396 protein-coding genes, 5 tRNA genes, 1 other RNA gene, 38 pseudogenes and 2 riboswitches (2 of these 442 only partly in view) are annotated in these 453,932 nt (G+C 70.8%); of the genes and pseudogenes, 136 read left to right on the forward strand and 304 right to left on the reverse strand.

The features are described 5' to 3' along the window. Nucleotides 1-403 carry the 5' portion of a DUF2127 domain-containing protein gene (locus ACQ86L_RS02925; RefSeq protein WP_434317620.1) on the reverse strand. 149 nt of this gene lie to the left of the window's left edge, so only the first 403 of its 552 coding nucleotides appear in the window; its start codon is at nt 401-403; its stop codon lies beyond the left edge, outside the window. A 98-nt stretch (nt 404-501) separates the two neighbouring features. Between ACQ86L_RS02925 and gdhA the strand changes: the two genes are divergently transcribed. Continuing rightward, a complete protein-coding gene (gene gdhA / locus ACQ86L_RS02930) occupies nt 502-1,854 on the forward strand; it encodes an NADP-specific glutamate dehydrogenase (protein ID WP_434317621.1) in 1,353 nt (450 codons plus the stop codon). Between the two features lie 14 nt (nt 1,855-1,868). Here the strand turns inward: gdhA and ACQ86L_RS02935 are convergent, their stop codons facing one another. Beyond that, a complete protein-coding gene (locus ACQ86L_RS02935; protein WP_434317622.1) occupies nt 1,869-3,692 on the reverse strand; it encodes a DEAD/DEAH box helicase in 1,824 nt (607 codons plus the stop codon). Between the two features lie 106 nt (nt 3,693-3,798). On the opposite strand from ACQ86L_RS02935, the gene ACQ86L_RS02940 reads away from it, so the two are divergent. Next, a complete protein-coding gene (locus tag ACQ86L_RS02940; protein WP_434317623.1) occupies nt 3,799-4,596 on the forward strand; it encodes an SGNH/GDSL hydrolase family protein in 798 nt (265 codons plus the stop codon). A 37-nt stretch (nt 4,597-4,633) separates the two neighbouring features. Here ACQ86L_RS02940 and ACQ86L_RS02945 read toward each other — a convergent pair whose 3' ends face one another. The 5 genes and pseudogenes from ACQ86L_RS02945 to ACQ86L_RS02965 all read right to left on the reverse strand — a co-directional run. Beyond that, nucleotides 4,634-6,802 carry an acyltransferase family protein gene (locus ACQ86L_RS02945; protein WP_434317624.1) on the reverse strand — a complete coding sequence of 723 codons (2,169 nt, stop codon included), beginning with the start codon at nt 6,800-6,802 and terminating at the stop codon, nt 4,634-4,636. After that, nucleotides 6,802-8,070 carry an acyltransferase family protein gene (locus ACQ86L_RS02950; protein ID WP_434317625.1) on the reverse strand — a complete coding sequence of 423 codons (1,269 nt, stop codon included), beginning with the start codon at nt 8,068-8,070 and terminating at the stop codon, nt 6,802-6,804. Before ACQ86L_RS02950 ends, ACQ86L_RS02945 begins: the two co-directional genes overlap by 1 nt. Next, nucleotides 8,067-8,921: an acyltransferase family protein gene (locus ACQ86L_RS02955; protein WP_434317626.1), complete on the reverse strand. Its 855-nt coding sequence runs from the start codon at nt 8,919-8,921 to the stop codon at nt 8,067-8,069. Before ACQ86L_RS02955 ends, ACQ86L_RS02950 begins: the two co-directional genes overlap by 4 nt. 294 nt (nt 8,922-9,215) lie before the next feature. Beyond that, nucleotides 9,216-10,475, reverse strand: a complete 1,260-nt coding sequence (locus tag ACQ86L_RS02960) for a D-alanyl-D-alanine carboxypeptidase family protein (protein ID WP_434317627.1) — start codon at nt 10,473-10,475, stop codon at nt 9,216-9,218. A gap of 86 nt (nt 10,476-10,561) precedes the next feature. Then, nucleotides 10,562-10,974: pseudogene (locus ACQ86L_RS02965) on the reverse strand (TrmH family RNA methyltransferase); the annotation flags it as partial. An 88-nt stretch (nt 10,975-11,062) separates the two neighbouring features. On the opposite strand from ACQ86L_RS02965, the gene ACQ86L_RS02970 reads away from it, so the two are divergent. Next, nucleotides 11,063-11,461, forward strand: a complete 399-nt coding sequence (locus ACQ86L_RS02970) for a hypothetical protein (RefSeq protein ID WP_434317628.1) — start codon at nt 11,063-11,065, stop codon at nt 11,459-11,461. A gap of 304 nt (nt 11,462-11,765) precedes the next feature. After that, nucleotides 11,766-12,218, forward strand: coding sequence for a TIGR02391 family protein (locus tag ACQ86L_RS02975; RefSeq protein WP_434317629.1), 453 nt, complete (start codon nt 11,766-11,768; stop codon nt 12,216-12,218). A gap of 857 nt (nt 12,219-13,075) precedes the next feature. On the opposite strand, the gene ACQ86L_RS02980 is transcribed toward ACQ86L_RS02975, so the two are convergent. Further along, nucleotides 13,076-13,879 carry a TrmH family RNA methyltransferase gene (locus tag ACQ86L_RS02980; protein WP_434317630.1) on the reverse strand — a complete coding sequence of 268 codons (804 nt, stop codon included), beginning with the start codon at nt 13,877-13,879 and terminating at the stop codon, nt 13,076-13,078. Nucleotides 13,880-13,960: 81 nt separating this feature from the next. Here ACQ86L_RS02980 and ACQ86L_RS02985 point away from each other — a divergent pair, with 81 nt between their 5' ends. Together ACQ86L_RS02985 and ACQ86L_RS02990 are read left to right on the forward strand one after the other, a co-directional pair. Beyond that, nucleotides 13,961-14,806: a Sir2 family NAD-dependent protein deacetylase gene (locus tag ACQ86L_RS02985; RefSeq protein WP_434317631.1), complete on the forward strand. Its 846-nt coding sequence runs from the start codon at nt 13,961-13,963 to the stop codon at nt 14,804-14,806. 31 nt (nt 14,807-14,837) lie between these two features. Next, nucleotides 14,838-15,437, forward strand: a complete 600-nt coding sequence (locus tag ACQ86L_RS02990) for a histidine phosphatase family protein (protein WP_345834955.1) — start codon at nt 14,838-14,840, stop codon at nt 15,435-15,437. Here the strand turns inward: ACQ86L_RS02990 and ACQ86L_RS02995 are convergent. Next, nucleotides 15,416-16,531, reverse strand: coding sequence for a glycosyltransferase family 4 protein (locus ACQ86L_RS02995; RefSeq protein WP_434317632.1), 1,116 nt, complete (start codon nt 16,529-16,531; stop codon nt 15,416-15,418). The two genes, ACQ86L_RS02990 and ACQ86L_RS02995, sit on opposite strands and share 22 nt — an antisense overlap. Next, entirely contained in the window at nt 16,528-17,493 is a 966-nt protein-coding gene (locus ACQ86L_RS03000; protein WP_434317633.1) for an alpha/beta fold hydrolase, read from the reverse strand. The genes ACQ86L_RS02995 and ACQ86L_RS03000 overlap by 4 nt, the downstream gene beginning before the upstream one ends. Nucleotides 17,494-17,668: 175 nt before the next feature. Here ACQ86L_RS03000 and treS point away from each other — a divergent pair. From treS to ACQ86L_RS03015, 3 genes and pseudogenes are all read left to right on the forward strand, one after another. Continuing rightward, nucleotides 17,669-19,377 (forward strand): annotated as a pseudogene (gene treS, locus ACQ86L_RS03005) (maltose alpha-D-glucosyltransferase). 64 nt (nt 19,378-19,441) lie between these two features. Continuing rightward, complete coding sequence (locus ACQ86L_RS03010; protein WP_434317634.1) at nt 19,442-20,140, forward strand: 3'-5' exonuclease; 699 nt, start codon at nt 19,442-19,444, stop codon at nt 20,138-20,140. A 63-nt stretch (nt 20,141-20,203) separates the two neighbouring features. After that, complete coding sequence (locus ACQ86L_RS03015) at nt 20,204-20,530, forward strand: DUF4190 domain-containing protein (RefSeq protein ID WP_434317635.1); 327 nt, start codon at nt 20,204-20,206, stop codon at nt 20,528-20,530. Between the two features lie 56 nt (nt 20,531-20,586). Here the strand turns inward: ACQ86L_RS03015 and ACQ86L_RS03020 are convergent, their stop codons facing one another. The 3 genes from ACQ86L_RS03020 to glgA form a co-directional block, all read right to left on the reverse strand. Continuing rightward, the gene (locus ACQ86L_RS03020) at nt 20,587-20,838 is read right to left on the reverse strand and encodes a type B 50S ribosomal protein L31 (RefSeq protein WP_434317636.1); all 252 of its coding nucleotides are present in this window, start codon (nt 20,836-20,838) and stop codon (nt 20,587-20,589) included. A 114-nt stretch (nt 20,839-20,952) separates the two neighbouring features. After that, complete coding sequence (locus tag ACQ86L_RS03025) at nt 20,953-21,753, reverse strand: ABC transporter ATP-binding protein (RefSeq protein ID WP_434317637.1); 801 nt, start codon at nt 21,751-21,753, stop codon at nt 20,953-20,955. Nucleotides 21,754-21,772: 19 nt separating this feature from the next. Continuing rightward, nucleotides 21,773-22,960: a glycogen synthase gene (gene glgA, locus ACQ86L_RS03030; RefSeq protein WP_434317638.1), complete on the reverse strand. Its 1,188-nt coding sequence runs from the start codon at nt 22,958-22,960 to the stop codon at nt 21,773-21,775. A 47-nt stretch (nt 22,961-23,007) separates the two neighbouring features. Here glgA and ACQ86L_RS03035 point away from each other — a divergent pair, with 47 nt between their 5' ends. Then, nucleotides 23,008-24,252, forward strand: coding sequence for a glucose-1-phosphate adenylyltransferase (locus ACQ86L_RS03035; protein WP_434317639.1), 1,245 nt, complete (start codon nt 23,008-23,010; stop codon nt 24,250-24,252). Further along, nucleotides 24,249-24,932: a phosphoserine phosphatase SerB gene (serB, locus tag ACQ86L_RS03040; RefSeq protein WP_345834946.1), complete on the forward strand. Its 684-nt coding sequence runs from the start codon at nt 24,249-24,251 to the stop codon at nt 24,930-24,932. Before ACQ86L_RS03035 ends, serB begins: the two co-directional genes overlap by 4 nt. A gap of 81 nt (nt 24,933-25,013) precedes the next feature. Here the strand turns inward: serB and fabG are convergent, their stop codons facing one another. Beyond that, a complete protein-coding gene (fabG, locus tag ACQ86L_RS03045) occupies nt 25,014-25,724 on the reverse strand; it encodes a 3-oxoacyl-ACP reductase FabG (protein WP_382460522.1) in 711 nt (236 codons plus the stop codon). Between fabG and ACQ86L_RS03050 the strand changes: the two genes are divergently transcribed. The 3 genes from ACQ86L_RS03050 to ACQ86L_RS03060 are packed head-to-tail and all read left to right on the forward strand — an operon-like array spanning nt 25,723 to nt 27,243. Then, a complete protein-coding gene (locus ACQ86L_RS03050) occupies nt 25,723-26,154 on the forward strand; it encodes a DUF3099 domain-containing protein (RefSeq protein WP_434318974.1) in 432 nt (143 codons plus the stop codon). The genes fabG and ACQ86L_RS03050 overlap by 2 nt on opposite strands. Then, complete coding sequence (locus ACQ86L_RS03055; protein ID WP_434317640.1) at nt 26,151-26,369, forward strand: hypothetical protein; 219 nt, start codon at nt 26,151-26,153, stop codon at nt 26,367-26,369. Before ACQ86L_RS03050 ends, ACQ86L_RS03055 begins: the two co-directional genes overlap by 4 nt. Beyond that, nucleotides 26,314-27,243: an SURF1 family protein gene (locus ACQ86L_RS03060; RefSeq protein ID WP_434317641.1), complete on the forward strand. Its 930-nt coding sequence runs from the start codon at nt 26,314-26,316 to the stop codon at nt 27,241-27,243. The genes ACQ86L_RS03055 and ACQ86L_RS03060 overlap by 56 nt, the downstream gene beginning before the upstream one ends. Before the next feature lie 9 nt (nt 27,244-27,252). Here ACQ86L_RS03060 and ACQ86L_RS03065 read toward each other — a convergent pair whose 3' ends face one another. The 6 genes from ACQ86L_RS03065 to sufB form a co-directional block, all read right to left on the reverse strand. Then, entirely contained in the window at nt 27,253-28,851 is a 1,599-nt protein-coding gene (locus ACQ86L_RS03065) for an ABC-F family ATP-binding cassette domain-containing protein (protein ID WP_434317642.1), read from the reverse strand. Nucleotides 28,852-28,955: 104 nt separating this feature from the next. Further along, nucleotides 28,956-29,285, reverse strand: a complete 330-nt coding sequence (locus tag ACQ86L_RS03070) for a metal-sulfur cluster assembly factor (protein ID WP_179605846.1) — start codon at nt 29,283-29,285, stop codon at nt 28,956-28,958. A 9-nt stretch (nt 29,286-29,294) separates the two neighbouring features. Continuing rightward, a complete protein-coding gene (sufC, locus tag ACQ86L_RS03075; protein WP_434317643.1) occupies nt 29,295-30,089 on the reverse strand; it encodes a Fe-S cluster assembly ATPase SufC in 795 nt (264 codons plus the stop codon). A 4-nt stretch (nt 30,090-30,093) separates the two neighbouring features. Next, nucleotides 30,094-30,423, reverse strand: coding sequence for a non-heme iron oxygenase ferredoxin subunit (locus tag ACQ86L_RS03080; protein WP_434317644.1), 330 nt, complete (start codon nt 30,421-30,423; stop codon nt 30,094-30,096). Continuing rightward, nucleotides 30,423-31,613, reverse strand: a complete 1,191-nt coding sequence (gene sufD, locus ACQ86L_RS03085) for a Fe-S cluster assembly protein SufD (RefSeq protein WP_434317645.1) — start codon at nt 31,611-31,613, stop codon at nt 30,423-30,425. Before sufD ends, ACQ86L_RS03080 begins: the two co-directional genes overlap by 1 nt. A 1-nt stretch (nt 31,614) precedes the next feature. Next, entirely contained in the window at nt 31,615-33,033 is a 1,419-nt protein-coding gene (gene sufB, locus ACQ86L_RS03090) for a Fe-S cluster assembly protein SufB (RefSeq protein ID WP_434317646.1), read from the reverse strand. Nucleotides 33,034-33,344: 311 nt separating this feature from the next. Here sufB and ACQ86L_RS03095 point away from each other — a divergent pair, with 311 nt between their 5' ends. Beyond that, entirely contained in the window at nt 33,345-34,286 is a 942-nt protein-coding gene (locus ACQ86L_RS03095) for a COX15/CtaA family protein (RefSeq protein WP_434317647.1), read from the forward strand. Here the strand turns inward: ACQ86L_RS03095 and ACQ86L_RS03100 are convergent. Continuing rightward, nucleotides 34,260-34,802, reverse strand: coding sequence for a GNAT family N-acetyltransferase (locus tag ACQ86L_RS03100; RefSeq protein WP_434317648.1), 543 nt, complete (start codon nt 34,800-34,802; stop codon nt 34,260-34,262). The genes ACQ86L_RS03095 and ACQ86L_RS03100 overlap by 27 nt on opposite strands. A 90-nt stretch (nt 34,803-34,892) precedes the next feature. After that, the gene (locus tag ACQ86L_RS03105; protein WP_434317649.1) at nt 34,893-35,816 is read right to left on the reverse strand and encodes a heme o synthase; all 924 of its coding nucleotides are present in this window, start codon (nt 35,814-35,816) and stop codon (nt 34,893-34,895) included. Nucleotides 35,817-36,171: 355 nt separating this feature from the next. Here ACQ86L_RS03105 and tkt point away from each other — a divergent pair, with 355 nt between their 5' ends. From tkt to pgl, 6 genes are read left to right on the forward strand one after another with little or no spacing between them, the layout of a single operon-like run. After that, nucleotides 36,172-38,265, forward strand: coding sequence for a transketolase (gene tkt / locus ACQ86L_RS03110; protein ID WP_434317650.1), 2,094 nt, complete (start codon nt 36,172-36,174; stop codon nt 38,263-38,265). A 34-nt stretch (nt 38,266-38,299) separates the two neighbouring features. Further along, nucleotides 38,300-39,427, forward strand: coding sequence for a transaldolase (tal, locus tag ACQ86L_RS03115; RefSeq protein WP_434317651.1), 1,128 nt, complete (start codon nt 38,300-38,302; stop codon nt 39,425-39,427). Beyond that, nucleotides 39,424-41,034, forward strand: a complete 1,611-nt coding sequence (locus tag ACQ86L_RS03120) for a glucose-6-phosphate isomerase (RefSeq protein WP_434317652.1) — start codon at nt 39,424-39,426, stop codon at nt 41,032-41,034. Before tal ends, ACQ86L_RS03120 begins: the two co-directional genes overlap by 4 nt. Nucleotides 41,035-41,043: 9 nt before the next feature. Then, a complete protein-coding gene (gene zwf, locus ACQ86L_RS03125; RefSeq protein ID WP_434317653.1) occupies nt 41,044-42,585 on the forward strand; it encodes a glucose-6-phosphate dehydrogenase in 1,542 nt (513 codons plus the stop codon). Next, entirely contained in the window at nt 42,582-43,544 is a 963-nt protein-coding gene (locus tag ACQ86L_RS03130; RefSeq protein ID WP_434317654.1) for a glucose-6-phosphate dehydrogenase assembly protein OpcA, read from the forward strand. Before zwf ends, ACQ86L_RS03130 begins: the two co-directional genes overlap by 4 nt. After that, on the forward strand, nt 43,541-44,311 hold the full coding sequence (gene pgl / locus ACQ86L_RS03135; RefSeq protein ID WP_434317655.1) for a 6-phosphogluconolactonase: 771 nt from the start codon (nt 43,541-43,543) through the stop codon (nt 44,309-44,311). The genes ACQ86L_RS03130 and pgl overlap by 4 nt, the downstream gene beginning before the upstream one ends. A gap of 75 nt (nt 44,312-44,386) precedes the next feature. Here pgl and ACQ86L_RS03140 read toward each other — a convergent pair whose 3' ends face one another. From ACQ86L_RS03140 to polA, 23 genes and pseudogenes are all read right to left on the reverse strand, one after another. Continuing rightward, on the reverse strand, nt 44,387-44,752 hold the full coding sequence (locus ACQ86L_RS03140; protein WP_179605832.1) for an RNA polymerase-binding protein RbpA: 366 nt from the start codon (nt 44,750-44,752) through the stop codon (nt 44,387-44,389). 26 nt (nt 44,753-44,778) lie between these two features. Next, nucleotides 44,779-45,024, reverse strand: coding sequence for a preprotein translocase subunit SecG (secG, locus tag ACQ86L_RS03145; protein WP_179605831.1), 246 nt, complete (start codon nt 45,022-45,024; stop codon nt 44,779-44,781). Nucleotides 45,025-45,132: 108 nt separating this feature from the next. Further along, entirely contained in the window at nt 45,133-45,936 is an 804-nt protein-coding gene (gene tpiA / locus ACQ86L_RS03150) for a triose-phosphate isomerase (protein WP_434317656.1), read from the reverse strand. Next, nucleotides 45,924-47,140 (reverse strand): annotated as a pseudogene (locus ACQ86L_RS03155) (phosphoglycerate kinase). Before ACQ86L_RS03155 ends, tpiA begins: the two are co-directional and overlap by 13 nt. A gap of 14 nt (nt 47,141-47,154) precedes the next feature. Next, nucleotides 47,155-48,159 (reverse strand): type I glyceraldehyde-3-phosphate dehydrogenase, encoded by a 1,005-nt coding sequence (gene gap / locus ACQ86L_RS03160; RefSeq protein WP_434317657.1) that lies wholly within the window; start codon nt 48,157-48,159, stop codon nt 47,155-47,157. 105 nt (nt 48,160-48,264) lie between these two features. After that, the gene (locus tag ACQ86L_RS03165) at nt 48,265-48,891 is read right to left on the reverse strand and encodes a superoxide dismutase (protein ID WP_345834922.1); all 627 of its coding nucleotides are present in this window, start codon (nt 48,889-48,891) and stop codon (nt 48,265-48,267) included. A gap of 114 nt (nt 48,892-49,005) precedes the next feature. Further along, nucleotides 49,006-49,986, reverse strand: a complete 981-nt coding sequence (gene whiA / locus ACQ86L_RS03170) for a DNA-binding protein WhiA (RefSeq protein WP_434317658.1) — start codon at nt 49,984-49,986, stop codon at nt 49,006-49,008. 57 nt (nt 49,987-50,043) lie between these two features. Then, nucleotides 50,044-50,931 carry an RNase adapter RapZ gene (gene rapZ / locus ACQ86L_RS03175; RefSeq protein WP_434317659.1) on the reverse strand — a complete coding sequence of 296 codons (888 nt, stop codon included), beginning with the start codon at nt 50,929-50,931 and terminating at the stop codon, nt 50,044-50,046. A 115-nt stretch (nt 50,932-51,046) separates the two neighbouring features. Next, on the reverse strand, nt 51,047-53,035 hold the full coding sequence (gene uvrC / locus ACQ86L_RS03180; protein WP_434317660.1) for an excinuclease ABC subunit UvrC: 1,989 nt from the start codon (nt 53,033-53,035) through the stop codon (nt 51,047-51,049). 9 nt (nt 53,036-53,044) lie between these two features. Beyond that, nucleotides 53,045-55,983: pseudogene (uvrA, locus tag ACQ86L_RS03185) on the reverse strand (excinuclease ABC subunit UvrA). Between the two features lie 180 nt (nt 55,984-56,163). Continuing rightward, nucleotides 56,164-56,703 (reverse strand): hypothetical protein, encoded by a 540-nt coding sequence (locus ACQ86L_RS03190; RefSeq protein ID WP_434317661.1) that lies wholly within the window; start codon nt 56,701-56,703, stop codon nt 56,164-56,166. Continuing rightward, nucleotides 56,700-58,028, reverse strand: coding sequence for a DUF58 domain-containing protein (locus ACQ86L_RS03195; protein ID WP_434317662.1), 1,329 nt, complete (start codon nt 58,026-58,028; stop codon nt 56,700-56,702). Before ACQ86L_RS03195 ends, ACQ86L_RS03190 begins: the two co-directional genes overlap by 4 nt. Next, on the reverse strand, nt 58,028-59,074 hold the full coding sequence (locus ACQ86L_RS03200; protein WP_434317663.1) for an AAA family ATPase: 1,047 nt from the start codon (nt 59,072-59,074) through the stop codon (nt 58,028-58,030). Before ACQ86L_RS03200 ends, ACQ86L_RS03195 begins: the two co-directional genes overlap by 1 nt. Continuing rightward, entirely contained in the window at nt 59,071-59,637 is a 567-nt protein-coding gene (locus ACQ86L_RS03205; protein ID WP_434317664.1) for a hypothetical protein, read from the reverse strand. Before ACQ86L_RS03205 ends, ACQ86L_RS03200 begins: the two co-directional genes overlap by 4 nt. Then, a complete protein-coding gene (locus tag ACQ86L_RS03210) occupies nt 59,634-60,368 on the reverse strand; it encodes a DUF4129 domain-containing protein (protein WP_434317665.1) in 735 nt (244 codons plus the stop codon). Before ACQ86L_RS03210 ends, ACQ86L_RS03205 begins: the two co-directional genes overlap by 4 nt. 61 nt (nt 60,369-60,429) lie before the next feature. After that, on the reverse strand, nt 60,430-62,496 hold the full coding sequence (gene uvrB, locus ACQ86L_RS03215; RefSeq protein ID WP_434317666.1) for an excinuclease ABC subunit UvrB: 2,067 nt from the start codon (nt 62,494-62,496) through the stop codon (nt 60,430-60,432). Nucleotides 62,497-62,559: 63 nt separating this feature from the next. Further along, complete coding sequence (gene coaE / locus ACQ86L_RS03220; RefSeq protein WP_434317667.1) at nt 62,560-63,156, reverse strand: dephospho-CoA kinase; 597 nt, start codon at nt 63,154-63,156, stop codon at nt 62,560-62,562. A 155-nt stretch (nt 63,157-63,311) separates the two neighbouring features. Then, nucleotides 63,312-64,754, reverse strand: a complete 1,443-nt coding sequence (gene rpsA, locus ACQ86L_RS03225) for a 30S ribosomal protein S1 (RefSeq protein WP_434317668.1) — start codon at nt 64,752-64,754, stop codon at nt 63,312-63,314. A gap of 107 nt (nt 64,755-64,861) precedes the next feature. After that, nucleotides 64,862-65,845, reverse strand: coding sequence for an epimerase (locus ACQ86L_RS03230; protein WP_434317669.1), 984 nt, complete (start codon nt 65,843-65,845; stop codon nt 64,862-64,864). Continuing rightward, nucleotides 65,846-66,478 carry a DUF4166 domain-containing protein gene (locus ACQ86L_RS03235; RefSeq protein ID WP_434317670.1) on the reverse strand — a complete coding sequence of 211 codons (633 nt, stop codon included), beginning with the start codon at nt 66,476-66,478 and terminating at the stop codon, nt 65,846-65,848. Between the two features lie 31 nt (nt 66,479-66,509). Next, nucleotides 66,510-68,183 (reverse strand): DUF885 domain-containing protein, encoded by a 1,674-nt coding sequence (locus tag ACQ86L_RS03240; RefSeq protein ID WP_434317671.1) that lies wholly within the window; start codon nt 68,181-68,183, stop codon nt 66,510-66,512. Then, entirely contained in the window at nt 68,134-68,583 is a 450-nt protein-coding gene (locus ACQ86L_RS03245; RefSeq protein ID WP_434317672.1) for a hypothetical protein, read from the reverse strand. The genes ACQ86L_RS03240 and ACQ86L_RS03245 overlap by 50 nt, the downstream gene beginning before the upstream one ends. A gap of 32 nt (nt 68,584-68,615) precedes the next feature. After that, nucleotides 68,616-71,287 (reverse strand): annotated as a pseudogene (gene polA, locus ACQ86L_RS03250) (DNA polymerase I). 68 nt (nt 71,288-71,355) lie between these two features. Here polA and ACQ86L_RS03255 point away from each other — a divergent pair. Continuing rightward, nucleotides 71,356-71,760, forward strand: a complete 405-nt coding sequence (locus ACQ86L_RS03255) for a hotdog fold thioesterase (RefSeq protein WP_345834904.1) — start codon at nt 71,356-71,358, stop codon at nt 71,758-71,760. 87 nt (nt 71,761-71,847) lie between these two features. Here ACQ86L_RS03255 and ACQ86L_RS03260 read toward each other — a convergent pair whose 3' ends face one another. Beyond that, the gene (locus tag ACQ86L_RS03260; RefSeq protein ID WP_345834903.1) at nt 71,848-72,453 is read right to left on the reverse strand and encodes an ANTAR domain-containing response regulator; all 606 of its coding nucleotides are present in this window, start codon (nt 72,451-72,453) and stop codon (nt 71,848-71,850) included. Between the two features lie 38 nt (nt 72,454-72,491). On the opposite strand from ACQ86L_RS03260, the gene ACQ86L_RS03265 reads away from it, so the two are divergent. Then, nucleotides 72,492-72,574, forward strand: a tRNA-Leu gene (locus ACQ86L_RS03265). 30 nt (nt 72,575-72,604) lie between these two features. Here the strand turns inward: ACQ86L_RS03265 and ACQ86L_RS03270 are convergent. From ACQ86L_RS03270 to ACQ86L_RS03300, 7 genes and pseudogenes are all read right to left on the reverse strand, one after another. Continuing rightward, nucleotides 72,605-72,838: a ferredoxin gene (locus ACQ86L_RS03270; protein ID WP_434317673.1), complete on the reverse strand. Its 234-nt coding sequence runs from the start codon at nt 72,836-72,838 to the stop codon at nt 72,605-72,607. Further along, on the reverse strand, nt 72,835-73,155 hold the full coding sequence (locus ACQ86L_RS03275; protein WP_434318975.1) for an NADH-ubiquinone oxidoreductase-F iron-sulfur binding region domain-containing protein: 321 nt from the start codon (nt 73,153-73,155) through the stop codon (nt 72,835-72,837). The genes ACQ86L_RS03270 and ACQ86L_RS03275 overlap by 4 nt, the downstream gene beginning before the upstream one ends. Before the next feature lie 326 nt (nt 73,156-73,481). Further along, nucleotides 73,482-74,033: pseudogene (locus tag ACQ86L_RS03280) on the reverse strand (NADH-ubiquinone oxidoreductase-F iron-sulfur binding region domain-containing protein); the annotation flags it as partial. After that, the gene (locus tag ACQ86L_RS03285; RefSeq protein ID WP_434317674.1) at nt 74,030-74,608 is read right to left on the reverse strand and encodes a ferric reductase-like transmembrane domain-containing protein; all 579 of its coding nucleotides are present in this window, start codon (nt 74,606-74,608) and stop codon (nt 74,030-74,032) included. The gene ACQ86L_RS03285 and the pseudogene ACQ86L_RS03280, both read right to left, overlap by 4 nt. Then, entirely contained in the window at nt 74,601-75,554 is a 954-nt protein-coding gene (locus tag ACQ86L_RS03290; protein ID WP_434317675.1) for an FAD:protein FMN transferase, read from the reverse strand. The genes ACQ86L_RS03285 and ACQ86L_RS03290 overlap by 8 nt, the downstream gene beginning before the upstream one ends. Continuing rightward, nucleotides 75,532-75,834, reverse strand: coding sequence for a hypothetical protein (locus ACQ86L_RS03295; protein ID WP_434317676.1), 303 nt, complete (start codon nt 75,832-75,834; stop codon nt 75,532-75,534). Before ACQ86L_RS03295 ends, ACQ86L_RS03290 begins: the two co-directional genes overlap by 23 nt. Before the next feature lie 160 nt (nt 75,835-75,994). After that, nucleotides 75,995-76,495, reverse strand: coding sequence for an FBP domain-containing protein (locus ACQ86L_RS03300; protein WP_434317677.1), 501 nt, complete (start codon nt 76,493-76,495; stop codon nt 75,995-75,997). A 71-nt stretch (nt 76,496-76,566) separates the two neighbouring features. Between ACQ86L_RS03300 and ACQ86L_RS03305 the strand changes: the two genes are divergently transcribed. Next, nucleotides 76,567-76,893, forward strand: a complete 327-nt coding sequence (locus tag ACQ86L_RS03305) for a thioredoxin family protein (RefSeq protein WP_434317678.1) — start codon at nt 76,567-76,569, stop codon at nt 76,891-76,893. A gap of 21 nt (nt 76,894-76,914) precedes the next feature. Here ACQ86L_RS03305 and ACQ86L_RS03310 read toward each other — a convergent pair whose 3' ends face one another. Beyond that, nucleotides 76,915-77,739 (reverse strand): hydrolase, encoded by an 825-nt coding sequence (locus ACQ86L_RS03310; RefSeq protein WP_434317679.1) that lies wholly within the window; start codon nt 77,737-77,739, stop codon nt 76,915-76,917. Nucleotides 77,740-77,815: 76 nt separating this feature from the next. Between ACQ86L_RS03310 and ACQ86L_RS03315 the strand changes: the two genes are divergently transcribed. From ACQ86L_RS03315 to ACQ86L_RS03325, 3 genes are all read left to right on the forward strand, one after another. Next, nucleotides 77,816-78,616, forward strand: a complete 801-nt coding sequence (locus tag ACQ86L_RS03315) for an alpha/beta hydrolase (protein ID WP_434317680.1) — start codon at nt 77,816-77,818, stop codon at nt 78,614-78,616. A 42-nt stretch (nt 78,617-78,658) separates the two neighbouring features. Continuing rightward, nucleotides 78,659-79,678, forward strand: coding sequence for an LLM class flavin-dependent oxidoreductase (locus tag ACQ86L_RS03320; RefSeq protein WP_434317681.1), 1,020 nt, complete (start codon nt 78,659-78,661; stop codon nt 79,676-79,678). A gap of 126 nt (nt 79,679-79,804) precedes the next feature. Then, the gene (locus ACQ86L_RS03325) at nt 79,805-80,758 is read left to right on the forward strand and encodes a hypothetical protein (RefSeq protein ID WP_434317682.1); all 954 of its coding nucleotides are present in this window, start codon (nt 79,805-79,807) and stop codon (nt 80,756-80,758) included. Nucleotides 80,759-80,765: 7 nt separating this feature from the next. Here the strand turns inward: ACQ86L_RS03325 and ACQ86L_RS03330 are convergent, their stop codons facing one another. After that, on the reverse strand, nt 80,766-81,227 hold the full coding sequence (locus ACQ86L_RS03330; RefSeq protein ID WP_434317683.1) for a VOC family protein: 462 nt from the start codon (nt 81,225-81,227) through the stop codon (nt 80,766-80,768). A gap of 36 nt (nt 81,228-81,263) precedes the next feature. Between ACQ86L_RS03330 and ACQ86L_RS03335 the strand changes: the two genes are divergently transcribed. Further along, nucleotides 81,264-82,043: an SGNH/GDSL hydrolase family protein gene (locus ACQ86L_RS03335; RefSeq protein ID WP_434317684.1), complete on the forward strand. Its 780-nt coding sequence runs from the start codon at nt 81,264-81,266 to the stop codon at nt 82,041-82,043. Nucleotides 82,044-82,115: 72 nt separating this feature from the next. On the opposite strand, the pseudogene ACQ86L_RS03340 reads toward ACQ86L_RS03335, so the two are convergent. Beyond that, a pseudogene (locus ACQ86L_RS03340) lies at nt 82,116-84,556 on the reverse strand (phosphoketolase family protein). A 38-nt stretch (nt 84,557-84,594) separates the two neighbouring features. Between ACQ86L_RS03340 and ACQ86L_RS03345 the strand changes: the two are divergent. The 3 genes from ACQ86L_RS03345 to ACQ86L_RS03355 all read left to right on the forward strand — a co-directional run bounded on the left by ACQ86L_RS03345 (nt 84,595) and on the right by ACQ86L_RS03355 (nt 87,001). Beyond that, entirely contained in the window at nt 84,595-85,440 is an 846-nt protein-coding gene (locus ACQ86L_RS03345; protein WP_434317685.1) for an alpha/beta fold hydrolase, read from the forward strand. A 225-nt stretch (nt 85,441-85,665) separates the two neighbouring features. Then, nucleotides 85,666-86,034: a GNAT family N-acetyltransferase gene (locus tag ACQ86L_RS03350; RefSeq protein ID WP_434317686.1), complete on the forward strand. Its 369-nt coding sequence runs from the start codon at nt 85,666-85,668 to the stop codon at nt 86,032-86,034. A 79-nt stretch (nt 86,035-86,113) separates the two neighbouring features. Further along, nucleotides 86,114-87,001 carry an EamA family transporter gene (locus ACQ86L_RS03355; protein WP_434317687.1) on the forward strand — a complete coding sequence of 296 codons (888 nt, stop codon included), beginning with the start codon at nt 86,114-86,116 and terminating at the stop codon, nt 86,999-87,001. A 68-nt stretch (nt 87,002-87,069) separates the two neighbouring features. On the opposite strand, the pseudogene ACQ86L_RS03360 reads toward ACQ86L_RS03355, so the two are convergent. The 18 genes and pseudogenes from ACQ86L_RS03360 to ACQ86L_RS03445 form a co-directional block, all read right to left on the reverse strand. Beyond that, nucleotides 87,070-87,968 (reverse strand): annotated as a pseudogene (locus ACQ86L_RS03360) (ABC transporter permease). Beyond that, nucleotides 87,955-88,892, reverse strand: a pseudogene (locus ACQ86L_RS03365) (ABC transporter ATP-binding protein). Before ACQ86L_RS03365 ends, ACQ86L_RS03360 begins: the two co-directional pseudogenes overlap by 14 nt. 10 nt (nt 88,893-88,902) lie before the next feature. Next, nucleotides 88,903-89,961, reverse strand: coding sequence for a LolA family protein (locus ACQ86L_RS03370; protein WP_434317688.1), 1,059 nt, complete (start codon nt 89,959-89,961; stop codon nt 88,903-88,905). 133 nt (nt 89,962-90,094) lie between these two features. Further along, entirely contained in the window at nt 90,095-91,510 is a 1,416-nt protein-coding gene (gene pyk / locus ACQ86L_RS03375; protein WP_345834881.1) for a pyruvate kinase, read from the reverse strand. A gap of 60 nt (nt 91,511-91,570) precedes the next feature. Continuing rightward, on the reverse strand, nt 91,571-93,028 hold the full coding sequence (locus ACQ86L_RS03380; protein ID WP_434317689.1) for a glutamate synthase subunit beta: 1,458 nt from the start codon (nt 93,026-93,028) through the stop codon (nt 91,571-91,573). Next, nucleotides 93,021-97,616 (reverse strand): glutamate synthase large subunit, encoded by a 4,596-nt coding sequence (gltB, locus tag ACQ86L_RS03385; protein ID WP_434317690.1) that lies wholly within the window; start codon nt 97,614-97,616, stop codon nt 93,021-93,023. Before gltB ends, ACQ86L_RS03380 begins: the two co-directional genes overlap by 8 nt. Before the next feature lie 184 nt (nt 97,617-97,800). Beyond that, the gene (gene lgt / locus ACQ86L_RS03390) at nt 97,801-98,808 is read right to left on the reverse strand and encodes a prolipoprotein diacylglyceryl transferase (RefSeq protein WP_434317691.1); all 1,008 of its coding nucleotides are present in this window, start codon (nt 98,806-98,808) and stop codon (nt 97,801-97,803) included. A 108-nt stretch (nt 98,809-98,916) separates the two neighbouring features. After that, nucleotides 98,917-99,713 (reverse strand): annotated as a pseudogene (gene trpA, locus ACQ86L_RS03395) (tryptophan synthase subunit alpha). After that, on the reverse strand, nt 99,710-100,921 hold the full coding sequence (trpB, locus tag ACQ86L_RS03400; protein ID WP_434317692.1) for a tryptophan synthase subunit beta: 1,212 nt from the start codon (nt 100,919-100,921) through the stop codon (nt 99,710-99,712). Before trpB ends, trpA begins: the two are co-directional and overlap by 4 nt. Continuing rightward, nucleotides 100,921-101,691, reverse strand: coding sequence for an indole-3-glycerol phosphate synthase TrpC (trpC, locus tag ACQ86L_RS03405; protein WP_434317693.1), 771 nt, complete (start codon nt 101,689-101,691; stop codon nt 100,921-100,923). The genes trpB and trpC overlap by 1 nt, the downstream gene beginning before the upstream one ends. A 3-nt stretch (nt 101,692-101,694) precedes the next feature. Further along, entirely contained in the window at nt 101,695-101,925 is a 231-nt protein-coding gene (locus ACQ86L_RS03410) for a DUF6704 family protein (protein ID WP_434317694.1), read from the reverse strand. Nucleotides 101,926-102,032: 107 nt separating this feature from the next. Beyond that, complete coding sequence (locus tag ACQ86L_RS03415; RefSeq protein WP_434317695.1) at nt 102,033-102,383, reverse strand: Trp biosynthesis-associated membrane protein; 351 nt, start codon at nt 102,381-102,383, stop codon at nt 102,033-102,035. Nucleotides 102,384-102,457: 74 nt separating this feature from the next. Continuing rightward, nucleotides 102,458-102,763, reverse strand: a pseudogene (locus tag ACQ86L_RS03420) (Trp biosynthesis-associated membrane protein); the annotation flags it as partial. Continuing rightward, nucleotides 102,753-104,294: an anthranilate synthase component I gene (locus ACQ86L_RS03425; protein ID WP_434317696.1), complete on the reverse strand. Its 1,542-nt coding sequence runs from the start codon at nt 104,292-104,294 to the stop codon at nt 102,753-102,755. The pseudogene ACQ86L_RS03420 and the gene ACQ86L_RS03425, both read right to left, overlap by 11 nt. Next, nucleotides 104,291-104,683 carry a phosphoribosyl-AMP cyclohydrolase gene (gene hisI, locus ACQ86L_RS03430; RefSeq protein ID WP_434317697.1) on the reverse strand — a complete coding sequence of 131 codons (393 nt, stop codon included), beginning with the start codon at nt 104,681-104,683 and terminating at the stop codon, nt 104,291-104,293. Before hisI ends, ACQ86L_RS03425 begins: the two co-directional genes overlap by 4 nt. Continuing rightward, nucleotides 104,680-105,444, reverse strand: a complete 765-nt coding sequence (hisF, locus tag ACQ86L_RS03435) for an imidazole glycerol phosphate synthase subunit HisF (RefSeq protein ID WP_434317698.1) — start codon at nt 105,442-105,444, stop codon at nt 104,680-104,682. The genes hisI and hisF overlap by 4 nt, the downstream gene beginning before the upstream one ends. Then, entirely contained in the window at nt 105,444-106,283 is an 840-nt protein-coding gene (gene hisG, locus ACQ86L_RS03440) for an ATP phosphoribosyltransferase (RefSeq protein ID WP_434317699.1), read from the reverse strand. Before hisG ends, hisF begins: the two co-directional genes overlap by 1 nt. A 46-nt stretch (nt 106,284-106,329) precedes the next feature. After that, entirely contained in the window at nt 106,330-106,593 is a 264-nt protein-coding gene (locus ACQ86L_RS03445; RefSeq protein WP_179605777.1) for a phosphoribosyl-ATP diphosphatase, read from the reverse strand. A gap of 130 nt (nt 106,594-106,723) precedes the next feature. On the opposite strand from ACQ86L_RS03445, the gene ACQ86L_RS03450 reads away from it, so the two are divergent. Next, on the forward strand, nt 106,724-107,947 hold the full coding sequence (locus ACQ86L_RS03450) for an MFS transporter (RefSeq protein WP_434317700.1): 1,224 nt from the start codon (nt 106,724-106,726) through the stop codon (nt 107,945-107,947). 34 nt (nt 107,948-107,981) lie between these two features. Here ACQ86L_RS03450 and rpe read toward each other — a convergent pair whose 3' ends face one another. From rpe to aroC, 23 genes and pseudogenes are all read right to left on the reverse strand, one after another. Next, nucleotides 107,982-108,641, reverse strand: a complete 660-nt coding sequence (rpe, locus tag ACQ86L_RS03455; RefSeq protein ID WP_434317701.1) for a ribulose-phosphate 3-epimerase — start codon at nt 108,639-108,641, stop codon at nt 107,982-107,984. Nucleotides 108,642-108,650: 9 nt separating this feature from the next. Next, nucleotides 108,651-110,093, reverse strand: a complete 1,443-nt coding sequence (locus ACQ86L_RS03460) for an RsmB/NOP family class I SAM-dependent RNA methyltransferase (protein ID WP_434317702.1) — start codon at nt 110,091-110,093, stop codon at nt 108,651-108,653. Continuing rightward, nucleotides 110,090-110,997, reverse strand: a pseudogene (fmt, locus tag ACQ86L_RS03465) (methionyl-tRNA formyltransferase). Before fmt ends, ACQ86L_RS03460 begins: the two are co-directional and overlap by 4 nt. Before the next feature lie 156 nt (nt 110,998-111,153). After that, nucleotides 111,154-113,157, reverse strand: a complete 2,004-nt coding sequence (locus ACQ86L_RS03470; protein ID WP_434317703.1) for a primosomal protein N' — start codon at nt 113,155-113,157, stop codon at nt 111,154-111,156. Nucleotides 113,158-113,159: 2 nt separating this feature from the next. Continuing rightward, a complete protein-coding gene (metK, locus tag ACQ86L_RS03475) occupies nt 113,160-114,353 on the reverse strand; it encodes a methionine adenosyltransferase (RefSeq protein ID WP_434317704.1) in 1,194 nt (397 codons plus the stop codon). 59 nt (nt 114,354-114,412) lie between these two features. Beyond that, nucleotides 114,413-115,696, reverse strand: a complete 1,284-nt coding sequence (locus tag ACQ86L_RS03480) for a bifunctional phosphopantothenoylcysteine decarboxylase/phosphopantothenate synthase (RefSeq protein ID WP_434318976.1) — start codon at nt 115,694-115,696, stop codon at nt 114,413-114,415. Between the two features lie 108 nt (nt 115,697-115,804). Next, nucleotides 115,805-116,065, reverse strand: a complete 261-nt coding sequence (gene rpoZ, locus ACQ86L_RS03485; RefSeq protein WP_185277257.1) for a DNA-directed RNA polymerase subunit omega — start codon at nt 116,063-116,065, stop codon at nt 115,805-115,807. 95 nt (nt 116,066-116,160) lie between these two features. Further along, nucleotides 116,161-117,093, reverse strand: coding sequence for a guanylate kinase (gene gmk / locus ACQ86L_RS03490; protein WP_434317705.1), 933 nt, complete (start codon nt 117,091-117,093; stop codon nt 116,161-116,163). Then, nucleotides 117,086-117,958 carry an orotidine-5'-phosphate decarboxylase gene (gene pyrF / locus ACQ86L_RS03495; RefSeq protein WP_434317706.1) on the reverse strand — a complete coding sequence of 291 codons (873 nt, stop codon included), beginning with the start codon at nt 117,956-117,958 and terminating at the stop codon, nt 117,086-117,088. The genes gmk and pyrF overlap by 8 nt, the downstream gene beginning before the upstream one ends. Further along, nucleotides 117,955-121,236, reverse strand: a complete 3,282-nt coding sequence (gene carB, locus ACQ86L_RS03500) for a carbamoyl-phosphate synthase large subunit (RefSeq protein ID WP_434317707.1) — start codon at nt 121,234-121,236, stop codon at nt 117,955-117,957. The genes pyrF and carB overlap by 4 nt, the downstream gene beginning before the upstream one ends. Then, the gene (gene carA, locus ACQ86L_RS03505; RefSeq protein WP_434317708.1) at nt 121,236-122,438 is read right to left on the reverse strand and encodes a glutamine-hydrolyzing carbamoyl-phosphate synthase small subunit; all 1,203 of its coding nucleotides are present in this window, start codon (nt 122,436-122,438) and stop codon (nt 121,236-121,238) included. The genes carB and carA overlap by 1 nt, the downstream gene beginning before the upstream one ends. Then, the gene (locus tag ACQ86L_RS03510; RefSeq protein ID WP_434317709.1) at nt 122,422-122,946 is read right to left on the reverse strand and encodes a hypothetical protein; all 525 of its coding nucleotides are present in this window, start codon (nt 122,944-122,946) and stop codon (nt 122,422-122,424) included. Before ACQ86L_RS03510 ends, carA begins: the two co-directional genes overlap by 17 nt. Further along, on the reverse strand, nt 122,939-124,267 hold the full coding sequence (locus ACQ86L_RS03515; protein ID WP_434317710.1) for a dihydroorotase: 1,329 nt from the start codon (nt 124,265-124,267) through the stop codon (nt 122,939-122,941). The genes ACQ86L_RS03510 and ACQ86L_RS03515 overlap by 8 nt, the downstream gene beginning before the upstream one ends. Then, nucleotides 124,264-125,238 (reverse strand): aspartate carbamoyltransferase catalytic subunit, encoded by a 975-nt coding sequence (locus ACQ86L_RS03520; RefSeq protein WP_434317711.1) that lies wholly within the window; start codon nt 125,236-125,238, stop codon nt 124,264-124,266. The genes ACQ86L_RS03515 and ACQ86L_RS03520 overlap by 4 nt, the downstream gene beginning before the upstream one ends. Continuing rightward, a complete protein-coding gene (gene pyrR / locus ACQ86L_RS03525; protein ID WP_434317712.1) occupies nt 125,235-125,786 on the reverse strand; it encodes a bifunctional pyr operon transcriptional regulator/uracil phosphoribosyltransferase PyrR in 552 nt (183 codons plus the stop codon). The genes ACQ86L_RS03520 and pyrR overlap by 4 nt, the downstream gene beginning before the upstream one ends. Nucleotides 125,787-125,863: 77 nt before the next feature. Further along, complete coding sequence (locus tag ACQ86L_RS03530; RefSeq protein ID WP_434317713.1) at nt 125,864-126,580, reverse strand: DsbA family protein; 717 nt, start codon at nt 126,578-126,580, stop codon at nt 125,864-125,866. Further along, nucleotides 126,577-126,999, reverse strand: a complete 423-nt coding sequence (gene nusB, locus ACQ86L_RS03535) for a transcription antitermination factor NusB (protein WP_208039424.1) — start codon at nt 126,997-126,999, stop codon at nt 126,577-126,579. The genes ACQ86L_RS03530 and nusB overlap by 4 nt, the downstream gene beginning before the upstream one ends. Further along, nucleotides 126,999-127,562, reverse strand: coding sequence for an elongation factor P (gene efp, locus ACQ86L_RS03540; RefSeq protein ID WP_345834854.1), 564 nt, complete (start codon nt 127,560-127,562; stop codon nt 126,999-127,001). Before efp ends, nusB begins: the two co-directional genes overlap by 1 nt. Before the next feature lie 100 nt (nt 127,563-127,662). Then, nucleotides 127,663-128,100, reverse strand: coding sequence for a type II 3-dehydroquinate dehydratase (locus ACQ86L_RS03545; RefSeq protein ID WP_434317714.1), 438 nt, complete (start codon nt 128,098-128,100; stop codon nt 127,663-127,665). A gap of 5 nt (nt 128,101-128,105) precedes the next feature. Then, nucleotides 128,106-128,495, reverse strand: a complete 390-nt coding sequence (locus tag ACQ86L_RS03550; protein WP_434317715.1) for a hypothetical protein — start codon at nt 128,493-128,495, stop codon at nt 128,106-128,108. Beyond that, entirely contained in the window at nt 128,495-129,574 is a 1,080-nt protein-coding gene (gene aroB / locus ACQ86L_RS03555) for a 3-dehydroquinate synthase (protein WP_434317716.1), read from the reverse strand. Before aroB ends, ACQ86L_RS03550 begins: the two co-directional genes overlap by 1 nt. Then, on the reverse strand, nt 129,571-130,092 hold the full coding sequence (locus ACQ86L_RS03560; protein WP_434317717.1) for a shikimate kinase: 522 nt from the start codon (nt 130,090-130,092) through the stop codon (nt 129,571-129,573). The genes aroB and ACQ86L_RS03560 overlap by 4 nt, the downstream gene beginning before the upstream one ends. Nucleotides 130,093-130,097: 5 nt before the next feature. After that, on the reverse strand, nt 130,098-131,306 hold the full coding sequence (aroC, locus tag ACQ86L_RS03565; protein ID WP_434317718.1) for a chorismate synthase: 1,209 nt from the start codon (nt 131,304-131,306) through the stop codon (nt 130,098-130,100). An 81-nt stretch (nt 131,307-131,387) separates the two neighbouring features. On the opposite strand from aroC, the gene ACQ86L_RS03570 reads away from it, so the two are divergent. The 6 genes from ACQ86L_RS03570 (at nt 131,388) to ACQ86L_RS03595 (ending at nt 135,215) form a co-directional block, all read left to right on the forward strand. Further along, the gene (locus ACQ86L_RS03570; RefSeq protein ID WP_434317719.1) at nt 131,388-131,657 is read left to right on the forward strand and encodes a hypothetical protein; all 270 of its coding nucleotides are present in this window, start codon (nt 131,388-131,390) and stop codon (nt 131,655-131,657) included. Beyond that, nucleotides 131,654-131,977, forward strand: coding sequence for a hypothetical protein (locus ACQ86L_RS03575; RefSeq protein WP_434317720.1), 324 nt, complete (start codon nt 131,654-131,656; stop codon nt 131,975-131,977). The genes ACQ86L_RS03570 and ACQ86L_RS03575 overlap by 4 nt, the downstream gene beginning before the upstream one ends. Continuing rightward, nucleotides 131,977-133,641, forward strand: a complete 1,665-nt coding sequence (locus ACQ86L_RS03580) for a hypothetical protein (protein WP_434318977.1) — start codon at nt 131,977-131,979, stop codon at nt 133,639-133,641. Before ACQ86L_RS03575 ends, ACQ86L_RS03580 begins: the two co-directional genes overlap by 1 nt. Further along, the gene (locus ACQ86L_RS03585) at nt 133,638-134,309 is read left to right on the forward strand and encodes a hypothetical protein (RefSeq protein ID WP_434317721.1); all 672 of its coding nucleotides are present in this window, start codon (nt 133,638-133,640) and stop codon (nt 134,307-134,309) included. The genes ACQ86L_RS03580 and ACQ86L_RS03585 overlap by 4 nt, the downstream gene beginning before the upstream one ends. Nucleotides 134,310-134,403: 94 nt before the next feature. Further along, on the forward strand, nt 134,404-134,544 hold the full coding sequence (locus ACQ86L_RS03590; RefSeq protein ID WP_434317722.1) for a hypothetical protein: 141 nt from the start codon (nt 134,404-134,406) through the stop codon (nt 134,542-134,544). Next, the gene (locus ACQ86L_RS03595) at nt 134,541-135,215 is read left to right on the forward strand and encodes a hypothetical protein (protein WP_434317723.1); all 675 of its coding nucleotides are present in this window, start codon (nt 134,541-134,543) and stop codon (nt 135,213-135,215) included. The genes ACQ86L_RS03590 and ACQ86L_RS03595 overlap by 4 nt, the downstream gene beginning before the upstream one ends. Nucleotides 135,216-135,527: 312 nt before the next feature. Here ACQ86L_RS03595 and ACQ86L_RS03600 read toward each other — a convergent pair whose 3' ends face one another. From ACQ86L_RS03600 to ACQ86L_RS03635, 8 genes and pseudogenes are all read right to left on the reverse strand, one after another. After that, on the reverse strand, nt 135,528-136,757 hold the full coding sequence (locus ACQ86L_RS03600) for a shikimate dehydrogenase (protein ID WP_434317724.1): 1,230 nt from the start codon (nt 136,755-136,757) through the stop codon (nt 135,528-135,530). Beyond that, entirely contained in the window at nt 136,750-138,345 is a 1,596-nt protein-coding gene (mltG, locus tag ACQ86L_RS03605; protein ID WP_434317725.1) for an endolytic transglycosylase MltG, read from the reverse strand. Before mltG ends, ACQ86L_RS03600 begins: the two co-directional genes overlap by 8 nt. Beyond that, nucleotides 138,335-138,802 (reverse strand): Holliday junction resolvase RuvX, encoded by a 468-nt coding sequence (gene ruvX / locus ACQ86L_RS03610; protein ID WP_345834846.1) that lies wholly within the window; start codon nt 138,800-138,802, stop codon nt 138,335-138,337. Before ruvX ends, mltG begins: the two co-directional genes overlap by 11 nt. Before the next feature lie 3 nt (nt 138,803-138,805). Continuing rightward, nucleotides 138,806-141,460 (reverse strand): annotated as a pseudogene (gene alaS / locus ACQ86L_RS03615) (alanine--tRNA ligase). 58 nt (nt 141,461-141,518) lie between these two features. Further along, on the reverse strand, nt 141,519-141,710 hold the full coding sequence (locus tag ACQ86L_RS03620) for a hypothetical protein (RefSeq protein ID WP_345834844.1): 192 nt from the start codon (nt 141,708-141,710) through the stop codon (nt 141,519-141,521). Nucleotides 141,711-141,760: 50 nt separating this feature from the next. Next, a complete protein-coding gene (locus ACQ86L_RS03625; protein ID WP_345834843.1) occupies nt 141,761-142,138 on the reverse strand; it encodes a DUF948 domain-containing protein in 378 nt (125 codons plus the stop codon). Between the two features lie 135 nt (nt 142,139-142,273). After that, entirely contained in the window at nt 142,274-142,897 is a 624-nt protein-coding gene (gene rpsD / locus ACQ86L_RS03630; protein WP_434317726.1) for a 30S ribosomal protein S4, read from the reverse strand. 196 nt (nt 142,898-143,093) lie between these two features. Then, the gene (locus ACQ86L_RS03635; RefSeq protein WP_345834842.1) at nt 143,094-144,434 is read right to left on the reverse strand and encodes a replication-associated recombination protein A; all 1,341 of its coding nucleotides are present in this window, start codon (nt 144,432-144,434) and stop codon (nt 143,094-143,096) included. Between the two features lie 183 nt (nt 144,435-144,617). On the opposite strand from ACQ86L_RS03635, the gene ACQ86L_RS03640 reads away from it, so the two are divergent. Both ACQ86L_RS03640 and ACQ86L_RS03645 read left to right on the forward strand, forming a co-directional pair. Then, nucleotides 144,618-145,394: a peptidylprolyl isomerase gene (locus ACQ86L_RS03640; protein ID WP_434317727.1), complete on the forward strand. Its 777-nt coding sequence runs from the start codon at nt 144,618-144,620 to the stop codon at nt 145,392-145,394. A gap of 57 nt (nt 145,395-145,451) precedes the next feature. After that, nucleotides 145,452-146,681: a DUF349 domain-containing protein gene (locus ACQ86L_RS03645; protein WP_434317728.1), complete on the forward strand. Its 1,230-nt coding sequence runs from the start codon at nt 145,452-145,454 to the stop codon at nt 146,679-146,681. 192 nt (nt 146,682-146,873) lie between these two features. Here ACQ86L_RS03645 and ACQ86L_RS03650 read toward each other — a convergent pair whose 3' ends face one another. The 13 genes and pseudogenes from ACQ86L_RS03650 to pdxS all read right to left on the reverse strand — a co-directional run bounded on the left by ACQ86L_RS03650 (nt 146,874) and on the right by pdxS (nt 159,671). Continuing rightward, nucleotides 146,874-147,284 carry a hypothetical protein gene (locus tag ACQ86L_RS03650; RefSeq protein ID WP_434317729.1) on the reverse strand — a complete coding sequence of 137 codons (411 nt, stop codon included), beginning with the start codon at nt 147,282-147,284 and terminating at the stop codon, nt 146,874-146,876. 61 nt (nt 147,285-147,345) lie between these two features. Beyond that, nucleotides 147,346-149,595, reverse strand: a complete 2,250-nt coding sequence (locus tag ACQ86L_RS03655) for a RelA/SpoT family protein (protein ID WP_345834838.1) — start codon at nt 149,593-149,595, stop codon at nt 147,346-147,348. Between the two features lie 69 nt (nt 149,596-149,664). Further along, the gene (locus ACQ86L_RS03660) at nt 149,665-150,018 is read right to left on the reverse strand and encodes a rhodanese-like domain-containing protein (RefSeq protein WP_434317730.1); all 354 of its coding nucleotides are present in this window, start codon (nt 150,016-150,018) and stop codon (nt 149,665-149,667) included. Nucleotides 150,019-150,027: 9 nt separating this feature from the next. Beyond that, a complete protein-coding gene (gene secF / locus ACQ86L_RS03665) occupies nt 150,028-151,044 on the reverse strand; it encodes a protein translocase subunit SecF (RefSeq protein ID WP_434317731.1) in 1,017 nt (338 codons plus the stop codon). Then, nucleotides 151,044-152,782: pseudogene (gene secD / locus ACQ86L_RS03670) on the reverse strand (protein translocase subunit SecD). The gene secF and the pseudogene secD overlap by 1 nt, the downstream one beginning before the upstream one ends. 65 nt (nt 152,783-152,847) lie before the next feature. Beyond that, complete coding sequence (gene yajC, locus ACQ86L_RS03675; RefSeq protein ID WP_345834833.1) at nt 152,848-153,249, reverse strand: preprotein translocase subunit YajC; 402 nt, start codon at nt 153,247-153,249, stop codon at nt 152,848-152,850. Nucleotides 153,250-153,309: 60 nt separating this feature from the next. Then, complete coding sequence (gene ruvB, locus ACQ86L_RS03680) at nt 153,310-154,362, reverse strand: Holliday junction branch migration DNA helicase RuvB (protein ID WP_434317732.1); 1,053 nt, start codon at nt 154,360-154,362, stop codon at nt 153,310-153,312. Continuing rightward, nucleotides 154,359-154,991 carry a Holliday junction branch migration protein RuvA gene (gene ruvA, locus ACQ86L_RS03685; protein ID WP_434317733.1) on the reverse strand — a complete coding sequence of 211 codons (633 nt, stop codon included), beginning with the start codon at nt 154,989-154,991 and terminating at the stop codon, nt 154,359-154,361. Before ruvA ends, ruvB begins: the two co-directional genes overlap by 4 nt. Next, nucleotides 154,988-155,587: a crossover junction endodeoxyribonuclease RuvC gene (ruvC, locus tag ACQ86L_RS03690; protein WP_434318978.1), complete on the reverse strand. Its 600-nt coding sequence runs from the start codon at nt 155,585-155,587 to the stop codon at nt 154,988-154,990. Before ruvC ends, ruvA begins: the two co-directional genes overlap by 4 nt. Nucleotides 155,588-155,602: 15 nt before the next feature. Beyond that, complete coding sequence (locus tag ACQ86L_RS03695) at nt 155,603-156,364, reverse strand: YebC/PmpR family DNA-binding transcriptional regulator (RefSeq protein WP_345834830.1); 762 nt, start codon at nt 156,362-156,364, stop codon at nt 155,603-155,605. An 82-nt stretch (nt 156,365-156,446) separates the two neighbouring features. Beyond that, nucleotides 156,447-158,108 (reverse strand): FAD-dependent oxidoreductase, encoded by a 1,662-nt coding sequence (locus ACQ86L_RS03700; RefSeq protein ID WP_434317734.1) that lies wholly within the window; start codon nt 158,106-158,108, stop codon nt 156,447-156,449. A 39-nt stretch (nt 158,109-158,147) separates the two neighbouring features. Then, the gene (pdxT, locus tag ACQ86L_RS03705; RefSeq protein WP_434318979.1) at nt 158,148-158,741 is read right to left on the reverse strand and encodes a pyridoxal 5'-phosphate synthase glutaminase subunit PdxT; all 594 of its coding nucleotides are present in this window, start codon (nt 158,739-158,741) and stop codon (nt 158,148-158,150) included. A 27-nt stretch (nt 158,742-158,768) separates the two neighbouring features. Then, entirely contained in the window at nt 158,769-159,671 is a 903-nt protein-coding gene (gene pdxS / locus ACQ86L_RS03710; protein WP_185277226.1) for a pyridoxal 5'-phosphate synthase lyase subunit PdxS, read from the reverse strand. Nucleotides 159,672-159,764: 93 nt separating this feature from the next. Here pdxS and ACQ86L_RS03715 point away from each other — a divergent pair. Further along, nucleotides 159,765-161,092, forward strand: a pseudogene (locus ACQ86L_RS03715) (aminotransferase class I/II-fold pyridoxal phosphate-dependent enzyme). A gap of 17 nt (nt 161,093-161,109) precedes the next feature. Continuing rightward, the gene (gene pdxY / locus ACQ86L_RS03720; protein ID WP_434317735.1) at nt 161,110-161,961 is read left to right on the forward strand and encodes a pyridoxal kinase PdxY; all 852 of its coding nucleotides are present in this window, start codon (nt 161,110-161,112) and stop codon (nt 161,959-161,961) included. Between the two features lie 72 nt (nt 161,962-162,033). On the opposite strand, the gene ACQ86L_RS03725 is transcribed toward pdxY, so the two are convergent. Together ACQ86L_RS03725 and thrS are read right to left on the reverse strand one after the other, a co-directional pair. Beyond that, on the reverse strand, nt 162,034-162,636 hold the full coding sequence (locus ACQ86L_RS03725; RefSeq protein ID WP_434317736.1) for an HIT family protein: 603 nt from the start codon (nt 162,634-162,636) through the stop codon (nt 162,034-162,036). Further along, complete coding sequence (gene thrS, locus ACQ86L_RS03730) at nt 162,624-164,594, reverse strand: threonine--tRNA ligase (RefSeq protein ID WP_434317737.1); 1,971 nt, start codon at nt 164,592-164,594, stop codon at nt 162,624-162,626. Before thrS ends, ACQ86L_RS03725 begins: the two co-directional genes overlap by 13 nt. A 245-nt stretch (nt 164,595-164,839) precedes the next feature. Here thrS and ACQ86L_RS03735 point away from each other — a divergent pair, with 245 nt between their 5' ends. Further along, nucleotides 164,840-167,098 carry a cell wall-binding repeat-containing protein gene (locus tag ACQ86L_RS03735; RefSeq protein ID WP_434318980.1) on the forward strand — a complete coding sequence of 753 codons (2,259 nt, stop codon included), beginning with the start codon at nt 164,840-164,842 and terminating at the stop codon, nt 167,096-167,098. A 65-nt stretch (nt 167,099-167,163) separates the two neighbouring features. Here ACQ86L_RS03735 and ACQ86L_RS03740 read toward each other — a convergent pair whose 3' ends face one another. Together ACQ86L_RS03740 and ACQ86L_RS03745 are read right to left on the reverse strand one after the other, a co-directional pair. After that, on the reverse strand, nt 167,164-169,221 hold the full coding sequence (locus ACQ86L_RS03740; RefSeq protein WP_434317738.1) for a S53 family peptidase: 2,058 nt from the start codon (nt 169,219-169,221) through the stop codon (nt 167,164-167,166). A 117-nt stretch (nt 169,222-169,338) separates the two neighbouring features. Next, nucleotides 169,339-170,364 (reverse strand): TolB family protein, encoded by a 1,026-nt coding sequence (locus ACQ86L_RS03745; RefSeq protein WP_434317739.1) that lies wholly within the window; start codon nt 170,362-170,364, stop codon nt 169,339-169,341. A 258-nt stretch (nt 170,365-170,622) separates the two neighbouring features. Here ACQ86L_RS03745 and ACQ86L_RS03750 point away from each other — a divergent pair, with 258 nt between their 5' ends. Continuing rightward, a complete protein-coding gene (locus ACQ86L_RS03750) occupies nt 170,623-171,063 on the forward strand; it encodes a GNAT family N-acetyltransferase (RefSeq protein ID WP_434317740.1) in 441 nt (146 codons plus the stop codon). Here ACQ86L_RS03750 and ACQ86L_RS03755 read toward each other — a convergent pair. Then, entirely contained in the window at nt 171,060-171,668 is a 609-nt protein-coding gene (locus tag ACQ86L_RS03755) for an AAA family ATPase (RefSeq protein ID WP_434317741.1), read from the reverse strand. The genes ACQ86L_RS03750 and ACQ86L_RS03755 overlap by 4 nt on opposite strands. 37 nt (nt 171,669-171,705) lie before the next feature. On the opposite strand from ACQ86L_RS03755, the gene ACQ86L_RS03760 reads away from it, so the two are divergent. Genes ACQ86L_RS03760 through ACQ86L_RS03770 form a run of 3 tightly spaced genes read left to right on the forward strand, consistent with a single transcriptional unit; the run spans nt 171,706 to nt 173,400 of the window. After that, on the forward strand, nt 171,706-172,152 hold the full coding sequence (locus tag ACQ86L_RS03760) for an NUDIX domain-containing protein (protein ID WP_434317742.1): 447 nt from the start codon (nt 171,706-171,708) through the stop codon (nt 172,150-172,152). Nucleotides 172,153-172,177: 25 nt separating this feature from the next. Next, nucleotides 172,178-172,933: a class I SAM-dependent methyltransferase gene (locus tag ACQ86L_RS03765; protein ID WP_434317743.1), complete on the forward strand. Its 756-nt coding sequence runs from the start codon at nt 172,178-172,180 to the stop codon at nt 172,931-172,933. After that, nucleotides 172,930-173,400 carry a 2'-5' RNA ligase family protein gene (locus tag ACQ86L_RS03770; protein ID WP_434317744.1) on the forward strand — a complete coding sequence of 157 codons (471 nt, stop codon included), beginning with the start codon at nt 172,930-172,932 and terminating at the stop codon, nt 173,398-173,400. Before ACQ86L_RS03765 ends, ACQ86L_RS03770 begins: the two co-directional genes overlap by 4 nt. On the opposite strand, the gene ACQ86L_RS03775 is transcribed toward ACQ86L_RS03770, so the two are convergent. The 6 genes from ACQ86L_RS03775 to ACQ86L_RS03800 form a co-directional block, all read right to left on the reverse strand. Next, entirely contained in the window at nt 173,354-173,818 is a 465-nt protein-coding gene (locus ACQ86L_RS03775) for a hypothetical protein (protein ID WP_434317745.1), read from the reverse strand. The two genes, ACQ86L_RS03770 and ACQ86L_RS03775, sit on opposite strands and share 47 nt — an antisense overlap. 2 nt (nt 173,819-173,820) lie before the next feature. Continuing rightward, entirely contained in the window at nt 173,821-174,345 is a 525-nt protein-coding gene (locus ACQ86L_RS03780) for an AAA family ATPase (protein WP_434317746.1), read from the reverse strand. Further along, a complete protein-coding gene (locus tag ACQ86L_RS03785) occupies nt 174,342-174,863 on the reverse strand; it encodes an AAA family ATPase (protein ID WP_434317747.1) in 522 nt (173 codons plus the stop codon). The genes ACQ86L_RS03780 and ACQ86L_RS03785 overlap by 4 nt, the downstream gene beginning before the upstream one ends. Before the next feature lie 110 nt (nt 174,864-174,973). Then, a tRNA-Val gene (locus ACQ86L_RS03790) sits at nt 174,974-175,048 on the reverse strand. A 22-nt stretch (nt 175,049-175,070) separates the two neighbouring features. Beyond that, a tRNA-Cys gene (locus tag ACQ86L_RS03795) sits at nt 175,071-175,141 on the reverse strand. 69 nt (nt 175,142-175,210) lie between these two features. Then, nucleotides 175,211-175,283 (reverse strand) — tRNA-Gly (locus ACQ86L_RS03800). Nucleotides 175,284-175,471: 188 nt separating this feature from the next. Here ACQ86L_RS03800 and ACQ86L_RS03805 point away from each other — a divergent pair. After that, nucleotides 175,472-175,544, forward strand: a tRNA-Val gene (locus ACQ86L_RS03805). A gap of 39 nt (nt 175,545-175,583) precedes the next feature. On the opposite strand, the gene ACQ86L_RS03810 is transcribed toward ACQ86L_RS03805, so the two are convergent. The 3 genes from ACQ86L_RS03810 to ACQ86L_RS03820 all read right to left on the reverse strand — a co-directional run bounded on the left by ACQ86L_RS03810 (nt 175,584) and on the right by ACQ86L_RS03820 (nt 177,244). Then, nucleotides 175,584-175,925, reverse strand: a complete 342-nt coding sequence (locus ACQ86L_RS03810; RefSeq protein WP_434317748.1) for a hypothetical protein — start codon at nt 175,923-175,925, stop codon at nt 175,584-175,586. 7 nt (nt 175,926-175,932) lie between these two features. Further along, nucleotides 175,933-176,850: a hypothetical protein gene (locus ACQ86L_RS03815; protein WP_434317749.1), complete on the reverse strand. Its 918-nt coding sequence runs from the start codon at nt 176,848-176,850 to the stop codon at nt 175,933-175,935. Between the two features lie 67 nt (nt 176,851-176,917). Next, entirely contained in the window at nt 176,918-177,244 is a 327-nt protein-coding gene (locus tag ACQ86L_RS03820) for a hypothetical protein (RefSeq protein ID WP_434317750.1), read from the reverse strand. 90 nt (nt 177,245-177,334) lie between these two features. On the opposite strand from ACQ86L_RS03820, the gene ACQ86L_RS03825 reads away from it, so the two are divergent. Further along, nucleotides 177,335-178,516 carry a MalY/PatB family protein gene (locus ACQ86L_RS03825; protein WP_434317751.1) on the forward strand — a complete coding sequence of 394 codons (1,182 nt, stop codon included), beginning with the start codon at nt 177,335-177,337 and terminating at the stop codon, nt 178,514-178,516. A 74-nt stretch (nt 178,517-178,590) separates the two neighbouring features. Here the strand turns inward: ACQ86L_RS03825 and ACQ86L_RS03830 are convergent, their stop codons facing one another. The 5 genes from ACQ86L_RS03830 to zapE all read right to left on the reverse strand — a co-directional run bounded on the left by ACQ86L_RS03830 (nt 178,591) and on the right by zapE (nt 184,293). Beyond that, the gene (locus tag ACQ86L_RS03830; RefSeq protein ID WP_434317752.1) at nt 178,591-179,883 is read right to left on the reverse strand and encodes an O-acetylhomoserine aminocarboxypropyltransferase/cysteine synthase family protein; all 1,293 of its coding nucleotides are present in this window, start codon (nt 179,881-179,883) and stop codon (nt 178,591-178,593) included. 54 nt (nt 179,884-179,937) lie between these two features. Next, complete coding sequence (locus ACQ86L_RS03835) at nt 179,938-180,354, reverse strand: type II toxin-antitoxin system PemK/MazF family toxin (RefSeq protein WP_434317753.1); 417 nt, start codon at nt 180,352-180,354, stop codon at nt 179,938-179,940. 70 nt (nt 180,355-180,424) lie between these two features. Beyond that, nucleotides 180,425-181,642: an ammonium transporter gene (locus ACQ86L_RS03840; RefSeq protein ID WP_434317754.1), complete on the reverse strand. Its 1,218-nt coding sequence runs from the start codon at nt 181,640-181,642 to the stop codon at nt 180,425-180,427. 112 nt (nt 181,643-181,754) lie between these two features. After that, the gene (locus ACQ86L_RS03845; protein WP_434317755.1) at nt 181,755-183,029 is read right to left on the reverse strand and encodes an ammonium transporter; all 1,275 of its coding nucleotides are present in this window, start codon (nt 183,027-183,029) and stop codon (nt 181,755-181,757) included. A gap of 208 nt (nt 183,030-183,237) precedes the next feature. Beyond that, the gene (gene zapE / locus ACQ86L_RS03850; RefSeq protein ID WP_434317756.1) at nt 183,238-184,293 is read right to left on the reverse strand and encodes a cell division protein ZapE; all 1,056 of its coding nucleotides are present in this window, start codon (nt 184,291-184,293) and stop codon (nt 183,238-183,240) included. 126 nt (nt 184,294-184,419) lie between these two features. Here zapE and ACQ86L_RS03855 point away from each other — a divergent pair, with 126 nt between their 5' ends. Together ACQ86L_RS03855 and ACQ86L_RS03860 are read left to right on the forward strand one after the other, a co-directional pair. Continuing rightward, entirely contained in the window at nt 184,420-185,337 is a 918-nt protein-coding gene (locus tag ACQ86L_RS03855; protein WP_434317757.1) for a sulfurtransferase, read from the forward strand. A 34-nt stretch (nt 185,338-185,371) separates the two neighbouring features. Continuing rightward, entirely contained in the window at nt 185,372-185,809 is a 438-nt protein-coding gene (locus ACQ86L_RS03860; protein WP_382459857.1) for a SufE family protein, read from the forward strand. Nucleotides 185,810-185,824: 15 nt separating this feature from the next. Here ACQ86L_RS03860 and ACQ86L_RS03865 read toward each other — a convergent pair whose 3' ends face one another. Together ACQ86L_RS03865 and ACQ86L_RS03870 are read right to left on the reverse strand one after the other, a co-directional pair. Next, nucleotides 185,825-186,886, reverse strand: a complete 1,062-nt coding sequence (locus ACQ86L_RS03865; RefSeq protein WP_434317758.1) for a S66 family peptidase — start codon at nt 186,884-186,886, stop codon at nt 185,825-185,827. Next, nucleotides 186,883-188,091: an alpha/beta hydrolase family protein gene (locus ACQ86L_RS03870; RefSeq protein WP_434317759.1), complete on the reverse strand. Its 1,209-nt coding sequence runs from the start codon at nt 188,089-188,091 to the stop codon at nt 186,883-186,885. Before ACQ86L_RS03870 ends, ACQ86L_RS03865 begins: the two co-directional genes overlap by 4 nt. A 101-nt stretch (nt 188,092-188,192) precedes the next feature. On the opposite strand from ACQ86L_RS03870, the gene ACQ86L_RS03875 reads away from it, so the two are divergent. The 6 genes from ACQ86L_RS03875 to ACQ86L_RS03900 all read left to right on the forward strand — a co-directional run bounded on the left by ACQ86L_RS03875 (nt 188,193) and on the right by ACQ86L_RS03900 (nt 196,389). Next, nucleotides 188,193-188,828: a DUF3000 domain-containing protein gene (locus ACQ86L_RS03875; RefSeq protein WP_434317760.1), complete on the forward strand. Its 636-nt coding sequence runs from the start codon at nt 188,193-188,195 to the stop codon at nt 188,826-188,828. Further along, the gene (locus tag ACQ86L_RS03880) at nt 188,821-190,017 is read left to right on the forward strand and encodes an HRDC domain-containing protein (protein WP_434317761.1); all 1,197 of its coding nucleotides are present in this window, start codon (nt 188,821-188,823) and stop codon (nt 190,015-190,017) included. The genes ACQ86L_RS03875 and ACQ86L_RS03880 overlap by 8 nt, the downstream gene beginning before the upstream one ends. Nucleotides 190,018-190,089: 72 nt before the next feature. Further along, the gene (locus ACQ86L_RS03885; RefSeq protein ID WP_434317762.1) at nt 190,090-191,298 is read left to right on the forward strand and encodes a thiolase family protein; all 1,209 of its coding nucleotides are present in this window, start codon (nt 190,090-190,092) and stop codon (nt 191,296-191,298) included. A gap of 6 nt (nt 191,299-191,304) precedes the next feature. Further along, a complete protein-coding gene (locus tag ACQ86L_RS03890) occupies nt 191,305-193,464 on the forward strand; it encodes a 3-hydroxyacyl-CoA dehydrogenase NAD-binding domain-containing protein (protein WP_434317763.1) in 2,160 nt (719 codons plus the stop codon). A 170-nt stretch (nt 193,465-193,634) separates the two neighbouring features. Continuing rightward, nucleotides 193,635-195,086, forward strand: coding sequence for a basic amino acid/polyamine antiporter (locus ACQ86L_RS03895; protein WP_434317764.1), 1,452 nt, complete (start codon nt 193,635-193,637; stop codon nt 195,084-195,086). A 58-nt stretch (nt 195,087-195,144) separates the two neighbouring features. After that, the gene (locus tag ACQ86L_RS03900) at nt 195,145-196,389 is read left to right on the forward strand and encodes an arginine deiminase (RefSeq protein WP_434317765.1); all 1,245 of its coding nucleotides are present in this window, start codon (nt 195,145-195,147) and stop codon (nt 196,387-196,389) included. A 70-nt stretch (nt 196,390-196,459) separates the two neighbouring features. On the opposite strand, the gene ACQ86L_RS03905 is transcribed toward ACQ86L_RS03900, so the two are convergent. Genes ACQ86L_RS03905 through ACQ86L_RS03915 form a run of 3 tightly spaced genes read right to left on the reverse strand, consistent with a single transcriptional unit; the run spans nt 196,460 to nt 198,006 of the window. Further along, complete coding sequence (locus tag ACQ86L_RS03905; protein ID WP_434318981.1) at nt 196,460-197,356, reverse strand: formylglycine-generating enzyme family protein; 897 nt, start codon at nt 197,354-197,356, stop codon at nt 196,460-196,462. Between the two features lie 33 nt (nt 197,357-197,389). Beyond that, nucleotides 197,390-197,800, reverse strand: a complete 411-nt coding sequence (locus tag ACQ86L_RS03910) for a TetR family transcriptional regulator C-terminal domain-containing protein (protein ID WP_434317766.1) — start codon at nt 197,798-197,800, stop codon at nt 197,390-197,392. A gap of 47 nt (nt 197,801-197,847) precedes the next feature. Continuing rightward, nucleotides 197,848-198,006 carry a hypothetical protein gene (locus ACQ86L_RS03915; protein WP_434317767.1) on the reverse strand — a complete coding sequence of 53 codons (159 nt, stop codon included), beginning with the start codon at nt 198,004-198,006 and terminating at the stop codon, nt 197,848-197,850. A gap of 90 nt (nt 198,007-198,096) precedes the next feature. Here ACQ86L_RS03915 and ACQ86L_RS03920 point away from each other — a divergent pair, with 90 nt between their 5' ends. Then, the gene (locus tag ACQ86L_RS03920; RefSeq protein ID WP_434317768.1) at nt 198,097-201,048 is read left to right on the forward strand and encodes a glycoside hydrolase family 2 TIM barrel-domain containing protein; all 2,952 of its coding nucleotides are present in this window, start codon (nt 198,097-198,099) and stop codon (nt 201,046-201,048) included. 65 nt (nt 201,049-201,113) lie between these two features. Here ACQ86L_RS03920 and ACQ86L_RS03925 read toward each other — a convergent pair whose 3' ends face one another. After that, on the reverse strand, nt 201,114-202,094 hold the full coding sequence (locus ACQ86L_RS03925) for an aldo/keto reductase (RefSeq protein WP_434318982.1): 981 nt from the start codon (nt 202,092-202,094) through the stop codon (nt 201,114-201,116). A gap of 52 nt (nt 202,095-202,146) precedes the next feature. On the opposite strand from ACQ86L_RS03925, the gene ACQ86L_RS03930 reads away from it, so the two are divergent. Then, complete coding sequence (locus tag ACQ86L_RS03930) at nt 202,147-202,680, forward strand: dihydrofolate reductase family protein (RefSeq protein ID WP_345834782.1); 534 nt, start codon at nt 202,147-202,149, stop codon at nt 202,678-202,680. A 77-nt stretch (nt 202,681-202,757) separates the two neighbouring features. Here ACQ86L_RS03930 and dxs read toward each other — a convergent pair whose 3' ends face one another. Beyond that, nucleotides 202,758-204,707 carry a 1-deoxy-D-xylulose-5-phosphate synthase gene (dxs, locus tag ACQ86L_RS03935; RefSeq protein WP_434317769.1) on the reverse strand — a complete coding sequence of 650 codons (1,950 nt, stop codon included), beginning with the start codon at nt 204,705-204,707 and terminating at the stop codon, nt 202,758-202,760. A gap of 277 nt (nt 204,708-204,984) precedes the next feature. Here dxs and ACQ86L_RS03940 point away from each other — a divergent pair, with 277 nt between their 5' ends. Further along, complete coding sequence (locus ACQ86L_RS03940; RefSeq protein WP_434317770.1) at nt 204,985-205,446, forward strand: Panacea domain-containing protein; 462 nt, start codon at nt 204,985-204,987, stop codon at nt 205,444-205,446. Nucleotides 205,447-205,543: 97 nt separating this feature from the next. Continuing rightward, complete coding sequence (locus tag ACQ86L_RS03945) at nt 205,544-205,876, forward strand: hypothetical protein (RefSeq protein WP_434317771.1); 333 nt, start codon at nt 205,544-205,546, stop codon at nt 205,874-205,876. A gap of 318 nt (nt 205,877-206,194) precedes the next feature. Here the strand turns inward: ACQ86L_RS03945 and acnA are convergent, their stop codons facing one another. From acnA to dut, 6 genes and pseudogenes are all read right to left on the reverse strand, one after another. Then, a complete protein-coding gene (gene acnA, locus ACQ86L_RS03950; protein WP_434317772.1) occupies nt 206,195-209,053 on the reverse strand; it encodes an aconitate hydratase AcnA in 2,859 nt (952 codons plus the stop codon). Between the two features lie 92 nt (nt 209,054-209,145). After that, nucleotides 209,146-210,732, reverse strand: a complete 1,587-nt coding sequence (locus ACQ86L_RS03955) for an HAD-IC family P-type ATPase (protein WP_434318983.1) — start codon at nt 210,730-210,732, stop codon at nt 209,146-209,148. Further along, nucleotides 210,724-211,517 (reverse strand): annotated as a pseudogene (locus tag ACQ86L_RS03960) (ATPase); the annotation flags it as partial. The pseudogene ACQ86L_RS03960 and the gene ACQ86L_RS03955, both read right to left, overlap by 9 nt. 27 nt (nt 211,518-211,544) lie before the next feature. Beyond that, nucleotides 211,545-212,339, reverse strand: a complete 795-nt coding sequence (locus ACQ86L_RS03965; RefSeq protein WP_434317773.1) for a DUF3159 domain-containing protein — start codon at nt 212,337-212,339, stop codon at nt 211,545-211,547. Further along, nucleotides 212,336-212,974 (reverse strand): DUF3710 domain-containing protein, encoded by a 639-nt coding sequence (locus tag ACQ86L_RS03970; protein WP_345834777.1) that lies wholly within the window; start codon nt 212,972-212,974, stop codon nt 212,336-212,338. Before ACQ86L_RS03970 ends, ACQ86L_RS03965 begins: the two co-directional genes overlap by 4 nt. Further along, entirely contained in the window at nt 212,971-213,429 is a 459-nt protein-coding gene (gene dut, locus ACQ86L_RS03975) for a dUTP diphosphatase (protein ID WP_434317774.1), read from the reverse strand. The genes ACQ86L_RS03970 and dut overlap by 4 nt, the downstream gene beginning before the upstream one ends. Nucleotides 213,430-213,530: 101 nt before the next feature. Here dut and ACQ86L_RS03980 point away from each other — a divergent pair, with 101 nt between their 5' ends. Then, nucleotides 213,531-213,914, forward strand: coding sequence for a DUF3093 domain-containing protein (locus tag ACQ86L_RS03980; protein WP_434317775.1), 384 nt, complete (start codon nt 213,531-213,533; stop codon nt 213,912-213,914). 44 nt (nt 213,915-213,958) lie between these two features. Here the strand turns inward: ACQ86L_RS03980 and ACQ86L_RS03985 are convergent, their stop codons facing one another. Then, nucleotides 213,959-214,252: a DUF4193 domain-containing protein gene (locus ACQ86L_RS03985; protein WP_179605681.1), complete on the reverse strand. Its 294-nt coding sequence runs from the start codon at nt 214,250-214,252 to the stop codon at nt 213,959-213,961. Between the two features lie 205 nt (nt 214,253-214,457). Between ACQ86L_RS03985 and sepH the strand changes: the two genes are divergently transcribed. Next, on the forward strand, nt 214,458-215,621 hold the full coding sequence (gene sepH / locus ACQ86L_RS03990; RefSeq protein WP_434317776.1) for a septation protein SepH: 1,164 nt from the start codon (nt 214,458-214,460) through the stop codon (nt 215,619-215,621). Nucleotides 215,622-215,635: 14 nt separating this feature from the next. Here the strand turns inward: sepH and ACQ86L_RS03995 are convergent, their stop codons facing one another. Next, nucleotides 215,636-216,715: an alkaline phosphatase family protein gene (locus tag ACQ86L_RS03995; RefSeq protein WP_434317777.1), complete on the reverse strand. Its 1,080-nt coding sequence runs from the start codon at nt 216,713-216,715 to the stop codon at nt 215,636-215,638. Between the two features lie 132 nt (nt 216,716-216,847). On the opposite strand from ACQ86L_RS03995, the gene ACQ86L_RS04000 reads away from it, so the two are divergent. Then, complete coding sequence (locus ACQ86L_RS04000) at nt 216,848-219,322, forward strand: DNA gyrase/topoisomerase IV subunit A (RefSeq protein WP_434317778.1); 2,475 nt, start codon at nt 216,848-216,850, stop codon at nt 219,320-219,322. 78 nt (nt 219,323-219,400) lie between these two features. Here the strand turns inward: ACQ86L_RS04000 and ACQ86L_RS04005 are convergent, their stop codons facing one another. After that, nucleotides 219,401-221,485: a DNA gyrase/topoisomerase IV subunit B gene (locus ACQ86L_RS04005; RefSeq protein WP_434317779.1), complete on the reverse strand. Its 2,085-nt coding sequence runs from the start codon at nt 221,483-221,485 to the stop codon at nt 219,401-219,403. Nucleotides 221,486-221,708: 223 nt separating this feature from the next. Between ACQ86L_RS04005 and ACQ86L_RS04010 the strand changes: the two genes are divergently transcribed. Genes ACQ86L_RS04010 through ACQ86L_RS04020 form a run of 3 tightly spaced genes read left to right on the forward strand, consistent with a single transcriptional unit; the run spans nt 221,709 to nt 223,803 of the window. Next, a complete protein-coding gene (locus ACQ86L_RS04010; protein ID WP_055915732.1) occupies nt 221,709-221,945 on the forward strand; it encodes a DUF7455 domain-containing protein in 237 nt (78 codons plus the stop codon). A gap of 35 nt (nt 221,946-221,980) precedes the next feature. Beyond that, a complete protein-coding gene (locus tag ACQ86L_RS04015; protein ID WP_434317780.1) occupies nt 221,981-222,730 on the forward strand; it encodes an alanine racemase C-terminal domain-containing protein in 750 nt (249 codons plus the stop codon). Next, a complete protein-coding gene (locus ACQ86L_RS04020; protein WP_434317781.1) occupies nt 222,727-223,803 on the forward strand; it encodes an alanine racemase in 1,077 nt (358 codons plus the stop codon). The genes ACQ86L_RS04015 and ACQ86L_RS04020 overlap by 4 nt, the downstream gene beginning before the upstream one ends. A 4-nt stretch (nt 223,804-223,807) precedes the next feature. Here the strand turns inward: ACQ86L_RS04020 and ACQ86L_RS04025 are convergent, their stop codons facing one another. The 5 genes and pseudogenes from ACQ86L_RS04025 to ACQ86L_RS04045 all read right to left on the reverse strand — a co-directional run bounded on the left by ACQ86L_RS04025 (nt 223,808) and on the right by ACQ86L_RS04045 (nt 229,677). Beyond that, nucleotides 223,808-224,536, reverse strand: coding sequence for a type 1 glutamine amidotransferase (locus ACQ86L_RS04025; RefSeq protein ID WP_434317782.1), 729 nt, complete (start codon nt 224,534-224,536; stop codon nt 223,808-223,810). Further along, entirely contained in the window at nt 224,533-225,807 is a 1,275-nt protein-coding gene (locus ACQ86L_RS04030) for a MurT ligase domain-containing protein (protein WP_434317783.1), read from the reverse strand. Before ACQ86L_RS04030 ends, ACQ86L_RS04025 begins: the two co-directional genes overlap by 4 nt. A gap of 3 nt (nt 225,808-225,810) precedes the next feature. Beyond that, nucleotides 225,811-227,141 (reverse strand): annotated as a pseudogene (locus ACQ86L_RS04035) (RNA polymerase sigma factor). Between the two features lie 201 nt (nt 227,142-227,342). After that, a complete protein-coding gene (locus ACQ86L_RS04040; protein WP_434317784.1) occupies nt 227,343-228,683 on the reverse strand; it encodes an MFS transporter in 1,341 nt (446 codons plus the stop codon). 49 nt (nt 228,684-228,732) lie between these two features. Then, nucleotides 228,733-229,677 (reverse strand): proteasome assembly chaperone family protein, encoded by a 945-nt coding sequence (locus ACQ86L_RS04045; protein WP_434317785.1) that lies wholly within the window; start codon nt 229,675-229,677, stop codon nt 228,733-228,735. Between the two features lie 119 nt (nt 229,678-229,796). Here ACQ86L_RS04045 and ACQ86L_RS04050 point away from each other — a divergent pair. The 3 genes and pseudogenes from ACQ86L_RS04050 (at nt 229,797) to sucB (ending at nt 234,294) form a co-directional block, all read left to right on the forward strand. Beyond that, a pseudogene (locus ACQ86L_RS04050) lies at nt 229,797-231,273 on the forward strand (leucyl aminopeptidase). A 103-nt stretch (nt 231,274-231,376) separates the two neighbouring features. After that, nucleotides 231,377-232,750 (forward strand): dihydrolipoyl dehydrogenase, encoded by a 1,374-nt coding sequence (gene lpdA / locus ACQ86L_RS04055; RefSeq protein ID WP_345834763.1) that lies wholly within the window; start codon nt 231,377-231,379, stop codon nt 232,748-232,750. Nucleotides 232,751-232,815: 65 nt separating this feature from the next. Beyond that, the gene (gene sucB, locus ACQ86L_RS04060) at nt 232,816-234,294 is read left to right on the forward strand and encodes a 2-oxoglutarate dehydrogenase, E2 component, dihydrolipoamide succinyltransferase (protein WP_434317786.1); all 1,479 of its coding nucleotides are present in this window, start codon (nt 232,816-232,818) and stop codon (nt 234,292-234,294) included. A 79-nt stretch (nt 234,295-234,373) separates the two neighbouring features. Here sucB and ACQ86L_RS04065 read toward each other — a convergent pair whose 3' ends face one another. Continuing rightward, nucleotides 234,374-235,336, reverse strand: a complete 963-nt coding sequence (locus tag ACQ86L_RS04065) for a hypothetical protein (protein WP_434317787.1) — start codon at nt 235,334-235,336, stop codon at nt 234,374-234,376. 148 nt (nt 235,337-235,484) lie between these two features. Here ACQ86L_RS04065 and lipB point away from each other — a divergent pair, with 148 nt between their 5' ends. From lipB to ACQ86L_RS04080, 3 genes are all read left to right on the forward strand, one after another. Continuing rightward, nucleotides 235,485-236,201 (forward strand): lipoyl(octanoyl) transferase LipB, encoded by a 717-nt coding sequence (gene lipB / locus ACQ86L_RS04070; protein ID WP_434317788.1) that lies wholly within the window; start codon nt 235,485-235,487, stop codon nt 236,199-236,201. Further along, nucleotides 236,198-237,187: a lipoyl synthase gene (gene lipA / locus ACQ86L_RS04075; RefSeq protein WP_434317789.1), complete on the forward strand. Its 990-nt coding sequence runs from the start codon at nt 236,198-236,200 to the stop codon at nt 237,185-237,187. Before lipB ends, lipA begins: the two co-directional genes overlap by 4 nt. A 120-nt stretch (nt 237,188-237,307) precedes the next feature. Then, complete coding sequence (locus ACQ86L_RS04080; RefSeq protein ID WP_434317790.1) at nt 237,308-238,006, forward strand: DUF4191 domain-containing protein; 699 nt, start codon at nt 237,308-237,310, stop codon at nt 238,004-238,006. Nucleotides 238,007-238,083: 77 nt separating this feature from the next. On the opposite strand, the gene ACQ86L_RS04085 is transcribed toward ACQ86L_RS04080, so the two are convergent. Continuing rightward, complete coding sequence (locus ACQ86L_RS04085) at nt 238,084-239,268, reverse strand: low temperature requirement protein A (RefSeq protein ID WP_434317791.1); 1,185 nt, start codon at nt 239,266-239,268, stop codon at nt 238,084-238,086. Between the two features lie 38 nt (nt 239,269-239,306). Then, complete coding sequence (locus ACQ86L_RS04090; protein WP_434317792.1) at nt 239,307-239,732, reverse strand: RDD family protein; 426 nt, start codon at nt 239,730-239,732, stop codon at nt 239,307-239,309. A 173-nt stretch (nt 239,733-239,905) separates the two neighbouring features. Here ACQ86L_RS04090 and glnA (ACQ86L_RS04095) point away from each other — a divergent pair, with 173 nt between their 5' ends. Then, nucleotides 239,906-241,330 carry a type I glutamate--ammonia ligase gene (glnA, locus tag ACQ86L_RS04095; RefSeq protein WP_345834753.1) on the forward strand — a complete coding sequence of 475 codons (1,425 nt, stop codon included), beginning with the start codon at nt 239,906-239,908 and terminating at the stop codon, nt 241,328-241,330. A 266-nt stretch (nt 241,331-241,596) separates the two neighbouring features. Here glnA (ACQ86L_RS04095) and ACQ86L_RS04100 read toward each other — a convergent pair whose 3' ends face one another. Then, the gene (locus ACQ86L_RS04100; protein WP_434317793.1) at nt 241,597-242,226 is read right to left on the reverse strand and encodes a hypothetical protein; all 630 of its coding nucleotides are present in this window, start codon (nt 242,224-242,226) and stop codon (nt 241,597-241,599) included. A gap of 592 nt (nt 242,227-242,818) precedes the next feature. Here ACQ86L_RS04100 and ACQ86L_RS04105 point away from each other — a divergent pair. Beyond that, a complete protein-coding gene (locus ACQ86L_RS04105) occupies nt 242,819-243,328 on the forward strand; it encodes a hypothetical protein (RefSeq protein ID WP_434317794.1) in 510 nt (169 codons plus the stop codon). Between the two features lie 4 nt (nt 243,329-243,332). On the opposite strand, the gene ACQ86L_RS04110 is transcribed toward ACQ86L_RS04105, so the two are convergent. Beyond that, complete coding sequence (locus ACQ86L_RS04110) at nt 243,333-244,673, reverse strand: LCP family protein (protein ID WP_434317795.1); 1,341 nt, start codon at nt 244,671-244,673, stop codon at nt 243,333-243,335. 283 nt (nt 244,674-244,956) lie between these two features. On the opposite strand from ACQ86L_RS04110, the gene ACQ86L_RS04115 reads away from it, so the two are divergent. Next, on the forward strand, nt 244,957-245,268 hold the full coding sequence (locus ACQ86L_RS04115; protein WP_345834749.1) for a YciI family protein: 312 nt from the start codon (nt 244,957-244,959) through the stop codon (nt 245,266-245,268). A 57-nt stretch (nt 245,269-245,325) separates the two neighbouring features. On the opposite strand, the gene ACQ86L_RS04120 is transcribed toward ACQ86L_RS04115, so the two are convergent. From ACQ86L_RS04120 to glnA (ACQ86L_RS04130), 3 genes and pseudogenes are all read right to left on the reverse strand, one after another. Continuing rightward, nucleotides 245,326-245,610 carry a HigA family addiction module antitoxin gene (locus ACQ86L_RS04120; protein ID WP_434317796.1) on the reverse strand — a complete coding sequence of 95 codons (285 nt, stop codon included), beginning with the start codon at nt 245,608-245,610 and terminating at the stop codon, nt 245,326-245,328. Nucleotides 245,611-245,673: 63 nt separating this feature from the next. Continuing rightward, nucleotides 245,674-248,695: pseudogene (locus ACQ86L_RS04125) on the reverse strand (bifunctional [glutamine synthetase] adenylyltransferase/[glutamine synthetase]-adenylyl-L-tyrosine phosphorylase). A gap of 7 nt (nt 248,696-248,702) precedes the next feature. Next, nucleotides 248,703-250,040, reverse strand: coding sequence for a type I glutamate--ammonia ligase (gene glnA, locus ACQ86L_RS04130; protein ID WP_434317797.1), 1,338 nt, complete (start codon nt 250,038-250,040; stop codon nt 248,703-248,705). A 92-nt stretch (nt 250,041-250,132) separates the two neighbouring features. Between glnA (ACQ86L_RS04130) and panB the strand changes: the two genes are divergently transcribed. After that, the gene (gene panB, locus ACQ86L_RS04135) at nt 250,133-250,984 is read left to right on the forward strand and encodes a 3-methyl-2-oxobutanoate hydroxymethyltransferase (RefSeq protein WP_434317798.1); all 852 of its coding nucleotides are present in this window, start codon (nt 250,133-250,135) and stop codon (nt 250,982-250,984) included. Here panB and ACQ86L_RS04140 read toward each other — a convergent pair. Then, a complete protein-coding gene (locus tag ACQ86L_RS04140; protein WP_434317799.1) occupies nt 250,981-251,442 on the reverse strand; it encodes a DUF6194 family protein in 462 nt (153 codons plus the stop codon). The two genes, panB and ACQ86L_RS04140, sit on opposite strands and share 4 nt — an antisense overlap. 10 nt (nt 251,443-251,452) lie before the next feature. Beyond that, a complete protein-coding gene (locus tag ACQ86L_RS04145) occupies nt 251,453-251,665 on the reverse strand; it encodes an SPOR domain-containing protein (protein ID WP_345834743.1) in 213 nt (70 codons plus the stop codon). Nucleotides 251,666-251,677: 12 nt separating this feature from the next. Here ACQ86L_RS04145 and map point away from each other — a divergent pair, with 12 nt between their 5' ends. From map to ACQ86L_RS04190, 9 genes are read left to right on the forward strand one after another with little or no spacing between them, the layout of a single operon-like run. After that, on the forward strand, nt 251,678-252,601 hold the full coding sequence (gene map / locus ACQ86L_RS04150) for a type I methionyl aminopeptidase (RefSeq protein ID WP_434317800.1): 924 nt from the start codon (nt 251,678-251,680) through the stop codon (nt 252,599-252,601). A gap of 10 nt (nt 252,602-252,611) precedes the next feature. Beyond that, on the forward strand, nt 252,612-253,427 hold the full coding sequence (gene ppgK / locus ACQ86L_RS04155) for a polyphosphate--glucose phosphotransferase (RefSeq protein WP_434317801.1): 816 nt from the start codon (nt 252,612-252,614) through the stop codon (nt 253,425-253,427). A 60-nt stretch (nt 253,428-253,487) separates the two neighbouring features. Continuing rightward, complete coding sequence (locus tag ACQ86L_RS04160) at nt 253,488-253,661, forward strand: hypothetical protein (RefSeq protein ID WP_434317802.1); 174 nt, start codon at nt 253,488-253,490, stop codon at nt 253,659-253,661. Then, complete coding sequence (locus ACQ86L_RS04165) at nt 253,658-253,747, forward strand: potassium-transporting ATPase subunit F (protein ID WP_185277139.1); 90 nt, start codon at nt 253,658-253,660, stop codon at nt 253,745-253,747. The genes ACQ86L_RS04160 and ACQ86L_RS04165 overlap by 4 nt, the downstream gene beginning before the upstream one ends. A 1-nt stretch (nt 253,748) precedes the next feature. Next, on the forward strand, nt 253,749-255,410 hold the full coding sequence (gene kdpA, locus ACQ86L_RS04170) for a potassium-transporting ATPase subunit KdpA (RefSeq protein WP_434317803.1): 1,662 nt from the start codon (nt 253,749-253,751) through the stop codon (nt 255,408-255,410). 2 nt (nt 255,411-255,412) lie between these two features. Next, on the forward strand, nt 255,413-257,542 hold the full coding sequence (gene kdpB / locus ACQ86L_RS04175) for a potassium-transporting ATPase subunit KdpB (RefSeq protein WP_434317804.1): 2,130 nt from the start codon (nt 255,413-255,415) through the stop codon (nt 257,540-257,542). A gap of 25 nt (nt 257,543-257,567) precedes the next feature. Next, a complete protein-coding gene (gene kdpC, locus ACQ86L_RS04180) occupies nt 257,568-258,188 on the forward strand; it encodes a potassium-transporting ATPase subunit KdpC (RefSeq protein WP_434317805.1) in 621 nt (206 codons plus the stop codon). Nucleotides 258,189-258,220: 32 nt separating this feature from the next. Continuing rightward, nucleotides 258,221-260,761: an ATP-binding protein gene (locus ACQ86L_RS04185; RefSeq protein WP_434317806.1), complete on the forward strand. Its 2,541-nt coding sequence runs from the start codon at nt 258,221-258,223 to the stop codon at nt 260,759-260,761. Then, nucleotides 260,758-261,450: a response regulator gene (locus ACQ86L_RS04190; RefSeq protein WP_345834735.1), complete on the forward strand. Its 693-nt coding sequence runs from the start codon at nt 260,758-260,760 to the stop codon at nt 261,448-261,450. Before ACQ86L_RS04185 ends, ACQ86L_RS04190 begins: the two co-directional genes overlap by 4 nt. Before the next feature lie 19 nt (nt 261,451-261,469). On the opposite strand, the gene rnpB is transcribed toward ACQ86L_RS04190, so the two are convergent. The 4 genes from rnpB to ACQ86L_RS04210 all read right to left on the reverse strand — a co-directional run bounded on the left by rnpB (nt 261,470) and on the right by ACQ86L_RS04210 (nt 265,777). Continuing rightward, nucleotides 261,470-261,823: RNase P RNA component class A (gene rnpB, locus ACQ86L_RS04195), an RNA gene on the reverse strand. Nucleotides 261,824-261,846: 23 nt separating this feature from the next. Next, nucleotides 261,847-262,581, reverse strand: a complete 735-nt coding sequence (locus ACQ86L_RS04200) for a zinc ribbon domain-containing protein (protein ID WP_434317807.1) — start codon at nt 262,579-262,581, stop codon at nt 261,847-261,849. 34 nt (nt 262,582-262,615) lie between these two features. Next, on the reverse strand, nt 262,616-263,434 hold the full coding sequence (locus ACQ86L_RS04205; protein ID WP_434317808.1) for a Nif3-like dinuclear metal center hexameric protein: 819 nt from the start codon (nt 263,432-263,434) through the stop codon (nt 262,616-262,618). Nucleotides 263,435-263,485: 51 nt separating this feature from the next. Then, the gene (locus ACQ86L_RS04210) at nt 263,486-265,777 is read right to left on the reverse strand and encodes a cytosine permease (protein ID WP_434317809.1); all 2,292 of its coding nucleotides are present in this window, start codon (nt 265,775-265,777) and stop codon (nt 263,486-263,488) included. Nucleotides 265,778-265,850: 73 nt separating this feature from the next. Between ACQ86L_RS04210 and ACQ86L_RS04215 the strand changes: the two genes are divergently transcribed. Next, entirely contained in the window at nt 265,851-266,660 is an 810-nt protein-coding gene (locus ACQ86L_RS04215; protein ID WP_434317810.1) for a thymidylate synthase, read from the forward strand. Between the two features lie 16 nt (nt 266,661-266,676). Next, a complete protein-coding gene (locus ACQ86L_RS04220; RefSeq protein WP_434317811.1) occupies nt 266,677-267,156 on the forward strand; it encodes a dihydrofolate reductase in 480 nt (159 codons plus the stop codon). Here ACQ86L_RS04220 and ACQ86L_RS04225 read toward each other — a convergent pair. After that, nucleotides 267,153-267,797, reverse strand: coding sequence for a DUF1345 domain-containing protein (locus ACQ86L_RS04225; RefSeq protein ID WP_434317812.1), 645 nt, complete (start codon nt 267,795-267,797; stop codon nt 267,153-267,155). The genes ACQ86L_RS04220 and ACQ86L_RS04225 overlap by 4 nt on opposite strands. A 61-nt stretch (nt 267,798-267,858) precedes the next feature. Between ACQ86L_RS04225 and ACQ86L_RS04230 the strand changes: the two genes are divergently transcribed. Next, complete coding sequence (locus ACQ86L_RS04230; protein ID WP_434317813.1) at nt 267,859-269,148, forward strand: aminotransferase class I/II-fold pyridoxal phosphate-dependent enzyme; 1,290 nt, start codon at nt 267,859-267,861, stop codon at nt 269,146-269,148. Between the two features lies 1 nt (nt 269,149). Further along, nucleotides 269,150-269,650, forward strand: a complete 501-nt coding sequence (locus tag ACQ86L_RS04235) for a GNAT family N-acetyltransferase (RefSeq protein WP_434317814.1) — start codon at nt 269,150-269,152, stop codon at nt 269,648-269,650. Nucleotides 269,651-269,664: 14 nt separating this feature from the next. On the opposite strand, the gene ACQ86L_RS04240 is transcribed toward ACQ86L_RS04235, so the two are convergent. From ACQ86L_RS04240 to trpD, 4 genes and pseudogenes are all read right to left on the reverse strand, one after another. Continuing rightward, on the reverse strand, nt 269,665-271,914 hold the full coding sequence (locus tag ACQ86L_RS04240; RefSeq protein ID WP_434317815.1) for a leucyl aminopeptidase: 2,250 nt from the start codon (nt 271,912-271,914) through the stop codon (nt 269,665-269,667). Further along, on the reverse strand, nt 271,911-272,543 hold the full coding sequence (dhaL, locus tag ACQ86L_RS04245) for a dihydroxyacetone kinase subunit DhaL (RefSeq protein WP_434317816.1): 633 nt from the start codon (nt 272,541-272,543) through the stop codon (nt 271,911-271,913). The genes ACQ86L_RS04240 and dhaL overlap by 4 nt, the downstream gene beginning before the upstream one ends. 49 nt (nt 272,544-272,592) lie before the next feature. Further along, a pseudogene (gene dhaK, locus ACQ86L_RS04250) lies at nt 272,593-273,593 on the reverse strand (dihydroxyacetone kinase subunit DhaK). Between the two features lie 25 nt (nt 273,594-273,618). After that, nucleotides 273,619-274,668 carry an anthranilate phosphoribosyltransferase gene (gene trpD, locus ACQ86L_RS04255; protein ID WP_434317817.1) on the reverse strand — a complete coding sequence of 350 codons (1,050 nt, stop codon included), beginning with the start codon at nt 274,666-274,668 and terminating at the stop codon, nt 273,619-273,621. Between the two features lie 132 nt (nt 274,669-274,800). On the opposite strand from trpD, the gene ctaE reads away from it, so the two are divergent. The 6 genes and pseudogenes from ctaE (at nt 274,801) to ACQ86L_RS04285 (ending at nt 279,945) form a co-directional block, all read left to right on the forward strand. Further along, nucleotides 274,801-275,445, forward strand: a complete 645-nt coding sequence (gene ctaE, locus ACQ86L_RS04260; protein ID WP_434317818.1) for an aa3-type cytochrome oxidase subunit III — start codon at nt 274,801-274,803, stop codon at nt 275,443-275,445. Between the two features lie 24 nt (nt 275,446-275,469). Next, nucleotides 275,470-276,323, forward strand: a pseudogene (gene qcrC, locus ACQ86L_RS04265) (cytochrome bc1 complex diheme cytochrome c subunit). A gap of 44 nt (nt 276,324-276,367) precedes the next feature. Further along, on the forward strand, nt 276,368-277,438 hold the full coding sequence (qcrA, locus tag ACQ86L_RS04270; protein ID WP_345834719.1) for a cytochrome bc1 complex Rieske iron-sulfur subunit: 1,071 nt from the start codon (nt 276,368-276,370) through the stop codon (nt 277,436-277,438). Then, nucleotides 277,435-279,054: a cytochrome bc1 complex cytochrome b subunit gene (gene qcrB, locus ACQ86L_RS04275; RefSeq protein ID WP_434317819.1), complete on the forward strand. Its 1,620-nt coding sequence runs from the start codon at nt 277,435-277,437 to the stop codon at nt 279,052-279,054. Before qcrA ends, qcrB begins: the two co-directional genes overlap by 4 nt. Before the next feature lie 86 nt (nt 279,055-279,140). Beyond that, a pseudogene (locus ACQ86L_RS04280) lies at nt 279,141-279,233 on the forward strand (methyltransferase domain-containing protein); the annotation flags it as partial. A 283-nt stretch (nt 279,234-279,516) separates the two neighbouring features. Then, nucleotides 279,517-279,945, forward strand: coding sequence for a hypothetical protein (locus tag ACQ86L_RS04285; RefSeq protein ID WP_434318995.1), 429 nt, complete (start codon nt 279,517-279,519; stop codon nt 279,943-279,945). A gap of 409 nt (nt 279,946-280,354) precedes the next feature. Here the strand turns inward: ACQ86L_RS04285 and ACQ86L_RS04290 are convergent, their stop codons facing one another. The 5 genes from ACQ86L_RS04290 to ACQ86L_RS04310 all read right to left on the reverse strand — a co-directional run bounded on the left by ACQ86L_RS04290 (nt 280,355) and on the right by ACQ86L_RS04310 (nt 285,470). Then, on the reverse strand, nt 280,355-280,777 hold the full coding sequence (locus ACQ86L_RS04290) for a cytochrome c oxidase subunit 4 (protein ID WP_434317820.1): 423 nt from the start codon (nt 280,775-280,777) through the stop codon (nt 280,355-280,357). Nucleotides 280,778-280,780: 3 nt separating this feature from the next. Next, the gene (gene ctaD / locus ACQ86L_RS04295) at nt 280,781-282,529 is read right to left on the reverse strand and encodes an aa3-type cytochrome oxidase subunit I (RefSeq protein ID WP_433862234.1); all 1,749 of its coding nucleotides are present in this window, start codon (nt 282,527-282,529) and stop codon (nt 280,781-280,783) included. Nucleotides 282,530-282,554: 25 nt separating this feature from the next. Continuing rightward, on the reverse strand, nt 282,555-283,442 hold the full coding sequence (gene ctaC, locus ACQ86L_RS04300) for an aa3-type cytochrome oxidase subunit II (protein WP_434317821.1): 888 nt from the start codon (nt 283,440-283,442) through the stop codon (nt 282,555-282,557). A gap of 144 nt (nt 283,443-283,586) precedes the next feature. Next, nucleotides 283,587-283,943, reverse strand: coding sequence for an iron-sulfur cluster insertion protein ErpA (erpA, locus tag ACQ86L_RS04305; protein WP_345834712.1), 357 nt, complete (start codon nt 283,941-283,943; stop codon nt 283,587-283,589). Nucleotides 283,944-284,018: 75 nt separating this feature from the next. Continuing rightward, a complete protein-coding gene (locus ACQ86L_RS04310) occupies nt 284,019-285,470 on the reverse strand; it encodes a dipeptidase (RefSeq protein ID WP_434317822.1) in 1,452 nt (483 codons plus the stop codon). A gap of 42 nt (nt 285,471-285,512) precedes the next feature. On the opposite strand from ACQ86L_RS04310, the gene ACQ86L_RS04315 reads away from it, so the two are divergent. Beyond that, nucleotides 285,513-286,106, forward strand: coding sequence for a DUF3043 domain-containing protein (locus tag ACQ86L_RS04315; protein ID WP_434317823.1), 594 nt, complete (start codon nt 285,513-285,515; stop codon nt 286,104-286,106). A 1-nt stretch (nt 286,107) separates the two neighbouring features. Next, nucleotides 286,108-287,004, forward strand: a complete 897-nt coding sequence (locus ACQ86L_RS04320; protein WP_434317824.1) for an RNase H family protein — start codon at nt 286,108-286,110, stop codon at nt 287,002-287,004. Here the strand turns inward: ACQ86L_RS04320 and ACQ86L_RS04325 are convergent. Genes ACQ86L_RS04325 through hisD form a run of 3 tightly spaced genes read right to left on the reverse strand, consistent with a single transcriptional unit; the run spans nt 286,972 to nt 289,879 of the window. After that, nucleotides 286,972-288,015, reverse strand: coding sequence for a quinone-dependent dihydroorotate dehydrogenase (locus ACQ86L_RS04325; RefSeq protein ID WP_434317825.1), 1,044 nt, complete (start codon nt 288,013-288,015; stop codon nt 286,972-286,974). The two genes, ACQ86L_RS04320 and ACQ86L_RS04325, sit on opposite strands and share 33 nt — an antisense overlap. Nucleotides 288,016-288,053: 38 nt before the next feature. Beyond that, nucleotides 288,054-288,527, reverse strand: a complete 474-nt coding sequence (nrdR, locus tag ACQ86L_RS04330; protein WP_369963020.1) for a transcriptional regulator NrdR — start codon at nt 288,525-288,527, stop codon at nt 288,054-288,056. A gap of 47 nt (nt 288,528-288,574) precedes the next feature. Then, on the reverse strand, nt 288,575-289,879 hold the full coding sequence (hisD, locus tag ACQ86L_RS04335) for a histidinol dehydrogenase (RefSeq protein WP_434317826.1): 1,305 nt from the start codon (nt 289,877-289,879) through the stop codon (nt 288,575-288,577). A gap of 90 nt (nt 289,880-289,969) precedes the next feature. On the opposite strand from hisD, the gene ACQ86L_RS04340 reads away from it, so the two are divergent. Beyond that, nucleotides 289,970-290,464 carry a flavin reductase family protein gene (locus ACQ86L_RS04340; protein WP_434317827.1) on the forward strand — a complete coding sequence of 165 codons (495 nt, stop codon included), beginning with the start codon at nt 289,970-289,972 and terminating at the stop codon, nt 290,462-290,464. A 72-nt stretch (nt 290,465-290,536) separates the two neighbouring features. On the opposite strand, the gene dnaE is transcribed toward ACQ86L_RS04340, so the two are convergent. The 21 genes and pseudogenes from dnaE to ACQ86L_RS04445 all read right to left on the reverse strand — a co-directional run bounded on the left by dnaE (nt 290,537) and on the right by ACQ86L_RS04445 (nt 314,588). Further along, entirely contained in the window at nt 290,537-294,007 is a 3,471-nt protein-coding gene (gene dnaE, locus ACQ86L_RS04345; RefSeq protein WP_434318838.1) for a DNA polymerase III subunit alpha, read from the reverse strand. Between the two features lie 90 nt (nt 294,008-294,097). Then, complete coding sequence (locus ACQ86L_RS04350; protein WP_434317828.1) at nt 294,098-295,018, reverse strand: RluA family pseudouridine synthase; 921 nt, start codon at nt 295,016-295,018, stop codon at nt 294,098-294,100. After that, a complete protein-coding gene (gene lspA, locus ACQ86L_RS04355) occupies nt 295,018-295,575 on the reverse strand; it encodes a signal peptidase II (protein WP_434318839.1) in 558 nt (185 codons plus the stop codon). The genes ACQ86L_RS04350 and lspA overlap by 1 nt, the downstream gene beginning before the upstream one ends. A gap of 34 nt (nt 295,576-295,609) precedes the next feature. Continuing rightward, on the reverse strand, nt 295,610-296,404 hold the full coding sequence (locus ACQ86L_RS04360) for a DivIVA domain-containing protein (protein ID WP_434317829.1): 795 nt from the start codon (nt 296,402-296,404) through the stop codon (nt 295,610-295,612). Nucleotides 296,405-296,565: 161 nt separating this feature from the next. Further along, a complete protein-coding gene (locus tag ACQ86L_RS04365) occupies nt 296,566-296,862 on the reverse strand; it encodes a YggT family protein (RefSeq protein ID WP_179605620.1) in 297 nt (98 codons plus the stop codon). 74 nt (nt 296,863-296,936) lie between these two features. Then, nucleotides 296,937-297,455, reverse strand: coding sequence for a cell division protein SepF (locus ACQ86L_RS04370; protein WP_434317830.1), 519 nt, complete (start codon nt 297,453-297,455; stop codon nt 296,937-296,939). A gap of 70 nt (nt 297,456-297,525) precedes the next feature. After that, nucleotides 297,526-298,230, reverse strand: coding sequence for a YggS family pyridoxal phosphate-dependent enzyme (locus ACQ86L_RS04375; RefSeq protein WP_434317831.1), 705 nt, complete (start codon nt 298,228-298,230; stop codon nt 297,526-297,528). Then, nucleotides 298,196-299,374, reverse strand: coding sequence for a cell division protein FtsZ (gene ftsZ, locus ACQ86L_RS04380; RefSeq protein ID WP_434317832.1), 1,179 nt, complete (start codon nt 299,372-299,374; stop codon nt 298,196-298,198). Before ftsZ ends, ACQ86L_RS04375 begins: the two co-directional genes overlap by 35 nt. Before the next feature lie 143 nt (nt 299,375-299,517). After that, entirely contained in the window at nt 299,518-300,531 is a 1,014-nt protein-coding gene (locus ACQ86L_RS04385; protein WP_434317833.1) for an FtsQ-type POTRA domain-containing protein, read from the reverse strand. Beyond that, a pseudogene (gene murC, locus ACQ86L_RS04390) lies at nt 300,437-301,949 on the reverse strand (UDP-N-acetylmuramate--L-alanine ligase). Before murC ends, ACQ86L_RS04385 begins: the two are co-directional and overlap by 95 nt. A 57-nt stretch (nt 301,950-302,006) precedes the next feature. Further along, a complete protein-coding gene (locus ACQ86L_RS04395; RefSeq protein WP_434317834.1) occupies nt 302,007-303,083 on the reverse strand; it encodes a UDP-N-acetylglucosamine--N-acetylmuramyl-(pentapeptide) pyrophosphoryl-undecaprenol N-acetylglucosamine transferase in 1,077 nt (358 codons plus the stop codon). Beyond that, entirely contained in the window at nt 303,080-304,327 is a 1,248-nt protein-coding gene (gene ftsW, locus ACQ86L_RS04400) for a putative lipid II flippase FtsW (RefSeq protein ID WP_434317835.1), read from the reverse strand. Before ftsW ends, ACQ86L_RS04395 begins: the two co-directional genes overlap by 4 nt. Next, complete coding sequence (gene murD / locus ACQ86L_RS04405) at nt 304,290-305,822, reverse strand: UDP-N-acetylmuramoyl-L-alanine--D-glutamate ligase (RefSeq protein ID WP_434317836.1); 1,533 nt, start codon at nt 305,820-305,822, stop codon at nt 304,290-304,292. The genes ftsW and murD overlap by 38 nt, the downstream gene beginning before the upstream one ends. Continuing rightward, nucleotides 305,819-306,931: a phospho-N-acetylmuramoyl-pentapeptide-transferase gene (gene mraY, locus ACQ86L_RS04410; protein ID WP_434317837.1), complete on the reverse strand. Its 1,113-nt coding sequence runs from the start codon at nt 306,929-306,931 to the stop codon at nt 305,819-305,821. Before mraY ends, murD begins: the two co-directional genes overlap by 4 nt. Further along, nucleotides 306,928-308,360, reverse strand: a pseudogene (locus ACQ86L_RS04415) (UDP-N-acetylmuramoyl-tripeptide--D-alanyl-D-alanine ligase). The gene mraY and the pseudogene ACQ86L_RS04415 overlap by 4 nt, the downstream one beginning before the upstream one ends. Further along, nucleotides 308,360-309,904, reverse strand: coding sequence for a Mur ligase family protein (locus ACQ86L_RS04420; protein WP_434317838.1), 1,545 nt, complete (start codon nt 309,902-309,904; stop codon nt 308,360-308,362). The pseudogene ACQ86L_RS04415 and the gene ACQ86L_RS04420 overlap by 1 nt, the downstream one beginning before the upstream one ends. A gap of 68 nt (nt 309,905-309,972) precedes the next feature. Further along, nucleotides 309,973-311,715, reverse strand: coding sequence for a peptidoglycan D,D-transpeptidase FtsI family protein (locus ACQ86L_RS04425; RefSeq protein WP_434317839.1), 1,743 nt, complete (start codon nt 311,713-311,715; stop codon nt 309,973-309,975). A gap of 25 nt (nt 311,716-311,740) precedes the next feature. After that, a complete protein-coding gene (locus ACQ86L_RS04430) occupies nt 311,741-312,472 on the reverse strand; it encodes a hypothetical protein (RefSeq protein ID WP_434317840.1) in 732 nt (243 codons plus the stop codon). Then, the gene (gene rsmH, locus ACQ86L_RS04435) at nt 312,469-313,419 is read right to left on the reverse strand and encodes a 16S rRNA (cytosine(1402)-N(4))-methyltransferase RsmH (RefSeq protein WP_434317841.1); all 951 of its coding nucleotides are present in this window, start codon (nt 313,417-313,419) and stop codon (nt 312,469-312,471) included. Before rsmH ends, ACQ86L_RS04430 begins: the two co-directional genes overlap by 4 nt. 106 nt (nt 313,420-313,525) lie before the next feature. After that, entirely contained in the window at nt 313,526-313,957 is a 432-nt protein-coding gene (gene mraZ, locus ACQ86L_RS04440) for a division/cell wall cluster transcriptional repressor MraZ (protein ID WP_434318840.1), read from the reverse strand. A gap of 250 nt (nt 313,958-314,207) precedes the next feature. Beyond that, on the reverse strand, nt 314,208-314,588 hold the full coding sequence (locus ACQ86L_RS04445) for a DUF3040 domain-containing protein (RefSeq protein WP_179605608.1): 381 nt from the start codon (nt 314,586-314,588) through the stop codon (nt 314,208-314,210). Between the two features lie 78 nt (nt 314,589-314,666). Between ACQ86L_RS04445 and ACQ86L_RS04450 the strand changes: the two genes are divergently transcribed. Next, nucleotides 314,667-315,788 carry a polyprenyl synthetase family protein gene (locus tag ACQ86L_RS04450; RefSeq protein ID WP_434317842.1) on the forward strand — a complete coding sequence of 374 codons (1,122 nt, stop codon included), beginning with the start codon at nt 314,667-314,669 and terminating at the stop codon, nt 315,786-315,788. Nucleotides 315,789-315,800: 12 nt separating this feature from the next. Here ACQ86L_RS04450 and ACQ86L_RS04455 read toward each other — a convergent pair whose 3' ends face one another. Further along, on the reverse strand, nt 315,801-316,142 hold the full coding sequence (locus ACQ86L_RS04455; RefSeq protein ID WP_434317843.1) for an Rv2175c family DNA-binding protein: 342 nt from the start codon (nt 316,140-316,142) through the stop codon (nt 315,801-315,803). A gap of 182 nt (nt 316,143-316,324) precedes the next feature. On the opposite strand from ACQ86L_RS04455, the pseudogene ACQ86L_RS04460 reads away from it, so the two are divergent. Both ACQ86L_RS04460 and pknB read left to right on the forward strand, forming a co-directional pair. Then, nucleotides 316,325-317,397, forward strand: a pseudogene (locus tag ACQ86L_RS04460) (LysM peptidoglycan-binding domain-containing protein). A gap of 97 nt (nt 317,398-317,494) precedes the next feature. Next, a pseudogene (gene pknB, locus ACQ86L_RS04465) lies at nt 317,495-319,404 on the forward strand (Stk1 family PASTA domain-containing Ser/Thr kinase). A gap of 90 nt (nt 319,405-319,494) precedes the next feature. Here pknB and ACQ86L_RS04470 read toward each other — a convergent pair. From ACQ86L_RS04470 to ACQ86L_RS04480, 3 genes are all read right to left on the reverse strand, one after another. Then, on the reverse strand, nt 319,495-320,823 hold the full coding sequence (locus ACQ86L_RS04470; RefSeq protein WP_434318841.1) for a class II 3-deoxy-7-phosphoheptulonate synthase: 1,329 nt from the start codon (nt 320,821-320,823) through the stop codon (nt 319,495-319,497). 84 nt (nt 320,824-320,907) lie between these two features. Next, nucleotides 320,908-321,669, reverse strand: a complete 762-nt coding sequence (locus ACQ86L_RS04475; RefSeq protein WP_434317844.1) for a lysophospholipid acyltransferase family protein — start codon at nt 321,667-321,669, stop codon at nt 320,908-320,910. A gap of 62 nt (nt 321,670-321,731) precedes the next feature. After that, nucleotides 321,732-322,679 carry an ROK family glucokinase gene (locus ACQ86L_RS04480; protein ID WP_434317845.1) on the reverse strand — a complete coding sequence of 316 codons (948 nt, stop codon included), beginning with the start codon at nt 322,677-322,679 and terminating at the stop codon, nt 321,732-321,734. 162 nt (nt 322,680-322,841) lie between these two features. Between ACQ86L_RS04480 and ACQ86L_RS04485 the strand changes: the two genes are divergently transcribed. Beyond that, nucleotides 322,842-324,662 carry an AMP-dependent synthetase/ligase gene (locus ACQ86L_RS04485; protein ID WP_434317846.1) on the forward strand — a complete coding sequence of 607 codons (1,821 nt, stop codon included), beginning with the start codon at nt 322,842-322,844 and terminating at the stop codon, nt 324,660-324,662. On the opposite strand, the gene ACQ86L_RS04490 is transcribed toward ACQ86L_RS04485, so the two are convergent. The 5 genes from ACQ86L_RS04490 to ACQ86L_RS04510 form a co-directional block, all read right to left on the reverse strand. After that, a complete protein-coding gene (locus ACQ86L_RS04490; RefSeq protein ID WP_434317847.1) occupies nt 324,659-325,609 on the reverse strand; it encodes a hypothetical protein in 951 nt (316 codons plus the stop codon). The genes ACQ86L_RS04485 and ACQ86L_RS04490 overlap by 4 nt on opposite strands. 154 nt (nt 325,610-325,763) lie before the next feature. Further along, nucleotides 325,764-326,612 (reverse strand): NAD-dependent epimerase/dehydratase family protein, encoded by an 849-nt coding sequence (locus ACQ86L_RS04495; RefSeq protein WP_434317848.1) that lies wholly within the window; start codon nt 326,610-326,612, stop codon nt 325,764-325,766. Nucleotides 326,613-326,630: 18 nt separating this feature from the next. Beyond that, nucleotides 326,631-327,122 carry a peptide deformylase gene (gene def, locus ACQ86L_RS04500; protein ID WP_434317849.1) on the reverse strand — a complete coding sequence of 164 codons (492 nt, stop codon included), beginning with the start codon at nt 327,120-327,122 and terminating at the stop codon, nt 326,631-326,633. Between the two features lie 46 nt (nt 327,123-327,168). Continuing rightward, nucleotides 327,169-328,374: an AAA family ATPase gene (locus tag ACQ86L_RS04505; RefSeq protein WP_434317850.1), complete on the reverse strand. Its 1,206-nt coding sequence runs from the start codon at nt 328,372-328,374 to the stop codon at nt 327,169-327,171. 242 nt (nt 328,375-328,616) lie between these two features. Continuing rightward, entirely contained in the window at nt 328,617-332,021 is a 3,405-nt protein-coding gene (locus ACQ86L_RS04510) for a pyruvate carboxylase (protein WP_434317851.1), read from the reverse strand. 79 nt (nt 332,022-332,100) lie between these two features. Here ACQ86L_RS04510 and ACQ86L_RS04515 point away from each other — a divergent pair, with 79 nt between their 5' ends. Then, complete coding sequence (locus ACQ86L_RS04515) at nt 332,101-332,910, forward strand: ParA family protein (RefSeq protein WP_370057281.1); 810 nt, start codon at nt 332,101-332,103, stop codon at nt 332,908-332,910. A 74-nt stretch (nt 332,911-332,984) separates the two neighbouring features. Here ACQ86L_RS04515 and ACQ86L_RS04520 read toward each other — a convergent pair whose 3' ends face one another. The 4 genes from ACQ86L_RS04520 to ACQ86L_RS04535 form a co-directional block, all read right to left on the reverse strand. Next, nucleotides 332,985-333,536 (reverse strand): MerR family transcriptional regulator, encoded by a 552-nt coding sequence (locus ACQ86L_RS04520; RefSeq protein WP_345834675.1) that lies wholly within the window; start codon nt 333,534-333,536, stop codon nt 332,985-332,987. Nucleotides 333,537-333,655: 119 nt separating this feature from the next. After that, nucleotides 333,656-334,351, reverse strand: a complete 696-nt coding sequence (gene ftsR / locus ACQ86L_RS04525; protein WP_434317852.1) for a transcriptional regulator FtsR — start codon at nt 334,349-334,351, stop codon at nt 333,656-333,658. 7 nt (nt 334,352-334,358) lie between these two features. Beyond that, nucleotides 334,359-334,808 carry an FHA domain-containing protein gene (locus ACQ86L_RS04530; protein ID WP_179609324.1) on the reverse strand — a complete coding sequence of 150 codons (450 nt, stop codon included), beginning with the start codon at nt 334,806-334,808 and terminating at the stop codon, nt 334,359-334,361. Nucleotides 334,809-334,868: 60 nt separating this feature from the next. After that, complete coding sequence (locus ACQ86L_RS04535) at nt 334,869-335,498, reverse strand: CDP-alcohol phosphatidyltransferase family protein (RefSeq protein WP_434317853.1); 630 nt, start codon at nt 335,496-335,498, stop codon at nt 334,869-334,871. A gap of 63 nt (nt 335,499-335,561) precedes the next feature. Here ACQ86L_RS04535 and ACQ86L_RS04540 point away from each other — a divergent pair, with 63 nt between their 5' ends. The 4 genes from ACQ86L_RS04540 to ACQ86L_RS04555 all read left to right on the forward strand — a co-directional run bounded on the left by ACQ86L_RS04540 (nt 335,562) and on the right by ACQ86L_RS04555 (nt 338,596). Next, nucleotides 335,562-336,863, forward strand: coding sequence for a DUF1295 domain-containing protein (locus ACQ86L_RS04540; RefSeq protein ID WP_434317854.1), 1,302 nt, complete (start codon nt 335,562-335,564; stop codon nt 336,861-336,863). A gap of 79 nt (nt 336,864-336,942) precedes the next feature. Continuing rightward, nucleotides 336,943-337,428, forward strand: a complete 486-nt coding sequence (locus ACQ86L_RS04545; RefSeq protein WP_434317855.1) for a hypothetical protein — start codon at nt 336,943-336,945, stop codon at nt 337,426-337,428. Next, a complete protein-coding gene (locus ACQ86L_RS04550; protein WP_434317856.1) occupies nt 337,425-337,787 on the forward strand; it encodes an RNA-binding S4 domain-containing protein in 363 nt (120 codons plus the stop codon). Before ACQ86L_RS04545 ends, ACQ86L_RS04550 begins: the two co-directional genes overlap by 4 nt. Then, complete coding sequence (locus ACQ86L_RS04555; RefSeq protein ID WP_434317857.1) at nt 337,787-338,596, forward strand: DUF72 domain-containing protein; 810 nt, start codon at nt 337,787-337,789, stop codon at nt 338,594-338,596. Before ACQ86L_RS04550 ends, ACQ86L_RS04555 begins: the two co-directional genes overlap by 1 nt. On the opposite strand, the gene ACQ86L_RS04560 is transcribed toward ACQ86L_RS04555, so the two are convergent. Together ACQ86L_RS04560 and ACQ86L_RS04565 are read right to left on the reverse strand one after the other, a co-directional pair. Further along, nucleotides 338,593-338,982, reverse strand: coding sequence for a VOC family protein (locus tag ACQ86L_RS04560; protein ID WP_434317858.1), 390 nt, complete (start codon nt 338,980-338,982; stop codon nt 338,593-338,595). The two genes, ACQ86L_RS04555 and ACQ86L_RS04560, sit on opposite strands and share 4 nt — an antisense overlap. Before the next feature lie 33 nt (nt 338,983-339,015). After that, on the reverse strand, nt 339,016-339,963 hold the full coding sequence (locus ACQ86L_RS04565; protein WP_434317859.1) for a J domain-containing protein: 948 nt from the start codon (nt 339,961-339,963) through the stop codon (nt 339,016-339,018). A gap of 112 nt (nt 339,964-340,075) precedes the next feature. Here ACQ86L_RS04565 and ACQ86L_RS04570 point away from each other — a divergent pair, with 112 nt between their 5' ends. Then, complete coding sequence (locus ACQ86L_RS04570) at nt 340,076-340,459, forward strand: glyoxalase superfamily protein (protein WP_434317860.1); 384 nt, start codon at nt 340,076-340,078, stop codon at nt 340,457-340,459. Here the strand turns inward: ACQ86L_RS04570 and ACQ86L_RS04575 are convergent. From ACQ86L_RS04575 to ACQ86L_RS04600, 6 genes are read right to left on the reverse strand one after another with little or no spacing between them, the layout of a single operon-like run. Beyond that, nucleotides 340,456-341,334, reverse strand: a complete 879-nt coding sequence (locus ACQ86L_RS04575; protein WP_434317861.1) for a prenyltransferase — start codon at nt 341,332-341,334, stop codon at nt 340,456-340,458. The two genes, ACQ86L_RS04570 and ACQ86L_RS04575, sit on opposite strands and share 4 nt — an antisense overlap. Next, nucleotides 341,331-341,720: a lycopene cyclase domain-containing protein gene (locus ACQ86L_RS04580; RefSeq protein WP_434317862.1), complete on the reverse strand. Its 390-nt coding sequence runs from the start codon at nt 341,718-341,720 to the stop codon at nt 341,331-341,333. Before ACQ86L_RS04580 ends, ACQ86L_RS04575 begins: the two co-directional genes overlap by 4 nt. Beyond that, entirely contained in the window at nt 341,717-342,046 is a 330-nt protein-coding gene (locus tag ACQ86L_RS04585) for a lycopene cyclase domain-containing protein (protein WP_434317863.1), read from the reverse strand. Before ACQ86L_RS04585 ends, ACQ86L_RS04580 begins: the two co-directional genes overlap by 4 nt. Further along, nucleotides 342,043-343,674 (reverse strand): phytoene desaturase family protein, encoded by a 1,632-nt coding sequence (crtI, locus tag ACQ86L_RS04590; RefSeq protein WP_434317864.1) that lies wholly within the window; start codon nt 343,672-343,674, stop codon nt 342,043-342,045. Before crtI ends, ACQ86L_RS04585 begins: the two co-directional genes overlap by 4 nt. A gap of 11 nt (nt 343,675-343,685) precedes the next feature. Beyond that, a complete protein-coding gene (locus tag ACQ86L_RS04595; RefSeq protein WP_434317865.1) occupies nt 343,686-344,585 on the reverse strand; it encodes a phytoene/squalene synthase family protein in 900 nt (299 codons plus the stop codon). Next, nucleotides 344,582-345,709 carry a polyprenyl synthetase family protein gene (locus ACQ86L_RS04600; protein WP_434317866.1) on the reverse strand — a complete coding sequence of 376 codons (1,128 nt, stop codon included), beginning with the start codon at nt 345,707-345,709 and terminating at the stop codon, nt 344,582-344,584. The genes ACQ86L_RS04595 and ACQ86L_RS04600 overlap by 4 nt, the downstream gene beginning before the upstream one ends. Before the next feature lie 73 nt (nt 345,710-345,782). Here ACQ86L_RS04600 and ACQ86L_RS04605 point away from each other — a divergent pair, with 73 nt between their 5' ends. After that, nucleotides 345,783-346,340 (forward strand): MarR family winged helix-turn-helix transcriptional regulator, encoded by a 558-nt coding sequence (locus ACQ86L_RS04605; RefSeq protein ID WP_434317867.1) that lies wholly within the window; start codon nt 345,783-345,785, stop codon nt 346,338-346,340. On the opposite strand, the gene ACQ86L_RS04610 is transcribed toward ACQ86L_RS04605, so the two are convergent. Continuing rightward, nucleotides 346,321-347,823, reverse strand: a complete 1,503-nt coding sequence (locus ACQ86L_RS04610) for an SDR family oxidoreductase (protein WP_434317868.1) — start codon at nt 347,821-347,823, stop codon at nt 346,321-346,323. The two genes, ACQ86L_RS04605 and ACQ86L_RS04610, sit on opposite strands and share 20 nt — an antisense overlap. 107 nt (nt 347,824-347,930) lie before the next feature. On the opposite strand from ACQ86L_RS04610, the gene ACQ86L_RS04615 reads away from it, so the two are divergent. Both ACQ86L_RS04615 and ACQ86L_RS04620 read left to right on the forward strand, forming a co-directional pair. After that, nucleotides 347,931-348,272 (forward strand): ATP-dependent DNA ligase, encoded by a 342-nt coding sequence (locus ACQ86L_RS04615; protein ID WP_434317869.1) that lies wholly within the window; start codon nt 347,931-347,933, stop codon nt 348,270-348,272. A 113-nt stretch (nt 348,273-348,385) separates the two neighbouring features. Then, entirely contained in the window at nt 348,386-348,568 is a 183-nt protein-coding gene (locus ACQ86L_RS04620; protein WP_434317870.1) for a hypothetical protein, read from the forward strand. A gap of 32 nt (nt 348,569-348,600) precedes the next feature. On the opposite strand, the gene ACQ86L_RS04625 is transcribed toward ACQ86L_RS04620, so the two are convergent. Continuing rightward, the gene (locus ACQ86L_RS04625) at nt 348,601-349,512 is read right to left on the reverse strand and encodes a sigma-70 family RNA polymerase sigma factor (RefSeq protein ID WP_345834652.1); all 912 of its coding nucleotides are present in this window, start codon (nt 349,510-349,512) and stop codon (nt 348,601-348,603) included. 263 nt (nt 349,513-349,775) lie between these two features. Between ACQ86L_RS04625 and ACQ86L_RS04630 the strand changes: the two genes are divergently transcribed. Next, nucleotides 349,776-351,197 (forward strand): MFS transporter, encoded by a 1,422-nt coding sequence (locus tag ACQ86L_RS04630; protein WP_434317871.1) that lies wholly within the window; start codon nt 349,776-349,778, stop codon nt 351,195-351,197. A gap of 3 nt (nt 351,198-351,200) precedes the next feature. On the opposite strand, the gene ACQ86L_RS04635 is transcribed toward ACQ86L_RS04630, so the two are convergent. Together ACQ86L_RS04635 and ACQ86L_RS04640 are read right to left on the reverse strand one after the other, a co-directional pair. Next, entirely contained in the window at nt 351,201-352,166 is a 966-nt protein-coding gene (locus ACQ86L_RS04635) for a DNA topoisomerase IB (RefSeq protein WP_434317872.1), read from the reverse strand. After that, on the reverse strand, nt 352,163-353,053 hold the full coding sequence (locus ACQ86L_RS04640; protein ID WP_434317873.1) for a Ku protein: 891 nt from the start codon (nt 353,051-353,053) through the stop codon (nt 352,163-352,165). Before ACQ86L_RS04640 ends, ACQ86L_RS04635 begins: the two co-directional genes overlap by 4 nt. Nucleotides 353,054-353,140: 87 nt before the next feature. Between ACQ86L_RS04640 and ACQ86L_RS04645 the strand changes: the two are divergent. Further along, a pseudogene (locus ACQ86L_RS04645) lies at nt 353,141-355,542 on the forward strand (ATP-dependent DNA ligase). On the opposite strand, the gene ACQ86L_RS04650 reads toward ACQ86L_RS04645, so the two are convergent. Next, complete coding sequence (locus ACQ86L_RS04650) at nt 355,529-356,992, reverse strand: bifunctional phosphatase PAP2/diacylglycerol kinase family protein (RefSeq protein ID WP_434317874.1); 1,464 nt, start codon at nt 356,990-356,992, stop codon at nt 355,529-355,531. The pseudogene ACQ86L_RS04645 and the gene ACQ86L_RS04650 sit on opposite strands and share 14 nt — an antisense overlap. A 53-nt stretch (nt 356,993-357,045) precedes the next feature. Between ACQ86L_RS04650 and ACQ86L_RS04655 the strand changes: the two genes are divergently transcribed. After that, nucleotides 357,046-357,609 (forward strand): hypothetical protein, encoded by a 564-nt coding sequence (locus ACQ86L_RS04655; RefSeq protein WP_434317875.1) that lies wholly within the window; start codon nt 357,046-357,048, stop codon nt 357,607-357,609. Further along, nucleotides 357,606-358,964 (forward strand): MFS transporter, encoded by a 1,359-nt coding sequence (locus ACQ86L_RS04660; RefSeq protein WP_434318842.1) that lies wholly within the window; start codon nt 357,606-357,608, stop codon nt 358,962-358,964. The genes ACQ86L_RS04655 and ACQ86L_RS04660 overlap by 4 nt, the downstream gene beginning before the upstream one ends. Before the next feature lie 90 nt (nt 358,965-359,054). On the opposite strand, the gene ACQ86L_RS04665 is transcribed toward ACQ86L_RS04660, so the two are convergent. After that, nucleotides 359,055-359,690, reverse strand: a complete 636-nt coding sequence (locus tag ACQ86L_RS04665; RefSeq protein ID WP_434317876.1) for a putative glycolipid-binding domain-containing protein — start codon at nt 359,688-359,690, stop codon at nt 359,055-359,057. 75 nt (nt 359,691-359,765) lie between these two features. After that, nucleotides 359,766-360,932 carry a citrate/2-methylcitrate synthase gene (locus ACQ86L_RS04670; protein WP_434317877.1) on the reverse strand — a complete coding sequence of 389 codons (1,167 nt, stop codon included), beginning with the start codon at nt 360,930-360,932 and terminating at the stop codon, nt 359,766-359,768. A 51-nt stretch (nt 360,933-360,983) separates the two neighbouring features. Between ACQ86L_RS04670 and ACQ86L_RS04675 the strand changes: the two genes are divergently transcribed. Beyond that, nucleotides 360,984-362,195, forward strand: a complete 1,212-nt coding sequence (locus tag ACQ86L_RS04675; protein ID WP_434317878.1) for a citrate/2-methylcitrate synthase — start codon at nt 360,984-360,986, stop codon at nt 362,193-362,195. A gap of 52 nt (nt 362,196-362,247) precedes the next feature. On the opposite strand, the gene ACQ86L_RS04680 is transcribed toward ACQ86L_RS04675, so the two are convergent. From ACQ86L_RS04680 to ACQ86L_RS04720, 9 genes and pseudogenes are all read right to left on the reverse strand, one after another. After that, entirely contained in the window at nt 362,248-362,907 is a 660-nt protein-coding gene (locus ACQ86L_RS04680) for a methionine ABC transporter permease (RefSeq protein ID WP_434317879.1), read from the reverse strand. Then, a pseudogene (locus ACQ86L_RS04685) lies at nt 362,904-363,928 on the reverse strand (methionine ABC transporter ATP-binding protein). Before ACQ86L_RS04685 ends, ACQ86L_RS04680 begins: the two are co-directional and overlap by 4 nt. 2 nt (nt 363,929-363,930) lie before the next feature. Next, a complete protein-coding gene (locus tag ACQ86L_RS04690; protein ID WP_434317880.1) occupies nt 363,931-364,890 on the reverse strand; it encodes a MetQ/NlpA family ABC transporter substrate-binding protein in 960 nt (319 codons plus the stop codon). Nucleotides 364,891-365,135: 245 nt separating this feature from the next. Next, a complete protein-coding gene (locus tag ACQ86L_RS04695; protein WP_345834641.1) occupies nt 365,136-365,555 on the reverse strand; it encodes a VOC family protein in 420 nt (139 codons plus the stop codon). A gap of 55 nt (nt 365,556-365,610) precedes the next feature. Next, a complete protein-coding gene (locus ACQ86L_RS04700; RefSeq protein WP_185277043.1) occupies nt 365,611-366,024 on the reverse strand; it encodes a helix-turn-helix transcriptional regulator in 414 nt (137 codons plus the stop codon). 16 nt (nt 366,025-366,040) lie between these two features. Then, nucleotides 366,041-369,549: pseudogene (locus tag ACQ86L_RS04705) on the reverse strand (TM0106 family RecB-like putative nuclease). A 48-nt stretch (nt 369,550-369,597) separates the two neighbouring features. Further along, nucleotides 369,598-370,161 carry an HhH-GPD-type base excision DNA repair protein gene (locus ACQ86L_RS04710; RefSeq protein ID WP_434317881.1) on the reverse strand — a complete coding sequence of 188 codons (564 nt, stop codon included), beginning with the start codon at nt 370,159-370,161 and terminating at the stop codon, nt 369,598-369,600. A gap of 21 nt (nt 370,162-370,182) precedes the next feature. Then, nucleotides 370,183-370,398: an SCO4848 family membrane protein gene (locus ACQ86L_RS04715; RefSeq protein ID WP_434317882.1), complete on the reverse strand. Its 216-nt coding sequence runs from the start codon at nt 370,396-370,398 to the stop codon at nt 370,183-370,185. Next, entirely contained in the window at nt 370,395-371,294 is a 900-nt protein-coding gene (locus ACQ86L_RS04720; protein ID WP_434317883.1) for a LysR family transcriptional regulator, read from the reverse strand. The genes ACQ86L_RS04715 and ACQ86L_RS04720 overlap by 4 nt, the downstream gene beginning before the upstream one ends. An 87-nt stretch (nt 371,295-371,381) precedes the next feature. Between ACQ86L_RS04720 and ACQ86L_RS04725 the strand changes: the two genes are divergently transcribed. Beyond that, nucleotides 371,382-372,629 carry an MFS transporter gene (locus ACQ86L_RS04725; RefSeq protein ID WP_434317884.1) on the forward strand — a complete coding sequence of 416 codons (1,248 nt, stop codon included), beginning with the start codon at nt 371,382-371,384 and terminating at the stop codon, nt 372,627-372,629. A gap of 91 nt (nt 372,630-372,720) precedes the next feature. Here the strand turns inward: ACQ86L_RS04725 and ACQ86L_RS04730 are convergent, their stop codons facing one another. The 6 genes from ACQ86L_RS04730 to ACQ86L_RS04755 form a co-directional block, all read right to left on the reverse strand. Next, entirely contained in the window at nt 372,721-373,632 is a 912-nt protein-coding gene (locus ACQ86L_RS04730) for an SseB family protein (protein WP_434317885.1), read from the reverse strand. Next, nucleotides 373,616-374,362, reverse strand: coding sequence for a bifunctional 1-(5-phosphoribosyl)-5-((5-phosphoribosylamino)methylideneamino)imidazole-4-carboxamide isomerase/phosphoribosylanthranilate isomerase PriA (priA, locus tag ACQ86L_RS04735; protein ID WP_345834634.1), 747 nt, complete (start codon nt 374,360-374,362; stop codon nt 373,616-373,618). The genes ACQ86L_RS04730 and priA overlap by 17 nt, the downstream gene beginning before the upstream one ends. Before the next feature lie 57 nt (nt 374,363-374,419). Then, nucleotides 374,420-375,052: an imidazole glycerol phosphate synthase subunit HisH gene (hisH, locus tag ACQ86L_RS04740; protein WP_434317886.1), complete on the reverse strand. Its 633-nt coding sequence runs from the start codon at nt 375,050-375,052 to the stop codon at nt 374,420-374,422. Beyond that, on the reverse strand, nt 375,049-375,651 hold the full coding sequence (hisB, locus tag ACQ86L_RS04745; protein ID WP_434317887.1) for an imidazoleglycerol-phosphate dehydratase HisB: 603 nt from the start codon (nt 375,649-375,651) through the stop codon (nt 375,049-375,051). Before hisB ends, hisH begins: the two co-directional genes overlap by 4 nt. Next, entirely contained in the window at nt 375,648-376,772 is a 1,125-nt protein-coding gene (locus ACQ86L_RS04750) for a histidinol-phosphate transaminase (RefSeq protein WP_434317888.1), read from the reverse strand. Before ACQ86L_RS04750 ends, hisB begins: the two co-directional genes overlap by 4 nt. Before the next feature lie 189 nt (nt 376,773-376,961). After that, the gene (locus tag ACQ86L_RS04755) at nt 376,962-377,315 is read right to left on the reverse strand and encodes a LysM peptidoglycan-binding domain-containing protein (RefSeq protein WP_434317889.1); all 354 of its coding nucleotides are present in this window, start codon (nt 377,313-377,315) and stop codon (nt 376,962-376,964) included. A gap of 265 nt (nt 377,316-377,580) precedes the next feature. On the opposite strand from ACQ86L_RS04755, the gene lexA reads away from it, so the two are divergent. Then, nucleotides 377,581-378,249, forward strand: a complete 669-nt coding sequence (gene lexA, locus ACQ86L_RS04760) for a transcriptional repressor LexA (protein WP_434317890.1) — start codon at nt 377,581-377,583, stop codon at nt 378,247-378,249. 73 nt (nt 378,250-378,322) lie between these two features. Here the strand turns inward: lexA and ACQ86L_RS04765 are convergent, their stop codons facing one another. The 4 genes from ACQ86L_RS04765 to hflX form a co-directional block, all read right to left on the reverse strand. Further along, a complete protein-coding gene (locus tag ACQ86L_RS04765; protein ID WP_434317891.1) occupies nt 378,323-378,670 on the reverse strand; it encodes a metallopeptidase family protein in 348 nt (115 codons plus the stop codon). A gap of 87 nt (nt 378,671-378,757) precedes the next feature. Further along, complete coding sequence (gene metE, locus ACQ86L_RS04770; protein WP_434317892.1) at nt 378,758-381,109, reverse strand: 5-methyltetrahydropteroyltriglutamate--homocysteine S-methyltransferase; 2,352 nt, start codon at nt 381,107-381,109, stop codon at nt 378,758-378,760. Continuing rightward, nucleotides 381,106-382,101 carry a methylenetetrahydrofolate reductase gene (locus tag ACQ86L_RS04775; RefSeq protein ID WP_434317893.1) on the reverse strand — a complete coding sequence of 332 codons (996 nt, stop codon included), beginning with the start codon at nt 382,099-382,101 and terminating at the stop codon, nt 381,106-381,108. The genes metE and ACQ86L_RS04775 overlap by 4 nt, the downstream gene beginning before the upstream one ends. Before the next feature lie 201 nt (nt 382,102-382,302). After that, nucleotides 382,303-383,838: a GTPase HflX gene (gene hflX, locus ACQ86L_RS04780; protein ID WP_434317894.1), complete on the reverse strand. Its 1,536-nt coding sequence runs from the start codon at nt 383,836-383,838 to the stop codon at nt 382,303-382,305. Between the two features lie 89 nt (nt 383,839-383,927). On the opposite strand from hflX, the gene ACQ86L_RS04785 reads away from it, so the two are divergent. Beyond that, on the forward strand, nt 383,928-384,545 hold the full coding sequence (locus tag ACQ86L_RS04785) for a class I SAM-dependent methyltransferase (protein ID WP_434317895.1): 618 nt from the start codon (nt 383,928-383,930) through the stop codon (nt 384,543-384,545). Between the two features lie 4 nt (nt 384,546-384,549). On the opposite strand, the gene dapF is transcribed toward ACQ86L_RS04785, so the two are convergent. From dapF to dapA, 16 genes and pseudogenes are all read right to left on the reverse strand, one after another. Continuing rightward, a complete protein-coding gene (gene dapF, locus ACQ86L_RS04790; RefSeq protein WP_434317896.1) occupies nt 384,550-385,428 on the reverse strand; it encodes a diaminopimelate epimerase in 879 nt (292 codons plus the stop codon). A 9-nt stretch (nt 385,429-385,437) separates the two neighbouring features. Then, nucleotides 385,438-386,346, reverse strand: a complete 909-nt coding sequence (gene miaA / locus ACQ86L_RS04795; RefSeq protein WP_434318843.1) for a tRNA (adenosine(37)-N6)-dimethylallyltransferase MiaA — start codon at nt 386,344-386,346, stop codon at nt 385,438-385,440. A 15-nt stretch (nt 386,347-386,361) separates the two neighbouring features. Further along, complete coding sequence (gene miaB / locus ACQ86L_RS04800) at nt 386,362-387,996, reverse strand: tRNA (N6-isopentenyl adenosine(37)-C2)-methylthiotransferase MiaB (protein ID WP_434317897.1); 1,635 nt, start codon at nt 387,994-387,996, stop codon at nt 386,362-386,364. A 64-nt stretch (nt 387,997-388,060) separates the two neighbouring features. Further along, complete coding sequence (locus ACQ86L_RS04805; protein ID WP_434317898.1) at nt 388,061-388,663, reverse strand: regulatory protein RecX; 603 nt, start codon at nt 388,661-388,663, stop codon at nt 388,061-388,063. Nucleotides 388,664-388,968: 305 nt separating this feature from the next. Next, on the reverse strand, nt 388,969-390,048 hold the full coding sequence (recA, locus tag ACQ86L_RS04810) for a recombinase RecA (protein ID WP_434317899.1): 1,080 nt from the start codon (nt 390,046-390,048) through the stop codon (nt 388,969-388,971). A 166-nt stretch (nt 390,049-390,214) separates the two neighbouring features. Continuing rightward, nucleotides 390,215-390,439: a DUF3046 domain-containing protein gene (locus ACQ86L_RS04815; RefSeq protein WP_434317900.1), complete on the reverse strand. Its 225-nt coding sequence runs from the start codon at nt 390,437-390,439 to the stop codon at nt 390,215-390,217. Nucleotides 390,440-390,505: 66 nt separating this feature from the next. Next, the gene (locus tag ACQ86L_RS04820) at nt 390,506-390,817 is read right to left on the reverse strand and encodes a helix-turn-helix domain-containing protein (RefSeq protein ID WP_345834619.1); all 312 of its coding nucleotides are present in this window, start codon (nt 390,815-390,817) and stop codon (nt 390,506-390,508) included. A gap of 183 nt (nt 390,818-391,000) precedes the next feature. Further along, on the reverse strand, nt 391,001-391,519 hold the full coding sequence (locus tag ACQ86L_RS04825) for a CinA family protein (protein WP_434317901.1): 519 nt from the start codon (nt 391,517-391,519) through the stop codon (nt 391,001-391,003). Continuing rightward, on the reverse strand, nt 391,506-392,129 hold the full coding sequence (gene pgsA / locus ACQ86L_RS04830; RefSeq protein WP_434317902.1) for a CDP-diacylglycerol--glycerol-3-phosphate 3-phosphatidyltransferase: 624 nt from the start codon (nt 392,127-392,129) through the stop codon (nt 391,506-391,508). The genes ACQ86L_RS04825 and pgsA overlap by 14 nt, the downstream gene beginning before the upstream one ends. Nucleotides 392,130-392,134: 5 nt before the next feature. Further along, nucleotides 392,135-394,947 (reverse strand): annotated as a pseudogene (locus ACQ86L_RS04835) (DNA translocase FtsK 4TM domain-containing protein). 111 nt (nt 394,948-395,058) lie between these two features. Beyond that, nucleotides 395,059-395,550, reverse strand: coding sequence for a GNAT family N-acetyltransferase (locus ACQ86L_RS04840; RefSeq protein WP_434317903.1), 492 nt, complete (start codon nt 395,548-395,550; stop codon nt 395,059-395,061). 50 nt (nt 395,551-395,600) lie between these two features. After that, nucleotides 395,601-396,815, reverse strand: coding sequence for an ABC transporter permease (locus tag ACQ86L_RS04845; protein ID WP_434317904.1), 1,215 nt, complete (start codon nt 396,813-396,815; stop codon nt 395,601-395,603). After that, a pseudogene (locus tag ACQ86L_RS04850) lies at nt 396,812-397,511 on the reverse strand (ABC transporter ATP-binding protein). The gene ACQ86L_RS04845 and the pseudogene ACQ86L_RS04850 overlap by 4 nt, the downstream one beginning before the upstream one ends. After that, on the reverse strand, nt 397,508-398,551 hold the full coding sequence (locus tag ACQ86L_RS04855) for an efflux RND transporter periplasmic adaptor subunit (RefSeq protein WP_434317905.1): 1,044 nt from the start codon (nt 398,549-398,551) through the stop codon (nt 397,508-397,510). The pseudogene ACQ86L_RS04850 and the gene ACQ86L_RS04855 overlap by 4 nt, the downstream one beginning before the upstream one ends. Nucleotides 398,552-398,638: 87 nt before the next feature. Continuing rightward, on the reverse strand, nt 398,639-400,315 hold the full coding sequence (locus ACQ86L_RS04860) for a ribonuclease J (RefSeq protein WP_345834611.1): 1,677 nt from the start codon (nt 400,313-400,315) through the stop codon (nt 398,639-398,641). Between the two features lie 72 nt (nt 400,316-400,387). Further along, the gene (dapA, locus tag ACQ86L_RS04865) at nt 400,388-401,365 is read right to left on the reverse strand and encodes a 4-hydroxy-tetrahydrodipicolinate synthase (RefSeq protein WP_345834610.1); all 978 of its coding nucleotides are present in this window, start codon (nt 401,363-401,365) and stop codon (nt 400,388-400,390) included. A gap of 157 nt (nt 401,366-401,522) precedes the next feature. Between dapA and ACQ86L_RS04870 the strand changes: the two genes are divergently transcribed. From ACQ86L_RS04870 to ACQ86L_RS04885, 4 genes and pseudogenes are all read left to right on the forward strand, one after another. Further along, entirely contained in the window at nt 401,523-401,945 is a 423-nt protein-coding gene (locus ACQ86L_RS04870) for a thioredoxin family protein (protein ID WP_434317906.1), read from the forward strand. 2 nt (nt 401,946-401,947) lie between these two features. After that, nucleotides 401,948-402,426 (forward strand): annotated as a pseudogene (locus tag ACQ86L_RS04875) (DUF4395 domain-containing protein). Nucleotides 402,427-402,529: 103 nt separating this feature from the next. Further along, complete coding sequence (locus ACQ86L_RS04880) at nt 402,530-402,955, forward strand: OsmC family peroxiredoxin (RefSeq protein ID WP_370054070.1); 426 nt, start codon at nt 402,530-402,532, stop codon at nt 402,953-402,955. A 20-nt stretch (nt 402,956-402,975) separates the two neighbouring features. Next, complete coding sequence (locus tag ACQ86L_RS04885; protein ID WP_434317907.1) at nt 402,976-403,866, forward strand: TIGR01777 family oxidoreductase; 891 nt, start codon at nt 402,976-402,978, stop codon at nt 403,864-403,866. On the opposite strand, the gene ACQ86L_RS04890 is transcribed toward ACQ86L_RS04885, so the two are convergent. Beyond that, nucleotides 403,863-404,318, reverse strand: a complete 456-nt coding sequence (locus ACQ86L_RS04890; RefSeq protein ID WP_434317908.1) for a hypothetical protein — start codon at nt 404,316-404,318, stop codon at nt 403,863-403,865. The genes ACQ86L_RS04885 and ACQ86L_RS04890 overlap by 4 nt on opposite strands. A gap of 8 nt (nt 404,319-404,326) precedes the next feature. After that, nucleotides 404,327-405,105 (reverse strand): annotated as a pseudogene (dapB, locus tag ACQ86L_RS04895) (4-hydroxy-tetrahydrodipicolinate reductase). A 96-nt stretch (nt 405,106-405,201) separates the two neighbouring features. Here dapB and ACQ86L_RS04900 point away from each other — a divergent pair. Beyond that, a complete protein-coding gene (locus ACQ86L_RS04900) occupies nt 405,202-405,711 on the forward strand; it encodes a GNAT family N-acetyltransferase (RefSeq protein ID WP_434317909.1) in 510 nt (169 codons plus the stop codon). 4 nt (nt 405,712-405,715) lie between these two features. On the opposite strand, the gene ACQ86L_RS04905 is transcribed toward ACQ86L_RS04900, so the two are convergent. Further along, on the reverse strand, nt 405,716-406,456 hold the full coding sequence (locus ACQ86L_RS04905; RefSeq protein WP_434317910.1) for a histidine phosphatase family protein: 741 nt from the start codon (nt 406,454-406,456) through the stop codon (nt 405,716-405,718). Then, nucleotides 406,356-407,704 (reverse strand): annotated as a pseudogene (locus ACQ86L_RS04910) (M16 family metallopeptidase). The gene ACQ86L_RS04905 and the pseudogene ACQ86L_RS04910 overlap by 101 nt, the downstream one beginning before the upstream one ends. A gap of 181 nt (nt 407,705-407,885) precedes the next feature. Between ACQ86L_RS04910 and ACQ86L_RS04915 the strand changes: the two are divergent. Then, entirely contained in the window at nt 407,886-408,470 is a 585-nt protein-coding gene (locus ACQ86L_RS04915; protein WP_434317911.1) for a TetR/AcrR family transcriptional regulator, read from the forward strand. A 20-nt stretch (nt 408,471-408,490) separates the two neighbouring features. On the opposite strand, the gene ACQ86L_RS04920 is transcribed toward ACQ86L_RS04915, so the two are convergent. The 8 genes and pseudogenes from ACQ86L_RS04920 to ACQ86L_RS04955 form a co-directional block, all read right to left on the reverse strand. After that, complete coding sequence (locus tag ACQ86L_RS04920) at nt 408,491-409,645, reverse strand: aldo/keto reductase (protein ID WP_434317912.1); 1,155 nt, start codon at nt 409,643-409,645, stop codon at nt 408,491-408,493. Nucleotides 409,646-409,815: 170 nt separating this feature from the next. Further along, nucleotides 409,816-410,632, reverse strand: a pseudogene (locus ACQ86L_RS04925) (HpcH/HpaI aldolase/citrate lyase family protein). Beyond that, entirely contained in the window at nt 410,629-411,117 is a 489-nt protein-coding gene (locus tag ACQ86L_RS04930; protein WP_434317913.1) for a MaoC family dehydratase, read from the reverse strand. Before ACQ86L_RS04930 ends, ACQ86L_RS04925 begins: the two are co-directional and overlap by 4 nt. Then, nucleotides 411,114-411,761 (reverse strand): CoA transferase subunit B, encoded by a 648-nt coding sequence (locus tag ACQ86L_RS04935; protein ID WP_434317914.1) that lies wholly within the window; start codon nt 411,759-411,761, stop codon nt 411,114-411,116. The genes ACQ86L_RS04930 and ACQ86L_RS04935 overlap by 4 nt, the downstream gene beginning before the upstream one ends. Then, a pseudogene (locus ACQ86L_RS04940) lies at nt 411,758-412,527 on the reverse strand (CoA transferase subunit A). The gene ACQ86L_RS04935 and the pseudogene ACQ86L_RS04940 overlap by 4 nt, the downstream one beginning before the upstream one ends. Before the next feature lie 89 nt (nt 412,528-412,616). Further along, nucleotides 412,617-413,822, reverse strand: a complete 1,206-nt coding sequence (locus ACQ86L_RS04945) for an acyl-CoA dehydrogenase family protein (RefSeq protein ID WP_434317915.1) — start codon at nt 413,820-413,822, stop codon at nt 412,617-412,619. After that, nucleotides 413,819-416,005 carry a biotin carboxylase N-terminal domain-containing protein gene (locus ACQ86L_RS04950; protein ID WP_434317916.1) on the reverse strand — a complete coding sequence of 729 codons (2,187 nt, stop codon included), beginning with the start codon at nt 416,003-416,005 and terminating at the stop codon, nt 413,819-413,821. The genes ACQ86L_RS04945 and ACQ86L_RS04950 overlap by 4 nt, the downstream gene beginning before the upstream one ends. Before the next feature lie 5 nt (nt 416,006-416,010). After that, complete coding sequence (locus ACQ86L_RS04955; RefSeq protein ID WP_434317917.1) at nt 416,011-417,603, reverse strand: carboxyl transferase domain-containing protein; 1,593 nt, start codon at nt 417,601-417,603, stop codon at nt 416,011-416,013. A 123-nt stretch (nt 417,604-417,726) separates the two neighbouring features. Here ACQ86L_RS04955 and ACQ86L_RS04960 point away from each other — a divergent pair, with 123 nt between their 5' ends. Further along, on the forward strand, nt 417,727-418,350 hold the full coding sequence (locus tag ACQ86L_RS04960) for an SACE_7040 family transcriptional regulator (RefSeq protein ID WP_434317918.1): 624 nt from the start codon (nt 417,727-417,729) through the stop codon (nt 418,348-418,350). 122 nt (nt 418,351-418,472) lie between these two features. Next, the gene (locus ACQ86L_RS04965) at nt 418,473-421,088 is read left to right on the forward strand and encodes a penicillin acylase family protein (protein WP_434317919.1); all 2,616 of its coding nucleotides are present in this window, start codon (nt 418,473-418,475) and stop codon (nt 421,086-421,088) included. A gap of 13 nt (nt 421,089-421,101) precedes the next feature. On the opposite strand, the gene ACQ86L_RS04970 is transcribed toward ACQ86L_RS04965, so the two are convergent. The 4 genes from ACQ86L_RS04970 to ACQ86L_RS04985 form a co-directional block, all read right to left on the reverse strand. After that, nucleotides 421,102-422,364, reverse strand: coding sequence for a citrate synthase (locus tag ACQ86L_RS04970; protein WP_434318844.1), 1,263 nt, complete (start codon nt 422,362-422,364; stop codon nt 421,102-421,104). A 227-nt stretch (nt 422,365-422,591) separates the two neighbouring features. Next, the gene (gene dapC, locus ACQ86L_RS04975) at nt 422,592-423,725 is read right to left on the reverse strand and encodes a succinyldiaminopimelate transaminase (protein ID WP_434317920.1); all 1,134 of its coding nucleotides are present in this window, start codon (nt 423,723-423,725) and stop codon (nt 422,592-422,594) included. A gap of 1 nt (nt 423,726) precedes the next feature. Next, nucleotides 423,727-424,047 (reverse strand): ferredoxin, encoded by a 321-nt coding sequence (gene fdxA / locus ACQ86L_RS04980; protein ID WP_345834588.1) that lies wholly within the window; start codon nt 424,045-424,047, stop codon nt 423,727-423,729. Nucleotides 424,048-424,092: 45 nt separating this feature from the next. Continuing rightward, on the reverse strand, nt 424,093-424,470 hold the full coding sequence (locus ACQ86L_RS04985) for a hypothetical protein (RefSeq protein WP_434317921.1): 378 nt from the start codon (nt 424,468-424,470) through the stop codon (nt 424,093-424,095). A gap of 99 nt (nt 424,471-424,569) precedes the next feature. Between ACQ86L_RS04985 and efeU the strand changes: the two genes are divergently transcribed. The 3 genes and pseudogenes from efeU to efeB all read left to right on the forward strand — a co-directional run bounded on the left by efeU (nt 424,570) and on the right by efeB (nt 427,971). Then, nucleotides 424,570-425,436 (forward strand): iron uptake transporter permease EfeU, encoded by an 867-nt coding sequence (gene efeU, locus ACQ86L_RS04990; RefSeq protein ID WP_434317922.1) that lies wholly within the window; start codon nt 424,570-424,572, stop codon nt 425,434-425,436. Between the two features lie 49 nt (nt 425,437-425,485). Beyond that, nucleotides 425,486-426,667, forward strand: coding sequence for an iron uptake system protein EfeO (gene efeO, locus ACQ86L_RS04995; RefSeq protein ID WP_434317923.1), 1,182 nt, complete (start codon nt 425,486-425,488; stop codon nt 426,665-426,667). A 4-nt stretch (nt 426,668-426,671) separates the two neighbouring features. Beyond that, a pseudogene (gene efeB / locus ACQ86L_RS05000) lies at nt 426,672-427,971 on the forward strand (iron uptake transporter deferrochelatase/peroxidase subunit). Between the two features lie 40 nt (nt 427,972-428,011). Here efeB and ACQ86L_RS05005 read toward each other — a convergent pair. The 7 genes from ACQ86L_RS05005 to ACQ86L_RS05035 all read right to left on the reverse strand — a co-directional run bounded on the left by ACQ86L_RS05005 (nt 428,012) and on the right by ACQ86L_RS05035 (nt 437,614). Continuing rightward, complete coding sequence (locus ACQ86L_RS05005) at nt 428,012-428,482, reverse strand: hypothetical protein (RefSeq protein WP_434317924.1); 471 nt, start codon at nt 428,480-428,482, stop codon at nt 428,012-428,014. A gap of 37 nt (nt 428,483-428,519) precedes the next feature. Continuing rightward, nucleotides 428,520-430,436: a translational GTPase TypA gene (gene typA, locus ACQ86L_RS05010; protein WP_434317925.1), complete on the reverse strand. Its 1,917-nt coding sequence runs from the start codon at nt 430,434-430,436 to the stop codon at nt 428,520-428,522. A gap of 74 nt (nt 430,437-430,510) precedes the next feature. After that, nucleotides 430,511-432,175, reverse strand: a complete 1,665-nt coding sequence (locus ACQ86L_RS05015; protein ID WP_434317926.1) for a dipeptide ABC transporter ATP-binding protein — start codon at nt 432,173-432,175, stop codon at nt 430,511-430,513. Next, entirely contained in the window at nt 432,172-433,068 is an 897-nt protein-coding gene (locus ACQ86L_RS05020; protein ID WP_434317927.1) for an ABC transporter permease, read from the reverse strand. The genes ACQ86L_RS05015 and ACQ86L_RS05020 overlap by 4 nt, the downstream gene beginning before the upstream one ends. After that, a complete protein-coding gene (locus tag ACQ86L_RS05025) occupies nt 433,058-433,987 on the reverse strand; it encodes an ABC transporter permease (protein WP_434317928.1) in 930 nt (309 codons plus the stop codon). Before ACQ86L_RS05025 ends, ACQ86L_RS05020 begins: the two co-directional genes overlap by 11 nt. A 5-nt stretch (nt 433,988-433,992) precedes the next feature. After that, a complete protein-coding gene (locus tag ACQ86L_RS05030; RefSeq protein ID WP_434317929.1) occupies nt 433,993-435,609 on the reverse strand; it encodes a peptide ABC transporter substrate-binding protein in 1,617 nt (538 codons plus the stop codon). A gap of 148 nt (nt 435,610-435,757) precedes the next feature. Then, a complete protein-coding gene (locus tag ACQ86L_RS05035) occupies nt 435,758-437,614 on the reverse strand; it encodes a dipeptide ABC transporter ATP-binding protein (RefSeq protein WP_434317930.1) in 1,857 nt (618 codons plus the stop codon). 52 nt (nt 437,615-437,666) lie between these two features. On the opposite strand from ACQ86L_RS05035, the gene ACQ86L_RS05040 reads away from it, so the two are divergent. Then, a complete protein-coding gene (locus ACQ86L_RS05040; RefSeq protein ID WP_434317931.1) occupies nt 437,667-438,308 on the forward strand; it encodes a PH domain-containing protein in 642 nt (213 codons plus the stop codon). 32 nt (nt 438,309-438,340) lie between these two features. Here the strand turns inward: ACQ86L_RS05040 and ACQ86L_RS05045 are convergent, their stop codons facing one another. The 3 genes from ACQ86L_RS05045 to ACQ86L_RS05055 form a co-directional block, all read right to left on the reverse strand. Further along, on the reverse strand, nt 438,341-439,354 hold the full coding sequence (locus tag ACQ86L_RS05045; RefSeq protein WP_434317932.1) for an ABC transporter permease: 1,014 nt from the start codon (nt 439,352-439,354) through the stop codon (nt 438,341-438,343). After that, nucleotides 439,354-440,886, reverse strand: coding sequence for an ABC transporter permease (locus tag ACQ86L_RS05050; protein ID WP_434317933.1), 1,533 nt, complete (start codon nt 440,884-440,886; stop codon nt 439,354-439,356). Before ACQ86L_RS05050 ends, ACQ86L_RS05045 begins: the two co-directional genes overlap by 1 nt. A gap of 187 nt (nt 440,887-441,073) precedes the next feature. Beyond that, nucleotides 441,074-442,867, reverse strand: coding sequence for an ABC transporter family substrate-binding protein (locus ACQ86L_RS05055; protein WP_434317934.1), 1,794 nt, complete (start codon nt 442,865-442,867; stop codon nt 441,074-441,076). A gap of 280 nt (nt 442,868-443,147) precedes the next feature. On the opposite strand from ACQ86L_RS05055, the gene ACQ86L_RS05060 reads away from it, so the two are divergent. Then, nucleotides 443,148-443,975: a CPBP family intramembrane glutamic endopeptidase gene (locus ACQ86L_RS05060; RefSeq protein WP_434317935.1), complete on the forward strand. Its 828-nt coding sequence runs from the start codon at nt 443,148-443,150 to the stop codon at nt 443,973-443,975. Here ACQ86L_RS05060 and ACQ86L_RS05065 read toward each other — a convergent pair. Genes ACQ86L_RS05065 through ACQ86L_RS05075 form a run of 3 tightly spaced genes read right to left on the reverse strand, consistent with a single transcriptional unit; the run spans nt 443,972 to nt 445,484 of the window. Further along, nucleotides 443,972-444,304, reverse strand: a complete 333-nt coding sequence (locus tag ACQ86L_RS05065; RefSeq protein WP_434317936.1) for a hypothetical protein — start codon at nt 444,302-444,304, stop codon at nt 443,972-443,974. The two genes, ACQ86L_RS05060 and ACQ86L_RS05065, sit on opposite strands and share 4 nt — an antisense overlap. After that, the gene (locus tag ACQ86L_RS05070; protein ID WP_434317937.1) at nt 444,301-444,636 is read right to left on the reverse strand and encodes a hypothetical protein; all 336 of its coding nucleotides are present in this window, start codon (nt 444,634-444,636) and stop codon (nt 444,301-444,303) included. Before ACQ86L_RS05070 ends, ACQ86L_RS05065 begins: the two co-directional genes overlap by 4 nt. After that, the gene (locus tag ACQ86L_RS05075) at nt 444,636-445,484 is read right to left on the reverse strand and encodes a hypothetical protein (protein WP_434317938.1); all 849 of its coding nucleotides are present in this window, start codon (nt 445,482-445,484) and stop codon (nt 444,636-444,638) included. Before ACQ86L_RS05075 ends, ACQ86L_RS05070 begins: the two co-directional genes overlap by 1 nt. A gap of 21 nt (nt 445,485-445,505) precedes the next feature. Here ACQ86L_RS05075 and ACQ86L_RS05080 point away from each other — a divergent pair, with 21 nt between their 5' ends. After that, entirely contained in the window at nt 445,506-445,748 is a 243-nt protein-coding gene (locus tag ACQ86L_RS05080; protein ID WP_434317939.1) for a hypothetical protein, read from the forward strand. Between the two features lie 124 nt (nt 445,749-445,872). Here the strand turns inward: ACQ86L_RS05080 and ACQ86L_RS05085 are convergent, their stop codons facing one another. From ACQ86L_RS05085 to ACQ86L_RS05110, 6 genes and pseudogenes are all read right to left on the reverse strand, one after another. Further along, entirely contained in the window at nt 445,873-446,163 is a 291-nt protein-coding gene (locus tag ACQ86L_RS05085; protein ID WP_434317940.1) for a hypothetical protein, read from the reverse strand. An 86-nt stretch (nt 446,164-446,249) separates the two neighbouring features. Then, nucleotides 446,250-446,630, reverse strand: coding sequence for a hypothetical protein (locus ACQ86L_RS05090; RefSeq protein ID WP_434317941.1), 381 nt, complete (start codon nt 446,628-446,630; stop codon nt 446,250-446,252). A 147-nt stretch (nt 446,631-446,777) separates the two neighbouring features. Beyond that, nucleotides 446,778-449,686: pseudogene (gene gcvP, locus ACQ86L_RS05095) on the reverse strand (aminomethyl-transferring glycine dehydrogenase). 14 nt (nt 449,687-449,700) lie between these two features. Next, entirely contained in the window at nt 449,701-450,075 is a 375-nt protein-coding gene (gene gcvH / locus ACQ86L_RS05100) for a glycine cleavage system protein GcvH (RefSeq protein WP_434317942.1), read from the reverse strand. Nucleotides 450,076-450,077: 2 nt separating this feature from the next. After that, on the reverse strand, nt 450,078-451,259 hold the full coding sequence (gene gcvT, locus ACQ86L_RS05105) for a glycine cleavage system aminomethyltransferase GcvT (RefSeq protein ID WP_434317943.1): 1,182 nt from the start codon (nt 451,257-451,259) through the stop codon (nt 450,078-450,080). Nucleotides 451,260-451,328: 69 nt separating this feature from the next. Further along, nucleotides 451,329-451,429, reverse strand: a riboswitch (glycine riboswitch). Nucleotide 451,430: 1 nt separating this feature from the next. After that, nucleotides 451,431-451,525: riboswitch (glycine riboswitch) on the reverse strand. A gap of 86 nt (nt 451,526-451,611) precedes the next feature. Then, complete coding sequence (locus tag ACQ86L_RS05110; protein WP_434317944.1) at nt 451,612-452,964, reverse strand: M23 family metallopeptidase; 1,353 nt, start codon at nt 452,962-452,964, stop codon at nt 451,612-451,614. A gap of 140 nt (nt 452,965-453,104) precedes the next feature. Between ACQ86L_RS05110 and ACQ86L_RS05115 the strand changes: the two genes are divergently transcribed. Both ACQ86L_RS05115 and nadA read left to right on the forward strand, forming a co-directional pair. Then, nucleotides 453,105-453,857 (forward strand): NUDIX hydrolase, encoded by a 753-nt coding sequence (locus ACQ86L_RS05115; RefSeq protein ID WP_434317945.1) that lies wholly within the window; start codon nt 453,105-453,107, stop codon nt 453,855-453,857. Then, on the forward strand, nt 453,854-453,932 hold the 5' end (the start) of the coding sequence (nadA, locus tag ACQ86L_RS05120; protein ID WP_434317946.1) for a quinolinate synthase NadA. The gene runs 1,217 nt beyond the window's last position; the window shows 79 of its 1,296 coding nt (coding positions 1-79); the start codon lies at nt 453,854-453,856; its stop codon lies beyond the right edge, outside the window. The genes ACQ86L_RS05115 and nadA overlap by 4 nt, the downstream gene beginning before the upstream one ends.

Consider the following 453,932-nt stretch of genomic DNA (forward strand, 5'->3'; position numbering starts at 1 on the left):
GCTCCCAGGTCTGCCAGCCGATGAACACCACGAGGAAGCCGATCATCCACGGGTAGGCCCAGAGCTGCTCCTTCAGCACCGCCCAGACGAGCACGACCTTCACGACGCCGTGCAGCAGCAGGTAGACCGCGCCGAACAGCGTCGCCGAACCGGTGAGGGTGTGGCCGAAGTGGACGATCCAGTTGGAGACCGGGTCGTTCGGGTCCTCGCCGAGCTCGTGCTGGGTGAGGAACACGACGAGGTCGTTCATCCGCTGCGGCGTCAGGAAGAGCAGCAGGACGCCGCCGATGAGCTCGAGCACGCCGTCCGCGCCCTTCAGCACCAGGGTGATGCGGAAGAGGATCTCCAGGAACCGCTCCCGGCGGTCGATGGTGCCGTGTTCGGCGTCGCGCTCCGTGCTCATTGCCCCATCGAACCACCGGACCGGCGAGCCGCCGTGGCGAAGCGTATGAGTTTCATGAGAGTAGACTCAGAAATCTTACGTTCGAGAAAGGCTTCCGTGTGACTCCCGTGCTCTCCTCCCTCCTGGACGACGTCCTCCGCCGCAACGCCGGCGAGCCGGAATTCCATCAGGCGGCACGCGAAGTGCTCGGCTCGCTCGGCCCCGTCATCGAGGCCAACCCCCACTACGGCAGGGCCGCCGTGCTGGAGCGGATGACGGAGCCGGAGCGCCAGCTCATCTTCCGCGTGCCGTGGACGGACGACGAGGGGAACATCCGGGTCAACCGCGGCTTCCGGGTGGAGTTCAACTCGGCGCTCGGCCCGTACAAGGGCGGGCTGCGCTTCCACCCGAGCGTCACGCTCGGCACGGTGAAGTTCCTCGGCTTCGAGCAGATCTTCAAGAACGCGCTCACCGGCCTCCCGATCGGCGGCGGCAAGGGCGGCAGCGACTTCGACCCGAAGGGTCGCTCCGACGCCGAGGTGATGCGGTTCTGCCAGTCGTTCATGACCGAGCTCTACCGGCACCTCGGCGAGTACACGGACGTTCCCGCAGGTGACATCGGCGTCGGCGGCCGGGAGATCGGCTACCTGTTCGGCCAGTACAAGCGCATCACGAACCGCTACGAGTCCGGCGTACTGACCGGCAAGGGCGTCGGCTGGGGCGGCTCGCTGGTCCGCACGGAGGCGACCGGCTTCGGCGCGGTCGTGTTCGCGCAGCGGATGCTCGCCACCCGCGGGCGCTCCTTCGACGGCGCGCGGGTGCTCGTCTCCGGCTCCGGCAACGTCGCGCTCTACGCCATCCAGAAGGTGCACCAGCTCGGCGGAACCGTCGTGGCGTGCTCCGACTCCTCCGGCGTCGTCTACGACCGCGACGGGATCGACTTCGAGCTGCTCCGCCGGCTCAAGGAGGTGGAGCGCGGCCGCCTGTCCGAGTACGCGGCCTGGCGCGGCCCGTCCGCCGAGTACCGCGCGAACGGCGACATCTGGGCGCTCGCGGCCGAGACCCCGATCGACGTCGCCATCCCCTGCGCCACGCAGAACGAGCTGGACGCGACCGCCGCGGCCACCCTCGCGGGCAACGGCGTCGCGGCTGTGGTCGAGGGCGCGAACATGCCGTGCACCCCGGAGGCCGTCCACGTGCTGCGCGCGGCCGGCGTGCTGTTCGCGCCGGGCAAGGCGGCGAACGCGGGCGGTGTGGCGACCTCCGCCCTGGAGATGCAGCAGAACGCGTCGCGGGACGCCTGGACGTTCGAGTACGCCGAGCAGCGCCTGGACGACATCATGACGTCCATTCACGACCGCTGCGCGGAGACCGCCGAGCAGTACGGCGCTCCGGGCGACTACGTTCTGGGAGCGAACGTCGCCGGGTTCGTCCGGGTCGCGGACGCGATGCTGGCGCTCGGGGTCATCTAGCGGGAGGCCCGCCGCTAGCGCCCGATCCGCTTCCGCAGCCACTCGATGCGCTGCTGGAGCTGCGACACGCTCGCCTGCGCCACCGCCGGGCCGCCGCACACGCGGCGCAGCTCGGCGTGGATGAGGCCGTGCGGTTCCCCCGAGTTCTTCGAGTAGAGGCCGACCAGGCTGTTGAGGAGCTGGCGCTGCTCCTTGAGCGTGCGGTGCAGCGGCGCGGGCGGGTGCCCATCCGCAGTGGCCGGCCGGGACGAGTGCCTCCGAGCCTGCCGCTGCTGGCGCTGCATCAGCAGGTCGTGCACCTGGTCGGGCTCCAGGATGCCGGGGAGCCCGATGAAGTCGAGCTCCTCGTCCGTGCCCGGCACCGCGAACCCGCCGAACTCGCGCCCGTCGTAGACCACCCGGTCGAAGTTCGCCTCCGACCCCAGCGCCTCGAACGCGAACTGCTCGGTCAGCGCTTCCGATGCCCGGGACTCCTTGTTGGCCTCCGCGACCAGGGCGTCCTCCGGGTTCCAGAGGTCGCCCTCCCCGCCCTCCTGCGACGGCCGGTCGAGCGCGTGGTCGCGCTCCAGCTCCAGGGCGTTGGCGAGCGCCATCAGCGTGGGGACGTTCGGCAGGAACACCGACGCCGTCTCGCCCCGGCGGCGCGCGCGCACGAAGCGCCCGATCGCCTGAGCGAAGAACAGCGGGGTGGAGGCGCTGGTCGCGTACACGCCGACCGCCAGCCGCGGCACGTCCACGCCCTCCGACACCATCCGCACCGCGACCATCCACCGCGAGTCGCCCGCGGAGAAGTCGGCGATCCGGTCGCTGGCCTCCTTCTCGTCGGAGAGCACGACGGTGACCGGCTCGCCGCTGATCTGCTGCAGGAGGTCGGCGTACGCGCGGGCCGCGTAGTGGTCGGTCGCGATCACCAGGCCGCCGGCGTCCGGGATGGAGTTGCGCACCTCGGTGAGCCGGCGGTCCGCCGCGCTCAGCACCGCCGGGATCCACTCCCCGCGCGGATCGAGCGCCGTCCGCCAGGCCTGCGAGGTGATGTCCTTGGTGTTGCCCTCGCCGAGCCGCGCCTCCATCTCGTCGCCGGTCTTGGTGCGCCAGCGCATGTGCCCGGCGTAGACCATGAAGATCACCGGGCGCACGACGCCGTCGCTGAGCGCGCGGCCGTAGCCGTAGTTGTAGTCGGTGACCGAGGTGCGGATGCCCTGCCGGTCGGGCAGGTAGGCGACGAACGGGATCGGCGCGGTGTCGGACCGGAACGGCGTCCCTGTCAGCGACAGCCGCCGGGTGGCGCGCTCGAACGCGTCCCGGATGCCGTCGCCCCAGCTGAGCGCGTCGCCGCCGTGGTGCACCTCGTCGAGGATGACCAGCGTGCGGTACGACTCGGTGATGTCCTTGTGCAGGCTCGGCCGCATCGCCACCTGGGCGTAGGTCACCGCCGCGCCCTTGTAGTGCCGGGCGTACCGGCCGTCCGCATTGCGGAAGTCGGGGTCGAGGTGGAGACCGACCCTGGCTGCGGCCTCCGCCCACTGCCGCTTGAGGTGCTCGGTCGGCGCGACGACCGTCACCCGCTCCACGACGCGCCGCGACAACAGCTCGGTCGCGAGCCGGAGCGCGAATGTGGTCTTGCCGGCGCCCGGCGTCGCGGCCGCGAGGAAGTCGCGCGGCTCGTTCACGAAGTAGGCGTCGAGGGCCTCCGCCTGCCAGGCGCGGAGCTTGCCCGCGGTGCCCCAGGCGGCGCGCTCGGGGAAGGACGGGGACAGGTGCTCGGCGGCGAAACTGCCCGCACGGGCGCCGGCCGAGAGGTCGGGCTCGGCGCCGTTCGCGGGTACGCCAGCGCTCATCCCGGGCTCATCGGGCAAGGGCGCTGCGTTCGTCTCCACTTGGATCGAATCTACCGGAGCCGCCTGACAATCGTCGGCGGGCGTCCCCGCGATGCAGAATGGTGGGATGGTCGAAGCTCAGCATCCGTGGTCCCGCTACGTCGCGCTCGGCGACTCGTTCACCGAGGGGATCGGCGACCCGGAGCCGCTCAGCCCGGGCGGCCACCGCGGCTGGGCCGACCGCGTGGCGGAGGTGCTGAGCAGTAAGACGGACGACTTCGCCTACGCGAACCTGGCCGTCCGCGGCAAGCTGATCAAGCAGATCCTGGACGAGCAGGTCGACGCGGCGGTCGCCCTCCGTCCCGACCTGATCACCATCTCGGCCGGCGGCAACGACGTCATCCGTCCCGGCACTGACCCCGACGCGATCGCCGCCCTCTTCGACGAGGCGGTCCGCCGCCTCAGCGCGGACGGCGCCACCGTGGTGGTCTTCACGGGAGTGGACGTGGGCTTCTCCCCGGTCTTCCGCGGCATCCGCGGCAAGGTCGCGATCTACAACGAGAACGTCCGCGCGGTCGCGGCGAAGTACGACGCGATCGTGGCCGACCAGTGGTCGCTCACCGAGATCCAGGACGTGCGGATGTGGGCCCCCGACCGTCTCCACCTCGCCCCGCTCGGCCACCACACCGTCGCCCGCATGGTCCTGGCGGCCCTCAACGTCGACAACGACCTCCAGCCGCTGGAGCCCGAGCCGCTGCCGGTTCGCACCTGGCGGCAGGCCCGCGCGGAGGATCTGTCGTGGGCGCGGGAGTACCTGGTGCCGTGGGTGCTGCGGCGGATCCGGCACCAGTCATCGGGTGATCATGTGCTGCCGAAGCGGCCGCAGGCGGGGCCGTTCGTTATCGAGCTGCTGGAGGAGGAGTAGGGCGTCGGCGCAGCCCCGCTCCTCCTGCCGGCGATTGCTAGCCGCCTGTGTCTCCCGCGAGGCTGATCTCCCTCGCCGCAAGCAGCGCGACGAAACCGGGCGCGATGTGGCGGGAATACTCCTCGGTGAGGTGCAGATCGTCGAACTTCATCGGGATTCCCGCCGCGAATGCCGGGCACTTCGAGCTCGCGCAGAATAGCGGAAGGGTGTCGATCCAGGCTCCGCCGAATGCGGAGGCCACTGAGGACTCCGCCGCGGCTATCGCTTTCCAGCGGGAATTCACCGTGCTGACGCAAGCGTCAGGGCCCGTCCGCCGGGAGTAGCACTCGCGGACGTCCTTGTCCGCCGGTGGCGGCGCGAGGAGGACGACCTTCCCTACGTTCGGTCCGGTCCGTTCGAGATATGCCCTCAGCCCCTTCGCGTATGCAGCGGGGGTGAAAACCGCCCCAGTGCTCACTTCTTTCAGTGGGAGGTAGGTATTGGAAATGATGAGGACGTCCGGTTTCAGGGTTGCTATGTTCTCGATAGCCTGCTCTTTGCGGGCGGGGCAGTACTTGTTCACCGCATCGCCGCCATTCGTCGTCTCGAAATCGACGAACGGACACCCGTACATGCCGAGCGTGCTGACTTTGAGCTGCCCGTTCGACGCGTCGGCGATGGCTCGGAGCATCGGAACATAGCTGACAGACGTCGAGTCGCCGACGATCGCCACCGAGAGCGGTGCGTCTTCAGCGCCCCACGTGCAGTCGCCAAGACCGGGAAACACCTGGTTCGAGCACGCGTTCGTCCCTTCGTCTCGCTGATAGCCGGCGACGACGCTGTCCATGCTCGGGGTGAGTTCCGGCCAGCTCGTGGCTGCGAGAGCGGTCTTGATCTCCGCTGCCAATGAGTCGAGCGCCGCGCTGGCCCTGTCACCGTCGATCGGCGTCTCGGTCTGCGGTGGCACAGTCTTTTCCTCCGCTGCCTCCGTGTTCCGCGCCTGTCGATCCATCGCGAAGGCAAATGCGAGCGTGGCGGCCACAGCCGTCGCCACAGATCCGACGACGACGCGTTTGTAGGCCGAGGCAGGCGAACGCTTCTTCTTCGGCTCCAGCCACCGCGACTTCCGCACCGTCTCCTCGACGTACCGGTATGACAGCTCCGACAGCCCCAGCGCGACCGCGATCGACACGACCGCCGGGACCGCCGACTTGTCGCCGGGAAGTCCACGGAACGCCTCCGTGATGAGGATGAGCGCCGGGAAGTGCCACAGGTACAGCGAATACGAGATGTCGCCGATGTGCGTCATGACCGGGTTGGCGAGGGGATTGAGCCACGCCCGTCGTGGCTGCCACGGGAACGCGATGAAAACGGCCGTGCTGATGACCGCGACGAGCGCCCAGGGTGCGGGGAAGCCCGCGCCCGACGGCGTGATGACCGACGACGCGAGCATACCGCCCAGCGCTAGGAGCATGATCGCCGGGCGCCACCGCGCAGGGAGACGGTCGAAGAGAGGCATGCACAGCGCGATCGTCGACCCGACAGAGAGTTCCCAGAGTCGTGCAGGGGTGATGAAGTACGCGCTCCCATTGTCGGACTGCGTGAGCTGGAGGGAGACCAGGAAGAGACCCGCCGTGATCACCAGGCACTGGACAGCCGCAGTCGCTCGCGCACGCTGCTGGCGCGCCACCAGAAGTCCAAGCACCAGAACCGCGATCGGCCAGATCAGGTAGTACTGCTCCTCAAGGCTGAGCGACCAGTAGTGCTGCAGCGGCGACGCCTGGGCGCCCTGCGCGAAATAGTCCGTCTGTGCAGCAGCGAACCGCCAGTTCGACACGAAGAACAGCGCCGCCACGCCGTCCCACACCGTCGACAGGAATCGCCCCGAACCGAACAACGCGAACGCCCCGGCGATCGTCACCACGACGACCGTGGCAGAGGCGGGGACCAGCCGTCGAATCCGCCGCCGATAGAAGGCGAGGAACGCGATCGTCCCCGTCCGCTCATACTCCCGGTACAACAACGACGTCATCAAGAAGCCGGAGATGACGAAGAAGATGTCGACCCCGACGAACCCTCCCGCAGGCCAGTCGAACGCATGGTTCAGCACCACGAGGCCGACGGCGAGAGCGCGCACGCCCTGGAGATCGAGTCGCTTCGTGGTCGGGCGAGCAGGCACCAGTCCGTCCGTGGAGTTCCATGAGCGGCGATCGCGGGTATCGGGCATCAACTCGTCGCCTCTTCACTGTTGTCTTTCGTGAGCCTGATCCCGCTCTGGTTGAGCAGCGCGACGATTCCCGCGGCTATGTGCACCGAATATTCGTCGGTGATGTGCGTCGCGTCGAACCGGATGATGATTCCGTCCGCGAAGGGAGGGCACACGTCGCCGGAGCAATACACCGGGCGCGTGTCCACCCAGACCCCTCCGATCGCCGCGGCGACCCTCTTCTCCGCTCCGGTGACCGCCTCCCAACTGGGCTGGACGCCACCCGTGCATTGTTTGGGCGAGATCCTCGGCGAGTAGCACTTCATGAGGTTCTTCTCGTTCGGAGTCGCCGTGAGGAAGACCGTCTTTCCGACATTCGGGCCCACTCGGTCGAGGAAGCGGGTGAGTCCGGCCTCGTACGCCGACATGGTGAGCTCGCTCCCGTCCTCCACCTTGAGCGCTGACGGAACGTTCGTGATGAACAGGTAGGTGGGCTTCAGCTTCGCGATCTCGCCGATCGCCAACTCATTGCGCTCCGCGCAGGCCTTCTTCGCGTTCGGGTCAGGGCTCTGCCTGACCACATCCGCGAACAGGCAGCTGTAGAAGGCGAAGGTCGTCACCCGCAGCTGACCGTTGGAGTTCTCGGCGAGCGAGCGCATCATCGGGGTGTAGGCGATCGATGTCGAGTCGCCCACCATGACGACGGAGACCGGCGCATCGGGACTCCCCCACGAGCACGTGTCCACCCCGGGATAGGGGTTCACACCGCAGGCGTGCACGGGCGCATCGTGCTCGTAGCCCGCCAGCACCGTGTCGATCGACGGGCTCAGCTCGGCGGGCCACTGCGTCGCTGCGATCGCTGTTCGGATGCTGACCTTGAACCCCTTCAGGACAGCCTCGTCGTCCGTGTCCTCCACCGAGGGGTCGGCTGTGGCCGTCGGCTTCGCCGGTGCGTCAGCCGACACGCCCGCGTATCGACCGCTCGAGTCGACGAGGACGGCGAACACCACCGCGAGGACGGCCACGACGCCGGTACCGGCGACGATCATCGGCTTGTAGGATCTCGCGGAGCGTGTGCGCTTCCTCGGCTCCAGCCATCGGGACTGCCGTATCGGTTCCTCGATGAACCGATACGAGAGCGAAGCCAGCACGAAGGATGCCACGAGAGCGATCGCGGCAGGGATCGGCGAGCCCTCGTCCGCTATTCCGCGGTACGCCTCGCCGATGAGGATGATGGCCGGGAAGTGCCACAGGTACAGGGAGTACGAGATGTCCCCGACGTAGCTCAACGCCGGATTGTCCAGGGGTGGAGCCAGCTTCGCCGTGGGTGCCACGGGAACGCGATGAACGTGGCCGTGCTCAGAACCGCAAGCGCGGCCCACGGCGCAGGGAAGCCCGCGCCCGATGGCGTGATTGCCGCCGCAAGGATCATCCCTGCCACCGACACGAGCGCAATCACAGCTCGGAGTCGTCTGCCCACGCGGTCGAACAGCGGCATGCACAGGGCCACGACCGCCCCGACGGAGAGCTCCCACAAGCGAGCCGGCGTGCTGAAGTAGGCCGCCGCGACGTTCGTGGCGGTCAGGTAGTGGGAGACGCCGTAGAGCGCGACCGTGACGACGATCGTGATCAGGGCGGCGTTGACCCGGCCGTGACGAGTGCGGGCGACGAGGAATCCCATCGCGAGGATCGTCACCGGCCAGACGAGGTAGTACTGCTCTTCGAGACTCAGCGACCAGTAATGCTGGAGCGGCGATGTTGCCGCGTCTTGAGTGAAGTAGTCGGTGGCTTGGGCGGCGAACCGCCAGTTCGAGACGAACAAGAGCGACGCGACACCGTCCCATGCCGTGCTCATTGCCCGGCTGGGCAGGAAGAGGACGTACGAAGCGGCGACCGTCACGGCGATTACAGCTGCGGACGCGGGAATCAGGCGGCGAATGCGACGGCGATAGAACGCGAGCAGCCGGATCGTCCCCGAACGTTCGTACTCCTTGAAGAGGACAGTCGTCATCAGGAAGCCGGAGAGCACGAAGAAGATATCGACCCCGATGAACCCGCCGTACGGCCATTCGAACGCGTGGTTCACCATCACGATCCCCACGGCCAGCGCGCGAAGCCCTTGTAGGTCCAACCGCTTCATGGTCGGTGGGGTCGCCGACCGGGGCATTGTGGACGCGGCCGATCGGCGGCCACGGGCGACGGCGCGCGAGTGCGGCCGGGTGTCAGAGGACATTAGTCGGGACCTCACGGTGTGGGTGGCATGAGCCTCATCACCCTAGGTCGGCTTTCGGCGCCGACCGCGCGCCTACGAGCCCTCTCCCTGCGCGTGGACTCGGAGTATCCGCCAGCGCTTCACCCGGCCAGTCGCCCGTTATGACATTCAAAGCGCCGAGTAAGCCGACTTTTATACACCAGGCGTAAAGACCACCCGGCCCTACGTCCCTAATCCCCCCGGATGCGCCAACCGCCACCCGAACCCCGGGTCCGGCACATCCTTCGCGAGCGCCAGGTCCACCGTCTTCGCCGCCCCGTTGACCGTGAACGTCACGTGCCCGACGACATCCCCCTTGAACCCGGACTGCAGCCGCTGCGTCGTCAGGTCGACGGCGATCGGGGTGTTCGACCACACCACGAAGCTCTGGCCCGACGTCGCCACCACGTTGGAGGCCGCGCCCCACTTGGTCGTGTAGGAGCCGAAGACCTGCCCGGTCGTCGCCGCCGTCACCTCGTGGAAGCCCGATTGCATGCTCGTCAGGAGTCCGCTCACCCCCGCCCACAGCGTGTCGTGGTCCGCCGCGCCCAGCACGACGCCGAGTACGCGCACCTTCTCCTTGCCGACCGGCACCTCGGCCGAGAACAGCAGGCAGAATCCCGCCTGGTCGGTGTTGCCGGTCTTGATGCCGTCCACGCCGTCCACGCCGAGCAGCGCATTGGTGTTGTCCTGGGCGCCCGCGCCGGGGAGCGTCGCCGTCTTCTGCGAGACGATCGCGGAGAGCGCGGGCGAGGCGAGCACGAGCTTGCCGATTCCGATCAGGTCCTTCGTGGTGCTCACGTTGCCGGGGTCGAGGCCGTCCGGGGTGACGACCTTGGTGCCGGTGAAGCCTTTCGACGCGAGCCAGCCGTTCGCCGCCTTGAGGTAGGCGGAGGTCGAGCCGTAGGCCCAGTTCGCCAGCGAGATCGCGTAGTTGTTGGCCGACGGGAGCAGCATCGCGGTGAGCGCCTGCTTCTCGGTCATCGACGTGCCCGCCTTCACGGGAGCCCAGGAGCCGCCGGCGGCGATCACCTGGTTCCAGATGTCGACGTCCTTCTGCGTGAACGAGATCGTCGGGCCGTCCGCGTTGCCGTCCAGCGGCTTGGCCTGGAGGACGACGAGCGCGGTGATCGTCTTGGTCATGCTCGCGATCGGCATGCTCGCGTCGCTGCCGTGGTACTCGGTCGCGCCGGGATAGTCCGGCGCGGTGATCGCGGCCGATCCGTAGCCGGGCCAGTTCAGCTGGGCCGCGGCCTGGGTGAGGGAGGTCTCGTGCTGGGTGACCGCAGCGGTGGCCGGGATCGGTGTGATGACCGAGCCGAACACGTAGAGCAGGGCGATCAGCAGCACGCCCCCGACTCCGAACACGACGATCCGGCGGCGGCGGTACACCTGCTTGCGGTTCAGACGGCGCGGCGGATCGGCGAGGACTTGCTGAGGCACCTTCGGAGTCTAGGGGGACGCACTGAGGTGTCCGCTGAGAACGCGCCAGCCGGGGCCGGAACGGACGACGCCACCGGGGACGTCCCTCAGCGCACCCGCATGGCCCACAGCACCACCGCACTCGCGGACGCGACGTTGAGCGAGTCCACCCCGTGCAGCATCGGGATGGTGACCACGGTGTCCACAGCCGCGAGCGCCCGCCGGCTGAGCCCGTCGCCCTCCGACCCGAACACGAGGGCTGCACGCTCCGGGGCGCGTGCGGCGTACTCGTCCAGCGACACCGCGTCGTCCGCCAGCGCGAGCGCCGCGATCTCGAAGCCGGCCTCGTGCAGCAGCGGTGCCGCCTCGTCCCACTCCGGGATGCGCGTCCACGGCACCTGGAGGACGGTCCCCATGCTCACGCGCACGCTCCGCCGGTAGAGCGGGTCCGCGCAGCGGGGCTGACGAGCACCGCGTCGGCGCCGAGGCCGGCGACGCTGCGGAAGATCGCCCCGACGTTGGGGACCTGGTTGCGCGGCGTGTCGCTGCTCGTGGCCGAGGCATTAATTCGACCGGTCGGTATTCTAGGCGCGAGGAAATGGAGAGCTATGGCGGAGAACGCGTCCTACCCGAAGGTGTCAGCGAATGCCTGGCGAGCACTTCGAGCACGCGCTGCGGCCGCCCCTTCCACCAAGCTCACCCCCGCCTCGGTCGCCGCGATCCTGGACATGTCTAGCCCCAAGAGCGCCGCCGACAATGTCGTGTATCCCATGCGCCGCTTGGGCCTCATAGACGAGGACGGCGCACTCACCGACCGCGGACAGAAGTGGCGAGTCGACGGTACCTACGCCGACGCATGCGACGAGATCATTTCCGAGATCTATCCCCCCGAGCTTGAATCGCTCACGGACGACGACGGCAACCCTGACAAGGGAAGGTCAAGACGTGGTTGCAGCATAAAGGCCTCGGCGATTCGAACGCATCAAACATGGCCTCGACGTACGTGATGATCGCTGAACGTCGGGTCCCTGAGCCTCCGACACCAAGCGGGGCGCCAAAGACGCGTTCGAAGGGTGCTTCGACAAATGGGGCGAAAGCGGCCTCTCCCGTATCACGAGGTCCTGCGACCGCGACGTCGCAACCTACGCAAGCGCCCGCGAGTAGTAAAGCCGCGAATGAAACCCACGGCCCTCGCAACACAAGCGGCCCGGAGGTGCGTCTGGACATTCAGATTCATATCCCAGCAACTGCAACTGCCGAGCAAATTGACCAAATCTTCGCGAGCATGGCAAAGCACCTCTACAAGAACTGATGGATGAGGCGGCTCGGGAAGCAGTGATCGCGCTTGCGCGATCGATTCAGTCTGAAGTGGTCGAGTACTCGACCTTAGATGTACAGAGCCGCGACCCAGAGGTACCCGATTCCGAACCGATTCTCGGCCCGGAATCACATCTGCTTGCGCAGTTCGACGAGCGAATCAAAGACGATGTGCTTCGAATCGCTACTCGCACGCGATTCGCTTCAGGCCACTATGCGGACGCTGTGGAGTCCGCAGTTAAAGCGTTGAATGAGCTCGTTCGGGCACGAACCGGGCGGACCGAAGACGGCGATAGTCTCATGACGATCGCGTTCTCGCCCAGCCAGCCCCTCTTGCGTATCGGCAAGGGAACTAGCAAATCCGAAGAAAGCCGCCAACGCGGTCATATGCAGCTTTGCCAAGGCGCGGTAGCGGCGGCGAAACCCTCGTGCGCACAGCTTGATTGAGGACGATCCGATGCGCGCGTTAGTCATGATTTCTACGATCGACGAGTTGATCGAGGTCACGCGAGCCGCAACGAGAACACGAAAGCGGAAGTAGTTGCATTTAGCGGTCTCAGCCTAGGTTGCTCTCATAGCCCAAATGGCAATCCCTGCGGCGACCGCAACCTTCAGCGAAATCGGCGAGCTTGTGCGTTCGCTCTCGGCCGTGTGTAGACGTTTCTTTCGACTCCTCGTCAGAACCTGATCGCGATGACCAGCACCGTCCCGCTTAATTTCATGGCCGCATCGCCAATAGGGGATTCAACCGCTGCTCGGCGGTTGGTCGGTGGACCAGGCTTGTAGCCCGGAGCTACTCCCGACCGCTCGCTGCCTAGTCGCCACGTGAGTTGCTTCTGGCTGAAGTGTCCGAATGAGACCCCCGAACAACCAAGGCGTAGAAGTCCTTGCCAGTAGGCACGCCGGACACGCTGAAGGAGTAGTCGCACTCGTCTTTGTCGGTCGAGGTCGAGTTCATGTCCTTCACCACTGCCGCTGCGAGGGCGACCCCGTGCGGATCTTGAACCTCCACCGTCTCTTTCCAGAGGTTAATATTCTGGCTTCCGGTGAATCAGCTATGCGCCGCGAGTGTGCCTCTTGCGATGAATGTGGAGGGACCGCTGCTGCACCCGGCGAGCGTCGTCCCGATGATGAGCGCGACACCCGCGATAGCAGCTCGTTTCACGCTATCCAGGTTATCGAGATGATGTGACACTCATTCACGGCTCAACGCCCTAGTGTGGGGGCTCCACGCAAACAATCGACCGTTCCCGCGGCCCGCGCGCGGAGTACGCTTCTCAGCTCGCCGACGACCACGCAGCGTCCTAGCTGCGCGTCGCCCAGAGCGCGACAGCCGCCGCGGCGGCGACGTTAAGTGAATCGACACCGCCCTCCATCGGGATATAGACAACGCGGTCGGCTGAATCGACGGTGCGTGCGGTGAGGCCGTCTCCTTCTGTTCCGAGAATGAGGACGAGGCGATCGGGCAGCGAGGCAGCGAGCTCATCGAGTGACTCGGCGTCCTCGTTCAACGCAAGTGCGACAGTCTGGAACCCAAGATCGTTGAGCATGTTCAGCGATTCTGGCCACGGGTCGATTCGCGTCCACGGGACTTGGAAGATCGTCCCCATCGAAACGCGAATACTTCGCCGATAGAGAGGGTCCGCACATCGAGGCGTCACGAGTACAGCATCCACCCCGAATGCGGCACAGCCTCTTACTATCGCGCCGACGTTGGTGTGGTCCACGATGTCCTCCAGCACCACCACCCGCCTGGCGCCGGCCAGCAGCGAGCGCGGGTCCGGCAGCTCGGGCCGGTGCATCGCCGCCAGCGCCCCGCGGTGGAGGTGATAGCCGGTCAGCTGCTCCAGCAGCGCGGACTCCCCCACGAACACCGGCACGTCCGGGTAGTCCGCGAGCAGCGGCGCCACGTCGTCCAGCCACTGCTCCTGCAGCAGCACCGACCGCGGGCGGTGCCCGGCCGCGAGCGCGCGCGTGATCACCTTGGTCGACTCCGCGATGTAGAGACCGCCCTCCGGCTCGCTCACGCGCCGCAGCGCGACGTCCGTCAGGCGGGAGTAGTCGGCGAGGCCGTCGGCGGTCAGGTCGGTCACACGGAGGATCTGCACCCGTCCAGATTGCCAGTAGCCGGAAACAAACTCGAAAAGCGGCCGGTTTAGACTGCGGGGAGGATCGACCGGGAGGTGTCTGTGACCACGCTGACGAGCGAGCTCTCACCCGAGCTCTCGCGCGGCATCGACGAGGTCGAGGGGCTGCTCGCGGGTCGGACCTTCGCGGTGCTGACCGGCGCCGGCGTGTCGACCGACTCGGGCATCCCGGACTACCGCGGCGAGGGCGCTCCCAAGCGCACGCCGATGACGTTCCAGCAGTTCCTCGCCGACGACCGCTACCGCAAGCGGTACTGGGCCGGCAGCCACGTCGGCTACCGGCGGTTCGCGGCGGCCCACCCCAACGACGGCCACCGCGCTCTCGCCGCTCTGGAGGCCGCGGGCGCGGCGAACGGCGTGATCACCCAGAACGTGGACGGCCTCCACAAGCAGGCAGGCAGCCGCCGCGTGGTCGACCTGCACGGCTCGATGGATCGCGTCGTCTGCCTGGTCTGCGGCCAGATCTTCGCGCGCGAGGCGATCACCGCGAGCATCGACGCGGCCAACCCGTGGCTGGAGACCGAGGGCGCCGTGGAGATCGCACCGGACGGCGACGCGATCGTGAGCGACGTCGACTCCTTCGTCATCCCGGACTGCACGGTCTGCGGCGGCCACCTGAAGCCCGACGTGGTCTTCTTCGGCGAGTTCATCCCGGCCGAGAAGTACCGGGAGGCCAGCTCGCTGGTGCGCGCCGCAGACGCGCTCGTCATCGCGGGCTCGTCGCTCGTGGTCAACTCCGGCATCCGGCTCCTGGAGGAGGCGCGCCGCAAGCGCCTCCCGATCGTCATCGTCAACCGCGGCGAGACCAAGGGCGACGCGCGGGCCACCGTTAAGCTGGACGGCGGGACCACGGAGACGCTGGTCGAGCTGGCGCGCCGGCTCGCCTGACCCGCCGCGCGTCCTCGACGAAAGGACGCGCGTGACCTTCATCTCCCTCGTTCGCCACGGCCAGACCGACTGGAACCTCGCCAAGCGCATCCAGGGCTCCAGCGACATCCCGCTCAACGGCACCGGCCGTGCGCAGGCGGAGGCGACGGGACGCGCGCTGTCGGGGGGCCGGTTCGACGCCGTGTACGCGAGCCCGCTCAGCCGTGCGCTCGACACGGCGCGGATCATCGCCGGGCACCTGGGGCTCGGCGAGCCGGGCAGGCTGCCGGCGGTGGCCGAGCGGCAGTACGGCGAGGCGGAGGGGCTGACCGGCGCCGAGATCCTGGAGCGCTGGCCGGAGGGCACGCCCGTCCCCGGACGCGAGACCCGCGAGGAGGTCGTCGAGCGCGCTCTCCCGGCGCTGCTGGAGCTGGGCGACGCGCATCCGGGCCAGAACCTGATCGTGGTCAGCCACGGCGGGGTGATCGGCTCGCTGGTGAGGCACGTGACCGACCACGCGCTCCCCGGTCCGGGCGAAGTCATCCCGAACGGGTCGGTGCACCGCTTCCGCTACGACGACGGGCGTCTGACGCTCGACCGGTTCAACCTCGGGCCCGAGGACCGCGACCTCTACACGGCGTCGGTGCTCTGAACCCGCCTACCGCGCCGCGCGGCCCGGGTCGCCGTCGCGGTGAGGACCGTCAGCAGATGGTCGGCCGACGCCGACCAGGTGAACCGTCCGGCCTCCCGCCGCGACGCCGCCGACCGCTGCGCCCACACGCCCGGCTGCTCCAGGTGCCGCACCCGCGCTGCGAGCGCATCGGCGTCGTCTGCCGGGAAGTACAGCGCCGCCTCTCCGCCGATCTCCCGGAAGATCGGGATGTCGCTGACGACGACCGGCGTCCCGAGCGTCATCGACTCCACCAGCGGGATGCCGAAGCCCTCGTCGCGCGACGCTGTCACCAGCGCGGTCGCCCGCGCGAGTGTCTCGGCGTAGTCCTCGTCCGTCGCGCCGTCGTGGAAGACCAGCCGCGCTCCGGGCGCCAGCGCCGCGAGCCGGTCGCGCTCGGCCGGGGTGACCCGGCTCATCAGGTGCAGCTGGTAGTCGGGGAGCTGCGCCGCCGCGCGCACGAGCGTGTCCACGTTCTTGTACGGCATGAACGAGCCCATGTAGACGAGCACCTTCGCCTCCGGGGCGGTGCGCGAGAGGCGCTGCTCCGGGAGGGCCGGCATGTCCGCGGCGTTCGGCACGAGGTAGACCGGGCGCTTGGTCAGGTGGTGCTCGGCGATGAGCTCCTTAGTCGTCTCCGACACGGTCACCACCGCGTCCGACCGGTTGAGCAGCATCCGCTGCGGCCACCACGCCAGGTGGTACAGCCGCCAGAGCACGCGCACGAAGCCCGGGAGGTCGCGCGGCGGCGTCGGGTGCCGGTAGTAGATCAGGTCGTGCACCGTGAGGATCAGGCGGTAGCGCCGCCCGAAACTCCCCATCGTCTGCATCGGGGTGAACACGACGTCGGGCTTCAGCTTGTTGACCCGGCGGGCCACCAGCGGCTCCAGCACGGAGGTCGGCGCGGGGGCGAGCTCCCACGGGAGGTCGGGCAGCAGCTCCAACTGGCGGTGGTCGCTGATCAGCATCGTGACCGCGTGGCGCTGGGCCAGCGCGCCCACCAGCCCCGCGGTGAAGCGGCTGATGCCGTCGTGCCGGCCGATGCGGGTGTAGCGGCAGTCGAAGACGATCCTCACGCGCTCTCTCCCTGCTCGGCGGCGGCGTCTCCCGCGGCCAGGAACTCCTCGATCGCCCGGGCGGCCTCCACCGGCTTCTCGTAGTGGATGAGGTGGCCGACGTCCGCGATCTCCACGAGCCCCGCGTCCGGGAACAGCCCGCGCAGCCGGCGCTCGGCAGCGATCGGCGTGATGTCGTCGTCCACCGCCGCGACGAGCAGCGTCGGCTCCGGGATGCGCGCCGCGTACTCGCTGACGTCGTGGGCCACGGAGGCCCGGAACGCCTGCAGCACGACGCGCCGGTCGCTGAAGGCGGAGAAGTAGCTGTCGTGCTGGCCGTGGATCCACGCGCGCAGCGAGCGGACGCGCGTCTTCGCCATCGCCTCGCTCATGACGCGTACGATGACCCGGTTGCGCAGCAGGGCGAAGCCGAGACGGTCGGGCAGCGCCGCCGCGAGCCAGTAGTAGAAGATCGCGAGCCGGGTCAGCACGCCGCGCGGACCCGCGAGCGCGGGCTGGCCGATCGGGTTGACGAGCACGACCGCGTCCGGACGCTCGCCCGCGTCCTCCGCCAGCGTCGCCGCGACCACGATCGAGCCGAACGAGTGCCCGAGCAGCACGACCCTCCCTCGCAGGCCGAGCGCGGCCGTGAAAGCCCGCAGCCAGGCCGAGTACCCGGCGATGTCGTGGTCCCGCTCCGTCAGCGGTGTCGACTCGCCGAAGCCCGGGAGGTCGGGCGAGATCAGCCGCAGCCCGCCGCCGAGCTGCGCGACCACCGGCTCCAGTCCGTGGTGGTCGCCGCGGAAGCCGTGCACCAGCACGAGCGTGGTGGCGGCGTCGGGGTCGCCGTAGTCCCAGTACCGCGTCAGGCCGCCCAGCAGCGGGAGCTCGGCGCGGCGCACCGGGACGCGGCCCAGTGCCTCCGCGTACGGAGAGGCGGCGGCTCGGTACGGCGAGGCGGCGTACCGTGTCGAGGAGGTCATCGTCGTCCAGTCTAGGCCGGGTCCCCTCGGGAACCCGGTGAATGCGGCCGGGGGACTGGACAGCCCACCGCCCGCAGGTCCTAGACTTCTCTGGATGTAATCGCTTGCATGACCCCACCGTGCACGACCCCCGAGCTCGCTGCCCCGACGGCGTGGCCGCTCGAGAAGGAGAACCGTGAGTTTCACTGCGCCCATCACGCTGCCCGGGCTCACCCTCGATCCGCAGTGGTACCGCCGTGCCGTGTTCTACGAGGTCATGGTCCGCTCGTTCGTGGACAGCAACGGCGACGGCTCGGGCGACATCTCGGGCCTGACCTCCAAGCTCGACTACCTGCAGTGGCTGGGCATCGACGCACTCTGGCTGCCGCCGTTCTTCCAGTCGCCGCTGCGCGACGGTGGCTACGACGTGTCCGACTTCAAGGCGATCCTGCCGGAGTTCGGCACGATAGAGGAGTTCCGCGACCTGGTCACCAAGGCGCACGAGCGCAACATGCGCATCATCATCGACCTCCCGATGAACCACACCTCCGACCAGCACGAGTGGTTCCAGCAGTCGCGCAGCGACCCGGAGGGCCCGTTCGGCGACTTCTACGTGTGGAACGACACCGACGACAAGTGGCCGGACATCCGGATCATCTTCGTCGACACCGAGGACTCCAACTGGGCGTTCGACGAGGCACGCAGGCAGTTCTACTTCCACCGGTTCTTCTCGCACCAGCCCGACCTCAACTTCGAGAACCCGGCGGTGCACGACGCGATGTTCGACGTCGTCCGGTTCTGGCTCGACCTGGGCGTGGACGGCTTCCGCCTCGACGCCATCCCCTATCTGTACGAGTCGGACGAGGGCAACGGCGAGGGCGAGCCGCCCACCCACGAGTTCATCAAGAAGCTGCGGGTGATGGTCGACCGCGAGTACCCGGGCCGGATGATGATCGCGGAGGCGAACCAGTGGCCCCGCGAGGTCGCGGCCTTCTTCGGTTCGGAGGACGAGCCGGAGTGCCACATGGCGTTCGACTTCCCGGTGATGCCGCGCATCTTCTACGCGCTGCGCAGCCAGCAGGCCTCCGAGCTGATCCGGGTGCTGTCCGAGACGACGGACGTGCCGGAAGGCTCGGCGTGGGGCGTGTTCCTGCGCAACCACGACGAGCTCACCCTGGAGATGGTCAGCGAGGAGTACCGCCAGGCCATGTACGGCTGGTATGCCTACGACCCGCGGATGCGCGCCAACATCGGCATCCGGCGCCGGCTGGCTCCCTGCTCGACAACTCGCGCGCCGAGCTGGAGCTCGCCCACGCGCTGCTGTTCTCGCTGGAGGGCAGCCCGTTCCTCTACTACGGCGACGAGATCGGGATGGGCGACAACATCTGGCTGCCCGACCGCGACAGCTCGCGCACCCCGATGCAGTGGACCCCGGACCGCAACGCCGGGTTCTCGACGGCCGACCCCGGCAAGCTCTTCCTCCCTGTCGTGCAGTCGCTCGTCTACCACTACAACCAGGTGAACGTGGAGGCGCAGCTCGCCCAGTCTCGCTCGCTGCTGCACTGGATCCGCAACGTGATCCACGTGCGCAAGGCGCACCCGGTGTTCGGCCTCGGCGACATGCGCGTCCTGCCGACCGACCACGAGTCGGTGCTCGCGTTCGTGCGCACCTACGCGGGCAGCGGCACGCACTTCGGTGACCAGCCCGAGGACGTGCTGTGCGTGTTCTCGTTCGCGCACAACCCGGTGTCGGTGACGCTGGAGGCTCCGGAGTTCGCGGGCCGCGCGCTGTACGACCTGTTCGGCGGCGCGGAGTTCCCGACCGTCGCGGAGGACGGCCGCTTCACGCTCACGCTCGGCACTCAGAACTTCTACTGGCTGCACATCGAGCCGCGTCGGCCGTAGCCGGTTCCGCGGCACGCCCGCCCCATTCCCCAGCGCTGACGGAGGTCGTTCCTACGCTGGCTCCATGAGCACCTGGCATCACGAACTCGGCGTCTTCGATCTGGAGACCACGGGCGTGGATGTCGAGTCGGCGCGCATCGTCACCGCCCACGTCGGGCTGCTCGGCGAGAACGGCGAGGTCAAGCACGGACGCTACTGGCTGCTGGACCCCGAGGTCGAGATCCCGGCCGAGGCGACCGCGGTCCACGGCATCACGACCGAGCTCGCCCGCGAGAAGGGCATGGACGCGGGCGCCGGCGTCGAAGCGATCGTGGATCAGCTCCGCCGCCTGTTCGACCGCGGCATCCCCGTCGTCGCCTACAACGCGCCCTACGACTTCACGCTGCTCGACCGGGAGGCCCGCCGGCACGGCATCGAGCCGCTGCACTCCCCCGGCCCCGTCATCGACCCGCTCGTGATCGACCGCGCCGTCGACCGCTACCGTCCGGGCAAGCGCACGCTCACCGTCACGGCGACCCACTACGGCGTGGAGCTCCTGGCCGCGCACGACGCCGCCGCCGACGCGATCGCCGCCGGCCGGCTCGCCCAGGCGCTGGCCCAGCGCCACGTCGAGGAGCTCGCGGTCGGCGCCGTGGAGCTGCACAGCAAGCAGGTGGACTGGTGCCGCGAGCAGGCCGCCGACTTCCAGGAGTACATGCGACGGGTCCGCGACCCGGAGTTCACGGCGTCGGGCGCGTGGCCGGTGCACGCCTGGGAGGCGTGACGGGTCTCACCCCGCAGGCTGGGGACTGGCCGGGCATCCCACCGGGTCGCTACTGTCTGAGACATGAGTGACTCCGACCAGAATCCGCAGCCCCTGCCGCCGCAGCAGCCGCAGCCTCCGCAGTACGGCGCCTACCAACCGCCGGCGCAGCCCGGGTACAACACCATGTCGATCGTGGCCTTCATCCTCGCGTTCTTCGTGAGCATCGTGGGCATCATCCTGGGCTTCGTCGCCCTCTCCCAGATCAAGCGCACGGGCGAGCAGGGCCGCGGCCTCGCCCTCGCGGCCGTCATCATCGGCTTCGTGGAGGTGGCGATCGGCCTCCTGGTCTTCATCCTCGTGCTCATCGGCCTCGGCATCGCGGCCTCGAACGGCTACAAGACCTACTGAGGCGTCCGCGCGCGCAGAAGGCCCCCGTCGGCGACGGGGGCCTTCTGCGCTGCGGCTTACTTGCCGAAGTTCTTGTAGCGCGTGTTGAACTTCTCGACGCGGCCGGCCGAGTCCAGGATGCGCTGCTTGCCCGTGTAGAACGGGTGCGACTCCGAGGAGATCTCGACGTCGATGACCGGGTAGATGTTGCCGTCCTCCCACTCGATGGTCTTGTCGCTGCTCACGGTGGAGCGGGTCAGGAAGGTCGCACCCGAGGCCAGGTCGCGGAAAACCACGGGGGCGTAGTCGGGGTGGATGCCAGTCTTCATGAGGACTTCCTTGTTGCGTAGTGTTCGGTCGGTCGTGTCCGCGCGCGAAAGCGGGGACGAGAAGCTTTACGGTTCACACCTGCGGGGAACCAGCTATCGAGTTTAGCAGATACCTCAGTCGCCCGTGGCCTGACGCGCCCGGGCGGTGAAGCGGCCCTCGGTCTCGGTGAGCTCCACGTCGACGCCGAAGGTCTCGCTGAGCGACTGGCTGGTCAGCACCTCGGCGATCGGGCCGGCGGCGGTGACACGGCCGTCCTTCAGGAGCAGGGCGCGGTTGAAGCCGAGCGGGATCTCCTCGACGTGGTGGGTGACCATGACGATCGCGGGCGACTTCGGGTCGCTCGCATACCCGCCGAGCAGCTGCACGAGCTCCTCTCGGCCGCCGAGGTCGAGGCTCGCCGCCGGCTCGTCCAGGAGCAGGATCTCCGGGTCGGTCATCACCGAGCGGGCGATCTGCACGCGCTTCTGCTCACCGTCGCTCAGGCTGCCGAAGGTGCGCTCGGCGAGGTGGTCGAGGTGCCACTCGGAGAGCACGCGGCGCGCGCGGCGCTCGTCGATGTCCTCGTACAGCTCGTTCCAGCGGCCGGTCACCGCATAAGCGGCGGTCATGACCACGTCGAGCACGCGCTCGGTGCGCGGAATGCGCCGGGCCAGCGCGGTGGACGCGAAGCCGAGCAGCGGGCGCAGCTCGGACAGGTCGCTGTGGCCGACGGTCTCGCCGAGCACGACGGCCTCCCCCGACGACGGGTGGATGGCCGCGGCGGCGACCTGCAGCATCGTGGTCTTGCCCGCGCCGTTGGGGCCGAGGATGACCCAGCGCTCGTCCGGCTCCACCGTCCAGTCGACGTTCTGGAGGACGGGGTTGCCGTCCCGGACTACGGACACGTCGTGAAGACGGAGAACACTGCCTGCCATGCGCTCTAGCCTACCGGCGTCAGGCGGAGGTCACGGACCGGTAGATCGCGCGGGTCTGCTCGGCGATCGCCGTCCAGCTGAACTCGGTCTCGGCGCGCGCGCGGCCCGCCTCGCCCATCCGGGCGGCCCGCTCGGGGTCGGAGACGACCTCGGTCAGCGCCGCCGCGAGGTCGCGCACGAACGCCTCCGGGTCGGTCGGAGTCCCGGTGCCGTCGTGGAGCTGGTCGATCGGCACCAGCCGGCCCGTCACGCCGTCGACGATGACCTCGGGGATGCCGCCGGTGGCGGTTCCGACGACGGGGAGCCCGCACGCCATCGCCTCCAGGTTCACGATCCCGAGCGGCTCGTAGATCGACGGGCAGACGAACACGGTGGAAGCCGTGAGCGCCGCGCGCAGCTCGTCGTTCGGGAGCAGCCGGTCGATCCACACGACGCCGTCGCGCTCGGCCTGCAGCCCCTCCACCAGCCCGGTCACCTCGGCGAGGATCTCGGGGGTGTCCGGCGCACCGGCGCACAGGATGACCTGCACCTCCGGCGGCAGCATCCTGGCCGCGCGCAGCAGGTACGGGAGGCCCTTCTGCCGGGTGATGCGCCCCACGAAGATGACGGCGGGACGGTCGGGGTCGATGCCGAGCGCCCGCGCCTTGTCCGCGTCGTGCAGCGGGGTCCAGCGCTCCAGGTCGATCCCGTTGTAGACGACGGTGACCTTCTGCGGGTCCAGTGCCGGGTAGGAGGCGAGGATGTCGCGGCGCATGCCGTCGCTCACCGCGATGACCATGTCCGCGGCCTCGAACGCGGTCTTCTCGATCCAGCTCGACACGCGGTAGCCGCCGCCGAGCTGCTCGGCCTTCCACGGCCGCAGCGGCTCCAGGCTGTGCGCGGTGACGACGTGCGGGACGCCGTGCAGCAGCTTGGCGAGGTGGCCGCCCGCGTTGGCGTACCAGGTGTGCGAGTGGACGACATCCGCACCGCCGCAGTCCTGCGCCATCTGGAGGTCGACCCCCAGCGTGGTGAGCGAGCCATTGGCCGCCGCCAGCTCCGCCGGGACGCGGTACGCGAACGTGTCCGCCTCGTCCCGCGGCTCCCCGAAGCACCGCACGCGGACCTCCGTATCGGTCCTCAGCGCGCGGACCAGCTCGGTCACGTGCACCCCGGCGCCGCCGTAGATGTCCGGCGGGTACTCCTTGGTCAGAAGATCAACGCGCATGACGAGAACGCTAGTACAGCCCCCCGGTTGCCTCTACTGTGGTGCCTATGGCAGCAGGCAAGAAGATCTTCGGCATCGTGCTCGCAGGCGGCGAAGGGAAACGGCTGATGCCGTTGACCGCCGACCGCGCCAAGCCCGCGGTGCCGTTCGGCGGACAGTACCGGCTCATCGACTTCGCCCTGTCCAACCTGATCAACTCCCAGCTGCGCCAGATCGTCGTGCTGACCCAATACAAGTCGCACAGCCTCGACCGGCACGTCTCGCAGACCTGGCGGCTCGACGGGATGCTCAACTCGTACATCGCGTCCGTGCCGGCCCAGCAGCGGCTCGGAAAGCGCTGGTTCAGCGGCTCCGCCGACGCCATCCTGCAGAGTCTCAACCTGCTGCGCGACGAGCGGCCCGACATCGTGGTCGTGGTCGGCGCCGACCACGTCTACCGCATGGACTTCAACCAGATGCTGCAGGCCCACATCGACTCGGGCGCTCCCGCGACGGTCGCGGCGATCCGCCAGCCGATCTCGCTCGCCGACCAGTTCGGCGTGATCGAGGTGGACGCGGGCAAGCCGGACCGGATCGCGGCGTTCCGCGAGAAGCCGAAGGACCCGGTGGGCCTGCCGGACTCCCCCGACGAGGTGCTGGCCTCGATGGGCAACTACGTCTTCGACGCGGACGCCCTCATCGACGCAGTGATCCGCGACGGCGACCGGCCCGACTCCAACCACGACATGGGCGGGGACATCATCCCGGACTTCGTGTCGCGCAACGAAGCGGCCGTCTACGACTTCAACAACAACGACGTGCCGGGTTCGACCGACCGCGACCGCTACTACTGGCGCGATGTGGGGACGATCGACTCGTTCTTCGAGGCCCACCAGGACCTCATCTCGGCGCTGCCGGTGTTCAACCTCTACAACGCGGAGTGGCCGATCTTCAGCCAGGTGCTCAACTCGCCGCCGGCGAAGATCGTCCGCGACGGCCGCGGGGCGCTCGGCACCACGATCGACTCGATCGTCTCGCTGGGCTCTGTCATCTCCGGGGCGCACCTGGAGCGCAGCGTGCTCGGTCCGTGGGCCACCGTCGCCTCCGGCGCCAAGGTGATCGACTCCGTCGTCTTCGACCGCGCCCTGATCGAGCCGAATGCGTTCGTCGGCCGGGCCATCCTCGACAAGGACGTGGTCGTGGCGGAGGGCGCGCGGATCGGCGTGGACCCGGAGCGCGACCGCGCCCGCGGCTTCACGGTCACCGAGTCCGGCATCACCGTCGTCGGCAAGGGAGTGCACGTCGTCCCATGACGCACGGACATCCACACGACGGAACCCGTCCCTCGGAGCGTGCCGCCCGCTTCCTCGTCGTCCTCGACGCCGACTCCACCCTGATCCATGACGAGGTGATCGAGCTGCTCGCCGAGGAGGCCGGCTCGCGCACCGAGGTCGCGGAGATCACCGAGCGCGCCATGCGCGGCGAGCTCGACTTCGAGGAGAGCCTGCGCGAGCGGGTCCGGACCCTGGAGGGCCTCCCGGTCTCGGTCTTCGAGCGCGTCGGGGAGCGCATCCGCGTCACCGACGGCGTGCCGGAGCTCATCGCCGGCGTGCAGGCCGCGGGCGGCGAGGTCGGCGTGGTCTCCGGCGGCTTCCACGAGCTGCTCGACCCGCTCGGCGAGCGGCTCGGCCTCGACCACTGGCGGGCCAACCGGCTCGCCGTCGCCGACGGCGTGCTGACTGGCGAGGTGGACGGCCCCGTGGTCGACGCCGCCGCGAAGGCGCAGGCCCTGCTGTTCTGGGCCGCGGAGTCCGGCGTGCACCTGCGTCAGACCGTCGCGATCGGCGACGGCGCCAACGACCTGCGGATGATGGCGGAGGCCGGCCTCGCCGTGGCGTTCAACGCCAAGCCGCGCGTGCGCGAGGAGGCCGACCTCGTGATCGACCGCCAGGACCTCGCCCAGGTGCTCCCGCTCCTCGGCCTCCGCGGCTGAGCCCCTGTCACCACGCGCGAAGGGCACGTCGTTGTCACTTTCGAGGCCCGGAAGTGACAACGACGTGCCCCTCGGCGGAAACTAGTGGCCCATTCCCAGGCCGCCGTCGACCGGGATGACGGCGCCGGACACATAGCCCGCGTCGTCCCCGGCGACCCAGGCCACCACGCGCGCGACCTCGTTCGGCGAGGCGAAGCGGCCGGCCGGGATGTTGCGCTTGTACTCAGCCTGCTGCGCCTCCGGGAGGGCGGCGGTCATGTCCGTCTCGATGAAGCCGGGGGCGACCACGTTGGCGGTGATCCCGCGGGCGCCGAGCTCGCGCGTGATCGAGCGCGCCATGCCGACGAGGCCGGCCTTGCTGGCGGCGTAGTTCACCTGGCCTGCGGAGCCGTACAGGCCCACGACGCTCGAGATGAGCACGATGCGGCCCCAGCGCGCCTTCAGCATCCCCTTGGAGGCGCGCTTGACGACGCGGAAGGCGCCGCCGAGGTTGGTCTCCACGACCGAGTCGAACTCCTCGTCGCTCATGCGCATGAGCAGGGTGTCCTTGGTGATACCGGCGTTCGCCACGACGACCTCGACCGGGCCGAGCTCGGCCTCCACCTGGGTGAAGGCGGCGTCCACGGAGGCCGCGTCGGTGACGTCGGCACGCACCGTGAGCGCGCCGGCCGGGCCCTCGCCCGAACGCGCCGTCACCGCCACCCGATGCCCCTGAGCGAGGAACTCCTCGGCGATCGCGTAGCCGATCCCCCGGTTCCCTCCGGTGACGAGCACAGTGCGTGGCGTGGTCATGCAGACGATCCCTTCAATCGATTCGGCCCGTGGCGGACCGGTACCAGTTTATGGACGTACTCTGGAGTCAACGCACATGAAGCAACCACGCCCGTCCATCACCAATCTCCCGCTCTCGCCGGACGAGGAGCGCAAGCGGCGGATGATCAAGTACTCCGTCGCCATGGGGGTCCGTATCGTCTGCCTCATCGTCGCGATCTTCGTCGGCTGGCCGTGGGGTGCGATCCCGCTGATCGGCGCGGTGTTCCTGCCGTACTTCGCGGTGGTGATCGCCAACGTCGGCGCAGAGCCGCATGAAGCGGAAGCACAGCGTCCGGGCAATATCCTTCCGATGGCCCCTCCGCCCGGAGGCCGGCCTGCGGACGACGCTGAGAAGCCCACGGATACGGGCACGCACCCGGATTCGGGCACACATGAGGAGGACACGTGATCGGACTGGGCGAGCCAGAGCCGCTCACCTGCTCCCGTGCCGGCTGCCGTGAGACCGCGTCCTGGCGGATCGAGTGGCGCAACCCGCGCATCCACACCGCCGACCGGGTGAAGGTGTGGCTGGCCTGCGACGAGCACGTGGACTACCTGCGCGAGTTCCTTGCAGCGCGAGAGTTCCCGGTCGCCGTCGTGCCCGTCGAGAGGACGACCGCGTGACCGCCGAACCGTCGACGCCGCAGAAGAAGTCGGTCGGCTGGAGCTTCGCGTTCTCCCGCCGCTGGTTCGGCTACCTGGCGTTCGCGATCGTCTTCGCCATCGCCTGCGGCTTCCTCTCCAACTGGCAGCTCGCGCGCAGCAAGGAGGCCGCGGCCGCCAACGCGCTCATCTCCGCCAACTTCTACTCGCACCCCGTGCCGCTCGACCAGGAGCTGCCGTCGCTCACCGCCTACTCCCCTCCCAGGAGTGGACGCGCGTCACCGTGACGGGCACCTACGAGAAGGACAAGGAGATCCTGGCGCGCAACCGCCCGTTCAACGGCAGCCCGGGCTTCGAGGTGCTCACCCCACTGCGCACGGCCGACGGCTCGCTGTTCATCGTGGACCGCGGCTGGGTGCCCACCGGCAACAACACCGACTCCCCCGACCACGTGCCCGCCGCGCCCTCCGGCACCGTGACCGTCATCGCGCGGCTGAAGGCCAGCGAGCCGGCCATCCAGGGCCGCACCGGCGTCGGGATGCAGGTCGGCACCATCCAGCTCTCGGTCGTCAAGCAGAAGCTCGACGGCGCCGACGTGTACACCGGCGCGTACGGGCTGCTCGCGTCGCAGAAGCCGAGCCCCGCGAGCGCGCCGACGCCGACCGTCACCGACCCGCCGACGCAGGACGAGGGGCTGCACTGGTCGTACATGATCCAGTGGATCATCTTCGCCCTGATCGGCTTCTTCGGCCTGGGCTACGCGCTCCGTACCGAGTACCGCAAGCGCAACGAGCACGACCCCGCCGAGCAGGCCCGCGCCGCCGAGCGCGCCCGCCGCCGCGCCCTGCGCCGCACCGACGCCGACGTCGAAGACGACCTCCTCGACGCCCGCTGACCCGCGCGGCTACGCCAGGGAGATCAGGTCCAGGTAGTCGCGGTTCCAGTGGTCCTCGACGCCGTCGGGGAGGATGAGGACGCGCTCGGGGTTCAGGGCCTCCACGGCTCCCTCGTCGTGGCTGACCAGGACGACAGCGCCCTCGTAGTGCGCGAGCGCGTCGAGGATCTCCTCGCGGCTAGCAGGGTCGAGGTTGTTCGTCGGCTCGTCCAGCAGCAGGACGTTCGCGCCGGAGACCACGATCATCGCGAGCGCGAGGCGGGTCTTCTCGCCGCCGGAGAGCACGCCGGCCGGCTTGTGCGCGTCGTCGCCGGTGAACAGGAACGAGCCGAGGACCTTCCGGGCCTCGGTCTCGGTGAGCGACGGCGACGACGAGACCATGTTCTGCAGCACCGAGCGCTCGACGTCGATCGTCTCGTGCTCCTGTGCGTAGTATCCGATCCGGAGGCCGTGGCCGGGCTCCACCTGGCCGGTGTCCGGCCGGTCGACGCCCGCGAGCATCCGCAGGAGGGTGGTCTTGCCCGCGCCGTTCAGCCCGAGCACCACCACCTTCGAACCGCGGTCGATCGCGAGGTCGACCGCCGTGAAGATCTCCAGCGAGCCGTAGCTCTTGGACAGGTCGGAGGCCTGCAACGGCGTCCGTCCGCACGCAGCGGGGGTCGGGAAGCGCAGCTTCGCCACGCGGTCGACCTGGCGCACCTCGTCCAGGCCGGCGAGCAGCTTCTCGGCGCGCGCGACCATCTGGTGGGCGGCCGCCGCCTTGGTCGCCTTGGCGCCGAACTTGGCCGCCTGGAGCTGGAGGGCGGACGCCTTCTTCTCGGCGTTGACGCGCTCCTTCTTGCGGCGCTCCTCGTCGGCCGCGCGCTGGCGCTGGTAGTTCTTCCAGCCCATGTTGTAGATGTCGATGACCTGGCGGTTCGCGTCCAGATAGAAGACGCGGTTGACGGTCTCGCCGACCAGCTCCACGTCGTGCGAGATGACGATGAAGCCGCCGGAGTAGTTCTTCAGGAAGTCCCGCAGCCAGACGATGGAGTCGGCGTCGAGGTGGTTGGTCGGCTCGTCCAGGATCATCGTGCGCGCGTCCGAGAACAGGATGCGCGCCAGCTCGATGCGGCGGCGCTGGCCACCCGAGAGGGTCTTCAGCGGCTGGTCGAGGATGCGGTCGGGCAGGTTGAGGTTGGAGGCGATGGAGGCCGCCTCGGCCTCGGCGGCGTACCCGCCGTGCATGTGGAACTGCTCCTCCAGCCGGCCGTACTTCTTCATGGCCGCCGCGGACACGTCCGCGTCGTCGCTGGCCATGTCGTGCGTGGCCTGCTGCATCCCGAGGACGATCGAGCCGAGGCCGCGGGCGTCCAGGATGCGCGTGCGCGCGAGGTCGTCCAGGTTGCCCGAGCGCGGGTCCTGCGGCAGGTAGCCGAGCTCGCCGGAGCGGTCGACCTTGCCGGCGGTCGGCAGGAGGTCGCCCGCGAGCACCTTGGTGAGCGTGGTCTTGCCGGCGCCGTTGCGACCGACGAGCCCGATCTTGTCGCCGTCGGCCACGCGGAAGCTGACGTCCTCCATCAGCAGGCGCGCTCCCACGCGGAGCTCGAGTCCATGCACCGCAAGCACAGCAGTATTCCTATCGTTCGGTAAACAGCGATCCGTTCCGGAGTTGTGCACGCGACACGCCGAGGCGTGACGTACACAACTCCGGAACGGATGGAGGGGTGGCGCTAGATGGCGAAGCCGAGGGCGCGCATCATGTCGCGGCCGTCGTCGGTGATCCGCTCGGGACCCCACGGCGGCATCCACACCCAGTTGATGCGGAACGCCTCCACGATGCCGTCGAGGCTCTCGGCGGTCTGCTCCTCGAGCACGTCGGTCAGCGGGCAGCCGGCGCTCGTGAGCGTCATCGAGATGATGAGGGCGTTGTTCTCCTCATCCCAGGCAAGGTCGTAGATGAGGCCCAGGTCGACGACATTGATCCCGAGCTCGGGGTCCATGACGTTCTTGAGCGCCTCTTCGACCTGGTCGAAGAGCGCGGGGCTCAGCGTGGCGGGCATATCGGGATTCTACGCTTCGGCCAGGTCGACGGCGTCGGCCTTGGCGGGCTCGGGGGCGTCGACGAAGCGGTCGTAGCCCTCCTCCTCCAGGCGCTCGGCGAGCTCGGGGCCGCCCTCCTCGGCCACCCGGCCGGCGACGAAGACGTGCACGAAGTCCGGCTTGATGTAGCGGAGGATGCGCGTGTAGTGCGTGATCAGCATGATGCCGAGACCGGTGTTGGCCTTGGCTCGGTTGACGCCCTCCGACACGACCTTGAGCGCGTCGACGTCGAGGCCCGAGTCGGTCTCGTCCAGCACCGCGAACTTCGGCTTGAGGAGCTCGAGCTGCAGGATCTCGTTGCGCTTCTTCTCGCCGCCCGAGAAGCCCTCGTTGACGTTGCGCTCGGCGAACGAGGAGTCCATGCGGAGCTGCCCCATCGTCTCGCGGACGTCCTTCACCCAGGTGCGGATGGCGGGCGCCTGGCCGTCGATCGCGGTCTTGGCGGTGCGGAGGAAGTTGGTGTTGGTCACACCGGGGATCTCGACCGGGTACTGCATGGCGAGGAACAGGCCGGCTCGGGCACGGGCGTCGACGGTCATCGCGAGGACGTCCTCGCCGTCGAGCGTGATGGTGCCGCGGGTGACCGTGTACTTCGGGTGGCCGGCGATCGTGTAGGCGAGGGTGGACTTGCCCGAGCCGTTCGGGCCCATGATGGCGTGGATCTCACCCTCGCGGATGGTCAGGTCGACGCCGTTGAGGATGGGCTTGGTGCCCTGGTCCGTCTCGACGGTGACGTGCAGGTCGCGGATCTCGAGGACTGACATGTGCTTACTGGATCTCTTTCGTGACGGTCGGGTCGATGTAGACGTCTCCGTCGATGACCTCGACCTGGAAGACGGGGACCGGCTCGTAGGCCGGGAGGTTGAGCGGCTTGCCGGTGATGAGCGAGAACTGGGAGCCGTGCGCCCAGCACTCCAGCGTCTCACCCTCGATGAAGCCTTCGGCGAGGGAGATCTCGCCGTGCGTGCAGGTGTCGCCGATGGCGTGGATGTCGCCGTTCGAGTCCTTGACGACCGCGATCGGGACGCCGTCGACCACCACGCGGGTGGCCTGGTTCTCGACCAGCTCGGCCGCCGAGGCGACGCGGGTGCCCGCCATCAGCTCGCCGCCGTGACGGACACCGTGAGCTCGGCCTCGATGGCCGTCTGGAGGTGCTCCTGCAGCGCGGGCGAACCGATCTGCTGGACGATCTCGAACAGGAAGCCGCGCACGACGAGGCGGCGCGCCTCCTCCTCGGTGATGCCGCGCGACTGCAGGTAGAAGAGCTGCTCGTCGTCGAAGCGTCCGGTGGCGCTGGCGTGGCCGGCGCCGACGATGTCGCCGGTCTCGATCTCCAGGTTGGGCACCGAGTCGGCGCGGGCGCCGTCGGTGAGCACGAGGTTGCGGTTCTGCTCGTAGGTGTCGGTGCCGACGGCCTTCGGGCCGATCAGCACGTCGCCGATCCACACCGTGCGCGCGCCCTCGCCCTGCAGCGCGCCCTTGTACGTCACGCGGCTGCGGGTCTCCGGGCCGTCGTGGTGCACGAAGACCTGCTGCTCGAGGTGCTGGGAGGCGTCGGCGAAGTAGGCGCCGAGGAGGGTCGCCTCCGACCGCGCGCCGACGAGGTGCGCCGACGGGTTGAGCCGGACGACGCCGCCGCCGAGCGTGACGGCGACGTGCTTGAGACGGGCGCCCTCGGCGAGCTCGGCGAAGTGCGCCGCGACGTGCAGCGCGTCATCGTCCCACTCCTGCACCGAGACGACCGTGAGGTTCGCTTCGGCGCCGAGCAGGAACTCGACGTTCTCGGCCAGGTGCGCGGCGCCGCTGTTCTGCAGGATGAGCGTGGCGTGGGCGCCGGGGGCGACCTCCACGACGGTGTGCGCGGCACGGGCGGCGCCGCCGAGCGCGGCGCGCGTGAGCGTGGCTTCCTTGACGTCGTCGCCCGTGATCGAGACGAGCAGCGCCTGCTCGAAGTTCGTCCAGGCGTTCGCCGAGGCGCGGTCCTCCGGGATGCCGGCGGCGCCCACCCGGGCGTCGTCGCGGGCGACCCACTCGGCGGTCACGCCGGGCGCCGGCGTCAGGTCGAAGACGTACGGCGCGCCGTCCAGCTCGCCCGAGATGAGCTCGGCGAGGCGGGCGACCGGGGTGTGCTTCCACATGACCTCGCGGCCGGTCACGTCCGGGAAGTCGGCGACCTGGGTGGAGGTGAACCGCTCGGAGCGGGTCTGGACCGGCACGGGGGCGCGCAGGTGCCGCGGCGCCGGCGCTGGGGTGTCCTGGGTCTGCGTCGGGGTACTGGGGGTCGTCATATCAGCCGACAGAGCCTTCCATGCCCATCTCGATGAGCTTGTTGAGTTCGAGTGCGTATTCCATCGGGAGCTCGCGAGCGATCGGCTCGATGAAGCCGCGGACGATCATCGCCATGGCCTCATCCTCCGGGAGCCCCCGGGACATCAGGTAGAACAGCTGCTCCTCGCTCACCCGCGAGACCGTGGCCTCGTGGCCGAGCTGCACGTCGTCCACCCGGATGTCGATCGCCGGGTAGGTGTCGGAGCGCGAGATGGTGTCGACCAGCAGCGCGTCGCAGCGCACGGTGTTGGCCGCGTGGTGCGCGTTCGCGTCCACCCGCACCTCGCCGCGATAGCCGGCGCGGCCTCCACCGCGGGCGATCGACTTGGAGACGATCGAGGACTGCGTGTACGGCGCCATGTGGATCATCTTCGCGCCGGCGTCCTGGTGCTGGCCCGGGCCCGCGAAGGCGACGGAGAGCGTCTCGCCCTTGGCGTGCTCGCCCATCAGGTAGATCGACGGGTACTTCATCGTCACCTTGGAGCCGATGTTGCCGTCGATCCACTCCATCGTCGCGCCCTCGGCGGCCGTGGCGCGCTTGGTGACGAGGTTGTAGACGTTGTTCGACCAGTTCTGGATCGTCGTGTAGCGCACGCGGGCGTTCTTCTTGACGATGATCTCGACGACCGCGGAGTGCAGCGAGTCGGACTTGTAGATCGGGGCCGTGCAGCCCTCGATGTAGTGGACGTAGCTGCCCTCGTCGGCGATGATCAGCGTGCGCTCGAACTGGCCCATGTTCTCGGTGTTGATCCGGAAGTAGGCCTGCAGCGGGATCTCGACGTGGACGCCCTTGGGCACGTACACGAACGAGCCGCCGGACCAGACGGCCGTGTTGAGCGCGGCGAACTTGTTGTCGCCGGCCGGGATGACGGTGCCGAAGTACTCCTGGAAGATCTCCGGGTGCTCGCGCAGCGCGGTGTCGGTGTCGAGGAAGATGACGCCCTGCTCCTCCAGGTCCTCGCGGATCTGGTGGTAGACGACCTCGGACTCGTACTGGGCGGCGACGCCGGCGACGAGCCGCTGGCGCTCGGCCTCCGGGATGCCCAGCTTCTCGTAGGTGTTGCGGATGTCCTCCGGCAGGTCCTCCCAGCTCTGGGCCTGCTTCTCGGTGGAGCGCACGAAGTACTTGATGTTGTCGAAGTCGATCTCGGAGAGATCGGCGCCCCACGTGGGCATCGGCTTGCGCTCGAAGAGCTGGAGGGCCTTGAGGCGGCGCTGCAGCATCCACTCCGGCTCGTTCTTGAGAGCGGAGATGTCCTTGACCACCTCCGGTCCGAGCCCGCGACGCGCGGAAGCTCCCGCCGCATCGGAGTCCGCCCAGCCGAACTCGTACTGCCCGAGGCTCGCGAGTTCCGGTCGGTCGATCAGGATGTCTGACATATCTACCTCTGTTTCCTTCCACTCTCAACCGGATATCAGTCCGGCTCATTCCCCTCGCGGCGCGCGTCTGCCCTGCGCCGAGAGCGTCCTGATTGTGCGGGTGGCTGTACTGCGACCAGCGCAGCACGTACCTAGACTGATCGAGGACAGGGGCGGCAGTGCCCCGGCCGCAGGCGAGGAAACGCTTGCGGGCACGCGCACTTTCACGCGCGTTTCTCGAACCCACCAATTCTACAGGTGCGGAGCGGTAATAGTAGAGACGCGCCTGCACGTTGGCCGAGTATCGAACAGATCTGAGGAACCCAGGAACTATGAAGCGCATCATCGCGTGGCTGCCTGACCGTGTCGATCGGCGCACCAGGGTCGTCGCCTGGCTGTACCTCGCGGCTCAGGTCCTGCTGGTCACCACGGGCGGCGCGGTGCGGCTCACGGGCAGCGGGCTCGGCTGCCCGACCTGGCCCAAGTGCACGGCGGACTCGATCGTGAACACGCCGGAGATGGGCATCCACGGCGTGATCGAGTTCGGCAACCGGATGCTCGGCGGCGTGCTCGCGATCCTCGCTATCCTCGCGTTCCTGATGGTGGTCAAGCTCCTCCGCACGCGGCGCGACCTGTTCTGGCTCGCCTTCGCCGCGGGCCTCGGCGTGCCGTTCCAGGCCGTCCTCGGCGGGATCACGGTCCTCATCAAGCTCACCTGGTGGGTGGTCGGCCTTCACTTCATCACCTCCATCGTGCTGGTCGCCCTCACGACGGTGTTCCTGGTCCGGGTGTACGCGGTGCCCGGCCCGCGCGTCCGCGCCGTTCCCGGCTGGTACGCGGTCACCGCGTACGTCACGAGCGTGGTCGTCGGCATCACGATCGTCCTCGGGATCGTCACGACCGGCACCGGCCCGCACGCGGGCGACCCCAAGACCCCGCGCACCGGCCTGAACCCGGAGCTCATCGAGCACGTCCACGCGTTCCCGGCGTACGCGACCTTCGCCCTGACGCTCGTCCTGGTGGTCGGCGCCTGGCGGATCACCGCGACGCCCGTGCACCGCCTGACGCTCCTGCTGCTCGGCGTGGAGCTCCTGCAGATCGCCGTGGGGCTGATCCAGTCCAACACCGGCCTGCCCGGGATCCTCGTCGGCATCCACATGACCCTGGCCGCCACGCTCGCCGCGGTGATGACCGCGGTGGTCATGTCGCTCACGGCGGCCCGGCGGCCCGAGCCGGTCGAGGCCGGCTCAGCGGCGGACGTCGTCGCGGCGTAGCACGCCGGTCAGCGCCGCGCGCTGCTCGCCACGGAAGTCCACGGTGCCCGGCCGCGCGCCGGAGAAGTCGAAGCCGACCGCGTCGGCCAGCCTCCTGCTGGCCTCGTTGCCCGGCAGGTACTCCCAGCGCAGCCGGTCCAGGCCGAACCCGTCCGGCGACAGCGCGTAGTCGCAGACAGCCGTCAGCGCCTCGGTCATCACTCCCCTGCGCCGCGCGGACGGCGTCAGCCAGCAGCCGAGGGAGGCCGATCCCGCCGCCTCGTCCCTGCGCACCTCCACGGCGCCGACGAGCGGGGCGGCCGCGCCCTCCCGGATCGCCCACACCGTGAACCGGCCGCTGGCCAGCCCGTGCGGGCAGTAGGAGCGCACGAAGAACTCGGCGTTCTCGATGGTGTACGGCTCCGGCAGCGGCACCCAGCGCAGCAGCTCCGGATCGCGGCACGCCTCCAGCACGGCGGGGATGTCGCTCTCCCGCGGCGCGTCCAGAACGAGCCGCGCCGTCCTCAGCGCCTGCACGCTCAGAACGCTAGCAGCGCCGCCCACATTCGTCACGAATGGCGTGAAAGTGGCGCCGATTCGCGCCATTCGGCACGAATCGCCAGAGGGTCAGAACCAGAGCAGCGGGTCGATCGCGACGGCGAGGAAGATGAGCGTGAGGTAGGCGATGGAGCCGTGGAACACGCGCATCGGCGAGACGTGCTCGTGGCGGATCGCCAGGTTGTAGAGCCGGTGCGACTCGTAGAGGAACCAGCCGCCCGCGCCCAGGGCGACGACGGTGTAGACCAGCCCCATCTGCGCGACCGGGATCAGCAGCAGCGAGCAGGCGACCATCGCCCACGCGTACAGGATGACCTGGAGGCCCACGACGGTGCGGCCGCGGACGACGGCGAGCATCGGCACGCCGGCCTCCTTGTAGTCCTCGCGGTACTTCATCGACAGCGGCCAGTAGTGCGGCGGCGTCCAGAGGAAGATGATGCCGAACAGGATGACCGGCGCCCACGCGAGCGAGCCGGTGACCGCGGCCCAGCCGATGAGCACGGGCATGCAGCCGGCGACGCCGCCCCAGACGATGTTCTGGGCGGTGCGGCGCTTGAGGATGAGCGTGTAGAAGACGACGTAGAGCAGGATCGCGCCGACCGACAGCGCCGCCGCCAGCCAGTTCGTGAAGAAGCCGAGCACCAGCACGGAGGCGATGCCGAGGACCCAGGCGAACACGAGGGCCTCGCGATCGCTCAGCTCGCCGGTGACCAGCGGCCGGCGCTTGGTGCGGCGCATCACGCGGTCGATGTCGCGGTCGATGTAGCAGTTGAACGCGCCGGCCGACCCCGCCGACATGTAGCCGCCGACGACGGTGGCCAGCACGAGCCAGAGGTTCGGGATGCCGTGCGCGGCGAGGATCATCGTGGGAACGGTCGTGACCAGCAGCAGCTCGACCACGCGCGGCTTGGTGAGGGCGAGGTACGCCTTGGCCTTGCGCGCGACACCGATGCGGGCCGCCGGTTCGACACGGCTCTCTACAGCGACGTCCATTGCTCCTCGGTATTACTGGGATCGTGCGGCCGCGGGACGCCGGTCTCACGAGGTGTCCCGGCGACTGTGCGGATTGTTACAGACCACGACCAGTCTACGACACCGGTGCACTTCCGCAGTCTTCCGCGGCGGGCCGCCGCGTGGTAGCGCACGGAGCTCCGGGAACACCCCAGGTTTCGTGCGTGTTACCTATACTTGGAGATGCTCGCCAGCCGGAACCCCTTTCCCTCGAAGCCTGTTTGTAGGACTGCGACGGAAGACGTGACCGGCGCCGATGACGTCCACGGCGCGCACTACCTCAACCGGTGCGGGTTACACGACGACCCCACCACCTCTAGGAAGGGTCAGTTTTCACGTGGCAGCTCTGCAGTGGGATCCCATTGACAACAAGGCAGTAGACACGGTCCGCGTCCTCGCGGCCGACGCGGTGGAGAAGGTGGGCAACGGGCATCCCGGCACCGCGATGAGCCTCGCCCCCGCCGCGTACCTGCTCTTCCAGAAGGTCATGCGCCGCGATCCTCACGACGAGCACTGGCTCGGCCGCGACCGCTTCATCCTGTCCGCAGGCCACAGCTCGCTCACCCAGTACATCCAGCTCTACCTCGGCGGCTACGGCCTCGAGCTCGACGACCTCAAGGCGCTCCGCACCTGGGGCTCGCTCACCCCCGGCCACCCCGAGTACCGCCACACCAAGGGCGTCGAGATCACCACCGGGCCGCTCGGCCAGGGCATCTCCTCCTCGGTCGGCTTCGCCTACGCGCAGCGCTTCGAGCGCGGCCTGTTCGACCCGGAGGCCGAGCAGGGCACCAGCCCGTTCGACCACTTCGTCTACGTGATCGCGAGCGACGGCGACCTGGAGGAGGGCATCAGCTCCGAGGCGTCCAGCCTCGCCGGCCACCAGCAGCTCGGCAACCTGATCGCCATCTACGACGCCAACCAGATCTCGATCGAGGACGACACCAACATCGCCTTCACCGAGGACGTCAAGGCGCGCTACGAGGCCTACCACTGGCACGTCCAGGTGGTCGACTGGAAGAAGACCGGCGTCTACGAGGAGGACGTGCAGGAGCTGCACCAGGCCATCGTGAACGCGCAGGAGGTCACCGACAAGCCGTCCCTGATCGTCCTCAAGACGATCATCGGCTGGCCGGCCCCGAAGAAGCAGAACACCGGCAAGATCCACGGCTCCGCCCTGGGCGCCGACGAGCTGCGCGCGGTCAAGGAGGTGCTCGGCTTCGACCCCGACCAGACCTTCGAGGTCGCCGAGGACGTCATCGACCACACCCGCAAGGCCGTCGAGCGCGGCGCCGAGGAGCACGCCGAGTGGCAGAAGGGCTTCGACGCCTGGGCCGCCGCCAACCCGGAGCGCAAGGAGCTCCTCGACCGCCTGCTCTCCGGCGACGTGCCCGCGGGCTTCGAGGAGGCCCTCCCGGTGTTCGAGGCCGGCAAGGACGTCTCGACCCGCGCCGCCAGCGGCAAGGTCATCAACGCCATCGCCGGGGTCATGCCCGAGCTGTGGGGCGGCTCGGCCGACCTCGCCGAGTCGAACAACACCACCATCGAGGGCGCCGCGTCGTTCGTGCCCACCGTCCACTCCACGCACGAGTGGACCGGCAACCCGTACGGCCGCGTGCTGCACTTCGGCATCCGCGAGCACGCGATGGCCGCGATCCTCAACGGCATCGTGCTGCACGGACCGACGCGGCCGTTCGGCGGCACGTTCCTGATCTTCAGCGACTACCAGCGCCCGGCGATCCGCCTGGCCGCGCTGATGCAGGTGCCGTCGATCTTCGTCTGGACGCACGACTCCGTCGCCCTCGGCGAGGACGGCCCGACGCACCAGCCGATCGAGCAGCTCTCGACCCTCCGCGCCATCCCGCACCTCGACGTCGTCCGCCCGGGCGACGCCAACGAGGTCGCATACGCGTGGAAGACCATCCTGGAGCGCCGCGGCGGCCCCGCCGGCATCGCGCTGACCCGCCAGAACATCCCGGTGTTCGAGCGCGGCGACGGTGAGGCCACGGGCGACACGCTCGCCTCGGCGTCCAACGTCGCCAAGGGCGCGTACATCCTGGCCGAGGCTCCGGGCGGCACCCCCGACGTGCTGTTCATCGCCACCGGCTCCGAGGTGCAGATCGCCCTGGAGGCCCGTGAGGTCCTGCGCGGCGAGGGCATCAACGCCCGCGTCGTCTCGGCCCCCTGCCTCGAGTGGTTCCACGAGCAGGACGCCGCCTACCAGGAGAAGGTGCTGCCGAAGGACCTCAAGGCCCGCGTCTCCATCGAGGCCGGCCTGGCGCTCGCCTGGGACAAGATCGTCGGCGACCACGGCCGTAGTGTCTCGATCGAGCACTTCGGCGCCTCGGCCGACTACAAGACGCTGTTCCGCGAGTTCGGCATGACCACCGAGCACGCCGTCGCCGCAGCCAAGGAATCGCTCGCGTCGCTCTGAGCGCGGGCACGGAAGAAGAGAAGAAGAAACCACGATGACCGACACCACTTCCACCACCTCCTCCCCCACGGCCGAGCTTTCCGCCGCGGGCGTCAGCATCTGGCTGGACGACCTGTCCCGCGAGCGGATCGCCACCGGCGGCCTCCAGAAGCTGATCGCCGAGCGCAACGTCGTCGGCGTGACGACCAACCCGACGATCTTCGCCGCGGCCCTCTCCAAGGGCGAGGCGTACGACGCCCAGGTGAAGGAGCTCGCCGCCGCCGGCACGAGCGTCGAGGACGCGATCTTCGAGATCACGACCGATGACGTCGCCGACGCCAGCGACATCTTCCACGACGTGTTCGAGGCCAGCAACGGCGTCGACGGCCGCGTCTCCATCGAGGTGGAGCCCGGCCTGGCGCACGACGCGCACGGCACCATCGAGGCGGCCAAGAAGCTCGCCGCCAAGGTGAACAAGCCCAACGTGCTCATCAAGATCCCGGCGACGGTCGAGGGCCTGGAGGCCATCACCGAGACCATCGCGGCCGGCATCAGCGTCAACGTCACGCTGATCTTCAGCCTCGAGCGCTACCGCCAGGTGATCGACGCCTACCTGACCGGCCTGGAGAAGGCCAAGGCCGCGGGCATCGACCTCTCCGGCATCCAGTCGGTCGCGTCGTTCTTCGTGTCCCGCGTGGACACCGAGGTCGACAAGCGCCTGACGGCGATCGACACGGATGAGGCCCACGCGCTCAAGAGCAAGGCCGGCGTCGCGAACGCCCGCCTCGCCTACGAGCTGTACGAGCAGGAGTTCGCCACCGACCGTGCCAAGGCCCTCGTGGCCGCGGGCGCCAACGAGCAGCGTCCGCTCTGGGCCTCCACCGGTGTGAAGGACCCGAGCCTGCCCGACACCCTCTACGTCACCGAGCTGGTCGCGCCGAACACGGTCAACACCATGCCCGAGAAGACGCTGGAGGCGACCTTCGACCACGGCCAGATCGCCGGCGACACCGTCACCGGCAACTACGCCGACGCGAAGGCCGTCCTCGACGCGCTGGCCGGCCTCGGCATCTCGTACGACGACGTGACCGCCACGCTGGAGGGCGAGGGCGTCGACAAGTTCAACGTCTCGTGGGGCGAGCTCGTCGAGACCGTCAGCAACGCTCTGGAGGCCGCCAAGTGACCTTCCGCATCCACGTGACCGGCGCGGCGGCTCAGGCCGTCGCGTCGGTCGTGCCGCAGCTCGTCGCCGACCGGGTCGCCTCCGGCATCACCGCGCAGGACCCGGCCCTCTGGGGCCCCGCCGCCGAGCCGGAGGCCGCCAAGCGCCTCGGCTGGACCGAGGCCGTCGCGATCTCCCGGCCGCTGGTCGCCGAGATCGTCGCGCTGCGCGAGCAGCTGCACGCCAAGGGCGTCAACCACATCGTCCTCGGGGGCATGGGCGGCTCCTCGCTCGCGCCCGAGGTCATCACCCGCACCGCGGAGGCCGAGCTCACGGTCCTCGACTCGACCGACCCCGGTCAGGTGCTCTCGGCCCTGCGCGACCGCCTGCAGGCGACCGCCGTCGTCATCTCCTCCAAGTCGGGCTCGACCCTGGAGACCGACAGCCAGAAGCGCGTCTACGAGAAGTGGTTCCGCGACGCCGGGATCGACCCGACGGAGCGCATCGTCGTCGTCACCGACCCGGGCTCCCCGCTCGACCAGTCGGCGCGCGAGGCGGGCTACCGCGTCTTCAACGCCGACCCCAACGTGGGCGGCCGCTACTCAGCGCTGACCGCGTTCGGGCTGGTCCCGTCCGGCCTCGCCGGCGTGGACATCTCGGAGCTGCTGGACGAGGCGGAGGCGACGCTCATCGAGCTCGCCGTCGACAACGACGCCAACCCGGGCCTCGTGCTCGGGGCGGCCATCGCCGGCACCAACCCGCTCAAGGACAAGCTGGGCATCGTCTCGGACGGCACCCACATCGTCGGGTTCGCCGACTGGGCCGAGCAGCTCATCGCGGAGTCCACCGGCAAGGAGGGCACCGGCCTGCTCCCCGTCGTGCTCGACACGCTCGCCCCCGAGCTCACGTCGAAGCCGGCGGACCTGCAGGTCGTCCGGCTCGTCGCCAACGCGGAGGCCCGTCACCTGTTCCCCGCCGACCGGCACGAGGGCGAGATCCTCGTCTCCGGCAGCCTCGGCGCGCAGCTCATCGTCTGGGAGTACGCCACCGCGGTGGCCGGTCGCCTGCTCGGGATCAACCCGTTCGACCAGCCCGACGTGGAGGCCGCCAAGGTCGCCGCCCGTGCGCTGCTGGAGAACCGTCCGGAGCCCGTCGCGCCCGCCTTCACCGCGGGCGGGGTCGAGGTGCGCACCACCGGGTCGTTCCTCGGCGACGCCTCGACGCTCGACGGAGCCGTGGACGCCCTCCTCGCGCAGCTCGGACCGGACGGCTACGTCTCGGTCCAGGCCTACGTCGACCGCCTGGCGCTGCCGCAGCTCGCGGGCATCCGCGACCTGCTCGCCGCCAAGGCCGGCCGCCCCGTCACCTTCGGCTGGGGTCCGCGCTTCCTGCACTCGACCGGTCAGTTCCACAAGGGCGGCCCCGCCGTCGGCGTGTTCCTGCAGATCACCGCGGTGGCCCCGGAGGACCTCGAGATCCCCGGCCGTCCGTTCACGTTCGGCCAGCTCATCCAGGCCCAGGCCGCCGGCGACGCGAGCGTGCTCGGCGAGCACGGCCGCCCGGTGCTGACCCTGACCCTCTCGAACCCCGAGGCCGATGTGGTCGCGCTGTTCGAGGCCGTCAACTAGAGGAGCCAGATGTCACCGGTGGAGATCACCCCGGAGTTCAACCCCCTGCGGTTGCCCTCCGATCGTCGCCTCAACCGCATCGCGGGGCCGAGCAGCCTCATCATCTTCGGCGTGACGGGTGACCTGTCGCGCAAGAAGCTGATGCCGGCGGTCTACGACCTGGCGAACCGCGGCCTCCTGCCTCCCGGCTTCTCGCTCGTCGGGTTCGCCCGGCGCGACTGGGAGGACCAGGACTTCGAGAAGGTCGTCTACGACGCGGTCAAGCAGTACGCGCGCACCCCGTTCGACGACGACGTCTGGAAGCAACTCGCCCAGGGCGTCCGCTTCGTCTCGGGCGAGTTCGACGACGCCGCGGCGTTCCAGCGGCTCAAGGAGACCGTCGAGAAGCTGGACGTCGAGCGCGGCACGATGGGCAACCACGCGTTCTACCTGTCCATCCCGCCGAAGGCGTTCCCGCTCGTCACCGAGCAGCTCAAGAAGTCGGGGCTGGCCGACCAGTCCGGCACCGGCTGGCGCCGCGTCGTCATCGAGAAGCCCTTCGGCAGCGACCTGAAGACCGCGCGCGAGCTCAACCACGTGGTCGAGTCGGTCTTCCCGCCCGACTCGGTCTTCCGCATCGACCACTACCTCGGCAAGGAGACGGTCCAGAACATCCTGGCGCTGCGCTTCGCGAACGAGCTGTACGAGCCGATCTGGAACGCCAACTACGTCGACCACGTGCAGATCACGATGGCCGAGGACATCGGCGTGGGCGGCCGGGCCGGCTACTACGACGGCATCGGCGCGGCGCGCGACGTCATCCAGAACCACCTGCTGCAGCTCCTCGCCCTCACGGCGATGGAGGAGCCCATCTCGTTCGACGCCGCGGACCTGCGCGCCGAGAAGGAGAAGGTGCTCGCGGCCGTGCGGCTGCCGGAGGACCTGGCGAAGTCGACCGCCCGCGGTCAGTACGGCAGCGGCTGGCAGGGCGGCGAGAAGGTCGTCGGGTTCCTGGAGGAGGACGGGATGAACCCCGAGTCCACCACGGAGACCTACGCGGCCATCAAGCTCGACATCGGCACCCGCCGCTGGGCCGGCGTCCCGTTCTACCTGCGCGCGGGCAAGCGCCTGGGCCGCCGGGTCACCGAGATCGCGGTGGTCTTCAAGCGCGCGCCGCAGCAGCTCTTCGCGGAGTCGCAGACCAGCGCGCTCGGCCAGAACGCGCTCGTCATCCGCGTGCAGCCCGACGAGGGCGTGACCATCCGCTTCGGCTCGAAGGTCCCCGGCGCCGGCATGCAGGTGCGCGACGTGAGCATGGACTTCGGCTACGGCCACGCCTTCACCGAGGCGAGCCCGGAGGCCTACGAGCGGCTCATCCTCGACGTCCTGCTGGGCGACCCGCCGCTGTTCCCGCGGCACGAGGAGGTCGAGCTGTCCTGGAAGATCCTCGACCCGATCGAGGAGTTCTGGGCCACGCAGGGCCAGCCCGAGCAGTACCGCCCCGGAACCTGGGGCCCGACTTCCGCCGACGAGCTCCTCGCCCGCGACGGCCGCGTCTGGAGGCGTCCATGATCGTCGATCTGCCCGACACCACGACGAGCAACATCTCGAAGGCGCTCGTCAAGATCCGCGAGGAGGGCGGCGCCGTCGCCCTCGGCCGCGTGCTGACGCTCATCATCGCGACCCACCTCGGCCAGGAGGAGGAGGCCATCGAGGCCGCCAACGACGCCTCCCGCGAGCACCCGATGCGCGTCATCGTGGTCTCGACCGAGGAGGAGCGCAGCCACACGGACTCCGGGCGCCTCGACGCCCAGATCCGCGTCGGCGGCGATGCGGGCGCCAGCGAGGTCATCGTGCTCCGCGCCTACGGCGAGACCGCGAGCGACGAGGAGGGGCTGGTCACCGGCCTCCTGCTCCCCGACGCCCCCGTCGTCGTCTGGTGGCCGGGGATCGCGCCCGCGAAGGCGTCGACCTCCCCGCTCGGCCGGATCGCCACGATCCGGATCACCGACGCGTCGGCCCAGCCGAACCCGCAGGAGGCGCTGTTCCACCTGGCAGAGACGTACGCCCCGGGCGACACGGACTTCGCCTGGACGCGGCTCACCCTGTGGCGGGCGCAGCTCGCCGCGGTGCTCGACCAGCCGCCGTACGAGCCGATCACGGCGGTGGATGTCGCTGGCGCGGCCGACTCGCCCTCCACGCTCCTGCTCGCCGCCTGGCTGCGCCTGCAGCTCCAGGTGCCCGTGAAGTACGACCTCGCATCGCGCGCGATCGGCTCCGGCGGCATCCACGGCGTGAAGATGGAGCGCGCGACCGGCACCATCGAGCTGGAGCGCGAAGTCCCGAACATCGCACGGCTGTCCCAGCCCGGCCAGCCGACGCACGACCTGTCGCTGCCGCGCCGCAGCCTCCGGGACTGTCTCGCCGAGGAACTGCGTAGGCTGGACCCCGACGACCTGTACGGTGAGGTCATCACGAAGGGTCTCGGGCTGCTCGAGGCCTCCGACGAAGGAGCGGGCGCGACAGCATGACGAACGAACGGCGGGTGCTCGTCCACCCCGACAAGGAAGCACTCGCCGCGTCGGTGGCCGCGCGCTTCCTCACCAAGACGATCGACATCCTCGACGACCTGGGCGCGGCGAACGTCGCGCTGACGGGCGGAACGATGGGCATCGCCGTACTGGAGGCCGTCAACGGCTCCCCCGCGCGCGACACCATCGACTGGTCGAAGGTGCACTTCTGGTGGGGTGACGAGCGGTTCGTCGAGAAGTCGAGCGAGGAGCGCAACGAGCGTCAGGCGCGCGAGGCGCTCCTCGACCACCTCCCGGTCCCTCCGGAGAACATCCACCCGTTCCCGGCCTCGGACGAGATCCCGGACATCGAGGAGGCTGCGCGCGTCTACGCCGCCGAGCTCGAGGCGTTCGCCCCGGAGGGCGCGACCTTCCCGAAGTTCGACATCACCTTCCTCGGCGTCGGGCCGGACGGCCACATCGCGTCGCTGTTCCCCGACCGCGCCGGCATCCGCGAGACGGAGGCCACCGTGATCGTGGAGCGCGAGTCGCCGAAGCCGCCGCCGCTGCGGCTCAGCCTCACCCGGCCGGTGCTCAACGCCTCCGACCGGATCTGGCTGGTGCTGTCGGGCAGCGACAAGGCGAGCGCCCTCGGCCTCGCCCTCGCGGGCGCGAGCTACACCGAGGTGCCGGTCGCCGGCGCCAAGGGCCGCAAGCGCACCGTGTTCTTCGTGGACAAGGACGCTTCGGTCAACGTGCCGGAGAACCTCATCGCCCCGAGCTACTGAGCCCCCAGCTGCTGAAAACGCAGACAGGAAGAAGCCCCGCCGGTCTGAGACCGGCGGGGCTTCTTTCGTTTGGCTCTAGTTGCTGGTGGGCTTGCCGCGGCGGGCGCGGAGCTGGTTGAGGGCGTCTTCGAGCAGCTGCTCCGCCTCCTCCTCCGAGCGGCGCTCCTTCACGTAGGCCAGGTGCGTCTTGTAGGGCTCGGTCTTCGCGACCGACGGCGGGTTCTCCTTGTCGCGACCGGCCGGGAGGCCGGTGGACGGCGAGTCGATCACATCGGGGATCTCCTCGTCGGGCAGGTTCGCCGCGAAATAACGGACGGTCTCGTTGCCGAGGGCGTCCCAGTACGAGATGGCCACGCGCTCGGCGTGGAAACCGCGGTCCTGCTCGCCCATCGGGCCCGCGCCGACGCGCGAGCCACGGATGGCGCTTCCTCCGGATGCCATGCTTCTCCTCTGGTGAAGGCGCGCCGTTAGGCGCTGAACTTGGTGATGAGCCCGAGGACGACGATGCAGGTGATCCAGATGAGCCCGAGAATGACGGTGATCCTGTTGAGGTTCCGCTCTGCGACGCCCGACGCGCCCAGGTTGGAGGTGACGCCGCCGCCGAACATGTCGGAGAGGCCGCCGCCGCGTCCCTTGTGCAACAGGATGAGGAGGGTCAGCAGGAGGCTGGTGATCCCCAGCAAGACCTGGAGGATGACCGTGAGAATCTGCACGCTTGACCTTTCGATGCGACCGGGCTCGCGCCCGACAAAACCAACAGCCAGTATAACCGCCGAAGGGCGCGGCGGCTCACCCGACGTTCGGGGAGCCGCCGCGCGCCGTCAGAGTCCGACGTGCTTCTGGTAGCGGATGATGGCCGAGAACTCGGCCACGTCGAGGCTCGCGCCGCCGACGAGCGCGCCGTCGACGTTCGGCTCGCGCATGAAGCCGGCGATGTTGCCCGACTTCACCGAGCCGCCGTAGAGGATGCGCGTCTTGGCCGCGACCTCCTCGCCGAGCTTCTCGACGATGACCGCGCGCAGCGCCGCGGCCACCTGCTCCGCCTGCTCCGGCGTCGCCGCCTGACCGGACCCGATGGCCCAGACCGGCTCGTAGGCGACCACGAAGTCGGCCGCCGAGTCGACGGACGCCAGGGCGGCACGCAGCTGGGCGACGGGGACGGCGCTCGCGCCGTGCGTCTCCAGGTCTTCCGCCGTCTCGCCGACGCAGATGATCGGCGCGATGTTGTTCTTGATGGCCTGCGCGACCTTCGCCGCGACCTGCTCGTCGGTCTCGTTGTGCAGCGTGCGCCGCTCCGAGTGGCCGATGATCACATAGCGCGACTCCAGGGCGGCGAGGAACGACGCCGCCACCTCGCCGGTGTAGGCGCCCGAGTCGTGCTCGGAGACGTCCTGGCCGCCGAACGCGATCGGCAGCTTGTCGGCCGAGATGAGCGTCTGCACGCTGCGCAGGTCGGTGAACGGCGGGAAGACCGCGACCTCGACCGCCGAGTAGTCGTGCCCGGCGTCCTTGAGGGTCCACGCCAGCTTCTGGACGACCGCGATCGCCTGCAGGTGGTCGAGGTTCATCTTCCAGTTGCCCGCGATCAGCGGGACCCGCCGCACGGACTCGTTCACTGCTGCCATCCCAGGACCTCCAGACCCGGCAGGTGCTTGCCCTCGAGGAACTCGAGGCTCGCACCGCCACCGGTAGAAATGTGACCGAACTGATCGTCGGCGAAACCGAGCGCGCGCACGGCGGCCGCGGAGTCTCCTCCGCCGACCACGCTGAGGCCGTCCACCTCGGTGAGCGCCTGCGCGATGGCCTTCGTGCCCGCCGCGAACGGCGCCAGCTCGAAGACGCCCATCGGGCCGTTCCAGAACACCGTGCGGGCGCCGCGGATGTACTCCGAGAACAGCTCGCCCGTCTCCGGGCCGATGTCGAGGCCGAGCCCGGAGGCGCCCCAGTCGGTGTCCTCGATGCCGTCGATCGGGCGCACCACGTGCTCCGCGTCGGCGCCGAACTTCGAGGCCACGACCACGTCGCGCGGCAGGACGATCTGCACGCCGAGCTCCTCGGCCTTCGCCAGGTAGCCCTTCACGGTGTCGAGCTGGTCGGCCTCCAGCAGGCTGGAGCCCACCTTGTGGCCGAGCGCCGCGAGGAAGGTGAAGAGCATGCCGCCGCCGATGAGCAGCGAGTCCACGCGCGGCAGCAGGTGGCCGATCACGCCGAGCTTGTCGGACACCTTGGAGCCGCCGAGCACGACCGCGTACGGCCGCTCGGGGTTCTCGGTGAGCCGGTCGAGCACGTCGAGCTCGGCCGCGATGAGCGTGCCCGCAGCGCTCGGGAGCGCCTTCGCGAGCTCGTACACGCTGGCCTGCTTGCGGTGGACCACGCCGAAACCGTCCGACACGAAGGCGTCGCCGAACGCCGCGAGCTTGGCGGCGAACGCCGTGCGCTCCGCCTCGTCCTTGGCGGTCTCCCCGGGTTGAACCGGAGGTTCTCCAGCAGGGCGACATCGCCGTCCTTCAGGCCGGCGACCGCGGACTCGGCGCCCGCGCCGACGGTGTCCTGCGCGAAGGTCACCGGCTTGCCCAGCAGCTCAGAGAGCCGCTGGGCCACCGGCGCCAGGCTGTACTTCGAGTCGGGCGCGCCCTCCGGGCGGCCCAGGTGGGAGATCACGACCACCTTGGCGCCCTGATTGATCAGGGCGTCCAGGGTGGGAATCGACGCTCGCACGCGGCCGTCGTCCGTGATCTTCCCGTCCTGGAGGGGGACGTTCAGATCACAGCGGACGACGACGCGTTTTCCCGCGAGCGAACCGAGTGAGTCGAGGGTGCGGAGCGTCACGTCGGTTCCGGCCCTTACAGACGCTCGGCGACGTACTCGGTCAGGTCGACCAGACGGTTGGAGTAGCCCCACTCGTTGTCGTACCAGCTGGAGAGCTTGACCTGGTCGCCGAGGACGCGCAGCAGACCCGAGTCGAAGATCGACGAGTGCGGGTCGGAGACGATGTCGGAGGAGACGATCTCGTCCTCGGTGTACTTGAGGATGCCCTTGAGCGGGCCCTCGGCGGCCTTCTTGTACGCGGCCTTGACCTCGTCGATGGTGACCGGGCGCGAGGCGGTGACGGTCAGGTCGGTGATCGAGCCGGTGGGGACCGGCACGCGCAGCGCGAAGCCGTCGAGCTTGCCCTTGAGCTCCGGGAGGACCAGGCCGATCGCCTTGGCGGCGCCGGTGGAGGTCGGCACGATGTTGATCGCGGCGGCGCGGGCGCGGCGGAGGTCGCTGTGCGGGCCGTCCTGCAGGTTCTGGTCGGCGGTGTAGGCGTGGACCGTGGTCATCAGACCGCGCTCGATGCCGAACTCGTCGTTGAAGACCTTGGCCAGCGGCGCAAGGCAGTTGGTGGTGCACGACGCGTTGGAGATGATGTTGTGCTTCTCCGGGTCGTACAGGTGCTCGTTCACGCCGATGACGAACGTGGCGTCCTCGTCGGTGGCCGGAGCGGAGATGATGACCTTCTTGGCGCCGGCCTCGAGGTGCTTCTTGGCGTCGGCGGCCTTGGTGAAGCGCCCGGTGGACTCGATGACGATGTCGACGCCCAGGTCGCCCCACGGGAGGTTGGCCGGGTCGCGCTCCTCCAGGACCTTGATCGGCTTGCCGTTGACGACGATGCTGTCGCCCTCCAGCTCCACCGTGGCGTCCAGGCGGCCCGTGATCGAGTCGTACTTGAGCAGGTGGGCGAGCGTCTTGTTGTCGGTGAGGTCGTTCACCGCGACGATCTCCAGGTCGCTTCCCTTGGCGAGGGCCGCGCGCAGGTAGTTGCGACCAATGCGACCGAACCCGTTGATTCCGATCTTTACGGACACAGATGTCTCCCGTTGCTTCGTGGGGGCGCCGGGCGGCGCCATGTGGGTGTTTTCAGGCGGACGGCGGCGTCCCGGGAAGGCTCTCCCTCCCGGGACGCCCACCCGCTACGACAGTAGCAGCAGACCCGAGGTCTTCTCGCGGGCCTTCACGAACCGGTCGGACACGTCCGCCCAGTTGGTGATGTTCCAGAACGCCTTGACGTAATCCGCCTTCACATTCACGTAGTCGAGGTAGAAGGCGTGCTCCCACATGTCGAGCAGCAGCAGCGGGATGGTGGCCGCCGCGAGGTTGCCCTGGTGGTCGTAGAGCTGCTCGATGATGAGCTTCTGGCCGAGCGAGTCCCACGCGAGGATCGACCAGCCGGAGCCCTGGATGCCGAGCGCCGAGGCGGTGAAGTGGGCGCGGAACTTGTCGAACGAGCCGAAGAACTCGTCGATCGCCGCCGCCAGCTCGCCGGTCGGCTTGTCGCCGCCCTCCGGGGAGAGGTTGTTCCAGAACACGGTGTGGTTGACGTGGCCGGCGAGGTTGAACGCCAGGTCCTTCTGCAGCTTGTTGACGTAGGTCAGGTCGTCGGCGTCGCGCGCCTCCTGCAGCTTGGCGATCGCGGTGTTGGCGCCGTCCACGTACGCCTTGTGGTGCTTGTCGTGGTGCAGCTCCATGATCCGGCCGCTGATGTTCGGCTCCAGGGCCGAGTAGTCGTACGGAAGTTCGGCGAGCGTGTAGTCAGCCATTACTCATCTCCACAGTTGTTCATCTTCGAGACCCGATTCGGGCGACTTCTTCAGTCTAGTGAGGGCAACCCGGCCGGCCCGGGGTTCCTTCCCGGCCGCACGCCCATCCGGAAACTACACCTCATCCAGGTCGGCGGGGAGGTTGGCGTCGGTGCCGGGGATGTCCAGCTCGGAGGCCTTCTTGTCGGCCATCGCCAGGAGCCGGCGGATGCGGCCGGCGACGGCGTCCTTCGTCATGGGCGGGTCGGCGTGATGGCCGAGTTCGTCGAGGCTCGCGTCGCGATGCGCCAGGCGCAGCTCGCCGGCGTAGCGCAGGTGCTCCGGGACGTCCGGGCCGAGGATCTCCAGGGCGCGCTCGACGCGGGAGCACGCGGCGACGGCGGCCTGGGCGGAGCGGCGCAGGTTGGCGTCGTCGAAGTTGACCAGGCGGTTCGCGGTCGCGCGCACCTCGCGGCGCTGGCGCAGCTCCTCCCAGTTGGCGACGGTGTCCACCGCGCCCATCACGACGAGCATCGCGCTGATCGCCTCGCCGTCGCGGATGACGACGCGGTGCACGCCGCGCACCTCGCGGGCTTTGGCGGACACGCCGAGGCGGCCGGCGGCGCCGACGAGGGCCATCGCGGCCTCGTTGCCCGGGCAGGTGACCTCCAGCGCGGCGGAACGGCCCGGGTCGGTCAGCGAGCCGTGCGCGAGGAACGCGCCGCGCCAGACGGCCGCGAGCTCGTCGCGGGAACCTGTGGTGAGCCGGTTCGGGAGGCCGCGGATCGGGCGGCGGCGGGCGTCGAGCAGGCCGGTCTGGCGGGCGAGCGTCTCGCCGCCCTCCAGCACGCGCACGAGGTACTGGCTGGCGCGGCGGACGCCGGAGGCGGAGATCACGGACACGTCGCTGCGGACGCCGTACAGCTCGGCGAGGTCCTTGCGCACACGGCGGGCGAGCTCGGGCGTGTCCAGCTCGCTCTCGACCGCGATCCGGCCGCCGATCAGGTGCAGTCCACCGGAGAACCGCAGGATGGTCGCGAGCTCCGCGGCGCGGACGGTCGTCTTGCTGACTTCGACCTTCGTGAGTTCGTCTTTGACGTCGGCGGTGAGAGCCAATCGGATTCCTAACTGTGAAAGACGGCGCGGGTCACGCCGTGAAGTGGGCGGCCGGCATCATTCACGGCCCAGGTCGCGGTGCTTGGTGTTGACCGCGACGCCGGGGAAGCCCCTCAACCGGGCCGCGAGCTCTTCGGCTATCGCGACGGACCGGTGCTTCCCTCCCGTGCAGCCTATCGCGATCATCGCGTGCCGCTTGTTCTCCCGCTGGTAGCCGGCGAAGATCGGGCGCATCGCGGCGACGTAGCCGGAGATGAACTCCTCGGCGCCGTCCTGCTGGAGGACGTACTCGCGGACGATCTCGTCCAGCCCGGTGTGCGGGCGCAGCTCGGGGTTCCAGAACGGGTTCGGCAGGAACCGCGCGTCGGCCACCAGGTCGGCGTCCGGCGGCAGGCCGTACTTGAAGCCGAAGCTCATCACCGTCACCTGCACGCCGGCGGTGTCCTCCGCGGCGAAGGTCTCGGTGATGTTGGTGGCGAGCTGGTGGATGTTCAGGTCCGTGGTGTCGACGATGATGTCGCTCGCCTCGCGGATCTCCCGCAGCCGCGCGCGCTCCGCGTCGATGCCGTCGAGGATGGTGCCGTTGCCCTGCAGCGGGTGCGGCCGGCGCACCTGCTCGAAGCGGCGCACGAGCACGGCGTCGGAGGCCTCCAGGAACAGCACGCGCACCTTGGTGCCCTCGCGCAGGCTCTGGATCATCGACTGAAGGTCTTCGAAGAAGTTGCGCCCGCGGACGTCGACCACCGCGGCGATGCGCGGCAGCCCCGACTCGGCGCGGTTCGCCAGCTCGATCAGCGGCCGGAGCATCTGCGGCGGGAGGTTGTCGACCACGTACCAGTCGAGGTCTTCGAGGGCGTTGGCGACCGTCGACCGGCCCGCCCCCGACATCCCGGTCACGATCAGCACTTCCTGCTGCTCGGTGTTCGTGTCGGCGTCGCTCGCCACGTTGTCTCCTTCTCTGACCGGGTGCGACCAGCCTACCGACTGACCCGCCGGGCCGAGGCGGTTTCCGGGAACGGTGCGCGTCTGCGCGCACCCCTCCTTCGGGGCGGGCGCGCGCTCAGCCGGCGGCGAGGCGCTCGTGCACGGCGGCCGCGATCGTCGGGCCGACCCCGCGCACCTCCGCGATCTGCTCGGGCGTCGCCTGCCGGAGCTGCGCCACGGAGCCGAAGTGCTTCAGCAGCTCCTTCACGCGCGCCGGTCCGAGGCCGGGGATCTCGCCGAGAACGGTGGAGATGTCGCGCTTACGCCGTGCCCGCTGGTAGGTGATCGCGAAGCGGTGCGCCTCGTCGCGGAGGCGCTGCACCAGGAAGAGGGCGTCGCTGTTGCGCGGCAGGATGACCGGGAAGTCGGAGTCCGGCAGCCAGATCTCCTCCAGCCGCTTGGCGATGCCGGCGAGCTGGATGCCGGTGACGCCGGACTCGTCCAGCGCGCGCTGCGCGGCGGCGACCTGCGGCTGGCCGCCGTCCACGATGAGGAGGTTCGGCGGGTAGGAGAACTTGCGGCGGCGGCGCTCTGCGGCCTCGGCGAGCTCGGCGTCCACGTCGATCCGCGGGTCGTCGCCGTCGCTGTCGCGCTGCTCGATGTCCGGCTGTTCGGCGTCCTCCGGCTGGTCCGCCCCGTCCTTCAGGTACGCCAGCCGGCGCGAGATGACCTGGTAGATCGACTCGGTGTCGTCGGTGGACTCGGGGATGCTGAAGCGGCGGTACTGGTCCTTGCGTGGCAGGCCGTCCTCGAACACCACCATCGAGGCGACGATGTTCGTGCCGCTCAGATGCGAGACGTCGAAGCACTCCATGCGCAGCGGGGCGTCCGCCATGCCGAGGGCGTCCTGGATGTCGTTGAGCGCCTTCGACCGGGCGACGAAGTCGGAGCTGCGCCGGGTCTTGTAGAGGATGAGTGCGTTCTTGGCGTTCATCTCCGCGGTCTGGGCGAGCGCGGCCTTGTCGCCGCGCTGGGCGACCCGCAGCTCGACCCGGCCGGTCGACTTCGGGCCGCGGCGCACCGGGCCGGCCTCGTCGGCCTCCACGCGGCGCGCCATCAGCCACTGCTCCAGCTCGGTCGCGTCCTCCGGCAGCTCGGGCACGATGATCTCGCGCGGCGGGGCGTCGGTGCCCTCGTAGGCGTTCTGCAGCACGGTCTCGACCAGCTCGCCGAGCGTGATGTCGAGCTCCTTGTCGACCACCCAGGAGCGCACACCGCGGATGCGGCCGCCGCGGACGATGAACTGCTGCACGGCGGCGGCGAGCTCGTCGTGCGCGATGCCGAAGGCGTCCAGGTCGACGTTCTCCTGGAGCACGACGGCGCTCTTGCCCATCGCCTGCTCCAGCGCCTGGATGGCGTCCCTGTGCCGCGCGGCGGCCTCGTAGTCGAGGGTGCTCGCGGCCTGCTTCATCTTGTCGGTGAGGTCGCGGATGTACTTGGTGTCGTTGCCCGCCATGAACGAGACGAAGTCCTCGGCGAGCTCGCGGTGGTCCTCCGGGCTGATCCGGCCGACGCAGGGTGCGGCGCACTTGCCGATGTCGCCGAGCAGGCAGGGCCGTCCCGTCAGCTCGGCGCGGCGGTAGACGCCGTCCGAGCAGCTGCGCACGGGGAACGCCTTCAGCATCAGGTCGACCGTGTCGCGGATCGCCCAGACCTTCGTGTAGGGGCCGAAGTAGCGCGCGTCCTTGAGGTTGCGGTTGCGGGTCACCATCACGCGCGGGATCCGCTCCCCCAGCGTCACCGCGAGGTACGGGTACGACTTGTCGTCCCGGAACTGCACATTGAACGGCGGGTTGAACTCCTTGATCCAGGTGTATTCGAGCTGGAGCGCCTCGAACTCGCTGGCGACCACCGTCCACTCGACGCTGGCCGCCGTGGTGACCATGCGCCGGGTGCGCTCGTGGAGGCTGCGCAGCGGCTGGAAGTAGTTGCTCAGCCGCGCGCGGAGGTTCTTCGCCTTGCCGACGTAGAGCACCCGCCGGTTCTTGTCGCGGAACCGGTAGACGCCCGGCTGCGTGGGGATCTCGCCGGCCTTGGGGCGGTAGCCGACCGTGTCCGTACTCACAGCGCGATCCTACGCGGCGCCGCGAACACGCTCGCTGCCGAGAGCGCCCTCCCCCTGGAGGAGCTCCTTGAGGAAGTAACCCGTGTGGCTCCCCGGCGTCTCGGCGACCTGCTCGGGCGTCCCGGTCGCGATGACCGTCCCGCCGCCGGCGCCGCCCTCCGGGCCCATGTCGATGATCCAGTCCGCCGACTTGATGACGTCGAGGTTGTGCTCGATGACGATGACCGTGTTGCCCTTGTCGAGCAGGCCGTTCAGCACCAGCAGGAGCTTCCGGACGTCCTCGAAGTGCAGGCCGGTGGTCGGCTCGTCGAGCACGTAGACGCTGCGGCCGTTCGAGCGGCGCTGCAGCTCGGTCGCGAGCTTCACGCGCTGCGCCTCGCCGCCGGACAGCGTCGTCGCGCTCTGGCCGAGCCGGACGTAGCCGAGGCCGACGTCCACGAGCGTCTGCAGGTAACGGTGGATCGCCGAGATCGGCCGGAAGAACTCCGCCGCCTCGCTGATCGGCATGTCCAGGACCTCGGCGATGTTCTTGCCCTTGTAGTGCACGGTCAGGGTGTCGCGGTTGTACCGCGCTCCCCGCAGACCTCGCACGCGACGTAGACGTCGGGCAGGAAGTTCATCTCGATCTTGATCGTGCCGTCACCGGAGCACGCCTCGCAGCGCCCGCCCTTGACGTTGAAGCTGAACCGGCCGGGCAGGTAGCCGCGGGCCTTCGCCTCCGGCGTCTCGGCGAACAGGGTGCGGATGCGGTCGAACACGCCCGTGTAGGTCGCCGGGTTGGAGCGCGGCGTGCGCCCGATCGGCGCCTGGTCGACGTGCACGACCTTGTCGAGGTTCTCCAGGCCGGTCACCGTGCGGTGCTTGCCCGGGAGCTTGCGGGCGCCGTTGAGCTTGTTCGCGAGCACGCGGTACAGGATGTCGTTGACCAGCGAGGACTTGCCCGAGCCGGAGACGCCGGTGACCGCCACGAACGCGCCGAGCGGGAAGTCGACCGACACCTTCTTCAGGTTGTTGGCCTCCGCGTCCACCACGCGGATCACGCGCTTCTTGTCGATCTTGCGGCGCTTCTCGGGGAGGACGATCTCCCGCCGGCCGGCCAGGTAGTCGCCGGTCAGCGACTCGGTGTTGGCGAGCAGCTCGTCGTAGGAGCCGGAGTGCACGACGTGGCCGCCGTTGACGCCGGCGCCGGGGCCGATGTCGACGATCCAGTCGGCGGTGCGGATGGTGTCCTCGTCGTGCTCGACCACGATCAGCGTGTTGCCGAGGTCGCGCAGCGCGACGAGCGTGTCGATCAGCCGGCGGTTGTCGCGCTGGTGGAGGCCGATGCTCGGCTCGTCCAGCACGTAGAGCACGCCGGTGAGGCCCGACCCGATCTGGGTCGCGAGCCGGATGCGCTGCGCCTCGCCGCCGGACAGCGTCGCCGCCGCCCGCGCGAGGTCGAGGTAGCTCAGGCCGACCTGGATGAGGAAGTCGAGCCGGATCTTGATCTCGCGCAGCACCTGCGCGCCGATCTTCTGCTCACGCTCGGTCAGGTGCAGCTTCTCCATGAACGCACGCGCGTCGGAGAGGCTGAGCAGGGACGCGTCCGCGATCGACGCGCCGTGGACGAGCACCGAGAGCACCTCGGGCTTCAGCCGCTTGCCCTGGCAGACCGGGCACGGCACCTCGCGCAGGTACTCGGCCCAGCGGGCGCGCTGGGTGTCGGTCTCGGCCTGCATGTACTGACGCTCGATGTAGGGCACGACGCCCTCGAAGCCGGACGTGTACGACATCTCCCGGCCGTAGCGGTTCTTCCACCGCACCTTGACCTCGAAGTTGTCGCCGCGCAGCACGGCCTCCCGCACGTTCTGCGGGAGCTTCTTCCACGGCGTGCTCAGCGAGAAGCCGAGGTCGCGCGCGAGGCCGTCGAGCAGCTTCTCGTAGTAGTTGAAGAGGCCCTTGCCCTGCGTCGTCCACGGGACGATGACGCCCTCGGCGATGCTGAGCGAGTCGTCGCCGAGCAGGAGGTCTTCATCCACCGACATGCGCGTGCCGAGGCCGGAGCACTCCGGGCAGGCGCCGAACGGGGCGTTGAACGAGAAGGTGCGGGGCTCGATCTCGGTGAGCTGGATGGGGTGGCCGTTGGGGCAGGACAGCTTCTCGCTGAACGACTGCCACGCCGCGGGACCTTCGCGGTCCACGAAGTTGACCTGCACCAGGCCGTCGGTGAGCCGCAGCGCGGTCTCCAGCGAGTCGGTGAGCCGGCTGAGGATGTCCGGCCCCGCCACGAGGCGGTCGACCACGACGGAGATGTCGTGCTTGTACTGCTTCTTGAGCGTCGGCGGCTCGCTGAGCTGGATCTGCTCGCCGTCCACGAGCGCACGCGAGTATCCGCTCGCGGCGAGCTCCTTGAAGAGGTCGACGAACTCGCCCTTCTTCTGCGAGATGACGGGGCTGACGACCATGTAGCGCGTGCCCGGCTCCAGCTCCATGAGCTGGTCGGCGATCTGCTGCACCGTCTGGCGCTGGATCTTCTCGCCGCAGACCGGGCAGTGCGGGACGCCGATACGCGCCCAGAGCAGGCGCATGTAGTCGTAGATCTCGGTGATCGTGCCGACTGTCGACCGCGGGTTGCGGTTGGTCGACTTCTGGTCGATCGACACCGCCGGGCTCAGGCCCTCGATGAAGTCGACGTCCGGCCGGTCGACCTGGCCGAGGAACTGCCGCGCGTACGCCGAGAGCGACTCGACGTAGCGGCGCTGCCCTTCGGCGAAGATCGTGTCGAACGCGAGCGACGACTTGCCCGAGCCGGACAGACCCGTGAAGACGACCAGGGAGTCGCGCGGGATCTCCAGGTCGACGTTGTGGAGGTTGTGCACCCGCGCCCCGCGGACGCTGAGGTGCGACCCCACGACCTTGCTCGGATTGCCTGCCGAACTCCTGCTACTCAGAGTGCTCACTCGTTCCATTCTCCGCTATTCGACGTCGCCCCACCCGCGTGTTCGCCCACCGCGCACCAGCACGGTTCCCCCGTCGGAGGCCCCGCCGGCGGGTTCGAAGCTTTGTTCGATTCTAGCAACCCGGACAGGGGATGTGCGACCACGCGCGAGCGTACGCCGGACCACCGACATTCCAACTCCGCGCGCTGCTCACACCCGCGGCCGGGCGAGCAGGAGCGCCGCCAGCAGGACCACCAGCCCGACGATCGCGCCGCCCGACACCACCGCCAGCCAGGGCGCCGCCGCCGGCCGGGCGACGAGCAGCAGCACGATCGCGACCGCCTGCACCGGGACCTGGATGAGGATCACGCGCCGCAGCGACGGCAGCCACACCGCCGGCTGCACCCGGGCGGTCGCGGGCAGCACGAGCATCCACGCCGCGAGGACGTGCAGCACGTGCACCGCGGCGATCACGGCGAGCAGCCGGAGGGTGAGCGTCCCCGGCTCCAGGAGCGTGGAGAACGCGAGCACGGCGATGAGGACCCAGGCGACCCGCCACCGCGGGACAGCGAGGGCGACCGCGGTGAGGAGGACGGCCACGCCGGGCCACGGGCCGCTGGGGGCGGTGGTGACGGCCAGCGGGACGGCGACGACGGCGAATGCGACGCGGAGGGACCAGGCCGGGACGGTGAGGCCGAGGTCGGGTGTGGGCGGGGGCTGGACGCCGCTCGTCCCCGTCTCCGCGCTCATCCCCGCCTCCGTGGCGTCGCCAGCCGCCGCAGCATCGCGTCGCGGTCCGGCGACGTCCACTCCAGCAACTCCGCTCCCGCGGCGCGCAGCCGGTCCAGGCGCAGCCCGCGCTCCAGGTCCACGACCAGCAGCGCCAGCCGCTCCCGGGCCGGGAGCTCATCCACGGCGCGCGGCGGCAGCACGTCGACCGCCACCACCCGGTGTCCCGCCGCGCGCCAGGTGAGCGCCAGGCGCATGGCCTGGTCGTCCAGGAACGTGGACATCACGAACACGACCGCTCCCTGCGCGAGCCGCGGCGCCCGCGCGCGCTCGGTCGCCGACCCGTGCGCGGTGGTCAGCTCGACCGCCCGCAGGACCCGGTGCAGGTGACGTGCGCCCGCGCGCGGCGGCAGGGCTCGGCGGGCGTCGGAGAGGTCGTCGAACCCGACCCGGTCGGACGCGGCGGCGTACGCGCCCGCCAGGGAGACCGCGGCCTCCCGCGCCACGTCGAGGGAGGTCGCCCCGGGCCGCTGGTACGGCGCCGCCCAGCCGGCGACGGCGCCCGGGACGTCGTCGCGCGCGTCCAGCACCAACTGCACCGCCGCGTCGGAGGTCGCCGTGGTCCGCCGCACGTAGAGCTCGCCCGGGCGCTGCGCGAGGCGGGCGGTCGCCTTCCAGTCGATTCGGCGGAGCCGGTCGCCCGGTCGGAAGCGGTCGATGTCCCGGAACTCGCCGCCGTCGCCCGGCCGCGCGGACACGTGGCCGCCGGTCAGTCCGAGCAGGCGCGCGGGCAGCGGGAGGCTGCGGATCCGCTGCGCGGCGGGCCGCACCACCCGCTCCGCGACCGCGGGGACACCCGGGTCGCCCGTCCACGCGGCGTCCGGCCCGATCCCGCGGGCGGCGAGCGACAGGATCCGCTGCGGGCCGGAGTGCGAGACCGCGACGCGGAAGCGCAGCCGGGCGGCCTCCCGCGGCGTCACCACCGCGTCCTCCGGGCGGCGGTCGGTCCGGTGGATCCGCAGGTGCACGCCGTCCACGCGCCCGTCCGCCTCGGCCACCGCGTCGACGCGCACGCGGCCGTCCGGGTCGTCGCCGGAGATGGTCACCCGGGCGCGCGCGGCCGCGGAGTCCGGCCGCGACGACCAGCCGAGGACCGCCGCCAGCAGCAGCGGGGCCGCGACCAGCACCAGCTCCAGGCGCGACAGCACGAACGCCGCGACCAGGCACACGGCCGCGACGATCGCGGCCGCGGTCACCGCCGGGCTCAGCGCCCACCCGGACCCGCCGGCCGGCGGCTCCGTCCGCTCGCGCGGGCCGGGCATGCGCGCCCGCGACCACAGCGACATCAGTCCGCGGCCTCCCGCTCGCGCGTCCCGACCGCCGGCGGCCCCGCCACGGAGGACACGACCTCCAGGACCACCTGGGCAGCGCTCACGCCGCTGGTCCACGCCTGCACGGTCAGCGTCAGGCGGTGCGCGAGGACCGGTACGGCGACGCGCTTGACGTCGTCGGGGATGACGAAGTCCCGGCCGGCGAGCACCGCCAGCGCGCGGGCGACCAGGAGGAGGCCCTGCGACCCGCGCGGCGAGGCGCCGACCTCGACGGAGCGGTGCCGGCGGGTGGCGGCGGCCAGGCGCACGCAGTACGCGGCGATGTCGGGATCGACGTCCACGCGCTCGACCCCGGCCTGCATGGCCAGGAGTGTCGCGGCGTCCGTGACGGGCTCCACCGTGGCGACCTCGTGCCGCCGCGCGACGCGGGCCAGGAGGACCTGCGTCTCGCCGTCGGCGTCCGGGTAGCCCACGCCGAGCCGCACCATGAACCGGTCGAGCTGCGCCTCCGGGAGCGCGTAGGTGCCCTCCGACTCGATCGGGTTCGCGGTCGCGACGACGTGGAACGGCCGCGGCAGGGGGAAGCTGCGCCCCTCCACGGAGACCTGCCCTTCGGCCATCGCCTCCAGCAGCGCCGACTGGGTCTTCGGCGAGGTGCGGTTGATCTCGTCCGCGAGGAACAGCCCCGTGAACACCGGACCCGGCCGGAACTCGAACTCGGCGGTCGAGGGCACGTAGACGAACGAGCCGGTGATGTCGGACGGCAGCAGGTCGGGCGTGCACTGCAGCCGCCGGAAGTCCAGGCCGACGGCGCTCGCGATGCTCCGCGCGGCGAGCGTCTTGCCGAGGCCAGGGACGTCCTCGAACAGCACGTGGCCGCCGGCGAGGACGGTGGCGAGCGCGATGTGCAGGGGCTCGCGCATGCCGACGACGACGGACTCGACCCGGTTCAGGACCTCGGCGCCGAGCCGGGCGACCTCGGTGACGGGGAGCGCGGTCTCGGCTGTCGAGGTGGACGTGGCGGTGCTGGACGTGGCGGTGCTGGACGTGTCCGGGGTCATGCGGCTCCTGTCGTGTCTGCGGTGAGCGGGACGGCGGGGCGAGCGCCGGCCGGCGGTTCGAGGTCGTTCGTGCCGTCCGCCGCCGCGCCGGGCACGGCCAGCGCCTCCAACCGCGCCTGCGACGCCGCGAACTCCTTCGGGCGCGGGGCGGCCGCGCTGCCCTTGCGCAGCATCCCGGCGGTCTGCTCCCCCAGCAGCCGGACGACCTCCGGCTGGGCGGCAGGGTCGTCGAGCTGCACCCCGTACCGGTCGAGCACCTCGGCGGCGAGCCCGCGAAGGCGGCGGACCGCCTCGGGCGACACCCGTCCGCCGCGCGCGCCGAGCGCCCAGCCGAGCTGCACGACGTCCCGCCGCGCGCCCGCCCGCGGCTGCGGCGACGGGACCGGCCAGGTCACCTCGGCCTGCTCGCCGAGGAGCGACAGCATGGCGCCGAGCGCGAAGACCACGAACCCCAGCCCGACGGAATGCGGGGCGTCCATCCCGAAGAACCAGGCCGCCACCCCGACGATCGCGGCCGCGAGTACGCACCCCACGGCGCGCCGGACCATCCGCGCCCGGGTCATCGGCGCGCCCCGTCCGCCGCGGCCGTCCCCCACGACGCGCGCAACGCCTCGATCGCGGCGCGGGCCGCGTCGACGTCGGCCGCGGTCACGGGCGCGTCGCTGAACCGGGCGCGCAGGTAGAGGTCGAGAAGGCCGCCGGCGGCATCCCGGTCGGACGCGACCCGGGCGAGAACGCGCCTGACGAACTCCCCCGGCGTCTCGGCCGGGAGCCGGTGGACGCCGCTGTCCGCTGCGCCCTCCTCCAGCCCGAGCCACGCCCGCTCGATGGCGTCCCGCGGCTCCCGGCCCTCGCCGAGCAGATCCAGGGCGCGATCGAGGCCACGGCGCACGCGCTCCGGCCGCGGCTGCGCGGGCGGCTCCGGCGCGACGGAACCCTCGGTGGACCCGTCGACATCGCCGTCGAGGCCGGGGTACTCGGGGCGCAGCCTCCGCCGCAGGTACCGGTAGAGCAGGGCGAGCAGGACGACGACGATCAACGCGATGACCGCGTAGGTCACCCAGGTCAGGTCGATGCGGGTCTCGTGCGGGACGTCCTGCGGCGCGGGCGTGCCGGTGGCCCGCTCCTGCTCCCCCGGGTGCGGCTGGAGGTCGGCGGCCGGCGGGGTGAACCGGAGGCCGGTGAAGACAGGAGCGCCCTGGAAGGCGAGCGCGAGGCCCGAGAGGGCGAGCAGGAGGCCGGCGGCGGTGACCAACCCCCACCGCTGCCGCGTCCGCGTCGCCTTCGAGCCCACCCTGCCACCGTAGCGCGGAGGCGGTATGAGTGCGCGGCGGGACTGCCACACCGCGCGGCGCTCAGCCCAAATGCCCCGCCTTCTCCATCTGCCGCAGGTCCCGCTTCAGGTCCGACAGCTCGTCGCGCAGCCGCGCCGCCAGCTCGAACTTCAGCTCTCCCGCCGCGGCGAGCATCTGCCCGTTCAGGTCGGAGATGAGCGACTCCAGCTCGGCGGCGCCCTGCGCGGCGATGCCGCCGTTGCGGAGGTTCGGCGTCGGGCTCTTGCGGCGCTGCTCGCGGCCGGCGAGCATCCGGGCGGTGTCGGCCTCCTCGCGGGCCAGGACGTCCGTGATGTCGGCGATGCGCTTGCGGAGGGGCGTGGGGTCGATGCCGTTGGCGCGGTTGTACTCGATCTGGAGCTCTCGGCGGCGGTCGGTCTCCTCGATCGCGTTCTTCATCGAGTCGGTCAGCACGTCGGCGTACATGTGCACCTCGCCCGAGACGTTGCGGGCGGCGCGGCCGATGGTCTGGATGAGCGACGTCGAGGAGCGCAGGAAGCCCTCCTTGTCGGCGTCGAGGATCGCGACCAGCGACACCTCCGGCAGGTCCAGGCCCTCGCGGAGGAGGTTGATGCCGACCAGCACGTCGTAGACGCCGGCGCGCAGCTCGGTGAGCAGCTCGACGCGGCGCAGGGTGTCGACGTCGGAGTGCAAGTAGCGGACCTTCACGCCGGCCTCGGCGAGGAAGTCGGTGAGCTCCTCGGCCATCTTCTTGGTCAGGGTGGTAACCAGGATGCGCTCGTCGCGCTCGACGCGGACGCGGATCTCCTCGAGCAGGTCGTCGATCTGGCCCTTGGTCGGCTTGACGACGATCTGCGGGTCAACCAGGCCGGTCGGGCGGATGATCTGCTCGACCACGCCGTCCGCGATGTCCATCTCGTACTTGCCGGGCGTCGCCGACAGGTACACGGTCTGGCCCACCCGGTCCTTGAACTCGTTCCACCGCAGCGGGCGGTTGTCCATGGCGCTCGGGAGTCGGAAGCCGTGCTCCACCAGAGTGCGCTTGCGGGAGGCGTCACCCTCGTACATCGCGCCGATCTGCGGCACGGTCACGTGCGACTCGTCGATGACGACCAGGAAGTCGTCCGGGAAGTAGTCGAGCAGGCAGTTCGGCGCCTCGCCGGGCTGCCGGCCGTCGATGTGCCGCGAATAGTTCTCGATGCCGGAGCAGAATCCGATCTGCTCCATCATCTCCAGGTCGAACTGGGTGCGCATCCGCAGCCGCTGGGCCTCCAGCAGCTTGCCCTCGCGCTCCAGCTCCTGCAGCCGCTCGCGCAGCTCCTCCTGGATGGTGCCGATGGCGCGCTGCATCGTCGCCGGGCTGGCGGCGTAGTGCGTCGCCGGGAAGACCGAGACGGCATCCATCTTCTGGAGCACCTCGCCGGTCAGCGGGTGCAGCGAGTAGAGCGCCTCGATCTCGTCGCCGAACAGCTCGACGCGGACCGCGTGCTCCTCGTACATCGGGATGATCTCGATGGTGTCGCCGCGCACGCGGAACTTGCCGCGCGAGAAGTCGACGTCGTTGCGCTCGTACTGCATCGCGACGAACCGGCGGATGAGCTGGTCGCGGCCGACGTTCTGGCCGACCTGGAGGGCGACCATCGCCTCCAGGTACTCCTCGGCCGCGCCGAGACCGTAGATGCAGGAGACGGTGGAGACCACGACCACATCGCGCCGGCTGAGCAGCGAGTTGGTGGTGGAGTGCCGCAGCCGCTCGACCTCCGCGTTGACCGACGAGTCCTTCTCGATGAAGGTGTCCGTCTGCGGGACGTAGGCCTCGGGCTGGTAGTAGTCGTAGTACGAGACGAAGTACTCGACCGCGTTGTTGGGCAGCAGCTCGCGGAACTCGTTGGCGAGCTGCGCGGCGAGGGTCTTGTTGTGCGCGAGGACGAGCGTCGGGCGCTGCACCTGCTCGACCAGCCAGGCGGTCGTCGCCGACTTGCCGGTTCCGGTCGCACCGAGGAGGACGACGTCGGTCTCGCCCGCGTTGATACGGCCGGCGAGTTCGGCGATCGCCTTGGGCTGGTCGCCGCTGGGCGCGTATTCGCTGACGACCTCGAACGGACGGACGAGACGCGTGGCTTGCATGAGTCCAGTCTAGGAAGGACCACCGACATCGCGGCCCGCTCTCGCTGAGAGCGGAACCGGCGGTCAGGATCGCAGGCTCTCCCAGAGCTCGTCCACCTGCTCGCGGGTGCGGTCGAGCGAGCCGTCGGTGTCGATCACCACGTCCGCGACGGCCAGCCGCTCCTCGTCGGAGGCCTGCGACCCGATCCGGCGCTCTGCCTCCGCCGCGTCCATCCCGCGCAGCCGCACGAGCCGGTCGATGCGCGTGGCGGCGTCCGCGTGCGCGACGACCACCAGGTCGAACGGGTACTCGTTGGCCGACTCGACCAGCAGCGGCACGTCGTACACGACGATCGCCGCGGGATCGGCCGCTCCCGCGGCCTCGAATCGCGCGGTGGACGCGGCGAGCACGGCCGGGTGGGTGATCCCGTTGAGCTTCCGGAGGGCGTCCGCGTCGCCGAACACGATCGCGCCGAGTGCGGGCCGGTCGAGGCTGCCGTCCGCGGCGATGACGCCCTCGCCGAACGTGCGGGCGATCTCGGCCAGCGCGGGAGTCCCGGGCTCCACGACCTCCCTAGCGATGCGGTCGGCGTCCACGACGACGGCGCCGAGCTCGGCGAGACGGGAGGCGATGGTCGATTTTCCGGAGGCGATCCCGCCGGTGAGTCCGATCAGCTGCACGGCTCCACCCTACCCATCTGCCGAGGGGCACGTTGTTGTCGCTTCCGGGCCGCGAAAGTGACAACAACGTGCCCCTCGACGGGGGATGGAGGGGCGCGTTAACGCCGGAACGGCCGGCCCCCGAAGGGACCGGCCGCTCACGGATGAGACGGGTCTCAGTTGTTGGAGCTGAGCTTCTCGCGCAGGGCGGCGAGGGACTCGTCGTCGGCGAGGGTTCCGCCGTTGCCGGTCTCGCTCGAGTAGGACGAGGAACCGCTGTCGGCGGCCGCCTCCTCGATGCCCTTCGCGACCTGGCGCTTGTGCGCCTCCCAACGAGCCTGGGCAGCGGCGTACTGCTGCTCCCACTCGTCGCGCTGGGTCTCGAAGCCTTCCTTCCACTCGTTGGTCTCCGGGTCGAAGCCCTCGGGGTACTTGTAGTTCCCCTGGTCGTCGTACTCGGTGACCATGCCGTAGAGGGCCGGGTCGAACTCGGTGCCTTCGGGGTCGACGCCCTCGTTCGCCTGCTTGAGGCTGAGCGAGATGCGGCGGCGCTCCAGGTCGATGTCGATGACCTTGACGAAGACCTCTTCGCCGACCGACACGACCTGCTCGGCGAGCTCGACGTGCTTGCCGGAGAGCTCGGAGATGTGCACCAGGCCCTCGATGCCGTCCGCGACGCGGACGAAGGCGCCGAACGGAACCAGCTTCGTGACCTTGCCCGGTGCGACCTGACCGATCGCGTGGGTGCGGGCGAAGACCTGCCACGGGTCCTCCTGGGTCGCCTTGAGCGACAGCGAGACGCGCTCGCGGTCCAGGTCGACCTCGAGGATCTCGACGGTGACCTCCTGGCCGACCTCGACGACCTCGGAGGCGTGCTCGATGTGCTTCCACGAGAGCTCGGAGACGTGCACGAGGCCGTCCACGCCGCCCAGGTCGACGAACGCGCCGAAGTTGACGATCGAGGACACGACGCCCTTGCGGACCTGGCCCTTGTGCAGGTTGTTGAGGAACGTGGTGCGGGACTCCGACTGGGTCTGCTCCAGCAGCGCGCGACGCGACAGGACCACGTTGTTGCGGTTCTTGTCGAGCTCGAGGATCTTCGCCTCGATCTCCTGGCCCAGGTACGGGGTCAGGTCGCGGACGCGGCGCAGCTCGATGAGCGACGCCGGCAGGAAGCCGCGGAGGCCGATGTCGACGATCAGGCCGCCCTTGACGACCTCGATCACCGTACCGGTGACCACGCCGTCGGCTTCCTTGATCTTCTCCACGTCGCCCCACGCGCGCTCGTACTGCGCACGCTTCTTGGACAGGATGAGGCGGCCTTCCTTGTCCTCCTTCTGGAGAACGAGCGCCTCGACGGTGTCGCCGACCTCGACGACCTCGCTGGGGTCGACGTCGTGCTTGATGGAAAGCTCGCGGGAGGGGATGACACCCTCGGTCTTGTAGCCGACGTCGAGGAGGACCTCGTCGCGGTCGATCTTGACGACGGTGCCTTCGATCAGGTCTCCGTCGTTGAAGAACTTCAGCGTCTTTTCGACCGCGGCAAGAAAGTCTTCAGCAGAACCGATGTCGTTGACTGCGACCTGCTTCGGTGCCTTGTCGGTCGTTGCGGTTGTCATGTAGTGGATGCTCCGTTATGGACATAAATCAGGCCGAGCGCGAACCTCTGTGGGTGTCTTCCGCGAACGGCAGGCGGATGTGGATGTCACACAAGTGACGGTCTAGTCTACCGACTGGCCTGCGAAAGGGGCAACTCGCGGCCGGCGACGATGTCGCGGAGGGCGGGTTCCAGGTCCGGGAAGGCGAACTCATAGCCTGCGGCGAGCAGCCGCTCCGGCACCACCCAGCGGCTCTTCAGCACCAACTCGGTCTCGGTGCGGAGGACCGCGGTGCCGAGCTCCAGCATCCAGCGGAACGCCGGGAGCCCGGCCGGGACGCGGAGGACGCGGCGCAGGGTCGCCATGAGCGTGCGGTCGTCCGACGGGTTCGGCGCGGCGATGTTGACCGCGCCGTCGAGCTCGGGATGCTCCCGCAGGAACTCGATCGAGCCGAGCACGTCGGCGATGTGCACCCAGCTGAACCGCTGCCGGCCGCCGCGGGCGCGGAACTCGTGGAACGTCCCGGCATTGCGACGCGCGGTGGTCGCGAACCAGCGGCCGTCGAGCTGCGGTCCGCCCAGGCCGAACTGCGTCAGCCGGATCAGCGGGGTCAGCGCGGAGCCGTCGCCGAGCACGATCGCCATGCGCAGCGCGACGCGGCGCGTGCCCGGCAGCTCGCCCTCGAAGAACTCGGACTCCCAGGCGCGCGCGACATTCACCGAGAAGCCGGTGCCGAGCTCGCCGGTGGACTCCGTCATCGGCCGGTCCTCCGCGTGCCGGTAGATGGTGGCCGTGGAGGCGTTGAACCAGACCGGAGGCGGGGCGTCGGAGGCGGCCACGGCCTCCCGCAGCGCCCGCGTGGTCTCCAGCCGCGAGCGGAAGATCTCGGCGCGGTTCGCGTCGCCGTAGCGGCAGTTCACGCTCTTGCCCGCGAGGTTGATCAGCACGTCCGCGCCGGTGACGACCCGTCGCAGGGCCTCGGCGTCGCCCCAGCGTGCGTCGGCGCCGTCGCGGCCGACCAGGAGGACCGTCGCGCCCGTGGCGCGGTAGTGCTCCGCCAGATAGCGTCCGATGAAGCCGGACGCGCCGGCGATGACGATGCGCTCGCTCACTCACTCCCCCGTTGCGACGGCGGCGCTCCCGACCTGGTATCGGAACGTCCCCGCGTACTGGTACACCCTACCGATCAGCGGGACGCGCACGACGATCGACACCGCCTGCGCGTCGCGCTCGTCGTCGAACCGCTCGGTGAGCGCGACGACCGGGGCGACCGCGCGCGGGAGGACGAGCCGCAGCCTCCCCAGCCGCAGTGCGACCTTGCGGGAGGTCAGCCGCAGGGCGCCGTCGATCACGCGGGCGGAGAACCACGCCTCGGCGAGCACCGGGGAGCCGAGGCGGTCCACGACCATCCAGCCGTCGACGCCGATCTCGTCGCGCATGTCGAGCACGCGCCCGCGCAGCGCGAACCGCCGCACCGCGCGCACCGCCGGGCCGCCGTCGGCCGCCGGCGCCGGCACGTTCTCGACCGTGAACGGCACGTCCTGCTCCCACACCGGGAACATCACGTGCGCCCGGCCGAACACGGCCAGCACCGGCCACAGCCAGCGCCGGGGCGTGCCGACGGTGTCGAACACACCCCGGCCCGTGCCTGTGGACCCGGCCGGGATGGCGTCGAAGTAGGCGCGCAGCCGCGGATGGAGTTCGTCGAAGGCCGGGCCGAGCACGGCCCGGTACGGGGAGGTCATCGCGGCTGCGCGCTTCTCGATGGCCGGGCGCTCAGTCGAGCAGCGCCGACTTCAGCGTGTCCAGGCCGACGCCGCCGATGTCGAGCGCCTTCTTGTGGAACGCCTTGATGTCGAACGCGGCGCCCTCGCGGCGCGCGTACTCGTCGCGCAGCTGCTCCCAGATCCGCTGGCCGATCTTGTACGACGGGGCCTGCCCGGGCCAGCCGAGGTAGCGGTTCACCTCGAACCGGACGAAACCCTCGTTCATGTTCACGTTGTCGGCCAGGAAGCCGAACGCGTACTCGCCGGTCCACGGGCCGGAGCCGTCGGGGAGCTGCTTCTCCAGGTGCACGCCGATGTCGAGGACGACGCGGGCGGCGCGCATCCGCTGGCCGTCGAGCATCCCGAGCCGGTCGGCCGGGTCGTCGAGGTAGCCGAGCTGCTCCATCAGGCGCTCCGCGTAGAGCGCCCAGCCCTCCGCGTGACCCGAGGTGCCGGCGATGCGGCGCCAGGAGTTGAGCTGCGCCTTGTTGTAGGTGGCCTGCGCGATCTGGAGGTGGTGGCCGGGGACGCCCTCGTGGTACACGGTCGTCAGCTCGCGCCAGGTGTCGAACTCGGTGACGCCCTCGGGGACGCTCCACCACATCCGGCCGGCGCGCGCGAAGTCGTCGCTCGGGCCGGTGTAGTAGATGCCGCCCTCCTGCGTGGGGGCGATCATGCACTCCAGGCGGCGGATCTCGGCGGGGATGTCGAAGTGCGTGCGGCCGAGCTCCTCGATCGCGCGGTCGCTGGTCTCCTGCATCCAGCGCTGCAGCGCGTCGGTGCCGTGCAGCTTGCGGGAGGCGTCGCCGTCCAGGAAGGCGATGGCTTCGTGGACCGTCGCGCCGGGCTTGATCTCGCGGGCGATCGACTCCTGCTCGGCGACCATGCGGGCGAGCTCCTCGATGCCCCACTCGTAGGTCTCATCCAGGTCGACGGTCGCGCCGAGGAAGTCGCGCGAAGCGAGGGCGTACAGCTCGCGGCCGACGGCGTCCTTCTCGGGCGCGTGGGCGGCCAGCTCGTCCTGCAGGAAAGCCGCGAGCGTGGCATAGGCCGCCGCCGACTCCGTGGCGCCCTGCGCCAGGTCGGACTTCAGCGACGCGGGCAGCTCGCCGTTCAGCGGACGGGCCGAGCCGGTGAAGTCGAAGAAGAAGCCGGTGTCCGCGATCTGCTTCTTCGCCTGGGCCAGCACCTCGCGCACCTGACGGATCGCGGGGACGTTGCCGGCCGCGATGCCGCTGCGCAGCGTCTCGATGTAGCCGTCCATCGCAGCAGGGAGGTTGTGCAGCCGCTTCGCGACGTTCGCCCAGTCCTCCTCGGTGTCGGTGGGCACGAGGTCGAAGATGTCGCGGAGCTCCTGCGCAGGGGAGGCGATCACGTTGAGGTCGCGCTGGTTGAAGCCCGCCTCGTGCTTCTCAATGGTGAGCTCCAGCTCGCGGGCCAGGTCCATTTTGGTGACCCGGTCGATGTCGTCCACCGGCTCGGCGGCCTGGATTTTGGCCAGCGCCTCCCGCACCTTGCCGACGGCCTGCTCGGCGCCGGCCGGCGAGTAGTCCGAGTACTCGCCCTCGCGGCCGGGGCGGCCGAGCCAGACGTGGTACTCGGGGTGGAGCTCCAACTGGGTGTCGACCCACTCGTCAGCGATCGTGTCGATCGGAGTCGGTTCGCGCTTCTCTGCGTTCGTCATGGTTCGACCCTATCGAGGGGCCGACTTCTGCTGAAAGATGCCGCGTTCGCCGCGCCGCCCGTTCCTCCCTGCGGTCGAGCTCGTCCTGGAGGGCGACGAAGAAGCGGTGGATCTCGCCGAGGCGGCGCGTGTAGAGCAGCACGTCCGCGGCCCCCACCTTCCCGGCCGCGTCGAACCCGATCCGGGTGTGCGTCGCGTCGACGGGTTCGAAGCTCAGCTTCGCGTCGAAGAGGAACCACCCGGACGCGAGCTGGGCGAACGGGTCGAGGAGGCTCGTCCCCTTCAGCGCGTCCCGGATGAAGTCGGGGACCTCCTCCACCGGGACGGGGACCACTTCGCTCGGCATCCGGCGCGCTTGGACGGCCTTCTTCGCGTGCCTCTGCGGCTCCAGCTCGCTCATGACCTGAAGCGTAGTGCGGCGCGCCGCGGCCGTCAGTGCGCGGCGGCCTCCCAGTTCGGACCGCGGCCGATCTGGACGTCCAGGGGGACGCGGAGGTCGGCGGCGCCGGCCATCCGGGTGCGCACGATGGATTCGAGCGCATCCCACTCGCCGGGCGCGACCTCGAAGATGAGCTCGTCGTGCACCTGGAGGAGCATGCGCGAGTTCAGCTTCTGGTCGATCAGGTCGCCGGCGATCCCGAGCATCGCGATCTTCATGATGTCGGCGGCCGAGCCCTGGATGGGCGCGTTCAGCGCCTGGCGCTCCGCGTTCTCGCGCAGCACGCGGTTGGTCGAGGTCAGGTCCGCGAACGGGCGGCGGCGGCCGAAGATCGTCTCGGTGTAGCCGTCGACCCGCGCGATCTCCACGACGCTGCGCAGATAGTCGCGCACCGCGCCGAAACGCTCGAAGTAGCCGGCCATCAGGTCCCGCGCCTCCTTCGTCTCGATGCGGAGCTGCTTGGAGAGGCCGAAGGGGCTGAGGCCGTAGGCGAGGCCGTACGACATCGCCTTGACCTTGGTGCGCATGAGCGGGGTGACGTCCTCCGGCGCGACGCCGAAGACGCGCGCGCCGACGAAGCGGTGCAGGTCCTCCCCCGCGTTGAACGCCTCGATCAGCCCCGGGTCCTCGGAGAGGTGCGCCATGATGCGCATCTCGATCTGCGAGTAGTCGGCGGTCAGCAGCGTCTCGTAGCCCTCGGCGCTGCGGAACGCCGACCGGATCTCGCGGCCCTCCTCGGTGCGGATCGGGATGTTCTGGAGGTTGGGGTCGTTGGACGAGATGCGGCCCGTGCTGGTGCCGGTCTGGTCGTAGGTGGTGTGGATGCGCTCGTCGCCGTTGACCGACCGCTCCAGGGTCTCCACGATCTGCTTCAGCTTGGTCGCGTCGCGGTGCTGGAGCAGCAGGTCGAGGAACGGGTGCGGGTTGCTCTCCTGCAGGTCGGCCAACGACTGTGCGTCGGTGGAGTAGCCGGTCTTGGTGGAACGGGTCTTCGGCATCCCGAGCTCCTCGAACAGCACCTGCTGGAGCTGCTTGGGCGAGCCGAGGTTGAGCTCGTGGCCGACCTCCGCGTAGGCGCGGGCGGCGTAGTCGTTGGCCTTGTCGGTGAGCTGGCCGCGCAGGCGGCGCAGCACCTCGGTGTCGATCGAGACGCCGTCGAGCTCCATCTCGGCCAGGACCGCGACAAGCGGCAGCTCGATGTCGTCGAGCACGGCGCGGGTGCCGGCGTCGAGGGCGATCATCTGGCCCTCGGCGACGCGGCGGATGTACCAGGCCTCGGTCGCCGGGCTCACGGCGTCGTTGATCGGGACGAGCTGGTTGGGGTCGGAGACCGGGAGGGTCTCGCCCAGCACCTCGTAGACCTGCTCGGCCAGCGACTGCGGCGCGGCGCCGGGCTTGACCAGCCAGGAGGCGATCCGGGTGTCGAAGGCGAGGCCGTCGACCACGAAGCCGGCCCGGGCCAGCGCCTTGAACTGCGGCTTGGCGTGGAAGAAGTACTTGGGAGCGCTGCTTGCGAGCCACTCCTCGAGCGCCGTGTAGTCGGGGCGGCCGGCGGCCCACGGTACGTAGACCGTGTCGTCGGCGGCGGCGAGGCCGAAGCCGGTGATGCCGGCCGGGCCGGTCTCCAGCTGCACGGCGACCGGCGCGTCGTCTGCGGAGGCCTTCTCCAGCCAGTTGGCGAGCTCCTCGTCCACGAGGGTGCGGACGACCGGCGCGCTCAAGGCGCCGACGTCTCCCTCCGAGGGGCGGCTCCGGCGCCGGCGAAGGTCCCGTCCTCGGCCGCTGCCTTCAGCAGCCGGTCGAGCAGGGTCTTGAACTGGAGGCGCGCGAAGATGTCGCGCACGGCGTTCTCGTTGAGCGGCTTGCGCTCCAGGTCGGCCGGGGCGACCTCCAACTCCACGTCGTCCAGGAGCTTGTTGAGCCGGCGGTTGCGGAGGGCGTTCTCCCGCTGGTCGCGGAGGTTCTGCCCGACGACGCCCTTGATCTCGTCGGCGTGGGCGACGATGTTCTCGACCGTGCCGTACTGCTGCACCCACTTGACCGCGGTCTTCTCGCCGACCTTGTCGATGCCGATCAGGTTGTCGCTGGTCTCGCCGACCAGCGCCGCGATCTCCGGGTACTGGTGCGGCTCGACGCCGTAGCGCTCGCGCACGGCGGCGGGGTCGTAGATCTTGAGCTCGGAGACGCCGCGGACGTTCGGGTAGAGCAGCGTGACGTCGTCGTTGACGAGCTGGATGGTGTCGCGGTCGCCGGAGACGAGGAGCACGCGGTAGCCCTGCTCCCTGCCCTGGCGGGCGAGCGTGGCGAGGATGTCGTCGGCCTCGAAGTCCTCCTTGGCGATGGTGGTGATGTTCATCGCGTGCAGGGCCTCCTGCAGAAGCGGGATCTGGCCCACGAACTCGGAGGGGGTCTCGTTGCGGGTGCCCTTGTACTCCGGGTACTCGCGCGTGCGGAACGAGTAGCGGGAGATGTCGAACGCGACCGCGAGGTGGGTCGGGCGCTGCTGCTGGAGCAGGTTGATCAGCATCGCGATGAAGCCGTGGATGCCGTTCGTGTGCTGCCCTTCGCGGTTGACGAAACTGTCCACGGGGAGCGCGTAGAAGGCCCGGAATGCCAGCGAATGGCCGTCGATGACGAGAAGGGTAGGCTTTTCGGAGTCTGACACCAGGCAAGCCTACAAGGGGCCGGTGACAGTCCAGGACGACGGCCGACGAGGGCGGAAAGGGCAGCAGAATGACCGAGGACGCGCTCGCGTACGTGAAGCAGCGGGGGCTCGGCGCCCTCGCCGACAAGATGGGCATCGAGATCGTGGAGTTCACGATCGAGCGGGCCGTGGCGACCATGCCCGTGCTCGGCAACACGCAGCCCGCGGACCTGCTGCACGGCGGCGCGTACGTCGTGCTCGGCGAGTCGCTCGGCTCCATGTCGGCGAACCTCTACGCCGGCGAGGGCCGCCTCGCGGTGGGAATCGAGATCAACGCCTCGCACACGCGCGCGGCGGTCGACGGCTACGTGACGGGCGTCTGCACGCCCATCCACCTCGGCCGCACGCTGACGACGCACGAGATCGCGGTGACCGACGACCGCGGCCGCCGCTGCTCGACCATCCGCATCACGAACCTGATCAAGGACCTGTAGCGGGAGGCGGACCCGATTCAGCACTAATGTCGCGAATGGCGCGCCGTTTCGCGCGATTCGTCACGAATGCGGCGGTGCGGTGGGGCACTACTTCTTGGGGGCGAGCTGCTCGATGATCGCCTGGGCGACGTCGTGCATGGTGAGGCGGCGGTCCATCGACGCCTTCTGGATCCAGCGGAACGCGTCCGGCTCGCTGAGGCCCATCTTCTCGTTGAGGAGGCCCTTGGCGCGGTCGACCAGCTTGCGGGTCTCGAAGCGCTGCACCATGTCCGAGACCTCGGCCTCCAGCGCGATGATCTGCTGGTAGCGGGCCAGTGCGATCTCGATCGCCGGCAGGAGGTCGTTCGGGGTGAACGGCTTCACCACGTAGGCGAGGGCGCCGGCCTCGGTCGCGCGCTCCACGAGCTCCTTCTGGCTGAACGCGGTCAGCAGCACGACGGGCGCGATGTGGTTCTTGGAGAGGCGCTCGGCCGCCGAGATGCCGTCGAGCTGGGGCATCTTCACGTCCATGATGACCAGGTCGGGGCGCAGCTCGGTGGCCAGCGCGACCGCGGTCTCGCCGTCTCCGGCCTCGCCGACGACCTCGAAACCGTTGTCGCGCAGGGTCTCGACGATGTCGAGCCGGATGAGCGACTCGTCCTCCGCGACGACGACTCGGCGGGGTGCGGTGGGGGTGGTCTCCTGGTCAGTCACGGACAAAAGCCTACGGTATTGTTCAGGTGTTGTTGTGCGCCGCTGTGGCGGAATGGCAGACGCGGAGCACTCAAAATGCTTTGTCCGGAAGGGCGTGTGGGTTCGAGTCCCACCAGCGGCACAACCCTATACAGCAGTCGAATCGGCGCAGTCAGCCCACCCGGCGCAGCCGCAGGGCCAGCACAGGGCACAGCGCCACCGCATCCTCCGCGGCGTCCAGCTGGTCGCTGCGCACCGGGATGTCGGAGCGTCCGGAGGCCGGCTGGCCGACCGCGAACGGGTAGCCCCACTCGTCGCGCGCGATCGTCCCCTCCAGCAGCTCGGCGCACAGCCCGCGGCCGTCGCAGCGCGTCCAGTCGACGTGGAGCGTGTGGCGCGCGGTCATCGTGCGCTCCTCAGGCAGCGGCCCTCGGCGTGGGCGTGGATGTCGCGGGCGAAGACGCGCAGCGCGCTGCGGACGAGGCGCGCGGCCCCGTCCGGATGGTGGCACGAGCCGCGACCGTCGACCGCCTCCGCGAGCCGGGCGAGCTCGGCCGCGGCCTGCGGGGCGAGCCGCCCGGCGGCCAGCTCGGCGAACCGGTCGGCCATCGCCGGGAGCCCGAACAGGCACGGCCCGCACTGCCGGGCGGAGGCCGCGGCCAGCTCCTGGACGATCGCCGCGGTCGTCGCAAGGCCGCAGCGCTGGGGGCCGAGCACGTGCACGACGCCGGCTCCCGCGGACTCCCCGGCGCCGTGCCGGTCTCGGCCGGCGCGATCCAGCGCCCGTGATAGCCGCCGAGGAGCACGCCGGCGGCGAGCCTGGCCTCCCCGCCGGCCCGGGCGACGATGTCCACGACGGTCGCGTCGGTCGGCACCTCGAGCACGCCCTCGACGGCCACGTCCCCGGTCACCGTGACCAGCCGGGTCCCCGGTTGCCCAGGGTCGCCGACGCTGCGGAACCAGTCGCCGCCGTAGCGGTCCACGAGCGCGAGCTGCGCGAGCGTCTCGACGTTGTGCAGCAGCGTCGGCCTCCCGTCGAGCCCGGACTCCGACAGCCGCCGCGTCCGGTCGAGCGGGACGGCGCGGCCGGTCTGGAGGGCGTTCACGACGGCGCTCGCCTCGCCCGCCACGAAGCCGTCCGCGGCCTCGATCAGCTCGACGCGGCCGGCGTCGGAGCGCTCGGCGACAGCGGCCGCGACCGGGGCGACGGCGGCCTCGTGGAGGTACAGCACGGTCCGCGCGGCGCCCAGCGCCTCCGACGCGGTCAGGAGGCCGTCGAGGACGAGGTGAGGCGCGTTGGCGAGCAGGACGGCGTCCTTCCAGCTCCACGGCTCGCCCTCTGAGCCGTTGCCGATCACGATCGGAGCGCGCCGCCCGGCCGTCGCCGCCAGCTTGCGGAACGCGGGGAACGCGGCACCGCCGCGGCCGGTGAGGCCCGACCGCTCCAGCTCGCGTTCGAGGTCCGGGCGGCGCAGGCCGCGGCGCGGGCCGAACGCGGAGAGGTGGGCGAGCGCGCCGGCCGAGTGGCCGGCCGCGAGCAGCCGTGGCGGCGTGGCGGCGGGGTCGGAGACCGGCAGGACGTTGTCGGCGGTCATGGTCATGACAGTCCCCTTCTGCTGAGTGCGGCATCTGCACGACGTGCGGCGGAGGTCTCCAGGAACCCGGCGGACACCCGCCAGAGCACGGCGACGAGCACGAAGAGCACCGATGCTCCGGCGAGCAGCAGCATCCAGCCGGACGTGCCGTCGGTGCCGTCGCCGATCGTGTGCGCCAGCGCCACCGGCCACAGCGCGTAGCTCAGCCAGTGCACGCCCTTGAAGACGCGCAGCCCGAGCCTCCGGCGCAGCAGTGCGGTGATCGTCACCGCGATCAGGAGGTCGACGGCCACGGTGCCGAGGCCGAGCCAGAACGGCAGGTGCGCGCCGAGGAACGGCACCAGGATGTCGGTGAGCGTGAGCTTCGCGTAGGAGTCGAGCAGCAGCGTCCCGATGTGCAGGACGAGGAACACGACGGCGAGCAGCGACACGTTGCGGTGCAGGAGCGTGACGGAGAAGCGCGGCATCCCGGGCAGCGGGCGGCCGGAGCGCGTCACGATCCCGAGCCAGAGCGAGACGGTGAGCAGGAGGAGGGCGACGACGCCGGAGGCCCGGCCGACGGCCCAGAGCACCTCATCCATCGGTTCGCCCCGTCCCGGTCGACGGCAGCGCGGCGGGCCAGCGCCCGGTCGTGACGATCGAGCCGTCCCTGGCCACCAGCCGCGCGTCGGCGCCGAGGCCGCGCAGCCAGGCCGGGGCCTTCAACCCGCGCACGATCGACGCCGTGCTCAGCGCGTTGGCGCGGACGCAGGTCGTCGCGGCAACGGTGGCCGACCGCCACACGTCGTCGGCCGGGAGCCCGAACCGCGGATCGAGGATGTGGTGCCTGACCTGCCCGTCGCTGCGCCAGCGTCGCTTCTGCGTGCTCGACGTGGCGACGCCCGCGCCGTTCGGGATCGCGATCTGCTGGGCCGGGTCGGACGGGAGATCCTGGACGAGCACCTCCCACAGCCGGTCGCTCGCGCCCGCGGTGGCGAGGTCGCCGCCGAGCGAGACCAGGGCGTCCGCTCCCGTCTCCTGCGCGATGCGGCGGACGAGCCGATCGGCCGTGTGAGCCTTCGCGGTCGCGCCGAGGTCGAGGCGGAGGCCGACGGGGAGGGTCAGCGTGCGCCCGTCGAGCGCGACGCGCTCCCAGCCTGGCCGGCGCGGGCGGGTGATCGTCAGGGTGACGCCGTCGGCGGGCAGCGCCGCGAAGTCGCGGTCGTAGCCGAGCCGGTCGAGGTCGCCGCCGAGGGTCGGGTCCACGTCGCCGTCGGTGTCGGCGGCTGCGGCGAGCGCGACCGCGACGTACTCGGCGAGCAGCGGGCTCAGCTCGATCCTGCCGGCGGGACGCTCGCCGCTGTTGAGCCGCGAGAGCTCACTGTCCGGCTCGAAGCGGCTGGCCGCCGCGGTGACGGCGGCGAGCTCCGCGTCGGCGATCCGGCGCGCCAGCGGGAGGGCCTCCGGGTCGGAGATCACGATGCGGGCCTCGACGCCCCAGACCGCGAAGTCGTGGTGGACGAGGTCAGGAGCCGCTGGACTGGCCACTGAAACCACCGCCCTGGCTCTGCTGGATGCCGCTCCCGGAGTTGCTGGAGGAGCCGGAGTCGTCGCTGTTGCTGCCGGAGGAATCGGAACTGGACGAGCCCGAATCCGACGAACCGGATTCCGAGCCGCTCGATCCCGACGTGGCGGTCCCCGTCGTGCCCGTGGTCGAGGTCCCGGCGAACAGGAAGCCGGAGAGGATGCCCGTCACCGCGAGGCTGGAGATGCCGATCGCGGTCGTGATCCCGATGGCTGTGCGCCGTCCCGCCGAGCGAATGTCCATGTCAGGCCCTCCATCCCGTCCCCACCCGCCGGCTGCGGTGCGGCATCCCGGGACTGATCACCAGCCTGCGCTCGGTTTCTTTCCGGAACCTTATTCGGGGTGTGAACGGGATGTCGGGTCCCTATGAATCAGCTTCGAGCCTGAATCATGCTTCGAGCGCTCAGGGCCGCACGCCCACCACGGCCTGCGCGAAGCGGCGCACGCGCTCGCCGAGCCCGGCGATCTGCTCCTCGATCACGCGTCCGGCGTCGAAGCCGACGAACTGCGGAGGCGGCGTGCGCCGCACGTTCTCGGTGCACTCGAACGACGCGCAGACCAGCGCGCCGACGGTGTCGCCCCTCCGCCCGGCGTCCCCGGCCCTGCGCGCCGACCAGAAGTAGACATCGCGCCGGACGTGGACGTCCTGGCACCAGCCGCACATGGTGGGCGCGTGCGAGCGCATCGAGGCTTCGGATGCACGCAGCACGATGCCGACCGGTCCGCTCCCGGTCGGGACGACGACGTAGCCGCGCTGCGGGAGCCGGGGGTCGCGCCAGCCGAGGTATTCGCGGCGGGCCCAGTCCACCTCGTGCATCCCGGGCGGCAGGGGCAGGTCGGCGGCGTCGGCGCGCGAGCAGTTCACGAACGAGTCGCGGAGTTCCTGCGGGGTCAGGGTGTCCATGTCCACCTCCTGCGTCCCATGCTCGCACAGGTGCTTGACCTTGACCCCGGGGCACGGCTTAGCCTCCCGGCATGAGCACTCTTGACAGCGTCACCGACGCCTCCTTCGCCTCCGACGTCCTGGAGGCCGAGGGCACCACACTCGTCGAGTTCTGGGCACCCTGGTGCGGCCCCTGCCGGGCGGTCACGCCCATCCTGGAGCGGATCGCCGACGAGCACCGCGACGACCTCCGGATCGTGCGGATCAACGCCGACGAGAACCCGCGGTCGTCCGCCGAGTACCATGCGCTCTCGCTGCCGATGATGAAGGTGTTCCGCGACGGGGAGGTCGTCAAGACCATCGTCGGCGCCAAGCCGAAGCCCGCGATGGAGTTCGAGCTCGCGCCGTACCTGAGCTGACGCGGCCTGGCCTGCGGCCGCTCAGGTCAGGTGGTCGAACGCGCCGCTGACCCAGCCGATGTAGCGCTCGGCCGACCGCCGCACGGCCTCCCGCGCGTCCACCGGGATGACGTTGCCCAGGTTCCCGTACATCCGGTCGAACGGCCGGTCGCAGACCAGGTCGGCGACGCGCCGCACCACCGCGGCCGAGAGCGGGATGTCGTTGGGGAAGCTCCGCTGGAAGGTCACCCACTTCTGCGACGGCCCGGGGAAGACCGTGTCGCCGCTGAGCACGACCCCGCGGTCCCAGTGCACGATCGCGCTGCCGGGGAAGTGGCCGCCGACCGTGCGCAGCAGCACCCCGGGCAGCACCTCCTCCTCGCCGCTCCACTCCCGGATGGCGGGGTCCTCCCGCTGCACCCAGTGCCGGTCCGCCGCGTTGACCAGCACCGGCACGCCGCCGAGCAGCCGCGACCACGAGGTCTGCGCGCCGAACATGTGCGGGTGGCTGGTGGCGATCACGGCGGCGCCGCCGAGGTCCTGGACGGCCGTGGCGGTGGCGTCGTCGACGTAGCCGGTGGGGTCCCAGAGCAGGTTGCCGTCCGGCGTGCACAGCAGCAGGGCGCGCTGGCCGATACCGACCCTCGGCTCGCTGCTCAGGCCGTACAGCCCGGACTCCAGCTCCGTCACCGTCACGCGCTCGCCCTCGCGCTGGAGTCGTTGCAGGGTGGTCCATTGCTGCCCTGTGGGCGGGACGTACTGCCGCTCGTCCTCGCAGATCGGGCAGGAGGCCGGTGGCTGCTCCCCCTCCGCCGTCACGATCGGTGTCGTCTCCACTGCGCACGTCGCGCACAACCAGTCCGCCATGCCGGTCAGGTTACCCGCCGGGGTGTCCGCAGGCAGGGACTGGTGGCGGGCTCCGCTGCGCAATAGCCTGTGCGCCATGGCGAATCAACCCGTGCTCTTCATCCACGGCCTCTGGCTCCACGCGAGCAGCTGGCAGCCCTGGATCGACCTCTTCACGGCGGAGGGCTACGCCCCCGTCGCTCCCCTGTGGCCCGGCGAGAAGGACACCGTGGCCGACACCCGCGCGCATCCCGACGACGTGGCCAACTTCGGCATCGACGAGGTCACCGAGCACTTCGCGAAGATCATCGAGGCGATGGACGTCCCTCCGGTGATCATCGGCCACTCGTTCGGCGGCCTCATCACCGAGAAACTGCTCGGGCAGGGCTACGGCAATGCGGGCGTCGCGATCGACCCCGCTCAGATCAAGGGCGTGCTGCCGCTGCCGTTCCGGCAGCTGAAGGCGTCCTTCCCGGTCCTCGACAATCCGGCCAACATCCACAAGCCGATCGCCCTCACCGAGGAGCAGTTCAAATTCGGCTTCGCGAACCAGCTGACGGACGAGGAGGCGAAGGAGCTGTACGACCGCTGGACCGTGCCGTCGACCGTCCGCCCGATCTTCCAGGCCGCGGCGGCCAACTTCAGCCTGCACTCGCAGGCCGCTGTCGACACGAAGAACGAGGACCGCGGACCGCTGCTCCTCATCGCGGGCGGCGAGGACAACACGGTCCCGGAGGTGACGGTGGACGCGACGCTCAAGCAGTACCGCGACTCCAACGCCGTGACCGAGCTGATCACCTTCCGCGACCGCGGCCACTCACTGGTGATCGACCACGGTTGGCGGGACGTCGCGACCGAGGTCCTGGTCTGGCTCGGGCAGCAGGGGCTGGAGGACTGAGCCGCCCGGAATACCGCGTCGGCCGGACGGCTTGCCCTCACTGTGAAACGCATCGGCTTCCTCAGCTTCGGCCACTACCAGGCCGTCCCGGGCTCCGTCGTGCGGACGGCGGCCGACGCCCTCCTGCAGACGGTGGAGCTCGCGGTCGCCGCGGAGGAGGTGGGGGCCGACGGCGCATTCGTCCGGGTGCACCACTTCGCCCCGCAGCTCGCCTCGCCGTTCCCGCTGCTCGCCGCGATCGGCGCGCGCACGTCGCGCATCGAGATCGGCACCGGCGTCATCGACATGCGGTACGAGAACCCGCTCTACATGGCGGAGTCGGCGGCGGCCGCCGACCTGATCAGCGGTGAGCGCCTCCAGCTCGGGGTCAGCCGCGGGTCACCGGAGACCGCGCTCGCCGGCTACGAGTCGTTCGGCTACGTGCCGGGCGAGGGCGAGTCCGACGCCGACATGGCCCGGCGGCACACCGCCATCTTCCTGGCCGCCATCGCAGGCGAGGCGATGGCGAACGCCGACCCGCGGATGACGGGCACGAGCGGCGGCCTGTCCATCCAGCCGCTCTCGCCGACCCTCCCAGAGCGGATCTGGTGGGGCGCCGGCACCCGGGCGACCGCCGAGTGGACGGCCGAGCAGGGGATGAACCTGATGTCGTCCACGCTGCTCACCGAGGACACCGGCGAGGCGTTCGACAAGCTCCAGGCGGAGCAGATCCAGCGCTTCCGCGACACCTGGGCCGAGATGGGCTGGGAGCGCGAGCCGCGCGTGAGCGTCAGCCGCAGCATCATCCCGATCGTCGACGACGAGTCCCGCCGCTACTTCGGCGCGCGGGCGCAGGTGGAGGGCCGCGACCAGGTCGGGCACCTCGACGGTGGGATCGCGCGCTTCGGCCGCTCCTACATCGGCGAGCCGGAGAAGCTGGTCGCCGAGCTGGCGCAGGACGAGGCGGTGCGGATGGCCGACACCGTGCTCGTGACCGTGCCGAACCAGCTCGGCGTGGACTTCAACGCGCGGCTGCTGGAGGCCGTGGTCGGGGTCGGGCGCGAGCTGGGGTGGCGCGACTGAGCTTCGTGTACCCCGAACGCGGCCCTGTGCCGCCGTCGGCCGCATGAGAGGATCGCAGTGCGGCACACCCGAAGTCCGCAGCACAGGCCGTGACGGAATCGTCCGGTCCCATGGAAGGGGTGTGCTTTGCGAACTCGACGATCGGGTGCCGGATCCATCGCGGCCGGGCTGGCGCTCGCGCTCGGCGCGGTCGGGATCGGCGCAGCCGGGCTCGCCACTGAGCCGGCGAAGGCCGTGACGTTGACCAACGCATCCACGCCGTCGGCCATCACGGGCATGTGGGCGTGGGGCAACCCGATCGACCCGTCCGTGGACCCGCGCGGCGACGGCCAGCCGGCGTTCGAGCCGAAGGCGCTGGCCGCGTTCGCCTCCGCGCACAAGCTGCGCACCGTCTACCTGTCCGTGCCGTGGGCGGCCGACCAGGGCCCGTTCGGCGCCTGGCTGCGCTCGGCGGTCACCGCGCTGCACCGCGCCGGCGTGACCACCGTCGGCGCGCTCGGCGGCGACCCGGCATGGGCGCAGCAGCCCGACCTCGCCGCCACCTGGACCACCGCTGCGCTGAAGGCGGCGCCCTTCGACGCGGTGCAGTTCGACGTCGAGCCGTGGGTGAACGCCACCGACGACCAGCTCCCCGGCATCGTGGACCAGCTCGCGACAATGTACGACACGGCTGCGAGCGCCGCCGGGTCCGTCCCGGTGGGCGCCGACCTGCCCTGGTGGCTCGAGGCCAAGTCGACCGCGGACGGCAGCAGCACGCTGTTCCGGACGCTGCTCCCCCACGTGAAGTCGGTCGCTATCGTCGCGTTCTCCGACCACGCCGCCGGCGACGACGGGATCATCGCGCTGGCCCGGCCGGCGGCGACGGCAGCGGCGAACACGAGGGTGCCGTTCAGCGTCGGCGTCGAGACGGACACCCCGGACGTGGCCGGAGGCTCGGCCGCGACGTTCGGGGACGACTCGGCGGCGGTGCTCGAGTCGCAGACGGCGCTGGTGCGCTCGGCGCTCGGCGGCCTCCAGGGCTACAAGGGCGTCACCGTCGAGCACCTGCTCGCCTGGCAGGCGCTGATCGCGCGCGGCTGACGCCCGCTCAGGCCGCGTCGGCCGCCGCGAAGAGCGCGGCGATGTCGATCTTGCCCATCGTGAGCATGGCCGCGTTCGCGCGGCCCGCGCGCTCGCGGTCGGGGTCCTGCTGCAGCTCCAGCAGCGCGCGCGGCACGATCTGCCAGCTCAGGCCCCAGCGGTCCTTCAGCCAGCCGCACGGTCCCGGCTCGCCGCCGTCCGCCGTGAGGCCGTCCCAGAGCCGGTCGACCTCCGCCTGGTCCTCGCAGACGACCATGATGGAGGCCGCCTCGGTGAAGGAGTACAGCGGGCCGCCGTCGAGCGCGAGGTACTCGATGCCGCCGAGCTCGAACGCGACGAGCACCGTGCGGCCGTCGTCGCCGAGCCGGTCGACGCGAAGGACACGGGAGTCCGGGATCAGCGAGGCGTAGAACTCCGTCGCCTCCTCGGCCGCGCTGTCGAACCAGAGGAACGTCCTGACCTTCTGCATGCGGGTCATGCTACGCGCGGGCGGTAGCGTAGCGGGATGGGCTACTCCAGTTTCATCGCCATCGGCGACAGCTTCACGGAGGGGGTCGGCGACGACCTCCCGGACGGCCGGCAGCGCGGCTGGGCGGACTTCGTCGCGCTCGGGCTGGCGCTCGCCTCGCCGGAGCCGGTGCGCTACGCGAACCTGGCGATCCGCGGCCGCAAGCTCACCCCGATCCTCACCGAGCAGCTCGATCCCGCCATCGCCCAACGCCCCGAGCTGGTGAGCCTCAACGGCGGCGGCAACGACATCATGCGCCCGCGCGTCACGATCGCGTCGGTGGCGAAGCAGCTCGTCGACGCCGCCGACCGGGTGACGGCCTCCGGCAGCACGATGCTGCTGCTGAGCGGCGCCAATCCGAGCCGGCACCTCCCGATGGGCGGGCTGCTGCGCAAGCGCGGCGACGAGCTGGCGGTCGCGGTGCGGGCGCTGCTGCCGCGCGACGGCGTGCTGTTCGTGGACAACTGGGCCGACGAGTCGCTGGAGCACATCCGCTACTGGTCGGCGGACCGGCTGCACCTCAACGCGCTCGGCCACGCGAAGGTCGCGAGCAACGTGCTGACGGCGCTCGACGTACCGGTGCCGGCCGAGTGGGGCGTCGAGGCGGTGGAGGCCGCGGCGCCGGGCGAGCCGACCCGGCGCACCGCCGACTACTACCGGCGTTACGTGCTGCCGTGGATCGGCCGCCGCCTCACCGGCCGCTCGTCGGGCGACGGCCGCGTCGCGAAGATCCCGGAGCTGACCGTGGTGGACCCCACGTCCGCCCACCCCCTCTAGCCTCCGCCGAGGGGCACGTAAACGCCCCTAAAACGCGCTCTCAGAGGCGTTTACGTGCCCTTCGACGCGATGTCAGTCGTTGTCGCCGCCGGTGGTGTCGATGCGGGAGGTGCGAGCACTGCCGCCCCAGCGCCATTCCGCGACGGCGGGGATGTCCTCCCCGTGGTCGCGCGTGTACTGCCGCGCGTGCAGGCGAGCGTCCACCATCTCCTGCCGGAAGGCCGCCTCCCGCGCCGCCAGCCCCGGCACCCGGTCGAGCACGTCGATCACCAGGTGGTACCGGTCGAGGTCGTTGAGCATCACCATGTCGAACGGCGTCGTGGTCGTGCCCTCCTCCTTGTAGCCGCGGACGTGCAGGTTGTCGTGCCCGGCCCGGCGGTAGGTGAGGCGGTGGATCAACCACGGGTAGCCGTGGTAGGCGAAGATCACCGGCTTGTCCGTCGTGAAGAGCGCGTCGTACTCGCGGTCGCTCAGCCCGTGCGGGTGCTCGCCCTCGCTCTGCAGGCGCATCAGGTCCACCACGTTCACGACCCGCACCGCCAGGTCCGGCAGCCGGCGGCGCAGGATGTCGGTCGCGGCCAGCACCTCCAGCGTCGGGATGTCCCCCGCGCAGCCGAGCACGACATCCGGCTCCTCGCCCTCCCGCTCGGTCCCCGCCCAGTCGAAGACGCCGATGCCGCGCGTGCAGTGCGCGATCGCGTCCGGCATGCTCAGCCAGTTCGGCGACGGCTGCTTGCCCGCCACCACCACGTTCACGTAGTCGACCGAGCGGAGGCAGTGGTCGTACGTCGAGAGCAGGGTGTTGGCGTCGAACGGCAGGTACACGCGGACGATGTCGGCCTTCTTGTTCATCACGTGGTCGATGAAGCCCGGGTCCTGGTGGGAGGCGCCGTTGTGGTCCTGCCGCCAGACGTGCGAGCTGAGCAGGTAGTTCAGCGAGGCGATCGGACGCCGCCACGGGATCGCCCGCGAGCCTTTCAGCCACTTGGCGTGCTGGTTGAACATCGAGTCGACGATGTGGATGAACGCCTCGTAGGAGGTCAGCACGCCGTGCCGTCCGGTCAGCAGGTAGCCTTCGAGCCAGCCCTGGCACTGGTGCTCGCTCAGCATCTCCATCACCCGGCCGCTCGGCGCGAGGTGGTTGTCGGAGTCGATCGGCCAGTACTCGGCGTTCCACTGCTTGCCGGTGACCTCGTAGACGTCCTGGAGGCGGTTGGAGGCCGTCTCGTCGGGGCCGAACAGCCGGAAGTCGTCCGGGTTCTCGGCCATCACATCCCGCAGCCAGCCGCCGAGCACCTTCGTCGCCTCCGCGACGGTCTCCCCGGCGCCGGGACGTCCACGGCGTAGTCGCGGAAATCGGGCAGCCGCAGGTCCTGGCGCAGCAGGCCGCCGTTCGCGACCGGGTTGGCGCTCATCCGGCGCTCGCCCTCCGGCGCGTGCGACGCGATCAGCGGGACGGGCGCGCCGGAGGCGTCGAACAGCTCCTCCGGGCGGTACGACAGCAGCCAGCTCTCCAGCAGCCGGGTGTGCGCCTCGGTGTCGCGGGCGTCCGCGAGCGGGACCTGATGCGAGCGCCAGTTGTTCTCCGCCGGGTGGCCGTCGATCACCGCCGGGCAGGTCCAGCCCTTGGGCGTGCGGAGGATGAGCATCGGCCAGGCGGGACGGCCGACCAGGTCGCCGGACTCCGCCGCCGCCTTGATCTCGGCGATCCGGTCGAGGATCTCGTCCAGCGTCGCCGCCATCCGCTTGTGCACCTCGCGCGGGTTCTCGCCGTCGAACCCGCCCGAGACGAGGTACGGCGTGTACCCGTAGCCGCGCATCAGCTCCAGCAGCTCCGCCTCCGGGATGCGCGCGAGCACGGTCGGGTTGGCGATCTTGTAGCCGTTGAGGTGGAGGATCGGGAGAACGACGCCGTCGGCCTTCGGGTTCAGGAACTTGTTCGAGTGCCAGGCGGTCGCGAGCGGCCCGGTCTCGGCCTCCCCGTCGCCGACCACCGCCGCGACCAGCAGCTTCGGATTGTCGAACGCCGCCCCGTACGCGTGCGAGAGCGCGTAGCCCAGCTCGCCGCCCTCGTGGATGCTGCCCGGCGTCTCCGGCGCCGCGTGCGACGGGATGCCGCCGGGGAACGAGAACTGCCGGAACAGCTTCCGCAGCCCGTCCTCGCTCCGGTCGATGCCGCTGTAGACCTCGCTGTAGGTGCCGTCCAGGTATGCAGACGCGACCACGCCCGGCCCGCCGTGGCCGGGCCCGGCGACGAAGAGCGTGTCCAGGTCGCGCTGCCGGATGGCCCGGTTCAGGTGCGCGTAGAGGAAGTTGAGGCCGGGGGTCGTGCCCCAGTGCCCGAGCAGGCGCGGCTTGATGTCGTCGCGCGAGAGCGGCCGGCGCAGGAGCGGGTTGTCGAGGAGGTAGATCTGGCCGACGGAGAGGTAGTTGGCCGCGCGCCACCAGGCGTCGAGCTGATCGAGGTCGGAGTCGGAGAGGGCGGATGCTGACGCGTTCGAGGAGTCGCTCACGCGGGAATCCTACGAGCGGTCCGCTCCGAAGAACAGGTGTGGAAACCTCCCTCATCGACACCGCCCTCGGACCCGTGACCGTGCGCCACACACGGGTCGTCTCGGGGACGGCCACCATCCTGCTGCACGGAGCGGCCGGATCGTGGACCACCTGGCTGCCCGCGATCGAGGCTGCGGGCGGCGCGGAGGCGGCAGACGACCTGGTGGTGCCCGACCTCCCGGGCTGGGGCGACTCGCCCGCCGTGACGGCCGAGCTGAACCCGGAGTCGCTTGCCCGGGCGGTCGCGGCGGTCGCCCGGGCGCTCGGCTATCGCCGCTGGCGGGTCGTGGGTCACTCGATGGGCGGCTTCATCGCGCTGGAGCTCGCGGTCCTGGAGCCGGCGGCGACCGTGTCGGTGCTGCTGGTCTCCGCGACGACGCTGGGGGGCCGGGGCGACCGGCTGGGGCGCGGCGGGCTGGTCGGCGCGGCGCCGTCGCTCGCCCTCATGCTCACCGGGATGCGGCTGCTCGCTGCTGCGGGGGCGACGGCCGCCCCGTTCGTCCGCTGGCTCGACCGGCGCCGGCTGCTCGGGCTGCTGCTCGCGCCGCTGTTCGACGGACGCCAGCCGGGCGCCGTGCACGAACTCGCCAGGGACCTCCGGCCGGCTGCCTTCGTCCGTGCGGTCGAATGCCTGCGGCGCTATCCGGCCGGGGAGCGCTGGTCGACGATCACCTGCCCCGTCCTGGCCGTGCACGGCGATCACGACCTGTTCGCGCCCTCGGACGACGACGCGCGTCTCGCCGGCATCATCCCGCGGTACGCCGCATTCACCCTCCCCGCGACCGGTCACTTCGGCCACGTGGAGCGGCCGGGGGTCCTCGCCGGTGTCCTCCGCTCGCGCTAGGTTCGTGAGCATGACGGACGAGGTGGTCACGGAATCGGTCGACGCGTCGACCTGGGACGAGCTGCAGACGGTGTTCGGCACCAAGGGCGACCCGGCGGGCTGCTGGTGCCAGTGGTTCAAGCTGAGCCGGGCCGACTGGGACGCCGCGACGCGCGAGGAGACCCGGGACCTGCTGCACGCTCAGGTGGAGGCCGGCTCCCCGGCGTCATCGCCCGCATCGACGGCGTGCCGGTCGGCTGGGCGGCGGTCGAGCCGTTCTCCGCGTACCCCGCGCTCGGCCGGTCGCCGATCACGCGACGCCAGGAGGGCGACCCGGAGGACGTCTGGGCGGTCACCTGCTTCGTCGTGCGGCTCGAATACCGCAAGCGCGGCGTCGCCCGCGCGCTGCTCGCCGGCGCGCTCGAACACGCCCGCGAACGCGGCGCCACGGTCGTGGAGGGCTACCCGGTCGACCCGGAGGTGCGGCCCTCCCTCACCGCCGCCGAGCGCTACCACGGCACCGTGTCGCTGTTCCGCGACGGCGGCTTCACCCTCATCCGCCGCCCCAGCGCCACCCGAGCCATCATGCGCCGGACCCTCGCCGTCGAGAGGTGAGTAGACGCGGGTATTCCGCGTCGATTTTCCGCAGGTGGTCACGCTTCGCCGGGCCGGGATTGGAACTAGGCTCGGTCGGGTGAGTTCGCAGCGCAACCGGGTCGTCGTCGGAGCAGGCACCCAGGTCGCCACCGAGGTCAGCATCAACTTCGGGTCCTCGGTCGCGGGGCTGCTGATCCCGATCGTCGGCTCGCTCGTCGTGGTGGCCGTGCGTCAGCTTGTCACGGCGATCTGCGTGCTCCCCTTCTACCGGCCGGAGCGTGCCGAGCTGACCTGGACCCGGCTCTGGCCGGCGCTCGCGCTCGGCGTGGTGCTGACCGCGATGAACCTCAGCTTCTACGAGGCGGTCGGTCGGCTCGGGCTCGGGATCGCGGCGACGATCGAGTTCCTCGGCCCGTTCGCGCTCGCGCTGGCAGGCTCCCGCCGGCTCCTGGACGCGGGCTGCGCGGTCGCGGCGGCGGGAGGCGTGCTGCTGCTGACCGCGACGGAGGGCGCCGTCGACCCGATCGGCGTCCTGCTCGCGCTGACGGCCGCGGCCTCCTGGGCGGCGTACATCCTGCTGACCAGGAGGGTCGCCACCCGGCTGCCCGGGCTGGAGGGCCTCAGCGTGGCCAGCGTGGTCGCGACGGTGCTCACCGTGCCGCTCGCGCTGATCGTGGTCGACTACAGCCGCATCGACTGGCGCGTCGCCGGCCTCCTGCTCACCGCCGGCATCCTGTCCTCGGCCGTTCCCTACAGCCTGGACACGTTCATCCTCCGGCGGATCACCCCGCGGCTCTATGCGATCATCACCGCGTTCGGGCCGGTGATCGCGACGATCTTCGGGGTCATCGTGCTGGGCGAGCACTTCGCGTTCGTGCAGCTCATCGGCATCGTCATCGTGTGCCTCGCCGCCGGCATCACGATCGCGACCCAGCGCGACCACCCGCGCTCCGACCTGGAGTCGACCGCCGAGACGATCCCCTGACGCGATCCACCTGACAGGACACGCCGTGTCGCGGGCGCGTCATGCGGCGTGTCCTGTCAGGTAGATCGTCAGGACAGGACGTCCTTGGTCAGGAACCGGCCGACCGCGAGGGCGCCGAAGACGGCGACGTAGCCGGCCTGCAGCCAGAGGTTGGACACGAAGGAGTCCCAGACGAGCGGCGCGCGCAGGAAGTCGGCGAAGCCGAGCCAGTAGTGGCTGAACAGCCACGGGTGGATGGCGTCGAGTTGCGGGAGCTGGTCCAGCACCTGCGACACCACCGCCAGCACCGCGGTCGCCGCCATCGCCCCGACCGGGACGTCGGTCAGCGTGGACAGGAACAGCCCGATCGCGCACATCCCGAGCAGCGACACCACGATGTAGAGCCCGATCAGCAGCATCCGCACCGCCGCGTCGCCGAGGCTCACGACCGTCCCCGACAGCAGCGTCACGGGGCCGATCGGGAACAGCAGCGCGCCGATCAGCGCTCCCGCCAGCGCGACGACCAGCGCCGCGGCGACGCAGAACACGGCGCAGCCGGCGAACTTCACCGCGAGCAGCCGCAGGCGGCCGGCCGGGGCGATCACGAGGTAGCGCAGCGTGCCGTGGCTCGCCTCCCCCGCGATCGTGTCGCCGGCGACGACGCCGATGGTGAGCGGCAGGAACAGCGGGACGCACACCACCAGCGCGGTGAACGCGACGAAGAGGCCGTTGCTGGTGATCTGCTCGAGGAAGGCCGGTCCCCTGCCCCTCCCCGCAGCCGCACGGCGACCGCGATGAGGATGGGGACGGCCGCCAGCGCGCCGAGCATCGCCCAGGTGCGCCAGCGCCGGAACATCACCGACAGCTCGGAGCCCAGCAGCGCCCAGCCCGCGGAGGGCCGGGCACGGCGCGCGCCGACGGACGCCGAGGCGGGTGCGGCCGTGGTCGTCTCGACCTCCCCGACCGGGACCGCCTCACTGCTCGACATCGAAGCCCTCCCCGTCAGCTCCACGAAGCGCTCCTCCAGGCTGGACGACCGGACTACGAGGCCGCGGAGCCGCACGCCGGCGCCGACCAGGCTCGCGGCGAGGTCCTCCACGGCGGGCGAGCCCTCGGTGAGCGCCGCTTCCACACCGTCGCCGCCGGTCTCCGGGGCGAGCCCGAAGCGGGCCAGTACCTCGGCCGCCGCGGCGCGATCCGGCGTCGTCACGCTCACCCGCGGGCCGGAGGCGCTGCGCAGCTCGTCCAGCGAGCCCTGCGCGACCAGCCGGCCGGTGTGCATGATCGCCGCGTGCGTGCAGATCTGCTCGATCTCCGCCAGCAGGTGGCTGGAGACGAACACCGTCGTGCCCTCGTCGGCGAGCGAGCGGACGAGGTTTCGCACCTCGCGCGTGCCCTGCGGGTCCAGGCCGTTGGTCGGCTCGTCCAGCACCAGGAGGTCGCGGTCGGTGAGCAGGGCGCCCGCGATGCCGAGGCGCTGCTTCATGCCGAGCGAGTAGGCCCGCACGTGCTTGCCCGCGGCGTGCGTGAGCCCGACGCGGTCGAGCGCGGCGGCGACGCGCTGCGAGCGGGTCGCGCCCGGCGCGTACCGGTCGGCGGTATCGCGCCGGACGAGGTTGGCGGTCCCGGACAGGTAGGGCGCGAACGACGGGCCCTCCACGAGCGCGCCGACGCGCGGCAGCACGGTCGCGCCGCGGTCGGGCATGGCCTCCCCGAGCAGATCGATGGATCCGGCGGACGGGGAGATCAGCCCCAGCAGCATCCGGATGGTCGTGGTCTTGCCCGAGCCGTTCGGCCCGAGGAAGCCGAAGACCGACCCGCGCGGCACCGACAGGCTGAGCCCGTCCACCACGGCGCGCCCGCGGAAGCGCTTGGTCAGCCCGGTCGTCGCGATGGCGGCGGCGTCGCTCACCGGTCGTCGCTCACTGAGCGGCGGCCTGGAGCGCGGAGACCGGGACGGCGCCCGCGAGCAGCCGCCCGTCCGCCGTCACCAGCACCGACATCAGCGAGGTCGACAGCGCGCGGCCTCCCCCGACGGACTGAGTGAGCTGGGCGACCAGCGGGTCGGCCAGCGCCTGTGCAGGAACCGTGCCGGCCGGGAGGCTGACGATCGTCGCCCAGCCGGTGCCCGCGACCGTCGGCTTCGGCCGGTTGGTCCCGGTGGCGTGCTCACCCGTCTTCGGGGTCTGCTCGGTGACCGTCGCGCCCTTCGGCGGGGTGAACGAGAAGACGCTCGCGTCGGGGGCGCCCGGTGTGAAGTCGCTGAACCCGGCCTGGAACGCCGGCGAGGACGCGCCGCGCGCGGTCACCTGGACCTGCAGCGGGAGGCCGGTCTGGCCGTCCACCGCGATGGACACCGATCCGACCAGGGTGGCATCGGTGCGCGGCGTCAGCACCAGGTCGTAGGCGTCGCGGTTCGCCACCTTCGTGTTCGCGCCGAGGGTGACCTTCGTGGACGGGTCGACCGCGGCGAGGAACTTCTCGGCCAGCGCCTGCGGCGTGGTCGCTGTGGCGTCAGGTGTCGGCGTCTCCGTCGCTCCGCTCTTCGCGTGCGCCGGGATGGTCGCGTGGGTGACCGACTTGTCGCTCGACTGGTACAGCCAGACGTCCGAGCCGTTGCGGATGGCGTCGCGCTCGGCGAGCTGGTCGAGGAGCTGCACCCGCGCCTTGGTCGGTCCGTCGACGTAGACCTTGGCGGTGTGGTCGCCCATCAGCAGCGAGAGCGTGCTCGCGATGGAGCTGTCCGTGCTGGAGGACCCGCCGCCCATCTTCGGGATGCTGGGCAGCCCCAGGTCCGAGGTCTGCTCGACCGTGCCGGAGAACGCCTTGGTGTCGCTCGACGCGACCAGCCGGAGGACGTCCTCCGGTGACTTCACGGGCAGGTCCGCGGCCCCGGCGGCGAGCGGGATGGCGATCGCGCCGGCGGCGATGGCCGCGGGGACGACGATGGCCGGGAGCCAGCGGATCAGGCGGTGCTTCATAGTGCCGAGGATACGCTCGCGACCCCTCCGCCGACCCTCCGGATTCCATGGGAGAAGCGGAAATCATCCCCTGGTATGACACGCGTGATGACACGCAGAAGGCCCCGCCGAAGCGGGGCCTCCTCATCCGCCCTTAGAGGACGTCGCCGACCTTGTGGACGCGGATGTCGTTGGTGGTTCCGGGGATCCCGGGAGGGGAGCCGGAGATGATGATCACCTTGTCGCCGTTGCCGGCGAGGCCGCCCGACTTCAGGGCCTCGTCCACCTGGGCGACCATCTGGTCGGTGTGGGTGACGCGGTCCACGACGAACGACTCGACGCCCCAGAACAGGGACATCCGGCGGCGCACCGACTCCTCCGGCGTGAACGCCAGGATCGGGATCTTGTTCCGCAGGCGGGCCATCCGGCGGGCCGACTCGCCCGACTCGGTGAACACGCAGAGGTACTTGGCCTCCACGAAGTCGGCGACCTCCACGGCGGCCAGCGTGATCGCGCCCGACTGGGTGCGAGGGCGGGTGCCGAGCGGGAGGATGCGGTCGAGGCCGTGCTCCTCGGTCGAGGTGACGATGCGCGCCATCGTGGCGACGGTGATCGCCGGGTACTCGCCGACGCTCGTCTCGCCGGAGAGCATCACCGCGTCGGCGCCGTCGAGGACGGCGTTGGCGACGTCGGAGGTCTCCGCGCGGGTCGGGACCGGGCTGGAGATCATCGACTCGAGCATCTGGGTGGCGACGATGACCGGCTTCGCCGCACGGCGGGCCAGCTCGACCGCGCGCTTCTGCACGATCGGGACGGCCTCCAGCGGCAGCTCCACACCGAGGTCGCCGCGGGCGACCATGATGGCGTCGAACGCCTCGATGATCTCCTCCAGCGCCTCGACGGCCTGCGGCTTCTCGATCTTCGCGACGACCGGGACCTTGCGACCCTCCTCCGCCATGATCTCGTGCACGCGCTCGATGTCGGCGGCGTTGCGCACGAACGACAGCGCGATGATGTCCGCGCCGAGCTTGAGGCCCCAGCGGAGGTCCGCCTCGTCCTTCTCGGACAGCGCGGGCACGTTGACCGCGACGCCGGGGAGGTTGATGCCCTTGTTGTTGGACACCGGGCCGGCGACGATGACCTCGGTGGTCACGACGTTGCCCTCGACCTCGACGACGCGCACGCGCACCTTGCCGTCGTCGATCAGCAGGAAGTCGCCCGGCTTGACGTCGTTGGGCAGGCCCTTGAACGTCGTGGAGGAGATCTCCTTGGTGCCGATGATGTCATCGGTGGTGATCTTGAAGATGTCGCCCTCGGCGAGATCGTAGGGACCCGCCTCGAACTTGCCGAGACGGATCTTGGGACCCTGGAGGTCGACCAGGACCGCGACCGGCTTCCCCGCGTCGTCGGCGGCCTTGCGCACGTTGGCGTAGACCCCTTCGTGCACGTCGTAGCTGCCGTGGCTCAGATTCATCCGAGCGACGTCAACGCCCGCGTCGATGATCGCGCGGATGTTGTCGTAGCTGGAGGTCGCCGGACCGAGGGTCGCGACGATTTTCGCCCTTCTCATGGGTTTCTCAATGCTCCGTGATTCTCGCACCCCTGACGGCGCGTCTCGTGGTGGAGGGGATCAGACGAGGATGCCGCGATCCGTGGGGCGGACCGGCGACGGCAATTCCGTCTCCCCTTCAAGATACCGGTCGACGGCGGCTGCCGCTGCCCGGCCCTCTGCGATGGCCCAGACGATGAGCGACTGCCCGCGACCCGCGTCGCCGGCGACGAACACGCCGGCCTCGCTGGTCTGGTAGTCGCCGTCGCGGGCCACGTTACCCCGGTCGTCGAACGGGAGGCCGAGCTGGGCGCCCAGGTCCTCCTGCTCCGGACCGGTGAATCCGAGCGCGAGCAGGACGAGGTCCGCGGGGATCTCGCGCTCCGTGCCCGCCTTCGGCACGCGGCGGCCGTCGAGGTACTCGGTCTCCGCGACGCGGAGGGCCCTCACCTCGCCGAACTCGTTCCCGAGGAACTCGACGGTGGACGCGAGGTACTCGCGTGCGCCGCCCTCCTCGTGCGCGCTCTGCACCTCGAACAGCGTCGGCGTCATCGGCCACGGCTGGTGCGCGGGGCGCTCCGACGGCGGCTGCTTGCCGATCGCGAGGTTGGTCACACTCGCCGCGCCCTGGCGGTGCGCGGTGCCGATGCAGTCGGCGCCCGTGTCGCCGCCGCCGAGCACGATGACGTGCTTGCCGTCCGCCGTGATCTGGCCGGAGACCTGGTCGCCCGCTCCCGCCTTGTTCTGCTGGACGAGGTACTCCATCGCGTAGTGCACGCCCGCGAGGTCGCGGCCCGGGATCGGGAGGTCGCGCGGCACCATCGCGCCGGTGGCGACCACGACCGCGTCGTAGCGCGCCCGCAGGTCGTCCCAGGCGATGTCGACGCCGATGTTCACGCCGGCGCGGAAGCGGGTGCCCTCGGCCATCATCTGGTTCAGTCGCGCCTCCAGGTGCTTCTTCTCCATCTTGAAGTCCGGGATGCCGTAGCGCAGAAGGCCGCCGATGCGGTCGTCGCGCTCGTACACGGCGACCGTGTGGCCGGCGCGGGTGAGCTGCTGGGCCGCGGCGAGTCCGGCGGGGCCGGAGCCGACGACCGCGACGGTCTTGCCGGTGAGGCGCTCCGGCGGGTGCGGCTGCACCCAGCCGTTCTGCCAGGCCTGGTCGATGATCGACACCTCGACCTGCTTGATGGTGACGGCGGGCTGGTTGATGCCGAGCACGCACGACGACTCGCACGGGGCCGGGCAGAGCCGCCCGGTGAACTCCGGGAAGTTGTTGGTCGCGTGCAGGCGCTCGATGGCCTGGCGGCCCTCCCCGCGCCACATCAGGTCGTTCCACTCCGGGATCAGGTTGCCGAGCGGGCAGCCCTGGTGGCAGAACGGGATGCCGCAGTCCATGCAGCGCCCGGCCTGGCGGCGGAGCTGCGCCGGGTCGCCGGCCTCGTAGACCTCTTTCCAGTCCATGAGCCGGACCGAGACCGGTCGCCGCTTGGGGAGCTCGCGCTCCGTCGTCTTCAAGAAACCCTTCGGGTCAGCCACCGGTCACCTCCAGAATCCGATTCCACACAATGTCGCCGTCGGGGTCGAGCCCTTCGTCGACGGCCTCCTGACGCATCTGCAGCACGGCCGCGTAGTCCCGCGGCAGCACCTTGACGAACTTCGCCACCGTGGCGTCGAAGTCGGCGAGCATCCGCTCGGCCAGGGCCGAGCCGGTCTCGGCGCGGTGCTTCTCCAGCAGGTCGCGCACGATCTCGATGTCCGCGCTGCCGAGCGGCAGCAGCTCCAGCTCGCCGGTCGCCAGGGCGTCGCGGTTGACGCGCTCGCGCTTCAGGTCGTAGACGTACGCCGTGCCGCCGGACATGCCCGCGCCCAGGTTCCGGCCGGTGCCGCCCAGGATGACCGCGAGGCCGCCCGTCATGTACTCCAGCGCGTGGTCGCCCACGCCCTCCACGACCGCCGTGGCGCCCGAGTTGCGGACCAGGAAGCGCTCGCCCACGATGCCGCGGATGAACATGCTGCCCTGCGTCGCGCCGTAGCCGATCACGTTGCCCGCGATGACGTTGCGCTCGGCCGGGAAGACGCTGCCCTGCGGCGGCCGCACGACGATCTGCCCGCCGGAGAGGCCCTTGCCGACGTAGTCGTTGGAGTCGCCCTCCAGCCGCAGCGTGATGCCTGCGGGGAGGAACGCGCCGAGCGACTGGCCGGCGGAGCCCGTCAGCGTGATGTCGATCGTGCCGGTCGGGAGGCCGTTCTCGCCGTGGCGGGCCGTCACCTCGTGGCCGAGCATGGTGCCGACGGCGCGCTCGGTATTGCGGATCGGGAGCGACAGCGTGAGCGACGCGCCCTCCGAGCCGGGGTGAGCGGAGGCCAGCACGTCGTGCGCGGCCTGGATGAGCTGGTTGTCGAAGTGCTCGTCCAGCTCGTGGTCCTGGGCGCGGCCGTTCTTGCGCGGCGCGGACTCCGGGAACTCCGGCCCGCGCAGGATCGGCGTGAGGTCGAGGCCGGCCGCCTTCCAGTGCTCGATCGCACGGTCGGCGTCGAGCAGCTCGGCGTGGCCGATCGCCTCGTCCAGGCTGCGGAAGCCGAGCTCGGCGAGGTACTCGCGCACCTCCTGGGCGATGAACTCGAAGAAGTTGACGACGAACTCCGGCTTGCCCGAGAACCTCGAGCGGAGCTCCGGGTTCTGGGTGGCGACGCCGACCGGGCAGGTGTCCAGGTGGCAGACGCGCATCATGACGCAGCCGGAGACCACCAGCGGCGCGGTCGCGAAGCCGAACTCCTCGGCCCCGAGCAGCGCGCCGACGATGACGTCGCGGCCGGTCTTCAGCTGGCCGTCCACCTGCACCACGACGCGCTCGCGCATGCCGTTGAGCATCAGCGTCTGCTGCGTCTCGGCGAGGCCCAGCTCCCACGGCGTGCCCGCGTGCTTGAGCGAGTTGACCGGGGAGGCGCCCGTGCCGCCGTCGTGGCCGGAGACCAGGATGACGTCGGCCAGCGCCTTCGCCGTTCCGGCCGCGACCGCGCCGATGCCGGACTCGCTCACCAGCTTCACGTGCACGCGGGCCTGCGGGTTCGCGCGCTTCAGGTCGAAGATGAGCTGCTTGAGGTCCTCGATCGAGTAGATGTCGTGGTGCGGCGGCGGCGAGATGAGTCCGACGCCCGCGGTGGCGTGCCGGGTGCGCGCGACCCACGGATAGACCTTGGTCGGAGGCAGCTGGCCGCCCTCGCCGGGCTTGGCGCCCTGCGCGAGCTTGATCTGGATGTCGTCCGCGTGCGTCAGGTACATCGACGTGACGCCGAACCGCCCGGAGGCGACCTGCTTGATCGCGCTGCGGCGCTCGGGGTCGAGCAGGCGGTCGAGGTCCTCGCCGCCCTCGCCGGTGTTCGACTTCGCGCCGAGGCGGTTCATCGCGATGGCGAGGGTCTCGTGCGCCTCCTTGGAGATGGAGCCGTAGCTCATCGCCCCGGTGGAGAAGCGCTTGACGATGGACTCGACAGGCTCGACCTCGTCGATCGGGACAGCCGGGCGCTCGCCGGTGCGCAGCGCGAACATCCCGCGCAGCGTCATCAGCGACTCGGCCTGGTCGTCCACGAGCTTGGTGTACTCGCGGAAGACGTCGTACCGCCGCGTGCGCGTGGAGTGCTGCAGGCGGAACACCGTCTCCGGGTTGAAGAGGTGCGGCGAGCCGTCGCGGCGCCACTGGTACTCGCCGCCGGTCTCCAGCCGCTCGTGCGCAAGGATCGCGCCCTCCGGCGGGTAGGCCGCGGTGTGCCGCGCCAGGTTCTCCGCCGCGATGACGTCGATGCCGACGCCGCCGAGCTTGCTCGTGGTGCCGGTGAAGTACTGGTCCACGAACTCCTGGCTGAGGCCGACGGCCTCGAACGCCTGGGCGCCCGCGTACGACGACACGGTGGAGATGCCCATCTTCGACATGATCTTCAGCACGCCCTTGCCGAGCGCCTTGATCACGTTCTTGACGGCCTTCTCGGGCGTGACGTTGGTGATCATCCCGCTGCGGACGAGCTCCTCGCAGGTCTCCATCGCCAGGTACGGGTTGATCGCCGAGGCGCCGTAGCCGATCAGGAGCGCGACGTGGTGCACCTCGCGGACGTCGCCCGCCTCCACGATCAGACCGCACTTCATGCGGTTCTCGGCGCGGATCAGGTGGTGGTGCACGGCCGCGAGCATGAGCAGCGACGGGATCGGCGCGAGGTCCTTGGTGGAGTCGCGGTCGCTCAGCACGATGAACTGGGCGCCGGCCTCGATGGCCTCGTCCACCTCGTCGCACATCTCGGCGAGGCGCGCCTGCATGGCGTCCGGCCCGGCATCCGAGCGGTACAGGCCGCGCAGGGTCGTCGTCAGCCGGCTGCCCGGCCGCGGGTCGATGTGCTGGATCTTGGCCAGCTCGTCGTTGTCGATCACCGGGAAGTCGAGGACGACCTGGCGCGCGTGCTCCGGGCCGGCGCTGAGCAGGTTGCGCTCCGGGCCGAGACCGAGCGCGAGGGAGGTGACGACCTCCTCGCGGATGGAGTCGAGCGGCGGGTTGGTGACCTGCGCGAACTGCTGCGTGAAGTAGTCGAACAGCAGCCGCGGGCGCTCCGAGAGCACGGCGACCGGGGTGTCCGAGCCCATCGCGCCGAGCGGCTCCGCGCCCGTCGTCGCCATCGGCCGGAGCAGGACGCGCACCTCCTCCTCGGTGTAGCCGAAGGTGCGCTGGCGGCGGGTGACGGAGGCCGGGGTGTGCACGATGTGCTCGCGCTCCGGCAGGTCCTTCAGGTTGATCCGGCCCTCGGACAGCCACTCGCCGTACGGGGCTCCGGAGGCGAGCTCCGACTTGATCTCGTCGTCCTCGATCAGACGGCCGGCGACGGTGTCCACCAGGAACATCCGGCCGGGGCGCAGGCGGCCCTTGCGCACGACGCGGCTCGGCTCAATGTCGAGCACACCGATCTCGGAGGCCAGCACCACCAGGCCGTCGTTGGTGACGACGTACCGGCCGGGGCGGAGCCCGTTGCGGTCGAGCGTCGCGCCGACGAGCGAGCCGTCCGTGAAGACGATCGCGGCCGGGCCGTCCCACGGCTCCATGAGCATCGAGTGGTACTCGTAGAAGTCGCGGCGAACCGGGTCGATCTCGGTCTGGTTCTCCCAGGCCTCGGGCACCATCATCATGACGGCGTGCGGCAGCGACCGGCCGGTGAGCGAGATGAGCTCCACGACCTCGTCGAACGACGCCGAGTCCGACGCGCCGGGCGTCACGATCGGCAGCACGGGCGACAGGTCGCCGAGCAGCTCGCTCTCCAGCTGCGACTGGCGGGCGCGCATCCAGTTGCGGTTGCCGGAGACGGTGTTGATCTCGCCGTTGTGCGCGATCATCCGGAACGGCTGCGCGAGCGGCCAGGACGGGAATGTGTTCGTGGAGTACCGCGAGTGCACCAGCGCGAGCTTGGACGCGAAGCGCTGGTCGGAGAGGTCGGGGTAGAACGGCTCCAGCTGGAGCGTCGTGACCATGCCCTTGTAGACCATGGTGCGGCTGGACAGCGACGAGAAGTACAGGTCGAGCTCGCGCTCGGCGCGCTTGCGCAGGAAGAACGTCAGCCGGTCCAGCGCGATGCCGGCGACCGGCTCGCCGCGCTCGTCCGTGCGGGTGCTCGCGACGAAGAGCTGCTCGATGACGGGCATCGCGTCGCGCGCCAGCGTGCCGAGCTCCTCCGGGCGCACCGGCACCGGCCTCCAGCCCAGCACGGTGAGGTCGTGCTCCACGGCGATCGCCTCGACGGCCGCCTTCACGCTTTCGCGGGCGCCGGCCTCGGTCGGCAGGAATGCGTTGCCCACCGCGAAGCGACCGGCCCCTGGCAGCTCCAGCCCGGAGACCGCGCGCAGGAACGCGTCGGGGATCTGCGTGATGATGCCCGCGCCGTCGCCGGTGCCGGCGTCGGAGCCGACAGCGCCGCGGTGCTCCAGGTGGCGCAGCGCTTCGAGCGCCGCGTCGATGATGTCGTGACCGGCGGTGCCGCGCAGCGTGGCGACCATGGCGAGGCCGCACGCGTCCTTCTCGGCCGCGGGGTCGTAGAGACCCTGCTTGCCGGGAACCGTGCTGAACCGGGAGTGGGGAGGCGTGACCGCCATATTTCGACCGTCCTCACAGTGTCGTGGATGTGGGGAGTGGAGTGCGGGGACGCCTTCGGCCCGATGCTGGGAGGTTCCGCCGCAACTGCGCCGGGCTTGTGTGCGGCCCGGGGGTCGGTGCGGTCAGGTAGTGCTTATGGGATCAGCCTCTACAGGGTGGGTTGGTTCTCTGAGCCGGCGGAGATCATCCGCGCGACGGGCTTGTGGCCTTGGCTCCGGCGGACGCGGTGGGCTCTCCGTCACCATCGACGAAGTCCTCGTCGTCCGAGTCCGTGTTGTCAGAGTCTACCTCAGCATCGGGGCGAACCCATTCACGGCCCGTGTGGTACACGCTCGGCTCGAGTCCGGGGTGGCGCCGCGACTGGACGACGAAGAGGATGACGCCGAGGACGACCGCGGCGAAGGCGGCCCACACGTTGCTCGGGATGCCGAGGAAGGTGAACTCGCTCGGGTCGATGCGGATCGACTCCAGGTACGAGCGGCCCACGCCGTACCAGATGAGGTAGACGGCGAGCGTCTTGCCCCACTGCAGCCGGAACTTGCGCTCCAGGAAGAGGATGACGATGACGCCGATGACGTTCCAGATGATCTCGTAGAGGAACAGCGGCTGGAACAGCGTGTTGTCCGGCAGACCGACCGGGATGGCCTTATTGCCCGAGTCGATCTGCAGACCCCAGGGCAGGTTGGTCGGGAGGCCGAACAGCTCCTGGTTGAAGTAGTTGCCGAGGCGGCCGATCGCCTGGGCCAGCAGCAGCGCGGGGGCGAGGGCGTCGGCGACGCTCCAGAACCGCAGGCCGCTGATCCGGCACGCGATCCAGATGCCGATCGCGCCGCCGATGAGCGCACCGAAGATGGCGTTGCCGCCCTCCCAGATCGCCCAGACGCTGCCCGGCTGGAACGGGTTCCAGGTGTTGTGCCCCGCGGCGAAGTAGTCGCTGGGGTGCGTGACGACGTGGTAGATGCGGGCGCCGATGATGCCGAGCACGACCGCCCAGAGCAGGATGTCGAGGATGACGCCCGGCTCCGCGCCGCGCTTGGTGAGGCGGCGGGAGGTCCACATGGCCGCGATCACGATGCCGATCAGGATCATGATGGCGTAGGTCTGGATGCGCCAGTGCAGGCCGAAGATGTCGATCGGGATCTGCTGCCACTCGGGTCCAGGGCTCGGGATGCTGGCGACCCAGCTGCTCATCGTCGCGACCACGCGATGACTACCTTTCGTTTCCGATGGAGTCCGGCGCCGAGTGGCGCACGGCCTCCAGTCTACGTGTTGGCCGGGGATGCCCCCGACGCGGTCGGGTCAGGCCGTCGCGCCCTGGCGCACCGTGCCGCGCGCGAGCTCCGCGGCGACCCGTCCGGCCTCCGCGACTCCCCCGTCGGCCAGCGCCTTCACGAGGGCGGACCCCACGATCGCGCCGTCCGCGTACTCCAGGACCTCGGCGACCTGCGCCGCGCTGGAGATGCCGAGGCCGACGCACGTGCTGGTGGCGCCCGCGTCGCGCAGGCGGCCGACCAGCGTGCGGGCCGCGGCGTCGACGTCGGTGCGCGCGCCGGTGATGCCCATCGTGGAGACGGCGTAGACGAAGCCGCGGCTGTGCTCGACGGTCGAGCGCAGGCGCGCATCCGTCGAGGAGGGCGCCGCGAGGAACACGCGGTCGAGCCCCGCGCGCTCGGAGGCGGCCAGCCAGGCCGCTCCTCGTCGGGGATCAGGTCGGGCGTGATCAGCCCGGCGCCGCCCGCGGCGACCAGGTCGTCCGCGAACCGGTCGACGCCGTACTGCAGCACCGGGTTCCAGTAGGTCATCACCAGCACCGGCACGTCCACGCGCTGCGTGATCTCGCGCACGGCTGTGAAGCCGTCGCGCAGCCGGAAGCCGTTCGACAGCGCTCGCTGCGTCGCCGCCTGGATGACCGCGCCGTCCATGACGGGGTCGGAGTACGGCAGGCCGAGCTCGATGACGTCGACGCCGTTCTCGGCGAGGGCCACGGCGGCGTCGACGCTGGTCTGCAGGTCGGGGAAGCCGGCCGGGAGGTAGCCGATCAGGGCGCCCGCGGCCTCGGCGTTGCGGCGGGCGATGGTGTCTGCCACGCGGCTCACGACTGCACGGCTCCTTCGTCGATCAGGCCGAAGTAGCGTCCGGCGGTCTCCATGTCCTTGTCGCCGCGCCCGCTCAGGTTCACGAGCACGATGCCGTCCGGGCCGAGCTGCTTGCCGAGCTCCAGCGCGCCCGCCAGGGCGTGCGCCGACTCGATGGCCGGGATGATGCCTTCGGTGCGGCTGAGCAGGCGCAGTGCCTCCATCGCGTCCGCGTCCGTCACCGGGCGGTACTCGGCACGGCCGATCGACGCGAGCCACGAGTGCTCCGGGCCGACACCGGGGTAGTCGAGTCCGGCGGAGATCGAGTGCGACTCGATGGTCTGGCCGTCCTCGTCCTGCAGCAGCATGCTGCGCGCGCCGTGAAGGACGCCGGGGCGGCCCTTGGTGATGGTCGCGGCGTGGCGCGGGGTCTCCGCGCCCTCGCCGCCGGCCTCGAAGCCGACCAGGCGCACGTCCTCGTCGTCCAGGAACGCGTGGAAGATGCCCATCGCGTTCGAGCCGCCGCCGACGCAGGCCGCGACGGCGTCGGGCAGGCGGCCGGTCAGCGCGAGGACCTGCTCGCGGGCCTCCTCGCCGATGATCTTCTGGAGGTCGCGCACCATCTCGGGGAACGGGTGCGGGCCCGCGACGGTGCCGAAGATGTAGTTGGTGTCCTCGACGTTGGTCACCCAGTCGCGCATCGCGTCGTTGATCGCGTCCTTGAGCGTGCGCGAGCCGGTCGTGACCGCGATGACCTCGGCGCCGAGCAGGCGCATGCGGGCCACGTTCAGGGCCTGCCGCTCGGTGTCGACCTCGCCCATGTAGATCGTGCAGCTCAGGCCGAATAGGGCGGCGGCCGTCGCGGTCGCGACGCCGTGCTGGCCCGCCCCCGTCTCGGCGATCACGCGGGTCTTGCCGATGCGCTTTGTCAGGATGGCCTGGCCCAGCACGTTGTTGATCTTGTGCGAGCCGGTGTGGTTGAGGTCCTCGCGCTTGAGGATGACGCGGGCGCCGCCTGCGTGGGCGGCGAAGCGCGGCACCTCGGTGATGATGCTGGGCCGCCCGGTGTAGCTGCGGTGCAGCTCGTCCAGCTCGGCGTGGAACGCGGGGTCGGCCTTCGCCGCCTCCCACGCCACGGTGAGCTCGTCGAGGGCGGCGACGAGGGACTCGGGCACGAAGCGTCCGCCGAAGTCGCCGAAGTAGGGTCCGTGTTCAGAACGAAGGGACATCAGGCTCCAAGGAACTGGCCGAGCGTGGCGATCGGGTCGCTCGTGACGAGCGCCTCGCCGACGAGCACGACATCCGCGCCCGCCGCCCGGTAGTGCGCGACATCGGCGGCCGACTTCACGGCCGACTCCGCCACGCGGATGACGCCGGACGGGTACCGGTCGGCCAGGCGGCCGAACAGGTCGGGGTCCAGCTCGAACGTCGAGAGGTTGCGCGCGTTGACGCCCACCAGCTTCGCGCCGGTGTCGAACGCGCGGCTCAGCTCGTCCTCGGTGTGCGCCTCCACGAGCGCGGTCATGCCGAGGTCGGCGATGAGGTCGTGGAGCTCCACGAGCCGCTGCTGATCGAGCGCGGCGACGATGAGAAGCACGAGGTCGGCCCCGGCGGCGCGCGCCTCGAGCACCTGGTAGGGCTCGGCGACGAACTCCTTGCGGAGCACCGGGAGGGTCACCGCGGCGCGGACGGCCTCCAGGTCGGCGAGCGACCCCTTGAAGCGGCGCTCCTCGGTGAGGACGCTGATCGCGCTCGCTCCCCCGGTCTCGTACAGGGCGGCGAGGGCGGCCGGGTCGGGGATCGCGGCGAGGTCGCCGCGCGACGGGCTGGCGCGCTTGACCTCGGCGATGATCTTGACCCGCTCGGCGGGCGCGAGCGCCGCGAGCGCGTCGATGGCGGGCTCCCGCGCGACAGCGGCGGCCTCGACGACCGCGAGCGGTCGCTCGGCGCGTCGCCGCTCCGCATCCTCCAGCGCGCCGGCGACGAGGTCGGCGAGCATGGGCTAGTGGCCCTTCGGGGTGTACTTGGAGCCGCCCACTCCGTAGCCCGCGCGCTTCATGACCCAGCCGACGATCAGTCCGACGATCGCGAGGCCCGCAGAGGCCCACACCACGATCGGCGCGTCGTAGAAGAACGCGATGGCGCCGATGGTGAAGGCGATAAGCATGATGATCACGGCCGTCCACGCCGCCGGCGAATGACCGTGGCCTGGCTCGACTGACTCGGTGCTCATGGGACTCCTGCACGTCGGGTGCGCGTCTCGGCTGCTGTTCAGCCGGCACAGCCCGGAGGCTGCACCACGGCGCGCACGGATTGGTGGATCTGAACCAGTCTAGTGGCTCAGCGGGTGGGGTCGTCGCCGCGACTCAGCTCGTCCCAGCTGTCGATCGCGGAGTCCCGGTCGAGGGAGGTGGGCTCCTCCGGCGCGTCGGATTCGGCGACGGCGCGGGCCTCGCGCTCGTCGCCCTCCTCCGCCTCGCCCGCGGTCTCCCCGGCGGGCTCGTCGCCGTCCAGCTCGGCGAGTGTCTCCTCGGCCGAGCGGCCGTCCGCACCGGCGAACCGGGCCTGGTACTTGCGCGACGGGCCGGGCCAGGCGCGCAGGAAGACGAGGGCCAGCACGCCGGACAGCGCGACCAGCACGCCGCCGACGACGGCGAGCCACGGCCAGAACTCCGTGGACGTGCTCTGCACCAGCTTGCGCAGCGAGGCCTCCCCGCGACGCCCGTCGCGGACGTGATCGCGGCACTGGCGGCCTGCAGCGGGTCGCCGAGCACGGCGAGGGCCGAGTAGACGAGGGAGACGCCCAGCAGGACGCCGAGCAGCGCCAGCACGACCCGGAACGCGGGGCCGGCGATGGCGAGCGCCGCGGTCAGGGCGAGGCCCGCGAGCGAGAGCGCCGTGAGCGCGGGCGCCGCGGCCGAGCCGGCGACGGTGACCGTTCCGGCGTGGTTCGCCACGTCCCGCACCTGGATGGTGAACCAGGTCTGCGTCGCGGACAGCAGGCCGAGGCCGCTCCCGACCAGGAGGGCGAGGAGCGTCAGGTACTTGATCCGGCGGTTCTCAGTCCGCACCGTGCACCCGTCTCATCCCGTTGGCCACCGCGACCGCGCGCAGCGGCGCCGCGGCCTTGTTCTGCGACTCCTGGAACTCCAGGCGCGGCACCGAGTCGGCGACGAGGCCGCCGCCCGCCTGCACGCGCGCGACCCCGCCCAGGATGGTGGCCGTGCGGATCGCGATGGCGAGGTCGGCGTCGCCGGCGAAGTCGAAGTAGCCGATCACTCCCCCGTACACGCCGCGCTGCGCGGGCTCCAGCTCGTCGATGATCCGCAGCGCCATCGGCTTCGGGGCCCCGGAGAGGGTGCCGGCCGGGAAGGTCGCCCGGAAGACGTCGATCGCGCCGGAGGTCGGCAGCAGGTCGCCCTCCACCGACGAGACGATGTGCATGATGTGGCTGAACCGCTCCACGCGCATGAACTCGGTCACCTCGACGCTGCCGGCCGCGCACACCTTCAGGAGGTCGTTGCGGGCCAGGTCGACGAGCATCAGGTGCTCGGCGCGCTCCTTGTCGTCGGCGAGGAGGGAGGCCTCCAGATCGAGGTCCTCCTCCGGGGTCGCGCCGCGCGGCCGCGAGCCGGCGATGGGGTGCGTGAAGGCGCGGCCCTCCTGCACCTTGACCAGCGCCTCCGGCGAGGAGCCGACGATCTGGTAGGGCTCGCCGTCCGGCCGCTCCAGCGACAGCAGGTACATGTACGGGCTGGGGTTCAGCGCCCGCAGGACGCGGTAGACGTCGAGCGCGGAGGCGGTGCACTCCAGCTCGAAGCGCTGCGAGATGACCACTTGGAAGATGTCGCCCGCGACAATGCGCTCCTTGGCCGTCACGACCGACGCGAGGAAGTCCTCCTCGCGGGTGCGGGACACCGGGTGCGCCGGCGTGCCGAGGTCGACCTCGGCCAGCCACGCCTCGGACGGCTGCGCGAGCTGCCGCTGCATCCGGTCGAGGCGCTGCTGCGCGTCGCTCCACAGCGCGTCGGCGTCCTGCTCACCGTCGGCCAGCGCGTTGGCGATGAGCTTGACAGTGCCCGAGCGGTGGTCGATCACCACGAGGTCGGCGGCGAAGGCCATCGCCTGACCCGGGATGTCGTAGTCCGCGGGCGGGCGCTGCGGCAGGCGCTCCAGCTGGCGCACCGCCTCCCAGCCGATGAAGCCGACCAGGCCGCCGGTCAGCGGGGGAAGGCCGGGGATGCGCGGCGACGACCAGCGCTCGTGCAGAGCCGCGAGGGCGTCGAGCGGACCGGCCGGCACGTCGGCACCCAGGGCGCGCTCGGCGGACAGGCCGTAGTCGAGCCAGCGCACGTCGTCGCCGTCCTGCGTGAGCATGCCGAACGACGCCGCGCCCACGAAGGAGAAGCGCGACCAGATGCCGCCCTGCTCGGCGGACTCCAGCAGGAAGGTGCCCGGCCGTCCGGCGGCGAGCTTGCGGTAGATCCCGACCGGCGTCTCACCGTCCGCGAAGAGCTCGCGGACCACGGGCACGACGCGGTGCTCGGCGGCCAGCGCGGCGAACTCGTCGCGCCCCGTCGTGCCGTTCGCGGTCGCGATCACAGGTCGGACCCCATCTCCTTGACCAGCTCGTCGGTCTCCGCCCCGCCGATGACAGGCTCCAGCACGTCGGCGTCGAAGCAGGTGCGGGTGCCGGTGTGGCAGGCCGCGCCGACCTGGTCGACGGTCACGAGCAGGGTGTCGCCGTCGCAGTCGAGCGCGGCGCCCTTGACGTACTGGACGTGCCCGGAGGTGTCGCCCTTGCGCCAGTACTCCTGCCGGGAGCGCGACCAGAACGTCACGCGGCCCTCGGTGAGCGTGCGGCGCACGGCCTCCGCGTCCATCCAGCCCATCATGAGCACCTCACGGGAGTCCCACTGCTGGATGACGGCGGGCACCAGCCCGGCGTCGGTGAAGCGGATCCGTCCGATCACGTCGTCCAGCCCGGTCATGAGCGCACCTCCAAGCCTGCGTGACGCAGTTCCTGTTTCACGTCCCCGATGGTCATTTCGCCCGAGTGGAACACGCTGGCGGCGAGCACGGCGTCGGCTCCGGCGCGGATCGCCGGCACGAAGTCCGCCAGGGAGCCCGCACCGCCGGACGCGATCACCGGGACGGTGCTGATCGCGCGCATCTCGCGGACGAGCTCCAGGTCGAAGCCCTCCTTGGTGCCGTCGGCGTCGATCGAGTTGACCAGGAGCTCGCCGGCGCCGAGCTCGATGGCGCGCGCCGCCCAGGCCAGCGCGTCGATGCCGGTCTCGGTGCGGCCACCGTGCGTCGTCACGACGAAGCCGGAGGGCGTCGCCGCCGAGCGCTTGACGTCGAGCGAGAGCACGAGCACCTGCGCGCCGAAGCGCCGGGCGATCTCCGCCACCAGCTCCGGGCGCGCGATCGCGGCCGAGTTGACGCCGACCTTGTCCGCGCCGCTGCCCAGCAGCTTCGCGACGTCCTCGGTGCTGCGCACCCCGCCGCCGACGGTGAGCGGGATGAAGACCTGCTCGGCCGTCGCGCGCACCACGTCGTAGGTGGTCGCCCGGTCGTCGACCGTGGCCGTGACATCCAGGAAGGTCAGCTCGTCGGCGCCCTGCTCGAAGTACCGGCGTGCCAGCTCGACGGGGTCGCCCTGATCGCGGAGGTTCTGGAAGTTGACGCCCTTGACGACGCGTCCGGCGGCCACGTCGAGACAGGGGATGACCCGGACCGCGACGCTCATCAGATCCGCGCCGCGTGGATCGAGGTGACCAGGATGGCCCTGGCGCCGAGTTCGTAGAGGTCGTCCATGACGTGGTTGGTGCTGTCGCGCTTGATCATCACGCGCACCGCCACCCAGTCGGGCTCGCCGAGCGGCGACACGGTGGGCGACTCCACGCCGGGCGTGAGCGCGACGGCCTGCTCCAGGAGGGCGACCGGGAGGTTGTAGTCGATCAGCACGTACTGGCGGGCGACCATGACGCCCTGCAGCCGGCGGAGCAGGGTGTCGACGCCCGCGGCGGGCGACGGCGAGGAGACCAGCACGGCCTCGGACTCCAGGATGACCGGGCCGAAGATCTCCAGGCCCTGCTTGCGGAGCGTCGAGCCCGTCTCGACCACGTCGGCCACGGCGTCCGCGACGCCGAGCCGCACCGCGGACTCCACGGCGCCGTCGAGCTTGATGAGCGCCGCGTCCACGCCGTTCTCAGCGAGGAAGCCGCCGACCAGGCCGGGGTAGCTCGTCGCGACGCGCTTGCCGTCGAGGTCGGCGAGGTCGGTGTAGGTGCCGGCCGGACCGGCGAAGCGGAACGTGGAGGCGGCGAAGTCGAGCGCCGCGATCTCGGCGGCGGGCGACCCCGAGTCGATCAGGAGGTCGCGGCCGGTGATGCCGACGTCAAGCGCGCCGGAGCCGACGTAGGTGGCGATGTCGCGCGGCCGGAGGTAGAAGAACTCCACCCCGTTCCGCGGGTCGGCGACGATGAGCTCCTTGGGGTCGCGGCGGCCGTTGTAGCCGGCCTCGTGGAGCATCTGCGCCGCGGTCTCGGAGAGGGAGCCCTTGTTGGGGACGGCGATCTTCAGCATGTGATATGACTTTCGTGACGTGGGTGACGGAGGCGGGGGTCGTTCGTCACAGATGTCGGTACACGTCGGCCGGAGTCAGGCCTTTCGCGAGCAGCAGCACCTGGAGGTGGTAGAGGAGCTGGGAGATCTCCTCGGCCGTGGCCTCGTCGGACTCGTACTCGGCGGCCATCCAGACCTCGGCGGCCTCCTCCACGATCTTCTTTCCGATGGCGTGCACGCCCGCGTCCAGCTCGCGAACCGTCCCGGAGCCCTCCGGGCGGGTCTCGGCCTTCTCGCTGAGCTCGGCGAAGAGGTCGTCGAAGGTTTTCACCGTTACAGCGTACCGGTCGTGGAGTGCGGGTCGGTCCGCGTGACGACTCCGGCGCCCGCGGTGCGCGCGACCGATGTGCTAATGTCAACGGGTTTCCGCTGACATATTCCATCTCGATGAGGAGATCCCCATGGTTTCGACCACCTCCCCGCCCTCCGGCCGCGCCGGGTTCTGGCCCCTGCTGCTGTGCTGGGTGATCGTCGCGCTCGACGGCTTCGACCTGGTGGTGCTCGGCACCGTCATCCCCACCCTGCTGCACACGAAGGACCTCGGATTCGACCCGGCCGCGGCCACGGCGGTCGCCACGGCCGGGCTCGTCGGCGTCGGCGTCGGCGCGCTCACCGTCGGCCCGCTGGCCGACCGCTACGGCAGGAGGCTGTGCCTGCTGCTCTGCGTGACGGTGTTCTCGCTGCTCACCCTCGCCATCGTGATCGCGCCGAACGTGTTCGTGTTCGGGCTGCTCCGGGTGCTCGCCGGCCTGGCGCTGGGCGCGTGCCTTCCGGTGGCCATCGCCTACGTCACCGATCTGATGCCGAGCGAGCGGGCGGGCAAGGCGACGACCCTCACGATGACCGGCTACCATGCCGGCGCCGTCCTCACCGCGCTCCTCGCCATCGCCGTCATCCCGGAGTGGCGCGTGCTGTTCGTGATCGGCGGCGTCGCCGGGCTGATCACGGTCCCGCTGATCCGGCTCGCCCTGCCCGAGGCCCGCAGGGAGCGCACGGCCGCCCCGCGGCCGACGGTCCGCCGGCTGGTCGAGCGGCGCTACGTCACGATCAGCATCGGCGTCTGGGTGGCGTCGTTCATGGGACTGCTGCTGGTCTACGGGCTCAACACCTGGCTGCCGCAGCTCATGCGCGACGCCGGCTACGGCTCCACCGACTCGCTCGGGCTGCTGCTCACGCTGAACGCGGGCGCGGTCACCGGCCTGGTCGTGGCGGGCATCGTGGCGGACAAGGCCGGCACCAAGCGGGTGGCGGTGACCTGGTTCGCGATCGCTGCCGCGCTGCTGGCGGTCCTCAGCGTGCGGATGGACGACGTGACGATGCTCTACGCGGCGGTGTTCGTCACGGGCGTGTTCGTGTTCTCGGCGCAGGTGCTGGTCTACGCGTTCATCACCCAGCTCTACCCGCCGGAGATCCGCGGCACCGCGCTCGGCTTCGCCGCGGGCATCGGCCGGCTCGGCGCGATCCTCGGCCCGGCGGTGACCGGGACGCTCGTCACGCTCGGCCTGGCCTACCCCGGCGGGTTCTACGTGTTCGCCGCGACGGCGTTGCTCGGCGCGGCCGCACTGTCGGTCATCCCCGCCCGGGCTCCCGCCCCGGCGACGGAGGCCGCACCGGTCCAGGGCTGACGGTCCAGGGCCGACCCGGTCGGCGGCGCCGCCCTCAGTGGGTGTGCGCCGCCACCGCGGCCCGCAGGCCCGCGATCCGTTCGGCCGGCTCGCCGCGGAAGACGCTCGACCCGGCCACGAACGTGTCGGCCCCGTTCTCCGCCGCGGTCACGATGGTCTCCTCGGTGATCCCGCCGTCCACCTGCAGCCAGACGTCGAGGCCGCGCGCCTCCACCGCCTCCCGGAGCGACCGCAGCTTGGGCATCGTCTCGACCATGAACGACTGGCCGCCGAACCCGGGCTCCACGGTCATCACCAGCACCTGATCGAATTCCGGCAGCAGGTCCAGGTAGCCCTCGGCGGAGGTGCCGGGCTTGAGCGCGATCCCGGCGCGGGCCCCGATCGCGCGCAGGCGCCGCGCGAGCGCGACCGGATCGGCGGCGGCCTCGGCGTGGAAGGTCACCGAGTACGCGCCGAGCTCGGCGTAGCCGGGGGCCCAGCGGTCGGGGTCGTCGATCATCAGGTGCACGTCGAGCGGGATCGGGCTGACGTCCTGGATGCGGCCCACCATCTGCGGGCCGAACGTGAGGTTCGGCACGAAGTGGTTGTCCATGACGTCCACGTGCACCAGGTCGGCCGTGGCGATGGTGCCGAGGTCCCGCTCCAGGTTCACGAAGTCGGCCGCCAGGATGCTGGGGTTGATACGCGTCGCCATTCCTCCAGCCTAGGGTGCGGAGGCGTCGCCGCCCGTCTTCTCCAGCACCGCGATGAACATGGCGTCGGTCAGGTGGCGGTGCGGCCAGAGCTGGACGAGGTCGGGGTCGCCGGCGAGGTCCAGCCGCTCCTCGGCGACGGACTGCACGATCTCCGCCGTGCCCACCGGACGCAGCGCGCCGCTGTGCCGGTCGAGGGCGTCGGCGACGATCGCGCGGGTCTCCGCGACGTGCGGCGAGCAGGTGATGTAGGCCAGCAGGCCGCCCGGTTTGAGCGCCGCCACCGCGGAGTCCAGGAGCTGCGTCTGCAGGGCGGTCAGCTCGGCCACGTCGCGCGGGGTCTTGCGCCAGCGGGCCTCCGGGCGGCGACGCAGCGCGCCGAGGCCGGTGCAGGGCGCGTCGAGCAGGATGCGGTCGAACGCCTCCGGCTCCTCCGCGCCGATGCCGACGCCGTCGCGCTCCCAGACCGGCACGTCGAGCGGCACGGCGGCGAGGGCGCGGCGGACCAGCTCGGCCCGGGCGGGCACGACCTCGTTCGCGACCAGGGTCGCGCCGCCCGCGAGCGCCTCGGCCGCGAGCAGCGCCGCCTTGCCTCCCGGGCCGGCGCACAGGTCGAGCCAGCGCTCGCCCGGCTCGATCGGCCGGGCGCGGGTGAGCGCGAGCGCGGCGAGCTGGGAGCCCTCGTCCTGCACGCGGAGCCGGCCCTCCGCCTGGGTGACGAGTCCCTGCGGGTCTCCCCCGCCCGCGGTGAAGCCGACGGGCGAGAACCGGTCGGGGCGTGCGCCCTCCGGCGGGTCGGCGAGGCCGGGCAGGGCGGCCAGGTTGACGCGGGGCGCGGTGTTGTCGGCCTCCAGCAGCGCCTCCAGCTCGTCGCCGCGGCCCTCGGACTCCAGCGCACGGTGGAACGCGCGCACGATCCAGGCCGGATGCGAGCTGAGCGCGGCGTAGCGCTCGTCCTCGTTCTTCGCGTCGGCCAGCACGCGCGCACGCCACTCCTCGGGCGTCGAGCGGCCGATCTCGCGGAGCACGCCGTTGACGAAGCCGGTGCCGGAGCGGCTGCCGACCTGGCGGGCGAGCGCGACGGACTCGTTGACGGCCGCGTGCGACGCCACCCGGGTCGAGAGGAGCTGGTGCGCGCCGAGCCGCAGCACGTCGAGCAGCGGCGGGTCGATCTTGTCGACCGTGCGGCCGGCGGCGCGGGCGATCACCCGGTCGTAGTAGCCCTGCATACGCAAGGTGCCATAGGTCAGCTCGGTGGCGAGCGCGGCGTCGGCGGGCGACAGTCCCGCGCGAGCGATGCGGCCGGGCAGCAGGAGGTTGGCGTAGGCGTCCGACTCGCGGACGGCGGAGATGACGTCGAGCGCGACTTTGCGCGACGGCTGGACGCGGGTGCGCTCGGCGGCGCTGCGGCCGGCCTGGTTGCGGTTGCGGTCGTTGCGGTTGCGGTCGTTCATGCCAGCACCGCCTCCCCGCCGGCGCCGCGCCACCAGTCGGCTGCGTCCATCGCGCGCTTGCCCGCGGGCTGCACGGTGAGGAGTTCGAGCGGGGTCGTCCCCGTGCCCACCTCGATGCGGCCCTCGGTCGCGGCGACCACACCGGCCGGGAGGGACAGCCCGGCGGCCGGACGCGCGGCAAGGATCTTGAACCGCTCGCCGTCGAGGATCGCCCAGGCGCCCGGCTCCGGGGTCACGCCGCGCAGGCGGGCATAGACCTCCTCCACCGGCCGGGTGAGGTCGAGGCGGGCGTCGTCGATGGTGAGCTTCGGCGCGAGCACCGGCTCGCCTGACTGCGGCACTGCCTCGGCGGTGCCGTCGGCCAGGGCGGCGACGGCGTCCACGAGCAGGGGCACGCCCTCCTCGGCCAGGGCGTCGAGCAGCTCGCCCGCCGTCGCGTCGGCCGGGATCGGGCGGCGGAGCTCGGCGAACACGTCGCCGGCGTCCAGCCCGGCGACGAGCTGGAAGACGGCGGCGCCGGTCTCGGCGTCGCCGGCCATGACGGCGCGCTGGACGGGCGCGGCGCCGCGCCAGCGCGGGAGGAGCGAGAAGTGCAGGTTGACCCAGCCGAGGCGGGGGTCGAGAGCAGCGGCTCGCGGACCAGCCCGCCGTAAGCGACGATCACGCCGAGGTCGGCCTCCAGGCGGGCGACCTGGTCGGTGACGCCGTCGTCCAGGCGGTTGGCCTTGATCACCGGGAGGTCGAGGGCTGCGGCGGCGGCGGCGACCGGCGACGGGGTCAGCACGCGCTTGCGGCCGAGCGGCGCGTCCTCGCGGGTGATCACGGCGGCGATGTCGAAGCGCTCGGCGAGGGCGTTCAGGGAGGGGACGGCGACGGCGGGCGTGCCGGCGAAGACGAGTCGCATGTCAAGGTTCTTTCGGTCTGGTCCAGCCCCCGAGTCTACCCGCGCCGCCCTCCACCCACCCTCGCACCCACCCCGCTCCGCCGAGGGGCACGTCGTTGTCACTTCCGGGCGCGAAAAGCGACAACAACGTGCCCCTCGGCGGGGAGGAGAAGGGGGTCAGAGGATCTCGGGGTCGTCGAAGCGGACGCGGAGGGTCGGGGCGGGGCGGTAGCCGGGGCGGCCTCCTGGGGCCCGGCGGCGCTGCGTCGCGTTGCGCACCACGGTCGCGCGCACGGCCGCGGCCACGTCGGCGCCCTTCGCGTACTCGAAGCGCAGGATGGCCCTGACCGTCTTCTCGTCGACCTCCACCGGGCCGAGCACGTCGATCAGCAGGTCCGGGTCGACCGCCTTCAGCACGCTGTCGACAGACTCGGCGGCCCCGGTCACCGAGGCCAGCCGCACGGCGGGCGGGAACCGGAGCTGGCGGCGGTCGGCCAGCTCCTCGCGGGCGAAGTCGACCAGGCGGCCGGTCGCGAAGTCGCGCGCGAGGTCGCCGGAGACGCCCACGAGCACGGTCGGCGCGCCCGCGGCGGCCAGCACCGCGGCGCTCGTCCACCAGCGCAGGCAGTCCTCGGCGACGTGCAGCGTCTCCCTGGCCAGCATCCGCTCGCCGTCGAGCAGCAGCACCGCCTGGTAGCCGCCCTCCGCGATCGGCTCGGCGCCGCGCGTGGCGACCACGAGCGCGGGGGCAGAGCCGACGCGCTGCACCGGGTGGTCGCCGTCCGCAAGGATCACGCGCGTGCCGGGGAAGGCGCGGCCCAGCTCCTCGGCCGTCCGGCCGGAGCCCGGCGTCACCATCCGCAGCTTCGTCTGCTCGCAGCGCGTGCAGTGCCAGTCGGTCGCCAGCGCGCCGCACCAGCCGCAGGACGGCGTCGCTCCCGCCCTGCGCTGCCCGAGCGGCCCGGTGCAGCGGGCGCAGCGCGCGGCCTGACCGCAGTTGGCGCACGACAGCACCGGCAGGTAGCCGGGCCGGGCGACCTGGACGAGCACGGGGCCGCGCGGCCTCCCGCTCTCGCCGCTCAGCGCCTCCCTGGCGGCCCGCCACGCGGACGACGGGATGCGCGCCGCGCGTGCGGCCGGCTCGTCGGCGCTCTGGTTCGCGGTCAGCACGACCTTGCCCGTGTAGGCGCGCTCCGGCCCGAGGTCGCGCAGCCAGCCGAGGTCGACCAGCCGCTGCGCCTCGACGCTGCGGACCAGGCCGCTCAGCACGAGCGCGCCGCCCTCCAGCTCCTGCCGGACCAGCGCGGCGTCGCGGGCGTGCACGTACGGGTTGAGCGGCTCGGCGAACAGCGGGTCGCTGTCCTCCCACACGGCGACGAGGCCGAGCCGGGCGGCGGGGGCGTAGACCACCGAGCGGTTGCCGATGACGATGCGCGGGCCGGAGAGCGCGGCGAGGAACCCCTTGTAGCGTTCCGGATTCGACTGGGAGGCGTCGGCGCGGACCACCGCGGACGCCGGGGCGATCGCGGTCAGCGCGGCCGCGAGCTGCTCCAGGTCGCGGTGGTCGGGCACGGCGACGATGGCGGTGCTGCCCGCGCGCCAGGTCGCGGTCGCGAGCGCGGCCAGCGTGACCGCCCACTCCCCGACCCAGGTGCCGTCCGGGAGCCGGCTCAGCCGCGGGATCGGCCGCAGTGCGATGCGCTCCCCCGCCGCGACCGCGGCCTCCAGCACGCCGGGGCCGTAGCCGCGCACCGGGAACGCCGCGGGCTGCGCCTCGGTCGGCGCATCGGCGGCAGCGCCCGCCTCCCGCGCCGCCAGCCACGCCTTCTCCACCCGCACCATGCGCGGCGGCACGGCGAGCCGGAGGATGTCGCTCGCCGTCCCGGCGCTGCGGTCAGCGAGTTTGCGGGCCAGCCGCCAGACCGGCTCGGTGAGCACCGGCACCGGCGACACCACGGCCTCCAGCGGGCTCAAGGTTCCGGAGAAGGCCTCATCGGGCTCGGCGAGCTCCACCAGGTAGCCGTCGGCCACGCGTCCCGCCGAGCGCAGCGGCACGCGCACGCGCACGCCGGGGACCGCCTGCCCCGCGAGCTCGTCCGGCACGCTGTAGTCGAACAGGTGGTCGAGCTGCGGGAGCGGCGAGTCCAGGACCACCCGGGCGACCGTGGCGGCCGCCGGCACGGCTACAGCCCCGCGGCGGAGCGCAGGTCGTCGACGCGGTCCAGCCGCTCCCAGGTGAAGTCGGGGAGGTCGCGGCCGAAGTGGCCGTAGGTCGCCGTCTGCGCGTAGATCGGCCGGAGCAGGTCGAGATCGCGCACGATCGCGGCCGGGCGCAGGTCGAACACCTCGCGGATGGCGCGGATGATCTGCTCGTCCGAGACGGTGCCGGTGCCGAACGACTCGACGTAGAGGCCGACGGGTGCGGCCTTGCCGATCGCGTACGCGATCTGCACTTCGAGCCGGTCGGCGAGGCCCGCCGCGACGGCGTTCTTCGCGACCCAGCGCATCGCGTATGCGGCCGAGCGGTCGACCTTCGACGGGTCCTTGCCGGAGAACGCGCCGCCGCCGTGCCGGCTGGCGCCGCCGTAGGTGTCGACGATGATCTTGCGCCCGGTGAGCCCGGCGTCGCCCTTCGGGCCGCCGATCTCGAACCGGCCGGTCGGGTTGATGAGCGTGCGGATGTGCTTGGTCTCCAGCCCGGCGGCGTGCATGACCGGGGCGATGACCTCCTCGATCACCTCGGCCTGGAGCTGCTCGCTGGAGACGTGCGGCGCGTGCTGGGTCGAGAGCACGACAGTCTCCACCGTGCGCGGCGTGTGGCCCTCGTAGCCGATCGTGACCTGTGTCTTGCCGTCCGGACGGAGGTAATCGAGGGTGCCGTCCTTGCGCACGGCGGCGAGACGCTCGGCGAGGCGGTGCGCCAGCCAGATCGGCAGCGGCATGTACTGCGGCGTCTCGGTGGTGGCGAAGCCGAACATGATGCCCTGGTCGCCCGCGCCCTGCCGGTCGAGGTCGTCGGTGCTCTGCTCGGTGCGCGACTCGAAGGCGTTGTCGACGCCCTGGGCGATGTCGGGCGACTGCGCGCCGATGGAGACAGAGACACCGCACTGGTTGCCGTCGAAGCTGACGTCGGAGGAGTCGTAGCCGATCTCGACGATCTTCTCGCGTACCAGCGCGGGGATCTCGACGTAGCCCTTGGTCGTCACCTCGCCGGCGACGTGGACGAGTCCGGTGGTGACCAGCGTCTCGACGGCGACGCGGCTCTGCGGATCGACGGCGAGCAGCGCGTCCAGGATGCTGTCGGAGATCTGGTCGCAGATCTTGTCGGGGTGTCCTTCGGTGACCGACTCCGACGTGAAGAGGCGCAGATCTGCCATTGTTCTCCTTGATCGCGGCATGGCGGCACGGCCAGGGATGCCGTGGCCCTGGTCGACGACTAGACGACGACGTCCAAGATACGGTCGGCCACCGACAGCTTGCTCCCCGAGGCCTCCATCACTATATCGCCGCCCCTGCGGAGGACCACGACCTCGTTGCTCTCCGTTGCGAAGCCCTGCTCCCAGCCGACCTGGTTGAGGACGAGGAAGTCGCTGCCCTTGGCGGCGAGCTTGGTCCGGCCCAGCTCGATGAGCGTCGACGGGTCCGGCTCGGTCTCCGCGGCGAAGCCGACGACGACCTGGCCCTCGCGCCTGGCGGCGGAGAGGCCGGCGAGGATGTCCGGGTTGGCGACCAGTTCGAGCGTGAGGGTCTGGCCCGCCTCGGACTTCTTGATCTTGGAGTCGCGCATGACGGCGGGCCGGTAGTCGGCGACCGCGGCGGTCATCACGACCAGGTCCGCGGAGCGAGCCGCCTCGGTGACGGCCTCCTGCAGCTCCAGCGCGGTCTGCACCTGGACCAGCTCGACGCCCTCCGGCGGATCGACCTCCAGGTGCGCGGCGATGAGCACCACCTCGGCGCCTCGCGCCTGGGCCGCCGCGGCGACGGCGACGCCCTGTCGCCCGCTCGACCGGTTGCCGAGGAAGCGCACCGGGTCCAGCGGCTCCCGGGTGCCGCCCGCGGTCACGACGACGCGCTTGCCCGCGAGGTCGACGCCCCCGCGCGGCCGGCGGGAGGCCTCGTTGGCGCGGCGCCGTTCGGAGAGCACCACGACGTCCGCGACCGGCTCCGGCACCGCAGAGACGGCAAGCCGCGGCGAGATGCCGGCGGCGCGCAGAGCGGCGCGCACGATGACCTCCGGCTCCTCCATGCGGCCGGGACCGGAGTCGGCTCCCGTCAGCTGGCCGGAGGCCGGGCCGACCACCGTGACGCCGCGGCTGCGCAGGGTGGCCACATTGGCGACGGTCGCGGGGTTGCGCCACATCTCGGTGTGCATCGCCGGGGCGACGACGAGCGGAGCGGTGGAGGCCAGCACGGTGTTGCCGAGCAGGTCGTCGGCGATGCCCGCGGCGAGCTTCGCCAGCGTGTTCGCCGTCGCCGGGGCGATGACGATCAGGTCGGCGGACTGGCCGATGGCCACGTGCCGCACCTCGGCGACGCCCTCGTAGAGGTCGGTCGCGACGGGGTTACGGCTGATCGCCTCCAGGGTCGGACGGCCGACGAACCGCAGCGCGGCCTCCGTCGCCACCACGTGCACCGAGTGCCCTTCGAGCACCAGCGCGCGGATGACCCCGACGGCCTTATACGCGGCGATGCCGCCGGTCACTCCGACGACGACGGTCAATCGTGGGCTCACGGCGGCATCTCCTCCAGCCAGCGGGACACGGTCCCGGCTGTGGTCGTTCTGTTGCGCTCGGTCGGCGGCTCTCTGTCTGCCGGTGGTGCCGGGAGGTTACTCCGCGGCCAGCGGCTTGATGACGAGCTTGTCCTCGTTGATCTCGTGGAGCGCGACCGAGAGGGGCTTGTCGTCGACGGAGGAGTCGACCAGCGGGCCGACGTTGTCGAACAGGCTGCCCTCGTGCAGGTCGGCGTAGTAGTCGTTGATCTGGCGGGCGCGCTTGGAGGCGAAGATGACCAGCGCGTACTTGGACTCGACGCGGGCCAGGAGGTCGTCGATGGGCGGGTCGATGATGCCGTTGTTGGTGGTCGCCATGTGCGGTAACCCTCTCTGTTGTGCTTCCGCGCCTCGCGGTGTCGAGACGTGGAGAAACTGCGGTAGAGCGCCGTGCCGGCGCGTACGATTCCGATCTACGGGCGCGACGGCGCCGCGCGGACCTTCATCAAGTCTACGACCTCCCGGGCGGCGTCAGCGACCGTGTGGTTGACCACACGGTAGTCGAACTCGTCCTGGGCGGCCAGTTCCACCTTGGCGGTCTCCAGCCGGCGCTGCTGCTCGGCGGCCTCCTCGGTGCCGCGCCCGATCAGGCGCCTGACCAGCTCGTCCCAGGTCGGCGGCAGCAGGAAGATCAGCCGCGCCTCCGGCATCGTCTCGCGCACCTGACGGGCGCCCTGCAGGTCGATCTCCAGCAGCACGCTCCTGCCCTGCTCCAGCGCCGCCTCGATCGGCCCGCGCGGCGTGCCGTAGCGGTAGGCGTTGTGCACGGTCGCGTGCTCCAGGAGCTCGCCCTGCTCGATCATCCGGTCGAACTCGGCGTCGTCGACGAAGTAGTAGTTGACGCCGTCGACCTCCCCGGGCCGCGGCGCGCGCGTGGTCGCGGAGACCGACAGCAGCACCTCCGGGTAGTTCTCCCGGATGTAGGTGGAGACGGTGCCCTTGCCGACGGCGGTCGGCCCGGCCAGCACGACGAGCTGCTGGCGGCGGCGCCCGGCGCGGTTCTCGCGCTCGATCAGGAACTCGCGGAGCTTCAGCCGCTGGTGCCTGCCGAGGCCGCCGAGCCGCTTGGCCGGCGAGATGGCGAGGCGCTGCATGGCCTCCTGCATCTTCGTGGTCCCGATCGCGGGAACGCTCAGCAGGAACTCGGTGACCCGCAGCCGGCCCTCCACACCCTCGGGCGCGGCGGTCGCGTGGTCGAGGACGACCAGCGGCGAGACCTCGCGGGCGGCGATGGCGTTCTTGACGGCGGCACGCGCGCGACGGGCCGCGACGGCGGCCGCGGAGGCGGCGGTCCGGTCGACCTCCGGCGGCGCGGGGCGGCGGGAGGCGGTGGTCGGCTCAGCCATGGCTGGCGCGCACCTCCTCGGCGCGGCGGGAGACGGCCTCGGCCAGCCCGCGGGGGCCGGCGGTCAGCAGCCCGCGGGACTCGCTCACGATCACCCCGGGCGCGAACGCCCCGAAGAGCGCGTCCATGTCGGACACCCTGGCGCCCTGGTGGCCGAAGCCGGGCGCGAGCACCGGGACGGTCGGCGCGATGGCGGTCGCCGTGTCGATCCCGTAATCCCCCAGCGCGACGGTGGCGCCGAGCACCAGACCGACCGTGCCGAACGGATGCGGAGGCTGCTCCTGGTTGAACGCGTGCACGTCTTCGATGATCGCACGGGCGACCGTCATCCCGGCACGGGGTCCCCCGGCGACGACCGCCTGCTGGACAGCCGCGGCCTCCGGGTTCGAGGTGGCCGCGAGCACGAACAGGCCCTTGCCGGCCGCCTCGGCGAGCCGCATCGGCTCCGCGATCGAGCCGACGCCCTGGAAGGCGGCGATCGTCATGGCGTCGGCCTCCAGGGGCGAGCCCGGGGTCAGCCACGCCTCGGCGTAGGCGGCGACGCTCGTCCCGATGTCGCCCCGCTTCGCGTCGGCGATCACCAGGAGCCCGGCGTCGCGCGCCGCGCGGATGACGTCCTCCAGCGCCGCGTAACCAGCGGACCCGTAGCGCTCGAAGAAGGCCACCTGCGGCTTCACGATCCCGGCCCGGCCGGCCGCGGCCTCCACCACGCGCAGTCCGAACGCGCGCACGCCGGCGGCGGAGGCCTCCAGGCCCCAGTCCGCCATCAGGTGCGCGTGCGGGTCGATGCCGACGCACAGGCGGCCGTGAGCGTCGAACGCCGCGGCCAGCCTGTCGCCGAACGACACCGAGGTCGCCTCCGTCACGCGCGCTCGGCCCTCTGCAGCGCGTACTCCTGCAGCGACGTCACCTCGAAGCCCTCGCGCACCGCGTCGAGCGACGCGACGGCGGCGCTCAGCTCCGCGATGGTCGTGAACAGCGGCTTGTCGCCGGCCACCGCCGCGGCGCGGATCTCGTACCCGTCCGCGCGGGCGGAGCGGCCGCTCGGCGTGTTGATGACGACGTCCACCTCGTTGCGCGTGATGAGCCCGACGACCGAGTCCTCCTCCGGCGCCTCGCTGAACTTGCGCACGATGCTCGCCTCGATGCCGTTGCGGTTGAGCACCTCGGCGGTGCCCTCGGTGGCGACGATGTCGTAGCCGAGCTGCTTCAGCCGGAGCACCGGGAGGACGATCGCGCGCTTGTCGCGGTCGGAGACCGAGACGAACACGGTGCCCTCCAGCGGCATGCCGCCGTACGCCGCGGCCTGGCTCTTGGCGAACGCGGTCGGGAAGTCGCGGTCGATGCCCATGACCTCGCCGGTCGAGCGCATCTCCGGGCCGAGCACCGAGTCGACGATCTTGCCCTCGCGGGTGCGGAACCGCTTGAACGGCAGCACGGCCTCCTTCACGGCGACGGGCGAGTCCATCGGGATGACCGAGCCGTCGGCCTCCGGCAGCAGGCCCTCCTCGATCAGGCCGGTGACGGTGTCGCCGACCATGATCCGGGAGGCGGCCTTGGCGAGCGGGATGCCGAGCGCCTTGGACACGAACGGGACGGTGCGCGACGCGCGCGGGTTGGCCTCCAGCACGTAGAGCACGCCGGCGCCGATCGCGAACTGCACGTTGAGCAGGCCGCGGACCCCGATGCCCTCGGCGATCTTCAGCGTCGCCTCGCGCACCCGGTCGATTTCGCGGCGGCCCAGCGTGATCGGCGGGAGGGTGCAGCTCGAGTCGCCGGAGTGGATGCCGGCCTCCTCGATGTGCTCCATGACGCCGCCGATGTAGAGCCGCTCGCCGTCGTACAGCGCGTCGACGTCGATCTCGATCGCGTCGTCCAGGAACCGGTCGACCAGCAGCGGGTGCGCAGGCCCGACGATGCCCTGTCCCGCGACGCGCTCGAAGTAGTCCGCGAGCGAGGGGGTGTCGTAGACGATCTCCATGCCGCGGCCGCCGAGCACGAAGCTGGGGCGGACGAGCACCGGGTAGCCGATCTGCTCCGCGGCGTGCGCGGCGCTCGGGAAGTCGATCGCCGTGCCGTTGCGCGGGGCGAGCAGCCCGGCGTTCTCCAGGATGCCGGCGAACAGGCCGCGCTCCTCCGCCAGGTCGATGGCCTCCGGCGTGGTGCCGAGGATCGGGACGCCTGCCGCCTCCAGGCCCTTGGCGAGGCCGAGGGCGGTCTGGCCGCCGAGCTGAACGACGACGCCGACCAGCTCGCCGGTCTGCGACTCGGCGTGGATGACCTCCAGCACGTCCTCCAGCGTCAGCGGCTCGAAGTACAGGCGGTCGGAGGTGTCGTAGTCGGTCGAGACCGTCTCCGGGTTGCAGTTGATCATGATCGTCTCGAACCCGGCGTCGTGCAGCGCGAAGGACGCGTGCACGCAGGAGTAGTCGAACTCGACGCCCTGGCCGATGCGGTTCGGGCCGGAGCCGAGGATGACGACCTTGCGGGTGTCGCTCGGGGCGACCTCCGTCTCCTCGTCGTAGCTGGAGTAGTGGTACGGCGTGAGCGCGGGGAACTCGCCCGCGCAGGTGTCGACCGTCTTGTAGACCGGGCGGACGCCGAGGATGTGCCGCACCTCGCGCACGTCGGCCTCGCCGAAGCCGCGCAGCTCGCCGATCTGGGCGTCGGAGAAGCCGTGGTCCTTGGCGTAGCGGAGGGTGTCGGTGTCGAGCGTCTCGGCGTCGCGGAGCTGCTCGGCGACCTCGTTGATGAGGACGATCTGGTCGATGAACCAGGGGTCGATCTTGGTCGCCTCGAAGACCTGCGCGGGCGTCGCCCCCAGGCGGAGCGCCTGCTGGACGTCCACGATCCGGCCGTCGGTCGGGGTCGCGATCGACTCCAGCAGCTCCTCGACGGTGCGGGACTCCGCGCCCCAGTGGAACGACGAGCCGCGCTTCTCCAGCGAGCGGAGCGCCTTCTGCAGCGCGCTCGTGAAGCTGCGGCCGATCGCCATCGCCTCGCCCACCGACTTCATGGTGGTGGTCAGCGTCGGGTCGGCGGCCGGGAACTTCTCGAACGCGAACCGCGGCACCTTGACCACGACGTAGTCGAGCGTCGGCTCGAAGCTCGCCGGAGTCACCCGGGTGATGTCGTTGGGGATCTCGTCCAGCCGGTAGCCGATGGCGAGCTTCGCGGCGATCTTCGCGATCGGGAAGCCGGTGGCCTTCGACGCGAGCGCCGAGGAGCGGGAGACGCGCGGGTTCATCTCGATGACGATGATCCGGCCGTTCTCCGGGTTCACCGCGAACTGGATGTTGCAGCCGCCGGTGTCGACGCCCACCGCGCGGATGATGTCGATGCCGATGTCCCGCAGCTTCTGGTACTCGCGGTCGGTCAGCGTCAGCGCGGGAGCCACCGTGATCGAGTCGCCGGTGTGCACGCCGACCGGGTCGACGTTCTCGATCGAGCAGACGACCACCGTGTTGTCGGAGGTGTCGCGCATCAGTTCGAGCTCGTACTCCTTCCAGCCGAGGATGGACTCCTCCAGGAGCACCTCGCTGGTCGGGCTCTGGTGGATGCCGTCGCCGGCGATGCGGCGCAGGTCCTCCGGCGTGTAGGCGAAGCCCGAGCCGAGTCCGCCCATCGTGAACGAGGGGCGGACGACGAGCGGGTAGCCGAGGTCCTCGGCGAACTCCAGCGCCTCCTCGACGGTGTGGGCGATGTGCGAGCGCGCGACCTCGGCGCCGGCCTCGACCACGAGCTCCTTGAAGATCTGGCGGTCCTCGCCCTTCTGGATCGCCTCGAACTTCGCGCCGATCAGCTCGACGCCGTACTTCTCCAGGATGCCGTGCTCGTGGAGCTGCATGGCCGCGTTGAGCGCGGTCTGGCCGCCCAGGGTCGGCAGGATCGCGTCCGGCTTCTCCTTGGCGATGATGGTCTCGATGACCTCCCAGGTGATCGGCTCGACGTAGGTCGCGTCGGCGAAGTCCGGGTCGGTCATGATCGTGGCCGGGTTGGAGTTCACCAGGATGACGCGCACGCCCTCCTGCTTGAGCACGCGGCACGCCTGGGTGCCGGAGTAGTCGAACTCGCAGGCCTGGCCGATGACGATCGGGCCGGACCCGATGACCAGGACGGAGTGGATGTCGTCGCGTTTGGGCATCAGTCGGTGCCTTCCTGGGTCTCGTCGGTCGAGCCGGCCTCACGCTTGTGGATGCTCTGTTTGTCAGTGATCATGGCGAGGAACCGGTCGAACAGATAGTTGGCGTCGTGCGGGCCGGCCGCAGCCTCCGGGTGGTACTGCACGCTGAACGCGTCGATGTCGAGGCAGTTCAGCCCCTCCACGACGTTGTCGTTCAGGCTGAAGTGGCTGACCTCCACCGCGCCGAAACCGGCCGGCGAGTCGAACGTCGCGTCGATCGGCGCCTTGACCGCGAAGCCGTGGTTCTGCGCGGTGATCTCCACCCGGCCGGTGCGCTTGTCGAGCACCGGCTGGTTGATCCCGCGGTGGCCGAACGGCAGCTTGTAGGTGGTGAGGCCGAGGGCGCGGCCGAGGAGCTGGTTGCCGAAGCAGATGCCGAAGTACGGCAGCCCGGCGCGCAGCGTCTCCTGGAGGAGCGCGACGTGCTTGTCGGAGGCCTGCGGGTCGCCGGGGCCGTTCGAGAAGAACAGCGCGGACGGGTTCAGACTGAGCACGTGCTCGGCGGTGACCTGCTGCGGGAGGACGTGGACGTCCAGGCCGCGCGCGGCGAGGTTGTCGAGCGTGGACTTCTTGACGCCCAGGTCGAGCACCGCGACCGAGCCGACGCGCTCGCCGACCGCGGGCACCGTGTAGGGCTCGACGGTGGAGACCTCGGCCGACAGGTTGCGGCCGGACATCTTCGCGCCGGACAGCACCAGTTCCAGCTGCTCGGAATCGCTCAGCCCGAAGTCGTCGCCGGAGAAGATCCCGGCGCGCATCGCGCCCGCCGAGCGGATGTGGCGGGTGACGGCGCGGGTGTCGATGCCGCTGATGCCGACGACGCCCTGCTCCACGAGGTCGTCGTCGAGGCTGCGCTGGGCGCGGAAGTTGGAGACGACCCGGCTGGGCTCGCGGACGACGAAGCCGTCCACCCAGATCCGGCGGGACTCCATGTCCTCGTCGTTCGTGCCGGTGTTGCCGATGTGCGGCGCCGTCATGAGGACGATCTGGCCCGCGTACGACGGGTCGGTCAGGGTCTCCTGGTAGCCGGTCATGCCGGTGGCGAAGACCGCCTCCCCGAGCGTCCGCCCGCGGGCGCCGTAGGCCCGGCCCACGTAGCGCTTCCCGTCTTCGAGGACGAGCACGGCAGGTTCTGCTGCGGCCACGTCACACCTCGCTTTCATTGCTGTCCGCGGGCGTGCCGCCCGGGAGGATGTCTTCGACGGCCGCGGTCAGCAGACCGCGCCCGGCCGGGTCCACGACCCGGAAGTAGCTGTCGGCGGACGCGCCGCCGCTGGTGGTCCAGCCGAGCCGGAGCAGGCCGTCCCGCTCCACGACGCGGTCGATCGTGACCGTCGCCGCGCCGACGCCGGTGAGCGCCGTCGCCGGGATGAACACCGGCGGCTCCCCCGTGACGCGCAACTGCACGCCGTCTCCGGAGACCTCGACGGTGCCCCGGCCGCGGTACGACAGCCCGGGCAGCGCCAGCCGCTCCAGCGGCTCGCCGGCCTTGGTCGTGGCGACGTAGAGCACCTCGGCGGAAGCCGTCACGGCCGCCACGGTCTCCGGCGCCGGGTAGCCGCCGCCAGCGGGGGCGTCGCGCCGCACGCGGCGTCGCCAGCCGACCAGCGCGAGGGCGAGCACGACGATGACGACGAGGAGGATGCCGATGGTCGGCAGCAGCTTATCCACGTGCCGCCTCCAGTTCCTCGACCACAGCCCCGTCGAGCACGGTCGCGTAGCCGCGGTGGAAGGTCGCCACCACGCGGCCCGGCAGCGTCATCGACAGGTAGGGCGAGTTGACGCCCTTGCCCGCGAGGTCGCCGGTCGAGAACTCCCGGGACGCCGTCGGGTCGTAGAGGAACAGCTCGGCCGGTGCGCCGGTCTCCAGCGGGAGGCCGTGGCCGTCCAGCCGGCCGATCCTGGCGGGGGTCGCCGAGAGCACGCGGGCGATGTCGGTCCAGCCGAGGAGGTCATTGTCGACCACCGACGCCTGCACGACCGAGAGCGCAGACTCCAGCCCGACCATCCCGAACGCGGCGGCGTCCCACTCGCAGTCCTTGGACTCCACCGGGTGCGGCGCGTGGTCGGTGGCGACGATGTCGATCGTCCCGTCCGCAAGGCCCGCGCGCAGCGCCTCCACGTCCTCCGCGCGGCGCAGCGGCGGGTTGACTTTGTAGCGCGCGTCGTAGCCGGAGGCCAGCTCCTCGGTCAGCAGCAGGTGGTGCGGCGTGACCTCCGCCGTGACGTCGACGCCGCGCGCCTTCGCCCAGCGGATGACGTCCACCGAGCCGGCGGTCGACACGTGGCAGACGTGCAGGCGCGAGCCGACGTGCTCGGCGAGGAGCACGTCGCGGGCGATGATCGACTCCTCGGCGACGGCCGGCCAGCCGGTCAGGCCCAGCTCGCCGGACAGCGCGCCCTCGTTCATCTGGGCGCCCTCGGTGAGCCGCGGCTCCTGCGCGTGCTGGGCGATCACGCCGCCGAACGCCTTGACGTACTCCAGCGCCCGGCGCATCAGCAGCGGGTCGGAGACACACTTGCCGTCGTCGGAGAAGACCCGGACCCTGGCGCGGGAGTCGGCCATCGCGCCGAGCTCGGCCAGCCGCTCCCCCGCGAGCCCGACGGTCACGGCGCCGATCGGCTGGACGGTCGCGTAGCCCGCGGCCTCGCCGAGCCGGAGCACCTGCTCCACGACGCCGGCGGTGTCGGCGACCGGGGAGGTGTTCGCCATCGGGAAGACCGCGGTGAAGCCTCCCGCCGCGGCGGCCCGCGTGCCGGTCAGGACCGTCTCGCTCTGCTCATAGCCGGGCTCGCGCAGGTGCGTGTGCAGGTCGACCAGGCCGGGCAGGGCGATCAGGCCGTCCGCGTCGATCACGGTCGCGCCCGCGTCGCTCGCGTCGCTGCCGGTCGCGGCGATCCGGCCGTCGGCGAGCAGGAGGTCGGTTCGCGTGCCGTCGGCCAGAGTCGCGCCGCGGATCAGGTACTTCTGGGTCATCACGCTCTCACTCATCGCACACCGTCATTCGTCTGCTGGTCATCCCTGTCGCCACCGGAGAGCAGCAGATACAGTGCCGCCATTCGCACGGACACACCGTTGGCGACCTGCTCCCGCACCGTCGACCGCGGCGAGTCGGCGGCGGCCGCCGAGATCTCCAGCCCGCGGTTCATCGGTCCCGGGTGCATCACAATGCTATCGGCCCCGAGCCGGCCCAGCCGTTCGTCGTCCAGCCCCCAGCGCCGCGCGTACTCGCGCTCGGAGGGGAAGTAGGCCGCGTGCATCCGCTCACCCTGGATGCGCAGCATCATCACGACGTCCGGCCCGGCGTCGATCGCCGCGTCCAGGTCGTAGCCGATCGCGGCAGGCCAGCTCGACACGTCGACCGGCAGCAGGGTGGGCGGCGCGACCAGGGTCACCTGCGCGCCGAGGGTCTGGAGCAGCCACACATTGGAGCGGGCGACCCGGGAGTGCAGGATGTCGCCCACGATCGTCACCGTCACGCCGTCGAGGTCGTGCCCGCGCGATGCGCGGCCGTGCAGCCGGCGCCGCATTGTGAAGGCGTCGAGCAGCGCCTGGGTCGGGTGCTCGTGGGTGCCGTCGCCGGCGTTGAGCACGCCCGCGTCGATCCAGCCGCTGGTCGCGAGCGTCTGCGGGGCGCCGGAGGCGCTGTGCCGCACGACGACCGCGTCCGCGCCCATCGCCGCGAGCGTCTGCGCGGTGTCCTTCAGGCTTTCGCCCTTGGACACGCTGGAGCCCTTGGCGGAGAAGTTGATGACGTCGGCCGAGAGCCGCTTCGCCGCCGCCTCGAACGAGATGCGCGTGCGGGTGGAGTCCTCGAAGAAGAGGTTGACGACCGTCTTGCCGCGCAGGGTCGGCAGCTTCTTGACCTCGCGCTCCTGCACGTCGGCCATGTCCTCCGCGACGTCGAGCAGGGTGATCGCGTCGTCGCTGGACAACGTCTTGGTGCTGAGCAGGTGCCTCATGCTCCGGCCTCCTCGATGGTCACCGACTCCTCGCCGTCGACCTCGTCCAGCCGCACGAAGATGCGCTCGGATGCTGCCGACGGCAGGTTCTTGCCCACGAAGTCCGCCCGGATCGGCAGTTCGCGGTGCCCGCGGTCGACCAGCACGGCCAGCCGGACGGCCCGCGGCCGGCCGAGGTCGCTGAGCGCGTCGAGCGCCGCGCGAATGGTGCGGCCCGAGAAGAGCACATCGTCCACCAGGACGACGGTGCGGCCGTCGATCGGCCCCGGCAGCGACGTCGGCTGCGGCGCCCGGGTGGGATTCCGGGACAGGTCGTCGCGGTACATCGTCACGTCGAGGGAGCCGACGATGTCGTCGGGCGACGCGACCGAGTCCGGCTCGATCCGCTGGATGTTCGCGGCGATCCGCCGGGCGAGCACGACGCCGCGCGTCGGGATGCCCAGGATCACCAGGTCGTTCGTTCCCCGGTTGGACTCCAGGATCTCGTGGGAGATCCGAGTCAACGCCCGGGCGATGTCAGCCTGCTGCAGCACGGTGCGCGCTGTCATGCCGACCTCCTTCCCCGCCTCACAGGACGGCTGTTAAAGGATGCCAATTGGATCGAGCCTAGCAGGCCCGGCGCGGCTCACCGGCCCAGGAAGCCGGCGAACTCCTTCTCGTCGCTGATCGAGCCGGTGTACTGCTTGCCGTTGACGAGCACCGTCGGGGTGCCCTGGATGTTGTCGAGGACCTTCTTGCCGTCGACCTTTATCGGTCCCGACTGCGACTGAGCCGTGTTCGCCTGCGCCCACGCCTGGTACGGCCCGCTGCGGTCGAGGCAGCCCGAGATGTCGGTGATGCCGTGGTCCGTCGCGAGCTTCGCCAGCTGCTTGTCGGTCAGGCCGCTGGAGTTCTCCTCCGGCTGGTCGGCGAACAGCGCCTGGTAGTACTCCAGCGTGCGCTCCGGCTCGTGCACGGCGACGCAGACCAGCGCAGCCGACGCCCGGGTGGAGTACCCGGTGCCGTTCGACGCACGGTCGAGGAACGTCAGCGGGTGCAGGCGGAGCGTGATCGAGCCGTCCTTGACGGCGCCTGCCAGCGTCGCGCCGTTCGACTTCTCGAACGCGCCGCAGACCGGGCACATCGGGTCGAACCACAGGTCGACCTTCTTCGGTCCGGAACCGGCGGAGACGTAGCCGCCGTCGAAGTTCGCGGCGCCGTCGGTGCCCGTGGCGGGCTTCGCGGTCGTGACCGGGACGTTCGAGTTGCCACCGAGCAGCGAGCAGGACGCGACGCCCGCGGTCATCGCGACCGCGAGCACCGCTGCGGCGACGATCCGGCGGAGCCGGCGCGGCGCGATCATGCGCGCTGCGGGCGGTTCTGCGCGATCTTGGCCAGCAGGCCGTTCACGAAGCCCGCGGAGTCGTCCGTCGACAGCACGGTCGCCGCCTCGACAGCCTCCGAGATGGCGACCCCGTCCGGCACCTCGTCGTTGAACAGCAGCTCCCACACGCCGATGCGCAGGATGGCGCGGTCCACGGCGGGCATGCGCGCCAGGGTCCAGCCCTGCGCGTACGTCTCGATCTGCTCGTCGATCTCGTCCTGGTGGTCGATCACGCCGTCCACGATCTCGCGCGCGTACAGCCAGGAGGCCTCACGCGTCGGCTCGTTGGCCGCGCGCTCCGCCTCCGCAGCCAGGGCCTGCGGCAGGGTCAGCTGCCGCAGGTCGGCGCTGAACAGCACATCGAGCGCGCGCTTGCGCGCCTTGGTCCGGGCGCTCACTAGTCGTTGACGCGGCCGAGGTAGTCGCCGGTGCGAGTGTCGACCTTGACCTTGGTGCCGGTCTCCAGGAACAGCGGGACCTGGATCTGGTAGCCGGTCTCCACGGTCGCGGGCTTGGTGCCGCCGGTGGAGCGGTCGCCCTGCAGGCCCGGCTCGGTGTAGGTGATCTCCAGCACGACGGATGCCGGGAGCTCCACGTAGAGCGGCGAGCCCTCGTGCAGCGCGACGGTCACGTTCTGGTTCTCCAGCATGAAGTTGGCGGCGTCCGCGACGACCGGGCCCGGGATGGTGAGCTGGTCGTAGTCGCTGGTGTCCATGAAGACGAAGTCGGCGCCGTCCTGGTACAGGTACTGGTACTCGCGGCGGTCGACGTTGGTGATCTCGATCTTCGCGCCCGCGTTGTAGGTGCGGTCGACGGTCTTGCCGGTCGTGACGTTCTTCAGCTTCGTGCGGACGAACGCTCCACCCTTGCCCGGCTTGACGTGCTGGAACTCGATGACGCTCCAGAGCTGTCCGTCGATGTTGAGGACGATGCCGTTCTTGATGTCAGCGGTCGATGCCATGCGGGAGTTCCATTCGGTTTGCGGAAGTTACGGGTGGAATCGGCGCCCCTCGCCGTCCACGACGGGCTCCGGCGTACGGAGCCCCAGAAGATTCTAGACGTCAGCGCGCGTTTCGGCGAATGAACGCCAGCGCGAGACGGTACGACTCGAAGCCGAACCCGGCGATCACGCCGGTGGAGACGGCGCTGATGACGCTGGTGTGCCGGAACTCCTCGCGCGCGTGCGGGTTCGACAGGTGCACCTCCACGACGGTTCCGCCGGCCTTCGTCACGAGCGAGACCGCGTCGCGCAGCGCGTACGAGTAGTGCGTCCAGGCCCCCGCATTGAGGATGACCGGGGCACCGGAGTCGGCGGCTTCGTGCAGCCACCGCAGCAGCTCGCCCTCGACGTCGGTCTGGCGGAGGTCGATGTCCAGCTCCGGGGCGTCCGCGGCCAGCTGGGCGCGGAGGTCGGCGAGCGTCCCCGCACCGTACACGTCCGGCTCGCGGGTGCCGAGCCGGCCGAGGTTGGGACCGTTCAGGACGAGGACGGAAGTCATGCCGCTCACCCTACCGGCGCCTCGCCGTCCGCGAGCGGACGGACGCGCACCGCCGACCAGACATCGTCCACGGCCACGTTGCTGATCGGCCGCCAGCCGAACGTGCCGGCCTCCTGGATGAACGTGTCCCGGTTGAAGTCGGCCTTGCCGCCCTTCGGGTACAGGAACCAGACGGCGCGGGCGCCCGAGAGCGCGGGCAGCTCGGTCCGGAACTGCGCCATCAACTCGTCGCGGGTGCGCACGAACGTCACGGAGACGGCGGCCTCCTCCGGCGCCACCTCGGTCACGCCGTCCGGCAGCGCGCCGATCACCGCGCGCTCGTCCGCGCCGGCGCCGACGAGGCTCAGGGCGTCGCCCTCCTTGAGCAGCAGCTTCTGCGCGATCGTCTTGGCCATCAGGAGCCGATCTCCTGATACGCGGCGAAGAGCAGGCTCTGGTCCGGACCGGCGAGCACGGTCGGCCGGCCGATGTCGTCCAGCACGATGAACCGCAGGAGGCTGCCGCGCGCCTTCTTGTCGCGCTGCATGCTCGCCAGCAGCGTCTGCCAGCGGCCGAGCGGGTAGCTGGTCGGCAGGGTGAGCGACTCCAGGATGCGGCGGTGCCGGTCCACGGCCTCGTCGCTCAGCCGCCCGCTCAGCCGGCCGAGCTCGGCGGCGTAGACCATCCCGACGGAGACGGCCGCGCCGTGCCGCCACTGGTAGCGCTCGGCGTGCTCGATCGCGTGGCCCAGCGTGTGGCCGTAGTTGAGGATCTCGCGGAGGCCCTGCTCCGTGAAGTCCTCGCCGACCACGCGCGCCTTGATGCCGATCGACAGCTCGACCAGGCGGCGGAACTCCGGCGACTCGGGGTCGGTGGCGACGTCGACGTCCCGCTCGATGATGTCCAGGATCTCCGGCTCGGCGATGAAGCCGTACTTGACGACCTCGGCGAAGCCCGCCAGGAGCTCGTTGCGGCCCAGGGAGGTGAGCGTGTCGAGGTCGCAGACCACCGCGGTCGGCGCATAGAAGGCGCCGACGAGGTTCTTGCCCTCTGCGGTGTTGATGCCGGTCTTGCCGCCCACCGCCGCGTCCACCATCCCGAGCACGGTCGTCGGCACCTGGATCAGCTTCACGCCGCGCAGCCAGGTCGCGGCGACGAAGCCGGCGAGGTCGGTGACGGCGCCGCCGCCGAAGCCGATCACCGCGTCCGAGCGGGTGAAGTCGGCCTGGCCCATGATGCCCCAGAGGAAGGAGGCGACCTCGACGCGCTTGGCGGCCTCCGCGTCCGGGACCTCGGCGAGCAGCACCTCGTACTGACCGAGCAGCGACTCGCGCAGTTCGGCCGCCGCGGCGCCGAGCGTCGGCGGGTGGACGACGAGCACCTTGCTCACGCCGGTGCCGAGGTGCGCGGCGAGCTCGAACCGGAGGCCGCGGCCGATGACGACCGGGTACTGCTCGGTCCCGGCGACGAGGATCTCGGTGGGCTGGTCGGTCATGACTCTCCTTGCTCGGTGCGGCGTTCGGGGATGCCGCCGTCTTCGATCCAGCCCGCGATCTCCTCCACGATGGTCTCGATCGGCCGGGTGGACGTGTCGGCGGTGTAATCCGCGAGCGACTGGTACAGCGGGGTGCGCGCCTCGACGAGCCGCGTCCACGACTCCAGGTCGGTGACCAGCGGGCGCTTGCGGTTGGTGATCCGGGCGGCGATCGCCTCCGGCCGCACGGTCAGCAGGACGACGCGGGTCGCGGCCAGGTCGGCCTGCGTGTCCGGGTCGAGGACAGCTCCCCCGCCCAGCGAGACGATGCCGGGCCGGGCGACGGCCTCCGCGACGGCGGCGCGTTCCAGTGCGCGGAAGTAGGGCTCGCCGTGCTCCGCGAAGATCTCCGCGATGGCGCCGTGCCCGGCGACCACGACCGCGTCGGTGTCCACGAACGTCAGGCCCAGCCGCTTGGCCAGGCGCTTGCCCACGCGCGTCTTGCCCGCCGCCGGCGGGCCGATCAGGACGATCGTCACGGTGCTCAGGCGTAGGGCGCGCTGGCGCGCTCCGTCGCCAGGTTCTGCGGGATGGCGTCGAGGTAGCCGTGGAGGTTGCGCGCCGTCTCGGTGACCGAGTCGCCGCCGAACTTCTCCAGCACGGCGTTCGCGAGCACGAGCGCGACCATCGCCTCCGCGACCACGCCGGCCGCGGGGACCGCACAGACGTCGGAGCGCTGGTGGTGCGCGGGAGCCGCCTCGCTCGTGGCGATGTCGATGGTGCGCAGCGCGTGCGGGACGGTCGCGATCGGCTTCATGCCCGCGCGCACGCGCAGCACGCCGCCGGTGCTCATGCCGCCCTCGGTGCCGCCGGCCTTGTCGCTGGTGCGCTGGATGGCCCCCTCCTCGGCCACGAGCTCGTCGTGCGCCTGCGAGCCGCGGCGGGTGGTCGTGAGGAAGCCGTCGCCGACCTCCACGCCCTTGATCGCCTGGATGCCCATGAGCGCCGCGGCGAGCTGCGCGTCGAGGCGGCGGTCCCAGTGCACGTGCGAGCCGAGCCCCGGCGGGAGGCCGTAGGCGAGCACCTCCACGACGCCGCCGAGGGTGTCGCCCTCCTTGTGGGCGTCGTCGACCTCGGCGACCATCCGCTCGGAGGTGGCCGGGTCGAAGCAGCGCAGCGGGTCGGCGTCGAGCGTCGCGACGTCGGCGGGCGTGGGCAGCGGGGCGTCCTCCGGGACGCGGACCGGCCCGATGGACAGCGTGTGGCTGACGAGCGTGATGCCGAGTTCGGCGAGGAACGAGCGCGCGACCGCGCCGAGCGCGACGCGGGCCGCGGTCTCCCTGGCGCTCGCGCGCTCCAGGACCGGACGGGCCTCGTCGAAGCCGTACTTCTGCATACCGACCAGGTCGGCGTGGCCGGGACGGGGACGCGTCAGCGCGGCGCCGCGGCCGCTGGCGAGCTTCTCCGGGTCGACCGGCTCCGGGCTCATGACGTCCACCCACTTTGGCCACTCGGTGTTGCCGACGCGGAGCGCGATCGGGCTGCCAAGGCTCAGGCCGTGGCGGACGCCGCCGGAGACCTCCAGCGCGTCCTGCTCGAACTTCATCCGTGCGCCGCGGCCATAGCCCAGCTTGCGGCGGGCGAGATCGGCGCGGACGGCGTCCAGGGAGACCGGGACCCCCGCAGGGAGCCCCTCCAGGACGGCGATGAGTTCGGGGCCGTGGGATTCCCCGGCCGTGAGCCAACGAAGCATGCTTCGATTCTGGCACACGCGGAAGTCCCGACAGCTTGACGGTTGCCCTATGCTCACATGTAAGCATTGGGGGTTTTAGTCGTGAAATTGACGTCAAGTGTCGCTGCCGCTCAGGACGCGACGGCCGGTATCGCCGCGATCGACACTGACATCGAGGCGCACACCGTGGAACTCGGTTCCAGCAACATCGCCAGCATGAGGGATGCGGCGGCGGTGACCAACACCGCCCTGGATGGCATCCTCACGCTATCCGCGACTCTGATCAGCCACGCCCGGAATGTCGACGCTCTAGCGAAGCAGATCGAGCAACGCGACAGTCTGGACGCGGCGATCTGGGGTGCTGACTCGTGAGCGGCCCTGATGGACAGAGCTACGGACAGGTCCCGTCCGAGCAGGATGTCGCGGATGCGCTTTCCCAGATTCGCCGCCACGAGGAGCGCTGGGACGAGTATCGGTGGGCGATGAGGGATCACACTTCCCGGTTTGAGGAGGCTGCGGCCGCCTTGGGGACGAACTACTTCGTGCAGAAGGACTTGGCGGCGCGCAGAGAGGTCGACGGCTATATCGGTCGACTCGCGAGCGAGCAGTCAGAGGTGCTGACCCAGACGGTGCGGGCCATCAACGGGGCCGCGGACACGGAGCGGTCGGGCGATGAGGGAGGGGGTGCGTGATGGGGCTGGTCTATGACGCGGCAGATTCGGAGAAGCTGAAGACGGCGCTGAGCGGGAACCTGACCACGGCCCTGTCCGTGTTGGAGGCGACGGAGTCTGCGGCTGGTCGACTTACCGGCGCTTTGAGCGGTGGTGAGCTGTCCGGCAGGGGCTATTCCGCCGCTCAACTCGTCCTGTCTCGAGACATCGCCCCGCAGATCGCCGCAGCACGAGATGAGATCGCGGTCATCGGGAAGGATCTCGAGAAGTTCACGCACGAAGACGGCAAGGTCAATCGTTTCGGGGTGCTGAAAGAGGACGAACTGAAAATCCAGCTCGCCGCGACGAAGGCGCAACGCGACCTCACCGAGCGTCTGATGGAGACGACCGAGGTTGTCGCAGCGGCGGCGGACGCGGCACTGCCTGGGGCAGGGGAAGCGTTGAGGGCGGTGGGTCCCCAGCTGGAGCTCGTGTTGACGCAACTGGAGAACGACATTCGCGACCTTCAGCACCGGTTGGATGCGTTACACGGGTTCAACATGGGCACGAGAGGACTGTTCGGCAAGACCGTGTCCAAGGGAAAGGGCGTGGCCATGTTCACCCCGTCCCGGATCAAGCCGGACCCGAAGAAGGACGCGCGATACCTGACGGAGCTGCTGAAGGGAATGACGCCCGAGCAGCGTTTGGCCTATCTCGACAGCCCCGAGTTCCGCGACTGGGCGTCCAAGCACTGGGAAGGCGCGAAGATCGCGATGGACGCGGCCGCCGACTCCGGGCTCATCCCCACCGATTCAGACGCATACGCGCACTTCCTCACCGGGTATTGGAATCACAAGGCTCTCGTGAAGGCGGGCATCGACCCTACAAAGTGGGATATCAGTCGTGGGACGGAGGCGAACTGGGAGATCATCAAGAAGGTCTACGACTACTACGGCCGCCTCTACCTCAAGAACCCGGATCTCCACTGGGCCGGAATGGCGAACATGATCGGGCCGTCCTTCGCCGGTGGGTTCCGCGACCTCGGAATGCTGCGCAGCATCCTGAAATCCGGGATACAACCCCCGTTCATCCCCAACGAGCTCTGGGCGTCCCTGAAGCAGTTCGGTGATGGCGAACTGGGATTCTTCGAAACCACACTGCTGGGAATGCAGAAGGAGATCTTCCTAGACCAGGCCCGCCAACACGAAGCGTTCCTCACCGGCGGCATGAAGGAAATCGAACGCCTCCGCGCCTCCGGCGCCATCGACCGAAAGACCGCGATCGCATGGAGGCAGATCGCTTCCGGCGACCCCGCGCAAATCGCCGAAGGTAACGCGTTCCTGCTCAAGCGGGAACAGAAAGACATCATCGACGACAACTACGACGCCATGCGCAACCACCCGATCACCGGAGAAGCGATGACGCAGATGATCACGCTTATCGGTGCTGCATCGATCCCGGGAGCCAAGACCTTCCCCGAGGTGTTCTCCGAGGGGAACATCGCCGACAAGGACGACAGGTGGGCGCTGATCGAGAAAGACACCCTGCCCGTCTATCAGGACCTGGTGACCAACCACCCGGACAAGGCGCGGGAGATCATCGGGTCCGACTTCACCCAACGCACCGAAGACATGCGCATCCAAAACCGGCTCCTTGAAATCCTCGACCGGGTGCGGCAAGGGTTCACCGGGAAGGAGAAACCATGAGACGCGTCAGACTGGCCCGCACCACCGCGATCGCCGCCCTGCTGGTGCTCTCTCTGACCGGGTGCGGACTCGTCCAAGCCCTCACCATGACCTCCACGACCCCCAAGTGCAACACCCCAACACAGAGGGCAACCACGATGAACGATCCGAAGAACTCACAACTAGACGAAGCAGGCAAGGAGGAGATCTACAACACCTGCCAGGTCACCTTCGACCTCACCAGAAACCAACTCCTCAAAGAAGACCTCGGCCTCCCCGCCACAGCCCGCTCCGTGCCTAATCTCAGCGTGGACGGCCTCATGACCCTCACCCTCCACGGCTCCCACGGGACACTCACCGCCCATACCGACCGCATCACCTTCTTCACCGTCGCAGACATTGCGTGGGTCGATGAAATCGCCTACTTCCTGACAGCGGACACCCCGGAAGAGTTCTTCACCATCCTCCGCGACGGCGCAGAAGCCTACGGCTTCGACAAAACCAGCGTGGAACGCCACATCAAGTCGATGAAAGATCACCCAGACCGCGGGTCCAAAATTGCCCTTCAGCCAGGTTACAAGCTCGGGTTCGAAGTGATCTACGACTACCGCTACCGAGGCCCCGGACATGTCAACACCGTCATCGTCTCGGTCCATCCGACCGCCAGAGAATTCCAACCACTTCTGTGACTATGAGCACTCCTCCGTCGGTAACGCAAGCCCGAGACTCTATTGGCGCCCCCTACCCGATGCCACCGCATCCCTGCCGGTGTATCAGGATTTGGTGACCAACGACCCGGACAAGGTGCGGGAGATCATCGGGTCCGACTTCACCCAGCGCACCGAAGACATGCGCATCCAAAACCGGCTCCTTGAAATCCTCGACCGGCTACGGCAGGGCTACACCGGGAAGAAGACACCATGAACCACCGCAGGATAGCCAGGGCTGCACTTGCAGGCGTGCTGGTCCTCGCGCTGTCCGGGTGCGGGGTGGTCCAGGCTCTCACCTCACACTCCTCGCTACCCCGATGCGACAGTGGAACGAAGCAGGAGACGACGATGAACGAACTCAGGAACTCACAATTCGACCAGGCAGGCCTGGAGGAGATCGCCGCAACCTGCCAGGTCACCTTCGACCTCACCACCAATCAACTCCGCAAAGAAGACCTCGGCCTCCCCGCCACAGCCCGCTCCGTACCAAATCTCAGCGTCGACGGCCTCATGACCCTCACCCTCCACGGGTCCCACGGCACACTCACCGCCCACACCGACCACATCAGATTCTTCACAACTGAACAAAGAGTTGACGTAAGGGAAATCTCCTACTTCCTCAAAGCGGACACCCCGGAAGAGTTCTTCACCATCCTCCGCAACGGCGCCGAAGCCTACGGCTTCGACAAAACCAGCGTGGAACAAGAGATCAAATACATGAAGGAATACCCGGATCGCAAGTCAAACGCTGCGCTACAGCCCGGTTACAAGCTCGGGTTTCAAGTCGTCTACGACTTCACGTACCGAGGCCCTGGACATGTGAACACGGTGATCGTCTCGGTGAATCCGTCGAACAGCGAGTTCCAACCACTTCCGGGACTCTGAGCACCCCTCCGTCCGTAACGCAAGCCCGGGACTTATCCCGTCCGAGCGGGGTCGGCCACGCCTTGTAGACGACTCCACCACTCCACACGCCAACGCGTGAAGTGGTGAAGCCCGCTTCGGTGGTGGTGCCGCCGGGAGCGTTCTGAGCGCTCGCTTCGGCTGACACAACGGTGGAGGGCCGCTTCGCGCCGTTACGCCTCGCTCGCGCGGTTCGCGGCCGCCACGATCTCGGTCTGCTCTACGAGTGCGTGGAGCAGACGCGGGTCCTCCGATGTGCACCCGTGCCGGACCTCCACGACCGCCATGGAGCGGCTACTCCGCCTCTGGCGCGTCGGAGCCGTCGCCCACCGGCGCCCCCTCCGCGTCGATGCCGACCGCGGCGAGCATGGCCTCCAGGACGCCGTCCTCGTCGGGGAGCGGCTGCAGCACGTCACCGGAGACGAAGATGCGCACCTGCAGCAGCGCCTGCTGGGCGAGCATCGCCAGGCCGGAGACGACCCGGCCGCCGACCGCCTGCCAGGCGGTGGCGAGCACGCTCGGCCACGGGTCGTAGGCGACGTCGAGCAGCACGGCCTTGCGGCGGGTCGAGTCGGTGTAGATCGCCTCGGTGGAGGCGCCGCCCGGGAGCGTGCTGATCACGAGCTGCGGCACGTCCAGCGAGCGGTCGGCCTGCGCGAACGACCGGATGCGGATCATCAGCCCGAGCCGGTGGGCCAGCGGCTCCAGCCACACGCTCTTCTGCAGGTCGCGCACGTGCACGTCGACGCGCTCGGCGCCGAGCTCGGCCGCGGCGACCAGCGCGGAGGCGGCGGTCGCTCCCCCGCCCAGGACGTGCACGTAACGCGCCTCCTGGAGGCCGGCGGCGGACAGCGCCCGGACGATGCCCGCGACGTCGGTGTTGAAGCCGCTGATGTCGTCGCCGTCGAGCAGCACGGTGTTGGCCACCCCGGTCTGCTCCGCGACCCGGTCGGTCTCGGTCAGCAGCGGGATGACGGACTGCTTGAGCGGCATGGTCAGCGACAGGCCGCGCCATTCCTCGCCCAGGCCGTCGAGGAAGGCGGACAGGCCGGCCTCGCTCACGTCGAGCTGGTCGTACGACCAGTCCAGGCCGAGCGCGGCGTAGGCGGCACGGTGGAGGGCGGGCGACTTCGAGTGGCCGATCGGCGAGCCGAGGACGGCGAGGCGACGGGAGGCCGTGCCCGGGGCGGGGGCGGACTCCACTGCGGGCTCTTCCTCCGCGGGCTCCTCCTCTGCGGGCTCCTCCTCTGCGGGCTCCTCCTCCGGCGCCGGCTCCTCCGCAGGCTCCTCGTCCTCCAGCGGCTCCTCCTCGTCGGCGGCCCGCTCGGCCTCCGCGATCGCCGCCTCCTCGGCCTCCGCCGCGCGCTCGGCCTCCACCAGCTCGGCGATCAGCTCCTCGGCGGACGCCTCCGACACCCCGTTCTCGACGGCGTCGAGCGACTCCTCGGCAGGCTCCGCCTTCGCCGGCTTCGGTCGAGGCGCACGCGACTTCGCGGCGGGCCGGGGCTTCGGTGCGTCACTCATAGCCGGGGTTGTCCTTCATCCATTGCTGCCATTTCGCGACCGCCGCCTCGTGCTCCGCCTGGGTGGTCGAGAAGATCGTCTCGCCGGTCTTGAGGTTCCAGGTCACGAAGTACATCCAGGTCCCGTCCGCCGGGTGCGTCACGGCGTTGAGCGCGAGGTCGCCGGGGTTGGAGATCGGGCCGACCGGGAGGCCGGCGTGCGCGTACGTGTTGTACGGGTTGGCCGCGTCCGCGCGCTCGGCGTCGGTGGTCGTGACCCGGTCGGTGTGCCCGGTCCCGTACGCGACGGTCGCGTCGGACTGCAGGTCCCAGCCCTGCGCGAGCCGGTTGAGGAACACGCGCGCGACCTTCGGGTAGTCGTCCTTCAGGCCCGCCTCGCGCTGCACGATCGAGGCCAGGATCACGTCGTTCCAGCGGTCCGCGACCGGCACGCCCGCCTGGTCGAGCGCCTGGAAGGACCGATCCACCATCGTCTTGATCGCATCGTGGGCGGTGATTCCCGGCGCGAACGTGTAGGTGGCAGGGAAGAGGAAGCCCTCGAGCGTCTTCGCCTGGGCCGGCAGCCCGAAGTCGGCGGGGTTCGCGGCGGCCTGCTGCACCTGGGCGAGCGGGAGCTTCGTGGCGGCCGCCACGGTCTGCAGCGCGTCCTTCTCCGCCGTGCCCTCGGGGATCACGGCGGTGTTCTGCAACCGGGAGGACGGGTCCTGCAGCGCCGCGAGGGCGGCCTTCGCGCTCATCTGCTTCGCCAGCTTGAAGACGCCGGGCTGCCAGACGATCTGCGGCTGCTGATGCAGCAGAAGCGAGTAGAACGCGGTGTAGCTCTTGGTCACGCCCGCCTTCTGGAGGTTGGTCGCGATCGCGCTGCCGTCGTCGCCCGACTTGATCGTGAACGTCACCGAGCCGGTGCCGTTGCCGGTGTAGTCGTTGTTCTGCGGCATGACCTTCGCCACGAGCGCGGCGACCTGCGGCTGGAACGCCATGAAGCCTCCGGCCGCGAGGCCGCCGAGGACCAGGATGACGACCAGGGTGATGACGAGCCGCTTCAGCCAGCGTCGCTTGCGTTTGGGCGGCTCGTGCGAGAGGTAGTTCTGCTGGCGCCAGGCGAGGGGCGAGGCGCCGCGTCCTCCGCCGGACGCGTCGGGGCTGTCCGCGCCGTCGTCGGCGAGCGACGCGAAGATCGCGTGCGCCGAGTCGTCGAACCGGCCGTGGTCGCCTGCCGCCGCGCCGCGGGCGGCCTCGTGGCGCGCAGCCGCGCCGACCGGCTCCCGCTCGGAGCGCGCGGCGTCGACCGCCACGGGGCCGGTCACGACGGAGTCGAAGTCCAGCCCGTCCAGGGTCTCGCGGTTCGACGGGGTCTCGGCGGGAGGCGGCGTCCATGGGCCCGGGGTCTGCGGGTTGCGGGTGTCGACGACCGGCACCGGCTGGTCCGCAGGAGGCTGCTGAGCCTGCGCATGCTGCGCGGCCTGGGCCTCCTCGGCCTCCCTGGCCTGGCGCGCCTCGCGCCGGGTCAGCGGCTGCTGCCGGTTCACGGCGGGGAAGACGGGGGGCTCCGGCTTCTCCTGCGGGTTCTGCGACAAACTAGGGTCCAATGCTCGGTTCGACGGGGTGGCCCGGCGGACGGCCTGAAGCGCGCTCCGCGTCGAGGGCGTGCTGCAAAATTATCGTGGCGGCCACCTGATCCACCACCGGACGCGCGCTTTTCGAGTTCTTGCCCGACGCCCGGAGCGCCGAGTGGGCCGAGACGGTCGAGAGCCGTTCGTCCACCAATCGCACCGGGACGTCCACCTGGGCGTCGAGCGCTTCCGCAAAGGCGACGGCATCCGCCGTCGACGCGGTGTGCGCACCCGAGAGCGCCAGAGGCAACCCGACGATAATCTCGAAAACTCCGAGTTCGGTCACAATCTCCGCGATCCGGCGCCGATCCGCAGCATCCTCGGAGCGTGCGACCGTCTCCACCGGGGTCGCCAGCATCCCGTGGAGGTCGGACCGGCTCACGCCGATCCGCACCTTCCCGACGTCGATGCCGAGCCGCACGCCGCTGCGCACGCGCTAGCCGATCGCCGAGACCACCGCGGACAGCGCGGCCGGGATCGCCTCGGCGTCCGTGCCGCCGCCCTGCGCGAGGTCGGCCTTGCCGCCGCCCCCGCCGCCGAGCACGCCCGACGCCGTCTTCGCGAGCGCTCCCGCGTTCACGCCGGCGTCGCGCGCGGCCTGGTTGGTCGCCACGATCACGACGGGCTTGCCCGCCGCGCGCGCCGCGAGCGCGACGGCCGCCGCGTCCGAGCCGAGCCGCTCGCGGACGGTCGTCGCCAGCAGGCGCAGGTCGTCTGCCGAGTTGAGCGTGCCCGCATCCTCGGCCACCACCGTGACCGCGCCGCGACGGGTGGCGGAGTCCAGCAGGCCCGGCACCTTGTCGAGCACCGCGCGGGCCTCGAACGCCTGGATGCGCTTCTCGGCCGCCTTGAGGTTCGCCATCAGGTCGGCGATCTTCTCGGGCAGCTGCTCGCGCGGCGTCTTGAGCGCGCCGGAGAGCTGGGACACGATGGTGCGCTCGACCGCGAGGTCCTGGAAGGCCTCCAGGCCGACCAGCGACTCGACGCGGCGGTTCGTGGAGCCGACCGACGACTCGCTGACCAGGTTGATCATGCCGATCTCGGCGCTCGTCGCCACGTGCGTGCCCGCGCAGAGCTCGCGCGACCACGGGCCGCCGATGTCGACCACGCGCACGACGTCGCCGTACTTCTCGCCGAACAGCGCCATCGCGCCGAGCGCCTTGGCCTCCGCCAGCGGCAGCTCACGCGTCGTCACCTGCAGGTTGTCGCGGATCGCGTTGTTGGAGATCTCCTCGATCTCGCTACGGGTCTCCGGCGACAGCGCCTGGTTCCAGGAGAAGTCGAGGCGCAGGTAGCCGGCCTTGTTGAACGAGCCGGACTGGTGCGCGTTGGGGCCGAGCACCTGGCGCAGCGCCGCGTGGATGATGTGCGTGCCGGAGTGCGCCTGCTTGGCGCCGCGGCGGTACTCCGCGTCCACGAGGCTGGTCGCCGGAGCGCCGACGCCGACCTCGCCGCTGCGGACCAGCACCTTGTGGCTGATCAGGCCCTTCACCGGCTTCTGCACGTCGAGCACGTCGAGCTCGTAGCCCGGGCCGACGATGGTGCCCGCGTCCGCGTCCTGGCCGCCGGACTCCGCGTACAGTGCGGTCGCGCCGAGGATGATCTCGGCGACCTGGCCCTCGCGCGCGACGTTCACGGACTGGCCGTCGACGATGAGGCCGAGCACGCTCGACTCCGTCTCCAGGTCGGTGTACCCGGTGAACACCGTCTCGCCCTGCGCGCGGAACGCGCTGTAGACCGACAGGTCGGCCAGCGCCGTCTTCTTCGCCTTGGCGTCCGCCTTCGCGCGGGCGCGCTGGTCGGCCATCAGCGTGTCGAACGCGGCGCGGTCGACGCTGAGGCCGGCCTCCTCCGCCATCTCCAGGGTCAGGTCGATCGGGAAGCCGTACGTGTCGTGCAGGAGGAACGCGGTGTCGCCCGCGAGCTGGTCCTTGCCCGAGCCCTTCGTGTTCGCGACGGCCGTGTCCAGGATGCTCGTGCCGGACGCGAGTGCGCAGGAAGGTCTCCTCCTCCGCGTAGGCGAGCTGCGACGTGCGCGCGAACTCGGCCTCCACCTCGGGGTACGCCGCCTTCATGGCGTCGCGGGAGGCGGGGAACAGCGCGGGGAAGGTCGCGGTCTCGACGCCCAGCAGGCGCATCGCGCGCACCGTGCGGCGCAGCAGGCGGCGCAGCACGTAGCCGCGGCCCTCGTTGGACGGCGTCACGCCGTCGGTCATCAGCATGAGCGCGCTGCGGACGTGGTCGGCGACCACGCGGAGACGGACGTCGTCCTCGTGCGCCTCGTTGCCATACGGCTTGCCCGCCAGCTCGGCCGCGCGGTCGAGCACCGGGCGCACCTGGTCGATCTCGTACATGTTGTCGACGCCCTGCTTGATGAACGCGACGCGCTCCAGGCCCAGGCCGGTGTCGATGTTCTTCTTCGGCAGGTCGCCGAGGATGTCGAAGTCCTTCTTGCCGGTGCCCTCGCCGCGCAGGTACTGCATGAAGACGAGGTTCCAGATCTCGACGTAGCGGTCGTCATCCGTCGCCGGGCCGCCGTCGATGCCGTAGGCCGGGCCGCGGTCGAAGAAGATCTCCGAGCACGGGCCCGCCGGGCCGGGCTGGCCGGTCGACCAGTAGTTGGTGTCCTTGCCGAGGCCCTGGATGCGCTCGGCCGGGAGGCCGGCGACGCGGGTCCAGATCTCGCGGGCCTCCTCGTCCTCCTCGTACACCGTGACCCAGAGGTCCTTCGGGTCGAAGCCGAGGCCGCCCTCGTCCTCGGACAGGGTGAGGAGGTCCCAGGCGAACGTGATCGCCTGCTCCTTGAAGTAGTCGCCGAACGAGAAGTTGCCGCACATCTGGAAGAACGTGCCGTGGCGGGGGTCTTGCCGACCTCCTCGATGTCCAGCGTGCGGATGCACTTCTGGACGCTCGTCGCGCGCGGGAACGGCGCGGGGACGACACCCGTCAGATACGGCACGAACGGCACCATCCCGGCCACCGTGAACAGCAGCGACGGGTCGTCGCTGACGAGCGAGGCGGACGGGACGACGGTGTGACCGCGCGTGGCGAAGAAGTCGAGCCAGCGGCGGTGGATTTCAGCAGTCTGCATGGTTTCCGGTCGATCGAGTGTGGAGCGGGGAGACGAGTGTCGGAAGAGACGGGGGAGGTCAGTCGCCGTCGATGGCCGAGCGGAGCTCCGCCTCGCGCTGACGGTAGCCGTCCGAGACGGCCTCGCCGAAGTCGCGCGCCTTCTTGTCGAGCGTGCCGAAGAACTCGCGACCCTTGGGGGTCTCGTTGACCTTGTGGGCGACGACGAAGCCGACGGCCACGCCGATCAGGAGCCACAGGAAACTCTTCATTGCCGGATCTTCCCTCCCTGGTTGCGCGCGCTCAGCGCACTCGCGCAAGTCTAGTCCGCCTGGCGCCGGGAACGCCGGGAGGCCCCGGGCACCCGGAGGGCGGCGCGGACGGCGGCGCTGAAGCCCGCCAGCTTGATCAGCGGACCGCCGACCGTAGCTGCGAACAGGGCCACCAGCGCGGACACGTTGCCCGTGACGTCCGCGACGTTCTTCGTGATCGTGTCGACCCGTGCGAGCTGCTTGTTCGTCTCCTGCAGCGTGGTCGCCGTCTCCTCCAGGATCGGCGTGATGCCGTCGCTGGCCTCCTTGATGGCGTCGCGTGTGGAGTCGAGCACACGGCCGAGCTTCAGCAGCGGAACGGCGATGAATCCGACCAGGACGGCGAACACGGCCGCCGCGATCAGTCCTGCGATGTCGCCTCCGGACATGACGGCCCCCTCCATTCCGTGACGGGCATACGACCACCAGCGTACGGGAAACCGGTGCCGGATGGACCCGGGAGAACGAGAAACGGGGCCGCGGCCGAAGCCGCGACCCCGTTCTGCGGGAGTCTGTCGCTCGCGTCAGCGGGCGGCGTAGTACTCGACGACGAGCTGCACGTCACAGGTGATGGGGACCTCGGCGCGCTTCGGGCGACGCACGAGGCGCGCCTGGAGCTTGTCGATCTCCACGTCCAGGTAGGCCGGGACCTTGGGCAGGACGTCGACGTGACCGCCGGCGGCCGCGACCTGGAAGGGCTCGGTGCCCTCGGAGCGGGCCTTCACGTGGATGAGCTGACCCGGCTTCACGCGGAAGGACGGGCGGTCGACGATCTTGCCGTCGACGAGGATGTGGCGGTGCACGACGAACTGTCGGGCCTGCGAGATCGTGCGGGCGAAGCCGGCGCGGAGCACCAGGGCGTCGAGGCGCATCTCGAGGAGCTCGACCAGGTTCTCACCGGTCAGGCCGGCGGTGCGGCGGGCCTCTTCGAACGCGATGCGGACCTGCTTCTCCAGGATGCCGTACTGGGCGCGCAGACGCTGCTTCTCGCGCAGACGGACGGCGTAGTCGGAGTCGGCCTTGCGCTTGGTGCGGCCGTGCTCACCCGGGGCGTACGGGCGCTTCTCCATGTAGCGGGCCGCCTTCGGGGTCAGGGCGATGCCCAGGGCGCGCGACTCGCGGGTCTTGCTGCGGGAACGTGAAGACACGATTTCCTTTCGGTTTTCTCTCTACGAATGTTGGTCGCAGGGCGCTCAGGGGCGCACTGCGCAGGGTCTTTCACCTGCAAGAGAGAGGGATTGACGCCAGGGACGCCCGGCTAAAGGGCCTGTCCCGTCGAAAGCGTGTCCCGGGCAGCCGCACCCTGAACACGCTTCTAGGCCAGACGATTCTAGCAGACCGCGGTCAGCGTCCGCGCACGATGCGGCGCAGCTTCGCCAGGCGTGCGGCGACGTCGCGCTCGTTGCCGTGCTCGGTCGGCGCGTAGTAGGTGGTGTCGGCCAGTTCGTCGGGCAGGTACTGCTGCTGCAGTACGCCGAGGGCGTCGTCGTGCGGGTACTTGTAGCCCTTGCCGTGGCCGAGACGCTTGGCGCCGGGATAGTGCGCGTCGCGGAGGTGCTTGGGCACCCTCCCGATCTTTCCGGCGCGCACGTCGGCGATGGCCGCGTCGAGCGCCATGTACGCCGCGTTCGACTTGGGGGCGGTGGCGAGGTGGACGACGGCCTGCGCGAGCGGGATGCGTCCCTCCGGCATGCCGATGTACTGCACGGCGTCGGCGGCGGCGATCGCCACTACGAGGGCCTGCGGGTCCGCCATCCCGATGTCCTCGGACGCCGAGACGATGATTCTGCGGGCGATGAATCGCGGGTCCTCCCCCGCCTCGATCATCCGTGCCAGGTAGTGCAGCGCGGCGTCGACGTCCGAACCGCGGACCGACTTGATGAAGGCGCTGATGACGTCGTAGTGCTCGTCGCCGTTGCGGTCGTAGCGCAGCAGGGCGCGGTCGACCGCCTGCGCCACCAGCTCGGCGGTGATGACCGGCTTCTTCTTGGAGGTCGCGGGCGTCACCGACGCGGCGGTGACCGACGCGGCCTCCAGCGCGGTGAGGGCCCGCCTGGCGTCGCCGGACGCGAGCCGGATGAGGGCGGCGCGCGCCTCGTCGTCCACCGTGTACTGGCCGCCGAGGCCGCGGTCGTCGGACACCGCCCGGTCGACGACGACGCCGAGGTCCTCGTCGCTCAGCGTCTCCAGCGTGAGCAGGAGCGAGCGCGACAGCAGCGGGGAGATGACGGAGAACGACGGGTTCTCGGTGGTGGCGGCGACCAGGATGACCCAGCCGTTCTCGACGCCGGGCAGGAGGGCGTCCTGCTGCGCCTTGGTGAAACGGTGGATCTCGTCCAGGAAGAGGACGGTCGAGACGCCGTACAGGTCGCGGGTGGAGAGCGCCTCGTCCATCACCAGGCGGACGTCCTTCACGCCCGCGGTGACCGCGGACAGCTCCACGAAGCGCCGGCCGGACGAGTGCGCAATGGCCTGGGCGAGCGTGGTCTTGCCGGTGCCGGGAGGCCCCCACAGGATGACCGAGACGGAGCCGGACTGCCCGTCCTTGTCGGACGCGAGGGCGACCAGCGGCGACCCGGGACGCAGGAGATGGCGCTGCCCGGCGACCTCGTCCAGCGACTTCGGCCGCATGCGCACGGCGAGAGGCGTCGCTCCCGTCCGGAGCCCAGGTTGCACGTCGACCACCCGACAAGAGTAGTCGCCGCCACCGACATCGGTGTCCGTCCCGGCGAGGCCGCCACCGGCGCGTGGGTTTGGGCGCTCATAGCCACGCCGGATAGGGTTCGTGCAGCATCCATCCCGCCGCGCGGCGTCCCGTCGGCGCGGTGGCATCCATCCCCCGCTCGACGGCGCCCCCGGAGGACAGACGTGGCACCCAGCAAGCAGAACGACCGCGACGCGCGACAGGCTCGCGAGCGCCTCCGCGCGTATCAGGCGCGGCAGACGGTGCACGAGGAGAAGGTGAGGCGCCGCAAGCGGGACAACTGGGTCGCCGGGATCGCCGTGCTCGTGATCGTCGTGCTCGCGGTCGGCACGCAGCTCCTCTTCTTCGCGAAGCCGTCTGCCACGAGCGCGTCGGCCTCCCCGTCGCCCTCCCCGTCGTCATCGGCCGCGGCCGGCGTCCCGTCGAAGAGCATCGCCGAGGGCCGCACCTGGACGGGCGACCTCACGATCAACGGCATCAAGCTCGGCGTCTCGCTCGACGGCGCCGCCGCGCCGCAGGCGGTCTCCTCGACCATCTCGCTGACGCAGAAGAAGTTCTACGACGGGCTCACCTGCCACCGCCTCACCAACGGCGGCTTCTACGTGCTGCAGTGCGGCGACCCGAAGGGCGACGGCAGCGGAGGCCCCGGCTACTCCTACGGCCCCATCGAGAACGCGCCGAAGGACGACAAGTACCCGGCCGGCACCATCGCGATGGCACGCCAGAGCGGCAACGCGAACAGCCAGGGCAGCCAGTTCTTCATCGTGTACAAGGACACCACCATCCCCTCCGACTCCGCCGGCGGCTACACCGTCATCGGGAAGATCACCAGCGGTCTCCCCACCCTGATCAGCGACGTCACCGACAAGGGCGTCCAGGGCGGCAGCACCGACGGCAAGCCCGCCGTCGCGACGAAGATCGACAGCTTCACGCTGCAGTGATCCCGGCGTGTGCAATAGGCTGATTCCCAACGTGGCACCGCAAGCAAGGTGAGGCTCTTGGCTACTTCTGAACAGCACCCCTGGGGTCGCGTCGATGAGACCGGCACCGTGTACGTCCGTGAGGGCGATGGCGAGCGCGCCGTCGGCGAGTACCCGGACGGCACTCCCGAGGAGGCGATCTCCTACTTCGAGCGCAAGTACAACGACCTCGCCGGCCAGGTCGGCCTCCTGGAGCAGCGCGCCCGCCGCGGCGCCCCGGCGGCCGACGTCGCCAAGTCGGTCGCGAGTCTGCGCACGTCGGTCGAGGGCGCGAACGCCGTGGGCGACCTCGCGTCGCTGATCACGCGGCTGGACGCCCTCGGCGGCACCGTCGAGGAGCTCACCGAGCAGCAGAGCGCGGAGGCCAAGGCCGCGCTGGAGCAGGCCATCGCCGACCGCACCGCCATCGTGGAGCAGGCGGAGGCCCTCGCCGCGCAGGACCCGGCCCGCACGCAGTGGAAGCAGACCACCGCCGAGCTCGACGCGCTCTTCGCGAGCTGGCAGGCCCACCAGCACGACGGCCCCCGGTTGCCCAAGAACGAGGCCAACGAGCTGTGGAAGCGGTTCCGCGCCGCGCGTTCGACCATCGAGCACAACCGCAAGGCGTTCTTCGCCGACCTGGACAACCAGCACCGCGACGTCCGTGCCCGCAAGAACGCGCTCATCGAGCAGGCCGAACGCCTGGTGCCGCTCGGCGCCGACGGGGTGCCGGAGTACCGGCGGCTGCTCGACCAGTGGAAGCTGGCCGGCCGCGCGGGCAAGAAGAACGACGACGCCCTGTGGGCGCGCTTCAAGGCGGCGGGCGACGCGATCTACTCGGCCAAGGCCGAGGTCGACGCGCGGGACAACGTCGAGTACGAGGAGAACCTCACGCTCAAGCTCGCCCTGCTGGACGAGGCGGAGCCGCTCCTGAAGGAGAAGGACTGCGAGACCGCGCGTACGAAGCTGCTCTCCATCCAGGAGCGCTGGGACGCCATCGGCCGCGTGCCGCGCGACCAGGTCCGTCCCATCGAGGACCGCCTGCGCAAGGTCGAGGCGGCCGTGCGGCGGCTGGACGAGGAGCACTGGGAGCGCAACAACCCGGAGAAGAAGGCGCGCTCCGAGGGGCTGGCCAGCCAGCTCAATGCGGCCATCGCCAAGCTGGAGCAGGAGCTCGAGGAGGCCAAGGCCAGCGGTGACTCCGCCAAGGTCAAGGCCGCCCAGGAGGCCCTCGACGCCCGCAAGGTGTGGCTGGACGCGCTCGGCTGACTCCCGGTCGCCGGCGGGTTTGTTCTCCACAGCCCGCGTGATCGGATGAGTACTCCACGGATTCCCCGACGGCGGTCCACGAGTACTGCGACCAGCGGAGGCTGGACGCATGACAACAGCACTGCCACTCCTCCTCGACCGTGACGTCCTCCCGCTCGCCGAGCTCTTCTCACTCGTGCTCGACGGGCAGCTCTACCGGGTCGGCGACGCGTTCGCCGCGACGGACATCCCCGACACCCCCTCGCTGCGCGCGCACGCGTTCGCGGCCCACCGGCCGGGAAGTGCGGTCGCCGATCGCGGCACCGCGGCCTGGATCCACGGCACCCGTTCGGCGCCGCCGCTGCGACCCCAGGTGTGCGTCGACCGCAGGCGCCGCGGTCGCCTCCCACCCGACTTCGACGCGCACCAGCACCGGCTGGGAGACGGCGAGGTCGTGGAGCTGAGCGGCGTGCGCGTCACGGCGCCGCTGCGCACGGCGGCCGACCTGATGCTGACACTCCCCGGTTCGGGCCTCCGGAGGCCCTGGAGGTGCGTCACCTGCTCGAACTCGGGCGCGCCTCGCCCGACCGGCTCGCGGCCCACCTCGCCCGGTCGCGGCGGCACGGCGCGACCAGGGCGCTCACCCGGTTGCCCGTTGTCGAGCGGACGGAGCTCCCGGCCCCGGTCAGCCGGCGCTGACCCGATAGACGTCGTAGACGCCGTCGATCCGGCGCACAGCGTTGAGCACGCGGTCGAGGTGGGTGGTGTCGCCCATCTCGAACACGAAGCGGCTCAGCGCCAGCCGGTTGCTCGACGTCGTGACCGTCGCAGAGAGGATGTTGACATGGTGCTCGGACAGCACGCGCGTGACGTCGGAGAGCAGCCCGGAGCGGTCCAAGGCCTCCACCTGGATCTGCACCAGGAAGACGCTCTTCGAGCTCGGCGCCCACTCCACGTCGATCATGCGGTCGGGCTCCTGCAGCAGCGACTGCACGTTGTGGCAGTTCGCCTGATGCACGGAGACGCCCTGGCCGCGCGTCACGAAGCCGACGATCGGGTCGCCGGGCACCGGCGTGCAGCACTTCGCGAGCTTCACCAGGATGTCCGGCGCACCGCGCACGAGCACACCCGAGTCGCTGTTGCGCAGCTGCTTGGGCCGGCCCTTGACCGGGATGTCCAGCTCGCCGTCGGACTCGACCTCGCTCTGCAGCGAGGCGACGATCTTCTCGATCACCGACTGCGTCGAGATGTGGCCCTCGCCGACGGACGCGTACAGCGACGAGACGTCGGGGTGCTTGAGCGAGGACGCGACCTCCACGAGGGCGTCCTGCGTCATCAGCTTCTGCAGCGGCAGGTTCTGCTTGCGCATCGCGCGGGCGATGGCGTCCTTGCCCTGCTCGATCGCCTCGTCCCGGCGCTCCTTGGTGAACCACTGGCGGATCTTGTTGCGCGCTCGCGGGCTCTTGACGAAGTTCAGCCAGTCCTGGCTCGGGCCGGAGTCCGGGTTCTTGGAGGTGAAGATCTCCACCACGTCGCCGGTCGAGAGCGTGCTCTCCAGCGGCACCAGGCGGCCGTTCACCTTGGCGCCCATCGTGCGGTGGCCGACCTCGGTGTGCACGGCGTAGGCGAAGTCGACCGGGGTCGCGCCGGCCGGCAGGCCGATCACACGGCCCTTCGGTGTGAAGACGTAGACCTCCTTCGCGCCGATCTCGAACCGCAGCGAGTCCAGGAACTCCGACGGGTCGGCCGTCTCGGCCTGCCAGTCGGAGATGTGCGCCAGCCAGGCGAGGTCGGTGTCCACCTTGCCGGGGCCGCCGGTGCTCTTGCCGGTGGTCTGCTCCTTGTACTTCCAGTGCGCGGCGACACCGAACTCGGCCCGCTGGTGCATCTCCTCGGTGCGGATCTGGATCTCGACCGGGCGGCCCTGCGGACCGATCACCGTCGTGTGCAGCGACTGGTACAGGTTGAACTTCGGGGTGGCGATGTAGTCCTTGAAACGGCCGGGCATCGGCGTCCAGCGCGCGTGGATGGAGCCGAGCACCGCGTAGCAGTCGCGCACCGTGTTGACGAGCACGCGGATGCCGACGAGGTCGTAGATGTCGTCGAACTCGCGGCCGCGCACGACCATCTTCTGGTAGATCGAGTAGTACTGCTTGGGCCGGCCGACCACCTTGCCGCGGATCTTCGCGGTCTTGAGGTCGTCGTTGATCGCGTCGATCACCTGCTGCACGAGCCGCTCGCGCTCGGGCGTTCGCTGCTTCACCAGGCTCTCGATCTCGGCGTAGAGCTTGGGGTAAAGGACGGCGAACGAGAGGTCTTCCAGCTCCCACTTGATCGTCTGGATGCCGAGCCGGTGGGCGAGCGGCGCGTAGATCTCCAGCGTCTCCGTCGCCTTGCGTGTGGCGTTGGCCGCCGGGACGAAGCCCCAGGTGCGCGCGTTGTGCAGGCGGTCGGCCAGCTTGATGATCAGCACGCGGATGTCCTTCGACATCGCGACGATCATCTTGCGGACGGTCTCGGCCTGCGCGCTGTCGCCGTACTTGACCTTGTCGAGCTTGGTGACGCCGTCGACCAGCATCGCGATCTCGTCGCCGAACTGGTCGCGGAGCTCGTCCAGCGTGTAGGCCGTGTCCTCCACCGTGTCGTGCAGCAGTGCGGCGGCGATGGTCTTGGCGCCGATCCCGAGGTCCGCGATGATCTGGGCGACCGCGACCGGGTGCGTGATGTACGGCTCGCCGGAGCGGCGCTTCTGGCCGTCGTGGGCGCGCTCGGCGACCGCGTAGGCGCGCTCGATGAGCGAGAGGTCGGCCTTCGGGTGGTGCATGCGCACCGTGCGGATCAGGGTGTCGACGGCGCCGGCGGGCTGGGCGCGGGAGAAGATCCGCGGCACGAGACGGCGCAGCGAGGCGGACTGCGGTGTCGTCGTGTCAACCATCTGCTCGCCTCCTGTCGTCCATTATCGCCGCTGTTCGCGCCTTCCCGTTCACAGGGGCGCGACCGGCGGTCAGGCGGACGCTCCCGGGGGTGCTCCGGGGTCGGAGACCGGGCCGCCGGACGCCTGCCAGGCGAGCATCCCGCCCGCCACATTCGCCGCGGGATAGTCGGCTTGCAGCAGCGCGTCGGTCACCATGCGCGACCGGCCGCCGACGGCGCAGATCACCAGGATCTGCTCGTCCTCCGGAAGCTCGTGCTGTCGCGCGCCGAGCTCGCCCATCGGGATGTGGTGGGCGGCCGGGGCGTGCCCGGACTCCCACTCGTGCTCCTCGCGGACGTCGAGCAGCCAGGCGGCGCCGGCGTCCACGAGCTCGCGCGCACGCGCGGCACTCACCTCATCCTCCGACAGGTAGCGACCGCTCATGCGCCGACGCTACTCCGCCGCGACGGGCTCGGTCGCCGCGACCTTGGCCTTGGGGCGCACCGCGCGGACCTTCTGGTCGTGCTTCCTGATCGCGGCCTCGCCCTCGCGGAACTGCGAGTACATCGGCGCGGCCAGGAAGATGGTCGAGTACGTGCCGACGATGATGCCGATGAGCAGCGCGAGCGAGATGTCGCGGAGCGTCGCGGCGCCGAAGGCGTACGCGCCGATGAAGAGGATCGACGCGACCGGCAGCACGGCCACGACGGCGGTGTTGATCGAGCGGACGAGAGTCTGGTTCACCGCCAGGTTGACCGCCTCCGGGAACGTGCGCCGCGTGAGCTCCAGCTCCTCGCGCGTGTTCTCGCGGATCTTGTCGAACACCACGACCGTGTCGTACAGCGAGTAGCCGAGGATCGTCAGGAAGCCGATCATCGTCGCGGGCGACACCTCGAAGCCGACGAGGGCGTAGATGCCCGCGGTGATGATGAGGTCGTGGAAGAGCGAGATGATCGCGGACGCCGACATCTTCCAGGTGCGGAAGTACAGCGCCATCGCGATGAACGCCAGCAGCAGGAACACCACGAGGCCCTGGATGGACTGCTGCGTCACGTCCGCGCCCCACGAGGGGCCGATGAAGGTCGAGGAGACCTCCGACGACGGGACGCCGTAGGCCGTGGCCAGCGCGTCGGCGACAGCCTTGGTCTGGGTGTCGGACAGCTGGTCGGTCTGCACCTGGATGGCGTTGTTGCCCACGACGCTGACGTGCGAGACCGCGTTGGGCACGACGCTCGCGACGGCGTTCTGCGCCTTGGTCGTGTCGGTGCTCTGCACCTGGCTGATCTGGAACTGCGATCCGCCGCGGAACTCGATCGAGAAGTTGAACCCGCCCCTGATGATCGGGACCAGGATCGACAGGGCGACCATCACGATGGCGATGGTGTACCAGATCTTGCGCTTGCCGACGAAGTCGAACGAGCGCGCCCCGGTGTAGAGGTCGTTACCGAACTTGGTGAGGCGGCTGGCCATCAGTTGTCCTTCCCCTCGGTCGATCGATCCGACGACGAGGAGGTCGAGGCGGAGGCGAGCTCCGCGGCCTTGCGCTCGGCGATCGTCTGGCGGCGTGCCGCCTCCCGCTGGCGCGGGAGGCCTTGCCCGCGCCCACGAGCTCGGGCTGGGGAGCGCGGAAGCGGGCGGCGCCGCGGTACACGGCGCCCAGGGCGTCCGGGTCGAGGCCGGAGAGCGGGTGGCCGCTGCTGAAGAAGCGGGTCTTCGCAAGGAGCTGGAGCGTCGGGTGAGTGAACAGCAGCACCACGATCACGTCGATGATGGTCGTCAGACCCAGCGTGAACGCGAAGCCGCGCACGTTGGCCGCGGCCAGCACGTACAGCACGACGGCCGCGAGGAGGTTGGTCGCCTTGGACGCGTAGATCGTGCGGCGCGCACGGCCCCAGCCGGCCTCCACGGCGGATTCGAGACTGCGCCCATCGCGCAACTCGTCTCGTATTCGCTCGAAGTAGACGATGAACGAGTCCGCTGTGAAGCCGATCGCCACGATCAGGCCGGCGACGCCCGCGAGCGACAGCCGGTAGTCGTAGTGCCAGGACATCAGCGAGATGGTGAGCCAGGTCAGCGTTCCGGCCACGACGAGCGAGACGATCGTCACGAGGCCGAGGAGGCGGTACTGGAAGAACGTGTAGATCGCGACCAGGATCAGGCCGATCAGACCGGCGATGAGGCCGCTGATGAGCTGCGAGGTTCCGAGCGTGGCCGAGATGTCGTCCTGGCTCTGAACCTTGAAGCTGAACGGCAGCGCGCCGAACTTGAGCTGGTCGGCGAGGGTCTTGGCGCTCTGCTCGGTGAAGTTGCCCGAGATCTGCGGCTTGCCGTCGGTGATCACCGCGTTGGTGGTCGGCGCCGAGATGACGCGGCCGTCCAGGACGATCGCGAACTGATTCTGCGCGCCCTGGAGGGCGTTGAGGCGGGTCGTGACCGCGGCGAACTGCTTGGTGCCGGTGGCGTCGAAGACGATGTTGACCGCCCACTGGCCGGTCGTGACGCCCTGCGAGCTCTGCATCAGGCCGGCGCTCGCGTCCGAGATGTTCTGGCCCTTCACCTCGACCGGGCCGAGCAGGTACTTGACCGTGTTGTTGTCGTCGCAGGTGATCAGCGGCTTGTCCGTCGGAGCGGCGCTGAGGTCCTTGTTCTTGTTCGCGGCGCACGAGAAGGCGTCGTACTCGGCCTGGAGCGCCGGAGTCACCCAGGCCAGGTCGCTGCCGTTCGTCGGCGACGTGGACGGCGTCGACTGGAGGCCGGGGGCCGGGCTCGGCGCCGGGGTCGACTTGCCGTCGGCGCCCACGACCTCGTTGGTCGGGCCGCCGGTGAGCAGCACCGGCCGGAAGTCCAGCCGCGCGCTCGCCTTGACGCGGTCGAGCGTCTGCTGGTCGGGCTTGCCCGGCAGCGAGACGACGATGTTGCGCGAGCCCTCGGTGGAGATCTGCGCCTCGGACACGCCGGACGCGTCGATGCGCTGCCGGATGATCGAGACCGCCTGGTCGAGCTGCTGCTGCTGCACCGACTGACCGTTCTCGACCTGCGGCGCGAGGATGATCTGGGTGCCGCCCTCGAGGTCGAGGGCGAGCTTGGGCAGCCACGTCGCGTTGCTGAACAGGACGCCGGCCGTGAGGGTCCCGAGGAGGACCACCACGATCACACCGAGCCACGTCAACGAACGCCAGGCCTTTTTGACCGGAGTCGACTTTGCCACCTAGGAACTCAGCTTTCTACGAGCGATCCGCGCACCCTCTCGGTGCGCGGAGCACAGGGATGCTATCAGTCGTCGCTCTTCGCGCCGGGCTTCTTCGGCGCGTCGTCGAGCCGCTCGCCGAACTCCGGAGCGGAGGAGTCGGCCGGGATGGCGTGGTCCTCGTTGAGCTCCGGGCCCGCGACCTCGGTGTCGTCGGTCTCCGCGGTCTTGGGCTCGACCACGCGGGAGAGCACCTGGCGGTGCACCTTCACGACGTGGCCGGGGCTGGTCTCGATGATGGCGGTGTTGTCGTCCTCGTCGACGGACAGCAGGGTGCCGTACAGGCCGAAGTTGGTCATCACCTCGGCGCCGGGCACCATCTTCGAACGGGTCTCCGCCTGCTCCTTCTGCCGCTTGCGGCTGTTGCGGAACATGAAGAAGACGAGGGCCGCCAGAATGACGACCATCACAATGGTCAACGGATCCATGAAGTAAGCCGAACCTTCCGGTGAAAGTCAAGGGGGTGTGTGGCGAGTGGCCAGCTTGAATTATAGGTCATCCATCAGGGACGGTTGCTGTGAGTGGCCTTGCGGTACACCCCCAGGTCGCGGGCCGGACAGGCCGAAGTGCCGCCAGGCCGCGGGTGTGGCGACCCGCCCGCGCGGAGTTCTCGACAGCAGACCGATGCGGACGAGGAACGGCTCGACCACGGATTCGATGGTCTCCGCCTCCTCGCCGACCGACACCGCGAGGGTGTTGAGGCCGACCGGGCCGCCTTCGAAGCGCTCCAGGATGGCGTGCAGGACGGCGCGGTCGAGGCGGTCGAGGCCGAGCGGGTCGACGTCGTAGAGCTCCAGCGCGGCCTGCACCGCCGCCACGTCGCCGCGGCCGCCGTGCACGAGCGCGTAGTCGCGGACGCGGCGAAGCAGCCTGTTGGCGATGCGCGGGGTGCCACGGCAGCGGCCGGCGATCTCCGCCAGCGCCTCGCGGTCGACCTCGAAGTCGAGCATCGTCGCGGCGCGGGTGAGCACCTGCGTCAGCTCGCCCTCGTCGTAGAACTCCAGGTGCGCGGTGAAACCGAAGCGGTCCCGCAAGGGGTTCGGCAGCAGCCCGGAGCGGGTCGTCGCGCCGACGAGGGTGAACGGCGCGAGGTCGAGCGGGATGGACGTGGCGCCCGCGCCCTTGCCGACCATGATGTCGATGCGGAAGTCCTCCATCGCGAGGTAGAGCATCTCCTCGGCCGAGCGAGCCATCCGGTGGATCTCGTCGATGAACAGCACCTCCCCCGGCGTCAGCGACGACAGCAGCGCTGCGAGGTCGCCGGCGTGCTGGATGGCGGGGCCGCTGGAGAGCCGGAGCGGGCGCTCGCTCTCGTGCGCGACGATCATCGCGAGCGTGGTCTTGCCGAGCCCGGGAGGGCCTGCGAGCAGGATGTGGTCGGCCGTGCGATCCTGCATCTTCGCGGCCGTCAGCAGCAGCTGGAGCTGGCCGCGGACCTTCGCCTGCCCGACGAACTCCGACAGCGTGCGCGGGCGCAGCGCGCCCTCGAAGGCGAGCTCCGACTCCGACTCCAGCTCCGGCGCGGTGAGGTCGTCGCTCATCGGGCCGCTCCGCTCGCCGCGCCGGCCGGGCCGAGGCGCGCGAGCGAGAGCCGCAGCAGGGCCTGGACGGAGTCGCGCGACCCCTCGTCGGTCTCGGCGACCACGTCGGACACCGCCTCCGCCGCGATCTTCTCGGGCCAGCCGAGGCCGACCAGGGCGACGATCACGCTGTCGGGGACGGCGGAGGGCGTTCCCTTCGCCTTCACCGCACGTGCGGGCGTGCGCCGGGCGGCGGCGAGCTTGCCGGTGAGCGAGACGACGATGAGCTTGGCGGTCTTGGGACCGATGCCGGACACCTTGCGGAACGGCGCGTCGTCGTCGGCCGCCACGGCGTCGGCGACCTGGTCGGGGCTGAGCACCGCAAGCACGCCGATCGCGGACTTCGGGCCGACTCCGGACACGCCGTTGAGCAGCTCGAAGACCTGGAGCTGCTCGAGGTCCGCGAAGCCGAAGAGCTGGAGGGCGTCCTCCCGGACGATGAGTGACGTGAACACGAACGCCTCGTCGCCGACGCGCAGCGAGAGCACGTGGTCGGGGGTGAGCTGCACGGCGAAGCCGACGCCGCCCACCTCGATCACGGCGGTGCCGCCGCTCGCAGAGAGGACGGTGCCGCGGAGGGAGGAGATCACCTGGCCAGCCTACGGGGAACGCCCGACGTCCGGGCGGAGCGCTCGGCGGCGAGCCACGCGGCCTGCGCCGGCGTCTGCGCGGCGCCTTCGGCTGCCCCGCCTGCCGCTCGCCCGTCTGCGGCGGGTGAGCCGCGCCAGGCGTGGCAGATCGCGATGGCGAGGGCGTCCGCCGCGTCCGCGGGCTTCGGCGCCTCCGCGAGCCCGAGGATGCGGGCGACCATCGCCTGCACCTGCTTCTTGTCCGCAGAGCCGTACCCGGTGATCGCCGCCTTGACCTCGCTCGGCGTGTGCAGCGCGACGCGGAGGCCGCGGCGTGCGGCGGCGTGCAGCGCCACGCCGCTCACCTGCGCGACGCCCATCACCGTGCGGAGGTTGTGCTGCGCGAAGACGCGCTCGATCGCCACCACGTCCGGGCGGTGGGCGTCGAGCAGCTGGTCGATCCCGGTGCCGACCGCCAGCAGCCGCTGCTCCAGCGGCATGTCGGCCGGCGTGCGGATGACCGTGACCTCCACCAGGGCGGCCGTGCGGTCGGGACGCACGTCTACGACGCCGACGCCGCAGCGCGTCAGACCCGGGTCGATGCCGAGCACCCGGATCGTCATCGCGGCGCCTTACTCGTCGTCTTCGAGCTGCGCCTGCACCTCGGGCGTGAGGTCGAGGTTCGTGTAGACGTTCTGCACGTCGTCCGAGTCCTCCAGGGCGTCGATGAGGCGGAAGACCTTGCGGGCGAGCTCGGCGTCGGCCTCCACGTTGACCGTGGCGACGAACTCCGCGTCGGCCGAGTCGTAGTCGATGCCGGCCTCCTGCAGCGCGGTGCGCGCGCCGACCAGGTCGGTGGCCTCGGTGAGCACCTCGAAGCTCTCGCCGCGGTCGGTGACCTCCTCGGCCCCCGCGTCGAGGACCGCGGTGAGGACGGTGTCCTCGTCGACGCCGTCCGCGTGCGGGACGACGATGACGCCCTTGCGGTGGAAGTTGTACGCCACGGAGCCCGGGTCGGCCATTGTTCCGCCGTTGCGGGTCATCGCGGTGCGGACCTCGGCGGCGGCGCGGTTCTTGTTGTCGGTGAGGCACTCGATCATGAGGGCGACGCCGCCCGGGCCGTAGCCCTCGTACATGATGGTCGTGTACTCGATCGACTCGCCGGTGAGGCCGGCGCCGCGCTTGATCGCGCGGTCGATGTTGTCGTTGGGGACCGAGGTCTTCTTGGCCTTCTGGACCGCGTCGACCAGGGTCGGGTTGCCGGACAGGTCGGCGCCGCCGGTCTTCGCCGCCACCTCGATGTTCTTGATCAGCTTGGCGAACGACTTCGCGCGGCGGGCGTCGATGACCGCCTTCTTGTGCTTGGTCGTTGCCCACTTGGAATGCCCGGACACTGGTGCTCCCTCGAGTTGCGTTTGAACCTGTCCATAATAATGCCTCGTCAGGAGGCCTCCCGAAGGCGCGACGGCGGGAGCGCTACTGCGCCGCGAGCGCCCGGTGCACCGAGGCGACGGCGCTGGCGCCCTCCCCGACCGCCGCGGCGATGCGCTTCATCGACCCGTGACGGACGTCGCCCGCGGCGAAGACGCCGGCCAGGCTCGTCTCGAACGGCAGCGGCCCGCGACCGGCGTCGGCGACGGCGGGGAGGTCGACGTCCGTCAGCAGGAAGCCGCTGGCGTCCACCGCCGCGCCGCTCAGCCAGGACGCCCGCGGCTCCGCGCCGACGAAGCAGAACAGCGCAGCGGCGGGGACCCGCTCGCTCGCTCCGGTGGCGGACGAGGTGAGCGTGACGGCCTCCAGCTGATCGCCGCCGTGCAGCGCCGTCGCGTCGGACGAGGTGTGCACCGTGATCCGCTCGTGCGACCGCACCCGGTCGACCAGGTAGCTGGACATCTTGGCCGCGATGTCCGGTCCGCGGACGACCAGGGCGACGTCGCTGCCCAGCTCGGCGAGGTAGAGCGCGGCCTGGCCTGCGGAGTTCGCGCCGCCCACGACGATCGCGGGCCGGCGCGCGACGGTCCTTGCCTCCAGCTCGGTCGTCGCGAAGAAGATGCTGCCGCCCTCGAAGTCCGCCCAGCGCTCCAGCGGGAGGCGGCGGTAGCGGGCTCCGGTGGCGACGACGATCGTGCGCGCCCGGATGGCGTCGCCCTCCGCCAGCGTCAACTCGTGGCCGCCCTCGCGCGGAGACAGTGCGGTGACCTCCGCCGGCGCCGACAGCCGCACCCCGAACTTCAGCGCCTGCACCAGGCCCAGCTCGGTGATCTCGGCGCCGGAGACGCCGGACGGGAAGCCGAGGTAGTTCTCGATCCGGGAGCTCGCCGCCGCCTGGCCGCCGGGCGCGAGAGCGTCGAGCACCAGGGTCCGCAGGCCCTCGGAGGCGCCGTAGATGCCGGCCGCGAGCCCGGCCGGCCCCGCGCCGACGACGACCAGGTCGAACTCGTCGCCGTCGCGGTAGCGGTACGCCAGGCCGACCGCCTCCGCGAGCGCGAGCGGGGTCGCGGCGGCGATCACCGCGCCCCGGGACACCACGAGCGGGAGGTCGAGGCCGGCATGCTCGGAGGCCTGCAGCGCGGCGCGGCCCGGCTCGGTCGAGACGTCGATCCAGCGGTGCGGCAGCTCCATGCGCGCGGCGTAGCGGCGCAGCGCCAGGGCCGCGGCGGAGCCCTCCGTCCCGAAGATCTGGGTCGTGCGGTCGGCGGCGGCCATCAGCAGCCGCCGCCGGGCGCGGAAGGCCGCGAGCAGGATCTCCGACAGCTCGCCGTCGTTCGACATGAGCTGCTTGAACGCCGCGTTCGGGATGCGCCGCACCCGGCTCGGCTCGACGATGCGGGCGGTGAGCAGGGAGGACTGCCCGGTCAGCATGCTCAGCTCGCCGAGGAACTCGCCGGCCTGCCACTCGGCGACGACGCGCGCCCGCGAGTCCGCCGTCGCCTCCCGGACGATGTCGACCCGGCCGGACTCCATGACGAAGAAGTCGAGCCCCTCGTCCCCGGCGCGGAACAGCGTGTCCCCGACGCGGAACTCCTCCGACTCGCCGAGCGCCATCAACCGGGCGAGGACGTCCTGCTCCAGGACGGGGTTGGCCGCGGTGCCGACCGGGACCCGGAACGGCGGCCGCTCGGCGGGAGGCGTCGGCACGCCGCGATCATAGGGGAACGCGGCGCCGACGCACCATCCTCAGACCGCGGCGTCCACCCGCCCGTTCACCCGCGCCCGCACCTTCGCGAGGAAGTACTCATGGAACCGCGTATCCCCCGTGATCTCCGGGTGGAACGACGTCCCGAGCAGGTCGCCCTGCTCCACCGCCACGACGCGCCCGTCCGGGACGCGGGCGAGCACGGTCGCCTTCTCCCCCACGCTCTCCACGATCGGCGCGCGGATGAACACCGCGTGCACCGGCTCGTCGCCGAGCTGCGGGATGTCGAGGTCGGTCTCGAAGGAGTCCACCTGGGACCCGAAGGCGTTGCGGCGCACCGCGACGTCGAGGCTGCCGAGGCTCTGCTGGCCGGCGATGCCGTCCACGATCGCGTCCGCGAGCATGATCAGGCCGGCGCAGGTGCCATAGACCGGCAGCCCGGCGGCGATGGCGGCCTTCAGCGGCTCGGCGACGCCGAACGCCCGGGACAGCTTGTCCATGACGCTGGACTCGCCGCCCGGGATGACCAGGCCGTCGATGCTCTCCAGCTCCTCCGCCCGGCGCACGGGGACGGCGTCGGCGCCCAGGCCGCGCAGGACCGCGATGTGCTCGCGGAAGTCTCCCTGCAGGGCCAGGACGCCGACGCGGGGGCGGCGGCTGCGTTACCAGCCACGCTCGGCGAGGCGGTGCGGCGCGGCGAGGTCGGAGACGTTGATGCCGACCATCGCCTCGCCCAGGCCGCGGGAGACCTCGGCGATGACCTGCGGGTCGTCGTAGAACGTGGTCGCCTTGACGATCGCGGCGGCGCGCTGCTCCGGGTTGCCCGACTTGAAGATGCCGGAGCCGACGAAGACGCCGTCCGCGCCGAGCTGCATCATCATCGCGGCGTCGGCCGGGGTGGCCACGCCGCCCGCGGTGAACAGCACGACGGGGAGCTTGCCGGTCTCGGCGATCTCGGCGACCAGCTCGTACGGAGCCTGGAGGTCCTTGGCGGCGACGTAGAGCTCGTCGCGCGTCATCGACTTCAGCGCGTTGATCTCGGAGGTGATCTTGCGGATGTGCTTGGTGGCCTCCGAGACGTCGCCGGTGCCGGCCTCGCCCTTGGAGCGGATCATCGCTGCGCCCTCGTTGATGCGGCGCAGCGCCTCACCGAGGTTGGTGGCGCCGCAGACGAACGGCACGGTGAACTGCCACTTGTCGATGTGGTTGACGTAGTCGGCGGGCGAGAGCACCTCGGACTCGTCGATGTAGTCCACATCCAGCGCCTGCAGCACCTGGGCCTCGACGAAGTGGCCGATGCGGGCCTTCGCCATGACCGGGATGGAGACCTCGGCGATGATCGCCTCGATCAGGTCCGGGTCGCTCATGCGGGCGACGCCGCCCTGCGCGCGGATGTCGGCGGGGACGCGCTCCAGCGCCATCACGGCGACGGCGCCGGCGTCCTCGGCGATGCGGGCCTGCTCCGGCGTGACGACGTCCATGATGACGCCGCCCTTCAGCATCTCGGCCAGGCCGCGCTTGACCCGGCTCGACCCCGTGGCGGTGCCCTGTTCTGTGACTGTCATGATCGCCCTCTCGTGCGGTACGAAAAAGTTTTGGCCTATGCCGAAGATATCATCACTCGGAGGGCTGGTTAGACTCGACGCCGGGGAGCGAAAGTGGACGAACAGGTCATCACGGGCACGACTGCGGCGGAGATCGCGGCGAGCGTGCGCGCGCTGCACGAGCGCGGTGCGCTGCGACGCGGCGACGCCCTCCCCCGGTGCGCGAGCTGGCCGCCCGGCTCCAGGTCAACCGGAACACGGCCGTCGCCGCGTACCGGCTGCTGGCGCAGGCAGGCGTGGTCGTGGCACGCGGCAGGGCCGGCACGGTCATCGCGGGCGTGGAGGCCGTGGCGCAGGAGGGCTACGCGACCGACAGCGTCCTCCGCGACGTCGGCACGGGCAATCCCGATCCCGGCCGCATCCCCGACCTCTCCTCGGCGCTGGCCCGCGCGACCGGGCGGCCGGTGCTCTACGGCGAGCCGGTGATCGACCCGGCCCTGGAGGCCATCGCGCTCGCCTGGGTGCGGGAGGACCTGGCCGACCGTGACCTCCGGATCACCGTGACGAACGGCGCGGTCGACGCCGTCGAGCGACTCCTGGCGCAGGCCCTGCTGCGCGACGACGCGGTCGCACTGGAGGACCCATGCTTCCTGGCCAGCATCCACACGGTCCGCCACGGCGGCTACCGCGCGGTGCCCGTGCCGGTGGACGCCGAGGGGATGACCGTGGACGGCCTCCGCGCGGCGCTGGACGCCGGCGTGCGCGCGATCATCTGCACGCCGCGCGCGCAGAACCCGACGGGCGCCACCCTCTCCCCCGCACGCGCCGCGGCCCTGCGTGCGCTGCTGGCCGACCATCCCTACGTGCTCGTGATCGAGGACGACCACTTCTCCATGCTGTCGCAGCGGCCGTACGAGACGCTGATCGGGCCGGGGCACCGCCGCTTCGCGCTGGTCCGCTCGGTCTCGAAGTTCCTCGGCCCCGACATGTGCCTCGCGATCGCCGCGACCGACGCGGAGACCTCCGACCGGCTCGCCTTCCGGCTGAGCCCCGGCACCACCTGGGTGAGCCACATCCTGCAGCGGCTCGTGCTCGCCCAGCTCACCGACGACACGGTGCTGAGCGAGGTCGCGGAGGCCGGGCGGCACTACGCCGTGCGGAACGCGGCGTTCGCGGAGCAGCTCAGCTCCCGGGGCCTGCCGACCGAGGCGGCCGACGGGCTCAACCTCTGGGTGGAGCTGCCGGTCGAGGCGCGGATCGTGGCGGAGCGGCTGATGCGGCGCGGCTGGCTGGCCCGGACCGGCGACGAGTTCCTGCTGGGCGGGCGGCCCGCGGCGTCGCACCACCTGCGGCTGACGGTGCACGACCTCGGCGACGAGGAGGCTGCGCGGCTGGTGGACGACCTGGTGGAGGCGGCCGAGCGCTCTGCGCCCCGCCTCTGATCTGCCAGGATCGAATGATGCGTATCCTCTCGATCCAGTCCGCTGTCGCCTACGGCCACGTCGGCAACTCCGCCGCCGTGTTCCCGCTCCAGCGCATCGGCGTGGAGGTCCTGCCCGTCTACACCGTCAACTTCTCGAACCACACCGGCTACGGCGCCTGGCGTGGGCCGCTGATCGCGCCGGACGACGTGCGCGCGGTGATCACCGGGATCGAGGAGCGCGGCGTGCTCGGGAGCATCGACGCCGTGCTCTCCGGATATCAGGGCGGCGAGGGCATCGGGGACGTGATCGTGGACGCCGTGGCCCGCGTGAAGGCCGCCAACCCGGACGCCGTGTACGCGTGCGACCCGGTGATGGGCAACGCGAAGTCCGGCTGCTTCGTCGCGCCGGCCATCCCCGAGCTGCTGCGCGACAGGGTCGTTCCTATCGCCGACATCATCACGCCGAACCAGTTCGAGCTCGGCTACCTCACCGGGACCGAGCCGGGCGACCTGGAGTCCACGCTCGCCTCCGTCGACGCCGCGCGGGCGATGGGGCCGCGCACGGTCCTCGTCACCAGCGTGGAGCGGCCGGACCAGCCGGACGGCACGATCGAGATGCTTGCAGTGGACGACGCCGGTGCGTGGATCGTGCAGACGCCGCGACTGGCGCTGAAGGCGAACGGGTCGGGCGACGTCACGGCGGCGCTGTTCACGGCGCACTACGTCGCGTCCGGCGACGCGGCCTCCGCACTCAGCAAGACCGTCTCCAGCGTCTACGACCTGCTCGCGAACACGCTGGCGTCGGGTGAGCGCGAGCTCCGGCTCGTGGAGTCGCAGGAGTCGTACGCGCACCCGCGCGAGCAGTTCACGGTCACGCAGGTGCGCTGACCCCCTCCACATTCGTGCCGAATGTCGCCTTTCGCGCCAGCGAACACGACATTCGGCACGAATCGGGGTGCGTCAGTCGGCGTCGTGCGGCCAGGCGTTCGCGATGGCGGCGCGGACCTCGCCGAGGAGCTGCGGCAGCGCCTTCGTCTTGGCGATGATCGGGAAGAAGTTCGCGTCCTGCGCCCAGCGCGGCACGATGTGCTGGTGGAGGTGCGCCGCGATTCCGGCTCCGGCGACCTCGCCCTGGTTCATCCCGATGTTGAAGCCGTCGTTGCGGGAGACCTCGCGGATGACACGCATCGCGGTCTGCGTGATGCTCCCGATCTCGGCGACCTCCTCCGGCGTCGCCTCGTCGTAGTTCGCGATGTGGCGGTACGGGCAGACCAGCAGGTGGCCGCTGTTGTACGGGAACAGGTTGAGCAGCGCGTAGGCGTGCTCGCCGCGCGCGACGATCAGCGCGTCCTCGTCGCTCAGGCTGGGCGCGACGCAGAACGGGCAGTCGTCCTTGCCGGGCTGCTGCCCGTGCTGGATGTAGACCATCCGGTGCGGGGTCCACAGCCGCTGGAACTCGTCGGGCACGCCGACGAGGTGCGACAGGTCGTCGATGCGGATCTGCTCCGCATCGACGCCCGCGCCGCCCTCGTCGGCGTAGTCGTCGAGGCTCAGTCGAGCCATGCGGTCTCGACCAGCTCGTGGCTCTCGATGCTCGCGACGATCCGCTCGATCGCCTCGTCCACGGTCACGCCGTTGCGCTGGCTGCCGTCGCGGAAGCGGAAGGACACCGTGCTCGCCGAGGCGTCCTCCTCGCCCACGATGAGCTGGAAGGGGACCTTGGCCTTGGTGTGCGTGCGGATCTTCTTCTGCATGCGGTCGTCGGAGTGGTCCACATCGGCGCGCACTCCCCTGGCCTTCAGCCGCGCGATCACGTCGTCCAGGAAGGGCCCGTAATTGTCGGCGACCGGGATGCCCACCACCTGGACCGGCGACAGCCAGACCGGGAAGGCGCCCGCGTAGTGCTCCAGGAGGATCGCGAAGAACCGCTCGATCGAGCCGAGCAGCGCGCGGTGGATCATCGCCGGCTGCTTGCGCGTGCCGTCGGCGGCGTTGTACTCCAGCTCGAACAGCTCCGGCTGGTTGAAGTCGAGCTGGACCGTCGAGAGCTGCCAGGTGCGGCCGATGGCGTCGCGCGCCTGCACCGAGATCTTCGGGCCGTAGAACGCCGCTCCGCCCGGGTCGTCCACGAGCTCCAGGCCGGACTCGATCGCCACCTCGCGGAGGGTCTCGGTCGCCGTCTCCCAGCTCTCGTCGCTGCCGACGTACTTCTCCGGGTCCTTGGTGGAGAGCTCCAGATAGAAGTCGGTGAGGCCGTAGCCGCGCAGGGTCTCCAGCACGAACTCCAGCTGGCGCGCGACCTCGTCCTTGATCTGGTCGTCAGTGACGTAGATATGCGCGTCGTCCTGCGTCAGGCCGCGCACGCGGGTGAGGCCGGAGAGCGTGCCGGACTTCTCGTACCGATACACCGTGCCGAACTCCGCCAGCCGCAGCGGCAGCTCGCGATAGCTGCGCCCACGCGCCCGGAAGATCAGGTTGTGCATCGGGCAGTTCATCGGCTTGAGGTAGTAGTCCTGCCCCTGCCGGGTGATGTTGCCCTCGGTGTCGCGCTCCTCGTCCAGGTGCATGGGCGGGAACATGCCGTCCTTGTACCAGTTGAGGTGCTGGCTGATCTCGTAGAGGTGCGCCTTGGTGATGTGCGGCGTGTTCACCAGCTCGTAGTCGTTCGCGATCAGCCGCTCGCGCATGAAGTTCTCGATCTCGTTGCGGATGATCCCGCCCTTGGGGTGGAACACCGCCAGGCCCGAGCCGATCTCGTCCGGGAAGCTGAACAGGTCGAGCTCCGCGCCGAGCTTGCGGTGGTCGCGCTTGGCGGCCTCCTCCATGCGGGTCTGGTATGCGCGCAGCTCGTCCTTGCTGGGCCACGCGGTTCCGTAGACGCGTTGCAGCTGCGGGTTCTTCTCCGAGCCGCGCCAGTAGGCGGCGGCGACGCGGGTGAGCGCCCAGCCGTTGCCGAGCATGCGGGTGCTCGGGACGTGCGGGCCGCGGCAGAGGTCCTTCCAGATCGTCTCGCCGGTCTTCGGGTCGACGTTGTCGTAGATGGTCAGCTCGCCAGAGCCGACCTCCACGGACTCGTCGCCGCCGCCGGACTCCGCGCCGGAGCCCTTCAGCCCGATCAGCTCCAGCTTGTACGGCTCGCCGGCGAGCTCGGCGCGCGCCTCGTCGTCGGTGACCACGCGGCGCATGAAACGCTGGCCCGCGCGCACGATCCGCGCCATCTCCTTGTCGAGGGCCTTCAGGTCCTCCGGGGTGAACGGCTCGGCGACGTCGAAGTCGTAGTAGAAGCCGTCGGTGATGGGCGGCCCGATGCCGAGCTTGGCCTCCGGGTTGATCGCCTGCACGGCCTGCGCGAGGACGTGCGCGGTGGAGTGGCGGAGGATGCCGAGGCCGTCCGGCGAGTCGATGGTGACCGGCTCGACGGTGTCGGTGGTCGTGACGGTCGTCGCGAGATCCTTCAGCTCACCGTTGACGCGCATCGCGACAACGGAACGGTCGGTGAAGAGCTCGAAGCCGTCGGCCACCTGTCCACTCCTTGAGTCGTATTCCAATGGGATGCGTTCAACTCTAGTCGGCGCGCAGCGGCGCAGCGGACCGGATGCGTGGCCAGGTCGCGGCCCGAATTGGGGTACGACTCGCGGGGCTCCGACCGCCCAACTCTTCGCGGGCCCGGGCTAAACTGCCCGCGTGCCCCTCCGACCCGGGGCCCCGGACGACCCGAACGGACGGACTCCACCCTCCCCACCCCTTCAGAGCGGATGTGTCCACCATGAAGACCGGCCTCGCGGTTCTCGCAGCAGCCATCCTGACCGCAGTAGCCGTCGTCCCCGCTGTACCCGCCGTCGCGGCCGAGGTGCCGGCGTCGGCGCACGCCACGACGGCGCGGGGCGCGACGCCGACACCGTCGCCCTCTGCCGCACCGACGTCAGCACCGACGCAGGCGCCCACGCCGGCGCCGACCTCCACCGCCTCCCCGTCGACGGCGCCGCAGGCGCCGGCCGGTGACCCGGGCATCGCCGAGATGAACGCGGCGCGCAACCACACGATGGGATCGACGATCCCCTCGTCCGACCCGGCCAGCGGCACCGCGGCGAAGTCGCAGTTCAAGGCCTCGCTCGGCGTCACGGGCGTGCTCGGGATGGACGTCAGCGGCTGGCAGACCGGCATCAACTGGCCGTCCCAGTACGCGGCAGGCGCCCGCTTCGTCTACATCAAGGCGTCGGAGGGCACCGACTACACCAGCAGCCAGTTCAGCACCCAGTACTCCGGGTCGTACAGCGCCGGCCTGATCCGCGGGGCCTACCACTTCGCAACGCCCAACACCACGAACGGCGCCACGCAGGCCCGGTACTTCGTCGCCAACGGCGGCGGCTGGTCCCCGGACGGCCGCACCCTCCCGCCGCTGCTCGACATCGAGTACGACCCGTACACGGCCACCGACCACACGAACTCGTGCTGGGGGCTCTCGACCGTCGACATGTCCAACTGGATCTACGACTTCGTGTCGACCGTGCAGAACCTCACCGGCGTACGGCCCGCGATCTACTCCACCGCGAACTGGTGGAACACCTGCACCGGCTCCAACAACACGTTCGGCGCCTACCCCGTGTTCGTCGCCCGGTACGGCACCAGCACTCCGGGAGCCCTCCCCGCGAGCTGGGTGAACTGGACGATGTGGCAGTACGCGGACGCCGGGACATTCGCGGGCGACCAGGACATCTTCAACGGCACCCAGACCCAGCTGACGCAGTTCGCCCTGGGGGCGCAGAACCACCCGCCGATCGGGTCCTATGACACGGCGACGCTCAACAGTGGGAGCTCCTTCTCGGTCTCGGGATGGGCGTTCGACCAGACGAACCTCGCCGCGCCCGTGCAGGTGCAGGTCACCTGGAACACGCCCTCCGGGGTGACGCAGACGACGGTGACGGCCAACCAGAGCAGGCCGGATGTCGCCTCCGTCTACCCGGCAGTCGGAAACTACCACGGGTTCACGGCCCAAGTGCCTTGGTCGGGCAACGGGCAGTACGGGGCCTGCATCACGGTCATCGCGCTGCCGGGCGACTCCGCGGGCAACGCCTCCCTCGGCTGCAAGACCTCCTTCTTCTCACCGGCCAGCGCGACCGTCCCGTCGTCCCAGCGGCTCGCCGGGACCGACCGCTTCGACACGGCCGTGCAGATCTCGCAGCACGCGTTCCCGAACCCGGGTGTCCCCGTCGCGTATGTGGCGTCGGGGATGAACTTCCCTGACGCGCTCTCAGCCGCTGCGGCCGCCGGCGCCCAGAAGGGGCCCGTGCTCCTGGCCGGCACCTCCACGGTTCCGGCCGGGACGATCGCCGAGCTCAACCGGCTGCAGCCGGCCAAGATCGTCGTCATCGGCGGGACCGCGGCGATCGACTCCAGCGCCTACGCCCAGCTCGCCGCCCTGAACCGTCCGCTGCAGCGCATCGGCGGCGCCGACCGGTTCGAGACCTCCCGGCTGGTCGCCAGCTACGCGTTCCCGTCCGCCACGTCGGCGTACGTCGCGACGGGCTCGTCCTTCGCCGACGCGCTCACCGCGGCCCCGGTCGCGGCGAAGAAGGGCGTGCCGCTCCTCCTGGTCGACGGCTCGGGGATGGACCCGGCCACCGCGTCCTACCTCGCCGCCCGGCCGTTCCGCGCGGTGACGCTGATCGGCGGGACCTCCGTCATCGCGCAGGCGTGGGCGGACTCCGCGACGAGCTCGGGGATCACCGCGACGCGGATCGGCGGAGCGACCCGCTTCGACACCAGTGCGGCGCTTGTCGCGGCCGGCTTCGCGAACAACAGCGCCTCCTCGGCCTACGTCGCCTCCGGCTACGCCTGGCAGGACGCGCTGGTGGCCGGCGCCGCGGCCGGCGCGACGTCCCAGCCGCTCATGCTCGCCAACACGAGCTGCATTCCGCGGGCGATCGGCGACCAGTTCGTCAGGCTCGGCACGTCGTCCTACGAGATCGCGGGTGGCACCTCGGTGCTCTCCAGCGACGTGGACACCTTCGCCGTCTGCTACTGATCGACCGCTGACACACGAGTGCCCCCTCCCGTCCGGGAGGGGGCACTCGTGTGTTGCGGGCGCGGCTACTTCGTGATCGCCGCGAAGAACGAGGCGCCGTTCGGCGTCCCCACTCCGGTCGCGGTGTCATAGCCCTTGGTGCTGTGGAGCGTCTGGCTCGGCGTCTCCTGCGTCCGCAGGCTGTAGCTGAGACCGCCCGCGGCGCTCTCGCTGTCGACGTAGTTGACCCGGAGGACGCTCGGCAGCGCCGAGCCGAACATGTCCTTCTGGTCGACGTCGTAGTAGGCCGAGCCTCCGGCCGAGTACGCCCCGTAGATGCGCGGGTTCAGGAACCCGAGCGGAGCGCCGGCGAGCTGGTTGGCGACGGCCGCCATCCCCGCGGTCAGCGGGGCGGCGACGGAGGTGCCGCCGATGCGGTACTCGTCGTAGTACGTCCCGTTGCTGAACGTCTGGGTCTGACCGACGAGCAGGCCCGTGTTCGGGTCGGCCAGGGCGCTGATGTCGGGCACCAGCCTCCCGGACGCCGAGCCGACCGCCGCGGCCTGGTACGACGGCTGCGCGAAGATCTTGCTCACGCCTCCACCGCCACCGCCGTTGAAGTTGCCGGGCAGGGCCGCCGCGAACGTGCCGTCCAACTCGTACGGCGCGCTCGTGATGTGGTCGGTCGCGGTGGGCTTCACCGCGTCGAGACCGGTCTGCCAGCCCACCTCGAACGACCGCTTCCAGCCGTTCTGGTTGAGGGCGGAGGACGGGTCGTCGACCGAGCCGTAGCCGAGGCCGGCCGGAGCGGCGCCGGTCGGGACGACGGAGGCGGACGAACCGCCGACCGCGGTCACCCACGGGCTGTCGGCGTAGAAGTCGACCTGGGGCGAACCGAAGTTGCCGACCTCGTCACCGCTGTCGCCGCTGGAGACGAAGACGCCGATGCCGGTCGCCGCCGCCTGGATGAACGTGTTGTTCAGGCTGTTGATGAAGCCCTGCGGCACGGCCTCCCCGGCGAACCCGTAGGAGATCGAGAGGATGCTCGCCAGGTGCTTGTCGACGATGTGGTTGACCGACGCGTCGAAGTCCTGCCGCGCGTTCGAGGAGGCGACGTAGAGCAGGCTGGCATCCGGCGCCATCGAGTGGATGGCCTCGGCGTCCAGCGTCTCCTCACCGTAGAAGTCGCCCGGCGTCTGCTTGGGCGTGTCCGGGAGCTTGTAGACCCCTGGCGCCACCATCTGGGTGATCTTCGGTGCGGGCAGGTTGTGCAGGCTGCTGTACTTCGTCACGTCCTGCACGATGGTCGGGCTCGCGGTGGCGCCGACGAAGGCGACCGTCTGGCCTGCTCCCGTCGCGGCGACGGAGTCGAGGCCGTAGAGGCCGCGCACCTGGGCCGGGGTGTACCCGCACGGCGCGATCGGCTTGCTGCTGGTGCCGTACGCCGGGGCGTTCGGCATCGCGACCGTCTTCTCGCCGTACCAGAGCGAGCACGGCTGCCCGGCGCGGAAGCCCGCGGACGGTGCGCCGTGGACCTGGTTCGGGCCGTTGCCGTTCGTGTTGCTCGGCGCGATCAGGTCGGCGCCCTGGTCGAGGCCCGCCACGCTCTCCACGATCCCGGTGAGGGAGGCCGGGATGGTGACCGCGGACTCCGGCGCGCGCAGCGTGGTGCCGTAGGCGTCGTACTCCCCGAGCGTCACGCCGAACGCGTTCTGCGCCTGGGCCACCGTCCCCTCGGCGGAGACGTACCGGTTGTTGGACGGAGTGTCCACGATGTTGAATCCGGCGGACCGCAGGAACTGCTGCACCGCGACCACGCTGGACTGCGCGGGAGCGAACTGCTGGCGGAACTGCTGCGGGGTCAGGTAGTGCCGGTAGCTCGCCGAGCCGGGTGTGGACACGGCGAGCGCCGTCGCCGCCGCCTGCGCCTGGTTCTGCCAGGGCAGGTACACCCGGAGGTCGACCGTGTCGGTCGCGGGCGCCGCGGAGCGGAGCGCTTTCGCGTTCGCCCACGCCGGCTGACTGCCCGGCAGGGCGTTCCTTCCTGGCGCTGCGACGGCGGGTGACGCCGCCACCGCGGCAAAGAGAAGGGCCGCGCCGGTGGTGACGGCTGCGGCCCTGAGGGTTCTGGTTGTCGTGCGCATGGATGTCCTTTCACCAATGCGATGGATGCGCTGGTAGGCGCACGGCTATCCAACCCCTGTGAACAGGGGTAGACCAAGTATGGTTTTCTGAGACTTCGTTCAGGAACGAGACGACGCTCACTCCAGCGGGATGTGCCGCCACGGCGGTTCGGCATGGTCCATGACGGGCAGCTCGTGCAGCACCGGACGGTCGCCGTCCCAGATGAGCGCCCAGAGCGTCCCCTCCCTTCCGCGCCCCTCGGTCGGGTCGTGGAACACGATGGCCCGGCCGCCGGCCCAGGTGGCGCCGAGCGCGATCCTGCCCGGCGCGACGTATCTGAGCTTCTCGTAACAGGCGGCGACGGAGCGGCACGTCGCCGGCATCGTCGCCAGTTGCGCACCCACGGTGAACGCGAGGAGGTCGCGGGTCGGTCCGGAGCGCGCGGTGGAGAGGTGGGCCACTCCGACGCCCAGGGACCAGGCGGTGAGCTGGACGCTGTGCGAGCCGTCGCGGTCCTGCCGGAAGAGTGCGGTGCGACCGGTGGGGTCGTGTGCCAGTACGACGCGGTATCCGGCCGGCGAGAACGTCGGAGCGCTCTCGCTGAGCCACGGGCTCCCTGCGGAGATCCGGATGGGGAATTCCCCGGCGAGGTCGGTCAGCCACAACTCGCCTGCCCGGTCGCCGGTCTGCATCGTGTAGATCACGCGGTGGCCGTCGGGCGCCCACACCGGGTGGGTGGCGCCCTCCGGTGCGAGCCGGCTGCCGTGGTCGAGGCGTCGTTCACCGCGGCCGTCGAGCCCGATGACCCGCACCTCGAAGCGGAGGGTCCGGGTCGCGCGGCCGAACAGCACGTAGCGGCCGTCCGGTGACACGCGGGGGCCGTAGTCGACCGAGAGGTCGGGCGGGTGCGTCAGCTGACGGACGCGGTGGCTGGCGAAGTCGTAGACGGCGAGGTGGGTGGTGGTGCCGGAGTCACTGACCCGCGGCCACACGTAGACCCCGACCCCGCGGGTGCTCGCGGACGCGGACCTCGGGACTCGCGGGGCGGCGACCAGCACCACCGCGGCCAGCAGCGCGGCGACGAGGAGGGCGGTGCCGAGCATCGCGGCCGGCACGCTGACCCGCCGCCGGACGACACCGCCCCTCCCGCCGCTGTGGCGCATGACTCATCGCAGGCGATCCCCCGCGATCGCCTGGCTCCACACCGGCCGTGGCCGGTTCACGGTTCGGGCCGCGACCCTGACGCACGTCTCCACGAGCAATCACCTGCCCGGGTACCGGAAGCCGATGCCCTGGCATCCGGCGCCCGCATGCACACACTGCATCGGGAGGACGCGCCACGGCAAGCTCTCTGCGCGGGCTGGATGGCAGGTGCGGGATCCGGATGGGTTCGCGTGGTGAGGGCGGATACGGTGGAGCGCATGACCACGATCGAGATCGACGTCCCGACCGCCCTCGACAGCGGAGACCTGGCCGCGATCCGCCGGCTGCTCCCCCAGCTCTCCCGCTCCTCCACGTTCGACGAGGAGCGGCTCGTGGCGATGCTGAGCCACCCGGGCACCGACCTGCTCGTCGCCCGCGTCGACGGCGAGGTGGCCGGGATGGCCACGCTGGCGTCGTTCCCGCTCGCGACCGGCTGGCGCGGGCACGTGGACGACGTGGTGGTGGACGACGCGCACCGCGGCCGGGGCATCGCCCGGAGGCTGCTGGAGGCGATCATCCGGCTCGCCGAGGAGCGGGGGCTCCGGACGCTGGACTTGACGTCGCGACCGAGCCGCCAGGCGGCCATCGCGCTGTACGAGTCGGTCGGATTCGTGCGGCGGGAGTCGACGTTGATGCGGTATGCGGGGGTGCGGGACTAGGGCTCTCGGCGCCCGGCCGCCGGCAGCACCCGCTCCAGCCGCGCCAGCAGCTCCTCCAGCGCCCCGGGAGCCTCCGACTCGTACGGCAGCACCTCCCCGGCCAGGTCGAGCACCTCCCGCCGGTCGTCGTGGATGCTGTCCCGGAACTGCTCCACCCAGGCATGGTCGGCGTGCCCGGGATGCCGCGACCCGTCGCGGGCGCGCGCCTCGAACCGGCGGACCAGCTCGTCCGGCGACGCCGTGCAGTGCACCTGGATCGCCGTGAAGCCGTACTCCGCCTGCCACGACCGGAACTTCGCGTCCTCGTAGGCGGCGTTGAACGCGGCGTCCACCACGAACGGCGCGCCCGCCTGCAGCTGCCGCTCGACCACGTAGTCGAGCAGCGCGAAACCGGCCCGGCCCAGCGCCATCGACCACTCCCGGTCCCCGGAGCCCAGGGTGTCGAACAGGATCTCCTTCAGCCTGTCCTTGGACACGATGGGGAGGCCCCAGCGGGCGGCGATGGCGGTGCTGACGGTGGTCTTCCCCGACGCGGGGCGGCCGACGACGAGCACGAGAGCGGGGCCGCCCGTGGTGGACGTGGGTGGTGGCTGTTCCGATGGCATGACGGACAGGGTAGCCCGCGCTGCGTAGGCTGCGGGCATGCCGATGTCCGACTACGTCCTGTCGATCCGCGAGCGGATCGGGAACGACTTCCTGCTGCTGCCCGGCGTCACGGCGGTGATCCGGGACGGCGAGCGCTTCCTGCTCGCGCGGGCTCCGCACTCCGCCGAGTGGAGCCTGATCGGCGGCGGCGTCGAGCCTGGTGAGCAGCCCGCGGAGGCGCTGGCTCGCGAGGTCTTCGAGGAGACCGGCGCCGCGGTACGGATCACGGGGATCGTCGGCGCCTACGGCGGCGAGCCGCTGATGGTCGACTACCCGAACGGCGACCGGGTCGGCTACGTGACCACCGCGTACGAGTGCCGCCTCGCCGGAAAGGCGAACCCTGACGGCGAGGAGATCGCCGAACTGGGGTGGTACACACACGAGGAGATCCGGGCGCTGCCGCGGCAGGCCTGGATCGACCAGGTGCTCGCGGATGCGGGCTGACCGCTCCGTCTGCCAGCATGCCGGTATGACTCGATCACTCGACACCGGCCCTGACGGCGCCCCGCCCACGGCTCCCTACGACGCGATCGCCGACGGCTACGCGGAGCTCAACGCGACCAGCCTGCTGAACGAGTACTACAACCGGCCCGCGCTCGTCGAGCTCGCGGGCGACGTCGCCGGCCGCCGGATCCTGGACGTCGGATGCGGCTCGGGCCCGATCCTGGCCGACCTCCGCGACCGCGGTGCGACCGTCACCGGTGTGGACGCGAGCGCCGGGATGCTCGACCAGGCGCGAGCCAGGCTCGGCGCCGGAGCGGACCTACGCGTCGCCGACTTGGCGGAGCCGCTGCCGTTCGACGACGACACGTTCGACGACGTCATCGCGTCGCAGGTCCTCCACTACCTGAAGGACTGGGGGCCGGCCCTCGCCGAGCTGCATCGCGTCCTGAAGCCGGGCGGACGCCTGATCGTCTCCGAGGAGCATCCCACCGCCGTCTTCCTCGCGGACCGGCTGTCCGGCGGCGACCGCGAGTACTTCGGCATCCACGAGCGGACCGAGCAGTGGACGCTGGCCGGCCGGACCGCCGAGCTCACCTTCTGGGACCGTCCGCTGCACGCGATGACCGACGCGTTCGCCGCCGCCGGCTTCAGGATCGCGACGATCAGTGAGCCGGCTCCGGCCCCGGACGCGTTCGACCGCTTCCCGGAGGTCGGGAGGCGCGAGAGCGGGCGCTTCCTCGCGTTCCTGCTCTTCGTGCTGGTGGCGGAGCCGCCGCGATGACGCCGAACGCCTTCGCCGTCGTCGCCCTCTTCGCACCGATCGACGTCGGGACGTCCATCGCCCGCTCGGCGTGGCCCGCGCACGTGACGCTGGTGTCGAACTTCGCGGCCGAGGCATCGCCGGGACGGGTGATCGAGGTCGTCCGCGACGCGCTGGTGGATGGCCCACCGGTCTCGGCCCGAATCGCCGGCCGCGCGATGTTCGGCCCCTCGCGCGACAACCCGGTCCAGCTCGTGGAGCCCGACTCCTTCCCGGGCGTGCACGAAGCGCTCGCGGAGGCCGTCGAACGCCTCCCGGGCTTCGTCGCCGACGAGCCCGACTACTGGCACGACGGCTACCGGGCGCACATCACCCTCCGCTTCGCGCCGGACCTGCGGGAGGGCGATACGTTGCCCGTCCGGTGCGTCGCGACGGCGCAGCTCACGGAGGAGTACGGCACGATCGTCGACGTCGTGGAGGTGGCATGAGAGTCGGCTCGATCAGAAACGTCCCCCCGCCCAGCTCGATCACGACCTCCCGATCCGGGGACGTCCGCGCCGACCGGACGGTGTCGCCCTGCAGGGACACGATGGCCTGACGGAAACCCGCGTCGCCGAAGCGGAGCACGCGGGTCCCGACCACGACGGTCGGCCATTCGGGGATGGTGACGATCGCCCGTCGCTCGCCGAGGAACACCAGCTGCGGGTCGTCCACGTCGAACGTCACGCGTTCGAAGGTGGAGCCGTTCAACTGCTCGATGAGGCGGGTGCTGCCGGCCGACCAGGCCTGGGCGCGTGCGTCGCGGACGGCGTCGCGCCGGGCGAGCCGTCGCGCGACCAGCACGGCGCCCGCGACCATGGCCGCGCCCACGAAGAAGATCGACGCGCCCAGGACCCCGTACCCCACGGTCAGAGGGTAGCGCGACGCGCCGTCTCCAGCACCCGGTCGGCCGCGGCTCGCGCGCTGACCGACGCGTCGAATCGCGTCTCCGTCACGAAGTCCAGCGGCTGCCAGCCGTGATACCAGCCGCTCATCTCGTCCACGGTGAACGCCTCCGACTTCGCCCGCGTCGCGTGCCTCCGGAGGGTCTCCTCCAGCGGGACGTCCCAGGCGAAGAAGTGCGAACGCGACGCGATCGCGGCGAGCTGTTCGAGCGTGCGCTGGTAGCGTCCGGCGTTCATGATGCCCTCGACCACGACCACGAGTCCTCGGGCGAGTCCCCAGGCGGCGATCGTCCGGAGCACGTCGATGGTGGCCGCCTCCGCCCTGTCGGCTTCGTTCAGGAGCTGCCTCCGCACGACGTCCTGAGGGACCACGAGGCACTCGCCGGGCTCGAAGTCAGCCTGCACCAGGGCAGCCACGGTGGACTTCCCCGAGCCGGAGTTGCCGCGGAGGACGACGAGAACACCCGCGGGGGCCTCCACGGCCGTCATGCCTGCGCCGCTTCCCCGGCTGCGACCGACCGCAGCACCCGGGCTGCCACCACTTCCATATCGTCCGCGCCCGTGTCGACCACGTCGCCCTCGATGCCCGCGGAGTCGAGGATCGCCGTCAGCTCCGCCGCGCGGGCGAGGTGCCACGCCAATCCGTCCGGATCGTTCGCGTGCCGCGCGCGCAGCCGCTCCTCGATGACCGCGGCGTCCGCGGTCAGCCGCACGAAGGTCGCCTGACCGCCGACCGCGCGCCGGAACCGCTCCGCGTCCTCCCGGGACTCGATGACACCGGCGACGACGCCGAGCTGCGCGCCCGCCACGCCGAAGTTCGCCACCAGGGCCGCGACGTTCGCGAGCTGCAGCTCCAGGTTGAACGGGTCGCCGGCCGCGGCGGGACGGAACCGGCGGATCTCGTCGAGGTCGACCACCGCGTGCGGGCGCGCCTCCCGTTCGCTGATCGCGTCGGCGACGGAGGTCTTGCCGACACCGACCGTGCCGTTCAGGAACAGTGCGTGCATCCCGCGATTCTCGCAGGCCGGGGGGGGGGCAGGCCTGCTCAGGCGCACCTCATTGCTGGCGCGGCCGGGCCGGAGATGCAGAAAAACCCCGGTCTCCCGGGGGTTTTCGTTGGTGGGCGATACTGGGATCGAACCAGTGACCTCTTCCGTGTCAGGGAAGCGCGCTACCGCTGCGCCAATCGCCCAGAGCCTGAGTGCTCAGGTTCGAGGTGGATACGGGATTCGAACCCGTGTATACGGCTTTGCAGGCCGCTGCCTCGCCTCTCGGCCAATCCACCGAAGCCACAACACGGAAGAACCGTACCGTATTCGAGAGGCCTGGAATCCGAGGAAACCAGGCCGACTCGAGCGGATGACGAGACTCGAACTCGCGACCCTCACCTTGGCAAGGTGATGCGCTACCAACTGCGCTACATCCGCATTTCGCGCCCCGGTCTCCCGCGGCACTTGAATGACTTTAGCTGATCCCCGCTCCGATGACCAAACCGGACGCGTCTTCCGGGTGTGTCGCGCACCACCACGCCCGGCGCGCGGGGCCGATGTGCAATCCGGTGCCGCGGTCGGCTAGTATCGAGTCTCGCAGCCGGAATCCGCGGCCGCGAACGCACGGGCGATTGGCGCAGTTGGTAGCGCGCTTCCTTCACACGGAAGAGGTCATCAGTTCGAGTCTGGTATCGCCCACCGTCGATGGAACCCCGGTCACGGCCGGGGTTTTCGCGTTCACGGCGTGAACCACGGGCCCTCGCCATGCGAGAGCACCGCGATCAGGTACCCCCACGCCAGTCCGATCAGGAGGGCGACCGGGACCCTGACGGCCCGGCGGCGGACCCACGGGATGAACAGCAACGGGATGGCCAGGGCGGCCGCCGCGACGCAGCAGGCGACGATCGCCATCCAGGTGTCGTCGAGGTCGCGGCCCCAGCCTCCGCCCGAGCAGCCGCTGATCCCGCACCAGGAGAGCGCGGCGACGATGAACGGAACCGCGCAGAACGCGGCCACGGCCGGGACGACCCAGAGCAGGTGCCATGCAGGAGGCCGTCCGGTGCGTTGAACCTCGGACATCGGGCGCTCAGTACCCGACGACGCCGGTGAAGTCCGGCGAGCCGTCCGATCGGGCCGGGAGCGGAGTGCCGTTGACGTAGCGGGGCCACTCCAGGCGGTAGCCGCCGGACGGCGTCAGCACGTTCGGGTACGGGGACGACGCCGTGGGAGCGGGGGCGGAAGCGGCGGGCCGCGCGTACGCGGCGGGCGCCGCGTACCCGGCGGCCGCCGGAGCAGCAGCCGCGACGGGCGGCGCCGCAGCGGCAGCCGCCTCCGCGCGCGCCGAACCCTTCGCCGCCTTCGGCCCGAACAGCGTGTAGGTCAACGGGATCAGGATCGTCCCCAGCGCGTCCAGGATCGCGATGGTCGCCACGAGCCGCCAGTACGTGTCGGAGAACGTCGTGTGGTCGAACACCAGCGGCGCCGCGAGCCCCAGCGTGAGCGCGCCGACCAGCACCAGCGTGCACACGGTCACCTTGGACATGATCGGGCCGGTGAAGCGGCGCTGGGTGTTCAGCACCAGGTGGACGTGCAGGAGGCCGAGCCGCACGACGGCGACGAGCGCGATCCAGCCGAAGACGCCCCAGGAGGACGTACCGGTCCCGTCGTCCGGCGAAGAGGAGCTCCCGTCGAACGCCGGCGCCCAGAGCTTCACCAGGCCGTCGAGCAGCAGGAACGCCGACAGGATCACCGACACCGCGCCGAACCACGGCGCGCGGCGGGCGGACACGTCCGCGTCGTACCAGGAGACCAGCGAGAAGAACACCAGCAGCGCGATCGTGCCGATCAGCCGCCAGCACGTCTCGTCCCACGTCCCGATGATCACGGCGTAGACGCCGACCAGCGCCGCGGCGATCAGCGCGCCGACGACGATCCGCGGCAGGAGTCTGCGCACCCAGGCGAAGCGGTCGGTGTCGGGAGGGAGGGCGCCGGTCACATCGGTCATGGCTCGAACGCTAGCGACGGGCCGCCGGCGCAGAATCCGTGCCAGTACGGTATTCGCTCCGAGTCGCTCAGCGGACCGGGTGATCGCTCTCCGTGAGCCCGCGCAGCGCCGCCACCAGCTGCGCGGTGTCCGGCATCCCCCGCAGCCCCGCCGGCGTCGCGTAGACCCGGCAGGCCAGCTCCCGGATCTGCTCGGCCGCCGGGAAGAGGTCGGCGCCATCGACCACGATCGTCGGCGAGCCGGCGAACACCGTCGCTGCCAGGTCGGCGGGATCCTCCAGCAGCCGGTACTCCACCGCCGCGTCGATCCCGGCCTCGGCGAGCGCGACCTCCAGCCGCGCGTCGGCCTCCCGCCAGCTCGGGCACTCCTGGATGTGCAGCACCTCGACGCGCACGGGCCTCCGATCGACGGCTCTCCCGCCCTTACCTTACGTTCCGTGACGCGGGCGGATGCGCTCGGGGCTGCGGTGCCGCATCCTTGGGCGATGAGCTTCGCACCGGCCCGACCCCTGGAGCAGCTCTTCGCGTCCCGGTCGAGCATCAAGTGGCGCCGCTATCCCGCGGACGTCCTGCCGGTCTTCGTCGCCGAGATGGACTTCGACGTCGAGCCGGCCATCCTCGACCGCGTCGCCGAGACGCTCCGCAACTCGGACACCGGCTACCTCGACTCGGCCGGTCCGCTGGCGCCCGCCTTCGCGGACTTCGCCTGGAGCTCGTGGGCGTGGGGCGTCGACCCGGAGTGGGTGCACCTGGCCACCGACGTGACGGTGGGCGTGGTCGAGACGCTGCGGCTGGTGCTCCCGGAGGCCGGTGGCCGCGTCGTCCTGACGCCTCCGGTCTATCCACCCTTCTTCGAGATGATCGAGGAGGCCGACGCCGTCGCGATCACCGTCCCGCTGCGCGAGGACGCCGGCTGGACGCTCGACCTCGACGGCCTGGAGGCCGCCTTCGCCGCGGGAGCCGACGCCATGCTGCTCTGCAACCCGCAGAACCCGACCGGCCGATGTCACAGCCGCCGCACCCTGGAGGCGCTCGCCCGCCTCGCCGCCCGTTACGGGGTGTTCGTCGTCAGCGACGAGGTGCACGCCCCGCTCGCCCACCCGGGCTCCCGCTTCACGCCGTTCGCGCCCGTCGCCCGGGCCGCCGGCGCCCGCGCCGTCACGGTGACCTCCGCCAGCAAGGCCTGGAACCTCGCCGGGCTCAAGTGCGCGGTCATCGTCGCCGCCGAGCCGGGCACCGCCGACCTGCTCACCCGGCTCCCGGAGGAGCTCGCGGCGCGCACCAGCATCCTCGGCCTCCACGCCAACGTCGCGGCACTGTCCTGCCTGCGCTGGCGCGACGGGCTGCTCGACCAGCTCGTGACGAACCTCCAGCTGCTGGAGGCGGAGCTGGCCGTCCACGCGCCCTCCGTGCGGGTGGTCCGGCCCGACGCCGGCTACCTCGCTTGGCTGGACTTCCGCGAGACCGGGCTCGGCGACGACCCCGCCCGCGTGCTGATCGACACCGGCCGGGTCGCCCTCAACTCCGGTCTCGCGTTCGGCGAGCAGGGCCGCGGCTTCGCCCGGATCAACCTGGCGTGCGACCCGAGCACGGTGGTGGAGGCCGTCCGCCGCATCGCCGCGACCGTGGCCGCCGCGAGCGCGGCGCTGGCGCCCCTCCCCGCATAACCCACTCGCGATTCGGCACGAATGTCGCGAAACGGCGGCGCATTCGCGCGATTCGGCACGAATGTCGCGCGGCGCTACGCCTCGAGGGCGTGCTGGAGGTCGGCGATGATGTCGCGGGGGCTCTCGATCCCGATGGACAAGCGCACCAGCCCGGGAGTGATCCCGGCCTCCAGCCGCTCCTCCTCGGTCAGCTTCGCGTGGATGGTGCTGCCCAGGTGGATGGCCAGCGAGCGCACGTCGCCGATGTGCGTCATCGGGCTGACCAGCTCCAGCGCGTCGAGGAACCGCTGCGCCGCCGCCCGGCCGCCGGCGAGGTCGATGGACACGATGGAGCCGGCGCCATTCGGCAGGTACTTCGCCGCGAGCGCGTGGAACGGGTCGTCCGCCAGCCCCGGATAGAACACCCGCGCCACCTCCGGCCGCCCTGCCAGGAACTCCGCCACCGCCTGCGCGTTCGCCACGTGCCGGTCCATCCGCACCGACAGCGTCTCGATGCCGTGCAGCAGCAGGAACGTACTCATCGGCGGCACCGTCGGCCCGTACTCCAGCACGATCACCGCGCGCAGGTAGGCCAGGAACGCGCCCGCGCCGAACCGCTCCACGAACGAGGCCACCCCGGGCCGCGGCGGCTCGGTGAGCTGCGGGAAGCGCTCCGCGTGCGCCGCCCAGTCGAACCGGCCGCCGTCGACCACGGCACCGCCGATCACCGATCCGTGACCGGACAGCCACTTGGAGGTCGAGTGCACGACGATGTCGGCGCCGTCCTCGATCGGCCGCCAGAGGTACGGCGTCGGCACGGTGTTGTCGACCACCAGCGGGACGCCGGCCGCGTGCGCGATCCCGGCCAGCCGCTCGATGTCGACCACCTGGTTCAGCGGGTTGGGCAGCGTCTCCGTGTAGACGGCCTTCGTGTTCGGCCGGAACCGCGCCGCCCACTCCGCGTCGGACGCGTCGTCGGCCACGTACTCGAACGCGATCCCCTGCCGCTTCAGGATGCCGCGGAACATCTCCCGCGTCCCCTCGTACAGCGACCGGGTGGCGAGGATGTGGTCGCCCGCCTCGGCGAGCGCGTTGATCGCCGCGGCGATGGCGGCCTGCCCGCTGGAGACCACGATCCCGTCGACGCCGCCCTCCAGGTCGGCGATGCGCCGCCCCGCGACGGCGTTGGTCGGGTTGTCGTTGCGCGAGTACGCACGGTAGCGGCTGCGTCCGGCGAAGCGCTCCTCGCCGTCGTCGAAGTCGTCGAAGACATAGCCGGCGGTCTGGTAGATCGGGGTGACGCGGGCGCGGGTCTCGGCGTCGACCACCGCTCCGGCGTGGATCTGCCGGGTCTCGAAGTCGAGCGGGCGCGAACAGTCGTCAGGCATGCCGACACTGTAGTGACGAAGTCCGGGAGCCGTGCACTCGGCGTTCACCGTTCGTCACGGACGCCGCTCAGCTCCAGCCGTACCGCGTCCGCAGCGCGTTGCGGACGGTCGCGAACCGGCGCGCGTCGAGGGCGGCAGCCTCCTGCGCATCCCGGTGCGGTGCACGCGGAACACCCGGTCGAGCCGGACGAAGCTCGCCCGGCCCTGGCCGTCCCAGTCGCCCGCGCCGATCGCCAGGTACTCGGGACGCCCGGGATGCGCCTGGCTGGTCAGCGCGACCGCGATCAGGGCGCCGGACGGCTCTGCCGCCACCACGAGCACCGGGCGGTCCTTGCCGCGCCCGTCGTTCTCCTCGTACGGCACCCAGGTCCAGACGATCTCGCCGGGGTCGGGCTCGCCGTCCGTCTTGGGGTTGTACGAGGTGCGGAGGCCCTTCAGCCGGCGCGGGTCGACCTGGACCGTCGCGTTCACGCCGCCGCGCCCCGGCTCGAGCCCTGCGATGCGTGCGGGGCGGGCAGGCGCGAACCGGGAGGCGGGCCGTTCAGTCTTTCGCGCCGCTGGCCGGAACAGTCGTGCGATCGCGTCGAGGAGTCGGCTCACTCGTGGCACGATAGCGGATCCGGGTGAGGCCCACCGTGAAGCGCAGCGCCAGCGCCACCAGCACCGACACCAGGAACGAGCCGATCAGCACCGAGAACCCCGCGATCGCCTGCGCCGTGAACAGGTCGAAGTTGCCGCTGTCCACCATCCCGCCGCCCGCGGCGAACAGCCCGAGGTAGAGCAGGCCGACCATGCTCGCGACCGTCACGATCACGATCAGCGCCATCGAGGCGCCGAACCGCGCCCGCGCGGCCAGGTCGACCATCGTCGCACACGCCACCGCCGCGATGGCGCCGAGCAGCAGCGACCAGCCGACGGTCAGCACCCCGGCCGCCGGTGTGATCGCCACGAGCCCGGAGAAGGCGCCGCACAGCGCGCTCACCGTGGTGGGCCGCCGCAGCAGCACCCGGTCCACGACCATCCAGGCCAGGCAGCCCCCGGCGGAGGCGAGGAACGCGTTGATCGCGATCAGGCCGGTGTAGGAGTCCACGGCCCCCTCCGAGCCGACGACCAGCCCGAGCCAGCCGACCCAGAGCAGCGTCCCGCCGATGGCGATGGCCGGGAAGCTGCGCCGCTCGGGTGGCCGGTGCTCGCCGCGCCCGCACGCCAGGATGACCCCGGCGGCCGCCGCGCCCGCCGCGACGCCGATGGGCAGCGCTCCCCCGAAGTCGATCACGCCGAGCACGCCGGTCGCCCAGCCGTCGTCCAGCGCGAACACCGCGTAGCCGGCCGGGTACAGCACCAGCACCGACCAGAGCACGGTGAAGACCAGCCAGGCGCGCAGCGTGATCCGCGACGCGACGGCGACGCCCACGATCGCGACCGACACCGAGGCCGCCGCGAGGATCGCCCCCGCTTTGGCCAGGGCGTACAGGTCGGGCCGGTGCGACGCCGCCCCGAGGCCGGCGGCGAGGTCGAACGACGGAGCGCCGAGCACGTGCGCCAGCAACGGCCGTCCCGCGAGCATCCCGTAGCCGCCCGCCACCCCGAGCAGGATGGTCGCCGCCGTGCCGGTCAGGGCGAACTTCATGGCACGGGAGGTCGTGGAGCGCCCGCCGAGGCCGCCGACGAAGAACGCGAGGCCGAACGGGACGAGGAGCGTGAGCGCCCCGCAGACGAACAGCAGCAGGGTGTCGACCTGCTCGCTCGTGGCGGTCATCCCGCTCCCTTCCGCCCCAATGCAAGCAATACCTTAGCGGCCGTGCGCACGCGGAACGGGGCGCCGCCCGCAGGCGGCACCCCGTTCCCGGATGCTCGATGGTGCGTGTCGGTCACACCGGCTCGAGCGAGTAGCCCTCCTCGCCGTGCACGACCGTGTCGACGCCGGCCAGCTCGTCCTCGTTCTTGATCCGGAAGCCCATCGTCTTCTGGATGACCCAGCCGATCGCCAAGGCCAGGACGAAGGAGTAGATCATGACGCTGAACGCGCCGAGCGCCTGCGCTCCGAGCTGGAGCAGGCTTCCGCCGTACCAGAGGCTGGAGAACGGCTTGGTGGGGTCGCCGTCGACGTGGGTGAAGCCGAAGACACCGATCCAGAGCGTTCCGATCAGACCGCCGATGAGGTGGATGCCGACCACGTCGAGCGAGTCGTCGAAGCCGAGCTTGAACTTCAGGTCGATGGCGATGGCACAGACCGCGCCGGCGACCAGGCCGAGCAGGATGGCGAAGCCCGGGGTCAGGATGTTACAGGCCGGGGTGATCGCGACCAGGCCGGCGACCGCACCCGACGCCGCACCGATGGAGGTCGGCTTGCCGTCCTTGATCTTCTCGACGATCAGCCAGCCGATGGTCGCGGCGGCCGGGGCGGCGAGCGTGTTGATCCAGGCGATCGCGGCGACACCGTCGACCGCGGCCTCCGACCCGGCGTTGAAGCCGAACCAGCCGAACCACAGCAGCGCGGCGCCGAGGAGGGTGAGCGGCACGTTGTGCGGCTTGCTCATGCCCTTCTGGAAGCCGACGCGCTTGCCGAGCACCAGGGCGAGGGCGAGGCCCGCCGCACCGGCGTTGATGTGCACCGCGGTGCCGCCGGCGAAGTCGTTCACGTGCAGGATGGAGGCGATCCAGCCCTGCGACAGGTTGAACACCCAGAACGCGACCGGGAAGTACACGACCGTCACCCAGACGCCGGCGAACACCATCCACGCGCCGAACTTGGCGCGGTCGGCGATGGCGCCGGAGATCAGGGCCACGGTGATGATGGCGAAGGTGGCCTGGAACCCGGCGAAGGCGAGGCCGCCGAGGTCGGGGGTCATGCCGTCCTTGCCCATCAGGCTGGACAGGAACCAGTCCGGCGTGCCGAGCACGTGCGGGATCAGCGGCTGGCCGAACGAGAGCCCGTAGCCGTAGACGACCCAGAGCACGCCGACGATGGCCATCGCGCCGAAGCTCATCATCATCATGGACACGACGCTCTTCGCGCGGACCATGCCGCCATAGAAGAATGCGACGCCGGGGGTCATCAACAGGACGAGGGCGGCGGCGACGAGCAACCACAGGGAGTTCACGGTCCCTGTCGTTGCGTAGTCCGCTGCTGTGTGCAACACCATGCGAGTCTCTACCTCTCTGTGCGACGCCCTTGGGATGGGTTCGGACTCATCGGAGCCGGGTCGGGCGCTTCGGGGTGGAGCCAGTCTGATCGTGCGAGGTTTCGGCCGCAGGATGCTCGTGTTTCGCGGGTGTTACGCATCCCTGCGTTGTGTAAACAGTCTGTTTCGCCGCCGTGCGAATGTCCGGGGCGGGCGCAGGGAGGGAGCCCTACTCGTCGTGCGGCGGCAGTTCGCCGGCGGTCAGCGCGATCATGCGCGACACCGAGCGGAGGTACTTCTTGCGATAGCCGCCACCCAGCATCTCGTCGTCGAACACGTCGCTGAGCGGGGTGCCGGTCTGGACGATGGGGATCTCCGCGTCGTAGACACGGTCGATGAACGCGACCAGCCGGAGGGCCGCCATCTGGTCGTGCAGCACGTGGACGTCGGAGAGGCCGATGACGTCCACCCCGTCGAGCATCTTGATGTAGCGCGACGGGTGCACCGTGGCGAGGTGGGCGATGAGGCCGTCGAACGTGTCGCTCGTGGCCGTCTCGCCGCGGGCGGCGAGCGCCGCCAGCATCCGCTCGTACTGCCCGGCGTCGACGCTGACCGCCGCACCCGACGTGTCGCGCCGGCGGTAGTCGAGGCCGTCGATGCGCAGGGTCTGGAAGTTGGCGGAGAGCGACTGGATCTCGCGCAGGAAGTCGCTCGCCGCGAACCGGCCCTCGCCGAGCGCGTTCGGCGGCGTGTTGCTCGTGGCCGCGATGCGGGTGCCGGAGGCGACCAGCTCGCCCAGCATCCGCGTCATCATCATGGTGTCGCCCGGGTCGTCGAGCTCGAACTCGTCGATGCAGATCAGGGTGGAGCCGCGCAGGAGGTCCACGGCGCCCGCGTAGCCGAGCGCGCCGACCAGGGCGGTGTACTCGATGAAGGTGCCGAAGTACTTGGGGCCGGGCGCCTCGTGCCAGAGCGCGGCCAGGAGGTGGGTCTTGCCGACGCCGAACCCGCCGTCGAGGTAGACGCCCGGCTTCATGGCCTCCACCTTCTTGCGACTGCGGCTGAACAGCCCGGCCGGGCGCTGCGGCTCCCACGACTTGGCGAACAGCTTGAGCGTGGCCACGGCCTCCGACTGCGACGGGTAGTCGTGGTCGGGCCGGTACGAGTCGAAGGTGGCGTGCTCGAACTGCGACGGCGGCACCAGGCTCGCCGCGATTTCGGCGCCGGTGATCGCCGGCGAGCGGTCCGCGAGGCGGGGCAGGGCTCCGGTCGTCTCGATCGTCATGTGGATGCGCACCTTTGAGTGTGAAGAAGTGTTGACGGGACGTTCGTCACCCGCTGCGGGCCGCGTAGCCTGGACTCCTGGCCCGCGATTTCGCAGGCTCCCAGCCTAACCCGGAGGATCAGCAGCATGGCCATCGCCCCCGACCCCTCGACCGACTTCGCCGGCTACGCGCACCCCGAACGGCTGGTGAGCACCGAGTGGCTGGCCGAGCACCTCGGCGAACCCGGTCTGGTCGTGGTCGAGTCCGACGAGGACGTCCTGCTCTACGACACCGGCCACATCCCCGGCTCGGTCAAGATCGACTGGCACACCGACCTCAACGACCCCGTGGTCCGCGACTACGTCAGCCCGGAGCGGTTCGCCGAGCTGCTCGGCGCGAAGGGCATCGCCCGCGACACCACCGTCGTCATCTACGGCGACAAGAACAACTGGTGGGCCGCCTACGCGCTCTGGGTGTTCACCCTGTTCGGCCACGAGGACGTCCGTCTGCTCGACGGCGGCCGGGACAAGTGGATCGCGGAGGGCCGCGAGCTCACCCGCGAGGTGCCGGCGCCCGCCCCGGTCGAGTACCCGGTGGTGGAGCGCGACGACCACACCATCCGCGCCTTCAAGGACGACGTGCTCGCGCACCTCGGGCTGGTCCAATCGGGGAGAGGGGCCCTGATCGACGTCCGCTCGCCCGAGGAGTACAGCGGCGAGCGCACCGAGATCCCCGGCTACCCCACCGAGGGCGCGCTGCGCGCCGGCCACATCCCGTCGGCTGCGTCCGTGCCGTGGGCGCGCGCCGCCGCCCCCGACGCCACCTTCAAGCGCCGCGCCGACCTGGAGGCCATCTACCTCGGCGACGCCGGCCTGAAGCCCGGCGACGAGGTGGTGGCGTACTGCCGCATCGGCGAGCGCTCCAGCCACACCTGGTTCGTGCTGACGCACCTGCTCGGCTTCGAGAACGTCCGCAACTACGACGGCTCGTGGACCGAGTGGGGCTCGGCAGTCCGCGTCCCGATCGTGACGGGGACGGAGCCGGGCGAAGTCCCCGCACACTGACCCTGCCCACCCCGCACGAAGGTAGCCTTAAAGGATGACCGCCCTCACCGGCACGCTCGCCGAGATCCGCGACGACTTCCAGGCGCTGGAGCAGAACGACCGCCTGCAGTTGCTGCTGGAGTTCTCCGACGAGCTGCCCGACCTCCCGGAGCGCTATCGCGACCACCCCGACCTGCTGGAGCGGGTCGAGGAGTGCCAGGCGCCGGTCTACATCTTCGTGGAGGTGGACGAGCACGACATCGTCCACCTCTTCGCCACGGCCCCGCAGGAGGCCCCCACCACCCGCGGCTTCGCGTCGATCCTCGTCCAGGGCCTCGCCGGGCTCACGGCCGACGAGGTCCTCGCGGTGCCCGACGACTTCCCGAACACCCTCGGCCTCACGCAGGCGGTGTCGCCGCTGCGCCTGCGCGGGATGTCGGCGCTCCTGGGGCGCGCGAAGCGGCAGGTGCGGGCGAAGGTGGCGGCGGCGTAGCCCAGTCGGCCCGGCTCAGCCGCGGCGGTAGTCGGCGAACACCCGGCGGTTCTCGCCGTCGAGGGTGACCCGGCCGCCGTACGGCACGATCCACTGCGGAGAGGTGTGCCCGAACGGCACGCCGACGCACACCACCGCCTCCGGGTTGTACTCGGCGACGGTCTCGACGACGGCGTCGCGCTGCGCATCCCGGAGCCGCCGGCGCTCGTCCGCGTCCGGCCGGTGCTCGAACGTGCTCACCGGCGGCCGCGCCGCCAGCACGCCCGCCAGAGGCGCGAGCAGCCCGCGCTCGCCCAGGGCGCGCAGCGTGTAGCGCACCCAGTGCGCCGGCGGCGTCAGCTCGCTCGTCTCCACCAGCAGCACGGCGCCCTCCAGCGCCGACGGCGGGAACGGGAAGCGGTCGGCGAGCAGGATCCAGTCCACGACTTCGAGGCAGCCGCCCCACGTCGGGCCGGTCACGCGGCGCGCCGGACCTGTCCACGCGAATCCCTCGGTCGGCTCGCGCTCCCCCGTCTCCGTCAGGGCCCGCGGGTCGCCCCAGTCGGTGCCGAAGTCCTCCGACTCGCCCGGGTCGGTCAGCTCGATCGGGTCGCCGCCGAGCAGGGCGGCGCGCAGCGAGCGGAGGTGGATGTCGTGCACGCGCGGACCCGGCCCCAGGTTCACCTGCGTGCTGCCGCCGTAGAACCCGACGATACCCGCCGACCACAGCCAGTTCAGGAGGCTGGTGTTGTCGCTGTAGCCGAGGAACGGCTTCGGATCGGCCAGCACGGCCTCCCGGTCGAGGTGCGGGATCACCCGCACCTGGTCGTCGCCGCCGATGGTCGCCAGCACCGCCCGGATGCCCGGGTCCGCGAAGGCGGCGTTCAGGTCACGCGCCCGCTCCTGCGGCGTCGCGCCGAGCTGCCGGGTGGTCGGGTACTCGACCGGCACCAGCCCGGTCAGCTCCTGAAGCCTCCGCAGCGCCTGCTCGTGCACGGCCGGCCACCTCCCGGGCGCGGCGAACGACGGCGACAGCACCGCCACCCGGTCCCCTGGCCGGGCCGCCGGCGGCACGACGGGGCGATGCGCCGCCGTCACGCCCGCTCGTCCAGCCACTCCCGCACGGCCGCCGTCCACTTCGCCTCGTCGTAGTTCCAGAGCTTGGTGTGCAGTGCGACCGTGAACGGCACGAACGTCACGATGTCGCTGCGCGCCGCGGCGAGCGCGCGCGAGGCCGTGTCCGGCACGAAGCCGTCGTCCTGGCTGTGCAGGATGAGCATCGGGAGGCTGAGGTCGGCCGCCCGTGCCACGAAGTCCATGCTGCGCAGGTCGATCGGGGCGCCCTGCCCGGTGATCGGCCCGCTCCAGTTGGAGGCGATCAGCCGCATCGCGCCCTGGGCGATCGCGTCGGGGAGGCGCAGCATGTTCGCCTGGAACTCGAGCGTGTCGATCCAGTCGACGACGGGCGACTCCAGCACCACGCCGCTCACCAGGTCGAGGTTCTCGGAGCGCGTGACCGTCTGCAGCACCACCGCGCCGCCCATCGACCAGCCCATGAGCACGATCGAGCGCGCGCCGTGGTCCGCGGCGTACCGGATCGCGGCGTCGATGTCGCGCCACTCGGTGCCGCCGAGCCCGTACCGGCGGTCGGCGCTCTCCGGGGCGTCGCCGTCGTTGCGGTAGGAGGCCAGCAGGCAGGTGTACCCGGCGGCGTGGAACGTCGGGACCGCGCGCAACCCCTCCTGCCGCGTCGCGCCCCAGCCGTGCACCTGGACGACCCAGCGGTCGCCCTCCGCAGAATCGTCGGCTTCGGAGTCGCCGGCCGGGAACACCCACGCCGGCGCCTGCCCGAGGTCCGTCTCGATCTCCACGCTCTCCACCGGCAGCCCGAGCTCCTCCGGCTCCAGGTAGTAGTAGCCGCTGATCCGCGCCCGCCCGGGCCCGAGCTCCCCGAAGTGGACGCGCTCCAGCTCGCGGACGACGCTGCCGTCCGTGGTCTCCAGGAGCCCGCCGAGCTTGGCGTAGCCCGATTCCGACCCGAACCACAGCCCGAAGCGCCCCGGCATCGCCGAGTCCGGCGTCCGCTTGAGCGTGATGGCGCCGAGCGCCTCGTCCACGTCGCGCACGAACTCGCGCTGCGGCCGGCGGCGGACGGGAGTGATCACGGTCCTGGCAACCCGCGCCACCGCGTAGGCGGCGGACGCCGCGGCGACCAGCGCGATTCCGCCTGCTATGGCCGCGCCGACGCCGAGCGCCTTCCCGAGTGCCCCGTTCCCGCCCGATCCGCTGCTCGTGCTCGCCATGCCCGACAGCGTAGCCGTGCCCGCGGGCCGCCGCCCTCAGGAGTCCGCCAGGCGGCGTGCCTTACTGTCGCACGCCCTCGAACCCTTCTAGTGTTCGTAGCGTGTCGACACCCACTTCGACCCCGCCGCAGCTGCCCGGGGACCCGCACCAGCCCAGGGAGCCGCACCTGCCCAGGGAGTATGCGTCGGCGCTGGAGTCCATCCGCGCTGCGACGTCGCGGCCCGAGCTCGTGATCACGGAGATCCCGGCTCCCGCGCAGCTGGCGCCGTACTCCATCGCGCTCGCGGCGGACGTGCGGCCCGCGCGGCACGGTGACGACTCGGACCTCGGCACCGGACGCTTCATCCTGCTCTACGACCCCGACGAGCCGGAGGCCTGGGGCGGCCCGTTCCGCATCGTCTGCTTCGCGCAGGCCCCGCTGGAGACCGACATCGGACTCGACCCGTTCCTCGCCGACGTGGCGTGGTCCTGGCTGGTCGACGCGCTCGACGCCCGGCACGCCAAGTACACCGCCGCCAGCGGCACCGCGACCAAGATCATCTCCACCGGCTTCGGCGAGCTCGCCGCCCAGGGCGACGGCGCCCAGATCGAGCTGCGCGCCTCCTGGAGCCCGCTGGAGACCGACATCGCGGCCCATGTGGAGGGCTGGGGCGAGCTGCTCTGCATGCTGGCCGGCCTGCCGCCGACGGGCGAAGGGGTGAGCCTGCTGAGCACGAGACGGACACCGCGTGGCTGAACACACCGTCATCGACACCCGCGACGGCTACCGGGAGGCCGTGGACCTCATCGTCGCGGGCGAGGGGCCGATCGCGGTCGACGCCGAGCGGGCGAGCGGCTTCCGCTACTCGCAGCGCGCGTACCTCATCCAGATGTTCCGCCGCGGCGCCGGCACCTTCCTCTTCGACCCGCCCGCGGTCGGCCGGTTCGACGAGCTCAATGAGGCGATCGCCGGCGACGAGTGGGTGCTGCACGCGGCGACCCAGGACCTCACCTGCCTGCGCGAGGTCGGCCTCGACCCGGTCAGCATCTTCGACACCGAGCTGGCCGCTCGCCTGCTCGGGATGCCGCGCGTCGGCCTCGGCACCGTCGTGGAGGAGCTGCTCGGCATCCACCTCGCCAAGGAGCACAGCGCCGCCGACTGGTCGACCCGGCCGCTGCCCGAGCCGTGGCTGCAGTACGCCGCCCTCGACGTCGAGCTGCTGCCCGACCTGCGCGACGCGATCGCCGGGCTGCTCGCGGAGGCCGGCAAGACCGACATCGCCCGCCAGGAGTTCGCCGACGAGCTCACCCGCGAGCTGGTCGTCCCGCGCCACGAGCCCTGGCGGCGGCTGTCCGGCATCCACTCGATCCGGGGCCTCCGCAACCTCGCCGCCGCACGCGAGCTGTGGCTGAGCCGGGACGCGCTCGCCCAGCAGCTCGACGTCGCGCCCGGCCGGCTCGTCCCCGACGCCTCCCTGACCGCCGCCGCCAAGGCGATGCCCGACTCCAAGCGCGCCCTCGCCGCCATGCGCGAGTTCACCGGCCGCGCCAGCCGCACCGAGCTGGACCGCTGGTGGAACGCGATCGAGGCAGGCCGCACGACCGACGACCTCCCCGTCCTGCGCGGCACCGGCGACAGCCTCCCGCCGCCCCGGGCCTGGGCAGACCGCAACCCGGAGGCCGACGCCCGGCTCAAGGCCGCGCGCGCCGCTCTGACGACCCTTGCCGAGGAGCTCTCGCTCCCGCTGGAGAACCTGCTCACCCCCGACACGCTGCGCCGCGTCGCCTGGGCTCCGCCGGCCGACGTCACCCCGCCGGCCGTCGCCGACGCGCTCGCCCAGCACGGCGCGCGGCGCTGGCAGATTGAGGCAACCTCACAGGCAATCGCCCAGGCGTTTGTGGAAAGCAGCCAAACGCCCGGCGACGCGTCCGAAGCCGCTTCGTAGAAAGAATCAAACGATTCCACTGCGGCGTTCGGGCCTCCTTAGGATCGTCAGCGACCTGATTTGGGAGGCACTGTGGCCGATAGAACGGATGTCGTGTTCGTCGACGGAGTCCGCACTCCGTTTGGACGTGCGGGCGAAAAAGGGCAGTACTGGAACACTCGCGCCGACGACCTGGTCGTCAAGGCCATGATCGGCCTGCTGGAGCGGAATCCGAACGTGCCCAAGGAGCGCATCGACGATGTCGCCATCGCGGCGACGACGCAGCAGGGCGACCAGGGCCTGACCCTGGGCCGCACCGCAGCGCTCCTGGCCGGGCTGCCGAAGTCGGTGCCCGGTTTCGCGATCGACCGGATGTGCGCCGGCGCGATGACCAGCGTCACCACGCTCGGCTCCGGCATCGCGTTCGGCAGCTACGACCTGGTGATCGCCGGCGGTGTGGAGCACATGGGCCGGCACCCGATGGGCTTCGGCGCCGACCCGAACCCGCGCTTCCTGTCGGAGCGCATGGTCGCCGAGGACGCGCTCAACATGGGCATGACCGCCGAGCGCATCCACGACCGGTTCCCCGCGCTCACCAAGGAGCGCTCCGACCGGTTCGCCCTCGGCAGCCAGCAGAAGACCGCCGCCGCCTACGCCGCGGGCAAGCTGCAGCCGGACCTCGTGCCCGTCGCCATCCGCTCGGAGCAGGGCTGGGGCCTCGCCACGCAGGACGAGGGCATGCGCCCGGAGACCACGATGGCGGGCCTCGCCACGCTGAAGACCCCGTTCCGCCCGCACGGCCGGGTGACCGCGGGCAACGCGTCGCCGCTGACCGACGGCGCGACCGCGAGCCTGCTGGCGTCCTCCGACGCCGTGAAGGAGTTCGGCCTGACGCCCAAGATGCGCATGGTCAGCTTCGCGTTCGCCGGCGTCGAGCCGGAGATCATGGGCATCGGCCCGGTCCCGTCCACCGAGAAGGCGCTCCGGAAGGCCGGCCTGACCATCGAGGACATCGGCCTGTTCGAGCTGAACGAGGCGTTCGCCATCCAGGTGCTGTCGTTCCTCGACCACTTCGGCATCGACGACGCCGACCCCCGCGTCAACAAGTGGGGCGGCGCCATCGCGATCGGCCACCCGCTCGCCGCGAGCGGCGTGCGCCTGATGATCCAGCTCGCCCGCCAGTTCGAGGAGCACCCGGAGGTCCGCTACGGACTCACCGCGATGTGCGTCGGCCTCGGCCAGGGCGGCACCGTGATCTGGGAGAACCCCCACTACAGCAAGCGCGCGGCGAAGAAGGGCTGAGCACCAGTGACCGACTACAGCACCATCGACTTCTCCCCGCTCGTCGAGCTCACCTCCGACGAGGTCGTCACCCACTCCTACGTGAAGGACGTGCCGCTGCCCAGCGGCAAGACCCTCGCGCTGGTCACGCTCGACAACGGCCGCGACCACACCCGCCCGAACACGATGGGCCCGGCGACGCTCCTGGAGCTCGGCCGCACCTTCGACGCGCTGACCGAGCGTGCAGCGCGCGGTGAGATCGACGCGGTCGCCGTCACCGGCAAGCCGTTCATCCTCGCCGCCGGCGCCGACCTCAGCCGGGTCGGCGACATCCCGAGCGTGGAGGTCGCCAAGCTGCTCCCCCAGCTCGGCCACTACGTGCTCGGCAAGCAGGCGACGTTCGGCGTCCCGTCGTTCGTGTTCACCAACGGCCTCGCGCTCGGCGGCGGCGTGGAGATCGGCCTCAACGCCGACTACCGCACCATCGACCGCAACGCGGCCGCGTTCGCGCTGCCCGAGGTCTTCCTCGGCCTGATCCCGGGCTGGGGCGGCGCGACCATCCTGCCGAACCTGATCGGCATCGAGAACGCCCTCAAGGTCGTCGTCGAGAACCCGCTCAAGCAGAACCGGATGCTGAAGCCGCAGGAGGTCTTCGAGCTCGGGATCGCCGACGCGATCTTCGACTCGGCGACCTTCCTGGAGGACTCGCTGCTCTGGGCCGACAAGGTGCTCACCGGCGCCGTCGAGGTCAAGCGGCCGAACGTGCCGGGCAAGGTCGAGCGGATGGTCAAGTGGGACGTCGCCATCGGCGTCGCCCGCAAGATGCTGGAGAGCCGCATCGGTACCGTCCCGAAGTCGCCGTACAAGGCGCTCGACCTGCTGAAGGCCGCCAAGTCGAACGACCGCGCCGCCGGCTTCGAGCTGGAGGACGACGCGCTCGCCGAGCTCATCTCCGGCGACCAGTTCCAGGCCAGCATCTACGCGTTCAACCTGGTGCAGAAGCGCGCCAAGCGGCCCGCTGGCGCGCCGGACAAGGCGCTGGCCAAGAAGGTCACCAAGATCGGCGTGATCGGCGCCGGCTACATGGCCAGCCAGTTCGCGCTGCTGTTCGTCCGCCGGCTGCGGGTGCCCGTGGTCATCACCGACCTCGACCAGGCGCACGTCGACAAGGGCGTGGCGTACATCCACGACGAGATCGGCAAGCTCCAGGAGAAGGGCCGCATCTCGCCCGACGAGGCCAACCGCCTGCGCGCGCTCGTGACCGGGACGACCGACAAGGCCGACTTCGCCGACTGCGACTGGGTCATCGAGGCCGTCTTCGAGGAGCTGACCGTCAAGCAGGACGTCTTCGCGGAGGTCGAGCAGTATCTCTCCGACGAGGCCGTGCTCGCGACCAACACCTCCTCGCTCTCGGTGGAGCAGATCGGCGCGAAGCTGAAGCACCCCGAGCGCCTGGTCGGCTTCCACTTCTTCACCCCGGTCGCGGTCATGCCGCTGATCGAGGTCGTGAAGACCCCGCTCACGGACGACGCCACGCTCTCCACCGCGATGGTCACGGCGGCGGCGCTCAAGAAGAACGCCGTCATCACGGCCGACACCCCCGGGTTCGTCGTGAACCGGGTGTTGGCGAAGATCCTCGGCGAGGCGATGCACGCGGTGGACGACGGCACCCCGTTCGACACCGTGGACAAGGCGTTCGCGCCGCTGGGCCTGCCGATGGCGCCCTCCGTGCTGCTCGACCTGGTCGGCCTGAAGGTCGGCGCGCACGTGCTCGACACGCACCACGCGGCCTTCCCGGACCGGTTCTACCGCAGCGAGAACCTGCACCGCCTGGCGGAGTACGGCACGCTGCTGGAGAAGGACTCCAAGGGCAAGGTGAAGGGCCTCGACAAGGGCGCGGCCAAGATCCTGGCCGGCGGCAAGAACCCGTGGACGGAGCAGGAGATCCTGCGCCGGCTCGAGGACGGCCTGGCCGACGAGATCCACCGCATGCTGGTGGACGACCACGTGGTCGAGGCGCCGGAGGACATCGACCTCTGCATGATCCTCGGCGCGGGCTTCCCGTTCCAGATGGGCGGCATCACGCCGTACCTCGACCGCGTCGGCGCCTCCGAGCGCGTCTTCGGCGACACGTTCCAGCACCCGCCCGTGCGGGGCGTCACCGCTCCCGTGGAGGCCGCCGCCTGACCGGCGAGCACAACCTCCTGAAGTAGGCCGAAAACCGCCGAGTACGCAGAATCCGCGTACTCGGCGGTTTTGTTGCGTCACCCTCGATATCACTCGTCGCAGGTCTAGACCGGCGGTGAAACGCCTGCGTACCCTTCACTCAGACGCTGGATTCCGACGGATGGGGCCGTATGACCGAGCAGAAGACCACGACGGAACCGACGCAGTCCGCGGCCGTCAAGCTGTCGCTCATCACGATGACCGGCATGGTCGTCGGCAGCATGGTCGGGGCCGGCGTCTTCTCGCTCCCCCGGCGCTTCGCCCAGGAGACGGGCGTCGCCGGCGCCCTCATCGCCTGGTCGATCGCGGGAGCGGGCATGCTCATGCTGGCGTTCGTCTTCCAGCTCCTGGCCAACCGCAAGCCGAAGCTGGACGCCGGTGTCTACGCGTACGCCAAGGCCGGGTTCGGCGAGTACCTCGGCTTCTTCTCCGCGTTCGGCTACTGGGCCAGCGCCGCCGTCGGCCTGGTCTTCTACTGGGTCTTCATCATGTCCACGATCGGGGCGGTCGTCCCGGCGTTCGGCAACGGCGACACCGTCCTCGCGATCGGGATCTCCTCGGTCGCGCTGTGGGGGTTCTTCCTCCTCATCCGCCGCGGCATCAAGGAGGCCGCGGCGATCAACCGCATCGTCACGGTCGCGAAGGTCGTGCCGATCATCATCTTCATCCTGCTCGCGCTGTTCGCGCTCAAGCCGGACGTGTTCGCCGCCAACTGGGGCGGGGCGGACTACGCGGGTTCGCTGTTCGACCAGGTGCGCGGCACCATGCTGGTCACGGTCTTCGTCTTCCTCGGCGTGGAGGGCGCGAGCACGTACTCCCGGCATGCGAAGCGCAGAGCGGACGTGGGGCGCGCCACGATCCTCGGCTTCGTGAGCGTGTTCGCCGTGTTCGCCTCGGTCACGATCGTGTCCTACGGAATCCTGCCGATGGGAGAGATCGCCAAGCTCCGCCAGCCCTCGATGGCCGGCGTGCTGGAGGCCGCGGTCGGGCCGTGGGGCGCCTGGTTCGTGAGCATCGGCCTCATCGTGTCGGTGCTCGGCGCCTACCTCGCCTGGTCGCTCATGGCGGCCGAAGTGCTCTTCGTGGCCGCGCAGGACCACGACATGCCGCGGTTCCTCGGCCGGGCGAACAAGCAGGACGTGCCCGTGAACGCGCTGCTGCTCACGGCCCTGTTCGTGCAGGCCGTCCTGGTGATCCTCTACTTCGCCCACAACGCCCTCGACCTGGCGCTCGACCTCACCAGCGCGCTCACGCTCATCCCGTTCTTCCTCGCCGCGCTGTACGCGCTCAAGCTCGTACTGACCAGGGAGACCTATCGGGAGCAGCCGCGCGGCTGGGGCGGCGACCTGGTCGTGACGATCCTCGCAACGGTCTACACGGCGTTCCTGCTGTTCGCGGCGGGCCTGACGTTCGTGCTGCTGTCGTTCATCGTCTACGCGCCGGCGACCATCCTGTTCGTCATGGTCCGGCGCGAGCAGGGCAGGAGGCTGTTCAGCGGCCGGGAACTGGTGATCCTCGCCATCTCGGTGCTCGGCGCGATCGCCGGCATCGTGGCCCTCTCGGTCGGTTGGATCAGGCTGTGACGGCGCCCGGACCCTCCCGCTCGACCCACCATCACGCACGACACGTAAGGGGAACACTGTGACCGACACGACATTCGGCGTCCACTCGGAGGTCGGGCAGCTGCGGCGCGTGCTCGTCGCCTCGCCCGGGCTCGCGCACCACCGGCTCACGCCGACGAACGCCGACGACCTCCTGTTCGACGACGTGATGTGGGTCGAGAACGCCAAGCGCGACCACGCCGCCTTCGTGGCCGACCTGCGCTCCCACGACGTCGAGGTGCTCGAACTGCACCAGGTGCTCGCCGAGACCGTCGCGCAGCCGGAGGCGCGCGCATGGCTGCTCGACCGCAAGGTCGTCCCGAACGAGGTGGGGCTGGGGCTCGTGGAGGGCACCCGGGCGTTCCTGGAGTCGCTCTCCGCCGAGCGGCTGGCCGAGTTCCTCATCGGCGGGCTCTCCACCGCCGACCTCCCCGAGGACTACCGCACCGGCTACGTCGCGCTCGCCCGCGAGTCGACCGGCGTGCAGGAGTACCTGATGCCGCCGCTGCCGAACACCCTGTACACGCGCGACACGACGTCGTGGATCTACGGCGGCGTCACCCTCAACCCGCTCTACTGGCCGGCCCGTCACGACGAGACCCTGCTCATGAAGGCGATCTACCTGTTCCACCCGGCGTTCGCGGGCGCGCGGGTGTGGTGGGGCGACCCCGAGCGCGACTGGGGCCAGGCGACCCTGGAGGGCGGCGACGTCATGCCCGTGGGCAACGGCGCCGTACTGATCGGCATGAGCGAGCGCAGCTCGCGGCAGGCGATCACGCAGACTGCGGCGGCGCTGTTCGAGGCGGGCGCGGCCGAGCAGGTCATCGTCGCCGGGATGCCCAAACTGCGTTCGGCCATGCACCTCGACACCGTGCTCACGTTCGCCGACCGCGACCTGGTGACGCTATACCCGGCGATCATGGACCGCGTGCACACCTTCACGCTGCGCCCCGGCACCGGCGCGAACCCCGTCGACGTCATCGACGAGGAGGGCCGCGCGTTCGTGGACGTCGTCGCGGGCGCCCTCGGCCTCCCGAAGCTGCGGGTGATCGAGACCGCCGGCGACAACTACGAGACCGAGCGCCAGCAGTGGGACAGCGGTAACAACGCCGTCGCGCTGCGGCCGGGCGTCGTCTACGCCTACGACCGCAACACCGCCACCAACGACGCGCTGCGCCGGGCGGGCGTCGAGGTCATCCCGATCGTCGGCGCCGAACTCGGCCGCGGCCGCGGCGGCGGCCACTGCATGACCTGCCCGCTGCTGCGCGACCCCGTCGACTTCTAGTCGCCGAGGGGCACGTCCTTGTCACTTCTCGCCCCGAAAAGTGACAACGACGTGCCCCTCGGCGGCTCGCTCAGACGTCGGCGGCGCAGCGGAAGCCGATGTGCGTGGTCGCGGTGTCGTCGGCCTGCGGCGAGCGCGCGGCGGGGCGGAAGCGCAGGCAGTAGTCCGGCGAGCACAGGTAGGAGCCGCCCTTCAGCACCCGGCGCGGGATGCGCGACCCGGGCTCGGCGCTGGCCGACGCGAGGAGGTTGAGGCGCGCCCCGGCGTCCACGGCCTCCTGGCCCGGCACGATGTGACGGGGCGCGTAGTAGTCGCTCGTCCACTCCCAGGTGTTGCCGATGAGGTCGTAGAGGCCGTAGCCGTTCGCCGGGTACGAGCCGACCGGCGCCGTCGTCGCGCCGAAGCGGCCGCGGTTGTCGTAGGGGAAGCTCCCGATCCAGGAGTTCGCCTGCGCCTCGCCGCCCGGGTAGGCCTCCTCGCCCCAGGCGAAGCGCGCCCCGTCCACCCCGCCGCGCGCCGCGAACTCGTGCTCGGCCTCCGTGGGGAGCCGCTTGCCGGCCCAGGTCGCGTACGCGGACGCGTCCTCGAACGCGACCTGGACGACCGGGTGGTCCATCCGATCCTCGATGCCCGAGTCCGGGCCCTCCGGGTGCCGCCAGTGCGCGCCCGGCTCCCACCGCCACCACTGCCGCCAGTCGCGCAGATCGACCGGCCCGGCGGACGCGGTGAACACCATCGCGCCCGGCACCAGATCCTCCGCGGCGACCCCCGGGTAGTCGGCCGGGTCCATCGGCCGCTCGGCCACTGTCACGTAGCCGGTCGCGTCCACGAACCGGGCGAAGTCCGCGTTGGTGACCGCGTACCGGTCGATGAGGTAGGCGTCCACGCTGCGTTCGTGGACAGGCCGCTCGTCGGGGTAGAACTCGTCGCTCCCCATCCGGAAGGTCCCGCCGTCGATGCGCACCATGTCGTCCACACCGCAACGCTACCGCGCCGCCGGTCAGCCGGTGACGAGCACCAGGTCGAGGTAGCCGCGCAGGGCTGCGGCCGCGTCGATCCGCTCGGGAGTGTAGAGCCACTGGAGCTGGATGCCCTCCCACAGCGCCACCACCGTCGCCGCGGCGAGCGCCGGGTCGACGCCCGCGCGGAGCCGGTCCGCAGCGGCCAGCGCGGCGAACTCGCGTTCGTAGGACTCCTGCATCCCCGCGTACCGGCCGAGGAAGTACGCGTGGCCGGGATGCCCGGGCACGGTCGCCTCGGCGGCGAGGATGCTGTAGAGCGCGATGAGCCCGGGGATGCCCTCGTTGCGCCGGGCCTGGGCGACGATGCTGTCGGGGAACGGGAGATCGTTGGGCAGCCTGCCACCCGAGGTGTCGACGTCACCGCCCAGCTCGTCACGACGGGCGAGCACCGCCAGGAGCAGGTCCTCCTTGCCGCCGAAGTGGTGCTGGAGGGTGCTCAGCCCGATGCCGCCGCCGCCGCGATCTCGCGCAGGGAGCTGCCGTGGTAGCCGCGGGTCGCGAACACGCAGTACGCCTCGTCCACGATCTGCTGCCGGCGCTCGGCCGACTTCGCGTACGGCCCGCGGCGGCGAGCGGGTTCTTCGGATACGTCCACGTGCCCGCCTCCAAATTAGGTCAGTCGAACCATTTTCGACTACGGTCGATGCTAGTCCTTCCACGCCGCAGTGACGATCAAGGAGCCCCCGTGCCGTCTCCCGCCCTTCTCGCCGACACCGCACCCTCCTCCGGCGCCCTCGCGCCTCGGTCCTGGCTGCACTCGGACGCGCCGTCGCTCTCGCTGAACGGCGAGTGGCGGTTCCGGCTCTCCCCCACTGCCGACCTCCCGGACGACGTCGCGCGCACCGACGTGGACGACGCCGGCTGGGACACCCTCCCCGTCCCGGCGCACTGGGTCCTGCACGGCGACGGCCGCTACGGCCGCCCGATCTACACCAACGTGCAGTACCCGTTCCCGATCGAGCCGCCGTTCGTGCCGGACGAGAACCCGACCGGCGACTACCGGCGGCGCTTCGACCTGCCGGCCGGGTGGCCCGCGGACGCGCGCGTCGTGCTGCGCTTCGACGGCGTCGAGTCGCTCTACCGGGTGTGGCTGAACGGCGTGGAGGTGGGCTCCGCGAGCGGCAGCCGCCTCGCCCACGAGTTCGACGTGACCGACCTCGTGCGCGCGAAGGGCAACCTGCTCGCCGTGCGCGTGCACCAGTGGTCGGCCGCGAGCTACCTGGAGGACCAGGACCAGTGGTGGCTGCCCGGCATCTTCCGCGACGTCACGCTCAGCGCGCGCCCCGCCGGCGGGCTGGAGGACGTCTGGCTTCAGACCGCCTTCGCGGACGGCGCCGGCACTGTCCTTCCGGAGGTGACCGCCGCGGAGGCCGCCTTCCCTGTCGTCCTCCGCATTCCCGAGCTTGGCGTGGAGGTGGAGTGGCCGACCCCCGGCGACGTCGCCCCCGTCACGGTCGGCCCGGTCGAGCCGTGGACGGCCGAGACCCCGCGGCTCTACGACGCCACGGTCGCGGCCCAGGGCGAGACCGTCTCGCTGCGCCTCGGCTTCCGCTCCGTCGAGATCCGCGGCGACCGGTTCCTCGTCAACGGCCGGCGGGTCGTCTTCCACGGGATGAACCGCCACGAGACGCACCCCGAGCGCGGCCGGGTGTTCGACGAGGAGCACGCCCGCGCCGACCTGATCCGGATGAAGCAGTTCAACGTGAACGCCATCCGCACCAGCCACTACCCGCCGCACCCGCGCCTCCTCGACCTCGCCGACGAGCTGGGCTTCTGGGTGATCCTGGAGTGCGACTTGGAGACCCACGGCTTCGAGAAGGCCGGCTGGCGGGACAACCCCAGCGACGACCCGCGCTGGCGCGACGCCTACCTCGACCGCATCCGGCGCACCGTGGAGCGCGACAAGAACCATCCCGCGATCGTGATGTGGTCGCTCGGCAACGAGTCGGGCACCGGCGCGAACCTCGCCGCGATGTCCGCCTGGGCGCACGACCGCGATCCCGGGCGCCCGGTGCACTACGAGGGCGACTACACCGGTGAGTACACCGACGTCTACTCGCGCATGTACTCGTCCGTCCCGGAGACCGAGCAGATCGGCACCGACGGCTCGCTCGCACCGCTGCTCGGCTGCACGCCGGCGCAGGGCGCGCGGCAGCGGACCAAGCCGTTCATCCTGTGCGAGTACGCGCACGCGATGGGCAACGGACCCGGCGCGCTCGACCAGTACGAGGCGCTGGTGGACGCGCACCCGCGCCTCCACGGCGGCTTCGTGTGGGAGTGGCGCGACCACGGCATCCTCACCCGGACCGCGGACGGCGCCCCCTTCTACGCGTACGGCGGCGACTTCGGGGAGGTCGTCCACGACGGCAACTTCGTGATGGACGGGATGGTGCTCTCGAACGACGTGCCCACCCCCGGCCTGCACGAGTTCAAGGCCGTGGCTCAGCCCGTCGCGCTGACGTTCGACGGCGGTGACCTGTTGGCGACCAACCGGCGGCACAGCGCGAGCACCGCCGACCTGGAGCTGCGATGGACGGTCGAGCACGACGGGCGCGAGGCGGCCTCCGGGACGCTCGACCTCCCTGTGGTGGAGGCCGGCGGGTCGGTGCGGCTGCCGCTGCCCGCCATCCCGGTCGCGGAGGACGCCGAGACCTGGCTCACGGTGACGGCGGTGCTCGCCGCCGACACCGCCTGGGCGCCGGCCGGTCACGTCGTCGCCCGGGCGCAGCTCGACCTCTCGGCGCCGCGACGCCCCCGTCCGGCAGCGCGGCGCGCCGACTGGCGGGAGGCCGAGGGCACGCTCACGCTCGGGCCCGCCTCCTTCGAGCGCGGCCGGCTCGTCTCGCTCGGCGGCCGCGCGGTCGCGGGCCCGAGACTGGAGCTGTTCCGCGCGCCGACCGACAACGACGAAGGCGCGGCCTACGGCGACCTCGCCGCCAGCGACGCGAGCACCGTCGGCGTCTCCAGTGCGAGCCTCTGGCGGGCGCAGGGCCTCGACCGGCTGACGCACCGGCTGGTCGCGGTGCACGAGTCGGAGGACGGCCTCCGCACGATCACGCGGGTCTCCGCAGCGAATGCGGTGGCCTCTGTCACCGTCGAGACCGTCTGGACGCTGGACGACGGCGGGCTCGACCTGCGCGTTGAGATCGAGCCGTCCTCCGGCTGGCCCAGCGTGTGGCCGCGGATCGGCGTGCGCTTCGACCTCCCCGACGGCGAGCGCCCGATCGGCGGCGCAGAGTGGTTCGGCGCCGGCCCGCTGGAGTCCTACCCCGACAGCACCCGCGCCGCGTACATCGGCCGGTTCGGCGCCACCGTGGCCGAGCTGAACGTGGAGTACGCCCGCCCGCAGGAGACCGGGCACCGCTCGGCCGTCCGCGAGGTCGACCTGGGCGCGTTCGGCTTCACCGCGCTCCCGGACGGACGCGGCCGGCTCCCGGGCTTCTCGCTCTCGCGGCACACGCCGCAGCAGGTCGCCGCCGCGGGGCACCCGCACGAGCTCCCGGAGTCGGACACCACCTACCTGTTCGTGGACGCCGCCCAGCACGGCCTCGGCTCGCGCGCCTGCGGGCCGGACGTCTGGCCGGAGTTCGCCCTCCGTCCCGAGGCCCGAACCCTCCGCCTCCGCTTCCGCGCCTGACGCACAGGGGACGCAACACGCCGCTTCGCGCGGGACGAAGCGGCGTGTTGCGACCCTTCGCTGCGTTACTTGTTCAGGGGGCTCATGTCCGCGTAGCGGTCGCCGACCGGGGCGGCGACGGCGTCGAGGCGCGCGAGCTGCTCCGGGCTCAGGTCGAGGTCGGCGGCGGCGACGTTCTGCTCCAGGTTCTCGACGCGGCGCGTGCCGGGGATGGGCGCGAGGTCGTCGCCGCGCGAGAGCAGCCACGCGAGCGCCACCTGTCCCGGCTTGGCCCCTGCCTCGCGCGCGACCTCGTCGACCTGCTCCACGATGCGGATGTTGGCCTCCAGGTTGTCGCCCTCGAACCGCGGGTTGAAGCGGCGGAAGTCGTCCTCGGCGAGCTGGTCGAGCGAGCGGATCGAGCCGGTGAGGAAGCCGCGGCCGAGCGGCGAGTACGGCACGAAGCCGATGCCGAGCTCGCGCACCGTGGGCAGCACCTCCGACTCCGGGTCGCGCGTCCAGAGCGAGTACTCGGTCTGCACCGCCGTCACCGGGTGCACCGCGTTGGCGCGCACGATGGTCTCGGGAGCGGCCTCGGACAGCCCGTAGTGCCGGATCTTGCCCTCCTCGATCAGCTCCTTCAGCGCGCCGACGGTCTCCTCGATCGGCGTGCCCGGGTCCATCCGGTGCTGGTAATAGAGGTCGATGTGGTCGGTCTGCAGCCGCTTCAGCGACCCCTCGACCGAGAGCCGGACGTTCTCCGGCGAGCCGTCGAGGCCGCGCTCGTTCTTGGAGCGGTGCAGGATGGTGCCGAACTTGGTGGCGATGACCACCCTGTCGCGGCGGCCGCCGGCGAAGGCGCGGGCCAGCAGCTCCTCGTTCGTGTACGGGCCGTAGATCTCGGCGGTGTCGAAGAAGGTGACCCCGAGGTCCATCGCCCGGTGGATGGTCCGGATCGAGCCGGCGTCGTCGTCGCCGGCGCCGGTGTAGAACGCGCTCATTCCCATGCAGCCGAGGCCGAGTCGCGAGACCTCGAGCTTCTCCGTACCCAGTGTGATCGTCATCAGTGCCATGCCCTCACGATATCCCCGTGCCCCCGGCGGCTGGTACGGTCGCGGCATGGCCCTCACGAAGTACTACGTCGCCTCCTCCATCGACGGCTTCATCGCCGACGTGCACGACCGCATCGAGTGGCTCATGCAGTTCGGCTTCGAGGAGTTCGACGAGCACTACCAGCAGTTCATCTCCGGCATCGGCGCGCTCGTGATGGGCGCGACCACGTACGAGTTCGTGCTCGGCGAGCAGGGGCCGTGGCCGTACCAGGACATCCCCACCTGGGTGGTCACCCACCGCTCGCTGCCGGTCCCGGAGGGCGCGGTCGTCACGTTCTTCTCCGGCGACATCGCCCAGCTCGACGCCGAGCTGCGGGACGCCGCCGACGACCGCGACGTGTGGATGGTCGGCGGCGGGGCGCTCGCGGCGCAGTTCGCCGACCGCGGCCTGATCGACGAGCTGCACATCACCTACGTGCCGGTGCTGGTCGGCGCGGGCAAGCCCTTGCTGCCCGTCGCCGAGGCGTCCCGGCCGCTCGTCCTCTCCGGCACTAAGACCTTCCCGTCCGGCGCCGTCGAGCACGTCTACCGCTTCGCCTGACGCCGAAGGGCACGTTAACGCCCCCGAAACCACGTTTTTTGGGCGTTAACGTGCCCCTCGGCGGATGGATGCGCCGGCTAGGCGCGGCGCTTCTTGGCCTCGACGCCCTCGGCCGGCTCGTCCGCGGGCAGCGGGCGGGCGATCGGGATGCGGCTGCCCAGCACCTGCGCGACCAGGTCGCGCGCGATCTTCTGCGGGGTGAGCCCGGCGTCGTCCAGGATCTGGCTGCGCGTGGCGTGGTCGATGAACGCGTCCGGCAGGCCGAGCTCGTCCACCGCGGTGTCGATGCCGGCCTCGCGGAGGTCCTGGCGCACGCGGGTGCCGATGCCGCCGACCCGGATGCCGTCCTCGATCGTCACGACGATGCGGTGGTCGGCGGCCAGGCTCAGGATGCTGCGCGGCACCGGGACGACCCAGCGCGGGTCCACGACGGTCGCGCCGATCCCCTGCGCCGCCAGCCGGTCGGCGACCTTCAGGCCGAGGTCGGCCATCGGTCCGACCGTCACCAGCAGGACGTCCTTGCTGTCCGACTCGCGCAGGACGTCCACGCCGTCCTCCAGGCGCCGGATGGCCGGGATGTCCGGCTGCACGTTCCCCTTCGGGAAGCGCAGCACCGTCGGGGCGTCGTCCACCGCGACCGCCTCCGCCAGTTCCTCACGGAACCGGGAGCCGTCGCGCGGCGCCGCGAGCCTGATGTTGGGGACCACCTGCAGGATCGCCAGGTCCCAGATGCCGTGGTGGCTCGGGCCGTCCGGGCCGGTGACCCCGGCGCGGTCGAGGACGAACGTCACGCCCGCCTTGTGCAGCGCCACATCCATCAGCACCTGGTCGAACGCCCGGTTGATGAACGTGGCATAGATGGCGACGACCGGGTGGAGGCCGCCGAACGCCAGGCCGGCGGCGCTCGTCGCCGCGTGCTGCTCGGCGATGCCGACATCGTGCACGCGGTCCGGGAACCGTTCGGCGAACTTGTGGAGGCCGGTCGGCCGGAGCATCGCGGCCGTGATGCCGACCAGCTTCGGGTTCTTCTCCGCGAGCGCCACGATCTCATCGGCGAACACCCCGGTCCAGCTCGGCGCCGTCGAGCTCTCCAGCGCCTCGCCCGTCTCCGGGTCGATCTGGCCGACCGCGTGGAACTGGTCGGCGGCGTCGCGCAGCGCCGGCTCGTAGCCGCGGCCCTTCTGGGTGATCGCGTGGACGATGACCGGGGCGCCGTAGTTCTTCGCCTGGCGCAGCGCCTCCTCCATCGCCCCGATGTCGTGGCCGTGCACCGGCCCGATGTACTTGATGTCGAGGTTCGAGTACAGCGACTCGTTGTTGGAGATCCGGCTGAGGAAGCCGTGCAGGCCCCCGCGGACGCCGCGGTACAGCGACTGACCGGGAGAGCCCAGCTTGTCGAACGCCTTGCGACTGCTGAGGTACAGGTTGCGGTAGCCGCGACGGGTGCGCACCGTGTTGAGGAAGCGGGCCATGCCGCCGATCGTCGGCGCGTAGGAGCGGCCGTTGTCGTTGACGATGATGATCAGCCGGCGGTTGTTGTCGTCGGAGATGTTGTTGAGCGCCTCCCACGTCATCCCGCCCGTGAGCGCGCCGTCGCCGACGACCGCGACGACGTGCCGGTCGTTCTGGCCGGTCATCTCGAAGGCGCGCGAGATGCCGTCCGCCCAGCTCAGCGACGACGACGCGTGCGAGCTCTCGACGATGTCGTGCTCGGACTCGGAGCGCTGCGGGTAGCCGGCGAGGCCGCCGCGCTGGCGCAGCCGGGAGAAGTCCTGGCGCCCGGTGAGCAGCTTGTGGACGTACGACTGGTGCCCGGTGTCGAAGACGATCGCGTCCCGCGGCGAGTCGAACACGCGGTGGATGGCGATCGTCGTCTCGACCACGCCGAGGTTCGGCCCCAGGTGGCCGCCGGTCTTGGCGACGTTGGCGACCAGGAAAGCCCGCACCTCGGCAGCGAGCTGGTCGAGCTCCCGTTCCGTGAGCCGGTCGAGATCACGCGGCCCGTGGATGGTTTCGAGGATGCTCATGGATTTCAGTGTAGAACCCTGTGAATCGGAGGAGGCTCGGAACCGACGATCCCGAGCCTCCCCTTGACAACGGTCTGGTTACACCAGATCGACTACCTTCGGCACAACGGAAAAGCGGAGAACGCCCATGAGTCCACAGGCGCGCTGCGCAAGGGCGACTCTAGTGTCGGTGGCACATGACACTCTTGGCCCCAGTTCAAGTCAATGCAGGAGCCTCACTGGGCGGCTGACTACACTCGAAATAGATCAAACGCCTAACAGTCGACAGGAGGATGACATGGCTAGCGTGCTCGACGTCGCCGCTTACGTTCTCCAGAAGAGCGGACCGATCACCGCAATGAAGCTTCAGAAGCTGGTCTATTACGCCCAGTCCTGGCACGCGGTCTGGACGGATAGCCGTCTGTTCCCGGAGGACTTCGAGGCGTGGGCGAACGGCCCCGTCTCACCTGTGCTTTACAAGAAGCATCGCGGGCGTTTCACCGTCGATGACACACTTGAAGGCCTCGGCGACGCGAGCGCGCTCACCGCCGATGAGGCCGAGTCGGTCGACGCCGTCCTCTCGTACTACGGAACGATGCGCGCGGCACAGCTCATCGAGCTTACGCACCGCGAGCAGCCCTGGATGGACGCCCGAGGCGATCTTCTGCCCGGGGATCGAGGATTCGAGACGATTCCGTTTGCCGCGATGGCTGAGTACTACGGATCGCTTCATGCGGGCGCGAGTGCCGAAGAAGGCTAGGCGACCCGTCTCAGCAGGTGTTGCCGCTGAAGTCGTCCGCGCACCCGTGGCGTCGCCCGAAGGCCGCGCTGCCAGTGAACACCTGCGGTTCAGGTTCGTGGAGTTGGACCACAACTCGAAGTGGGCACTTCACAAGATCGACCGCAGCGACCATGAACGGCTCCTGAAGAAGCTGGGGAAGATCGAAGCCATGACGCCCGCTCAAGCGATAGCAAACCACGTGCTGTCGAAGCTTGACATGGGCGACTGCCCCAACAAGAACGCAGCCGCTCGGCTCGCGAACCAGTACGAAGGTCTTGACGTGCTGCATGAGCTCCGCGTTGAGCCCTCGCAGGATGGTCGGCTGCTGGGGCGACTGGAGAAGAACGTCTTCAACATCATCTGGTGGGACGCAAAGCACGAAGTCTGGCCCTCGCAGAACCGCCGGTAGCAGGCACTGCGGCTCAGCGTCGCTCCTGTGCCGCGATACTCACCAGTGATGAGCGACGCCGCGTTGCCTAGGGTGCGCTGGTCGGTCCCCGGAGGCAGCCCGCGCCGACCCAGCCAGAATTGGCCGTGGTGCCCGCAACGGGCGCATCCCGCGGCGGAGTGCCGAGAGGATGAGCGATCGCGGCTCGCGCGGCAGCTTGGTCACCGAGAGGTCGCGGGTTTGCAGCATCATCCGCCGGGCCACGGCTTAGCGCCCTGGCGGCGGCGAAACGCCCCGCCCGGACTATCCCCGGCGGGGCGTTCCTCACGCCAACGAGAATTACACCAGGCTCCGCAGGACGTACTGCAGGATGCCGCCGTTGCGGTAGTAGTCGGCCTCACCTGGCGTGTCGATCCGGACAACCGCGTCGAACTCGACGGCCTGCTTGCCGGCAGGCGACTGCTCGGTCGGCTCGGCCACGACGTGCACCGTCTTCGGCGTGCGGCCCTCGTTGAGCTCCTCCAGCCCGGTGATCGAGAAGGACTCGGTGCCGTCCAGCCCCAGCGAGTCGGCGTTCTCGCCGGCCGGGAACTGCAGCGGGACGACGCCCATGCCGATCAGGTTCGAGCGGTGGATGCGCTCGAAGCTCTCGGTGATGACGGCGCGCACGCCCAGGAGGCTCGTGCCCTTGGCAGCCCAGTCGCGCGACGAGCCGGAGCCGTACTCCTTGCCGCCGAGCACGACGAGCGGGGTGCCCTGCGCCTGGTAGTTCTGCGACGCATCGTAGATGAACGACTGCGGGCCGTCAGCCTGCGTGAAGTCACGCGTATAACCGCCCTCGACGCCGTCCAGGAGCTGGTTGCGCAGGCGGATGTTCGCGAACGTGCCGCGGATCATCACCTCGTGGTTGCCGCGGCGCGAGCCGTAGGAGTTGAAGTCCTTGCGATCGATGCCGTGCTCGTTGAGGTACTGGCCGGCCGGGCTGTCCGCCTTGATGGAGCCGGCGGGCGAGATGTGGTCGGTGGTGACCGAGTCGCCGAGCTTGGCGAGCACGCGGGCGCCGGTGATGTCGGTGACCGGGGTGGTCTCCAGCGTCATCCCGTCGAAGTACGGGGGCTTGCGCACGTAGGTCGACTTCTCGTCCCACTCGAACACCGAGCCGGTCGGGGTGGCCAGCGACTTCCAGCGCTCGTCGCCCTCGAAGACCGACGCGTACTGGGTGACGAACATGCCCTCGTTGATGGAGGAGTCGATCGTCTGCTGCACCTCGGCGGCGTCCGGCCAGATGTCCTTCAGGAAGATGTCGTTGCCCTCGGAGTCGGTGCCCAGCGGGTCGACCTCGAAGTCGAAGTTCATCGACCCGGCGAGCGCGTAGGCGATGACCAGCGGCGGGCTCGCCAGGTAGTTCATCTTCACGTCCGGGTTGATGCGGCCCTCGAAGTTGCGGTTGCCGGAGAGGACGGCGGTGACGGCGAGGTCGCTGTCGTTGACCGCGGCGGAGATCTCGTCCAGCAGCGGGCCCGAGTTGCCGATGCAGGTGGTGCAGCCGTAGCCGACCGTGTAGAAGCCCAGGGCCTCCAGGTCCTTGGTGAGACCGGCCTTCTCGTAGTAGTCGGTGACGACCTTCGAGCCCGGCGCCAGCGTGGTCTTGACCCACGGCTTGGCTTTGAGGCCCTTCGCGGCAGCGTTACGGGCCAGGAGGCCGGCGGCGAGCATGACCGACGGGTTCGACGTGTTCGTGCACGAGGTGATCGCCGCGATGGCGACCGCGCCGTGGTCGATCACGAAGTCCGTGCCGTCCGCCAGCTTCACCGGGGTCGGGCTGGAGGCCGTCTTCGGCGCGTGGCTGTGGTGCGTGTGCACGTGGTGGCTGTGGCCGTCCTCCGGCTGCAGCTCGCCCGGGTCGGAGGCCGGGAAGGACTCCGAGATGGTCAGGTCGACCAGATCGTGCGAGATGTCCGCGTAGTCGACCAGGTCCTTCTCGAACTGGGTCTTCGCCGAGCTGAGCTCGATGCGGTCCTGCGGGCGCTTCGGGCCGGCGATGGACGGGACGACCGTCGAGAGGTCGAGCTCCAGGTACTCGGAGAACACCGGCTCGTTCGCCGGGTCGTGCCACAGGCTCTGCGCCTTCGAGTACTCCTCGACCAGGGCGACCTGCTCCTCGCTGCGGCCGGTGAGGCGCAGGTAGTCGAGGGTCACGTCGTCGATCGGGAACATGGCGGCCGTCGAGCCGAACTCCGGGCTCATGTTGCCGATGGTGGCGCGGTTCGCGAGCGGGACCTCCGCGACGCCGGCGCCGTAGAACTCCACGAACTTGCCGACCACGCCGTGCTTGCGCAGCATCTGCGTGATGGTGAGCACGACGTCGGTCGCGGTCACGCCGGTCGGGATGGCGCCGGTGAGCTTGAAGCCGACGACCTTGGGGATGAGCATGGAGACCGGCTGGCCGAGCATGGCCGCCTCCGCCTCGATGCCGCCGACGCCCCAGCCGAGCACGCCGAGGCCGTTGACCATGGTGGTGTGCGAGTCGGTGCCGACGCAGGTGTCGGGGTACGCCTGGAGTTCGCCGCCGACCTCGCGGGTCATGGTGACGCGGGCCAGGTACTCGATGTTCACCTGGTGGACGATGCCGGTTCCCGGCGGGACGACCTTGAAGTCGTCGAACGCGGTCTGGCCCCAGCGCAGGAACTGGTAGCGCTCGCCGTTGCGCTCGTACTCGATGTCGGTGTTGCGCTCCAGCGCGTCCTCGGTGCCGAAGAGGTCGGCGATGACGGAGTGGTCGATGACCATCTCGGCCGGCGCGAGCGGGTTGATCTTGTCCGGGTCGCCGCCGAGCGAGGAGACGGCCTCGCGCATGGTGGCGAGGTCGACGATGCAGGGGACGCCGGTGAAGTCCTGCATGATGACGCGGGCCGGGGTGAACTGGATCTCGGTGTCCGGCTCGGCCTGGGGGTCCCAGCCGCCGAGGGCGTTGATGTGGTCGGCGGTGATGTTGGCGCCGTCCTCGGTGCGCAGGAGGTTCTCGAGCAGCACCTTGAGGCTGAACGGGAGCTTCTTGTAGCCGTCGACCGTGTCGATCTTGAAGATCGTGTAGTCCTTCGACCCCACCGTCAGAGTGCTCTTCGCACCGAAACTGTTTACAGCTGACACTGTGCCTTCTCCTTCGTCGGCAGGCGATGTCCCGCGAGCCTCATCCATCTTGGTCGTGCGTCGACGTCCCGTTCCAGCAAGGTAAGCCTAAGTGCTCGGCTCCGGAAAGTATCTTGACGTCAAGATAAAATCTAGCACGTTCACTCCCGGTCGAACACCAGGCCGCGCCGCCGCGCGAACCGGTAGAACAGCTCGATGCCGGCCGCCCCCACGGCGCCCACCGCGATCCCCCAGAGCAGCGCCGTATCGAGCGAGAGGTGCATCTCGAAGAAGTTCGCGGTGGCCGGGATGACGCACACCAGCACGAACGCCGCCGCCACCCCGCCGAGCAGGAACCACCGCCAGGTCGTGAGCGGCCGGGTGAGCACGCAGAGGATCCAGAGCGACACGCAGAACAGCGCGAGCGTGGTCACGCTGCGCGCCTCGTGCAGCGGGATGGAGCTGTGCAGCGGCGCGTACGCCACCACGGCCGTCAAGCCCGCGATGACACCGGTGGGGATGGAGTACCGGAGGATGCGCGAGAGCACGCCCGGCGTGTAGATGCGCTTGTTGGGCGCCAGCGCGAGGAAGAAGGAGGGGATGCCGATCGCGAGCGTCGAGACCAGCGTGAGCTGCCGCGGCAGGAAGGGGAACGGCCAGAGCACCACCGCGCTGAACAGCGCGAGCAGGATGCCGTAGACCGTCTTCGCCAGGAAGATGTTGGAGACCCGCTCCACGTTGGCGATGACCCGGCGGCCGGAGGCGAGCACGTCCGGCAGCCGGTCGAAGCGGTTGTCGAGCAGCACCAGCCGGGAGACGGCCTTGGTCGCCGCCGTCGCCGTCCCCATCGCGATCCCGAGGTTGGCGTCCTTGATCGCCATCGCGTCGTTGACGCCGTCGCCGGTCATCGCCACCGTGCGGCCCTGGCGCTGCAGCAGGCCGACCGCCGTGCGTTTCTGCTCCGGGCTGACCCGGCCGAAGATGCTGGAGCGCTCCAGCGCCGCCTCCAGGTCGTCGTCGGTCTCCAGGGTGGAGGCGTCCACGGCCTCGCCCTCCATGTTCAACGCCCGGGCGATGGCCTCCACCGTGACCGGGTTGTCGCCCGACATCACGACGACGCGGACCGCCTGCTCGCCGAAGTAGCCGAGCGTCTCCGGCGCCTCCGGCCGCAGCGTCTCGCCCAGCACGACCAGCAGAGCCGGCTGCACCCGCACGCCGTCGAGCGGCACGTGCGTGCCGTGCGGGAGCGGGTCGATCGCCTGAGCCAGCGCCAGCGTCCTGCGCCCGGTCGACGCGATGGACGTCGCCCGCCGCAGCGCCTCCTCGTGCCCGGCGAGCACGCGCTCGGGAGCGCCGAGCACCCACGCCGTCTCCTCGTCCGCCACGCGCATGACCAGCCCGCTGTACTTGGTGGCCGAGCTGAAGGGGATGCGCCGCTCGACGCGGAACCGATCGCTCCGGAAGCCGGTCGACAGGATGCCGGAGGTCGCGTTCCCGGTCTCGTCGGCCCCGAACGCGGCGAGCGCGATCTCCGCCAGCTCGGTGGGGACCTCCCCGATCGGCTCCGTGCCCTCCAGCACCAGCTCGCCGCTGGTGAGCGTCCCGGTCTTGTCGAGGCAGAGCACGTCGACGCGCGCCAGCACCTCCACGGCCGCGAGCTCCTGCACGAGGACCTTGCGCGCGGCGAGCTGGATGGCGGCGACGCCGAACGCGAGGCTGGTCAGCAGCACCAGGCCCTCGGGGATCATCCCGACCACCGCCGCCACCGCGTCGAGCAGCGCGCGCCGCCAGCGCGAGTCGGTGAACAGCTCGTTGAACCCGCCGTACGCGAGCACGCGGCCGATGATCGTCACCAGGATGATCGGGCCGAGGATCCAGGACAGGTAGACGAGGATGCGGTTGGTCGCGTCGCGCAGCTCGGAGTGCACGAGCGAGTGCCGGCGGATCTCGCTGGTCAGCTTGCTCGCGTAGGAGTCGGCGCCCACCGCCGTGACGATCGCGTAGCCCGTACCGGTGGCGACGTGCGAGCCGGAGAGCAGCTGAGCGCCCTCGTCCTTGAAGACCGGGTCGGACTCCCCGTCAGCAGTGACTCGTCCAGCGAGAGCCCGGTGCTCTCGGCCACCACCGCGTCGGCCGGGATCTGGTCGCCCGGGCGCAGCACCAGGAGGTCGTCGAGGACCACGTCCTCCAGCGCGATCGCGACGACCGCGCCGTCCCGGCGGACCCGGCTCTCCGGCGCCGCCAGCAGCGCCGCGCGGTCGAGCACGCGCTTGGCCCGCACCTCCTGCACGATGCCGATCAGGGCGTTGACGACGACGACCCCGTAGAAGAAGCCGTCCCGCAGGTCGCCGAGCAGCAGCACGGCGATGAAGCAGCCGGTGAGGATGCCGTTGAACAGCGTGAAGATGTTCTCGCGCAGGATGTCGGAGATCGAGCGCGACCCCGGCTGGCGCTGGAGGTTGACGCGGCCGTCCGCCCGGCGCTCCGCCACCTGCGCGGCGCTCAGGCCTTCCCTGGTCTGCGCGTCGAGCATCCTTCCCCCTCCTGGACGGTCCTGCGCCTAACCGGCGCTGTCGCCTTGCGGCTTCTGCGACTGCGGCTTCTGCGGGAACTGCCCCTTCACCACGAACCAGGTGATCAGCAGCAGCGGAGCGTAGAGGGGCACGCCCATCAGCAGCTTGGTGAGGGCGAGCGCGCTGGTGGCCGCGTCGGTGTGCGCCAGGTAGAGCGGCACCTGCACGAGCAGCCGAGCGGCGAAGAGCAGGAACCAGAGGAACGTCAGGGCCTGCATCACGCGGAACTTCGACTTCACCGAGCGCCAGGCGAGTCCGTCGCCCATCAGGTAGCCGGCGGCGAGGCCGATCAGCGGCCAGCGCACCAGGATCGAGATCAGGAGGGCGGCGGCGTAGGCGGCGTTCGTCCAGATCCCGAGGATGAAGTTGTCCTCGCCACGCCCGGTGATGAGCGCGAAGATGGCCGAGAGGCCGACACCGATCAAGCCGGCAAGTGCCTGCGTGACGGGTGTCTTGCCGACGATGCGCACCACGGTGAACACGACGGCCACCGCGACCGAGATGCCGATCGACAGCGGGACGTTCTGCGTGAACGTGAAGACGATCAGGAAGACCAGGCCCGGGAGGATGGTCTCCAGCAGCCCGCGCACGCCGCCGAGGGCCGCCATCAGAGCGGTGCCGGTCGGCGTCTCGCCGTCGACGAGCTGACCCATGCCCGAGCTCCGCGCGGCCTTCGCCAGGGACTCGCCGAGCGTGGAGGCGACCGGGTCGCGCTCCTCGTCGCCGGGCTCCGCCCGCTCGGGCTCGTGGTGCTGGTCGGTCACGTCACGGCCACCGCTCACAGCGAGCTGTATCCGCCGTCGCCGGCGGCCGGAGCCGAGGGCATCCGCAGCGGGATGAGGTCCCGCGGCGGCATCGGGGTGTTGCCGCGCACGACGACGATGCTGCGGAAGAGGTCCTCCACCAGGGCCGCGGCCTCCGGCTTCACGGCCGCGTCGCCGGCGATCACGCCGCGCAGGAACCAGCGCGGCCCGTCGACGCCGACGAAGCGCGCGACGCGGGTCTCGCCGGGCGCGCCCTGCGGCGGGGCGACGGGGATCTCGGCCACCAGCTCCGGGCCGAAGACGCCGTCGCGCTCGCTCACGCGGCCGCCCTGGCGCTGCACCTGTTCGGCGATCTGGCCGCGGATCTCGTTCCACAGGCCGGTGGAGCGGGGAGCGGCGAACGGCTGCACCTGCAGTGTCGAGTTGGCGTAGTCGAGGCCCACCGCGACGACGCGCTGCGACTCCTCCTCGACCTCCAGCCGGAGGTGGAGGCCCTCGCGCGGAAGGATCTTGACGCCGCCGAGGTCGACGTAGGGACGGACCGGGTTCGCCTCGCTGTCGTCGAGGGGACCTTCCGTCTCCCGATCCTCCGGTGCGGACTTGTCCACGTCCTGTGGCTCGGCCTCGCCGGGGGTGTCGATGCTGTCGGTCAAGCGTGTTCTCCTGCCTGCGTGACGGTGTAGCCGGACGAGCCGAAGCCCGCGGTGCCGCGGTGGCTGTCCGGGAGGGCGTCGACGGGGATGAACCGGGCCTGCGCGACCGGCATGACGATCAACTGCGCGATCCTGTCGCCGACGGCGATATCGTACGGCATCGACCTGTCCGTGTTCAGGACGGTCACCTTGATCTCGCCGCGGTAGCCCGCGTCCACGGTGCCGGGCGCGTTGACGATGGTGATGCCGTGCCGCATGGCCAGGCCGCTGCGCGGCACGACGAAGCCGAGGTAGCCCTCCGGCAGCGCGATCGAGACCCCGGTCGGGACGGTGTGCCGCTCCCCCGGGGCGAGCGTCACGGGCTCCGCCGCGCACAGGTCGGCGCCGGCGTCGCCGGGGTGGGCGTACACGGGAACACGGTCGGCGACGATCGGGACGTCCACGGTTTCTGTCACGTGTCGAGGGTAGTGCACGAAGGATGATCGAATAGTCCTATGGACCTCTACCGAGAACGGCTCTGGGCGACCCCTGGCTCTTCGTCTCCACCATCCTCGTCGTGCCTGCCGTGATGCTCGTCTTCGCCCCGATCAACTTCGCCGTCGGCGTCGTGCTGGCGATCGTCTTCTACGCCGCGATCGTGATCGCGCTGCTCGCCACCGCCCCCGTGATCCGGGTCACCGCGGCCGAGCTGACCGCAGGGAACGCGAAGATCCCGCTGGAGTTCATCGGGGAGCCGCTGGCGTTCACCGGCGAGGAGGCCACGATGGAGCGCGGGCAGCGGCTCGACGCCCGCGCCTGGCTGCTCATCCGCGGCTGGATCAAGCCGGTCGTGAAGGTGCCCGTGCTGGATGTGGACGACCCGGCGCCCTACTGGCTGATCTCAACAAGAAACCCGGACCAGCTGGTCCGGGTTCTCGATGAGGCCCGACGTCCTCTCTAGCCCCTCTCGGGGCAGGTCGGCGTCGTGGCGATGCGGTGCGCTGCTTACGCGGCGCACTCCATGCAGATCGGTCCGAGCTTCGTCTCGTGGTCGATCTGCGAGCGGTGCTTCACCAGGAAGCAGCTCACGCAGGTGAACTCGTCCGCCTGGGGAGGCAGCACCACGACGTCGAGGTCGAGGTCCGACAGGTCGGCACCGGGGAGCTCGTAGCCGCCCGGGTTGTCGGCGTCCTCGACGTCGACGACACCAGACATCTTGTCCGGAACTCGCTCCTTGAGGGCCTCGATCGACTCGGAGTCGTCCTCGGTCTTCCGCGGTGCGTCGTAATCCGTTGCCATGCCCATCCACTTCTCGTCGTAACGGCCGATTCTCGCAATCGGCGGCCATAGTTTGCATCAATCGCCTGCGAATAGCAAAACCGCGCAGGAGCCTCTCAGCGTTTGCTCGGTGTTCAACTTCCGGCACGCCCGCGGTATTCCCCGGAAGTCCCCCATTCCCGTGGCATTCTGGGCCGGAACGAACGCGAGCTCGGAAGGCATCACAATGCAGGATTTGAAGGTCATCGGGGTCGAGAACGGTGCGATCGTCGCCGTCGGCGACGACGGTGAACGCTTCCGCATCGCCGTCGACGACACGCTGCAGTCGAAGATCCGGCAGGTGCGGCAACAGGCGTCCGCCGAGGTCCCCAAACTGTCACCCCGCGAGATCCAGGCGCACATCCGCTCCGGGATGTCCGCCGACGACGTCGCCGCCGTCACGGGAGCGCCCCTGGACTACGTCCAGCGCTTCGAGGGCCCGATCGTGGCCGAGCGCGAGCACGTCGTCGCGAGCGCCCTCAGCGTGCCGGTCCGCACCGCCGCCGAAGTCGACCCGCTGGGCGAGCCCGACACGTTCGGCTCGGTCATCCGCGACCGCCTCGCCTCGCTCGGCGTGGCCGGCGAGCGCTGGGCGAGCTGGAAGGACGTCGAGACCGGCTGGATCGTGAAGCTCGAGTTCACGGCCGACGAGATCGACCACGACGCCCGCTGGAGCTACGACCTGCGCAAGCACGCGCTCGCACCGCTCAACTCGGAGGCGACCACGCTCTCCCAGGCCGGCGAGCTGCGCGGCGGCGCCCTCATCCCGCGCCTGCGCGCCGTCCTCCCGAACGAGGGCGAGCCGGACAGCTCCCGCTTCGACAGCGGCGCCTTCACCTTCCCGGCCCCGGGTGTCGACCTGCTCGGCCCGGAGGTCACCCAGCCGCTCGAGCCGCTGGAGCCGCACGCTCCCGGCCGTGCCAGCAACTCGATCGCGATCTCGGCCATCAAGCGCGCGGACGAGACGCCGCGCGACCTGCACCAGACCGCCGACCTCCTGGAGGCGCTGCGCCGCCGCCGCGGAGAGCGCGAGGCCGCCGGCTACGACGAGCCGGCCCCGCAGAACGACCGCGGCGATCGGAGCGGCCGCCACGAGCAGGTCGAGCAGCCGACGCTCCTCGACCCGATCACGCCGTTCCGGGTCATCGAGGAGTCGATCACCGTGATCGAGGAGTTCGGCCCGCCGCCCGCGTCGCCCGCCTCCGGCGCCCCGACGCCTCCCCCGCCCGCGCCGCTGTCCGCCACACAGGAGCAGACGCCGGTCGCGCCGGGACGCCGCAAGGGACGCGCCGCGATGCCGAGCTGGGACGAGATCGTCTTCGGCGCACGCACGGACGACGACCTGGCCTGAGCGCCGCCTGAGGCCTAGCCCGCCGCGCCGAACCGCAGCAGCGGCACCCGCGTCTCCTCGACCGTGAGCGAGCCATGCTGGCCGATCATGCTGCGCCCGGTGCGCTGCGGGTCGCGGGAGTCGTAGTAGGCGATGCGCTTCCGGGCGGCCACGAGCACGTCGCCGATCCGCGGGGCGACCTCCGGCGCGACGGACGGGCCGAACCAGCCGGCCTCGATCGCCTCGGCGCGGGTCGCGACCCAGGAGCGGCCGCCCTCCACCTCCCGCCAGCGTGCAGCCACGTCGTCCGCGCTCGCGCCGTCCTCTGTATAGAGGTGCAGCAGCCGCGGCTCGCCCGCGACCTCCGCGACGCCCTCCAGCAGCTCCGGGGCGGTGTCGTAGAGCACGTGCCCGCTCTCGGGGATGTCGACGATGCCGTGATCCGCGGTGACCAGCACGCCCTGGCCGGGACCGAGGGAGGCCGCGAGCCCGGCGACCAGCGCGTCCAGGGTCTCCAGCTCAGCCGTCCAGCGCGGGGACTCCCAGCCGCGCGCGTGGGCGACCTGGTCGAGCTCGGCGACGTAGAGATAGGTGAGCGCGGGCCCGGGCGTGCGGAGCACCTCCCGCGCGGCGTCGAAGCGGTCGGCCATCGTGCGGCCGCCGATGAACTCCGCCCCGCGCAGGACGGCGTGGGTGAAGCCGGAGTCCGCGTACGCGGGCACGCCGAGCGCGAACGAGGCGACGCCGTCGGCAGCGGCCCGCTCGAAGACCGTCTCAGCGCGCTGCCAGGTGGCCGGGTCCATCCGGTCGTCCCAGCCGTTGAGCTGGTTGGTCAGCCGGCCCGCGTCGTCACGGACGCGATAGCCGACCAGTCCGTGCTCCCCCGGCGTCGTGCCGGTGGTCAGCGTCGCCAGCGCGGCGGCCGTCGTGGTCGGGAACCCGGCGTCGATCGTGGTCGTCTTGCCGAGCCGGGAGGCCAGGGTCCTGCCGTGCCCCTCGCGCGCCCGCAGCGCCGCGGCGCCGAGGCCGTCGACCACGACGACGACCACGTGCTGCAACGGAGGGAGCCCGAGGTCGTTGCCCTCCCCACGCAGCGCCCCGAGGGAACTCGGCATTACCGTGGCGAGGCTCGCTCGGGTGGAGAACGCGGCCGGTAGCATGGGGGGCATCCGGCCCAGTCTGTCACAGCTGGACGGACGGGAGCCGTCGAACCCGCGTCTCCTGCCGCCCCACCACCGAATGCACGAATGACACCAGCAGACGACCAGGCCCCGACGACCGAACGCATCGAAGACGTCGACGTCACGACCGAGATGCAGGGCTCGTTCCTGGAGTACGCGTACTCCGTCATCTACTCCCGGGCGCTCCCCGACGCGCGCGACGGCCTGAAGCCCGTGCAGCGGCGCATCCTCTACATGATGACCGAGATGGGCCTGCGCCCGGACCGCGGCCACGTCAAGTCGGCCCGCGTCACCGGCGAGGTGATGGGAAAGCTGCACCCGCACGGCGACAGCGCCATCTACGACGCGCTCGTGCGCATGGCCCAGGACTTCACCCTGCGCGTCCCCCTGGTCGACGGCCACGGCAACTTCGGCTCGCTGGACGACGGCCCGGCCGCGGCCCGCTACACCGAGGCGCGCCTCGCCGCCGCCGCGCTCGCCCTCACCGAGGACCTGGACGAGGACGTCGTGGACTTCGTCCCCAACTACGACAACCAGCTCCTGCAGCCCGACGTGCTGCCCGCGGCGTTCCCGAACCTCCTGGTCAACGGCGCCAGCGGCATCGCGGTCGGCATGGCCACCAACATGGCCCCGCACAACCTGGTGGAGGTCGTCGGCGCCGCCCGCCACCTCCTGGCCAACCCGGACGCCACCCTCGACGAGCTGATGGACTACGTCCCCGGCCCCGACCTCCCGAGCGGCGGCACCATCGCCGGCCTCTCCGGCGTGCGCGACGCGTACGCGACCGGGCGCGGCAGCTTCAAGATGCGCGCCAAGGTGGGCGTCGAGGCGATCACCGCGCGCAAGAGCGGCCTCGTCGTCACCGAGCTCCCCTACGGGGTCGGCCCGGAGCGCGTGATCGAGAAGATCAAGGACGGCGTCAACGCGAAGAAGCTGAACGGCATCTCCGACGTCACCGACCTCTCCGACCGCCAGCACGGCCTCCGGCTCGTCATCGGCATCAAGACCGGGTTCAGCCCGGAGGCGGTGCTGGAGCAGCTCTACCGGCACACGCCGCTGGAGGAGGGCTTCTCGATCAACAACGTCGCCCTCGTCGCGGGCGGCCCGCAGACCCTCGGGCTGCGCGAGCTGCTGCGGGTCTACATCGACCACCGGATCAGCGTCGTCACCCGCCGCTCGGAGTTCCGCCTCGCCCGCCGCAAGGAGCGCCTGCACCTGGTCGAGGGCCTGCTCGTCGCGATCCTCGACATCGACGAGGTCATCCAGGTCATCCGCACCTCCGACGACACCGACCAGGCGCGCACGCGGCTGCAGCAGGTGTTCGACCTCAGCACACTTCAGGCCGACTACATCCTGGAGCTGCGGCTGCGCCGGCTGACGAAGTTCTCCCGCATCGAGCTGGAGACCGAGCGCGACCAGCTCCGGGCGGAGATCGCCGAGCTGGAGGAGATCCTCGGCAGCCGCGCACGCATCGACGCTCTGGTCTCCGACGAACTGGAGCAGGTCGCGCTGAAGTTCGGCACCCCGCGCCGCACGCTGCTCACCGAGGCCAAGCCGTCCATCGCCGGCGCCGGTTCGCGCAGCAAGGCGATGACGATGCAGCTGGAGGTCGCCGACACCCCCTGCCGCGTCTACCTGTCGACCACCGGCCGCATCCTGCGCGTCGACGCGGGCGCCGGGGAGGGCGAGGGCCTGGACCGCATCCAGCCGCCCGCCCGCCGCAGCAAGCACGACGCCATCCTGTCGCGACTCGACACCACGAGCCGCAGCGAGATCGGCGCCGTCACCGACCGCGGCCGCCTCATCCGGTTCTCCCCCGTCGACCTCCCGGCCGCCCCGCTCAACTCGGTGCAGCTCGGCGCGGGCGTGAAGGTGGGCGACTACCTCGCGCTCGCCGACCGCAAGGAGCGGGTGCTGGCGCTGGTGTCCCTGACTTCTCCGCAGGCCATCGCGCTCGGCACACGCCAGGGCGTCGTCAAGCGGGTGACGCCGGGCGACTGGGCCAACAAGCCCGAGTTCGAGGTCATCGCGCTGAAGGCCGGCGACGCGGTCGTCGGCGCCGTGCAGTGCGCCGACGATGCCGAGCTGGTCTTCGTCTCCAGCGACTCCCAGCTGCTGCGCTTCTCCGCCGGCTCGGTGCGCCCGCAGGGCCGCGCGGCAGGCGGGATGGCCGGCATCAACCTGGCCGGCGACGCCCGGGTGGTGTTCTTCGGCGCGGTGGAGGCCGCGGAGCGCTCCGACGCCGTGGTCGTCACCATCGCCGTCAGCGACCAGACCCTCCCCGGCGCCGACCCCGGCAGCGGCAAGGTGAGCGACTTCGCCGAGTTCCCCGCCAAGGGCCGCGCGACGGGCGGCGTTCGGTCGCAGCGCTTCCTCAAGGGCGAGACCGAGCTGGCGCTCGCCTGGGTCGGCGCGGCCCCCGCCCTGGCCGTCGGCCCCGACGGCAGCGCCCGCGTCCTCCCCGAGGGCGGCGCCCGCCGCGACGGCTCCGGCACCCCCCTCGACATGGTCGTCACCTCCCTCGGCCGCCGCCTGGCCTGACCCCGCCTCAGCGGGGACGCAACACGCCGTTTCGACGACTTCGAAACGGCGTGTTGCGTCCCCGCTGAGCGTTGCCGGCTAAGCGTCGATGCGGGCCCGGGAGAGGTCGTCGGCGCCGGCGATGATGAACTCCTTGCGTGGGGCCACGTCGTTCCCCATCAGCAGCTCGAACACGCGGTTCGCCGCCTCGGCGTCCGAGACGCGCACGCGACGCAGCGTGCGGTGGGAGCGGTCCATCGTCGTGGTCGCGAGCTGGTCCGCGTCCATCTCGCCGAGGCCCTTGTAACGCTGGATGGGCTCCTGGTACTTCCGGCCGCGCTTCTTGAGGTCCGCGAGCACGGCCTGCAGCTCAGCCTCCGAGTAGGTGTAGATCGTCTCGTTCGGCTTCGAGCCGGGGTTGATCGCGACCACGCGGTGCAGCGGGGGCACGGCGGCGAACACCCGGCCCTCCTCGATCATCGGACGCATGTAGCGGAAGAACAGCGTCAGCAGCAGGGTCCGGATGTGGGCGCCGTCGACATCCGCGTCCGACATGATGATGACCTTGCCGTAGCGCGCCGAGCCGAGCTCGAACGAGCGTCCGGAGCCTGCGCCGATCACCTGGATGATGGCCGCGCACTCCGCGTTGGAGAGCATGTCGGAGACCGACGCCTTCTGCACGTTGAGGATCTTGCCGCGGATCGGCAGCAGCGCCTGGTACTCGCTGTCGCGGGCACGCCGCGCGGTGCCGAGCGCCGAGTCGCCCTCCACGATGAACAGCTCGCTGTTCGCCACGTCGCTCGACCGGCAGTCCACCAGCTTCGCCGGCAGGGAGGACGTCTCCAGCGCATTCTTGCGCCGCTGCGTCTCCTTGTGGGCGCGGGCCGAGATGCGGGACTTCATCTCCGCGACGACCTTGTCGAGCACCAGCGCGGACTGGGTCTTGTCGTCGCGCTTGGTGGAGGCGAAGCGCTCGGCGAGGGCCTTCTGGACGACGTTGGCCACGATCGCGCGCACCGCGGGCGTGCCGAGGACCTCCTTGGTCTGGCCCTCGAACTGCGGCTCGGGGAGGCGCACGGTCAGCACGGCCGTGAGCCCGGCCATCACGTCGTCCTTCTCCAGCTTGTCCGTGCCCGCCTTCAGCCGGCGGGCGTTCAGCTCCACCTGCTGGCGCAGGAACTTGAGCAGCCCCTGGTCGAAGCCGGTCTGGTGGCTGCCGCCCTTCGGCGTGGCGATGATGTTGACGAACGAGCGCATCACCGTGTCGTACCCGGTCCCCCAGCGCAGCGCGATGTCCACCTGGCACTCGCGCTTGAGCTCGGTCGGCACCATCGCGCCGCCGTCGGAGAGCACCGGCACCGTCTCGGTGAAGTGGCCCTCGCCGGTGAGCCGCCAGGTCTCGGTGATCGGGCTGTCCGGCGACAGGAAGTCCACGAACTCCGAGATGCCGCCGTCGTAGCTGAACGTGGTCCGCTCGCCCTCGGCCGAGCGCTGGTCGTCGATGGTGATCGCGAGGCCCGGGATGAGGAACGCCGTCTGCCGGGCGCGACCCACCAGGTCCTCCACCGAGAAGTCGGCGCCCGCGGTGAACACCTGCCGGTCCGCCCAGTACCGGATGCGGGTGCCGGTCACGCCCTTGGCGACCTTGCCCGCGACCCGCAGCTCGCTGCCGCTCACGAACGGGGAGAATTTCGCGTCGGGGCTCGGCGCGGCCTTGCCGTCGTCGAACACGCCCGGCTCGCCGCGGTGGAAGGACATCGCCCAGGTCTTGCCGTCGCGGTCGACCTCCACGTCGAGCCGTTCGGAGAGCGCGTTGACGACCGAGGCGCCGACGCCGTGCAGTCCGCCGGACGCCGCATAGGACCCGGTGCCGAACTTGCCGCCGGCGTGCAGCTTGGTGAACACGACCTCCACGCCGGTCAGCCCGGTCTTGGGCTCGACGTCGACCGGGATGCCGCGCGCGGTGTCGCGCACCTCCACGCTGTCGTCCGGGTGCAGGATGACCTCGATCGCGCTGCCATGCCCGGCGAGCGCCTCGTCCACGGAGTTGTCGATGATCTCCCACAGGCAGTGCATGAGGCCGCGCGAGTCGGTGGAGCCGATGTACATGCCAGGGCGCTTGCGGACGGCCTCCAGGCCCTCCAGCACCGAGAGGTGCCTCGCCGAATAGTCCGAGCTCGCCACGAGCGCTCCTTGTGTTCCGTGCAGTCGTTCCGGGTCGGCGCGCGAGTCCGCACGCCGTGCATCCTCCAGGTTACGTGTTGCTGCGGGCGATCCCGGCCCCGACACCCACGGGCCCCGAGGCTACGCGTTGAGCGAAATAGCAGCCGATACGAGCCTCGTCACAGGGATTACGTGGTTCTATAGACGTACCGAGTTCACCGGTTGCGACGGAAAGGAGCATCACATGTCTACTATCACCTCGGAGAACGGTGCGGTTGACGAGCTCGAGTCGGGGCCGCAACTCACGGCCGCGGATCGCTGCGACAGCTGTGGCGCTCAGGCGTACATCCGCGTCGTGGTCAACAACGGCGAACTCCTCTTCTGCGCCCACCACGGCAAGAAGCACCAGGAGAAGCTCTCGCAGATCGCGCACAGCTGGCACGACGAGACGGCTCGACTCTTCGAAGAGCAGCGCGCCTAGGGTCCCCGCGACTCACGCGAACGGCTGATCGAGCGATGGCAGGAGCCACCGGCGTGCGCAGGCGCGCATTCGTCGACCTCGATGTCATCCGCTCGAACGCCACCACGGCGGCCACCGCGTCGCTCCCCGACTGCACCGCCGATCTCCGCGCGGACGCGTACGGGCACGGGCTCATCCCCGTCGCCCGGGCGCTGACCGACGCGGAGGTCGGCGGTCTTCTCGTCTCCCGGGTCGAGGACGCCGCGGCCATCGCGGACGCGGGCATCCCCCTGCCGGTGACCGTCGGCTTCCCGGCCGGCCGGCACGCCAGCGGCCCAGCCCACCTGCTCGGGCCCGAGGTGCTCGGGCTCACCGACGCTCCCGGCGTCGCCCCCGCACTGCGCCTCACCGGCGAGATCATCGCGGTGAAGCGCGTCGGCGCCGACCGCGGCGTCTCCTACGGCTACACCTACCGCACCGACCGCCCCAGCACGCTCGTGCTGGTCGCGCTCGGGTACGCCGACGGCATCCTGCGCGTCGCCTCCAACAAGGCCCCCGTGCTGGTCGGCGAGACCACCGGCCGGATCACCGGGCGCATCGCGATGGACCAGTTCGTCGTCGACATCGGCGACGCCGAAGCACAGCCGGGCGACGACGTGGTCCTGTTCGGCGACCCGTCCCGCGGCGAGCCGTCCGCACTCGACTGGGAGGCCGCGCTCGGCGTCGCCGCTCCGGTCATCACCAGCAGGCTGGGCCGCCGCATCGAGCGGATGTACGGCCACTGGACCAGGAAGGCGGACCAGTGACCATCGTGGACGCGATCGCGGAGCCGCTCCCCCGCGCGATCATCGACCTGGCCGCGCTGCGCCGGAACGTCGCGCACCTCACCGCACTGATCGCCCCCGCCGAGACCATGCTCGCGGTCAAAGCCGACGCCTATGGTCACGGTCTGCTGCCGATCGCGGAGGCCGGGCTGGAGGCGGGCGCGACGTCGCTCGCCGTGCTGGAGGTCCCCGCGGGACTCGTCCTGCGCGCCGCGGGCATCACCGTCCCGCTGCTGGCCTGGCTGCACGGCGACGACACCGACTGGCGCGCCGCGATCGAGGCCGACATCGAGCTCGGCATCTCGGCGGTCTGGCAGCTGGACGCCATCGCGGCCGCCGGCGCCGACCGTCCGGCCGTCGTGCACCTCAAGGTCGACACCGGCCTCAGCCGCAACGGCGCCACCCGCGAGCAGTGGCCGCACCTGATCGACGCCGCCCTGGAGCTGGAGCGGCAGGGCGTCGTCCGCATCCGCGCGGCCTGGTCGCATCTGGCCGACGCCTCCATCGCCGACGACGAGGCCTCACTGGCGGAGTTCCGCAGCGCCGTCACCGAGGCCGAGGAGCGCGGCGCCCGGTTCGAGATCCTGCACCTCGCGGCGAGCTCGGCGGGCATCCGGATGCCGGAAGCCCGCTTCGACCTGGTCCGCTTCGGCATCGCCGCCTACGGCTTCTCCCCGTTCGACGACACCACCGGCGCCGAGCTCGGACTGGAGCCCGTGATGCGGCTGGAGGCTCCCGTCGTGGAGGTGCACGTCGGCGGCACCACGCACGTCCGGCTCGGGATCGGGTTCGGCGACGGCGTGCCCGTACTGGGCATCGCCAAGACGTCGGTCCTCCTCGCCGGGCAGCGGTGCCGCGTGATCGCGGTGGATGTGGACACCATGCTCGTGGACGCCGGATCCGCGCGCGTCGCGGTCGGCGACACCGCGGTCCTCTTCGGGTCCGGCCGGAACGGCACGGTCACCGCGGAGACGTATGCGGACTGGGCCGAGACCATCGCGGACGAGATGGTCACCGGGGTCGCCGTGCGCGTCCCCCGCGTGTACGAGAACTAGAGCGTCAGAGCGCGACGCCGAGGCGCGACGCGATCGCACGCCGCGCGTTCGCGGCGTACCGGTCCACGCGCTCGGTCTGCGCCACCGGCGGCAGCTCCCCGCGCAGCGCGGTCTGCAGCATCCGGTCGGCCAGCACCGGGTTCATCGGGAGGGCCGGTCCGTGCAGGTGCGTGCCGATCGCGTTCCCGACCACGACGCCCTCCGTCTTGTCGCCGTTCCCGAAGCCGCTCACCACCTCGCCGAGGGGCACCGCGCCCGTCGCGTCCGCGCTGAGCGTCGTGGTGGCCGAGTGGTTCTCGAAGCCCGCGAGGCTGACGCCGTCGGGCATCCGCACGACGACCTCCGCGACATGGCGCCGCGGCCCCAGCACAGCGCGGGTCGGGAACACCGAGGCCCCGGCCAGCGTCTCGCCGTCCGGCGTCACGATCTCGTCGCCGAGGAGCTGCCAGCCGCCGGCGATCGCGAGGATCGGCACTCCCGCGTCGCGCCACTGCCGCAGCCGCGGCGCGATCCGGGCCACGTCGCCGGCCACGGCGCGCTGCGACGACAGCGGGCCGGACCCGATGTGCACGATGTCGGCGCTGGCCGGCAGTTCCGCGCCGGGCGCGTGCGACACGATGTCGACGTCCACGCCGCGCCAGCGCGCGCGCTCGGCCAGGGCGAGCACGTTGCCGGCGTCGCCGTTGATCCCGAGCTCGCGCGGGTAGAGGTGCAGGATGCGGAGGACGGTCACTTCTCGCCGCCTTCCAGGTCGAGGAAGCCGAGCTGCTTGCGGATCGCCATCATCTGCTCGTAGTTGACGATCATCGTCTTGGTGCCGCGCGACGGCTTCGGCAGCGCGAGGAACGCCTGCAGCGCGGGCCGCAGCTCCGGCATGACCTGGTCGACCTCGATGCCCGCGTAGGCGAACCGGGTGGCGAACTGCCAGGCCTTCGTGCCGGAGACGATGTCCACGTGCTCCAGCTTGGAGAGGTCGATGTCGTAGACCCAGGACGGGTCGGGCGTGCCCTCGTCCACCGCGACGAAGACCTGCTCCGGGCTGTGGCTCAGGTAGTCGAGGTTGAGCTGGAGACTCGGCGGGTTCTTCATCATGATGATCTCGATGTCCTCGTCGCCGACCTTCAGGGTCTCGCCGCGGCCGTAGACCGTGCGCAGCGAGCTCATCGCCGCGACGACGGCCTCCGACTGGAAGCGGTCGCCCAGCACCCGCCGGGCCATCACGGTCGCGCCGGCGGCGTCCACCGCGTAGTGGAGGCCGCGGGCCGGCAGGCCGATCCGGATGGACTCGCCCCCCATCGTGAGCTGCGCGCTCTGCGTCTCCAGCTTGCTGACGAACACGGCAGGCACCGGGAGGGCGCCGGCCGCGACGCCGGAGAGGTCCGCCACGTTGGCGAGGCCGTTCGGCGACGACTCGATGATGGCCGGGGCCACCGCGAAGGTCGTCACGTCGCGGCCCGCGGCCGCGAGCTCGGCGCCGACGCGCGCGAGGCTGTCGTCGTCGGCGTTCACCACGACGAACTCGGCCGACCGCTCCGCGATGGTGCGGAGCATCCCGATCACACGGGTCGGCTCGAAGAAGCGGTTGAGCTGGTCGATCTGCACGTTGAGGAGCAGCGAGCCGCGCGGCTTCAGAACCGTCGCGAGGTCCACGCCGTACGCCTCGTCCACCTCGATCACGCCGACGTCGCCGCGGACATAGCCGTCGAGCGGCACGTCCGCCAGCAGCGCGGAGGCGATCCCCTGGGGCAGGTTGCCGCCGGACGGGTTCGTGAAGACGTTCAGCCCGTGCTCGCGCAGGATCGCGGTGAGCATGTTCGTGGTCGTCGACTTGCCGTTCGAGCCGGAGACGAAGACGACGCCGAGCGGGAGGCGGCTGACAGCACGTTCGAGGAACTTCGGCGCGATCGCGAGCGCGACCCGCCCCGGCACCGCGGAGCCGCCTCCCCGCAGGCGCAACAGCCAGCGGGCGAGGCGGCCGGCGATGACCGCCAGTCGATAGCGCACCGTTTACTCGAGGTAGTCGCGCAGCGACTGCGAGCGGGACGGGTGGCGCAGCTTCGCCATCGTCTTCGACTCGATCTGCCGGATGCGCTCCCGCGTCACGCCGAAGGTGTCGCCGATCTGGTCGAGCGTCTTCGGCATGCCGTCGCCCAGCCCGAAGCGCATGCGGATGACGCCCGCCTCGCGCTCGGACAGGGAGTCGAGGAGGCTCTCCAGCTGCTTCTGCAGCATGGTGAAGCCGACCGCGTCGGCCGGAACGACCGCCTCGGTGTCCTCGATCAGGTCGCCGAACTCACTGTCGCCGTCCTCACCCAGCGGGGTGTGGAGCGAGATGGGCTCGCGACCGTACTTCTGCACCTCGATGACCTTCTCGGGGGTCATGTCGAGCTCCTTGGAGAGCTCTTCCGGGGTGGGCTCGCGGCCGAGGTCCTGCAGCATCTGCCGCTGGACGCGGGCCAGCTTGTTGATGACCTCCACCATGTGCACCGGGATGCGGATGGTGCGGGCCTGGTCGGCCATCGCGCGCGTGATCGCCTGACGGATCCACCAGGTGGCGTAGGTCGAGAACTTGAAGCCCTTGGTGTAGTCGAACTTCTCGACGGCGCGGATCAGACCGAGGTTGCCCTCCTGGATGAGGTCCAGGAACTGCATGCCGCGGCCGGTGTAGCGCTTGGCCAGGCTGACCACGAGGCGCAGGTTGGCCCCGAGCAGGTGGCTCTTGGCGCGCTGGCCGTCGCGGGCGACCCAGCGCAGCTCGCGCTCGAGCTCCTTGGGCATGTTCGGGGTGTTCGCGAGCTTGTCCTCCGCGAACAGGCCGGCCTCGATGCGCATCGCGAGCTCGACCTCCTCCGCGGCGTTCAGCAGCGGGACCTTGCCGATCTGCTTGAGGTAGTCCTTGACCGGGTCGGCCGTCGCGCCGGTGATCGTCGTGGAGTACACGGGGACGTCGTCGTCCTCGTCCACGGCGCGCAGCACGAGCGCGTCGGTCGGCAGCGGGGCGTCGGCCGCGGCCTGCACGGCCGCGCTCTCGCCCTTGGGGCCGGACCCTCGGCGTCGTCCGCCTCGGCGTCGTCGCCCTCGGACTCCTCGGTCTCGTCGGCGTCGACGGCGTCGTCGGCCACCTCGGCGGTGTCGTCCACGTCGATCTCGACTTCGGCGTCCTCGTCGAGCTCCTCGTCGTCGTCGCCCTTGGCCTTGGTGGCGGCCTTCTTGGTGGCGGTCTTCTTCGCCGGCGCCTTGGCCGTCGTCTTCTTCGCTGCCGGCTTGGCCGCAGCGGTCTCTTCGGTCTCCTCGACCGACTCGGCCTCGCGGGCCTTGGTTGCTGCACGGGTTGCCATCTGCCTACCTTTCATACAAGCGAAGGCCATTCATCCAAGCGAAGGGCATCCATACCGGGGCGGAGGGCCGTGGTGAGCCGACCGTGCGCCCGGACTGAGGTCGCGTGCGGACATTACTAAGACCCATGTCAAGTCTTGGGCTGTCGCGCCGGGCACCATCGAGCGCTCCGACCCCAGGACATGAACGGGTCCAGATATCAATTATTGCACGTTCTCGCCAGGCCCCCGACCATCTCGCCTCCGCCAAACGTCAACAAGTGCAACCCACAGGGGGCCCACTTCTATTCCCTCCTCCTCCGCGAGGCGGCGGCGGGTGCGCCGGCGGGCGCGGACGAGGAAGACGACGCCGAGGCCGACGATCACGTACTGCACGGCGAAGGCCCAGCGGAAGGAGTCGAGGGCATAGAGGCCGGCGACCGTGTGGGCGGTGTTCTGGGCGTCCAGGGCGACGCCGATGAGGAACATCATCACGAAGCTCGCCAGGAAGCCGCCGACGTTCACGATGCCGTTGGCGGAGCCCAGGCTGTGCAGCGGGTTGGAGGTGCGCGCGAAGTCGAAGCCGATCAGCGAGCCGGGGCCGCCGATGCCGATCGCCACCAGCACGAGGATCAGGAGCCAGAGCGGCGGCGTCCCCGGCCAGAGCAGCAGGAGCGCCCAGACGATCCCCATCATCCCGACGATCGCGAGCACCAGGTTGCTGCGCCGCAGCGGGAAGCGCGCGGTCAGCAGGCCGAGGATCGGGCCGGCGATCAGCCCCGCCACCACCGACACGATGAGCAGCCCGCTCGCCTCCGCCGGGTCGATCCCGAGTGCGAACACCATGAACGGGAGTCCCCACATCAGGCTGAACACCGTGCCGGAGGACTGCGTGGTGAAGTGCGACCAGAACCCGAGCTGCGTCCCCGGCCGGGCGAGGCTGATCCGGAGCTGCCGGATCGACTCGCGCCAGGTCGCCGGGCGCGGGCCCTCGCTCGACCCGACCGGCCGATCCCGGATGGCGGCGACGATCCCGACGAGCGCGACCACCGAGACCGACGCGGCGCTGAGGAACGCGGTCGTCCAGCCGGACTCGTGCAGGAGCAGCGCGAACGGGACGGCGGACAGTACCTGGCCGAGCTGGCCGATATTGCCGATCCACTGCGAGAGCTGCGGCACGATCCGGCCGCGGAACCACGAGTTCACCAGCCGCATGAGCGAGGTGAACACGGTCGCGTCGCCCGCGCCGACCAGGATGCGGCCGACGATCGCCAGCGCGATGGTCGGCGCGAACGCGACCGTCACCTGCCCGACGACCATCAGGGCGGTCCCCGCGATCATCAGCGCCCGCGAGCCGACGCGATCGATCAGGACGCCGACCGGCACCTGCATCGCCGCGTAGACGATGAGCTGGACGACGGCCATCGACGACAGCACGGCGGCGGAGACGTGGAAGCGCTCGGTCGCGGCGACACCCGCGACGCCGATGCTCGTGCGCTGCATCACAGCCACGAGGTAGGCGAAGACCCCGATCCCGAAGATGACCCAGGACCGACGCGAATTCACCCCACGATCCTATGCCCGACGACGGGACGAGATCGTCGCGGAGGCCGGCTCAGCGGTCGGTGCGCGGGTTCTCGTCGTCGCCGCGGCGGTCGTCGCCGTGCCGGCGGAACGCCAGGAAGTTCTCCAGCTCGGCCGCGATCTCGTCGGCGCTGGGCAGCTCGCCGTCGCGGTCGGTCAGCGGCGAACGCAGCTGGGTGTCCTCCATGTACGTGTCGTGCCGCTCCTCCAGGGTGCCGACCAGTTTGCCGAGCTCGGCGTTGCCCGCGACCTGCTCGTCGATGTTCGCGACGAACTCGCGGTCCTCCTCACGAAGGCGGTCGGTCGGGAAGATGAGGCCGGTCGCCGCACTGATGCTCTCCAGCCCGGCGATGGCCGCGGCGGGGTACTCGGTGTCGGCGAGGTAGTGCGGGATGAGCAGGACGAACCCGGCGATCGGGTACGAGAGCTGCTGCAGCCGGTACTCCAAAAGGTGGAGGGCGTTGCCGGGCACCTGCGTCTGCGGCTTCCAGATCGACATCGCCTCGATGAGGTCCCGGCGGTTGCCGCTGACCGTCACGCCGATGGGCCGGGTGTGCGGCACGGGCATCGGGATGGAGTGCACCCAGGTGACGCTCTTGACCGAGTAGCGCTCGATCAGCCCGAGCACGGCCTCCGTGAACGCCTCCCAGCGGAAGTCGGGCTCGAACCCGGAGAGCAGGAGGAACGGCTGGCGCAGCTCGTCGTAGACCAGGTGCAGCTTCAGCGTCGACGGCTGGTAGTCGGCCAGGTGGTCCTGGTCGAAGTAGATGATCGGCCGGCGGGCGCGGTAGTCGAGCAGGATGTCGGCGTCGAAGGTCGCGACGACCTCGCTGTCGAGCGTGCCGAGCAGATAGGTGCCGAGCTGGCTGACGCCGGAGCCGGCGTCGGCGAACCCGGTGAGCCCCGCGATCAGCGGCAGGCCCTCCGGCACCACCAGTGCCGGGTTGAGCTCGTACAGTTCGCCGGGGTCTCGCATAGTTCAACTCTAAGGCCGCACCCCCGGCCGGGTCGCGGCGCACGGCCCCGCTCGCAGCACGCCCACAGCGAACATGCGGCCTCCGCCGTCGTGCGACGCTGAGCGGTTAGGGTCGAGACATGACGCCTCCCGCCCTCAGCCTCACGCCCGCTCCCTCCTCCTCCGCCGACGTCCTCGTGATCGCGGCCCGCTCCGGCGCCGACGGCGTCACCGTGCTGGCGGACGCCAGGGACGGGCTGGACGGCGAGCTCGCCGCGGTCGGCTTCGGCGGGGGCAAGGACGAGCTGGTCCGGCTCCCCGGCACTGCGGGCGGTCCCGCCCTCGCCGTCGTCGGCCTCCCGGAGACCGTGGACGAGGACGCGCTGCGCTACGCGGCGGGCACCGCGATCCGCCAGCTCGCGGGCGTCGAGCACGTCGCGCTCGACCTCCCGGCCGAGGACGACTCCCGGCTCGGCGCGGTGCTGGAGGGCGCGGCCCTCGGCGCATACGCCTTCACCGAGTACCGCTCCGCGAGCCGCGCGGGCGTCAAGGCGCCGGTCGGGACCATCGAGGTGGTCGGTGCGTCGGAGTCCGGCGACGACCTCGTCGCGCGCGCCCTCGCGGTGTCCGGCGCCGCCGCGCTGGTCAAGGACCTCGTCAACACTCCCCGATCGACCTCTACCCCGCGTCGTTCACCTCGCGGGTCGAGGAGGCCGTGGAGGGCTTGCCCGTCACCGTCGAGGTGTGGGACGAGCGCCGGCTGGAGTCCGAGGGCTTCGGCGGCATCCTCGGCGTCGGCCAGGGCTCGGTGCGGCCGCCGCGGCTGGTGAAGGTGGACTACGCGCCGGCGGACGCGGCGAAGCACCTCGCGCTGGTCGGCAAGGGCATCACCTTCGACTCCGGCGGCCTCTCGCTGAAGCCGCCTCCGGCATGGTCGGCATGAAGTACGACATGACCGGCGCGGCCACCGTGCTCGCCGTCGCCATCGCCGCCGCGCAGCTCGCGCTGCCGGTACGCGTGACCGCGTGGCTGTGCCTGGCGGAGAACATGCCGTCCGGCTCGGCCATCCGCCCGAACGACGTGCTGCGCATGCGCGGCGGCCGCACCGTGGAGGTGCTCAACACCGACGCCGAGGGCCGGCTCGTGCTCGCGGACGGCCTGGTCGTCGCGGGCGAGGAGCACCCGGACGCGATCGTGGACGTCGCCACCCTGACCGGCGCCGCGATGGTCGCGCTCGGCACCCGCTACGCCGCCGTCATGGGCTCCGACGACCTGGTGGGAGATGTCCTCGCCGCCGCCAAGGCCTCCGGCGAGCTGCTCTGGCCGATGCCGCTCGCGAGCGAGCTGCGCGCCACGATCAACTCCGACGTCGCCGACATCGCCAACGCCAACCCCGGGGTGACCGCGGGCGGGATGCTGCTCGCCGGCGTCTTCCTGCAGGAGTTCATCGGCCGCACCGGAGACGAGGACGACGCGCCGCGCATCCCGTGGGCGCACCTCGACATCGCCGGACCGGCCAAGGGCCCGTCCGCTCCGTACGGCTTCACCGGCAAGGGCCCGTCCGCCGTCAGCGTACGTGCGCTCATCCGGTTGGCCGAGGACTTTTCCCAGAGGTAGTAGGGTCGTATGGGCAGGAAAATCCTGCCCATGCAACGCCTGCCTCGAGCCATCCCTCGGGGCAGGATCGTGTCACGAATCCTGATGCGCGAGGAGTAGCTGGGTGTCTGAGCAGAACTTTGACATTGTGGTGCTCGGCGGTGGGAGTGGAGGCTACGCAGCAGCGCTGCGTGCGGCCGAGCTCGGTTTCACCGTCGGCATGATCGAGAAGGACAAGGTCGGCGGCACCTGCCTGCACCGCGGCTGTATCCCGACCAAGGCGCTGCTGCACGCGGCCGAGGTCGCGGACTACTCGCGGGAGTCGGCCAAGTACGGCATCGTCACCGAGCTCAAGGGCATCGACATCAACGGTGTCACCGAGTACCGCCAGAGCATCATCGCCAAGAAGTACAAGGGCCTCCAGGGCCTGGTGAAGGCCCGCGGCATCACGGTCATCGAGGGCGAGGGCAAGCTGACGTCCCCGACGACCGTGCAGGTCGGCGACGACACCATCACCGGCAAGAACGTCATCCTCGCCACCGGCTCCTACTCGCGCAGCCTCCCCGGTCTTGAGATCGGCGGCCGCGTGATCACCAGCGAGCAGGCCCTCGAGCTCGACTTCGTCCCCAAGAAGGTCGCGGTCCTCGGCGGCGGCGTCATCGGCGTCGAGTTCGCCAGCGTGTGGAAGTCGTTCGGCGCCGAGGTCACCATCATCGAGGCCCTCCCGCACCTGGTCCCCAACGAGGACGAGACCATCAGCAAGTCGCTGGAGCGCGCGTTCCGCCGCCGCGGCATCGACTACCGCCTCGGCGTCCGGTTCTCCGGCGTCACCCAGAACGAGGACGGCGTCGTCGTCTCGCTGGAGGACGGCAGCACCGTCGACGCCGAGCTGCTGCTCGTCGCGGTCGGCCGCGGCCCGCTCACGCAGGGCATGGGCTACGACGAGGTCGGCGTCACGCTCGACCGCGGCTTCGTCATCACCGACGAGCGCCTCGCGACCAACATCCCCGGCGTCTACGCCGTCGGCGACATCGTCCCCGGCCTGCAGCTCGCGCACCGCGGCTTCCAGCAGGGCATCTTCGTGGCCGAGGAGATCGCGGGCCTGAACCCGATCGTCGTCCCGGACGTCAACATCCCGAAGGTCACCTACTGCGACCCCGAGGTCGCCTCGATCGGCCTCAGCGAGGCCAAGGCGGCGGAGCAGTACGGCGCCGACGCGATCACGAGCTACGACTACAGCCTGGCCGGCAACGGCAAGAGCGAGATCATCGGCACGAGCGGCACCGTCAAGGTCGTCCGCGTCAACGACGGCCCGGTCGTCGGCGTGCACATGATCGGCGCTCGTGTGGGCGAGCTCATCGGCGAGGCGCAGCTCGCGGTGAACTGGGAGGCGTACCCGGAGGACATCGCCCCGTTCGTCCACGCGCACCCGACGCAGAACGAGTCGCTCGGCGAGGCCTTCCTGTACCTCGCGGGCAAGCCGCTGCACACCCTCTAAGGCGTCCGCCGCGCGAGCGGCTGCAATAAGCTACTGAACGATCAGGTTTTGAAGGAGAGAAGCTCATGAGCGAATCCGTCAGCCTCCCGGCACTCGGCGAGAGTGTCACGGAAGGCACGGTCACCCGCTGGCTGAAGAACGTTGGCGACCGTGTCGAGGTGGACGAGCCCTTGCTCGAAGTCTCGACCGACAAGGTCGACACCGAGATCCCCTCGCCCGTCGCGGGCGTCATCGAGGCGATCCTGGTGCAGGAGGACGAGACGGTCGAGGTGGGCACTGCGCTCGTGACGATCGGCGACGGCTCCGGTGCGGGCGAGGCTCCGGCCGCTGCGCCGGAGGCAGAGGCCGCGCCGGCTGAAGCCGCTCCGGCTCCCGCGGCTGAGGCTGCGCCTGCCGCTCCGGCTCAGGAGGCTCCGGCCCCCGCTGCCGAGGCCGCTCCTGCCGCTCCCGTTCAGGAAGCGCCTGCCGCCGCTCCCGCGCAGGAGGCTCCGGCTCCGGCCGCTGCCCCGGCTCCGGCCGCTGCCCCGGCTCCCGCCGCTGCCCCGGCTCCCGCCGCTGCCCCGGCTCCGGCCGCCGTTCCGGCTCCGGCCGCCGCTCCCGCTCCGGCCCCCGCTGCCGAGGCTCCGGCCACGTCGGGCGGCGCGCACGCCGGCACCTCGGGCTACGTGACCCCGATCGTCCGCAAGCTCGCCAACGAGCACGGCGTCGACCTGGCGAACGTGACCGGAACCGGCGTCGGCGGACGCATCCGCAAGGAGGACATCCTCGCGGCCGCCGCTCCGGCCTCCGCGGCTCCGGCCGCCGCCGCGCCCGTGGTCGAGGTCTCCCCGCTCCGCGGCACCACGCAGCAGATGTCGCGCCTCCGCAAGGTCGTCGCCGAGCGCGCCGTCATCTCGATGCAGTCGACCGCGCAGCTCACCACGGTGGTCGAGGTCGATGTGACCAAGGTCGCTGCGCTCCGCGACAAGGTGAAGGGCGACTTCCTCGCCAAGACCGGCACGAAGCTCTCCTTCCTGCCGTTCTTCGCCCTCGCGGCCGCCGAGGCGCTGAAGGCCTACCCGGTCATCAACGCCACGGTCGACGGCGACAGCATCGTCTACCCGGACCACGAGAACATCTCGATCGCGGTCGACACCGAGCGCGGCCTGCTGACCCCGGTCATCCGCAACGCGTCGGACCTCGACATCGCCGGCCTCGCCGGTGAGATCGCGGACCTCGCCCAGCGCACCCGCGACAACCACCTGAAGCCGGACGAGCTCGCCGGCGGCACGTTCACGCTGACCAACACGGGTTCGCGCGGCGCGCTGTTCGACACTCCGCTGGTGTTCCTCCCGCAGGTCGCGATCCTGGGCACGGGCATCGTCACCAAGAAGCCGGTCGTGATCACGGCCGACGGCTCGGACTCCATCGCGATCCGCTCCACGGTGTACCTCGCCCTGTCGTACGACCACCGGATCGTCGACGGCGCCGACGCGGCCCGCTTCCTCGTCGCGGTGAAGAACCGCCTCGAAGGCGGCGCTTTCGAGGGCAGCCTCGGCATCTGAACCGCCTGACGGACGGCCCGGCTCTCCACGGAGCCGGGCCGTTCCGCGTTTCCGGGGCGGTGACGCCTGCCCGCGGGCCTCAGCGCTGACCGTCGTGACCAGGGAGCATCAGCACCACCGCCACGGCCACCACCGGCGAGCACGCGACGATGACCAGTTTCGGCCGTGCCGCGATCCACCCGCGCGCCACCGCCAGACCGCGCGCGACCGGCCGGTCGCCCATCACGTCGAGCGTCCGCTCCAGCATGCCGAGGACGTCGCGACCGTTCCGCGCCTCCGGGCGTCCGCGCCGATCGGCGTCGAGGCCCGCGTCCGCGACCGGATCGCCGCGCGCCCGTGACTCCGACGCATCCGGAGCGCCGCTGACCACCGCACCCACGGCGGTCGGGTCGGCAGCCCGCAGGACTCCCGCGACCACATCCTCCCAGCTCCGGTGCCGCCGGTCGGTGGCCGCCGCGAGGACGGCGTCACCCCCTTCCGCGGCGACAGCGCCGCGCAGAACGCCGGCCAGCTCCGCGAACGCGGCGACGTCCTCCGCCATCGTCCGCTGGTCGAGCTCCCGCAGCCGGTCGACCGCCGTCAGCACGGGGCAGCCGTCGTCGCGGAGGCCGATGTCCGCCGGCCCGAGACGGACGCCACCCAGGCCGGCCCTGTGCAGTCCGGAGAGGCCGCGCGCCACCGCGGCGAGCACCGTGACGGCCCCGCCCGCCGTCAGCCCGCGGTCGGCGCCGAGCAGGTCGTGCAGTGTCCCGCACGCAGGGTGCTCTCGCAACCGCACGCTCATCCCGGCTCGGCTCGCACGCCGGTCACGCGGCGGGGGCAGGGAGCGCGGCAGGTGCGACGACGCGACCCCGTCCCACGTCAGCCCGACGGCGGCGGCCACCGTGAGCACCGCCTGACCTCGCAGCTCGCCACCCGCGACGATGAGCGACACGTCGCCGCTCGTCTCCCCCGGCGGCCGCCCGAGCACCGTCCATCCTTCCGTGTCCGCGATCGCCGCCGCGCAGCTGCCCGCATCCGTGCGTCTCCGTCTCGAAATCATGCCCCCAGTACACGCCACCCGGCCCAGCCCCGAGGCGGTCGCCGCCACATCCGTGGACAACCCGCTCCCAGCCCGAACCTGTGCAGGACTTCAGCCCCATCCGGCCGCGGTGGACATTTTCTGTACTGAGTCCATTTAGGATGCCTCTATGACGATCTTCGATGTCACCGGACTCGGCGGGCCGCACGTCCCGTACGACGACGGCCTCCGCCAGCAGCGCACCACCCACGCCGACGTGGCCGCGGGGCGCGCGCCCGACACGGTCCTCCTCCTGGAGCACGCCCCGGTCTTCACCGCGGGCAAGCGCACCGCCCCCGACGAACGCCCCACCGACGGCACCCCCGTGATCGACGTCGACCGCGGTGGCAAGATCACCTGGCACGGGCCGGGCCAGCTCGTCGGCTATCCGGTCCTCCGGCTGGCCGAGCCGATCGACGTCGTCGGCTACGTCCGCTGGCTGGAGGGCGTCCTCATCGAGGTGCTCGCCGAGCTCGGCGTCCCGGGCGAGCGCGTGGAGGGCCGCTCCGGCGTGTGGCTGCCGGGGCACGGCACCACGGACGACGGGAGGCCGGCGGACGAGAAGATCGCCGCCATCGGCATCCGCGTCGCCGAGGGGGTCACGATGCACGGCTTCGCGCTCAACTGCTCCAACAGCCTCGACCCGTACGAGAAGATCGTCGCGTGCGGCATCCGCGACGCGGGCGTGACCACGATCTCCCGCGTGCTCGGCCGCACCGTCACGCCGCAGGACGTCGCTCCGCTCATCCAGGCCGCCCTCGACCGCGCGCTGGCCGACGCGTCCACCAGCCCGGTCGCCGCCGCCCACCGAACGACCGCCACGACCGCGACGGAGGTCGCCGCATGAGCGCAGAACCGCAGGGCCGCCGCATGCTCCGCCTGGAGGTCCGCAACGCCCAGACCCCGATCGAGCGCAAGCCCGCCTGGATCAAGACCAAGGCCAAGATGGGGCCCGAGTACCGCCAGCTCCAGAACCTCGTGAAGTCCGAGGAGCTGCACACGGTCTGCCAGGAGGCCGGCTGCCCGAACATCTACGAGTGCTGGGAGGACCGCGAGGCCACCTTCCTGATCGGCGGCTCGCAGTGCACCCGGCGCTGCGACTTCTGCCAGATCGACACCGGCAAGCCGGCCGACTTCGACCGGGACGAGCCGCGCCGCGTGGGCGAGTCCGTCGCGAAGATGGGCCTGCGCTACTCGACGGTCACCGGCGTCGCCCGCGACGACCTCCCGGACGAGGGCTCCTGGCTGTACGCGGAGACGATCCGCGAGATCCACCGCCAGAGCCCGGGCACCGGCGTGGAGATCCTGGTCCCGGACTTCTCCGGCAACCCGGAGTACCTGGGCGAGGTGTTCTCGGCCGCGCCGGAGGTGTTCGCGCACAACGTCGAGACCGTGCCGCGCATCTTCAAGCGCATCCGGCCGGCGTTCCGCTACGAGCGCTCGCTCGACGTCATCACGCAGGGCCGCAGCGCCGGGCTGATCACCAAGTCCAACCTCATCCTCGGGATGGGCGAGGAGCGCGCGGAGATCAGCCAGGCCCTCCAGGACCTCCACGACGCCGGCACCGACATCATCACGATCACGCAGTACCTGCGGCCGAGCCCGCGCCACCTCCCGGTCGCGCGCTGGGTGCACCCGGACGAGTTCGTCGAGCTCAAGCGGGAGGCGGAGGAGATCGGCTTCCTCGGCGTGCTGTCCGGCCCGCTGGTGCGCTCGTCGTACCGCGCCGGCCGGCTGTGGGCGCAGTCGATGGCGGCCAAGGGACGCGAGGTCCCCGCCGAGCTGCAGCACCTCGCCGACGCGTCGGCGGGCTTCGCGCAGGCCGTCTCCTGAGGACGATCCCCACACCGATCCGGGAGGCCGCGCGAACGTCTGAGCGCGGCCTCCCGATCGGCGCTACGCCTGCCGTGAACAGGTCATCCAGGGGCCGGGCGAGCCGGTATCCTTGTACCTATGGCACGTAAGGACAAGTCCACCAAGGAGCCCGGTCGGCTGAAGCAGATGTGGCAGGTCTTGCAGATGACCCGCCGCTACGACGACCGCGCGCTGCTCTACATCGTGGGCGGAATCGTGCTGCCGATCCTCGCGGGCGTCGCGATGGCGGTGTTCCTGTCGGGCGGCAACGTCTTCACGATGGTCCTCTGGATCGTCGCGGGCGTCCTGGCCGGCGTGCTGCTCGGCCTCATCATCCTCGGCCGCCGTGCCGAGCGCGCCGCCTACTCGCAGATCGAGGGCCAGCCGGGCGCCGTCGGCGCCGTGCTGCGCAGCTCGCTCAAGCGCAGCTGGCGCGGCTCGGAGATGCCGATCGCCGTCAACGGCAAGACGCAGGACGCGGTCTACCGTGCCACGGGCCGCGGCGGCGTCGTGCTCATCGGCGAGGGCCCCAAGACCCGCACGCAGCGGATGGTCGACGAGGAGCGCCGCAAGATCAACCGCGTGCTGCCGAACGTGCCCGTCACCGTCATCTCGGTGGGTCCGGACGCCGACTCCGTGCCGCTGCACAAGGTCCCGCGCACCCTGGCCAAGATCAAGCCGACGCTCACTAAGGCGGAGGTCATCGCGATCAGCAACCGCCTGGCGTCGCTCGAGAACGCGATGCCCATCCCTAAGGGTGTCGACCCGATGAAGGTCCGGGCCCAGCGCGCCCGCTGACGCCACACTCACGTGCCGAGGGGCACGTCGTTGTCACTTTCCGGCCGGAGAAGTGACAACGATGTGCCCCTCGATCGTTAATCGGCGCGGGTGCCAGTGCGGCGGGATGCAACAGCTTCCGTGAGGACGACGAGCGCCAGCACCGCGTTGACTCCCCACGCGACGACCGCCGTCGGCAGGAGGCCGGCGACCGGCCACAGGAGGGCGACCACCGCCGCGCCGGCCACCAGGGTGAGCGACCAGCGCGTCCCGGTCGCCCGGCGGAACAGCAGCAGCCCCACGAGGTAGACGATCGCGGAGCCGCACAGCAGCCCCGCCGTCCACACCGTCGGTGCCCCGACCGGCCGCTGCAGGACGAGACCGTCGCCGACGGCGGAGAGCACGATGCCCAGCACCAGCAGCAGCGGGATGTACGTGTACGCGGTCTGCGCGATCATCCCCCGCTCCGTCGCGCGCTCGATGTACTCGCTCCCGCTCTGCTGGCTGTGCGAGAAGTAGAGCAGCCAGAGCAGGACGGTTCCCACGAACGCGGCGAGGAACGCCGCGAGATGGACGACATCGAGCGGCGCGGTCGAGAACGCGGCGCCGGTGACCACGATCGACTCGCCGAGGGCGATGATCAGGAACAGGCTCACCCGCTCGGCCATGTGCGCGCCGGAGATGTTCCAGCTCGCGAGCGCCGAGCTGCCGAGGCCCGGCGTCCAGAACCGCGTGCGCGGCCCGATGTAGTCGACCGCCAGGGCGATCAGCCAGACCACGAGCCGGCCCTCGTCGGGGAGGAAGGCGCCGACCAGCCACAGGGTCCCGGCCACGGCATGCCACACGATGATGCGCACGAAGTTCACCGCGTGCTCCGGGCGCGCCCGGCCGAACGCGAACAGCGTGAAGACGCTGCGGCTGAGCTGCATGAGCACCAGGCACACGGCGAACAGCACGGCGCGGTCGCCGAACGCCTCCGGGATGGCGGAGGCCAGCAGCAGGCCGAGCAGCATCAGCACCACGAACAGCGCACGAACCGCGCCGCGCTCCGGGTCGAGCCAGCTCGACGCCCAGGTGGTGAACATCCACACCCACCAGACCACCATCGTCAGCATGACCGCGTGCAGCAGCGTGAGGGCGGACTGCTCGTGCAGGAGGACGTGCGACACCTGGGTGACGGCGAACACGAAGACGAGGTCGAAGAACAGCTCGGTGTACGTCACGCGGTGGGCGCCGGCGGCGTCCGACCGGAGCAGGTCGCGGGCGAAGCCGAAGGCGCGCATGCCAGGAGTGTAGCGGCGCGCGGCTGCGGCCCGGCCGGCTACGCGCGGATCAGCACCGTCCCGGCGACCTTGTCGTGGAAGCCGCGCTGATCCGAGTCCCACACCAGCGCCGGGATGACGATGCACAGCAGCACGGTGCGTACCACCGGCCGCCATACGCCGACCCAGCCGCCGGCGACCGCGACCACGCGCATCCCGAAGATCCGGTGGCCGATGCTGCCGCCGATGGTCGGGATGAAGACCACCTGCATCAGCGCGAAGAGACCGATGTTCGCCCAGGAGTCGTAGTGGAAGAACGCGAACGAGATGAGCGATGCGAGCGCCCAGTCGACGACGATGGCGCCGAGGCGACGGCCGAGCCTCCCGACCGACCGCGGGCCCGCCTCCGGGAGGCCGAGCCGCTCCCCCGGGTAACGGCTGGGAGCGAGGTCGCCGAAGCGGGACGGTGGGGTGTTCTGCGGCACCCCTCCAGTTTACCGGCCGGCCCGGGCATTCCCCCTGTCTGGAGCGCCTGCCGACAGCGCACCGCGTAACATGCCGGAAACATTTGCGTCACCGGAGGGAAACGGCCTCCCCCTAGCGTGTAGCTTGGGCTGCACGCGCAGTCCGTCACCGCAAGCCATTGGGAGTCCTCCGCATGTTCCGTGATTCTTCCGAGGTGCTCAAGTACATCAAGGACACCGACGTCAAGTTCCTTGATATCCGCTTCACCGATCTGCCCGGTGTTCAGCAGCACTTCAACATCCCCGCAGCGACCGTCGACGAGGAGTTCTTCTCGGTCGGCCAGCTGTTCGACGGTTCCTCGATCCGCGGTTTCGCGTCGATCCACGAGTCGGACATGCAGCTGATCCCGGATGTCTCGACCGCATACATCGACCCGTTCCGTGCCGAGCGCACGCTGATCATGGTCTTCGATATCTACAACCCGCGCAACGGCGAGATCTACGCGAAGGACCCGCGTCAGGTCGCCAAGAAGGCGGAGAAGTACCTCGCCTCCACCGGCATCGCGGACACCGCGTTCTTCGCGCCGGAGGCCGAGTTCTACATCTTCGACGACGTCCGCTACGAGGTGAAGCAGAACTCCAGCTTCTACGCGGTGGACTCCGAGGAGGGCGCCTGGAACTCCGGCCGCGTCGAAGAGGGCGGCAACCTCGGAAACAAGACCCCGTACAAGGGCGGCTACTTCCCGGTCAGCCCGGTCGACAAGCAGGCCGACCTGCGCGACGACATCTCGCTGAAGCTGATCGACGCGGGCCTCATCCTGGAGCGCGCGCACCACGAGGTGGGCACCGGCGGCCAGGCGGAGATCAACTACCGCTTCGACACGATGGTCCACGCGGCGGACGACATCCTGAAGTTCAAGTACATCGTCAAGAACACGGCCGAGCAGTGGGGCAAGACCGCCACGTTCATGCCGAAGCCGCTCTTCGGCGACAACGGCTCGGGCATGCACACCCACCAGTCGCTGTGGAACGACGGCAAGCCGCTGTTCTACGACGAGGCCGGCTACGGCGGCCTGTCCGACATCGCCCGCTGGTACATCGGCGGCCTGCTCAAGCACGCCCCGGCTGTGCTCGCCTTCACGAACCCGACGGTGAACTCGTTCCACCGCCTGGTCCCCGGCTTCGAGGCCCCGGTCAACCTGGTCTACTCGGCCGGCAACCGCTCGGCGTCCATCCGCATCCCGATCACGGGCACCAACCCGAAGGCCAAGCGCATCGAGTTCCGCGCGCCGGACGCCTCGGGCAACCCGTACCTCGCGTTCGCCGCCCAGCTGATGGCGGGCCTCGACGGCATCAAGAACCGCATCGAGCCGCACGAGCCGGTCGACAAGGACCTCTACGAGCTCCCGCCGGAGGAGGCCCGCAACATCCCGCAGGTCCCGGCGTCCCTCGGCGAGGCGCTCGACGCGCTCGAGGCCGACCACGACTTCCTCACCGCAGGCGGCGTGTTCACTCCGGAGCTCATCGAGACCTGGATCGAGTACAAGCGCGAGAAGGAGATCAAGCCCCTCGCGCAGCGCCCGCACCCGTTCGAGTACGAGCTGTACTACGGGGTGTAGGCAGACGTTCCGGACGCGTTAGTCCGGAGGGAGTCCGCACGGGTTGCAGGACGGTCGCGAGAGCGGCCGGGACTGCGGCTCGTGCGGACTCTTTCGTTGTCGGCGCTGCTAAGTTCTAGCCATGACGCCGGGCGACCTCCACGGGACGGTGAACACGGACGGACCGCAGCAGGCACGATCGCGCTCCTGGCTGAACGGATCGGCGGCGGTCGTTATCTGACCGTGCAGGGGCGGACGATCGACGGAGGGCTGTTCGCGACGGGACGTCAGCTCAGCGAGAAGGCGTCGAGCGTCACCTGGAAGCCGTGCCCGGTCGCCGTCTCGGTGCACGCCATTCCGGCGGCCGTCGCCACGCACTCGACGCCGTCGAACCGGACGCCGTTCCCGGGCATCAGCGCGGTCGCTCCGCCCGTCTCGCTCGCGAACACCTGCCCGCTGTTGCACAGGGTCGTGGCAGCCTCGCCGCCGTTCGCCGCGAATCCGCTGGGGCACCCGCCGGTCTCACCCGCGTACTTCGTCGGCGGGTAGGTGAAGCGGTTGGCCCCGTACTTGAGGCGGCAGCCGTAGTACAGCCCCGTGCCCAGGTCGCCCTTCGACTCGCTGTACCTGTCCACGTTGTCGTAGATGCCGCACATCATCGTGCCGTCCTGCGAGACCCACGAGGGGCCATGCGGGGCATCCGGGTTCGTGGCGCTCGGGAGGATGATCAGCGCGTCCGGGTCCTGCCAGGTCACTGCGGGCGTCGGCGTGGAGGTGGGCGTAGGCGTCGGCACATCCTGTCGAGGGCTCGGTGCCGCCGAATTCGGCACCGAGACGGCGACCGTCGAACATCCGGCGAGCGCGACAAGCACGACGAAGGCGGCTGCTGCGGCCGCGACGAATACCCTGTGCCTCATGGCCTGATCCTAGGTCTGCGCGAAGCCGTCAGCAGAAGCCGCCGCGCCGCTGTCATTTCGCCGCATGCTTCGATCGCTTGGCGAGCACACCCCGGACGATATCGGGGAGCGTCCGCCGCACCTCGGCGGCAGGGCGTGGTGCCGCTGCCACCGGGACGAACGCGGTCGTGCCGCAGCGGCCGCACACTGCGACCTCCGAGTGCACGGAGAGACCGGTTCGAAAGTAGGGGTTCGGGGAGACGCGGGTGGGCCCTCCGCACTCCTGGCACTCCGGGCCACGGGTGACTGCCACAGCTTCCCCTTCGTCGGTCTGTTGTTCACCTCGGGCAAGACTGAGAGGGCCCGGCGCACGCGAATCGCCGCGTCCGGGCCCGGTAACGCTTCGGCCTACCCGAAAGGCCGCGCGTCGGGAACCGCATCGATCTCCGATAATCAATTGCGGTCGCACACGTAATTTTTCATGGACTCGCGGGGATGCCAAGACCCCAGAGCGGGGGCGGCCCACTCCCCACCCCGACGTGCGTCCGCCCCGCCTCCCCGCTACGGTTGTCGCGGGAGTCCGCATCCACAGCAGGACGCCGAGGAGGATCGCATGGCGGAGAGGGACCTGACCGAGGTGCTCGAGGAGGTCGGCCGGTCGCTCACCGGGGCCGCGTGGATGCGGTTGCGCAGCGACGACCGCGCCGAATGGTTCGGGCACTTCGTCAGCGGCATCGCGCTCGCGGTCGGGCTCCGGCCGATCGAGCATCTGGACTCCGGGGTGCGCGTCGACGACGCCGGCGTGTTCTCGGCGAAGGTCGTGGTGTTCACCGACAAGACCATCGTGTTCGCCGACGCCACCGGGCGCAGCGCCGATCCCTACGACGTCGCCACGGTCGTGGCCGCCCGGCCGCGCGCCGGGCTCTCCCAGCTCACGATCTCGGATGCGAACTCCGCGTTCCAGCGCGACCTGTTCGACCCGTGGCCGGGCGACTTCACGGTCACCGCGGAGTGGTCGTACGGCGCGAAGGTGACCTTCCCGTTGAGCCCGATCGAGACGGACGACCACCGGGCGCGGTTCAGCGCGCTCTACGCCGCGCTGATCGACGCGCTGGGCGAATAGACCCCTACTTCACGCAGGGCACTCCCCCGGACGGCAGTGGCGCGGTCGGGTCGGTGTAGGTCCCGTTCGGGCCGGGCGGCGTCGACGCGGTCGGCGACGGGGCGGGCGCGGGGGCCGTCGTCGTCGCGGGCGGCCCGGAGGGGGTCGTCGCACCCGGGGTCGCGGTCGGCGTCGCCGTGGGCGTCGCAGGGTTCAGGAGCTGCTGCACCACCGCGTGGATCTGGCCCGGGTCGACGAGGTTGACGTCCTTGCCGTCCTTCACCCCGTAGCCGGTGATCGGAAGCGTCGTGAAGGTGATGTTGCCGCCCGCCAGGTGCTGCGCCTCGGACGCGAAACTGAGGAGGTCGAAGCCCGAGTCGAGGGCGATGTTCTGCTTGGCGGCGGCGATCAGGGACTCCAGGGTCGCCGGGTTCGCGAAGGTGTCGGCCTTCTTCAGCTTCGTCGCCAGCGAGACGATGAACGCCTGCTGCCGGCGCTCGCGATCGAGGTCGGTGAAGTTCAGCGCCGGGTTGTTCTCGTCGCGGCGCTGCCGGACGAAGCTCACCGCCTGGGACGCCGAGAGCTGCTGGACGCCGGCCTTGAAGTCGGCGCCGGAGTACGGGTCCTGCGTGTCCTGCGCGATGCACACGGTGATCGGCTGGACCGCCTGGGCCACCTGGTAGAAGGCGGCCATCGTGACCTCGATGAAGTGGTCGATCCGCACGCCGCCGAGGAAGTCCGACACGGTCTGGAGCTCGGTCTGGCGGGCGAAGGTACGCGCCTGCTGGTAGGCGTCGGCCTGCGCCACCCCGGCCTTGGTCAGCTCGGTGAGCTTCTGGTCGAGGGCGAGGCCGTACGCCTCCTTGATCTTGGAGGCGGACACGCCGTCCGGGCTCCCGGACAGCGGCGCGTAGTCGTCGCGCGGGATCGAGATGCCCACAGCCTTCTTGCCGCCGGCCGGGATGTGGATGAGCATCAGCACGTTGGCGTTGTAGCCGCCGTCGCCCTGGTTGCCGGCGTGCAGGGCGTTGTAGACGTCGGTCGGGAGGGCGTTCCCGTTCTCGTCCAGGCGGCTGTCGAGACCCATGACGAGGATGTTGCTCTCGGCGACGTTCTTCTTCTTGCCGGCGCCGGGGAGGGTGATGTTCGAGCGGTGCAGGCCGTTCGAGAGGTCCACGTAGGAGTAGGCGGCGAACGCACCGACGGCGACCGCGACCGCGGCGACCGCGCCGGCCACCGAGAGCAGGATCCGCTTGGTCACGGAGGTGCGGGGGCGCTGGGCGTGGGCGACGTTCCGGCGGACAGGCTCGGCGGCGCCGCGGTCGCCGGCCGGGAAGGCCGGGTCGGGCAGGCGAGGCGAGGTCATGGTCGGGTCTCCTTGCGGGATTCGGGGCCGCTCGGACTCGCAATGAAGGCGCTTCGGGGGCACCACTGGTCGGGTTCGCGGGTCGAGCGTGCTGCGGGCCTCCCGATCGTCCCACCGAAAACGGCCGTAGTCAGGGGACGCCCGATGAACTCCCAGAAACCGCGGGCAAGCGGGCAGATGAAGAGTGTCGCAGCCTCCGGCTGTTCCCTGACCGGCGGCGCAGCACTAGATTCGGTGACGCCCGGGCCAACCCCGGCCCGCGCGCCGACGGAAGGATCCGAACATGGCCCGCTACCTCCTCCTCTACCGCGCCGACCCCGAGGCGATGGCCTCGATGCCGGAACCCACCCCCGAGCAGGCCGAGCAGATGAACGCCGCCTGGAACGCCTGGGCCCAGCAGGTCGGCGCCGGCCTGATCGACTTCGGCGCGCCGACGGCCGCCGTCTCCGAGGGCGCCGACCGCAGCGTCGGCGGCTACACCCTCATCGAGGCCGACAGCGCGGACGCCGTCGAGGGCCTCCTCACCGGCCACCCGCACCGCGCGATGGGAGGCACCATCGACGTGTACGAGTTGACGCCCGTTCCTGGGATGTGAGGTGTCCGTCCGGGTCCGCGTGCCGCGTGAGGTGCGTGGGCCCGGGAGGTGCGGGCGTCAGCCGGCCAGCGGCGCGATGTCCTCGAACTCGGCCCGGTGGGTGGCGAGGGCGACCTCGATGTCGTGGCGGGCCTGCAGGTTCAGCCAGAACTCGGCAGTGGTCCCGAACGCGCGCGCGAACCGGAGCGCGGTGTCGGGGGTGATGGCCCGTTTTCCGTTCACGATGTCGCCGATGCGCTGCGCCGGGACGTGGACGGCCTTCGCGAGCGCATACTTCGTGAGCCCGAGCGGGGCCATGAACTCCTCGGAGAGGATCTCCCCCGGAGTGATCGGGTCGGTCATGGTCTCCATAGTAATGCACCGCGTTATTACTGCAAGGCGTTGCTAACGCACAGCGTTGCTCTTTCACCCCGTCGGCGTCGGCCGCTGCGGGAGGCCGTAGAACGCGCGCTCGAACACTGCCCGGGCGCGGCGGGTGACCGCGAGGTAGTCCTCCTCCAGGCGGCTCGCCGAGCCCGGCGGGTACTCCAGGAGGCGGGCGACGCCCTCCAGAGCCACCCGGTCGGCCGGGAGGACGTCGGCGGTCTTGTTGGTCCAGAGCGTCATCGCCGAGCGGGCGCGGGAGGCCAGCAGCCAGGCGTCGCGGAGCTTGGCCGCGTCGTCGTCCGCGACCAGGTCGTTGTCGACGGCGACCGCCAGCGCGTCCAGGGTCGACGTCGTGCGCAGCGCCGGGATCGCGGCGGCGTGCTGGAGCTGGATGAGCTGGACGAACCACTCGACGTCGCTCAGCGAGCCGCGGCCGAGTTTGAGATGGCGGGCGGGGTCGGCGCCCTGCGGGAGGCGCTCGTTCTCCACTCTGGCCTTGATGCGCTTGACCTCGCGGACCTCCTGCTCGCCGATCGCCGCCGGGTAGCGGACCTCGTCGGCCACCGTGTCGAAGTCGGCGAGCAGCGCCGCATCCCCGGCCACGCCGCGGGCGCGCAGCAGCGCCTGGGCCTCCCAGGTCAGCGACCAGCGCTTGTAGTAGGCGCGGTAGGCCTCCAGCGAGCGGACCGGCGGGCCGTTCTTGCCCTCGGGGCGCAGGCCGATGTCGAGGTCGAGTGGGAGGCGGTTGTCCTCCGTCAGCCGGTTGAGGTCCGCGACGATCGCCAGCGCGGCCTTGTGCGCGGCGTCCTGCTCGGCGGCGAGCGGGCGGAAGACGTACATCACGTCCAGGTCGGACCCGAAGCCGAGCTCGCGGCCGCCGAAGCGACCCATGCCGATGATCGCGAACTCCAGCTCGGCCGCGTCGCCGCGCTCGGCGCGGATCGCGGCCAGCACGCCCTCGATCACGTTCTCGTTGACGGCGGTCAGCCCGCGGGCGAGTTCCTCGATCGTGGCGAAGCCGAGGATCGCCGAGAACGCCAGGCGCAGCACCTCGCGGCGGCGGACGGCACGCAGCGACGCGGCCGCAGTCGCCGCGGACTGGTGACGGCCGAGGATCGCGGCGGTCTCCTCGTGCAGCACCTCGGCCGTGCGCGGGCGCAGCTCCTCCTCCGACTCCAGCCAGGCGACGGACTCCGGGATGCGGCCGAGCAGCTCGCCGGCGTAGCGCGAGCCGGACAGCACCCGGGTGAGCCGCTCTGCCGCGCCGGTGGAGTCGCGCAGCATCTTCAGGTACCAGTGCGTGGTCCCCAGGTCTTCGCTGAGCCGGCGGAAGGTCAGGAGGCCGTAGTCGGGGTCCGCTCCGGCGGCGAACCACTGCAGCAGCACCGGCAGCAGGTGGCGCTGGATGGTCGCCCGCCGCGAGACGCCGGCGGTGAGCGCGGCGATGTGGGCGAGCGCGCCGCGCGGGTCGCGGAAGCCGATCGCGGCGAGCCGGGCCTCGGCCTGCTCGCTGGTGAGCCCGGCTCCCCGGTCAGCCCGGTGTCGTCGGTGGGCATGGCGGCGACCGCGCTGAGCAGCGGGCGGTAGAACAGGCGCTCGTGGAGGCCTCGCACGCGGTGCTTGATCGCGTTCCAGCGCACCAGGAGCTGCTCGGCGCTCGGCGCCAGCCCGGTCGCGCGGGCCAGGATGCGCACGTCCCCCTCGTCGCGCGGCATCAGGTGGGTGCGGCTGAGGTGGCGCAGCTGGAGGCGGTGCTCCATCAGGCGCAGCGTGCGGTAGTCCTGCGAGAAGGCGGCGGCCTCGTCGCGGCCGATGTAGCCCTGCGCGGCCAGCGCGGCGAGGGCGGACAGGGTGTCCCGCTGGCGCACTCGCTCGTCGGTCTGGCCGTGCACGAGCTGGAGGAGCTGCACGGTGAACTCGACGTCGCGCAGGCCGCCCGGCCCGAGCTTGAGCTGGTAGTGAGTCTCGTCGTCGGGGATGTTGTCGGTGACGCGCTCGCGCATCCGCTGCACCGACTCCACGAAGTTCTCGCGCGACGCGCTGCTCCACACCTTCGGTGCGAGCGCCGCGACGTAGCGCTCCCCCAGCTCCAGGTCGCCCGCGAGGGGCCGCGCCTTCAGCAGCGCCTGGAACTCCCAGCCCTTCGCCCAGCGGTCGTAGTAGGCGATGTGCGACTCCAGGGTGCGCACGAGCGCGCCGTCCTTGCCCTCCGGCCGCAGGTTGGGGTCGACCTCCCAGAGGCCGGGCTCGATGGCCGGCTCGTGGATGCCGCGCTGCGTCAGCATCGCCAGCCGCGTCGCGATGTCCACGGCGCGGCCGGAGCTGAGGCCGGCCTCCTCGTCGCCCTCGGTGACGTAGATGACGTCGACGTCGCTGACGTAGTTGAGCTCGCGCGCGCCGGCCTTGCCCATGCCGATGATCGCGAACCGGGTGGCGCGCACCTCCGCCTCCGGGAAACGGCCGGGGCCGGTGCCGATGGTCTGCCGGCGGGCGACCGCGAGGGAGGCCTCCAGCGCGGCGGCGGCGAGGTCGGACAGCGCGGCGGCGACGCCGTCGAACCCGGCGACCGGGTCCTCCTGCTCCAGGTCGAAGCTGGCGAGCTGCACGAGCCGGCGGCGGTAGCGCACGCGGAGGGCGGTGCGCGCGGCGTCGTCCTCCAGCGCGGCGACGCCGTCCACTGCCCCGACCGCGTCGAGCAGGTCGGCGCGCAGCTCGGCCGCGGTCGGCAGCGCGGTGACCGGGTAGTCGAGCGCGCTCAGCTCGGCCGGCTGGCGGAGGAAGAACTCGGCGGCGCCCTCGGACGCGCCGATCACGCGGAACACGCGGCGCGCGTCGTTCCGCGACGGCACATAGCGCGCGGTCTGCACCGGCGCGTGCCGCAGCAGCCGCAGGGCCAGCGCGAGCGCGGTGTCCGGATCGGCGGCGGCGGACAGCGCGGGCAGGAGGTCGTCCACGCCGAAGCCGGTCAGCTCGACCAGCTCGTCCAGCTCGCCGCGGACCGAGCTCAGCCCCACGAAACCGGCGCGAGCCAGCGTCGTGAGGAGAGCTGCTCGCGGGTCACGTTCGGGTCAGAGGATCTCGAGGTTCGACCGCAGCTCGAACGGCGTGACCTGCGCCCGGTACTCGGCCCACTCGCGCCGCTTGTTCAGCAGCACGTAGTTGAACACCGACTCGCCGAGGGTCTCGGCGACCAGCTCGGAGTCCTCCATCAGCGAGATGGCGTGGTCGAGGCTCGCCGGGAGCTGGTTGTAGCCGAGCGCGCGGCGCTCGGCGTCGGACAGCGCCCAGACGTTGTCCTCCGCCTCCGGCGGCAGCTCGTACTGGCCCTCGATGCCCTTGAGGCCGGCGGCCAGCATCAGCGAGAACGACAGGTACGGGTTCGCGGCGGAGTCGATGGCGCGGTACTCGACGCGCGAGCTCTGGCCCTTGTTGGGCTTGTAGAGCGGGACGCGCACGAGCGCGGAGCGGTTGTTGTGGCCCCAGCAGACGAAGCTCGGGGCCTCGTCGCCGCCCCAGAGCCGCTTGTAGGAGTTGACGAACTGGTTGGTGACGGCCGTGATCTCCGGCGCGTGCTTGAGCAGGCCGGCGATGAACTGCCGCCCGGTCTGCGAGAGCTGGTACTGCGCGCCGGCCTCGAAGAACGCGTTGGTGTCGCCCTCGAACAGCGACATGTGCGTGTGCATGCCCGAACCCGGGTGGCCGGAGAGCGGCTTCGGCATGAAGGTCGCGTACACGCCCTGCTCGATCGCCACCTCCTTGATGACCGTGCGGAACGTCATGATGTTGTCGGCCGTGGTCAGCGCGTCGGCGTAGCGGAGGTCGATCTCGTTTTGGCCGGGGCCGGCCTCGTGGTGGCTGAACTCCACCGAGATGCCGAGGTCCTCCAGCATCCGCACCGAACGGCGGCGGAAGTCGTGCGCCGTGCCGCCGGGGACGTTGTCGAAGTAGCCGGCCGAGTCGACGGGCTCCGGGCCCTCGTCGCCGAAGGTGGAGGACTTGAGCAGGTAGAACTCGATCTCCGGGTGCGTGTAGAAGGTGAAGCCGCGGTCGGCCGCCTTCTCCAGCGTGCGCTTGAGCACGTTGCGCGGGTCGGACACCGAGGGCTGGCCGTCGGGCGTCGTGATGTCGCAGAACATGCGGGCGGTCGGGTCGACCTCCCCGCGCCACGGCAGGATCTGGAACGTGGTGGGGTCGGGATGCGCCAGCAGGTCGGACTCGAACGCCCGGGTCAGACCCTCGATCGCGGAGCCGTCGAAGCCGAGGCCCTCGGAGAACGCGCCCTCGACCTCGGCCGGCGCGATCGCCACGGATTTGAGCGTGCCGACCACGTCGGTGAACCACAGCCTCACGAACTTGACGCCGCGCTCCTCGATGGTGCGAAGAACGAAGTCGCGCTGCTTGTCCATCCTGCCCCTTTCGTCGGCCACTCCAGACTAGTGGCTCCGCGGGCCGAAACCCGCCGGATGACCGCGGGTGCCGCGTCACTAGACTGAGGCGCATGAGCGAGCAGTCACCTGTGCCCTCCGTCCACCCCGCCACCCCGTCGATGGAGTCGCTGAAGCGGGTGCGGACCCGTCACTTCCAGTCGGCGAAGGAAGCGGGCGAGCCGTTCACCGGGCTGACCAGCTACGACATGCTCACCGCCCAGATCTTCGACGAGGCGGGGATCGACTTCCTGCTGGTCGGCGACTCGGCCGGCAACAACGTCCTGGGCTACGACACGACACTCCCCGTCACGGTGGACGACCTGATCCCGCTGACCCGCGCGGTCGCGAAGGCGGTCAAGCGCGCGTTCGTCGTCGCCGACATGCCGTTCGGCTCCTACGAGACCGGGCCGCAGGACGCGCTGCACACGGCCGTGCGCTTCATGAAGGAGACCGGGGCGCACGCGGTCAAGCTGGAGGGCGGCCAGCGCAGCGCCAAGCAGATCCGGCGCATCGTGGACGCCGGCATCCCGGTGATGGCGCACATCGGCTTCACCCCGCAGAGCGAGCACGGGCTCGGCGGCCACCTGGTGCAGGGCCGCGGCGAGGGCGCGGAGCAGATCCTCGCCGACGCGCACGCGGTCGAGGAGGCCGGGGCGTTCGCGGTCGTGATGGAGATGGTGCCGGCGGACGTGGCCCAGCGGGTCACGCAGGAGCTGCGCATCCCGACGATCGGCGTCGGCGCCGGCCCGCACGTGGACGGTCAGCTGCTGGTGTGGACGGACTGGGCGGGATTCACGACCGGTCGCATCCCGCGGTTCGTGAAGCAGTACGCGGACCTGAAGGGCGCGCTGTCGGAGGCCGCGCGCACGTACAAGTCGGAGGTGCAGGGCGGGGTGTTCCCCGGGCCGGAGCACTCCTTCTAGGCGGTCTCGCCGGACGTCGCTCGCCGGCGCTCGACCCGCCGCCGGTCGTCGGCGTGCGCGTCGCGCAGGGCCGCCAGCGCGCGGTCGAGCGTGGCCGGGCCGGGGTTCACGACGCACACCCAGCCGTAGTCGCCGTACAGCGGGTGCGGGAGGAAGACATCCTCGGCGTCGTAGCCCGTGGTGGCTCCACCCGTCAGCTCGGCCGCGGCGTGCGCTCCCACGTGGATGTTGAGCCGCCAGCGCCCTGGGTCGTCGAGCCGGGAGGCCACATCGTCCGGGTAGTCCTTGGTGACGATCGTCGCGTAGGGCTGCCGGTTGGTCGGCACCACGCCGTCCGGCGCGTAATAGAAGAAGTGGTCGCCCCAGGAGATCTCCGGGAACTCGCTGCCGGGCTGCGGCGCGAGCTCCAGCACTCCATCGAAGTCCCTGACTTCGGCGAGGATCCGCTCCATCGTCATGACGGCCGCGCTACCGACCCTCCTCGGCGTCCTCCTCGGCCCACTTGGCGCTGTTCTCGCGGAGCTTCTCGAGCGCGTGCTCGGCCTCCACGCGGGTGTCGAACGGGCCGACCCGGTTCGGGGCGGGCGAGAGGAAGCCCTGCTCGACCTCGCCGGTCTTCATGTTGTACCAGTACTTGTGCTCGGCATCCTGCTCGATGCCGTAGTCGTTCTCGCCGGTCATAAGCTTGATCCTATGCCCAAGGATTCCGCCGGTCACCTGGTTCCGGGACGCGTCACCGCCATGCGCTCCGTCCCGTCGCGCATCCCGCGTCCGGAGTACGTCGGCAAGCAGGGACCGACCCCGTCCGACCGCGGCGACGTGTACTCGCCGGCGGAGGTCGAGCTGATCCGGGAGTCCGGCCGGATCGCCGCGCGCGCCATCGAACGGGTCGGCGAGGCCGTGCGCCCCGGCATCACGACCGAGGAGCTGGACGCGATCGGCCACGAGTTCCTCATCGAGCACGACGCCTACCCCTCGACGCTCGGCTACCGCGGCTACCCCAAGTCGATCTGCAGCTCGGTGAACGAGGTCGTCTGCCACGGCATCCCGGACGACACCGTGCTCGCGGACGGCGACATCGTCAACATCGACATCACCGCGTACACGAACGGCTTCCACGGCGACAGCAACCAGACCTTCATCGTCGGCACCGCGTCGCAGGAGGTCACCCTCCTGGTCGAGCGGACCAGGGAGGCTCTGAACCGCGGCATCAAGGCGGTCGCCCCCGGCCGCCAGGTCAACGTGATCGGCCGCGCCATCGAGTCCTACGCCAAGCGCTTCGGCTACGGGGTGGTGCGCGACTTCACCGGGCACGGCGTCGGCGCGACCTTCCACTCCGGGCTGATCATCCCGCACTACGACGCCGCACCCGCGTTCGACGACGTGATGGAGGTCGGGATGGTGTTCACCATCGAGCCGATGCTGACGCTGGGCTCGCACGAGTGGGACCTGTGGGCCGACGACTGGACGGTGGTCACGCGCGACCGCAGCATCACGGCGCAGTTCGAGCACACGCTCGTGGTCACCGAGCGGGGCGCGGAGGTCCTGACGCTGCCCTGGCCGGGAGCCGTCATCCCGCCGCCGGGCCTGCTGCCGCCGCGCCTGGCCGCGGGGTAGATTCGAGACCATGAGCGCGCAGAACCACGCAATCGGCATCGACGTCGGCGGAACGGGAATCAAGGGGGCGCTGGTCGACCTCGACAGCGGCGAACTGGTCAGCGACCGCATCAAGCTCGCGACGCCGGAGGGCGGCAAGCCGGACGACATCGTCGAGACCACCAAGGAGATCGTCGAGAAGCTGGCCGCCGAGGACCCGGACGCGCCGGTCGGGGTGTGCTTCCCCGCGATCGTCAGTCACGGCGTCACGCTCTCGGCGGCCAACGTGTCCAAGAAGTGGATCGGGCTGCACGCCGAGGAGCTGTTCGAGAAAGCACTGGGACGCGACATCCACTTCGTCAACGACGCGGACGCGGCGGGCTACGCCGAGACGCGCTTCGGCGCGGCGAAGGGCACGGACGGCCTGGTCATCATGACCACCCTCGGCACCGGCATCGGATCGGCGCTCATCTACGACGGCGTGCTGATCCCGAACGCGGAGCTCGGCCACCTGGAGATCGAGGGCCACGACGCCGAGTCGCGGGCCGCCTACTCGGCGAAGGAGCGCGAGGACCTCTCGTGGGAGAAGTGGGCGAAGCGGCTGCAGAAGTACTACTCGACGCTGGAGTTCCTCTTCACCCCCGACCTGTTCATCGTCGGAGGAGGCGTGTCCAAGAACTACGCGGACTTCCTGCCGCTGCTCGACCTCAACACGATGATCGTGCCGGCCACCCACCGCAACAACGCGGGCATCCTGGGGGCGGCCGCCCTCGCCGTGCGGGGCGAGAAGCGCGACGCGGGTGCGCGCGGTCGCTCGGCGGAGGTCGGGATCACGCCCGACAACTAGGCGCGAACACCGCGGCCGTCAGCGATCCGCATGGATCGCCCGCAGGCCCGTTAGAGAATCGTGAGGACGCTCACCCGCGTCCTCCTCCGGGTGTGGACTCCTCTCGCCCCCGGCCACCCGGCCGGGGTGTCCCGATGGATGGAGAGAGTCGTGCTTGACCTCGTCTACCTTCTCGCCGTCGCTGCGCTGGCGTTCGTCGTCGCGCTCGTCGGCCGGGGGGTCGAGAAACTGTGATCGTCGTCACCCTGATCGCCGCGCTGCTCGGCGTCGCGGCGATCGGCTACCTGGTCGTCGCCCTGGTCAAGCCGGAGCGGTTCTGACATGGCGGCATGGTTGTTCGTCGCCCAGCTCGCGACCCTCGTCCTCCTGCTCGCCCTTGCCTACCGCCCGCTCGGCGACTACCTGGCCCGGGTCTTCACGACCGACAAGGACCTCGCCGTCGAACGCGGCGTCTATCGGCTGATCGGCATCGACCCGCGGTCGGAGCAGTCCTGGCCCGCCTACCTGCGCGGCGTGCTCGCGTTCTCCGTGGTCGGCATCCTGATCGTCTACGGGCTCCAGCGGCTGCAGCAGTTCCTGCCGTACAGCCTCGGCTTCCCCGCGGTGCCGGAGGGCACGGCGTTCAACACCGCCGTCTCCTTCGTGACCAACACGAACTGGCAGTCGTACTCCCCCGACGTCACCCTCGGCTACACGGTGCAGCTCGCCGCGCTCGCGGTGCAGAACTTCGTGTCGGCCGCGGTCGGCATCGCCGTCGCGGTCGCCCTGGTCCGCGGCTTCGCGGCCCGCCGCAGCGGAGGTGCGTTCACCCAGGCCGGGATCGGCAACTTCTGGGTGGACCTGATCCGCGGCACCGGGCGCGTCCTCCTGCCGCTGGCGCTGGTCTCGGCCGTCGTGCTCATCGCCGGCGGCGTCATCCAGAACGTCGGCGGCTTCGACACGGTGCACACGATCGCGGGAGCGACGCAGTCCATCCCGGGCGGACCGGTGGCCTCCCAGGAGGCGATCAAGCTGCTCGGCACGAACGGCGGCGGCTTCTTCAACGTGAACTCGGCGCACCCGTTCGAGAACCCGACGGCGTGGACGAATCTGTTCGAGATCTTCCTCATGCTCGTCATCCCGTTCTCGCTGCCCCGCACGTTCGGCACGATGGTCGGCGACAAGCGCCAGGGCTACGCGATCCTGGCGACGATGGCCTCGCTGTTCCTGGTCTCGCTCGTCGCCATGACGCTCTTCGAACTGGGCGGGTCGATGGAGGGCAAGGAGACCGTCTTCGGCGTCCTCGGCTCGACGCTGTTCAACACGACGTCGACGGTCACCTCGACCGGCGCGGTGAACTCGATGCTCGACAGCTACACGCCACTCGGCGGGATGATGGCGATGATCAACATGATGCTCGGCGAGACCGTGCCGGGCGGCGTCGGATCGGGACTGTACGGCATCCTGGTCATCGCGGTCATCGCGGTGTTCCTCGCCGGGCTGATGGTCGGACGCACGCCCGAGTACCTCGGCAAGAAGCTCGGCCCGCGCGAGATCAAGCTCGCCAGCCTCTACATCCTGACCACCCCGGCGCTCGTGCTGCTGGGGACCGGACTGAGCTTCGCGATCCCGGCGATCCGCGCCGACGTGGAGAAGACCTCCATCCTCAACCCGGGGCTGCACGGTTTCAGCGAGGTGCTCAACGCGTTCACCTCGGCGGCGAACAACAACGGCTCGGCCTTCGCCGGCCTGACCGCGGCCACACCCTGGCTCAACACGGCGCTCGGCGTCGCGATGTTCCTCGGCCGGTTCGTGCCGATCGTCTTCGTGCTCGCGCTGGCCGGCTCGCTCGCGGCCCAGAACAGGATCCCCGCGACCGCCGGCACGCTCCCCACGCACCGCCCGCTGTTCGTCGGGCTGATGGCCGGCACCATCCTGCTCGTCTCCGCACTCACCTACTTCCCCGTTCTCGCGCTGGGTCCCCTGGCGGAAGGGCTGCACTGACCATGACCACCATCCACTCGACGGCGACTCGCACGGTCGCCACCCCGGCCGGGGCGTTCTCGGCCCGGCAGCTCGTCGCGGCCCTCCCGGGCGCGCTGCGCAAGCTCGACCCGCGCCTGATGTGGCGGAACCCGGTGATGTTCATCGTGGAGGTCGGCGCGGCGCTCACGATGGTGATCGCGCTCGCCCAGCCGTTCCTCGGCGCAGGCGGCGCGGGACCGGCGACGCTCGCCTTCACCTGGAGCATCGCCGTGTGGCTCTGGCTGACTGTGCTGTTCGCCAACCTGGCGGAGTCGGTCGCCGAGGGGCGCGGCAAGGCGCAGGCGGCCACCCTCCGCAAGACGCGCTCCACCACGGTGGCGACGCGCGTGGCGCACTACGACGAGACGCACGATGCCGAGGCGCTGACCGCCGCCACCGAGCAGGTGACCTCCAGCGACCTGCGGCTCGGGGACGTGGTCGTGGTCACGACGGGAGAGCTCATCCCCGGCGACGGCGATGTCATCCGCGGCATCGCCACGGTGGACGAGTCGGCCATCACCGGCGAGTCCGCGCCGGTGGTGCGCGAGTCCGGCGGCGACCGCAGCGCGGTGACCGGCGGCACCCGGGTGCTCTCCGACCGCGTCGTGGTGCGGATCACCAGCAAGCCGGGCGAGACCTTCGTGGACCGGATGATCGCGCTCGTGGAGGGCGCCTCCCGGCAGAAGACCCCCAACGAGATCGCGCTCAACATCCTGCTGGCGAGTCTGTCGATCATCTTCGTGATCGTGGTGCTCGTCCTCCAGCCGGTGGCGGGCTACTCGAACGTGTCGCCGACCGTGCCTGTGCTGGTCGCGCTGCTGGTCTGCCTCATCCCGACGACGATCGGCGCGCTCATCTCGGCCATCGGCATCGCCGGCATGGACCGGCTGGTGCAGCACAACGTGCTCGCCATGTCCGGCCGTGCGGTGGAGGCCGCGGGCGACGTGACCACCCTGCTGCTCGACAAGACCGGGACCATCACCTACGGGAACCGCCGGGCCAGCGAGTTCACGGCCGTCGGCGGCACGGCCGGCGACGAGCTGGTGCGCGCAGCGGCGGAGTCCTCGCTGAGCGACCCGACGCCCGAAGGGGTGTCTGTGGTCGAGCTGGCGGAGACGCTCGGGTACGAACGGCCGGAGCGGGTCGACGGCGAGATCGTGCCGTTCACGGCGCAGACCCGGATGAGCGGCCTCGACCTCCCGGACGGCTCGCAGGTGCGCAAGGGCGCGGCGAGCGCCGTCGTCGCCTGGGTCCGCGAGAGCACCGCGCCCTCCGCGGCGGCCCTCGAAGAGCTCGACCGCGAGGTGGAGCGCATCTCCCAGGTCGGCGGCACCCCGCTCGCCGTGGCGACGCGCGACGCGGCCGGCGCCGCACGCCTCCTTGGCGTGGTCTACCTCAAGGACATCGTCAAGGAGGGCCTCGCCGAGCGCTTCGCCGACCTCCGCAAGATGGGCATCCGCACCGTCATGGTGACCGGCGACAACCCGCTGACCGCCAAGGCCATCGCGGCGGAGGCCGGCGTCGACGACTTCCTCGCCGAGGCGAAGCCCGAGGACAAGCTCGCGCTCATCCGCCGCGAGCAGGAGGGCGGCGCCCTCGTCGCGATGACCGGAGACGGCACCAACGACGCGCCCGCGCTCGCGCAGGCCGACGTCGGGGTCGCGATGAACACCGGGACGTCGGCGGCGAAGGAGGCCGGCAACATGGTCGACCTCGACTCCGACCCGACCAAGCTGATCGACATCGTGCGGATCGGCAAGCAGCTCCTGATCACACGCGGCGCGCTCACCACGTTCTCGATCGCGAACGACGTGGCGAAGTACTTCGCGATCATCCCGGCGATGTTCGTCGGCGCCTTCCCCGGCCTCGCCGTGCTCAACGTGATGGGGCTGCACTCGCCGGCCTCCGCGATTCTCTCGGCGGTGATCTTCAACGCGATCGTGATCGTGCTGCTCATCCCGCTCGCCCTGCGCGGCGTGCGCTACCGGCCGTCGGCGGCGTCCTCGCTGCTCGGCCGCAACCTCCTCATCTACGGGCTCGGCGGGATCATCGCCCCGTTCATCGGCATCAAGCTGATCGACCTCGTCGTCGCCCTCCTCCCCGGCTTCTGACCACCACAGTAAGGAATCGCAGAACATGAACCGCCTCCGCGGCGCCTGGCGCCAGTACTGGGTCGCCATCCGCGCCATGATCGTGCTCACGGTCGCGCTCGGCGTCGCCTACACCGTCGTTGTGACCGGCATCGGGCAGCTGGCCTTCCCGGCGCAGGCGAACGGGTCGATGATCACGCAGGACGGGAAGACCGTCGGCTCGGCCCTCATCGGCCAGGCCTTCACGGACGAGAAGGGGAACCCGCTGCCGCAGTGGTTCCAGTCGCGCCCGTCCGCGGCGACGTCGAACGGACCTGCCGGCTACGACGCGGCGGCGTCCTCGGGCAGCAACCTCGCCACCGGCAACCCGGCGCAGGTGAAGGCCGTGCAGGACCGCACCGCCGCGATCGAGAAGCTGGACGGGGTGCCGGCGTCGGCGATCCCCTCCGACGCAGTGACCGCGTCCGGTTCGGGGCTCGATCCGCACATCTCCCCCGCCTACGCGCTGCTGCAGGTGAAGCGCGTCGCGGAGGCCCGCGGCCTCCCGGAAGCAACGGTGAAGAAGCTGGTCGAGTCTAGGATTCAAGCACGGGACCTCGGCTACCTCGGCGACCCGACCGTGAACGTGCTCCAGCTCAACCTGGCGCTGGCCCGGCTCGGCCGCTGACCGGCCGACATCGAGAAGGGGATCGAGAGCGAATGGCGCGTGGCCACCTCCGGGTCATGCTCGGCGCGGCGCCCGGCGTCGGCAAGACCTACGCGATGCTCGAGGAGGGCAAGCGGCTGAAGGCGCTCGGCAAGGACGTCGTGGTCGCGGTCGTGGAGACCCACGGCCGCGCCGCCACCGCCGCGATGCTGGAGGGCCTGGAGGTCGTGCCGCGCCGCACGGTCGAGCACCGCGGGGTGGAGCTCACCGAGCTCGACCTCGACGCGGTGCTGGCCCGCGCGCCGCAATTGGCCCTCGTCGACGAGCTCGCCCACACCAACGCGCCCGGCCCCGACGACGGATCGCACAGCAACGCGAAGCGCTGGGAGGACGTGGACGCGATGCTGGCGGCCGGCATCGACGTGATGTCCACCGTCAACATCCAGCACATCGAGTCGTTGAACGACGTGGTCGAGCAGATCACCGGCGTGCAGCAGCGCGAGACCATCCCCGACGCCGTGCTGCGTCGCGCCGACCAGATCGAGGTGGTCGACCTCGCCCCGCAGGCGCTGCGCGACCGGCTCGCCGAGGGCGTCGTCTACCCCGCGGCGCGCGTGGACGCCGCGCTCTCCAACTACTTCCGGCTCGGCAACCTCACCGCGCTGCGCGAGCTCGCGCTGCTCTGGCTGGCCGACGAGGTGGACAGCGCACTGCAGCAGTACCGCGCGGAGCACGGCATCGCAGGCAAGTGGGAGGCCCGCGAGCGCGTGGTCGTGGCGCTCACCGGCGGCCCGGAGGGCGAGACGCTGCTGCGGCGCGGCGCCCGGATCGCCGCGCGCTCGGCCGGCGGAGAACTGCTCGCCGTGCACGTCACCAGCCAGGACGGCCTCCGCGAGGCGACGCCCGGCGCACTCGCGGCCCAGCGCGCACTGGTGGAGCAGCTCGGCGGCAGCTACCACCAGGTGGTCGGCAGCGACATCCCGCAGGCGCTGGTCGACTTCGCGCGCGGCGAGAACGCGACGCAGCTGGTCATCGGCGTCTCGCGGCGCAGCCGGCTCGCGGCGCTGCTGACCGGGCCGGGGATCGGCGCGACGGTGGTTCGGGAGTCCGGCGACATCGACGTGCACATCGTGACGCACTCCCGGGCGGGCGGCCGGTTCTCGCTGCCGCGGCCGCGCGGCGGCCTCACGACCCGGCGGCAGGTCTACGGCTTCCTCCTCGCGCTGATCGGCGGCCCGCTGCTGACACTGGTGCTGGTGAGCATGCGCTCGGGCGAGTCGATGACGGCCGACGTGCTCAGCTACCAGCTGCTGGTGGTGGTCGTCGCGCTGGTCGGCGGGATCTGGCCCGCGCTGTTCGCCGCGCTGCTCTCCGGGCTGACGCTCGACTACTACTTCGTCGCCCCGCTGTACACGATCACGATCGCCGAGCCGCTGCACCTGCTGGCGCTGATCCTCTACATGGTGATCGCCGCGCTGGTCAGCCTGGTCGTGGACCAGGCGGCCCGCCGCACGCGGGCCGCCCAGCGCGCCGCCGCGGAGGCCGAGCTGCTGGCCACGGTCGCCGGCGGCGTCATCCGCGGCGAGGACGCCCTCCAGGCGCTCGTCACCCGCACGCGCGAGGCGTTCTCGCTCACCGGGGTGCGCCTCCTGGACGGCGACGAGGTCGTCTCCACCGACGGCGAACCGGCGGACTCGGCGCACACGCAGCGCATCGCGGTGGGCGACCGCGGCACGCTGGAGCTGTCCGGCCGCGACCTGGAGGCCGCCGACCGGCGTCTGCTCGCGGCGATCGTCGCGCAGCTCGACGCGGCACTGGAGCACCGGGAGCTCGCTGCGACCGCGAGCGAGCTCGGCCCGCTCGCCGAGGCGGACCGGGTGCGCAGCGCGCTGCTCGCGGCCGTGGGCCACGACCTCCGCCGCCCGCTCGCCGCGGCGACAGCGGCCGTAACCACGCTGCGCCAGCGCGACCTCGCGCTCAGCGACGGCGACCGCGAGGCGCTGCTGGAGACCGCGGAGGACAGCCTCGACGGCCTCGCCACGCTGGTCACCAACCTCCTCGACGTCAGCCGTGTGCAGGCGGGCGTGCTCGGCGTCTCGCTCGCGCCGACCGAGCTGGAGGACGTCATCCCGGCCGCGCTCGAAGAGCTGGGGCTGGGACCGGCGAAGGTGGAGCTCGACCTGGCGGAGTCCGTCCCGCCGGTCCTCGCCGACGCCGTGCTGCTGCAGCGTGTGCTCGTGAACCTGCTCGGCAACGCCCTGCGGTTCTCGCCGGACGGCCGGCCGCCGGTCATCGCGGCCAGCGAGTTCGGAGGGACGGTGCAGCTGCGCGTCGTCGACCACGGCCCCGGCATCCCCGGCGAGCGCCGCGAGGCCGTCTTCCTCCCGTTCCAGCGGCTGGGCGACACGGACAACGACACCGGGATCGGGCTGGGCCTCGCGCTCTCCAAGGGGTTCGCCGAGGGGATGGGCGGCACGCTGGAGGCCGAGGACACCCCGGGAGGCGGGCTCACGATGGTGGTGTCGCTCCCGGCCGCCACGACCCCCGCCACCACCCCGAACCCCGCCACTTCGACCCCGGAGGAGACGCCATGAGGATCCTGATCGCCGACGACGACCAGCAGATCCTGCGCGCCCTGCGCATCCTCCTCACCGCGCGCGGCTACGAGGTGCTCACCGCCCGCACCGGCGCGGAGGCCCTGACGCAGGCGGTGGAGCACCATCCCGATCTGGTCATGCTCGACCTCGGGATGCCCGAGCTGAACGGCATCGAGGTGATCGAGGGGCTGCGCGGCTGGTCGACCGTCCCGATCCTGGTTGTCTCCGGCCGCACCGGCTCGGCCGACAAGGTGGACGCCCTCGACGCGGGCGCCGACGACTACGTGACCAAGCCGTTCGCGGCCGACGAGCTGCTCGCGCGCATCCGGGCGCTGACGCGGCGCCAGTCCGGCCCGGCCGACGAGCCGGCGGTGCGCTTCGGGGACATCACCGTGGACCTCGCCGCCCACCAGGTGCTGAAGCGCACGGCCGACGGCGAGTCGCCGGTGCGGCTGACGCCGACCGAGTGGGCGATCCTGGAGGTGCTGGTGCGCAATCCGCGCCGGCTGGTCACGCGCCAGGCGCTGCTCACGCAGGTCTGGGGTCCGCAGTACACGAACGACACCGGCTACCTGCGGCTGTATCTCGCGCAACTCCGCAAGAAACTGGAGCCCGTCCCGTCCACCCCGCGCTACCTCCTCACCGAGGCCGGCATGGGCTACCGCTTCACCCCCGACCCCGACTGACGTCGGAGGGGGCTCGAAGGGAACGGGCCGGCCGATACGCCGGGTTCTGTCGTGGACGGCCATCTCTCTCGGGACGACGTTGCCGCCGCCCTCTAGCGGTCTACCCGGGGACGAGACGAGCAGCCTCATGGTCCCCTGTCTGACCTTGCTCCGGGCGAGGTTTACCCAGCCGGCCGGGTCACCCCGGCCGCTGGTGGTCTCTTACACCACCGTTTCACCCTTACCGCGCACTCGCGTGCGAGGCGGTCTGCTTTCTGTTGCACTTTCTCGCGGGTTGCCCCGGGTGGGTGTTACCCACCACCCTGCTCTGCGGAGCCCGGACGTTCCTCGGCGGCCCGCTCGCGCGGACCGACGCGACCGTCTGGCCGACCCATTCCACGCCCAACACTAGCGCAGCTAGAGCCCGGACTCCTCGTTGCGGATGAGGATCGCACCGCTGTCCGGGCAGAGCACCACGTCGTCGTCCGCTGCCCGGCGGATCTCCGCGAGGTCGGACTCGGTGAGTTTCACGTTCGAGCCCATCGACACCCCGCGCAGCAGCAGCGCCGCGCCGACGCCGTACCGCGACCGCTGCCGCTCGTACAGGGCGACCAGGTCGGCGGGGAGCGCCCCCGCGATCGTGGCGCGGTCGCGGGCGAGGGCGTCGCGCTGGGCGCCCACCGTGCCGGCCTCGCCGTCACGGGAGGCCTCCAGCTCCTTCACTTTGCCCTCCAGCTCGTCGCGCTCGGCGTCGATGCCGGACAGGCTCGCCTCCAGTCCCTCCAGGCGCTCCATGACCGTCAGCTCGATCTCCTCCAGGTCGCCCTGGCGCTTGGCGAGCGACGCGAGCTCGGCCTCCAGCGCCTGGACGTCCTTCACCGAGGACGTGTGCTGCAGCCGGTCGCTGTCTCTGCGCTTGCGGGCCTCCACGACCTCGACGTCGGACTCGACGCGCTTCAGCTCGGCGCGGGCGTCCTCGACCTCTCCGGTCGCGGCGATCCACCGGGCGCGCAGGGCGTCGAGCTCGGGCTGGAGCGCGGCGAGCTGCGCGGCCTGCGGGAGGTTGCGGACGGTGTGGTCGAGCTGTGCGAGCCGGGTGTCGGCGGCCTGCAGCCGGAGGAGCTCGTTCTGGTCGGAGGGGCTGGCTTTCATGCTCTGCTCTCTGCTGTTTCGGTACGGGTGCTGATCATTGCAGGATCGCGAAATCCCAGGGGTCGGTGCGCAGCTCGCTGACGACGACCTCCACGCCGGGCAGAGCACGGCGGAGGCTCTCGGCGGCTGTGTCGAGCCACAGCCACTCGCTCGCCCAATGCGAGACGTCGAGGAGGGCTGGGCCGCCGCCGAGGACGGCCTGCTCGCGCGCCTCCGACGCCGGGTGGTGGCGGAGGTCGGCGGTGATGTAGACGTCCGCGCCGCGCACGGCGTCGCTGGCCAGCAGCGAGTCGCCTGCGCCGCCGCACACCGCGACGCGGGAGACGGGCTGGTGGTAGTCGCCCGCCGCGCGGACTCCGCCGGCGGTCGGCGGCAGGAGGTCTGCGAGCGCGCGGGCGAGGGCGCCGAGCGTCGTCGGCTCGGCCAGCGTGCCGACCCGGCCGATGCCGGTGACGCCGTCGGGCGCCGGCGCGATCGGCGCGGTGTCCCGGAGGCCGAGAGCGGCGGCCAGGACGGCGCTCGTGCCGTCCGCCACCACGTCGGCGTTGGTGTGCGCCGCGATCAGCGCGCAGTCGTTGCGGATCAGGGTCGCCAGCAGGGAGCCCTTGTAGCGGTCCTCGGCGACGGAGGTCACGCCGCGCAGCAGCAGCGGGTGGTGGGCGATCAGGAGGTCCGCGTCGAGCCCCACCGCTTCGTCGACGGTCGCGGCCACCGCGTCCACGGAGAGGAGGATGCGCTCCACGTTCGCGGCCGGGTCGCCCGACACGAGCCCCGGCGCGTCCCATCCCTCGGCGCCGGCGATCGGCCAGAGCGATTCGACGACCTCGCAGACGGAACGGAGAGTGTGCGGCACGGAGTAGAGCCTAGCCCTGTCGCCGGCGGAGGAGTTCCGGAGAGCCGCGCCTCAGGCCACCACCGCCTCCTGCCGCCGCACCTCGCGGACGCCGGACACCATCGGCGTCACCAGCCCGATGCCGAGTGCGAGCAGCACGCCGACGTTGCTCGCGCCGATCCCGGCGTGCGGGTCGGCGCCGAGCAGCCGGACCAGGTAGCCCTCCCAGGCCAGCCACGGCAGCGGCGAGCTGACGAAGCCGAGCCCGATCGCGGTGGCGACCACGAGCATCGTGAGGTTGGCCCAGCGCCAGTCCGGGTAGACGCCGCCGCGGTTCAGCAGCGAGCTGTGGTGGAAGCGGCGCGTGCGCAGCATCATCTCGCCGGCGAACAGCCCGGCCCACGCGGCGACCGGCACGGACAGCGCGGTCGGGATGCCGCGGATGACCTCGTCCAGGTCGCTCACCGTGAGGGCGAGCACGATGCCGGCGACCGCGATCACGGCGCCGATGACCACCGTGCTCCAGCGCCGGCCGAGCCGCGCGCCGAGCGCGTCGAGGGTGAAGCCGCCCGAGTAGATCGTGAGCACGAGCGCGGAGATCAGGCTGAGCCCCACCGCCAGCAGCAGCGGGACCGGGTACCAGGCCGGGAGGCCGAGCCGCACGAACCCTCCCACCGGGTCGCTGGCCAGCTCGGCGGCCAGGTGCGGGTCGGAGGCGGCGAGCAGGCCGCCGTAGGAGACGAGCACGAACGGCGGCACGCCCGCCCCGAACGTCGCCCACAGCATCCCCGCCGCGCCGGAGGAGCGCCGCCGCTGGTACCGGGCGACCTCCGCGCTGCTCATCGCCCAGGCCAGCCCGACGTAGCTGAACACGAGCACCGCGCCGGTGACGACGTGCGTCCAGAGCGCGTCGGGGACGGCGAGCGCGCGCGACAGGTCGACGTGCCTCCAGGTGGCCGCGATCGTCACGGCGATCAGCACCGCCGAGGCGATCGTGAGCACGAGCTGCACCCGGGAGACGAGCCCGTAGCCGAAGAAGGCCACGACGCCTGCGGCGGCGATCGTCACGGCCAGCGCGATCGCGGTCGGGATCGCCGCGCTGTGCGCCCAGCCCTCCGAGACGGCCAGCGATCCGGCGGCCGACCCGGCGAGCCAGAGCAGCACCGAGCCCCAGAACAGCTTGGTGACCAGCGCCAGCGCGGTCGGGAGGGCGTTGCCGCGCACGCCGAACGTGGCACGCGACACCACCATCGTCGGCTGTCCGCTCCACTTGCCCGCGAGCGTCCCGAGCCCGAGCGGGAGGAAGGACAGGGCGACCCCGAACAGCGTCGCGACCAGGAGCTGGCGGAGGCTCAGCCCGAGCAGGAAGAGGGTCGCGCCGACGCCCACGCTGATCAGGGACGAGGTGCCCGCGAACCAGAGCCAGAACAGCCGGGACGCGTGCCCCGCCCGCCGGTCGAACGGCGTGGGCTCCAGGTCCACGGTCTCCGGCACGAAGGCGCCAGGTGCGACAGGGCCGGCCGCGATCGGTCCGGTGCGCAGCACCTCGGCGCCCTCGGGCGGCCGGGGCGACGCGACCGGAACCGGTGCGCTGTGCGCGTCGTCGGCGTCGAGGTGATCGGGAACCGCGGCCGGGCCGAGGTCGGGGGTGGCCACCGGCGCCTCGAGCGCGACGGGGAGGGCATCGGCGAGCAGCGGGACCGGCTGCGAGTCGGTCGGCGCAAACTCCGCGGGCACGAGGCCGAGCGGCTCGACGCGTGGTGCGGGGGTCTCGGGAGCGGGCGGCTGCTGCTGCGCGGCGGTCGAGGTATCGAGCGCGATCGTCGGGAACTTGGGCGGAGACACGTCTGACCGTTGCTGAACCGGCAACTGCTGCGCCGGCGGCTCCGGCTCCGGCGCCGCCGGCTGCGGCACGGCCGCCCCCACCCACGCGCTGTACGTCGGCTGCGGCCCGTCGTCCCGGCGCCGCACGGGGAGGTCGTCGAAGCTGATCAGCTGTGTCGGCGGCCCGGCCCAGTCGTCCTCCTCCTCTTCCTCTTCCTCCTCCTCGACGTCGTCCGACGGCTCCCCCACCAGCGGGATCGCCGCCGTCGCCCGCGCCTGCAGCACGTTCTGCAGATGCTGGATCGCCCCGAACGTGTCGTGGATCCGGAGGTCCGCGTCCACGATCGCCGTGACCTCCGCGTCGCTCAGTGCCGCCGCGTCGCCCGCATCCGCGGCGGGCAGCGGCCCCGCGACGATGGGGATGGCGGCCGTCGCGCGGTCGACCTCGACCTGGAGCGCGTCGGCGAGCTCGTCGTCGCTGTGGCGTGCTCCGCCAGGCTCCGCGACGCCATTCCCCTTCACGCCATCGGCCCGCTCCATGCTCCGAGCCTACGACCGGAACGCTCAGCGGGTCAGGGGGCATCCCGGCCTCCGGGGAAGTACCATCGTCTCGATGAGCACGCCGATCCCGACTCCGTACGAAGACCTGCTGCGCGACGTCCTCGCGAACGGCAGCCACAAGTCCGACCGCACCGGCACCGGGACGCGCAGCGTGTTCGGCCGCCAGCTCCGGTTCGACCTCTCCGAGGGCTTCCCGCTGATCACCACCAAGCGGGTGCACTTCAAGTCGATCGCGTACGAGCTGCTGTGGTTCCTCCGCGGCGACAGCAACGTCGGCTGGCTGCGCGAGAACGGCGTCACGATCTGGGACGAGTGGGCCGACGAGCGCGGCGAGCTCGGCCCGGTCTACGGGGTGCAGTGGAGGTCGTGGCCGGCGCCCGACGGAGCGCACATCGACCAGATTCAGCAGGTGATCGACACCCTCCGCGACAACCCGGACTCCCGCCGGATCATCGTCTCGGCCTGGAACGTCGCCGACATCCCGGACATGGCCCTCGCGCCGTGCCACGCCTTCTTCCAGTTCTACGTCGCCGACGGCCGGCTCTCCTGCCAGCTCTACCAGCGCAGCGCGGACATGTTCCTCGGCGTCCCGTTCAACATCGCCAGCTACGCCCTCCTCACGATGATGGTCGCCCAGCAGGTGGGACTGGAGCCCGGCGACTTCGTCTGGACCGGCGGCGACTGCCACATCTACGACAACCACGTCGAGCAGGTCACCGAGCAGCTGACCCGAGACCCGTATCCCGCGCCGACGCTGCGGTTCGCGCGGAAGCCGGAGAGCATCTTCGACTACCGGTACGAGGACTTCGTGGTGGAGGACTACCAGCACCACCCCGCGATCCGCGCGGCCGTGGCCGTCTGACCCGGATCCGCAGCTGATGACTCTGGCCCTGATCTGGGCGCAGGCCCATGACCGCGTGATCGGCTCCGGCGGCGTCATGCCGTGGCACCTGCCCGAGGACCTCAAGCACTTCCGCGCGCTGACCGACGGCGACCCCGTGGTCATGGGACGCCGCACCTGGGAGTCCCTGCCCGAGCGGTTCCGGCCCCTCCCCGGCCGGGCGAACATCGTCGTGACGCGCGACCCGGGCTACGCGGCGCCGGGCGCGACGGTCGTCCACTCGCTCGACGACGCGCTGAGCGCCGCCGAGGCCGACACCGTGTGGATCATGGGCGGCGCCCAGCTCTACACGCAGGCGCTGCCGCTCGCCGACCGCGTCGAGGTGACCGAGATCGACCTCGCCGTGGAGGGCGACACGTTCGCCCCCGCGCTCGGCCCGGAGTGGCACGGCGACCCCGGCCCGTGGCTGGAGGCCGCGAACGGCATGCGCTACCGCTTCATCCGTTACGATCGCTAAGTCAGTCCCGCCACCAGGTTCACGGTCGCCGCGACGATGACCGTGCCGAACACGTACGACAGCAGCGTGTGGCGCAGGATCGCCCGCCGCAGGTACGGGCTGGAGATGTTCGTGTCCGACACCTGGAACGTCATCCCCAGCGTGAACGCGAGATAGGCGAAGTCGCTGTACTGCGGCGGCTCCTTCTGGTTGAAGTCGACGCCGCCGTCCCGGCGGTAGTAGATCCGCGCATAGCGCAGCGTGTAGAGGGTGTGGACGAGCACCCACGACAGCGCGATGCTCACGATCGCGAGCAGCGCGATGGCGAGCTGCGCGCCGCCCTTGAGGCTGCGCGCTTCGACGAGCACCCACACGACGGCGAACACGCTCACCAGCGCCGTGATGGTCAGCAACAGGTCCACCGTCCGGCGCCCCGGGTCCTCCAGCGTCGCGTGGCTGCGCGTCTGCTCCGCGTCCATGCGCCAGACCGCCGCCCAGACCCAGATGACGTACACGAGGCAGGCCGCTGCCCACCCCATCAGGATCGCGTGGTGCAGCAGCTCGAAGAACGAGGTCACCACCGCCACGATGACGCCGACGGCCAGGGCCACGTACAGCTTCACCCGGGTGCGGCCGCGGCCGCGCTTCAATTCGTCCGTCACACAACGGATGTTCGCACGTCACGCCAGGGCGTCGACGCCAGCACGCCGGTACGATCGGATTGTGACCACCGCTCCCGCACCTCTCGCCGACCTCGACACCGAAGCGCTCCGCGCCGCGCACGCCGACTTCGCGCGCGCCTACGACGAGCTGAAGGCCGCCGGCCTCGCACTCGACATCACGCGCGGCAAGCCGTCCGCCGAGCAGCTCGACCTCTCGAACGACCTCCTGCACCTGCCCGACGGCGCCTACCGGGATGCCGCGGGGACGGACCTGCGCAACTACGGCGGTCCCAACGGCCTCCCCGAGCTGCGCGCGATCTTCGCCGACGCGCTGCGGGTGCCGGTCGGCCAGCTCCTCGCGCTCGGCAACTCCAGCCTCACGGTCATGCACGACACGGTCGCGCAGGCGCTGCTGCACGGCGTCCCCGGCGGCGACCTGCCGTGGAGCCACCAGCCGATCAGCTTCCTCGCCCCGGTGCCGGGATACGACCGGCACTTCACGATCTGCGAGCGCTTCGGCATCCGGATGATCGCGGTGCCGATGAACGACGACGGCCCCGACATCGCCACGATCGAGACGCTGCTGGCGACGGACGACAGCATCAAGGGCATGTGGTGCGTGCCGGTGTACTCCAACCCGTCCGGCGCGGTATACAGCGAGGAGGTCGCGCGCGCCCTCGTGTCGCTGCCCGCCGCTCCCGACTTCCGGCTGTTCTGGGACAACGCCTACGTCGTGCACCACCTGAGCGACGAGCGGCCGGAGCCGATCGACATCCTGGCGCTGGCTGCCGAGGCCGGCAACCCGGACCGCCCGCTGATCTTCGCCTCCACCTCCAAGGTCACGTACCCGGGAGCCGGTGTCGCCTTCATCGGCGCGTCGGAGGCCAACATCGCCTGGTACCAGCACAACTCGGCCGCGCAGAGCATCGGCCCGGACAAGATCAACCAGCTCCGCCACGTCCAGCTCCTGCGCGACGCCGAGGGCCTAACGGCGCACATGGAGAAGCACCGCGCCATACTGGAGCCCAAGTTCGCCGCGGTGGACGAGGCCTTCCGCGCGCGGCTGGAGCCGTGGGGCGCCGGCGCCTGGAACGCGCCGCACGGCGGCTACTTCGTCAGCCTGGACGTGCTCGACGGCTGCGCCAAGCGCGCCGTCCAGCTCGCCAAGGAGGCCGGCATCGCGGTGACGCCCGCCGGCGCGACCTTCCCGTACGGCGAGGACCCGCGCGACGCGAACATCCGCATCGCGCCGACGTTCCCGCCGCTGGCGGAGCTGCGCGCGGCCCTCGACGGGCTCTGCACGGCCATCCTGCTCGCCGAGACCGAGGCGCTGCTCGCCGAGCGGAACTGACGTGACGTCCTGGGTCGTCCGCCCGAGCGTGGAGGCCGACTGGACCGCGTACCGCGCGATCCGGCTGGAGATGTTGGAGGACACGCCCATCGCGTTCCTGGAGACGCTGGCCGCGGCCCGGACGCACCCCGACGAGCACTGGCGGCGGCGCGCGGCGAACACGTCGCCGCGCAGCCGGCTGTTCGCCGCGGTCGCGCCGGACGGCCGCTGGCTGGGGACGATGGGCGGCTTCCACGCGTCCGGCTCCCCCGACCCGCACCTGGTCGGCGTCTACGTGACGCCCGCCGCGCGCGGCCGGGAGCAGGGTGTCACCGACGCGCTCCTGGACGCGGTCGTCGACTGGGCGCGCCCGCGCTCCGGCCGCCTGCTGCTGGAGGTCCACGAGCACAACGCGGCCGCGATCCACTACTACGAGCGCCGCGGCTTCGCCTTCACCGGCCGCACGCAGCCCTACCCGCTCGACCGCACGGCGCTGGAACTGGAGATGGCCGCCGACCTCTAGGCCGACCCCTTCCGTTAGCGGCGGAACCGGAGAGCGAGCTCGGCGAGCAGCCGGGCGCCGTAACCGGTGGCCCCCTTCGACCGCCACGCGTCGTCGGCGTCGGCGTGCATCGTGCCCGCGATGTCGAGGTGCGCCCACGGCGTCTCGCCGACGAACTCCCGCAGGAACAGCGCGGCCGTCGTCGCGCCCGCGTACGGGCCGCCGACGTTGGCGAGGTCGGCGATGTCGGAGTCCAGCAGCTTGCGGTAGGCGGTCTCCAGCGGGAGCTGCCACACCTTCTCGTCCGTGCTGCGGGAGGCCGCCACGATCGCGTCGGCCAGCCCCTGGTCGGACGCGAACAGCGCCGCCCTGGCCGGCCCCAGCGCCAACAGCGCCCCACCGGTGAGGGTCGCGATGTCCACGACGGCGTCCGGCTCCTCCTCGGCGGCGAGGACGAGTCCGTCCATCAGCACCAGGCGCCCCTCGGCGTCGGTGTTCTTGACCTCCACTGTCGTGCCGCCGCGCGCCGTGAGCACGTCGCCCAGCTTGTACGCGGAGCCGGACGGCATGTTGTCCGTGCACATCAGGAACGCGGTGACCATCGTGGTGCAGCCCAGATCCTGGAGGCTGGACAGCGCGCCGAAGATCGCCGCCGCACCGCCCATGTCCATCTTCATCAGCAGGTGCATCGGGTCGGACGGCTTGAGGCTGATGCCCCCGGAGTCGTACATGATGCCCTTGCCGACGAACGCCAGGTGCCCGGTCGGCTCGCCCTCGGGGAGATAGCGGAGCCGGATCATCCGCGGCTCCTCCGCACTCCCGGCGTTGACGCCGAGCAACCCACCACAGCCGAGGTCCACGAGCTGCTGCCGGTCGAACACCTCCACCTCCAGGCCGAAGTCGGCGGCCAGCTCCACGGCGAGGTCGCCGAAGTCGGTGGCGGTCAGATGGCCGGGCGGGGTGTTGGCGAGGTCGCGGGCGATCGCGGCGCCGCGCGCGGTGACCGCACCGGCGGGGAGGCCGTCGGCCACGGCGGAGGACGGCGCCTCGTCCACGAGCAGTTCGAGCCGGGTGAGCTCGGTGACCGTCGGCGCCGACTTCAGCTCGGAGTACCGGTAGCGGCCGAGCAGCGCGCCCTCCGCCACGACCTGGCCGACGCGCTCGGGAGGGACCGCGCCCGTCCCCGGAAGGCGCAGGCCCAGTGCGGCCGACGACGCCGCCGCACGGGCGAAGGCGGCGGCGAGGTCGCGGACGGTGTCCGCGGTGAGGTCCTCCGGGTCGCCCGAGCCGACCGCGTAGAGCAGCGGCGCGGCCTCGGTCGGGATCAGGAGGGTCTGTCCGGGCTTGCCCTCGAACCCGGCGCGCGTGAGCGCGTCCCGGTCGAGGCCGAGGTCGGCGTCGACCGGACCGTCCGTGCCCACGGCGATCCCGATCGCGTCGAGGCCGATCGCATTGAGTCCCGGAGCGAAGGAGGTCACCGCCTCGAAGCCGACGACGTGCTCCGGCCGGTACGACGGGACGGGGGTGAACGACGCCGGGATGAGGCTTCGCACCGCCGATGTCATCTCAGACCTCCCCGAATCCGCTCTCGACCAGGTCGACCAGGGCGTCCACCGCGGCCTCCCCTCGCTGTCCGGCGACGCGATGGAGGCCGTCGCGCCCGCGGTGAGCCCGAGCGACATCACGCCGAGGAGGCTCTTGGCGTCCTTGCCGTTCACGGTCACCTTCACCGGGAAGGTGTTGGCGAGCTTGACGAACTCGGCGGCCGGCCGGGCGTGCAGGCCCTGCGGGTTGCGCACGAGCACTTCGCGCGTGTAGCCGTCGGCCCCGCGCACGGCGGCAGGCGCTTCGGCAGGCTCTGCCGGAGCGGCGGCCGGCGCCGTCTCCGCGTCGGCCCACGCCGAGCGCGCGCCCTCCACGGCGGCAGCGACCCCCTCGAGGTCGGCGCCGGTCTCCGCGGCGACGGCCGCGGCGACGCCGCCCTCCACGAAGGGCCCGTCGACCACGCGCACGCGGGCGCGCTCGTCCTCCGGCAGCATGTCGAGCACGGTCTCCGCGGTCAGCAGAGCCGAGCCCAGGTCGCTGACGACCACGACGCCGGAGCCCTGGTCGGCCTCCCCCACCGCGGTCATCACCTTGCCGAAGCTGGTGCCGATCCCGTCGTCGTCCGTGCCGCCCGCCGGCAGCAGCGTCACCGACGGCGCCATCTGCCCCGCGAGGGCGACGGCGCCGGCGGCGAGCTGCGAGCTGTGCGAGACGAAGACGAGCCCGACTTTCGCGGTCATCCCGCCGCCTCTGCGGCGGCCCGCAGGATCAGCGCGGTCGACTGCGCGCCGGGGTCGCGGTGGCCGGCGGAGCGCTCGCCCAGGTAGCTGGCGCGGCCCTTGCGGGCGACCAGCGGGATGGTGGCGTCCGAGCCCTGCTCGGCCGCCGCGGCCGCCGCGTCGAGGATCGCCGCCGGGTCGGACCCCGCGGCGAGCGCGGCCGAAGCCGCGTCCACCGCGGGGGTCCAGGCGTCGATCATCGTCTTGTCGCCGGTCTCCGCCTTGCCGCGGGACACGATGCCGTCGCGCGCCGCCGTCAGCAGGGCGACCAGGGTCGCCCCGTCGATCGGGTCCGCGTCGCCGACCGGCTCGGCCGCCTTGAGGAAGGCCGTGCCGTACAGCGGGCCGGACGCGCCGCCGACCGTCGAGATCAGGGTCATCGCCACCGAGCGCAACACCGCGGACGGCGTCGCGTCGGCGGGCAGCTTCCCCAGCGCGTCCACGGACGCGCGCAGCCCGCGGTCCATGTTCTCGCCGTGATCGCCGTCGCCGATCTCCCGGTCGAGCGTGTTCAGCTCACCCTTGTGCTCGCCCACGGTCGTCGCCGCGGCCGAGATCCAGGAGGTGACCCAGTTCGTGTCCAGCGCCATCAGCGCATCCTTCCTCGTGTCGTATCCGGTCTGTGGAGCGTACGCCGTCTCAGACGCCCCAGCGGAGTGCGGCGGTGTGCACCGGCGCGTCCCACAGGGCGGTCAGCTCGTCGTCCAGCTTCAGCACCGAGATCGAGGCGCCCTGCATCTCCAGCGAGGTGACGTAGTTCCCGACCAGCGACCGGCCGAGGACGATCCCCTTCTCGTCGAGGATCTCCGCCGCGCGCCGGAACAGGATGTAGAGCTCCGAGAGCGGAGTGCCGCCCATGCCGTTGACGAACAGCAGCACGGTGTCGCCGGAGGAGAACGGCAGGTCGGTGAGGATCGCGTCCATCATCCGGTCCACCAGGCGGTCGGCCGGCTCGAGCTTGATCCGCTCGCGGCCCGGCTCGCCGTGGATGCCGACACCGAACTCGATCTCGTCCTCCGGGAGCACGAAGCCGGGCTCGCCCGCATGCGGGACGGTGCCGTCGGTGAGGGCGAGGCCGATCGAGCGCACGTTGGCGTTGACCTTCTCGGCCACCGCCGTGACGGCGTCGAGGTCGTCGCCCCGGTCGGCCGCCGCTCCGGCGATCTTCTCCACCAGCACAGTGCCCGCGACGCCACGGCGCCCCGCCGTGTAGAGGAGTCCTGGACCGCGACGTCGTCGTTGGTCACGACGGCGCGCACCGTGATGCCCTCCGCCCCCACCAGGTCGGCCGCCGTCTCGAAGTTCAGCACGTCGCCGGTGTAGTTCTTGACGATGTGGAGGACTCCGGCGCCGCCGTCCGCGGCCTTGGTGGCCTCGACGATCGGCATCGGCGTGGGCGAGGTGAAGACCTCACCGGGGACGGCGGCGTCCAGCATGCCCTTCCCCACGAAACCGGCGTGCAGCGGCTCGTGGCCACTGCCCCCACCGCTGACCAGGCCGACCTTGCCGCGCACCGGGCCGTCGGCCCGGGAGACGAAGCGGGGGTCCTGCGACACCGTCACGATGTCCGCGTGAGCCCGTCCGAACCCCGCGAGGGACTCGGTCACGACGTCGGGTACGTCGTTGATGAGCTTCTTCATCGAAAACCCTTCCTTCCACTTGCTGTCAGTGCGTCGCCTCGACCCATTCCTCGAGCTTCGCGGCCGCAGCCCCGGAGTCGATCGCCTGGGCGGCGACCGCCATGTGCGAACGGAACCGATCCAGGATGGACACCTGGACCCTCGACGGGTCGGACGCGAGCTCGTAGGACACGAGCCCGGCCGCCGCGTTGAGCAGGACGATGTCGCGCACGGGGCCCTCCTGGCCCGCGAGCACGGCACGCACGACAGCCGCGTTGTACGCGGCGTCCTTCCCGAGCAGGTCCTCGATCCTGGCGCGCGGGATGCCCAGATCGCGCGGATCGATGTCGTGCTCGGTGACGAGGCCCCGGGAGACCTCCCAGACGTGGCTGTGACCCGTGGTCGACAGCTCGTCGAGGCCGTCGTCGCCGCGGAAGACCAGCGCGGTCGCGCCGCGGGTCTGGAACACGCCGACGATCAGCGGGATGCGGTCGAGCGTCGCGACGCCGACCGCGGACGCCTCGGGGCGGGCCGGGTTGCACAGCGGCCCGAGGAAGTTGAACACCGTCGGCACGCCGAGCTGCGACCGCACGGGGCCCGCGTTGGCGAAGCCCGGGTGGAAGGCGCTGGCGAACGCGAAGGTGATCCCGGTGCTCTTCAGCACCTCGGCCACCCGCTCCGGCGGCAGGGTCAGGTCGATGCCGAGCGCGGCCAGCACGTCCGACGATCCCGACGACGAGCTGGCGGCCCGGTTGCCGTGCTTGATGACGGGCACCCCGGCGGCCGCGGCGACGATGGAGGCCGTGGTCGAGACGTTCACGGTGCCGAACCGGTCGCCTCCGGTCCCGACGATGTCGAGCGCCATCGGGTCCACCGGAAGCGGGACCGCGTGGTCGAGGATGGCGTCGCGGAAGCCCACGATCTCGTCCACGGTCTCGCCCTTGGCCCGCAGCGCGATGAGGAAAGCGGCGAGCTGGGCCTCCGTGGCCTCGCCCGACATGACCTGGTCCATCGCCCACGCCGCGTCCGCCACACTCAGGTCCTCACGGGCCAGAAGGGAGGTGAGCACGGACGACCAGGACTGCTTTTCCGTCATACAGCGATCCTATGGGGAGGCGACACGCCACGGGGAGCCGCCCGTTTGTACCAGGTATCGAGCGGCCCTTTCCCGAATCGAGGCATATTCGTGCCTTTCAGGTGAGAAAACCACGGCTTCTTTTCAGCCATAATGGGAATTGTGACGAGCACCTCCATTTCCCCTGCAACGAGTGCGCCGGCGATCAACCGGCCCAATGTCGTGGCCGTCGGCACGATCGTCTGGCTCGGCTCCGAGGTGATGTTCTTCGCGGGTCTGTTCGCGATCTACTTCACGCTCAAGTCGACGTCGCCCGATCTGTGGGCCGCCGAGACGGCGCACCTTAACGTCCCGTACGCGCTCACGAACACGATCATCCTCGTGCTGAGCTCGGTGACCTGCCAGATGGGCGTGTTCGCCGCCGAGCGGCTCCAGCCGCGGCGCGCGGGCGGGGTGCTGCAGTTCTGGAAGTGGGGCATGGTCGAGTGGTTCGCCCTCTCCTACATCATGGGCGCCATCTTCGTCTCCGGTCAGGTGCTCGAGTACGCCACGCTCGTCTCCGAGGGCATCTCCCTCGACGCCAACGCCTACGGCTCCGCCTTCTATCTGACGACCGGCTTCCACGCCCTCCACGTCACCGGCGGCCTCATCGCCTTCCTGCTCGTCATCGGCCGCGCCTTCGCGGTCAAGACCTTCGGCCACAAAGAGGCCACGAGCGCCATCGTCGTGTCGTACTACTGGCACTTCGTCGACGTCGTGTGGATCGGACTGTTCGCGGTCATCTACATCATCCGATAGATCAACAGGAGCTGACCTCACCTCATGCGTCCCCGCGTCCCCGGCACCCAGAAGTCCCGCGCAGCAGCGCCATCGCGTAACGCGAAGGCCGCGCGCAAGACCGGTCGCCGCCACCCGCTCGCCACCGTCGCCCTGCTCGCCATCGGCCTCGGCCTGACCGGCGGAGCCTACGCCGCGTTCACCACCACCACGGCCTCCGCCGACACCCCGCAGGTCCAGACGGCCTCGAAGTCGTCGGTCTCGCAGGGCGAGAAGCTCTTCCAGGCCAACTGCGCCACCTGCCACGGCATGGACGCCCAGGGCACGGTCAACGCGCCGTCCCTCATCGGCGTCGGCGCCGCCGCGGTCGACTTCCAGGTCGGCACCGGCCGCATGCCGATGCAGATGCAGGGTCCGCAGGCCCAGGAGAAGCCGGTCCAGTTCTCGAACGAAGAGGTCGCGGCCCTGGCCGACTACGTCGCCTCCCTCGCTCCCGGGCCGTCGATCCCCGAGCAGAAGTACCTCGACGGCAAGGGCGACGCCGCCAACGGCGCCCAGCTCTTCCGGATCAACTGCGCGATGTGCCACAACGTCGCCGGCGCCGGTGGAGCCCTCACCGAGGGCAAGTACGCCCCCCGCTCACCGGTGTGAGCGCCAAGCACATCTACGAGGCCATGGTCACCGGCCCGCAGAACATGCCGGTCTTCAACGACCTGAACATCTCGCCCCAGGGCAAGGCCGACATCATCACGTACCTCAAGTACATCCAGAACAACCCGTCCCCGGGCGGCATCGAGCTCGGCTCGCTCGGCCCGGTGGCCGAGGGACTCTTCCTCTGGATCTTCGGTCTCGGCGCCATTGTGGCGCTGACCGTGTGGATCACGGCGAAGTCCAACTGACCGTTCTGTCGTACTTGTAGAAGCACAGCGTAAGAAGGAGAACAATGGCACAGGACGAGATCGGCGGTCACGAGCTGACGCCCAGTTCGTCGGCCGTCGACGTGCACCGGACCGGCGACCCCGGAACGGCGGTCGTCATCCGCGATGCCGTGGAGAACCCCGGGTTCCCGCCGCACCGGCAACGGGTGACCGACCTCGACCCCACGAAGGAGCGGCGCGCCGAGCGCACCGTCTACACGCTGTTCTACCTGTCGATCGCGGGCTCCGTCTGGGCGGTCGCCGCCTACATGGCGTTCCCGATCAACGCGAGCGACCCGGGTTCGGTCCGCCTGAACAACCTGTTCATCGGCATCGGCATCACGCTGGCCCTCCTCGCGATCGGCATCGGCGCGGTGCACTGGGGCAAGGCCCTCATGCACGAGAAGGAGGGCGTCGACCTCCGTCACCCCGTCCGCGGCTCCGAGCAGACCACGGAGCGCGCGGCGGAGATCTTCCGCCAGGCCGACGAGGAGTCCGGCTTCAACCGCCGCGTGCTGATCCGCAACAGCCTCATCGGCGCGCTGATCGCCTTCCCGCTGCCCGGAATCATCCTCTTCCGCGGCCTGGCGCCGCAGGGCGTGGACCCGGCGGAGCTGCTGTCGCAGACCATGTGGGCCAAGGGCATCCGCCTCACGCGCGACCCGTCCGGCACGCCGATCAAGGCGTCGGACGTCACGCTCGGCAGCGCCTTCCACGTCATCCCCGAGGGCCTCAACGACGCCCCCGACATGCTGGAGCAGAAGGCCAAGGCGGCCGTCCTGCTCATGCGCCTCAAGCCCGAGGACCTGCACGTGTCCAAGGGCCGCGAGAACTGGAACTACGACGGCATCGTCGCCTACTCCAAGATCTGCACGCACGTCGGGTGCCCTGTGGCGCTCTACGAGCAGCAGACCCACCACCTGCTGTGCCCGTGCCACCAGTCGCAGTTCGACATCACGCACGAGGCTCAGGTCATCTTCGGACCGGCGAAGCGGCCACTGCCGCAGCTGCCGATCACCGTTGACGCCGACGGTTACCTGGTCGCCCGCAGCGACTTCCACGAGCCCGTCGGCCCGAGTTTCTGGGAGCGTCATTGAGCACCTCGACCGCCGCGGCCCCTGCGGCACCCACCACGGCCAAGAGCGGCGGCTTCACCGCTGCCGCCGCCAACTACATCGAGGACCGCACCAGCATCTCGGGCGCGGTCAAGGAGTTCGGGCGCAAGATCTTCCCGGACCACTGGTCCTTCCTGCTCGGTGAGGTCGCCCTCTACAGCTTCATCGTCATCCTGCTGACCGGGACGTTCCTGACGTTCTTCTTCCAGGCGTCGATGGCGGAGGTCGTCTACAACGGCTCCTACGTCCCGCTCAAGGGCATCCACATGTCCGCGGCGATGGAGTCCACCCTCAACATCTCGTTCGAGGTGCGCGGCGGCCTGCTCGTGCGCCAGATCCACCACTGGGCGGCGCTGCTGTTCGTGGCCGCGATCGGCCTGCACATGCTCCGCATCTTCTTCACGGGCGCGTTCCGCAAGCCGCGCGAGCTGAACTGGGTGATCGGCTTCACGCTGTTCATCCTGGCGATGGCCGAGGGCTTCACCGGCTACTCGCTCCCCGATGACCTGCTCTCGGGCAACGGCCTCCGGATCATCGACGGCCTGGTCAAGGGCCTCCCCGTCGTCGGCACCTGGATCTCGTTCCTGCTGTTCGGCGGCGAGTTCCCCGGCACCGCGATCGTCGGACGCCTCTACACGCTGCACATCCTGCTGCTGCCCGCGCTGGTGGTCGCGTTCATCGCGCTGCACCTCGTGTTCGTGGTCGTCCACAAGCACACGCAGTACGCCGCTCCCGGCCGCACGCAGGGCAACGTCGTCGGCTACCCGGTCCTTCCGGTGTACGCGGCGAAGGCCGGCGGCTTCTTCTTCATCGTGTTCGGTGTCGTGGCGGCCATGGCGTCGTTCTTCACCATCAACCCGATCTGGAACTACGGCCCCTACGACCCCTCCCCCGTGTCCGCCGGCACCCAGCCGGACTGGTACATCGGCTTCGCGGACGGCGCGCTGCGTCTGGTCCCGCCGGGCTGGGAGTTCGTCTGGCTGAACCGCACCTGGTCGTTCAACATCATCGTCCCCGTCGCCATCCTCGGTCTCTTCATCGTGACCGTGATGATCTACCCCTTCATCGAGGCGTGGGTCACCGGCGACAAGCGCGAGCACCACATCCTGGACCGTCCGCGCAACGCGGCCACCCGGACGGCCATCGGCGCCGCCGGCGTGACCTTCTACGCGGTGTTCTGGGCTGCGGCCTCGTCGGACATCATCGCGACGCACTTCAAGCTCACGATGGAGGGCGTCATCCACACCCTTCAGGCCATGCTCTTCGTCGGCCCGGTCGTGGCGTACTTCCTCACCAAGCGCATCTGCATCGCGCTGGCGAAGAAGGACCGCTCCATCGCCCTGCACGGCTACGAGACCGGCCGCATCGTGAAGCTCCCCGGCGGCGAGTTCATCGAGGTGCACGAGCAGCTCAGCGACTACGAGCGCTGGCGCCTGATCAGCTACGAGGCGTACGAGCCGCTGATGATCCGCCCGAACAAGCGCGGCAAGATCACGGCAGGAACGCGCATGCGCGCCAGCCTCTCCCGCTGGTTCTTCGAGGACCGCCTGGTCCCGCCGACCCGCGCGGAGCTCGAGTCGGGCCACGGCCACCACTGATCGGTCATGAGGGCGCCGGTGCAGAAACTGCACCGGCGCTTTCGTGTATCCGCGTCCCCTCGCTCCCGACCCTTCTGGAGGCCGCCGTGTCCGACCTGACCCGCCTGGCGTCCTGGCTGCGCTGCCCCGTCTGCGGACAGGACCTGGAGCCGGTCGACCGCCTCGCGCTCGGCTGCGCCGCCGGGCACCGCCACGACGTCAACAAGCGCGGCTACGTGTCCCTCCTCGGCGGCGGAAGCAAGTTCGTCGGCGACACCGCCGAGATGCTGGACGCGCGCGACACGGTGCTGGAGGGCGGAGCGTACGAGCCGATCGCCCGCGCCGTGGCGGCCGCGCTCGCACCCGTCGAGCGCATCCTGGACGCGGGGCCGGCACCGGCTACTACCTCCGCGCCGTGCTCGCCGACTCCCCCGGCGCCGTGGGCCTCGCGATGGACCTCTCCCCACGGCCGTCGCCCGCGCCGTGCGCTCGTCGCCCGACGTCGACGGCCTGGTGGCGGACACCTGGCGGCCGCTCCCAGTGCGCTCGCACAGCGCGGACGCGGTGCTCGACGTGTTCGCGCCCCGCAACCTGCCGGAGTTCCACCGCGTCTTGCGGCCGGGTGGCACGCTCGCCGTCGTCGTGCCCCGCGCCGACCACCTCGCATCGCTGCGGGCGGAGGGCACCATGCTCGACATCCCCTCCGACAAGGCGGACGACGTCATCGCGGCCGCAGAGCCGCTGTACGCCCCGCTGACGCGCGAACACGTGTCCTACGAGCTAGCGCTCGACGACGCCCTCCGGGCCGCGCTGGCAGGCATGGGCCCCTCGGCTCGCCACGCCGCCACGGCTCCCGCGGACGCCGCCGCGACCACCGTCTCCGTCGACGTCCTCACCTTCAGCGCACGCTGACCCGCGTATCCCCACCCGCACGCCGCGCGCGCCGCGAACGAGGCGACGCAACACGCCGCGACGCCCGCCGTTTGGCGGCGCGTTGCGTCCCCCGGACGCACGAGCTGACAGGACACGCCGCCTGGCGCGACCTCCACGCGGCGTGTCCTGTCAGGTAGATGGACGACGTCGGTCGCCTTCCCCGAGAGCGGGACGCAGCGCGTCGCCTCCGCGCCGCTACACGGCGCGGTGCGACCCCTGCATGAACTGGCTGACAGGACATGCCGCCTGCCTCGCCCTCCAGGCGGCGTGTTCTGTCACGTAGGTGGCGGGACGGCGCGCAGTGCGCGAGGCGGCGGAGAATGCGCCGCCTCGCGGAACGACGAAGGCCGCCTCCCGTGGGAGACGGCCTTCGTGATGTGCGTGCGGCTCAGCGGGCGAAGTAACCGCGGTAGTACTCGTAGACCCAGCCGACGATGCAGACGATGCTGAAGGCCACGCCGATGAAGCAGATCCAGAAGCCGACCGCGAGGCCGAGCATGACCAGCGCGGCGCCGGTCGCGAGGGCCACGGGCCACCAGCTCCACGGGGAGAAGTGGCCGAGCTCGGGGTCGCCGTCGTCGATGTTCGCGTCGAGGCGGTCCTCCGGCAGCTCGCCGCCCTGGGCGGAGTGCGAGCGGCCCACGTAGAACGCGATGAATGCGGCCAGGATGGCGCTCAGCGTCAGCGCGACGGTGCCGACCCACTCGACCTTCAGGTGCATCGGGTCGAGGAGGCTCCACAGCGTGTAGACGATCGCCGAGAGGATGAAGAAGACCGACAGGATCCAGAAGAGGATGGCATTGGCTCTCATGGGTTACTTCACCTTGTTGTTCGAGAGGTCGAGCACGGGGGCGTCCGGGGCGTCCTTGCCGCCGCCGACGCCGATCGGGATGCCGGCCTCGGGGTGGTTGAGGTCGAACGCCGGCGACTCGGAGCGGATGCGCGGGATGGACGTGAAGTTGTGCCGCGGCGGCGGGCAGGAGGTCGCCCACTCGAGCGACCGGCCGTAGCCCCACGGGTCGTTGACCGTGACCTTCGGGGCGTTGCGCGCCGTCAGGTAGACGTTCACGAAGAACGGGATCATCGAGATCGCCAGGATGCCGGCGCCGATCGACGAGACCTGGTTCATCCAGGTGAAGCCGTCCGACGGCAGGTACGTCGCGTACCGGCGGGGCATGCCCACGACGCCCAGCCAGTGCTGGATGAGGAACGTCGTGTGGAAGCCGATGAACAGCAGCCAGAAGTGCCACTTGCCGAGACGGTCGTTGAGCATCTTGCCCGTCCACTTCGGCCACCAGAAGTAGAAGCCGGCGAACATGGCGAACACGACCGTGCCGAACACGACGTAGTGGAAGTGCGCCACCACGAAGTAGGTGTCGGACACGTGGAAGTCGAGCGGCGGCGACGCGAGGATGACGCCGGTGAGGCCACCGAAGGTGAAGGTGATCAGGAAGCCGATCGACCACAGCATCGGGGACTCGAAGGTCAGCGAGCCGCGCCACATCGTGCCGATCCAGTTGAAGATCTTCACGCCGGTCGGGACCGCGATGAGCATCGTCATCAGCGAGAACCAGGGCAGCAGCACCGAGCCGGTCACGTACATGTGGTGAGCCCACACGGTGACGGACAGGGCCGCGATCGAGATCGTCGCGTAGATGAGGGTCTTGTACCCGAAGATCGGCTTGCGGCTGAACACCGGGAAGATCTCGGACACGATGCCGAAGAACGGCAGCGCGATGATGTACACCTCGGGATGGCCGAAGAACCAGAACAGGTGCTGCCAGAGCAGTGCCCCGCCGTTCGCGGCGTCGTAGATGTGGGCGTCGAACACGCGGTCGGCCGCGAGGGCGAACAGCGCGGCGGCGAGCACCGGGAAGGCCATGAGCACGAGGATCGAGGTGACCATCGCGTTCCAGGTGAAGATCGGCATGCGGAACATGGTCATGCCCGGCGCGCGCATCGTGATGATGGTCGTGATGAAGTTCACCGCGCCGAGGATGGTGCCGAAGCCGGAGAGGCCGAGGCCGAGCACCCAGAGGTTTCCGCCGATGCCCGGCGAGAAGGTCGTGCTCGACAGCGGCGCGTACGCGAACCAGCCGAAGGACGCCGCACCCTGCGGGGTGAGGAAGCCGGCGACCGCGATCAGCGAGCCGAACGAGTAGAACCAGTACGCCAGCGCGTTCAGACGCGGGAACGCCACGTCGGGGGCGCCGATCTGCAGCGGCATCAGCACGTTCACGAAGCCGGCGAAGAGCGGCGTCGCGAACATCAGCAGCATGATCGTGCCGTGCATCGTGAAGAGCTGGTTGTACTGCTCCTTGGTCTGCACCACCTCGAGTCCCGGCTCGAAGAGCTGGGCGCGGATGATGAGGGCCATCACGCCGCCGATGAGGAAGTAGATGAACGACGAGATCAGGTACATGTACCCGATCGTCTTGTGGTCCGTCGACGTGATGTAGTTCACGAGGATGTTGCCCTTGCGCTCAACGCCGTTGGCGGTGAGGAGGGTGGGCTTCGGAGCGGCCGCGGTGGTCGCTCCGGGCGCCGGTGCTGTCGTCGTCATGCGTCTGTCCTACTCGTTGCCGGAATCACTCGTTGCCCGTGGGGGCGCCCGTGCCGGGCAGGTTGTTGTTGCGGTCGTACTGGGACCCGAGCTGGCCCTCGAAGCCCTTGTCACGCAGGGACTGGATGTGGGCGTCGTACTCGCTCTGCGACACGATCTTCACGTTGAAGAGCATCGCCGAGTGGTACTCGCCGCACAACTCCGCGCACTTGCCGACGAAGGTGCCGGAGCGGCCCGTGGTCGAGAAGTACATGTAGTTGGTCTTGCCGGGGATGACGTCCTTCTTGTAGAGGAAGGCCGGCACCCAGAAGGAGTGGATCACGTCGCGCGAGTCGAGCTGGATCGTGATCTTCTTGTTCTCCGGCAGGTAGAGCGTGGGGATCTGGCTCTCCTGGACCGAGCCGGGCGTCGCGTTCGAGTCGCTCGGCTGCGCCTGGATCCCCGGGTCGTAGACGTTGTCGGTGACGTAGTTGAAGTCCCAGGCCCACTGCTTGGCGTAGACCTGGATCTTGAGGTCGGGGTGCGCGTACGGCTGCTCGATGGCGTTCTGGTCGCGCGCCGTGAAGGCGAAGAAGCCGAGGACCAGGATGAGCGGCACGATCGTGTAGAAGATCTCGATCGGCATGTTGTAGCGGAGCTGGACCGGCAGCCCGGTCTGTCCCTTGCGGCGGCGGTACACGACGACCGCCCAGAGGATGAGACCCCAGACGATGATGCCGACGATGAGCAGTACGATCCAGCTGGTCACCCAGAGGCCGCTGATGCGGTCGGTGTGGTTGGTGACGGGCTGCTGGCCCTCGACGAAGCCCGGCAGGAATCCGTGGAGCTGGGCCTGCGTGCAGCCCGCGAGGACGATGGCAAGTGTCGCTGCGATCGGGATTGCAACCCATCGGAAACGGCGATTGTGACGCACCGGTGACCTTTCGAGAGACTCGGGGACAGTTCACATGCAACTGTATGTGGCGTTATCTACCCTACTCCGCCGGACACTCGGTTTCGAACACAAAGGGCCGCCCACAAGGGGCGGCCCAGAGCTGTTTTTTGTGTTATAGAACGCTCAGTGGAACGAGTCTCCACACGCGCAGGAGCCCGTCGCGTTGGGGTTGTCGATCGTGAAGCCCTGCTTCTGGATGGTGTCCTCGAAGTCGATCGTGGCGCCGTCGAGGTAGGGCACGCTCATCTTGTCGACGATGACCTCGACGCCGTCGAAGTCGACGGTCGCGTCGCCGTCGAGCATGCGCTCGTCGAAGTAGAGCTGGTAGATCAGGCCCGAGCAGCCGCCGGGCTGGACGGCGACGCGCAGACGCAGGTCGTCGCGGCCCTCCTGCTCGAGCAGGCTCCTGACCTTGCCCGCCGCGTTGTCGGTCAGGCCGACGCCGTGGGCCTTGGTCGCGGTCAGCGTTGTGTCGGTCATTGGACTCCTCACACGTGTTTCAGGATTCGATTGCGAAATCTGGGTCGATTGTACGTCCCATTCCCGCGAACTCGCTCAGTTCCGGGCGTCCAGTCGGGCGAGCAGCAGCGCCTCGGCGAGAATCGCCCTCTTGAACACCCCGAGGTGGAGCGACTCGTTCGGGCTGTGGGCGCGGGTGTCGGGGTCCTCCACGCCGGTGACGAGGATCTGCGCCTCGGGGAACTCGCGCACGAGGTCGGCGATGAACGGGATGGACCCGCCGACGCCGGTCTCCACCGCTTCCTTGCCCCAGGCGTCGTTCATGGCGCGCTTCGCCTCGGTCGCCGCCCAGCCGGCGGTGTCGACCAGGAAGGCGTCCCCGGTGTCGACGTCGCTGATCTCCACGTGCGCGCCGAAGGGCGCGTGCGCGCGCAGGTGGCGTTCCAGGGCCTCGTAGGCCTCCGCGGCGGACTGGCCGGGCGCGACGCGGGCGCTCAGCCGCGCGGCGACGCTCGGCAGGAGGGTGTTGGAGGCGTCGACGACGCTGGGCGCGTCGATCCCGGTGATCGTGACCGTCGGCTGGGACCACATCCGGGACAGGATCGGGCCGGTGCCGATCGGGGTCACACCGGGCAGCAGGGCGGCCTCCTCGCGGAACTGCTCCTCGCTCACCGCGGGCGGCTCGGCCGCGTCGTCGTGCGAGCGCATGCCCTCAACCGCGACGGAGCCGTTCTCGTCGTGCAGCGTCGCGAGCAGCGCGACGAGCGCGAGCATCGCGTCGGGGGCCGCGCCGCCGTACATGCCGGAGTGCGAGGCGTGCTCCAGCGTCGAGACGGTGAGCTTGAAGGTCACGTTGCCGCGCAGCGAGACGGTGAGGGCGGGCGTGTCGATGTCGACGTTGTCGGAGTCGGCGACCACGATCACGTCGGCGGAGAGGGCGGCCTTGTTCTGCTCCAGGAAGTTCGCGAACGAGCGGGAGCCGAACTCCTCCTCGCCCTCGATGAAGACGGCGAGGCCGAGGTCGAAATCGGAGCCGAGGGTGTCCACGAGCGCGCGGACGCTCGCGACGTGCGCCATCACGCCGGCCTTGTCGTCGGCCGCGCCGCGGCCGTAGAGCCGGTCGCCGCGCACGGTCGGCTCGAACGGCGGGGTGTCCCAGTTCTCGGCGTCGCCCTGCGGCTGGACGTCGTGGTGGGCGTAGAGGAGGACGGTCGGGCGGCCGTTCTTCGCGGCGCGTGTCGCCAGCACGGCCGGCTGGCCCAGGGACTCGCCGGCGCCGGTCGACGGCCCGGAGATCGGCGCCTGCTTGATCTCGACGTTCTCGAACGCGCCGGTGTCGCGCAGCAGCTCCGCCACGGCCTCCGCGCTCTTCCGGACGTTCCCCGGGTCGTAGGCGGTCCACGAGACCGAGGGGATCCGCACGAGGCGCGAGAGCTCGGCGATGGTCGACGGGAGGCCGGTCTCGACGGAGGAGCGGATGCGCTCCTCCACCTCCGGCCGGTCCCCGGCTGCGGATCGGCCGGAAGGAGTCTGCTGGGTGTCTGTCATGCGGGTAATCTTAAGCGGACCCCACAAACGAAGGCTCAAGCGTTGGCGAAACGACAGAATCCGGCGGACGAGGCACAGGCGCCCGGCCCCGAGACCCCCGAACAGACCACGGCCCGGCTGCAGGGCAAGGGCGCCCCGACGCCCACCCGCCGCGAGCAGGAGGCTGCGCGCAAGCGGCCGCTCGTGCCGACCGACCGCAAGGAGGCGGCCAAGGCGGCCCGTGCGCACCAGGCCGAGGCGCGTGAGAAGGCGCGCGTCGGCATGGCGGCGGGCGACGAGCGCTACCTCACCCAGCGCGACCGCGGACCGCAGCGCCGGTATGTGCGCGACTACGTCGACGCCCGCTTCAGCATCGGCGAGTTCCTCATCCCGGTCATGCTGGTGGTGATCGTGCTCAGCTTCCTCCCGTACGCGTTCATGCAGGTCTGGGGCCTCGTGGCGCTGTGGGCGTTCTTCTTCATCGCCGTGGTGGACGGCATCGTCCTCGGCCTCCTGGTGACCAGGAAGGTCGGCGACAAGTTCGGCAAGACCAAGGTGGAGCGCGGCCTCAAGTGGTACGCCGCCATGCGCGCGTTCCAGCTCCGCGTCATGCGCCTCCCGAAGCCGCAGGTCAAGCGCGGCCAGTACCCCGCCTGACGTGACGATCGTCGCAGCGGCGGACGGCTCCGCCCTCGGTAATCCCGGCCCTGCGGGCTGGTCCTGGTACGTCGACGACGAGCGCTGGTCGGCGGGCGGCTGGCCGCACGGCACCAACAACATGGGCGAGCTCATGGCGGTCATCGACCTCCTGGAGTCGACCGCCCACGTGGACGACGACCTGCGCATCCTGTGCGACAGCCAGTACGTGATCAACTCGGTCACCAAGTGGATGCCGGGCTGGAAGCGCAAGGGCTGGCGCAAGTCCGACGGCTCCCCCGTGCTCAACCGCGAGCTGCTGGAGCGGCTGGACCGCGCCCTGCACGGCCGGACCTACACGTTCGAGTGGGTCAAGGGCCACGCCGGCCACGACCTGAACGAGGCGGCGGACAAGCGCGCCCGCGCGGCGGCGACCGCCTACCGGGACGGCGACGCCATCCCGATCGGACCGGGCTGGCCGGGCGCGGCGGTGCACGAGCCGGCGCCCGCCCTGGCGGTTGCCGCGCCCGCCGAGACCGTCGAGCTCGACCTGTTCGACGACCTGCTGTCCGCGACCGAGACGGACGAGGACGTCGTGACGCGGCTGGAGCGCGAGCTGGTGGAGCCGACCGTCCGCGCGGACTCCGCCCGGGTCGCCGCGCTGCTGCACCCGGACTTCGAGGAGATCGGCCGCTCCGGACGGCTGTGGGGCCGCGACGCGATCCTGGAGGCGCTGGCCGAGGAGGACGCCCCGGCGGCCGAGCTCGCCGTGCTGGGCACCGACCGGATCGGCGCCGACGCCATCCTGCTCACGGCGCGCACGGTGGACGACCGCGGCGCCAGCCTGCGCAGCTCGCTGTGGCTGCGCGTGGGAGGCCGCTGGCGCCTACGCTTCCACCAGGGCACGCCGGAGGCGTAGCAGCCCGCGGTTGATCTGCCGCGCCCACAGCGGGCCGCGGTAGAGGAACGCGGTGTAGCCCTGCACGAGGGTGGCGCCCGCATCGAGCCGCTGCTGCACGTCCTCCGCGGTCTCCACGCCGCCGACCGAGATGACGCACAGCTCGGCGGGGACGTGCGCGCGGATCAGGCGCAGCACCTCCAGCGAGCGCGCGGCCAGCGGCGCTCCGGAGAGCCCGCCGGCACCGGCAGCCTCCACCAGGGCGGGGTCGGTCACGAGGCCGTCGCGGGAGATGGTGGTGTTCGTCGCGATGATCCCGGCGAGGCCCAGCTCGACGGCGAGGCCCGCGATCTTCTCGACCTGCTCGTCGGTGAGGTCGGGCGCGATCTTGACCAGCAGCGGTGTCTCCCCCGCGACGTCCTTGACGGCGGTGAGCAGCGGGGTCAGCAGCTCCAGCTCCTGGAGGCCGCGCAGGCCGGGCGTGTTCGGCGAGCTCACGTTGACGACGAGGTAGTCGGCGACCGGCGCGAGCGCGCGGGCGCTGGTCAGGTAGTCGCGGGTGGCGTCCTCGACGGCGACCACCCGGCTCTTGCCGATGTTCACGCCGAGCACGGGCCGCTGCCGGGCGCGGCGGACCTTCAGCAGCCGGTTGGCGGCGTCGCCCGCGCCGTGGTTGTTGAAGCCCATCCGGTTGATCACAGCGCGGTCCGGGATGAGCCGGAACAGTCGCGGCCGGTCGTTGCCGGGCTGCGGGAGGGCCGTGATGGTGCCCACCTCGACGTGGCCGAAGCCGAGGTCGCCGAGGCCGACCACCGCCTCGCCGTCCTTGTCGAAGCCGGCGGCGACGCCGAACGGGGACGCGAACCGCAGGCCGAGGGCCTCGACGGCCAGCGACGGGTCGGGGGCGGTGAACCGGCGGACGAGGCCGCCGAGACCGAGCGCGGGAAGGGCCCGGATCACCAGGAAGGCGAGGTGGTGCGCGCGCTCCGGGTCGAGCTTCGACAGGACGAGGGAGAAGAGTGTGCGATACATGCCGGTTTGAGAATACCCCGCTCGCGCTGGCCCGCTTGTCAGCCCTGCACGTCGGCCGGCTCGCCGCGGTGCTCGACGCGGAGCTGCTGGATGGCCTCCTCGAAGTCCTCCAGCGAGTCGAACGCCTGGTACACGCTCGCGAAGCGCAGGTAGGCCACCTCGTCCAGCTCGCGGAGCTCCGGGAGGATGGCGAGCCCGATGTCGTTCGCCTCGATCTGGGAGGCGCCGGTCGAGCGGATGGTCTCCTCCACCTTCTGCGCGAGCACCGCGAGGTCGGAGTCCGTCACCGGCCGGCCCTGGCAGGCCTTGCGGACGCCGAGCACGATCTTCTCGCGGCTGAACGGCTCCACCACGCCGCTGCGCTTGATCACGCTGAGGCTCGCGGTCTCCGTCGTGGAGAACCGGCGACCGCACTCCGGGCACTGCCGGCGGCGCCGGATCGAGAGCCCGTCGTCGCTGGTGCGGGAGTCGATGACGCGGGAGTCCGGGTGGCGGCAGAAGGGGCAGAACATGAGGGGAATCCTACCTGTGAATCACGGGAGGACGCCCGGAGGCCGCGTCACTCGAAGCGGACCGTGACGGCCTCGCCGTGCGCGGGCAGATCCTCCGCCGACGACAGTGCGACGATCCGGTCCGCCACCTCCCTCAGCGCGTCCCGGTCGTAGCGAATGACCTGCTGCGGCCGCAGGAACGAGTACGCGCCCAGACCGGGCGAGAACCGGGCCTGGCCGCCGGTCGGGAGCACGTGGTTGGAGCCGGCGAGGTAGTCCCCGAGGCTGACCGGGGCGCTCGGGCCGACGAAGATCGCGCCGGCGTTCTGGATGAGCGCGAGCAGGGCGTCCGGGTCGGCGGTCTGCAGTTCGAGGTGCTCCGGGCCGTAGGCGTTGCTGAACGCGGCCGCCGCGGCGAGGTCGTCCACGAGGACGAGCGCCGACTGCTGGCCGCCCAGGGCCGTGCGCACCCGCTCGGCGTGCTTGGTGGCGCCGGCGAGGGTCTCCAGCTCGGCCGCGACCCGCTCCGCGAACGCCGGGCTGTCGGTGACGAGCAGGGAGGCCGCGGCCTCGTCGTGCTCGGCCTGGCTGATCAGGTCGGCGGCGACGAAGCGGGCGTCGGCGGTGTCGTCGGCGATCACCAGGATCTCGGTGGTCCCGGCCTCCGAGTCGATGCCGGCCTGGCCGCGGACGACCCGCTTGGCCGCGGCGACGTAGATGTTGCCCGGGCCGGTGATGACCTGGACCGGTTCGAGCCCGATGTCCTCCACGCCCCAGGCGAGCGCGCCGATCGCGCCGGCTCCGCCCATCGCGTAGACCTCCTCGATGCCGAGGAGGCCGGCCGCGCCGAGAATGACCGGGTGCACCGCGCCGCCGAACGCGCGCTGCGGCGGGCTGGCGAGCGCCACGGAGGCGACGCCCGCGACCTGCGCGGGCACGGCGTTCATCACGACGCTCGACGGGTAGACGGCCTTGCCGCCGGGGACGTACAGGCCCGCGCGCTCCACCGGCTGCCAGCGCTGCTCGATGGTCGCGCCCGGACCGATCCGGGTCTCGGCGGGCGGAGGGACCTGCGCGGCGGTCGCCTCGCGGACGCGGACGATGGCCTCCTCCAGGGCGGCGCGCACATCGGCCGGCAGCGCGGCGACGGCCGCGGCGATCTCGGAGGCCGGCACGCGCACCGAGGCGGGCGCGCCGCCGTCGAACTTCGCGGCCTGCTCGGCGAGGGCGGCCGCTCCCCTGGCCCGGACGTCGTCGATCAGCTCGGTCGCGACGCGCACGGCGACCTGGATGTCCACGATGGGACGGGGGACGAGGCGCTCGAAAGCGGCCCGGGTAGGCTGGACTCCGCGGAGATCGATGGTCTGCATCATGGCCACACAAGCCTATCCGCACCACCCGCTCCGCTCAGCCCCGGCCGCTGCGCGGAATTCCTCATCCCGAACGGCGCTTGATAACTGCGTATGACTGACGCGACCCCCGACCTCTCCGCCTTCCGGCAGGCGTTCCGCCGGCACGCCGCCGGTGTGGCGATCATCACCGCGCAGACCGCCGACGGCACGCCGGTCGGGTTCACCGCGACCTCGCTCGCGTCGCTGTCGGCCGTCCCGCCGCTTGCGACCTTCAACATGGCGCTGTCGGCGTCGAGCTGGCCGGCGATCGCGGAGACCGACCGGGTGATCATCCACATGCTCGGTGTGCGCAACAAGGGCGTCGCGGAGATCCTCTCGGACGACAACACGCGGCGGTTCCTCGGCGACCACTGGCGCCGCGGACCCCACGGCCTCCCGGTCATCAACGACGTCACGGCGTGGATGGTCGGCCGGATCGTCGACCGCTTCCCGGTGCACAACAGCGCCGTGGTCGTCGTGCAGATCGAGGAGGGCGAGCTCGGCGCCCCCGACGAGCCGCTGCTGTACCACGAGCGCCGCTACCACCGCCCCAGCGAACTCGACTGACCCCGCACATTTCGTGCCGAATGTGCACAATCGCGTCGCCAAAGGCGACATTCGGCACGAATGTGGCGGCCGTTACACCAGGCAGTTGGGGCCGAGGAGGCCTTTGAGCTCGCCATAGAGGTCGGGCGAGACCTTCACCGGCTTCGGGACCTCGAACACGCGCGCGACCTGGCCCTTGACCAGCCGCAGGCGCACCTCGCTGTCGCCCGGATGCCGTGACAGCACCTCCGCGAGCGACGACACCGTGTCGGTCGTCGCGCGCTGGTCGGCCATCGTGATCATCAGCGTCCCGATGTCGTCGGCCTGGCCGAGGTCCGGCACCATCAGGCTGAACGCGTGCAGGTTCATCCCGTCGTCGCGCATGCTGACCCGGCCGCGCACGACGACGATCGAGTCGCCCTGCATCATCGGCGAGAACTCCGTGTAGGCCTTGCCCATGAACATGACGGTCATCTCGCCGCCGAAGTCCTCGACCTGGATCATGCCGTACTGGTTGCCCGACGCCTTCGCCACGCGGTGCTGCACACTCGTGACGAGCCCCGCGATCACCACGGTGTCGCCGTCCTGGACGCTGTCGGAGGCGAGCAGTTCGGCGATCGACGTGCTCGCGAGCTTGGCGAGCTGCAACTCCAGGCCGGCCAGCGGGTGGTCGGACACGTACAGCCCCAGCATCTCGCGCTCGAACGCGAGCTTGTCGCGCTTCACCCACTCCGGGCGGTCCGGGATGTGGTGCTGGGTCTGGTTCTGCTCGTCCTCGCCCCAGAGGCTGTCGAAGTCGAAGCCGACGTCGCCGTTCGCCTCGCTGCGCTTGATCTTGACCGCGGACTCCACCGCGTCCTCGTGCACCTCCACCAGCGCGCGCCGGGTGTGCCCGAGCGAGTCGAACGCGCCCGCCTTGATCAGCGACTCGACCGTGCGCTTGTTGGCCGCGTGCACCGGGACCTTGCTGAGGAAGTCGTGGAACGACTCGAACCGCCCCTTCTCCTCGCGGGCCGCGCGCACGCCGTCCACGACGTTCGCGCCGACGTTGCGCACCGCGCCCATGCCGAAGCGGATGTCGGTGCCGACGGCGGCGAAGTACAGGTTGGACTCGTTGACGTCCGGCGGGAGCACCTTGATGCCCATCCGGCGGCACTCGTTGAGGTAGAGCGCCATCTTGTCCTTGGAGTCGCCGACGCTGGTCAGCAGCGCGGCCATGTACTCGGCCGGGTAGTGCGCCTTGAGGTACGCCGTCCAGTACGAGATGACGCCGTAGGCGGCGGAGTGCGCTTTGTTGAACGCGTAGTCGGAGAACGGCAGCAGGATCTCCCACAGCTTGCCGACCGCCGCCATCGAGAAGCCGCGGTCGACCATGCCCTGCGAGAAGCCCTCGAACTGCTTGTCCAGCTCGGACTTCTTCTTCTTGCCCATCGCGCGGCGCAGGATGTCGGCCTGTCCGAGCGAGAACCCGGCGACCTTCTGCGCGATGGCCATGACCTGCTCCTGATAGATGATCAGGCCGTAGCTGGTCGAGAGGATCTCCTGCAGCGGCTCCGCCAGCTCCGGGTGGATCGGCGTGATGTCCTGCAGGCCGTTCTTGCGCAGCGCGTAATTCGTGTGCGAGTTGGCGCCCATCGGGCCCGGCCGGTACAGCGCGATGAGCGCCGAGATGTCCTCGAAGTTGTCCGGCTTCATCAGGCGCAGCAGCGAGCGCATCGGCCCGCCGTCGAGCTGGAACACGCCGAGGGTGTCGCCGCGGGACAGCAGCTCGTACGCGCCGCGGTCGTCCAGCTCCAGCTCTTCGAGCACGAGGTTCTCGCCGCGATTGTCGCGGATGTTGTCGAGCGCGTCGTTGATGATCGTGAGGTTGCGCAGCCCGAGGAAGTCCATCTTGATCAGGCCGAGCGACTCGCAGGCCGGATAGTCGAACTGCGTGACGATCTGGCCGTCCTGCTCGCGCTTCATGATCGGGATGACGTCGATCAGCGGGTCGGACGACATGATGACGCCCGCCGCGTGCACACCCCATTGGCGCTTGAGGTTCTCCAGCCCGAGCGCGGTGTCGAACACCGTCTTGGCCTCCGGGTCGCTCTCGACGACCGCGCGGATGTCCACGGCCTCCTTGTAGCGCGGGTGCTCCTTGTCGAAGATGCCGGTGAGCGGGATGTCCTTGCCCATCACGGGCGGCGGCATCGCCTTGGTGAGCTTCTCGCCCATCGAGAACGGGAAGCCGAGCACACGGCCGGAGTCCTTCAGCGCCTGCTTGGCCTTGATGGTGCCGTAGGTGACGATCTGCGCGACGCGCTCCGAGCCGTACTTCTCGGTGACGTACTTGATGACCTCGCCGCGGCGGCGGTCGTCGAAGTCGACGTCGAAGTCGGGCATGGAGACGCGGTCGGGGTTGAGGAAGCGCTCGAAGATCAGGCCGTGCCGCAGCGGGTCGAGGTCGGTGATCCGCATCGCGTACGCGGCCATCGAGCCCGCGCCCGAGCCTCGGCCGGGGCCGACGCGGATGCCGTTGTTCTTCGACCAGTTGATGAAGTCGGCGACGACGAGGAAGTAGCCGGGGAAGCCCATCTGCGAGATGACGCCGATCTCGTAGTCCGCCTGCTTGCGGACGTCCTCGGTGATGCCGCCGGGGTAGCGCTCGTGGAGGCCCTTCTCGACCTCCTTGACGAACCAGCTCTGCTCGGTCTCGCCGTCCGGCACCGGGAAGCGCGGCATGTAGTTGGCCGCGGTGTCGAACTTCACGTCGACCCGCTCGGCGATCGCGAGCGTGTTGTCGCAGGCGTCCGGGTGGTCGCGGAACAGCTGCCGCATCTCCTCGGGCGTCTTGAGGTAGAACTCGTCGGCGTCGAACTTGAACCGGTTGGGGTCGTCCAGCGTCGAGCCGGACTGCACGCAGAGCAGCGCGGCGTGGCTCTTGGCGTCGGCGGCGTGCGTGTAGTGGAGGTCGTTGGTGGCGACGAGCGGGAGGCCGAGCTCCTTGGCGAGCCGGATCAGGTCGCTCATGATCCGGCGCTCGATACCGAGGCCGTGGTCCATGATCTCGGCGAAGAAGTTCTCCGGGCCGAAGATGTCGCGGAACTCCGCGGCGGCCTTCTTGGCCTCCTCGTACTGGCCGAGCCGCAGGCGCGTCTGGACCTCGCCGGACGGGCAGCCCGTGGTCGCGATGATGCCCTTCGAGTAGCGGTTCAGCAGCTCGCGGTCCATACGCGGCTTGAAGTAGTAGCCCTCGGTGGAGGCGTACGACGAGAGCCGGAAGAGGTTGTGCATGCCCTCGGTCGTCGCCGCGAGCATCGTCATGTGCGTGTACGCGCCGGAGCCGGACACGTCGTCGCCGCCGCCGTCGCCCCAGCGCACGCGGGTCTTGTCGGTGCGGTGGGTGCGCGGTGTCAGGTAGGCCTCGGTGCCGATGATCGGCTTGATGCCCGCGTCCGTCGCGGTGCGCCAGAAGTCGAACGCGCCGAACATGTTGCCGTGGTCGGTGATCGCGACGGCGGGCATGCCCTGCTCGACGGCCGCCTCGATGAGCGGCTTGACGCGTGCGGCCCCATCGAGCATCGAGTACTCGCTGTGGACGTGGAGGTGGACGAAGGAGTCGGTCGGCACTATTGCTCCGGGTCGAGGTGAGGGCTTAAGACTACGTCGGACCTACGACGCCCGGAGCACGTCGAGAGCGTGTTGCAGATCCTCCGGGTACGTCGTGGTGAAGGTGACCCACTCCCCCGTCGCCGGGTGGTCGAAGGCGAGCTGGACGGCGTGCAGCCACTGCCGGGTGAGGCCCAGGCGGGCGGACAGCGCCGGATCGGCGCCGTACATCGCGTCGCCGGCGCACGGGTGCCGCTGGGCCGCCATGTGCACGCGGATCTGGTGGGTGCGCCCGGTCTCCAGGTGGATCTCCAGCAGGCTCGCCGCCGGGAACGCCTCGATGGTCTCGTAGTGCGTCACGGACGGCTTGCCTCCGGCGACGACCGCGAACTTCCAGTCGCTGCGGGGGTGCCGGCCGATCGGGGCGTCGATGGTGCCGGTGAGCGGGTCGGGGTGGCCCTGGACGACCGCGTGGTAGATCTTCTCCACCGTGCGGTCGTGGAAGGCGCGCTTCAGCACCGTGTAGGCGTGCTCGGACTTGGCCACGACCATCAGGCCGCTGGTGCCGGCGTCGAGGCGGTGGACGATGCCCGCGCGCTCGGCGGCACCGGAGGTCGAGATGCGGAAGCCTGCGGCGGCAAGCGCACCGAGGACCGTCGGGCCCTCCCAGCCGACCGAGGGGTGCGCGGCGACGCCGACCGGCTTGTCGATGACCACGATGTCGTCGTCATCGTGCACGATCGTCAGCTCGGGCACCGCGATGGGCACGATGCGGGCCTCCTCGCGCGGCTGCCAGGAGACCTCCAGCCAGGAGCCGGCGGTGAGCCGGTCGGACTTGTCCGCCTCGCGGCCGTCGATGGTGACGCCGCCGGCCTCGGCGATCTCGGCGGCGAAGCTGCGCGAGAAGCCGAGGAGCTTGGCGAGTCCCGCGTCGACGCGGGAGCCCTCCAGGCCGTCGGGGATGGGGAGGCTGCGCGACTCCATCAGGGCTGCGGGTTCCGGGGCTCGTGCGCCTCGGAGGCGGCTTCGGCCTCGACGGCCGCGTCATCGTCCTCGGGCTCGTCGTCCTCCTCGGCCGGCTGCCGGCCGTCGAGGCCGACGCCGCGCAGCGAGAGGATGAGGAACAGCACCATGCTGGAGACGATCGCGACGTCCGCCAGGTTGAAGATGGCGGGCAGCAGCGGGATCTGCAGGAAGTCCACGACGTGCCCGACGCCGAAGCCCGGCTCGCGGAAGAGCCGGTCGGTCAGGTTGCCGAGCAGTCCGCCGAGCAGCAGGCCGAAGAGGATGGCCCACGCCGTCGAGCGGATGCGCGGCGCGTACCAGATGACGAAGCCGAGCACGCCGACGCCGACGATCGAGAAGATCCAGGTCGACCCGCTGCCGATGGAGAAGGCCGCACCCGGGTTCTTGACGAAGTGGAGCTGGAGGAGCTGTCCGAGGACCTGGACCTGCTGGCCCTCGTAGAGGTTCGAGACGACCAGGACCTTGGCGATCTGGTCCAGGAGGTACACGCAGAGCGCGACCACCGCCAGGATCACCAAGGCCCTGATGCTGACCTTGGCCCTCGAGGGGCTAGCCTCCAAAGCCCGGGAAGACCGGAGGCTGGGCGCCCTGGTCCTGGCTGTTGCCGTCGGAGGAGCCCGCGGGCACCGGAGTGGGGGCGTTGCCGCCGAAGGAGGCGGACTGGCTGTCGAGGTCGCGTAGTTGGCCCTCGATGTAGCCCTTCAGGCCCTGGCGGTAGTCGCGCTCGAAGCCGCGGAGCTCGTCGATGCGGCGCTCCAGGCCCGCACGCTCCTGGTCGAGGGCGCTGATCTGGGCGCGCTGCTTGGACTCGGCCTCGGCGACGATCCGGGCGGCGGTGGCGTGCCCCTCGGCGATGAGAGCGTCCCGCTTCTCCACACCCTCGCGCACGTGCTCCTCGTGGAGGCGGCGGGCGAGCTGGAGGAGATTGTTGGTCGCGTTCGGGTCGTTCGCGTCGGTGGCGCCGGCGGCGAAGCCCGCTGCGGCACCCGCGGCTGCGGCGGGGGCGGCGGACGCCTGCTGCTGGGCCTGCGCTGCCTGCTGCTGCGCCGCGGCCAGGCGCTGCTTGAGGTCCTCGTTCTCCTGCTGGAGGCGCTGCACCTCGCCGTTGTCGGCGGCAGCCGCGGGAGCCGCGGCCTGACCGGAGCCGCCACTGCGCTGCAGCTCTGCGATGCGCGAGTCGGCGGCCACGAGGCGCTGCTTGAGCTCGTCGCTCTCCTGGGTCAGTCGTCGGAGCTCGACGACGACCTCGTCGAGGAAGTCGTCGACCTCGTCCTGATCGTAGCCCTCACGGAATTTCGTCGGTTGAAACCGCTTGTTGACCACATCTTCCGGAGTCAGCGCCATGAGAAGCCACCTTAGATCTTGAAAAGGACGAACAATGAGTGCGTTCAGCCAACGCTAGCAAAGTGCACGGCGGGCGCGCACTCCGCCGCACCCACGGTGCGTCGGCCTCGACCACACTACAACGCGACGGCAGCCCGCCCCCAACCGACGCTCGGAATGCGTCAGGTGAAACTCAGGGTCACGTAGAGGCCGATGATGACGACCAGCATGGTGAGGCTCCAGCCGAAGTCGATCGCGACGGGCCCCATCGACAGCGGCGGGATGATCCGGCGGAAGAACCGGATCGGCGGGTCCGTGACCACGTAGGTCGACTCCGCCAGGACGAGTCCGAAGCCGCGCGGGCGCCATTGCCGCGCGAAGGTGCGCACCAGGTCGAGCACGAAGCGGGCCCAGAGGACGAAGAAGTAGATCAGCAGGACGTAGTAGAGCACGTTCGCGATGATCGAGACGACAAGCACCCCTCCAGTATGAACGACCGCGTATGCACGAAAGCGCACCGCCCTGCCGGACGGTGCGCTTTCGTACGAGTGGATCAGGCCTGTGCGAAGAAGGAGGCGTCGACGTCGGCGTCCTGGCCGCCGTGCTCGCCGGAGACGACGACGTGCGACGGCGAGAGCAGGAACACCTTCGGCGTCACCCGCTCGATCTTTCCGTAGAGGCCCTGCGAGAGGCCGCTGGCGAAGTCGATGAGGCGGCGGGCGTCGCCCTCGCTCATCTGCGACAGGTTGATGATCACCGGGATTCCTTCGCGGAAGGACTCGGCGATCGCCTGCGCGTCGCGGTACTGACGGGGGTGGACTGTGAGGATCTCGTTCATTTCCTGTACCGAAACATTCCGTGCGGTGGACGATTTGCGCAGCGGGGTCACCGGTGCGCGGCCGGCCACGGGAGCGACCGGTGCAGGGTGCGGGACGGGCTGGACGGGCGACGGCGCAGGAGCCTCGCGGCGCGGCTGGTGCTGCACCGGGTGCTGCTCCTGGGACTCCTCGAACTCCAGCTCCTCGTCGGCGAGGCCGAGGTAGACCATCGTCTTCTTCAGCGGGTTGGCCATGCGCTTCCTCCGTGTAGACCGGTGCGCCGACGCCTCGCACGCACTGAATGAACCTTCTTCTCTTTCGAGATTAACGAAGGCTCGGCCGATTCCCGGTAATGGCGGTGCCGATGCGAAGGTGTGTCGCACCGGCGGCGACGGCCTCGCGGTAGTCCTGGGACATCCCGGCCGAGATGGCGGAGGCGGTGGGAGCGAGCCGGCGGATGCGCTCGCTGGCGAGGCGCACGCGCTCGAAGGCGCGGGCCGGCTCCTCGTCCAGCGGGGCGACCGCCATGACGCCCAGCAGTCGGAGGCCGCCGGTGGCGAGCACGTGCTCGACCAGCGGCTCCAGGTCGCGGTCGGCGACGCCGCCGCGCGCCGGGTCGTCGGTGAGGTTGAGCTGGACGAACACGTCCACGCCGGGCGCGTCGTCCAGCTTCAGCGCGTCGACCAGCGAGATCCGGTCGAGCGAGTGGATGACGGCCGCGTAGCGCCGCACCTGCCGCGCCTTCTTGCTCTGCAGCTGGCCGACGAAGTGCCAGCGCAGGTCGAGGTCGGCGAGCTCCGCCGCCTTCTCCTGCGCCTCCTGGTGCCGGTTCTCCCCCACGTCGCGCACGCCGAGTGCGGCGAGCTCCCGGACGAGCGACGCCGGGTGGAACTTGGTCACCACGATCGTCGTCAGCTCGTCCGGGGAGCGGCCGGCGGCCCGGGCGGCGTCGGCGACGCCCTCCCGGACCGCGGCGAGCCGCTCCGCGAGCGGGCTACTTGAGGAAGTCGGGGATGTCGAGGTCATCATTCTCGTCGTCGAACGCCGGGTCCTTCTGCGCGGTCTCGGTCACCGGGGTCTCGCCGGTCGCGTGCCACTCGGTGGCCGTCGCCTCCGGCTCGGCGTGCTCGACCGTCGCGGACGAGGTGATCGCCGGCTCCTCGGAGCCGGCCTCCACGTAGGTCGACCGGCGCGCGTCCGCGGCCGAGGCCTGCACGGACTTCGGCTCGCCGCCGTCGAACCCGGCCGCGATGACCGTGACCCGGACCTCGTCGCCGAGGGTGTCGTCGATGACCGCGCCGAAGATGATGTTGGCCTCGGGGTGGACGGCCTCCTGCACCAGGCGGGCCGCGTCGTTGATCTCGAAGATGCCGAGGTTCGATCCGCCCTGGATGGAGAGCAGCACGCCGTGGGCGCCGTCGATGGAGGCCTCCAGCAGCGGGGAGGCGACCGCCAGCTCCGCGGCCTTGATGGCCCGGTCCGCGCCGCGCGAGGAGCCGATGCCCATGAGCGCGGAGCCCGCGCCCTGCATGACCGACTTCACGTCGGCGAAGTCGAGGTTGATCAGTCCCGGGGTGGTGATGAGGTCGGTGATGCCCTGCACACCGGCGAGGAGCACCTGGTCGGCGGTGGAGAACGCCTCCAGCATGCTGATGCCGCGGTCGCTGATCTCCAGCAGCCGGTCGTTCGGGACGACGATGAGGGTGTCGACCTCTTCTTTGAGCCGCTGCACGCCGGACTCGGCCTGCTGCTGGCGGCGCTTGCCCTCGAACGAGAACGGCTTGGTGACGACACCGATGGTCAGGGCGCCGATCGACTTCGCGATGCGGGCCACGACGGGCGCGCCGCCGGTGCCGGTGCCGCCGCCCTCGCCCGCGGTCACGAAGACCATGTCGGCGCCGGCGAGCGCCTCCTCGATCTCCTCCGCGTGGTCCTCAGCGGCACGGCGGCCGACCTCGGGGTCGGCTCCGGCGCCGAGGCCGCGGGTGATCTCGCGGCCCACGTCGAGCTTCACGTCGGCGTCGCTCATCAGCAGCGCCTGGGCGTCCGTGTTGATGGCGATGAACTCGACGCCGCGCAGGCCGAGTTCGATCATGCGGTTGACGGCGTTGACGCCGCCGCCGCCGATGCCGACGACCTTGATCACGGCGAGGTAGTTCTGGTTTGCTGTCACTTCCGGCCTCCACGGGAACCTTCAACCTCTAGTCGAGGCTTAAAGTTATGCTGAGTATGCAATTCTCGATTTCGACGGTAGGGCCGTAGGGGCCGCTCCCGCCGCAGTTCGCAGGCGTGTCGGCAAATGCGCCGTCAACCCGGTCATCCTGTCGTCACACTGTGCGGCGACGAGACGTCGAAACGGCTCGCCTTGGGCGCGCCCTTGAGCAGCGCGGCGAGGTCGGCGGACTTGAGCGCCGAGTCCTCCGCGCTCCCCCAGACCACGGTCGCGCCGCCCTCGCGGAGCGTGAACGACACGTCGTCCTTCGTCTTCGCCGAGATGGTGTCCACCCGGCTCAGCACGTCGGCGGGCAGCGACGACAACACGGCGGCGGCCGCGGCGAAGCCGGAGTCGGCGTTCGCGTCGGCCGCGGCCCCCGTCGCGGCGATGATCGGATAGCCGGCCGGCCGGGTCGCGCTGGACGAGATGGGCACCTTGGCGGCGTCCACGAGCACGAAGGCCGTCCCGTGCTGGACGGCGCCGATCGCCTGGCGCTCCACGATGCGCACCACGAGGGTGTCCGGCGGGTGGCTCTCCAGTGTGTAGCTGCGGATGAGCGGGAATGCCGCCAGGTCACTGGAGATCGCTGCCTGGTCGAGCAGCGCGAGCGGCTTGCCGACCTGGTCGCCGAGCTTGGCCGAGATCGCGCCTGCGTCGAGCCGCGAGGCGCCGACGACCTGGATGTGCCGGAGCGCGAGCAGCGGCGAGAGGCCGACCAGGATCACGCCGAGCACGAGCGCGACGGCGACGCCCGCGGCGCCGATCCAGGCCATCCTGCGACGGCGTGAGCGCTTGGTGAACCGGCGCACCTCGCCGCGCTCCACCCGCCGGCGCTCGGCACGGGCGGCGCGGAGGGCCTTGGAGATCTCGCGGTTGCTCGGCACGCGCCCGAGCGGGAGGCGGTCTGCCATCGTGCGGGACAGGCCGGGCTTCCGCTCGGGGATCGGCTGCTGCGTGCGCACGATCGGGATCGGCTCGGTGATCGTCCCGACCGGCGATGCGGACGCCGCACGGGCCGGCTCAGGGCGCGCAGGGGCCGCGGTCTCCGGCGCGGAGGGCGCCGGCGTGCCGGTCTGCCGTGCCGCCGACCGGTCGAACCCCGCTGGACGCTTCACCGCGGCTACTCCCGGACGCGGCGGAGCGAGTCGAGGAGCTGCGGGACGATCCGGTAGACGTCGCCGCAGCCGAGGGTGATGACGAAGTCGCCCTCGCGCGCGATCCGCGCGGTGTGGTCGGCGGCCTCCTGCCAATCGGCGATGAACGCGACGTGCTCGGGATGCTGGAAGCGGTCGGCGACCAGCGCGCCGGTGACGCCGGGCTCCGGGTCCTCGCGCGCCCCGTAGACGTCGAGCACGACGGTCTCGTCGGCGTAGGTCTCCAGGGTCTCGGCGAACTCCTGCGCGAACAGGCGGGTGCGGCTGTAGAGGTGCGGCTGGTGGACCGCGATGATGCGGCCCTCGCCGACCACGGTGCGCGCGGCCGACAGGGCGGCGGCGACCTCGGTCGGGTGGTGCGCGTAGTCGTCGTAGACGCTCACGCCGCCCACGTTGCCGTGCAGCTCGAAACGGCGCTCCGTGCCGCCGAACTCCGCGATCGCGGCCAGCGCCGCGGCGGGCTCGAAGCCGAGGCCGGTCAGTACGGCGAAGGCGCCGGCGGCGTTGATCGCGTTGTGCTTTCCGGGGACGCGCAGGCGCGCCGAGTACTCGGCGCCGGCGTGGCTCAGCGTGAACGAGACGGGGCCGTCGGTGACGATCGAGTGGACGCGCACGTCGGCGTCCTCCGCCTCGCCGAAGGTGACGACGCGCTTGTCGGGGGCGACCTCCACCAGCCGGCGGTGGACGTGCTTCGCCCCCGCGTCGTCGGAGGACACGACGACGAACTCGTCGGCCTCGCGGGCGAAGGTCACGAAGGCGTCCTCGAACGCCTCCAGCGAGCCGTAGTGGTCGAGGTGGTCGGGGTCCACGTTGGTGATCAGCGCGACTGCCGTGTCGTAGAGCAGGAAGGAGCCGTCCGACTCGTCGGCCTCCACGACGAACAGCTCGCCGGTGCCGGTCTGCGAGCTCTTGCCGAGCGAGGCGATGACACCGCCGTTGACGAAGCTCGGGTCCTCGCCGAGGCCGAGCAGGCCGGTGATGATCATGCCGGTCGACGTGGTCTTGCCGTGCGCGCCGGCGACAGCGACGAGGCGCTTCTTGTTGATCAGCCAGGCCAGTGCCTGCGAGCGGTGCAGCACAGGGATGCCGTTGGCCAGCGCGAGCTGGTACTCGGGGTTGTCCTGCCAGAGCGCACCGGTGACCACGAGGGTGTCGGCGTCGCCGACGTTCGCCGCGTCGTGTCCGATCGCGATGGTGGCGCCGAGCGCGCGCAGGGCGTCGATGTTGGCGGAGTGCCGCACGTCGGAGCCGGTGACGGTGTGGCCGGACTCCAGGAACAGCCGCGCGATGCCGCTCATGCCCGAGCCGCCGATGCCGACGAAGTGGAGCCTGCCCAGCTCGTCGGGGATGGTCGCGTTGAGGTCGGGTTTGATCGTCACAGGTGCTGCTTTCGGTCCACGAGTCGAGTTGACAGGTTACAGGCTACGCGGCGAACCTCAGGATCCGGTCAGGGCGCTCCGGATCAGGGCGACCATGCGGTCGGAGCCGTCGCGCACCCCCGTGATCGCGGCCTTGCGGGCCATCTCGGCCACCGCCGGGCGGTCGGCGAGCAGCGGGAGCAGGCTCGCGTCGACCCAGGTGGGCAGGAAGTCCGCGTCGTCCACCAGGATGCCGCCGCCGGCCTCCACGACGCCCGCCGCGTTGAAGCGCTGCTCGCCGTTGCCGATCGGGAAGGGCACGTAGACGGCCGGGATGCCGAGGGCGGCGAACTCGCAGACCGTCGCTGCGCCCGCGCGCGCGACGGCGAAGTCGGTCAGCGCGAAGGCGAGGTCCATCCGGTCGCAGTAGTCGAGCAGCCGGTAGTGCTCCACGCCGGGATCGGTCAGCTCGCCCCGGCCGCCCTGGATGTGCAGCACCTGCCAGCCGGCGGCGGTGAGCTGCGCGGCGCGGTCGGCGATGGTGCCGTTCAGCCGGCGCGCGCCGAGCGAGCCTCCCGTGACCAGGAGGGTCGGGCGGTCGGCGGAGAGCCCGAACTCGGCGAGGGCGGCCGGGCGGGCGGCCTCCCTGTCGAGCTCCTCGATCTCGCGGCGCAGCGGCATCCCGACGAACCGGGAGTGCCGCAGCGGCGTCCCCTCGAACGCGACGCCGACCCACGGGGTGGACCGGGCGCCGAGCCTGTTGGCGAGCCCCGGCCGGGCGTTCGCCTCGTGCAGCGCGTACGGGATGTGCGCGCTGCGGGCGGCCGAGTACGCGGGCGCGGCCGCGTAGCCGCCGAAGCCCACCACGACGTCGATGCCGCGCTCGCGGATCAGGTCGGTGACGGAGCGGACCGCGCGCCGGTACTCCCCGGGGAAGCGCAGTGCCGCGCCGTTCGGGCGGCGCGGGAACGGCAGCTTGGGGATGGTCGCGAGCTCGTAGCCGCGGGCCGGGACGAGCCGCGCCTCCAGCCCCTCCTTCGTGCCGAGGACTACGACCTCCGCGGACGGGTCGTCGCGGCGCAGGCGGTCGGCGACGGCGAGCAGCGGATTGACGTGGCCGGCGGTCCCACCACCGGCCAGGAGGTAACGGCTCACAGGGCGCTGCCCGTGGCGCGACGGGCGTCGCGGGCGTTCTGGCGGGCGAAGGACATCACGATGCCGATTGCGATCATGGAACTGATCATCGCAGTCCCTCCCGCAGAGATCAGTGGGAGCGGCACCCCGAGCACCGGGATGACGCCGAGCACGACGGCGATGTTCACGAATGCCTGGAAGATCAGCCACACCATGATCGCCGCGGTCGTGACGCGCGGGAAGGTGTCGGTGGACGCGTGGATGATCCGCAGGAAGACGATCGCGAGCATCACGAACAGCAGCAGCACCACGATCGCGCCGATCAGGCCGAGCTCCTCGCCGATGATCGCGAAGATGAAGTCGGTGTCGGCGGCGGGCAGCCACGACCACTTCGAGTGCGAGTTGCCGAGGCCCACGCCGAACACGCCGCCGGAGGCGAGGGCGTAGAAGCCGTTGTCGATCTGCCAGTTGACGTCAGGGTTCGCGGCGCTGGTGCCGCCGAAGAGCGCGGCGATGCGTCCCATCCGGCTGGCGCTGGACATCGCCACGACGACCGCGACGATCGCGACCCCGACGAGGCCGGTGAACAGGTAGCGCAGGCGCACGCCGGCGAAGTAGAGGCCGCCGAGGACGAACGCCGACATGACGATGGTCGTGCCGAGGTCGCCGCCGAGCACGACGACGCCGATGGCGCCGCCCGCGATCGGGAGCACCGGCAGCGCGACGTGCCGCCAGTCGTCCAGGAGGTCCTGCTTGCGGGCCAGGACGACGCCCAGCCAGATGACGAGCGCGATCTTGATCGCCTCCGACGGCTGGCCGACGAACCCGCCGATGCGGATCCAGTTGCGGTTGCCGCCGATCTCCACGCCGAGCGGTGTCACCAGCACCAGGAACTGCAGGAAGCACGCCGCGCCGAGGATGAACCAGATCGAGCGCTTCCAGAAGGTCATCGGGATGCGCGAGACGATGAACATCAGCGGGAGGCCGATGAGGGCGTACATGCCCTGCGACCAGAACCGCGAGAAGAAGTTGTCGGTGTCGTTGTGCGACTCGACCGCGGACGACGAGAGCACCATGACGAGCCCGAACACGACCATGAAGAGCGTGATGCCGAGCAGCAAGAAGTAGTCGGAGGACTCGCTGTTCATCGCCCGGCCGAGCGAGATGCGGGTGGAGAAGCCGCGGGAGTCAGCGGACTGCCCGGACTGCTCCGGCTGGTCGTGCGGGTCAGGCCCCCGGCGGACGCGAGGCGGGCTCGTCGTCATCCGCCTCACCTCCAAAGAACTCGTTGACGGCCGCCTGGAAGAGGCGCCCGCGCTCGGCGTAGTCGGCGAATTGGTCCATCGACGCCGCCGCCGGTGCGAGCAGGACGGTGTCCCCCTCGCGGGCGAGACCGCCGGCCAGCCGAACCGCCAGCGGCATGACCCCCTCAGTCTCGTCGGCCTCCACCTCCAGCACCGGCAGCCCGGGGGCGTGTCGCTCGAATGCGGCCAGCAGGGCGCCGCGGTCGACCCCGATCAGCACGGCGCCGCGAAGCCGGGTCGCGTGCGCGGCCACGAGCTGGTCGACGTCGACGCCCTTGAGCAGGCCGCCGACCACCCAGACGACGGACGGGTACGCCCGCAGCGACGCGTCGGCGGCGTGCGGGTTCGTGGCCTTGGAGTCGTCCACCCAGCTCACGCCGGCCTCCACCCGCACCAGCTCGATGCGGTGGGCGTCGAGGCGGAACGCGGTGAGCACGTCGCGGATGACCTGCGGCTCGACGCCGTACGAGCGGGCGAGGGCGCTGGCGGCGAGGATGTTGGCCACGACGTGCGGGGCGGCGAGGCCGGCCTCCGCGAGCTCGTCGAGGGTGGTCAGCTCGATGGCGCTGTTGCGGCGGTCCTCCAGGAAGGCGCGGTCGCAGAGGATGCCGTCCACGATGCCGAAGTCGCTCGGGCCCGGGATGTCGAGGCCGAAGCCGATGGCGCGGGCGCCCTCGACCACCTCGGCCTCCTCGACCATCCGCAGGGTGTTCTGGTCGGCGCGGTTGTACACGCAGGCGACCTGGGTGTTGTCGTAGACCTTGGCCTTGGCCGCGATGTACGCCTCCAGCGAGCCGTGCCAGTCGAGGTGGTCGTCGGCGATGTTCAGGCAGGCGGCGGAGTACGGCGAGAGCTCCCCGCCGCGGTTCCGGTTGACCCAGTGCAGCTGGTAGCTCGACAGCTCCACGACGAGCACGTCGAAGCCCTGCGGGTCGCGGATGGCGTCGAGCACCGGCACGCCGATGTTGCCGCACGGCGCGACGCGGGAGCCGCCGGCGAGCAGCATGGTCGCGGTGAGCTGGACGGTCGTGGTCTTGCCGTTGGTGCCGGTCACGCAGATCCAGTCCGCGGGCTCGCCGACCTTGTCGCGCAGCCGCCAGGCCAGCTCGATGTCGCCCCAGACCGTGAGATCGCTCCGGTCGGCCCAGAGCAGCAGCGGGTGGTCCCAGTGGAAGCCGGGCGAGACGACGACGAGCTCCGGGTCGAACTCCACGAGCCGCGCGGGCGGCGTGCTGAGGTCCGGCTCCTCCAGCAGCTCGGCTCCGATGACCTCCAGCAGCATGGCGCGCTCGGCGTCGGCGCGGGAGGCGACGACCAGCACCTCCGCCCCCAGCTCCGCCAGCGTGTCGGCGACCGAGAAGCCGGTGACGCCGAGGCCGAAGACGGCGACCCGCAGGCCCGACCAGTCGTGATGCCAGCTGGTGAGCGCCTCCAGGCGCTCGCGCGACTCGGTCACGTTGCGAGCCATTCGAGGTAGAACGACCCGACGCCGGCCGCGACGAGGAGGCCGCCGATGATCCAGAACCGGACCACGACCGTCACCTCCGCCCAGCCTTTCAGCTCGAAGTGATGGTGGATCGGGCTCATCAGGAAGATGCGCCTGCCGCGCGTGACCTTGAAGTACGCCCGTTGGACGATCACCGAGCCGGCCTCGATCACGAACAGGCCGCCGATGAGGATGAGCAGCAGCTCGGTGCGGCTGAGGATGGCGAGCGCCGCGACCGCGCCGCCGAGCGCGAGCGAGCCGGTGTCGCCGAGGAAGATCTGCGCGGGCGAGGTGTTCCACCAGAGGAACCCGACCACGGCGCCCACGATCGCCGTCGCGACGATCGCCAGGTCGAACGGATCGCGCACGTCGTAGCACTTGGCGAGGTTCTCGGGATTGAGATTGGGGCTCGCGCAGGACTGGATCGACTGCCAGAACCCGATGATGATATACGCGCCGATGGCGAGGATGCTCGCGCCGGACGCCAGGCCGTCCAGGCCGTCGGTCACGTTCACGCCGTTGGAGGTCGCCGCGACGAGGAAGTTGATCCAGATCAGGTAGAGGCCGTACCCGACCAGCACGCCGATCGCGCCGAACTTGGTGATCGCGCCGAAGTCGATGGGCAGATCGCGGATGAACGAGACGCTCATCGTCGCGGGCGTGTAGCCGCGCCCGTCCGGGAACCGGATCGCGAGGAACGCCCAGACCGTCGCCACGATCACCTGTCCGGCGACCTTCGCCCAGCCGGTCAGGCCGAGGCTGCGCTCGCGCCGGGTCTTGAGGAAGTCGTCCACGAACCCGACCACGCCGAGGCCCACCATCAGGAACAGCACCAGGAGGGCGGACACGCTCGTCTCGTCGCCCGTCAGCAGCAGCGCGGTGAAGTAGCCGAACAGCGTGCCGAGGATGACGACGATGCCGCCCATCGTGGCCGTTCCGCGCTTGGCGTGGTGGCTCTGCGGTCCGTCGTCGCGGATGAACTGGCCCCACTGGAGCCGCCGGAAGAGCCGGATGAAGAGCGGCGTCAGGAACAGCGTGAACGCCATCGCCAGCGCGCCGGAGGTCAGAAGGGCTCTCACGAGAAGAATTCTCCCAGTCGGTCGCCGAGGAAGCGCAGCCCCGCCGAGTTGGAGGACTTGACGAGCACCGTGTCCCCGGAGCGGAGCGCCCCGCTGAGGTGGTCGAACGCCGCGTCCTGGGTCTCGAAGTACAGCGACTCCCCGTCCCACGAGCCCTCGTTGATGGCGGTGATGTGCATGCGCCGCGCGGACGGACCGACGATGACGAGCTGGTCGATGCCCAGCCGGACGGCGAGCAGGCCGATCCGGTCGTGCTCCTCGCCGGAGAACTCGCCCAGCTCGCTCATCTCGCCGAGGACGGCGACGGTGCGCTCCCCGGCTCGGCGATCTGGGCCAGCGTCTTGATGGCGGCGGCCATGGAGTCCGGGCTCGCGTTGTACGCGTCGTTGATGACGGTGACGCCGCGGGCGCCGCCCATGACCTCCATCCGCCAGCGCTCGGCGCGCTGGACGGTCTCCAGGGCGCTGACGATCGTGTCGATGTCGACGCCGAGGGTGTGCGCGGCGGCCGCGGCGGCCAGCGCGTTCATGACGTGGTGCTCGCCGAGCACGCGGAACTGCACGGGACGCGACTCCCCCGCGCCCTCGCCGCCGTCGACCGGCGGGAGGTGCAGCACGAACGACGTGCCGCGCGCGGTCGAGCGCACGTCGGTCGCCCGCACGGCCGCGCGGTCGTCCAGGCCGAACCACAGGACGCGGGCCGGCGTCTTGTCCGCCATCGAGGCGACGCGCGGGTCGTCCAGGTTGAGCACGGCGACGTCGGACTCCAGGAGGTCGCTCACCATCTCGGTCTTGGCGGCCAGGGTCTTCTCGATGCCGCCGAACTCGCCGGCGTGCGCGAGGCCCACCTTGAGGACGATGCCGATGTCCGGCCGGGCCATCCGGACCAGCCGGGCGATCTCGCCGATGCCGCTCGCGCCCATCTCGGCGACGAGGTACTGCGTCTCCTCTGTGACCTCCAGCATCGTGACCGGCGCGCCGACCTCGTTGTTGAACGACGCGCGCGGGGCGATGGTCGGGCCGAGCTGCTCCAGGATGGCGCGCAGCAGGTTCTTGGTGGTCGTCTTGCCGTTGGAGCCGGTGACGCCGACGATCTTCAGCGTGCCGAGCGCGCGGACGCGGGCGATCACCTCGGTGGCGAGGTCGCCGAGCGCCACGACGGTGTCTTCCACGAGGAGCTGCGGGACCGGCAGGTCGAGGGCGTGGTCGACGACCAGGAGGGCCGCGCCGGACTCGACGGCCTGCGGGGCGAAGAGGTGGCCGTCGGTCACCTCGCCGGGCTTGGCGAAGAAGAGAGTGCCGGGCACGACCTCCCGGGAGTCGGTGGTGGAGAGCCCCGTGACGACGGTCTCCGGGGTGGCGCCGGTGCCGTCGAGGAGAAGGGTGCCGCGGGTGGCGGCAGCGACCTCGGCGAGGGTGAGGGCGATCATCAGAGCCACCCGGCCTCTCGGAGCGCGAGCCGTGCGTCGTCGCGGGCGGAGTACGGGAGGCGCTGGCCGGCGACCTCCTGGTAGTCCTCGTGGCCCGGGCCGGCGTAGAGCACCACGTCGCCGTCGCCGGCGAGCGAGAGCGCCGTGCGGAAGGCGGCGCGGGGGTCGGCCACCTCGTACAGCTCGGCGTCGGGCACGGCGGCGCGGGCGCCGTCGAGCAGCGCGGCGCGGATCAGGGCCGGGTCCTCCGAGCGCGGGTGGAAGTCGGTGATGACCACGGCGTCGGCTCCGCGCGCGGCGATCGCGCCCATGTCGGCGCGCTTGGTGGTGTCGCGGTCGCCGTCGGCGCCGAAGACCATGACGATCCGGCCGTCGGTCACCCGGCGCAGCGCGCCGAGCAGCGACAGGAAGGCGTCGGGCGTGTGCCCGTAGTCGATGAGGACGACCGGGCCGCGGTCGCCGGAGAGCCGCTCGGTGCGGCCGGGGACGTAGGCGTCGATCCCGCCGTCGCGCTCCAGCGCCGCGCCGATGGCGTCGAGGTCGTAGCCGGACTCCACCAGCATGACGATCGCGAGCGCCGCGTTGGCGGCGTTGTACGCGCCGAGCAGCGGCACGCTGGTCTCCAGGCGGCGGCCGTCCGGGCCGGCGAGCTCGAAGACCGTCTCGGCGATGGTCTCCTCGATCACAGTCAGCGTCCAGTCGGCGTCGACGCCCGGCACGCTCGCGAGCGTGGAGACCGGGATGCGGGACTGCTCGACCAGCGCGCGGCCCCACTCGGAGTCCACCGTGACGACGCCGCGGCGGGCGCGGTCGGGCTGGAAGAGCTCCAGCTTGGCCGCGAAGTAGTCGTCCATCGCCGCGTAGTCGTCGAGGTGGTCGTGGCTCAGGTTGGTGAAGCCGACGACGTCGAACTCGATGCCGTCGACGCGGTGCCGGCTGAGCGCCTGCGCGGAGACCTCGACCGCGACCGCGCGGACGCCCTCCTCGCGCATCCGGGCCAGCAGCGCGTGCAGTTCGCTGGCCTCCGGAGTGGTCAGCTTGCTGGTGATCGCGTGCTCGCCGATGCGGCGCTCAGCGGTCGAGGACAGGCCGGCGACCACGCCGAGCTGGCCCAGGATGCCGTAGAGCAGGTAGACGACGCTGGTCTTGCCGTTGGTGCCGGTGACGCCGAACAGCGTGGCCGAGTTCTCGTCGGTGCGGTAGATCCACGCGGCAACGGCGCCGAGGGCGGCACGCGGATCGGGCGTCACGATGACGGGGACGCCCGCGTCGGCCGCGAGCTCCGCGCCCGCCGCGTCGGTCAGGACCGCGACGGCGCCCGCCTCGACCGCGGCGGCGGCGTAGCTCGCGCCGTGCGCGTTCTTGCCCGGCACGCCGACGTACAGGTCGCCCGGCTCGACCGCCGAGCTCGCGAGGGCTGCTCCGGTCACCTCGACGGCGTCGAGGTCTCCCCGGACATCCAGCCCGAACTCCGCGACCAGCTGAGCGAGCGGGCGGGCGACGGGATGCTCGGGGCGCAGGGAGGAGGGCGCCGGTCCTGTCACGGGGCTCACTTTCACTTGGGGGTTCTGGTGTCGGAGACGGTCTCAGGCGACGGCGTCTCGGTCGGGGTTCAGTAGTAGGGCGGGTAGTCTGCCGGGCTCGACGTCGAGGGCTTCACCCGGTAGGTCTTCAGCACCTGGCTCATGATCGTGTGGAACAGCGGAGCGGCGGCAGCCGACGAAGTAATGGTAGTCGGGAACCCGAGGTTGACCGAAACGACGTACTGCGGATCGTCCACCGGGGCGACCCCCATCACCGACACGTAGTAGGACGGCAGATAGCCGCCCTTGCCGTCCGGCTGCTGGGCCGTACCGGTCTTCGCGGCGACGTTGTAGCCGGGGATCCTGAGCTGCTTCGCGAGCTCGCCCTGCGTGGTGACCGACTCCAGCATCCCGAGCGTCGTGCCGGCCGCGTCGGGCGAGACGACCTTCACCGGGGTCGGCTTCGGGGCGTCGGTGACGGTGCCGTCGGCCTGCTTGCAGCCCTCGACCATCGTCAGCGGGATGCGCGTGCCGCCGTTGGCCAGCGCCTGGTAGGCGCTCACCATCTGGAGCTGGGTGGTCGAGACGCCCTGGCCGAACATGGTCGCGTACTTGGTCTGGTCGTCCCAGTCCTTGACCGGGTTCAGGATGCCGGAGGACTGGCCGGGATACGGCAGGCCGGTGTCGTCGCCGATCCCGAACTTCTTGAGGTAGTCGTACCGGGTCTGGTCGGTGAGCGCGCGGCCGAGCTGCGACATGCCGGTGTTGGACGAGTTCATCAGCACGCCGGTGAGGGTCAGCCGCTCGGGTTCGTGGTAGCCCGAGTCGTGCAGGTCGGCGCCGTTGCCCGACTTCCACTCGTAGGGCGCGAGCACCTGGCTGGCCGGCGTCGCCTTGCCCTGGTCGATGAGCATGGCGGCGGTGAGAGCCTTGAAGGTCGAGCCGGGCTCGCGGGGGTCGGTGAGCGACTGGAGGCGCCAGTACGACGGGTCGGTGGCGTCGATGTTGTTGGGGTCGAGAGCGGGCCACTGGGCGATCGCCTTGATCTTGCCGGTCTTCGCCTCCGCCACGGTCACGAAGCCGAACTTCGACCCGGTCGCCGTGACCTGCTGGGCCAGCGTCTGCTCGGCGAACCACTGCAGGTCGCTGTCGACCGTGAGCTCCAGAGTGCCGCCGTCCTTCGCCTTCTGCTGCACGACCGTGCTGCCGGGGATGGCGACCCCGTCCGCGCCCCGCTGGTAGGTCTCCAGGCCGTTCTTGCCGGCCAGGCAGCCGTTCTCGCTCTCCTCCAGGCCGCCGTTGCCGCCCTGCGAGACGTAGCCGATCAGGTTGCCGGCGACGGCGCCGTTCGGGTAGCTGCGCGCCTGCGACTTGTCGAAGGTGAGCCACGGGTAGGGCAGCTTGTCGAGCTTGTCGAAGGTGGTCACGTCCATGCCCGACTTGATCAGCACGTACTTGGACTTAGGGTTCGCCTTCAGCGCGTCGTCGAACAGCTTCACCACCGCGTCGCCGCCCTGGCCCGTGATCGCGCCGATCTTCGCGGCGGCCTCCACCATCTTGTCGCGGCCTCCGGCGATCGCGTCGGACGGCGAGGCCTGCGCAGTGTAGGTGTAGATCGTGGTCGCCAGGATCTTGCCGCTCGCGTCGACGATGTCGCCGCGGTTGCCGTAGAGGGTGTTGGAGTCCTCCTTGGCGTTGACCGACGCCTTCTGCAGGGCGTCGGCGCGGACCACCTGGATGTCGACCAGCTTGCCGCCGAGGATGGCGACGAAGGCGGCGACCGCCACGACGGTGAGGGCCGTCCGCCTCCGCAGCATCTTCCTGTTGATCACGCCCCGCGTCCGTCCCGTCGCGTCGTCAGTGCGTCACCGGTGTCGGCAACGCTCCCTGCAACGGTACGGACGGCTTCGCCGGAGTCGCGGACGCCGCACCTGCGCTTGCGGAACTCCCAGCTTTTGCCGCGGGCGCGGCCGCCGCGGGAGCGCCGGTCACGGTCACCCCGGGCGCCGCCGCGAGCGGCACGCCGTTGAGCAGCGAGTTCGGGACCAGGTTGCCCTGGCCTCCCGTCACGGTGCCGGCCGCACCGGTCGCCGCGAGGGGCGCGCCGAGCACCGCGCCGTCGGAGAGGCGCAGGTAGGCGGGGTTGCTGTTGCTCACCATGCCGAGCGCGTTGGCGTTGGCGGCGAGGTTCTGCGGGGAGGTCAGCCGGTTGAGGTCCTCCGACGCGGCCTGGTAGCTGCGCTGGAGCTGCGTCTGCTGGGTCTGCAGCGAGCTGAGCTGGTAGGCGCCCTGGGAGACGCCGATGCTGAGCAGCAGCTGCGCGACCACGATCACGAGCAGAGAGGACACCGCGGTGACCGCGTAGACGGTGCGCGGACGCGCGCGGCGCTGGCTGCGGGTCGACACCACTTCGAGGTGGGAGCGGCGCTCGCGCGCCGGCTGCTCCGGCCGGTCGAGGAGCGGCGAGGGCGCGTCCAGCACGGGCGCGGTCGCCGCCGTGGACGCCGGGACGTGCCAGGTCATCGTCGGACGTCTGCGGACGCCGGTCGCTCCGGTCCCCCCGGTTCGCGTGAATGCGGTGTTGCTCACGAGTCCCTCCTCACTCGTTCGGCCGCGCGCAGGCGCACCGGGGTGGCCCTCGGGTTCGCGGCCTTCTCCTCGTCGTCCGCCAGCTCCGCGCCCCGGATCAGCAGCTTCAGCTGGGGCTTGTGCTCCGGCAGCTCGACGGGCAGCCCCGCCGGTGCGCTGGAGCGCGACCGCGTCTGCAGCTCGCGCTTGACGATGCGGTCCTCCAGCGACTGGTACGACTCCACGACGATGCGGCCGCCGACCGCCAGCGCGTCGATTGCGGCCGGGATGGCGCGCTCCAGCACGGCCAGCTCCTGGTTCACCTCGATGCGCAGCGCCTGGAAGACGCGCTTGGCCGGATGCCCCTGCCGCGCCACCGCGGCGGGCGTGGCCTTCTGCAGGATGTCGACGAGCTGGCCGGAGCGGACGATCGGCGCGTTCTGCCGCTCCTCCACGATGCTGCGGGCGTAGCGGGCGGCGAGCTTCTCCTCGCCGTAGTCGCGGAAGATGCGGCGCAGGTCCGCCTCGGAGTAGGTGGCGAGCACGACCTCGGCGGTGAGGTCGCTCGTGCCGTCCATGCGCATGTCGAGCGGCGCGTCCTTGGAGTACGAGAAGCCGCGCTCCACGCGGTCGAGCTGCAGCGAGGACACGCCGAGGTCGAACAGCACGCCGTCGACGCGGTCGATGCCGAGCCCGTCGAGCGCCTCGCGGATGCCGTCGTAGACGGTGTGCACCAGGTGGACGCGGTCGCCGAAGCGCGCCAGCCGCTCGCCGGCGATGGCCAGCGCCTCCTGGTCGCGGTCGAGGCCGACGAGGGTGACGCCGGGGAAGCGCTCCAGCACGCCGGCCGAGTGGCCGCCCATGCCGAGGGTCGCGTCCACGAAGACGGCGCCCGGCTCCTGGAGGGCGGGGCCGAGCAGCTCGATGCAGCGTTCGAGGAGGACGGGGGTGTGGATGTCGTCTGTCATGTCCGCACCCGGGAGGATCGGCTCCTGATTCCGGATCCCCATCCATTCCGACCTGCCACCGGGGAAGTGGTGTCAGGGCGTATGGCTGGGAGTCCGGCGCCAGGCGCTAGAACAGTCCCGGGATCACCTCCTCCTCCGTGTTCGCGAATGCCGCCTCCTGCTCGGCGAGGTACGTCTCCCACGCCTCCGCGTCCCAGATCTCGGCGCGGCTGCCCGCGCCGATCACGACCAGGTCCCTGTCGAGACCCGCATACGACCGCAACGCGGTCGGGACGGTAACCCGGTTCTGCTTGTCCGGGACCTCCGCGCTCGCCCCCGAGAGGAAGACGCGCAGGTAGTCGCGGGCCTGCTTGCTGGTCACCGGCGCCTGCCGGATCTTCTCGTGCAGCGATTCGAACTCGCGCTGCGAGAAGACGTAGACGCAGTGCTCCTGACCACGGGTCAGGACGAGTCCCGACGCGAGCTCATCCCGGAATTTGGCCGGCAGGATGATGCGCCCCTTGTCGTCGAGCTTGGGGGCATAGGTGCCGAGGAACATCGGTGCCACCCCCCACTCTCCCGGCCACGGTTGCGGTGTGCCTCCACTTTACTCCACTCTCATCCACAAAATCAGCACCATCGGGAATTTTGCCCCGTTTAGGGGTGTTTCGGCCCCGGAATCACGCGGAAGAACGCGGTGGAGGGAAATGGAGGGTGAGAGCACTCCCGGGGAGCGCCGCGCGCACGAAAAGGGCCGATCCGAAGATCGGCCCGAAAGGCGGGTGCGTCAGTGGAGTGCGGTGGAGGGGCTACTGCTGCCCGTCCTGGCGCTTGTCCCAGCGGTCGTTCATGCGGTCCATGAAGCCGGGCTGGCCACGGGTCGGCTTGCCGGACGAGCCGGCGGCCGCTGCGTCTGGATCGATCGCCACGCGCTTGCCCGGCGCGATGGCAAGGAGCACGCCGCCGAACATCACCACGAATCCGAGGATCCCGACGATGGGGAGCTGGACGAAGACGCCGGTCACGAGGACCGCAACGCCGATGACGGCGACGAGGATTCCGAGCACGATCGACCGGTACGCGGGGCGGGCCCGCTTGCCCCCGACCTTTGCGACGAAGTCCGCGTCGTTCTGGTAGAGACTGCGTTCCATCTCTTCGAGGAGGCGCTGCTCATGTTCTGAAAGCGGCATCCGGATCCCCCTCTTTCTAGCGGGTTCTAGGCGTTGTGTGGCTGATTGTAGCCGCACCACTCTGACTAGGCTATACGTGTGTCAGAAAGCATCCGGTTCGTCGACCTCATCCAGTCAAGAATCGATGGATTCTTCGATACGCGTGCATCCATTCTCGTCTCCATCGCCGACGAACTCGCCCCGATCGCGGCTTTTTCGAGGGATTTTCTCAGCGGCGGGAAGCGTTTCCGGGCGCTGTTCTGCTTCTGGGGCTGGCAGGCGGTGCGCACGGCGGCCGATGAGCCGGGCGACGCCGCCGCTGTGACCGCGGGCGGCCCGCTCGACGCGGTCGTCTCCGTCGCCTCGGCGCTGGAGCTGTTCCACGCCGCAGCACTCGTGCACGACGACCTCATCGACAACTCCGACACCCGTCGTGGCGCACCCTCGGCGCACCGCCGCTTCGAGCGGCTGCACGACCAGGAGGGCTGGCACGGCTCCGGCGCGACGTTCGGCACGGGGGCGGCGACGCTGCTCGGCGACTACCTCCTCATCCTCAGCGACGAGCTCTTCGACGAGGGCCTGACCCAGACCGTGAGCGCGTCGGCGCGGCGGTCGGCGCGGGCCGAGTTCAACCGGATGCGCCTCGACGTCACCGCCGGCCAGTACCTCGACATCTTCGAGGAGATCGGCTGGGCCGGGCGCCCGGACGCCGACCAGCTCGCCAGGGCCGAGCGCGTCATCGTCTACAAGTCGGCCAAGTACTCCATCGAGTCGCCGCTGCTGATCGGCGCCAGTCTCGCCGGCGCGACGGTCGGCCAGCTCGACGCGCTCCGCCGCTTCGGCCTCCCGCTCGGCATCGCGTACCAGCTCCGCGACGACCTGCTCGGCGTCTTCGGCGACACGGAGGTCACCGGCAAGCCGAGCGGCGATGACCTGCGCGAGGGCAAGCGCACCGTCCTCATCGCGCTCACCCGGCAGGCCGTCCCCGCCGGCGCGCGGGCGACCCTGGACGAGCTCCTCGGCGACCCCGACCTGACGCCGCAGCAGATCCAGACCCTCCAGATGACGATCCGGGACTCCGGCGCCGTCGAGAAGGTGGAGCGGATGATCGCGGACAACGTCGCGAGCGCGATCGAGGCCCTCGACGAGGCGCCGATCGGCCCGGCGGCGCGAGCCCAGCTGCGCGAGCTCGCTGTGACGGTCACCCGCCGGGCGTCCTGACCGGGAGTCCGATCAGGCCAGCGCCTGGGCCACGCGGCGCACCTCGGCTTTGCGGCCGGCGCGGAGCGCCTCGATGGGGGCCGTGCCGAGGCTCTCCTCGTCGGCGAGCAGCCAGTCCACGGCCTCGTCGTCGTCGAAGCCGTTGTCCGCGAGCACGATGAGCGTGCCGTGCAGCTCGCCGAGCGGCTCGCCGTCCCGGAGGAAGAGGGCGGGGACCTTGAGAACGCCGTCGATGCGCTTCGCGGCGAGATGACGGTCCTCGATGAGGCGGCGGACACGGCTGACGCCGAGTCCCAGCTGCTCCACGAGGTCGGGGATGGTGAGCCACTCGGTGGCCTGGACCTGCTCGTTCACAGAGACAAGCGTGCCACGTCCGGCGGCCCATCACGTGATCCAGCGAATGTTACAGTTGTGTTAACTGTTGTCACAGCAGCCACGTTGGTTGACTCCTTACTCACAGTGTGTCACCGTGGGCAACGGCTTTGTCACTCATGAGGGGGTCGACCATGTCTCTGAGCGAGAGCACCAACCGGCGGATGCTGGGCACGGTGCCGATCGCGATCGCCGGATCCATCGCGGTGACGCTGAATCTGCTCGCCCCCGCGCAGGCCGCCACCGGCGAGGTGCGCGACCGTGCGCCGGAGAACCGGGCGCCGGGGACGGACACCATCCGCGCCGCCGCAGCGCAGGAGGCCGTCACGGCCTCCCCGGCCAGGTCGAGGTCGCGGCCGCCCCCGCCGGCTACCGGGTGCAGACCGGCGACACCGTCTCCGGGATCGCCGCCCGCTTCGGCATGTCCACCGCCGCCGTGCTCGCGCTCAACGGGCTGAGCTGGAAGAGCCTGATCTTCCCCGGCCAGGTGCTCGCGCTGAGCGGCGCGCCGAAGCCGGCAGCGCCCGCCCCGGCCGCGCCTGCTCCGGCAGCGGCCCCCGCGCCGTCCGGGACGGCCTACACCGTCACGCGCGGCGACACCATCAGCGGCATCGCGGCCAAGTTCGGCCTCCGCACCTCCGCCGTCCTCGCCGCGAACGGGCTGAGCGGCGCGAGCATCATCTACCCGGGCCAGAAGCTCGCCATCCCCGGCATGACCACGGCGGCGGTGAACACACCCATCGCGGCGCCGGCCCCTGTCGTCAGCGCCCCGGTCGTGACCGCGCCGGCTCCCGCGCCGTCCCCGGTCATCCAGCCGGGCCAAGTCGTCGCGCTCAGCGACGAGATGCGGGTGAACGCGCAGCTGATCATCCGCATAGGCCACCAGGAGGGCGTCCCAGCGCAGGGCATCGTCATCGCCCTGGCGGCGGCGGCCCAGGAGTCCGGACTCAAGAACGTACGCTACGGCGACCGCGACTCCCTCGGCCTGTTCCAGCAGCGGCCGAGCACCGGCTGGGGCACGCCCGCCCAGGTGCTCGACCCGACCCGCGCGACCCTGGCCTTCTACGGCGGGGCGAGCAACCCCAACAAGGGCCGCACGCGCGGCCTCCTCGACATCCCCGGCTGGTCGTCGATGACCGTCTCGCAGGCCGCCCAGGCCGTGCAGCTCTCGGCCTTCCCGACCGCCTACGCCAAGTGGGAGACGTCGGCGCGCGCGTGGCTGGCCCAGCTCGGCTGACGCCGCGCGCCGCGCGAAGGTCACAGCCGGGTCACAGGCCCGGCGCACACCGGTGTTTTGCAGGATTCACGGCCGCCCTGTTCCCTAGACTCGATCCGTGACCACGAGCCAGACCGACCCGATGATCGGCCGTCTTATCGACGGCCGCTATCAGGTGCGCTCGCGGATCGCCCGGGGCGGCATGGCGACGGTCTACCTCGCCACCGATCTGCGGCTGGAACGACGCGTCGCGATCAAGGTCATGCACGGCCACCTGGCCGACGACAACACCTTCAAGAGCCGCTTCGTGCAGGAGGCCCGCTCCGCCGCCCGGCTCGCCCACCCGAACGTGGTCAACGTCTTCGACCAGGGCCAGGACTCCGACATGGCGTACCTGGTCATGGAGTACCTGCCGGGCATCACGCTGCGCGACTTGCTCAAGGACTACGGCAAGCTGACGCCCGAGCAGACCATCGACATCATGGAGGCCGTGCTCAGCGGCCTCGCCGCCGCCCACAAGGCCGGGATCGTGCACCGCGACCTCAAGCCGGAGAACGTCCTCCTCGCCGACGACGGGCGGATCAAGATCGGCGACTTCGGCCTCGCGCGCGCCGCGAGCGCCAACACGGCGACCGGGCAGGCCCTGCTCGGCACGATCGCCTACCTCTCCCCGAGCTCGTCACCCGCGGCGTCGCCGACGCACGCAGCGACATCTACGCGCTCGGCATCATGATGTACGAGATGCTCACCGGCACGCAGCCGTTCCACGGCGAGCAGCCGATGCAGATCGCATACCAGCACGCGAACGACGCCGTCCCGGCACCGAGCAGCGCCAACCCGGCCGTCCCGCCGGAGCTGGACGAGCTCGTGCTGTGGGCGACCGAGAAGGATCCGGACCGCCGGCCGACCGACGCCCGCGAGATGCTCGACCGGCTCCGGGAGGCCGAGAAGTCGATCCGCGGCGACGTCGTGATGCAGCCCACCATGGTGCTGTCCCCCGCCTTCGAGATGGCCGACGGCGACACCCAGATCATCAACCCCGCCATCCGCCAGCAGGTCGCGTCGAGCACACCGACCGCGACGGACACGCTGACCCAGGCCGCTAAGCGCCGCCGCGGCAAGGGCTGGTGGCTGTTCGCCCTGGTGCTCGTGCTGGCAGCGGTCGCCGGCGGGACGGGCTGGTACTTCGGCTCGGGCCCCGGCTCGTTCGTGACGGTGCCGAACGTCGTCTCGCAGCCGCCCGCCGCGGCGGCCACGACGCTGACGAACCTGGGCTTCAAGACCGTTCAGACGCAGGAGTACAGCATCACGGTCCCCACCGGGCAGGTGTCGAGCACCGACCCGAAGGCCGGGGCGTCGGCGAACCGCGGCAGCACCATCACGCTCCGCGTCTCCAAGGGCCCGAAGCCGGTGACCATCCCCGCCCTCGCCGGCGCGAGCGTCGACGCGGCGAAGTCCGCGATCACGGGGACCGGGGCGAAGGTCGGCGACGTCGCGCAGCAGTTCGACGCCAAGGTCCCGGCGAACACGGTCATCTCGGCGACCCGTGCGTCCGACGGCAGCGACATCTCCGGGGGCGGCGGCTACTTCCAGGCGGCCGCGGTCAACCTCGTCGTGTCGGTCGGGCCGATCCCGGACGTCTCGGGCAAGTCGGTCTCGTCCGCGACGTCCGCGCTCGAGAAGGTCGGCCTGCACGCCACCGCCGGGCCGCAGAGCTACAGCGACACGATCGACAAGGACGACGTCATCTCGGCCCAGGCGCAGAGCCAGCCGGTGCGCCCGGGCGACACGCTCGCGCTGGAGACCTCCCGCGGGCCCGCCCCGGTGCCGGTGCCCGACGTGGTCGGCCAGACCTGGGACAAGGCGAAGGCGGCGCTGCAGGCGGCGGGCTTCCAGAACATCAAGTACGACCACACCGCGGACGCCCTACCCGTGCTCGCGGTCGTGGCGACCGTCAGTCCCGCACCGGGCACCGCTGTGGACAAGAGCTCCACGATCACCGTCACCTTCAAGCCGATCTTCGGCTGAACCCATCGAGGGGCACGTTAACGCCCCTAAAACCGGGTTTTAGGGGCGTTAACGTGCCCCTCGGCGGAGCGTGCGGGGCGTGCGGGGCGGTCAGCCCTGGCTGAGCTCTTCGGCGACCAGGAAGGCGAGCTCGAGGGACTGCATGTGGTTCAGACGCGGGTCGCACAGCGACTCGTAGCGGGTGGCGAGGGTCTCCTCGTCGATGTGCTCCGATCCGCCCAGGCACTCGGTGACGTCGTCGCCGGTGAGCTCCACGTGGATGCCGCCCGGGTGCGTGCCCGCAGCGCGGTGCGCCTCGAAGAAGCCTTTGACCTCGTCCACCACGTCGTCGAAGCGGCGCGTCTTGTAGCCGTTCGGCGTCGTCAGGCCGTTGCCGTGCATCGGGTCGGTGACCCACAGCGGGTTGGCGTCGGAGCGCTTGACGGCCTCCAGCAGCGGCGGCAGGGCGTCGCGGATCTTGCCGGCGCCCATCCGCGTGATGAACGTCAGGCGGCCCGGCTCGCGGTTCGGGTCGAGCTTCTCGATGAGCTCCAGCATCGTCTCCGGCGTGGTCGTCGGGCCGAGCTTGACGCCGATCGGATTGCGGACGCGCGACAGGAAGTCGACGTGCGCGCCGTCGAGGTCGCGGGTACGCTCGCCGATCCAGACGAAGTGCGCCGACGTGTTGTACGGCGTGCCGGTGCGCGAGTCGATGCGGGTCATCGGGCGCTCGTAGTCCATGAGCAGCCCTTCGTGGCTGCTGTAGAACTCCACGCGGGTCAGCTCGTCGAAGTCCGCGCCCGCGGCCTCCATGAACTTGATGGCGCGGTCGATCTCACGGGCGAGGCCCTCGTAGCGCTGGTTGGCCGGGTTCGCGGCGAAGCCCCTGTTCCAGCTGTGCACCTCGCGCAGGTCGGCGAAGCCACCCTGGGTGAAAGCGCGGATCAGGTTCAGCGTGGAAGCCGCCGTGTGGTAGCCCTGGATCAGCCGGCGCGGGTCGGCCGCGCGCGACTCCGGCGTGAAGTCGTAGCCGTTGACGATGTCGCCGCGGTAGGCCGGCAGGGTCACGTCGCCGCGGGTCTCGGTGTCGCTGGAGCGCGGCTTGGCGAACTGCCCGGCCATCCGGCCCATCTTGATGACGGGGACGGACGCGCCGTAGGTCAGCACGACGGCCATCTGCAGCACCGTCTTGACGCGGTTGCGGATCTGATCGGCGGTCGCCCCGGCGAAGGTCTCGGCGCAGTCGCCGCCCTGGAGCAGGAACGCCTTGCCCTCGGCCGCGCGGGCGAGCCGGGTGCGGAGCTGGTCCACCTCGCCGGCGAACACCAGCGGGGGCAGGGTCGCGATCTCGGCCGACGCCGCCGCTGCGGCCTCCGCGTCCGGCCACTGCGGCTGCTGCTTGATCGGGAGCGTGCGCCAATAGTCCAGGCCCTCGATCACGGAGTCGTCAGCTTTCACGACGGGATCTGTGGTCTGCAGCACTGTTCTGTTTCCGCTCGGTCGGGTGGATTGGGATAACCGAGCCTATCGCGCCGGACGGGCCTCCGGCGCCGTGGGGGCGGATTGTGACGGGACCGCGACCGGCGGCGGGGAGGCCGGGTCGGCGAGCGCCGCGCGCTTCTCCTTGACCGTGCTGGCGTAGACGTCGACGTACTCCTGCTCGCCCAGGGCGTGCAGCGCGTACATGATCTCGTCGGTGACCGAGCGGAGGATGAAGCGGTCCCCCTCCATGCCCTCGAACCGGGAGAAGTCGAGCGGCTCCCCGATGATGATCCCGATCCGGCCGATCCGCGGGATGCGGCGGCCGATGGGCATGATCTCCGCGGTGTCGATCATCGCCACGGGCACGACGGGGACGCCGGCCTCCAGGATCATCCGCGCGACGCCCGTGCGCCCGCGGTACAGCTTGCCGTCGGGGCTGCGGGTGCCCTCCGGGTAGATGCCGAGGATCTCGCCCCGCGCCAGGACCGCGAGGCCGGTGTTGAGCGAGGCCTCGGAGGCCTTGCCTCCCGAGCGGTCGATGGGGAGTTGGCCGGTGGCGTTCATGAAGGCCTTGGTCGCCCAGCCCTTCAGTCCGCGCCGGGTGAAGTAGTCGCTCTTGGCGAGGAAGGAGACGTGCCGATCGACGACGATCGGCAGGAAGATCGAGTCGATGAACGACAGGTGGTTGCTGGCCAGGATGACCGCGCCGTCCGCGGGGACGTTCTCCAGCCCCACGACCCAGGGACGGAAGACGCCCCGGAGCAGCGGCCCCGCGATCAGGTTCTTCATCAGCCAGTAGAACATCGATCGAAAGCCTAGTGCCCCGCTCCCCTCACCGGGAGGACCGGCTCACGGCACGACGGGCGTCAGAGCGCCGCGTGCAGGCGGGCGAGGTCGGCCGCGCCGACCACCCCGGCGTCGTTGACCAGCTCCGCGATCCTGAACTCCGGCTCCGGGTGGAAGCCGCGCGCCGGAAGGTTCTCCAGGTAGGCCTGCCGGATCGGCTCCAGCAGCAGCTCCCCCGCCTGTGCGACGCCGCCGCCGAAGACGAACAGCTGCGGGTCGAGGATGGCGCCGAGGCTCGCGCAGGCCTGGCCGAGCCAGTCGCCGAGCTGGCGCAGGGCGGCGAGCGCGCCGGGATCGCCCGCCATGATGAGCCCGGAGATGTCGGCGCCGCTCAGCTCGCCCTTCCTGGTGCGGATGTCGGCGAGGGACTGCCCGATGCCGCCCGCGTCGGCGAGCTCGTTGGCCATCCGCTGCAGCGCCCGGCCGGAGCCGTATTGCTCGATGCAGCCGTGCGCGCCGCAGCCGCAGGGCAGGCCGCCCGGCACCACGCGCATGTGGCCGATCTCCGCTCCCGCGCCGAAGCCGCCGCGGAACAACCGGTCGTTGCTGACGATCGCGCCGCCCACGCCGGTGCCGATGGTGAGGATGACCATGTCGCTGACCAGGCGGCCGGCCCCGTAGCGGAACTCCGCCCAGCCCGCCGCGTTGGCGTCGTTCTCGATGAGCACGGGGATGTCGATGCGCTTCTCGAGCTTCTCCCGGAACGGCTCGTGCCGCCAGTTGATGTTGGGCGCGTAGTACACGGTCGACTGGGCCGCGTCGATGAAGCCGGCGGCCGCGACGCCCGCGCCTGCGATCTGCTCCGGCCCGTCCGACAGCCGCTCGATCATCGCGACGACGGCGTTCTCGATCTCCTCCGGGCGCGTCGCGTCGGTCGGCACGCGGTCCTCGCGGACGATCGCGCCGAGCTCGTCGACGACCGCTCCGGCGATCTTGGTCCCGCCGATGTCGATTCCGATGGCATGCACAGGCGGGCCCCTTCCGGATGGGCGTGGGTCGGGCGAAGGTGGGGTGCGCGGACCGGGCCGTCTCGGGAGACTCCCTGCCGCACCATCTAGAGTGTAATCAACCACTGCGAGCCGGAGCGATTCGGCCCGATTACCCGCCCGCCCGGTATCGAGGGAGCTACCGTGAACCAGTTCGAAACCCCCGCAGTCGTCCCTGCCGACCCGGAGGCCAACGCCACGGACCTGCTCGTGCAGCGGGTCGCCGCCTCTCCGGACGCCGCGCTGTTCAGCGTCCCGGACGGCGACGCCTGGAGGGACGTGACCGCGGCGGAGTTCCACCGCCAGGTCGTCGCGCTCGCCAAGGGCCTGGTCGCCGCCGGCATCCAGCCGGGCGACATGATCGGCCTGATGTGCAAGACCCGCTACGAGTGGAGCCTGATCGACTTCGCGGTCTGGTTCGCCGGCGCCGTGCTCGTGCCGATCTACGAGACGTCCTCTCCCGCCCAGGTGCAGTGGAACATGTCCGACTCGGGCGCGAAGGCCGTCATCCTGGAGACCGCGGAGATGTTCTCCCGGTTCGACGAGGTGCACGCCGACCTCCCGCTCATCCAGGACGTCTGGCAGCTCCACCTGGGTGACCTCGACAAGCTCGCCGCCGCCGGTGTCGACGTCCCGGACGCCGAGATCGAGCGACGCAGGAACCTGGCCCGCGGCGAGGACATCGGCACCCTGATCTACACCTCCGGCTCCACCGGCCGCCCCAAGGGATGCGTGCTGACGCACTCCAACTTCGTGGAGCTGTCGCGCAACGCCACCGAAGCGCTCGGCGAAGTCCTGGAGGGCGCCTCCACGCTGCTCTTCATCACGACCGCCCACGTGTTCGCCCGGTTCATCGCCGTGCTGTGCGTCACCGCCGGCGTGAAGGTGGGCCACCAGGCCGACACCAAGCAGCTGCTGCCCGCTCTCGCGAGCTTCAAGCCGACCTTCCTGCTCGCGGTCCCGCGCGTGTTCGAGAAGGTCTACAACTCGGCCGAGCAGAAGGCGGAGGCCGGCGGCCGCGGCAAGATCTTCCGCGCCGCCGCCGAGGTCGCGGTCGAGCACTCCAAGGCCGTCGAGGCCGGCTCGGTGCCGTTCGGCCTCAAGCTCAAGTTCGCCCTCTACGACCGGCTGGTGTTCTCCAAGCTGCGCGCCGCGATGGGCGGCCGCGTGAAGTACGCCGTCTCCGGCTCGGCGCCGCTCGGCTCCCACCTCGGCCACTTCTTCCACAGCCTCGGCATCAAGATCCTGGAGGGCTACGGGCTCACCGAGACCACGGCGCCCGCGACGGTCAACCGGCCGGACATGTTCAAGATCGGCACCGTCGGGCCGGCGCTGCCCGGCGTGGACCTGCGCCTGGCCGCCGACGGCGAGATCCAGGTCAGGGGCGTGAACGTCTTCAAGGAGTACTGGAAGAACCCGGAGGCGACCGCCGCGGCGTTCGACGACGGCTGGTTCCGCACCGGCGACCTCGGCTCCTTCGACGCCGACGGCTACCTCACCATCACCGGCCGCAAGAAGGAGATCATCGTCACCGCCGGCGGCAAGAACGTCTCCCCCGCCGCGCTGGAGGACCCGATCCGCGCGAACCCGCTGGTCGGCCAGGTGGTCGTCGTCGGCGACCAGAAGCCGTTCATCGCGGCGCTGGTGACGCTCGACACCGAGATGCTGCCGACCTGGCTGGCGAACAACGGCGAGGACAAGGACATGACTCTCGCCGAGGCGTCCGTGAACCCGGCCGTCAACGCCGAGATCCAGCGCGCGATCGACACGGCCAACCAGGACGTCTCCCGCGCCGAGAGCATCCGCAAGTTCGTCATCCTCGCCACGGAGCTGACCGAGGCCAGCGGCCACCTGACGCCCAAGCTGAGCATCAAGCGCAACGTGATCCTCGCCGACTTCGCCGACGTGATCGACGGCGTCTACAGCGGTAACCCCAGCACGCAGGGCATCTCGCTGGCCCACTAGGGCTCTCGCCCTCCTGATTCGTGCCGAATGGCGCGAATGGCGCCGCCATTCGCGCCATTCGGCACGAATTCTGCGAGGCGACGCGCGAACGCTTCGCGACCCTCGAAGAGGTCCTTGGCGGTGACGCGGACGACGCGCCACCCCTCGGTCTCGAGAAGATCGCGCCGCTCGATGTCGGCGTGCCACTGTCGCCGATCGACACGATGCCCGTCCCCCTCGTATTCGAAGGCGACTCGCCGGTTCGGGATGCTGAGATCCGGATGCAACACGAGCCGTCCACTGCGGACGTGCACGGGCGCGTTCACTTCCAACGCGCCGTAGCCGCGATCCTCGAGAAACAGTCGGAGCAGGCTCTCGGGCCGTGAGTCGGCTCCCGCACGAATGCGCGGCAATGCCCACATCCGGGCGCGGCCCCCTTTCGTGCGATGCAGGTCGGCCGCAGCTGCGACGAGCTCCACCAGGTCGGCCAGGGGAGGTCGTCCACGCGCGCCGACCAGGTAGTCGCCGACGGCGACGAGATCTTCGCGGGCGAGCACGCCCGAGAGCTGGCACCACACGTGCGCGGGGACGCTGATCGGCAGCCCGTCGACGAGAGTGCCGCGGAGCATCCCGAGACTGTGCCCGACGACGCCCCGGCCTCTCGGCGCAGAGCGCGGGAAGGCGACGGAGACGTGAAGCAGTTCGCTCTCCGGCAGAGCGGGAAGCGGTGCGCCGAGGAGGGCGGCCGCCGTCTGATGACTGAACCATGCGCCTTCGACCATCCGCGGGAGATATGCGGCGCAGAGCTCGTGGATGCTGGCCGGCTCGTCCGAGAGGTGGATCGCGTGGAACGGATGCCGGAGGTCGCGCGCCCGCAGCCGCGAGCGGGCGACACCTGATCGCCGCGCGTCGGCGGGCGTGAAGGAGACCCCGCGAAGCGAATCGGGCAGAGGCTGTGGAGTACGCATCCTCCATAGTCGGGGCGGTGCCGCGTGTCGCGCCCCCAGTCCCACAAATCTGTGGAGCACCACGGTTATCCCCAACGCTCCGCGCACGCGCGATTCGTGCCGAATGGCGCGAATAGTGGCGCCATTCACGCCATTCGGCACAAATCGCGGCGCGCTAGAGGTGGTCGCGCCAGGAGTGCGTGGGGGCGTAGCCGAGGAGGCGGCGGGCCTTGTCGATGGAGAGGAGGGTGTCGTTGTTGTCGAGGTCGTCGCGCTTCAGCGGGACGCCGGGGAAGACCTCGGCGACGAGCTCCGCGTTGGGGCGGGTCATGACAGTGTCGGCGGCGGCGATGATGAAGCGGTCGAAGCCGGTGGTGTCCCACTCCAGCGCCTTCTGGATGGCCTGGGCGCCGTCGCGGGCGTCGATGTAGCCCCAGAGGTTCCACTTGCGGCCGCGGGCGTCCGCGTCGTACGACGGGAAGGCGGCGTAGTCGGCCGGCTCCATCACGTTCGAGAAGCGCAGCGCCACGATCTTCAGGGACGGGTCCCAGCGCACGAGCTCGATCGCCATCTGCTCCTCGAGGTGCTTGACGAGGGAGTAGGTGGACTCCGGGCGGGCCGGGTAGTCCTCGTCCACCGGGATGTAGGGCGGCGGCACGTCGAACGGGAGGCCGAGCACGGTCTCGCTGGAGGCGTAGACGATGTTCTTGATGCCGGCCCGGCGCGCGGCCTGGAAGACGTTGTAGGTGACGCGGATGTTGTTGTGGAACGTGGCGACGTCGCTCAGGATCGCCGGCGCCGGGATCGCGGCCAGGTGCACGATGGCGTCGAAGCCGCCGTGCGCGTCGTCGACCCCGAGGATCGCGTCGATGGTCTGGCCGTAGTCGGTCAGGTCGACGCGCACGAAGCCGGGGCCGCGCTCCCCCGTCGCGTCCAGGTTGACGACGGTGTGACCCGCCGCGCGTAGTTCGCGGACGACTGTGCGCCCGAGCTTGCCCGATCCTCCGGTGACTGCGATGTCCATACAGGCGAGTCTACGGACTCAGAACCAGTCGCTCTCCCGGACCTGGCGCATGGCCTCGCGGCGGGTGTCCTTGTCGAGCCTGTCGAGGTAGAGCTTGCCGTCGAGGTGGTCGGTCTCGTGCTGCAGCGCCTGCGCCATCACACCGGTGCCGCTGAGCTCGATCTCCTTGCCGTCCAGGTCGACGCCGCGGACCCGAGCGAACGGGTAGCGGGCGGTCTTGAACCACAGGCCGGGCACGGAGAGGCAGCCCTCGTCCACCAGCTCGGGCTCGCCGGAGACCTCCACGAGCTCCGGGTTGATGATGTAGCCGACCTCGCCGTCCACGTTGTAGCTGAACGCCCGGAGGCCGACCCCGATCTGCGGGGCGGCGACGCCCGCGCGGCCCGGCGGGATGACGCTGTCGATCAGGTCTTCGACCAGGCCGCGGACGCCCTCGTCGATGTCGCCGACGGGCGCGGACGGGGTCTTCAGGACGGGGTCGCCGAACAGGCGGATCTGACGTTCGGTCACGGGGATCTCCTCGGGCGCGGGATGCGCGGGGTGGGACGGGAGCGGATCAGGCGCGCTCGGCGGGCAGGCCCTCCACCACGAGCGCGGCGAGAGCCCGGGCGGACAGCTTGGTCAGGGGCTTGAGGTCCTTCCAGTTGACCACGGAGCCGGCGGCCAGCTGCGGGTCGTACGGGATGCGGACGATCTCGCGCACGCGCGAGCGGAAGTGCGACTCGATCTCCTCGAGCTTCACCAGGTTGGTCGCGTGCGTGGCGGTGTTGAGGGCGACGACGGCGTTGCGGACCAGGTCGGTGTAGCCGTTCGCCTCCAGCCAGGTGAGGGTCTCGGACGCGAGGCGCGCCTCGTCCACGCTGCCGCCGGAGACGATCACGATCTCGTCCGCGCGCTGCAGGGTGGCGCGCATCACCGAGTGGACGATGCCGGTGCCGCAGTCGGTCAGCACGATCGAGTAGAACCGGGCGGCCAGGTCGGCGACGACGTTGTAGTCGTTCTCGTCGAACGCCTCCGAAAGCATCGGGTCGGTGTCGGAGGCGAGGATGTCGAGCCGGGTCTCGTCGCGCGAGACGAGCGCGGAGAAGTCGGTGAAGCCGCCGATGCTCGCCGCCTTGTGCACCACGTCTCGCACGGTCGCGCGGGTCTGCTTGGGGACGCGCTCGGAGAGCGTGCCGCGGTCGGGGTTGGCGTCGACCGCGATGATGCGGTCCTCGCGCGCGTCGGCCAGCGCCATCCCGAGCAGGGTGGTGACGGTGGTCTTGCCGACACCGCCCTTGCGGGTGAGCACGGGCACGAAGCGCGTGCCGCCCTCGAACTGCTTCTGGATGCGGTGGTCGAGCTCCTTGCGGGCGCGCACCTTGGCCGAGTCGCCCAGGTTCACCATGCGGAAGGTCGTGTTGTAGACGAAGCGCTGCCACGGCCCTTCCGGACCCGGGCGCGTCTTGCGGTTGACCTCCAGCAGCCGGTCGGCGGTCAGCATCGCGGCCGGCTCGGGCTGCGGCGAGTGCTCGCCGCGCAGGCGGTCGCGGCGCGACTGGGCGTAGGCGTCATGGCCGGGCAGCGGCACGACGCCGTCCGGGGCGGTGTCCTCCTGCGTCGGCGTCGGACCGGTCGCCAGCCGCGAGGCGACGATGGCGACGGACATCGTGGTCGGCTCGGTCGGCGATGCGACGAAGCCCGGGTCGACGGGGACCTCGTCGATCGCGACGGCGGCCTCGTCCTCCGGCACCTCCTGCGGCGGAGCGGGAGGCAGATCCACGGCGATGGTCAGCTTGGTGTCGATGTCGAGGGGGACGGCCTGAACGCCGGTTCGACGCCCTTGGCGAGGTCGCCGTGTTCCGGCTCCTCCGGCTTGTCTGCCACGCTTGCACTCCTCCTGCCGCTCGACGGCGGCGACTGCGACAGTTTACCGGGCGGCCGCCCGCGTCGACAGCGAGCGGTCCGCGCCGGACGCGCCGCAGCGCTCCCCGCGCGGGCGGAGAGCGCTGCGGACGAGGCCGGTCAGGCCGGGGTGATGACGACCAGGAGGTCGCCCGCGTCCACCTGCTGGGTCTTCGGGATGGCGAGGCGCTCGATCGTGCCGGCGACGGGGGCGGTGATCCCCGCCTCCATCTTCATAGCCTCGATCGACGCGACGGCTTGGCCCGCGGCGACGGTGTCGCCGGGGACCACGTGCAGCGTCACGACGCCGGAGAACGGCGCGGCCACGTGGCCGGGCTTGGCGGAGTCGGCCTTCTCGGCCGCCTTCGTCTCCACCGTGATACTGCGGTCGCGCACGAACACCGGCCGGAGCTGGCCGTTGAGCGTGGTCATGACCGTGCGCATGCCCTTGTCGTCGGCCTCGCCGATGGCCTCCAGGCCGATGTAGAGCCGCACGCCCTTGCTGAACTCGATGACGTGCTCCTCGACCGGGGAGAGCCCGTAGAGGTAGTCGATCGAGTCGACCACGGACAGGTCCCCGAAGAGCTCCCGGATCTGCTCGTAGATGCGCGTGGGAGCCGGGAAGAGCAGGCGGTTGAGCGTCGCCCGGCGCTCGGCGCTGGAGCCCTCCAGCGCCTCCGCGTCGGCGGCGGGCAGGTCCTCGACGCCGACCTTGACGGTCTTGCCCGCCAGCACCTTGGTGCGGAACGGCTCCGGCCAGCCGCCGGGCAGCTCGCCCAGCTCGCCGGCCATGAAGCCGACGACCGAGTCCGGGATGTCGTAGTTCTGCGGGTTCTCGGCGAAGTCGTCCGGGTCGGCCCGCACGGCCGCGAGGTGGAGGGCGAGGTCGCCGACGACCTTCGACGACGGCGTGACCTTGGGGATGCGGCCGAGGATGCGGTTGGCCGCGGCGTACATGTCCTCCACGAGCTCGAAGTCCTCCGCGAGGCCGAGCGCCTTGGCCTGCTGGCGCAGGTTGGAGAGCTGGCCGCCCGGGATCTCGTGCTTGTAGACGCGGCCGGTGGGGCCGGGCAGGCCCGACTCGAACGGGCGGTAGACCTGGCGCACGGCCTCCCAGTACGGTTCGAGGTCCTCGACCGCAGTCAGCGAGATGCCGGTGTCGCGCTCGGTGTGGGCCAGGGCCGCGACCAGGGCGGACGCGCTCGGCTGGCTGGTGGTGCCCGCCATCGGCGCGCTGGCCACGTCGACCGCGTCGGCGCCGGCGCGCGAGGCCGCGAGCAGCGTCGCGAGCTGGCCGCCCGGGGTGTCGTGCGTGTGGACGTGCACCGGGAGGTCGAACCGCTCGCGGAACGCCGCCACCAGCTTCTCGGCGGCGGCCGGGCGCAGCAGGCCGGCCATGTCCTTGATCGCGAGGATGTGCGCGCCGGACTCCACGATCTGCTCCGCCAGGCGCAGGTAGTAGTCGAGCGTGTAGAGGTCCTCCGCCGGGTCGAGCAGGTCGGCGGTGTAGCAGACCGCCACCTCGGCGATGGAGGAGCCGGTGGCCAGCACCGACTCGATCGCCGGGCGCATCTGCGACACGTCGTTGAGCGCGTCGAAGATGCGGAAGATGTCGACGCCGGTCGCCGCGGCCTCCCGCACGAACGCGTCGGTCACCTGGGTCGGGTACGGGGTGTAGCCGACGGTGTTGCGGCCGCGCAGCAGCATCTGGATGTTGATGTTCGGCAGCGCCTCGCGCAGCGACGCCAGCCGCTCCCACGGGTCCTCGCCGAGGAACCGCAGCGCGACGTCGTAGGTCGCGCCGCCCCAGGCCTCCACCGACAGCAGCTCAGGGGTGAGCCGGGCGACGTAGGGCGCGACGGCCAGGAGGTCCTTGGTGCGCACGCGGGTCGCGAGCAGCGACTGGTGCGCGTCCCGGAAGGTGGTCTCGGTGACAGCGAGGGCGGTCTGCGCGCGCAGCGCCTCGGCGAAGCCCTTCGGCCCCAGCTCCTGCAGCTTCTGGCGCGAGCCGGACGGGGCGGGGACGCTCAGGTCGAGGCGCGGCAGCTTCTCGACCGGGTCGGCGACCTCCGGGCGCGGGCCGTTCGGCTGGTTGACGGTGACGTCGGCCAGCCAGTTGAGCACCTTGGTGCCGCGGTCCTTGGACTCGCGGCCCTTGAACAGCTGCGGACGCTCCTCGATGAAGGAGGTGGAGACGTTGCCGGCGATGAAGTCCGGGTCCTCCATGACCGCCTGCAGGAACGGGATGTTCGTGGCGACGCCGCGGACGCGGAACTCGGCCAGCGCACGGCGCGCGCGCAGCACGGCGGCCGGGAAGTCGCGGCCACGGGTGATGAGCTTGGCGAGCATCGAGTCGAAGTGCGGGCTGATCTGGGCGCCCGGGTTGATCGTGCCGCCGTCGAGGCGGATGCCGGCGCCGCCGGGCGAGCGGTACGTGGTGATCTTGCCGGTGTCGGGACGGAACCCGGCCGTCGGGTCCTCCGTGGTGATGCGGCACTGGAGCGCCGCGCCGCGCATCTGCACCGTGTCCTGGCTGAGTCCCAGCTCGGCCAGGGTCTCCCCCGCCGCGATCCGGATCTGCGACTGCACGAGGTCGACGTCGGTGATCTCCTCGGTGACCGTGTGCTCGACCTGGATGCGCGGGTTCATCTCGATGAAGACGTGCTCACCCGCACGGTCACCCGCGGTGTCGAGCAGGAACTCGACCGTGCCGGCGTTCTCGTATCCGATGGACTTCGCGAAGGCGATGGCGTCCCGGTAGAGGGACTGGCGGATCTCGTCGGACAGGTTCGGAGCCGGAGCGATCTCGACCACCTTCTGGTGGCGGCGCTGCACCGAGCAGTCGCGCTCGAACAGGTGGATGGTGTCGCCGGTGGAGTCGGCGAGGATCTGGACCTCGATGTGGCGCGGGCGCAGGACGGCCTGCTCCAGGAACATGGTGGGGTCGCCGAACGCGCTGTCGGCCTCGCGCATGGCCTCCTCCAGCGACCCGCGCAGCTCCTCCTTGGTGGCGACCCGGCGCATGCCGCGGCCGCCGCCGCCCGCGACCGCCTTGGCGAAGATCGGGAACCCGATCGCGTCGGCTCCCGCGAGCAGCTCCTCGATGTCGCGCGACGGCGGGGTGGATTTGAGGACCGGGACGCCCGCGGCGATCGCGTGCTCCTTGGCCGTCACCTTGTTGCCCGCCATCTCCAGTACCTCGGCGCGCGGGCCGATGAACGCGATGCCCGCCGCGCGGGCCGCCTCGGCCAGCTCGGGGTTCTCGGAGAGGAAGCCGTAGCCGGGGTAGATCGCGTCCGCGCCGGACTCCTTGGCGACCCTGATGATCTCCTGCACATCCAGGTACGCGCGCACCGGGTGCCCGGGCTCGCCGATCTGGTAGGCCTCATCCGCCTTCAGCCGGTGCATCGAGTTGCGGTCTTCGTAGGGGAAGACGGCGACCGTGGCGGCGCCCAGTTCGTAGGCGGCGCGGAAGGCCCTGATGGCGATTTCACCGCGATTGGCAACGAGGATCTTACGGAACATGGGGACCTTTCGAGCAGGGGTCGGCACCACACAGCAAACGGTTAGGTAGTCCAAGACTAGTGAAGGTAACGTGGCTGTCGTGCACGTACTCAGCGTTAGTTCCCTCAAGGGCGGTGTCGGAAAGACCACGGTGACACTTGGTCTGGCCTCGGCGGCGTTCGCGAAAGGGCTCCGTACGCTGGTCGTCGACCTCGACCCGCAGTCCGACGTCTCGACCGGCATGGACATCCAGGTCGCCGGTCACCTCAACGTCGCCGACGTGCTCGCCTCCCCGAAGGAGAAGATCGTCCGTGCGGCGATCGCGCCCTCCGGCTGGACCAGGGGCCGCGCGGGCAAGGTCGATGTGATGATCGGCAGCCCGTCCGCGATCAACTTCGACGGACCGCACCCGAGCATCCGTGACATCTGGAAGCTCGAGGAGGCGCTGGCCAACGTCGAACACGACTACGAGCTGGTGCTGATCGACTGCGCCCCGTCGCTGAACGCGCTCACCCGCACGGCCTGGGCGGCCAGCGACCGCGTGGCGGTCGTGACCGAGCCCGGCCTGTTCTCGGTGGCCGCCGCCGACCGCGCGCTGCGTGCGATCGAGGAGATCCGCCGCGGCCTCTCGCCGCGCCTCCAGCCGCTCGGCATCATCGTCAACCGCGCGCGCGTGCAGTCGCTGGAGCACCAGTTCCGCATCAAGGAGTTGCGCGACATGTTCGGCCCGCTGGTGCTCGCCCCGCAGCTCCCCGAGCGCACGTCGCTTCAGCAGGCGCAGGGCGCCGCGAAGCCGCTGCACGTCTGGCCGGGTGAAAGCGCGCAGGAAATGGCCCACAACTTCGACCTGCTCCTGGAGCGCGTCCTCCGCACAGCCAAAATCGGCGAGTACGCGGTCGCAGGTAACTGACCTTCACGTTCGAGACGGCGCAAAATCGCCTCGAATTCGTCGAGACGGCGGAGAATGCGCCGCCTCGCGGGCAGCTAGGAGGCCTTGGACTTGGCGGCTCGGCGGGCGGCGAGCTCGTCGAGGTCGTCGCCCTGGGTGTCGAGCTCGACCAGCGAGGACTCGACCTCGCGGAGGACCTTGCCGACGGCGATACCGAAGACGCCCTGGCCGCGGCTGACCAGGTCGATGACCTCGTCGTTCGACGTGCACAGGTAGACGCTGGCTCCGTCGCTCATCAGCGTGGTCTGGGCCAGGTCGTTGACGCCGGCCTCGCGGAGCTGGTTGACGGCCGTGCGGATCTGCTGCAGCGAGATGCCGGTGTCGAGGAGGCGCTTGACCAGCTTGAGCACGAGGATGTCGCGGAAGCCGTAGAGGCGCTGCGAGCCGGAACCGGCCGCGCCGCGGACCGTGGGCTCCACGAGGCCGGTGCGCGCCCAGTAGTCGAGCTGGCGGTAGGAGATGCCGGCCGCGCGGGCCGCGACGGCGCCGCGGTAGCCGTTGGCGTCGTCCATCTCGGGGAGGCCGTCGGTGAACAACAGCCCCAGGTCGTACCGGGCGGCGTCGTTGTCACGACTCAGTTCGCTCATGATGACTGCCCCTCGGTTGACGGATCGTGCGCTTCATGATGAGGCGCTTCAACCACGGTACCCATCCCCCGGTCGCCGGGCAACGACATCCGGAAAACGTCCTCGGCGTGTCGAGCCGGTCAGGGCTGGAGGCGCGTCAGCGCGGCCCGGATGATGCTGCCGCGGACGACGTCCAGCTGCCCTGCGATCTCGCGGGCGAGCTCGGCGGTCTGCGGTCCGGCCGTCACGTCCTTGCGGCGCGCGAGCGGCACGAGGGCGGTCTCGATCAGCCCGATCTCGCGCTCGGCCGCGGCGCGGAAGCCGCGCAGGTGGCGCGGGCCGATGCCGGTGCGGGACAGCTCGGCGAGCGCGCGGAGCACCGTCAGCGTCTCCTCGCCGTAGACCTCGGCCGGCACGATCAGCGACGCGCTGACGGCCTCCTGCAGCAGCTCGGGCGACGCGCCCGCCTCGCGGAGCAGCTCGTCGCGCTTGAAGCGGCGGCCGGCCGGGAGCATCGACGAGCCATCGCGCGCGCCTCCCGGCAGCGCAGGGTTCTCGCCCGCGTCGACCGCGGCGAGGTACTTCTTGATGACCTTGAGCGGGAGGTAGTTGTCCCGCTGCATCGCCAGCACGGTGTGCAGCCGCTCCACGTCGGCGGGCGAGAACTTGCGGTAGCCCGACGCCGTGCGCGACGGCGAGATGAGCCCGCGCTCCTCCAGGAAACGCAGCTTGGACGACGACAGGTCCGGGAACTCGGGGGTCAGGCGCGCCAGCACCTGGCCGATCGAGAGCAGTGCGGGCGAGGCCGTGTGCGCCCTCGCTGCTTGCCGGGCCACTGGCTCGTTAGTTCTTCGCCGCGGCGGCGAGGTCTTGCCGTGAGGCGTAGAACGTGAGCCGGAACTTGCCGATCTGGACCTCGGACGAGTCGCTGAGCAGCGCGCTCTCGATACGCACGCCGTCGTAGTACGTGCCGTTGAGCGAGCCCAGGTCGCGGACCTCGAAGGCCGTGCCGCGGCGGGTGAACTCCGCGTGCCGGCGCGAGACGGTCACATCGTCGAGGAAGATGTCGGCGTTCGGGTGGCGACCCGCGCTCGTGACGTCGGCGTCGAGGAGGAAACGCGCGCCGGTGTTGGGACCGCGCCGCACGATGAGCAGGGCCGAGCCGGACGGCAGGGCCGCGATCGCCTCCTGCTCCTCGGGGCTGATCTCCCCGTCCATGGGGAACATCTTGGAGATGAACTCCTCGCCGAAGCGCGCGGTCGTGTCCTCGTTCCCCGTCGCGGCGTCGCGCAGGGGTTCTCGGCGTCGCGGCCGTCGTCATCGGCAGCAGAAGCCCATCCAGGGTAGTTCTCGTCAGGCACCGTCAACCTCCTCGTGGTCAAGCCTATCGGAATGTGGCCCGCTGTCATCGGCCGGAAGGCGGATGACCCGGGCGGTCTCCCGAATGTAGACGATGCCGGCCCACCAGTAGAGGAAGGCTCCCCAGAGCGCGAAGGCCCAGCCGAGCGGCAGCGAGAAGGGCGCGAGCGGGTCGAACGCCTCCCCCAGCATGAGCAGCGGGAGGGCGCAGAACAGGCAGAACGTGGCGACCTTGCCGAGGTGGTGGACCGGCAGCGGGCCGAAGCCGTGGTTGGCCAGGATCACCCCGAGCACCGCCAGCATGACGTCGCGCGCGAGGATCACCGCCACCAGCCACCAGGGGATGACCTCCCGCCAGGCCAGGCCGACCAGGGCGGCGAAGATGTAGAGGCGGTCGGCGGCAGGGTCGAGGAGCTGCCCGAGCCGGGACACCTGGTTGAGCCTGCGGGCCAGCCAGCCGTCGAGGAAGTCGGTGATGCTGGAGACGACGAGGACGAGGAGGGCGAGAGCGTCCTCCCCCGTGATCACGAACGCCAGGAACACCGGCACCAGAGCCAGCCGGAAGAAGCTGAGGACGTTCGGGATCGTCCACACGCGCGAGCTCACCGCGCCGACTGCATCCACGATTCCACTCTACTGACCGTGGTCCTCCCGTCGAGGGAGGTCTGCGACCCTAGGATGTGGGGCGTGGAGACCTTCTTCGTGTGCCTCTGGATCCTCGCGGGCGTATGCGCCGCGACCTGGGTGCTGTCGCTCATCACGGGCGAGCACTCCTGGGTGGACCGGATCTGGTCGGTCGTGCCCGTCGTCTACGTCTGGGTGTTCGCGATCGCCGCCGGCCTCCAGGACGCCAGGCTCGACCTGATGGCCGGCCTCGTGACGCTGTGGGGCGCGCGGCTGACCTTCAACTTCGCCCGCAAGGGCGGCTACGCGCCGGGCGGCGAGGACTACCGCTGGGAGGTGCTGCGCGGCCGGATGGGCCGTGGCGTCTTCGCGGTCTTCAACCTGTTCTTCATCGTGATCTACCAGAACGTGCTGCTCCTGCTGATCGCGCTGCCGGCCTGGACTGCGTTCCAGCACCCGACGCCGCTGAACGGCTTCGACCTCGTGTGCGCGGTGCTGTTCCTGGTGCTGCTCGCGGGCGAGACGATCGCCGACCAGCAGCAGTGGGCGTTCCACCGGTGGAAGAAGGCCGAGGTCGCCGCCGGGCGCCAGCCGAGCCCGCGCTTCCTGCAGACCGGGCTGTTCCGCTACTCCCGGCACCCGAACTTCTTCTGCGAGCAGGCCCAGTGGTGGGTGGTCTTCCTGTTCGGCTGCGTCGCCGCCGGCTCGCTGCTGCAGTGGACGGTGATCGGGCCGCTGTTGCTCACGGGCCTCTTCATCGGCTCGACGGTCTTCACCGAGAGCATCTCGCGGTCGCGCTACCCGGAGTACGCGGAGTATCAGCGCCGCACGTCGCCGATCGTGCCGTGGTTCCCGCGCCGCGGCGGGAGGCCGTCACGGCGCGGTCGTGACGGCGCGCGCCGGACGTGGGAAGGCCTCCCGCATGTGGTCGGAGTCGAGGTAGTCGGCCACGCCGATGAGGATCAGGCTGAACACGATCTGCTCGGTCACCATCCAGAACGGGTAGAGGCCGGGGATCGCCGCGATCACGAGCGTGACGACGGGGAAGATCTTGGAGAACAGCCGCAGCCGCGAGTAGGCCCAGTAGTAGCCCTTCTGCGCGCGCCAGGCGAAGTAGAACAGCGTGACGGTCATGCCGAGCACGACGACGGAGCGCATCCAGACCGCGAACGGGACCGGCGCGCCGTCGAGCGTGAGCACCGAGGCGATGACGACGGCGGTGGTGCCGACGAGAAGCTCGGCGACGAGCAGCCAGGCGATGACGACGAACGCGCGGCGCGTCCGCGGGTGGTCGCGCCCCTCCTCCGGGACGGTGTAACCGGCGTGGCGTCCGCCCGCGATCCGGTCGAGCCGTCGGAGCAGTGAATCCATGCATTTACCGTAACGCGACGCGGCTGGGAGCTGCTTCCACCTTTCGATGGATCCAGCGCGTACCGTTGAGTCCATGTCCTGCATCCGCTTCAACACCCCCGCCCAGCGCCAGGCCATGCGCGACCACAGCCCCGCGATGCTGACCGCGGAGGAGGCCGCCGCGCTGCACCCGGCGCCGGAGTTCACGGAGAGCAAGCTGCGGCGGCTGCGGCTGCTGGCGGCGGACCCGAACCCGAAGATCCGGGAGGCAGTCGCCTCCAGCTACAACACGCCCGTCGACCTGTTCGAGGCGCTCGCACAGGATCCGGACGAGGGCGTGCGGGGCTGCGTCGCGAAGAACGAGGCGACGCCGTGCGACATCCTGCGCGCGCTGGCGGGCGAGCGGTCGGAGACGGTGCGCGGCTGGGTCGCGGTCAACTATTACGTGCCCGCCGATGTCATGGAGACGCTGGCGAAGGATCGGAGCAGGACCGTTCGCAGCCTCGTGAAGTGGAAGGCGCAGCTCGCCGAAGAGGAAGCCGCGCCCGAGCGGGCCGGGGAGCCCGCACTCCAGCGATGACCGGCGTCCGCGTCGATGCCTGGGCGTGGGCGGTGCGGCTCTACAAGACCCGCTCGGCGGCCTCCGACGCCTGCAAGGCCGGGCACCTGAAGGTGAACGGAGACCGGGCGAAGCCGTCGCAGCAGGTGAAGGTGGGCGACGAGGTGCGCGCCTTCGTCGGCGGCTCCGAGAAGATCTACATCGCGCGGAAGCTGATCGTGAAGCGCGTCGGCGCCGCCGTCGCGGCCGAGTGCTTCGAGGACCGCACGCCTCCGCCGCCACCGAAGGCCGAGACGCCGTCGGATGTCACCCGCGAGCGCGGGGCCGGCCGCCCGACCAAGCGGGACCGGCGCCTGCTCGACCAGCTCCGGGACCGCTGATGCCGGTGGCGCGAGTGGGGATCTCCGGGTGGACGTACGCGCCGTGGCGCGGCGTGTTCTACCCGAAGGGCCTGCCGCATCGCGCCGAGCTGGAGTACGCCGCGGAGCGGCTGAACTCGATCGAGCTCAACGGCAGCTTCTACGCGCTGCAGAAGCCCTCCAGCTACCGCACCTGGGCGGCGAGCACGCCGGACGACTTCGTGTTCTCGGTCAAGGGCGGCCGCTACATCACGCACATCCTGCGCCTGAAGAACGCGCGGACGGCCGTGGCCAACCTGTTCGCCTCCGGGGTGCTGACCCTCGGGCCCAAGCTCGGCCCGCTGCTGTGGCAGCTCCCGCCGAACCTGCAGTTCGACGCGGAGGCGCTGGACGCGTTCCTGGGGATGCTGCCGAAGACCGCCGCGGAGGCCCGGGCGCTGGCGGCGGACACGACCCTGGAGCAGGACCGGACGGACTACTCCGGCGCGGACGACCGCCCGCTCCGGCACGCGGTGGAGGCGCGGCACCCGAGCTTCACCGACCCGGCCTTCCCGCGTACGTGCCGCGCGCACGGCGTCGCCGTGGTGCTCGCGGACACGGCCGGGCGCTATCCGGTGCTGCGCGAGACGACCGCGGACTTCGTGTACGTGCGCCTGCACGGCGACGAGGAGCTGTACGCGAGCGGGTACACCGAGGAGGCGCTCGACCGCTGGGCCGGCGAATTGCGGGCGCGGCTGGCCGACGGGCTGGACGTGTACGCGTACTTCGACAACGACCTGAAGGTGCGGGCGCCGTACGACGCGATGGGGCTGTTGGGGCGGCTGCGCTAACCCGCCAGCACCGACATGACGTTCCCCGCCGGGTCGCGGAACCACGCGATGTCCGGGCCGCGGTTCACGGCGCGGCCGCGCGCGATGCCCTTCTCGTCGGTGTGGAGGTCGTCGTCGTCGTAGATCTTGGTGACGACGCCCTTGGCGTTCAGGTCGTCGACGGCGGCGTCGATGTCGTCCACCGCCAGGTTCAGGATGGTGAAGCTCGCCGGGGTGTGGTCCGGCTTCGGGTAGACGAACACGTGGCCTCCGCTCGGGAGGGCGAGGTCGAGGTTGCCGCCGGGACCCTCCGTTACGGACAGGCCGAGGGCGTCGCGGTAGAAGTCGCGGGCGGCGTCGATGTCGTTGACGCTGAAACCGCTGAAGATGTCGATAGCGTTGACCATGCCGCCAACTCTGCCCCGGAGCCGGCACGGCGTCTAGACGAAGCGCACGGCCTCCTGCAGCCGCGGCCGCAACTCGAAGGCGCGGTCGACGCTCGCGCGGCCCGCGGCGTCGGCCCCGTCACGGAGGATCTTCGGCAGCAGCGAGCGACGCACCACCGTCGCTCCGGCCAGCCTCCCGCGCTGCACGACATCGAGCGGGACGGTGAGGGCGTCGTCCGGGACGACCACGATCAGGCCGGTGAAGCGCACGCCCGCCTGGCGGCCGAAGCTCTTCGCGGAGTTGTGGAGCTCGTGGAAGGGCTCCTCGTCGTGCGCGATCCCGGGGCCGACCAGCTCGCCCTTCGCCAGCTTGACCGGGGCGCCCCAGTCGGCGGAGCGGATCGCGAACAGGCCGGCAGGGCCGAGGACGATGTGGTCGAGCTTGGCGTCGGTCGCCGGGTGCACGGCCACGTCGTTCCAGATCGTGAAGCCGATACCGAGGCCGGAGACGGCGCGGGCGGTCGCCTCCTCGGCGAGCGCCTCCGCCAGCAGCAGGCGGATCTCGCGCGGAGCGGAGCGCACCAGCGCCGGATCGTACGGGTCGGCGAGGTCGGTGCCGCGGCCCATCCACTCGCGCATCAGAGTCAGGAAGCGCTCGCGGGCCCGGCCGCCGGGATGGCCGTAGCTGCGCGCGCGCACGGTCGGCCCGCGGCCCGAGGAGCGGGTGGGGTGCACGGTCGCGCTGAAGCCGCCGCCGCCCGACTCTCCGGAGACGGCGTCCACCACCAGGGACTCGCCGCGGTCGTAGCGCGCGCGGTCCTCCGGGTCGCCGACCTGCTCCCAGGCGAACTGCACGGCCTGGAACGCCTCGGCGGTGCCGCCGGTGTCGGGGTGCGTGAGCCGGGCGAGCCGGCGGTAGGCGCGGCGCAGCTCCTCCTGGCTGACGGTCGCGCTGACCCCGAGCACCTCGTAGGCGCTCGGCGCTGCGGGACTGTCACTCATGGTTCACGAGAGTAGCGGGCGGATCCGCGAATTCGCTCGATTTCGATTGAGGACGGAATGTGACCGCATGCGGTCATAGCCTGGTCTCACACCAACCGGAAGGGCAGGAATCATGACCATCAGCGACTGGCGCATCGAGCTCATCATCGTCCCCGTGACCGACGTGGACCGGGCCAAGACGTTCTACGTGGACCAGCTGGGCTGGAACGCGGACTTCGACCAGCGCGTCTCCGACACGCTCCGGTTCGTGCAGGTGACGCCTCCCGGCTCGGCCTGCTCGATCGCGTTCGGCGAGGGGCTGACCGACATGGCGCCCGGCACGATGAAGGGGCTGCAGATCGTGATCCCGGACGCCGACGCCGCGCTCGAGCACCTGCGCGGCAACGGGATCGAGGCGCAGGGCGTCGATGACCAGCCGTGGGGGCGGTTCGTCACCTACACCGACCCGGACGGGAACGGCTGGACCCTCCAGCAGCTCGTGCCGCAGAACCGCTAGCCCAGCGCGTACGCGATCAGGAGCAGGGTCACGACGAACCCGCACGCGTAGTTGATCCAGAGGAAGCGCCGCCAGCCCCGGTTGGCGGCGCTCGCGCGTTCGTCGGGGACCGACCAGTACGGCGTGGCGGTGAGGACGTACGGCACGGCGAGCACGGCGGCGAGCGGTCCCGGCCACGCGGTGCCGAGCATGGCGACGCCGGCGGCGGCCCAGGCGAGGACGGCGAGCCGCGTGGTGCGGGCGGCGCCGAGCACGGTCGCGATCGAGGCGATGCCGGCCTCCCGGTCGGGCACGACGTCCTGCACGGCGCCGAACGCGTGGCTGCCGACGCCCCACAGGAAGAACGCCAGCAGCAGCAGCCAGAGCCCCGGCGTGAAGACGGCGCCGGCGAGCACCAGCCCGTAGAGCGCCGGGCTGACGAAGTGGAAGCTGGACGTCGCCGAGTCCAGGAACGGGACCTCCTTGAATCGCAGCCCCCTCACCGAGTACGCCAGCACGGCGAAGACGCTCGCGCCGAGGACCAGCCAGGACAGCGGCGGGCCGACCGCGACGAGGAAGGCCAGGAACGGCAGGTTCGTCACTGCCGCGGCCACGAGCGTGCGGCGATGGACGCCCGGGTCGAGGAGGGCGCCCTCCGCTCCGCCCTTGCGCGGGTTGCGCAGGTCGGACTCGTAGTCGAACACGTCGTTCACCCCGTACATCGCCAGGTTGTACGGGATGAGGAAGTAGAGCGTCCCGACGACGAGCACGGCGTCGACCCGGCCGGTGGTGACCAGGTATGCCGCGGCGAACGGGAAGGCGGTGTTGATCCAGCTCAGCGGGCGCGAGGCGAGGAGGAGCCGGCGGGCGGCGGACGGGGCGACGGCGGTGGTCATCGGCTGGTCCGATCGTGCGTGCGGGACTGCGCTGTGCCGGCCGACTCCGACTCCCCCGGCCTCGGTCGCAGCAGCAGCCAGAGGCCCGCGAGCAGCAGGAGCCCGGCGATCGGATAGGCGAGGTCCTCGACCGGGACGAGGCCGACGTGCACGCCGGAGATCGCGGCGGCGGCGTAGGTCATCAGGCCGGCGGCGATCATCAGGTTGTCGAAGACGGCTGTGAGCACCACCAACAGCACGCCCGTGACGACGGCCGGGACGGTCCAGCGTGCGACGAGGCGCGCCCGGTCCGGTGCACGCACGAGACCGGCGACGAGCACGGCCGCGGCGAGCGCGAGGAAGGCGGCGCTGAGGAGCGGGTAGGTGCTGAGTACTGGATAAGTCATGGGCGCTCCCTCCGGTCCAGCAGCGCGCGCGTCCCGAACAGCGCCACGAGCGTCAGGTAGCAGAGGAACGCCAGGAAGACCGGCTCCTCTAGCGGGAGCTGCGGCGCGAGCTCGATCCCGGTCATGAAGGGCGACCGGCCGCGGGCGAAGACGCCCAGCGCGATGCCGAGCACGTCCCAGGCCAGGAAGAAGACCACCCCGGCCGCGAGCACCAGTCCGGTTCTCCGAGCGGCGCCGCCGCGCCAGAAGACCAGCCGGAATCTCCGGTCGAGCAGCACCAGCGCGCCGAGCGAGACCAGCAGGCAGACGAGGTATGCGACGCTCACGGGACGCGCTCCCCGGCATTCACTGGACCCGCGGTCGCCGGCCGCAGCGGCGCCGGCAGCGGCGCGGCGGTGACGTCGCCGCGCAGGCGCTTGAGGACGAGCTCGGCGCTGATCAGGCACATGGGGAGGCCGATCCCGGGGATCGTGGACGACCCGGCGTAGAGGAGGCCGTCGACCTTCTTGGAGGCGTTGCCCGGACGGAGGAACGCGCTCTGCCGGAGGGTGTGGGCGAGTCCGAGCGCTCCGCCCATCCAGGCGTTGACGTCGTGCGCGAAGTCGTCCGGCCCGATCGTGCGGCGCACCACGATCCGGTCGGCGAGGTCGGGGATGCCCGCCCAGTCGCCGACCTGCGCGATCGCCGCGTCGACGGTCTTCTCCACGAGCCGGTCGCCGGCGCCGTCGACCCCGCCGCGGCCGATCGAGACATCGGCGGCGACGGGGACCAGCACGAATAGGTTCTCCGTGCCCTCGGGCGCGACCCCGGGGTCGGTCGCGCTCGGCTTGCAGACGTAGAGCGACGCGGGATCGGGGATGACCGTCCCCCGGCCCCACCCGCGGCGGGCGCCGTCGATGTGGGCGAAGCCGGCCTCCCAGTCGGTCGTGAAGAAGAGGTTGTGGTGGGTGAGCTCCGGGAGGTGCCCGCGGACGCCGAGCATCGCGAGCACGGCGCCGGGCCCGGGGTCGCGGCGGTCCCAGCTGCGCTCGGGATGCGTCCGCAGCGCCGGCGGCAGCAGCTCGGTCTCGGTGTGGTGGAGGTCGGCGGCCGAGATCACGACCTCCGCGTCCGAGACCCGGCGGTGTCCCGCGGCATCGACGTACTCGACGCCCGTCGCGCGCGCCCGCCGTCCGCGTCCGTGCTCCGTCCGGATCGCCGTCACCCGCGCCCCGGTCACCAGTTCCGCGCCCGCGGCCTCGGCGAGCGCCGCGATCCGCCGGATCAGCTCGGCGAATCCGCCCAGCGGGTAGCGCACGCCGTCGTCGAGGTCGAGGTGGCTCATCAGGTGGTACATGCTCGGCGCCCGGCCGGGCGACGTGCCGAGGAAGACCGCGGGGTAGCCGAGCAGCTGGCGGAGCCGGGTGTCGCGCACGAAGTCTGCGGCGTACCGGTCGAGCGGTTCGAGGAGGAGCCGCGCCAGCCTCCCCGCTCGGCGGAGGACGGCGGGGTCCAGCAGCGGGCCGGGGGTCGCGAACGTCGCGTAGAGGAAGCGGTCGACCGCCAGGCGGTAGGTCTCGGCCGCGCTCGCCAGGTAGCGGTCGAGCGCGGCGGCGCCGCCGGGCTCCACGCTCTCGAACAGCGCGCGGTTGGCCCGGCCGTCGGCCCGAACGTCCAGCGGGGCCTCGCCGGACTCCGCGAACAGGCGGTAGCCGGGGTCGAGCGTGACGAGGTCGAGCTGCTCGGCGGCGCTGGTGCCGAGAAGCCGGAAGAAGTGGTCGAACACCTCCGGCATCAGGTACCACGACGGCCCGGTGTCGAAGCGGAACCCGTCCGCCTCCCACAGCCCGGCCCTGCCGCCGAGCGCGCTGTTCTGTTCGAGGAGGGTGACCCGGCGGCCGTCACGCGCGAGCAGCGCCGCGGTGGCGAGCCCGGCGATCCCTCCCCCGACGATGACGACCCGATCGGCGGACATCGGCCGTTCCGTCACCGCAGGGACCCGGTGGAGGCGCGCAGCACGACCGCCAGCTTGACGCCGTTCGGCACCCGCACCCGGCGCACCAGCAGCTCGGACGCCGGGGTGCGCCGGATCCGGTCGCTCAGCTCGGAGAACAGGCCGTGGGCGGCGGCAATGGCACGCCGGCAGTTCTCCGGCAGCTCCGGGATCGCGTCGGCGGCGGCGCCCAGGTCGCAGTCGATGTCCACGACGAGGGCGAGCTTCTGCCGCTCGGTGAGGCGCGCGGGGTCGATGCCGGGGAAGTAGCTGCGGCCGAGCTCGGCGTAGTCGACGGCGAGGTCGCGGAGGAAGTTGATCTTCTGGAAGGCTGCACCGAGCCGTCGCGCGCCCGCCTCCAGCCGGCGCCGGGTCGCCTCCGGCACGGGTGAGTCGGCGAGGAAGACGGCGAGGCACATCAGCCCCACGACCTCCGCTGAGCCGTAGACGTAGGCGCTGAGCTCGTCCGCGGTGAAGTCCACCGGGTCGAGGTCGCGGCGCATGGAGGCGAAGAACGGCCGCGTCAGCTCGGCGCCGAAGCCGGCCGACCGGGCCGTGCGGGCGAAGGCGTGCACGACGACGTTGGCGCTGTAGCCGGTGCGCAGCGCCTGCTCGGTGTCGTCCTCCAGCGCGGCGAGCACGTCCCTGATCTGCTCCGCGGTCAGGCCGGCCTCCGCCGCGGCCCCGTCCACGATCTCGTCGGCGACCCGGACGAGCGCGTAGACGTCCTCGACTCGGGGGCGGACGGACGGCGACAGCAGCCGCGTCGCCATCCCGAACGAGGTGGAGTACTCGTGGATGATCGTGGCGGCGCTTCGGTGCGCGGCCTTGCCGTACAGTCCGAGGTCGGTGTGAGCGCCGGTGCCGGAGACAGTGGGCTCTGTGCGGGTCATGCCGTCCTCCCGACGCAGCCGAGGGCGACGCCGGTCAGCGTCGCCGCGAGCGCGGACGGCAGCAGCGGGGTGTCCAGAGCGGAGACGGCCGCCGCCACGTGGTCGGCCAGAAGACGCTCGGCGAAGACGCGCGCGCCGCAGCGCTCCAGGCCCGCGGCCAGCTCCGCCGTGTCGTCGGGGCCGAGGTCGTCCCTCCCGAACAGCGGCTCCAGGTCGGGCCACTGCGCGGTGCCGCGGGCGAAGGCGATGAGCGTCGTCTCCTTGCCCTGCCGGAGGTCGCCGACCGCGGTCTTGCCCGTCACGCTCTCGTCGCCGTACACCCCGAGCAGGTCGTCGCCGAGCTGGAAGGCGACGCCGACCAGCCGGCCGTAGCGGGCGAGCAGCTCCACGGCCTCGTCGTCCGCACCGGCGAGGAGGGCGCCGGCGGCGAGCGGCCCTGACACCGAGTACTCCGCGGTCTTGTACGCGGTCATCGCGAGGACGTCGGGCAGACCGCTCGCGGACATCCCGGTGGCCAGCCCGACGTCGGCCAGCTCGCCCGCGGCCGTGACGAAGACGGACCGGTCGAACAGGTCGAGCAGCCGGGTGCGGGTCCCCTCCTCGACCCTCAGGCGCGCGACGCACTGGGCGGCGGCGTGCAGCAGCAGGTCGCCGGCGAGGATGGCCGCCGACTCGCCCCAGAGCCGGGCGCGGGGGAACCCGGCTCCCCGGAAGAGGGCGTCGGCGCTGAACTCGCCGGCGACGTTCGGACGACCGCGACGCACGGTGTCGCCGTCGATCACGTCGTCATGCAGCAGGAAGGCACTGTGCAGGAGCTCGAAGGCGAGCGCGGTCCGGACCGCGGCGGTGCGGTCTTCCGCCTCGCGGCGGCCGAATCCGGCCAGGCCGTGGAACGCCGCCAGCACGAGCCGGGGCCGGAGCCGCTTGCCGCCGTGGGAGGACTCCCCCACGGCCTGCCACAGGCGCGTGTACTCCGCGCCGTACGTCTCGGCGTCGCGCTCGCGCGCGCTCAGGAAGGCGGTCAGCTCGCTCTCGACCGAGCGCAGATCCTCCTCGACGGGGTCGGGGGCCGTGACCTCGTCGTCGCTGCGCTGTTCGGTGAGTTCCGGGCGAAGCTGGGTCATGTCGACCTCCTTTACCTAGCCTGGTTAGCAAATAACTTAGCACGCTTCTTACGATGGGCAATAGGATGTCCGCATGAGTTCCAAGGAGGAGGCCCGGCGCATCTCCGGGTCCCTGATCGACCCGCGCGTCATCGACCCGCGGCAGGAGCTCGTGCGCCACGACGACCTCAGCGACGACGAGCTGCAGGAGGTCATCGGCGTCCTCGACGCCGTCCGCGGCTGGCGGGAGGCCGAGCAGCGCCTCAGCTTCGAGTCCCGCACCGCGATGCAGCTCAACGAGACCGACATGAAGGCCCTGCGCTACATCATCGCGTCCACGAACGCCAACGTCGCGGTGACCGCGGGCGCGCTCGCCGAGCACCTGCACATCTCGACCGCCTCCGTCACCAAGCTGCTCGACCGGCTGGAGCGCGCCGGCCACATCGTCCGCAAGCCGCACCCCACCGACCGCCGGGCCGTCACCGTCGAGATCACCCCGGAGACGCACCGCCAGGTGCGCCGCACGATGGGCCTCCAGCACGCGCGGCGCTTCGAGGTCGCCCGGGCGCTCAGCCACGAGGAGCGCGAAGTCGTGACGCGGTTCCTCCACGACCTCAGCGCCACGACGCTCGTCACGGCTCCGCCGGAGTGACCCCTCCTGGCCGCTCGGCGCGCGCCGCCCGCTCGGCCTCCACCACGATCCGCTCGGCCATCCCGGCGAAGATGATCCCGTGGAACGGCAGGATCGCCAGCCAGTACAGCCGGCCGGCGAGCCCGTGCGGGAAGAACACGGCGCGCTGGCGGTAGCGCGACCCCGCCCCGTCCGGTGCGACGCTCAGCTCCAGCCAGGCGAGGCCCGGGACCCGCATCTCGGCGCGCAGCCGCAGCGCCGAGCCGCGCTGGATCGCCTCGACCCGCCACCAGTCGAGGGCGTCGCCGGTCTGCAGACGGTCGGCGTCGCGCCGGCCGCGGCGGAGGCCGACACCGCCCGCCAGCTTGTCCAGCCAGCCGCGCAGTGCCCAGGCGAGCGGGAAGGAGTACCAGCCGCGGTCGCCGCCGATCCCCTCGATCACGCGCCAGACCTCCGCGGGCGGCGCCGTGCTGGTCCTCTCGCGAACATCGGTGTAGACGGTGTGCCCCGACCAGTCCGGGTCGCTCGGCAGCGGATCGCTGGGCGCTCCGGACACCGAGGCGTCCTGCCAGCTCGTCTCGACGGTCCCGGCGCGCAGGCGCGCCAGCGCGAGACGCACGGACGCGCGGTAACCGGTGAGGCCGCCCTCCGGCGGGGCGATGACGGCGTCGATGTCGTGCTCGCGCATGACGCAGTCGTACTGCAGCGACTCGATGATGGGCACGGCGAGCGCGCGCGGGATCGGCGTGACCAGGTTCACCCACTGCGACGCCAGCCACGGCGTGAACACCGGCAGCGCCGCGATCGGCCGCTGCCGCAGCCCGGCCTCCAGCGCGTAGCCGTTCATCATCTGCCCGTAGCGCAGGATGTCGGGCCCGCCGATGTCGAAGGCGCGGGATACCTCCGGCGGGAGCTCGGCGGCGGCCAGCAGATAGTGCAGCACGTCGCGCACCGCGATCGGCTGGATGCGGTTGCGGACCCACCGCGGCGCCGGCATGTACGGGAGGACGTCGGTGAGCTGCCGGATCATCTCGAACGACGTCGAGCCGGAGCCGATGACGACGCCGGCCTGCAGCACGACGGTCGGCACGCCGGAGTCGAGGAGGATGCGGCCGACGGCGACGCGCGAGCGCAGGTGCCGCGAGAGCGGGCCGTCCGGGTGCAGCGCGCCGAGGTAGACGATCCGGCTCACGCCGGCCGCCGCCGACGCGTCGGCGACAGAACGCGCACCGTCCGCCTCCTCCTCGTCGAAGTCGCCGGTCGCGCGCATGGAGTGCACGAGGTAGTAGACGATGTCGACATCGCGCACGGCCTCCTCGACCGACCCTCGGTCGTGCAGGTCGCCCTTCACGAGCTCCACCTCGGCCGCCCAGGGCACGTCGGTGAGCTTGATCGGCGATCGCACCTGCACCCGCACCCGGTAGCCGCGCTCCAGGAGGCGCGGCACCAGCCTGCCGCCGATGTAGCCGGTGGCGCCGGTGACGAGCACGCGTCGAGGTTCCACCGTGCGACCATACCCCCGTGCGTGCAGGCCCCGGCGCACGAAAAACCGCAGGGCCGTTTCCTCGCGCCGAATGCATGCATTCACCGGGATTCAGGTACGGTTTTCGCATGGGCAAGCTCGTTTACGGCGGTACGACCGAGATCGGATTCGAGGACAGGGTCCTCGCTCACCTGCAGATCGTCGTCGGACTGAAGCTGCGGCGGAAAGAGGGCTTCTTCTTCTCCTGGCGCGACGAGCAGGGCGTCGGCGACGGCCGGAGCGCCATCTGGGTCGACCCGGCCATCCCCCTGCTGTTCCGCTACAGCGGCGGACGGCCGCCGTCGATCAACAAGAAGTGGCTGGAGCAGCTCACCCTGTCCTCCAACAGTGCCCAGGGACTCCAGCTGACCGAGGAGATCGGCGCGCTCGGCGCCGACGAGGTCAACGCCGACTCGCCTCCCGGCCGCTGATCGGCGCGCCTCCACCGGCGCCACGAACTCGCTGAGAGACGCTCAGCCATACTTGATCGTCTCCCAGCCCGCGCCTAATGTTGGGCGTGATCATGGCAGATGGGAGGCGCGCCATGTCACCGGAATCAGAAGACCCGCTCGTCGCTGCCGCTCCGGCGGAAGCGCCCGTGGCGGAGACCGTCGCCGCCCCCGCGGATGCGGAGGCCGGTGCGGATGAGGCCGCCCCCGGGGATCGCCCCGGGGACATCCCGTTCGACGAGGCGGTCGCGATAAACGAGAACCCCGAGCTCGGCTGAGCCCGGGGTTCCCGGTAAGACCTCCCGGCGCCTCAGCGCAGGTATTCGAGCAGCTCGGGGCTGCGCAGGCGCTTGAGGCTTCGCGTCTCCAGCTGGCGCACGCGCTCGCGGGTGATCCCGTAGACCGCGCCGACCTCGTCGAGGGTCATCGGCTTGTGCCCGTCGAGGCCGAAGCGCATCCGGACGACCTTGGCGTCGCGCGGCGGCAGCTCGCGCAGGCGCTCCTCCAGGTCGCGGTGGCGGAACTCGACCTCGACCGACTCCGACGGGCCGGGGGCGTCGCCGTCCTCGATCAGGTCGCCGAGCTCAGCGCCCTCGTTCTCGCCGACCGGCACGGCGAGCGACACGGTCTCGGAGTCGCTCATCCGCAGCTTGTGCACCTCGGCCGGGGTCAGGTTGGCGGCCTCCGCCATCTCCTCCAGCGTGGGCGTGCGGCCCAGCTCGCCGCCGAGGTCGCGGCGGATGCGGTCCAGCTTGTCGATCTTCTCCACCGTGTGCACCGGGATGCGGATCAGGCGGGCGGTGTCGGCGATACCGCGCAGGATGGACTGGCGGATCCACCAGGTGGCGTAGGTGGAGAACTTGTTGCCGGTGCGGTAGTCGAACTTCTCGACCGCGCGCACCAGGCCGAGGTTGCCCTCCTGGATCAGGTCCATCACCGCCAGGCCGCGGCCCGCGTAGCGCTTGGCGATGCTGACGACGAGGCGGAGGTTCGCCTCGATGAAGCGCTCGAAGGCGCGCTTGCCGTCGTCGGCCAGGTACTGCAGCTCGCGCTTCTCGCGCGGGGTCAGTCCGGGGCGGGTGGCGAGGCGGTCGCCGGCGAGGACGCCGATCTCGATCCGCTTGGCCAGGGCGACTTCCTCGTCCGCCGTCAGCAGGCGGGTCCGTCCGATGGAATTGAGGTAGTCGCGAACTGGATCATTGGTCACTTCGAGCGTCGTCATCGTGTCATCCCATTTCGTCGTGCGCAGGTGTTTTCTGCCTCGATTCGTGAGCTAACGGAATCAGATTGCCCACTCCCCCAACAAGGGGTTGACAAGGGTGGTAGCACTCGCTAGGCGTGTCGCTTGCTTCGGCGCAATTGCTCGTTGTCAAGGGCCTAGCGCCGAGTGAGGACGCTCGTAGTGTCACACGCATGAGCGTGCATTCATCTGATTCCCAGGGTGCCGGGGGCCTCAAGACCATCCGCACCAGTATCCCTGCGCGATTGGACCGCCTCCCCTGGTCGCACTTCCACTGGCTCGTCGTCGTCGGCCTCGGGACCGTGTGGATCCTGGACGGGCTCGAAGTCACCATCGTCGGTGCGATCGCGAGCCGCCTGACCGAGAAGGCCTCCGGGCTCGGACTGACCACCCCGCAGGTCGGCCTCGCGGCGGCGATCTACGTGGCTGGCGCGTGCGTCGGAGCCCTGGTCTTCGGCTACCTGACCGACCGGTTCGGCCGCAAGAAGCTCTTCATCGTCACGCTCGGCCTCTATCTGCTCGCGACCGTGCTCACGGCGTTCTCGGTCGCACCGTGGATGTTCTTCGTGTTCCGGTTCTTCACCGGCGCGGGCATCGGCGGCGAGTACGCGGCGATCAACTCCGCGATCGACGAGCTCATCCCGGCACGCCGCCGCGGCGTCGTCGACCTCGCCATCAACGGGTCGTACTGGCTCGGGACGGCCTTCGGCGCCATCCTCACGGTGTTCCTGCTGAACACGGCGATCTTCCCCGCGAACATCGGCTGGCGCATCGCCTTCGGCCTCGGCGCGGTGCTGGGACTGGTCATCCTGCTGGTCCGCAGGAACGTGCCGGAGTCGCCGCGCTGGATGTTCATCCACGGCCGCGACGAGGCCGCCGAGAAGGAGGTCGCCGAGATCGAGCGCGGCATCGAGGAGGAGCGCGGCTCCGGCCTGGAGGCCGTGCCCGATGACAAGGAGATCGAGATCCGCCAGCGCCGCTCGACCGGCTTCGGGGAGATCATCCGGGTGGGCATCCACCAGTACCCGAAGCGATCGATCCTCGGGCTGTCGCTGTTCATCGGCCAGGCGTTCCTCTACAACGCGGTGTTCTTCACCTACGCGCTGGTGCTGACGAACCTGCTGAAGGTGCCGGCCGATGTCGCGCCGTGGTCGCTGATCCCGATCGCGATCGGCAACTTCCTCGGGCCGCTGCTGCTCGGCCGGCTGTTCGACTCGGTGGGCCGCCGGTTCATGATCACGCTGTCCTACGTCGGCTCCGGCGTCCTGCTCATCGGCACCGCTCTGCTGTTCTCCGCCGGCGCGCTCGACGCCGTCTGGCTGACGGTCTGCTGGATGGTCGTGTTCTTCTTCGCCTCGGCGGGCGCGAGCGCGGCCTACCTGACGGTGAGCGAGATCTTCCCGATGGAGACCCGCGCGATGGCGATCGCGTTCTTCTACGCGGTCGGCACGGCGGCGGGCGGCATCGTCGGGCCGATCCTGTTCGGCCAGCTCATCGGGGGCGGCGTCCAGGCGGTCTCGATCGGGTACTACATCGGCGCGGGGCTGATGATCGCGGCCGGACTGGTCGAGCTGTTCCTCGGCGTGGACGCGGAGCGGAAGTCGCTGGAGGACGTGGCCGCGCCGCTGTCGGCGGAGACGCCCGCGCAGCCGGCGACGAAGCGGTAGGGGTCAGGCCAGCAACTCCAGCAGCGCCGGCTCGGGAGCGCGGCCGCCGCGGGTGTCGATGACCTCCCCGGCCCGGTACCGGTCGAACACGCGCGGGTCGATGTAGCTGTTGCGTGCGATCGTCGGGGTGTTGCCGAGAGCGTCCGCGGCCTCGGCGACGGCGGCCGTCACCCGCTTCGCGCGCTGCGCCTCGCGGTGCGCGACGCCCAGCCCGGCGAGCGCCTGCGCCGCGACGATCGTGCCGTGCAGCGTGCGGAAGTCCTTGGCGGTGAACTCGCCGCCGGTCTGGCGCTGGATGTACTCGTTCAGCGACGCCGGACGGATCGTGTGCCAGGTCCCGTCCTTCCACGACAGCAGCCGGGAGCGCGGCCCGCGGGCCGCGACGATCTCCGCGAGCAGTTCGGCGAGGTCGGCGTCCTCGATCGTGCTCGCCCACTTCTGCGCCGACTTGGCCGGGAAGGTCAGGGTCACCTCGTCGCCGTCGATCGCCGCGTGCCGGCAGAGCAGGGTCGTCAGCCCGCGGCTGCCGTTGGCGTGCAGGTACTCCTCGCTGCCGATCCGCAAGGAGCCGAGGTCGATGACGCGGAACGCCGCCGCGAGGATGCGGTCGCGCCCGAACCCCTCCTGCCGCAGGTCCATCGTGACATTGCGGCGAGCGGCAGGCAGCGTCTCGGCGAGCTGGGCGGCCCGCTCGAACTTGACCCGGTCCTGATGCAGCCGCCACGACTCGTGGTACAGGTACTGCCTCCTCCCGGCCGCGTCCGTCCCCACGGCCTGGATGTGGCCGCGAGCGTCCGGCGAGATCCAGACGTCCTGCCAGGCGGGCGGGATGACGAGCGAGCGGATGCGCTCCAGCTCGCGCTCGTCCACGATGCGGTTGCCCGCCTCGTCCACGTACACCGGGCCCTTCGCGGAGCTGCGGCGGGCATAGCCCGGCCCGGCGGGGTCGCTGCGGCGCAGGCGCGTCACGCGGGCTTCTTGGCCTTCTTCGCGGGGGCCTTCTTCTCCGCCGCGCTCTTCCCCTTCGGCGCTGCCTTCGTCTCTGACGAGTCCTTCGACCCGCCACCGCGGCTCCGCTCGACGCTGCGCTGCAGCGCCTCCATCAGGTCGATGACCTCGCCGCCGCCCTTCTCGGCCTCCTCCGGCTCCTCGCCGAAGGTGGCGGCCGTGTCGATGCTCTCACCCTGCTCCAGCTTCGCGTCGATCAGCTTGCGCAGCTCCTCCTGGTACTCGTCGCTGAACTTCTCCGGCTCGAAGTCGCCCGCGAAGCTCTCCATCAGCGCGGAGGACAGCGACAGCTCCCGCTCGGTGATGCGCGGCGTCGTCTCCAGCGACGGGAACTCGGCCGCCCGGATCTCGTCGTGCCACAGCATCGTCTGCAGCACCAGGACGTTGCCGCGCACCCGCAGCGCGCCCAGCCGGGTCTTCTGCCGCAGTGCGAAGTTGACGATCGCGGTGCGGTCCTCGTCCTCCAGCGTCTTGCGCAGCAGCGCGTACGCCTTGAGCGACTTGGAGTCCGGCTCCAGGTAGTAGGAGCGGTCGAACATGATCGGGTCGAGCTGGTCGTTCGGCACGAACTCCACGACGTCGATCTCGCGGCTGCGCTCGGCGGGAAGCGACTCCAGGTCCTCCGGCGTCAGGATGACCGTCCGCTCGCCGTCGTCGTACGCCTTCGCGATGTGCTCGTACGGGATCGTCTTGCCGTCGATCTCGCACACGCGCTTGTACCGGATGCGTCCGCCGTCGGCGTCGTGCACCTGGTGCAGCGCCACGTCGTGGTCCTCGGTCGCGCTGTAGACCTTCACCGGCACGTTGACCAGTCCGAAGGTGATGGCTCCCGTCCAAATGGCCCTCATGGCTCCATCGTGTCCGCGCTCCCGCGGAAAGACAACAGGGGAAGCGGTATCTGCCGCCGGACGGCGCGCGCGGCGTACGGTGTCCACATGGTTGCGGAGGACACCGAGACGGTCTCGATCGACGGCCACCGGCTGCGGCTGACGAACCTCGACAAGGTCATGTACCCGGAGACCGGGACCACCAAGGCCGACGTCATCGGCTACTACAGCGCCATCGCCGAGGTGATGATCCCGCACACGCGCGACCGCATCGCCACCCGCAAGCGCTGGGTGCACGGGGTCGGGACGCCGGAGCACCCCGGCGAGGTGTTCTTCCAGAAGAACCTCGATGCGGCCTCCACCCCGGGCTGGGTGAAGCAGCGCACGATCACGCACAAGACCAGCGCGAACACCTACCCGTTGGTGAACGACCGGGCGACGCTTGTCTGGCTCGCCCAGATCGCGTCGCTGGAGCTGCACGTGCCGCAGTGGCGCGTGGGCCGCGGCGAGACGCGGCGCAACCCCGACCGTCTCGTGCTGGATCTGGACCCCGGCGACGGCGCGACCCTGCAGGACTGCGCGGAGGTCGCCCGGCTGGCGCGCGCCATCCTCGCCGATATGGGGCTCAACCCGCTGCCGGTCACGAGCGGGTCGAAGGGCATCCACCTGTACGCGCCGCTCGACGGCTCGCAGACCAGCGACCAGGTCTCCGCGGTCGCGCACGAGCTGGCGCGCGCACTGGAGGCCGACCACCCCGACCTCGTCGTCAGCGACATGAAGAAGGCGCTGCGCACGGGCAAGGTGCTGGTCGACTGGAGCCAGAACAACGGCGCGAAGACCACGATCGCGCCGTACTCGCTGCGCGGGCGGTTCCGGCCGACTGTCGCGGCGCCGCGCACCTGGCGGGAGCTGGCGTCGAAGGAGCTGCGGCAGCTGGAGTACCCCGAGGTGCTGGAGCGGGTGAAGCGCCGTGGCGATCCGCTCGCGGACCTGTCGGCGGGACGTGCGGCAGCCGAAGGGACCGACCGGCTGACGACCTACCGCTCGAAGCGCGACGCCGACAAGACCCCGGAGCCGGTGCCGGAGGTCAGCCCGGACGCCGCCGACGGCCGCTCGTTCGTCATCCAGGAGCACCACGCGCGCCGGCTGCACTGGGACTTCCGCCTCCAGCACGACGGCGTCCTCGTCAGCTGGGCGCTGCCGAAGGGGCCGCCGACCGACCCGAAGCAGAACCACCTGGCCGTGCACGTGGAGGACCACCCGCTGGAGTACGGAACGTTCGCCGGCGACATCCCGCACGGCGAGTACGGCGCGGGCCACGTCGACATCTGGGACCACGGCGAGTACGAGCTGGAGAAGTGGCGCGACGACGAGGTGATCGCGACGCTGCACGGGCAGCCGGACGGCGGGCTCGGCGGCGAGCCGCGGAAGTTCGCGCTCATCGCGACCAAGCAGGGCGGGGACGAGAAGAACTGGCTCATCCACCTGATGAAGGAGGGGGTGCAGGGAAGGCACCGGCGAAGCGGTCACCCGCCCCCATCACCGACACCCCCGTCTCCCCCATGCTCGCCACCCTCGGCTCGCGCGCCGACATCCACGACGAGTCGGAGTGGGCGTTCGAGATGAAGTGGGACGGCATCCGCGCCATCGCGGTCGTCCGCGACGGCGCCCTGCGGCTGACCACCCGCAACGGCAACGACGTCACCGGCACCTACCCCGACCTCGCCGGCCTGGTCGGCCTCGCGGGCGACCACGACCTGGTCCTGGACGGCGAGATCGTCACGCTGACCCCGAAAGGCCGGCCCGACTTCGGCCTCCTGCAGACCCGGATGGGCCTCACCCGCCCAGCGGAGGTGCGCGCGGCGGCCGAGCGCGCGCCCGCACACTACTTCGTCTTCGACCTCCTGGAGCTCGACGGGAAGGACCTCCGGAAGAAGACGTACGACGACCGCCGCGCCCTCCTCCAGGACACCCTCCGCCCGCCCAAGGACGACCCGGTGCAGGTGCCCCCGGCGTTCGCCGGCGACGTCGACCACGCCATCTCCTCGTCCAAAGAGCTGGGCCTGGAGGGCGTCATGGCCAAGCAGCGCGACGGCACGTACGCGACCGGCCGGCGCTCCCGCACCTGGATCAAGATCAAGCACCACCTCACGCAGGAGGTCGTCATCGGCGGCTGGACCCCCGGCAACGGCCGCCGCGCGAACGGCATCGGCGCGCTGCTGCTCGGCATCCCGGACGGCGACGGGCTGCGCTACGTGGGCAAGGTGGGCACCGGCTTCACCGACGCGATGCTCGACGACCTGGCGAAGAAGCTCGCAGCCCACCCGCGCACGACTCCCCCGCTGGAGGGCGTCCCCTCGCTCGACGCCCGAGGCGCCCACTGGGTGCGGCCGGAGTACGTCGGAGAGGTCGAGTTCGCCGAGTGGACCGGCACCGACCGGCTGCGTCAGCCGTCCTGGCGCGGCCTGCGGCCGGACAAGCGCGTCGACCAGGTGGTCAAGGAGAGCTGACCGGCGCGTAGACGGCGAGCGCCGTCGGGAGGATACGCAGCTCGATCGCGTCACCCGGGGTCGTGGTGGAGGCCTCCCCGTCGTGGGCGTAGCCCGGGTCGTCGCCACGCGACCGCAGCGACAGGACCTCGGCGGTGAATCCGTCGACCGCGGGCGGGCCCTGGAGGAACGGGAGCCGCGCCACGAACGAGTCGGTCCGCCCGCCGAACGCGAGGGCGACCGCGCCGCGGGTCTTGGGCCGGCGTCCTGCGTCGAGGATCCGGACGTCCAGCACTCCGTCGTCGAGCCGCCGCCGTTCGATCGGTGCGACCGTCAGCGGGTAATAGCGGTCGACCCCGACGAACACCGACCAGATCGTCCGCGGGCGGCCGTCGACCTCCAGCTCGATCGGGGTGCTCTTCCGCACCACCCGCACCGCGGCGATCACGGCGGCGAGGGGCTTGCCCCAGCGGCCCTCGTGCCGCTCCCGCTCGGCGACGAAGGCCGGGTAGATGCCGACCGACGAGGTGTTCAGCACCGTCCGGGTCACGGCGTCGCCGTCCCGGCCGCCGGGGAGGCGCAGCTCGGCGACGTCGACCCGGCGGCCGGCACCCGCTTCGAACGCGTCGAGCGCCGCCTCCGCCGAGTCGACGCCCACCGCTTTCGCGAAGTGGTTGAACGTGCCGCCAGGGAGCACGAGCAGCGGAAGTCCTGCCAGGCGCGCCTCGTGCGCCATCGCCGAGACCGTCCCATCCCCTCCCGAGACGCCGAGTGCGCGCGGCGGCTCCGCCGAGCCGAGCTGCTCGCGGACGAGCGTCGCGATGTCGTCACCGCTCTGCAGCTCGTAGACGCGCGCCTCGGGGAGTCGTTCGCCGAGCAGCGAGCGCGCGTCCGGCCTGCCGAGCCCGGCGCCTGAGCCGGGGTTGACGACGATGAACGCACCGGCGCCGCGCGCGAGCACCGGAAGCTCGGCCGCATTCGCGGTGGGCTCGTCCCGGCGCGACGCCGGCCGGATCCGCCGCAGAGCCGGACCGGCGGCCTTCACCAGAGTCGCGGCGCTGGCGCCGATCGCGGCGCCGCCCACGACGTCGGAGAACCAGTGCGCGCCGGTGTGCAGCCGGGAGTAGCCGACCGCCGCCGCGAGCGGCGCCAGGACGGCGCCGGCCGCGGGCGCGTCCAGCGCGACGCCGGTCGCGAACGCGACAGCGCTCGCGGTGTGCCCCGACGGGAAGGACGGCGAGGTCGGCGAACGATCGAGCCGCCGCGCGATCGGGATGGAGGTGAGCGTGGGCCGGTCGCCGCCGACGAGCTGCTTGCCCACCACATTGGCGACAAGGCTGGCGACGCCGAGCGAGACCACGCCGCGCATCGCGGCCCGCGGCTTCCCGAGCGCGACGAGCACTCCGGCGACGGCGAACCAGAGGACGCCGTGGTCGGCGGCTCCGCTGAACAGGCGCCAGAACCGGTCCACCCCGGGACCGGTAGTGCGGTGGTTGATTCGGCGAGCGACCGCCTCGTCGATGTGTGACACACGAGCGGGAAGGGGAAGCCGGTGTCTCCGGCGACGGCGTGCTGGCATGGCCCCACCGTACTCGCGGGGTCAAGGGCCTCCCGGTGCTGACCGACGCCCGGGCGGGCGGTAGGATCGTCGTCGTGACCACGCACATCATCGCTGAGCCCCGCACCGAGAACGAGATCGACGACGAGCACGGCGGGCTCGTCCGCAGCCTGAGCGCCACCGTGCCGCCCATGCTCGGCAACCTCCTCGCGACCCTCGTCGTGCTGTTCACCCTCGTGCTCGGCGTCATCAGCCTGGTCGCGACCTGGTCGGGCAACGCGGAGGCCTTCCTCCCGCTGTTCCAGATGACCGTCGCCGGCACCGTCGTCTCGCTCAACGCCCTGTACGCGCGCCGCACCTTCAGCTACGTCATCACGCTGATCGGCGCCATCCTCTGGCTCTGGGTCTCGGTCACCCCGTTCCAGCCGTTCTTCCAGGTCGTCCTCCAGGCCGTCACGGTCACGCTGATGCTGTTCGGCGTCGTCTTCTCGCTCGCTGCGGTGACGCTCAGCAAGAAGCCGCGCTTCTGAGCGCCGAGCAGACCCCGGGCACCAAGGAGCCCGACGATACGAGCGAGCCCCGGCTCGCCCACGCCAGGCACTTCGTCGACCTCAGCCCGCTGAGGGAGTCGCCGGCGTTCGCCCGGCTCTGGATCGGCGGTGCGGTCTCCGGCATCGGCGGCCAGATGACGATCGTCGCCGTCGGCCTGAACATCTACGACCTCACCCACTCCACGCTCGCGGTCTCGCTCGTCGCGCTGTTCGCGCTCGTGCCGATGATCGTCTTCGGGCTGTACGGCGGCGTGCTCGCCGACGCGTTCGACCGCAGGAAGGTCGCCCTCGTCACCGCGATCGTCGCGTGGGCCTCCACGGCCGGGATCGCCGTGCTCGCGTGGCTGCACGTCGAGGTGGTCTGGCCGCTCTACATCCTCACGACGATCAACGCCGTCGCGTCGGTCATGATCGGCGCCACCCGGCAGGCGATCACGCCGCGCCTCCTGCCCGCGCGGCTGCTGCCCGCGGCGAGCGCGCTCGGCGGGATGAGCATGGGTGTGATGGTGACTGTCGGCCCCGCGCTCGCCGGCCTCCTGGTCGCGAGCGTCGGCATCCCGTGGACCTACACGGTCGACGTCATCCTGTTCACCGCGGCGTTCCTCGGCATCTTCACGCTGCCGTCCATCGTGCCGGAGGGCGAGCGGCAGAGCGCAGGGCTGTCCTCCGTGCTGCAGGGGCTGCGGTTCCTGAAGTCGGCGCCGAACCTGTCGATGACCTTCGTGCTCGACCTGATCGCGATGACGTTCGGCCAGCCGCGGGCGCTGTTCCCGGCAGTCGGCGCGCTGCTCATCGGCGGCGGCCCGGTGACGGTCGGCATCCTGACCGCAGCGGGCGCGGTCGGCACGCTGGTCTCCAGCGTCTTCTCGGGCCGGCTCGGCGGGGTCAGGTGGCAGGGCCGCGCGGTGGAGCGGGCGATCATCGTCTACGGCGCCGCGATCCTCGGCTTCGGCCTCGTGCTGGCGGTCGTCGCGTTCAGCGGGACGGCCGGCGGCAGCGCGTCGATCGCCGACGCGAACCTCCCGGCGCTGATCGCGGCCACCGTGCTGCTCGCGGCCTCCGGTGCGGCCGACAACGTCAGCTCGATCTTCCGGATGACCATCCTGCAGGCGTCGGCGCCGGACGTCATGCGCGGGAGGCTGCAGGGCGTGTTCACCGTCGTGGTGACGGGCGGCCCGCGGCTCGGCGACCTCTACATCGGCGTGCTCGCGCTCACCGGCGCCCTCTGGTTCCCGCCGCTGCTCGGCGGCCTCCTGATCGTGGTGCTCGTCGCGACCATCGTCCGCATCCGCGGAACGTTCCGCGACTACGACGCCCTCGCCCCCACCCCCTGACCCGCTTCGCTCTCCCCGAGGGGCACGTCGTTGTCACTTTTGGGGCGCGAAAGTGACAACAACGTGCCCTTCGGCGGAGAGGGATAAGAGTCAGCGGGTCCGGATGCGGCGGGCGAGGCGGGGGTAGTCGATGACCAGGCCGTCCTCGTCGACGCCGAGGTCGGCGGTGAAGCCGCTGCCGACGCTGCGGTAGCGGACGACGGAGCGGCCGGCTCCGGCGTCGAACGGCTCGGCCGCGCTGTACGCCTGCCGGCTCGCGACCACCGCCAGCGACGGCAGGTCCACCCACGCCATGGTGAGCTCGGTCTCCTCCAGCCCCGCCAGCGCCCCGAGCCGGAGGATCGGCATCGTGTTCGTGACCGGGCAGAGCGCAAGGTCGCAGTCGAGCGCGCCGTCCAGGCTCCCGGGATCCGCGATCCCCGGAGCCGCCATCGGCTCGTCGTGGTAGCGGTCGTCCCCGTGCGTGTACGACTCGGCGGCCCAGTGGCCGTGGCCGTCGCGGGTGAGGACGAGCCAGCGGGTGAAACCGCGGCCGTCGACCGCGACCGACAACCGGGAGGTCACCCAGTCCGGACCGGTCTCCAGCGCCCAGCTGGTGACGTAGTCCGTCGTGCGCGAGGTGCCGAGCGCGTCCAGCCGGTCGGGCGCGAAGGTGACGACCGCCGCCTCCAGCCGCTCCGGGTCCTCGTCGCCCACCCACTCCACGTGCCGCACCGCTCCGCGCATCGCGTCCTCCGTCGCTCGTGCGGCCGCTGAGGAGGCCGCCCGAGCAGCACGATACGCCCCCGGAACGCCCCGCGGTCAGGCGGCGATCGGCCGCGCGGGCAGCGGCTCGGGCGCGGGCGGCCCGACGTACCGCGACGACGGCCGCAGGATCTTGCCGTCCGCCGCCTGCTCCAGGATGTGCGCGGTCCAGCCGACGACGCGCGCCACCGCGAACGTGGGCGTGAACAGCTCGCGCGGGATGCCGCACAGCTCCATCACGACGCCCGCGTAGAACTCGACGTTCGTGTGCAGCCCGCGGCCCGGCTTGAGCTCCTCCAGGAGCTGCTGGACCCGCACCTCGACCCGCACCGCGAAGTCCACCCGCTCGCCGCCGAAGCCCTGCGCGACCTCCCGCAGCAGCACCGACCGCGGGTCCTCCGTGCGGTAGACCGCGTGGCCGAAGCCCATCACCCGGCCGCCCGAGCGGACGGTCTCGGTGATCCAGGCGTCGATCCGGTCGGGCGTCCCGATCGCGTCGAGAGTGTCGAGCGCGCGGCTGGGCGCGCCGCCGTGCAGCGGGCCGGACAGGGCGCCGAGCGCGCCGTCCACCGCCGCCGCGACATCGGCGCCCGTGGACGCGATCACCCGGGCGGTGAAGGTGGAGGCGTTGAAGCCGTGGTCGATCGCAGCCGTCAGGTAGGCGCTGAGCGCGCGCTCGTGCGCGGCGTCCGGCGTGCGGCCGGTGATCAGGCGCAGGTAGCCGGCGACGTGGCCGAGGTCGTCGCGCGGCTCCGGTGGCGTCCGGCCCTCCGCGTACGCGCGCAAGGAAGCGAGCAGCACCGGCGTGACCGCGGCGACCCGGACCGCGTCGCGCAGCCGGGCGTCCTCGTCCTCGTCGTAGACGGGGCGCATCCCGTCGGCGGCTGCGACCGCGGTGAGCGCCATCCGGAGACCGGCCAGCTGGTCGTGCGCCGTCAGCCGCGCGATGGCGGGCAGCAGCTGGGCGACCGGCTCCGGGAGGCGGCGCGCCTCGGCGATCCGCGCCCGGAAGGCCGTCAGCTCCTGCGCGGACGGCAGGTCGCCGAACAGCAGCAGGTACCAGGCGTCCTCGAAGGTGCGCTCGCGCGCCAGGTCGATGGCCGAGTACTGGCGGTAGTGGTAGAACCCCTCCTGCCCGCGCACGTCGCCGAGCGCGGTGCTGGCGGCGACGACGTTGGTCAGCCCGCGCGGGACGTCGATGAGGGTGTCGTTCATGCGGTCCATGCCAGTAGTGTGAACGTGGATTGTACGCACGTCAACGTTGATCGGATCAATATGAGCGACCTCCCGCGGCTCACCGCCGAGCAGACCGCCGAGCGCCTCGGCGTCAAGCTGGAGACGCTGTACGCCTATGTCGCGCGCGGCCTACTCACCCGCGAGCGCACGGCAGCGGGTTCGAGCTTCGACCCGCTGGAGGTGGAGGTCTTCGCCTCGGCACGCCGCCGCCGCGCCGCCCCCGAGCCGGCGCGCTCGGAGGGACGGCCGCTGATGGTGATCGAGACGGACTTCGCGCTGATCGACGGCGGCGAGCTGTACTACCGCGGCCGCCCCGCCGCGGAGCTGGCGCGGGAGCCGTTCGAGGTCGTCGCGCACTGGGCGCTCACCGGGCGGTGGGAGGAATCGGTGCGGTTCGCGCCCGGCCCCGGACTCGACGCCGCCCGCCGGGTCGCGGACGCCCTCCCGCCGGGCGCGGGAGACCGCGACCGGCAGCTCGTCGCCGTCACGGCGCTGGCGGCGGCCGACCCGCTCCGGACCTCCCTCGATCCGGAGGCCGTGGCGGGCGCCGCCGAACGGCTGATCGCCGGGATGGTGGCGGTGCTGCCGGTGACGTCCGCACCCGCGGGCCCGACACTCGCTGCCGAGCTCTGGTCGCGCCTCTCCCCGCAGGCCCCATCCCCCGCGGCCCTCCGCACCCTCGACGCCGCCCTCGTCCTCCTCCTCGACCACGACCTCGCCGTCTCCACGCTCGCCGCCCGCGCGGCCGCCTCCGCGCGCGCGACCCCGTACGCCGTCGTCGTGGCCGGTCTCGGCGCCCTCGACTCCCCACTGCACGGCAACGCCAGCCGTGCCGCCCACCGGATGCTCGCACGTGTCGCCGCCGGCGAGGAGCCAGCCCGGGTCGTCGCCGACGCCGTGGTCGACGGGCGCGGCCCCGTCCCCGGCTTCGGCCAGCCGCTCTATCCCGCGGGCGACCCGCGCGCACGCATCCTGCTCGGGATGCTCGCCGACGTCCCCGGCGCCGAACCGGTGGCGGCGGCCGTCGACGCCCTGGCCGCGCTGCTGCGCGACCGCACCGGCGCCGCCCCGAACGTGGACCTCGCGCTCGCCGCCCTCTCCCTCACCGCGGGCATGCCCGACGACGCCGGCGAGGTGATCTTCGCCACCGCCCGCACCGCAGGCTGGATCGTCCACGCCCTCTCCGAGTACCGCGAACCCCCGCTCCGCCTCCGCCCCGTCGGCCGCTACACCCCGCCGAGACGTGACTGATTGCGGGAATCCGCCCCGGGATTTCCGCGATCAGTCACGTCTCGGGGGCCGGTCAGCGGCGCAGGGCTTTGCGGGCGAGCCGGTTGCCCAGGAACTGGGCGAGCTGGACGAGGACCACGATCGTGAGGACCGCCACCCACGTGACCACCCAGTTGTAGCGCTGGTAGCCATACGAGATCGCGAAGTCGCCCAGGCCTCCGCCGCCCAGGCTGCCCGCGACCGCTGAGAGGTCCACGATCGCGACGAACACGAACGTGTAGCCCAGGATGAGCGGGCCCAGCGCCTCCGGGATGAGCAGCGTGGAGATGATCCGCCACGGGCTCGACCCCATCGCCCGCGCCGCCTCGATCACCCCGGGGTCGATCGTGACCAGGTTCTGCTCCACGATGCGGGAGATCGCGAACGTGGCCGCAATCGTCATCGGGAAGATCGCCGCGGGCGTGCCGAGGAAGGTCCCCAGCACCGCCTGGGTCAGCGGCGCCACCGCCGTCATGAAGATGATGAACGGGATGGGCCGGACGAAGTTCACCAGCACGTTCAGCACCGCCGACAGCACCCGGTTCTCCAGCAGCCCGCCGGGCCGCGTCGTGTACAACAGCACGCCGAGCGCGAGCCCGAGCACACCGCCGAGCACGAGCGTCGCCACGACCATCCACAGCGTCTGCCCGATGGAGGTCAGGTACACCGGCCAGAGCGTCGACCAGTCCGTCATGCCGCCACCTCCTCGACCTCGGTCACCGTGCGCAGCTCCGCGACCAGCGCGTCCACCGCTGCCGGCTCGCCGAGCAGTTCGAGGGTGAGGCTCCCGAACGACCGGCCCTGCAGCGCCGAGATGCCGCCGTAGACGATCTCGAACCGCACGCCGTGCCGCCCGACCGCGTCGGAGAGCACCGCGCCGAGGCGGCCGTCGTCGTGGATGCGCGCCGAGACGATCCGGCCGGCGTGCTTGCCGCGCAGCCGCTCGATGTCGGCCTCCCCGGCTGGTTGCGGAGCACAGTGCCGACGAAGCGCTGCGAGGTCGCGGTCTGCGGGTTCGAGAACACGTCGAACACGGTCCCGAGCTCGATGATCCGGCCGGAGTCGAGCACGGCGACGCGGTCGGCGATCGAGCGGACGACCTCCATCTCGTGCGTGATGACCACGATCGTCACGCCGAGCTCGGCGTTGACCCGCTTGAGCAGGGCCAGCACGTCGGCGGTGGTCTCCGGGTCGAGCGCGCTGGTCGCCTCGTCAGCGAGCAGGATGGCCGGATTGGTCGCCAGCGCCCGGGCGATCCCGACGCGCTGCTTCTGGCCGCCGGAGAGCTGGTCCGGATAGGCCCAGGCCTTCTCGGTCAGTCCCACGAAGGCCAGCAACTCGGCCACGCGCTGCTTCCGCTTGTCGGCGGGCCAGCCGGCCACCTTGAGCGGGTAGGCGATGTTCGCGAACACGGTGCGGGAGCGGAACAGGTTGAACTGCTGGAAGATCATCCCGATCCCGGCCCGCACGCTGCGGAGGTCGCGCTCGCGCAGCGTCGTGAGGTCGCGCCCGTCGACGATCACCGACCCGGCGGTGGCATGCTCCAGCGCGTTGATGAGCCGTAGCAGCGTGCTCTTGCCCGCGCCGGAGTAGCCGATGATGCCGAAGATCTCGCCCCGTTCGATGGTCAGGTCGATGTCCTCGACGGCGGAGACCGCGGCGTCGCCCGAGCGGAAGCTCTTGGTGACGCCGCGGAACTCGATGAGGGCGCTCACGCCTACTTCGCCGCCTTGATGGACTTCTCCAGCGAGCGCAGGATCGCGATGAGGTCGGCTTGCGGCTTCTGCACGATCACGGCGGTGTTCTTGGAGTCTGCGAGCACCGCGTCCTGGACGGGCTTGGTGTGGTACAGCGCGGCGATCTTCAGGTACGTGGCGTTGTCCTTGTCCTTCGCGCGCGAGACGAAGGCGTTGATGTAGGGTTCGGCGGCCGGGCTCTTGGGGTCGTCGTGGAAGAGCGCCGAGTTCGGGTCGATTCCCGCCGGTCCGACAAAGGTGTTGTTGATCACCGCCGCGGCCGCGGAGTCGAGCGCGGGAGCGGTCTGGGCGGCGTCCACCGGGATGACCGTCACCTTCGACGCCGCAGCGTCGATGTCGGCGGGGGTGGACAGCGTGTTCCCGCCGTTCTTCAGCTTCAGGAGACCGGCCTGCTGGAGCACGAGCAGCGCGCGGGCCTGGTTGGTGGGGTCGTTCGGGATGGCGACCTGCGCCCCGGCGGGCAGCTCCTTCAGCGACGCGTACTTCTTGGAGTACAGCGAGAGCGGCACGACGAGCGTGGACGCGAGCGGCACGAGGTCCTGGTGCGCCTGCACGTTGTAGTTCGCCAGGAACTGCAGGTGCTGGAAGAGGTTGAGGTCGAGCTGCCCGTCGGCGAGGGCGGGGTTGGCCTGCGTGTAGTCCTTGAAGCCGACGACCTGGATGTCGATGCCCTCCTTCGCCGCAGCCTTCTGCAGCACGGGCCAGTACGGCGCGGACTGCTCGGTCGTCCCGATCTTCACCGTGACGGTCTTGCCGGCGGCGTCGGCCGAGCCGCTGTTGTTCGCGTTGACGACGGCGACGACGCCGCCCACGATGGCGAGGACCGCGACGACGGCGATGCCGACGATCCACGGGGTCTTCGAGCGCTTGGGCTTCTCGGGGAGCGCGGGGACGGTTCCGGACGGGGTGGCGTCGGGCATGGCTGTGCCTCTCTTGTGAAGGGGTGGGATGTGCCGGCGGACGGTTGGCGGCACATCGAGCCTTCCAAGCGAGGAGCGGGAGGGCAAACCGCATTCCGAAATATGACGACGCCAGTCCGTGTCATCAGATTTCGGATTTTAGGTGCGAACGCTCTGGCTGGGCGCAGCAGCCTTTGGGAAGAATCGGAGTACGTGTGCGCCGGAGGCCATTGGGGGACCGCCGGCGCACACCGCAACGCTGCGTATTACGCGGGCTGCGCCGCCGACGCCAGGATGCGCACCATGTTGCCCGACGGGTCGCGGAACGCGCAGTCGCGCGGGCCCCACGGCTGGTCCTTCGGCTCCTGGAGCACCTCGGCGCCGCTGGCGCGCACGCGCTCGAACACGCCGTCGAGGTCGTCCTCCGTGCGGAAGACGACGTTCGTCAGCACGCCCTTGGCGACGAGTTCTTGGATGGCGTCGCCGTCGGACTGCGACCGGCCGGCGTACGGGTCGGAGAGGACGATCTCGGTGCCCGGCTGCCCCGCGACGCCGAGGGTGATCCAGTGGTGGCCGCCCGACTCGACGTCGTTGAGGACGTCCAGCCCCAGCGCGTCACGATAGAACGCGAGGGACTCCTCGGGGTTCGTGACGGTGATGTGCGAGTACTGAAGCGAAATGGTCATACCGTCACTCTAGGAACGCGGCGCGGGCGGCGCTTCTCCATTCCTGCTCGAATGCTCAGCCGGGGATCGGCTTCGAGCGCACCGGCCGCGTGCGCTGCTTCGCGATGCAGTTCGGCATCGCGAGCACAGCGCGGTGCTCGCGGGCGCGGTAGCTCGTCGGCGACTCCCCCACCACTTCGGCGAACTTCGAGCTGAAGGAGCCGAGCGACGTACAGCCGACCGCCATGCACGCCTCGGTCACGGTCATCCCCTCGCGCAGGAGTGCCATCGCGCGCTCGATCCGCCGGGTCATCAGGTAGCTGTAGGGCGTCTCGCCGTAGACGGCCCGGAACCGGCGCGAGAAGTGCGACGGCGACATGAAAGCGGACGCGGCCATCGTCGGGACGTCGAGCGGCTCGGCGTACTCGCGATCGATCTTGTCGCGCGCTCGTCGCAGGATGACGAGCTCCTCCAGTTCCTCCGGGGACACGCCTCCACCGTAGCTCTCAGGCCCGCGCCTCACCAGCGCCTTCGCCCGCGGCGACGGTGGGGAGGTGCTGCGGGCGCGGCTCGACCAGCCGGATGAACGCGCTGAGCTCGCCCACCCCGGCCGGCGTCGTGGGCAGGAACTCGGTCAGCTCCGGCGAGTGCACCAGGTACGCCGCCCACTTCGCCCGCGAGATCGCGACGTTGAGCCGGTTCTTCATGAGCAGGAAGGACATCCCGCGCGGCACGTCGGCGGCCGATGACGCAGCCAGGCTGACGATCGCGACGGCGGCCTCCTGGCCCTGGAACTTGTCGACCGTGCCGACCCGCACCTGCGGGAAGCCGGCGGCGTCGAGCAGCTCGCGCACCTCGGCGAGCTGCGCGTTGTACGGGGTCACGACGATGACGTCGTCCTGGCCCAGCGGCGCATCCTCCACGCCCGCGTCGGGGTCGCTCCAGGAGCGGCCGATCAGGTCGTCCACGATGCGGACCACAGCCGCGGCCTCCTGCGGCGAGGCCGTCGCGTTGCCGATGTGCTCGACCGGGACCGGATGCAGGCCGGGCTCGACGCCGCCGAGCTCCCGGTCGCGGGTGCTCGGGCAGGCGTGGAGGCGGCCCTCGTACGACAACCGGGACACCGACTCCGCCAGAGCGGGGTGCATCCGGCGGCTCTCGGCGAGGAAGTAGCCGAGCTCGGCCGGGAGCACGTCGTGGCCGGCGCTTACCCAGCCGAGGGCGGAGCCGTCCACCGGCTCGGGATGGCTGCCCTGGCTCACCTGCGGGAGCTGCTGCGGGTCGCCGAGCAGCAGCAGGTTGCGCGCCGCCACGCCGACCGCGATGGTCGACGCGAGCGAGAACTGCCCGGCCTCGTCGATCACGAGCAGGTCAAGGCTCCCCCGCGGGATGCGGGCGGCGTTGGCGAAGTCCCAGGCCGTGCCGCCGAGGACGTAGCCGCGCCCCTCGCGCTCGGCCGCGAACTCCAGGTGCCCGTTCCGGCGCAACGGCGTGAACCGGGCCGTCCCGGCTGTCCCGCTCGGCACCTTGCCGACCAGAAGGGGGTCGAGCCCGGTGTCCACGACGCGGTCGAGCAGGTTCTCGACCACCGCGTGCGACTGCGCGACCACCCCGATGCGCCAGCCGTGCGCGGCCACGAGGCGGGCGATCACGTGGGCTCCCAGGTAGGACTTGCCGGTCCCGGGAGGCCCCTGCACCGCCAGGTACGAGGAGTCGAGGTCGAGCAGGCTGGCGGTGACGGCCGCGATGCGCCCGCTCCCGTCCTCCGGCCCCTCGGGCGCCAGCGCACCGGACCGGGTGCGCGGCGGGGTGCGCCGCAGCAGGTCGACGGTGGCGTTCACCGGCCAGCGGTCGTGCTGGAGCGCCGCCAGCAGATCCGTGCCCCACTCGCGGACCGCTTCGGCGAGCGGGCGCGTGTTCGGCGGCGGCGCCGGGGTGAGCGCCATCGGGAGGTGCGGATACGCCTCCACGTCCTCCGGCAGCGTCTCGCGCACCAGCACCGAGCCGTCGTCGGCGACCGCGATCACGGCCGCGCTGCGCACCGTGCGCGCCCCGGGCTGCGCGCGCAGCAGCCGGAACGGGCCGGGGTACTCGTAGAGCAGCAACGGCCCGGAGTTCTCGCTCACCCGGATCGCGCTGCCCGCCCCCACTGGCCCGACAGCTGCAGCTCGCGCCGCTCGACGCGCTGGCCCTCGTCCAGATACCAGTCGCGGACCACCTGGACGGACTCCACCACCAGCACGTCGCGGGTGTCGGCCCACTCCTCCACCGGCTGGACGAGCCGGGAGAAGTGGCTCTGCCAGAAGCTCTTCTGCTCGCGCCGGTGGAAGTCGATCGCGGCGGCGCCGAGCGCCACCGCCTCCCGGTCGGGCGTGCGGTGCGGGTCCAGCGGGTCGCCGGCGAACCCGAGCAGGCCCGCGCGCAGCGGGGACTCCTCCGGCGCCGGCTCCGGCTCCTCCAGCGGTGCGGCGCCGATCGGGACGCCGGCCTCCGCGGCGCGGGCGAGCAGCCAGTCGCGGAGGCGGAGCGTCGACACGCAGTCGTAGCGGTTGTAGTCGCCGAGCGCGTCGAGCAGCGGCTGGGCCTCGTCGAAGCGGCCGAGCGCGATCAGGTCGCGCGCGTTCGCGTACTCGGTGATGGAGTCCGCGCCGTTCGTGACCTCGCTCTGCCGCAGCTCGGTGCCCATGTAGAGCGGCTCCAGCTTCTTGATCGAGTAGGACCGCGAGCCGACGCGCACCGACTTGCGCACGAGCGGGTACAGGTCGACCATCACGTTCTCGCGCAGCAGGCCGTCGACCTCCTCCTCGCCGACGCCGTGCCGGGCGGAGATCGACAGCAGGTGGGTCTGCTCGTAGGCCGCGTAGTGGTAGATGTGCATGCCGGGATACGCGGCGCGGCGCTCGCGGACGAACGCCAGGAAGCGCTCCAGCGCCACGCGCTCCTCGGCGAAGTCGTGCGCCCAGAACGCGGTGAACCGGGCGTCCTGGTCGACCATCCCGAACAGGTAGTCGAGGTTCCAGCGCTCGCCCGCGCCCTCCGTGTAGAGCGGGTCGCCCTCGAAGTCGAAGAAGATGTCGCCGGGGTCGGGCTCGGGGAGGACGGCGAGCACCGGGGCGTTGAAGACGCGCACCGGCGGCGGCGCCCCCTCCACGGCCTCCAGCTGCAGCCTGGCCTGCTCGCGCAGCCCGGAGAGCGTGCCGTCGGGGATGCCCTCGACCGGCCCCGTGGAGGCGGCGAGCGCGTCGATGGTCGTGATGCCCGCCGCGGCCAGGCGCTCGCGCTGGGTGACGCGCATGCCGGCGACCAGCAGGACGTCGCGGGCGGCGGTGACCTCCGCGTCGCAGGTGTCGCACCGTCCGCAGACCGTGAACCGCGGGTCGCCCCACTGGACAGGCCCGGGGTCGGCGACGTGCGCGGCGATGATGTCGAGCAGCCGCGCGCGGCGCTTGCGGTAGACCGGCTCGATGTCGGACAGCCGGTGCTCGCTGACCGAGCCGTCGCCCAGCAGCAGCTCGACCGTGCCGTCGACCTCCACGCCCGTGCGCCGGAGCTGCTCCGCGTAGGCCGCGAGCTGCAGCAGCGCGGTGACCCGGGCGCTGCGGGCGAGCTTGGAGTCCTGCACGCGGTAGCGGCCGTCCGGCAGCCGCACGATGAAGTCGGCGAAGCCGACGAACGACCCGTCGAAGAACGTGGCCTGGAAGACGACCTCGCTGCCGCGCGCGAACGCGTCCGCGGTGAGCCGCACTGCCTCCGCGAGGCTCTCGGCGGTCAGCGACTCGGGCCGCGCGATCTCCGCGACGCCGTCGCCGAACCGCTCGCGGTAGCGCTCCAGGATGTGGTGCTCCTGCTCGTCGCCCAGCCGCGACGAGCGCACGTACATCGGGTCCTCGACCTCTTCGGTCTTCTCCAGCCGGCCCAGCTTGACATCGAGCGTCCGCAGGAAGGCGAACTCGCATTTGGAGGCCTCGGTCAGATCGCTGGCACTGGTGACGATCACACCGTCGAGTAGGAACACACCGCTACGCTATCGGCCGCCGCCGACATCGCCGCCCGTGCCCGCACCTCAGCCCTTGGCCGCGGCCTTCATCGCGCGCTTGTGCTCGCGCACCTTGGTGAGCGACTCCGGGGAGACGATGTCGGCCACCGAGCGGTAGCCCTCCGCGCCGTAGTCGCCCGCGGCCTCCCGCCAGCCCGGCGCCTGGAGGCCCTTCTGCTTGCCGAGCAGCGCCAGGAAGATGCGCGCCTTCTGGTCGCCGAACCCGGGCAGCGCCTTCAGCCGCCGCAGGACCTCCGCGCCGCTCGGGTCGCCCTGCGTCCAGATCGCCGCGGTGTCGCCGCCCCAGTCCTCCACGATCGCGGCGGACAGCGACTGCAGCCGGCCGGCCATCGAGCCGGGGAAGCGGTGCACCGACGGCGGCTGCTTCATCACCGCGACCAGCTCGTCCGGGTCGAGCGCGGCGATCCCCGCCGGGTCGAGCGAGCCGAGGCGGTCGCGCAGCTTGGCGGGGCCGGTGAACGCGGTCTCCATCGCGATCTGCTGATCGAGCATCATCCCGACGAGCAAGGCGAACGGGGACTGGTCGAGGAGGGCGTCGGCTTCCGCGTCGCCGGTGATCGTGATGGGCATGGACTCATGCTCCCATCCGGCTCAGGCGACGAGCAACAGCACGCCCGCGACCGCCGACAGCAGCGCGAGCAGGAGGGCGAGGCCCAGCAGCACGGCGTGCACCCGGAGGAAGGCCGTCGCGCGGCCGGCGGCGTCCCTGGCGCGCTGATCGGAGCGGACCCGGGCGAAGAAGCGCGGCCAGGCGATCACGTTGAAGACGGCGTTGAGGAACAGGACGAGAGCGGCGAAGACGGTCATGGTCCCTCCAGCGTAGGCGGAACCGGCCGCCCGAACCGCTCCGCGATCAGCTCCAGCAGGGCGCGTGCAGCCGCTCCGGGGCGGGGATGCGCGAGCACGCTCAGCCGCCACTCCACGCCGGGCGTCAGCGGGCGCAGGACAACCCCCTCCACCCGGTTGACGGTGAGCTCGGGTAGGGCGCCGACGCCGAGCCCCGCCGCCACGAACCGCGGGATCTCGCCCAGGTCGGACACCTCGGTCGCGACCTCGCGGGCGAGCCCCTCCGCGGCGATCGCACGGTCGAGCACGACCCGGTTGCCGAAGCCCTCGCGCGCGTCCACCCAGCGCTCGGCGGCCAGCTCGGCGAGCGGGACGGCGGCGCGGCCCGCGAGCGGATGCCCCTCGGGGAGGACCGCCACGAACGGCACGTCGGCGAGCGGCAGCGCGATGGCGCCGGGCACCGGGTCGGGGAGGCCGTAGAAGGCGACGTCCAGCCGTCCCTGCCGCACGTCGTCCGCCAGCCCGGTGGAGCCGCTCGGCGACGGCCCGAGCCGGAGGTCGACGCCGGGGTGCCTGCGGCGGAACTCGCCCATGATCCCGGGGAGGTCGATGGAGGTCAGGTTGGTGAAGATCCCGACGCGCACCACCCCGCGCAGCGGCCCGTCGCCCGCGGCGAGGTCGCGCAGCCGCTCGATCGACTGGAGGCCGACGCGGGCCTCGGCGAGCGCGGCCTCCCCCGCACCGGTGAGCGCGACACCGTGCGCGTCGCGCTCGAACAGCCGCACGCCGAGCTCCCGTTCCAGTGCGGCGACCCCGGCCGAGACGGTCGACTGGGCGGCGAAGACGCGCGCCGCCGCGCGGGTGAAGTTGAGCTCCTCGGCGACGGCGACGAAGTACTCGAGCTGGCGGGTGTCCATGCCCACATCCTGCCGATCGTTCTGTTCGATCGCAAGGATCGATTGCTTTCGTTGGACACGATCGCACGGCGGGCGGAGGATGTGGGCATGTCGATGAAAGCCTCTGCCTCCCACCCGATCCCTGCGGCGACGCGGCCGGATGCGCGTCCCTGGCGCCTCCGCCACGGCGCGGGCTTCTGGATCGTCGCCGCGGCGTTCCTCGCGGTCATGGCGTTCTCGACCATCCCGACCCCGCTGTACGCGCTGTACCAGCAGCGGGACGACTTCCCGACCTGGGTCGTCACGGTGATCTTCGCCGCGTACGCGGTCGGCGTGATCGCGAGCCTGTTCCTGATCGGCCACCTGAGCGACTGGGCCGGCCGGCGCCGGATGGTGCTGGTCGCGATCGTGCTGGAGCTCGTGGCGACGGCGCTGTTCCTCGTCTGGAACGACGTGAGCGGCCTCATCGTCGCGCGCTTCATCTCCGGCGTCGGCGTCGGTGCGCTCACCGCGAGCGCGACGGCCCACCTCGGCGAGCTGCGCTCGGTCGCACGCCCGGAGGAGGGGCCGCGCCTGGCGAGCACGGTCTCCACGGTCGTCAACACCGGCGGGCTGGCGCTCGGGCCGCTGATCGGCGGGGTGTTCGCGCAGTTCCTGCCCGCGCCGCTGCTGCTGCCGTACGCCGTGTTCCTGGTCATCCTGGCTGTCGCGGCGCTGGCGGTCGCCCTGGTGCCGGAGACGGTGGAGCGTGCCGAGGAGCGTCCCGCCTACCGCCCGCAGCGCCTCTCGGTGCCCGCAGCCTCTCGCGGCGCGTTCTCGGCCGCCGCCGCCGCGGCGTTCGCGGGCTTCGCGGTCTTCGGGCTGTTCACGTCGCTCGCGCCGAGCGTGCTCGCCGGCACCTTCCACGTCGCGTCGCACTTCGTGGCCGGGGTGGTGCCGTTCTCGGTCTTCGCGGCGTCGGCGATCTCCCAGATCGTGTTCGCCCCGCTGCGGTCGCGCACGGCACTGATCGTGGCGACGGTGCTCGTCGCGGTCGGGCTCGCGGGGCTGGCGGTCGGCGTGCTGGGCGACTCGCTCCCGGTGTTCCTGATCGCGGGCGTGCTGGCCGGCGCCGGGGTCGGGTTGCTGTTCCGGGCGTCCATCCTGGTCGCCGGTTCGCTCGCGGCGCCCGAGCGTCGCGGGGAGGTGCTGGCGGCGATCTTCCTCGTCGCCTACATCGGGCTGGCGCTGCCGGTGCTCCTGCTCGGCGTGGCGCTCATCGTGTGGCCGCTCGTCCCGGTGCTCGTCGCCTTCGTCGCGATCATCGCCGTCCTCGCGGTCGTCGCCGCCCTCCGCATGCTCCCCACCGCCCCCTGACCCCGCCTCCGCCCCCCTCGCCGAGAAGGCGCAAAGTCGGGACCAAACCGCCGAGGAGGCAGAGAATTCGCCGTCTCGCCGGGTTGAGGGGTCAGGACGCGGCGGTGAGTTGCACGCGGAGCGAGTCGACCCGGGTCGCGATCGCGTCGTCGGCGGCCCAGCGCTGGGCCAGCCGGGACAGGATGGCGTTCAGCTCCTCCGCGGTCAGCCCGGCGGCGAGCGTGAGCCGCACCACCAGCTCGTCCCCGGCGAGGCGGTAGCCCGGGTCGCCTGCCGCCAGCTCCACGTCGAGCACGCCGAGCTCGGAGCCGATCGACGCCCGGAACGCCGCCAGCACGACAGGGTCGCGGTCGCTCGGCAGCCACGACTGCCCCTGCGCGAGCGCCCAGACCGCCGGGCGCCGCAGCACGAACTCGGTCTCGGAGGTGGGGTCGAGCACCAGCAGCTCGGTCTCCTCCGACGCGGCCGCGAGAGCCGCGCGCGGACCGGCCGCCGGCACCGGTCGCGCCGCCGGGTTCCACGCCTGCATCGCCGTCACCGACGAGAAGATGGGGAGCACGCGGCGTCCGTCCGGCGCCGCGACGGTGACGATCGACAGCTCCTGCGTCTTGTCGACCGCGAGCCCGGCGTCGCTCACACCCTCCTCTCCCAGCTCGGCGACGAGCGGGATGAGGACGCGCACCGCGCGCACGGCGTCCACCACGACCTCGGCGCCGACATCGCCCGCGCGGAACGCGGCGAGTGCGCCGAGCAGTTCGGGAGGCGCGGACCCGTCGTCATCGCCGAAGGGGTTGTCGTCGAACTCGCGCCCCTCCCACGGCCGGCCCGCGGAGTCACCGGCGGAGGCGGTGAACCCGGCGAGCGTCGCCGCGAACCCGGCCAGCCGGCCGGCGCCGCTGGAGGTGGGGCCGGGTGGAGTGGCGGAGGCGTCGCGCGCCTCCGCAGCGGCAGCCGAGCCCTCGCCCGGCTCCACGCCCTCGGTCGGTTCAGACGCCGGCGACATCCAACGCCTCCGCCAGGGTGAACGCCCCGGCGTAGAGCGCCTTGCCGACGATCGCGCCCTCCAGGCCCAGCGGGACCAGCTCGCGCAGCGCGGCGATGTCGTCGAGGCTGGAGATGCCGCCGGAGGCGACCACCGGGCGCTCGGTGCGCTCCATCACCTGGCGCAGCAGCTCGATGTTCGGGCCCTTGAGAGTGCCGTCCTTGGTCACGTCCGTCACGACGTAGCGGGCGCACCCGGCGTCCTCCAGCCGCGCCAGCACGTCCCACAGGTCGCCCCCGTCGCGCGTCCAGCCGCGCGCAGCCAGCGTCGTCCCGCGCACGTCCAGCCCGACCGCGATCGCCTCGCCGTAGCGCCCGATCACGTTCGCCGCCCACTCGGGGTTCTCCAGCGCCGCCGTGCCGAGGTTGACCCGGGTCGCGCCGATCGCCAGCGCGTGCTCCAGGGACGCGTCGTCGCGGATGCCGCCCGAGAGCTCGATGTTGACGCCCTTGGTCTGGTGGATGACCTTCTTCAGGAGGTCGCGGTTGTCGCCCCGGCCGAACGCGGCGTCCAGGTCGACAAGGTGGATCCACTCGGCACCGGCGTCCACCCATTCGGCGGCCGCGTCGACCGGGTCGCCGTAGCTGGTCTCGCTGCCGGCCTCGCCCTGCGTCAGCCGCACGGCCTTGCCGTCGGCGACGTCGACGGCGGGCAGCAGGACCAGCTTGGGCGTGTTCGTGAGTTCGCTCATGTCGTGTGTTTCCTCTGTCGGGGTCGTTCGGGTCCGCGTCGCGGACAGGGATCGTCGCTAGAGCGAGCCGATCCAGTTGCGCAGGAGTCTCAGCCCGGCCTCGCCGGATTTCTCCGGGTGGAACTGGGTCGCGCTGAGCGGACCGTTCTCCACCGCGGCAACGAAGCGCGAGCCGTGCTCGGCCCAGGTCACCCGCGGCTGCGCGAACGGCCCGGTCGCCTCCAGCGTCCAGTCCTGCGCGGCGTACGAGTGGACGAAGTAGAAGCGCTCGTCGCGGATGCCGTCGAACAGCACGGAGTCCTCCGGCGCCTCGACGGTGTTCCAGCCCATGTGGGGGACGACGTCCGCGCGGAGCAGGTCCACCGTGCCCGGCCACTCGCCCAGCCCCTCGGCTTCGGTGCCGTGCTCGACGCTGCGCTCGAACAGCACCTGCATGCCGACGCAGACGCCGATCACCGGCCGGCCGCCCGCGAGCCTGCGGTCGATGACCTCGTCCCCGTGCGAGCGGCGCAACGCGTCCGCGACCGCGGCGAACGCGCCCACGCCGGGGACGAACAGGCCGTCCGCCTCCTGCGCGCGCCGGCGGTTGCCGGTGAGCTCGACGTTCGCCCCCGCGGCCTCCAGCGCCTTGACCGCGGAGTGGACGTTGCCTGTCCCGTAGTCGAAGACCACGACGTCCGGTGCGCTCACAGCGCGCCCTTGGTCGACGGGATGCCGGACACCAGCGGGTCGAGCGCCTTCGCCTGCCGGAACGCGCGCGCGAACGCCTTGAACTCGGCCTCCGCGATGTGGTGCGGGTCTCGGCCGCCGACCACCGTGACGTGCACGGTCAGCCCGGCGTTGAACGCGATCGCCTCGAAGACGTGCCGCACCATCGACCCGGTGAAGTGCCCGCCGATCAGGTGGAACTCGAACCCGGCCGGCTCGCCGCCGTGCACGAGGTAGGGACGTCCGGAGATGTCGACCACCGCCTGCACGAGCGCCTCGTCGAGCGGGACGAGCGCGTCGCCGTAACGGGAGATGCCGTCCTTGTCGCCGAGCGCCTTCTTGATCGCCTGGCCGAGAACGATCGCGACGTCCTCCACGGTGTGGTGCACGTCGATGTCGGTGTCGCCGCTCGCCCGCACCGTCAGGTCGGTGAGCGAGTGCTTGGCGAACGCGGTCAGCAGGTGGTCGTAGAACGGGACCGACGTGTGGATGTCGGACGCCCCGGTGCCGTCGAGGTCGAGGCTGAGCTCGATGCTCGACTCGCTGGTCGCGCGCTGAAGCTGGGCGGTCCGATTCGTCATGACTGCGAGCTTACCGACTGGGCGGAGGCTGCCACGGCTCCGGAGGGGCGGCCGAGCGCGCGCAGCGCCTCCAGGAACGCGGTCGTCTCGGTCTCGGTGCCGGCGGTGACCCGCAGGTGGTTCGGGATGCCGACGTCGCGGATGAGCACCCCGCGCTCCAGCAGCGCCTCGAACACCGCCTGCGGGTCGTCCACGCCGCCGAACAGCACGAAGTTGCTGCCGCTGCGGTGCGGGAGGTAGCCGAGCCCGGCCAGCTCCACCACGAGCCGGTCACGCTGCGCGCGGATCTCGCCCACCATCGCGAGCATCTCGTCCGAGTGCGCGAGCGCCCCGAGGGCGGCGGCCTGCGTGATCGCGGAGAGGTGGTACGGGAGCCGCACCAGCCGAAGCGCGTCGACCACAGCGGGGTCGGCGGCCAGGTAGCCGACGCGCGCCCCCGCGAACGCGAACGCCTTGCTCATCGTGCGGGAGACGAGCAGCCGCTCGCGTCCCGGAAGCAATGTGAGCGCTGACGGCTCGCCCTCCGGCATGAACTCGGCGTACGCCTCGTCCACGATCACGATGCCGCGCGCCGCAGCGTAGACAGCCTCGATCGTGTCGAGCGAGAGAGGTGTCCCGGTCGGGTTGTTCGGCGAGCAGAGGATGACGATGTCCGGATCGTGCTCCCGCACGGCCGCCGCCGCGGTCTCCGCCGACAGCTCGAAGTCGGCGTCGCGCCCGGCCGCGATCCAGCTCGTCCCGGTGCCGGACGCCAGCAGCGGATACATGGAGTAGGTGGGTGCGAACCCGAGGAGGCTGCGCCCCGGGCCGCCGAACGCCTGAAGGATGTGCTGCAGCACTTCGTTGGACCCGTTGGCGGCCCAGACCTGCGCTGCCGTCAGCCCGTGCCCGAGGTAGCGAGCGAACGCCTCCCGCAACTCGGTGAATTCGCGATCCGGGTAGCGGTTCACCCCCGTCACGGCGACCGCGACCCGCGCGACGATGTCCGCGGCGACGTCCTCCGGAACCGGATGCGTGTTCTCGTTCACGTTCAACGCGACGGGCACGACCTTCTGCGGCGCCCCGTACGGGGTGCGACCGCGCAGGTCATCACGGATCGGAAGATCGGAGAGAGAGGTCACCCCTCAATGCTAACCAGCCACACTGAACGCTCCCGCCGTGTGACGCCCCGCTGCACCCCCGCCGAGCGCCTCCCGTAAAAAGGAAAACGCGCCCAAATCTCCTGCCGAACCCCCAACCACAGGAGATTCAGCAGCGTGTCGCGCGATTTCTCCTTCATGCGGTGGGCCAGGTGGCGGCGACGCTGCCCCTTACTTCCCGTCGTACTGCGTCGGAATCGCCAGCTGCTGCCCCGGCGTCACCACCGCCGACGACAGCCCATTCAGGTTCACTAGATCCGCGATCACATCGCGCGGGTCGGCGTTCGGCGCGATCCGCGACGCCACCGACCACAGCGAGTCCCCCGACTGCACCGTCACGTAGTGGAAGGTCACGTGCGCCTGCTCCCCCGTAGCCGCCGCACCTCCGCCGTTGAGCGCGAACACCATCGCCCCGATCACGATCGGCAGCGCCACGAGCATGGTCAGCACGGCACGCCCACGGCGCGTGAGCCGCAGCCGAACACGTCCGGCCGCCTGCGCGTCACTCGCCCCAACGCTGTTCATCCCAACGTTGTGCATAACCACTGCGCTCATGTCGTGACCTCCAAAGGCTCCGGTCGAAGCTCTGTTCCGAATATATCTTCGAATGTTCGAGACCGCAATCCTCGTCCGGCCGAAAAAACTGGCATGTATTTCGAGACACACTCGAACACATGTTTGTCGGGCAGCCGTACTGTGGATACAGTTTCGATTGTCTGGACGTAAGACAACCAGGCACCACCGACATTCGGTTCCTCCGGGTGACGGCGACGGTCACGAAGGGACGAGCGTGTCGAACGAGAACCAGGCTCCGCGCACGCGGCGCCGCAAGAACCTCAGCGAGAAGCAGCTCGCCATCCTCGACGTGATCCAGCGTTCCGTGAGCACGCGGGGCTACCCGCCGAGCATGCGCGAGATCGGCGACGCCGTCGGTCTGTCCAGCCTCTCGTCCGTCACCCACCAGCTCAACCAGCTGGAGCTGAGCGGCTACCTGCGCCGCGACCCGAACCGGCCGCGCGCGCTGGAGATCCTCATCGACGTCCCGTCGAGCACCCCCGACTTCGAGAGCCAGACCCCGGTCGGCGACGCCGCGATGGTCCCGCTCGTCGGCCGCATCGCCGCGGGCGTCCCGATCACGGCCGAGCAGCAGGTGGAGGAGGTCTTCCCGCTCCCCCGCCAGCTCGTGGGCAACGGCGAGCTCTTCATGCTCAAGGTGGTCGGCGAGTCCATGATCGACGCGGCCATCTGCGACGGCGACTGGGTGGTCGTCCGCGCGCAGAACACCGCGGAGAACGGCGACATCGTGGCGGCCATGCTCGACGAGGAGGCCACGGTCAAGGTGTTCCGCCAGCGCGACGGCCACACCTGGCTGCTCCCCCGCAACTCGAACTTCGAGCCGATCCTGGGCGACTACTCGACCATCCTCGGCAAGGTCGTCGCCGTCCTCCGCGCCGTCTGACCCACCCCCGATTCGTGCCGAATGTCGCAATAATGGCGGCCAGAGTCGACATTCGGCACGAATCGCGGCGCGGTCAGGCCCAGCCGAGCTCCTGGAGGCGGGCGTCGTCCAGCCCGAAGTAGTGCCCGATCTCGTGGACGAGCGTGACACGCACCCGCTCGCGAAGCTGCTCGACGGTCTCGCAGCTCGCCTCGAGGTTGTTGCGGAACAGCGTGATCCGGTCCGGCAGCTCGCCGAACCCGTAGACCCCGCGCCGCGTGAGCGGATGCCCGGTGTACAGCCCGTACAGCCGCGGCCGCGCGCCCGGCGGCTGGTCCTGGATGATGATCGCCACGTTCTCCAGCGGCCGCACCATGTCGTCCGGCAGGCCGTCGAAGACGTCGTCCACCAGCCGCTCGAACTCGTCGTCCGGAATGCGCATGCGCTCATCTTCCCCGAACCGGCGGAGGCCGCGCTCCCCGTCCGCGCACAGCGGAACGGGACAGCGCGGCCTCGCCGCCAGGAGCGATCAGGCCGTCACGCCCACGCGCTCCCGCACGTCGCGCGTCGCCGCGAGGATGTTGCGCAGCGACGCCACCGTCTCGTCGTACCCGCGGGTCTTGAGCCCGCAGTCCGGGTTCACCCAGAGCTGACGGCCCGGGATCGCGCTGAGCGCCGTCTCCAGCAGCTCGGTGACCTCGGCGACCGACGGCACGCGCGGCGAGTGGATGTCGTAGACGCCCGGGCCGATGCCGTGCTCGAAGCCGGAGCGCTGGATGTCGTGGACGACCTCCATCCGGCTGCGCGCCGCCTCGATGCTGGTCACGTCCGCGTCGAGGTTGCGGATCGCGTCGATGACCACGCCGAACTCCGAGTAGCAGAGATGGGTGTGGATCTGCGTCGCGTCCGCCACCCCGGAGGTCGCGAGCCGGAACGAGCCGACCGACCAGTCCAGGTAGGCGGCCTGGTCGGCGCGCTTGAGCGGCAGCAGCTCGCGCAGCGCCGGCTCGTCCACCTGCACGACGCGGATGCCCGCGGCCTCCAGGTCCGCGATCTCGTCGCGCAGCGCGAGGGCCACCTGCCGTGCGGTCTCACCGAGCGGCTGGTCGTCGCGGACGAACGACCACGCGAGGATCGTCACCGGTCCGGTCAGCATGCCCTTGACCGGCTTCTCGGTCAGCGTCTGGGTGTACGTCGACCAGTCCACCGTGATCGGCTTCGGCCGCGACACGTCGCCCCACAGGATCGACGGGCGCGTGCAGCGCGACCCGTACGACTGCACCCAGCCGTTGCGGGTGACCGCGAACCCGTCCAGGTTCTCGGCGAAGTACTGCACCATGTCGTTGCGCTCCGGCTCGCCGTGCACGATGACGTCGAGGCCGATCTCCTCCTGGAGGTCGACGACGCGCTTGATCTCGGCCTGCATGCGGCCGAGGTACTCTGTCTCGTCGATAACCCCCGCGACGAGCTGGGCGCGGGAGCGCCGGATGTCCGCCGTCTGCGGGAACGACCCGATCGTGGTGGTCGGCAGGAACGGCAGGTGCAGCGCCTCGTCCTGGGCGGCCTGCCGCGCGTTGTACTCGCCGCGGCGGAAGTCCGCCCGGGTCAGCGCGGCCTCCCGCGATCGCACGGCCTCGACCCGCACGCCCGGAGCGGAGGCACGGTCGGCGAGCGCCGCCGTCGCCGCGGTGAGCTCGTCCTGCACGGCCTCGTGGCCGTCCACGATGCCGCGCGCCAGCACGGCGACCTGCCCGACCTTCTGGTCGGCGAACGCGAGCCACGACTTCAGACGCGCGTCGAGGTCCGGCTCGTCGTCCACGTCGTGCGGGACGTGCTGCAGTGAGGTGGAGGTCGACACCGCGACGTCCGGGCTCAGCGAGAGCAGCTCGGTCAGCGTCCCGAAGGCCGCCTCCAGGTCGCCGCGCCAGATGTTGTGGCCGTCGATCACGCCGCCGACGAGGGTTTTGCCGGCCAGCGCGGTGCGGGTGGCGGCGTCGAGCCCGGCCGGGATGCTGCCCCGCACCAGGTCGAGGGAGATGGCCTCCACCGGCGACGCGGCGAGCACGGGGAGGGCGTCGTCCAGGCTGCCGTACGGCGCCGCCACGAAGATCGCCGGCCGCTCGGCCGCGCCGCCCAGCTCGGCGTAGGCGGCACGGACCGCCTCCAGCACCTCGGTGCGCGGCTCCTCGATGCTCTCCGAGACGAGCGCAGGCTCGTCCAGCTGCACCCACGGCGCGCCGGCGGCGGCCAGGCGGGCCAGCAGCTCGCGGTAGACCGGCAGGAGGTCGGCGAGGCGCGACAGCGGACGGAAGCCCTCCGGCGCCTCGTCACTCGCCTTGCTCAGCAGCAGGAAGGTGACGGGGCCCACGATCACCGGACGGGTGACGAACCCGGCGGCGCGCGCCTCCTCGAACTGACGCACGATGCGGTCGGACGCGAGCCGGAAGGCCGTCTCCGGGCCGAGCTCCGGCACGAGGTAGTGGTAGTTGGAGTCGAACCACTTGGTCATCTCCAGCGGGGCCTTGTCGCCCTCGCCGCGGGCGATCGTGAAGTAGCCGGCCAGGTCGACCGAGCCGTCCGCCGCGGCGAGGTCCGCGAACCGGGACGGGATCGCGCCGACGGTCACCGCCGCGTCGAGCACCTGGTCGTAGAAGCTGAAGCTCTCCGGGATCGCGGCGTCGTCGCGGCCGAGGCCGAGCGCGGCGAGCCGCTCCCGGGTGGTTGCGCGCAGCGCGGCGGCCGTGGCCTCCAGCTCCTCTGCCGTGGTCTGCCCGGCCCAGAACGCCTCGACGGCCTTCTTGAGCTCACGGCGCCGGCCGATGCGCGGGTAGCCGATGATGGTGCCCACCGGGAAGGCGGTACGGGTGGTGGTGTCGGTCATGCGGGGTCGCCTGCTTTCTGCGAGGGGGTGGAGGTGGTGGATGAGGTCGGGTCCAGAAGGCCGACCCTCTCGAGGACCGAGAGGACGGCGGAGTGCTGGTTGAACGTGTAGAGGTGGATGCCGGGGGCGCCGCCGTCGAGCAGCCGCTGCGCCAGGCGCGCGGTCCACTCGATGCCGAGCTCGCGCCTGCCCTCCTCGTCGGGCTCGACCTCCAGCTGGATGGCGAGGTCGCTCGGGAGGTCCTCGCCACTGAGCTCCAGCATCCGTGCCAGGCGCGCGGGCGAGGTGACCGGCATGATGCCGGGGAGGATGGGGAAGGTCACGCCCGCGTCCTTCGCCTTCTGCGCGAACGAGAGGTAGTCCTCCGCGTGGAAGAAGAGCTGGGTGATCCCGAGGTTGGCACCGGCCGCCTGCTTGGCGAGCAGCGCGTCGATGTCCTGCGACACGGTCCGGGACGGATGCCCGTGCGGGAACGCCGCGACCGCGATCTGCACGTGCTCGCGGTGCGAGAGCACGGCCTGCGCCCGCAGCCCCGGCACGGGGAGCGCATCGTACGGGACGCGCTCGGCCTGCACCCGGTGGATGAGCTGCACGAGCTCCGCGGAGCTCTTGATGTCGCCCAGGCCGTCGTCTCCCGGCGCGAGGCCCGCGGGCGGGTCGCCGCGCACGGCCAGGAAGCGCCGGATGCCGGCGTCCAGGAACTCCCGGATCAGCCGGTTCGCCTCGGAGTGCGTCGACCCGACGCAGGTCAGGTGCGCCATCGGGCTGACGTCGGTCTGCTCCAGGATGTAGCGCAGCACCTCCAGCGACGACGAGCGCGACGAACCGTTCGCTCCGTAGGTCACCGAGATGAAGTCGGGACCGGCGGCGGCGAGGCGGTCGATCGTCGCGGGCAGCGCGGCCGCGGCGCGTTCGTTGCGCGGCGGATACAGCTCGAACGAGAACCGCGCGTCGGTACAGTCCATGATTCCTCGGGTGTCGATCAGCGTCACAGGCGGGCTCCTCCGATCGACGTCGGGAAACGTCGAATGGGAGGGGCGGGCGGGTGCCGGGCTCGGCTGTCGCACCACGTCAGCGGTCGCCCGCTTCGGTTGTGTAGGCACAGTAACAACGACGAAGGCCGGGCGGAAGCCGCTCCGTCATCTAGTGACACAGTGGTTCCGCCCGGCCTCCTTCACCGGTGCTCGCGCGCTCTAGACGGCGAACGGCTCGAACACGGACTGGTACTCCGGCATGATCCGTGCCCGCACCCGCGTGCCGTCCTCGACATACTCGGTCGACAGCACCCGGCCGCGCTCGTGCAGCGCCGACACCAGGTCCCCGCGGTCGTACGGGACGACCAGCTCCACCTCGACGGACGGGTCCGGCAGCAGCCGCGCGATCGCGGCGAGCACCTCGTCGATGCCCTCCCCGGTGCGCGCGGACGCGAAGATCGCGCCCGGCTCCAGACCGCGCAGGACGAGCCGGTCGTCGGCCGGGATGAGGTCGGCCTTGTTGAACACCACGATCTCCGGGATGTCCCGCGCACCGACCTCGCCGATCACGTCGCGGACCGTCGCGAGCTGCGACGCCGGGTCGGGGTGCGAGCCGTCGACCACGTGCAGGATGACGTCGGAGTCGGCGACCTCCTCCAGCGTCGAGCGGAACGCCTCCACCAGCTGGTGCGGCAGGTTGCGCACGAAGCCGACCGTGTCGGCCAGCGTGTAGAGCCGGCCGTCGGCGGTCACCGAGCGGCGCACGGTCGCGTCCAGCGTCGCGAACAGGGCGTTCTCGACGAGCACACCCGCCTTGGTCACCCGGTTGAGGAGGCTGGACTTGCCCGCGTTCGTGTACCCGGCGATGGCGACGGACGGCACCGCGTTGCGGTTGCGGTTCGCCCGCTTCGCCTCTCGGGCCGGCTTGAAGCCGGCGATCTGCTTGCGCAGCTTCGCCATGCGCGAGTGGATGCGCCGCCGGTCGAGCTCGATCTTCGTCTCACCGGGTCCGCGCGAGCCCATGCCGGCTCCCGCGCCGCCCACCTGGCCACCGGCCTGGCGGGACATCGACTCGCCCCAGCCGCGCAGGCGCGGGAGCAGGTACTCGAGCTGCGCGAGCTCGACCTGCGCCTTGCCCTCGCGGCTCTTGGCGTGCTGGCTGAAGATGTCGAGGATGACGGCCGTGCGGTCGATCACCTTCACCTTCACCACGTCCTCCAGCGCGCGACGCTGGCTGGGCGCGAGCTCGGTGTCGGCGATGACGGTGTCCGCGCCGAGGGCGCGCACGACCCCGGCCAGCTCCTCCGCCTTGCCGCGGCCGAGGTACGTGCTGGGGTCGGGGTGCGGCCGCCGCTGCAGGAGGCCGTCGAGCACGGCGGCGCCGGCGGTCTCGGCGAGGGCGGCGAGCTCGCGGAGCGAGTTCTCGGCGTCCTGGAGCGAGCCCTGCGAGTACACGCCGATGAGCACGACGTTCTCGAGGCGGAGCTGCCGGTACTCGACCTCGGTGACGTCCTCGAGCTCGGTCGAGAGGCCGGACACGCGGCGGAGCGCCGCACGCTCCTCGCGCTCGTACTGCTCGCCGTCGTGGCCGTCGCCGTCGGCGTCGCTCGACTGGAGCGCCTGCGCTCCGGAGCCGAACAGCGTCACGGTGGCGCGGTTCTGCTGGGTGGCGAGCACGCGCGCGACGACGTCGTCGACGGTGTGTCCGGCGGTCACTTCCGCGGTCTGCTCTTCGAAATCTGTTCGTTCGGTCATTCACTGTCCCCTGATCCAGGTGGGGTACACCCTAGTCTGTCTGTTCTGCCGTGTTTGTCTGATGGTCCGCGTCCTGTACGGTCCTCTATATGGCCAGCGGAGATCACTACTTCTCACCCGCTCCCGAGAGCGAATTGAACCTGCGGCCGTTCACCGCACGCCTGGCGGGCCAGACGTACGAACTGGTGACGGCGAACGGGATCTTCAGCCCCGAGCGCATCGATATGGGTACGCGAGTGCTCCTCGACCATGTCCCCTCCGCGCCGCCCGGAGGTCAGTTCCTCGACCTCGGCTGCGGCTGGGGGCCTCTGGCTCTCACACTTGCTCTCGAATCCCCTCATGCGACCGTCTGGGCGGTCGACGTCAACACCCGAGCGCTGGACGTGGTGCGCCGGAATGCGCAGAAGCTCGGTCTCACAAATGTTAACCCCGTGACGCCGGATGATGTTCCCGAGTCGCTGGAATTCACCACGATCTGGTCCAACCCGCCCATCCGGGTCGGCAAGAACGAGCTCCACGACATCCTGCTGCGCTGGCTGCCGCGGCTGGAGCCGGGCTCGGACGCGTGGCTGGTCGTGCAGCGCAACCTCGGCAGCGACTCGCTGCAGCGCTGGATCCAGGCGACCATGCCCGAGCTGACGACGACCCGCGCCGCCATCTCCAAGGGCTACCGCGTCCTCCGCACCCGCAAGCCCGCCGCCTCCTGAAGGCTCAGGCGAGCTCGAGGGTGCCGGTGTAGACCAGCTCGGCCGGGCCGGAGAGCGCGACGTGCTCACCGTCCTCGGTCGGGAACATCCGCACGCCGACCGTGCCGCCCGGCACCTCCACGCGCCACTGGTCGGGCGCGCCCGAACCGGCCCAGTGCCGGACGGCCAGCGCCGCCGCGGCCGCGCCGGTGCCGCAGGAGAGCGTCTCGCCGCTCCCCCGCTCGTGCACGCGCATCCGGATGCGGCCGACACCGTCGCGCACCAGCGGCTCCTGCGGCACGACGAACTCGACGTTGGCGCCGTCCTCGGGCTCCGGCTCGATGTGCGGGATGTAGGTGAGGTCGGCGGCCTCCAGCTCGGACTCGTCCGCGACCGCGACGACCACGTGCGGGTTGCCCATGTCGATGCCGAGACCGGGACGCGCGACCGGCAGCTCCTTGGCGCGCACCAGCGGCTCGCCGCCGTCGAGGCTCCACCGGCCGAGGTCGACCTGGAACCCGGTGAGGTTGCGCTGCACGTCGCGCACGCCGGAGCGGGTGCCGATCGGGAGGGTGTCGCCGTCGGCGAGCTCGGCCAGCCCGGACGCCAGCAGGTAGCGCACGTACACCCGGATGCCGTTGCCGCACATCTCGGCGATGGAGCCGTCGGCGTTGTAGTAGTCCATGAACCACTCGGCGCCGTCGTCCTCCGCAAGCGCCTCGGCGCCCTCCGGCAGGTGCGTGGAACGGACGGCGCGGATCACGCCGTCCGCGCCGATCCCGAAGTGCCGGTCGCAGATCGCGGCGATCTGCTGCGGCGTCAGCGGCTGGCGCCCGTCCGGGTCGGAATAGAGCACGAAGTCGTTGCCGGTCCCCTGACCCTTGGTGAAGTGGAGCGTCGCCATCGCACCAGCCTATCGGCCGAGCGCGTCCAAGGCGGCGGCGGTCAGGTCGGGATCGTCGTAGCCCAGCCAGTGGATGCCGGCATAGCGCTTGAACCAGCTCACCTGCCTGCGCGCGTACCGCCGGGTGAGCTGCTGCGTCGCCGCGACGGCCTCCGCGCGGGTCAGCTCGCCCTTCACCTCCGCGAGCGCCTGGGCGTAGCCGATCGCGCGGCGGGCGGTCACCCCGTCCTCCAGGCCGAGCGGGATCAGCCGCCGCACCTCGTCGGTGAGCCCGTCGCGCCACATCCTCTCGACCCGCGCGTCCAGCCGGAGGACGAGCTCCTCGCGTGGCGCCGCGAGCCCGAGCACGACGGTCGGCCGCCAAAACTGCGGCTCGTCCGGGAGCGCGCCGCTGACGGACTGCCCGGTGAGCTCGGCGACCTCCAGCGCGCGGACGATCCTCCGCCCGTTGGACGACCCGATGCGCTGCGCCGCCTCCGGATCGACCTCGACCAGCCGCCGGAACAGCATCCCCGGCCCCTGCGCCGCGAGTTCGGCCTCCAGCCGCGCCCGGAGCTCGGGGTCGGTCCCCGGGAACCGGAAGTCGAAGATCACGCTGGACACGTACAGCCCGGACCCGCCGACGAGGATGGGCGTCGCCCCGCGCCCGAGGATCTCCTCGATCACCCGCCGCGCCTCCGGCTGGTAGCGCGCGACGGTCGCCTCCTCGGTCACGTCGAGGACGTCGAACAGGTGGTGCGGCACACCGCGCCACTCGGCCGGCGGGAGCTTCGCGGTGCCGATGTCCATGCCCCGGTAGAACTGCATCGCGTCCGCGTTGACGACCTCGGCGGCGCGGCCCTGCTCGCGGAGTGCCTCCGCGAGGGCGAGCGAGAGCTCGGTCTTGCCGGTGCCGGTGGCGCCGACGATGGCGACGATGGAGGGCCGGCGCGCTCAGCGCTGGCCGTCCGACGGGTCGTAGATCGGCATCGTGCCGACACCCGGGGAGGTCAGCGGGTCGCGCGGGCGCAGCGTGGGCAGGCCGAGCGATACCCGGCCGGCCGCCTGCGCGCCGTCGCCGTGGGACGGCACCGCGCACGACTCGGCCTCCGCGCGGTCCCACGCGTCGCCCGCACGGGTGCGACGGATGGCGAGGGGAGCGCCGTCGGCGCTGTCCGCGATCAGGTAGTGCGGCGCGGCCTGCGTGATCCGCACGGTGACCACGTCGCCGGGGCGCGGGACGTCCGAACCCTCCGGCAGCTCGAAGTGCACGAGGCGGCTGTCGCGCGCCCGGCCGCTCAGGCGGTGCGTGTCGGCGTCCTTGCGTCCCTCGCCGTTGGCCACCAGCAGCTCGACCTCGCGTCCGATCAGGCGCTCGTTCTCCTCCAGGGAGATGCGCTCCTGCAGGGCGATCAGGCGGTCGTAGCGCTCCTGCACGACCTCCTTCGGAATCTGGTCGGCCATGTCGGCCGCCGGGGTCCCCGGGCGGATCGAGTACTGGAACGTGAACGCCGAGGCGAAGCGCGCCGCCTCGACCACGCGCATCGTCTCCAGGAAGTCCTCCTCGGTCTCGCCCGGGAAGCCCACGATGATGTCCGTGCTGATCGCCGCGTCCGGCAGCTTGGCGCGCACGCGGTCGAGGATGCCGAGGAACTTCTCCGACCGGTACGAGCGGCGCATCGACTTGAGGATGCGGTCCGAGCCGGACTGGAGCGGCATATGGAGCTGCGGCATGACGTTCGGCGTCTCCGCCATCGCGTCGATGACGTCGTCCGTGAACGCGGCCGGGTGCGGGCTGGTGAAGCGGATGCGCTCCAGACCCGCGATCTCCCCCGCCGCGCGCAGCAGCTTGCTGAACGCCTGGCGGTCGCCGAACTCGACGCCGTAGGAGTTGACGTTCTGGCCGAGCAGCGTGACCTCGATGGCGCCGTCCTCGACCAGCGTGCCGATCTCGGCGAGGATGTCGCCGGGCCGGCGGTCCTTCTCCTTGCCGCGCAGCGACGGCACGATGCAGAAGGTGCAGGTGTTGTTGCAGCCGACCGAGATGGACACCCAGCCCGAATACGAGGAGTCGCGCTTGGTGGGCAGCGTGGACGGGAACGTCTCCAGCGACTCCAGGATCTCGATCTCGGCTGCGTCGTTGTGGCGCGCGCGTTCGAGCAGGCCGGGCAGCGAGCCCATGTTGTGCGTGCCGAAGACGACGTCGACCCAGGGCGCCTTCTCGAGGATGACGTTCTTGTCCTTCTGGGCGAGACAGCCGCCCACGGCGATCTGCATCCCCGCGTGACGGCGCTTGACGCCGGCGAGGTGGCCGAGGTTGCCGTAGAGCTTGTTGTCGGCGTTCTCGCGGACCGCGCACGTGTTGATCACGACGATGTCCGCCTCGGCGCCGTCGGCCGGGACGTAGCCAGCGGCCTCCAGCGAGCCGCTGAGCCGCTCGGAGTCGTGCACGTTCATCTGGCAGCCGAAGGTGCGCACCTCGTACGTCCGCGGACGGCCGTCCTCGCTGAGGGCGGCCGGCGACGGCTCGAAGACGCGGGAGTGCTCGGCGGTGCTCAACTCGACGGTGCTCGACTCGATGGTGCTCATGATGCGTACGATTCTACGTTCGACCGGGACCGGAATCGAACGACCGCCCGACCCCCGTTCGCGCCTACTGGAATCGCACTCCGCAGCGACGCCCACGCGTGGCGAACGCCGCGTCCATCGCCTGCCGGACCACGGAGGAGTCGTAGCCCTTGCGCGCGAGGAACGCGTGCAGCCGCCGTCGCGCGGTGTCGTCGTCGTACGACGAGAGCTGCCCGATCCGCTTGACGGCCAGCTCGGTCGCCCGCTCCACCTCGTCCTCGTCCGCGATGTCGGCGAGCGCCTCCTCGATCAGCTCGGGAGCGATGTGGCGCCGCTTCAGGTCGAGTTCGATCGCCGATCGCCCCAGCCCCTTCCGGCTGTGCTGCGTGAATGCCAGCGACGCCGCGAGCGACGCGTCGTCGATCACGCCCATCGCCGCGAGCCGATCGAGCTCGGGACCGAACACCTCCGGAGCGATCTCCCGCTTGGTGAGCAACTGCTCCAGCTCCCACCGCGACATCCCCCGTCGAGCGAGCTGCCGGATCGTGACCCCCGACGCCTTCCGCGCCAACCGCTCGCTCTCCTCGTCGTCCGCGGGCGCCATGCCGGCGTCGCGCGAAGCGGCCGAGTGGGGCGAATCGGTCGCGACGGGCGCAGCGGTCGCGTCGACTGCCCGGGAACGCCGCACAGGCTCAGCCGCCCACGTGTTGTTCCACCGCTCGGACGCGTCGCCGGAATCCGGGGCCGTCGGCTCCTGTGCTCCCGGAAGCGCCGCCACAGGCCGCACCACGCCCGGCACACGCTCCCGCTTTGCCGATGCCGATCCGGCTGCGCGACGCAACGGCGTCACCGGAGCCACATGGTCAGACCCCTCGGCCCCCGCACCCTGGGATTCAGAAGGAAACCTCACGACCACAACAGCCCCCTCCTCATTCTTCTCCCGCTGATGCCAGTGCCGCCGTGCGCGCCGCCCGGCTCACGCCGAGCCCGCGCTCACGCCCCCTTACGAGCCTGCAGCTTCTTCTCCAGCGAGTCGACGTTGTCCGCCGCCGCCGGCGCCGCGGCCGCGTTGGGATCCGCGATGACACCGAGCTTGATGAGGATCTTGTGCTCGATCTCCGCGGCGACGTCGGCGTTCGCGATGAGGAAGTTGCGCGAGTTCTCCTTGCCCTGGCCGAGCTGGTCGCCCTCGTACGTGTACCAGGCGCCCGACTTCTTGACGATGCCGTGCTCCACGCCGAAGTCGAGGAGGCTGCCCTCGCGCGAGATGCCGACGCCGTAGAGGATGTCGAACTCCGCCTGCTTGAAGGGCGGCGCCATCTTGTTCTTGACGACCTTGACGCGGGTGCGGTTTCCGACCGCCTCGGTGCCGTCCTTCAGGGTCTCGATGCGGCGGATGTCGAGTCGCACCGACGCGTAGAACTTGAGCGCCTTACCACCGGCGGTGGTCTCGGGGCTTCCGAAGAAGACGCCGATCTTCTCGCGCAGCTGGTTGATGAAGATCATCGTGGTGTTCGTCTGGTTGAGCCCACCGGTGAGCTTGCGGAGCGCCTGCGACATGAGGCGTGCCTGGAGACCGACGTGGGAGTCACCCATCTCACCCTCGATCTCGGCCCGCGGCACGAGCGCGGCCACGGAGTCGATCACGATCAGGTCGATGGAGCCGGAGCGCACGAGCATGTCGGCGATCTCGAGCGCCTGCTCACCCGTGTCGGGCTGGGAGACGAGGAGGGCGTCGATGTCGACGCCGAGCTTGCGGGCGTACTCCGGGTCGAGCGCGTGCTCGGCGTCGATGAAGGCCGCGATGCCGCCGGCCCGCTGGGCGTTGGCGATGGCGTGCAGGGTCAGCGTGGTCTTACCGGAGGACTCCGGACCGTAGATCTCGACGATGCGGCCACGGGGCAGACCCCCGATGCCGAGGGCGACATCCAGAGCGATCGACCCGGTGGGGACGACCTCGACGGGGGCGCGCTCGTCGCTGCCCAGTCGCATGACCGAGCCCTTGCCGAACTGACGGTCGATCTGGGCGAGCGCGGTCTCGAGCGCCTTCTCGCGGTCTGCGGGTGATGGCATTGCGGTTCTCCTTCGTGGGCTTCGCTGACGAGTTCGACTGTATGGCCGACCGCCGACACTCCGGGTGTCGATCGACGGATCCGTGGACAACTCGTTTTCGATTGCTGCCTGTGCAGGAGTCTAGTCAGTTCCGAACATATCTTCGAGCGCGCTCACCGGCGTGTCGTCAGCGTTTCGGGGCGGGCATTCCCGCGCCGTACCAGTGCGACTGGGGCACGCCGGTCTCGCGGCACAGCGCGAGCCACACCTCCCGCGCCGGGATGCCGGCGTTCAGCGCCTCCTGCGCCGTGCGTCCGCCGAGCTCGCCGAGCACGAGGTCGGTCAGCAGCGCCTGCCCGTAGCCGGAGCCGAACTCGTCGGTGACGGCGCGCTGGAACTCGCTCAACTTCATGGGTTCACCTTAAACGAGGGGACGCCCCGCATCGTGCGGGGCGCCCTCACGGAATGTCGTGGATGTTCAGCGGGAGACGAGGTTCGCGTCCATGGCGGAGACGAAGTCGTCGGGGATGGTGTCGGGGATGACCGGCTCGAGGCCTTCGAGCACCGCGATGCGGTCGCCGACCTCGCGCATGATGACGGAGACCGGGGTCTCCAGAGCGTCGGCCACCGAGGCGAGGATCTCGCTCGACGCCTCCTTCTGACCGCGCTCGACCTCGCTGAGGTAGCCGAGGGCGACACTCGCCTTGCTCGCGACCTGGCGGAGGGTGCGGCCCTTCTGCAGGCGGAAGTCCCTGAGCACGTCGCCGATTTCCTGACGTACAAGAATCATTTCGGAGCCTCCTTCTTCTACCCTGCCGACGTATCGAATGGATGCCAACTGTACCGCATCCATGTCAGTCACGATATCCGCGACGACTGGGCTTTCGTTGTGAATGCAAGGAGTTGTAACCAGACGGAAACACCAGCTATTCCCTGGGCTGTGGCGGAGTCCGGAAGCACCCCCGAAGAGGTGTCAGCGCTCCGCGATCCCGAGCTCCACGGCCAGTTCGCGCACCGCCCGCGCGATCGTCTGCGAGCGGATCGACTGGCGGTCCCCCGCGAGCCTCAGCTCGACGGAACGGACACCCGCAGCCGACGCCACACCGACGTAGACCATGCCCACCGGGCGGCCGCCCTGCGCGTCGGGGCCGGCCACACCGGTGGTCGAGACGCCGAGGTCGGCGGGGCGCCCGTCGACGGCGAGCCGGTCACGCACCCCAGCGGCGAGCTGGCGCGCGACCTCCGGGTCGACCGGCCCCTCCCGCAGCAGGAGGTCGGCGTCCACCCCGAGCAGCGTGTGCTTGAGCTCGGTCGCGTACACGACCGCCGCGCCGAGCACGACCGCCGATGCCCCGGGGACGCGGGTCAGCTCTGCCGCGAGCCCGCCCCCGGTCAGCGACTCCGCGACGGCGATCGTCTGGCGGCGCTCGATGAGCGTGCGCACCACCCGGAAGGTGAGGTCGGCGGCGGCGACGTCGTCAGGCCCCGGCACGTTTGGCCCTCCGGCCGCGGTAGGCCTGCCAGAGATAGTCGAAGCCGGTCACGACGGTCAGGATCACGGCGGCGGTCATCAGGATGCCGTTCACCCAGAAGATCCAGTCGCCGAAGATCGTCCACAGCGGGAACAGCGCGAACGAGATGGCCACCGACTGCACGATGGTCTTGATCTTCCCGCCGCGGGACGCCGCGATGACACCCTGCCGGATGACCACGAACCGGTAGACGGTGATTCCGATCTCGCGCACGAGGATGACGATGGTGACCCACCAGGGCAGCTCGTTAAGGATCGACAGCGACACCAGCGCTCCGCCGGTCAGCACCTTGTCGGCGATCGGGTCGAGCAGCTTGCCGAGGTCGGTGACCAGGTTGTTGCGGCGGGCGATCGCGCCGTCCACGCCGTCTGTGGCGATGGCGAGCACGAACAGCACCGCCGCCGTCCAGCGCAGCGGGCCGTCCTGGCCGGCGTCGGCGAGCAGCATCCAGACGAACACCGGCGCGAGGAGGATGCGCACCACCGTGATCAGGTTGGGCACGTTCCAGTTGCTCGCGCGGTTCGTGCTGCCGTCCGCCGCGGCAGGCGGAGGCGTGTCGGGCACCGACATGCGGTCTACTCCCTGCCGGTCAGCTGCCAGGCGTCCTCGTCCGAGTCGCCGTCCTCTTCAGGATAGCCCTGGGTCATCTCCGCGACGGGGTCGGCTCCGTACCGGTCGCCGTCGTCGTGAACGGCAGCGGTGGGCTGGGGGCCGGCTGTCCCGCCGGCGCGGGAGCGGCAGCCGGACGCGACGGCGGCTCCTCCCCGCGCAGGCGCGCCAGCACCTGCGGGAGCTGCTCCGCGGTCGCGAGCACGTCGCGGGCCTTCGAGCCCTCGGACGGCCCCACGATCTCGCGGGACTCCAGGAGGTCCATGAGCCGGCCCGCCTTGGCGAAGCCGACCCGCAGCTTGCGCTGGAGCATCGACGTGGAGCCGAACTGGGACGACACGACGAGCTCGGCCGCCGCGAGCAGCAGCTCCAGGTCGTCGCCGATGTCCGAGTCGATCTGCTTCTTCTCCGCGGCCGCCGTGACGTCCTGCCGGTACTCCGGCCGGGCCTGGCGGGTGACGTGGTCGACCACCTTCTGGATCTCGTCCTCGTTCACCCACGCGCCCTGCACGCGCAGCGCCTTGGAGGCGCCCATCGGCAGGAACAGCGCGTCGCCCTGGCCGATGAGCTTGTCTGCGCCCGGCTGGTCGAGGATGACCCGCGAGTCGGTGACGCTGGTCACGGCGAACGCGAGGCGGGACGGGACGTTGGCCTTGATGAGACCGGTGACGACATCCACCGACGGGCGCTGCGTCGCCAGCACCAGATGGATGCCGGACGCACGCGCGAGCTGGGTGATGCGGACGATCGAGTCCTCGACGTCGCGCGGGGCGACCATCATCAGGTCGGCGAGCTCGTCGACGACCACGAGGAGGTACGGGTAGGGCTTGAGCTTGCGCTCGCTGCCCTCCGGCAGCACGATCTCGTTGTTGACGACCGCCTTGTTGAAGTCGTCGATGTGCCGGAAGCCGAAGCTCGCCAGGTCGTCGTAGCGCATGTCCATCTCTTTGACGACCCACTGCAGCGCCTCGGCGGCCTTCTTCGGGTTCGTGATGATGGGCGTGATGAGGTGCGGGACGCCGCCGTAGATCGTCAGCTCGACGCGCTTCGGGTCGATGAGCACCATGCGGACCTCGGACGGCTTCGCGCGCATCAGGAGGCTGGTGATCATCGAGTTGACGAAGCTCGACTTTCCGGAGCCGGTCGAGCCGGCCACCAGGAGGTGCGGCATCTTCGCGAGGTTCGCGACCACGAACCCGCCGCCGACGTCCTTGCCGACGCCGATTGTCATCGGGTGGACGCTCTTGGCGGCAGCCGGGGAGCGGAGGATGTCGCCGAGCGAGACGATCTCGCGGTCGCTGTTCGGGATCTCGATGCCGATGGCGGACTTACCGGGGATGGGCGAGAGGATGCGGACCTCGTTGCTCGCGACCGCGTACGAGAGGTTCTTGCTGAGCGCCGTGACGCGCTCCACCTTGACGCCGGGGCCGAGCTCGATCTCGTACTGCGTCACTGTCGGGCCGCGGGAGTAGCCCGTCACCTTGGCATCGACGCCGAACTGGGTCAGCACCTCGGTGATCGCCGCGACGATCTCCTCGTTCGCGCTGGAGCGGGTCTTCGCGGGCGTGCCCGCCGCGAGCATGGAGGCCGAGGGGAGGTTGTAGGGCGCGGTCGGCTGCACGTCGCCCTCGTCGACCGCGACGGTCTCGTCGAAGTCGTCGGCGCCGGCCTGGAAGCCCGGCAGCACGGCGGGCGCGGTCGGCACGAGCGGCGCCGCGGCCGCGGTCGGCGGCAGCTCGCCGGTGAAGCGCTGCAGCACGGTCTCCGCGTTGGCGAGCTCGCTGAGCACCTCGGTGTTGTAGTGGTCGCTCGCCGGGTCGGGCTCCAGCGCGGAGGCGAACTCGCCCTTGCCGCGCGCGGGAGCGCCGAACACGTCGGTGAGGTCGGCCGGGGCCTCGTAGTCCGGGTCCTCCTCGCGCTGGGACTTGTTGCGGCGCCACCAGGGCAGTGCGGTCTCGCCCTCCGGCTCGTCCAGCCCGTCGAGCTCGACCTGCTCGGTGCGCTGGTTCCTGCGCTCGTCCCTGGCCTCCTGGCGCTCCTCCTCCGTGGGGAGCTGCGCGCCGAACAGGTAGGCGTACAGCTCGCGGATGCGCGCGGGGAGCTTGTTAGGAGGCGTCTTGGTGATGATGAAGAGGCTGAGGATCAGCAGCAGGATGATGACCGCGGCGGCCCCGTACGGCGTGATCAGCCAGGACAGCGGGGCGGCGATGAGCCAGCCGAGCATCCCGCCGGCCTGCGCCAGCGCGGCGACGCCGTCGGTGGGCGACGGGTGGTGACTGAACAGGTGGCAGAGCCCGGAGACCATCAGCAGCAGGATGCCGAGGCCGATCCCGATGCGCGTGTTGTCGTGCACGGAGCTGGGATGCCGGAACAGCCAGGCCGCGAAGACCACCATGATCACCGGCAGCGCGAACGAGACCCGGCCGAACAGCAGGCCGAACGTCCACGAGTCGAGCGTGCGGGCCACCTGGTCATTGATCAGGAACCACTCCACGACCACCCCGGCGATGGCGAGCAGGACCAGGAAGAAGGGAAACCCGTCGCGGCGCTCCTCCTTGCTCAGCTTCTCCGGCCCGAGCGCGCGGAACGCGCCGCCGGTGAGGTGCGCCAGGCCCATCCAGGCGCGGACGAGCGGACTCGGTGCGTCGTCCGCTGCCGGGTACGCGACGGTCTTCTGGTTCTGCGTCTTCGTCGGGGTCTTGGCGGCCGTCTTGCGCGCCGTCGAGCCGCCGCGACCGGACCCCCGGGCGGACGAAGTCGACTTGGTGCTCGTAGCCATAGGTTCAACGCTACTTCGGACCCCCGGCAGGGGGACGGATCACGCGCTGATATCGGGGAAAATCGGCAGTGGGGCGACGGCTGTGAGGGACAGACGGTTGGGAGGGACCGCTCAGCGCACCGCGCGCACCATCGTGTCGGCCGTCGCGCGCGACTGGACCGTCACATACCCCTCGCTGACATAGAGCCGCTGGGCGAAGTTGCCGTGGTCGACGCTGAGGCTGAGGCGCGCCGCGCCGGAGGAGGCCGCGACGCGTCCGAGCTCCTGCAGGAGTGCGCGGCCGACGCCCTGCGCGCGCCACTGCGCATTCACGCCAAGGGTCAACTCGGGCACGCCGACGGCGACGAAACCCTTGCCGGGCTGGTCCGCCGGGAACAGCCGGGCCCAGCAGGCTCCGACGGCGGCGCCGTGCGCGTCCTCGGCCACGCAACCGAAGTCGCCCGGCCGCTTCCAGCCGGCGACGTAGCGCAGGACGGTCGGGTCCTCCAGGACTGCGACGCGCGGACGGGCGCGAGAGACGTCCCAGTTCGCCGCCTCCACCAGCATGTCGGAGAGGACGCGCGCGTCTTCTCCGTTCGCCGGGCGGATCCGGAACCCTGTCATGGCTGAACGCTACTCGCCGGCGTGTTTCGTGCGGGTTACAGGAGCCTCCGTCAGTAGCGGATGGCGTCGATCACCTTCACGCGCACCGCGACGAGTGCCGGCAGCAGACCCGCCAGTGCCCCCACCACCGTCGCGGCCACGAGCCCGATCACGGCGGCCTCGACCGGGAACGGCGGCATGTCCGCGATCATCCCGTCACCGAGGCGCTCCTCCACCCACGGGTTCTTCACGACCAGCACGGCGAGCGCGACGCCCGCCGCGCCGGCCACGACCGTCGCCACGACGCTCTCCATCATCACCGCGAAAAACACGCGCGCGCTGGTCGCCCCGAAGCTGCGCCGCACCCCGATCTCACGGATGCGGTGCCGCACCGTCACCATCGCGATGTTGACGAGCCCGAGCGCACCGAGCAGCAGGATGAGCACGGCGATGCCGCCGACGCCCAGCTTGAGGGGCAGGAGGGGGTCGGAGTCCCGGTATGCGAGGTAGTCCTGCCGATTTACGCTGACCATCCCCTGCCCGAGCGCCCGATCGAACTCGGCGCTAATCGCGTCGGTCAGCGGCTTCGCGAGTTCCGGCGGCACCCAGGCCTCGAGCGCGGCCGGTCCGAAGTCGGCCGACCGGCCCCCCGTGAGCCGATCCACGGCGGAGTTCAGGATGATCGCTGTCGGCTCGTCCCGCGAGTCGGGAGTCTTCATGACGCCGATCACGACGGCCGTGACCTTCGTGTCCCCCTTCCGCACGACGGCGGTGGGATGCGCGTCGAGCGCCGGCGAGCCGAGGCGGCGCCAGAACTCCTCGTTGACGATGATCGGGGGCGCGAGCAGTTCCGAGTCCGCCGGACGGAACCAGCGGCCCTCCTGTACGACAGTGCGGTGCATGGTCGCATACGACTGGTCGACAGTCTTCGCCATCAACGTCGTCACTCCGTCGCGGAACTGGACGGGCAGTTCGGCGTACCCGACCTTCGAGGAGAAGCGGATGTCGTGTCGCGTCAGGATGGTGGACCAGGCCGTGTCCATACGGTCATCGCTCGGCACGTGCTCTCCGGACGGCGAGACTGAGAGGAGGGCCGGGCGTCCACCGTTGCGTTCGCTGCTCTCGCGCATCCCCTGCTCGACGACGCTCGCGAGCCCCACGACCGAGCTGAGAGCGCACACAGCCACTCCGACCCCGATCAGGGACAGCAGCACGCGGGTGCGGTGGATGCGCACCTCCTGCCACGCCTCCACGATCGCGCCCCACAGCGCGGCGAGCGCGTTCATGCCGCCACTGCCGAGGTCGCCGCGTGCAGTCGTCCGGCGTCGAGCCGGTAGCCGACCTCCGCGCGTGGCCACCGCCGGGTCGTGCGTGATGAGGACCAGTGCGGCGTCGTTCTCGGCGGCGACCTCCTCCAGCAGGTCGATGACGCTCGTTCCGGTCTCGACGTCGAGCGCCCCGGTCGGCTCGTCGGCCAGGATCAGCCGCGGCCCGCGCACGAGCGCCCGAGCGATGGCCACGCGCTGCTGCTCCCCGCCGGAGAGCACCTCGGGGAGGGAGCCGAGACGGTGGCCGAGCCCGACGCGTTCGAGCATCTCGGTGGCGATGAGCCTGCGCTTCCAGAACCGCCGGCCGCTCGCGTAGAGCAGCGGGGTCATCACGTTCTCGAGCGCCGTCCGGCCGGAGAGCAGGTTGAACTGCTGGAAGACGAACCCGACGTCGGCGCCGCGGCGCCGGTCGCGCTCGCGGCCGCCGATCCGCTCGACCGGGACGCCCTCGAACTCGAACTCGCCGCCGCTCGGAGAGTCGAGGAGGCCGAGGATGTTGAGCAGGGTCGACTTGCCCGACCCGGAGCGCCCGACGACCGACACCCGCTCCCCCGCCGCCACGACGAGGTCGACGCCGTGGAGGATGGTGAGCGGTTCGGCATCGGGGACCTGCACGGTCTTGGTCACGCCGCTCAGGCGGAGCAGCGCGCTCACCCTCGCGCGTCCGGGCCGGTGCAGATCATGCCGTTGCCGCTCGGCACGCAGCCGCCCTCGGGGGTCTGCGCGCCCGGCACGAACTGGAGCACGGAGTCGCCCTCCTTCAGCCCCTCCGTGACCTCGACGGAGGTGCCGTCGGTGAGGCCGAGCGCGACCTGAACCTCCGCCGGGTCGCCGCCCTTCTCGTCCGGCACGTAGACGACGCCCTTCTCCGCGGAGCCCTTGACGGCCGTGGTGGGCACGGTGAGCACGTTCTCGGCGCGGCCGGCGGAGATCGTGAGATCGGCGCTCAGCCCGGCGAACACGGTGACGCCGGCGGGGACGGCGCAGCGCACAGTGGTCGTGGAGGCGCTGCCGCCGCCACCCGTCCCCGGCTCCGTGTTCGGGGCGGTGTCCGTCGCGGTCGCGGGGGGCGTCGTGATGGTCAGCCCGGTGCAGGTGAACGGCGCAGGACCGCCCTTGACCGTGACGGTGGCCTCGCTCGGCCGGTGGATCAGGCGGTACTGCTGCTCGGCCGGGAGCGTGGCCGACACCGAGAAGCTCGGCGGCGCGACCGAGCCGACCGTGTCGCCGGTCGCGACGCTCTGGCCGGCGAGCACCGGGAGCTCGCTCAGCACGCCCGCGATCGGCGCCGTGACCTCCGTGTAGCTGACGGCGGGCTTGCGCTCGGTGACGGTCTGCGAGCCGTCCGGGCCGGTCTCGACGACCGGGTCGCGCGGCGTCTCCACCTTGATGTCGAAGAGCACGGCCCCGGCCTCGATCGGCGAGCCGACCGTGGCCTGGACCTTGTTGACGGTTCCGGCCGCGGTCGCCCGCGCCGGGACCGCGTCGTCGGCCACGACCGACCCGGTCACCGTCACGTCGTTGACGATCGTGCCGGTCGCCACGGCGGTGACCGGATCGGTCAGCCGGCCGGTCGGCGTCGCCGGATCGGCGGCGGTGGACTCCCCGCTGGGGAAGAACGCCAGCTTCACCAGCGCGACGGCGATCGCCGCGACCAGCGCGATTCGGATGACCGGGAAGACCCAGCGTCGCATGACCCCCACATGCAGCCTTTCACTCGCGCGCGCCGACCCCCGGCGTCACGTGGTTTCCATCTTACATACCGTTCGCTGAAACTCCGCTCACGCCTCGATGACGAGCGGGACGATCATCGGCCGGCGGCGGTAGCTGGTGTTCACCCAGCGGCCGACCGTGCGGCGGACCACCTGGGAGAGCGCGTGCGAGTCGCGGACGCCGTTGTGGGCCGCGTCGGCGAGCGCCGCCGCGATCTTCGGCTTGACGGCGTCGAACACCGCGTCGTCCTCGGCGAAGCCGCGGGCGTGGATCTCGGGGCCGGTGACGATGCGGCCGCTGGCGGCCTCCACGACCACGATGATCGAGATGAAACCCTCCTCGCCGAGGATCCGACGGTCCTTGAGGTCGGCGTCCGTGATCTCGCCGACGCTGGAGCCGTCCACGTAGACGAAGCCGAGGTCGAGCTGGCCGACCACGCGGGCGACACCGTCGCGGAGGTCGATGACCGTGCCGTCCTCGGCGATGATCGTGTTCTCCTCCGGCACGCCGGTGTCCATCGCGAGCCGCGCGTTGGCGACCAGGTGGCGGTACTCGCCGTGCACGGGCATGACGTTGCGCGGCTTCAGGATGTTGTAGCAGTAGAGCAGCTCGCCCGCGGCCGCGTGGCCGGAGACGTGCACCTTGGCGTTGCCCTTGTGGACCACGTTGGCGCCGAGCTTCGTCAACCCGTCGATGACCCGGTAGACCGCGTTCTCGTTGCCCGGGATGAGGCTGGAGGCCAGGATCACGGTGTCGCCGTGGCCGACCTCGATCTGGTGGTCGAGGTTCGCCATCCGCGCGAGCACGGCCATGGGCTCGCCCTGGGAGCCGGTCGACATGTAGACGATCTCGTCGTCCGGCAGGTCGGCGGCCTTCTTGTAGTCGATGAGCACGCCCTCGGGCACCTTGAGGTACCCGAGCTCGGCGGCGATCGTCATGTTGCGCACCATCGAGCGGCCGAGCAGGGCGACGCGCCGGCCGTTGGCGGCGGCGGCGTCGAGGACCTGCTGCACGCGGTGCACGTGGCTGGAGAAGCTGGCGACGATCACCCGGCGCGGAGCGCGGGCGATCACGTTGTCGAGCACCGGGCCGATGGAGCGCTCGAGCGGGGTGAAGCCCGGAACGTCGGCGTTGGTGGAGTCGGCCATGAACAGGTCGACGCCCCTCTCGCCCAGTCGGGCGAAGGCGCGCAGGTCGGTGATCCGGTCGTCCAGCGGGAGCTGGTCCATCTTGAAGTCACCCGTGTGCAGCACCGTGCCCGCTGGGGTGGTGATGGCGACGGCGAGCGCGTCGGGGATGGAGTGGTTGACCGCGACGAACTCCAGGTCGAACGGGCCGAGCTGCTCGGTGCGGCCCTCCTTGACCGTCAGCGTGTACGGCTGGATGCGGTGCTCCTTGAGCTTCGCCTCCACGAGCGCGAGGGTCAGCCCGGAGCCGATCAGCGGGATGTCGGCGCGCAGCTTGAGGAGGTACGGCACCGCGCCGATGTGGTCCTCGTGGCCGTGGGTCAGCACCACGCCGAGCACGTCGTCGAGGCGGTCGCGGACCGGGGCGAAGTCGGGCAGGATCAGGTCGACGCCCGGCTGGTCCTGCTCGGGGAACAGGACGCCGCAGTCGACGATGAGGAGCTTGCCTTCGTATTCGAAGACGGTCATGTTGCGGCCGATCTCGCCGAGACCGCCGGTGGGGATGATTCTGAGCGTTCCCGGTTCGAGTGCCGGGGGCGCGGAGACGAGGTTGGGCATCTGCCCTCCAATGTTCAGGTGTGTACGTGCGTCCGGGCGTCGTGCCCGGGTGGATCCGGCCGCTCTGCGGCCTTAGCGTGTGGCGCCGGCGATCTTGGGCAGCGCACCGCCGGCGGCGGCGTTGCGATCGGGGCGGAAGTTGCGGAAATCGGCGCCCGGGATGTCGCGGACGAGGTCGAGCTCGTCCTCGATCTGGGCGGCCTCCCACTCCTCCGGGCCGACCAGCGGGAGACGGACGCGCGGGCTGGAGATGCGCCCCAGCCCGTGCAGGATGTACTTGGCCGCGACAGTGCCGGGGACGTGCGTCATGACGGCGCGGACCAGCGGCTCCAGCTTCTGGTGGGCCGCCGTGGCGGTGGCCAGGTCGCCGGCGTTGACCGCGTCCACGATCTGGCGGTACGGGGTCGCCGTGATGTTGGCCGTGACGCCGATGAGGCCCGTGGCGCCGATCGCCAGGTGCGGGAGGACGTTGGCGTCGTCGCCCGAGAAGTACATCAGGTCGGTCTGGTTGAGCACCCGGCTGACCTCGCTGAAGTCGCCCTTGGCGTCCTTGATGGCGAGCACGTTGGGGTGCTTGGCGATGCGCAGGATGGTCTCGTACTTGATCGGGACGCCGGTGCGGCCCGGGATGTCGTAGAGGATGACCGGCAGGTCGGTGGAGTCCGCGATCATGCGGAAGTGCGTGAGGATGCCGGCCTGGGTCGGCTTGTTGTAGTACGGCGTGACGATCATGACGCCGTCCGCGCCGGCCTTCTCGCTCTGCTTGTAGAGCTGGATGGCGTGAGCGGTCTCGTTGGAGCCGCCGCCCGTGATGATCTTGGCCCGGCCGCCCGCGACCTCCTTGCCGACCTCGACCAGGCGGAGCTTCTCGGCGTCGGTGAGGGTGGAGGTCTCCCCGGTGGTGCCGGTGACGACGATGCCGTCGGCGCCGGCGACGATCACGTCGTCCATGTGCTTCTCCACGCCGGCCCAGTCGACCTCGCCGTCGGCGGTGAAGGGCGTGACCAGGGCGACGAGCACCTGGCCGAAGGGATTAGCGGGAGCAGCCATGGGATCAAGGCTATCGGGTCGGGCCAGGCGACCGCCTCCCCGCCGGCCGATCTGTGGAGAGCTCGTGCCGCAGCGGGGTCTGTGGAGGACGACCTCCGTCATGTTCGTTCACACTGCCTTCAGAGGACCGCCGAGCGCGCGTATCGTCACGCTCACCATGTCCGCACCCTCCGCCCTCCTCGTCCTGCTCGTGCTGGTCGCCGTCGCCACGGCGGCCGGCATCCTCTGGCGCGCCCGCACCGGCCGGGTCCGCTCGACGCGGTCCGACCGCGTGACCGCCGCCGAGGTGGGCGCGGCAGGACTCGGCTCGCGCGCGACGCTCGTCCAGTTCTCCACCGCCTTCTGCGCCCAGTGCCCGTCGACCGCGCGCGTGCTGCACGGCGTCGCGGGCGAGCACGACGGCGTCGAGCACCTCGACGTCGACCTGACCGTCCGGCCGGAGCTCGCGCGCCGGTTCGGCGTGCTGCAGACCCCGACCACCCTGCTGCTCGACGCCCGCGGAACCGTCCGCGGCCGCATCGCCGGGGCCGCGCGGCCCGGCGACGTGCGCAGCGCCCTCGACCGCATCCTGACGGAGTGATCATGACCGACGTCCCGAAGACCCCCGCCACCGGCATCGACCCGCGTTCGCCGCGGTTCGGCGCCGCGATCACGGCCGTCCTGCTGCTGATCGACCTCTTCCTCGCCCTCACCGGCGCGACCGTCGCCGCCGCGGTGCTGCTGCTCCTGATCGCCGCCCTGTTCGCCTGGGGAGCCTTCGCCGGCGTGCGCCGCCATCCGTACGGCCTGCTGTACCGGGTCGCGGTCCGCCCCGGCTGGCGCCGCCGACCGAGCTGGAGGACCCGGCCCCGCCGACGTTCGCGCAGGCCGTCGGGCTCGTCGTCACCGGGCTCGGCCTGCTCCTGTTCGTGCTCGGCGTGCCCGCCGCGCTGCCGATCGCGGCCGCGCTGGCGTTCGTCGCGGCCTTCCTGAACGCCGCGTTCGGGTACTGCCTGGGCTGCCAGATCTACCTGCTGCTCGTGCGGGCCGGCGTCATCCGGAGGCGGGCGAGCACGGTCTGAGGACCGAAACCGGGAATCCCCCGGACGGGGGTCGACGCGTCGGTTGCCGCCAGTAGTCTGGTCGGACCCGCGGCATTCCGTTGCGGGAACAACAGGAGGTCTCATGGCAGTCACCAGCGAATCCACCACGGTCTGGACCGGCGATCTGAAGTCCGGTTCGGGGACGGTCTCGCTCGACTCGTCGGGTGCGGCGACGCTCTCGGTGAACTGGAAGGCGCGCTCGGAGGGCGGAGCGGAGACCTCCACGCCCGAGGAGCTGCTGGGCGCCGCCCACTCCGCCTGCTTCTCGATGGCGTTCTCCAACGTCCTCGCGGCCTTCGGCACGGCGCCGGAGAGCATCCGCACGACCGCCGCGGTGACCTTCGACCCCGCGGAGGGCATCACCGGCAGCCACCTCCTGGTCGAGGCGACCGTCCCCGGGCTCGGCGAGGAGGACTTCCAGCGCCTGGCCGACGAGGCCAAGCGCACCTGCCCGGTCTCGCGGGCGCTCGTCGGCATCCCGATCACGATCGAAGCGACGCTGGCCTGAGCCGGACGGGACCTGAGTCCATGCGCGTGCTCGTGGCCGGCGCGTCCGGCATGATCGGCACCGAGCTCGTCCGCGGGCTGCGGGCGGAGGGCCACGTCGCCCTCCGCCTGGTGCGACGGGAGCCGGCCGCCGCGGACGAACGCGCCTGGGCACCCTCGGCGCGGAGCATCGACCTGCGGCTGCTGGACGACGCGGACGCCGTGGTGAACCTCTCCGGGGCCTCCCTCAACCGGCTGCCCTGGACGGCCGCGCACAAGCGCCGCATCCTCGACTCGCGCCTGGCCGCGACGGGCACGCTCGCGGACGGGATGCGCCAGGCCGCGAACCCGCCCGGCGTCTTCCTCAGCGGAGCGGCGGTCGGGTACTACGGCGACCGGCCGGGTCAGACTCTGACCGAGGACGCCGCCAAGGGCGACGGGTTCCTCTCGGACGTGGTGGAGGCCTGGGAGACCGCGGCGCACCTCGCGCCGACGGGGACCTGCGTCGTCACCCTCCGCACCGGCGTCGTGGTCGGGCCCGGCGGCGCGATGGCGCCGCTGCTGCCGCTGGCGAAGCTCGGGCTCGTCGGCCCGATCGCGGGCGGCCGGCAGCACTGGCCGTGGGTGAGCCTGCATGATGAGGCGGCCGCGATCGTCCACCTGCTGACCTCCGGCCTGAGCGGGCCGGTGAATCTCGTCGGCCCGGAGCCCGCGACCGCCGCTGAGGTGCTGCGTGCGCTGGCGAACGCGGTGCACCGCCCGTACGGCCTCCCGCTGCCGCGGCCGGTCGTGACCCTCGCGCTCGGCGAGGCCGGCCGCGAGCTGCTGCTCGCGGATCAGCGGGTGCTTCCGCAGCGTCTGCTCGACGACGGGTTCGTGTTCCGCGACGCGACCGTGCAGGAGGCGATGGCGCGGCTGGTGGAGCGGTCCTAGCGGGCCGCGCGCTCCTGCGTCCGGTACAGCCCGATCGCCTGCCGCAGCGCTGCACGCGCCCGGCGGCGGTCGCCGCTCGCGTCGTAGGCGAGCCCGAGCCGGAACCACGCCCGCCAGCTCTCCGGCGACGCCTCCACCTCGGCCTTGAACTGCGGGAACTCCGCGTCGGCGGCGTCGCGCTGCGGGCGGCCGGAGGCGCGGTGCGGGAGGTCGTCCTCCGGCAGCGTCCCCTCGGCGGCCATCAGCTTGACGAGCTTCTCGGTGCGGAGGCCGAACAGCAGCTCGCGGATGAGCGCCCAGGCCGCGACGAGCCCGATCACGATCAGCGCGACGCTCATCGCGATGCCCACGGCCGACCCGGAGGCGAACAGCAGCACGCTCCGCTGGAAGACCAGCACGAGGTACACGACGAGCAGCAGCGCCATGAACAGCGCCGAGAGACGGTTGCGCATCGGGAGGCCTACACCTCGCGGACGGTCGGGCGCGGCGGCTCCCCGTCCGGCTCGGAGATGCCGAGGTCGACCAGCTTGTCCAGGCCGACGAGCACGCCCGTGGTCGTCGCGGCGGCGCGCAGGGCGAGCAGGATGCCGGTCTCGTACGCCTCCTGTCCCATCGCGTCGTGGCGGATGGTGAGGGTCTCCCCGCCCCGCCGAAGATCACCTGCTGCTGGGCGGAGACGCCGCGCATCCGGAGGCTGTGGATCGGCACGCTGCCGACCTGCTGGCCGCGCGCCCGCTGGTCGGTGTGCGGCGCGTCCACCGGGCCGCGCTGGAGGCGGGCGGCCGCGATCAGCTCGGCGGTCCGCACCGCGGTGCCGGAGGGCGAGTCGACCTTGCCCGGGCCGTGCGTCTCCACGATCTCGATCGAGTCGAAGAACCGGGCGGCGACGGTCGCGAACGCGGTGCCGAGCGCGGAGCCGAGGGAGAAGTTCGGGATGACGACGGCGCCGGCGCCCTCGTGCTCGGCGACCCGGCGCTCCAGGTCCAGGATGCGGTCGGCCGACCAGCCCGAGGTCCCGACCAGCACGTTGAGGCCGTGGTCGACCGCGAAGGCGACGATCCCCGGGCTGACCTGCGGGAGGGTCATGTCCACCAGCACGTCGGCGCCGAGCATGGCCTCGAGCGGAGTGCGGGAGTCGAGCGCTGCCACCAGCTCCAGGTCATCGGCCGCCTCGATGAGACGGACCGCCACGGATCCGAGCTTGCCGGTCGCCCCGGCAACGGCCACGCGAATAGTCACCCGTCCACCCTACCCGCGCACATTCGGCACGAATGCCGGATAACGCGCCGCCGAACGCAACATTCGGCACGAATCGCCGCCGGTTACGCTGGGACGATGGTGTCTTTTGCCGATGTCTCCGTCACCGACGCGACCGCCCACCGGATGCTCGCGGACTACTTCGCCGAGCGCGCGAAGACGTTCCCCGCGTCCCAGGGCGCGTACCGCACGACCTTCCCCGACCCCGGCCAGTTCGTCCCGCCGGCCGGCGTCTTCGTGCTGGCGTACGACGACGGGGAGGCCGGCTGCGGCGGCATCCGGGAGCTGACCGTCCCGCTGTCGGAGACCGACGACGGCGAGCAGATCGTCCGCTACGAGATCAAGCATCTCTGGGTGGCGCCCGCGCACCGCGGTCAGGGCCTCGGCCGCGCCATCCTCGCCGAGCTGGAGCACCGCGCGCGCGGCTTCGGCGCGACCGAAGTCGTCCTCGACACCAACGCGAGCCTGGAGGCGGCCGGCGGCCTCTACCGCTCGCACGGCTACGAGAGCATCCAGCCCTACAACGACAACCCCAACGCGACGGACTGGTTCCGCAAGCGGCTCGGCCCGAACGTCACGCCGGCCTGAGCGGTCAGACCGGCTGCAGCTCCGGGAGGCCGGTGCGAAGCTCGACCGGCAGGTGGCCGAGGTCGTTGTGCACCACCAGCACGGGCGGCTTCGCCGAGCGCACCCGGATGATGGTGAGCCCGCAGTTGGCCTGGTTGAGGCCGAGCCAGCGCCAGGCCGGCGCGTCGAAAACGTGCCGGACGAACCAGCCGATGACGAAGTTGTGCGTCACCAGCAGGTCGTGCCTGTCGCCCATCGCGGGCGTCAGGAACTCGTTCACCGCGTCGTCCATCTGGGCGCGGCCTGCGTCGATCTCTGCTTCCGTGACGGAGCCGAAGAACGACTCGAACGCCTTGGGCATGTCGGGCGTCGGCCCGGACGGGATGCAGTCGAACAGCAGGCTGGACGGCTCCGGCACCACGGCGGGCATCCGCTCGGCGATGATGGAGGCCGTCTGCTCCGCGCGCACGAGCGGCGAGTGGTACATGCCGGTGAGCGGGAGGCCGCTGAGCCGGTCGGCGATGAGCTGCGCCTGGCGCTTGCCGCGCGGTGAGAGCGGTCCGTCGGGCAGGCCGTGCTCGGCGTCCTGCTGCTCGCCGTGACGCACGAGATAGAGGTAATGGGGCACCGGTAGACCTTTCGAGGTGACGGGAATGGAGAGGCGGTCAGGCCACGAGGCCCGCGAAGACGTCGTCGTCGACGCCACCCACCGCGGAGATCGAGACCGGGCGGTCGGCCAGGTCACGTGCGAGTTCTTGGACGTCACCGGCGGTGACGAGGTGCAGCCGCCGGAGGCTCTCGTCGAGGTCGGCGAACTCCCCAGGCTGATCTCGGCGCGGCCGAGCCGCGACATCCGGGTGTCGGAGTCCTCCAGCGCGAGCGCCGCGCCGCCGGAAAGCTGGCCGACCGCGCGGCGGAGCTCGTCCGCCGACACCCCGCCGTCGGCGAGGCGGTGCAGCTCGGAGAGCATCAGCTCGGCGACCTGCCTGGCCTTCGCCGGGGCGCAGGCGGAGAACAGCCCGAAGACGCCGGCGTCGGAGTAGGAGCCGGAGAACGAGTAGACCGCGTAGGCGAGGCCGCGCTTCTCGCGGACCTCCTGGAACAGCCGGCTCGACATCCCGCCGCCGAGGATGGAGTTGAGCACGCTCATCGTGGTGCGGCGCTCGTCGGTCGCGACGATGCCGGGCATCCCGATGATGAGGTTCGCCTGCTCGATCGGACGCGTGACGGTCACGACCGAGGCGCCGCGCTCGACGGTCGCGGGCGCGGTCGGACGGCGGTCGACCGGGGCGGCCTCCTCGTCCCGGTCCCAGCCCGCGGCGTCGAGCGCGCGCCGCACGCCCGCCACGAGCACGTCGTGGTCGACCGCGCCCGCGGCCGTCACGACCAGGTCGCGCGGCCGGTAGTTGGCCCGGTAGTGGCTCCAGACGGCGTCGCGGGTCGCGGCGCGGATGGTGTCCGGACGGCCGCCGATCGGCCGCCCGAGCGGATGGCCGCCGAGAACCGCGGTGAAGAGCCGCTCGTTGGCGACGTCGGACGGGTCGTCCTCCGCCATCGACAGCTCTTCGAGGATGACGCCGCGCTCGTTCTCGAACTCGGTGGGGTCGAGCACCGACGAGGTGAGCATGTCGCCGATGACCTCCACCGCCATCGGGAGGTCGCGGTCCTGCACCTTGGCGTAGTAGCAGGTGTACTCCTTGGCCGTCATGGCGTTGTGCTCGCCGCCGACCGAGTCGAAGGACACCGCGATGTCGAGGGCGGTGCGCGTGCGCGTGCCCTTGAAGAGGAGGTGCTCGAGGAAGTGCGTGGAGCCGAGGCTGCCCGCCACGTCGGCGATCTCGTCCCGCGAGCCGACGGCCACCCAGTAGCCGAGCGTGGCGCTGCGCGCGCCCGGCACCTGCTCGCTGAGGATGCGGACGCCGTTGGGCAGGATCGTGCGGCGGACGAGGGCCTCGCCGGAAGCGGCGAAAGCGAGATCGGCCAGACCGAGCGGGAGGTCGACTGCGCTGTTCATCCCCTCCACCCTACGCCAGCGCTCGATCGATCGCGGAGACTGGGAAATTGAGGACAAACAGACTGGTCTGTCTACCACTATACTGAAGTGACCACCCCGACCGGTCGTCCCCCCTCGGGCCGGTCGGGGGGTTCTCAGAGAAGAGTGGAGGCCGAGCCTCCCGGAGAGAGGAGACGATCAGATGGTCGTAAGTGCCCGCGCCACCATCCGGCCGCCCGCACCGTCGAAGATCAAGATCCTCGCGACTGCCGACGAACTCTTCTACGAGGAGGGCATCCACACGGTCGGCGTCGACCGCATCATCGCGGGCGCCCGGGTGACGAAGGCGACTTTCTACAAGCACTTCCGCTCCAAGGACCTCCTGATCATCGCCTACGTCGAGGGCCGGGACCGTCAGGTGCGCGAATGGTTCGCCGAGAAGGAGGCGGAGCTGTCCGACCCGACGGCGATCGCCCGCGCGCTCGTGGACTCCATCAACGCCGAGGCGGTGCGACCCGGCTTCCGCGGCGACCCGTTCATCAACGCGGCGGCGCAGTTCGCCGATGAGACCCACCCCGTGCGCGTCGCCGTGACCGCGCACCGGGACTGGTACGCGAAGCACATCGAGGAGCTGTTCCGCCAGATCGGTCACCCGCGGCCGGGCGACGCGGCGGACGACCTCATCCTCGCGCGCGACGGCGCCCTGGCCGGGGGTTACGTGGGCGATCCGATCGCGGCGGGCGCGGCCCTGCATCGGGCGCTGGACCACATCCTCTCCGAGGCGTAGCCCGCAGCCTGCCGGCGGCGCTACTCGGAGACGCGGTCGAGGTCGAGCATCTGGGCTCGGGTGAGGCGGATGCCGGCGGCGGCCATCAGGCCGTCGACCTGTTCGGGGCGGCTGGCGCTCGCCACCGGGGCCACGATGGTGCGCTTGGCCAGCAGCCAGGCGATCGCGACGCTCGCCGCGGACACTCCGTGCTCGGCGGCGATGCGGTCGAGCGCCGCCAGGACGCGCATGCCCTTGCGGTTGACGTACGCCGAGGCGCGCACGCTGCGGGCGTCGGCGCTCAGGTCGGACTTCGAGCGGTACTTGCCCGTGAGGAAGCCGTTGGCCAGCGCGTAGTACGGCATCACGGCGAGGCCCTGGGCGGCGGCGACGATGCGCAGCGCGCTCTCGAACTCGGCGCGGTGCATGAGGTTGTACTGGGTCTGGATGGCGACGAACTTCGGGAGGCCGGCCGACGCCAGCACGCGCGCCTCGATCAGCCGGTCCGCGCTGAAGTTGGACGCGCCGAGGTAGCGGACCTTGCCCGTCTCGATGAGCCACTCCGCGGTCGCCAGGCTGTCCTCCAGCGGCACCTCGGGGTCGTCGTCGTGGAAGTACAGCAGGTCGATGTGGTCGGTCTGCAGGCGCTCGAGGGAGGCCTCCACGGCGCGCACGATGCTCACCGAGCCGAGGCCCGGGTTCTCGTGGTGGCGGCCGACCTTGGTCGCGACCACCAGGTCGTCGCGGTTGCGGCGCTCGTGCATCCACTTACCGATGAGGACCTCGCTGCGGCCGCCGACGTAGCTGTCGGCGGTGTCGATGAAGTCGCCGCCGCGCGAGGCGAAGCGGTCGAGGATCGCCAGCGACGTGTCGCCGTCGGCGGTCCAGCCGAAGACGCTGGCGCCGAGCGACAGCGGGTACACCGCGAGGTCGCTCTCGCCGATGCGGCGAGGGGCGATGATCGAGAGCGGGCCGGTGCGCTCCAGGCCGCTGTCGATGTCGAGGGGGCCGCCGGTGTCGGTGGACGGCTCGGAGTAGGTCAGGGCCGGGCGCGCGGGCTCGGCGGGCCGCGGCGAGGTCGTCGCCGGCCGCGCGGGCAGGGCAGCCGACGTGCCGTCGGCGTCCGACGCGACCGCGGCGGCGGGAGTGCGGAGGCCGACACTCTCGAGCAGGCGCAAGGGAAGGAGCTGTGGCATCTCATCCCCCTTCCAGTCGTTCGAGCGGGTGTTCACGCTGCCGATCGATTCGTGGCTCGAATCGATTCGAGGGTGCTCTTCTCTGGAACGTTAAGGGCAGAGTACGGCATGCCGCCGACACGGCACGACCAAACCGGTGAACGGCGCAGAAATCGTTCATCACAGTTTCATCACAACGTGCTGGTCGCCCTCCGAAGCACCGATCGGGCGTGCGAGAGGACCGGTCCGTCGACCATCCTGCCGTTGTGGCGGAACACTCCCCGCCCGCCGCCCTGGCCGCCTCCAGCAGCTCGACGGCCTCCGCCACCTGGGCCTCGTCCGGCCGGTACGCGGCGCGGACGGTCTCCACCTGCGAGGGGTGGATGCAGGCGGTCGCGGCGAACCCGACGGCGACCGCGTCCTCGGCCTCCGCGGCGAGCCCGTCGAGGTCGGCGATGTCCAGGTGGACCGTGTCGACGGCCGGTTTCCCGGCGGCTCCGGCGGCGAGCAGCACCGCCGAGCGCGCGTGGGTCGCCACGTCGCGGTAGCGGCCGTCCTGGTGCCGGCTCGACGTTCCGCCGAGCGAGGCGACCAGGTCCTCCGCGCCCCACATCAGCGCGACGACCCCGTCGGCGGCCGCGAGCTCCCCGCCGCCAGCACCCCTGCCGCGGTCTCGCACAGGGCGATCACGTGGAGGCCGGCGAGGGCGGAGAGGTCGGCCGCGCGCTCGGCCTTCGGCAGCATCACGGCCGTGTACGGCGTGAGCGTGAGGGCCGCGAGGTCGGCCGCCTGGTCGTCGGTGCCCGCCGGATTGACCCGCACGATCACCCGCGACGGGTCCAGGTCGGAGGCGGCGAGCGCCTCGCGGGCCGCCGGCCGGCGCGCGGGGTCGACGGCGTCCTCGAGGTCGAGGATGACCGCGTCCGACCGCTCCAGCGCCTTGGCGTACCGGTCGGGCCGGTCGGCCGGGCAGAACAGCAGCGCGGGGCCCCACGGGAACGGCGTCATACGTCGCTCCTTCCGAGGTGCGCGTCGCGGCACCACACCATCACCTGGCGGGTCGCGGTGGCGACGACGACGCCGTCCTGGTTGCGGCCGGTGTGCTCCAGTGTCACGATCCCCTGGCCGGGGCGGGAGGCCGACAGCCGCTTGGCGGTCACCGTCGTCTCCGAGTAGAGCGTGTCGCCGTGGTAGAGCGGATGCGGGAAGGAGACTTCCGAGAAGCCGAGGTTCGCGACGATCGTGCCCTGGGTGAGCTGGGCGACCGAGGCGCCGACGATCGTCGCGAGCGTCCACATCGAGTTCATCAGCCGCTTCCCGAACGGCTGGCGCGCCGACCACGCGGCGTCCAGGTGCAGCGCTTGCGTGTTCATCGTGAGCGTGGTGAAGAGGACGTTGTCGGCCTCCGTCACCGTGCGGCCGGGGCGGTGCAGGTAGCGGGTCTCCAGCTCGAACTCCTCGTAGTAGAGGCCGCGCTGCTCGATCTCCTTCATGATGCCGCCTCCAACTCCACCGCGAGCGGGGCTCCCGTCGCGGCCACGACCTCCTCGACCGTCACGCCCGGCGCGGTCTCGCGCAGCACGAGCCCGTCCGGCGTCACGTCGATCACGGCGAGGTCGGTGATGATGCGGTCCACGCAGCCGGTGCCGGTGAGCGGGAGGCTGCACTCGGCGAGGATCTTGGGCCGGCCCTCCTTGTCGACGTGCTCCATCATCACGATCAGCCGCTTGGCGCCGAAGACGAGGTCCATCGCCCCGCCCATGCCCTTGACCATCTTGCCGGGAATCATCCAGTTGGCCAGGTCGCCGGAGGCCGAGACCTCCATCGCGCCGAGCACGGCGACGTCGACGTGGCCGCCGCGGACCATCCCGAACGACAGCGACGAGTCGAAGTAGGCCGCGCCGCGCTTGACGGTGACGGTCTCTTTCCCCGCGTTGATGAGGTCGGGGTCCACGTCGGCGTCGGCCGGGTAGGGGCCGACCCCGAGCACGCCGTTCTCGGAGTGCAGGATGACCTCCACGCCCTCCGGGATGTAGTTCGGGATGAGCGTCGGCATGCCGATGCCGAGGTTGACGTACTGACCGTTCTCCAGCTCCTGCGCCACGCGGGCGGCGAGCTCGGTGCGGGTGAGGCTCATCGGGCGCTCCCTTCCTGGGCCGAGGCGACCGTGCGCCGCTCGATCCGCTTCTCCACGTCGGGCGCGTGCACGACGCGCTGGACGAAGATCCCGGGCAGGTGCACCTCCCCCGGCGCGAGCTCGCCGGGCTCGACCAGCTCCTCCACCTCGGCGATGGTGATGCCGCCGGCCATGGCGGCGAGCGGGTTGAAGTTCATCGCGGCGGCGTGGAACACGAGGTTGCCGTGCCGGTCGCCCTTCGCGGCGTGCACGAGGGCGAAGTCGGGACGCAGCGAGCGCTCGAGCACGTAGGAGGCGCCGTCGAACTCGCGCACCTCCTTCGGCTCGCTCGCGACCGCGACCGACCCGTCGTCGCTGTAGCGCCGAGGGAGGCCGCCGAGCGCGATCTGCGTGCCGACGCCGGCCGGGGTGTAGAAGGCAGGGATGCCCGCGCCGCCCGCCCGCAGCTTCTCGGCGAGCGTGCCCTGCGGGGTCAGCTCCACCTCCAGCTCGCCGGAGAGGAACTGGCGCGCGAACTCTTTGTTCTCGCCGACGTACGAGCTGACCATCTTGCGGATGCGGCGCTGGGCGAGCAGGAGGCCGAGCCCCAGTCGTCCACGCCGCAGTTGTTGCTGACCACTTCCAGGTCGGTCGTCCCGGCCTCCAGCAGCGCCTGGATGAGCGCGCTCGGGATGCCGCACAGCCCGAAGCCGCCGACCGCCAGCGAGCTCCCGCTCGGGATGTCGGCCACGGCCTCCGCGGCGCTCCCCACCGTCTTGTCGATCATCCGATCTCCTGTCTCACGCCGCCGAGAAGGCGGAAGTGCTCCGAAATGCGTCGAGTGGTCAGATTGTCCGCCGTCTCGGCGGGCTGGGGCTAGGAGTCGAAGCCGAGGGAACGGGCGATGATCATGAGCTGGACCTCGGTGGTGCCCTCGCCGACCTCCAGGATCTTCGAGTCGCGGTAGTGGCGGGCGACCGGGTTCTCGTTGAGGAAGCCGTAGCCGCCGAAGATCTGGGTCGCGTCGCGCGCGTTGTCCATCGCGGCCTCGCTGCCGACCAGCTTGGCGATGGAGGCCTCCATCTTGAACGGGACGCCGGCCATCAGCTTGAACGCGGCGTCGTAGTACGCCAGCCGCGCCGCGTGCACCCGGGCCTGCATCCGCGCGATCTTGAAGGCGATGTACTGGTTGGAGCCGATAGAACGGCCGAAGACGTTGCGCGACTGCGCGTAGCGCACCGCCTCGTCCAGGCAGCCCTGCGCGGCGCCCGTGCAGAGGGCGGCGAAGGCGACCCGGCCCTCGTCGAGCGTCTGGAGGAAGTTGGCGTAGCCGCGGCCGCGCTCGCCGAGGAGGTTGGCCTCCGGCACGTGCACGTCGGTGAGCGTCAGCGGGTGGGTGTCGGAGGTGTGCCAGCCGACCTTGTCATAGACGGGCTCGGCGACGAAGCCGGGCGTGCCGGTCGGGACGATGATCGCCGAGAGCTCCTTCTTGATGGAGCCGTCCGCGCGCCGCTCCTCGCCGGTCACGGCGGTGATGGTGACGAGCTTGGTGATCTCCGAGCCGGAGTTGGTGATGAACTGCTTGGTGCCGTTCAGGATCCACTCGCCGTCGCGCAGGATCGCGGTGGTCTTGGTGCCACCGGCGTCCGAGCCGGCGTCGGCCTCGGTCAGGCCGAACCCGGCGAGCGCCTCGCCGCGCGCCAGCATCGGCAGCCACTCCTGCTTCTGCTCCTCGGTGCCGTTGCGGAAGATCGGCATCGCGCCGAGGCCGATGCCGGCCTCCAGTGTCACGCCGATGGACTGGTCCACCCGGCCGAGCTGCTCGACCGCGAGGCAGAGCGAGAGGTAGTCCTTGCCCTGGCCGCCGTACTCGACCGGGAACGGGAGGCCGAACAGGCCCATCCGTCCCATCTCGGCGATGATGTCGTACGGGAGGCTGCGCTTGGTGTCGTACTCGTACGCGGCGGGCGCGACGACGGTGTCGGCGAAGTCGCGGACCTGGTCGCGGAGCCGGCGCTGCTCGTCGGTGAGCTCGAAGCCGGCGACGTCGAGGTCGGCCGGGCGTGACATCTGCATGGTCATCGGAGATTCCTGTCTGTTGTGGTGACGGTTCCTGCCGCGGCGTGCTCGCCGTGGGATGGGGCGGCCGATTCTGTCGGCTCGGGGGTGTCCGCCGGGGTGGGCGGGACGTTCGGGGTGGTGCCAGGCGCGGCGGTGGCGGGCGCGGCGGTGGCGGGCGCCTCCGCCGCATCCACGACGGCCACGAGCTGGTCGAGCTTCACCAGGTCGCCCGGCGCGACCTTCACGGTCACGGTGCCGGCGATGGGGGCGACCAGGCGGTGCTCCATCTTCATCGCCTCCACCACGGCCAGCGTGTCGCCGGGCTCGACGACGGCGCCGGACGTGACGGGCACGGCGACGACGGTGCCGGGCATGGGCGAGCGGACCTCGGGATGCGCCGCGGCCTCGCCGCGCTCGCGGGCGGCGAGGTCAGCGGCCAGCCGCTCGGCGGGAGTGCGCAGCCGCAGGGCGCGCGAGCGGCCCCCGTGCGCGAGCCAGACGGTCGCGCCGTCGCGAGCAGTGTCGAAGCGGGTGACCACGCCGTCGAGCTCGAGCACGACGGAGTCGGGCTCGCCTGCCGCGCCGGGCTGCACCGCGACCCGCGCAGTGTGCTCGCGCACCTCGCCGTCGGGTCCGGGCAGGGTCACTCGGTCGCCGTCCACCCGGACGGCCGTCCCGTCCACGTCGTAACGGACGGGCCGCGCGGAGCCGAGCCGCCAGCCGCTGGGCGCGCCCCACAGCGCGCCGACGCCTCCCGGAGTCGCCGTCTCCCGCTCCCGGTGCGCCAGCAGCGCCGCCGCGGCGAGCTCGGCGGCGGAGGCCGGGACCGGATCCAGCGCCGAGAAGCGCCGGTCGATGAGCGTGGTGTCCATGCTGCCCGCGCGGACGTCGTCGTCGGCAAGGAGGTCGCGCAGCCAGGCGATGTTATTCACCAGGCCCAGCACGGCGGTGCCGGCGAGGGCGCGGTCGAGTCGCGCCAGCGCGCCGGCGCGGTCGGGCGCCCACGCGATGACCTTCGCGAGCATCGGGTCGTAGTCGGTGACGACGCGCGTTCCGGCCGCAAGGCCGCTGTCGACGCGGACGCCCTCGCCGGTCGGCTCGCGCAGTGCGAGCACCGCGCCGTCGCCGGGCAGGAAGTCGCGCTCCGGGTTCTCCGCGTACACGCGCGCCTCGACGGCGTGGCCGGTCAGCCGGATGTCGTCCTGGACGAAGCCCAGCGGCTCCCCCGCCGCGACGCGGAGCTGCCACTCGACCAGGTCCACACCGGTCACCAGCTCGGTGACCGGGTGCTCGACCTGCAGTCGGGTGTTCATCTCCATGAAGAAGAACTCGTCGGGGCGCTCGGCGGAGACCAGGAACTCGACCGTTCCGGCTCCGACGTAGCCGACGCTCGCCGCGACCCGGCAGGCCGCCTCGCCGATCCGGGAACGCGTCGCCGCGTCGAGCAGGGGCGACGGCGCCTCCTCGACCACCTTCTGGTGACGGCGCTGCAGGGAGCACTCGCGCTCGCCGAGGTGGACCACCGCGCCGTGCCGGTCGGCGATGATCTGCACCTCGATGTGCCGCGGCGACTCCACCAGCCGCTCCAGGAAGAGCGTGTCGTCTCCGAAGGCCGCGGCCGCGACGCGACGGGCCGCGCGCAGCGCCTCCGGGAGGTCGGCGGCGGCGTGGACCGCCTGCATCCCCTTGCCGCCGCCGCCCGCGGAGGGCTCGACCAGCACGGGATAGCCGATGCGCTCGGCCGCCGCGACGAGCTCGTCGTCGGCGAGGCCGGGCTCCGCGATGCCGGGGATGGTCGGCACCCCCGAGCGGCCGACCTCCTGCTTGGCGGAGATCTTGTCGCCCATGACCTCCAGCGCGCGCACGCCGGGGCCGACGAACACGATGCCCGCGGCCTCGCAGGCGTCGGCGAGCGCGGCGTTCTCGGAAAGGAAGCCGTAGCCGGGGTGCACGGCGGCGGCGCCCGTGCGGCGCGCAGCCTCCACGATGGCCTCGACGGAGAGGTAGCTGTCGCGCGCGGGCGCCGGCCCGATCCGGACGGCCGTGTCCGCGAGCCGGACGTGCGGGGCGTCGCGGTCGGCGTCGCTGAAGACGGCCACCGAGCGGATGCCGAGGCGTCGCAGCGTGCGGATGACGCGGCAGGCGATCTCGCCGCGGTTGGCCACCAGGACGGACTCGAACGGAACGGAGGAGTAGTCGGTCATCGTCGTCACATCCGGAAGAGGCCGAAGGCCGTGTCGGGCAGCAGGGCGCGGGAGCAGACGTCGAGCGCCAGCCCCAGCACCGTGCGGGTGTCCGCGGGGTCGATCACACCGTCATCCCACAGCCGGGCGGTGGAGTAGTAGGGGTTGCCCTGGTCCTCGTACTGCGCGGCGATGGGCGCGCGGAAGGCCGCCTCGTCCTCGGCGCTCCACTCCTCGCCGCGGGCGTCGAGCTGGTCGCGCTTGACGGTGGCGAGCACGCTGGCCGCCTGCTGGCCGCCCATGACGGAGATGCGGGAGGCCGGCCACATCCAGAGGAACCGGGGCGAGTACGCCCGCCCGCACATCGAGTAGTTGCCCGCGCCGAAGGAGCCGCCGATCACGACGGTCAGCTTCGGCACCCGGGTGGTGGCGACAGCGGTCACCATCTTGGCGCCGTTCTTGGCGATGCCCCCCGCCTCGTAGTCGCGGCCGACCATGAAGCCGGAGATGTTCTGCAGGAACACCAGCGGGATCCCGCGTTGGTCGCACAGCTCGATGAAGTGCGCGCCCTTGAGCGCCGACTCGCTGAACAGGACGCCGTTGTTGGCGACGATGCCGACCGGGTGGCCGTGGATGTGGGCGAAGCCGGTCACGAGCGTGGTGCCGTAGTCCGGCTTGAACTCGCTGAACTCCCCCGCGTCCACCAGCCGGGAGATGACCTCGTGCACGTCGTAGGGCGCCTGCACGTCGACCGGGACGACGCCGTAGAGCTCCTCCTGGTCCGCGATCGCGGCGCGGGTGGCCAGCACCTCCCACGCCGGCGCGGCGGGCTTGGGAAGGGTGGCGACGATCTCGCGGACGATCCCGAGCGCGTGCTCGTCGTCCTCCGCCAGGTGGTCGACCACGCCGGAGGTGCGGGCGTGGAGGTCGCCGCCGCCCAGCTCCTCCGCCGTCACGATCTCGCCGATGGCGGCCTTCACCAGCGGAGGGCCGCCGAGGAAGATGGTGCCCTGATTGCGGACGATGACCGTCTCGTCGCTCATGGCCGGGACGTACGCGCCGCCGGCGGTGCATGAGCCGAGGACCGCGGCGATCTGCGGGATCTTCGCCGCCGAGAGCCGGGACTGGTTGTAGAAGATACGGCCGAAGTGATCGCGGTCGGGGAAGACCTCATCCTGCATCGGCAGAAAGGCGCCGCCCGAGTCGACCAGGTAGACGCACGGGAGGTGGTTCTCCAGGGCGATCTCCTGCGCGCGCAGGTGCTTCTTGACGGTCATCGGGTAGTAGGTGCCGCCCTTCACCGTCGCGTCGTTGCAGACGATCATCACGTGGCGGCCCTCGACCAGGCCGATCCCGGCGATGACGCCGGCGGCCGGGCTCTCGTCGCCGTACATCCCGGTCGCGGCCAGCGGGGCGATCTCCAGGAACGGGCTGCCCTCGTCCAGCAGCGCGTCGATGCGGTCGCGCGGCAGCAGCTTGCCGCGGGCGACGTGGCGCTCGCGGGCGCGCTCGGGGCCGCCGGCTGCGGCGACGGCGAGGCGCTCGCGGAGGTCGGCCACCAGCGCGCGCTGGGCGGCGTCGTTCCCCGCCGGCGCGCCGGCGGTGCTCTGGTCGGGCATCGTGCTCAGGGCAGGCATCGTGCTCCCGTGTCCTCATCGACATGAGTTAGTGGTCACTAACTCGAATTTAGGTTAGTGTTCGTTAACCGAATGTCCAGCCCCGCACCTGGGAGTCCGAGAGAGATGACCGAGACCGTACCGGCCGACCCGCTCGCGCGGCCGACCCAGCGCAGTCAGGCCAAGGCCGACCGCCGCGCAGCGCTGCTGGAGGCCGCGGCAGGCAAGTTCGCCGAACGCGGCTTCAACGGCGTCTCGATCGAGGACCTGGGCGCCGCCGCCGGAGTCAGCGGCCCGGCCGTCTACCGGCACTTCGCGTCCAAGCAGGCCGTGCTCGCCGCCCTCCTGGTCGGCGTCAGCGAGAACCTCCTCGACGGCGGCGCCGCGGTCGAGCGGGAGGCCGCCGACCCCGCCGGAGCGCTGCGCGGGCTGATCGCGTTCCATGTGGACTTCGCGTTGACCGAGGCCGACACCATCCGCGTGCAGGACCGCGACCTCGACGCCCTCGCCCCCGAGGACCGCCGCGCGGTGCGCACCCTGCAGCGCCGTTACATCGAGCTGTGGATGCGCGTGCTCGGCGAGCTGCACCCGTCGCTCGCCGCCGACGAGCTGCGCCTGCGCGTGCAGGCGACCTTCGGGCTGATCAACTCCACCCCGCACTCCGCGCGCGCCGGCGCCGCGCACGCGACGGACGCCTCGGTGCGCCCGGTGCTCGAACGGATGGCCTGGGCGGCGCTCACCTCGCGCTGACGCCGCGCCGGCCTCCCCTGACCTCGGGACCACCCGAACCTCCTCTTCGGTACGACACCCGCGTCGGCTAGAGTCCGAACACGCGCCGGGCGACGCCCCCGGCCGATCCGAGGGGAGGCGACGTGGGCGACGACACTCCCCGGCTGAGGTTGCACCATCGGGTGCTGCGGACGCTCGGAGTCACCCTCGCCGTGCTGCTCGTCCTCGCCCTCCTCGCGGGCGGCCTCGCGGTGTGGACGGTCACCCAATCGTTCCCGCAGACCTCCGGCTCGCTGCACGTCAACGGCCTGAGCGCGCCGGTGACCGTGACGCGCGACTCCGCGGGCGTCCCGCAGATCACCGCGCGCACCGCGGACGACCTCTTCCGCGCGCAGGGTTACGTGCACGCGCAGGACCGCTTCTGGGAGATGGACTTCCGCCGCCACGTCACCGCCGGCCGGCTCTCCGAGCTGTTCGGCGCGAGCCAGCTCCCGACGGACACCTTCATCCGCACGCTCGGCTGGCGGGACGTCGCCGAGCAGGAGGTGAAGCAGCTCGACAAGACGTCGCTGCGCTACTACCAGGACTACGCCGACGGCGTGAACGCGTACCTGAAGACCCACTCCGGCCCGGCGCTGTCGCTGGAGTACGCGATCCTCGGCATCCAGAACCCGGACTACCACCCGGAGCAGTGGACGCCGGCCGACTCGGTCGCCTGGCTCAAGGCGATGGCCTGGGACCTCCGCTCCAACCTGGAGGACGAGATCGACCGGGCGCTCCTGGCCACCAAGCTCACGCCCCAGCAGATCGCGGAGCTGCACCCCGCCTACGACTACAGCGCGCACCCGACGATCACGTCGCTCGGCGGCGGCACGCCCGCCACGACGACCCCGGACGCCGCGCCGGCGGGCTCGAAGGCGTCGGCCTCCGCGGCAGGCGACGAGGAGGCGACCACCGCGCTCGCAGCCGTGCCGACCGCCCAGTACCAGGACCGGCTGGAGCAGGTGGCCTCCAGCCTCGACGCCCTCCCGACCCTCATGGGACCGGCCGGCGACGACATCGGCTCGAACTCCTGGGTCGTGTCCGGGGCGCACACCGCGACCGGCAAGCCGCTGCTCGCCAACGACCCGCACCTCGGCGCGGTGATGCCCTCCGTCTGGTACCAGGTCGGCCTGCACTGCGCGGTCGTCGACGCGCAGTGCCCGTTCGACGTCGCCGGGTTCAGCTTCTCCGGGCTCCCCGGGGTGATCATCGGCCACAACGACCGCATCGCGTGGGGGTTCACCAACCTCGGGCCGGACGTGGCCGACCTCTACGTCGAGAAGGTCACCGGCGACACGTACGAGTACGACGGCGCGCAGGTGCCGCTGGCCATCCGGCACGAGACCATCAAGGTCGCGGGAGGCCCGGACGTCCGGATCACCGTCCGCTCAACCCGGCACGGCCCGATCATCACCGACCTCAGCGACGGCTACGGCGTCATCGCGAAGGACCAGGCCGGGAAGCTCGGCGTCCCGGCCCAGCAGTTCCAGCTCTCGCTGGAGTGGACCGCGCTCACGCCCGGCCCGACCGCCGGGGCGATCTTCGCCTTCGACACCGCGCACGACTGGGCGAGCTTCCGGGCGGCCGCGGCGGCGTTCCAGGTGCCGTCGCAGAACCTCCTCTACGCCGACGTCGACGGCAACATCGGCTACCAGGCGCCCGGTCTCATCCCGGTGCGCGCGAAAGGCGACGGGACGGTCCCCGTGCCCGGCTGGACAAGTGCGTACGGCTGGGTCGGCACGATCCCCTACGACCAGCTCCCGAGCGTGCTGAACCCGCCGAGCGGGTACATCGTGACGGCCAACAACGCCGCCGTCGGCCCGCAGTTCCCGGCGACGATCACGCAGGACTGGGACGCCGGCTACCGCGCGAACCAGATCCAGCTCCGCCTGACGAAGCTGCTGGACGCGGGGCACAAAGTCACCTCGAAGGACATGTCCGCCATCCAGGCCGACACCTACGACGCCAACGCGGCGACGCTCGCTCCCCTGCTCGTCGCCGTCGGAGCGAAGGCCGACCCGATCTCCGGCGTGGCCAAGGGCGCGGCCCTGCTGCGCGGCTGGAACTACCACGACGATGGCGACAGCGCCGCCGCGGCCTACTTCGCGGTGTTCTGGAAGAACCTCCTGGCCGACGCGTTCGGCCGCAAGCTCCCGGCCGACGCGCAACCGACCGGCGGCGACCGCTGGTTCCAGGTCGTCCAGGCGCTCGTGAAGCAGCCGGACTCGGCGTGGTGGGCGGACAGCCGTCTCGGCACGCTCGACCGGGACGACATGATCGAGTACGCGGCGAACCAGGCGTGGAAGGAGACGCAGAGCACCCTCGGCGGCGACCCCGCGAGCTGGCGCTGGGACCGCCTGCACACCCTGGAGCTCACCAACGCGTCGTTCGGGTCGTCCGGTGTCGCACCGATCGAGTGGCTGTTCAACCGCGGGCCGTACCCGCTGGGCGGCGGGTCGAGCGTCGTGGACGCGACCGGCTGGGACGCCTCCGACGGCTACCAGGTCGACCGGGCGCCGTCGATGCGGATGGTGGTCGACCTCGCCGACTTCGACCGCAGCACCTGGATCAACCTCACCGGCGCGTCAGGACACGCGTTCGACTCCCACTACGCCGACCAGGCGCGGCTGTGGGCGGTCGGCCGGACCCGGCCCTGGCCGTTCTCGCCGAAGGCCGTGCGGGCTGCTGCCGATCAGACGCTCACGCTGACGCCGTAGCGTCGCGCGACGCTCAGCGGGCGGTGGGCCAGCTGCGCTCGCTGTCGCCGACGTAGAGCTGCTGCGGGCGACCGATCTTGGTGCTCGGGTCCTGCGTCATCTCGCGCCAGTGGGCGATCCAGCCCGGGAGGCGGCCGATCGCGAACAGGACCGTGAACATCCGGGTCGGGAAGCCCATCGCCTTGTAGATCACGCCGGTGTAGAAGTCGACGTTCGGGTAGAGGCGGCGGTCCACGAAGTACTGGTCCGCGAGCGCGACCTCTTCGAGCTCCTTCGCGATGTCGAGCAGCGGGTCGTGCACGCCGAGGGCGGCGAGCACCTCGTCCGCCGACTGCTTGACGAGCCGGGCGCGCGGGTCGAAGTTCTTGTAGACGCGGTGCCCGAAGCCCATCAGCTTGACGCCGGACTCCTTGTTCTTCACCCGCTCCACGAACTTCTGGACGCTCTCCCCGGAGTCGCGGATGTCCGCGAGCATCTGCAGGACGGCCTCGTTGGCGCCGCCGTGCAGCGGGCCGTAGAGGGCGTTGATGCCGGCCGAGACCGAGGCGAACAGGTTCGCCTGCGTGGAGCCGACGAGGCGCACCGTCGAGGTGGAGGCGTTCTGCTCGTGGTCCTCGTGGAGGATGAGCAGCCGCTCCAGCGCGCGCGAGAGCACGGGGTTCACCTCGTACGGCTCGGCCATGGTGCCGAAGTTGAGCCGCAGGAAGTTGTCCACGAAGCTCAGCGAGTTGTCCGGGTAGAGGAACGCCTGGCCGATGCTCTTCTTGTGCGCGTAGGCCGCGATCACAGGAAGCTTGGCGAGGAGGCGGATGGTCGAGAGCTCCACCTGCTCCGGGTCGCTGACGCTGAGCGAGTCCTGGTAGAAGGTCGACAGGGCCGAGACGGCGCTGGAGAGCACCGACATCGGGTGCGCGTCGTGCGGCAGGGCGCTGAAGAAGCGGCGCAGGTCCTCGTGCAGCAGCGTGTGGCGGCGGATGCGCTCATCGAAGTCGGCGAGCTCGGCCGGCGTCGGCAGCTCGCCGTGGATGAGCAGCCAGGCGACCTCGAGGAACGTCGAGTTCTCGGCGACCTGCTCGATCGGGTAGCCGCGGTAGCGCAGGATGCCCGCATCGCCGTCGATGTAGGTGATCGCCGAACGCGTGGCGGCGGTGTTGACGAAGCCGTAGTCGAGGCTGGTGAGCCCGGTCTGCCGGGTCAGGCTGGAGAGGTCGATGCTCGACGCGCCCTGCGTGCTCGGCAGGATCGGGAACTCCGCGACGCCGCCGGGGTAGCTCAGGCGGGCGGTGGCCGCATCCTGGGCGGGGCCGCGCTGCTCCGCCTGCGGCTGCGCGACGGTCCGATCGGTGCCGGCCTGCTCGGTGCCGAGTCCGCTCACAACGCCTCCTGAGTGGTTTGGGGATGCTTCGCGTGCCGATCGTGTCGGCGACGCAGTGAAGCCGTGCTGGTACAGCCTAGCCAACCCACGCGACAACTGTCGCATCGGGCAAAGCCGGGGGAGGTCCTTTAGAGGGTCTCTCCAAAGGCGCGCAAGCGGGAGGCCGCGGCGGCGATCCGCTCGTCGGTGGCGGTGAGCGACAGGCGCACGTGCTCCGCATTGTGGTCGCCGTAGAAGACGCCGGGACCGGCCAGGATGCCGAGGTCGGCGAGCCGGCCGATGCTCTCCCAGGCGTCGCGTCCCTCGCTCGCCCAGAGGTAGAGCCCGGCCTCGCTGCGGTCGATGCGGAAGCCCGCGGCCTCCAGCGCCGGCTTCAGCAGCGCGCGCCGTGCCCGGTAGCGCTCGCGCTGCTCGGCCACGTGCGCGTCGTCGCCGAGCGCGACGACCATCGCGGCCTGCAGCGGCGACGGCAGCATGAGCCCGGCGTGCTTGCGCACTGTGGTGAGGCGCGCGATCAGCGCGCGGTCGCCCGCGATGAACGCCGCCCGGTAGCCGGCGAGGTTGGACTGCTTGCTCAGCGAGTAGACGGCGAGCACGCCGCTGCGGTCGTCGCCGACCACGCGCGGGTCGAGCACGCTGGGGGTCGGTGCGGCGTCCCACGGCGCGTCCCAGCCCAGCTCGGCGTAGCACTCGTCCCCCGCGACGACAGCGCCCAGTTCGCGGGCCCGCGTCACGGCCGCCCGCAGCTCCTCCACCGACAGCACACGGCCGTCGGGGTTGCCCGGGCTGTTGAGCCAGACCAGGCGGGTGTTGTCCGGCCACTCGGCGGGATCGTCGCTCGCCACGGCCTCCGCGCCCGCGAAGGCCGCGCCGATCGCGTAGGTCGGGTACGCGGCGCGGGGGTGCACGACGGCATCCCCTTCGCCGAGGCCGAGGAAGAACGGCAGGAAGGCGACGAGCTCCTTGGAGCCGATGGTCGGGAGGACGTCCTCCGGCGCGAGGCCGGGCACGGACCGGCGACGCGCGAACCACGCGGCGATGGCCTCGCGCAGCGCGGGCGTCCCGACGGTCTGCGGGTAGGCGTGCGCGTCGGTCGCGTGCGCGAGCGCGTCGCGGATGAGAGCGGGCGTCGGGTCGACCGGCGAGCCGATCGAGAGGTCCACGATCCCGGAGGCGTCGCCGAAGGGCACGGCTTCCCGGGCGCGCGCCGCGTACGGCGCCATCAGGTCCCAGGGGTAGTCCGGCAGCTCGCCGAGCGCCACGTCAGTGCGCCTGCGGAGGCAGGGCGGCGATGAGCGCGTGGTCCTTCGCGATCACGCCGACCTTGGCGGCGCCGCCGGGCGAGCCGATGTCGTCGAAGAACTCCACGTTGGCCTTGTAGTAGTCGGCCCACTCCTCGGGGAGGTCGTCCTCGTAGTAGATCGCCTCGACCGGGCACACCGGCTCGCAGGCGCCGCAGTCGACGCATTCGTCGGGGTGGATGTACAGCGAGCGCTCGCCCTCGTAGATGCAGTCGACGGGGCACTCGTCGATGCAGGCGCGGTCTTTCACATCGACGCACGGGAGGGCGATGACGTAGGTCACTGTGCTTCGGGTTCCCTTCGGACGGCGGGTGACTGTCCTTCTAGCTTAGGCCGTTCCGGCCCGGCCCGCGGCGCGCTTCACGTCCGGCCAGGAGACGACGACGGCGGCGATGAGGATCGGCCCGACCAGCCAGATCTGGCCCAACAGGTTGTTCGGGATGAGCACGGAGCCGCCCGAGCTCTGCTGGGTGAAGACGAGGATGACGGCGATCGCCCCGAGCGCCGCGCACAGCGCGGGCCAGCGGGAGTCGGCGAGCAGCCGCAGGCCGACCAGCAGCGCGGTGAAGCAGAGCAGCGAGCCGATCAGCCCGAGCGGGATCGTGACGCCCCAGGTGACCGTGAGCTGGTGCGCGACCGTGCCGATCCCGCCGATGGCCGCTCCCGCGAGGACCAGGAGGACGGCGTAGAGGATCCGGCGCAGCATGCTCGAATCCTAGCTGGACACATCGCCCGGACGTGTTCTAGAGTCGAAAAGGTAAGGTTAGCCTTACCAACATCCCCCACCTCCACTCGAAGGTCCTCTGTGCTCGCGAACTATCTGATCGGCCTCCGCGAAGGCCTCGAAATGGCGCTCATCGTCACCATCCTCGTCGCCTACGTGGTCAAGGTCGGACGCACGGACGTCCTCTCGAAGCTGTGGATCGGCGTGGGCGTCGCGCTCGTCGTCCCGCTCGGGATCGGTGCGCTGCTCACGTGGGGCCCGTACGGGCTCAGCTTCGAGGCGCAGGAGATCGTCGGCGGGACGCTGTCGCTGATCGCGGTCGGCTTCGTCACCTGGATGATCTTCTGGATGGGCAAAACCGCCCGCAGCATGAAGTCCACCCTCCAGAACCGGCTCGACTCGGTGCTCGTTGGCACCGGCTGGGGCGTCGTGATCCTCGCCATGCTGAGCGTGGGCCGCGAGGGTATCGAGACGGCGCTCTTCGTCTGGGCGACGGTCGCCAGCATCGGCGGCGGCTGGGAGCCGGTGATCGGGGCGGTCCTCGGCCTCGTCACGGCCGCGGTGCTGGGCTTCCTCCTCTACCGCGGCATGGTCAGGATCAACCTCGGCTCTTTCTTCACCTGGACCGGCGCGTTCCTCATCCTCGTCGCGGGCGGCGTGCTCGCCTACGGCATCGGCGACCTGCAGGAGGCGGGCGTCATCCCCGGCGCCGGCATCCACGCCTACGACATCAGCGGCGTCATCCCGTCGTCGAGCTGGTACGGCACCGCGCTCGCGGGCATCCTCAACTTCAACCCGTCACCGACCTGGCCGCAGGTCATCGCCTGGGCCGGGTACATCGTCGTCGTGACGTTCTTCTACGTGCGGCAGCACCGCGCGTCGCACACGCGACCGGCCGCCGCTCCCGCGCCGTCCGCCCCCGCGCCGCGGACGCCCGTCCACTCCTGACCCGCGGCCCCGCGCACGCATCCAGCAGAGCAGAAAGCACAGCATCGCCATGCCCCGACTCCGTCAGCTCGCCCCCGTGGCTGGCTCCCTGGCCGCCGCAGCGACCGTCGCGCTCGCCCTCACCGGCTGCGTCCCCAACAAGGCCGTCGCCGAGGCGGAGGCCATCCAGGTCACGCTCACGGACTCCTCCTGCACGGTGAAGACGGCCACAGCTCCCGCCGGCCCGATCACCTTCCAGGTCACCAACACGGGCTCCGACGTCAACGAGTTCGAGGTGCTCGCGCAGGACAAGCTGCGGATCGCCGGCGAGAAGGAGAACATCGGGCCGGGCACCACGGTCAACTACGTCGTCCAGCTCGCCGAGGGCAGCTACTTCACCGCCTGCAAGAAGGGGATGGTCGGCAACCCGAGCTCGCTCGCGGCCTTCACGGTGACCGCGGGCTCACGCGACACGAAGTCCGTCAGCGAGAGCAAGCAGGTCGCCCAGGCCGTGACCAACTACGTCTCCTACGTCAAGGATCAGACCGGGCAGCTGCTGACGGCGACGAAGACGTTCGCCGCCGCCTACGAGGCCGGCGACGACGCGGCCGCCCGCGCCCAGTACCCCGCCGCCCGGACGTTCTACGAGCGGATCGAGCCGACCGCCGAACAGTTCGGCGACATCGACCCGGCCCTCGACCTCCGCGAGGCCGACCTGGAGCAGGGCCAAGAGTGGACAGGCTGGCACCGCATCGAGAAGGACCTGTGGGCGCCCGCCGGCTTCACGGCCTCCGACGCCGCCACCCGCACGACCCTCGGCGACCGGCTCGTCGCCGACACCCAGCGGCTCTACGACCTCGTCTACGCGAAGGACTTCACCCTCACCCTCGACCAGATCTCCAACGGCGCCGCCAGCCTGATGGAGGAGGTCTCGCGCACCAAGATCACGGGCGAGGAGGAGACCTTCTCGCACACCGATCTGTGGGACTTCCAGGCCAACGTGGAGGGCGCGGAGGTCGCCTACGGCAACGTCCGGGCGGTGCTGCTGGAGAAGGGCGCGACCGGGAAGGCCGCAGCGAAGAAGCTGGACGCCGAGTTCGCCACGATCGACTCGCTCCTCGCGCAGCACAAGGAGGGCGACGGGTTCATGAGCTACACGCAGCTCACGACTCCGCAGGTCAAGGAACTCCAGGACTCGGTCAACGCGCTGAGCGAGCCGCTGTCCCAGCTCACGTCGATCCTGGTCAAGTAGGGCCATGGCAGACCAGGAGAACCCCGGAGGCCTGTCGCGGCGCGGGATGCTCGGCCTCGCCGGCGCGGCGGTCGGCGCGAGCGTCGTCGGGTTCGGGGCGGGCGCGGCCGTGGGCCATGCCGTCACCTCCTCCCCGCCGGCGCGACCTACCCGTTCTACGGCGCGAACCAGGCCGGCATCGTCACGCCCGCCCAGGACCGCCTGCACTTCGCCGCGTTCGACGTCGCCGCCGGGCTCGACCGGGACGGGCTGATCGAGCTGCTGCAGGACTGGACCGTCGCGGCCGCGCGGATGACGCAGGGCAAGCCGGCCGGGAAATACGGCCCCGCCTCCGGCCCGTCCGACGCTCCCCCGGACGACACCGGCGAGGCGCTCGACCTCCCGCCCGGCGGCCTCACGCTCACGTTCGGCTTCGGCCCGACGCTGTTCACGGCCGCCGACGGGACCGACCGGTTCGGGATCGCCCGCAAGCGCCCGGACGCGCTGGTCGACCTCCCGCACTTCCCCGGCGACGCGCTGCTCGACAGCCTCACCGGCGGCGACCTGTGCGTGCAGGCGTGCAGCGAGGACCCGCAGGTGGCCGTACACGCCATCCGAAATCTGTCCCGCATCGCGTTCGGCCGCGCCGCCATCCGCTGGTCGCAGCTCGGCTTCGGCCGCACCTCGTCCACCTCGCGCAGCCAGACCACGCCGCGCAACCTGTTCGGCTTCAAGGACGGCACCGCGAACATCAAGGCGGAGGACTCCTCGGTCGTGGAGGACCAGGTCTGGGCCGACCGCGGCGACGGCGCGGCGTGGATGCACGGCGGCTCGTACCTCGTGGCGCGCAAGATCCGCATGGTCATCGAGACCTGGGACCGTCAGCAGCTCGGCGAGCAGGAGCGCATCGTCGGGCGGGACAAGGGCGAGGGCGCGCCGCTCTCCGGCGGCACGGAGTTCAGCGACCCGAACTTCCTCGCGCTGTCGCCGGCCGGCGGCACGAAGATCGACCCCGACTCGCACGTCCGGCTCGCGCACCCGACGATGAACGACGGCGCGCAGCTCCTGCGCCGCGGCTACAACTTCGTGGACGGCAACGACGACCTGGGCCGGCTGAACGCGGGACTGTTCTTCATCGCCTTCCAGCGGGACCCGCGGAAGCAGTTCATCCCCATCCAGAACCGGCTCGCGAAGAACGACCTCATGAACGAGTACCTCAAGCACGTGGGCTCCGCCGTCTTCGCGGTGCCCCCGGCGCCCGCGAGGGCTCCTACGTCGGCGCCCCCTCTTCACCTGACGACATTCGTGCCGAATGGCGCGAATAGCGCCGCCATTCGCGCCATTCGGCACGAATCGGCGAGGGGGTTACGGGGTCGGGGTGGGCGTCGGCGTGTCCACGGCCGCGCGCGACACCGAGTAGTTGGCCACCCAGCCGTTGCTCCCGGCGTCGCTGACGACGACGAGGACGCCGAATTCGCCGTTGGAGAACGTCCCGGTGCCGCCGCCGTCCGGCCCCTGGGCGCCGAAGCCGCCGTCGAAGCCCGCGTCCGCGAGCTGCTTCGCGATGTCCTGATACGCCTTCGCGTCGGGCACCTTGATCGTGACGTTCCACACCTTGCCGTGGCCGCTGCCGACGCCGGCGCCGAAGACCACGGCGCCCGTGGCGAGCGGCACGGCCTTCGGGAAGTCGGCCGGCACCTTGTTCCCGCCCACATCCACGTTGCCGCCGGTGACGTCCTTCACGACGGTCTGGAAGCTGCAGCCCGCGAGCGCCGGCGCGACCCCCACGAGGAGGAGAGCCGCGACCGGGAGCGCGAGCAGGCGGGATCGTCTCATGTGTCGATTATGCGCGCCGCGGAGCCGTGGGTGACGCCTACGCGTCCTGGCGCTTGAGGCGCGAGGCGGCGCGGCCGCGGGCGGTCGCGTCGAGCTCGACCTTGCGGATGCGCACGGCCTCCGGGGTGACCTCCACGCACTCGTCCTCGCGGGCGAACTCCAGGCACTCCTCCAGCGTGAGCTGGCGGGACGGCGTCATCGACTCGAACGTGTCGGCCGTGGAGGAGCGCATGTTGGTCAGCTTCTTCTCCTTGGTGATGTTCACGTCCATGTCGTCGGCGCGCGAGTTCTCGCCGATGACCATGCCCTCGTAGACCTCCTCGGTGGGGTTCACGAAGAAGGTCATCCGCTCCTGGAGCGCGATGATGGCGAACGGGGTGACCACGCCGGAGCGGTCGGCCACGATGGAGCCGTTGCTGCGGGTGACGATCTGCCCGGCCCACTCGTCGTAGCCGTGCGAGATCGCGTTCGCGATGCCGGTGCCACGGCTGATGGTCAGGAACTCGGTGCGGAAGCCGATCAGGCCGCGCGAGGGGACGATGAACTCCATGCGCACCCAGCCGGTGCCGTGGTTCGCCATGTTCTCCATGCGGCCCTTGCGCGCCGCCAGGAGCTGGGTGATCGCGCCGAGGTACTCCTCCGGCACGTCGATGGTCAGGTGCTCGAACGGCTCGAAGGTCTTGCCGTCCACCTTCTTGGTGACCACCTGCGGCTTGCCGACGGTCAGCTCGTAGCCTTCGCGGCGCATCTGCTCGACCAGGATGGCCAGCGCCAGCTCGCCGCGGCCCTGCACCTCCCACGCGTCGGGGCGGCCGATGTCGAGCACGCGCAGCGACACGTTACCGATCAGCTCGCGGTCGAGGCGGTCCTTGACCATGCGCGCGGTCAGCTTGTGGCCCTTCACCTTGCCGACCAGCGGCGAGGTGTTGGTGCCGATCGTCATCGAGATCGCGGGGTCGTCGACGTGGATGAGCGGCAGCGGACGGATGTCGTCGGGGTCGGCCAGCGTGTCGCCGATCATGATGTCGGCGAAGCCCGCCACCGCGACGATGTCGCCGGGGCCGGCGCTCTCGGCCGGGTAGCGGTCGAGCGCCTTGGTGATCATCAGCTCGGTGACGCGCACGTTGTGCACGTCGCCGTCGTGACGCACCCAGGCCACCGTCTGGCCCTTGCGGAGCGTGCCGTTGAAGATGCGCAGCAAGGCGAGCCGGCCGAGGAACGGCGAGGCGTCGAGGTTGGTGACGTGCGCCTGGAGCGGAGCCTCCGGGTCGTAGGTCGGCGCCGGGATGTGCTCCAGGATGGCCTCGAACAGCGGCTCGAGGTCGCCGTTGTCGGGCAGCTCGCCGTTCTCGGGCTTGTTGAGGCTCGCCGCGCCGTTGCGCCCGGAGGCGTAGACGACGGGGACGTCGAGGATCGCGTCCAGGTCGAGGTCGGGCACGTCGTCGGCGAGGTCGCTCGCGAGCCCGAGCAGGAGGTCCTGGCTCTCGTGCACGACCTCCTCGATGCGCGCGTCCGGACGGTCGGTCTTGTTGACCAGCAGGATGACGGGGAGCTTGGCCTCCAGCGCCTTGCGCAGCACGAACCGGGTCTGCGGCAGCGGGCCCTCCGAGGCGTCCACCAGCAGGACGACGCCGTCGACCATCGACAGCCCGCGCTCGACCTCGCCGCCGAAGTCGGCGTGGCCGGGGGTGTCGATCACGTTGATGGTGATCGGGCCGTTGGCCGCGTGCTTGCCCTTGTAGGAGATCGCCGTGTTCTTGGCGAGGATCGTGATGCCCTTCTCACGCTCCAGCTCGTTGGAGTCCATCGCACGCTCCTCGACGTGCTCGTGGTCGCCGAACGAGTTGGTCTGCCGCAGCATGGCGTCGACCAGCGTGGTCTTGCCGTGGTCGACGTGGGCGACGATCGCGACATTGCGCAGATCGTCGCGGTGGGCGACGGCGTTCTCGGACATGCGTGAGGGCTCGACTCTCGTCAGAAGGAAGAAGGGGAACGGTCTATTCTATCCCAGCGACCGGGCGCCTCCGTTTACGGCCGATGGCCGAGCGGGATCGCCGCACCCGGAACGGCGTCGAGCAGGGCGCGCGTGTAGTCCTCGCGCGGCGAGCCGAACACTTCCGCCGTCGTCCCCTGCTCCACCAGCCGGCCCTTCCGCATCACGCAGACGTCGTCCGCGATCCGGCGCACCACGCCGAGGTCGTGCGTGATGAACAGGTAGGTCAGCGCCAGGTCGTCCTGGAGCTCGGCGAGGAGGTCGAGCACCTGCGCCTGGACCAGCACGTCGAGCGCCGACACCGCCTCGTCGAGCACGACGATGTCGGGGTTCAGCGCCAGCGCCCGGGCGATGGCGACCCGTTGCCGCTGGCCGCCGGAGAGCTCGTCCGGGTAGCGCGCGGCGAAGGCGGCGGGCAGCGCAACGCGGTCCAGCAGCTCCGCGACGCGCCGCCGACGGGACGCCCGGTCGCCGAGGCGGTGCACGGCAAGCGGCTCCGCGATGCTGGCGCCGACGCTGCGGAGCGGGTCGAGCGAGCCGTACGGATCCTGGAACACCGGCTGCATCCGGCGGCGGAGGGCGAAGACCTCCCTGGCACTCAGGGCGCCGCTGTCCTGGCCGTCGATCGCGATGCGGCCGCCGGTGGGCTCCTCCAGGCGCAGGATCAGCTTCGCGACCGTGGACTTGCCGGAGCCCGACTCGCCGACGAGGGCGGTGGTGGTGCCCCGCGGCACCGCGAAGCTCACGCCGTCCACGGCCGTGAGGGCCGAGGACCGGAGACCGCCACCGCGCACCGGGTAGACCTTCGTGAGCCCGCTGACCGCGATCGCCGGGGTGGCCTCGGCTGCGGCCGCCAGGCGCCGATCGGTCGTGCGCAGCGGCCCGGCGACGCTCGGGGCGGCCTCCACCAGCCGCCGCGTGTACGGATGCGCGGGGCGCAGCAGCACCTCGCGGCTCGGTCCGGCCTCCACGACCCGCCCCTGGTGCATCACGACGACGCGGTCCGCGCGCTCGGCCGCGAGCCCGAGGTCGTGCGTGATGAGGAGCACGGTGGTGCCGAGCTCCCGGGTGAGCGTGCCGAGATGGTCCAGGATGCCGCGCTGCACCGTCACGTCGAGGGCCGAGGTGGGCTCGTCGGCGATCAGGAGTTTCGGGTCGCCGGCGAGGCCGATCCCGATCAGCGCGCGCTGGCGCATGCCGCCGGAGAACTGGTGCGGGTACTGCCGGAGCCGGGTCTCCGCGTCGGCGAGCCCGGCGCGCTCCAGCACGTCGATCGCCGCGGCGCGGACCGCACGGCGGCCGGTGGCGACGCCGTTCGCCCGGATGGCCTCCTCCACCTGGAAGCCCACGCTCCAGACCGGGTTCAGGCTCGACATCGGGTCCTGCGGCACGAAGCCGATCTCGCGTCCGCGGACCGCCTCCAGCTCCCGCCGTCCCAGCGTCGTGAGCTCCACGCCGTCGAGCACGACCGACCCGCCGAGCACCCGGCCGGCGCCGGGCAGCAGCCCGATGATCGCCTGAGCTGTGGTGGACTTGCCCGAGCCGGACTCGCCCACGATCGCGACCGTCTCACCGCGATGGATGGTGAGGTCCACGCCGTCGACCGCGGTGGCCACGCCGCCGCGCGTGGGGAACCCCACCCGGAGGCCCGACACGACGAGGAGCGGGCTCGCGCCGGTCTCGTTCGATGCTGCGCTCACCGGCGTGCCCTCGCCTTCGGGTCGAGCGCGTCCCGGACCACCTCGCCGAGCATGATGAAGCTCAGCACGGTGACGGAGAGCGCCAGGGACGGGTAGACGAGCGTCTGCGGCGCGGTCCGGAGGTCGTTCTGCGCCTGGCTGATGTCGTTGCCCCACGACATCACATCGCTCGGCAGCCCGACGCCGAGGAACGACAGCGTCGCCTCCGCGACGATCGAGCCCGCGAGCGACAGCGTGGTCACGACGATGACCGGCGCGATCGAGTTGGGAAGCACGTGGCGCAGCAGGATTCGGAACGGGGACAGCCCGATCGCCGTCGCGGCCATTACGTGGTCGGCCGTCCGGACGCGGAGCACCTCCGCGCGGAGCACACGCGCGGTCGCGGGCCAGGCGAAGACCCCGATGGCGAGCGAGATGACCCAGACGTTCGCGAACTTCGCGAACACCGACATGATCACGACGGCCGCCAGGATGTACGGGATCGAGAAGAAGATGTCGCCGACGCGCGACAACACGGCGTCGACCCAGCCTCCGTAGAAGCCTGCCAGCGCGCCGAACACCACGCCGAGGACCGCCATCAGCGCGGTCGAGAGCACGCCGACCGAGAGCGACGTCCCCGTGCCGTGGACGATGCGCGCGTAGATGTCGCAGCCCTGCTTGGTGAACCCGAGCGGGTGGCCGGGCGCGGGGCCGCCGTTGCTGTTGCCCAGCAGGCAGTCGTTGTTCGGCGCGGCCTGCGCGAAGAGCCCGGGGAACAGGGCCACCGCCGCGATCAGCGCGATGAGGACGACCGAGCACCAGAACATCGGTCGGCGGCGCAGGTCGTCCCAGGCGTCCGACCACAGTGTGGCGGCTCGGGTGGCGGCCCGGGCGGACGGCTCGTCACGACGCATGGCGGATCCTCGGGTCGAGCACCGCGTAGAGGAGGTCGACCAGCAGGGTGACGACAAGGTAGAGCAGCACCATGACCGTCACGAAGGAGACCACCGTCGGCCCCTCCCCGCGGACGATCGCCTGGTAGAGCGTCCGGCCGACGCCGGGGACGTTGAAGATGCCCTCCGTCACCGTCGCCCCGACGAGCATCACGCCGAAGTCCGCCGCGAGGAACGTGACCACCGGGATGAGCGAGTTGCGCAGCACGTGGACCGGCACGATCCGGCGACGGCTCAGTCCCTTGGCCGCCGCGACCCGCACGAAGTCCATCCCGTTGGTGTCGATGACGGACGAGCGGGTGAGCCGCACGATCTGCGCGAAGCTGATCGCCGCCATCGCCACCGCCGGGAGGATGAGGTCCTGGAGGGGCGTCCCCGGGCCGGCGGTCGGCCGCGCCCAGCCGAGCCAGATCCCGAACACGTACTGGAGGACGAACGCGATCACGAAGATGGGGGCCGAGATGAGCAGCAGGCTCACGGCGAGCGCGCTGGCGTCGAACAGCCGGCCCTTCCGCAGGCCGCTCACCAGCCCGACCGCGATGCCGAGCACCATCTCGATGGCGAGCGCGAGGAGCGCCAGCCGCAGCGTGACCGGGAACGTGCGGGCCAGGATCTCGCTCACCGGCTCGCCGGAGAACGACGTGCCGAAGTCGCCCCGCAGGATGCCGCCCAGATAATTCAGGTACTGGACGAGGAACGGCTGGTCCAGGAGGTAGCGGCTGCGCAACTCCGCGAGCACGGCCGGGCTCGGCGTCCGGTCGCCGAAGAGCGCGACGACGGGGTCCCCCGGCATGGCGAACACCATGAAGTAGATCAGCAGCGTCGTGCCCAGCAGGACCGGGACGGCCTGCAGGACCCGGAAGCCGAGGAAGCGGAGCATCGGCGCTAGGACGCGGAGTGCTTGGTGATCTGCTCGTAGAGCGGGACCGAGTTCCACCCGAACGTGACGTGGTCGACCGACTCGCTGAATCCCCCGGTCACGTTCTGGTACCACAGCGGGATGGCCGGCAGGTCACGCAGCAGGAGCTCCTGCGCGGCGCGGAAGTCGGCGTTCGCGGCCTTCACGTCCGACTCGGCGAGCCCCTTCGCGAGCAGGGCGTCGAACTCCGGGTTCGCGTAATCGGTGTCGTTGGACAGCGCACCCGTGCCGTACACCGGCCGGAGGAAGGTCAGCAGCCCCGGGTAGTCGGCCTGCCAGCCCTGGCGGAACGCCGAGTCGATGGTGCGATCGGTGACGGCGGTGCGGAGCAGGGCGAACGTCGGCGAGGCCTCCCCCTTCGCGTCGATCCCGAGGGTGTTCTTGAGGTTGTTCGCGACCGCGTCCACCCAGCCCTGGTGGGCGCCGTCGGCGTTGTAGGCGATGGCGAACGTCCCCGCCCACGGCGAGATCGCGTCGGCCTCCGCCCAGAGCCGCTTGGCCTTCTTCGCGTCGTGGTCGAGCGCGCCGGAGCCGTCGAGCTTCCCGGACCAGCCGGGGATCGCCGGCGACGTGAAGTCCTTGGCGGGAGTCCGCGTGCCGTCGAAGATGACCTTCGTGATCTGCGGCCGGTCGATCGCCAGCGAGATGGCCTGACGACGCAGCCTCCCCTCCTCGCCGGCGAAGTGCGCGATCCGCTCCGGGATCGCGACGTTCTGGAACACGGCGGCGGGCTGGTTGATCGCCCGGCCGTCGAGGTCCTTCTCGAAGGTCGCGATCGCCGCATCGGGAATCGCGTCGAGGACGTCGAGCGTCCCCGACCTCAGGTCGGCGTAGGCGGAGTCCAGCGAGGAGTAGAACACGAAGCGCAGCCCGCCGTTCTTCGCCTTCCGCGGGCCGGTGTACGCGGGGTTCGCGACGAGGTCGATGCTCTCGTCGTGCTTCCAGGCCTTCGCGCTCGCGAGCGTGTACGGGCCGTTCCCGATCGGGTGCGCGCCGAAGGCCGCCATGTCGTCGAAGGCGACGCTGGGCAGCGGATAGAACGCGGAGAACCCGAGCCGGAGCGGGAAATCGGACACCGGGGTCTTCAGTGCGACGGTGAACTCGGTGTCGGAGACGACGGTGAGCCCGCTGAGCTCGCTGTCCGCCTCGGCGGAGAAGCCCTCGATGTCCTCGAAGAAGGAGTTCAGGAGCTGCGCGTTGCTCTTCTTGGCCCCGTAGTTCCAGGCGTCCACGAAGGAGCGGGAGGTCACCTTCTCGCCGTTGCTGAAGGTGCGGTCGCCCGCGATCGTGATGGTGAAGTGCTGGGAGTCGGAGGTCTCGATCGACTCGGCGACGTCGTTGACCGGCTTCCCGTCGGCCTGGTAGGCGAGCAGCCCCGAGAACACGGAGTCGATGATCTTGCCCCCGCCCGCTTCGTTCGTGTTGGTCGGGATGAGCGGATTCTGCGGCTCGCTGCCGTTCGCGATGACGACGGCGGTCGTGTCCGCCTTCGACGCGGTGTCGGGGCTGCTGCAGGCGGTGAGCACGAGTGCTCCGGCCGCGGCGAGGGCGGCCGCCGATCGGCCGAGAAGTCTGATGGACACGAATTCCTCCTGTGCGGGGTCGACTTCAGACCTTAGGGTCTCCGCACTGGAGTTGCAAGTTCTTACGGTTACATTGACATTCTTACCTTCTCGTACAAAGAGAAAGGGGCCGCCTCCCGTAGGAAGGCGGCCCCTCAGCTCGTACGGCCTACAGCCCCTGCGCCACCGGCGGCTCCGGCTGCTGCGGCAGCCCTTCGTTGACCGGCACGACCTCGTCGGACCCTGCGGCCAGCAGCTCCAGGCGCAGGGCGCGGCGGGCGCGCTGCTGCTCCGGGTCGGGCAGCGGAACAGCCGCCAGGAGGCGCTGCGTGTAGGCCTCCTTCGGGTAGCGGAGGATCTCGTCGCGCGTTCCGACCTCGACCAGGGCGCCGTGGTGCATCACCGCGATGCGGTCGGCCAGGACGTCGATGACGGCCAGGTCGTGGGTGATGAACAGGCACGCGAAGTTCATCTCGCGCTGGAGCTGCTGCATCAGGTCGAGCACGCGCGCCTGCACCGACACGTCGAGCGCGGAGGTCGGCTCGTCGGCGATCAGGACCTGCGGCTTCAGCGACAGCGCGCGGGCGATGCCGACGCGCTGCTTCTGGCCGCCGGACAGCTCGTGCGGGAAGCGGCTGCGGTAGGCGCGCGGCAGCTCGACGCTGTCCAGGAGGCGGTCGACCTCCTTCGCCAGGCCGGCGCCCTTGAGGCCCTTCGCCAGGCGGAGCGGCTCGCCGATCGAGTCGGCGATCTGGAGGCGCGGGTTCAGCGACGACGACGGGTCCTGGAACACGATGCCGACGTTGCGGTGCAGCTTGCGGATCTCGTCCCGGCCCGCGTTGCTGATGTCCTGGTCCGCGACCACCAGCTTGCCCGAGTGGATCGGCAGCAGGCCGATCGCGGCGCGGCCGAGCGTCGTCTTGCCGGAGCCCGACTCGCCCACCAGGCCGACGACCTCGCCCTCGTGGATGGTCAGGTCGATGTCCGTCGCAGCGCGGAAGGCCGGGACGCGGCCGTGCTTCGGGTACTCGATGGCGACCTTCTCGAAGTCGACGACGATCTTCCGTTTGTCCATCTCCGCCTTCTCGTGCTCGGCGGCGGCGATGCGCTCGTTGACGCGGATGCGCTCGACGTACTCCTCGTCGGGGTTCTCCGTGCTGGCGGCGAGGGCGGCGGTCGTGTCGATCTCCTCGTCCTCGCGCTGGCCGAGGTGCGGCACGGCTTCGAGCAGGGCGATCGTGTACGGGTGCTGCGGAGCGTCGAAGACCTCCTTGACCGTGCCGGTCTCGACGATGTCGCCCTTGCGCATCACGACGATGTTGTCGGCCAGGTCGGCGACGACGCCCATGTCGTGCGTGATCAGCAGGATCGCGCTGTCCAGGCGGTCGCGGAGGCTGCGGATCAGCTCCAGGATCTCGGCCTGCACGGTCACGTCGAGCGCGGTGGTCGGCTCGTCGGCGATCAGCAGCTTCGGGTCGCACGAGATCGACTGGGCGATCATGGCGCGCTGGCGCTGGCCGCCGGAGAGCTGGTGCGGGTACGAGTTGAAGGCCTTCACGGGGTCGGGCAGCTCGACCATGTCGAGCAGCTCCAGGGCGCGCTCCTTGGCCTCGTGCGGCGACATCCCGAAGTGGATGCGCAGCGTCTCGATGATCTGGGCGCCGACCGTGTAGACGGGGTTCAGCGCCGTCATCGGCTCCTGGAAGATCACCGCGACCTGGCGTCCGCGCACCCGGCGCATCTGCGGCGGGGTCAGGCCGGTGAGCTCGCGCCCCTCCAGCTTGATCGAGCCGCGGATGCGGGAGTTCTCGGGCAGGAGGTCGAGGATCGCCATCGAGCTCGCACTCTTGCCGGAGCCGGACTCGCCGACGATCGCGAGCACCTCGCCCGCCTTGATCTGGTAGTTCAGCTTCTTGGCCGCGGGCACCCAGACGTTGTCCACGCCGAAGTCGACGGACAGGTCGGTGACCTCGAGCACGGGGGCGCCGACGACGACCCCGGCCCCGCCGGTGGTGTTCTCGGTCATGATTCGTGGTTCCTTTCGGGGGCGCGCTCGGGCGTGGTGGAGACGGTGCGGGATGAGAGCATGGACCCATGCCCTACGTCTCCCCGCCGAGCGCGAGGTTTTCGTGTCCCGGTTCAACCGGGTCCTTGCCGTTCTGATCTGGGCGGCCGCTGCCGCCCTGATCGTCGGCCTTCTGGTGAGCGTGCACGATGTGCGCCTGCTCTACGTCGTGCCGTGCGCGCTGTTCGCGTTCATCGGCTGGGCGCTGCTCTGGCGTCCGCGCCTGACGGTCGCCGACGAGGGCATCGAGGTGATCAACGTCACCCGCACCGTCGACATCCCGTGGCAGGCGCTCATCCATGTGGACACCAAGTACGCGCTCACCCTCTACACGCCAGGGCACAAGTTCCCGGTGTGGTCCGCGCCCGCTCCCGGCACGGCGCGCACGCTGCGCGCCACCCGCCGGGAGACCACGGGCCGCGTCGGCAAGCCGAACGTCGCGGACAGCGTGCGCCGTCCGGGCGACCTGTTGTCGACCGAGTCCGGAGCGGCGGCCGAAGTCGTGCGCCGCCGCTGGCTTGAGCTCCAGCAGAGCGGCGCGGTCGACAGCGGCCTCGCGGACGAGACGCCCGTGACGGTCCGCTGGCACATCGTGTCGCTCGCCGTGCTGGCCGCGCTGGCGGTCGGCACGCTCGCCGCACTGCTGGTGGCCTGAGGAGGCCACCAGCAGCGCAGCGCGGGCGGATGTCACAGCACGTCCTCCGCGAGGGCCGCGCCCGTACGGGGTCCCGACTCGCCGTCCTCACCGGGCTCCGGCTCCTCCTCGCGCATCTTGCGGAGGTTGAACCGGCGGTGGCGCGGGTCGAACGCGTCGCGCAGACCGTCGCCGACGAAATTGACCAGGAGCGCGAGCGTGACGATGAACGAACCCGGCCACCAGAACAGCCACGGACGGGTCTGGAACGCCGACTCGTTCGAGCTGATCAGCAGGCCGAGCGAGACGTCCGGCGGCCGGATGCCGTAGCCGAGGAACGACAACGCGGTCTCCAGTAGGATGGCCGAGGCCATGATAAGGGTCGAGGCCACGATGACGACGCCGATGGCGTTCGGCAGGACGTGCTTGAAGATGATCCGGGTGTCCGAGGCGCCGGCGACGCGGGCCGCCTCCACGAACTCCCGCTCGCGCAGCGACAGGAACTCGCCGCGCACCAGACGCGCGATGCCCATCCACGAGAAGAAGCCGAGCATCAGGGCGAGGAAGAACGCGCCGAGGCCGCCGAAGATGTGACCCACCACCGAGCCGATGACCAGCGCCGGGATCACGATGAAGACGTCGGTGATGCGCATCAGGATCGCGTCGACCACACCGCGGAAGTATCCCGCGATGGCGCCGACGACGACGCCCACGACGCTCGCGATGAGACCGAGCACGATCATCACCAGCACCGAGTTCTGGATGCCGCGCATCGTCAGGGCGAAGTAGTCCTTGCCGATGCGGTCCTGGCCGAACGGGTGCTCCCAGGTCGGGGCGCCATGCTGGACCTGGTTGTTCAGCTCGACGTAGTTGTACTTCCACCAGCCGGGGATCGGACCGATGCCGATCGCGGAGATGGAGAACAGCACGATGAGGATGAACAGGATCGCGCTGGCGACGGCGACCTTGTTGGACAGGAAGCGCTTCCAGATCAGCTTCCCCTGGCTGACGGGCGGGGAGCTCGGCTCCTGCAGCTCGTCGGCGATGACGGTTTCAGTGGTGGACATCAGCGGACCCTCACTCTCGGGTCGAGTGCGGCGTAGGACAGGTCGGCGAGGAAGTTGAACAGGATCGCCATGATCGCGATGACCAGGAAGTACGCCATCACCGGGTTCAGGTCGCCGCGCGACAGACCCAGGTTGAACAGGGAGCCCATGCCCGGGATCGCGAACACCTTCTCCGTGATGATCGCACCACCGAGCAGCGCGCCCACGTCGAAGGCGACGAGGGTCGTGATCGGGATGAGCATGTTGCGGAACGCGTGGCGGACCACGACCGTCCGCTCCGGCAGGCCCTTGGCGCGCGCCGTGCGGATGAAGTCCTGGCTGAGCACCTCCAGCATGCCGGCGCGCGAGTACCGGGTGTACGACGCGAACGAGATCAGCAGCAGCGCGATCGTCGGGAGGGCGAGGTGCGTGAACGTGTCGAGACCCGTCACCCACATGTCGCCGGTGAGACCCGGCGTGGAGGAGCCGACGGTCGCGATCGGGCGGCCGTTGGTGTCCTGGAAGTACGTCGGCCACGCCTGCATGAAGCGGTCCACGACGATCAGGAACCCGGACACGATGGACACGATGACGGCGACCCGCATGTTCTGGCCACGGTCGTAGCCGCCGACGAGCCAGCCGATCAGCAGGCTGACTCCGATCGCGACGACCGCGAGGATCGCGATCGTGGAGGGCGTCGAGATGTTGAACAGCCACTGGAGCCCGAAGTAGCAGACCAGCGCGACGGCGCCGGCGATGCTCGCGGAGATCAGCGCGCGGCGGTTCTGCAGTCCGGCGGTGAGCGCGGTCGCGCCGATGACCGTCGCGGCGATCAGGAGGATCATCACGACCGGCCCGAGACCGGGGTGCAGGAACCAGTTGGTGACGCTCATCAGCAGCAGCACGCCGGCGGTCGCGACGCCGGAGACGCCGAACGTGACCGCGCGCCTGCGCATGTCGCCGCCGATCAGCGACTGCCAGATGAGTCCGGCCACCACCCCGATCAAGATCGCGACCCACCAGGGGATCGTGGGATTCGCCAGGAAGTTGTTGAAGCCGATGGCCACGAACTCCTTGAGGAGGACGGCCACGAGGAACGCCGGGAGCGAGTACAGGAAGAAGCTGAGGAACGTGACGACGTTGTCGAGTCCGCTGTACTGCCGCAGGGCGGTCACGATGCCGATGGTGACACCGAGGAGGATCGCGAGGATGAGCGCGACGGTGACCAGCTGAACGGTCGAGGTGAGCGCCTGCGGGAGGATGTCCACCACCTTCGCGTTCGAGATGGTCGACCCCAGGTCGCACGAGTTGGCGAACGGGATCAGGCACTTGGCCGCGCCTCCCAGCCAGAGCAGCCACCGCAGGGGCGGGACCACGTCGAGCTGGAGGAGCTGGATACGCGCGTTGATGAGCTGCGTCTTGTTGGGGGAGTTGCTGCTTCGCAGGTCCTGGAGCGGGTCGGCGCTGTACGCCACCAGCATGTACATCAGGAACGAAGCGGCGATGATGATGAGCACTGAGACAAGGAGACGTCTCAGGATGAAACTCGCCATAGGTTCAAAACCTTCACTGACAGGGCGCGCCATTGCGGGTTGGCGGCGAGGAGCTCGCCTGGCGCGATTCGGGGGGACGACCGGATCACGGCCGTCGACTTACATGATAACGGGGCGTCGACTCGAAGCCGACGCCCCGTCGCAGCGGAGTGCCCGGGGGTCACCCGGGCACTCTCACTGTCGAGCGTTACTTCGCGGTCGAGGACTTGACAGTCCACTCCCAGAAGTTCCAGAACGGGCCGTTCTGGTTGCCCATGTACTTCACGCCGTCCACGCGAGCGTTGGCGCCGAAGACACCCGGGAGCTGGAACAGCGGCAGACCGTAGCCCTGCGAGAAGGCGGTCTTGTCGATGTTCTTCTCCAGCGAGGTCAGCTTGCTGGTGTCCAGAGTGGTCTGGGTCGCCAGGGCGTCGGAGTTCGCCGCGGAGAAGCGGTTGTAGTTGCCGCCACCGTTGGTGGTGAACAGCTGCGGGATCTGCGAGGTGCCGGCGCCCGGGCTGATCCAGCCGAAGAGCGACGCGTCGTAGTTACCGCCCGGGAGGAGCTTGCTCCAGTCCGGCGAGCCGGCGTCGACGACCTTGAAGCCAGCCTTGGCGGCGGACGCCGAGATGGCCTGGAACTCGTCGACACGGTTCGGGTTGTTCGTGTTGTACAGGATGCGGACGGTCGGGGTCGCACCGGCGAGCAGCGCCTTGGCGCCCGCGATGTCCACCTTGTCGTACGCGGAGGAACCGTTGTTCTTGACCGAGTCGCCGTACATCGGCTGCTGGTTCGGCAGCCAGATCTGCGAGTTCAGGACCTTGGCCTTCGGGTTCACCGGGGTGACGATCGAGTCGAGGATCTGCTGACGCGGGATCGTCTTCAGGAAGGCCTCACGGACCTTCGGGTCGGCGAAGACCTGCGAACCGAAGTTCAGGTCGAGGTGGTCGTACGACGCCTGGTCGCCGGTCAGGACCTTCGCGCTGGTCTGCTTGAGGGCAGTCAGCGTGTCGGCCGAGGCCTGCGGGTTGATGATGTCGACCTCACCGTTCTGGAGAGCGGTGACCTGGGCGTTCGCGTCAGGGATGATGCGGAACACGATCTTGTCCACGGACGGCTTGAGGCCGCCGTCGTAGTACTTGTTCTGCGCCATGGTGAGCGACTGGCCCGGGGTCCACGACGACACGACGAACGGGCCGGAGGAGACCAGCAGGTCGGGGTCGGTCGGGAACGCGGTCACGTCGTAGCCGGTGTTGACGAACTTGGCCGCCTTCTCCAGCGTCGCGTTCGGGGCGACCGGAGCGTCCGGGTTGCCCTTCGGCAGCGTCTTCAGCAGCTTGGTCAGGTCGGCGGCCGAGGACAGGCCCGCCTTCTTGGCCACGATGTGCGCCGGCTGTGCGATCGGGTTGACGAGCTCCCAGTCCACGTACGGGGTGGCGTACTTCAGGGTGATCGACGTGTTGTTGTCGCCGACGGTCGGGTAGTCGGTCGAGTCGATGCCCGCCGTCGAACCCGCGATCGAGAAGTACTGGGTGCCGCTGGTCACGTTGCCCTGGTCGTCGAACTTCGCCGAGTCGTAGTGACCGGAGGCGATGGCCCAGGCGAGGATCATGTCGTCAGCGGTGACGGGCTGGCCGTCGGACCACTTGTCGTTCTTGTTCAGGGTGTACTTGACCGTCAGCGGGTTGTCCGAGAGCTTCTCGAACTTGCCGAACTTGTTGTCGTGGACGATCTTGTAGTTGTTGTCGATGTACTGGAAGCCAGTACCGTACGACCCGTCCAGGTAACCGACCTGGCCGTTGGTGTCCAGGTTGCCCTGCGGGGTCTGCGAGTTGAACGAGGTGAAGTCGTTCACGACAGCGACCGTCACGGTGCCGCCCTTGGCTGCGGACGAGGTCCCCGTGCTGCCGGTCGTGGTGCAGGCAGACAGAGCGAGCGCTGCAACGCCGGCAACGGCGACGGCGCTGACCGCGTACCTGACCTTTCTTCCCTTGATGTGCAATGTTCCTCCTGTGCGAAGTGTGCGGTAGCACGGGCGTGCGAGAGCCCCGTGCCCCGCGGGATAAGACTGACCCTAAGTACCGTTGAGGGTGAATGCAAAATGGGGCTGGAAAACGTTACACAGTGGTAACTCAGTCGGTGGATTATTGCGTCCACGCCACGAATTCGGTGGTCCACGAGCGTGAAACGCAAGAAACCGTGCAGTTCCCTCGTTTCACGGGCCGGATTCACGGAGGCGTGTGCTCTCCGCCGAGGCCGCCCGGGCCTGGCAGGATGCACATATGAGCACTGAAGCGGTCCGGACGGGTCGAACCACGCCCGTTCCACCCACCTGGACCGGCGAAACACCCGTCGATCGCGCGGAACGGCCGCGGCTGTGGTGGGAGGTCGCGATCGTTCTCGGCCTGTCGCTCGGCCAGTCGGCGGTCTACTCGATCGTCACGATCATCGACCGCTCCACGCAGAGCACTCCCCTGTCGGACCAGACCGCCCAGGTGAACCCGTCGCAGTCCAGCCGGCAGGTCTTCGACTTCCTCTACCAGTTCCTCGACAACGCGTTCCCGCTGTTCGCGGTGGCGCTGGTGATCTTCCTGCTCTGGCAGCCGGGGCGGACCGGGTTCCGCCGGATCGGCTTCGACCTGAGCCGGCCGGGCCGCGACCTCGGCGGCGGCCTCCTGCTGTTCCTGGTGATCGGCGTGCCCGGGATCCTGTTCTACGCCCTCGGCCGGGTGCTCGGCCTGACGGTGCAGGTGCAGGCGTCGCCGCTCGACACGCACTGGTGGACGGTGCCGATCCTCGTCTTCGCCGCGCTGCGGGCCGGCCTCCAGGAGGAGGTGATCGTGGTCGGCTACCTGTTCACCCGGCTGCGCCAGCTCGGCTGGACCAAATGGTGGATCATCGTGGCCGCCGCCCTGCTCCGCGGCAGCTACCACCTGTACCAGGGCTTCGGGCCGTTCGTGGGCAACGCGATCATGGGCGTCGTCTTCGGCTGGTGCTACACCCGCTGGGGCCGGGTCATGCCGCTGGTGGTCGCGCACGTCATCATCGACATCGTCTCGTTCGTGGGCTATCCGCTGGCCGTGGCGCTGTTCCCGCACATCTTCGGTTAGTCCTTCTCGCGGAAGCTCTCGATCTCGCGCGCGTGTCGCGATTGCAGTTCGCGGTAGTCGTCATCGAGGCGAGCGACCACCGCCCCAGCCGCGCGCACGTTCTCGTCGGCCTCGCGCGAGACCTCCGCGTAGACCGCTCTCAAGCGGGGGTCGTCCGTCGCGCCGAATCGGGAGGCGAGGTCCAAGAAGCCCTCCTCCAGCGACCGCATCCTCGACCGGTAGTAGGAGACGTACTCGTCGGCCTGCTCGATGCGGCGGAGCGCGGTCGCGCTCTCCTCGCGCTGCGCTTCCTCCAGCTCGCCCCGGGTGCGGTGTTCGTTCTGCGTCATGGTGTGATGCTCTGCACGCCGCGGGCGTAGTCGTTGTTCGCCGCGATGCGCGCGAGACCCGTCGTCACCTTCTCCTCGACCGCCCCGGAGAGGGCCGCAGCGACGTCGGCGCCGCGCAGGGTGACGTTCACCGCGGTGACGGCTCCCTCCATGGCCACCCAGTTGCCGCCCTTCACGATTGCGTACTGCGCGTGGACCATCGGCGGAAGGGCCGCGTCGAGCATCCTCCTCGCCGCCTCATGGACGGCGCCGTCGATCGCGTGGATCGTCGAGTCCACCGTGTTCGCCACATCCTTCACCGCATCATCGATGAGGTCGCCCAGCCACGACATCACGAACCTCCCATCGGACCCGATACGTAGGCTTGCGCCCACCGCGCGTCCTGCGCCGCTGCGTTCCTGACCGTGTTCATGATCCCGTGCGAGATCCGCCCCACGATGTCGATGTGCTCATCCACGAGGTCGTTCACAGCCACGACCGCCGACTCGTCGATGTTCTTCTCCACCTGAAGCTCGTGCGCTCGCACGCACTCCTCGATGTCCGCCTCGGTCACCAACGGATACAGCTGGGCGGCGGCGGTCTTCACGTCCGTCAGCGCCGTGGTCATCGCGGGAACGAGTCCATTGTTCACGTCCTTGATCGTCCCGAGGTGCCATGCGACACCGCCGACGCTGGACGCCAGCCCCAGCGCCCCCACCGTGTCCACGGCGACGACGAGACCGGACAGCGCCGCGCCCGCGGTGACCGCACTCACCCCGTTGACGACCGACACGACCCCGTGGAGAACCCGAAGCGGCTGTCCTTGACCGGGACTGGCGATGTCGGCCAACTCGGCCAGCTCTTCGATGGTCAGGCCCTCCCCGCCCAGCCCGAGCATGGCGCCGAAGGGATCGAAGTCGAACGCGTCGCCCAGGTCGTGATGCTCGATCACGCCCTTCCACAGGTCGTCGTCGACGAAGAGGCCCGCGCCGGTGCCGTGACCGAGGAAGTTCCCGATCAGATCGAACCGGTTCACGTAGTTGGTCAGCGGAGGCCGCCCGTGCTTGCGCTCCGCCCGGACCCACTCCTTCGCCTGCGGGGACAGTACGTCCCATGGGTCGGGGGCGTTGAAGGTGGTCGACGACCAGTGGTTCTCCGCGGCGACATACAGGGCGACGAACCCGCCGAGGGAATGCCCCACCGTCTCGATCCGCGCCCCCGAGTGCCCGTCCGCCGTGAGCCTCTGCTGAACCCGCTCCGCGAACTTCTCGGCCTCGGCGACCTGGGTGCCCTCCCCGTTCTGCGCCCCACCACCGAGACCAGGTCCGCGACGATGTCGGCGCGGTCGTCGGGGTTCGTGCCGGCGAACGCGATGAACACCTGGGAGTGGTCGGGGACGCCGTCGATGATCGGGACGACGGCCATGCCTTGGAAGCCGGTGGTGGGGTCGGAGGCGGTGTCGTAGACCTGGAACTTCTGCTTGCCATCAGCGCTCTGGAAATCGTCGCCAATCACCGGCGATGGGTTCTGCTCCAGCGGGTCCACCGTGTAAGACCTAGCAGCGATGGACGCGTAGTCCTCGGCGGTTGTCATTCGATCACCTCGGAACTGCCATCGCTGTACGTCACTGAAACTGCGGTCGGCGCATCCTCTACGCCAATGATTGGAAGCGGTTCCGATACCCCGGAGCCCGAAGTGACTCCAAGAATGGCTTGATACTCGTGCCCACCCATTGTGATCACTGCATTGACTGCCCACGGGGCACCGAACCCTGACCGCCCACCCTCTCGGGTGAACGCGATCTCTTGCACACCTCGCTTGTCACCGATGAACGCGACCGCAGCCTTTCTCTGATTCGCAAGATTCGTTGCCTTGTTCACGCCATTTCCCCCTAACCCACAGCCACCCAAACTCATTGCGAGCGCGACCCCTATCGCGGCAATCAGGGGACGCGTGCGGGTCGACGTCACTCGATCACCTCGGATGACTCATCGCTGTAGATCACAGTCACGGGTGCAGGCGCTGTCGCAGGAGGAATGGTTGGCAAGGGGTTGCCTATCCGGGAGTACCTCTCGATACCCAATATCTCGTTGTAGTCCTCACCGTTCACCGTGACCACTGCATTGACTGCCCAAGGCGCTCCGAAGCCCGACAGCCCGCCCTCCCGCGTGAACTTGATCTTCTCCACACCGCCCTGCGTCTCGAGGAATGCGATGGCCGCCTTCCGCTGATTCGCAAGATTGGTCTGCATCCTCACGTCATCGCCTCCACTCGCGCAGCCGGTCGAAAGCAGCACGAGCGCGGACGCGATCATCACCATCCGGCTTCGCGCAAGTGCCCCCGTCATGAGCATCAGGCTAACACTGCCAGTATGGAATCACACCAGTTAGAATTTTTTACCTGACGCTTTGCAAGCATTTCCGCACGCAAACGAAACCGCCGAGTCACGAACGATCCGTGGCTCGGCGGTTTCGAGTGGTGTCCCGCGTCGGGACTACGCGAACGCCTCCGGCGGCGGGCACGCGCAGAACAGGTTGCGGTCGCCGTAGGCCTGGTCGATGCGGCGCACCGGCGGCCAGTACTTGTTCCGGACCAGCGTCGGCACCGGGTAGACGGCCTGCTCGCGGCTGTAGGCGTGGTCCCAGGTGGAGGTCGCGACCGACTCCGCGGTGTGCGGGGCGTTGCGCAGCGGGTTGTCGTCGGCCGGCCAGTCGCCCGCGGCGACCGCGTCGGCCTCGGCCTTGATCGCGATCATCGCGGTGACGAAGCGGTCGAGCTCCGCGAGGTCCTCGCTCTCGGTCGGCTCCACCATCAGCGTGCCCGCGACCGGGAACGACATGGTCGGCGCGTGGAAGCCGTAGTCGATGAGGCGCTTGGCCACGTCGTCCACGGTCACGCCAGTGCGCTCGGTCAGCGGGCGGACGTCGAGGATGCACTCGTGCGCCACGAGCCCGTTGTCGCCCGCATACAGCACCGGGAAGTGCTCGCGCAGCTTCGCGGCGACGTAGTTGGCCGACAGGACCGCGGCGCCGGTGGCGTCCGCGAGGCCCTGCGCGCCCATCATCCGGACGTAGGCCCACGAGATCGGGAGGATGCTCGGGCTGCCGTACGGGGCCGCGGAGACCGGGCCGCCGCCGTGCTCGATGCGGCCGTCCGGTCCGTCCGCGCCGACGAGCACGTGCGTCGCGTCCTGGGCGAGCGGGTGGCCGGGCAGGAACGGCGCGAGGTGGGCCTTCGCGGCAACCGGGCCGACGCCGGGGCCGCCGCCGCCGTGCGGGATGCAGAAGGTCTTGTGCAGGTTCAGGTGGCTGACGTCGCCGCCGAAGTCGCCGAATCGGGCGTAGCCGAGGAGCGCGTTCAGGTTGGCGCCGTCGACGTAGACCTGTCCCCCGGCCTCGTGCACGGCGGAGGTGATCGCGACGACCTCGTGCTCGTAGACGCCGTGCGTCGACGGGTAGGTGATCATCAGCGCGGCGAGGGTGTCGGCGTTCGCCGCGATCTTCGCGCGCAGGTCGTCGAGGTCCACGTTGCCGAGGTCGTCGGTCGCGACCACGACGACGCTCATCCCGGCGAGCACCGCGGACGCGGCGTTGGTGCCGTGCGCCGACTGCGGGATGAGGCAGACCGTGCGCTGGTCGTCGCCGCGCGAGCGGTGGTAACCGCGGATGGCGAGGAGGCCGGCGAGCTCGCCTTGGCTGCCCGCGTTCGGCTGCAGCGACACGGTGTCGTAGCCGGTGACGTCCGCGAGCCAGCCTTCGAGCTGGTCGATGAGCTCCAGGGAGCCTGCCACATCCGCCGCCGGGGCGAACGGGTGCAGCGCGGCGAACTCGGGCCAGGTGACGGCCTCCATCTCGGTGGCCGCGTTGAGCTTCATCGTGCACGATCCGAGCGGGATCATGCCGCGGTCGAGCGCGTAGTCGCGGTCCTGCAGCTGGCGGAGGTAGCGCATCATCGCCGTCTCCGAGTGGTGCGTGGAGAACACCGGGTGCGTGAGGAAGTCCGACGTGCGGGTGAGCGCGGCGTCGAAGGACGGCTCGGAGCCGAACGCGAGCGCCGCGTCGCCCTCCACCGTGCCGCCGAGCACCTCGATGAGGTCGCCGAGCGGGAAGATGCCGTCGCGCAGGTCGGCGGCGGTCTCCTCGTCCAGGCTCAGCGAGACCAGGCCGGCGTCGACGGCGTGCAGCAGCAGGCCGCGCTCATGGGCGCGCGCGACGACCGTCGCCGCGTCGTCCACCTCGACCACGAGGGTGTCGAAGAACGAACGGGAACGGACCTCCACGCCGGCGGTGCGCAGCGCGTCAGCGACGGCGACGGCCGAGAGGTGCACGTGGCGGCCGATTGCGCGCAGGCCGGACGGGCCGTGGTACACCGCGTACATCGCAGCCATGACGGCGAGCAGCACCTGGGCGGTGCAGATGTTGGAGGTCGCCTTCTCGCGGCGGATGTGCTGCTCGCGGGTCTGCAGCGTGAGCCGGTAGGCGGGCTTGCCGATCGCGTCCTGCGAGACGCCGACCAGGCGACCGGGGAGCTGACGCTCCAGGCCCTTGCGGACGGCCATGTAGCCGGCGTGCGGGCCGCCGAAGCCCATCGGGACGCCGAAGCGCTGGCTGGTGCCCACCGCGACGTCCGCGCCGAGCTCCCCGGCGAGGTGAGCTGCGTGAGTGCGAGGAGGTCGGCGGCGGCCACGACGACCGCGCCGGCGGACTTCGCGGTGGCGATCACCGCGGACGGGTCCCAGACCCGGCCGGAGGCGCCGGGGTACTGCACGAACAGGCCGAAGGCCTCCTGCAGCTCCGGCGCGTCGGCGGGCGTGGCGGCGAGGTCGAGCACGACCAGCTCGATGCCGACGGCCTCGGCGCGGTTGCGCAGCAGGGCCAGGGTCTGCGGGAAGGTGTCGGCGTCCACGACGAACGTCGCGCCGGCGGCCTTGGAGGCGCGGCGGGCCAGCAGCATCCCCTCGACCACGGCCGTGCCCTCGTCGAGCATCGACGCGTTGGCGGTGTCCAGCCCGGTCAGGTCGGAGACCATCGTCTGGAAGTTGATGAGCGCCTCCAGGCGCCCCTGGGAGATCTCCGGCTGGTACGGCGTGTACGCGGTGTACCAGCCCGGGTTCTCCAGGACGTTGCGCTTGATCACCGCGGGGGTGATCGTGCCGTAGTAGCCGAGGCCGATCAGGCTGCGGTTCACGGTGTTGCGCGCGGCGAGCGCCCGCAGCTCGCGGAGGGCCGCGCGCTCGCTGATCGCAGCGGGCAGCGCCGAGACGCGCCCCGGGGCGATGCGGATGGAGTCCGGCACGGCGGCGGAGACGAGGGCCTCCACTGTCTCGTAGCCGAGGGCGGACAGCATCGTGCGCTGCGCGTCCCCGTCGGTGCCGATGTGACGCGTCTGGAACTGGTCGCTCATGTCTAGCGGTTGCCTTACTCGCCCGTGAGGGCCTTGTACTCGTCGTAGGACAGGAGGCCGTCGGGGAGGGCGCTGAAGGTCACCTTGATGAGCCAGCCCTCGCCGAACGGGTCGCTGTTGACCAGCTCGGGCGCGTCGACCACGGCCTGGTTGGCCTCGGCGACGGTGCCGTCGACCGGGGCGAACAGCTCGCCGACCGACTTGGTGGACTCGATCTCGCCGACTACGCGGCCGACGGCAACGTCGCTGCCCTCCGCGGGGAGCTCGACGAACACGACGTCGCCCAGCTTCTCGGCCGCGTAGCTCGTGATGCCGACCGTCGCGGTGTCACCCTCGACGAGGAGCCACTCGTGCTCGGCGGTGTACTTCAGGTCCTTCTCTGAGGCCATGGTCAGTGCTTCTTTCTGCTGTAGAAGGGGAGGGCGGTGACGGTGAACGGGAGCTTGGTGCCGCGCACGTCGACGTGCAGTTCGGTGCCCGGCCGGGCGAACCGCGGCGCGACGTAGGCCATCGCGATCGGGACGCCGATCGTCGGCGAGAGGGCGCCGGAGGTCACGACCCCGACCTCCTCGTCGGCGCCGTCGACGGCGGGGGCGACGACCGGGTAGCCCGCGCGGGCGGCGCGCTTGCCCTGGCCCATCAGGCCGACCAGCACGCGCGCCTCCGCGTCCGGGCCTTCTTCGCTGGCGGCGCGGCCGACGAAGTCGGTGTCCTTGGCGAGGTTGACGACGCGGCCGAGGCCGGCCTGGGCGGGCATCGTGTCGAGGCCGAGCTCGTGGCCGTAGAGCGGCATGCCGGCCTCCAGGCGCAGCGTGTCGCGGCTGGCGAGGCCCGCGGGCACGAGGCCCTGGGCGGCGCCGGCCTCCAAGAGCGCGTCCCAGAGGGCGCGCGCGTTGTCCGGGGCGGTGTAGAGCTCGAAGCCGTCCTCACCGGTGTAGCCGGTGCGGGCGACGAGCACCGGGTGCGTCTCGAACTCGGCCGGGATGCTCCAGTAGTACTTGAGGTCGGTGACCCGCTGGGCGAAGTCGTCGTCCGCGAGGTGGAAGCCGGGGGTGGCGAGCACGACGCTGAGCGCGGCGGGACCCTGCACGGCGATGAGAGCGATGTCGTCGCTCTCGTCGTAGACCTCCACGTCGAACGGGGCGGTGCGGTCGCGCAGCTCCTCGGCCACGGCCTCCCGGTTGGAGGCGTTGGCGACCACCATGTAGCGGTCGTCGCCGGTGCGGTAGACGACGAGGTCGTCGAGGATGCCGCCGGCGCGGGAGAGCAGCATGCTGTACTTCGCCTGGTCGAGCGCGAGCGACGACAGCTTGCCGGCGAGGGCGTAGTCGAGCGCCTGGGCGGCCTCCGGGCCGATGAGGACGATCTCGCCCATGTGCGACAGGTCGAACAGCCCGGCCGCGGTGCGGACGGCGTGGTGCTCGGCGAGGTCGCTGGAGTAGCGGACCGGCATCTGCCAGCCGGCGAAGTCGGTGAAAGACGCGCCCGCGGCGGTGTGGGCGTCGTGCAGCGGGGAGGTGCGCTCCGTCGCAGCGGTCCCTGCGTCGTTGGTCTGGCTGTCGTGCGAGCTCATGAGTTCTCCGTTCGCCGGCCGTCGCCGGAGGGATGAACGGTAGCGCGCTGTGCGCTCCGTGTGAAGAACTCCCCCTCTGTCATCCGGCCTGAGAGTTTCACCGCGACCGCTGCTGCGGGCGCCGGCTTTCACCGTGGGCGAGGGCGCAAATGCCCTGCTTTTCAGAGTGGCCAGTCCGATGCGGTACGCGTACCTGAGAGATTGTCGGGGAGGATTGCTCCTTCGGTGCCGCCCGCTCGCGCGCTCGGCTCTCCCGCATCGGCCTGATTGGCCCGGTATTCAGTTGACTCGGCCAGCATAACGGACGGATGGGCCGCCGCGCTGCGCGCGACGACCCATCCCGGAGGGGTGCCTACGGAAGCGCGATATCGGTCGCGCCGCTGGTGATCTGCGTCCAGGTGCCGCCGATGCCGTACTTGACCGCGACGCCTCCTTCGGTGGAGAGATACATCATGGTGGGACCGCGACCCGGGTCGGAGTTGATCACCAGTTCCTTCGCGTGGCTGACGACGCCCACCCAGGGCGCGTACAGCGTGCCCGACTTGACGATCGCGTCGCCGTTGGTTTGGACAGCGCCCACAGTCGGTCCCGTCGACGGATCGCTCGCCACAGCGATCGACGTCGCGCCGGACGTCAGGGTCACCCAGGGCGCGGAGATGCCGGTCTTCGCCCAGACGGCGCCCGTCGTGGAGAGCGCGACGAAGGTCGGACCGTTGGCGGGGTCGCTGGCGACGGCCACGCGCACGGCCGGACTGACGATCGGAACCCAGCCGCCGAACAGACCCGACTTCACGACCACCGAGTCGCCCATCACCGCCGCGACCGTCAGTCCGTGGACCGGGTCGCTGGCGATCGAGACGTCGCTGACACCCGACGTCAGCGTCACCCACGGCGCGTTCAGCCCGGTCTTCGCGATCAACGTCCCCGTGGACAGGAGCACAGCGAGCGACACCCCGGTCGTCTCGTCCGCGGTCAGCGCGATGGCGCGGGCGCCGGAGGTCTGAGTCGTCCACGTGCCTCCGAGCCCGTGCTTGCTCAGGACGGTGCCGTTCTTCAGCAGCACGACGATCACCGGGCCGGCGGCGGTGGGAGCGACGACGATCTTCTCGACACCGCCCGTCAGCGTGGTCCACGAACCGTACAGGTCGTCCTTGGCGATCGCCGTCCCTCCGTCGGCGAGCACGGCGGCGTAGGTGAGGGCACTGCTGCTGACGGGGGCCGACGAGCCCGTGCCGACGTACTTCTCGAAGTCGACGTTCACGCCGTTGATGCGCAGGACGATGTGCAGGTGCGGGCCGGTGGAGCTGCCGGTGTTCCCCGAGCGCGCGATCGACTCGCCCTGCTGGACGCGCTGGCCGTTGCTCACGAGGAGCGCGCTGTTGTGGAGGTACTCCGTGACGATGCCGCCGCCGTGGTCGATGCGGACGGTGTTGCCGCCGTCGCCGTACCAGCCGGCCATCGTGACCGTGCCGGCGCGGACAGCCTGGACGGAGGTGCCGACCGGAACGACGTAGTCGGTGCCTGGGTTGGACGATCCCCGCTTCACATGATCCGCGAACGTGTCGGAGACCTGTCGTGAGTGGGTCGGATAGATGTACTCGGATGCGGCCTGAGCCGGGGCGGCGGCGACCGTCGCGGCGACGAGCGCGAGTGCGGCTACCGCGACCCCCGCCCCGTGGCGCACCCGTGAAGTGAGGCTGTTCATAAGGAACCTATCGTAGAGTAAAAGCATTTTCGATATCAATTTCATCGGAGAGGGCTGAATTTTGCGTTCTGGTCACCATGACACTAAGATGGTCCGCAACTTAGGGTCACGGTGACCTTTAGTCGGACGGGAGGCCCGCGATGGCCGAGCACGAACGCGCGAGTGCGATGCTCGCCGTGTCGACGGTCATCTTCGCGCTGCGCTCCGACGAGCTGACCGGCGGTCGCGCCCAGGTCTGGCTGCCGCTCGTGCGCCGCATCCGGGCGCCGTTCGAGGGATGCTGGGCGCTGCCGGGCGGCCCGCTCCGGGTGGGCGAGGACCTGGCCTACGCGGCCTCACGCACCCTCGGCGACACGACCGGTCTCTCGCCGCGCTACCTGGAGCAGCTCTACACCTTCGGCGACGCTGTGCGCTCCCCCGGCGACGAGCGCGTGGTCTCCATCGTCTACTGGGCGCTCGTGGGCAGCGCGGAGGCGGAGGCCGCGACCTCCGGCGAGAACGTCGGCTGGTTCTCGGCCGACGACCTCCCCGAGCTCGCGTTCGACCACAAGCTGATCGTCGAGTACGCGCTCTGGCGGCTGCGCACCAAGATGGAGTACTCCCGGATCGCACACGCGTTCCTCGGCGAGCGCTTCACCCTCGCCCAGCTCCGCGAGGTGCACGAGGCGGTGCTCGGCCGCCCGCTCGACCCGGCCAACTTCCGGCGGACCATCGAGTCCTCCGGCGCCGTCGTCGCCACCGGCGACTACCTGACCGGCACGCGGCACCGGCCGCCCCGGCTGTACCGCTACAACGACTCGATCGACCTCGCCGACGCGGGGCCGCTCCCCCGGCAGCAGCCGCCCTTCGGGCTGCGCCAACCCCGTCCCACCCCGGAAAGCGAGCAGTCATGACCATCGCATCGGTCGACACCACCATCCAGCTCATCTCGAGCGGCAGCATCGACGGCGCCACCTGCGCCCCGGAAC

Origin of the sequence: Leifsonia sp. P73 (assembly GCF_051059105.1) — a bacterium.
In the GTDB taxonomy this organism is placed as follows: Bacteria; Actinomycetota; Actinomycetes; order Actinomycetales; family Microbacteriaceae; genus Leifsonia.

What these genes read in the sequence shown, in the direction of transcription:
- dhaL (WP_434317816.1), bottom strand. Translation starts at nt 272,543, where the DNA reads ATGGCGCTGGACACGAACTGGGTCACCTCCTGGATCTCGGCCGCGGCG.
- trpD (WP_434317817.1), bottom strand. Translation starts at nt 274,668, where the DNA reads ATGACGGAAAAGCAGTCCTGGTCGTCCGTGCTCACCTCCCTTCTGGCC.
- ACQ86L_RS04555 (WP_434317857.1), top strand. Translation starts at nt 337,787, where the DNA reads ATGCCGGTGGCGCGAGTGGGGATCTCCGGGTGGACGTACGCGCCGTGG.
- ACQ86L_RS03295 (WP_434317676.1), bottom strand. Translation starts at nt 75,834, where the DNA reads ATGGACATTCGCTCGGCGGGACGGCGCACAGCCATCGGGATCACGACC.
- lgt (WP_434317691.1), bottom strand. Translation starts at nt 98,808, where the DNA reads ATGAGCAGCTGGGTCGCCAGCATCCCGAGCCCTGGACCCGAGTGGCAG.
- rpoZ (WP_185277257.1), bottom strand. Translation starts at nt 116,065, where the DNA reads ATGGCGACCACCAACAACGGCATCATCGACCCGCCCATCGACGACCTC.
- hisB (WP_434317887.1), bottom strand. Translation starts at nt 375,651, where the DNA reads ATGACGAATCGGACCGCCCAGCTTCAGCGCGCGACCAGCGAGTCGAGC.
- kdpA (WP_434317803.1), top strand. Translation starts at nt 253,749, where the DNA reads ATGGCGGCATGGTTGTTCGTCGCCCAGCTCGCGACCCTCGTCCTCCTG.
- ACQ86L_RS03770 (WP_434317744.1), top strand. Translation starts at nt 172,930, where the DNA reads ATGACGCCGAACGCCTTCGCCGTCGTCGCCCTCTTCGCACCGATCGAC.
- mraZ (WP_434318840.1), bottom strand. Translation starts at nt 313,957, where the DNA reads ATGTTCCTCGGCACCTATGCCCCCAAGCTCGACGACAAGGGGCGCATC.
- ACQ86L_RS04950 (WP_434317916.1), bottom strand. Translation starts at nt 416,005, where the DNA reads ATGACCGACTACTCCTCCGTTCCGTTCGAGTCCGTCCTGGTGGCCAAC.
- ACQ86L_RS04615 (WP_434317869.1), top strand. Translation starts at nt 347,931, where the DNA reads ATGGGCAAGCTCGTTTACGGCGGTACGACCGAGATCGGATTCGAGGAC.
- ACQ86L_RS04600 (WP_434317866.1), bottom strand. Translation starts at nt 345,709, where the DNA reads ATGACCCAGCTTCGCCCGGAACTCACCGAACAGCGCAGCGACGACGAG.
- ACQ86L_RS03095 (WP_434317647.1), top strand. Translation starts at nt 33,345, where the DNA reads ATGAAGCGCATCATCGCGTGGCTGCCTGACCGTGTCGATCGGCGCACC.
- zwf (WP_434317653.1), top strand. Translation starts at nt 41,044, where the DNA reads ATGTCACCGGTGGAGATCACCCCGGAGTTCAACCCCCTGCGGTTGCCC.
- ACQ86L_RS04880 (WP_370054070.1), top strand. Translation starts at nt 402,530, where the DNA reads ATGGCAGTCACCAGCGAATCCACCACGGTCTGGACCGGCGATCTGAAG.
- rsmH (WP_434317841.1), bottom strand. Translation starts at nt 313,419, where the DNA reads ATGACAGACGACATCCACACCCCCGTCCTCCTCGAACGCTGCATCGAG.
- kdpB (WP_434317804.1), top strand. Translation starts at nt 255,413, where the DNA reads ATGACCACCATCCACTCGACGGCGACTCGCACGGTCGCCACCCCGGCC.
- ACQ86L_RS04730 (WP_434317885.1), bottom strand. Translation starts at nt 373,632, where the DNA reads ATGTCGCCGGCGTCTGAACCGACCGAGGGCGTGGAGCCGGGCGAGGGC.
- dnaE (WP_434318838.1), bottom strand. Translation starts at nt 294,007, where the DNA reads ATGCTCGATGGGGCCGCACGCGTCAAGCCGCTCATCGAGGCGGCCGTC.
- ACQ86L_RS05020 (WP_434317927.1), bottom strand. Translation starts at nt 433,068, where the DNA reads ATGCGTCGTGACGAGCCGTCCGCCCGGGCCGCCACCCGAGCCGCCACA.
- ACQ86L_RS03815 (WP_434317749.1), bottom strand. Translation starts at nt 176,850, where the DNA reads ATGACCGATGTGACCGGCGCCCTCCCTCCCGACACCGACCGCTTCGCC.
- ACQ86L_RS05035 (WP_434317930.1), bottom strand. Translation starts at nt 437,614, where the DNA reads ATGACCGAGAACACCACCGGCGGGGCCGGGGTCGTCGTCGGCGCCCCC.
- ACQ86L_RS03450 (WP_434317700.1), top strand. Translation starts at nt 106,724, where the DNA reads ATGGTTTCGACCACCTCCCCGCCCTCCGGCCGCGCCGGGTTCTGGCCC.
- ACQ86L_RS04625 (WP_345834652.1), bottom strand. Translation starts at nt 349,512, where the DNA reads ATGACGACGCTCGAAGTGACCAATGATCCAGTTCGCGACTACCTCAAT.
- pyk (WP_345834881.1), bottom strand. Translation starts at nt 91,510, where the DNA reads ATGAGAAGGGCGAAAATCGTCGCGACCCTCGGTCCGGCGACCTCCAGC.
- ACQ86L_RS03070 (WP_179605846.1), bottom strand. Translation starts at nt 29,285, where the DNA reads ATGCCCGCCACGCTGAGCCCCGCGCTCTTCGACCAGGTCGAAGAGGCG.
- ACQ86L_RS03285 (WP_434317674.1), bottom strand. Translation starts at nt 74,608, where the DNA reads ATGGATGAGGTGCTCTGGGCCGTCGGCCGGGCCTCCGGCGTCGTCGCC.
- ACQ86L_RS03855 (WP_434317757.1), top strand. Translation starts at nt 184,420, where the DNA reads ATGGCCATCGCCCCCGACCCCTCGACCGACTTCGCCGGCTACGCGCAC.
- ACQ86L_RS03205 (WP_434317664.1), bottom strand. Translation starts at nt 59,637, where the DNA reads ATGACCCGGGCGCGGATGGTCCGGCGCGCCGTGGGGTGCGTACTCGCG.
- hisI (WP_434317697.1), bottom strand. Translation starts at nt 104,683, where the DNA reads ATGACCGGGCTGGACGACGTGATCGGACGGATCCGCTTCACCGACGCC.
- ppgK (WP_434317801.1), top strand. Translation starts at nt 252,612, where the DNA reads ATGAGCGCGCAGAACCACGCAATCGGCATCGACGTCGGCGGAACGGGA.
- efeO (WP_434317923.1), top strand. Translation starts at nt 425,486, where the DNA reads ATGCCCCGACTCCGTCAGCTCGCCCCCGTGGCTGGCTCCCTGGCCGCC.
- serB (WP_345834946.1), top strand. Translation starts at nt 24,249, where the DNA reads ATGACGCACGGACATCCACACGACGGAACCCGTCCCTCGGAGCGTGCC.
- ACQ86L_RS04240 (WP_434317815.1), bottom strand. Translation starts at nt 271,914, where the DNA reads ATGACCGCGAAAGTCGGGCTCGTCTTCGTCTCGCACAGCTCGCAGCTC.
- ACQ86L_RS04580 (WP_434317862.1), bottom strand. Translation starts at nt 341,720, where the DNA reads ATGACTTATCCAGTACTCAGCACCTACCCGCTCCTCAGCGCCGCCTTC.
- ACQ86L_RS03025 (WP_434317637.1), bottom strand. Translation starts at nt 21,753, where the DNA reads ATGGCAGGCAGTGTTCTCCGTCTTCACGACGTGTCCGTAGTCCGGGAC.
- carA (WP_434317708.1), bottom strand. Translation starts at nt 122,438, where the DNA reads ATGAAAGCGAGGTGTGACGTGGCCGCAGCAGAACCTGCCGTGCTCGTC.
- secF (WP_434317731.1), bottom strand. Translation starts at nt 151,044, where the DNA reads ATGGCCAGCCGCCTCACCAAGTTCGGTAACGACCTCTACACCGGGGCG.
- ACQ86L_RS04185 (WP_434317806.1), top strand. Translation starts at nt 258,221, where the DNA reads ATGGCGCGTGGCCACCTCCGGGTCATGCTCGGCGCGGCGCCCGGCGTC.
- ACQ86L_RS03240 (WP_434317671.1), bottom strand. Translation starts at nt 68,183, where the DNA reads ATGACGAACGCAGAGAAGCGCGAACCGACTCCGATCGACACGATCGCT.
- ctaE (WP_434317818.1), top strand. Translation starts at nt 274,801, where the DNA reads ATGGGAATTGTGACGAGCACCTCCATTTCCCCTGCAACGAGTGCGCCG.
- sepH (WP_434317776.1), top strand. Translation starts at nt 214,458, where the DNA reads ATGCAGGATTTGAAGGTCATCGGGGTCGAGAACGGTGCGATCGTCGCC.
- ACQ86L_RS03765 (WP_434317743.1), top strand. Translation starts at nt 172,178, where the DNA reads ATGACTCGATCACTCGACACCGGCCCTGACGGCGCCCCGCCCACGGCT.
- ACQ86L_RS04920 (WP_434317912.1), bottom strand. Translation starts at nt 409,645, where the DNA reads ATGCCACAGCTCCTTCCCTTGCGCCTGCTCGAGAGTGTCGGCCTCCGC.
- ACQ86L_RS03595 (WP_434317723.1), top strand. Translation starts at nt 134,541, where the DNA reads ATGAACCACCGCAGGATAGCCAGGGCTGCACTTGCAGGCGTGCTGGTC.
- ACQ86L_RS03035 (WP_434317639.1), top strand. Translation starts at nt 23,008, where the DNA reads ATGGCAGCAGGCAAGAAGATCTTCGGCATCGTGCTCGCAGGCGGCGAA.
- gcvT (WP_434317943.1), bottom strand. Translation starts at nt 451,259, where the DNA reads ATGAGCTCGCACGACAGCCAGACCAACGACGCAGGGACCGCTGCGACG.
- ACQ86L_RS03105 (WP_434317649.1), bottom strand. Translation starts at nt 35,816, where the DNA reads ATGGACGTCGCTGTAGAGAGCCGTGTCGAACCGGCGGCCCGCATCGGT.
- ACQ86L_RS03840 (WP_434317754.1), bottom strand. Translation starts at nt 181,642, where the DNA reads ATGACCGCCACGAGCGAGCAGGTCGACACCCTGCTGCTGTTCGTCTGC.
- ACQ86L_RS03050 (WP_434318974.1), top strand. Translation starts at nt 25,723, where the DNA reads ATGCAGACGATCCCTTCAATCGATTCGGCCCGTGGCGGACCGGTACCA.
- ACQ86L_RS03130 (WP_434317654.1), top strand. Translation starts at nt 42,582, where the DNA reads ATGATCGTCGATCTGCCCGACACCACGACGAGCAACATCTCGAAGGCG.
- ACQ86L_RS04220 (WP_434317811.1), top strand. Translation starts at nt 266,677, where the DNA reads ATGACTCTGGCCCTGATCTGGGCGCAGGCCCATGACCGCGTGATCGGC.
- ACQ86L_RS04210 (WP_434317809.1), bottom strand. Translation starts at nt 265,777, where the DNA reads ATGGAGCGGGCCGATGGCGTGAAGGGGAATGGCGTCGCGGAGCCTGGC.
- rpe (WP_434317701.1), bottom strand. Translation starts at nt 108,641, where the DNA reads ATGGCGACGCGTATCAACCCCAGCATCCTGGCGGCCGACTTCGTGAAC.
- ACQ86L_RS03515 (WP_434317710.1), bottom strand. Translation starts at nt 124,267, where the DNA reads ATGAGTGAGAGCGTGATGACCCAGAAGTACCTGATCCGCGGCGCGACT.
- dxs (WP_434317769.1), bottom strand. Translation starts at nt 204,707, where the DNA reads ATGAGCATCCTCGAAACCATCCACGGGCCGCGTGATCTCGACCGGCTC.
- ctaD (WP_433862234.1), bottom strand. Translation starts at nt 282,529, where the DNA reads ATGACGACGACAGCACCGGCGCCCGGAGCGACCACCGCGGCCGCTCCG.
- sucB (WP_434317786.1), top strand. Translation starts at nt 232,816, where the DNA reads ATGAGCGAATCCGTCAGCCTCCCGGCACTCGGCGAGAGTGTCACGGAA.
- panB (WP_434317798.1), top strand. Translation starts at nt 250,133, where the DNA reads ATGAGCGAGCAGTCACCTGTGCCCTCCGTCCACCCCGCCACCCCGTCG.
- ACQ86L_RS03985 (WP_179605681.1), bottom strand. Translation starts at nt 214,252, where the DNA reads ATGGCAACGGATTACGACGCACCGCGGAAGACCGAGGACGACTCCGAG.
- ACQ86L_RS05060 (WP_434317935.1), top strand. Translation starts at nt 443,148, where the DNA reads ATGAGCACTGAAGCGGTCCGGACGGGTCGAACCACGCCCGTTCCACCC.
- nrdR (WP_369963020.1), bottom strand. Translation starts at nt 288,527, where the DNA reads ATGTTCTGCCCCTTCTGCCGCCACCCGGACTCCCGCGTCATCGACTCC.
- ACQ86L_RS04935 (WP_434317914.1), bottom strand. Translation starts at nt 411,761, where the DNA reads ATGAGCCTCACCCGCACCGAGCTCGCCGCCCGCGTGGCGCAGGAGCTG.
- ACQ86L_RS04085 (WP_434317791.1), bottom strand. Translation starts at nt 239,268, where the DNA reads ATGCGCGCCTTCGGCTTCGCCCGCGACCTGCTCCGGTCGGACGCCGCC.
- ACQ86L_RS04570 (WP_434317860.1), top strand. Translation starts at nt 340,076, where the DNA reads ATGACCATCAGCGACTGGCGCATCGAGCTCATCATCGTCCCCGTGACC.
- uvrB (WP_434317666.1), bottom strand. Translation starts at nt 62,496, where the DNA reads ATGCAAGCCACGCGTCTCGTCCGTCCGTTCGAGGTCGTCAGCGAATAC.
- ACQ86L_RS04915 (WP_434317911.1), top strand. Translation starts at nt 407,886, where the DNA reads ATGGTCGTAAGTGCCCGCGCCACCATCCGGCCGCCCGCACCGTCGAAG.
- aroB (WP_434317716.1), bottom strand. Translation starts at nt 129,574, where the DNA reads ATGACCGACCAGCCCACCGAGATCCTCGTCGCCGGGACCGAGCAGTAC.
- ACQ86L_RS04845 (WP_434317904.1), bottom strand. Translation starts at nt 396,815, where the DNA reads ATGAACGCGCTCGCCGCGCTGTGGGGCGCGATCGTGGAGGCGTGGCAG.
- tal (WP_434317651.1), top strand. Translation starts at nt 38,300, where the DNA reads ATGACCGACACCACTTCCACCACCTCCTCCCCCACGGCCGAGCTTTCC.
- ACQ86L_RS04955 (WP_434317917.1), bottom strand. Translation starts at nt 417,603, where the DNA reads ATGCCCGACCAGAGCACCGCCGGCGCGCCGGCGGGGAACGACGCCGCC.
- ACQ86L_RS04575 (WP_434317861.1), bottom strand. Translation starts at nt 341,334, where the DNA reads ATGACCACCGCCGTCGCCCCGTCCGCCGCCCGCCGGCTCCTCCTCGCC.
- recA (WP_434317899.1), bottom strand. Translation starts at nt 390,048, where the DNA reads ATGCCATCACCCGCAGACCGCGAGAAGGCGCTCGAGACCGCGCTCGCC.
- ACQ86L_RS03410 (WP_434317694.1), bottom strand. Translation starts at nt 101,925, where the DNA reads ATGAGCACCGAGTCAGTCGAGCCAGGCCACGGTCATTCGCCGGCGGCG.
- ACQ86L_RS04200 (WP_434317807.1), bottom strand. Translation starts at nt 262,581, where the DNA reads ATGAAAGCCAGCCCCTCCGACCAGAACGAGCTCCTCCGGCTGCAGGCC.
- ACQ86L_RS04870 (WP_434317906.1), top strand. Translation starts at nt 401,523, where the DNA reads ATGTCCGCACCCTCCGCCCTCCTCGTCCTGCTCGTGCTGGTCGCCGTC.
- ACQ86L_RS04370 (WP_434317830.1), bottom strand. Translation starts at nt 297,455, where the DNA reads ATGGCCAACCCGCTGAAGAAGACGATGGTCTACCTCGGCCTCGCCGAC.
- ACQ86L_RS03545 (WP_434317714.1), bottom strand. Translation starts at nt 128,100, where the DNA reads ATGACTTCCGTCCTCGTCCTGAACGGTCCCAACCTCGGCCGGCTCGGC.
- ACQ86L_RS04110 (WP_434317795.1), bottom strand. Translation starts at nt 244,673, where the DNA reads ATGACCTCGCCTCGCCTGCCCGACCCGGCCTTCCCGGCCGGCGACCGC.
- ACQ86L_RS04115 (WP_345834749.1), top strand. Translation starts at nt 244,957, where the DNA reads ATGGCCCGCTACCTCCTCCTCTACCGCGCCGACCCCGAGGCGATGGCC.
- ACQ86L_RS03255 (WP_345834904.1), top strand. Translation starts at nt 71,356, where the DNA reads ATGACCGAGGACGCGCTCGCGTACGTGAAGCAGCGGGGGCTCGGCGCC.
- ACQ86L_RS04715 (WP_434317882.1), bottom strand. Translation starts at nt 370,398, where the DNA reads ATGACCGTCTTCGCCGCTCTCGTCCTGTTCCTCAACGCCGTCTTCAAC.
- ACQ86L_RS03655 (WP_345834838.1), bottom strand. Translation starts at nt 149,595, where the DNA reads ATGGTTGACACGACGACACCGCAGTCCGCCTCGCTGCGCCGTCTCGTG.
- hisD (WP_434317826.1), bottom strand. Translation starts at nt 289,879, where the DNA reads ATGATGCAGACCATCGATCTCCGCGGAGTCCAGCCTACCCGGGCCGCT.
- ACQ86L_RS04565 (WP_434317859.1), bottom strand. Translation starts at nt 339,963, where the DNA reads ATGAGTGACAGTCCCGCAGCGCCGAGCGCCTACGAGGTGCTCGGGGTC.
- hisF (WP_434317698.1), bottom strand. Translation starts at nt 105,444, where the DNA reads ATGAGCGTCGCGGTCCGGGTCATCCCCTGTCTCGACGTGGCCGCCGGA.
- priA (WP_345834634.1), bottom strand. Translation starts at nt 374,362, where the DNA reads ATGAGCGAACTCACGAACACGCCCAAGCTGGTCCTGCTGCCCGCCGTC.
- ACQ86L_RS03955 (WP_434318983.1), bottom strand. Translation starts at nt 210,732, where the DNA reads ATGATCCCCGAGGGCCTGGTGCTGCTGACCAGCCTCGCGTTCGGCGTC.
- ACQ86L_RS04670 (WP_434317877.1), bottom strand. Translation starts at nt 360,932, where the DNA reads ATGGACCGCATGAACGACACCCTCATCGACGTCCCGCGCGGGCTGACC.
- ACQ86L_RS03895 (WP_434317764.1), top strand. Translation starts at nt 193,635, where the DNA reads ATGACCGAGCAGAAGACCACGACGGAACCGACGCAGTCCGCGGCCGTC.
- glnA (WP_345834753.1), top strand. Translation starts at nt 239,906, where the DNA reads ATGTTCCGTGATTCTTCCGAGGTGCTCAAGTACATCAAGGACACCGAC.
- ACQ86L_RS05025 (WP_434317928.1), bottom strand. Translation starts at nt 433,987, where the DNA reads ATGCTCCGCTTCCTCGGCTTCCGGGTCCTGCAGGCCGTCCCGGTCCTG.
- ACQ86L_RS04640 (WP_434317873.1), bottom strand. Translation starts at nt 353,053, where the DNA reads ATGAGGGCCATTTGGACGGGAGCCATCACCTTCGGACTGGTCAACGTG.
- ACQ86L_RS04900 (WP_434317909.1), top strand. Translation starts at nt 405,202, where the DNA reads ATGGTGTCTTTTGCCGATGTCTCCGTCACCGACGCGACCGCCCACCGG.
- ACQ86L_RS03745 (WP_434317739.1), bottom strand. Translation starts at nt 170,364, where the DNA reads ATGCGCCACAGCGGCGGGAGGGGCGGTGTCGTCCGGCGGCGGGTCAGC.
- ACQ86L_RS03200 (WP_434317663.1), bottom strand. Translation starts at nt 59,074, where the DNA reads ATGACCCCGGACACGTCCAGCACCGCCACGTCCAGCACCGCCACGTCC.
- ACQ86L_RS04665 (WP_434317876.1), bottom strand. Translation starts at nt 359,690, where the DNA reads ATGCGCGGAGCGGTGCGGCACGTGGAGTGGGTGGGCGACGAGGACCCG.
- ACQ86L_RS04340 (WP_434317827.1), top strand. Translation starts at nt 289,970, where the DNA reads ATGACTGACGCGACCCCCGACCTCTCCGCCTTCCGGCAGGCGTTCCGC.
- ruvB (WP_434317732.1), bottom strand. Translation starts at nt 154,362, where the DNA reads ATGAGCGACGACCTCACCGCGCCGGAGCTGGAGTCGGAGTCGGAGCTC.
- ACQ86L_RS05070 (WP_434317937.1), bottom strand. Translation starts at nt 444,636, where the DNA reads ATGTCGTGGCTGGGCGACCTCATCGATGATGCGGTGAAGGATGTGGCG.
- ACQ86L_RS04190 (WP_345834735.1), top strand. Translation starts at nt 260,758, where the DNA reads ATGAGGATCCTGATCGCCGACGACGACCAGCAGATCCTGCGCGCCCTG.
- ACQ86L_RS03370 (WP_434317688.1), bottom strand. Translation starts at nt 89,961, where the DNA reads ATGAAGCACCGCCTGATCCGCTGGCTCCCGGCCATCGTCGTCCCCGCG.
- tpiA (WP_434317656.1), bottom strand. Translation starts at nt 45,936, where the DNA reads ATGGCAGCAGTGAACGAGTCCGTGCGGCGGGTCCCGCTGATCGCGGGC.
- hflX (WP_434317894.1), bottom strand. Translation starts at nt 383,838, where the DNA reads ATGACCGAACGAACAGATTTCGAAGAGCAGACCGCGGAAGTGACCGCC.
- ACQ86L_RS05045 (WP_434317932.1), bottom strand. Translation starts at nt 439,354, where the DNA reads ATGTCCACCACTGAAACCGTCATCGCCGACGAGCTGCAGGAGCCGAGC.
- trpC (WP_434317693.1), bottom strand. Translation starts at nt 101,691, where the DNA reads ATGCTCGCCGACCTCGTCGCCGGCGCGCTGGAGGATGCGGAGCGGCGA.
- ACQ86L_RS04140 (WP_434317799.1), bottom strand. Translation starts at nt 251,442, where the DNA reads ATGACGATGGAGCGGATCCTCGCCGAAGTCAGGGACTTCGATGGAGTG.
- ACQ86L_RS04000 (WP_434317778.1), top strand. Translation starts at nt 216,848, where the DNA reads ATGACACCAGCAGACGACCAGGCCCCGACGACCGAACGCATCGAAGAC.
- ACQ86L_RS03550 (WP_434317715.1), bottom strand. Translation starts at nt 128,495, where the DNA reads ATGGCCAAGACGATCGCGCAGAAGCTGCTGCTCAAGGAGGGCGACGCC.
- typA (WP_434317925.1), bottom strand. Translation starts at nt 430,436, where the DNA reads ATGTCCGAGAACGCCGTCGCCCACCGCGACGATCTGCGCAATGTCGCG.
- map (WP_434317800.1), top strand. Translation starts at nt 251,678, where the DNA reads ATGCCCAAGGATTCCGCCGGTCACCTGGTTCCGGGACGCGTCACCGCC.
- ACQ86L_RS04690 (WP_434317880.1), bottom strand. Translation starts at nt 364,890, where the DNA reads ATGCCCGACGCCACCCCGTCCGGAACCGTCCCCGCGCTCCCCGAGAAG.
- ACQ86L_RS04785 (WP_434317895.1), top strand. Translation starts at nt 383,928, where the DNA reads ATGGCCAGCGGAGATCACTACTTCTCACCCGCTCCCGAGAGCGAATTG.
- ACQ86L_RS04545 (WP_434317855.1), top strand. Translation starts at nt 336,943, where the DNA reads ATGTCCTGCATCCGCTTCAACACCCCCGCCCAGCGCCAGGCCATGCGC.
- ACQ86L_RS03245 (WP_434317672.1), bottom strand. Translation starts at nt 68,583, where the DNA reads ATGAGCGAGCTGGAGCCGCAGAGGCACGCGAAGAAGGCCGTCCAAGCG.
- ACQ86L_RS02935 (WP_434317622.1), bottom strand. Translation starts at nt 3,692, where the DNA reads ATGAGCGCTGGCGTACCCGCGAACGGCGCCGAGCCCGACCTCTCGGCC.
- hisG (WP_434317699.1), bottom strand. Translation starts at nt 106,283, where the DNA reads ATGCTGAAGATCGCCGTCCCCAACAAGGGCTCCCTCTCCGAGACCGCG.
- ACQ86L_RS04725 (WP_434317884.1), top strand. Translation starts at nt 371,382, where the DNA reads ATGTCGATGAAAGCCTCTGCCTCCCACCCGATCCCTGCGGCGACGCGG.
- ACQ86L_RS04855 (WP_434317905.1), bottom strand. Translation starts at nt 398,551, where the DNA reads ATGCGACGCTGGGTCTTCCCGGTCATCCGAATCGCGCTGGTCGCGGCG.
- ACQ86L_RS04010 (WP_055915732.1), top strand. Translation starts at nt 221,709, where the DNA reads ATGTCTACTATCACCTCGGAGAACGGTGCGGTTGACGAGCTCGAGTCG.
- ACQ86L_RS03305 (WP_434317678.1), top strand. Translation starts at nt 76,567, where the DNA reads ATGAGCACTCTTGACAGCGTCACCGACGCCTCCTTCGCCTCCGACGTC.
- ACQ86L_RS04560 (WP_434317858.1), bottom strand. Translation starts at nt 338,982, where the DNA reads ATGGTCAACGCTATCGACATCTTCAGCGGTTTCAGCGTCAACGACATC.
- metE (WP_434317892.1), bottom strand. Translation starts at nt 381,109, where the DNA reads ATGACCGACACCACCACCCGTACCGCCTTCCCGGTGGGCACCATCATC.
- efp (WP_345834854.1), bottom strand. Translation starts at nt 127,562, where the DNA reads ATGGCATCGACCGCTGACATCAAGAACGGCATCGTCCTCAACATCGAC.
- ACQ86L_RS03335 (WP_434317684.1), top strand. Translation starts at nt 81,264, where the DNA reads ATGGGCTACTCCAGTTTCATCGCCATCGGCGACAGCTTCACGGAGGGG.
- trpB (WP_434317692.1), bottom strand. Translation starts at nt 100,921, where the DNA reads ATGTCCCTTCGTTCTGAACACGGACCCTACTTCGGCGACTTCGGCGGA.
- ACQ86L_RS05050 (WP_434317933.1), bottom strand. Translation starts at nt 440,886, where the DNA reads ATGGCGAGTTTCATCCTGAGACGTCTCCTTGTCTCAGTGCTCATCATC.
- ACQ86L_RS03140 (WP_179605832.1), bottom strand. Translation starts at nt 44,752, where the DNA reads ATGGCATCCGGAGGAAGCGCCATCCGTGGCTCGCGCGTCGGCGCGGGC.
- ACQ86L_RS04120 (WP_434317796.1), bottom strand. Translation starts at nt 245,610, where the DNA reads ATGACCGACCCGATCACTCCGGGGGAGATCCTCTCCGAGGAGTTCATG.
- gltB (WP_434317690.1), bottom strand. Translation starts at nt 97,616, where the DNA reads ATGGCGGTCACGCCTCCCCACTCCCGGTTCAGCACGGTTCCCGGCAAG.
- ACQ86L_RS04015 (WP_434317780.1), top strand. Translation starts at nt 221,981, where the DNA reads ATGGCAGGAGCCACCGGCGTGCGCAGGCGCGCATTCGTCGACCTCGAT.
- ACQ86L_RS04510 (WP_434317851.1), bottom strand. Translation starts at nt 332,021, where the DNA reads ATGTTCCGTAAGATCCTCGTTGCCAATCGCGGTGAAATCGCCATCAGG.
- ACQ86L_RS05040 (WP_434317931.1), top strand. Translation starts at nt 437,667, where the DNA reads ATGAGAGCATGGACCCATGCCCTACGTCTCCCCGCCGAGCGCGAGGTT.
- ACQ86L_RS02970 (WP_434317628.1), top strand. Translation starts at nt 11,063, where the DNA reads ATGGCGGAGAACGCGTCCTACCCGAAGGTGTCAGCGAATGCCTGGCGA.
- ACQ86L_RS03235 (WP_434317670.1), bottom strand. Translation starts at nt 66,478, where the DNA reads ATGACCTCCCCGTACCGGGCCGTGCTCGGCCCGGCCTTCGACGAACTC.
- yajC (WP_345834833.1), bottom strand. Translation starts at nt 153,249, where the DNA reads ATGGATCCGTTGACCATTGTGATGGTCGTCATTCTGGCGGCCCTCGTC.
- ACQ86L_RS04595 (WP_434317865.1), bottom strand. Translation starts at nt 344,585, where the DNA reads ATGACCCGCACAGAGCCCACTGTCTCCGGCACCGGCGCTCACACCGAC.
- metK (WP_434317704.1), bottom strand. Translation starts at nt 114,353, where the DNA reads ATGGCAGATCTGCGCCTCTTCACGTCGGAGTCGGTCACCGAAGGACAC.
- ACQ86L_RS05090 (WP_434317941.1), bottom strand. Translation starts at nt 446,630, where the DNA reads ATGACGGGGGCACTTGCGCGAAGCCGGATGGTGATGATCGCGTCCGCG.
- zapE (WP_434317756.1), bottom strand. Translation starts at nt 184,293, where the DNA reads ATGACGATCGAGACGACCGGAGCCCTGCCCCGCCTCGCGGACCGCTCG.
- ACQ86L_RS04445 (WP_179605608.1), bottom strand. Translation starts at nt 314,588, where the DNA reads ATGCCGCTTTCAGAACATGAGCAGCGCCTCCTCGAAGAGATGGAACGC.
- carB (WP_434317707.1), bottom strand. Translation starts at nt 121,236, where the DNA reads ATGCCCAAACGCGACGACATCCACTCCGTCCTGGTCATCGGGTCCGGC.
- dapF (WP_434317896.1), bottom strand. Translation starts at nt 385,428, where the DNA reads ATGGCGACGCTCCACTTCACCAAGGGTCAGGGGACCGGCAACGACTTC.
- aroC (WP_434317718.1), bottom strand. Translation starts at nt 131,306, where the DNA reads ATGCTTCGTTGGCTCACGGCCGGGGAATCCCACGGCCCCGAACTCATC.
- pgl (WP_434317655.1), top strand. Translation starts at nt 43,541, where the DNA reads ATGACGAACGAACGGCGGGTGCTCGTCCACCCCGACAAGGAAGCACTC.
- ACQ86L_RS03995 (WP_434317777.1), bottom strand. Translation starts at nt 216,715, where the DNA reads ATGCCGAGTTCCCTCGGGGCGCTGCGTGGGGAGGGCAACGACCTCGGG.
- ACQ86L_RS04680 (WP_434317879.1), bottom strand. Translation starts at nt 362,907, where the DNA reads ATGACGGACTGGTCGACGCTCTGGCCGGTGTACCTGACCTCCATCGGG.
- ACQ86L_RS03310 (WP_434317679.1), bottom strand. Translation starts at nt 77,739, where the DNA reads ATGGCGGACTGGTTGTGCGCGACGTGCGCAGTGGAGACGACACCGATC.
- ACQ86L_RS03870 (WP_434317759.1), bottom strand. Translation starts at nt 188,091, where the DNA reads ATGGCGAGCACGAGCAGCGGATCGGGCGGGAACGGGGCACTCGGGAAG.
- ACQ86L_RS02940 (WP_434317623.1), top strand. Translation starts at nt 3,799, where the DNA reads ATGGTCGAAGCTCAGCATCCGTGGTCCCGCTACGTCGCGCTCGGCGAC.
- ACQ86L_RS04520 (WP_345834675.1), bottom strand. Translation starts at nt 333,536, where the DNA reads ATGAGCGAACTGAGTCGTGACAACGACGCCGCCCGGTACGACCTGGGG.
- ACQ86L_RS03620 (WP_345834844.1), bottom strand. Translation starts at nt 141,710, where the DNA reads ATGAAGAGTTTCCTGTGGCTCCTGATCGGCGTGGCCGTCGGCTTCGTC.
- ACQ86L_RS03750 (WP_434317740.1), top strand. Translation starts at nt 170,623, where the DNA reads ATGACCACGATCGAGATCGACGTCCCGACCGCCCTCGACAGCGGAGAC.
- ACQ86L_RS03460 (WP_434317702.1), bottom strand. Translation starts at nt 110,093, where the DNA reads ATGAACGACCGCAACCGCAACGACCGCAACCGCAACCAGGCCGGCCGC.
- ACQ86L_RS04490 (WP_434317847.1), bottom strand. Translation starts at nt 325,609, where the DNA reads ATGCGTACTCCACAGCCTCTGCCCGATTCGCTTCGCGGGGTCTCCTTC.
- ACQ86L_RS03190 (WP_434317661.1), bottom strand. Translation starts at nt 56,703, where the DNA reads ATGAGCGCGGAGACGGGGACGAGCGGCGTCCAGCCCCCGCCCACACCC.
- ACQ86L_RS03660 (WP_434317730.1), bottom strand. Translation starts at nt 150,018, where the DNA reads ATGAGCGGTCGCTACCTGTCGGAGGATGAGGTGAGTGCCGCGCGTGCG.
- ACQ86L_RS03740 (WP_434317738.1), bottom strand. Translation starts at nt 169,221, where the DNA reads ATGCGCACGACAACCAGAACCCTCAGGGCCGCAGCCGTCACCACCGGC.
- ACQ86L_RS03315 (WP_434317680.1), top strand. Translation starts at nt 77,816, where the DNA reads ATGGCGAATCAACCCGTGCTCTTCATCCACGGCCTCTGGCTCCACGCG.
- ACQ86L_RS04755 (WP_434317889.1), bottom strand. Translation starts at nt 377,315, where the DNA reads ATGAACAGCGTTGGGGCGAGTGACGCGCAGGCGGCCGGACGTGTTCGG.
- gcvH (WP_434317942.1), bottom strand. Translation starts at nt 450,075, where the DNA reads ATGGCCTCAGAGAAGGACCTGAAGTACACCGCCGAGCACGAGTGGCTC.
- ACQ86L_RS04360 (WP_434317829.1), bottom strand. Translation starts at nt 296,404, where the DNA reads ATGGCGCTGACTCCGGAAGATGTGGTCAACAAGCGGTTTCAACCGACG.
- dapA (WP_345834610.1), bottom strand. Translation starts at nt 401,365, where the DNA reads ATGGCTGCTCCCGCTAATCCCTTCGGCCAGGTGCTCGTCGCCCTGGTC.
- ACQ86L_RS03810 (WP_434317748.1), bottom strand. Translation starts at nt 175,925, where the DNA reads ATGTCCGAGGTTCAACGCACCGGACGGCCTCCTGCATGGCACCTGCTC.
- ACQ86L_RS03530 (WP_434317713.1), bottom strand. Translation starts at nt 126,580, where the DNA reads ATGATCGCGCCGCGCCGGCTCCGCCGGATCGTCGCCGCAGCGGTGCTC.
- ACQ86L_RS03000 (WP_434317633.1), bottom strand. Translation starts at nt 17,493, where the DNA reads ATGACCTCCTCGACACGGTACGCCGCCTCGCCGTACCGAGCCGCCGCC.
- ACQ86L_RS02955 (WP_434317626.1), bottom strand. Translation starts at nt 8,921, where the DNA reads ATGAAGCGGTTGGACCTACAAGGGCTTCGCGCGCTGGCCGTGGGGATC.
- ACQ86L_RS04710 (WP_434317881.1), bottom strand. Translation starts at nt 370,161, where the DNA reads ATGCCCATCACGATCACCGGCGACGCGGAAGCCGACGCCCTCCTCGAC.
- ACQ86L_RS04985 (WP_434317921.1), bottom strand. Translation starts at nt 424,470, where the DNA reads ATGCTGCGCCGGATCCTCTACGCCGTCCTCCTGGTCCTCGCGGGAGCG.
- ACQ86L_RS04375 (WP_434317831.1), bottom strand. Translation starts at nt 298,230, where the DNA reads ATGATGACCTCGACATCCCCGACTTCCTCAAGTAGCCCGCTCGCGGAG.
- ACQ86L_RS04820 (WP_345834619.1), bottom strand. Translation starts at nt 390,817, where the DNA reads ATGATTCTTGTACGTCAGGAAATCGGCGACGTGCTCAGGGACTTCCGC.
- ACQ86L_RS04215 (WP_434317810.1), top strand. Translation starts at nt 265,851, where the DNA reads ATGAGCACGCCGATCCCGACTCCGTACGAAGACCTGCTGCGCGACGTC.
- ACQ86L_RS04675 (WP_434317878.1), top strand. Translation starts at nt 360,984, where the DNA reads ATGAGCGACCTCCCGCGGCTCACCGCCGAGCAGACCGCCGAGCGCCTC.
- ACQ86L_RS04960 (WP_434317918.1), top strand. Translation starts at nt 417,727, where the DNA reads ATGACCGAGACCGTACCGGCCGACCCGCTCGCGCGGCCGACCCAGCGC.
- ACQ86L_RS03010 (WP_434317634.1), top strand. Translation starts at nt 19,442, where the DNA reads ATGAGCACCTGGCATCACGAACTCGGCGTCTTCGATCTGGAGACCACG.
- pdxY (WP_434317735.1), top strand. Translation starts at nt 161,110, where the DNA reads ATGCGTATCCTCTCGATCCAGTCCGCTGTCGCCTACGGCCACGTCGGC.
- ACQ86L_RS04605 (WP_434317867.1), top strand. Translation starts at nt 345,783, where the DNA reads ATGAGTTCCAAGGAGGAGGCCCGGCGCATCTCCGGGTCCCTGATCGAC.
- ACQ86L_RS04350 (WP_434317828.1), bottom strand. Translation starts at nt 295,018, where the DNA reads ATGGAGTCGCGCAGCCTCCCCATCCCCGACGGCCTGGAGGGCTCCCGC.
- lipB (WP_434317788.1), top strand. Translation starts at nt 235,485, where the DNA reads ATGACGATCTTCGATGTCACCGGACTCGGCGGGCCGCACGTCCCGTAC.
- ACQ86L_RS03830 (WP_434317752.1), bottom strand. Translation starts at nt 179,883, where the DNA reads ATGCCTGACGACTGTTCGCGCCCGCTCGACTTCGAGACCCGGCAGATC.
- ACQ86L_RS04695 (WP_345834641.1), bottom strand. Translation starts at nt 365,555, where the DNA reads ATGACCATTTCGCTTCAGTACTCGCACATCACCGTCACGAACCCCGAG.
- ACQ86L_RS05005 (WP_434317924.1), bottom strand. Translation starts at nt 428,482, where the DNA reads ATGAGACGATCCCGCCTGCTCGCGCTCCCGGTCGCGGCTCTCCTCCTC.
- glnA (WP_434317797.1), bottom strand. Translation starts at nt 250,040, where the DNA reads ATGGACAAGCAGCGCGACTTCGTTCTTCGCACCATCGAGGAGCGCGGC.
- ACQ86L_RS03780 (WP_434317746.1), bottom strand. Translation starts at nt 174,345, where the DNA reads ATGACGGCCGTGGAGGCCCCCGCGGGTGTTCTCGTCGTCCTCCGCGGC.
- ACQ86L_RS03080 (WP_434317644.1), bottom strand. Translation starts at nt 30,423, where the DNA reads ATGGCGGGCACCCGCGTCGCCTCGGCGGCCGAGCTGGTCGAGAACCAG.
- pyrR (WP_434317712.1), bottom strand. Translation starts at nt 125,786, where the DNA reads ATGACAGCGCGCACCGTGCTGCAGCAGGCTGACATCGCCCGGGCGTTG.
- ftsW (WP_434317835.1), bottom strand. Translation starts at nt 304,327, where the DNA reads ATGACGACGAGCCCGCCTCGCGTCCGCCGGGGGCCTGACCCGCACGAC.
- ACQ86L_RS04550 (WP_434317856.1), top strand. Translation starts at nt 337,425, where the DNA reads ATGACCGGCGTCCGCGTCGATGCCTGGGCGTGGGCGGTGCGGCTCTAC.
- ACQ86L_RS05065 (WP_434317936.1), bottom strand. Translation starts at nt 444,304, where the DNA reads ATGACGCAGAACGAACACCGCACCCGGGGCGAGCTGGAGGAAGCGCAG.
- ACQ86L_RS05110 (WP_434317944.1), bottom strand. Translation starts at nt 452,964, where the DNA reads ATGAACAGCCTCACTTCACGGGTGCGCCACGGGGCGGGGGTCGCGGTA.
- sufC (WP_434317643.1), bottom strand. Translation starts at nt 30,089, where the DNA reads ATGTCAGTCCTCGAGATCCGCGACCTGCACGTCACCGTCGAGACGGAC.
- ACQ86L_RS03760 (WP_434317742.1), top strand. Translation starts at nt 171,706, where the DNA reads ATGCCGATGTCCGACTACGTCCTGTCGATCCGCGAGCGGATCGGGAAC.
- ACQ86L_RS03520 (WP_434317711.1), bottom strand. Translation starts at nt 125,238, where the DNA reads ATGAGGCACCTGCTCAGCACCAAGACGTTGTCCAGCGACGACGCGATC.
- ACQ86L_RS04890 (WP_434317908.1), bottom strand. Translation starts at nt 404,318, where the DNA reads ATGCGCAACCGTCTCTCGGCGCTGTTCATGGCGCTGCTGCTCGTCGTG.
- ACQ86L_RS03020 (WP_434317636.1), bottom strand. Translation starts at nt 20,838, where the DNA reads ATGAAGACTGGCATCCACCCCGACTACGCCCCCGTGGTTTTCCGCGAC.
- ACQ86L_RS03940 (WP_434317770.1), top strand. Translation starts at nt 204,985, where the DNA reads ATGGCTAGCGTGCTCGACGTCGCCGCTTACGTTCTCCAGAAGAGCGGA.
- ACQ86L_RS02975 (WP_434317629.1), top strand. Translation starts at nt 11,766, where the DNA reads ATGGATGAGGCGGCTCGGGAAGCAGTGATCGCGCTTGCGCGATCGATT.
- pgsA (WP_434317902.1), bottom strand. Translation starts at nt 392,129, where the DNA reads ATGTCGGTGCCCGACACGCCTCCGCCTGCCGCGGCGGACGGCAGCACG.
- ACQ86L_RS03270 (WP_434317673.1), bottom strand. Translation starts at nt 72,838, where the DNA reads ATGACCGCGCGCCACACGCTCCACGTCGACTGGACGCGCTGCGACGGC.
- ACQ86L_RS04145 (WP_345834743.1), bottom strand. Translation starts at nt 251,665, where the DNA reads ATGACCGGCGAGAACGACTACGGCATCGAGCAGGATGCCGAGCACAAG.
- qcrA (WP_345834719.1), top strand. Translation starts at nt 276,368, where the DNA reads ATGGCACAGGACGAGATCGGCGGTCACGAGCTGACGCCCAGTTCGTCG.
- ACQ86L_RS03860 (WP_382459857.1), top strand. Translation starts at nt 185,372, where the DNA reads ATGACCGCCCTCACCGGCACGCTCGCCGAGATCCGCGACGACTTCCAG.
- ACQ86L_RS03825 (WP_434317751.1), top strand. Translation starts at nt 177,335, where the DNA reads ATGAGCTTCGCACCGGCCCGACCCCTGGAGCAGCTCTTCGCGTCCCGG.
- ACQ86L_RS03755 (WP_434317741.1), bottom strand. Translation starts at nt 171,668, where the DNA reads ATGCCATCGGAACAGCCACCACCCACGTCCACCACGGGCGGCCCCGCT.
- ACQ86L_RS03330 (WP_434317683.1), bottom strand. Translation starts at nt 81,227, where the DNA reads ATGCAGAAGGTCAGGACGTTCCTCTGGTTCGACAGCGCGGCCGAGGAG.
- kdpC (WP_434317805.1), top strand. Translation starts at nt 257,568, where the DNA reads ATGAACCGCCTCCGCGGCGCCTGGCGCCAGTACTGGGTCGCCATCCGC.
- ACQ86L_RS03600 (WP_434317724.1), bottom strand. Translation starts at nt 136,757, where the DNA reads ATGAGTGACGCACCGAAGCCCCGGCCCGCCGCGAAGTCGCGTGCGCCT.
- ACQ86L_RS03580 (WP_434318977.1), top strand. Translation starts at nt 131,977, where the DNA reads ATGGGGCTGGTCTATGACGCGGCAGATTCGGAGAAGCTGAAGACGGCG.
- erpA (WP_345834712.1), bottom strand. Translation starts at nt 283,943, where the DNA reads ATGACCGACACAACGCTGACCGCGACCAAGGCCCACGGCGTCGGCCTG.
- glgA (WP_434317638.1), bottom strand. Translation starts at nt 22,960, where the DNA reads ATGCGCGTTGATCTTCTGACCAAGGAGTACCCGCCGGACATCTACGGC.
- ACQ86L_RS03735 (WP_434318980.1), top strand. Translation starts at nt 164,840, where the DNA reads ATGAAGACCGGCCTCGCGGTTCTCGCAGCAGCCATCCTGACCGCAGTA.
- ACQ86L_RS03785 (WP_434317747.1), bottom strand. Translation starts at nt 174,863, where the DNA reads ATGCACGCACTGTTCCTGAACGGCACGGTCGGTGTCGGCAAGACCTCC.
- fabG (WP_382460522.1), bottom strand. Translation starts at nt 25,724, where the DNA reads ATGACCACGCCACGCACTGTGCTCGTCACCGGAGGGAACCGGGGGATC.
- sufD (WP_434317645.1), bottom strand. Translation starts at nt 31,613, where the DNA reads ATGACGACCCCCAGTACCCCGACGCAGACCCAGGACACCCCAGCGCCG.
- ACQ86L_RS04045 (WP_434317785.1), bottom strand. Translation starts at nt 229,677, where the DNA reads ATGCGAGACCCCGGCGAACTGTACGAGCTCAACCCGGCACTGGTGGTG.
- ACQ86L_RS03300 (WP_434317677.1), bottom strand. Translation starts at nt 76,495, where the DNA reads ATGGACACCCTGACCCCGCAGGAACTCCGCGACTCGTTCGTGAACTGC.
- ACQ86L_RS04310 (WP_434317822.1), bottom strand. Translation starts at nt 285,470, where the DNA reads ATGACAGACACCCAGCAGACTCCTTCCGGCCGATCCGCAGCCGGGGAC.
- gmk (WP_434317705.1), bottom strand. Translation starts at nt 117,093, where the DNA reads ATGGCTGAGCCGACCACCGCCTCCCGCCGCCCCGCGCCGCCGGAGGTC.
- ACQ86L_RS02945 (WP_434317624.1), bottom strand. Translation starts at nt 6,802, where the DNA reads ATGCCCGATACCCGCGATCGCCGCTCATGGAACTCCACGGACGGACTG.
- ACQ86L_RS04930 (WP_434317913.1), bottom strand. Translation starts at nt 411,117, where the DNA reads ATGAAGGAGATCGAGCAGCGCGGCCTCTACTACGAGGAGTTCGAGCTG.
- ACQ86L_RS04765 (WP_434317891.1), bottom strand. Translation starts at nt 378,670, where the DNA reads ATGCGCATTCCGGACGACGAGTTCGAGCGGCTGGTGGACGACGTCTTC.
- ACQ86L_RS03905 (WP_434318981.1), bottom strand. Translation starts at nt 197,356, where the DNA reads ATGGTGCGCATCGACGGCGGGACCTTCCGGATGGGGAGCGACGAGTTC.
- ACQ86L_RS03165 (WP_345834922.1), bottom strand. Translation starts at nt 48,891, where the DNA reads ATGGCTGACTACACGCTCGCCGAACTTCCGTACGACTACTCGGCCCTG.
- ACQ86L_RS04105 (WP_434317794.1), top strand. Translation starts at nt 242,819, where the DNA reads ATGGCGGAGAGGGACCTGACCGAGGTGCTCGAGGAGGTCGGCCGGTCG.
- ACQ86L_RS04720 (WP_434317883.1), bottom strand. Translation starts at nt 371,294, where the DNA reads ATGGACACCCGCCAGCTCGAGTACTTCGTCGCCGTCGCCGAGGAGCTC.
- lipA (WP_434317789.1), top strand. Translation starts at nt 236,198, where the DNA reads ATGAGCGCAGAACCGCAGGGCCGCCGCATGCTCCGCCTGGAGGTCCGC.
- miaB (WP_434317897.1), bottom strand. Translation starts at nt 387,996, where the DNA reads ATGAGCACCATCGAGTCGAGCACCGTCGAGTTGAGCACCGCCGAGCAC.
- ACQ86L_RS03845 (WP_434317755.1), bottom strand. Translation starts at nt 183,029, where the DNA reads ATGGTGTTGCACACAGCAGCGGACTACGCAACGACAGGGACCGTGAAC.
- ACQ86L_RS03195 (WP_434317662.1), bottom strand. Translation starts at nt 58,028, where the DNA reads ATGTCGCTGTGGTCGCGGGCGCGCATGCCCGGCCCGCGCGAGCGGACG.
- rpsA (WP_434317668.1), bottom strand. Translation starts at nt 64,754, where the DNA reads ATGACAACCGCAACGACCGACAAGGCACCGAAGCAGGTCGCAGTCAAC.
- ACQ86L_RS04325 (WP_434317825.1), bottom strand. Translation starts at nt 288,015, where the DNA reads ATGTATCGCACACTCTTCTCCCTCGTCCTGTCGAAGCTCGACCCGGAG.
- ACQ86L_RS04065 (WP_434317787.1), bottom strand. Translation starts at nt 235,336, where the DNA reads ATGATTTCGAGACGGAGACGCACGGATGCGGGCAGCTGCGCGGCGGCG.
- ACQ86L_RS03625 (WP_345834843.1), bottom strand. Translation starts at nt 142,138, where the DNA reads ATGTCCGGAGGCGACATCGCAGGACTGATCGCGGCGGCCGTGTTCGCC.
- crtI (WP_434317864.1), bottom strand. Translation starts at nt 343,674, where the DNA reads ATGTCCGCCGATCGGGTCGTCATCGTCGGGGGAGGGATCGCCGGGCTC.
- ACQ86L_RS03585 (WP_434317721.1), top strand. Translation starts at nt 133,638, where the DNA reads ATGAGACGCGTCAGACTGGCCCGCACCACCGCGATCGCCGCCCTGCTG.
- ACQ86L_RS04620 (WP_434317870.1), top strand. Translation starts at nt 348,386, where the DNA reads ATGTCACCGGAATCAGAAGACCCGCTCGTCGCTGCCGCTCCGGCGGAA.
- ACQ86L_RS04495 (WP_434317848.1), bottom strand. Translation starts at nt 326,612, where the DNA reads ATGGACATCGCAGTCACCGGAGGATCGGGCAAGCTCGGGCGCACAGTC.
- sufB (WP_434317646.1), bottom strand. Translation starts at nt 33,033, where the DNA reads ATGTCAGACATCCTGATCGACCGACCGGAACTCGCGAGCCTCGGGCAG.
- ACQ86L_RS04860 (WP_345834611.1), bottom strand. Translation starts at nt 400,315, where the DNA reads ATGCCCAACCTCGTCTCCGCGCCCCCGGCACTCGAACCGGGAACGCTC.
- ACQ86L_RS04080 (WP_434317790.1), top strand. Translation starts at nt 237,308, where the DNA reads ATGGCACGTAAGGACAAGTCCACCAAGGAGCCCGGTCGGCTGAAGCAG.
- ACQ86L_RS04290 (WP_434317820.1), bottom strand. Translation starts at nt 280,777, where the DNA reads ATGAGAGCCAATGCCATCCTCTTCTGGATCCTGTCGGTCTTCTTCATC.
- ACQ86L_RS04475 (WP_434317844.1), bottom strand. Translation starts at nt 321,669, where the DNA reads ATGTTCTACTGGCTGATGAAGAACCTGATCGCGGGGCCGCTGCTCCGG.
- ACQ86L_RS03015 (WP_434317635.1), top strand. Translation starts at nt 20,204, where the DNA reads ATGAGTGACTCCGACCAGAATCCGCAGCCCCTGCCGCCGCAGCAGCCG.
- ACQ86L_RS04885 (WP_434317907.1), top strand. Translation starts at nt 402,976, where the DNA reads ATGCGCGTGCTCGTGGCCGGCGCGTCCGGCATGATCGGCACCGAGCTC.
- ACQ86L_RS05115 (WP_434317945.1), top strand. Translation starts at nt 453,105, where the DNA reads ATGGCCGAGCACGAACGCGCGAGTGCGATGCTCGCCGTGTCGACGGTC.
- ACQ86L_RS04100 (WP_434317793.1), bottom strand. Translation starts at nt 242,226, where the DNA reads ATGAGGCACAGGGTATTCGTCGCGGCCGCAGCAGCCGCCTTCGTCGTG.
- ACQ86L_RS03725 (WP_434317736.1), bottom strand. Translation starts at nt 162,636, where the DNA reads ATGGCTCGACTGAGCCTCGACGACTACGCCGACGAGGGCGGCGCGGGC.
- ACQ86L_RS03930 (WP_345834782.1), top strand. Translation starts at nt 202,147, where the DNA reads ATGGCCCTCACGAAGTACTACGTCGCCTCCTCCATCGACGGCTTCATC.
- ACQ86L_RS04815 (WP_434317900.1), bottom strand. Translation starts at nt 390,439, where the DNA reads ATGAAGTTGAGCGAGTTCCAGCGCGCCGTCACCGACGAGTTCGGCTCC.
- acnA (WP_434317772.1), bottom strand. Translation starts at nt 209,053, where the DNA reads ATGGATGAGGCTCGCGGGACATCGCCTGCCGACGAAGGAGAAGGCACA.
- ACQ86L_RS04945 (WP_434317915.1), bottom strand. Translation starts at nt 413,822, where the DNA reads ATGACCATGCAGATGTCACGCCCGGCCGACCTCGACGTCGCCGGCTTC.
- pdxS (WP_185277226.1), bottom strand. Translation starts at nt 159,671, where the DNA reads ATGACAGTCACAGAACAGGGCACCGCCACGGGGTCGAGCCGGGTCAAG.
- ACQ86L_RS04840 (WP_434317903.1), bottom strand. Translation starts at nt 395,550, where the DNA reads ATGACAGGGTTCCGGATCCGCCCGGCGAACGGAGAAGACGCGCGCGTC.